The 453,326-nt window shown below is 62.1% G+C and carries 429 protein-coding genes, 7 tRNA genes, 1 other RNA gene, 1 pseudogene and 1 riboswitch (1 of these 439 running past the window's edge); of the genes and pseudogenes, 222 read left to right on the forward strand and 216 right to left on the reverse strand.

Going from position 1 to position 453,326, the window contains the following annotated elements; genetic code table 11:
- Nucleotides 1–54: 54 nt before the first annotated feature.
- Entirely contained in the window at nt 55–3,267 is a 3,213-nt protein-coding gene (gene ileS / locus IE166_RS09605) for an isoleucine--tRNA ligase (RefSeq protein ID WP_189503375.1), read from the reverse strand.
- A gap of 313 nt (nt 3,268–3,580) precedes the next feature.
- Between ileS and IE166_RS09610 the strand changes: the two genes are divergently transcribed.
- Nucleotides 3,581–4,180 carry an HdeD family acid-resistance protein gene (locus IE166_RS09610; RefSeq protein ID WP_189503376.1) on the forward strand — a complete coding sequence of 200 codons (600 nt, stop codon included), beginning with the start codon at nt 3,581–3,583 and terminating at the stop codon, nt 4,178–4,180.
- Here the strand turns inward: IE166_RS09610 and IE166_RS09615 are convergent.
- The 3 genes from IE166_RS09615 to IE166_RS09625 all read right to left on the reverse strand — a co-directional run bounded on the left by IE166_RS09615 (nt 4,177) and on the right by IE166_RS09625 (nt 6,925).
- Nucleotides 4,177–5,004, reverse strand: a complete 828-nt coding sequence (locus IE166_RS09615; protein ID WP_189503377.1) for a MipA/OmpV family protein — start codon at nt 5,002–5,004, stop codon at nt 4,177–4,179. The genes IE166_RS09610 and IE166_RS09615 overlap by 4 nt on opposite strands.
- A 74-nt stretch (nt 5,005–5,078) precedes the next feature.
- Complete coding sequence (locus IE166_RS09620; protein WP_189503378.1) at nt 5,079–6,062, reverse strand: bifunctional riboflavin kinase/FAD synthetase; 984 nt, start codon at nt 6,060–6,062, stop codon at nt 5,079–5,081.
- Nucleotides 6,063–6,064: 2 nt separating this feature from the next.
- Nucleotides 6,065–6,925: a TIGR01459 family HAD-type hydrolase gene (locus tag IE166_RS09625; RefSeq protein ID WP_189503379.1), complete on the reverse strand. Its 861-nt coding sequence runs from the start codon at nt 6,923–6,925 to the stop codon at nt 6,065–6,067.
- Between the two features lie 171 nt (nt 6,926–7,096).
- On the opposite strand from IE166_RS09625, the gene IE166_RS09630 reads away from it, so the two are divergent.
- From IE166_RS09630 to IE166_RS09655, 6 genes are all read left to right on the forward strand, one after another.
- Nucleotides 7,097–8,911 carry a pilus assembly protein gene (locus tag IE166_RS09630; protein ID WP_244641435.1) on the forward strand — a complete coding sequence of 605 codons (1,815 nt, stop codon included), beginning with the start codon at nt 7,097–7,099 and terminating at the stop codon, nt 8,909–8,911.
- A gap of 263 nt (nt 8,912–9,174) precedes the next feature.
- Entirely contained in the window at nt 9,175–9,468 is a 294-nt protein-coding gene (gene groES, locus IE166_RS09635; protein ID WP_189503380.1) for a co-chaperone GroES, read from the forward strand.
- A gap of 59 nt (nt 9,469–9,527) precedes the next feature.
- Nucleotides 9,528–11,171: a chaperonin GroEL gene (gene groL / locus IE166_RS09640; RefSeq protein ID WP_189503381.1), complete on the forward strand. Its 1,644-nt coding sequence runs from the start codon at nt 9,528–9,530 to the stop codon at nt 11,169–11,171.
- Nucleotides 11,172–11,335: 164 nt separating this feature from the next.
- Nucleotides 11,336–11,521, forward strand: coding sequence for a CsbD family protein (locus tag IE166_RS09645; protein ID WP_189503382.1), 186 nt, complete (start codon nt 11,336–11,338; stop codon nt 11,519–11,521).
- Nucleotides 11,522–11,705: 184 nt separating this feature from the next.
- Nucleotides 11,706–13,097, forward strand: coding sequence for a class II fumarate hydratase (fumC, locus tag IE166_RS09650; protein WP_189503383.1), 1,392 nt, complete (start codon nt 11,706–11,708; stop codon nt 13,095–13,097).
- Nucleotides 13,098–13,231: 134 nt separating this feature from the next.
- Complete coding sequence (locus IE166_RS09655) at nt 13,232–13,606, forward strand: DoxX family protein (protein ID WP_244641436.1); 375 nt, start codon at nt 13,232–13,234, stop codon at nt 13,604–13,606.
- A gap of 398 nt (nt 13,607–14,004) precedes the next feature.
- On the opposite strand, the gene hisG is transcribed toward IE166_RS09655, so the two are convergent.
- Genes hisG through hisS form a run of 3 tightly spaced genes read right to left on the reverse strand, consistent with a single transcriptional unit; the run spans nt 14,005 to nt 17,257 of the window.
- A complete protein-coding gene (gene hisG / locus IE166_RS09660; protein WP_189503385.1) occupies nt 14,005–14,700 on the reverse strand; it encodes an ATP phosphoribosyltransferase in 696 nt (231 codons plus the stop codon).
- Complete coding sequence (locus IE166_RS09665; protein ID WP_189503386.1) at nt 14,697–15,797, reverse strand: ATP phosphoribosyltransferase regulatory subunit; 1,101 nt, start codon at nt 15,795–15,797, stop codon at nt 14,697–14,699. The genes hisG and IE166_RS09665 overlap by 4 nt, the downstream gene beginning before the upstream one ends.
- On the reverse strand, nt 15,794–17,257 hold the full coding sequence (hisS, locus tag IE166_RS09670; protein ID WP_189503387.1) for a histidine--tRNA ligase: 1,464 nt from the start codon (nt 17,255–17,257) through the stop codon (nt 15,794–15,796). The genes IE166_RS09665 and hisS overlap by 4 nt, the downstream gene beginning before the upstream one ends.
- Nucleotides 17,258–17,434: 177 nt before the next feature.
- Here hisS and IE166_RS09675 point away from each other — a divergent pair, with 177 nt between their 5' ends.
- The gene (locus IE166_RS09675) at nt 17,435–17,767 is read left to right on the forward strand and encodes a hypothetical protein (RefSeq protein ID WP_189503388.1); all 333 of its coding nucleotides are present in this window, start codon (nt 17,435–17,437) and stop codon (nt 17,765–17,767) included.
- Between the two features lie 3 nt (nt 17,768–17,770).
- On the opposite strand, the gene IE166_RS09680 is transcribed toward IE166_RS09675, so the two are convergent.
- Nucleotides 17,771–18,412, reverse strand: coding sequence for a DNA-3-methyladenine glycosylase I (locus IE166_RS09680; RefSeq protein ID WP_189503389.1), 642 nt, complete (start codon nt 18,410–18,412; stop codon nt 17,771–17,773).
- Nucleotides 18,413–18,605: 193 nt separating this feature from the next.
- Here IE166_RS09680 and IE166_RS09685 point away from each other — a divergent pair, with 193 nt between their 5' ends.
- The 3 genes from IE166_RS09685 (at nt 18,606) to IE166_RS09695 (ending at nt 21,650) form a co-directional block, all read left to right on the forward strand.
- Complete coding sequence (locus tag IE166_RS09685) at nt 18,606–19,412, forward strand: L,D-transpeptidase (protein WP_189503390.1); 807 nt, start codon at nt 18,606–18,608, stop codon at nt 19,410–19,412.
- Between the two features lie 310 nt (nt 19,413–19,722).
- Complete coding sequence (locus tag IE166_RS09690; protein ID WP_189503391.1) at nt 19,723–20,901, forward strand: alpha-hydroxy acid oxidase; 1,179 nt, start codon at nt 19,723–19,725, stop codon at nt 20,899–20,901.
- A complete protein-coding gene (locus IE166_RS09695; RefSeq protein WP_244641437.1) occupies nt 20,898–21,650 on the forward strand; it encodes a metallophosphoesterase in 753 nt (250 codons plus the stop codon). Before IE166_RS09690 ends, IE166_RS09695 begins: the two co-directional genes overlap by 4 nt.
- A gap of 20 nt (nt 21,651–21,670) precedes the next feature.
- On the opposite strand, the gene IE166_RS09700 is transcribed toward IE166_RS09695, so the two are convergent.
- Together IE166_RS09700 and IE166_RS09705 are read right to left on the reverse strand one after the other, a co-directional pair.
- Nucleotides 21,671–21,808: a hypothetical protein gene (locus IE166_RS09700; protein WP_189503392.1), complete on the reverse strand. Its 138-nt coding sequence runs from the start codon at nt 21,806–21,808 to the stop codon at nt 21,671–21,673.
- A 260-nt stretch (nt 21,809–22,068) separates the two neighbouring features.
- Nucleotides 22,069–22,761, reverse strand: a complete 693-nt coding sequence (locus IE166_RS09705; protein ID WP_189503393.1) for a type 1 glutamine amidotransferase — start codon at nt 22,759–22,761, stop codon at nt 22,069–22,071.
- Between the two features lie 95 nt (nt 22,762–22,856).
- On the opposite strand from IE166_RS09705, the gene IE166_RS09710 reads away from it, so the two are divergent.
- The 4 genes from IE166_RS09710 (at nt 22,857) to IE166_RS09725 (ending at nt 26,392) form a co-directional block, all read left to right on the forward strand.
- Complete coding sequence (locus tag IE166_RS09710; protein ID WP_189505810.1) at nt 22,857–23,591, forward strand: 16S rRNA (uracil(1498)-N(3))-methyltransferase; 735 nt, start codon at nt 22,857–22,859, stop codon at nt 23,589–23,591.
- 92 nt (nt 23,592–23,683) lie between these two features.
- On the forward strand, nt 23,684–25,057 hold the full coding sequence (locus IE166_RS09715) for a glutamate--cysteine ligase (protein ID WP_189503394.1): 1,374 nt from the start codon (nt 23,684–23,686) through the stop codon (nt 25,055–25,057).
- A 33-nt stretch (nt 25,058–25,090) separates the two neighbouring features.
- Complete coding sequence (locus IE166_RS09720) at nt 25,091–25,417, forward strand: hypothetical protein (protein WP_189503395.1); 327 nt, start codon at nt 25,091–25,093, stop codon at nt 25,415–25,417.
- A gap of 78 nt (nt 25,418–25,495) precedes the next feature.
- Nucleotides 25,496–26,392, forward strand: coding sequence for a DUF937 domain-containing protein (locus tag IE166_RS09725; RefSeq protein ID WP_189503396.1), 897 nt, complete (start codon nt 25,496–25,498; stop codon nt 26,390–26,392).
- A gap of 214 nt (nt 26,393–26,606) precedes the next feature.
- Here the strand turns inward: IE166_RS09725 and IE166_RS09730 are convergent, their stop codons facing one another.
- A complete protein-coding gene (locus IE166_RS09730; RefSeq protein WP_189503397.1) occupies nt 26,607–26,756 on the reverse strand; it encodes a hypothetical protein in 150 nt (49 codons plus the stop codon).
- 192 nt (nt 26,757–26,948) lie between these two features.
- Between IE166_RS09730 and IE166_RS09735 the strand changes: the two genes are divergently transcribed.
- From IE166_RS09735 to xseA, 4 genes are read left to right on the forward strand one after another with little or no spacing between them, the layout of a single operon-like run.
- Nucleotides 26,949–27,905 carry a LysR substrate-binding domain-containing protein gene (locus tag IE166_RS09735; RefSeq protein WP_189503398.1) on the forward strand — a complete coding sequence of 319 codons (957 nt, stop codon included), beginning with the start codon at nt 26,949–26,951 and terminating at the stop codon, nt 27,903–27,905.
- A gap of 54 nt (nt 27,906–27,959) precedes the next feature.
- Nucleotides 27,960–28,211: a type II toxin-antitoxin system ParD family antitoxin gene (locus IE166_RS09740; RefSeq protein WP_189503399.1), complete on the forward strand. Its 252-nt coding sequence runs from the start codon at nt 27,960–27,962 to the stop codon at nt 28,209–28,211.
- Nucleotides 28,208–28,543: a type II toxin-antitoxin system RelE/ParE family toxin gene (locus tag IE166_RS20950; protein ID WP_189503400.1), complete on the forward strand. Its 336-nt coding sequence runs from the start codon at nt 28,208–28,210 to the stop codon at nt 28,541–28,543. The genes IE166_RS09740 and IE166_RS20950 overlap by 4 nt, the downstream gene beginning before the upstream one ends.
- 1 nt (nt 28,544) lies before the next feature.
- Nucleotides 28,545–30,170 carry an exodeoxyribonuclease VII large subunit gene (xseA, locus tag IE166_RS09750; RefSeq protein WP_189503401.1) on the forward strand — a complete coding sequence of 542 codons (1,626 nt, stop codon included), beginning with the start codon at nt 28,545–28,547 and terminating at the stop codon, nt 30,168–30,170.
- Here the strand turns inward: xseA and IE166_RS09755 are convergent.
- Nucleotides 30,167–32,611 carry a GumC family protein gene (locus IE166_RS09755; protein ID WP_189503402.1) on the reverse strand — a complete coding sequence of 815 codons (2,445 nt, stop codon included), beginning with the start codon at nt 32,609–32,611 and terminating at the stop codon, nt 30,167–30,169. The genes xseA and IE166_RS09755 overlap by 4 nt on opposite strands.
- Before the next feature lie 313 nt (nt 32,612–32,924).
- Here IE166_RS09755 and asnB point away from each other — a divergent pair, with 313 nt between their 5' ends.
- From asnB to IE166_RS09785, 6 genes are read left to right on the forward strand one after another with little or no spacing between them, the layout of a single operon-like run.
- The gene (asnB, locus tag IE166_RS09760) at nt 32,925–34,745 is read left to right on the forward strand and encodes an asparagine synthase (glutamine-hydrolyzing) (protein ID WP_189503403.1); all 1,821 of its coding nucleotides are present in this window, start codon (nt 32,925–32,927) and stop codon (nt 34,743–34,745) included.
- Nucleotides 34,742–35,656, forward strand: coding sequence for a glycosyltransferase family 2 protein (locus tag IE166_RS09765; protein ID WP_189503404.1), 915 nt, complete (start codon nt 34,742–34,744; stop codon nt 35,654–35,656). Before asnB ends, IE166_RS09765 begins: the two co-directional genes overlap by 4 nt.
- Nucleotides 35,653–36,474: an FkbM family methyltransferase gene (locus tag IE166_RS09770; RefSeq protein ID WP_189503405.1), complete on the forward strand. Its 822-nt coding sequence runs from the start codon at nt 35,653–35,655 to the stop codon at nt 36,472–36,474. Before IE166_RS09765 ends, IE166_RS09770 begins: the two co-directional genes overlap by 4 nt.
- Nucleotides 36,474–37,607: a glycosyltransferase gene (locus IE166_RS09775; RefSeq protein ID WP_189503406.1), complete on the forward strand. Its 1,134-nt coding sequence runs from the start codon at nt 36,474–36,476 to the stop codon at nt 37,605–37,607. Before IE166_RS09770 ends, IE166_RS09775 begins: the two co-directional genes overlap by 1 nt.
- A complete protein-coding gene (locus IE166_RS09780) occupies nt 37,604–38,821 on the forward strand; it encodes a glycosyltransferase (RefSeq protein ID WP_189503407.1) in 1,218 nt (405 codons plus the stop codon). Before IE166_RS09775 ends, IE166_RS09780 begins: the two co-directional genes overlap by 4 nt.
- Nucleotides 38,818–39,978 (forward strand): CgeB family protein, encoded by a 1,161-nt coding sequence (locus tag IE166_RS09785; protein ID WP_189503408.1) that lies wholly within the window; start codon nt 38,818–38,820, stop codon nt 39,976–39,978. Before IE166_RS09780 ends, IE166_RS09785 begins: the two co-directional genes overlap by 4 nt.
- On the opposite strand, the gene IE166_RS09790 is transcribed toward IE166_RS09785, so the two are convergent.
- Nucleotides 39,885–41,552 (reverse strand): DUF2793 domain-containing protein, encoded by a 1,668-nt coding sequence (locus IE166_RS09790; RefSeq protein ID WP_189503409.1) that lies wholly within the window; start codon nt 41,550–41,552, stop codon nt 39,885–39,887. The genes IE166_RS09785 and IE166_RS09790 overlap by 94 nt on opposite strands.
- Nucleotides 41,553–41,748: 196 nt before the next feature.
- Between IE166_RS09790 and IE166_RS09795 the strand changes: the two genes are divergently transcribed.
- From IE166_RS09795 to IE166_RS09805, 3 genes are read left to right on the forward strand one after another with little or no spacing between them, the layout of a single operon-like run.
- Nucleotides 41,749–43,233, forward strand: a complete 1,485-nt coding sequence (locus IE166_RS09795) for a hypothetical protein (RefSeq protein WP_189503410.1) — start codon at nt 41,749–41,751, stop codon at nt 43,231–43,233.
- Nucleotides 43,230–43,916, forward strand: coding sequence for a class I SAM-dependent methyltransferase (locus IE166_RS09800; protein WP_189503411.1), 687 nt, complete (start codon nt 43,230–43,232; stop codon nt 43,914–43,916). The genes IE166_RS09795 and IE166_RS09800 overlap by 4 nt, the downstream gene beginning before the upstream one ends.
- Nucleotides 43,916–44,953, forward strand: coding sequence for a glycosyltransferase family 4 protein (locus IE166_RS09805; RefSeq protein ID WP_189503412.1), 1,038 nt, complete (start codon nt 43,916–43,918; stop codon nt 44,951–44,953). Before IE166_RS09800 ends, IE166_RS09805 begins: the two co-directional genes overlap by 1 nt.
- Here IE166_RS09805 and IE166_RS09810 read toward each other — a convergent pair.
- A complete protein-coding gene (locus IE166_RS09810; RefSeq protein ID WP_189503413.1) occupies nt 44,912–46,420 on the reverse strand; it encodes a polysaccharide biosynthesis protein in 1,509 nt (502 codons plus the stop codon). The genes IE166_RS09805 and IE166_RS09810 overlap by 42 nt on opposite strands.
- A 275-nt stretch (nt 46,421–46,695) precedes the next feature.
- Here IE166_RS09810 and IE166_RS09815 point away from each other — a divergent pair, with 275 nt between their 5' ends.
- From IE166_RS09815 to IE166_RS09825, 3 genes are all read left to right on the forward strand, one after another.
- Entirely contained in the window at nt 46,696–48,798 is a 2,103-nt protein-coding gene (locus IE166_RS09815) for a bi-domain-containing oxidoreductase (RefSeq protein ID WP_189503414.1), read from the forward strand.
- Between the two features lie 214 nt (nt 48,799–49,012).
- Nucleotides 49,013–50,491, forward strand: coding sequence for a heparinase II/III family protein (locus tag IE166_RS09820; protein ID WP_244641497.1), 1,479 nt, complete (start codon nt 49,013–49,015; stop codon nt 50,489–50,491).
- Between the two features lie 79 nt (nt 50,492–50,570).
- Entirely contained in the window at nt 50,571–51,824 is a 1,254-nt protein-coding gene (locus tag IE166_RS09825) for a glycosyltransferase family 4 protein (RefSeq protein ID WP_189503416.1), read from the forward strand.
- Nucleotides 51,825–51,851: 27 nt separating this feature from the next.
- Here the strand turns inward: IE166_RS09825 and IE166_RS09830 are convergent, their stop codons facing one another.
- Together IE166_RS09830 and IE166_RS20660 are read right to left on the reverse strand one after the other, a co-directional pair.
- Nucleotides 51,852–52,919 (reverse strand): sensor histidine kinase, encoded by a 1,068-nt coding sequence (locus tag IE166_RS09830; protein WP_189503417.1) that lies wholly within the window; start codon nt 52,917–52,919, stop codon nt 51,852–51,854.
- Between the two features lie 211 nt (nt 52,920–53,130).
- Nucleotides 53,131–53,457, reverse strand: a complete 327-nt coding sequence (locus IE166_RS20660) for an HNH endonuclease (protein WP_189503418.1) — start codon at nt 53,455–53,457, stop codon at nt 53,131–53,133.
- Nucleotides 53,458–53,843: 386 nt separating this feature from the next.
- Here IE166_RS20660 and IE166_RS09840 point away from each other — a divergent pair, with 386 nt between their 5' ends.
- The 4 genes from IE166_RS09840 to IE166_RS09855 are packed head-to-tail and all read left to right on the forward strand — an operon-like array spanning nt 53,844 to nt 57,839.
- Complete coding sequence (locus tag IE166_RS09840; protein ID WP_189503419.1) at nt 53,844–54,839, forward strand: WavE lipopolysaccharide synthesis family protein; 996 nt, start codon at nt 53,844–53,846, stop codon at nt 54,837–54,839.
- Nucleotides 54,836–55,735, forward strand: a complete 900-nt coding sequence (locus tag IE166_RS09845; protein ID WP_189503420.1) for a phosphotransferase — start codon at nt 54,836–54,838, stop codon at nt 55,733–55,735. The genes IE166_RS09840 and IE166_RS09845 overlap by 4 nt, the downstream gene beginning before the upstream one ends.
- The gene (locus IE166_RS09850) at nt 55,732–56,805 is read left to right on the forward strand and encodes an NTP transferase domain-containing protein (RefSeq protein WP_189503421.1); all 1,074 of its coding nucleotides are present in this window, start codon (nt 55,732–55,734) and stop codon (nt 56,803–56,805) included. Before IE166_RS09845 ends, IE166_RS09850 begins: the two co-directional genes overlap by 4 nt.
- Nucleotides 56,802–57,839, forward strand: coding sequence for a WavE lipopolysaccharide synthesis family protein (locus IE166_RS09855; protein ID WP_189503422.1), 1,038 nt, complete (start codon nt 56,802–56,804; stop codon nt 57,837–57,839). Before IE166_RS09850 ends, IE166_RS09855 begins: the two co-directional genes overlap by 4 nt.
- Nucleotides 57,840–57,971: 132 nt before the next feature.
- On the opposite strand, the gene IE166_RS09860 is transcribed toward IE166_RS09855, so the two are convergent.
- On the reverse strand, nt 57,972–58,244 hold the full coding sequence (locus tag IE166_RS09860) for an SPW repeat domain-containing protein (RefSeq protein ID WP_189503423.1): 273 nt from the start codon (nt 58,242–58,244) through the stop codon (nt 57,972–57,974).
- Between the two features lie 152 nt (nt 58,245–58,396).
- On the opposite strand from IE166_RS09860, the gene IE166_RS09865 reads away from it, so the two are divergent.
- Nucleotides 58,397–59,344 carry an AsmA family protein gene (locus IE166_RS09865; RefSeq protein ID WP_189503424.1) on the forward strand — a complete coding sequence of 316 codons (948 nt, stop codon included), beginning with the start codon at nt 58,397–58,399 and terminating at the stop codon, nt 59,342–59,344.
- Between the two features lie 70 nt (nt 59,345–59,414).
- Here the strand turns inward: IE166_RS09865 and IE166_RS09870 are convergent.
- Nucleotides 59,415–59,491: transfer RNA gene (locus tag IE166_RS09870), tRNA-His, on the reverse strand.
- Between the two features lie 165 nt (nt 59,492–59,656).
- Nucleotides 59,657–60,112 (reverse strand): phasin, encoded by a 456-nt coding sequence (locus tag IE166_RS09875; RefSeq protein WP_189503425.1) that lies wholly within the window; start codon nt 60,110–60,112, stop codon nt 59,657–59,659.
- A gap of 256 nt (nt 60,113–60,368) precedes the next feature.
- Here IE166_RS09875 and IE166_RS09880 point away from each other — a divergent pair, with 256 nt between their 5' ends.
- Nucleotides 60,369–64,139 carry a PAS domain S-box protein gene (locus tag IE166_RS09880; RefSeq protein ID WP_189503426.1) on the forward strand — a complete coding sequence of 1,257 codons (3,771 nt, stop codon included), beginning with the start codon at nt 60,369–60,371 and terminating at the stop codon, nt 64,137–64,139.
- A 283-nt stretch (nt 64,140–64,422) separates the two neighbouring features.
- Here IE166_RS09880 and IE166_RS09885 read toward each other — a convergent pair whose 3' ends face one another.
- Nucleotides 64,423–66,381, reverse strand: coding sequence for an acetoacetate--CoA ligase (locus IE166_RS09885; protein ID WP_189503427.1), 1,959 nt, complete (start codon nt 66,379–66,381; stop codon nt 64,423–64,425).
- Between the two features lie 200 nt (nt 66,382–66,581).
- Between IE166_RS09885 and IE166_RS09890 the strand changes: the two genes are divergently transcribed.
- On the forward strand, nt 66,582–68,444 hold the full coding sequence (locus tag IE166_RS09890; RefSeq protein ID WP_189503428.1) for an AsmA family protein: 1,863 nt from the start codon (nt 66,582–66,584) through the stop codon (nt 68,442–68,444).
- 1 nt (nt 68,445) lies between these two features.
- Here the strand turns inward: IE166_RS09890 and IE166_RS09895 are convergent, their stop codons facing one another.
- The 5 genes from IE166_RS09895 to IE166_RS09915 all read right to left on the reverse strand — a co-directional run bounded on the left by IE166_RS09895 (nt 68,446) and on the right by IE166_RS09915 (nt 73,676).
- Entirely contained in the window at nt 68,446–69,267 is an 822-nt protein-coding gene (locus IE166_RS09895) for an ABC transporter permease subunit (protein ID WP_189503429.1), read from the reverse strand.
- The gene (locus IE166_RS09900) at nt 69,264–70,166 is read right to left on the reverse strand and encodes an ABC transporter permease subunit (protein ID WP_244641498.1); all 903 of its coding nucleotides are present in this window, start codon (nt 70,164–70,166) and stop codon (nt 69,264–69,266) included. The genes IE166_RS09895 and IE166_RS09900 overlap by 4 nt, the downstream gene beginning before the upstream one ends.
- A 75-nt stretch (nt 70,167–70,241) precedes the next feature.
- Nucleotides 70,242–71,390, reverse strand: a complete 1,149-nt coding sequence (locus IE166_RS09905) for an ABC transporter ATP-binding protein (protein WP_189503431.1) — start codon at nt 71,388–71,390, stop codon at nt 70,242–70,244.
- Nucleotides 71,391–71,508: 118 nt separating this feature from the next.
- Nucleotides 71,509–72,600 carry a polyamine ABC transporter substrate-binding protein gene (locus IE166_RS09910; protein ID WP_189503432.1) on the reverse strand — a complete coding sequence of 364 codons (1,092 nt, stop codon included), beginning with the start codon at nt 72,598–72,600 and terminating at the stop codon, nt 71,509–71,511.
- Between the two features lie 134 nt (nt 72,601–72,734).
- Nucleotides 72,735–73,676, reverse strand: a complete 942-nt coding sequence (locus tag IE166_RS09915; RefSeq protein ID WP_189503433.1) for a DMT family transporter — start codon at nt 73,674–73,676, stop codon at nt 72,735–72,737.
- Nucleotides 73,677–73,894: 218 nt separating this feature from the next.
- Between IE166_RS09915 and IE166_RS09920 the strand changes: the two genes are divergently transcribed.
- Nucleotides 73,895–74,089 (forward strand): hypothetical protein, encoded by a 195-nt coding sequence (locus IE166_RS09920; RefSeq protein ID WP_189503434.1) that lies wholly within the window; start codon nt 73,895–73,897, stop codon nt 74,087–74,089.
- Nucleotides 74,082–74,381, forward strand: a complete 300-nt coding sequence (locus IE166_RS09925) for a type II toxin-antitoxin system RelE/ParE family toxin (protein WP_189503435.1) — start codon at nt 74,082–74,084, stop codon at nt 74,379–74,381. The genes IE166_RS09920 and IE166_RS09925 overlap by 8 nt, the downstream gene beginning before the upstream one ends.
- A 3-nt stretch (nt 74,382–74,384) precedes the next feature.
- Here IE166_RS09925 and IE166_RS09930 read toward each other — a convergent pair whose 3' ends face one another.
- On the reverse strand, nt 74,385–75,815 hold the full coding sequence (locus IE166_RS09930; protein WP_189503436.1) for a helix-turn-helix domain-containing protein: 1,431 nt from the start codon (nt 75,813–75,815) through the stop codon (nt 74,385–74,387).
- Nucleotides 75,816–76,004: 189 nt separating this feature from the next.
- Here IE166_RS09930 and aceA point away from each other — a divergent pair, with 189 nt between their 5' ends.
- From aceA to IE166_RS20860, 7 genes are all read left to right on the forward strand, one after another.
- Nucleotides 76,005–77,294: an isocitrate lyase gene (gene aceA / locus IE166_RS09935; protein WP_189503437.1), complete on the forward strand. Its 1,290-nt coding sequence runs from the start codon at nt 76,005–76,007 to the stop codon at nt 77,292–77,294.
- Nucleotides 77,295–77,355: 61 nt separating this feature from the next.
- Nucleotides 77,356–77,616: an SMc00767 family acetate metabolism repressor gene (locus IE166_RS09940; protein WP_189503438.1), complete on the forward strand. Its 261-nt coding sequence runs from the start codon at nt 77,356–77,358 to the stop codon at nt 77,614–77,616.
- 151 nt (nt 77,617–77,767) lie between these two features.
- Nucleotides 77,768–78,217: a response regulator gene (locus tag IE166_RS09945; protein ID WP_189503439.1), complete on the forward strand. Its 450-nt coding sequence runs from the start codon at nt 77,768–77,770 to the stop codon at nt 78,215–78,217.
- 130 nt (nt 78,218–78,347) lie between these two features.
- A complete protein-coding gene (locus IE166_RS09950; RefSeq protein ID WP_189503440.1) occupies nt 78,348–79,781 on the forward strand; it encodes a glutamine synthetase family protein in 1,434 nt (477 codons plus the stop codon).
- A gap of 51 nt (nt 79,782–79,832) precedes the next feature.
- Entirely contained in the window at nt 79,833–80,207 is a 375-nt protein-coding gene (locus IE166_RS09955) for a four helix bundle protein (RefSeq protein ID WP_189503441.1), read from the forward strand.
- 44 nt (nt 80,208–80,251) lie between these two features.
- Nucleotides 80,252–81,532: an NAD(P)/FAD-dependent oxidoreductase gene (locus IE166_RS09960; RefSeq protein WP_189503442.1), complete on the forward strand. Its 1,281-nt coding sequence runs from the start codon at nt 80,252–80,254 to the stop codon at nt 81,530–81,532.
- A 59-nt stretch (nt 81,533–81,591) separates the two neighbouring features.
- On the forward strand, nt 81,592–82,113 hold the full coding sequence (locus IE166_RS20860; RefSeq protein ID WP_189503443.1) for a DUF2188 domain-containing protein: 522 nt from the start codon (nt 81,592–81,594) through the stop codon (nt 82,111–82,113).
- 65 nt (nt 82,114–82,178) lie between these two features.
- Here the strand turns inward: IE166_RS20860 and IE166_RS09970 are convergent, their stop codons facing one another.
- Nucleotides 82,179–83,654 (reverse strand): aldehyde dehydrogenase family protein, encoded by a 1,476-nt coding sequence (locus IE166_RS09970; RefSeq protein WP_189503444.1) that lies wholly within the window; start codon nt 83,652–83,654, stop codon nt 82,179–82,181.
- A 214-nt stretch (nt 83,655–83,868) separates the two neighbouring features.
- On the opposite strand from IE166_RS09970, the gene zwf reads away from it, so the two are divergent.
- Genes zwf through edd form a run of 3 tightly spaced genes read left to right on the forward strand, consistent with a single transcriptional unit; the run spans nt 83,869 to nt 87,889 of the window.
- Nucleotides 83,869–85,341, forward strand: coding sequence for a glucose-6-phosphate dehydrogenase (gene zwf / locus IE166_RS09975; RefSeq protein WP_189503445.1), 1,473 nt, complete (start codon nt 83,869–83,871; stop codon nt 85,339–85,341).
- Nucleotides 85,342–85,343: 2 nt separating this feature from the next.
- Entirely contained in the window at nt 85,344–86,060 is a 717-nt protein-coding gene (gene pgl / locus IE166_RS09980; protein WP_189503446.1) for a 6-phosphogluconolactonase, read from the forward strand.
- A 2-nt stretch (nt 86,061–86,062) separates the two neighbouring features.
- A complete protein-coding gene (gene edd, locus IE166_RS09985; RefSeq protein ID WP_189503447.1) occupies nt 86,063–87,889 on the forward strand; it encodes a phosphogluconate dehydratase in 1,827 nt (608 codons plus the stop codon).
- A gap of 9 nt (nt 87,890–87,898) precedes the next feature.
- Here edd and proC read toward each other — a convergent pair whose 3' ends face one another.
- Genes proC through IE166_RS10000 form a run of 3 tightly spaced genes read right to left on the reverse strand, consistent with a single transcriptional unit; the run spans nt 87,899 to nt 91,045 of the window.
- Nucleotides 87,899–88,714, reverse strand: coding sequence for a pyrroline-5-carboxylate reductase (gene proC / locus IE166_RS09990; RefSeq protein WP_189503448.1), 816 nt, complete (start codon nt 88,712–88,714; stop codon nt 87,899–87,901).
- Nucleotides 88,715–88,764: 50 nt separating this feature from the next.
- On the reverse strand, nt 88,765–90,084 hold the full coding sequence (locus IE166_RS09995; protein WP_189503449.1) for an O-antigen ligase family protein: 1,320 nt from the start codon (nt 90,082–90,084) through the stop codon (nt 88,765–88,767).
- Nucleotides 90,053–91,045 carry a glycosyltransferase family 2 protein gene (locus tag IE166_RS10000; RefSeq protein WP_189503451.1) on the reverse strand — a complete coding sequence of 331 codons (993 nt, stop codon included), beginning with the start codon at nt 91,043–91,045 and terminating at the stop codon, nt 90,053–90,055. The genes IE166_RS09995 and IE166_RS10000 overlap by 32 nt, the downstream gene beginning before the upstream one ends.
- 226 nt (nt 91,046–91,271) lie before the next feature.
- On the opposite strand from IE166_RS10000, the gene IE166_RS10005 reads away from it, so the two are divergent.
- From IE166_RS10005 to IE166_RS10015, 3 genes are read left to right on the forward strand one after another with little or no spacing between them, the layout of a single operon-like run.
- Nucleotides 91,272–92,447, forward strand: a complete 1,176-nt coding sequence (locus IE166_RS10005) for a glycosyltransferase (protein WP_189503453.1) — start codon at nt 91,272–91,274, stop codon at nt 92,445–92,447.
- Nucleotides 92,444–93,220 (forward strand): WecB/TagA/CpsF family glycosyltransferase, encoded by a 777-nt coding sequence (locus IE166_RS10010; protein WP_308430519.1) that lies wholly within the window; start codon nt 92,444–92,446, stop codon nt 93,218–93,220. Before IE166_RS10005 ends, IE166_RS10010 begins: the two co-directional genes overlap by 4 nt.
- Nucleotides 93,217–94,125 carry a DUF6492 family protein gene (locus tag IE166_RS10015; protein ID WP_189503456.1) on the forward strand — a complete coding sequence of 303 codons (909 nt, stop codon included), beginning with the start codon at nt 93,217–93,219 and terminating at the stop codon, nt 94,123–94,125. The genes IE166_RS10010 and IE166_RS10015 overlap by 4 nt, the downstream gene beginning before the upstream one ends.
- On the opposite strand, the gene IE166_RS10020 is transcribed toward IE166_RS10015, so the two are convergent.
- Complete coding sequence (locus tag IE166_RS10020) at nt 94,122–95,417, reverse strand: lipopolysaccharide biosynthesis protein (protein WP_244641501.1); 1,296 nt, start codon at nt 95,415–95,417, stop codon at nt 94,122–94,124. The two genes, IE166_RS10015 and IE166_RS10020, sit on opposite strands and share 4 nt — an antisense overlap.
- Before the next feature lie 147 nt (nt 95,418–95,564).
- Here IE166_RS10020 and IE166_RS10025 point away from each other — a divergent pair, with 147 nt between their 5' ends.
- Complete coding sequence (locus IE166_RS10025) at nt 95,565–96,893, forward strand: NAD(P)H-dependent oxidoreductase (protein WP_385966053.1); 1,329 nt, start codon at nt 95,565–95,567, stop codon at nt 96,891–96,893.
- Here the strand turns inward: IE166_RS10025 and IE166_RS10030 are convergent.
- The 4 genes from IE166_RS10030 to IE166_RS10045 form a co-directional block, all read right to left on the reverse strand.
- Entirely contained in the window at nt 96,890–97,309 is a 420-nt protein-coding gene (locus tag IE166_RS10030) for a DUF2442 domain-containing protein (protein WP_189503459.1), read from the reverse strand. The two genes, IE166_RS10025 and IE166_RS10030, sit on opposite strands and share 4 nt — an antisense overlap.
- Nucleotides 97,310–97,410: 101 nt before the next feature.
- The gene (locus tag IE166_RS10035; protein WP_189503461.1) at nt 97,411–98,373 is read right to left on the reverse strand and encodes a GlxA family transcriptional regulator; all 963 of its coding nucleotides are present in this window, start codon (nt 98,371–98,373) and stop codon (nt 97,411–97,413) included.
- Nucleotides 98,374–98,433: 60 nt separating this feature from the next.
- The gene (locus tag IE166_RS10040; protein ID WP_189503464.1) at nt 98,434–99,327 is read right to left on the reverse strand and encodes a bifunctional methylenetetrahydrofolate dehydrogenase/methenyltetrahydrofolate cyclohydrolase; all 894 of its coding nucleotides are present in this window, start codon (nt 99,325–99,327) and stop codon (nt 98,434–98,436) included.
- A gap of 117 nt (nt 99,328–99,444) precedes the next feature.
- Entirely contained in the window at nt 99,445–101,457 is a 2,013-nt protein-coding gene (locus IE166_RS10045; protein ID WP_189503466.1) for a GumC family protein, read from the reverse strand.
- 174 nt (nt 101,458–101,631) lie between these two features.
- Here IE166_RS10045 and galE point away from each other — a divergent pair, with 174 nt between their 5' ends.
- A complete protein-coding gene (gene galE / locus IE166_RS10050; protein ID WP_189503468.1) occupies nt 101,632–102,639 on the forward strand; it encodes a UDP-glucose 4-epimerase GalE in 1,008 nt (335 codons plus the stop codon).
- Between the two features lie 167 nt (nt 102,640–102,806).
- Here the strand turns inward: galE and IE166_RS10055 are convergent, their stop codons facing one another.
- Nucleotides 102,807–103,112: a DUF982 domain-containing protein gene (locus IE166_RS10055; protein WP_189503470.1), complete on the reverse strand. Its 306-nt coding sequence runs from the start codon at nt 103,110–103,112 to the stop codon at nt 102,807–102,809.
- Between the two features lie 264 nt (nt 103,113–103,376).
- Between IE166_RS10055 and IE166_RS10060 the strand changes: the two genes are divergently transcribed.
- From IE166_RS10060 to rfbD, 5 genes are all read left to right on the forward strand, one after another.
- On the forward strand, nt 103,377–103,763 hold the full coding sequence (locus tag IE166_RS10060) for a hypothetical protein (protein WP_210312957.1): 387 nt from the start codon (nt 103,377–103,379) through the stop codon (nt 103,761–103,763).
- Between the two features lie 35 nt (nt 103,764–103,798).
- On the forward strand, nt 103,799–106,207 hold the full coding sequence (locus tag IE166_RS10065; RefSeq protein WP_189503474.1) for a pyrroloquinoline quinone-dependent dehydrogenase: 2,409 nt from the start codon (nt 103,799–103,801) through the stop codon (nt 106,205–106,207).
- A gap of 196 nt (nt 106,208–106,403) precedes the next feature.
- Nucleotides 106,404–106,958, forward strand: coding sequence for a dTDP-4-dehydrorhamnose 3,5-epimerase (rfbC, locus tag IE166_RS10070; RefSeq protein ID WP_189503476.1), 555 nt, complete (start codon nt 106,404–106,406; stop codon nt 106,956–106,958).
- A gap of 12 nt (nt 106,959–106,970) precedes the next feature.
- Complete coding sequence (gene rfbB / locus IE166_RS10075; RefSeq protein WP_189503478.1) at nt 106,971–108,035, forward strand: dTDP-glucose 4,6-dehydratase; 1,065 nt, start codon at nt 106,971–106,973, stop codon at nt 108,033–108,035.
- The gene (gene rfbD, locus IE166_RS10080) at nt 108,032–108,904 is read left to right on the forward strand and encodes a dTDP-4-dehydrorhamnose reductase (RefSeq protein ID WP_189503480.1); all 873 of its coding nucleotides are present in this window, start codon (nt 108,032–108,034) and stop codon (nt 108,902–108,904) included. Before rfbB ends, rfbD begins: the two co-directional genes overlap by 4 nt.
- A 13-nt stretch (nt 108,905–108,917) precedes the next feature.
- On the opposite strand, the gene IE166_RS10085 is transcribed toward rfbD, so the two are convergent.
- The 12 genes from IE166_RS10085 to IE166_RS10140 form a co-directional block, all read right to left on the reverse strand.
- Nucleotides 108,918–110,867, reverse strand: a complete 1,950-nt coding sequence (locus IE166_RS10085) for a glycosyltransferase (RefSeq protein ID WP_280514881.1) — start codon at nt 110,865–110,867, stop codon at nt 108,918–108,920.
- A gap of 40 nt (nt 110,868–110,907) precedes the next feature.
- A complete protein-coding gene (locus tag IE166_RS10090; RefSeq protein WP_189503484.1) occupies nt 110,908–112,095 on the reverse strand; it encodes a capsular polysaccharide export protein, LipB/KpsS family in 1,188 nt (395 codons plus the stop codon).
- Nucleotides 112,096–112,260: 165 nt separating this feature from the next.
- Nucleotides 112,261–112,336, reverse strand: a tRNA-Phe gene (locus IE166_RS10095).
- Nucleotides 112,337–112,523: 187 nt separating this feature from the next.
- Nucleotides 112,524–112,733: a DNA gyrase inhibitor YacG gene (gene yacG, locus IE166_RS10100; protein WP_189503486.1), complete on the reverse strand. Its 210-nt coding sequence runs from the start codon at nt 112,731–112,733 to the stop codon at nt 112,524–112,526.
- A gap of 99 nt (nt 112,734–112,832) precedes the next feature.
- Nucleotides 112,833–113,456 carry a Maf-like protein gene (locus IE166_RS10105; RefSeq protein WP_189503487.1) on the reverse strand — a complete coding sequence of 208 codons (624 nt, stop codon included), beginning with the start codon at nt 113,454–113,456 and terminating at the stop codon, nt 112,833–112,835.
- A 97-nt stretch (nt 113,457–113,553) separates the two neighbouring features.
- Nucleotides 113,554–113,772, reverse strand: coding sequence for a translation initiation factor IF-1 (gene infA, locus IE166_RS10110; RefSeq protein WP_189503489.1), 219 nt, complete (start codon nt 113,770–113,772; stop codon nt 113,554–113,556).
- A gap of 94 nt (nt 113,773–113,866) precedes the next feature.
- On the reverse strand, nt 113,867–114,352 hold the full coding sequence (locus IE166_RS10115; RefSeq protein WP_385966040.1) for an arsenate-mycothiol transferase ArsC: 486 nt from the start codon (nt 114,350–114,352) through the stop codon (nt 113,867–113,869).
- Nucleotides 114,353–114,832 carry a UPF0262 family protein gene (locus IE166_RS10120; RefSeq protein WP_189503491.1) on the reverse strand — a complete coding sequence of 160 codons (480 nt, stop codon included), beginning with the start codon at nt 114,830–114,832 and terminating at the stop codon, nt 114,353–114,355. It abuts the gene before it with no gap.
- 2 nt (nt 114,833–114,834) lie between these two features.
- Nucleotides 114,835–116,124, reverse strand: a complete 1,290-nt coding sequence (hisD, locus tag IE166_RS10125; RefSeq protein ID WP_189503493.1) for a histidinol dehydrogenase — start codon at nt 116,122–116,124, stop codon at nt 114,835–114,837.
- A gap of 7 nt (nt 116,125–116,131) precedes the next feature.
- On the reverse strand, nt 116,132–116,563 hold the full coding sequence (locus tag IE166_RS10130; RefSeq protein WP_308430520.1) for a DUF2948 family protein: 432 nt from the start codon (nt 116,561–116,563) through the stop codon (nt 116,132–116,134).
- A gap of 106 nt (nt 116,564–116,669) precedes the next feature.
- Nucleotides 116,670–117,959, reverse strand: coding sequence for a UDP-N-acetylglucosamine 1-carboxyvinyltransferase (gene murA, locus IE166_RS10135; RefSeq protein ID WP_189503495.1), 1,290 nt, complete (start codon nt 117,957–117,959; stop codon nt 116,670–116,672).
- Between the two features lie 150 nt (nt 117,960–118,109).
- Nucleotides 118,110–118,280 carry a hypothetical protein gene (locus IE166_RS10140; protein ID WP_189503497.1) on the reverse strand — a complete coding sequence of 57 codons (171 nt, stop codon included), beginning with the start codon at nt 118,278–118,280 and terminating at the stop codon, nt 118,110–118,112.
- A gap of 136 nt (nt 118,281–118,416) precedes the next feature.
- On the opposite strand from IE166_RS10140, the gene IE166_RS10145 reads away from it, so the two are divergent.
- The 5 genes from IE166_RS10145 (at nt 118,417) to IE166_RS10165 (ending at nt 121,127) form a co-directional block, all read left to right on the forward strand.
- A tRNA-Thr gene (locus tag IE166_RS10145) sits at nt 118,417–118,491 on the forward strand.
- A gap of 37 nt (nt 118,492–118,528) precedes the next feature.
- Nucleotides 118,529–118,774, forward strand: a complete 246-nt coding sequence (locus IE166_RS10150) for a DUF1902 domain-containing protein (RefSeq protein WP_189503500.1) — start codon at nt 118,529–118,531, stop codon at nt 118,772–118,774.
- Between the two features lie 14 nt (nt 118,775–118,788).
- On the forward strand, nt 118,789–118,983 hold the full coding sequence (locus IE166_RS10155; RefSeq protein ID WP_189503502.1) for a type II toxin-antitoxin system HicA family toxin: 195 nt from the start codon (nt 118,789–118,791) through the stop codon (nt 118,981–118,983).
- A 199-nt stretch (nt 118,984–119,182) separates the two neighbouring features.
- Nucleotides 119,183–120,460 carry a 5-aminolevulinate synthase gene (gene hemA / locus IE166_RS10160; RefSeq protein WP_189503504.1) on the forward strand — a complete coding sequence of 426 codons (1,278 nt, stop codon included), beginning with the start codon at nt 119,183–119,185 and terminating at the stop codon, nt 120,458–120,460.
- A 154-nt stretch (nt 120,461–120,614) separates the two neighbouring features.
- Nucleotides 120,615–121,127, forward strand: a complete 513-nt coding sequence (locus IE166_RS10165; RefSeq protein WP_189503507.1) for a TerB family tellurite resistance protein — start codon at nt 120,615–120,617, stop codon at nt 121,125–121,127.
- Between the two features lie 830 nt (nt 121,128–121,957).
- Here IE166_RS10165 and IE166_RS10170 read toward each other — a convergent pair.
- Together IE166_RS10170 and mscL are read right to left on the reverse strand one after the other, a co-directional pair.
- On the reverse strand, nt 121,958–123,133 hold the full coding sequence (locus tag IE166_RS10170; protein WP_189503509.1) for a pyridoxal phosphate-dependent aminotransferase: 1,176 nt from the start codon (nt 123,131–123,133) through the stop codon (nt 121,958–121,960).
- Nucleotides 123,134–123,238: 105 nt separating this feature from the next.
- Nucleotides 123,239–123,670 (reverse strand): large conductance mechanosensitive channel protein MscL, encoded by a 432-nt coding sequence (gene mscL, locus IE166_RS10175; RefSeq protein ID WP_189503511.1) that lies wholly within the window; start codon nt 123,668–123,670, stop codon nt 123,239–123,241.
- 174 nt (nt 123,671–123,844) lie between these two features.
- On the opposite strand from mscL, the gene IE166_RS10180 reads away from it, so the two are divergent.
- Nucleotides 123,845–127,336: a PAS domain-containing hybrid sensor histidine kinase/response regulator gene (locus IE166_RS10180; protein WP_189503513.1), complete on the forward strand. Its 3,492-nt coding sequence runs from the start codon at nt 123,845–123,847 to the stop codon at nt 127,334–127,336.
- Here the strand turns inward: IE166_RS10180 and IE166_RS10185 are convergent, their stop codons facing one another.
- From IE166_RS10185 to IE166_RS10195, 3 genes are all read right to left on the reverse strand, one after another.
- The gene (locus IE166_RS10185; protein WP_189505819.1) at nt 127,337–127,990 is read right to left on the reverse strand and encodes a response regulator; all 654 of its coding nucleotides are present in this window, start codon (nt 127,988–127,990) and stop codon (nt 127,337–127,339) included.
- Nucleotides 127,991–128,130: 140 nt separating this feature from the next.
- Nucleotides 128,131–128,856 carry a phosphate signaling complex protein PhoU gene (phoU, locus tag IE166_RS10190; protein ID WP_189503515.1) on the reverse strand — a complete coding sequence of 242 codons (726 nt, stop codon included), beginning with the start codon at nt 128,854–128,856 and terminating at the stop codon, nt 128,131–128,133.
- A gap of 95 nt (nt 128,857–128,951) precedes the next feature.
- Nucleotides 128,952–130,238, reverse strand: a complete 1,287-nt coding sequence (locus IE166_RS10195) for an ATP-binding protein (protein ID WP_385966031.1) — start codon at nt 130,236–130,238, stop codon at nt 128,952–128,954.
- Nucleotides 130,239–130,346: 108 nt separating this feature from the next.
- Between IE166_RS10195 and ppk2 the strand changes: the two genes are divergently transcribed.
- On the forward strand, nt 130,347–131,249 hold the full coding sequence (gene ppk2 / locus IE166_RS10200) for a polyphosphate kinase 2 (RefSeq protein ID WP_189503519.1): 903 nt from the start codon (nt 130,347–130,349) through the stop codon (nt 131,247–131,249).
- A gap of 31 nt (nt 131,250–131,280) precedes the next feature.
- Here ppk2 and IE166_RS10205 read toward each other — a convergent pair whose 3' ends face one another.
- From IE166_RS10205 to IE166_RS10220, 4 genes are all read right to left on the reverse strand, one after another.
- Entirely contained in the window at nt 131,281–132,780 is a 1,500-nt protein-coding gene (locus IE166_RS10205; RefSeq protein WP_189503521.1) for a PQQ-dependent sugar dehydrogenase, read from the reverse strand.
- A complete protein-coding gene (locus tag IE166_RS10210) occupies nt 132,773–133,231 on the reverse strand; it encodes a DUF2231 domain-containing protein (protein ID WP_189503523.1) in 459 nt (152 codons plus the stop codon). Before IE166_RS10210 ends, IE166_RS10205 begins: the two co-directional genes overlap by 8 nt.
- A gap of 137 nt (nt 133,232–133,368) precedes the next feature.
- Nucleotides 133,369–135,330, reverse strand: coding sequence for a glycosyltransferase family 2 protein (locus IE166_RS10215; protein WP_189503525.1), 1,962 nt, complete (start codon nt 135,328–135,330; stop codon nt 133,369–133,371).
- Between the two features lie 256 nt (nt 135,331–135,586).
- Nucleotides 135,587–136,039, reverse strand: coding sequence for a MarR family transcriptional regulator (locus IE166_RS10220; RefSeq protein WP_189503527.1), 453 nt, complete (start codon nt 136,037–136,039; stop codon nt 135,587–135,589).
- Between the two features lie 276 nt (nt 136,040–136,315).
- Here IE166_RS10220 and IE166_RS10225 point away from each other — a divergent pair, with 276 nt between their 5' ends.
- The 8 genes from IE166_RS10225 to IE166_RS10260 all read left to right on the forward strand — a co-directional run bounded on the left by IE166_RS10225 (nt 136,316) and on the right by IE166_RS10260 (nt 143,823).
- A complete protein-coding gene (locus IE166_RS10225; protein WP_189503529.1) occupies nt 136,316–137,434 on the forward strand; it encodes a DUF3182 family protein in 1,119 nt (372 codons plus the stop codon).
- 71 nt (nt 137,435–137,505) lie between these two features.
- Nucleotides 137,506–138,234, forward strand: coding sequence for an alpha/beta hydrolase family protein (locus tag IE166_RS10230; RefSeq protein WP_189503531.1), 729 nt, complete (start codon nt 137,506–137,508; stop codon nt 138,232–138,234).
- A gap of 148 nt (nt 138,235–138,382) precedes the next feature.
- Nucleotides 138,383–138,459, forward strand: a tRNA-Arg gene (locus IE166_RS10235).
- A 306-nt stretch (nt 138,460–138,765) separates the two neighbouring features.
- Nucleotides 138,766–139,593 carry a metallophosphoesterase family protein gene (locus IE166_RS10240; protein WP_189503533.1) on the forward strand — a complete coding sequence of 276 codons (828 nt, stop codon included), beginning with the start codon at nt 138,766–138,768 and terminating at the stop codon, nt 139,591–139,593.
- Nucleotides 139,590–140,756 carry an ABC transporter ATP-binding protein gene (locus IE166_RS10245; protein ID WP_189503535.1) on the forward strand — a complete coding sequence of 389 codons (1,167 nt, stop codon included), beginning with the start codon at nt 139,590–139,592 and terminating at the stop codon, nt 140,754–140,756. Before IE166_RS10240 ends, IE166_RS10245 begins: the two co-directional genes overlap by 4 nt.
- Nucleotides 140,749–141,690, forward strand: coding sequence for a carbohydrate ABC transporter permease (locus IE166_RS10250; RefSeq protein WP_189503536.1), 942 nt, complete (start codon nt 140,749–140,751; stop codon nt 141,688–141,690). The genes IE166_RS10245 and IE166_RS10250 overlap by 8 nt, the downstream gene beginning before the upstream one ends.
- Nucleotides 141,687–142,523, forward strand: coding sequence for a carbohydrate ABC transporter permease (locus IE166_RS10255; protein WP_189503538.1), 837 nt, complete (start codon nt 141,687–141,689; stop codon nt 142,521–142,523). The genes IE166_RS10250 and IE166_RS10255 overlap by 4 nt, the downstream gene beginning before the upstream one ends.
- A 34-nt stretch (nt 142,524–142,557) precedes the next feature.
- On the forward strand, nt 142,558–143,823 hold the full coding sequence (locus IE166_RS10260; RefSeq protein WP_189503540.1) for an ABC transporter substrate-binding protein: 1,266 nt from the start codon (nt 142,558–142,560) through the stop codon (nt 143,821–143,823).
- 63 nt (nt 143,824–143,886) lie between these two features.
- On the opposite strand, the gene IE166_RS10265 is transcribed toward IE166_RS10260, so the two are convergent.
- Nucleotides 143,887–144,867, reverse strand: a complete 981-nt coding sequence (locus tag IE166_RS10265) for a LacI family DNA-binding transcriptional regulator (protein ID WP_189503542.1) — start codon at nt 144,865–144,867, stop codon at nt 143,887–143,889.
- A 216-nt stretch (nt 144,868–145,083) separates the two neighbouring features.
- A complete protein-coding gene (locus IE166_RS10270; protein ID WP_189503544.1) occupies nt 145,084–145,812 on the reverse strand; it encodes a GntR family transcriptional regulator in 729 nt (242 codons plus the stop codon).
- Between the two features lie 134 nt (nt 145,813–145,946).
- Here IE166_RS10270 and IE166_RS10275 point away from each other — a divergent pair, with 134 nt between their 5' ends.
- The 6 genes from IE166_RS10275 to IE166_RS10300 all read left to right on the forward strand — a co-directional run bounded on the left by IE166_RS10275 (nt 145,947) and on the right by IE166_RS10300 (nt 152,858).
- The gene (locus tag IE166_RS10275; RefSeq protein ID WP_189503546.1) at nt 145,947–146,954 is read left to right on the forward strand and encodes an ABC transporter substrate-binding protein; all 1,008 of its coding nucleotides are present in this window, start codon (nt 145,947–145,949) and stop codon (nt 146,952–146,954) included.
- A gap of 84 nt (nt 146,955–147,038) precedes the next feature.
- On the forward strand, nt 147,039–147,857 hold the full coding sequence (locus tag IE166_RS10280; RefSeq protein WP_189503548.1) for an ABC transporter ATP-binding protein: 819 nt from the start codon (nt 147,039–147,041) through the stop codon (nt 147,855–147,857).
- Between the two features lie 5 nt (nt 147,858–147,862).
- Nucleotides 147,863–148,735: an ABC transporter permease gene (locus IE166_RS10285; RefSeq protein WP_189503550.1), complete on the forward strand. Its 873-nt coding sequence runs from the start codon at nt 147,863–147,865 to the stop codon at nt 148,733–148,735.
- 66 nt (nt 148,736–148,801) lie between these two features.
- Nucleotides 148,802–150,538 carry an L-arabinonate dehydratase gene (gene araD, locus IE166_RS10290; RefSeq protein WP_189503552.1) on the forward strand — a complete coding sequence of 579 codons (1,737 nt, stop codon included), beginning with the start codon at nt 148,802–148,804 and terminating at the stop codon, nt 150,536–150,538.
- 18 nt (nt 150,539–150,556) lie between these two features.
- Entirely contained in the window at nt 150,557–151,267 is a 711-nt protein-coding gene (locus IE166_RS10295) for a ribonuclease activity regulator RraA (RefSeq protein WP_189505821.1), read from the forward strand.
- Between the two features lie 94 nt (nt 151,268–151,361).
- Nucleotides 151,362–152,858 carry an ATP-binding protein gene (locus tag IE166_RS10300; RefSeq protein WP_189503554.1) on the forward strand — a complete coding sequence of 499 codons (1,497 nt, stop codon included), beginning with the start codon at nt 151,362–151,364 and terminating at the stop codon, nt 152,856–152,858.
- Between the two features lie 3 nt (nt 152,859–152,861).
- On the opposite strand, the gene bla is transcribed toward IE166_RS10300, so the two are convergent.
- Entirely contained in the window at nt 152,862–153,731 is an 870-nt protein-coding gene (gene bla, locus IE166_RS10305; protein WP_244641440.1) for a class A beta-lactamase, read from the reverse strand.
- Nucleotides 153,732–153,811: 80 nt separating this feature from the next.
- Nucleotides 153,812–154,705: a LysR family transcriptional regulator gene (locus IE166_RS10310; protein WP_189503556.1), complete on the reverse strand. Its 894-nt coding sequence runs from the start codon at nt 154,703–154,705 to the stop codon at nt 153,812–153,814.
- A gap of 95 nt (nt 154,706–154,800) precedes the next feature.
- Between IE166_RS10310 and IE166_RS10315 the strand changes: the two genes are divergently transcribed.
- The 3 genes and pseudogenes from IE166_RS10315 (at nt 154,801) to IE166_RS10325 (ending at nt 157,016) form a co-directional block, all read left to right on the forward strand.
- Complete coding sequence (locus IE166_RS10315; protein WP_189503558.1) at nt 154,801–155,541, forward strand: SDR family oxidoreductase; 741 nt, start codon at nt 154,801–154,803, stop codon at nt 155,539–155,541.
- Nucleotides 155,542–155,554: 13 nt separating this feature from the next.
- Nucleotides 155,555–155,797, forward strand: a pseudogene (locus IE166_RS10320) (Atu4866 domain-containing protein); the annotation flags it as partial.
- A 169-nt stretch (nt 155,798–155,966) separates the two neighbouring features.
- Nucleotides 155,967–157,016 (forward strand): ABC transporter ATP-binding protein, encoded by a 1,050-nt coding sequence (locus tag IE166_RS10325; protein WP_189503562.1) that lies wholly within the window; start codon nt 155,967–155,969, stop codon nt 157,014–157,016.
- Here the strand turns inward: IE166_RS10325 and IE166_RS10330 are convergent.
- The 4 genes from IE166_RS10330 to IE166_RS10345 form a co-directional block, all read right to left on the reverse strand.
- Nucleotides 157,013–158,614: an ABC transporter permease gene (locus tag IE166_RS10330; protein ID WP_189505825.1), complete on the reverse strand. Its 1,602-nt coding sequence runs from the start codon at nt 158,612–158,614 to the stop codon at nt 157,013–157,015. The two genes, IE166_RS10325 and IE166_RS10330, sit on opposite strands and share 4 nt — an antisense overlap.
- A 169-nt stretch (nt 158,615–158,783) precedes the next feature.
- On the reverse strand, nt 158,784–159,755 hold the full coding sequence (locus IE166_RS10335; RefSeq protein ID WP_189503563.1) for an ABC transporter substrate-binding protein: 972 nt from the start codon (nt 159,753–159,755) through the stop codon (nt 158,784–158,786).
- A gap of 115 nt (nt 159,756–159,870) precedes the next feature.
- The gene (locus IE166_RS10340; RefSeq protein WP_189503565.1) at nt 159,871–163,008 is read right to left on the reverse strand and encodes an autotransporter outer membrane beta-barrel domain-containing protein; all 3,138 of its coding nucleotides are present in this window, start codon (nt 163,006–163,008) and stop codon (nt 159,871–159,873) included.
- A gap of 244 nt (nt 163,009–163,252) precedes the next feature.
- Complete coding sequence (locus IE166_RS10345) at nt 163,253–163,777, reverse strand: DUF3597 domain-containing protein (protein ID WP_189503567.1); 525 nt, start codon at nt 163,775–163,777, stop codon at nt 163,253–163,255.
- 239 nt (nt 163,778–164,016) lie between these two features.
- Here IE166_RS10345 and IE166_RS10350 point away from each other — a divergent pair, with 239 nt between their 5' ends.
- From IE166_RS10350 to IE166_RS10360, 3 genes are all read left to right on the forward strand, one after another.
- The gene (locus IE166_RS10350) at nt 164,017–164,658 is read left to right on the forward strand and encodes a DUF47 domain-containing protein (protein WP_189503569.1); all 642 of its coding nucleotides are present in this window, start codon (nt 164,017–164,019) and stop codon (nt 164,656–164,658) included.
- A 3-nt stretch (nt 164,659–164,661) separates the two neighbouring features.
- Entirely contained in the window at nt 164,662–165,666 is a 1,005-nt protein-coding gene (locus IE166_RS10355; RefSeq protein WP_189503571.1) for an inorganic phosphate transporter, read from the forward strand.
- Between the two features lie 72 nt (nt 165,667–165,738).
- Nucleotides 165,739–166,200, forward strand: coding sequence for an NUDIX hydrolase (locus IE166_RS10360; RefSeq protein ID WP_308430522.1), 462 nt, complete (start codon nt 165,739–165,741; stop codon nt 166,198–166,200).
- On the opposite strand, the gene IE166_RS10365 is transcribed toward IE166_RS10360, so the two are convergent.
- On the reverse strand, nt 166,201–167,700 hold the full coding sequence (locus IE166_RS10365) for a sensor histidine kinase (protein WP_189503575.1): 1,500 nt from the start codon (nt 167,698–167,700) through the stop codon (nt 166,201–166,203).
- Between the two features lie 78 nt (nt 167,701–167,778).
- Nucleotides 167,779–169,206, reverse strand: coding sequence for a dihydrolipoyl dehydrogenase family protein (locus tag IE166_RS10370; protein ID WP_308430523.1), 1,428 nt, complete (start codon nt 169,204–169,206; stop codon nt 167,779–167,781).
- Between the two features lie 464 nt (nt 169,207–169,670).
- Here IE166_RS10370 and rpmH point away from each other — a divergent pair, with 464 nt between their 5' ends.
- Genes rpmH through yihA form a run of 5 tightly spaced genes read left to right on the forward strand, consistent with a single transcriptional unit; the run spans nt 169,671 to nt 173,439 of the window.
- Nucleotides 169,671–169,805: a 50S ribosomal protein L34 gene (rpmH, locus tag IE166_RS10375; RefSeq protein ID WP_189503577.1), complete on the forward strand. Its 135-nt coding sequence runs from the start codon at nt 169,671–169,673 to the stop codon at nt 169,803–169,805.
- 21 nt (nt 169,806–169,826) lie between these two features.
- Nucleotides 169,827–170,261, forward strand: a complete 435-nt coding sequence (gene rnpA / locus IE166_RS10380) for a ribonuclease P protein component (RefSeq protein ID WP_189503579.1) — start codon at nt 169,827–169,829, stop codon at nt 170,259–170,261.
- Complete coding sequence (gene yidC / locus IE166_RS10385) at nt 170,245–172,089, forward strand: membrane protein insertase YidC (protein ID WP_189503580.1); 1,845 nt, start codon at nt 170,245–170,247, stop codon at nt 172,087–172,089. Before rnpA ends, yidC begins: the two co-directional genes overlap by 17 nt.
- A gap of 55 nt (nt 172,090–172,144) precedes the next feature.
- On the forward strand, nt 172,145–172,789 hold the full coding sequence (locus IE166_RS10390; protein ID WP_189503582.1) for a CatB-related O-acetyltransferase: 645 nt from the start codon (nt 172,145–172,147) through the stop codon (nt 172,787–172,789).
- Nucleotides 172,786–173,439 (forward strand): ribosome biogenesis GTP-binding protein YihA/YsxC, encoded by a 654-nt coding sequence (gene yihA / locus IE166_RS10395; protein ID WP_189503583.1) that lies wholly within the window; start codon nt 172,786–172,788, stop codon nt 173,437–173,439. Before IE166_RS10390 ends, yihA begins: the two co-directional genes overlap by 4 nt.
- Nucleotides 173,440–173,454: 15 nt before the next feature.
- On the opposite strand, the gene msrB is transcribed toward yihA, so the two are convergent.
- From msrB to IE166_RS10415, 4 genes are all read right to left on the reverse strand, one after another.
- Nucleotides 173,455–173,964, reverse strand: coding sequence for a peptide-methionine (R)-S-oxide reductase MsrB (msrB, locus tag IE166_RS10400; RefSeq protein WP_189503585.1), 510 nt, complete (start codon nt 173,962–173,964; stop codon nt 173,455–173,457).
- Between the two features lie 176 nt (nt 173,965–174,140).
- Nucleotides 174,141–174,692, reverse strand: a complete 552-nt coding sequence (locus tag IE166_RS10405) for a fasciclin domain-containing protein (protein ID WP_189503586.1) — start codon at nt 174,690–174,692, stop codon at nt 174,141–174,143.
- 92 nt (nt 174,693–174,784) lie between these two features.
- Nucleotides 174,785–175,507, reverse strand: a complete 723-nt coding sequence (locus IE166_RS10410) for an anti-sigma factor (protein ID WP_189503588.1) — start codon at nt 175,505–175,507, stop codon at nt 174,785–174,787.
- Nucleotides 175,504–176,043 (reverse strand): sigma-70 family RNA polymerase sigma factor, encoded by a 540-nt coding sequence (locus IE166_RS10415; RefSeq protein WP_189503590.1) that lies wholly within the window; start codon nt 176,041–176,043, stop codon nt 175,504–175,506. Before IE166_RS10415 ends, IE166_RS10410 begins: the two co-directional genes overlap by 4 nt.
- Nucleotides 176,044–176,197: 154 nt before the next feature.
- On the opposite strand from IE166_RS10415, the gene argB reads away from it, so the two are divergent.
- A complete protein-coding gene (gene argB / locus IE166_RS10420) occupies nt 176,198–177,088 on the forward strand; it encodes an acetylglutamate kinase (RefSeq protein WP_189505828.1) in 891 nt (296 codons plus the stop codon).
- A 10-nt stretch (nt 177,089–177,098) separates the two neighbouring features.
- Nucleotides 177,099–177,350 carry a DUF2442 domain-containing protein gene (locus IE166_RS10425; RefSeq protein WP_189503592.1) on the forward strand — a complete coding sequence of 84 codons (252 nt, stop codon included), beginning with the start codon at nt 177,099–177,101 and terminating at the stop codon, nt 177,348–177,350.
- A 3-nt stretch (nt 177,351–177,353) separates the two neighbouring features.
- Here the strand turns inward: IE166_RS10425 and IE166_RS10430 are convergent, their stop codons facing one another.
- The gene (locus IE166_RS10430) at nt 177,354–178,259 is read right to left on the reverse strand and encodes a DMT family transporter (protein ID WP_189503594.1); all 906 of its coding nucleotides are present in this window, start codon (nt 178,257–178,259) and stop codon (nt 177,354–177,356) included.
- Nucleotides 178,260–178,372: 113 nt separating this feature from the next.
- On the opposite strand from IE166_RS10430, the gene IE166_RS10435 reads away from it, so the two are divergent.
- Nucleotides 178,373–179,080, forward strand: a complete 708-nt coding sequence (locus IE166_RS10435) for a pyrimidine 5'-nucleotidase (RefSeq protein ID WP_189503596.1) — start codon at nt 178,373–178,375, stop codon at nt 179,078–179,080.
- On the opposite strand, the gene IE166_RS10440 is transcribed toward IE166_RS10435, so the two are convergent.
- Complete coding sequence (locus IE166_RS10440; protein WP_189503598.1) at nt 179,077–179,262, reverse strand: hypothetical protein; 186 nt, start codon at nt 179,260–179,262, stop codon at nt 179,077–179,079. The genes IE166_RS10435 and IE166_RS10440 overlap by 4 nt on opposite strands.
- Before the next feature lie 103 nt (nt 179,263–179,365).
- Nucleotides 179,366–180,229, reverse strand: coding sequence for an LOG family protein (locus IE166_RS10445; RefSeq protein WP_189503600.1), 864 nt, complete (start codon nt 180,227–180,229; stop codon nt 179,366–179,368).
- A gap of 175 nt (nt 180,230–180,404) precedes the next feature.
- Here IE166_RS10445 and dapD point away from each other — a divergent pair, with 175 nt between their 5' ends.
- The 4 genes from dapD to IE166_RS10465 all read left to right on the forward strand — a co-directional run bounded on the left by dapD (nt 180,405) and on the right by IE166_RS10465 (nt 183,479).
- A complete protein-coding gene (dapD, locus tag IE166_RS10450) occupies nt 180,405–181,259 on the forward strand; it encodes a 2,3,4,5-tetrahydropyridine-2,6-dicarboxylate N-succinyltransferase (protein ID WP_189503602.1) in 855 nt (284 codons plus the stop codon).
- Nucleotides 181,256–181,630: a DUF805 domain-containing protein gene (locus IE166_RS10455; protein ID WP_189503604.1), complete on the forward strand. Its 375-nt coding sequence runs from the start codon at nt 181,256–181,258 to the stop codon at nt 181,628–181,630. Before dapD ends, IE166_RS10455 begins: the two co-directional genes overlap by 4 nt.
- Before the next feature lie 65 nt (nt 181,631–181,695).
- On the forward strand, nt 181,696–182,883 hold the full coding sequence (gene dapE, locus IE166_RS10460; protein ID WP_189503606.1) for a succinyl-diaminopimelate desuccinylase: 1,188 nt from the start codon (nt 181,696–181,698) through the stop codon (nt 182,881–182,883).
- Nucleotides 182,884–182,885: 2 nt separating this feature from the next.
- A complete protein-coding gene (locus IE166_RS10465) occupies nt 182,886–183,479 on the forward strand; it encodes a transporter (protein ID WP_189503608.1) in 594 nt (197 codons plus the stop codon).
- Here IE166_RS10465 and truA read toward each other — a convergent pair.
- From truA to def, 4 genes are read right to left on the reverse strand one after another with little or no spacing between them, the layout of a single operon-like run.
- Nucleotides 183,463–184,224 (reverse strand): tRNA pseudouridine(38-40) synthase TruA, encoded by a 762-nt coding sequence (gene truA, locus IE166_RS10470; RefSeq protein WP_189503610.1) that lies wholly within the window; start codon nt 184,222–184,224, stop codon nt 183,463–183,465. The two genes, IE166_RS10465 and truA, sit on opposite strands and share 17 nt — an antisense overlap.
- Before the next feature lie 5 nt (nt 184,225–184,229).
- On the reverse strand, nt 184,230–184,838 hold the full coding sequence (locus IE166_RS10475; RefSeq protein WP_407701822.1) for a GNAT family N-acetyltransferase: 609 nt from the start codon (nt 184,836–184,838) through the stop codon (nt 184,230–184,232).
- Entirely contained in the window at nt 184,727–185,662 is a 936-nt protein-coding gene (fmt, locus tag IE166_RS10480) for a methionyl-tRNA formyltransferase (protein ID WP_189503614.1), read from the reverse strand. Before fmt ends, IE166_RS10475 begins: the two co-directional genes overlap by 112 nt.
- Nucleotides 185,662–186,192: a peptide deformylase gene (gene def, locus IE166_RS10485; protein ID WP_189503616.1), complete on the reverse strand. Its 531-nt coding sequence runs from the start codon at nt 186,190–186,192 to the stop codon at nt 185,662–185,664. Before def ends, fmt begins: the two co-directional genes overlap by 1 nt.
- Nucleotides 186,193–186,293: 101 nt before the next feature.
- Between def and IE166_RS10490 the strand changes: the two genes are divergently transcribed.
- Complete coding sequence (locus IE166_RS10490) at nt 186,294–187,529, forward strand: DNA recombination protein RmuC (protein ID WP_189503617.1); 1,236 nt, start codon at nt 186,294–186,296, stop codon at nt 187,527–187,529.
- 159 nt (nt 187,530–187,688) lie between these two features.
- On the opposite strand, the gene IE166_RS10495 is transcribed toward IE166_RS10490, so the two are convergent.
- Nucleotides 187,689–188,093 carry a DUF6481 family protein gene (locus IE166_RS10495; RefSeq protein ID WP_189503618.1) on the reverse strand — a complete coding sequence of 135 codons (405 nt, stop codon included), beginning with the start codon at nt 188,091–188,093 and terminating at the stop codon, nt 187,689–187,691.
- Between the two features lie 203 nt (nt 188,094–188,296).
- Between IE166_RS10495 and IE166_RS10500 the strand changes: the two genes are divergently transcribed.
- Both IE166_RS10500 and IE166_RS10505 read left to right on the forward strand, forming a co-directional pair.
- Nucleotides 188,297–189,331, forward strand: coding sequence for an LLM class flavin-dependent oxidoreductase (locus IE166_RS10500; RefSeq protein WP_189503619.1), 1,035 nt, complete (start codon nt 188,297–188,299; stop codon nt 189,329–189,331).
- Nucleotides 189,332–189,407: 76 nt separating this feature from the next.
- Nucleotides 189,408–189,740, forward strand: coding sequence for a hypothetical protein (locus tag IE166_RS10505; RefSeq protein WP_189503620.1), 333 nt, complete (start codon nt 189,408–189,410; stop codon nt 189,738–189,740).
- A 17-nt stretch (nt 189,741–189,757) separates the two neighbouring features.
- Here the strand turns inward: IE166_RS10505 and IE166_RS10510 are convergent, their stop codons facing one another.
- Nucleotides 189,758–190,228: a Kazal-type serine protease inhibitor family protein gene (locus IE166_RS10510; RefSeq protein ID WP_189503621.1), complete on the reverse strand. Its 471-nt coding sequence runs from the start codon at nt 190,226–190,228 to the stop codon at nt 189,758–189,760.
- Between the two features lie 137 nt (nt 190,229–190,365).
- Here IE166_RS10510 and IE166_RS10515 point away from each other — a divergent pair, with 137 nt between their 5' ends.
- Complete coding sequence (locus tag IE166_RS10515) at nt 190,366–191,370, forward strand: LLM class flavin-dependent oxidoreductase (protein WP_189505830.1); 1,005 nt, start codon at nt 190,366–190,368, stop codon at nt 191,368–191,370.
- 108 nt (nt 191,371–191,478) lie between these two features.
- Nucleotides 191,479–192,684 carry an AI-2E family transporter gene (locus IE166_RS10520; protein ID WP_189503622.1) on the forward strand — a complete coding sequence of 402 codons (1,206 nt, stop codon included), beginning with the start codon at nt 191,479–191,481 and terminating at the stop codon, nt 192,682–192,684.
- On the opposite strand, the gene IE166_RS10525 is transcribed toward IE166_RS10520, so the two are convergent.
- From IE166_RS10525 to ffs, 5 genes are all read right to left on the reverse strand, one after another.
- Nucleotides 192,668–193,900: a lytic murein transglycosylase gene (locus IE166_RS10525; protein WP_385965992.1), complete on the reverse strand. Its 1,233-nt coding sequence runs from the start codon at nt 193,898–193,900 to the stop codon at nt 192,668–192,670. The genes IE166_RS10520 and IE166_RS10525 overlap by 17 nt on opposite strands.
- An 18-nt stretch (nt 193,901–193,918) precedes the next feature.
- Entirely contained in the window at nt 193,919–194,524 is a 606-nt protein-coding gene (gene recR / locus IE166_RS10530; RefSeq protein ID WP_189503627.1) for a recombination mediator RecR, read from the reverse strand.
- Between the two features lie 66 nt (nt 194,525–194,590).
- On the reverse strand, nt 194,591–194,914 hold the full coding sequence (locus IE166_RS10535; RefSeq protein WP_189503629.1) for a YbaB/EbfC family nucleoid-associated protein: 324 nt from the start codon (nt 194,912–194,914) through the stop codon (nt 194,591–194,593).
- A 27-nt stretch (nt 194,915–194,941) separates the two neighbouring features.
- Nucleotides 194,942–196,768, reverse strand: coding sequence for a DNA polymerase III subunit gamma/tau (locus tag IE166_RS10540; protein ID WP_189503631.1), 1,827 nt, complete (start codon nt 196,766–196,768; stop codon nt 194,942–194,944).
- 136 nt (nt 196,769–196,904) lie between these two features.
- An RNA gene (gene ffs, locus IE166_RS10545) (signal recognition particle sRNA small type) lies at nt 196,905–196,998 on the reverse strand.
- Between the two features lie 182 nt (nt 196,999–197,180).
- Here ffs and IE166_RS10550 point away from each other — a divergent pair.
- Both IE166_RS10550 and nudC read left to right on the forward strand, forming a co-directional pair.
- A complete protein-coding gene (locus tag IE166_RS10550) occupies nt 197,181–197,603 on the forward strand; it encodes an HIT domain-containing protein (protein WP_189503633.1) in 423 nt (140 codons plus the stop codon).
- Between the two features lie 16 nt (nt 197,604–197,619).
- On the forward strand, nt 197,620–198,561 hold the full coding sequence (gene nudC, locus IE166_RS10555) for an NAD(+) diphosphatase (RefSeq protein WP_189503635.1): 942 nt from the start codon (nt 197,620–197,622) through the stop codon (nt 198,559–198,561).
- Nucleotides 198,562–198,575: 14 nt separating this feature from the next.
- Here the strand turns inward: nudC and IE166_RS10560 are convergent, their stop codons facing one another.
- Nucleotides 198,576–199,439, reverse strand: coding sequence for a prephenate dehydratase (locus tag IE166_RS10560; RefSeq protein ID WP_189503637.1), 864 nt, complete (start codon nt 199,437–199,439; stop codon nt 198,576–198,578).
- Nucleotides 199,440–199,444: 5 nt separating this feature from the next.
- The gene (locus IE166_RS10565; protein WP_189503639.1) at nt 199,445–200,176 is read right to left on the reverse strand and encodes a 3-deoxy-manno-octulosonate cytidylyltransferase; all 732 of its coding nucleotides are present in this window, start codon (nt 200,174–200,176) and stop codon (nt 199,445–199,447) included.
- A 195-nt stretch (nt 200,177–200,371) separates the two neighbouring features.
- Here IE166_RS10565 and IE166_RS20865 point away from each other — a divergent pair, with 195 nt between their 5' ends.
- From IE166_RS20865 to IE166_RS10600, 7 genes are all read left to right on the forward strand, one after another.
- Nucleotides 200,372–201,367 (forward strand): c-type cytochrome, encoded by a 996-nt coding sequence (locus IE166_RS20865; RefSeq protein WP_189503641.1) that lies wholly within the window; start codon nt 200,372–200,374, stop codon nt 201,365–201,367.
- Between the two features lie 172 nt (nt 201,368–201,539).
- The gene (locus tag IE166_RS10575; protein ID WP_385965985.1) at nt 201,540–203,426 is read left to right on the forward strand and encodes an extracellular solute-binding protein; all 1,887 of its coding nucleotides are present in this window, start codon (nt 201,540–201,542) and stop codon (nt 203,424–203,426) included.
- Nucleotides 203,423–205,303: an extracellular solute-binding protein gene (locus IE166_RS10580; protein WP_189503645.1), complete on the forward strand. Its 1,881-nt coding sequence runs from the start codon at nt 203,423–203,425 to the stop codon at nt 205,301–205,303. The genes IE166_RS10575 and IE166_RS10580 overlap by 4 nt, the downstream gene beginning before the upstream one ends.
- Nucleotides 205,304–205,352: 49 nt before the next feature.
- The gene (locus IE166_RS10585; RefSeq protein ID WP_189503647.1) at nt 205,353–206,435 is read left to right on the forward strand and encodes a microcin C ABC transporter permease YejB; all 1,083 of its coding nucleotides are present in this window, start codon (nt 205,353–205,355) and stop codon (nt 206,433–206,435) included.
- Nucleotides 206,435–207,586 carry an ABC transporter permease gene (locus IE166_RS10590; RefSeq protein WP_189503649.1) on the forward strand — a complete coding sequence of 384 codons (1,152 nt, stop codon included), beginning with the start codon at nt 206,435–206,437 and terminating at the stop codon, nt 207,584–207,586. Before IE166_RS10585 ends, IE166_RS10590 begins: the two co-directional genes overlap by 1 nt.
- Nucleotides 207,587–207,591: 5 nt before the next feature.
- Nucleotides 207,592–209,220: an ABC transporter ATP-binding protein gene (locus IE166_RS10595; RefSeq protein ID WP_189503650.1), complete on the forward strand. Its 1,629-nt coding sequence runs from the start codon at nt 207,592–207,594 to the stop codon at nt 209,218–209,220.
- A 13-nt stretch (nt 209,221–209,233) separates the two neighbouring features.
- A complete protein-coding gene (locus tag IE166_RS10600) occupies nt 209,234–210,187 on the forward strand; it encodes a 2-hydroxyacid dehydrogenase (RefSeq protein WP_189503653.1) in 954 nt (317 codons plus the stop codon).
- 21 nt (nt 210,188–210,208) lie between these two features.
- Here IE166_RS10600 and IE166_RS10605 read toward each other — a convergent pair whose 3' ends face one another.
- Together IE166_RS10605 and IE166_RS10610 are read right to left on the reverse strand one after the other, a co-directional pair.
- Nucleotides 210,209–210,727 (reverse strand): TIGR00645 family protein, encoded by a 519-nt coding sequence (locus IE166_RS10605; protein WP_189503654.1) that lies wholly within the window; start codon nt 210,725–210,727, stop codon nt 210,209–210,211.
- A gap of 162 nt (nt 210,728–210,889) precedes the next feature.
- On the reverse strand, nt 210,890–212,986 hold the full coding sequence (locus tag IE166_RS10610) for an OmpA family protein (protein ID WP_189503656.1): 2,097 nt from the start codon (nt 212,984–212,986) through the stop codon (nt 210,890–210,892).
- A gap of 153 nt (nt 212,987–213,139) precedes the next feature.
- Between IE166_RS10610 and IE166_RS10615 the strand changes: the two genes are divergently transcribed.
- Together IE166_RS10615 and IE166_RS10620 are read left to right on the forward strand one after the other, a co-directional pair.
- Nucleotides 213,140–213,586 (forward strand): YcgN family cysteine cluster protein, encoded by a 447-nt coding sequence (locus IE166_RS10615; protein WP_189505832.1) that lies wholly within the window; start codon nt 213,140–213,142, stop codon nt 213,584–213,586.
- 137 nt (nt 213,587–213,723) lie between these two features.
- Nucleotides 213,724–214,062 (forward strand): hypothetical protein, encoded by a 339-nt coding sequence (locus tag IE166_RS10620; RefSeq protein ID WP_189503658.1) that lies wholly within the window; start codon nt 213,724–213,726, stop codon nt 214,060–214,062.
- A 109-nt stretch (nt 214,063–214,171) separates the two neighbouring features.
- Here IE166_RS10620 and IE166_RS10625 read toward each other — a convergent pair whose 3' ends face one another.
- Nucleotides 214,172–214,891 carry an SIMPL domain-containing protein gene (locus IE166_RS10625; RefSeq protein WP_189503660.1) on the reverse strand — a complete coding sequence of 240 codons (720 nt, stop codon included), beginning with the start codon at nt 214,889–214,891 and terminating at the stop codon, nt 214,172–214,174.
- Nucleotides 214,892–215,054: 163 nt separating this feature from the next.
- Between IE166_RS10625 and IE166_RS10630 the strand changes: the two genes are divergently transcribed.
- Nucleotides 215,055–215,130 (forward strand) — tRNA-Ile (locus IE166_RS10630).
- A 36-nt stretch (nt 215,131–215,166) separates the two neighbouring features.
- On the opposite strand, the gene IE166_RS10635 is transcribed toward IE166_RS10630, so the two are convergent.
- The 6 genes from IE166_RS10635 to coxB form a co-directional block, all read right to left on the reverse strand.
- Nucleotides 215,167–216,411 carry a GGDEF domain-containing protein gene (locus IE166_RS10635; RefSeq protein ID WP_189503662.1) on the reverse strand — a complete coding sequence of 415 codons (1,245 nt, stop codon included), beginning with the start codon at nt 216,409–216,411 and terminating at the stop codon, nt 215,167–215,169.
- A 97-nt stretch (nt 216,412–216,508) separates the two neighbouring features.
- Nucleotides 216,509–216,961, reverse strand: a complete 453-nt coding sequence (locus tag IE166_RS10640) for a DUF421 domain-containing protein (RefSeq protein ID WP_189503664.1) — start codon at nt 216,959–216,961, stop codon at nt 216,509–216,511.
- An 11-nt stretch (nt 216,962–216,972) separates the two neighbouring features.
- On the reverse strand, nt 216,973–217,485 hold the full coding sequence (locus tag IE166_RS10645) for a hypothetical protein (RefSeq protein ID WP_189503666.1): 513 nt from the start codon (nt 217,483–217,485) through the stop codon (nt 216,973–216,975).
- Nucleotides 217,486–217,599: 114 nt separating this feature from the next.
- Nucleotides 217,600–217,944 (reverse strand): hypothetical protein, encoded by a 345-nt coding sequence (locus tag IE166_RS10650; RefSeq protein ID WP_189503668.1) that lies wholly within the window; start codon nt 217,942–217,944, stop codon nt 217,600–217,602.
- The gene (gene ctaD / locus IE166_RS10655; protein ID WP_189503670.1) at nt 217,944–220,457 is read right to left on the reverse strand and encodes a cytochrome c oxidase subunit I; all 2,514 of its coding nucleotides are present in this window, start codon (nt 220,455–220,457) and stop codon (nt 217,944–217,946) included. The genes IE166_RS10650 and ctaD overlap by 1 nt, the downstream gene beginning before the upstream one ends.
- Entirely contained in the window at nt 220,457–221,116 is a 660-nt protein-coding gene (gene coxB / locus IE166_RS10660; protein ID WP_189503672.1) for a cytochrome c oxidase subunit II, read from the reverse strand. Before coxB ends, ctaD begins: the two co-directional genes overlap by 1 nt.
- A gap of 105 nt (nt 221,117–221,221) precedes the next feature.
- On the opposite strand from coxB, the gene IE166_RS10665 reads away from it, so the two are divergent.
- On the forward strand, nt 221,222–221,719 hold the full coding sequence (locus tag IE166_RS10665) for a DUF2231 domain-containing protein (RefSeq protein ID WP_189503674.1): 498 nt from the start codon (nt 221,222–221,224) through the stop codon (nt 221,717–221,719).
- Here the strand turns inward: IE166_RS10665 and IE166_RS10670 are convergent.
- The 3 genes from IE166_RS10670 to IE166_RS10680 form a co-directional block, all read right to left on the reverse strand.
- Nucleotides 221,700–222,194, reverse strand: a complete 495-nt coding sequence (locus IE166_RS10670) for a CopD family protein (RefSeq protein WP_189503675.1) — start codon at nt 222,192–222,194, stop codon at nt 221,700–221,702. The genes IE166_RS10665 and IE166_RS10670 overlap by 20 nt on opposite strands.
- Nucleotides 222,182–222,916, reverse strand: coding sequence for a cytochrome c oxidase assembly protein (locus tag IE166_RS10675; protein WP_189503677.1), 735 nt, complete (start codon nt 222,914–222,916; stop codon nt 222,182–222,184). Before IE166_RS10675 ends, IE166_RS10670 begins: the two co-directional genes overlap by 13 nt.
- Before the next feature lie 90 nt (nt 222,917–223,006).
- Nucleotides 223,007–223,708 carry an HPP family protein gene (locus IE166_RS10680; protein ID WP_189503679.1) on the reverse strand — a complete coding sequence of 234 codons (702 nt, stop codon included), beginning with the start codon at nt 223,706–223,708 and terminating at the stop codon, nt 223,007–223,009.
- A gap of 232 nt (nt 223,709–223,940) precedes the next feature.
- On the opposite strand from IE166_RS10680, the gene IE166_RS10685 reads away from it, so the two are divergent.
- From IE166_RS10685 to IE166_RS10700, 4 genes are all read left to right on the forward strand, one after another.
- Nucleotides 223,941–225,059 carry an L-dopachrome tautomerase-related protein gene (locus IE166_RS10685; RefSeq protein WP_189503681.1) on the forward strand — a complete coding sequence of 373 codons (1,119 nt, stop codon included), beginning with the start codon at nt 223,941–223,943 and terminating at the stop codon, nt 225,057–225,059.
- 232 nt (nt 225,060–225,291) lie between these two features.
- Entirely contained in the window at nt 225,292–226,110 is an 819-nt protein-coding gene (locus IE166_RS10690; protein ID WP_189503683.1) for a hypothetical protein, read from the forward strand.
- Nucleotides 226,107–226,508 carry a phage holin family protein gene (locus IE166_RS10695; RefSeq protein WP_189503685.1) on the forward strand — a complete coding sequence of 134 codons (402 nt, stop codon included), beginning with the start codon at nt 226,107–226,109 and terminating at the stop codon, nt 226,506–226,508. Before IE166_RS10690 ends, IE166_RS10695 begins: the two co-directional genes overlap by 4 nt.
- Nucleotides 226,505–227,653, forward strand: coding sequence for a DUF3618 domain-containing protein (locus IE166_RS10700; protein WP_189503687.1), 1,149 nt, complete (start codon nt 226,505–226,507; stop codon nt 227,651–227,653). Before IE166_RS10695 ends, IE166_RS10700 begins: the two co-directional genes overlap by 4 nt.
- Nucleotides 227,654–227,715: 62 nt before the next feature.
- Here the strand turns inward: IE166_RS10700 and purU are convergent, their stop codons facing one another.
- Nucleotides 227,716–228,606, reverse strand: coding sequence for a formyltetrahydrofolate deformylase (purU, locus tag IE166_RS10705; RefSeq protein WP_189503689.1), 891 nt, complete (start codon nt 228,604–228,606; stop codon nt 227,716–227,718).
- Nucleotides 228,607–228,822: 216 nt separating this feature from the next.
- Here purU and IE166_RS10710 point away from each other — a divergent pair, with 216 nt between their 5' ends.
- The gene (locus IE166_RS10710; protein ID WP_189505833.1) at nt 228,823–229,362 is read left to right on the forward strand and encodes a gluconokinase; all 540 of its coding nucleotides are present in this window, start codon (nt 228,823–228,825) and stop codon (nt 229,360–229,362) included.
- Nucleotides 229,363–229,364: 2 nt separating this feature from the next.
- On the opposite strand, the gene IE166_RS10715 is transcribed toward IE166_RS10710, so the two are convergent.
- Complete coding sequence (locus IE166_RS10715; RefSeq protein ID WP_189505835.1) at nt 229,365–229,889, reverse strand: sigma-70 family RNA polymerase sigma factor; 525 nt, start codon at nt 229,887–229,889, stop codon at nt 229,365–229,367.
- A gap of 338 nt (nt 229,890–230,227) precedes the next feature.
- Between IE166_RS10715 and IE166_RS10720 the strand changes: the two genes are divergently transcribed.
- The 5 genes from IE166_RS10720 (at nt 230,228) to IE166_RS10740 (ending at nt 234,981) form a co-directional block, all read left to right on the forward strand.
- A complete protein-coding gene (locus IE166_RS10720) occupies nt 230,228–231,277 on the forward strand; it encodes an alpha/beta hydrolase (protein ID WP_189503691.1) in 1,050 nt (349 codons plus the stop codon).
- A 25-nt stretch (nt 231,278–231,302) separates the two neighbouring features.
- Nucleotides 231,303–231,821, forward strand: coding sequence for a DUF4142 domain-containing protein (locus IE166_RS10725; protein ID WP_189503692.1), 519 nt, complete (start codon nt 231,303–231,305; stop codon nt 231,819–231,821).
- Between the two features lie 176 nt (nt 231,822–231,997).
- Nucleotides 231,998–233,014, forward strand: coding sequence for a sensor domain-containing diguanylate cyclase (locus IE166_RS10730; RefSeq protein WP_189503694.1), 1,017 nt, complete (start codon nt 231,998–232,000; stop codon nt 233,012–233,014).
- Nucleotides 233,015–233,137: 123 nt separating this feature from the next.
- Nucleotides 233,138–234,001, forward strand: coding sequence for a VOC family protein (locus tag IE166_RS10735; RefSeq protein ID WP_189503696.1), 864 nt, complete (start codon nt 233,138–233,140; stop codon nt 233,999–234,001).
- Between the two features lie 2 nt (nt 234,002–234,003).
- Complete coding sequence (locus IE166_RS10740; protein ID WP_189503698.1) at nt 234,004–234,981, forward strand: glutathione S-transferase family protein; 978 nt, start codon at nt 234,004–234,006, stop codon at nt 234,979–234,981.
- A 69-nt stretch (nt 234,982–235,050) separates the two neighbouring features.
- On the opposite strand, the gene IE166_RS10745 is transcribed toward IE166_RS10740, so the two are convergent.
- Nucleotides 235,051–238,653 (reverse strand): autotransporter domain-containing protein, encoded by a 3,603-nt coding sequence (locus IE166_RS10745; RefSeq protein WP_244641442.1) that lies wholly within the window; start codon nt 238,651–238,653, stop codon nt 235,051–235,053.
- 164 nt (nt 238,654–238,817) lie between these two features.
- On the opposite strand from IE166_RS10745, the gene IE166_RS10750 reads away from it, so the two are divergent.
- The gene (locus IE166_RS10750; protein WP_210312961.1) at nt 238,818–239,624 is read left to right on the forward strand and encodes a DeoR/GlpR family DNA-binding transcription regulator; all 807 of its coding nucleotides are present in this window, start codon (nt 238,818–238,820) and stop codon (nt 239,622–239,624) included.
- 4 nt (nt 239,625–239,628) lie between these two features.
- Here the strand turns inward: IE166_RS10750 and IE166_RS10755 are convergent, their stop codons facing one another.
- The 7 genes from IE166_RS10755 to cyoA are packed head-to-tail and all read right to left on the reverse strand — an operon-like array spanning nt 239,629 to nt 246,558.
- Nucleotides 239,629–240,162: a response regulator transcription factor gene (locus tag IE166_RS10755; protein ID WP_189503699.1), complete on the reverse strand. Its 534-nt coding sequence runs from the start codon at nt 240,160–240,162 to the stop codon at nt 239,629–239,631.
- Entirely contained in the window at nt 240,152–241,498 is a 1,347-nt protein-coding gene (locus IE166_RS10760; RefSeq protein WP_189503701.1) for an ATP-binding protein, read from the reverse strand. Before IE166_RS10760 ends, IE166_RS10755 begins: the two co-directional genes overlap by 11 nt.
- Entirely contained in the window at nt 241,498–242,202 is a 705-nt protein-coding gene (locus IE166_RS10765) for an SURF1 family protein (protein WP_189505846.1), read from the reverse strand. The genes IE166_RS10760 and IE166_RS10765 overlap by 1 nt, the downstream gene beginning before the upstream one ends.
- A 34-nt stretch (nt 242,203–242,236) precedes the next feature.
- Nucleotides 242,237–242,713 (reverse strand): cytochrome o ubiquinol oxidase subunit IV, encoded by a 477-nt coding sequence (gene cyoD / locus IE166_RS10770; RefSeq protein WP_189503702.1) that lies wholly within the window; start codon nt 242,711–242,713, stop codon nt 242,237–242,239.
- On the reverse strand, nt 242,710–243,354 hold the full coding sequence (gene cyoC, locus IE166_RS10775; protein ID WP_189503704.1) for a cytochrome o ubiquinol oxidase subunit III: 645 nt from the start codon (nt 243,352–243,354) through the stop codon (nt 242,710–242,712). The genes cyoD and cyoC overlap by 4 nt, the downstream gene beginning before the upstream one ends.
- Before the next feature lie 2 nt (nt 243,355–243,356).
- Nucleotides 243,357–245,366: a cytochrome o ubiquinol oxidase subunit I gene (cyoB, locus tag IE166_RS10780; protein ID WP_189503705.1), complete on the reverse strand. Its 2,010-nt coding sequence runs from the start codon at nt 245,364–245,366 to the stop codon at nt 243,357–243,359.
- 7 nt (nt 245,367–245,373) lie between these two features.
- Nucleotides 245,374–246,558 carry a ubiquinol oxidase subunit II gene (gene cyoA, locus IE166_RS10785; RefSeq protein ID WP_189505848.1) on the reverse strand — a complete coding sequence of 395 codons (1,185 nt, stop codon included), beginning with the start codon at nt 246,556–246,558 and terminating at the stop codon, nt 245,374–245,376.
- Between the two features lie 174 nt (nt 246,559–246,732).
- Here cyoA and IE166_RS10790 point away from each other — a divergent pair, with 174 nt between their 5' ends.
- Both IE166_RS10790 and IE166_RS10795 read left to right on the forward strand, forming a co-directional pair.
- Nucleotides 246,733–248,037 carry an MFS transporter gene (locus IE166_RS10790; RefSeq protein ID WP_189505850.1) on the forward strand — a complete coding sequence of 435 codons (1,305 nt, stop codon included), beginning with the start codon at nt 246,733–246,735 and terminating at the stop codon, nt 248,035–248,037.
- 278 nt (nt 248,038–248,315) lie between these two features.
- The gene (locus IE166_RS10795) at nt 248,316–248,831 is read left to right on the forward strand and encodes a MucR family transcriptional regulator (protein WP_189503707.1); all 516 of its coding nucleotides are present in this window, start codon (nt 248,316–248,318) and stop codon (nt 248,829–248,831) included.
- 73 nt (nt 248,832–248,904) lie between these two features.
- Here the strand turns inward: IE166_RS10795 and IE166_RS10800 are convergent, their stop codons facing one another.
- Entirely contained in the window at nt 248,905–249,429 is a 525-nt protein-coding gene (locus IE166_RS10800; protein WP_189503709.1) for a hypothetical protein, read from the reverse strand.
- Nucleotides 249,430–249,675: 246 nt separating this feature from the next.
- Between IE166_RS10800 and IE166_RS10805 the strand changes: the two genes are divergently transcribed.
- From IE166_RS10805 to treY, 13 genes are all read left to right on the forward strand, one after another.
- Complete coding sequence (locus IE166_RS10805; protein ID WP_189503712.1) at nt 249,676–251,271, forward strand: ABC transporter substrate-binding protein; 1,596 nt, start codon at nt 249,676–249,678, stop codon at nt 251,269–251,271.
- A 104-nt stretch (nt 251,272–251,375) separates the two neighbouring features.
- On the forward strand, nt 251,376–252,380 hold the full coding sequence (locus IE166_RS10810; RefSeq protein WP_189503714.1) for an ABC transporter permease subunit: 1,005 nt from the start codon (nt 251,376–251,378) through the stop codon (nt 252,378–252,380).
- A gap of 10 nt (nt 252,381–252,390) precedes the next feature.
- On the forward strand, nt 252,391–253,299 hold the full coding sequence (locus IE166_RS10815) for an ABC transporter permease subunit (protein ID WP_189503716.1): 909 nt from the start codon (nt 252,391–252,393) through the stop codon (nt 253,297–253,299).
- A 1-nt stretch (nt 253,300) separates the two neighbouring features.
- On the forward strand, nt 253,301–253,828 hold the full coding sequence (locus IE166_RS10820; RefSeq protein WP_189503718.1) for a hypothetical protein: 528 nt from the start codon (nt 253,301–253,303) through the stop codon (nt 253,826–253,828).
- A gap of 206 nt (nt 253,829–254,034) precedes the next feature.
- Nucleotides 254,035–254,910 carry an ABC transporter ATP-binding protein gene (locus IE166_RS10825; protein ID WP_189503720.1) on the forward strand — a complete coding sequence of 292 codons (876 nt, stop codon included), beginning with the start codon at nt 254,035–254,037 and terminating at the stop codon, nt 254,908–254,910.
- The gene (locus tag IE166_RS10830; protein ID WP_189503722.1) at nt 254,907–255,737 is read left to right on the forward strand and encodes a dipeptide ABC transporter ATP-binding protein; all 831 of its coding nucleotides are present in this window, start codon (nt 254,907–254,909) and stop codon (nt 255,735–255,737) included. The genes IE166_RS10825 and IE166_RS10830 overlap by 4 nt, the downstream gene beginning before the upstream one ends.
- A 299-nt stretch (nt 255,738–256,036) precedes the next feature.
- Nucleotides 256,037–258,073, forward strand: a complete 2,037-nt coding sequence (locus IE166_RS10835) for an alpha-1,4-glucan--maltose-1-phosphate maltosyltransferase (protein ID WP_189503724.1) — start codon at nt 256,037–256,039, stop codon at nt 258,071–258,073.
- 57 nt (nt 258,074–258,130) lie between these two features.
- Nucleotides 258,131–261,454, forward strand: a complete 3,324-nt coding sequence (treS, locus tag IE166_RS10840) for a maltose alpha-D-glucosyltransferase (protein ID WP_244641443.1) — start codon at nt 258,131–258,133, stop codon at nt 261,452–261,454.
- Nucleotides 261,451–263,646 (forward strand): 1,4-alpha-glucan branching protein GlgB, encoded by a 2,196-nt coding sequence (gene glgB, locus IE166_RS10845; RefSeq protein ID WP_189503726.1) that lies wholly within the window; start codon nt 261,451–261,453, stop codon nt 263,644–263,646. Before treS ends, glgB begins: the two co-directional genes overlap by 4 nt.
- Before the next feature lie 9 nt (nt 263,647–263,655).
- Complete coding sequence (gene glgX, locus IE166_RS10850) at nt 263,656–265,743, forward strand: glycogen debranching protein GlgX (RefSeq protein ID WP_189503728.1); 2,088 nt, start codon at nt 263,656–263,658, stop codon at nt 265,741–265,743.
- Entirely contained in the window at nt 265,740–267,545 is a 1,806-nt protein-coding gene (treZ, locus tag IE166_RS10855; protein ID WP_189503730.1) for a malto-oligosyltrehalose trehalohydrolase, read from the forward strand. The genes glgX and treZ overlap by 4 nt, the downstream gene beginning before the upstream one ends.
- 8 nt (nt 267,546–267,553) lie before the next feature.
- Complete coding sequence (gene malQ / locus IE166_RS10860) at nt 267,554–269,446, forward strand: 4-alpha-glucanotransferase (protein WP_189503732.1); 1,893 nt, start codon at nt 267,554–267,556, stop codon at nt 269,444–269,446.
- Nucleotides 269,446–271,932: a malto-oligosyltrehalose synthase gene (gene treY, locus IE166_RS10865; RefSeq protein ID WP_456121151.1), complete on the forward strand. Its 2,487-nt coding sequence runs from the start codon at nt 269,446–269,448 to the stop codon at nt 271,930–271,932. The genes malQ and treY overlap by 1 nt, the downstream gene beginning before the upstream one ends.
- Here the strand turns inward: treY and IE166_RS10870 are convergent.
- A complete protein-coding gene (locus IE166_RS10870) occupies nt 271,929–272,243 on the reverse strand; it encodes a DUF2934 domain-containing protein (protein ID WP_189503734.1) in 315 nt (104 codons plus the stop codon). The genes treY and IE166_RS10870 overlap by 4 nt on opposite strands.
- A 413-nt stretch (nt 272,244–272,656) precedes the next feature.
- On the opposite strand from IE166_RS10870, the gene IE166_RS10875 reads away from it, so the two are divergent.
- Complete coding sequence (locus IE166_RS10875; RefSeq protein ID WP_189503736.1) at nt 272,657–272,845, forward strand: hypothetical protein; 189 nt, start codon at nt 272,657–272,659, stop codon at nt 272,843–272,845.
- 3 nt (nt 272,846–272,848) lie between these two features.
- On the opposite strand, the gene IE166_RS10880 is transcribed toward IE166_RS10875, so the two are convergent.
- The gene (locus IE166_RS10880) at nt 272,849–273,256 is read right to left on the reverse strand and encodes a hypothetical protein (RefSeq protein WP_189503738.1); all 408 of its coding nucleotides are present in this window, start codon (nt 273,254–273,256) and stop codon (nt 272,849–272,851) included.
- Nucleotides 273,257–273,356: 100 nt separating this feature from the next.
- Here IE166_RS10880 and IE166_RS10885 point away from each other — a divergent pair, with 100 nt between their 5' ends.
- Genes IE166_RS10885 through IE166_RS10895 form a run of 3 tightly spaced genes read left to right on the forward strand, consistent with a single transcriptional unit; the run spans nt 273,357 to nt 275,704 of the window.
- Nucleotides 273,357–273,698 carry a DUF952 domain-containing protein gene (locus tag IE166_RS10885; protein WP_189503740.1) on the forward strand — a complete coding sequence of 114 codons (342 nt, stop codon included), beginning with the start codon at nt 273,357–273,359 and terminating at the stop codon, nt 273,696–273,698.
- Nucleotides 273,698–274,765 carry a quinone-dependent dihydroorotate dehydrogenase gene (locus IE166_RS10890; protein WP_189503742.1) on the forward strand — a complete coding sequence of 356 codons (1,068 nt, stop codon included), beginning with the start codon at nt 273,698–273,700 and terminating at the stop codon, nt 274,763–274,765. Before IE166_RS10885 ends, IE166_RS10890 begins: the two co-directional genes overlap by 1 nt.
- 39 nt (nt 274,766–274,804) lie before the next feature.
- The gene (locus tag IE166_RS10895; protein ID WP_189503744.1) at nt 274,805–275,704 is read left to right on the forward strand and encodes a histone deacetylase family protein; all 900 of its coding nucleotides are present in this window, start codon (nt 274,805–274,807) and stop codon (nt 275,702–275,704) included.
- Here the strand turns inward: IE166_RS10895 and IE166_RS10900 are convergent.
- Nucleotides 275,701–275,967, reverse strand: coding sequence for a DUF6460 domain-containing protein (locus IE166_RS10900; RefSeq protein WP_189503746.1), 267 nt, complete (start codon nt 275,965–275,967; stop codon nt 275,701–275,703). The genes IE166_RS10895 and IE166_RS10900 overlap by 4 nt on opposite strands.
- Nucleotides 275,968–276,091: 124 nt before the next feature.
- Between IE166_RS10900 and IE166_RS10905 the strand changes: the two genes are divergently transcribed.
- Nucleotides 276,092–276,165: transfer RNA gene (locus tag IE166_RS10905), tRNA-Gly, on the forward strand.
- A gap of 17 nt (nt 276,166–276,182) precedes the next feature.
- Here the strand turns inward: IE166_RS10905 and IE166_RS10910 are convergent.
- The 5 genes from IE166_RS10910 to IE166_RS10930 all read right to left on the reverse strand — a co-directional run bounded on the left by IE166_RS10910 (nt 276,183) and on the right by IE166_RS10930 (nt 280,221).
- Complete coding sequence (locus IE166_RS10910) at nt 276,183–276,866, reverse strand: hypothetical protein (RefSeq protein WP_210312962.1); 684 nt, start codon at nt 276,864–276,866, stop codon at nt 276,183–276,185.
- Between the two features lie 156 nt (nt 276,867–277,022).
- Nucleotides 277,023–277,343, reverse strand: coding sequence for a protamine-2 (modular protein) (locus IE166_RS10915; RefSeq protein WP_189503750.1), 321 nt, complete (start codon nt 277,341–277,343; stop codon nt 277,023–277,025).
- Nucleotides 277,344–277,449: 106 nt separating this feature from the next.
- Nucleotides 277,450–278,169, reverse strand: a complete 720-nt coding sequence (locus tag IE166_RS10920; protein WP_189503752.1) for a Crp/Fnr family transcriptional regulator — start codon at nt 278,167–278,169, stop codon at nt 277,450–277,452.
- Between the two features lie 115 nt (nt 278,170–278,284).
- A complete protein-coding gene (locus IE166_RS10925; RefSeq protein WP_189503754.1) occupies nt 278,285–279,721 on the reverse strand; it encodes a PepSY-associated TM helix domain-containing protein in 1,437 nt (478 codons plus the stop codon).
- Between the two features lie 137 nt (nt 279,722–279,858).
- On the reverse strand, nt 279,859–280,221 hold the full coding sequence (locus IE166_RS10930) for a hypothetical protein (protein ID WP_189503756.1): 363 nt from the start codon (nt 280,219–280,221) through the stop codon (nt 279,859–279,861).
- Nucleotides 280,222–280,469: 248 nt separating this feature from the next.
- Between IE166_RS10930 and IE166_RS10935 the strand changes: the two genes are divergently transcribed.
- On the forward strand, nt 280,470–281,189 hold the full coding sequence (locus IE166_RS10935) for an SH3 domain-containing protein (RefSeq protein WP_189503758.1): 720 nt from the start codon (nt 280,470–280,472) through the stop codon (nt 281,187–281,189).
- 57 nt (nt 281,190–281,246) lie between these two features.
- Here the strand turns inward: IE166_RS10935 and IE166_RS10940 are convergent, their stop codons facing one another.
- From IE166_RS10940 to IE166_RS10970, 7 genes are all read right to left on the reverse strand, one after another.
- On the reverse strand, nt 281,247–281,597 hold the full coding sequence (locus IE166_RS10940; protein ID WP_189503760.1) for a DUF779 domain-containing protein: 351 nt from the start codon (nt 281,595–281,597) through the stop codon (nt 281,247–281,249).
- Between the two features lie 57 nt (nt 281,598–281,654).
- Nucleotides 281,655–283,172 carry an aldehyde dehydrogenase gene (adh, locus tag IE166_RS10945; protein ID WP_189503762.1) on the reverse strand — a complete coding sequence of 506 codons (1,518 nt, stop codon included), beginning with the start codon at nt 283,170–283,172 and terminating at the stop codon, nt 281,655–281,657.
- 140 nt (nt 283,173–283,312) lie between these two features.
- Entirely contained in the window at nt 283,313–284,275 is a 963-nt protein-coding gene (locus IE166_RS10950; protein WP_189503764.1) for a helix-turn-helix domain-containing protein, read from the reverse strand.
- A 107-nt stretch (nt 284,276–284,382) separates the two neighbouring features.
- A complete protein-coding gene (locus IE166_RS10955; protein WP_189503766.1) occupies nt 284,383–285,732 on the reverse strand; it encodes an FAD/NAD(P)-binding protein in 1,350 nt (449 codons plus the stop codon).
- Nucleotides 285,733–285,798: 66 nt separating this feature from the next.
- The gene (locus tag IE166_RS10960; RefSeq protein WP_189503768.1) at nt 285,799–286,668 is read right to left on the reverse strand and encodes an aldo/keto reductase; all 870 of its coding nucleotides are present in this window, start codon (nt 286,666–286,668) and stop codon (nt 285,799–285,801) included.
- A 90-nt stretch (nt 286,669–286,758) separates the two neighbouring features.
- A complete protein-coding gene (locus IE166_RS10965; protein WP_189503770.1) occupies nt 286,759–288,471 on the reverse strand; it encodes an HAD family hydrolase in 1,713 nt (570 codons plus the stop codon).
- 129 nt (nt 288,472–288,600) lie between these two features.
- Entirely contained in the window at nt 288,601–289,683 is a 1,083-nt protein-coding gene (locus IE166_RS10970) for a 2'-deoxycytidine 5'-triphosphate deaminase (RefSeq protein ID WP_189503772.1), read from the reverse strand.
- A gap of 76 nt (nt 289,684–289,759) precedes the next feature.
- Nucleotides 289,760–289,836, forward strand: a riboswitch (SAM riboswitch).
- A 66-nt stretch (nt 289,837–289,902) separates the two neighbouring features.
- On the opposite strand from IE166_RS10970, the gene IE166_RS10975 reads away from it, so the two are divergent.
- The gene (locus IE166_RS10975; RefSeq protein WP_189503773.1) at nt 289,903–291,087 is read left to right on the forward strand and encodes an O-succinylhomoserine sulfhydrylase; all 1,185 of its coding nucleotides are present in this window, start codon (nt 289,903–289,905) and stop codon (nt 291,085–291,087) included.
- A 10-nt stretch (nt 291,088–291,097) separates the two neighbouring features.
- On the opposite strand, the gene IE166_RS10980 is transcribed toward IE166_RS10975, so the two are convergent.
- Complete coding sequence (locus IE166_RS10980) at nt 291,098–291,421, reverse strand: MmcQ/YjbR family DNA-binding protein (protein WP_189503775.1); 324 nt, start codon at nt 291,419–291,421, stop codon at nt 291,098–291,100.
- A 198-nt stretch (nt 291,422–291,619) separates the two neighbouring features.
- Here IE166_RS10980 and apaG point away from each other — a divergent pair, with 198 nt between their 5' ends.
- Nucleotides 291,620–292,015, forward strand: a complete 396-nt coding sequence (gene apaG / locus IE166_RS10985) for a Co2+/Mg2+ efflux protein ApaG (RefSeq protein ID WP_189503777.1) — start codon at nt 291,620–291,622, stop codon at nt 292,013–292,015.
- A gap of 18 nt (nt 292,016–292,033) precedes the next feature.
- Here apaG and IE166_RS10990 read toward each other — a convergent pair whose 3' ends face one another.
- Genes IE166_RS10990 through IE166_RS11000 form a run of 3 tightly spaced genes read right to left on the reverse strand, consistent with a single transcriptional unit; the run spans nt 292,034 to nt 295,201 of the window.
- Nucleotides 292,034–293,029 carry an Hsp33 family molecular chaperone gene (locus IE166_RS10990; RefSeq protein WP_244641444.1) on the reverse strand — a complete coding sequence of 332 codons (996 nt, stop codon included), beginning with the start codon at nt 293,027–293,029 and terminating at the stop codon, nt 292,034–292,036.
- Complete coding sequence (gene argF / locus IE166_RS10995; protein ID WP_189505861.1) at nt 293,022–293,972, reverse strand: ornithine carbamoyltransferase; 951 nt, start codon at nt 293,970–293,972, stop codon at nt 293,022–293,024. Before argF ends, IE166_RS10990 begins: the two co-directional genes overlap by 8 nt.
- Before the next feature lie 8 nt (nt 293,973–293,980).
- Nucleotides 293,981–295,201 (reverse strand): aspartate aminotransferase family protein, encoded by a 1,221-nt coding sequence (locus tag IE166_RS11000; protein ID WP_189503778.1) that lies wholly within the window; start codon nt 295,199–295,201, stop codon nt 293,981–293,983.
- Nucleotides 295,202–295,616: 415 nt separating this feature from the next.
- Between IE166_RS11000 and IE166_RS11005 the strand changes: the two genes are divergently transcribed.
- A complete protein-coding gene (locus IE166_RS11005) occupies nt 295,617–296,153 on the forward strand; it encodes a GcrA family cell cycle regulator (protein ID WP_189503780.1) in 537 nt (178 codons plus the stop codon).
- Nucleotides 296,154–296,334: 181 nt separating this feature from the next.
- Entirely contained in the window at nt 296,335–296,910 is a 576-nt protein-coding gene (locus IE166_RS11010) for an acyloxyacyl hydrolase (RefSeq protein ID WP_189503782.1), read from the forward strand.
- A 77-nt stretch (nt 296,911–296,987) separates the two neighbouring features.
- On the opposite strand, the gene IE166_RS11015 is transcribed toward IE166_RS11010, so the two are convergent.
- Entirely contained in the window at nt 296,988–297,812 is an 825-nt protein-coding gene (locus tag IE166_RS11015) for a tetratricopeptide repeat protein (RefSeq protein WP_189503784.1), read from the reverse strand.
- Between the two features lie 166 nt (nt 297,813–297,978).
- Here IE166_RS11015 and IE166_RS11020 point away from each other — a divergent pair, with 166 nt between their 5' ends.
- From IE166_RS11020 to IE166_RS11035, 4 genes are all read left to right on the forward strand, one after another.
- Entirely contained in the window at nt 297,979–299,355 is a 1,377-nt protein-coding gene (locus IE166_RS11020; protein ID WP_189503786.1) for a leucyl aminopeptidase family protein, read from the forward strand.
- 78 nt (nt 299,356–299,433) lie between these two features.
- Nucleotides 299,434–299,784: a MarR family winged helix-turn-helix transcriptional regulator gene (locus IE166_RS11025; RefSeq protein WP_189503788.1), complete on the forward strand. Its 351-nt coding sequence runs from the start codon at nt 299,434–299,436 to the stop codon at nt 299,782–299,784.
- The gene (locus IE166_RS11030; protein ID WP_189503790.1) at nt 299,781–300,659 is read left to right on the forward strand and encodes a C40 family peptidase; all 879 of its coding nucleotides are present in this window, start codon (nt 299,781–299,783) and stop codon (nt 300,657–300,659) included. The genes IE166_RS11025 and IE166_RS11030 overlap by 4 nt, the downstream gene beginning before the upstream one ends.
- A gap of 38 nt (nt 300,660–300,697) precedes the next feature.
- Complete coding sequence (locus IE166_RS11035; protein WP_189503792.1) at nt 300,698–301,057, forward strand: DUF2200 domain-containing protein; 360 nt, start codon at nt 300,698–300,700, stop codon at nt 301,055–301,057.
- 20 nt (nt 301,058–301,077) lie between these two features.
- On the opposite strand, the gene IE166_RS11040 is transcribed toward IE166_RS11035, so the two are convergent.
- The 9 genes from IE166_RS11040 to IE166_RS11080 all read right to left on the reverse strand — a co-directional run bounded on the left by IE166_RS11040 (nt 301,078) and on the right by IE166_RS11080 (nt 309,959).
- A complete protein-coding gene (locus IE166_RS11040) occupies nt 301,078–302,100 on the reverse strand; it encodes a type II secretion system F family protein (RefSeq protein ID WP_189503794.1) in 1,023 nt (340 codons plus the stop codon).
- Nucleotides 302,101–302,107: 7 nt separating this feature from the next.
- Nucleotides 302,108–303,112 (reverse strand): type II secretion system F family protein, encoded by a 1,005-nt coding sequence (locus IE166_RS11045; protein WP_189503796.1) that lies wholly within the window; start codon nt 303,110–303,112, stop codon nt 302,108–302,110.
- 19 nt (nt 303,113–303,131) lie between these two features.
- Nucleotides 303,132–304,631, reverse strand: a complete 1,500-nt coding sequence (locus tag IE166_RS11050) for a CpaF family protein (RefSeq protein ID WP_189503798.1) — start codon at nt 304,629–304,631, stop codon at nt 303,132–303,134.
- A gap of 33 nt (nt 304,632–304,664) precedes the next feature.
- The gene (locus IE166_RS11055) at nt 304,665–305,939 is read right to left on the reverse strand and encodes an AAA family ATPase (RefSeq protein WP_189503800.1); all 1,275 of its coding nucleotides are present in this window, start codon (nt 305,937–305,939) and stop codon (nt 304,665–304,667) included.
- Between the two features lie 18 nt (nt 305,940–305,957).
- Complete coding sequence (locus tag IE166_RS11060) at nt 305,958–306,668, reverse strand: CpaD family pilus assembly protein (RefSeq protein WP_189503802.1); 711 nt, start codon at nt 306,666–306,668, stop codon at nt 305,958–305,960.
- A 17-nt stretch (nt 306,669–306,685) separates the two neighbouring features.
- Nucleotides 306,686–308,164: a type II and III secretion system protein family protein gene (locus IE166_RS11065; RefSeq protein ID WP_189503804.1), complete on the reverse strand. Its 1,479-nt coding sequence runs from the start codon at nt 308,162–308,164 to the stop codon at nt 306,686–306,688.
- A 32-nt stretch (nt 308,165–308,196) separates the two neighbouring features.
- Nucleotides 308,197–309,015 (reverse strand): Flp pilus assembly protein CpaB, encoded by an 819-nt coding sequence (gene cpaB, locus IE166_RS11070; RefSeq protein WP_189503806.1) that lies wholly within the window; start codon nt 309,013–309,015, stop codon nt 308,197–308,199.
- 133 nt (nt 309,016–309,148) lie between these two features.
- Nucleotides 309,149–309,661 (reverse strand): A24 family peptidase, encoded by a 513-nt coding sequence (locus IE166_RS11075; protein WP_189503808.1) that lies wholly within the window; start codon nt 309,659–309,661, stop codon nt 309,149–309,151.
- Nucleotides 309,662–309,749: 88 nt separating this feature from the next.
- Nucleotides 309,750–309,959 carry a Flp family type IVb pilin gene (locus IE166_RS11080; RefSeq protein ID WP_189503810.1) on the reverse strand — a complete coding sequence of 70 codons (210 nt, stop codon included), beginning with the start codon at nt 309,957–309,959 and terminating at the stop codon, nt 309,750–309,752.
- A 243-nt stretch (nt 309,960–310,202) separates the two neighbouring features.
- On the opposite strand from IE166_RS11080, the gene IE166_RS11085 reads away from it, so the two are divergent.
- From IE166_RS11085 to IE166_RS11150, 14 genes are all read left to right on the forward strand, one after another.
- Entirely contained in the window at nt 310,203–310,634 is a 432-nt protein-coding gene (locus IE166_RS11085) for a pilus assembly protein N-terminal domain-containing protein (protein ID WP_189503812.1), read from the forward strand.
- 155 nt (nt 310,635–310,789) lie between these two features.
- A complete protein-coding gene (locus IE166_RS11090; RefSeq protein WP_244641445.1) occupies nt 310,790–311,344 on the forward strand; it encodes a TadE/TadG family type IV pilus assembly protein in 555 nt (184 codons plus the stop codon).
- Nucleotides 311,337–311,960, forward strand: coding sequence for a TadE/TadG family type IV pilus assembly protein (locus tag IE166_RS11095; RefSeq protein WP_244641446.1), 624 nt, complete (start codon nt 311,337–311,339; stop codon nt 311,958–311,960). Before IE166_RS11090 ends, IE166_RS11095 begins: the two co-directional genes overlap by 8 nt.
- Nucleotides 311,961–312,032: 72 nt before the next feature.
- Nucleotides 312,033–313,262 (forward strand): phosphopentomutase, encoded by a 1,230-nt coding sequence (locus tag IE166_RS11100; protein WP_189505865.1) that lies wholly within the window; start codon nt 312,033–312,035, stop codon nt 313,260–313,262.
- Nucleotides 313,255–314,157 (forward strand): bifunctional DNA-formamidopyrimidine glycosylase/DNA-(apurinic or apyrimidinic site) lyase, encoded by a 903-nt coding sequence (mutM, locus tag IE166_RS11105; RefSeq protein ID WP_189503815.1) that lies wholly within the window; start codon nt 313,255–313,257, stop codon nt 314,155–314,157. Before IE166_RS11100 ends, mutM begins: the two co-directional genes overlap by 8 nt.
- Nucleotides 314,158–314,198: 41 nt before the next feature.
- A complete protein-coding gene (locus IE166_RS11110; protein ID WP_189503817.1) occupies nt 314,199–314,972 on the forward strand; it encodes an enoyl-CoA hydratase in 774 nt (257 codons plus the stop codon).
- Between the two features lie 166 nt (nt 314,973–315,138).
- Entirely contained in the window at nt 315,139–315,405 is a 267-nt protein-coding gene (rpsT, locus tag IE166_RS11115) for a 30S ribosomal protein S20 (RefSeq protein ID WP_189503819.1), read from the forward strand.
- Nucleotides 315,406–316,264: 859 nt separating this feature from the next.
- Nucleotides 316,265–317,740 carry a chromosomal replication initiator protein DnaA gene (dnaA, locus tag IE166_RS11120; protein ID WP_244641447.1) on the forward strand — a complete coding sequence of 492 codons (1,476 nt, stop codon included), beginning with the start codon at nt 316,265–316,267 and terminating at the stop codon, nt 317,738–317,740.
- A gap of 187 nt (nt 317,741–317,927) precedes the next feature.
- Complete coding sequence (gene dnaN, locus IE166_RS11125) at nt 317,928–319,043, forward strand: DNA polymerase III subunit beta (RefSeq protein WP_189503823.1); 1,116 nt, start codon at nt 317,928–317,930, stop codon at nt 319,041–319,043.
- Between the two features lie 14 nt (nt 319,044–319,057).
- The gene (gene recF / locus IE166_RS11130) at nt 319,058–320,197 is read left to right on the forward strand and encodes a DNA replication/repair protein RecF (protein WP_189503825.1); all 1,140 of its coding nucleotides are present in this window, start codon (nt 319,058–319,060) and stop codon (nt 320,195–320,197) included.
- Nucleotides 320,198–320,228: 31 nt separating this feature from the next.
- Nucleotides 320,229–321,002: a molybdopterin-synthase adenylyltransferase MoeB gene (locus IE166_RS11135; RefSeq protein ID WP_189505868.1), complete on the forward strand. Its 774-nt coding sequence runs from the start codon at nt 320,229–320,231 to the stop codon at nt 321,000–321,002.
- Entirely contained in the window at nt 320,999–321,472 is a 474-nt protein-coding gene (locus IE166_RS11140; RefSeq protein WP_189503827.1) for a GNAT family N-acetyltransferase, read from the forward strand. The genes IE166_RS11135 and IE166_RS11140 overlap by 4 nt, the downstream gene beginning before the upstream one ends.
- The gene (locus tag IE166_RS11145; protein WP_189503829.1) at nt 321,469–322,719 is read left to right on the forward strand and encodes an aconitase X; all 1,251 of its coding nucleotides are present in this window, start codon (nt 321,469–321,471) and stop codon (nt 322,717–322,719) included. The genes IE166_RS11140 and IE166_RS11145 overlap by 4 nt, the downstream gene beginning before the upstream one ends.
- Nucleotides 322,716–323,126 carry an aconitase X swivel domain-containing protein gene (locus tag IE166_RS11150; protein WP_189503830.1) on the forward strand — a complete coding sequence of 137 codons (411 nt, stop codon included), beginning with the start codon at nt 322,716–322,718 and terminating at the stop codon, nt 323,124–323,126. Before IE166_RS11145 ends, IE166_RS11150 begins: the two co-directional genes overlap by 4 nt.
- Before the next feature lie 293 nt (nt 323,127–323,419).
- Here IE166_RS11150 and IE166_RS11155 read toward each other — a convergent pair whose 3' ends face one another.
- Nucleotides 323,420–324,421: a 2-hydroxyacid dehydrogenase gene (locus IE166_RS11155; RefSeq protein ID WP_189503832.1), complete on the reverse strand. Its 1,002-nt coding sequence runs from the start codon at nt 324,419–324,421 to the stop codon at nt 323,420–323,422.
- A gap of 166 nt (nt 324,422–324,587) precedes the next feature.
- On the opposite strand from IE166_RS11155, the gene IE166_RS11160 reads away from it, so the two are divergent.
- On the forward strand, nt 324,588–325,208 hold the full coding sequence (locus IE166_RS11160) for an SH3 domain-containing protein (protein WP_189503834.1): 621 nt from the start codon (nt 324,588–324,590) through the stop codon (nt 325,206–325,208).
- Nucleotides 325,209–325,254: 46 nt separating this feature from the next.
- Here IE166_RS11160 and irrA read toward each other — a convergent pair whose 3' ends face one another.
- Nucleotides 325,255–325,680: an iron response transcriptional regulator IrrA gene (irrA, locus tag IE166_RS11165; RefSeq protein ID WP_189503836.1), complete on the reverse strand. Its 426-nt coding sequence runs from the start codon at nt 325,678–325,680 to the stop codon at nt 325,255–325,257.
- Nucleotides 325,681–325,916: 236 nt separating this feature from the next.
- Here irrA and fabA point away from each other — a divergent pair, with 236 nt between their 5' ends.
- The 3 genes from fabA to fabI are packed head-to-tail and all read left to right on the forward strand — an operon-like array spanning nt 325,917 to nt 328,530.
- Nucleotides 325,917–326,444: a 3-hydroxyacyl-[acyl-carrier-protein] dehydratase FabA gene (gene fabA / locus IE166_RS11170; protein WP_189503838.1), complete on the forward strand. Its 528-nt coding sequence runs from the start codon at nt 325,917–325,919 to the stop codon at nt 326,442–326,444.
- A 33-nt stretch (nt 326,445–326,477) separates the two neighbouring features.
- Nucleotides 326,478–327,698, forward strand: coding sequence for a beta-ketoacyl-ACP synthase I (gene fabB / locus IE166_RS11175; RefSeq protein ID WP_189503841.1), 1,221 nt, complete (start codon nt 326,478–326,480; stop codon nt 327,696–327,698).
- A 22-nt stretch (nt 327,699–327,720) separates the two neighbouring features.
- Nucleotides 327,721–328,530: an enoyl-ACP reductase FabI gene (gene fabI / locus IE166_RS11180; RefSeq protein ID WP_189503843.1), complete on the forward strand. Its 810-nt coding sequence runs from the start codon at nt 327,721–327,723 to the stop codon at nt 328,528–328,530.
- 92 nt (nt 328,531–328,622) lie between these two features.
- Here fabI and IE166_RS11185 read toward each other — a convergent pair whose 3' ends face one another.
- The 10 genes from IE166_RS11185 to rimP form a co-directional block, all read right to left on the reverse strand.
- Nucleotides 328,623–329,711, reverse strand: coding sequence for a class I SAM-dependent methyltransferase (locus IE166_RS11185; protein WP_189503845.1), 1,089 nt, complete (start codon nt 329,709–329,711; stop codon nt 328,623–328,625).
- 313 nt (nt 329,712–330,024) lie between these two features.
- Complete coding sequence (gene pnp, locus IE166_RS11190) at nt 330,025–332,169, reverse strand: polyribonucleotide nucleotidyltransferase (RefSeq protein ID WP_189503847.1); 2,145 nt, start codon at nt 332,167–332,169, stop codon at nt 330,025–330,027.
- A gap of 275 nt (nt 332,170–332,444) precedes the next feature.
- Nucleotides 332,445–332,714 (reverse strand): 30S ribosomal protein S15, encoded by a 270-nt coding sequence (gene rpsO, locus IE166_RS11195; RefSeq protein WP_189503849.1) that lies wholly within the window; start codon nt 332,712–332,714, stop codon nt 332,445–332,447.
- Nucleotides 332,715–332,874: 160 nt separating this feature from the next.
- Nucleotides 332,875–333,969: a magnesium/cobalt transporter CorA gene (corA, locus tag IE166_RS11200; RefSeq protein ID WP_189503851.1), complete on the reverse strand. Its 1,095-nt coding sequence runs from the start codon at nt 333,967–333,969 to the stop codon at nt 332,875–332,877.
- Nucleotides 333,970–334,028: 59 nt separating this feature from the next.
- Entirely contained in the window at nt 334,029–334,973 is a 945-nt protein-coding gene (gene truB / locus IE166_RS11205) for a tRNA pseudouridine(55) synthase TruB (protein ID WP_189503853.1), read from the reverse strand.
- On the reverse strand, nt 334,973–335,383 hold the full coding sequence (rbfA, locus tag IE166_RS11210; RefSeq protein WP_189503855.1) for a 30S ribosome-binding factor RbfA: 411 nt from the start codon (nt 335,381–335,383) through the stop codon (nt 334,973–334,975). The genes truB and rbfA overlap by 1 nt, the downstream gene beginning before the upstream one ends.
- 105 nt (nt 335,384–335,488) lie before the next feature.
- Nucleotides 335,489–338,101, reverse strand: coding sequence for a translation initiation factor IF-2 (gene infB / locus IE166_RS11215; protein ID WP_189503857.1), 2,613 nt, complete (start codon nt 338,099–338,101; stop codon nt 335,489–335,491).
- A complete protein-coding gene (locus IE166_RS11220) occupies nt 338,098–338,721 on the reverse strand; it encodes an RNA-binding protein (RefSeq protein ID WP_407701824.1) in 624 nt (207 codons plus the stop codon). The genes infB and IE166_RS11220 overlap by 4 nt, the downstream gene beginning before the upstream one ends.
- Nucleotides 338,722–338,784: 63 nt before the next feature.
- Nucleotides 338,785–340,377: a transcription termination factor NusA gene (gene nusA / locus IE166_RS11225; RefSeq protein ID WP_189503861.1), complete on the reverse strand. Its 1,593-nt coding sequence runs from the start codon at nt 340,375–340,377 to the stop codon at nt 338,785–338,787.
- Nucleotides 340,378–340,425: 48 nt separating this feature from the next.
- Nucleotides 340,426–341,124: a ribosome maturation factor RimP gene (gene rimP / locus IE166_RS11230; RefSeq protein ID WP_189505870.1), complete on the reverse strand. Its 699-nt coding sequence runs from the start codon at nt 341,122–341,124 to the stop codon at nt 340,426–340,428.
- A 302-nt stretch (nt 341,125–341,426) separates the two neighbouring features.
- Here rimP and IE166_RS11235 point away from each other — a divergent pair, with 302 nt between their 5' ends.
- Nucleotides 341,427–341,591, forward strand: a complete 165-nt coding sequence (locus IE166_RS11235) for a hypothetical protein (protein ID WP_189503863.1) — start codon at nt 341,427–341,429, stop codon at nt 341,589–341,591.
- 78 nt (nt 341,592–341,669) lie between these two features.
- Here the strand turns inward: IE166_RS11235 and IE166_RS11240 are convergent, their stop codons facing one another.
- From IE166_RS11240 to IE166_RS11325, 18 genes are all read right to left on the reverse strand, one after another.
- Nucleotides 341,670–343,214 carry a tripartite tricarboxylate transporter permease gene (locus tag IE166_RS11240; RefSeq protein ID WP_189503865.1) on the reverse strand — a complete coding sequence of 515 codons (1,545 nt, stop codon included), beginning with the start codon at nt 343,212–343,214 and terminating at the stop codon, nt 341,670–341,672.
- A gap of 7 nt (nt 343,215–343,221) precedes the next feature.
- Entirely contained in the window at nt 343,222–343,710 is a 489-nt protein-coding gene (locus tag IE166_RS11245) for a tripartite tricarboxylate transporter TctB family protein (protein ID WP_189503867.1), read from the reverse strand.
- Nucleotides 343,707–344,657, reverse strand: coding sequence for a Bug family tripartite tricarboxylate transporter substrate binding protein (locus IE166_RS11250; protein WP_189503869.1), 951 nt, complete (start codon nt 344,655–344,657; stop codon nt 343,707–343,709). The genes IE166_RS11245 and IE166_RS11250 overlap by 4 nt, the downstream gene beginning before the upstream one ends.
- A 95-nt stretch (nt 344,658–344,752) precedes the next feature.
- Complete coding sequence (trmB, locus tag IE166_RS11255) at nt 344,753–345,475, reverse strand: tRNA (guanine(46)-N(7))-methyltransferase TrmB (protein ID WP_189503873.1); 723 nt, start codon at nt 345,473–345,475, stop codon at nt 344,753–344,755.
- An 8-nt stretch (nt 345,476–345,483) separates the two neighbouring features.
- The gene (gene metK, locus IE166_RS11260) at nt 345,484–346,746 is read right to left on the reverse strand and encodes a methionine adenosyltransferase (RefSeq protein WP_189503875.1); all 1,263 of its coding nucleotides are present in this window, start codon (nt 346,744–346,746) and stop codon (nt 345,484–345,486) included.
- Between the two features lie 133 nt (nt 346,747–346,879).
- Nucleotides 346,880–347,293: a helix-turn-helix domain-containing protein gene (locus tag IE166_RS11265; RefSeq protein ID WP_189503876.1), complete on the reverse strand. Its 414-nt coding sequence runs from the start codon at nt 347,291–347,293 to the stop codon at nt 346,880–346,882.
- A gap of 108 nt (nt 347,294–347,401) precedes the next feature.
- Nucleotides 347,402–348,982: an apolipoprotein N-acyltransferase gene (gene lnt, locus IE166_RS11270; protein ID WP_189503878.1), complete on the reverse strand. Its 1,581-nt coding sequence runs from the start codon at nt 348,980–348,982 to the stop codon at nt 347,402–347,404.
- A gap of 63 nt (nt 348,983–349,045) precedes the next feature.
- A complete protein-coding gene (locus IE166_RS11275; RefSeq protein WP_189503880.1) occupies nt 349,046–350,107 on the reverse strand; it encodes a hemolysin family protein in 1,062 nt (353 codons plus the stop codon).
- Nucleotides 350,108–350,154: 47 nt separating this feature from the next.
- Nucleotides 350,155–350,634 carry an rRNA maturation RNase YbeY gene (gene ybeY, locus IE166_RS11280; protein WP_189503882.1) on the reverse strand — a complete coding sequence of 160 codons (480 nt, stop codon included), beginning with the start codon at nt 350,632–350,634 and terminating at the stop codon, nt 350,155–350,157.
- Complete coding sequence (locus tag IE166_RS11285) at nt 350,631–351,659, reverse strand: PhoH family protein (protein ID WP_189503884.1); 1,029 nt, start codon at nt 351,657–351,659, stop codon at nt 350,631–350,633. Before IE166_RS11285 ends, ybeY begins: the two co-directional genes overlap by 4 nt.
- A 37-nt stretch (nt 351,660–351,696) precedes the next feature.
- The gene (gene miaB, locus IE166_RS11290; protein ID WP_189503886.1) at nt 351,697–353,085 is read right to left on the reverse strand and encodes a tRNA (N6-isopentenyl adenosine(37)-C2)-methylthiotransferase MiaB; all 1,389 of its coding nucleotides are present in this window, start codon (nt 353,083–353,085) and stop codon (nt 351,697–351,699) included.
- A 33-nt stretch (nt 353,086–353,118) separates the two neighbouring features.
- Nucleotides 353,119–353,925, reverse strand: a complete 807-nt coding sequence (locus IE166_RS11295; protein WP_189503888.1) for a lysophospholipid acyltransferase family protein — start codon at nt 353,923–353,925, stop codon at nt 353,119–353,121.
- Nucleotides 353,922–354,422 (reverse strand): ribosomal protein S18-alanine N-acetyltransferase, encoded by a 501-nt coding sequence (rimI, locus tag IE166_RS11300; protein ID WP_189503890.1) that lies wholly within the window; start codon nt 354,420–354,422, stop codon nt 353,922–353,924. The genes IE166_RS11295 and rimI overlap by 4 nt, the downstream gene beginning before the upstream one ends.
- Before the next feature lie 4 nt (nt 354,423–354,426).
- A complete protein-coding gene (gene tsaB / locus IE166_RS11305) occupies nt 354,427–355,095 on the reverse strand; it encodes a tRNA (adenosine(37)-N6)-threonylcarbamoyltransferase complex dimerization subunit type 1 TsaB (protein ID WP_189503892.1) in 669 nt (222 codons plus the stop codon).
- 11 nt (nt 355,096–355,106) lie between these two features.
- Nucleotides 355,107–355,538 (reverse strand): GlcG/HbpS family heme-binding protein, encoded by a 432-nt coding sequence (locus IE166_RS11310; protein WP_189503894.1) that lies wholly within the window; start codon nt 355,536–355,538, stop codon nt 355,107–355,109.
- 18 nt (nt 355,539–355,556) lie between these two features.
- Nucleotides 355,557–357,728 carry a malate synthase G gene (locus tag IE166_RS11315; protein WP_189503896.1) on the reverse strand — a complete coding sequence of 724 codons (2,172 nt, stop codon included), beginning with the start codon at nt 357,726–357,728 and terminating at the stop codon, nt 355,557–355,559.
- Between the two features lie 67 nt (nt 357,729–357,795).
- Nucleotides 357,796–359,817, reverse strand: a complete 2,022-nt coding sequence (locus IE166_RS11320; RefSeq protein WP_189503898.1) for a hydantoinase/oxoprolinase N-terminal domain-containing protein — start codon at nt 359,815–359,817, stop codon at nt 357,796–357,798.
- 189 nt (nt 359,818–360,006) lie between these two features.
- Nucleotides 360,007–360,708: a hypothetical protein gene (locus tag IE166_RS11325; protein WP_189503900.1), complete on the reverse strand. Its 702-nt coding sequence runs from the start codon at nt 360,706–360,708 to the stop codon at nt 360,007–360,009.
- A 318-nt stretch (nt 360,709–361,026) separates the two neighbouring features.
- Here IE166_RS11325 and IE166_RS11330 point away from each other — a divergent pair, with 318 nt between their 5' ends.
- Nucleotides 361,027–364,050 (forward strand): SIR2 family protein, encoded by a 3,024-nt coding sequence (locus IE166_RS11330; RefSeq protein WP_189503902.1) that lies wholly within the window; start codon nt 361,027–361,029, stop codon nt 364,048–364,050.
- Nucleotides 364,051–364,204: 154 nt separating this feature from the next.
- On the opposite strand, the gene lepA is transcribed toward IE166_RS11330, so the two are convergent.
- The gene (gene lepA / locus IE166_RS11335) at nt 364,205–366,019 is read right to left on the reverse strand and encodes a translation elongation factor 4 (protein WP_189503904.1); all 1,815 of its coding nucleotides are present in this window, start codon (nt 366,017–366,019) and stop codon (nt 364,205–364,207) included.
- 173 nt (nt 366,020–366,192) lie between these two features.
- On the opposite strand from lepA, the gene IE166_RS11340 reads away from it, so the two are divergent.
- The 5 genes from IE166_RS11340 to IE166_RS11360 all read left to right on the forward strand — a co-directional run bounded on the left by IE166_RS11340 (nt 366,193) and on the right by IE166_RS11360 (nt 371,501).
- Entirely contained in the window at nt 366,193–367,836 is a 1,644-nt protein-coding gene (locus IE166_RS11340; RefSeq protein ID WP_244641448.1) for a putative bifunctional diguanylate cyclase/phosphodiesterase, read from the forward strand.
- Nucleotides 367,833–368,273 (forward strand): BLUF domain-containing protein, encoded by a 441-nt coding sequence (locus IE166_RS11345; RefSeq protein WP_189503906.1) that lies wholly within the window; start codon nt 367,833–367,835, stop codon nt 368,271–368,273. Before IE166_RS11340 ends, IE166_RS11345 begins: the two co-directional genes overlap by 4 nt.
- Before the next feature lie 158 nt (nt 368,274–368,431).
- Nucleotides 368,432–368,854, forward strand: a complete 423-nt coding sequence (locus IE166_RS11350) for a DUF2141 domain-containing protein (protein ID WP_189503907.1) — start codon at nt 368,432–368,434, stop codon at nt 368,852–368,854.
- A 214-nt stretch (nt 368,855–369,068) separates the two neighbouring features.
- The gene (locus IE166_RS11355; protein ID WP_189503909.1) at nt 369,069–370,760 is read left to right on the forward strand and encodes an RNA-directed DNA polymerase; all 1,692 of its coding nucleotides are present in this window, start codon (nt 369,069–369,071) and stop codon (nt 370,758–370,760) included.
- 72 nt (nt 370,761–370,832) lie between these two features.
- Complete coding sequence (locus IE166_RS11360) at nt 370,833–371,501, forward strand: DUF2726 domain-containing protein (RefSeq protein ID WP_189503911.1); 669 nt, start codon at nt 370,833–370,835, stop codon at nt 371,499–371,501.
- 248 nt (nt 371,502–371,749) lie between these two features.
- Here IE166_RS11360 and IE166_RS11365 read toward each other — a convergent pair whose 3' ends face one another.
- The 4 genes from IE166_RS11365 to IE166_RS11380 form a co-directional block, all read right to left on the reverse strand.
- A complete protein-coding gene (locus tag IE166_RS11365; RefSeq protein ID WP_189503914.1) occupies nt 371,750–372,811 on the reverse strand; it encodes an HlyD family secretion protein in 1,062 nt (353 codons plus the stop codon).
- A gap of 24 nt (nt 372,812–372,835) precedes the next feature.
- Entirely contained in the window at nt 372,836–374,410 is a 1,575-nt protein-coding gene (locus IE166_RS11370; protein WP_244641508.1) for an MFS transporter, read from the reverse strand.
- A 127-nt stretch (nt 374,411–374,537) separates the two neighbouring features.
- The gene (locus tag IE166_RS11375; RefSeq protein ID WP_189503918.1) at nt 374,538–374,978 is read right to left on the reverse strand and encodes a MarR family winged helix-turn-helix transcriptional regulator; all 441 of its coding nucleotides are present in this window, start codon (nt 374,976–374,978) and stop codon (nt 374,538–374,540) included.
- 96 nt (nt 374,979–375,074) lie between these two features.
- Entirely contained in the window at nt 375,075–375,377 is a 303-nt protein-coding gene (locus IE166_RS11380) for a hypothetical protein (protein WP_189503920.1), read from the reverse strand.
- A gap of 202 nt (nt 375,378–375,579) precedes the next feature.
- Between IE166_RS11380 and IE166_RS11385 the strand changes: the two genes are divergently transcribed.
- From IE166_RS11385 to IE166_RS11395, 3 genes are all read left to right on the forward strand, one after another.
- Nucleotides 375,580–377,283: an MFS transporter gene (locus IE166_RS11385; protein ID WP_189503922.1), complete on the forward strand. Its 1,704-nt coding sequence runs from the start codon at nt 375,580–375,582 to the stop codon at nt 377,281–377,283.
- Between the two features lie 157 nt (nt 377,284–377,440).
- Complete coding sequence (locus IE166_RS11390; protein WP_189503924.1) at nt 377,441–378,544, forward strand: hypothetical protein; 1,104 nt, start codon at nt 377,441–377,443, stop codon at nt 378,542–378,544.
- Between the two features lie 49 nt (nt 378,545–378,593).
- Nucleotides 378,594–378,932 carry a hypothetical protein gene (locus IE166_RS11395; RefSeq protein WP_189503926.1) on the forward strand — a complete coding sequence of 113 codons (339 nt, stop codon included), beginning with the start codon at nt 378,594–378,596 and terminating at the stop codon, nt 378,930–378,932.
- A 65-nt stretch (nt 378,933–378,997) separates the two neighbouring features.
- On the opposite strand, the gene IE166_RS11400 is transcribed toward IE166_RS11395, so the two are convergent.
- On the reverse strand, nt 378,998–379,510 hold the full coding sequence (locus IE166_RS11400; protein ID WP_189503928.1) for a YciE/YciF ferroxidase family protein: 513 nt from the start codon (nt 379,508–379,510) through the stop codon (nt 378,998–379,000).
- 453 nt (nt 379,511–379,963) lie between these two features.
- On the opposite strand from IE166_RS11400, the gene IE166_RS20815 reads away from it, so the two are divergent.
- Complete coding sequence (locus IE166_RS20815; RefSeq protein ID WP_280514874.1) at nt 379,964–380,095, forward strand: hypothetical protein; 132 nt, start codon at nt 379,964–379,966, stop codon at nt 380,093–380,095.
- Between the two features lie 3 nt (nt 380,096–380,098).
- Here the strand turns inward: IE166_RS20815 and cysK are convergent, their stop codons facing one another.
- On the reverse strand, nt 380,099–381,064 hold the full coding sequence (gene cysK, locus IE166_RS11405; RefSeq protein WP_189503929.1) for a cysteine synthase A: 966 nt from the start codon (nt 381,062–381,064) through the stop codon (nt 380,099–380,101).
- 152 nt (nt 381,065–381,216) lie between these two features.
- Between cysK and IE166_RS11410 the strand changes: the two genes are divergently transcribed.
- Together IE166_RS11410 and IE166_RS11415 are read left to right on the forward strand one after the other, a co-directional pair.
- Nucleotides 381,217–382,113 carry a ribokinase gene (locus IE166_RS11410; RefSeq protein WP_189503931.1) on the forward strand — a complete coding sequence of 299 codons (897 nt, stop codon included), beginning with the start codon at nt 381,217–381,219 and terminating at the stop codon, nt 382,111–382,113.
- A gap of 8 nt (nt 382,114–382,121) precedes the next feature.
- Nucleotides 382,122–382,700, forward strand: coding sequence for an HD domain-containing protein (locus IE166_RS11415; RefSeq protein ID WP_189503933.1), 579 nt, complete (start codon nt 382,122–382,124; stop codon nt 382,698–382,700).
- A 15-nt stretch (nt 382,701–382,715) separates the two neighbouring features.
- On the opposite strand, the gene IE166_RS11420 is transcribed toward IE166_RS11415, so the two are convergent.
- Genes IE166_RS11420 through IE166_RS11430 form a run of 3 tightly spaced genes read right to left on the reverse strand, consistent with a single transcriptional unit; the run spans nt 382,716 to nt 384,215 of the window.
- Complete coding sequence (locus tag IE166_RS11420; RefSeq protein ID WP_244641509.1) at nt 382,716–383,285, reverse strand: L,D-transpeptidase family protein; 570 nt, start codon at nt 383,283–383,285, stop codon at nt 382,716–382,718.
- Nucleotides 383,285–383,788 (reverse strand): hypothetical protein, encoded by a 504-nt coding sequence (locus IE166_RS11425; protein WP_189503937.1) that lies wholly within the window; start codon nt 383,786–383,788, stop codon nt 383,285–383,287. Before IE166_RS11425 ends, IE166_RS11420 begins: the two co-directional genes overlap by 1 nt.
- Nucleotides 383,789–383,807: 19 nt before the next feature.
- Nucleotides 383,808–384,215: a winged helix-turn-helix transcriptional regulator gene (locus tag IE166_RS11430; RefSeq protein WP_244641449.1), complete on the reverse strand. Its 408-nt coding sequence runs from the start codon at nt 384,213–384,215 to the stop codon at nt 383,808–383,810.
- A gap of 71 nt (nt 384,216–384,286) precedes the next feature.
- Between IE166_RS11430 and IE166_RS11435 the strand changes: the two genes are divergently transcribed.
- On the forward strand, nt 384,287–385,090 hold the full coding sequence (locus IE166_RS11435; RefSeq protein WP_189503939.1) for an NAD(P)H-binding protein: 804 nt from the start codon (nt 384,287–384,289) through the stop codon (nt 385,088–385,090).
- Nucleotides 385,091–385,117: 27 nt separating this feature from the next.
- Here IE166_RS11435 and IE166_RS11440 read toward each other — a convergent pair whose 3' ends face one another.
- Nucleotides 385,118–386,056 carry a nucleoside hydrolase gene (locus tag IE166_RS11440; protein WP_189503941.1) on the reverse strand — a complete coding sequence of 313 codons (939 nt, stop codon included), beginning with the start codon at nt 386,054–386,056 and terminating at the stop codon, nt 385,118–385,120.
- A gap of 126 nt (nt 386,057–386,182) precedes the next feature.
- Here IE166_RS11440 and IE166_RS11445 point away from each other — a divergent pair, with 126 nt between their 5' ends.
- Nucleotides 386,183–386,608 carry an Hsp20 family protein gene (locus tag IE166_RS11445; protein WP_189503943.1) on the forward strand — a complete coding sequence of 142 codons (426 nt, stop codon included), beginning with the start codon at nt 386,183–386,185 and terminating at the stop codon, nt 386,606–386,608.
- 81 nt (nt 386,609–386,689) lie between these two features.
- Nucleotides 386,690–386,947 carry a BQ00720 family protein gene (locus IE166_RS11450; protein WP_189503945.1) on the forward strand — a complete coding sequence of 86 codons (258 nt, stop codon included), beginning with the start codon at nt 386,690–386,692 and terminating at the stop codon, nt 386,945–386,947.
- A gap of 67 nt (nt 386,948–387,014) precedes the next feature.
- On the opposite strand, the gene ptsN is transcribed toward IE166_RS11450, so the two are convergent.
- The 6 genes from ptsN to lptC all read right to left on the reverse strand — a co-directional run bounded on the left by ptsN (nt 387,015) and on the right by lptC (nt 392,233).
- The gene (gene ptsN, locus IE166_RS11455; RefSeq protein WP_189503946.1) at nt 387,015–387,479 is read right to left on the reverse strand and encodes a PTS IIA-like nitrogen regulatory protein PtsN; all 465 of its coding nucleotides are present in this window, start codon (nt 387,477–387,479) and stop codon (nt 387,015–387,017) included.
- A gap of 70 nt (nt 387,480–387,549) precedes the next feature.
- Nucleotides 387,550–388,137 carry a ribosome hibernation-promoting factor, HPF/YfiA family gene (gene hpf / locus IE166_RS11460; protein ID WP_189503948.1) on the reverse strand — a complete coding sequence of 196 codons (588 nt, stop codon included), beginning with the start codon at nt 388,135–388,137 and terminating at the stop codon, nt 387,550–387,552.
- 274 nt (nt 388,138–388,411) lie between these two features.
- Entirely contained in the window at nt 388,412–389,926 is a 1,515-nt protein-coding gene (gene rpoN / locus IE166_RS11465) for an RNA polymerase factor sigma-54 (protein WP_189503950.1), read from the reverse strand.
- Between the two features lie 142 nt (nt 389,927–390,068).
- Nucleotides 390,069–390,866, reverse strand: coding sequence for an LPS export ABC transporter ATP-binding protein (lptB, locus tag IE166_RS11470; protein WP_189503952.1), 798 nt, complete (start codon nt 390,864–390,866; stop codon nt 390,069–390,071).
- Nucleotides 390,867–390,879: 13 nt separating this feature from the next.
- A complete protein-coding gene (locus IE166_RS11475) occupies nt 390,880–391,482 on the reverse strand; it encodes an LptA/OstA family protein (RefSeq protein ID WP_189503954.1) in 603 nt (200 codons plus the stop codon).
- The gene (gene lptC, locus IE166_RS11480; protein WP_189503956.1) at nt 391,475–392,233 is read right to left on the reverse strand and encodes an LPS export ABC transporter periplasmic protein LptC; all 759 of its coding nucleotides are present in this window, start codon (nt 392,231–392,233) and stop codon (nt 391,475–391,477) included. Before lptC ends, IE166_RS11475 begins: the two co-directional genes overlap by 8 nt.
- Nucleotides 392,234–392,562: 329 nt before the next feature.
- Between lptC and sppA the strand changes: the two genes are divergently transcribed.
- From sppA to IE166_RS11525, 9 genes are all read left to right on the forward strand, one after another.
- On the forward strand, nt 392,563–393,540 hold the full coding sequence (gene sppA, locus IE166_RS11485) for a signal peptide peptidase SppA (RefSeq protein WP_189503958.1): 978 nt from the start codon (nt 392,563–392,565) through the stop codon (nt 393,538–393,540).
- Between the two features lie 67 nt (nt 393,541–393,607).
- Nucleotides 393,608–393,892, forward strand: a complete 285-nt coding sequence (locus tag IE166_RS11490) for an integration host factor subunit beta (protein ID WP_189503960.1) — start codon at nt 393,608–393,610, stop codon at nt 393,890–393,892.
- A gap of 57 nt (nt 393,893–393,949) precedes the next feature.
- Nucleotides 393,950–394,300, forward strand: coding sequence for a LapA family protein (locus tag IE166_RS11495; RefSeq protein ID WP_189503963.1), 351 nt, complete (start codon nt 393,950–393,952; stop codon nt 394,298–394,300).
- 22 nt (nt 394,301–394,322) lie between these two features.
- On the forward strand, nt 394,323–395,285 hold the full coding sequence (lhpI, locus tag IE166_RS11500; RefSeq protein ID WP_189503965.1) for a bifunctional Delta(1)-pyrroline-2-carboxylate/Delta(1)-piperideine-2-carboxylate reductase: 963 nt from the start codon (nt 394,323–394,325) through the stop codon (nt 395,283–395,285).
- A gap of 183 nt (nt 395,286–395,468) precedes the next feature.
- Nucleotides 395,469–396,470, forward strand: a complete 1,002-nt coding sequence (locus IE166_RS11505) for a class I SAM-dependent methyltransferase (protein ID WP_385966171.1) — start codon at nt 395,469–395,471, stop codon at nt 396,468–396,470.
- On the forward strand, nt 396,467–397,333 hold the full coding sequence (locus tag IE166_RS11510) for a TrmH family RNA methyltransferase (RefSeq protein WP_189503969.1): 867 nt from the start codon (nt 396,467–396,469) through the stop codon (nt 397,331–397,333). Before IE166_RS11505 ends, IE166_RS11510 begins: the two co-directional genes overlap by 4 nt.
- A gap of 2 nt (nt 397,334–397,335) precedes the next feature.
- The gene (gene lspA, locus IE166_RS11515) at nt 397,336–397,824 is read left to right on the forward strand and encodes a signal peptidase II (protein WP_189505874.1); all 489 of its coding nucleotides are present in this window, start codon (nt 397,336–397,338) and stop codon (nt 397,822–397,824) included.
- A gap of 262 nt (nt 397,825–398,086) precedes the next feature.
- Nucleotides 398,087–400,198, forward strand: a complete 2,112-nt coding sequence (locus IE166_RS11520) for a response regulator (RefSeq protein WP_244641450.1) — start codon at nt 398,087–398,089, stop codon at nt 400,196–400,198.
- A 116-nt stretch (nt 400,199–400,314) separates the two neighbouring features.
- Nucleotides 400,315–401,178 (forward strand): GNAT family N-acetyltransferase, encoded by an 864-nt coding sequence (locus IE166_RS11525; protein ID WP_189503973.1) that lies wholly within the window; start codon nt 400,315–400,317, stop codon nt 401,176–401,178.
- Between the two features lie 8 nt (nt 401,179–401,186).
- On the opposite strand, the gene IE166_RS11530 is transcribed toward IE166_RS11525, so the two are convergent.
- The 3 genes from IE166_RS11530 to IE166_RS11540 form a co-directional block, all read right to left on the reverse strand.
- The gene (locus tag IE166_RS11530) at nt 401,187–401,615 is read right to left on the reverse strand and encodes an EamA family transporter (RefSeq protein WP_385965882.1); all 429 of its coding nucleotides are present in this window, start codon (nt 401,613–401,615) and stop codon (nt 401,187–401,189) included.
- A gap of 5 nt (nt 401,616–401,620) precedes the next feature.
- Nucleotides 401,621–402,703 (reverse strand): endonuclease/exonuclease/phosphatase family protein, encoded by a 1,083-nt coding sequence (locus IE166_RS11535; RefSeq protein WP_189503976.1) that lies wholly within the window; start codon nt 402,701–402,703, stop codon nt 401,621–401,623.
- 108 nt (nt 402,704–402,811) lie between these two features.
- Entirely contained in the window at nt 402,812–405,097 is a 2,286-nt protein-coding gene (locus tag IE166_RS11540; RefSeq protein ID WP_189503979.1) for an NADP-dependent malic enzyme, read from the reverse strand.
- Between the two features lie 159 nt (nt 405,098–405,256).
- On the opposite strand from IE166_RS11540, the gene mutS reads away from it, so the two are divergent.
- On the forward strand, nt 405,257–407,917 hold the full coding sequence (gene mutS / locus IE166_RS11545; protein ID WP_189505876.1) for a DNA mismatch repair protein MutS: 2,661 nt from the start codon (nt 405,257–405,259) through the stop codon (nt 407,915–407,917).
- A 14-nt stretch (nt 407,918–407,931) separates the two neighbouring features.
- Here mutS and IE166_RS11550 read toward each other — a convergent pair whose 3' ends face one another.
- Together IE166_RS11550 and IE166_RS11555 are read right to left on the reverse strand one after the other, a co-directional pair.
- The gene (locus tag IE166_RS11550) at nt 407,932–408,333 is read right to left on the reverse strand and encodes a DUF1801 domain-containing protein (RefSeq protein ID WP_189503981.1); all 402 of its coding nucleotides are present in this window, start codon (nt 408,331–408,333) and stop codon (nt 407,932–407,934) included.
- A gap of 36 nt (nt 408,334–408,369) precedes the next feature.
- Nucleotides 408,370–408,792 (reverse strand): winged helix-turn-helix transcriptional regulator, encoded by a 423-nt coding sequence (locus tag IE166_RS11555; protein WP_189503983.1) that lies wholly within the window; start codon nt 408,790–408,792, stop codon nt 408,370–408,372.
- A gap of 101 nt (nt 408,793–408,893) precedes the next feature.
- Here IE166_RS11555 and IE166_RS11560 point away from each other — a divergent pair, with 101 nt between their 5' ends.
- Nucleotides 408,894–409,658 (forward strand): SDR family oxidoreductase, encoded by a 765-nt coding sequence (locus tag IE166_RS11560; protein WP_189503985.1) that lies wholly within the window; start codon nt 408,894–408,896, stop codon nt 409,656–409,658.
- 10 nt (nt 409,659–409,668) lie between these two features.
- Here IE166_RS11560 and IE166_RS11565 read toward each other — a convergent pair whose 3' ends face one another.
- Nucleotides 409,669–410,928 carry an Hsp70 family protein gene (locus IE166_RS11565; protein WP_189503987.1) on the reverse strand — a complete coding sequence of 420 codons (1,260 nt, stop codon included), beginning with the start codon at nt 410,926–410,928 and terminating at the stop codon, nt 409,669–409,671.
- A gap of 149 nt (nt 410,929–411,077) precedes the next feature.
- On the opposite strand from IE166_RS11565, the gene IE166_RS11570 reads away from it, so the two are divergent.
- The 6 genes from IE166_RS11570 (at nt 411,078) to IE166_RS11595 (ending at nt 419,327) form a co-directional block, all read left to right on the forward strand.
- Nucleotides 411,078–413,873: a [protein-PII] uridylyltransferase gene (locus IE166_RS11570; protein WP_189503988.1), complete on the forward strand. Its 2,796-nt coding sequence runs from the start codon at nt 411,078–411,080 to the stop codon at nt 413,871–413,873.
- 30 nt (nt 413,874–413,903) lie between these two features.
- Nucleotides 413,904–415,469, forward strand: coding sequence for a murein biosynthesis integral membrane protein MurJ (gene murJ / locus IE166_RS11575; protein WP_189503990.1), 1,566 nt, complete (start codon nt 413,904–413,906; stop codon nt 415,467–415,469).
- A gap of 140 nt (nt 415,470–415,609) precedes the next feature.
- Complete coding sequence (locus IE166_RS11580; RefSeq protein ID WP_189503992.1) at nt 415,610–416,830, forward strand: YeeE/YedE family protein; 1,221 nt, start codon at nt 415,610–415,612, stop codon at nt 416,828–416,830.
- A 117-nt stretch (nt 416,831–416,947) separates the two neighbouring features.
- On the forward strand, nt 416,948–418,015 hold the full coding sequence (trpS, locus tag IE166_RS11585; RefSeq protein WP_189503994.1) for a tryptophan--tRNA ligase: 1,068 nt from the start codon (nt 416,948–416,950) through the stop codon (nt 418,013–418,015).
- Between the two features lie 148 nt (nt 418,016–418,163).
- Nucleotides 418,164–418,655, forward strand: a complete 492-nt coding sequence (locus IE166_RS11590) for a universal stress protein (protein WP_189503996.1) — start codon at nt 418,164–418,166, stop codon at nt 418,653–418,655.
- A gap of 93 nt (nt 418,656–418,748) precedes the next feature.
- Nucleotides 418,749–419,327 (forward strand): NifU family protein, encoded by a 579-nt coding sequence (locus IE166_RS11595; RefSeq protein WP_189503998.1) that lies wholly within the window; start codon nt 418,749–418,751, stop codon nt 419,325–419,327.
- A 536-nt stretch (nt 419,328–419,863) separates the two neighbouring features.
- On the opposite strand, the gene IE166_RS11600 is transcribed toward IE166_RS11595, so the two are convergent.
- Nucleotides 419,864–420,499 (reverse strand): L,D-transpeptidase, encoded by a 636-nt coding sequence (locus tag IE166_RS11600; RefSeq protein ID WP_189503999.1) that lies wholly within the window; start codon nt 420,497–420,499, stop codon nt 419,864–419,866.
- Nucleotides 420,500–420,684: 185 nt separating this feature from the next.
- Here IE166_RS11600 and cueR point away from each other — a divergent pair, with 185 nt between their 5' ends.
- The gene (cueR, locus tag IE166_RS11605) at nt 420,685–421,077 is read left to right on the forward strand and encodes a Cu(I)-responsive transcriptional regulator (RefSeq protein WP_189505878.1); all 393 of its coding nucleotides are present in this window, start codon (nt 420,685–420,687) and stop codon (nt 421,075–421,077) included.
- An 83-nt stretch (nt 421,078–421,160) separates the two neighbouring features.
- Nucleotides 421,161–421,661 carry an MmcB family DNA repair protein gene (locus IE166_RS11610; protein WP_189504001.1) on the forward strand — a complete coding sequence of 167 codons (501 nt, stop codon included), beginning with the start codon at nt 421,161–421,163 and terminating at the stop codon, nt 421,659–421,661.
- 105 nt (nt 421,662–421,766) lie between these two features.
- On the opposite strand, the gene IE166_RS11615 is transcribed toward IE166_RS11610, so the two are convergent.
- The 10 genes from IE166_RS11615 to IE166_RS11660 form a co-directional block, all read right to left on the reverse strand.
- A complete protein-coding gene (locus tag IE166_RS11615) occupies nt 421,767–422,330 on the reverse strand; it encodes an ActR/PrrA/RegA family redox response regulator transcription factor (protein WP_189504003.1) in 564 nt (187 codons plus the stop codon).
- A 124-nt stretch (nt 422,331–422,454) separates the two neighbouring features.
- A complete protein-coding gene (locus tag IE166_RS11620) occupies nt 422,455–423,753 on the reverse strand; it encodes an ActS/PrrB/RegB family redox-sensitive histidine kinase (protein ID WP_189504005.1) in 1,299 nt (432 codons plus the stop codon).
- A gap of 49 nt (nt 423,754–423,802) precedes the next feature.
- Nucleotides 423,803–426,262 (reverse strand): ATP-dependent helicase HrpB, encoded by a 2,460-nt coding sequence (hrpB, locus tag IE166_RS11625; RefSeq protein ID WP_189504007.1) that lies wholly within the window; start codon nt 426,260–426,262, stop codon nt 423,803–423,805.
- Nucleotides 426,263–426,316: 54 nt separating this feature from the next.
- Nucleotides 426,317–427,408, reverse strand: a complete 1,092-nt coding sequence (locus tag IE166_RS11630) for a DUF1513 domain-containing protein (RefSeq protein ID WP_189504010.1) — start codon at nt 427,406–427,408, stop codon at nt 426,317–426,319.
- A gap of 5 nt (nt 427,409–427,413) precedes the next feature.
- A complete protein-coding gene (locus IE166_RS11635; protein ID WP_189504012.1) occupies nt 427,414–428,532 on the reverse strand; it encodes an imelysin family protein in 1,119 nt (372 codons plus the stop codon).
- On the reverse strand, nt 428,501–430,024 hold the full coding sequence (locus IE166_RS11640; RefSeq protein WP_385965865.1) for a di-heme oxidoreductase family protein: 1,524 nt from the start codon (nt 430,022–430,024) through the stop codon (nt 428,501–428,503). Before IE166_RS11640 ends, IE166_RS11635 begins: the two co-directional genes overlap by 32 nt.
- Nucleotides 430,025–430,120: 96 nt before the next feature.
- Nucleotides 430,121–430,606, reverse strand: coding sequence for a bacterioferritin (gene bfr, locus IE166_RS11645; protein WP_189504014.1), 486 nt, complete (start codon nt 430,604–430,606; stop codon nt 430,121–430,123).
- The gene (locus IE166_RS11650) at nt 430,572–430,883 is read right to left on the reverse strand and encodes a (2Fe-2S)-binding protein (protein WP_189504016.1); all 312 of its coding nucleotides are present in this window, start codon (nt 430,881–430,883) and stop codon (nt 430,572–430,574) included. Before IE166_RS11650 ends, bfr begins: the two co-directional genes overlap by 35 nt.
- 115 nt (nt 430,884–430,998) lie before the next feature.
- Nucleotides 430,999–432,285: an imelysin family protein gene (locus tag IE166_RS11655; RefSeq protein ID WP_189504018.1), complete on the reverse strand. Its 1,287-nt coding sequence runs from the start codon at nt 432,283–432,285 to the stop codon at nt 430,999–431,001.
- 10 nt (nt 432,286–432,295) lie between these two features.
- Nucleotides 432,296–432,805, reverse strand: coding sequence for a hypothetical protein (locus tag IE166_RS11660; RefSeq protein ID WP_189504020.1), 510 nt, complete (start codon nt 432,803–432,805; stop codon nt 432,296–432,298).
- A gap of 384 nt (nt 432,806–433,189) precedes the next feature.
- Between IE166_RS11660 and IE166_RS11665 the strand changes: the two genes are divergently transcribed.
- Nucleotides 433,190–434,134: a D-alanyl-D-alanine carboxypeptidase family protein gene (locus IE166_RS11665; RefSeq protein ID WP_244641451.1), complete on the forward strand. Its 945-nt coding sequence runs from the start codon at nt 433,190–433,192 to the stop codon at nt 434,132–434,134.
- 6 nt (nt 434,135–434,140) lie between these two features.
- Here the strand turns inward: IE166_RS11665 and IE166_RS11670 are convergent, their stop codons facing one another.
- The 3 genes from IE166_RS11670 to IE166_RS11680 are packed head-to-tail and all read right to left on the reverse strand — an operon-like array spanning nt 434,141 to nt 436,361.
- Nucleotides 434,141–434,758, reverse strand: coding sequence for a copper chaperone PCu(A)C (locus IE166_RS11670; protein ID WP_189504022.1), 618 nt, complete (start codon nt 434,756–434,758; stop codon nt 434,141–434,143).
- A 58-nt stretch (nt 434,759–434,816) separates the two neighbouring features.
- A complete protein-coding gene (locus IE166_RS11675; protein ID WP_189504024.1) occupies nt 434,817–435,227 on the reverse strand; it encodes a hypothetical protein in 411 nt (136 codons plus the stop codon).
- Nucleotides 435,228–435,275: 48 nt separating this feature from the next.
- Nucleotides 435,276–436,361, reverse strand: coding sequence for an aldose epimerase family protein (locus IE166_RS11680; protein WP_189504025.1), 1,086 nt, complete (start codon nt 436,359–436,361; stop codon nt 435,276–435,278).
- A 232-nt stretch (nt 436,362–436,593) separates the two neighbouring features.
- Here IE166_RS11680 and IE166_RS11685 point away from each other — a divergent pair, with 232 nt between their 5' ends.
- Nucleotides 436,594–437,253 (forward strand): peroxiredoxin, encoded by a 660-nt coding sequence (locus IE166_RS11685; RefSeq protein WP_189504027.1) that lies wholly within the window; start codon nt 436,594–436,596, stop codon nt 437,251–437,253.
- A 77-nt stretch (nt 437,254–437,330) separates the two neighbouring features.
- Here IE166_RS11685 and coaBC read toward each other — a convergent pair whose 3' ends face one another.
- The 3 genes from coaBC to IE166_RS11700 all read right to left on the reverse strand — a co-directional run bounded on the left by coaBC (nt 437,331) and on the right by IE166_RS11700 (nt 439,556).
- Nucleotides 437,331–438,572 (reverse strand): bifunctional phosphopantothenoylcysteine decarboxylase/phosphopantothenate--cysteine ligase CoaBC, encoded by a 1,242-nt coding sequence (gene coaBC, locus IE166_RS11690; protein ID WP_189504028.1) that lies wholly within the window; start codon nt 438,570–438,572, stop codon nt 437,331–437,333.
- Between the two features lie 110 nt (nt 438,573–438,682).
- Nucleotides 438,683–439,336, reverse strand: a complete 654-nt coding sequence (locus tag IE166_RS11695; protein ID WP_189504030.1) for a hypothetical protein — start codon at nt 439,334–439,336, stop codon at nt 438,683–438,685.
- Between the two features lie 130 nt (nt 439,337–439,466).
- Nucleotides 439,467–439,556, reverse strand: a tRNA-Ser gene (locus IE166_RS11700).
- Nucleotides 439,557–439,767: 211 nt separating this feature from the next.
- On the opposite strand from IE166_RS11700, the gene IE166_RS11705 reads away from it, so the two are divergent.
- From IE166_RS11705 to IE166_RS11715, 3 genes are all read left to right on the forward strand, one after another.
- The gene (locus tag IE166_RS11705; RefSeq protein WP_189504032.1) at nt 439,768–440,100 is read left to right on the forward strand and encodes a hypothetical protein; all 333 of its coding nucleotides are present in this window, start codon (nt 439,768–439,770) and stop codon (nt 440,098–440,100) included.
- A gap of 90 nt (nt 440,101–440,190) precedes the next feature.
- On the forward strand, nt 440,191–440,856 hold the full coding sequence (gene msrA / locus IE166_RS11710; RefSeq protein WP_189504034.1) for a peptide-methionine (S)-S-oxide reductase MsrA: 666 nt from the start codon (nt 440,191–440,193) through the stop codon (nt 440,854–440,856).
- Nucleotides 440,857–441,031: 175 nt separating this feature from the next.
- Nucleotides 441,032–442,024, forward strand: coding sequence for a BMP family lipoprotein (locus IE166_RS11715; RefSeq protein WP_189504035.1), 993 nt, complete (start codon nt 441,032–441,034; stop codon nt 442,022–442,024).
- Nucleotides 442,025–442,129: 105 nt separating this feature from the next.
- On the opposite strand, the gene IE166_RS11720 is transcribed toward IE166_RS11715, so the two are convergent.
- From IE166_RS11720 to IE166_RS11735, 4 genes are all read right to left on the reverse strand, one after another.
- Entirely contained in the window at nt 442,130–442,570 is a 441-nt protein-coding gene (locus IE166_RS11720; protein ID WP_189504037.1) for a hypothetical protein, read from the reverse strand.
- 79 nt (nt 442,571–442,649) lie between these two features.
- Entirely contained in the window at nt 442,650–442,862 is a 213-nt protein-coding gene (locus tag IE166_RS11725; RefSeq protein ID WP_189504039.1) for a SlyX family protein, read from the reverse strand.
- The gene (locus tag IE166_RS11730; protein ID WP_210312964.1) at nt 442,859–443,287 is read right to left on the reverse strand and encodes an acyl-CoA thioesterase; all 429 of its coding nucleotides are present in this window, start codon (nt 443,285–443,287) and stop codon (nt 442,859–442,861) included. Before IE166_RS11730 ends, IE166_RS11725 begins: the two co-directional genes overlap by 4 nt.
- Nucleotides 443,287–444,447 (reverse strand): iron-containing alcohol dehydrogenase, encoded by a 1,161-nt coding sequence (locus IE166_RS11735; protein WP_189505885.1) that lies wholly within the window; start codon nt 444,445–444,447, stop codon nt 443,287–443,289. Before IE166_RS11735 ends, IE166_RS11730 begins: the two co-directional genes overlap by 1 nt.
- A gap of 144 nt (nt 444,448–444,591) precedes the next feature.
- On the opposite strand from IE166_RS11735, the gene IE166_RS11740 reads away from it, so the two are divergent.
- The 7 genes from IE166_RS11740 to deoA are packed head-to-tail and all read left to right on the forward strand — an operon-like array spanning nt 444,592 to nt 451,171.
- Entirely contained in the window at nt 444,592–446,124 is a 1,533-nt protein-coding gene (locus IE166_RS11740) for an ABC transporter ATP-binding protein (protein WP_189504040.1), read from the forward strand.
- Complete coding sequence (fosX, locus tag IE166_RS11745; RefSeq protein ID WP_189504042.1) at nt 446,121–446,540, forward strand: FosX/FosE/FosI family fosfomycin resistance hydrolase; 420 nt, start codon at nt 446,121–446,123, stop codon at nt 446,538–446,540. Before IE166_RS11740 ends, fosX begins: the two co-directional genes overlap by 4 nt.
- Nucleotides 446,537–447,673, forward strand: a complete 1,137-nt coding sequence (locus IE166_RS11750; protein WP_189504044.1) for an ABC transporter permease — start codon at nt 446,537–446,539, stop codon at nt 447,671–447,673. The genes fosX and IE166_RS11750 overlap by 4 nt, the downstream gene beginning before the upstream one ends.
- Nucleotides 447,670–448,644, forward strand: coding sequence for an ABC transporter permease (locus tag IE166_RS11755; protein WP_189504046.1), 975 nt, complete (start codon nt 447,670–447,672; stop codon nt 448,642–448,644). Before IE166_RS11750 ends, IE166_RS11755 begins: the two co-directional genes overlap by 4 nt.
- Nucleotides 448,645–449,043: a cytidine deaminase gene (cdd, locus tag IE166_RS11760; protein WP_189504048.1), complete on the forward strand. Its 399-nt coding sequence runs from the start codon at nt 448,645–448,647 to the stop codon at nt 449,041–449,043.
- The gene (locus tag IE166_RS11765; RefSeq protein WP_189504050.1) at nt 449,040–449,855 is read left to right on the forward strand and encodes a purine-nucleoside phosphorylase; all 816 of its coding nucleotides are present in this window, start codon (nt 449,040–449,042) and stop codon (nt 449,853–449,855) included. The genes cdd and IE166_RS11765 overlap by 4 nt, the downstream gene beginning before the upstream one ends.
- A 2-nt stretch (nt 449,856–449,857) precedes the next feature.
- Entirely contained in the window at nt 449,858–451,171 is a 1,314-nt protein-coding gene (deoA, locus tag IE166_RS11770) for a thymidine phosphorylase (RefSeq protein ID WP_189504052.1), read from the forward strand.
- A gap of 326 nt (nt 451,172–451,497) precedes the next feature.
- Here deoA and IE166_RS11775 read toward each other — a convergent pair whose 3' ends face one another.
- The 3 genes from IE166_RS11775 to IE166_RS11785 form a co-directional block, all read right to left on the reverse strand.
- Entirely contained in the window at nt 451,498–452,040 is a 543-nt protein-coding gene (locus IE166_RS11775) for a retropepsin-like aspartic protease family protein (RefSeq protein WP_189504055.1), read from the reverse strand.
- An 86-nt stretch (nt 452,041–452,126) separates the two neighbouring features.
- Nucleotides 452,127–452,753: a uracil phosphoribosyltransferase gene (gene upp, locus IE166_RS11780; RefSeq protein WP_189504057.1), complete on the reverse strand. Its 627-nt coding sequence runs from the start codon at nt 452,751–452,753 to the stop codon at nt 452,127–452,129.
- A gap of 94 nt (nt 452,754–452,847) precedes the next feature.
- Nucleotides 452,848–453,326, reverse strand: the 3' end of a protein-coding gene (locus IE166_RS11785) for an adenosine deaminase (RefSeq protein ID WP_189504059.1). The gene runs 496 nt beyond the window's last position; only the last 479 of its 975 coding nucleotides appear in the window; its start codon lies off the right edge, out of view; its stop codon occupies nt 452,848–452,850.

Raw genomic sequence — 453,326 nt, forward strand, 5'->3', positions numbered from 1 at the left:
AACGCGCCCGCGACGCTCCCCTTCCCCCGTTTCCACAAGCGGTGGGCCCTGCCCTCAGATCCGGCCGAGCGCCTTCAGTTCGCGCAAAGCGGCCGCATCGCGGGCCGACACGTCGGGATAATCGGCATCGGTGCCGACATCATCCGTATAGCGCCAGGAGCGCGCGCATTTCGTGCCGGACGCCAAGGCCGGAACCACCGCGACGCCGGCCACATCGTCCAGCGCGAACGCGCCTGAAGGTGCGGCTTCGCTCGACAGGGTCAGGCCCGAAGTGATGGCGATCTCAGCGAGGTCCACATCCGATACGGCTGACGCAAGATCGGCATCGGTGACGTAGACGGTCGGCGCGGCTTCCAGCGAGGAGCCGATCGCCTTCTTGGCGCGTTCGATTTCGAGGGCTGCCGTGACGACTTTGCGGACCTGACGGACCTTGCGCCACTTCGCAGCAAGCGCATCGTCGCGCCATTCGGCCGGCAGATCCGGGAACTGCTCGAGATGCACCGAGATGGCATCCGGGTTGCGGTCGCGCCAGGCTTCTTCCGTGGTGAAGGGCAGCATGGGTGCGAGCCACTTCACGACGCAGTTGAAGAGGTGCCGCACGACCACGAGCGAGGCCTTGCGGCGGGTGCTCGACGGCGCGTCGCAATAGAGCGCGTCCTTGCGGATGTCGAAGTAGAAGGCCGACAGCTCTACCACCATGAAGTCGATCAGCGCACGCGTGATGCGCTTGAACTCGAACTCGTCATAGCCCTTGCGGACCAGCTCATCGAGTTCCGACAGCCGGTGCAGCATGAGCCGTTCAAGTTCCGGCATGTCGGCCAATGCGACGTCCTCGCCTTCGTCATGAGCGAGCGTGCCCAGCATCCAGCGGATGGTGTTGCGCAGCTTGCGGTAGGCGTCGATGTTGGTTTGCAGCACGTTCTTGCCGAGCCGCTGGTCTTCCCAGTAATCGGTGGTCATGACCCACAGGCGCAGGATATCGGCGCCGGACTGTTTCATGACATCCTGCGGAACGACCGTATTGCCGAGCGACTTCGACATCTTGCGGCCGTCCTCGTCCATGGTGAAGCCATGGGTGACAACGGCGTTGTAGGGCGCACGGCCGCGCGTGGCGCAGCTTTCCAGAAGCGAGGAATGGAACCAGCCGCGATGCTGGTCCGAGCCCTCGAGATAGACATCGGCCGGCCATTTTAGGTCGGGACGGTCTTCCAGCGTGAAGGTATGGGTCGAGCCCGAGTCGAACCAGACATCGAGGATGTCGCGGACCATCGTCCAGGGTTCATTAGCGCGGGAGCCGAGGAAGCGCTCGCGGGCACCTTCCGCGAACCAGGCATCGGCGCCCTCTGCCTCGAAGGCTTCGAGGATGCGGGCATTGACGCCTTCATCCTTGAGCACATTGCCATCCTTGTCGGCGAAGGCGCAGATCGGCACGCCCCACGCCCTTTGCCGGGAAAGCACCCAGTCGGGACGATCGGCGATCATGGCGCGCAGACGGGTCTGGCCCTGTTCGGGGACGAAGCGGGTGGCGTCGATGGCGGCGAGTGCGCGGGAGCGGAGGGTGTCGGGTGTACCAGCAGGATCCCCCTCCCCCTTGAGGGGAGAGGTTAGGGGTGGGGGTACTGAAGCGCCGAGTGCGTCATTACCCCCACCCGAACCTTCGGTTCGACCTCCCCTCAAGGGGGAGGTTGAAGAGGCCAAGCCATAGCCGTTCAGTTCCTTGTCCATATGGACGAACCATTGCGGCGTGTTGCGGAAGATCACCGGCTTTTTGGAGCGCCAGGAATGCGGATAGGAGTGTTTGAGACGGCCGCGCGCAAACAGCGCGTTGGCAGCGATCAGGGCCTCGATGACGACCTTGTTGGCGTCGCCCTTCTTGCCGTTGTCATCGATCACGCGCGCAGGGCCGCCTTCTCGATCCGGCCCAAAGCCCGGCGCGTCTTTGGTGAAGTAGCCGGCGTCATCCACGGTGAAGGGGATGGCGGTGTCGATTCCTCGGGCGCGTAGCGATGGGGCTGCATCCATCCAGGCGTCGAAATCCTCGCGGCCGTGGCTGGGTGCCGTGTGGACGAAGCCGGTGCCGGCGTCATCGGTGACGTGGTCGCCGAGAAGAAGCGGGACGATAAAGGAGTAAGGCTCGACGCTTCCGCCCTCCTCCCACTTGAGGGGAGGGGTAAGGGGTGGGGGTGCTGCGTTGGCGCCATCACCCCCACCCGAACCTTCGGTTCGACCTCCCCTCAAGGGGGAGGTTGAAGACAAGCCCTTCAGCGGATGTGAAAGCTGAATCGTAGCCAGTTCCGCGGCTGAGACATCGCGGATGAAGGTCAGCGTAAGCTTGGCCTTGGTCGCGGCATCTTCGGCTAGCTTCTTCGCAAAGATCAGCTTCTCGCCAGCGCGGGGGCCAAAATCGTTCTCGACGGATGCGACTTCATACAGGCCGTATTCAACACGGTCGGAATAAGCGACAGCGCGGTTGCCGGGGATGGTCCACGGCGTCGTGGTCCAGATGACCACGCTTGCGCCGTCGAGGTCGGTCCCCTCGCCCACGCCGGTGGCAGCCAACGCATTCGCCGATGCGCTGTTGGCGCCGGATTGCACCGGGAACTTCACCCAGATCGTGTCCGACTCGTAGTCGTGATACTCGACCTCGGCCTCCGCCAGCGCCGTGCGCTCAACCACTGACCACATCACCGGCTTTGAGCCGCGATAAAGCTGGTCGGACATCGCGAACTTCAGCAGCTCGCCGGCGATGCGGGCTTCGGCGTGGAAGTTCATGGTGGTGTAGGGGTTCTTGAAGTCGCCGACAACGCCCAGGCGCTGGAACTCGGCACCCTGCACGCTGATCCAGCCAGCGGCGAATTCGCGGCACTCCTTGCGGAACTCGTTGATATCAACCTGGTCCTTGTCGAGGCCCTTGGCGCGGTACTGTTCCTCGATCTTCCATTCGATCGGCAGGCCGTGGCAGTCCCAGCCCGGCACGTAATTAGAGTCGTAGCCGCGCATCTGGAAGGAGCGCGTGATGACGTCCTTCAGGATCTTGTTGAGCGCATGGCCGATATGGATGTTGCCGTTGGCATAGGGCGGGCCGTCATGCAGGACGTATTTGGGTCGGCCGGAGCCACTTTCGCGAAGCTTGGCGTAGAGGTCCATCTCCTGCCAGCGCGCCACGATCTGCGGCTCCTTGTCCGGCAGGCCAGCGCGCATCGGGAAATCCGTCTGCGGCAGATAAAGGGTCTTGGAGTAATCGAGGGTTTCAGGCGTGTCGGACATAAGAAGAAGGCCATCTGAAGGGCGGGCACTGAAGGGCCGGCGTCGAAGGGTCAGGCTAACAGAAAGAGCGCGAACGAGGCCGCGCAGATATCCCGGAGCTTCCGGTGGCCTCAGGCCGCCCGGAAGGCCGGGCCAATAATTCGTATCGCAGGAGCGATCAGGGGCAGATGCGCTGGCATGAGCGCGTTCTTAGCCAAGGCTGCGGCCGGAATAAAGCGCGAAGTTTGAGCAGATGCAGCGGCATCGCCCGGCTACCGCGATCGGAACCAATCCACCAGCGATGGATTGAGCGGCTTTACCGGGGATGTTGCTTATGCCGACCACCTTCACGCCCAACTCAACGCGCTCTGGTCTCGACCCGCGCTCGCGCTTGTCCGTGGCTGAGCTGCGTCACCGCTGGGGCTGGTTCGTGGCTCTGGGCGTTGCGTTGATCCTGCTGGGCACCATGGCCTTCCTGAACACGCTCGTGGCAACCGTCGCGTCCGTTTATACAGTCGGCCTCCTCATGCTGATTGCCGCTGCGATCCAGATTGCGCAGGCCTTTTCGGTGAAAAGCTGGTCGAGCTTCTTCTGGTGGGTGCTGGGCGGCGTGATCTATGCGCTAGCGGGGCTGGCGGCGCTGATCAACCCGCTGATGGCCTCGGCCTTCCTCACCCTGTTCCTCGCGGCTGCTCTGGTTGCGAGCGGCGTGGCGCGGATCGGCGTCGGCTTTCAGTCGCGTCCAGCCCACAACTGGGGCTGGATGGTGCTTTCCGGCTTGGTCACTCTGCTGGCTGGCCTCGTGATCGCGCTTGGCTGGCCCGTGAACAGCCTGTGGGTGCTCGGCATGTTCCTGGCAATCGACCTCATATTCCAGGGCTGGGCCACGATTGCTCTCGGCCTCGCCCTGAAACACGGTGTTCCCTCCGCTTAGAGCGCGAAGTCGAAGCGGTAGGTTGCCGAGACGCCGACCGTGAACTGGTTCTTGTTGCCGCGTTCCTGCACGATGCTGGAATCTTCAGCCGGGCCAGCCAAACGGCGATATTCGCCGAACAGGCTGGTTTCGATCCGGTCGGTGGTCTTCCAGGTCAGCGCGCCGCCGACACCGTAGGACGCGACGCCCTCATCCGGCGAATAAGGCGACAGGCCGCTGACGGCGGCTTCGGAGAAGTCGACGCCATAATAGGCATCGAAATACTTGTCGTTGCCATAGGTGATGCGCGGGCCACCGGAGATGCGCAGTGCAGGCGTCAGATAGGCGAAGGCATCGATCGCGCCATCGGCGACCAGACCTTCATGAGCGCCGATCGCCTGGCGCACTTCACCGCGGAAGCGGATCCACTCGGTCGGGTAGAACTCGGCGAAGCCACCGACTTCGACGCCGAAATCGACATCGCTCAGGCCTTCGATATCGTCATAATCATCGCTGTCGCGGCCGAAAACCAGCTTGCCGGTCGGACCAGCGCGGAAGTTGCCGGTGTCGATGAGCGCAATCGAAATGTTGTCGTTGCGCGAGGTGAAGCGCTGCTCGGTGCCCTTGCGGCCAAACGAGACCAGCGGCTGCGCAAAGAAGCGGTAGTCCTTCGAACCCTCGAACTCCGGAATGGCTAGAGCGGCCGCGCCGATGGTCAGGCTCCATTCGCCGCCGAAGAACCCGGTGGAGGTTTCAACCGGGGCTTCCAGCTGATCGGCAGCCTGCGCATAGGCGGTGACCGCCAACAGGATTGCAGCCGTCGAACCCATCAAACCGTAACGCATGACCTACTCCTTGCCGCCTGCCACTGAGGCCTCATGGTCGAGGATTGAGGCGGCTATGGTTTCGATCTGCCTAATCAGGAGCCGAATGACAAGGCGCGATCCAAATCACTCAGCGGAGTGATGCGCGAAAGCAACGCTCTCGCTTCCGCCTCATCCTTCTTCATCTGGACGACCAAAGCGTCGAGATCGTCGAACTTTTCTTCGCCGCGCAGGAAGCCAAAAAACGAGACGGAGGAGACTTCGCCGTAGAGATTGCCGCTGAAATCGAACAGGAAGGTTTCAAGCAGCGGCGCACCATCCGCGTCCACCGTCGGACGGCGGCCGAAGGAGGCGACGCCGTCATGCAGGCTGCCGTCTGGCCGACGGTAACGCACCGCATAGATGCCGAGCGCGAGATCGGTTTCGGCCGGCAGCCGCATATTGGCAGTGGGGTAGCCGAGCGTGCGGCCGAGCTTCTTGCCGTGGCCGACCTCCGCTTCAACCGTGAAGCGATAGCCCAGCAGGCCGGCCGCTTCAGCCACATCGCCCGCGCTCAGGAGCGAGCGGATGCGGCTGGAGGAAATCACCTCGGCATTCTCATCGCGGAACGCATCCACCAGCGTGACGCCAAAGCCGAGCCGCTCCCCTTCAGCCATCAGAAAGGCCGGGCCGCCACGGCGCTCTTTTCCGAAATGGAAGTCGACGCCGGTGACGACGTGGCGGATGTCCAGGGCATCCCGCAGAATGGAATGAACGAAGTCTTCCGCCGAGGTCGAGGCGAAGCCGCGGTTGAATGGCTGCTCGATCACGGCATCGAAGCCGAGCGCGTCCAGAAGCCGTGCGCGAAGCGGCGCCGGTGTCAGCCGGAAAACCGGACTGTCAGGGCGAAAAACGGAGCGCGGATGCGGCTCGAAGGTGAGGACCAGCGCCGGAACGCCGGATTCACGCGCGATCTCCAGAGCGCGCTCGAGCACGCTGAAATGGCCGCGATGCACACCGTCGAAATTGCCGATGGCAACCACGCCGCCGCGCAATTGTGCCGGCAGATCAGACGGTGAAGCAATGCGGAGGATGGTCATTCTTATCGCAGCATCGGGATGACGCCGACAGGATCGGCGCTGTGCTTGGCAAGGAAGCTGCCGAGCATGGCAACATCCGGCGCATGCGACGGACCATATTCCCGCGCGTGGATGCCGGCCGAGACGTAGAGCACATCGACACCGTTATCGACCGCGCCCTTCACATCGGTCAGCATGCCATCGCCAATCGCAAGGCAGTCGGACGCGCTGATCTCACGGCCTAGAACTTCGGACGCGGCAGCGAAGGCTGCCTGGTAGATCGGGCGATGCGGCTTGCCGGCAATCAGCGTGCGGCCACCGAGCAAGCCATAATCACGCGCCAGGGCGCCGGCGCACCAGGCCAGTTCATGGCCGCGTTCCACCACGATGTCGGGATTGGCGCAGATCATCGGCAGATCACGCGAGCGCAGACGGCGCAGCTGTTCGGCGTAATCTTCCGGCGTTTCCGTTCGGTCGTCGAACAGGCCGGTGCAGCAGATGCCGGATGCCTCGAACTCCTCGACCAGCTCGACGTCGAGGCCTTCGTACAGGGTGAGTTCCCGCTCGTTGCCGATATGGTAGATGCGGCGCGGGCCGTTTCGGATCAGCTCGCGCGTGACATCGCCGGAGGTGACGATGCGGTCATAGGCTTCAGCCGGCACGCCGAGACCTCGGATCTGCGCTTCCACATCGGCATAAGGGCGCGGCGCATTGGTGATGAGCACCACAGCCAGGCCGCGAGCGCGCGCGGCCGTCAATGCCTCGCTTGCCTCCTTGAAGCTGTCGACGCCGTTGTGCAGCACACCCCACACATCACACAAAATGGCGGCGTAGCTGTCCGAGACCTGATCGAGCGAGGCGATCATCTTCGGCGCTGATGTCATGAACTGTCCTGCAAGCATGGATGAAAGGCGCGCCGTTCGCTTAGCCCAAGGCCGCGCACCTGTCACCCTGTTCGCGTGGCATGAGGCTCCTGCTGCTCCTTTATCGAGACGCATAAAAAGCAAACAATCGGCCGAACAGCATCTTAGGAGCTGCCGTGCCATGACGCGCTCATGACCCGTAAACGCTTTTCCTCCCTGATCCGTGACTTCCTGCAGGACACACGCGGCAATTACGCGCTGATGACCATCATCGCCGCCGTTCCGCTTTTCGGCGCGGTGGCGCTCGCCGTTGATTACAGCGAAATGAGCCGCGAGCGGCAGATGACGCTGAACGCGTTGGACGCGGCCGGTATCGCGACGGCGAGGCGGATTTTGGAAGGGGCAACGGATGCGGAGACGGAAACCTACGCGCGCCAGTTTTTCGATGCGAATCTAGGGAACATCAATCCCAAGAGGGCAACGCTCCAAGTTGATCTTCCCGGAAGCAAAGCCGGTGGCGGTTTGCTGAAGATGTCGGCTAATCTGAGCTACGATCCCGTGTTCTTCGGAACCTTTCAGTCGCTGATGGGCAAGCAGGCGAGTTCGCTGTCCTTTGCAGCTGCGACTGAGGTCAAGCTGAAGAACACGATTGAAGTGGCGCTCGTGCTCGATAATTCGGGGTCGATGAGCGATAAGGGCAAAGGCTCAGGGAAGGCGCGCCTCACAATTCTCAAGGACGCCGCCAAGCAGCTTGTCGATACGATGTCGGCGGAAAGCGCCAAGATGAAACAGGTCGACAAGCCGGTTCAGATCGGCTTGGTACCATTCGCCGCTTCCGTGAATGTGGGAGCAGGCAATCGCTACGAAGGCTGGATGGATGGAGATGGCATTTCACCAATCCATCATGAGAACTTCGACTGGTCGACCTTCCGAACCCGATACGGCAACAGTATGTGGGTTGAGGATGTCGGCGGAGGGAAGCGCGCTCGCGGCAAGAACTGGGCTGAAATTGGGATGGAGAATGCGTATCTCACTCGATTCACCCTCTACGATTACGTGAGACGCTACACAGGTCAGGGCAGTTCTACGGCTCTAGTGGCAAGCTGGGGAGGATGTGTAGAAACACGACCCTATCCCTACAATGTCAACGATACAGCGGCCACAAGAAGCACCCCAGCGACCTTGTTCGTGCCGATGTTTGCGCCCGATGAGGCTGACATCGGTTCCGCGCCAAATAGTTGGTGGCCTGACGATGCGCCGCAGAACAGAGGTGCCCTCGACCGACAGCGAGACATGACGAAATACGTCAATGTCAATCGTATCTCTGCGATCCCCGCTGGTTCGGGACCAAACTATGGCTGCACGACAACGCCAGTTCTGCCTCTTAAGAACGTCGGCACGACAGCTGGCATCAACGAAGTAAAGGTCGCGATTGATGCAATGCGCGCTAATGGCAACACGAACGTGCCCGAAGGCATGGCGTGGGGCTGGCGTGTGCTGTCCTCCCAGGCGCCGTTCACAGGTGGCCGTTCTGAGAAAGAACGGGGCAATGATAAAGTGTTGATCGTTCTTACGGACGGAGAGAACACGTATTTCACGCCTACCGGCGAGGACTCTGCACAGAACCGCTCCACCTATGGCAGCTTCGGCTACACAGGCAGAGGCTATAACAGCCCAAGCAAAACTCGCATTTTCATGAACACGTCTATCTCAGGCTTTTCGAGCAGCAATTATACAAAGGCTATGAACCAGCAGTTTGACTCTCTGTGCAAGAATGCCAAGGAGGCGAACATCGTTGTTATGACTGTAGCCCTTGATCTCGATGCTAAAAACACAACCGAGAAAGCCCAAATCGATGCGCTGAGTGCCTGCGCTTCCAACTCTCGCTTCCGCAAGGATGCCAAGGGCAATCCGGAAAAGCTGTTCTGGAACTCAACTGGCGCAACCCTCGCTGAGGACTTCAAGCGCATCGCCGACGAGCTTTCCAACCTTCGCATCGTCAGCTGAACTCCCTTCGCACCGTTAACTAAAATTCGAACGAACCGGCGCAGGCGTGTCATGCGCCTTGCGTATTCGTGTGGGAAAACCCAGCTATGGGGAACGGCACTAGTGGCCAGCAGTGAGCATTTTCTCCGCTCCGGCAACCACGGCCGACCTTGACACTAAAATCTCCCTCGCTTATCTCGGCGTCGCGTTAGCACTCTCCCTCATTGAGTGCTAACCGGTTCACACGAACCTACCGACATCATCCAACCGAGGAAGTATTGGATATGGCCAGCAATTTCCGCCCGCTTCATGACCGCGTGGTCGTTCGTCGGGTCGAGTCCGAGGAAAAGTCCGCCGGCGGGATCATCATCCCGGACACCGCCAAGGAAAAGCCGCAGGAAGGCGAAGTTATCGCCGTTGGTTCCGGCGCACGCGATGAGAGCGGCAAGGTCGTTGCCCTCGACGTCAAGGCAGGCGACCGCGTCCTGTTCGGCAAGTGGTCCGGCACCGAAGTGAAGCTCAATGGCGAAGACCTTCTGATCATGAAGGAATCCGACATCATGGGCATCATCGGCTGATCAGCCTTTTTCGCTCAATCGCAACCTGACATTCGGGCCCAAGGCCCAGGAGCAAGCACATGGCTGCAAAAGACGTAAAATTCTCCCGTGATGCCCGCGAGCGTATGCTGCGCGGCGTCGACATCCTCGCCAACGCCGTCAAGGTTACGCTCGGTCCCAAGGGCCGCAACGTCGTGATCGACAAGTCGTTCGGCGCCCCGCGCATCACCAAGGACGGCGTTACCGTCGCCAAGGAGATCGAGCTGGAAGACAAGTTCGAGAACATGGGCGCCCAGATGGTGCGCGAAGTGGCCTCGAAGACCAACGACAAGGCTGGTGACGGCACGACCACCGCAACCGTTCTCGCCCAGGCGATCGTTCAGGAAGGCGCCAAGGCTGTTGCCGCCGGCATGAACCCGATGGACCTGAAGCGCGGCATCGACCTCGCTGTTTCGGAAGTCGTGGCTGAACTCGGCAAGGTTGCCAAGAAGATCAACACTTCGGAAGAAGTTGCTCAGGTCGGCACCATCTCGGCTAACGGCGAAAAGGAAATCGGCCAGATGATCGCGGAAGCGATGCAGAAGGTCGGCAACGAGGGTGTCATCACCGTCGAGGAAGCCAAGACTGCCGAGACCGAACTCGAAGTCGTCGAAGGCATGCAGTTCGACCGCGGCTATCTCAGCCCATACTTCGTCACCAACCCGGACAAGATGGTTGCTGAGCTGGAAGACGCTTACATTCTTCTGCACGAGAAGAAGCTCTCCAACCTCCAGGCGATGCTGCCGGTTCTCGAGGCTGTTGTTCAGTCTTCGAAGCCGCTGGTCATCATCTCGGAAGACGTTGAGGGTGAGGCTTTGGCCACGCTCGTCGTCAACAAGCTGCGTGGCGGTCTGAAGATCGCTGCCGTCAAGGCTCCGGGCTTCGGCGATCGCCGCAAGGCCATGCTGGAAGACATCGCCATCCTGACCGGCGGTCAGGTGATTTCCGAAGATCTGGGCATCAAGCTTGAGAATGTTGGCCTCAACATGCTCGGCCGCGCCAAGAAGGTGTCCATCACCAAGGAAAACACCACGATCGTCGACGGCGCCGGCCAGAAGCCGGAGATCCAGGGCCGCGTTGCCCAGATCAAGCAGCAGATCGAAGAAACCACGTCGGACTACGACAAGGAGAAGCTCCAGGAGCGTCTCGCCAAGCTCGCAGGCGGCGTCGCGGTGATCCGCGTCGGCGGCGCGACGGAAGTCGAAGTCAAGGAAAAGAAGGACCGCGTCGACGACGCCCTGAACGCAACCCGCGCTGCGGTTGAAGAAGGCATCGTTCCCGGCGGCGGCACTGCACTGCTGCGCGCAACGAAGTCGATCACGGCACAAGGCATCAATGCCGACCAGGCTGCCGGCATCGCCATCGTGCGTCGTGCTCTTCAGGCTCCGGTTCGCCAGATCGCTTCCAACGCCGGTGCTGAAGCATCGATCGTTGCCGGCCGCATCATGGACGACAACACGCCGACCTTCGGCTACAACGCTGCTACCGACGAGTATGGCGATCTGATCCAGCTCGGCATCGTCGATCCGGTCAAGGTCGTTCGTACGGCTCTTCAGGATGCAGCTTCGGTTGCCGGCCTGCTGATCACGACGGAAGCCATGATCGCGGAAGCTCCGAAGAAGGACTCCCCGATGCCGGCAATGCCGGGCGGCGGCATGGGCGGCATGGGCGGTATGGACTTCTAAGTCCTTCCCGGGCTCTACCCGGGAACCACCCTTACCAACTACCGAAAGGGCGGCAGCGATGCCGCCCTTTTTCGTGTCTACGATGCTTCTGTTAGCATCTGATGGAACGCTAGGCAGATCGATGCGTTAAGTGTCCATCAGATCCGCTGATAAGGAGATTTACCATGGTAAACAAAGATCAGGTCGAAGGCGTCGGCAAGCAGGTCAAGGGCGCGGTCAAGGATGCAGTCGGCGGCGCCACTGGCGACACCAGCATGCAGGTCGATGGCAAGCTCGATAAGGCTGAAGGCAAGGTCCAGAAGGGCGTTGGCGACGTGAAGAGCGACGCAGCCCGCAAGCTGGAAGAATAAGACGGATCTTTGATCCGAAACCAAAGAAAGCCGGTCACCTCAGTGGCCGGCTTTTTTGTTGCTGACACGCCTGATCTGACCGCGTTCACAGCTTCTTCTTCACTCAATCGATTTGGACCACAAGCAGCCGATGGCAGCGCGCACCTTGTTGTGCTAGCCACACGCGCGAACAGGAGATCAGACCATGGCCGACATCCGCCGTGAAAGTGATACATTCGGGCCCATCGACGTCCCATCCGACAAGTATTGGGGCGCGCAAACCCAGCGCTCCCTGGAAAACTTCAAGATCGGCGGCGATCGCATGCCGCTTCCGCTGGTTCATGCGCTCGGCATGGTGAAGCGTGCGGCAGCCGAAGTGAACATGGATCTCGGCAAGCTCGACAAGGACATCGGCAGCACCATCGTTTCAGCGGCCGACGAGGTCATTTCGGGCGCGCTCGACGATCACTTCCCGCTGGTGGTCTGGCAGACCGGTTCGGGCACGCAGTCGAACATGAATGCCAATGAGGTGATCTCGAACCGCGCCATCGAGATCCTGGGCGGTACGATGGGCTCCAAGAAGCCTGTTCACCCTAACGACCACGTCAATATGAGCCAGTCGTCGAACGACACGTTCCCGACGGCCATGCACATCGCCGCTGTGTTGGAAGTGCATGAACGGCTGTTGCCTGCTCTTGAGCATCTGCAAACGGCGCTCGAGAAGAAGGTCGATGCCTTCGACAAGATCGTCAAGATCGGCCGTACGCACACACAGGATGCGACGCCGCTGACGCTTGGCCAGGAGTTTTCCGGCTATCTCGTGGCGCTTGAACTCGGCGAGAAGCGCATCGCGGACAGCCTGGAAGACGTCTACGCGCTGGCGCAGGGCGGCACGGCGGTCGGCACGGGCCTCAACGCACCGGTCGGTTTTGATACGGCGTTTGCCGAGCGCGTTTCGACCATCACCTCCCTGCCCTTCCGAACTGCTGCCAACAAGTTCGAAGCGCTGGCCTCGCATGGTGCGCTGACCGACCTGCATGGCTCGCTGACGGCGCTGGCCGCCGACCTGTTCAAGATCGGCAACGACATCCGCTTCCTCGGCTCTGGTCCGCGTTCCGGCCTGGGCGAGTTGAAGCTGCCGGAAAACGAGCCGGGCTCCTCGATCATGCCGGGCAAGGTCAATCCGACCCAGGCCGAAGCCCTGACGATGGTTGCCGCGCAGGTGATGGGCAACCAGACAGCCGTTGCTTTCGCCGCCAGCCAAGGTCATTTCGAGCTCAACGTCTTCAAGCCGGTTATCGCGCTCAACGTGCTGCAATCGATCCGCATCCTGGCGGATGCCATGCGCTCCTTTGCCGACAACTGCGTCGACGGCATCGAAGCCGATGAGCGCCGCATCGACGATCTGATGCAGCGCTCGCTGATGCTGGTGACCGCACTTGCCCCAAAGATCGGCTATGACGCGGCTGCCAAGATCGCCAAGACCGCGCATAAGAACGGCACGACGCTGCGCGAAGAAGCCGTGGGCAGCGGCGAGGTTACCGATGAAGAGTATGATGCCCTCGTGAAGCCAGAAGCGATGACGCAGCCGGGTTGATCCAGCCGCCTCTACTGTGAACACCTGCGAGACGCATGTTCTCACTCGTTGAACAATGCGTCGCGCGTTTGCTGTCTCCCGCTGGGAGAGGATTTGCTCCAAATAGGATGCAGTTCTTTCCCAGCGAGGCTTCCATGTCCATCGTCGTGCTTATCGGCCGCATCCTGCTGTCGATCATTTTCATTCTTTCCGGCTTCAGCAAGCTGACCGCGCTCGGCGGCACCGCCGGCTATTTCGGCGGTATGGGCATCCCTGCCCCGATGGTCGTGGCCGTGCTTGTCGGCCTGCTTGAACTGCTTGGCGGCCTGGCCATTCTGATCGGCTTCCGCACCCGCGAAGCTGCCTTTGCCTTGGCCATCTTCACCATCGCCACCGCCTTTGTCGCCCATATGAACTGGTCCGACATGATGCAGCTGATCAACTTCCAGAAGAACCTGGCTATCGCCGGCGGCTTCCTCGTTCTGGGTGTCTACGGTGCCGGTTCGATCTCGGTAGATGCGCGCCGTTAAACCGTCGCGCTTCCAGCACAGCCTAAGCTATTTTCATGACGACCAAGCCCGGCCCTCGCGCCGGGCTTTTTTGTGCCTGACTGGGACTGGGCTTGCATGAAGGCAGCCGGTTGATGCTACAAGGATGATGTCGAGACAAAAGCAGAACGCGCTGATGCCAGCAGCGCACCGGGGAGGATGAGCCACCCCGGCCGAGGCAACGGCTTTGTTCTCGAACTGGAGGTGACGCCATGTGGTTCATACCACTGAACGTCAGCTTTAGAATTAGAAAGACCCGGACGAGCTGGCTACTCGATGTCCGGGTCAGACTGATCTTCTAAAGGCAAGGAGATCGGGTTAGCGCCCAGTCTCCACTCCAGAAATATAAGCGGCGATCTTGCTTCTGGCAACTCAACGCATCAGGAGGTCGCGAAGAGCGCATTCAGTTGCGCCAAAGCGCCTGCATCATCCGCCGAGCGCTCACGCTTGGATGCAACAAGACATGCCTGCGACCGCAAGATCACGCCGTCGCTCAAGACACGCAGGTGGTTGGCAGTCAGTGTCGAACCGGTCGAGGTAATGTCGACGATGACATCGGCCAGGCCGGCTGCTGGAGCGCCTTCCGTGGCGCCGAGGCTTTCCACGATGCGATAGACCTGAATGCCGTGTTTCAGCGAGAAGAACTGCTGCGTCAGGCGCCAATATTTGGTGGCGATGCGCAGGCGGCGGCCGTGGCGCTGGCGGAAATCGGCGGCGACATCGTCGAGGTCGGCCATGGTTTCGACGTCCAGCCAGACATCCGGCACGGCGACGACCACGTCTGCTGCGCCAAAGCCGAGCCGCGCTTCGATGGACACATGCGCATCCCAGTTCGCGAGGTTTTCGCGCACGAGGTCGTCGCCTGTCACACCCAGATCGACCGCGCCCTGCCCCAGCTCCTGGGCGATTTCGGAAGCCGAAAGGAACAGGACGTCGAGCGACAATGCGCCGTCGACGCGCCCGCGATATGAGCGCGGATCGGTTGGCAGTTGCACTTGGAGGCCAGCTTCGGCAAAGCGGGCGATGGCCTGTTCCTTGAGACGGCCTTTCGAGGGGAGGGCGAGCGTCAGCGTCATGGCTTTCGCGCTCCCTCGATGCGGTCGAGCCAGACCGAAAAACCGACGCCGGGAATGGGGTGTTCCGCACCCAGCATGGTCAAAAGGCGATCATAGCGCCCGCCGCCGACCAGAGGCCGGGGATCGCTCGGCGCGCTGATCTCGAAAACAAGTCCGGTGTAATAATCCAGCGGACGGCCGAAAGCGGCGTCATAAGTGAAGCTCGCGCCCTGCAATTGCTGTGCAGCCAGGGCATCTGCGCGCTGCTCGAACTGTTCCAGAGCGGCATCCAGGAAGAGGTCGCAGTCATCAGCAAAGCGCCGCAGCGTTTCGCCGGCTTGTGCAAGGGGTTCGCGGATTGCGAGGAAGCGCTTCAACGCTTCGAAGGCATCATCGGCGATCCGCACGGCGCCGAGTTCCGCTTTCTCGATCAGGCGGCGCGCGATGTCGTCAGGTGTGCGCCCTGCTGAGGGCGAGATGCCGGCGACTTCCATCTGCTTTTCGAGATAGCCGGCGACGGCTGCGCGATCGCGAGCGGCAACGAGGCGCGAAATCGGCTGGCCGAGATTACGCTTCTTCGGGGGACTGGCGAGGTCGGTGAGTGCTGCTTCCAGCATATCGGCAGAACCAAAAGCGCGGGCCAGGCGCATCTGCCAGCCACGTGGCAGGCCGAGAGCGGCCAGCACGGCCTCGAAGATTGCCTGATCGCCGATGATCACCGTCAGCCCGGCATCGGGCAGCGCTTCGTTGAGCAACCGGCAGGCATCGGCGACCGATCGCGCATCGGCGGTCGACGTGTCGGTTTCGCCGAGATCCTCGATGCCGGCCTGCAGAAACTGGGTTCCCCCCGCCCGGTGCTGGCGGAAAACCTCGCCGAGATAGGCGTATCGACGCGGCGTTCCGGCTTGGCGCGCGATGTGGTCGCGGCAAACGGGGATGGTGAATTCGGGCCGCAAGCACAGGCTTTCGCCGGTTTCGCTTTGCGTCAGAAAGATGCGCCGGCGCAGATCCTCGCCAGCCATGTCCAGGAACGGATCGGCCGGCTGGAGGATCGGCACTTCGGCAAGCGCGATCCGTTCCGCCGCAAAGCGCGCCAAGATGGTCTCAGTGAGTGTCACGCCTGCGGCTCTTGCGCCTGTGCGGCGAGGATGCAATGGATCGTCGCAACCAAATCGGCCTCCGGCACCGATACCTGCGCCGGGCGGCCTTCGCGCCAGGCTTCATTGTCGGTGATCTGAGCCGACAGCCGCGCACCTTCGATCAGGTCCTTGATCTGCACTTCGCCACTAGCGCGCTCGTCGCCGCCCTGGATGACCACGCAGGGTGAACCGCGACGGTCGGCATATTTCATCTGCGCCTTCATGCCGGCACCGCCGAGATACATTTCGGCGCGGATGCCGTCCCGACGCAGATCGCCGACCATCTTCTGGTAGCGACCGAGGCTTTCCGTGTCGCGATCCATGACCAGCACGACAACCGGCGCCACGACGTCGGCCGTATCGAGCTTGCCGAGGTTTTTCAGTGCCGTCATCAGCCGAGAGACACCGATCGAGAAGCCGGTGGCCGGCACTGGTTCGCCGCGGAAGCGCGAGACGAGACCGTCATAGCGCCCTCCGCCGCCGACGGAGCCAAAGCGCACGATCTTGCCGTCTTCATTGGGGATTTCAGCCAGAAGTTCGGCTTCATAGACGGGGCCGGTGTAGTATTCGAGGCCACGGACAACGGAGGGGTCGATCTTGATGCGGTCTTCGCCGTAGCCGGCTGCGCGTACAAGCGCTTCGATCTCGCGCAGTTCGAGAACGCCCTGATTGTCCTCGATCTCGCCGGTCTCAACATAAGCGAGCACCTTGGCGATCGCTGCATCATCCAGCTCAGCGCCCTTGGTGAAGTCGCCCTCGCCTTCAACACCGCCGTCCCAGCGGCCCTTTCCGAGCAGCAGCTTCACGCCTTCCGGGCCGAACTTGTCGAGCTTGTCGATCGCGCGCAGCACGGTCAGACGGCGGCCGGCATTGTCATCGCCGCCGAGGCCGATCGCTTCCAGCACGCCATCGAGCACCTTGCGGTTGTTGACGCGGATGACGTAGTCGCCGCGTTTGATGCCAAGCGCTTCCATGACATCGGCCATCATCATGGTCATTTCGGCATCGGCCGCGACGCCCGGCGTGCCGACGGTATCGGCATCGAACTGCATGAATTGGCGGAAGCGCCCCGGGCCCGGCTTCTCGTTGCGGAACACCCAGCCCGCGCGATAGGAGCGGAAGGGCTTCGGCAAGCGCTCGAAGTTCTCGGCGACATAGCGGGCCAGTGGCGCGGTCAGGTCGTAGCGTAGCGACAGCCACTGCTCGTCATCGTCCTGGAAGGAGAACACGCCTTCGTTCGGGCGGTCGAGATCGGGCAGGAATTTGCCGAGCGCGTCGGTATATTCGATCAGCGGCTGCTCGACGGGCTCGAAGCCGTAGAGGTCATAAACCGCCTTGATCTTCTCGATCATGCGCTCGGTAGCGCGAATATCGTCGGCCGAGCGGTCGCCAAAGCCGCGCGCGAGCCGCGCTTTCATCTTTTCGTTCTTGTCGGCCATGGAAGAAGTCCAGAGATCGTTAGGAAAACCGGGAATGACTTGTTACCGGCGCTCTACCGGATGGCGCCCGCCGCTTCAAGCAAAGGGACGCCCTGCGACGTGCTTTTGGCTCGCCGGATCGTTTCAGACGGCCTCTTGCGTTCCTATATAGTTGAAAACGCAACAGGGAGGTCGATCGTGATCCGCGTTCCCACTCTCGCTCTTGCCGTGCTGATCGCGCTGCCGGCGGCACCGGCACTGGCCCAGAACTGCCGTGCGATCGGGTCGAGCTATTTTTGCGCCGATGGTCGCTCTGGCCAGCGCTCTCCCACCACGCCCTCGCTCAACAGCCAGACGCGCAACAGCCCGCTCGGCAACCAGCGCTATACCAACCCGCAAAAGCGCGCCAAGAGCCCCGACAATTCGCTTTATCCAACAAACCCGAACTCGACCCGGCGACTTGGCGACACCGTTTATAATCGCGACGGCTCCAAATGCCGGACGGTCGGCACGTCAATGACCTGCCAGTGACGTTCAGGCGACCGGGCGCTTGAAGCCGCCGCGCTGTTTTTCGATGTCTTCGCGGCAGGTGCAGCCTTCTATGTGATCGTTGACCAGCCCCATCGCCTGCATGAAGGCATAGACGGTGGTTGGTCCCACAAAGGTCCAGCCGCGCTTTTTCAAGTCCTTTGACAGCCGGGTGGACGCGGGCGTCGTCGGGTTCGCGCGTATCGTTTCCCAGTCCACCACCTGCGGCCGCTCATCGGCAGGTGGCTCAAAGCCCCAGAAATATGCGGCTAGCGAGCCGAACTCCGCCTTCATCTCCACCGCCCGCTTGGCATTGTTGATCGTCGAGGTGATCTTGCCGCGATGGCGAATGATGCCGGCATCGGCAACCAGGCGCTCCACATCGGCTTCCCCGAACCCCGCCACAAGCGCGAAGTCGAAGCCTGCAAAGGCGGCGCGGAAATTCTCGCGCTTGCGCAGAATGGTCAGCCAGGACAGGCCGGATTGAAATCCTTCCAGGCAGATCTTTTCGAACAGCCGGTGGTCATCCGCCATCGGCCGTCCCCATTCCTTGTCATGGTAGGGGATGTAGTCGGGTGTCGAGCCGCCCCAAGCGCAGCGCGTCAAACCATCATCGCCGCGCACCAAGCCGGCAGCCAGATCAGACATGGTGCTTCCTTCTTCGTTCATTCGGCCTTTACCAAGTTTCGGAGCCAATTGGTAACCACAGCAAAGCCTTTCCTTTGTGCATCCATCTTTAACAAAGCGGATTCACCTTTTGCTTGGAATTGACGGTGGATGGTCGGCCCGAGATAAAGGCGGTTGCCGCTCATCGCAACACGGCATGTCAACGGGTTCACCCATGCGGTTTTCCATCCTTTGCAGTGCGGTTTTGATCACGCTCATGCCGGCAGCGGCACACGCGCAGGATCGTTATCGCGAGCGGCCGCCGGTCGTGGTCAGCCCAGATCTAGCCGCCCCGTGGGTCATGCAGTTGCAACAGGCGCCTGAGCGCCGGATCATCGTCGAGCGCCCACGCGTCGTGCAGGGTTACGCGGTTCGCGTTGCGCCGGAGCCTGCACCGATGCGCAAGCGCGTTCTTCGCCGCGTGAGCCGCGAAGAGAGGCGGGAAATTTACCGCGAGCCGACGCCGCAGCCGATCGAAGCGGCAAGCGTGGCGGGCGCCGTGCGTGTTCGTCCGGAGCGCGGCCTGTCGCCGGAGTTCCTGCCCCAGATGGTCGCCTATGATGGCGGACACAGACCGGGCACCATCGTCATCGATACGCAATCCAAGTTCCTGTATCTCGTGGAAACCGATGGTCAGGCGCGCCGCTATGGCGTCGGCGTCGGCAAAGAGGGTTTCGGCTGGACTGGCACGGAAACCATCTCCAACAAGCGGGAATGGCCGACCTGGACGCCACCGGCCGAAATGCGGGCGCGTGAAAAGGCCAAGGGCAAGATCCTGCCCGTGACCATGGAAGGCGGCCCGGCCAATCCACTCGGCGCACGCGCGCTGTATCTCGGTTCCACGCTTTACCGCATTCACGGCACCAACGCGCCCTGGACCATCGGCACCAATGTGTCTTCGGGCTGCATCCGCATGCGTAACGAAGATGTCACCGACCTCTATGAGCGCGTGAGGATCGGCACCAAGGTCGTCGTGATATGAGTTTCGGCGGGGGAAAGAACCGGTTCCGCTAGAGCTTTTTGTTCAGACGCAATTTCCGGACGCAAAACCGCTCCGCACTTTTGCTGGAATTGCTCTAGACAGCTTGCCGGTTCGAAACTGCCACGGGTCGTTCCTCCAGTCCGACCCGGCTGCGCGCGCGAGGTGGGGACTTCGTGACGCGAAAAAGGGCGACGCGCCGCAAATCGCGTCGCCCTTTTCTTTGTTCCATTTAAACATCTACGAAGGACCAAATTGACCAGACGGTCATGCCGGGCTTACACCGCAAGAAGTTGCGAGAGGGAGCAAGGATATGGCCACGCCGCTGACAATCGCTGAACTCAAGGATGTTGCGCGCCGACGCGTGCCGAAGATGTTCTTTGATTATGCCGATTCCGGCGCGTGGACCGAAGGCACCTATAAGGCGAACGAAGCGGATTTCGCGGCGATCAAGCTGCGGCAGCGCGTGCTGGTGGACATGACCAACCGCTCGCTCGAAAGCACGATGATCGGCGAAAAGGTGTCGATGCCGGTGGCTCTTTCACCGACCGGCCTGACCGGCATGCAGCATGCCGATGGTGAAATCCTTGCGGCGCAGGCGGCGGAGAAGGCGGGCGTGCCGTTCACGTTGTCAACGATGAGCGTTTGCTCGATCGAGGATGTCGCGGCGCATACGACCAAGCCGTTCTGGTTCCAGCTCTACGTCATGAAGGACCGAGAGTTCGTCAAAAGCCTGATCAATCGCGCCCGCGCAGCCGGCTGTTCGGCGCTGGTGTTGACGCTGGACCTGCAGATCCTTGGACAGCGGCACAAGGACATCCGCAACGGCTTGTCGACGCCGCCAAAGTTTATCCCGAAGCATATCTGGCAGGTCGCGACGCGGCCGAAATGGGCTTTCGAGATGCTCGGCACCAAGCGCCGCAGCTTCGGCAATATCGTCGGCCATGCAAAAGGCGTTGGCGATCTGTCTTCGCTATCGTCGTGGACGGCCGAGCAGTTCGACCCGCGTTTGTCGTGGGATGATGTCGCCTGGATCAAGGAGCAGTGGGGCGGCAAGCTGATCCTGAAGGGCATCATGGATGCGGATGACGCGGTGAAGGCTGCAGAAACCGGCGCGGAAGCGATCATCGTGTCCAACCATGGCGGGCGGCAGCTGGATGGCGCGGCGTCGTCCATTTCCGTCTTGCCAGAGATCGTGAAGGCGGTTGGCGATCGTATCGAAGTGCATGTCGATGGCGGCATCCGGTCCGGCCAGGATGTGCTCAAGGCGCTATGTCTTGGCGCGCAGGGCACCTATATCGGCCGCCCTTTCCTGTATGGGCTTGGCGCTTATGGAAAGCGCGGCGTGACCATCGCGCTCGACATCATTCGCAACGAGCTCGACATCACCATGGCGCTGTGCGGCAAGCGCGATATTCGGGACGTGGGACCGGAGCTCCTGCACCATCGCTTGCCCGTCGTGGCGACCGAGCCGGCAAGGCCGAGCCAATGATCCCGAGCGGCGGCGTTCATCTGGACGATGCGCGTGCGCCTGAGGGCATGCGCATCTACGCCATCGGCGACGTGCATGGCTGCGCCGACCTGCTTGAGGCGATGTATTCCAAGATCGATGGCGAGATTGCGCGCGACAAGCCGCAGGACTGGCGGATCATCCATATCGGCGATTATGGCGACCGCGGACCCGATACGAAGCGCGCGCTGGACCTGATCATTGCGCGCAGCAGCGATCGACGTGTGCTGTCGCTGATGGGCAACCATGATGAAGCCTGGCTGAACTTCCTCGCCGATCCCCATCCGGTCGGCCTGTTCGTGACGCATGGCGGCGACACGACAGCGCATTCCTATGGCGTCGAGGCGAACTTTGGCGATGCGCAGGGCCGTAAGCAGGCCCGTGACGCTTTGCTGGCAGCTATGCCGCAGGCTCATCTCGATTTTCTAAGAGGCTTGCCGCGCTCTTTCAGCTTCGGCGATTATTACTTCTGCCATGCCGGCATTCGCCCCGGCCTGGCGCTCGGGATCCAGGATCGCGAAGACCTGATCTGGATCCGGAGGGAATTCCTGACCATCGAGGGTCTGCATCCCAAGATCATCGTGCACGGGCATACGCCAAGTGCCGAAGCGGAGATGCTGCCGAACCGTATCAATGTCGATACGGGTGCGGTGAAAACCGGGGTGATGAGTGCGGTGGTTCTCGAGGGAATCACCAAGCGCATCATCGATGTCAGGCAGCAGACTGCCTGACGATCACCTAAAACGATGATTTAGTGCGAGGCGCTGACGCCGTAGCCGTCGACCACCTGCATGTGAACCGAAGCGTCGGCCGTGTAGATGCCGGCGCCCCACAGAGCGATGCCGGAAATCATGATCATGGAGAGGAAGAAGGCGCGCACAGGTTTCATCTCTAGTTTCGATCCGTAAGGCTTGGCATGGACCAGTTACCAACCGGTTCACTGGTTCAACGTCGATCCTGGAAACGGGTTTCATCCCGGTCCGCATTCGCTCGTTGTGATGTAATTTTGCACCACCCGGCTTTCTCCGCCCGGGTTCGCGCAGCCTCTTAAAGGGAAGCGTGATCGCCCGGAAGCGCATGAAGAGCACAGTCCACACACTTCCTTCCGCCGTGCCAAAAATGACACGGATGGCGTTGCGGAAGGTGATCTTAGATCAAAGCAGCCCAGGCGCGAGCGATCTTCAGCCCGTTCGCGTCGGCATCGGCGCCGCGCGTCGCTTGCTCGGCGGCGAAGCGCTCCGGCCAGCCCGGCTCGCGGTCTGCGAGGTAGCTGGCGTTGGTCTCGTTCCAATGGGCGATCAGCTTGCGGTCGGCTTCGAAATGGAACTGGATGCCGTAAGCGGCGCGCCCGATCCTGAAGGCCTGATTGTGCGTGGCGTCGTTGCCGGCCAGCCTCGTGGCGCCGCGCGGCAGCACAAAGGTGTCATCGTGCCACTGGAAGGTGGTGAAGGTCGGATTGAGACCGCCCAGCATCGGATCGACCTCGCCGTCTTCGGTCAGCGCAACCTCCGTCCAGCCGAATTCGTGGGTGACCCCGATCAGGTTTTCCGCGCCAAACGCACGCGCCAGAAGCTGGCTGCCGAGGCACACACCAAGCACGGCCCGATCCGACTCGGCATAATCCCGCATGCGCTGGAGAAGCTCCGGGAAGTAGGGTGAACCTTTGTCGGCCAGCGCATTCTGAATCCCACCCAGAACCACCAACGCATCGAACTCGGCATCCGGCAAAGCCTCACCTTCGTACGCATGGCAGACGGTGATTTCCGCGCCGCGCTCCATCAGCGCCGTTTCGATCTGGCCGAGCGTTGTGTCGGCATTGTTCTGGATCACGAGCACACGCATGAAAGGCCTTCCTTCGTCAGGATTCCGCTACCATGCCATGCGTCGGCCCGGAAGCCGCGCTTGACGTGTTGCGCTCATGCGCTCATGTCCGGGCGATGCGTGCGAACTACAAATTGCAACGGCTCTTCGTGCCCGACGCCCTCATTGCCGGCGCTCGCCTGGTGCTGGAAGCGCAGCAAAGCCATTACCTCCTTCATGTCCTGCGCTACGAGTCCGGCGCAGAACTCCTTGTCTTTAACGGCCACGACGGCGAATGGCTGGCACGGTTGGGCGAGGGCAAGAAGAAGGCGGCCGCACTCGATGTTGTCGAGCAGACCAGACCCCAGGAACCAACGCCAGACTTCCTCTACTGCTTTTCCCCGATCAAGGTCGGCCGGCTCGATTATCTCGTTCAGAAAGCCGTCGAGATGGGTGCGGGCACGCTGCAGCCGGTTCTCACCCAGCACACCCAGATGACGCGGCTCAGCGTCGACCGGCTGCAAGCCAATGCGATCGAGGCGGCCGAGCAATGCGGCATCCTGGCGCTCCCTAAGGTGCGTGAAGCGGTTAAGTTCGATCGCCTGCTGGATGGTTGGGACAAAGATCGCCGTCTGATCTTCTGCGACGAGGATGCGGCCGGCAACAATCCCTTGTCCAGCTTGAAGACGGTCGAGGAGCGCAAGCTCGCGCTGCTGGTTGGACCGGAAGGCGGCTTCTCGGATGCGGAACGGCGACAGCTGCGCTCCCTGCCCTTCGTAACGGCCATTCCGCTGGGTCCGCGCATCCTGCGCGCAGATACCGCAGCCGTTGCAGCCCTTGCCGTCATTCAGGCAACGGTGGGAGATTGGTAAGAACCCGTTGACAAGATGGTCAAGATTATTCGCTTGCCCGGCGGCTGCATAATCTGCAAGCAGACGCCTTGAATTAAGGCCAGGGTACAGAAATGGCGCGTGATACAACCGACTCCCGGCCGATCGAAGGCATGGACGAACTCGTCGACTACCTCGCAGCCGGCAACAAGCCGCGCGAGCAATGGCGCATCGGCACAGAGCACGAGAAATTTCCCTTCTATGTCGATGGGCACGCTCCCGTGCCTTATGGCGGCGATCGCGGCATCCGCGCTTTGCTGGAAGGCATGCAGGGGATGCTGGGGTGGGACCCGATCATCGACGAGGGCAACATCATCGGCTTGGTCGAGCCGACCGGCCAGGGCGCCATTTCGCTCGAACCCGGTGGGCAGTTTGAATTGTCTGGCGCACCGGTCGAAACGGTCCACCAGACCTGCCGCGAGGGCAATGCCCATCTGGCGCAGGTACGCGAAATCGCCGAGCCGCTCGGCATCCGCTTTCTTGGTCTTGGCGGCAGCCCGAAATGGACGCTGGCGGAAACGCCGCGCATGCCGAAGTCGCGCTATGACATCATGACCAACTACATGCCCAAGGTCGGCACCAAGGGCCTGGATATGATGTATCGCTCCTGCACGATCCAGGTGAATCTCGACTTCTCTTCCGAAGCCGACATGCGCCGCAAGATGCAGGTTTCGCTGAAGCTGCAGCCTCTTTCCACGGCGCTGTTTGCCAGTTCGCCGTTTACCGACGGCCGCCCGAACGGCTTTCAGAGCTGGCGCGGCGATATCTGGCGCGACACGGACAATCGACGTTCGGGCGTTTTGCCTTTCTGCTTCTCGCCGGAGTTCGGCTTCGCGGATTACGTCGAATGGGCGCTCGACGTGCCGATGTATTTCGCGATCCGCGAAGGCCGCTACCACGATCTGACCCATGTCACCTTCCGCCAGTTCATGGATGGCGCGCTACGCAATGAGTTGCCGGATGGTCTGCCCAACATGGGTGACTGGGCAAACCACTTGTCCACGCTCTTCCCCGATGTCCGCCTGAAGCGCTTCCTGGAAATGCGCGGTGCCGATGGCGGCCCATGGCGCCGCATCTGCGCTCTGCCGGCCTTCTGGGTGGGCCTGCTTTATGATGACGAAGCGTTGGATGCCGCCGAAGCGCTGACGCGCCACTGGACCTATGAGGACGTGGTCGCAATGCGCAACGCCGTGCCGGAACAGGGCCTATCCACCCTGCTCGACAATCACAGCCTACGCGACGTCGCCCGTGAAGTGCTGGCCATTTCCCGTCGCGGCCTCGCCAACCGGGCGCGCCTCAACAAGGATGGCTACGATGAAACATCCTTCCTCAGCCCGCTTGACGAAGTGGTCGCGCGTGGCACTACCAGCGCGGAAGACATGGTGAATGCGTTCCACATGCGTTGGGGCGGGTCGATCGAGCCGATCTTCCAGGAATATGCCTACTGATCAGCGTTAGCTTCAGGCCAAGGAGAGCGTGCAGTGCGGGTGCTGAAGTACCGGCTGGCCGGCCTCCTTTTCCTGTCGGCCGGCCTCGGTCTGGGTTGGGCGGGCCTATGGCGCCCGCTTGAAGCTGCCTATGCCGGAGCAGCAAGGGTCGACTGGGATTATTATGCGGTTGCGCTGGCACCCTTGGCCACAGTGTTCGGGCTATACCTTGCCCTCACCGGCGACCGCGATCCCTATCGCGACGCTGAAAAAGCCACGCTGACCTCGCTGGGCAAGGTGCTGCTGACCGTCATGGCCCTGTCGACTTTTGCCACTTTCATCGCTTTCAAGATGACCTTGGTATCGTTGGGATACGACTAAGGCTCATCCTTCCGCGGGCGCGGCCCTTTAAGCCCGAGCGATCCGGCCTAGGTTCATACCTAACCGGAGGAAACGCTCATGATGCCTTTGTTCGACATGCTCAACAACGCCGACAACGGCAAGGCCATGGAGTTGATGGCGCGCCAATACGGCCTCACTCAGCAACAGGTTCAACTCGCAACCGAAGCGCTGCTGCCCGCCTTCAGCCAAGGCTTGAAACGCAACGCCAATGATCCTTACGGCGTCGGAGCCTTTATCCAGGCCATGGCGTCGGGCAATCACGCCCGCTATTTCGACGATCCCAACCAGGCACTTGGGCCTGATGGCTTGGCCGATGGCAACGGCATTCTCGGCCACCTGTTCGGCTCGAAGGATCTCAGCCGGGCCGTCGCCGCACATGCTGCGCAGTCCACTGGTATCGCGCAATCCATCCTGCAGCAGATGCTGCCGGCGCTCGCCAGCATGATCATGGGCGGCCTGTTCAAGCAATCCACCGGTCAGATGCCGGGGCAATCCGGCGGAAACGTCATCGGCGACATCATCGAGCAGATGATGCGGGGCGGTATGGGCGGCGGTATGGGCGGCGGCACATCCTCAGGTGCCGGCACAAATTCGGGCCCGGGCTTCGATCCGTTCAACAACCCCTTCGGCAAGGCCATGAAGGACATGATGACCGGTGGTGGCGGACAAACGAACCAGAGCGCGCCGCAGGCTCCGCAAAGCAACAATCCGTTTGGTGGAACGCCTTGGGGCAAGATCCTGGAAGGCATGATGGGCGGCGGGGGGATGGGGAGCCAGGCCCAGCCCGAACCTCAGCCTGAGCCAGCCAACCCCAGCGGCCGCCCGCGTAACCCTTATGACGATCTGTTCGGCGATATGTTCGAAACGGGCCGCAAGACGCGCGACGACTACCAGAAGGGCACCGAAGCGATCTTCGACAAGTTCCTGAAGGGCATGGAACAGCGCGGCTCTTAGCCCACAAAGAGCCTGATGCTCATAGAGCACCAGGCTTTGAATGCGTATCCGGGCGGAAGAAACACCTCCGCCCGCTTGATCCCTAGGAAACGCGTCGCGCTGCCGCTTCCCCGGACTGCCGCGCATCCACGATCGCGGTCAAGCGCGTGATAGGGTCGTTGAACCCGGTTCCGGCCTCCATGACATCATAGCGACGCAGGCCGATGTCGGTCAGCTATTTGTCCGTCATATCGGTCAGGCGTGCAAAGGCACTTCGATTTCGCAGAAAACGGGTCACGGCAACGGTACGACTAGCCACACGCGCCCAGATGGCCGGGCGGGATGCGGCCGGCAGCGTGGTGGCGGACTGGTCGAGCATCGACATTGCAGGTCTCCTTCAAGGAAGTGACAGGTTTGATCTCGCCCATGCCCCTGCAGCACTAGGCTGCACAGGTGACAGGGCAGTGACCGTTCGCATGGAACACGCCAGGGAATGTGCCGCGCCGATTGATAAATCCAACGAATGTTTCTAATGACTGTCATCAACGCTGCTGATGAAGTTCCAGGAGGCTTTCGGATGGCTATCCCGCTCGATCTCGACCAGTTGCAGACCTTCGTCGCCATTGCAGACACCGGCAGCTTCACCCGCGCTGCAAACGAGGTGCATCGCACCCAATCCGCCGTATCCATGCAGATGCGGCGGCTGGAAGAGCGCATCGGCAAGGCGCTGTTCGAAAAGGATGGGCGGACAAATCGGCTGACCGACGATGGCGAGAAACTGCTTGCCTATGCCCGGCGCATGATCCGACTGAACCGCGAAACCATGGCGGCCTTCGACGACACCAGCCTGGAAGGCCAGATCCGCATCGGCACGCCCGACGATTACGCCGACCGCTTTCTACCCGAGATCATGGCGCGCTTCGCCCGCTCCAATCCACGCGTGGAAATGTCGGTGGTGTGCGAGCCGACCGCCAACCTCGTAGAACTGCTCAAGCGCGGCCAGCTCGACCTCGCTCTGGTGACGCACAGCGCCGGAACCGGCCAATCCGAGATCGTGCGCCGCGAGCCGCTGTTGTGGGTAAGCTCCGCGAACCATCCGATCCACGAAGAAACCATTCTGCCGCTCGCGGTCGGCCGCCCAACCTGCATGTGGCGGCGCGCGGCCTGTGATGCGCTGGATGCAAGCGGCCGCGATTATCGCATCCTCTTCACCAGCTGGTCGGCCACCGTGGTGATCGCCGCCGTTCTATCCGGCCTCGCCGTTTCCGTTCTGCCGGAATGCGCCTTGCGGCCGGGCATGCGCGTGCTCGGCGAAGCCGACGGCTTTGCACCCCTGCCCGACATCCGCATCGGCATCATGCGCGGCCATGCACCTGCCGGTCTGTCCGCGATCGTGGAAGCGCTCGCGCGCCACATCAGCGAAAGCCTGGACAACATCTCGCTGCCGATGGTCGAGGATGCAGCAAGCTTCGACTTCACAGGCTTGAGCAAGCGGACGAAGCCGCGCTCGGGTCAGAGCTTGGTGGGGTGGTAAGGTTGACGTTCTACTTCTGTTCGAGCATTCTGGCTTAAGGATCGGAGAATACCCATGACACTGCATGCTGATCTTGGGCCTCAGCTTGAAACCACGGTCGAAGAACTCGTGCGAAGCGGGCGTTTTTCAACAAAGGACGATGTTCTTCGCGAAGGCGTGCGCCTGGTCGAGCGCCGGGAGCGGCAGTTGAAGGAGCTTGACGAAATACTGGCTCGTAGCTCTGCAGAGCTAGACGCCGGTTTGGGCATTCCTGCGGAGGAGGTCTTTGACGAGTTGGAGAAGCATTGGGCCAATTTGGCTAGATGACCAAGTACCGAGTCGTCATCTCGGCCACTGCGCGTCAGCATTTCGCGACCATTGCCGACTTCATTGGACAAGATAGTCCAAAGCGTGCGCTGTCCTTCATACGTGAGCTACAACGTCGTTGTCGCGACCTGTCTCACCATCCACTGGTTGGGCCTGTCGTAAGACGTTCTGCCGGCCGAGATGTCCGCAGGGTCGTTCATGGCCGCTATAACATCTTCTATCGTGTCGATGCGAAGATGATCGAGATAATGGCTATTCTTCCGGGTGCCATGAACCTAGATGCCATCATCCCCCGAGATCCAGACGACCCGCTGAACCCAAGCACAGAGTAGCATGCCCGACCTGCTTTCCCCCGCTCCGCTCACCAACGCCACGGAATATTCCGTCTCGGAAATCTCCGGCGCGCTCAAGCGCAAGGTGGAAGATGAGTTCGGCCATGTCCGCGTGCGCGGTGAGATTTCCGGCTATCGCGGGCCGCATTCCTCGGGCCATGCTTACTTCGCGCTGAAGGACGACCGCGCCAAGCTGGAAGCGGTGGTCTGGAAGGCGACCATGGCGAAGCTGCGCTTCCGGCCCGAAGAGGGCATGGAAGTCGTCGCCACCGGTAAGCTGACGACCTATCCTGGCTCGTCGAAATACCAGATCGTCATCGACAATCTGGAGCCGGCGGGTGCCGGCGCGCTGATGGCGCTGTTGGAAGAGCGCAAGAAGCGGCTGGCCGCAGAGGGCCTGTTCGATGCCGCCCACAAGCAGGACCTGCCGTTCATGCCTGGTGTGATCGGCGTGGTGACCTCGCCAACGGGCGCCGTGATCCGCGACATCCTGCACCGCATTGCCGACCGTTTCCCGCTACATGTGATCGTGTGGCCTGTGCGGGTCCAGGGCGAAACGTCCGGCTCGGAAGTCTGCGCGGCGATCAACGGCTTCAACCAGTTGCCGGCCAACGGGCCGATCCCCCGGCCGGATGTCATCATCGTGGCGCGCGGCGGCGGCAGCCTTGAGGACCTTTGGGGGTTCAACGATGAATCCTGCGCCCGCGCCGTTTCGCATTCACAGATCCCGCTGATTGCCGCCGTCGGTCACGAAACGGACTGGACGCTGATCGACCTCGTTGCCGATCGCCGCGCTCCGACTCCAACCGGTGCAGCCGAGATGGCGGTGCCGGTGAAGGCCGAGCTCGAAGCGCGTATCGCGTCACTGGGCGCGCGGCTCAGGGGCTGCATGTCCCGTGGCATGGACCGCCGCGCGCATGCCGCCCGCAGCCTGGCGCGCGCGCTGCCAAGTGCCGATGCCATTCTCGCACTGCCGCGCAGGCATTTCGACGAGGTGACGGGTCGGCTGGAACGGTCGCTGGAGGTGTCCACCCATCGCCGCCGGGTCAAGCTGGATGGCTTGCGCCTGTCGCCCGCCGTTCTTTCGCGTCGCACGGCGTTGCTTCGGCGCGAACTCCTGCGCGCCCGCGATCGACTGCCCGCCGCCAACCGCCGTCAACTTGAAGCCGCTGCCGCGCGTTTGCCTGCGCCGGACCGTCTGGCGCGGCTCCTCAAGCGCAAGCTCGATCATGATCGGGCACTGTTCGAGCGTGTCACGCGGCGCATGCGCCCGACTGCTCTGGCCGAGCGTTTGAGCGGGATGACGGCGCTTTACGCCGCCTTGGAAGCGCGCCGCGATCGCGCGCTCGACTCGCGTCTTTCCGCCCACCGCACGGGTCTGGCGCAATCCGAGCGCATGCTGGGTTCGCTGTCCTATAAGGCCGTACTGAAGCGCGGCTTTGCCGTCGTGCATGACGCGGAAGGCAAGCCTGTCACGGCGGCTGCGTCCGTGTCTCCAGGCGAACGGCTCAGCCTCGAATTTGCCGATGGCCGCGTCGACGCGCTGGCTTCCGGCGAAGCACCGCTCAAGCCGAAAAGCATGAAGAAGGCCACCTTGCCTCCTGAAGGCCAAGGCCGCTTGTTCTAGCGGCGCACGCTCCACGAGCCATATGTTCTGCGGTGGCTGCGGCCTAGGATGCGGCTCGTAAGAAGCGCGGGAAGACGCTGCCGTTTGATGCGCGCGATCCAGCCACTCGTCAGGTCGCTCAGGGCGTCCTTTAAACCAATCACGCCGGGCTTCGCCATCCGAGCGTCGCCAAAATAGTCCCATTCCACCGGCGCACGAGCCGGCAACCGCGTCGAGCCAGCGCTGCGCTTGGCCGTCGTTTCGTAGCGATAGGAATAGAACTCCTCGACATCTTCAGGCCGGAACTTCGTCATCGCGACACCAACCACATTGCCGCCTGCCGCCCGCAGTCGCGACAAGGCAAGCCAGGCGCTTTGGCGGCTGACCTGGCGCGCGGACACCACCATCAGCGTATCGTCGGCCAGGCGCGACAGGATCGGCGCATCGGACAGGCCGGTCACCGGCGGCCCGTCGATCACCACAAGATCATAACGGCGCAGGAACGCATCGAGCAGAACGCGGCAGCGCGGCGACGACAGGAGATCGACGGGATTTGAAACAGTCGGGCCTGATGTCAGCACGTTCAGGTTGGGAGCGGCGACATAGAACATGCGCCCGAAGCTTTCGCGCGTCACACGCTTGGCCAGAATATCGCTAAGGCCGATCCGATTGGGCAGCCTCAGCCTGCGGTGCAGGGTTGGCCGTCGCAAATCGGCATCCACCAGCAAAACTTGATAGCCGAGTGCCGCGAAATCCACGGCGATCTTGTGCGCAGTCGTCGTCTTGCCCTCTCCGGCCTCCGTGCTGGTCACGAGCAGCGCGCGCGGCTGACCCTGATCATCGGCAAACTGCAGGGCAGTGCGCAGCGAGCGATAGGCTTCACCCAGCAGCGACCGATTGTTAGCAAGGTCAGCCTCGATCGCCGCCTTGTTTGTGTTCGGCAAGGCGCTAAGCACCGGTAGTTTCAATTGTGCTTCAACGTCACGCGGCGTGCGAAAGGCATTGTTGAGGCGTTCGAGGATCATGATCGCAAAGCCCGCCATGCCGGCCGCAATTACCAAACAGATCGCCAGGCTGCGCGACAAACGCGGCGTGACAGGCTCCGCCTGAGCCAAAGCATCATCGATCACGGCTGCGTTCTGCGCCTTCAGCTCGGCACCGACACCGAGATCGTTGAGCTTGGTGACGAGGCTATCATGCTGCGCACGTTGTGAATCCACTTCGCGCTTCAGGATCGTGTAGCGGATGCTCTTGTCGGCATAAACGGCAAGCTCATCTTCAAGCTCTGCGAGCTTGGCGCTCAGCTGGTTTTCCCGCCGCACTGCTTCATTGTGGCGGGCGCGCAGGGACAGAATGACCGCATCGGTGAGGTCGGTGCGCTGCTTTTCCAGTTCCCCGATCTGCGCCCGCAGCTTCCGCATCTCCGGATAATCCGGTTTGAACGTGTCGAGCTTTTCCTGATATTCCGCGCGCAGATCGGCAATGCGGCTGCGGACGCCTAGAATGGCTTCGTTGCCAAGCACGTCCTGAAGTTGGCTGCCGTGGCCGGCATCGATCAGCTGCACCCGGCTTTCGGCGGCGAGCCGCTGGTTGATCGCCTCGGCAAGCCCGTCGTTGAGGGCGCGGATCTTCTGCTCGATCAGCGACTCCTCGCCTTTCGTCACCGCCATGATGCCCTGCTCGCTTGCATAATCCACGAGTTCGGCTTCGGAGCGCTGAAGCTCTTCCTTCACATCAGCCACCTGTCCTTCCACGAACTGGCGCGCAAGAAGCGAGGTGCGGCTGGTTTGTTCGGCGCGCTGTTCGAGGTAGCTGGCGGCGATCTGCCTGACGATCGCCTCAGCCGTGCCCGGGTCGGCATCCTGGTAGCCGAGTGACAGAATGCTCGTGTTGCGGATCAGTCCGACGCTGAGCTGCCCTTGCACACGCGCAATGGCCATGCGCTGCCGCTGCTTTTCATCCACGTCCATCAAGCGGATTTCAGGTGACGGCCCGAACACGTTGGCCAGCGACAAACGCGCGCGCGGAAACAGGAAGTCGGCGTGGTTGGCGAGTTTCAGTGCTGCCACCGCGTCTTGAACGACGCTACGGCTTTTCAGGGTTTCGATGGCGGACTGGAAGCTGCGCGGGTCTACCGTAGCGCTGACGACTTCGAGGTCGCGCACGACACGCGCTTCCGGCGCCGAAATCTCGATCCGCATCGTGGCGCGGTAGAGCGGCGTTTGGGCAAGAAAGAGAGCGAAGCCGACAAGCAGGCCGGCAGCTAAAAAGGCTGCGATCAGGCGGCGGTAGTGAAGAAGGCGCGACCACAAGCGGCGAAGATCGAGACCGGCCGGTTGATCGGGCGGTGTCGAATAAAGGAGATGATCCTGCGCGGCATGATCGGCGGTTGGAAGGGCGCGAACATGCGGACGCAGCTCTGCGCGTTTAAACGGCTGGCCGCTCTCGGCCCGATCAAGCATTGCGTCACCGCACCTGACGACCCGCCGAGCCAGCTCGGCGGCGTGACGCAATGAAACGGCCGGCCCCGGCCAGGTCCGGCACTTTTGAACTCAAGGACCCCATATCCGCCCCCGCGGAAAACACACGCACACGCTGCAGACACCAAAAAGGCTCTCGCTGCAGTAACGATCATCTTTCATATCGTACGCTGACCGTACAGCAAATCTTAGATGATGCAATCAGGATAGCGACTTGTACCTGATTATCTTCTTGCCTTCTCAGGTATTCTGAGGTCAAAGCACGACGGGGACTGGGTGTTGGAGTTGCTTCACCATGTGCGGTGTTGCGGGTATCTTTGGTTATGCTGGGAACCTGTCGCACTCTGCCAGAGAAGAGCTGCCGCGCATCTGCGACAATTTGGATCAGAGAGGTCCTGACGGAGCGGGTAGCTGGTCGAGTTCCGATGGTCATCTTCGGCTTGGACACCGGCGCCTTTCGATCATTGCACCGGGTGTCGAAGCGGCCCAGCCGATGCTCGACATCTCCGAACGCTTCGTCATCAGCTTCAACGGCGAAATCTACAATCATCGCGAACTGCGCTTGGACCTGGAACAGCGCGGCTACCGATTCCGGACGGGCTCCGATACGGAAGTCATCCTGAACCTGTTTGCGGCTGAGGGTGCCGAGGCCTGCAGCAGGCTGCAAGGCATGTTCGCCCTTGCGATCTATGACACCGTCGAACGCAGCCTGTTCCTGGCGCGCGATCCCTATGGCATCAAGCCGCTTTATCTCAGCGATGACGGCAAGGTGCTGCGCTTTGCTTCGCAGGTAAAGGCTCTGCTTGCCGGGGGAGCGATCCGGGACACGATCGATCCTGCCGGGCTTTCCGGCTTCGCTCTCTTCGGCCACGTGCCGGAACCCTTTACGCTCCACCGCGCCATCCAGGTCTTACCTGCGGGGCATCATGTGACGGTGCGTGCCGGGCACGTTGGCGCGCCGGTGCGCTTTGCTTCGATCGCGGAGCAATTCGCTGTAGCGCAACAGCAGAGTGCATCACGATCCGAAGTCTGTCGCCAAGCTCTACGCGAAAGCGTCGGCCGACACATGGAGGCCGATGTCGAGGTCGGGCTCTTCCTGTCAGGCGGAGTCGATTCCGGCGCGGTTCTTGGCCTGATGCGCGATCATCTCGGCAGGCGTCCGATCAAGGCGATTACGCTTGCCTTCAATGACCTTGCAGGCACGGAAGCCGACGAGGTGCCCTTCGCGCGCGACGTCGCTGCGCACTACAGGGCCAACCATCACATACACCGCATCGGCCGCGAAGACCTGGCTGCAAGCGTGCCGGCCATTCTCCGCGACATGGACCAGCCGACTATCGACGGGATCAACACCTGGTTCGTGGCGCAGGCCGCACGCGCGCTCGGGCTCAAGGTCGCTTTGTCCGGCATCGGCGGCGACGAGTTGCTTGGCGGATACTCCACCTTCCGCTCGATCCCGGCCATGGTGCGCGCGACAGCCCTAGCTTCAGGCATGCCGGGGCTTGGCACGGCAGTTCGCCGGATCGGTGCAACCCTCCTGCCAGGCCTGCACCAGACCAATCCCAAAGCGCTTGCCGCCTTTGAACTCGGCGGCACCTATCCCGGCGCTTTTCTGCTGCGTCGCGGCCTGTTTTTGCCTCATGAACTGCCTGATCTGCTTGGACCGGACATGGCGCGCGAAGGGGTTGAGCGCCTCGATCCCCTTCGCCTGATCACCGGCACCCTCAAACCCTCCCCTCACGATCCGCTGCTGCGTGTGGCGGCGCTGGAGAGCGGCAACTACCTGCGCAACCAGCTTCTGCGCGACGCAGATTGGGCCGGGATGGCACATGGCGTCGAGATCCGGACGCCGTTGGTTGATTTCTATCTCCTGCAAACCGTCGCGCCACATTTGGCGGGCGTCATGAAGAACAAGGGCGGCAAGGCGCTGCTTGCATCCGCCCCCTCGAAGCCGCTTCCGCCGTCCGTGCTTCAGCGGCCGAAAACAGGCTTCAGCGTTCCCATGGCCAGCCTGCTTTCCGGCCATCGCGCGAGCAACAACCGCCTGACCTCGCGCCTGTGGGCGAAACGGGTGCTGCATGCCTTTACCGGTGAGAAGAAGGCACTGGCGGCATGAGCAGCCCGCTGCCGATCACCGTGGTGATCCTGACCTTCAACGAAGCGCTGCACATCCGCCGCTGCCTCGAGCGCATCCGTCCGCTGGTGCAGCGGATGGTGGTGGTCGATAGTTTCTCGACGGATGACACGCCTGCGCTCGCGCGCGCCTGCGGCGCCGAGGTCATGCAACGCCGCTGGCTGAACTATGCCGACCAGTTCCAGTGGGCGCTTGATCATGCCGGCATCGACACGGAATGGGTGCTGCGGCTCGATGCCGACGAGTATCTCGAACCCGCTTTGATCGACGAAATCCGCAGCCGTCTCGCCGGCCTTCCAACCGAAGTGACTGGGGTCAGCTTCCGGCGCAAGGTGATTTTTCGCGGGCGCTGGATCCGCTTCGGCGGCTTTTATCCGACAATCCTGCTGCGCCTTTGGCGTCACGGCGCCGGGCGTATCGAAAGCCGCTGGATGGACGAGCATGTGGTTCTCCAACGCGGCCGCTCGGTCACCTTCGGGCATGACTTCGTTGACGAGAACATCAACGACATCAGCTGGTGGACCGACAAGCACAACAGCTATGCCACGCGCCAGATGATCGACTTCGTCGCGCAAGAACAGCCGCTCTTCGCCAGGGATCAGGCACTGGAAAGCGGCCAAAGCGGCCAGGCCAGATTGAAGCGGCTCCTCAAGGTCCACCTCTTCGCGCGCATGCCGCTATACCTGCGCGGCACGCTCTATTTCCTGTTCCGCTACTTCATCCTGCTTGGTTTCTTGGACGGCCGCCAAGGCTTCCTGTTTCACTTCCTGCAGGGCTGGTGGAACTGGATGCTGGTGGACGCAAAGATCGACGAAGCGCGCCGTTACATTGCCGATCATGGGCTCGACGCCTTCAAGATGCATCTCAACGATCGCTGGGGCTACCGGTTGTGAGCCTTGCGGGACCCTCCCAGACTTCCGTTAATCCGCTGCGCAGGCTTGCCGAGCGTGCCGTCCGCAACCTCGTCGTACGCCGCCGGCTTCCCGCCGATTTCGGCCGCCGTGCCATCTTCCTGTCGCCGGCCAACCGGCTGCGCGCGCTCGATTTCAGCATGGAGCGCTTCGAGCCGACCTTGCTTTCCTATGTCCGCCGCTTCGTGCGACCGGGCATGGTGGTGTGGGACATCGGCGCGAATATGGGCGCCTTCACCTTTCCGGCGGCGCATGCGGTCAAAACGGGCAAGGTCGTCGCCATTGAACCCGATCCGTTCAACCAGCTTCTGCTGCATCGAACGCAGGCTGCCAATCCCGATCTGCCGGTGACGATCATCCCGGCCGCCTTGTCGGATCGGGTCGGACTTGCCGACCTCCAGATCGCCGTTCGCGGACGCGCCGCCAGCAGTTTGCGGGGCGCAGATCATGGCTCGCAGATGGGCGGCGTGCGAACGACCTATCCGGTGGTCACGCTGACGCTCGACTGGCTGTGCGAACATCAGCCCTCGCCCGACCTCATCAAATGCGATGCGGAAGGCGCGGAAGCCTGGATCCTGCGCGGCGGTGCGGATCTGCTCGCCACCAAACGTCCCATCCTCATCATGGAAGTACCCAGCGAAAACAGCGACGCCTGTACCGAACTCCTGCATGCCCACCGCTACCGCCTCTTTCCGGCGGAACAGCGGATGGAGCCGGCGGAAGAGTTGCGCCGCATCGGCCATGCGTGGGAAGTGGTCGCCATTCCAAGCGAGTCCGTCGCGGACTGGAAGGGCGTTTGATGAGGCAAAAACCACGAGTCGTGTCACTGATCGGCGCTTACTGGCCCGGCAATGATGCGTCGGGTCCGAACCAGAGTTTTCGCGCGCTGGCAGAGGCGCTGTCCGACCAGTTCGACTTCCACCTCCTTGCGCGCGACCGCCCCTTCAACGGCAAAGTGGCGGTTCCGCTTGGGCAACCGGCATCGGCGTTCGACGCCACTTACCTTCAACTGGGCAGGCTCGCGCCTCAGGGTTTGCTGCGCGAAATCCGCAGACTTTCACCTGATGTCCTCTGGCTCAATGGCTTCTTCGACCGCGAGTTCACGCTTCCCGTTCTGCTCGCACGGCGCTTCGGGCGCTTGGCCGACGTGCCTGTCCTCCTGTCCCCTCGCGGCGAGTTCAATCCGGCCGCCTTGCGCCTCAAGCCGACGCGCAAGCGCACTTATCTCTCGCTTGTCCAGGCACTGCGGCTTACCGAAGGCGTGACGCTGCACGCAACCAGCGAAGCAGAAGCGCAGGTCGTTCAGGCAGCGCTTCCGCGTCACGACAGGATCGCTCTCGCGCCGAATATCCGTCCCCTGCTGCAGCCGTTGCCGCATCAGCCAAGCCCCACACTGCGCCTCGCCTTTCTCGGCCGCATCACGTCGATCAAGAACCTCGCCTTTGCGTTGCGCGTTCTGCAGGACGTCCAAACGCCCGTTCAGTTCGACATCCACGGCCCCATCGAGGACGAGGACTACTGGCAGATGTGCCTGATGATGGCCGCCGAGCTGCCTCCTCATGTCGGCGTCACGCATCATGGTGCCTATCCAAACGCCGAACTTCCCGCGATTCTTTCCCGGACCGACCTCCTGTTCCTGCCGACTGCCGGCGAGAACTTCGGTCATGCGATCTTCGAGGCCCTGTCTTGCGGCGTGCCGGCCCTGATTTCCGACCGCACGCCTTGGCGCGATCTATCCGCCGCTCATGCCGGCTGGGATCTGCCGATCGATGGCCCCGAAGCCTTCGCCGCCGCTATCGACAGTTTTGCGGCCATGGATGAAACCGCCCGCGCTGTGTGGAAAGACGGTGCCCGCAGACGTGCTGAAGCCACTGTCGCCGGAAGCGATGCGGTTTCGCGCAGCCGCGCTTTGCTGGAAGATCTCTGCGCATGACCCGGCAGCGGCTCGCCATTGTCGTGTCGCATCCGATCCAGCATTTCGTGCCGCTTTACCGCGCGCTCGCCGCCCGCTCCGACATCACGCTCAAGGTCTTTTTCGCCACGCGCATCGGCGTCGATCGCACCTTCGACGCGGAAATGAACACCGCTTATGCCTGGGACGGCAACCTGCTCGACGGCTATGACCACGCCTTTCTCGATGAAGCCGACCGCATCAAACAAGTTTCCTTCCGAGGCGTGAACAATCCCAGCATTGCCGCCGCGCTGCGAGAGTTCGAGCCGACAGCCGTGCTCATCTATGGCTACGCACAGCTGACTGCCCTGCGCGCGCTCACCTGGAGCCGGTTACACCGCGTGCCCGTACTAATGGCCGGCGACGGCGATGCCGTTCCGCGCTCCAAGAACACGCGCGCCCTGTTCCGTAGTGCCTTCTTGCGCCTTTTGATGAGCCAGGTCTCGGCCGTGCTGGCGGTGGGTGACCAGAACGAGACCTTCTGGGACAAGATGGGCGTCTCAGCCGCCAAGCGTTTCCGCAGCCCCTTTTCCATCGACGAGACCATCTACCGCCATGCACAGGCCAATCGCGCGGCTCTGCGATCGGCAACGCGCCGCCGCTTCGGCATTGCGGATGCCGCCTTCGTGTTTCTCTCTGTCGGCAAGCTCAGTGCGCGCAAACGGGCCGCAGACCTCCTTGCCGCATCCGTCCGCATCAAAACAGACCGGCCCGTCCATCTCCTGTTCTGCGGCGACGGCAGCGAGCGAGCGACCCTGACGCAAATGGCAGCCGAGGCGAAAGTGCCGTCAAGCTTTTCCGGCTTCGTCAATCTCGATCGGCTGCCCGCTGCTTACTGCGCGGCCGATACGCTCGTCATCCCATCCGGGCACGATCCGCATCCTCTTGTCGGCTCCGAAGCCTGCGCGATCGGCCTGCCGCTAATCGTCAGCGATCGCGTCGGGCTGATCGGCGACAGCGACATCGCGCAGCCCGGCTTCAACGCGCTGACCTATCCATGCGGCGATGTCGATGCACTGGCCGCAGCCATGCAGCGCCTGCTCGACGATCCCGCGCTTCATGCCGCGATGGCGCAAGCCTCTCTCACCGTTTTCGATCAAACCTGCATGCGCCACAGTGTCGAGGGCGTGTTGGCCGCGCTGGATCATGTCAGTCCGGTCAAAGCCCCCACCTACCAAAGCCTTCCAGCCTCATGAACCACTACCCTGAAGACCCTCTCCGCATCCTGGCCGTCGCGGAAACGTGGCAGGGCTCCAACGCCTATGCCTTCGTGCGATCCTTCCGCCGCGCCGGGCATTCGGTGTCGCTGCTTGCCGACGAGTGGTTCGCCGCCTCGGGCTGGCAGAGCCGCCCGATGAAAGCCGCGCGACGCCTGCTTTGGCCAATGATCTTGCGCGAAGCCACGGATGCCGCCCAGCGCGAAGCCAAGCAATTCCGCCCGCACCTCTTCTTCGTGTTCAAGGGCATCATGGTATCGCCGCAGGCCATCCGTGCCGTACAGGCGGGTGGCGGTATCGCGATCAACTTCTGGCCGGATACGAGCTTCGTGGATCACGGCAAGACAGCGGCGCAGGCCCTGCCCTGCTATGACTGGATCTTCACGACCAAGACGTTCGGGCCAGCCGATCTTCAGGCACGCTTCGGCATCACCAACGCCTCCTTTCTTCCGCATGGCTTCGATCCCGAAACGCACAAGCCGACTGCGATGGATAGGAGCGACGCCACGCTTTATGGCTGCGATGCGTCCTTTATCGGCACGTGGTCGCCAAAAAAGGAAAAGCTGCTTGTCGCCCTGATGTCGGCGCTACCGTCGCTCAACCTCAAGATCTGGGGTTCGCAGTGGGAACGCGCCGGCCCATCCCTACGCGCATACATCCAAAGGCGGCCCATCTTCGGCGCGGAATATGCCAAGGCCATCGGCGCCGCCAAGGTCAACATCGCGATCCTGTTCGAGGGCAATGCCAACGCTGTGAGCGGCGACAGGCTGACATCACGATCCTTCCACATCCCGGCCTCCGGCGGCTTCATGCTGCACGAGCGCTCCGACGAGATCGCCGCCCACTTCGCGGAAGATCGGGACTGCGCCATGTTCGGTAACCCGGAAGAGCTTGCCGATAAGGTCCGCTTCTTCCTCGCCCATGACGAAGCGAGAAACCGCATCGCACAAGAAGGCCGCAGCCGCGCTTTGTCTTCAGGCTATTCCATCGATGACCGCGCGCGCACCGTGATCGACAAGGCACGCGCGCTATTGGCCGCGCGTCAGGAAACAGTCGCGCCGAGCGTCGCAAGCACCTTCCAGCTTGCACCGTCCGAACAGGCAAGCGTCGGACCGCCTGCCGCATCCGACACATAGATCAGCGCACCCGCTCCTGCAGCACTCGCCGATGGCAGTGCGGCCTTGGCGTAGCTCTTCAGCCGAACAGGCCCATCCACAACCAGCTTCGCCCCGCTGGGATAAGACGCGCCCGCGCCGATGCCGACATTGCCCTGATAGATATGCAGGCCGAACCCATAGGACGCATTCTTGTCGCGGAAAATAAAGCTGCCGGAATAATCGTAGGTCACGACGCCGGCATTATCGACGCTGTATTCCACGGAGCGCTTGGTGCGCGCGCTCATGGTGATAGAGGTCACGCTGGCCGGCAGCGCGTTGCTCACCTTGAACGTCGCGGCGTCGATCACATCGGTGATGCGCGTGTTGGCCGGAACATTCGCCCCGGTGATCGTGCGCCCGATCTGCGCTTCATCCACGAGGCCGGCGGCGACTGTGACGCTCGTCGTGCCATTGGCGGTCACAGCGAAAGCTGCACTCGCCGCCTGTGTCACCCCGCAGGATAGCGCGAAACTTGCGGCCAGTCCGCCGGGCGCTTCGGCATAGAAGGCATCCGTGTTGAAACCCCGCGTGCGCGAACGCAAGCCGGACGCGTTCTTCGATCCAGCGGTCAGCGCCTGCGTCAGCGGCCGTGCCAGCACGAGATTGTCCGCATCATCCAGGTAAGGCAGCGGCAACGTCGCGTTGTTCGCGCCGTTGCGCTGCCGGTGCGGCGGCACATTGTTGGCGAGGTAGCTCGTGACCAGCCCGTCATAGACCATGGCCGCATTGGTTTCGAAGTTCAGATCGATCTTCGGCTGGTGGTTATGCCCTTGCAGAAGCAGCAGCGATTGCGCCAGCGTGACATTACCGTAGGACCCGTCATGTGCCCCCACCCAGCCAATCGGGCGCCGCACGCCGCCATTTTTGTCGACGACATGAAGGAAGTTTTCCGTCCACGGGCTCGCCTGCTGCGCGTTGGAATAAAACTTCGATTCCAGATGCCAGGCCGCATATTGCCGGCCCTGATCGGCACGCAAGCCGACGCCCGCCATGTTGATGCCGGATGCCCAGACATCGTCGATATAGCTCGGCTCCGTGGCCGGCCCGTTGTTCCAAGACGCGGCCTGATAATAGGTGCTCCATTTGTAGCCGCCCGCGCCAGCGACGCCACTCGGATCGTTGCGATAGATCAGGCCGGCAGCACTGATCAGATGGCTGATCACACCCACAATATCGCCGCTGCCGCCGTTCCCACCACCGCCCCCGCCGCTGCCAGGCAGATCGAGCCATTCGCTTCCCCGGCGCACCAGAAGCCGCCCTTCATCGATCACCCAGGCCAGCCAGCCCTCGCCCGGCGTATAGAAGGCCCAGGCACCGTCCTGCCACGCCGCGATCTGCCCGTCCTTGTTGGTCCACGTGTCAGTCGCGCCCACCGGCACGATGTAGCGCTTGCCATCAAGGGGATCGGCCGGTGGGGCCATGCGGTCGCGGTCGTGGACGGCGATCTGCGTCAGCGCATCCAGAGCTCGGATGGCTTCATTGTGGGTGACATGCTTCTGTGCCTGCGAGGGCATGATGTAGGGGAGGAGAAGGTTCGGCGAAATCTCGGTCATGTCGGATCTTCCTGCAGCTGCTGTTGGCCAAGCATGCGTGCAGTTCACCACCCGTGGATAGATTTTGCTCCGAAGCCCACGAGTGCTGAGACCTTGCGGCTTTTCGTCCGCGTCATCTTCATTGTCGTTGCGAGGAGGATGGTTGATCTGTCGCTGTACTTGCGGCAGGATCAACATCAACTCTCGATGGATCCCGATGACTGCCGCACCCGCTTTTCCTCTGCGTTCCGCGGCATCCGAGGTCCAGGCCTGGGAGCTGTGGGCGCTTGCCGGGCTCGTCGGCTTTACGCTTCTTGCAACCCTGCTCGATGAAACCGGCGCCACGTTCCACGCCAACCTCATTGCCCCGCTGTGGCTTGCCGGGGCGCTGTGCGCCGGCGCCGTGCAAGCGGTTCAGCGCCAGCCGCTGGCACTCTGGACCGGTCTGTTCTGGATGCGCTTGTCCACCGCCGTTTATTTCGGCATCGGTTCGGTCGCGCATCGGTTCATGAACGAAACCACGCTCAACGCCCTGCACGACTTCTTTGCCGCCAGCGAAACCGAACTCGCCAAGTTCAACCTTCTCGCGGCGGTCTGCAGCCTGGTAATCCTCGGCACCGTCGCACTTACCGCGCAGTTTTGGCCGCAACGCCTCGTCGAGCCGCGGCAAACCGATGATCGGCTGATGCTGACGGCTGCCTTTCTGTTCGGCTTGCCGGGCTTCGCCACAAAATATCTCGTGATCTTTCCCAACGCGATGGGCGCGTTCGGCGAAGATGCCGTGTTGCCGGGCGTGCTGACCCAACTCGTCTGGCTCGCGCCCGTTTCCACCTTCCTTCTCGTCAGCTGGACCTTGCAGCACCGGGCAAACTGGCTGCTCCCACTCTCTACCCTCGTGCTGCTGGATGCCTTCTTCGGCTTCCTGCGCTTCAGCAAGGGCGAGGCTTTGCTGCCTGTCCTGATGCTGGTGCTGGCGATCCTGCAGCATCGTTTCACGCTCAGGCGCGCGGTGATTGCCGTTCTTGTTCTGGTCGCCGTCTTCCCGATTCTACAATCGACAACGGCAACTGGACGAGCGGAACTCATCGCCCGCTACGGCACCATCCGCAGCGCATCCTTCGGGGAGCGGCTGGAGATCCTGAGCGGCGTCCTCGCCGATGGTCCGCAGGACGATCAGGAAGAGTTTCAAGGCGCCTTGATCCGCATCGCCTATGTCCATGCCGCTGCACCGGCGATGGCGATGTATGATGCCGGGCAGCCCGGCAACTCGCTGAGCTATGTTCCGCTTGTGGCGATCCCGCGCCTTCTTTGGCCGGACAAGCCGATCTTCGACATGGGTCAGGCCTACACCGCCCTGCTGACCGGCTCCGACACCTCTTCGACCTGGATGGGCTATTTCGCCGAAGCCTATTGGAACCTCGGCTGGCTCGGCGTGCCTGTGGTGATGATCCCGCTTGGCCTGATCTTCTTCGCCACTGGCCGATATACGCTCTGGACCCTGCGTAACGGCGAGTGGCTGCATTTTCCGGCGGTGTTCCTCGGCCTCTACATGGGTGCGCGCATGGACGGGCTGATCGCTGGGGATGTCGCCGCCAGTGCCCTGACCATCCTGATCGTCTACCCCGTCGCCCGCATCGCGACTCCCATGCTTTGCGAGATGATCGGCTCGCAGCCGCCACCCCTCGCGCGAGCAACCCAATGAGCGACGCCGTTGCCTGGCATACGGCGATCGCCCACCGCTTCGCCGATCGTTACAACCATTCGCCGGCCTTCCGAGAGCGCGAAGTCGTCTGGCGCGGTTTGCTCGAGCGCTACAACAAACCGGGCGGCCATGTGCTCGACGCTGGTTGCGGCAGCGGCATCATGGCCGCTCTGGCAGCAGAACGAGCCAGCCATGTGTTGGCCTTCGACGCCAGCTCGGCGATGCTGACGCTGGCCGCCAATACCTTGCGCCCAGCAGCCGGCAAGGTCGAGTTGCAACTCGCAGCAATGGGTGATCGAACCCTCCTGCAAGGGCGCTCCTTCGACCTCATCCTGTGCTCGAGCGTGCTGGAATATGTCGATGACTGGTGGTCCGCCTTCGACTGGCTCGGGTCGGCACTCGCGCCCGGTGGTACGATCCTCTTCTCCATGCCCAACGGCCAAAGCCTGTATCGCCGGGCCGAACGCACCGCGTTTCGCCTCACCGGTCGCCCCGCCTACTACCGCCATGTTCGCGCCGTTACCGTCCTTTTCGACGTCGAGCGCGGCCTGCACCAGCGCGGCTTTGTTCTCGAAGACAGCCACTTCTATGCCAGCGCGCCGGTGCTTTCGCCCGTCCTGCGACCGCTCGGACTCGCGCGTTACAGCGACACGCTCTTCGTTGTCGCGGCCCGGCGGATCTGATGGCGCGGATCGTTCTCGGCACGGCAACGCTCGCCCCGGGCGGCGGCATCGCGCAGGTCTCGCGCGTCTCGGCGCAGATCCTGCGCGACGCCGGCCACGAGGTCACGATCATCCGTTATCTCGACCACGACGCAGGTGATGGCGAGATCGCGGCCGGCGGCTCCAAACTGCGCTTCGTTGCGGCCACGAACCGAGCAGCAATGCAGGCCGATCTCTGCCTTTACGACAGCGCCGGCTTGGCACGCGCGCATCCCCGCTGGCTCAAGCGCCCGTCGGTGATCTGGATGCACGGCACCGAAGTGTGGGAAGCCATGAAGCCGCCGGCTCTGCAAGCCCTGCGCCGCGCGAGCCGCGCCATCGTCGTTTCGCAGAACACCCTGTCGCGCCACGAAGCGCTGTACGGACCGCTTCCGCAAGCTTGCATCTGCCCCCTCGCTACCGAAACCGACGAACCCGCTCCACCGATCGCTCGCGAGACCAACTCGCCCAGCGTACTGATCGTCGGCCGCATCGACGCCGCCGAAAACTACAAGGGTCATGACGCTCTGATTGCAGCTTGGCCGACCGTTATCGCCGCCGTGCCGAACGCCCGCCTGGTTGTCGCCGGCGGCGGCTCCGGCGTGCCCGCTCTGCGCAGCCTCGCCGCCGCTTCGCCCGCTGCGGGTTCGATCGACATCCGCGGCTTCGTGGCCGACGCGGACCTGGCAGCCCTCTGGCGCGATGCCGCCGTTTTCGCCATGCCCAGCCGCGGCGAAGGCTTTGGCCTGGTTTACATCGAAGCCATGCGGCAGGGTCTTCCCGTTATCGCCTCGATCCATGACGGCGCCAAGGAAGTCAACGTAGACGGCGAAACCGGCTTCAACGTCGATCTCGATCGCCCGGGTGAGTTGGCTCAGCGCCTTATCACGCTGTTATCCGATGCCGCCCTGCGCCAGCGCATGGGAGAAGCCGGACGCCAACGCTGGCACGATCACTACCGCCTGTCCCGCTGGCGCTCACGCTTCCTGCCTTTGATCGAGGACCTTCTGCAGCCGTAAACCAAGCCAAAGACGGCGGGGCAGCGTGATCATGAACGCAGGCAGAGCGCCAAACAGGCTCCAGATCAGCATAGCGATCATCATCTGGGACACGTCCGCAACACCGATCAGGTGGACCACCGCAGCGCCGACGATCAGGCACCAAAGCGCGCTCGCACCAAGGGCAATGCCGCAGTGCAGCCAATAACGTGTGCGCAAAGCGAGTGCCTGCTTCGTCAGCAAAGGCAAAACGATCCCCATTCCCAGCACTTCGCCGATCGCCAACCCGGCGGCCACTCCCGCAGCGCCAAAAGACTGAACCAGCAGCGATGCCAGCCCAAGCCCGACCAGAAGCTGCGCCGTCCAGGCTGCTGCATTGGGCTTGGCGCGATTGGAAAAAGCGAGAAGCTTTGCGACCGGCGCTGCGGGCGCAGCCGCCCAGCTGCCAAGCACCAGCCAGACCACGACAGTGGGATCATAGGCAGCATGATCGCTGGTCCAAACCGCTAACAACGGCTCGCTGAACACCCACACGGCAGCACCCAGCACCCCGGCGGTCACCGAAAGCAGCCGGCCGGCTTCCTCGATTGGCTGCGTCACCGTGTCGGACGCCGCGTGCATCCGCCCTGCAAGTTCGACCCCGAGCGCGATGGACAACATCGTGGAAAGCTGGCGGGCAAAGCCGACCAGCGTGCGCAACAGCACGAAGCCTACCAACGCCGCGCCCCCAACGCCGGCCGTCCCCAGAAGCAGCACGGGCACTTGCAGCCAGATCACCGGCGCGCATTGTTCAAGCGCCAGCCACCGCGTGTTGCGCCAGGCGTCCCGCCACTCGCAGGCGCGGGGCCATGCCGGCACAAAGCGCAAATCGGGAAAGCACCGCTTGAGATCCCACACGGTGAGGGCGATGCCGAACACGATCTGGCACAAGATGTAAGCGGCGGCCAAGGCAGTCGGCCCTCCCCCCGCCAGCGCAACCAGTGCCGTCGCAAGAAGCAGGGCGAGCGTGCCAAGCAGCGTCACCATCATGCCGCGCGCATAGCGGCCATGACCACGATACAGCTGCGACAGGCTGCCCCTCACCACCGCCAGGATGCTGAAGGCGGCAAGCAGAAGGAAGATCAGCCTGGCCTTATCGGCGCTCAGAAGCGTGGAAGGCAGATCAGCCACCGCCAGGAACACCAAAGCCGCTCCACCCAGCAGCATCGCCTGCATCGCGGCAAAACCAAGCGCCACGCGCAGCATCCGGGAAAACCCGTGATGGTCGCCGAGCGCCGCCGCGCGCTGCCACACATTGCCGTAGTAGATGTTGAAGCCGAGCTCACCCAGTTGCAGCAAACCGGCCGCGGACAGAAGCACCACCCAGTCGGAATAGAGCGCCGCACCCCAGTGATGAAGCAGCAGCCCCACCACCACGAAGCGGTCGAGGAAGCTTACCGCAAGCGCCAGGAGCTGGACGCCAAGGTTGCGGCCAACCTTGCTCAGCAAGGCAGTTTATCAGCTTGCCTGCGCACCCGCGGTATCGGCCGGCTAAGCTTTTTCGAGGCCAGCCCGGCAATTTGTCGCGCACGATGCTGGTTTCCCATCATGAACATCGTCATCGGCACAAGATCACCGAGATATAACCAGCCGAGGCAGCCATGATTTTCAACTTACCGCATCCATCGAAGACACTTTGCCTTACTTGAAGTCGCGCCACGTTGCATATAGTAACTTCTTCATAGCCGCTTGGGATGTTTGGTTGGGGAGCCACAATCGCTCGCATGAGGGTGGTGCTTCAACATCTCGGCGACGGCCGAACAGAGGTCGCAGATGCTGCCGCGCCGGCTTGCGGGCCGCATCAGCTTCTGGTGCGCACGTCTCGCACCTTGGTGTCGGCCGGCACCGAGCGCATGCTGCTCCAGTTCGGCAAAGCCAGCCTTCTCGGCAAGGCACGATCGCAGCCCGAAAAGGTGCGTCAGGTTCTACAAAAAGCACGAACAGACGGCATTCTGCCGACGCTGTCCGCCGTGCGCGCCAAGCTCGATCAGCCGCTGGCGCTCGGCTACTGCAATGTCGGCACGATCATCGAAGCCGGTTCAGGTACTTCCCATTTCCGGGTGGGCGACCGGGTCGCTTCTAACGGCGGTCACGCCGGCATTGTGGCGGTGTCGGCCAATCTCTCCGCCAAGGTGCCGGACAGCGTTTCGGACGAAGCCGCAGCCTTTACCGTGCTCGGCGCGATCGCTTTGCAAGGCATTCGGCTGGCCGAGCCCACGCTCGGCGAAACGGTGGCGGTCATCGGTCTCGGCCTGATCGGCCTGCTCACCGTCCAGCTCCTGCGCGCCCACGGCTGCCGCGTGCTCGGCCTCGATCCCGATCCCGCCCGCCTGGCTCTGGCCAGCAGCTTCGGCGCCGAGGTGGTCGACCTTTCAGCGGGCAGCGATCCCTTGCGCGAAGCCGCGCGCTTTTCGCGCGATCGCGGCGTCGATGCCGTCATTATCGCCGCCTCCACCGAAAGCAGCGCGCCGGTCTCCCAAGCCGCAGCGATGTGCAGCAAACGCGGCCGCATCGTTCTGGTCGGCGTCACCGGCCTGCAGCTGTCGCGCGCGGATTTCTACGAGAAGGAGCTGTCGTTCCAGGTCTCCTGCTCATACGGGCCCGGCCGCTATGATCCCGCTTACGAGGCCAAGGGACAGGATTACCCCGCCGGTTTCGTGCGATGGACTGCGCAGCGTAATTTTGAGGCCGTGCTCGATATGATGGCCGATGGCCGGCTCGATGTTGCACCGCTGATCTCGCACCGCTTTGCCATCTCCGAGGCCGAACAAGCCTATGCGCTGCTCGACAGCGATACGCCCACGCTCGGCGTTCTGCTCGATTTCGGCGGCGAGGATACGGCCCCGCCCGCTGCCCCGGCCATCCTGTCGCCCGCGCATGTGCCCGCTAACGGCACGCCCCGCATCGGCTTCGTCGGTGCCGGCGCTTATGCAACGAGCACGCTCCTGCCCGCGCTTAAGAGGGCCGGCGCACGGCTCGACATGGTGGCTTCCAACAGCGGCATCAGCGGCCTCCATGCCCAGCGCAAGTTCGGCATCGCACGCGCCACGACCGACGCTTCGGCCCTGATCGGTGATCCCGACATCGACACCGTGGTGATCGCCACGCGCCATTCCAGCCATGCCGCCCTGACTTGCGCCGCCTTGCGCGCGGGCAAGCATGTGTTCGTGGAAAAGCCGCTGGCGCTCAGCCATGCCGAGCTTTCCGAGATCCAGGAAAGCTGGCGGGAAAGCCGCGCATTCGAGCGCCCGCCCTTGCTCACCGTCGGCTTCAATCGCCGCTTCGCGCCGCATGTCATCGCACTCAACAAAGCTCTCGCCTGCCGATCCGAACCGCCTGCCTTCATCATGACCGTGAACGCCGGCGCGCTGCCGCCGGATCATTGGACGCGAAGCGGAGAAGAGGGCGGCCGCATCGTCGGCGAGGCCTGCCACTTCGTGGACCTGCTCCGCCATCTTGCGAACAGCCCCATCAGCCAGGCGACGGCCACCGGGCGCGGTGACACCGCAAACCTGCAACTCGCCTTCGCAAACGGCGCCATCGGCACGATCCATTATCTCGCCAACGGCGCGCGCTCGTTTCCCAAGGAGCGCCTCGAAGTCTTCTGCGGCGGCTCGATCGTGGTGCTCGACAATTTCCGCAGGCTTTCGGCGCACAACTGGCGCGGCATCAAACCGACGCGGCTGTGGCAGCAGGACAAGGGACAGACATCTTGCGTCAGCGCCTTCCTGACTGCGGTTCAGAACGGAGACCCCGCTCCCATTCCGTTCGAGGAACTGGCCGAGGTCAGCGCCGTCACGATCGATCTTGCAGCCCAGCTTCGCTGACCCATGCCGCTGATCGACATCATCACCGGCACGCGGCCGAACCGAAATGGTTAGGATCAGCCTGTATTGGCGCACCATCCGGCACCTTCAAGCGCGGCAGATCTTCGGCCGCGTCTGGTTCAGGCTTTATTGCCCTCGCCCGAACATAAGCCCTGTACCACCTCTACGCTCCGCTATCGGCTCCTGGTCAGAGCCAGTTCAGCGCGCCGTGAACATGACAAGCCCAAGTGCCTTCACATTCCTCAACGAGGCCGGCCTGCTAAATCCGAACAAGCCTTCTGCCGGCTGGGATGATCCGGCACGGTCAAAGCTTTGGCGCTACAATCTCCACTATTTCGACGATCTGAATGCAGAGCGGGCGGCTGATCGGCGTGGATGGCATGCGGCTTTGATCGGCGAATGGCTGAAGCATAATCCGCCCGGCCAGGGCACCGGTTGGGAGCCCTTTCCAACGTCGCTGCGCATCGTCAACTGGATCAAGGCTGCACTTGGCGGCTTCACCTTGCCGGCCGATGCCGCTCACAGCTTAGCCATCCAGACGCGCTGGCTTTCGCAACGGGTCGAACACCATCTTTCCGGCAATCATTTCCTGGCCAACGCCAAAGCCCTCTGCTTTGCCGGTGCCTTCTTCGAGGGCGCGGAAGCGGATGCCTGGTTCAGGCAGGGCAGTCGCATCCTGCAACGCGAGCTACCTAACCAAATCCTGCCGGATGGCGGCCATTACGAGCTCAGCCCCATGTATCACGCGCTGGTGCTGGAAGACCTTCTAGACCTCATCAATCTCAGCCGTCGCTTTGGCACGGATCAAGCGCTACAAGGGCTGTTCAAGGCGCGTATCAATCCCGTGCGCACCTGGCTCGCAGCGCTCTCTCATCCCGATGGTGAGATCGCCTTTTTCAACGACGCCGCGCTCGGCATCGCGCCCACACCGGCTACGCTGAACGCCTATGCGGCGCGTCTTGGCTTTGGCTCGGCAGCGGCCCTACTTCCGGGCGTAAAGGATCTCAAGCAGAGCGGCTATGTTCGCGTTACCCGTGGCCCCGCCGTTCTGTTGATCGATGCAGCAGACGTCGGGCCTGTGCATCAGCCGGGTCATGCCCATGCCGACACCCTGTCGTTCGAGCTGTCGCTTCATGGCAAGCGCGTTCTGGTGAATGGCGGCACGTCCGAATACGGCACCGGGCCTGAGCGGCTGCGCCAGCGAGGCACAGCGGCGCACAACACGTTGACCATCGACGGGTTCGACTCGTCTGAAGTCTGGTCGGGCTTTCGTGTCGGCCGGCGCGCTCATCCACACGACCTGCACATCGTGCAGGGCCATAACGAGACCTCTATTACCGCGTCGCATGATGGCTATCGCTTCCTCCCCGGCAGCCCCATGCACCACCGCCGCTGGCGTCTTGGGGCTGGAACGCTGACCATCCAGGACGAGGTCTCAGGACCACCGCGCAAAGCGGAAGCGCGCTACCACTTCGCCCCTGATATCAAGCTTTACGCCCAGGGAAACTGCGGGATCGCGGAGCAAGCCGGCCGCCTTGTTCTGCGATGGGAGGTCGCGGAAGGGCTAGCCCGTATCGAGGCGGATACGCATCACCCCGGCTTTGGCGTTTCGCTTGCCGCGCAATGCTTGATCCTCGCTTGCGACAACAATCGCGCCACACTGCGCCTTATCTTTGTTGAAGAAGGAACATAGCTCTTGTAAATCCCTGTGTGTTCGTCACAGTACCTTCTAAGTAGTTTTAGAGTATTTCGTGCCGAAAGCGTAGTGCGACATGCACATCCTGTTTCTCACAGACAATTTCACGCCTGAAGTGAATGCTCCGGCGAGCCGAAGCTTCGAGCACTGTCGTGAGTGGGTGAAGGCTGGTCATCGCGTCACAGTCATCACCGGCGTTCCAAACTTTCCGCGTGGCCAGGTTTTTCCCGGTTACCGCAATCGTCTTTGGCAAACGGAAGTCATCGATAACATTCGTGTTGTGCGCGTCTGGACCTTCATCTGCGCCAATGAAGGCTTCCTCTGCCGCACGCTGGACTATTTCAGCTTCATGGTCACGGCCTTGCTTGCAGCCTTCTTCGTTCGAAGGATCGATGTGGTCGTGGGAACATCGCCGCAGTTCTTCACGGTCTGTGCTGCCTGGCTGGTCAGCGTTCTGCGCCGGGCGCCCTTCGTGTTCGAGTTGCGCGATCTGTGGCCGCAATCCATTCGGGTGGTCGGGGCCATGCAGGACGGCGTGCTGCTCAAAGCGCTCAGCCGCATCGAGCTGTTCCTGTATCATCGCGCCGCGCTGATCGTTGCCGTGACCCATTCCTTCAAGCGCATCTTGACGGCGCGGGGCGTCGATCCCGGCAAGATCGCGGTTGTGACGAACGGCGTGGATCTCCAGCGCTTTCAGCCTGCATCGAAGGATCCGTTGCTCGAAGCCGAGCTCGGCCTCACCAACCGCTTTGTCGCCGGCTATATTGGGACGCATGGCCTGGCGCACGGTCTCGACACCGTTCTTGACGCTGCCCGCCAGTTGCGCGACCTAGGCGAAAGCGACGTCCGCATTCTGATGCTGGGCGACGGTGCGGAGAAGGCCGACCTTCAACGCCGCGCGAAGGCCGAGGATCTCCGCAATATCCTGTTCGTCGACACGGTGCCGAAGGATCAGGTCAGCCGCTACTGGTCCCTGCTCGATTGCTCGCTCATCCATCTGCGCCGGGACCCGCTGTTTCGGTCGGTCATTCCCTCGAAGCTGTTTGAAGCGATGGCAACCGGCATACCGGTTGTGCTTGGTGTCGAAGGCGAAGTGGCTGATATTGTTCGGCGTTATGAGGTCGGCGTCACGGTGCCGCCGGAAGATGCGCAGGCGCTTGTTGAAGCGGTCCTAGCCTTGCGCGACGATCCTGCTTGTCGCGCCACCATGGCGGAGAATGGTGCGCAGGCGGCGCGGCGCTTCAGCCGGCCGGCGCTGGCACTCTCCATGCTGCAGGCGATCGAGGGTGTCGTGCAGCACGATTGCCTGCAGCAGACCAAAACGAGCTGACCGGCTTACATCAGCCAGGTCAATGCGTTACGCCTGAGCAGGCGTCGCGTGCTCGTCTTCGTCCTGGGTGTCGAGCACGCCTTCCAGCGGTGCGCGCAGGCGCCAGGTCACGCGGCCCTCGCCCCGTTCCATGGTTGCCGATCCGCCCAGGGACTGCGGCGCGACGCGGAGCAGAACCACGGAGCCGAAGCCGCGCCGTTGCGGCGTTTGGCTCGGTTCCGCTTCGAGGCCGGGAACGCTCTCATTCCAGGAAATTACGAACATTTCCTGCCCGTTTTCTTCCCGTTCTACGGTCCAATTGACCAAAACCTGGCCCGATTCACCCGACAAAGCGCCGTATTTTGCCGAATTTGTTCCGAGTTCATGGAACGCCATGCCGAGATTTTGCACGGCATTCGGACGAAGCAGAACGGGATCGCCGTCAAGCGTGACCTGCTCCTCATGACCATAGGGTTCGAGCTGATGCTGGATCAGTTCGGCAAGACTCGCGCCCGACCATTCCGAGCTGACAAGCAGATCATGCGAACGCGCCAAGGCGAGGATGCGGTTTCGCAGCGTGGTTTCGAAGGCCTTGGGATCGGCCGTGGCTTTTGCCGTTTCACGGATGATCGAGTTGATCACGGCAAACTGGTTTTTCACGCGGTGGTTGATCTCGCGCAGCAGCAGCCGGATGCGGCGTTCGCTTTCCTTGGACGTGCTGATGTCGCGCGCCACTTTCGAGGCGCCGACGATGACACCCTTGCGGTCGCGAATGGGGGACACGGTGATGGAGATATGGACGAGCGATCCATCCTTGCGGCAGCGGATCGTTTCGACGCTTTCCACCCGCTCGCCGCGCTTGATGCGGCTGATGATGTCCGTTTCCTCATCGTGAAGATGGGTCGGGATCAGCATGGTGATCGACCGCCCGACCGCTTCCTCGGCCGAATAGCCGAAAAGCCGCGTGGCGGCCGGGTTCCAGGTCTGGATGACGCTGTCCAGGTCCTTGCTGATGATCGCGTCGAAGGAGGATTCGACGATCGCCGCCAGTCGCGCATCGGCCAGTGGGTCCGATGGCAGTTCGACGTTATCCGGGCCTTTGACGGTCTCGGTCAAAGCTGAATTGCCTTTGTCGCGGTTGGTTGGCCGTGCATCATTGATCCTGCCTGCCTGACAATGTTTTCCGCCAACCTCTTCGGGCCGGCCAAATCGCAATCACCACATTCAATAACCCGGCATACCCTATCCCCATCCAAGGGTTCAATGCGGTTTGTTCACGATTAGGAAAGAGCGCGCATCGCCAAGCGAAGGCTCGGCATCAACCCCTTCATCGCGCCTTGCGAGTTGGTGCGTTGAAGTCGGGCGGCTTGTTGCCGATCCAGCCTAGAAAACGCTGAATGGCGGGATTCTGCGTCAGGGAAACGCCGTCTTCGACATGCCGGGCAAGATCCACATTGGAGAAGGTCGCATGAATGGTGCGGTGGCAGATCGGATGAACGGGAACCGTCGTTCTCCCGCCCCGGCTTTTTGGAATGGGATGATGCCATTCAACCCGCTTGCCGAGAAGGCGTCCGCAGAGCCAACAGCTTTGCGGCGCGGCCTCTTCTGCAGCGCGCGCATCCTGTTCGTCGTCCCAGCGCGCTCTTCGGGCCATGTCACCTGCAGATCTGATCGGTCCCGATCAGGTACGGTCGCTTTTGGCGCGTTTCAACCAGCATGCTGACATGCAGGTTGAGCGAGGCACCCACTCAACCCACGACTTTCCTCATGCTCGAACCGAACCTTCAATTCGTTCGCCTGTTGAACAGATCTATTTCTAATATAGAAACCTAAATAGGTTAATTTAGAAGCCATTAATATAGTAATACATTGATCTATAATAAATATTCGCTCTAACTTTTGATAGTGCACGGTTACGAAAACTAGTCCACTTGCCCATTCTGGAAGTGGATACTGCTGAATGCCCAAAGAAACACAGGCTCGCGCGTCGCGCGACACGATCGTCGAGCGTTCAGCCATTCAGTCGCTGCGCTGAACGTTATGACCATACAGGACGCCGACATCACCTTTGTCGTGCAGGGACCGGTCAGCCATGGCGACGGGTCGAGCACGCATGAGGCGACAGCTTCCATCCGGCGGTTCTTCCCCGGAAGCCGCATCGTTCTGAGCACCTGGGAGAACGAAGATACCCGCGACATCGACGCCGATGAGATCGTGGTCAGCACCGACCCCGGCGGCATTCTGTGGGAGGCCGATGGGGTTTCGATCGTCAACAACGTCAACCGCCAGATCCTGTCCACGCGCGTCGGCCTCGCCCGGGTCAAGACGCCTTATGCCGCAAAGATCCGCTCCGACGGCCATGTCACGGGTCGCGGTTTCATCTCGCTCGAAGAAGCGTTCCCAACGCGCCTCGGCGAAGGGAAGGTGTTCGAGCGCCGCATCGTGGTCTCCAAGGAGTTCACCCGCAGCGCGCGCTCCTTCATTCCGATGGCCTATCATCCGAGCGATCTGTTTCAGTTCGGCCTGGCAACCGATCTACACCGCTACTGGGACGCCGAGCTTCTGGCCGGCGACAGCCTGACGGGCTTCATGCTGAACGAAGCGCCGGATGTCTGGTATCGGATGTTCGACCGGTTTCGGTTCACCACCGAACAATACCTGTTTCTATCCGCGCTCAAGCGCTGCGGCCACGAGCGGCGGTTATCGCATTACGCCGAGATCAACGAGCACATCATCGCCGATTCCGAGCGGATGCTGTTCAACAACTTCATTCCCTGCGAGCCCGAAGTCCTGGGCATCGACCACGAGCGCTTTCGTGGCCGCGCGCAGAAATCGCTTGCCGAAGATTGCGTCGGCCTGCGCGAGTTTCTCGCCTGGTACCTCGACGTCGCCGTCGCCGCGAACAGCCGTCGGACAGTGGGAACGCCCGCCCCGCGCATGTCTCTGCTGCTGCGCACGGAGCGCGTGGCGCGCGAAATCCTCAAGCGCAGTCAGCTGATGCGTCGGCTCTATGCAGGGCAGTTTCTGAAACGATGACAGCACATCTCATCGACATAAACCCGCAGCATGTCCGCACGCTTACGGGGCATTCCGGCTGTTCGGTCTCGCTCTGCCTCGATGGCGACCGCTATTTCGTGCGCAAGGTATCCGCTTCGCCCGCCTATAATGCGCGCTTTCGGCTGCAGATCGAGAAGCAGAACGCTCTGGCTGACGTGATCGCGACGCCGCGCGTGCTGCAGCAGGGCGAGGCCGGCGATCTCCTTTGGTATGACATGGAGTATGTTCAGGGACACGGCTTCGTGTCCTTTGCACCGCTGCAGGCGGTGGCCAGCATTCCGGCGATGGTTGAGCGCCTCACCGACCCACTTCACCGACTGTCCGCGACCGTGTCGGGCTCGCTCGACCCGGCCTTGTTTCACGCCAAGATCGCTGAACTGAAAACGAGCATCGCAAAGAGCCCGTTCTACGACACCGAGCCGCAGTTTCTCGACGCCCTGCTCGAACAGCTCGCCGCCCAGGCCTGGACTGGCATTCCGCAAACGCTGTGCCATGGCGATCTGACTGTCGAAAACATGCTGATCCGCGATAATGGCTCGATCGTTTTCATCGACCTTCTCGACGGCAATCTCGAAAGCGTCTGGATGGATGTCGCCAAGCTGATCCAGGATCTCGAAAGCGGCTGGTCGCTGCGCAGCATTCTGTGGCATGATCGGCCCGATCCAACCGCAAAACTGTTGCGCACCATCAGCCGCTATCTGGCGGAAGAAGTGACCAGCCAGATGACCGGCTTCTTTCCAAAGCTCGACGCCGCACTTCCGTCGTTGCGCGCCCTGCAGGCGTTGCGCGTTCTTCCTTATGTGCGCGACGCCACCATTTTCTCGCGCGTGGTTTCCGGACTGCGCCGCATCGGTTCCATTGAGGCATATGCATGACCAAGCCAGGCACGATCGTTCTTCCCATTGCAGGGCGGTCTTCGCGTTTTCCGGGACTTCGGCCCAAATGGATGCTGACGGCACCCACCGGAGAACTCATGCTGGAAAAGAGCCTCGCTTCGGTTGCCGACTGGCGCAACCGGCGCGTGGTGATCGGCGCGCTGGCCGAGCATCTCGATGGCAAGGGCGGGCGCGGCGCCCTTCAGCGCGCTTTTGGCGATGCTGTCGAGATCGTCACCTTCGAAGACCAGACCGCAGGACCGGCGGAAACAGTCGCGGAGATCCTATCGCGCGCAGATGTTCAGGGCCCGATCTTCATCAAGGATTGCGACAGCTGGTTCGTGCCGCGCGAAAACGTTTTTTCAGACTGCGTGTGTTACGCCGATCTGCGCCAGACCGGCGAAGTCCGGAATATCGCGGCAAAGAGCTTCCTGCACCTCAACGACAATGACCTGCTGTTGGGGATCATCGAGAAGAACGTGTCGTCGAACTATATTTCGGTCGGCGGTTACGGCTTTCACGACGCCCATGTCTTTCTGGATTCCTACCGCCGGCTCCTTGCCTCGAACCACGAAGGCGAGCCCTTCGTTTCCCATGTGATCCTGGATGCCATCCGCCAGGGCAACGTCTTTCGCGGCATCAACACCGACCATTACGTCGATGTCGGCACCCTGGAAGCCTGGAACCGTTTCCGCGAGGATCTCGGCCTCTACATTGTCGACCTCGATGGCGTCGTGTTGAAGAATGCCGGCCAATACATCCCGCCGCTCTGGGACGATCCCGACCAGGCACTGCCCGGCAATGTCGCAGCCTTGAAGGCAATGATCGCGCGCGGCGCGCAGATCATCTTCGTGACCGCGCGCCCGGAACGCTTTCGCGAGAAAACCGAAGCCTTTCTGCGCGAACTTGGTCTGTCTTGGCATGCGGCCATCTTTGGCGTGAACCACGCCGCCCGCACGCTGGTGAACGATTTCGCGCCGTCGAACCCCTTCCCTTCGGCCGTCGCGATCAACCTCGTGCGCAACGGCGACGATCTCGCCACCATGCTGCCCTCGGCCGTTCAGCGATGAGCGACAGGTCTGAGCCTCCGGTTAGCGGCACGATTGCCAACGAGGACGTCACCATCGTGCTCCAGGGCGGGCTCGGCGGCGACTGGGATGTCCGCTATTCCGTGCGTTATTTGCGCGAGGTGATGCCGGGCGTGAAAATCATCCTGTCGACGCAGAAGACGGCCGCCAAGACCCTGCTCGACGAGACCGACTTCGACGCCGTGATCCTGACCGACGATCCCGGCGTGCTGCCGCCCGTCAAGCTGATCGGCGCACCGCACAACGTCAATCGCCAGATCATGTCCTCAGCTGCGGGGCTTGCTGCCGTCACCACGCCTTATGCGATCAAGCTGCGCACCGACGCCTATCTGTCGTCGCGCAAGGTTGTCGACCTGTGGTCGCGCTGGGCGGAAGCCAATCCGGGACCGCGCCTCAAAGGCCGGGCGCGCATCCTCATCATGTCGCTGTTCAGCCTGAACCCGCGCTTCGATGAACGGCTCTGCTATCACCTCAGCGACTTCATGCAGTTCGGCCGTACCGAAGATCTCCGCGACTTCTGGAGCGGGCCGCTGATGGATTTCGGCACCAACACCCATTGGGAGCGCAACCCGTTTCCGCCCCACTCCATTCCGCGGGAACGCGAGTTCCGCTCTCGCTACGCCACAGAGCAATGGCTGACGCTGGGCTATCTGTTCGGGCGGGGTCCCTACCCGATCGCCTACCATAACGATATCGATGACGGCATTCTGCGGGAATTCGAAGAGTATCTCGCCGACAACTTCATCGTCGCCCATCCGCTTGATGTCGACCTGCATATGCCCAAGCACAACTACGTCTTTAAGAGCCGCTATTTCAACGCGATCTGTTACTCTTTCGAAGACTGGAAGAAGCTGGTGTTCGCACGCTCGGGCCTGACCGGACCCGATACCGGCTACACGCAATGGCCGCGAAGTTTTGCCGAGAAGCAGCGCTACATCGCAGTGAAACAGCGCACCCGCTGGCTCAACCGCTTCGGCTTCGCGCATACGGTGCGGCGCTGGCTGAAGCCGGGTTGAAAACCACTACTTGAGCCGGCGGTCGGCAAGATTGGGCTTGCTGCCGCCAGTGACATGGGAAAAGCGGTCGGTGTGGCGGGCGCTGAAGGCGGCGACCACCAGCCCCATGATCCCGACGAGGACGTGCGGCCATCAGATGCGGTCGCTGAAATTGAGCACCCAGGGCGATGCAAGCAGCAGCAGCGCAAACACCACGTCGAGCGCAAGATGCACGCGGAAGCGCAGGATGCGCACCATGCCAAGCTCGTAGTCCGTAAACAGGCTGTAGATCAGCACGAACGCGCCCAATCCAATCGTCGCCCACTGCGCAGCCCCGCCATCGGCGAAGCCCAGCGTATAAGGCGCCGAAATCAGAAAGAGCGCGACCAGATAGTCGATCGCTCCATGCAAGGTCGTCGGGATCACAGGCAGCCTCCAAGCGTCGTCGGTGGCACAACTGCGGGGATGGCGGGAGTGTTCCTTGAAGTGGCAGGCCTTCTCCGTGCAGCGCATAGGGAATGGTTCACGCGATTGCTATGCAACGAATTGCTGCCAACGCCGTACGAGTGATGTGATCAATGCTGGTTCGTGATCGGTATCAGCACGCAGCAATCGTGATGCGTTTGCCTCAAACAGGTGTTCCAATTTCCAAGAAGCGTACGGTCTTTGTTTCTGCTGCTCTCGTGCTTGTCGCCGCATGCGCAGCCATCTGGTTCGTTATGGATCGCGGGCTTTCCGAGATTGAGCGGTCGGTACGGCGGAGCGTCGAAGACAAGCTGGCACAATCCTACGATGTATCGACGGTCGTTGAGGGTGAAGCAGGCATCGATCTGTTTCCGAGGCTTGCCCTCGTTTTCTCCAACGTTTCGATCAAAGTACCAGGCACGGATACGCGATCGCTTCAGATCAGTCGCGTCGAAGTTCCCTTGAGCTTTGCATCGCTTTGGCAACGATCATTGACCATCGAGACGATCGTTCTGGTCCGACCTCTTGTCGAAGTCGGGCAGCGCAGCATCCCAGCCGCCGGAGAGTCAAGAGAACCGGATAGAAGGTCACCGCCTCGTCCTGATCGGGACGCCGCCGCTCGCTCGGACCTCATCCACATCTCCGAAAACATAGGTCGGGTGCAGATCGTCGACGGTGCTTTTCGACACGGAGACGCGTCTCCTGCTGTGTCCAAAGCAAATGGCACGCTGATCCTGGCGCCGAATACGGCCCGTGCTTCATTCGAAGGGACCGCGGTCTTGAACGGCGATGAAGCGGCCATATCGCTAAGTCTGGACGATCCAGCCGGCTTCGCAAAAGGCACCGAAACCAACCTCCTTGCCTCCGCATCATCGGAAACGCTGACGATCAAATTCAATGGGAAGGGATCTCTCCGACCCGGTCTTTATCTGGATGGTGCGTTTGAAGTGTCGTTGGCCCGTCCCCAGCAGGTACTGGATGTGATCAGCGGCAGGCAGACCAACCCCGCTCGTATTCCACCAATAACGGTAAGAACGCGCCTGGTCGTCGATCCGGATTAAGACATGAGATTGTGGTTGATCTCCCACAGATCGCGGGATCACCAAGGCAGCATCTTATGGGGATGATAAATGGTACGGTTGGGTGGGCTCGAACCACCGACCTCCGGATCCACAATCCGGCGCTCTAACCAACTGAGCTACAACCGCGTGCCGACGGCCTTCCTGGTGGAGGCCGGGTCAGTGGGACCGTCCCTACCGAGTATCCCGGTCTTTTTCAAGGGCCTGATTGGCAAACGACCTGAGGAAATCCACCAAAAGAAAAGCCGGCTTGGAAGCCGGCCTGTCTCGGTACCTATTGAAGGCGTGAGAGCCTTAAGCGACCTTGAGGTCGCTCCAGGCGCGCTCGACGATGTCCTTCACCGGCTTGGCGACGTCTTCGGCGCCGCGCGTTGACACGGTCTGCACGTCCTTCACCTGGTTGACGGCCAGCTCGACCTGCTTGCGCAGATAAGAGGTCTGCAGCTCGGCAAAGTCGGAGATTGATTTCACGCCAAGAAGGGCTTCCAGATGCGAGAAGGTCAGTTCAGTGCTGGCGCGCATGGCGGCAATGGACTTCAAGGACAGCTCGCTCGAAACGGCGCGGGCGTTCTCGAACGAGGCTTCGAAAGCCTTCTGAGCACCATCGGTGCCCTGCTTGATGCGGGCGAAAGCTTCCTTCGACTGTTCAACGCCCTTTTCCGCAAAAGTGCGGAACTGGTCGGTGGCTCGGTTTGCTTCGAAGGTGGCGAATTCTACGTTTTCAGCGGTATTGCGGGCAGCCTCGGACATGACGCTCTCCTTGGAACGGTTAGATCTTCATCGACTTCACTGAATTCCGGTGCCACTTTTTTGTGTGGCCTGTGCCTTATCCTATAGCACTGCTTATTGTGCATTGCAACATAATTGCTGCGCCGCATTAATACCGGCCCGTGAGCAGCATTAACCAACACGGCAATTGCCTGGGGTCAGCGTGCCTGGGCTGTGGATTTCGCGGCGATCCGTCTTTATTAATAAAGCGTTAAGGAACCTTCGCGCAGAGCGCCTTATGGATCAGCTTTATTCTTTCATCGATGTGGTGGCGCTTGAGCCTGTGCGCGGCGGCTTTGCGGCCGGCGAAGCGCTGGTGATTTTCAGCCGCTCGATGGAAGAGGTCATCTGGACGAATGGTCCGGGTGCGGCAGCGCTTGGTTTCCACGGAATAGAAGCGGCGATCGGCGCTGACAATCCCCTGCCGGCTCTCGCGCGTCGCCAGATCGCGGCAACGCCCGGTTATCCCCAGATCGGGCAGAACAAGGCGGTGTCGATCCGCCTGAACGGGCTTTTGACCACGCGGCTGACTCAGCTGCTGATCAGCGAAGTGACCCTGCCGGACGGCGAACAAGCGCTGCTGGTGGCCTTTCCCGATGGGCTGGGCCGCTCGGGCAAAGGCGCATCGTTGCAGAACGCCGTGTCCGGCTTCGGCACACAGGGCCAGTTCGTGGCTATGCTGGATGCGGAGGGCGCCGTTCTGGCAGCCACGCCTGGTTTCGAGCAGGCCGGCATCGAACAAAGCGCGCTGGTCGAGTTTGCAGAGGCCGCTAACCAGACCTCCAAGCATGTCGCCAAGCGGCGGCTGCGCGGCGGCTCGGGCCTGTTTCCGGCGGGGCTGGCGCGTGTCGCTGACGATCCCGCGCTGTATTTTCTGATCGTCATCGGTGAGGCTGATCCGGTTGCGCCGGGTCTTGGCGATCAGCAGGATGAACCAGCGGCGGCTTCGACCGACACTGTGCCGGAGGCGCAAGACACTGCGCCGGCTCCCGAAGTCGTCCCCAACCCGGCACCGCCGGTTCGTTTCGTGTGGCGGACGGATGCCGACGGGCGCTTTGCCGCGCTTTCTGATCCGTTTCTTCGTGCGCTCGGCATCCGCGCCGAAACGGTGATCGGCAGAGCGTTCCGCGATGTGGCTGCCGATCTCGGCTTCGATGCCGATGGCGAAATCACTGGCCTTTTGGAACGGCGCGATACGTGGTCGGGGCGTTCCGTGCTGTGGCCGCTGGTTGATGGGTCCTTGCGTATTCCCGTCGATCTGGCCGCTTTGCCGATCTATGATCGCGACCGGCGGTTCGAAGGTTTTCGCGGCTTTGGCGTGGCGCGTCTGGGCGATGCCGTTGCTGCGCTTGAGCCGGCAGAAGTCGCGTTTGCTGCGGCCGTGGCTGATGTCGATCCGTTGATCGAGAACGAGACGCTGGGTCAACCCGGGCAGACGGACGCTCCCGTTGTTGAAGCTGAGGCGCCCACTCCTGCGGCTCCCGATCAGGCAATGACCCCTGAAACCGCCGACCAGAAGATCGTGCCTCTGGCCGCCCATCGCCAGGCACTCGCAGAGCGCGTCGCGCTCAGCACAAGCGAACGCAGCGCGTTCCGCGAGATCGGTCATCGTCTGAAGGCTGCGGACACATCCGCCGAGGCGAGCATGGATCAGCCTGCGCAGCCGTTGGTGGAAGAACCGGTTGCTGCCGCTTCGACACAGGCGCCAGTTGATGTGGTCGAGACGCAAGTTGCCGACACGACTGCCGCTTATCAAGACGACGATTTGCCGACGCTGGAAGCTGGTAACGGCTCGGACGTGGCGACCGGCGATGAAGAAGCGCTGGAAGCACCCGTCGAGGCACAGCCTGCCGCGCTTGAAGCAGCACCGGCGGAATCGCAGGAAGAGCCGGTTGAACGCGCATCCGAACTAGAGCCCGTTCCTTCCACTTATGACGCCGCAGATGACGAGGACCTGATTGCCCGCGCGGCAATCGAAGGCGGAAGCCGTGGCCGGGCGGTTCGCGCTGATCTGCTTGAGCAGGACGCGGAACAAGCGGTTGCTAGCGGCCCCGACGAGGCCTTGCCGTCGTCGGTGGATGACTCTGGCTCGTTGACGTTTGATGACGCCGGCACGTTGGAAGAGCCCGAGCAGGAGGCGAACGAGGCTCCTCTGGTAACGTCCGAAGCGGAGATTGAAGCCGAGGCAGAGGTTGAGCGAGACACCGGGGCTGACCTTGCCGTAGAGGCCGAAGTCGAGGAAGTGGAAGCGCCTCAGCCGGAAGCACCGGCTTTCGTCGGCATTGAGCCTCTGCCCGCCGATGCCCCGTCGGCCCTTGAGGATGAAACCGAGGATCAACAGGAACCGGTTTCGGAGGATCTTGGCGACGAAGCCTTCTTCACGGAAGAAGCTTCTGCTGGCGATGAGGCCAGTGACACCATCGACACCTTCGCCCCACCCTCGCCCGGCGCTGCCGAGATCGAGCTGGTGGAAGCGCTGCCGATCCCGCTGATCATCCATGCTGGCGACCGGCTGGACTTCGCCAATCGCGAGTTCTTCGCGCTCACCGGCTACGGCTCGCTTGAAGCCATCGCGGAAGCCGGCGGGTTGGAAGCGCTGTTTGTCGGTGCGGCCGATGGCGAGGATGGCTGCCGCTGCCAGGTCCTGCGCACGAAGGATGGCGACGAGATTCCCGTGCAGGCGCATCTGCAATCCGTGCCTTGGGGCGGCGGCAAGTCGCTGATGCTGACCTTGCGGCGCGCCGAAATCGCGGCAACACTTGCGCCGGAAGAAGCGTCTGCCGAGCCGGAGCGCCCGAGCAATGTCACGCATCTGCCCTTCGCCCATCCCGCCCGCTCAGTCGAGCCGGCATCGGTGGCCGATCCTGCCGTTGTCGAGGAACTCGCCCGCACCCGCGCGCTGCTCGAAGAAATGCGTGCCATCGTGGATACCGCGACCGATGGCGTCATCCTGATCGACCGTCAGGCTGATATCCGCAGCATCAGCCATCCGGCCGAAGCGTTGTTCGGCTTCGATTCCGCCAGCGTCGAAGGCACGCCCTTTACGTCGCTGTTTGCCATCGAAAGCCAGCGCGCGGTAAAGGATTATCTTCTCGGCCTCACCGACAACGGCGTGGCAAGCGTGCTGAATGACGGGCGCGAGGTGATCGGGCGCGAGGCGCAAGGCCGCTTCATCCCGCTCTTCATCACGATCGGCCGACTGCCCGGCGACAGCGGCTTCTGCGCCGTGGTTCGCGAAATCACGCAATGGAAGCGCGCGGAGGAAGAACTCACCCATGCCCGCGCCGAGGCTGAGCGCGTGTCGTCGCAGAAAAGCGATTTCCTGGCCCGCGTCAGCCACGAGATCCGCACGCCGCTTAACGCGATCATCGGCTTTTCCGAGCTGATGATGGAAGAGCGCTTCGGCTCGATCGGCAATGAGCGCTATCGCGATTATCTGCGCGACATCAACCGCTCCGGCAATCATGTGCTCGACCTCGTCAACGATCTCCTGGATATCTCCAAGATCGAGGCCGGCGAGCAGGAACTGTCTTATGTCGCGGTGTCGCTGAACGACGCGCTGTCGGAAGCAGTGGCGATCATGCAGCCGCAGGCCAATCGCGAGCGCGTCATCATCCGCTCAAGCTTTGCCTCCCGCCTACCCGACGTGGTGGCCGATCTGCGCAGCGTGCGCCAGATCGCGTTGAACCTTCTGTCCAACGCCGTGCGCTACACGCAAGCGGGCGGACAGGTCATCGTGTCGACGGTGTATGAAACCTCGGGCGAGGTGATCCTGCGCATCCGCGACACGGGTGTCGGCATGTCCAGCGCCGAAATCGACCAGGCACTCAAGCCGTTCAAGCAGCTCAACGCACTTAAACGCGCGCGCGGCGACGGCACCGGGCTCGGTCTGCCGCTTACCAAGGCGATGGTGGAAGCCAACCGCGCACGATTCGTCATCAATTCGCGGCCGGGCGACGGCACGCTGGTGGAAGTTACCTTCCCGTCCACACGCGTGCTTGCTGACTAAAGCAGTTCCAGCAAAAGTGCGAAGCGGTTTTGCGTCGGGACACTGCGTCTGAAGAAAGCGCCCATAAAGAAAAAGCGCCCGAAGGCGCTTGGAATTGGAATGAGGCTGTCACGAAGAGAGGCTTGAATGTCCGAAGGAATTTCGGGCAATGGATCGCTCCATCAAGTCACGCACACTATTTGCCAATACCTCTTAACAAGACCTTAACAGGTTGCATTTTTGTTTACCGATCGGAACCACCTCTAAAAAGGTGGTAAACGTCGCGATCAGATCTTGTTAACCCTCACCCAGCCAGTTCCGCCCGGTCCTTGAACAGGTCCAGCGCTTCGGGATTGGCGAGCGCTTCCTTGTTGCGCACGGGGTCGCCATGCACGACCTGGCGCACCGCAAGCTCCACGATCTTGCCGGACTTGGTGCGTGGAATGTCGCTGACTTCCACAACCCTGGCGGGCACATGGCGCGGCGTAGCGCCCGTCCGGACCTTGGCCTTGATGCGCTGTTCGAGCTCGGCGTCCAGCGTCACGCCTTCCGCCAGCCGCACGAACAGCACGACGCGCACATCATTATCCCAGTTCTGGCCAATGCACAGCGCTTCCAGCACTTCCGGCATCTGCTCGACCACGTTGTAGATTTCCGCCGTACCGATGCGCACGCCGCCTGGGTTCAGCGTTGCGTCCGAACGGCCGTGGATGATCATCCCGCCATGTTCGGTGATCTCGGCGAAGTCGCCATGGCACCAGACATTGGGGAAGCGATCGAAATAGGCGTCGTGATACTTCTTGCCGCCCGCATCGCCCCAGAACATTACGGGCATGGACGGAAACGGCTTGCTGCAAACCAGCTCGCCCTTTTGGCTCTGGATCGGCTTGCCGTCATCGTCCCAGACATCCACGGCCATGCCGAGCCCCGGCCCCTGCAGTTCGCCCGTCCAGACAGGCTTTGTCGGCACGCCCAGCACAAAGCAGGCGCAGAGATCAGTGCCGCCCGACTTGGAAGCCAGATGCACATCCTTCTTGATCCCGGAATAAACGAAGTCGAACCCTTCCGGCGACAAGGGTGAGCCGGTTGAGGCAAGGGTACGCAGTGCCGAAAGATCATGCGTCTCGATCGGCCGCAGACCCGCCTTGCGCACGGCATCGATGTACTTGGCCGAGGTGCCGAAATAGGCAAGCTTTTCGCCCTCGGCCAGGTCGAACATCGCCTTCTCGTCAGGATAAAAGGGCGAGCCGTCATACAGGATCAGCGTCGCGCCGGTGGCGAGCCCCGTCGCCAGCCAGTTCCACATCATCCAGCCGCAGGTCGTGAACTGGAAGAAGCGGTCGCCAGCTTGAACGCCGCCATGCAGCTGATGCTCCTTCAGATGCTGCAACAGGATGCCGCCGGCGCCATGTACGATGCATTTCGGGATGCCGGTCGTGCCCGATGAAAACAGGATGTAGAGCGGCTGCGCGAACGGAAGGCGCTCGAAACGCACCGGCTTGGCGGCATATTCCGCGAGCGCCGCTTCGAACGGCTCGGCATTGGGGATGGACTCGGCCAGATCACCCGCGCCGCCGAGATAATCGACGATCAGCACCTTGCGCACGGTCGGCAGCTGGGCCGCGATCGCCGTCACCTTTTCGCCGACGTCGTTCCTTTTGCCGTTGTACCAATAGCCATCCGGCGCCACGAAGATCACGGGTTCGATCTGGCCGAAGCGGTCGAGCACGCCCTGCACGCCGAAATCGGGCGAGCAGGAAGAAAAGATCGCGCCGATCGAGCTTGCCGCCAGCATCACGGCGATGGTTTCCGGCATGTTCGGCATCATGGCCGCCACGCGGTCGCCGGTCTTCACGCCCTGCGCTTCCATCAGCTGCTGCAGCCGCGAGACCAGCGCATGCAGCTCGTCCCAGCTCAGACGGCGCTCGACCTTGTTCTCGCCGTGGAAACAGATCGCCTCACCCGCTCCTGTTTGGCGCAGCAGGTTCTCGGCATAGTTCAGTTTGGCATCGGGAAAGAAGCGCGCGCCCGGCATCTTGTCGCCGTCCACCAACACCCGCTCGCCCGGCTCGCCCACCACGCCGGTAAAGTCCCAAAGCAGCCGCCAGAAACCTTCCGGCTCCTCGATCGACCAGCGATGCAGGGCCTCAAAATCGGGAATGTCACGGTGGGTGCGGGCAGCCGCTTCGGCCATGAAGCGGGTCATGGGATGATGCTCGACGCGCTCGCGCGACGGCGTCCACAGCGGCTGCGATCCTGCCATTCGTCTTCCTCCCCTGAATGAGCAGCGTTGTTATGCAACGCCGCTTCCATGGCGGCAAGAAGCGTGATGCGGGCCATCAGCGCCTTCATGAACAAGACTTCACGCAGCGCCTGCTTGAAAAGCCCGTAATCTCCTTTACACCGCACCTGAGATCATAAGCATGCCTACAGTCTCGGCATGTCAGTTTCCCAAGAGGCACGATGCCCAAACCTTCGCTCCGCAAAACGCTTTGGACGGTGCTTGTCATCGCCGTGCTTGCGGGCGTGGTTGTGCTGGCCATGCCGTTTGCCGCGTCCAATCATCTGGTGCGCGATCGGATAGCGCAGGAACTCGGCGCTTGGAGCGGCATGCGGGTGGAAGTCGGCTCGCGCCCGGAGATCGAGGTCTGGCCGAGCCTGCGCGCCGTGCTGCATGATGTTCGCTTCATCGACTGGGATGCCGATGGCCAGCCGGTGCTGCGAGCCGAGCGCATCGAAATGGAAATGTCGGCCTGGGATGCGCTGCGCGGCGACATCACCTTCGACCAGTTGCGGCTGGTGCACCCCGTTCTGCGCGTGGCGCCCGTCGCACCCGCCATCTACCTGCCGGCCGCGCCGCGCGGCGGTCGCATCGTCAGGGCGATTGAGGCTGCGCGCCAGGCGCTGAAAGCCAATCCGGAAGCGCCCGATCTCAGCAGGTTGCCGGACGACGATCTCGGCACGATCGAGTTCGTGGACGCAAGCGTGCTCGCGGAGGACCCGGCCGGCGAACGCGAGATCGCTTCGGGGCTGACCGGCTCGCTGAACTGGCCCTCGCTCAATCGCGGCGGGGCATTGCGCGCGCAAGGTCTGTGGCGTGGCGAAACCGTGTCGCTGGAACTGGCGTCCGGCCAGCCGCTGATCCATCTGGCCGGCGGCACCACCGAGCTTCGCGCCGCCCTGCGTTCGCTGCCTATGACAGCCTCGTTCGATGGCACTGCTGGCCTTTCGGCCGAAGCGCTGGTGACCGGCACCTTGCAGCTTTCCACGCCTTCGGCCAGCCGGGCCGCCAGTTGGCTGCAGGTCGAGCTGGCGTCCGACATGGCGCCCGGCGCGCTGGAATTTTCCGGCCAGCTGTCCGGTTCGGCGGAGCGGCTTAAGTTCACGAGCGCCTCGCTCATTCTCGACGGCAATACGGGGATCGGCGGCTTCGATGTGTCGTTCGAGGACGATGTGCCCGCCATTTCCGGCACTCTGGCTTTTGACGTGCTGGATCTGCCGACCATGCTCGGCGTGTTCTCGCCGCTCCTGCCGCAGATGCAGACAGGAGGAGCCGAGCCTTCCGCCTATATCAACCGGATGAAGCTCGATCTGCGCTTGTCGGCCTCGACCGCGCGCGCCGGACCGGTTTCCTTAAGCGAAATCGCCGCCACCGCGCAGGTGCGGCCTGGCTTGGCCGTGCTCGATATTTCCGACTCCACGGCCTTCGGCGGCACCTTGCAGGCCGGCATCCGGGCCTCGCGCCAACCCGGTGCTGAAGTGGTCGACCTTCGCCTGCTGGCGTCCGATTTCGACGGTGCGGCGGCAGGCGACGCGCTGGGGCTGCAAGCCTTGTTGCCGGCTTCGCGCGGCACGCTGTCCCTGACGCTCAAAGGCACGGGCGAGACCTGGGAGCGCGTTCTTGAAAGTGCCGACGGCACCTTCTCGGCGGGCTTCGCGCGCGGCACGCTGCGCAGCTTCAACCTCGACCAGTTTCTGGCTCGGCTCAACGATGGCGGCTTCTTCGCCTTGAAGGATGTGTCCGGCGGCTCGCTGGCCATCGAGGGCGTTCAGGCCAAGGCCACGATGGATGATGGCGTGGCGCGCGTCACGCAAGCCACGGTGGACACGATCGACCGCCGCATCGTGATGGAAGGCATCGTGCCTTATGTCGGCGGTCTTGCCCTGAGCGGCGACGTCAGGCTGGTTCCGCCGCCATCCTCGACAACACCGGACCCGCTGCAAAAAGGCGTGACGCAGCAGACGCCGCTGGCGAGCTTCTTCGTCGGTGGCGCCTGGAACGCGCCGTTCATCTCCTCGATGACGATGCGCCCGCCATTGGAATAGATCAGGTGCGCTGCGCGGCCTGCTCGTCGCGCCGACGCTGCACTTCGCGTCGCTTGTTCACCACCGAGGCAATCAGCACGCCGGTTGCCACGATGGCGATCAGGATCGTGCAGATCGCGTTGATTTCAGGCGTCACGCCGAGCCGCACCTGGCTGTAGATCTTCATCGGCAGCGTGGTGGCGCCCGGACCCGAGGTAAAGCTTGCAATCACCAGATCATCCAGCGACAGAGTGAAAGCCAGCATCCAGCCGGAAATGATGGCCGGCGCGATCACCGGCAAGGTGATGGCGAAGAAGGTCTTCACCGGCGTCGCACCCAGATCCATTGCCGCTTCTTCCAGAGAGCGGTCGAAGGTCAGAAGGCGCGACTGCACGACGACAGCCACGAAGCACATGGAAAAGGTGATGTGCGCCAGCGTCACCGTCATCATGCCGCGATCCACGCCAAGCGCCACGAACAGAAGCAGCAGTGACAGGCCGGTAATGACTTCCGGCATCACCAGCGGCGCGAACACCATGCCGGAAAACAGCAGCCGGCCGCGAAAGCGGGTGTAGCGGGTGAGCGCAAGCGCTGCCATCGTACCCAGCACGGTGGCAGCCGTGGCTGAAACGAGGCCGACCCGCAGCGTGACCCAAGCGGCATCGAGCAGCGCCTGGTTGTGCCACAGGGTGACATACCACTGCGTGGAAAACCCGGCCCACACCGTGACGAGCCGCGACGCGTTGAAGGAATAGATGATCAGCAGCACGATCGGCAGGTAAAGGAAGGCAAAGCCCGCCGTGACCGACGCGATGTTGAACCGGCTCCAGCCGCCCCCGTTCATCGGCCTTGCTCCTGCGTCTTTGCCTGCGCCTGCTGGAAGATCATGATCGGGATGACGAGCAGCAGGAGCAGGATTACCGCGACCGCGGATGCAACGGGCCAATCGCGGTTCGAGAAGAACTCGTTCCACAGCGTGCGGCCGATCATCAGCGTTTGCGAGCCGCCAAGCAGGTCAGGGATCACGAACTCACCGACCGCGGGAATGAACACCAGCATGCAGCCGGCGATGACGCCGGGGCGCGACAGCGGAAACGTCACCTTCCAGAACGCGCCGGTCGGTGTGCAGCCGAGGTCTTGGGCCGCTTCCACAAGGGAATGATCCATCTTTTCCAGCGCCGCATAAAGCGGCAGCACCATGAACGGCAGATAGGAATAGACGATGCCGATGAAGATCGCCGTATGCGTGTTCAGGATCACCAGCGGCGTGTCGATGACGCCGGTCCAAAGGAGAAACTGGTTGAGGAGGCCTTCGGGCTTGAGGATGCCGATCCAGGCGTAAACGCGGATCAGGAAGCTCGTCCAGAACGGCAGGATGACGAGCATCACCAGCGTCGGCCGGATCGTCGTCGGCGCCCGCGCCATTCCGTAGGCCATGGGATAGCCGACCAGCAAAGTCAGCACCGTCGAGATGGCCGCGATGACGACGCTCGATACATAGGCCTTGAAGTACAGCGCGTCTTCGGTGAGCCAGAGATAGTTGTCGAAGGAGAAGCTGCTGAGTTTGCTCAAGAAGCCCGTCAACCCATCGAAAGTAGGCTGATAAGGCGGCATTGCGGTTGCCGTTTCCGACAGCGAAATCTTTGCCACGATCAGAAACGGAACGAGAAAGAAGACCAGCAGCCAGAGATAGGGAACGATGATGACGAGCTTACCGGACAGACCGCGCAGGAATCCGTGCATGCCGCTGCTTGTCGCGGCGGGCGGCGGGGTTGCGGGGTCGGCTCCGGGTGCAAAAGACTGGGTCATCGGGCCGCCTCAGCGCGTCAGCACGATGCCGGCATCCGGCTTGAAGGAGATCCAGGCGCGGTCGCCCCAGGTCAGCGGATCCTCGGCCAGACGATTGCTGTTGATCACCGTTGCCTTGACGATGCGGCCGTCATCCAGCTTCACATTGTAGTTGGTGACGTCGCCGAGATAGGCGATGTCGAAGATCTCACCCTGAGCTGAATTCACTCCAGTTTCTTCCGGTTTTTTGGAAGAAACCCGGATCTTTTCCGGCCGAACTGCGTAGTTTACTCCGGCTTTTCGCTCAGAATTTCCGGGATTGACCGTCCGAATAAGCAGGTCTGGACCGATCTGGATGTCCGCCGACGTTTCATCACGGCGTGTCACCTCGCCCTCAAACAGGTTCATGCTGCCTACGAAATTGGCGACGAAACGCGAGCCGGGCGCTTCGTAGATTTCCTGCGGCGTCGCCACCTGCATGACCTCGCCTTTGTCGAGAATGGCAATCCGGTCGGCCATGGTCATGGCCTCTTCCTGATCATGGGTCACCACAACAAAGGTCAGGCCAAGATCCTGCTGCAGGTCCATCAGCTCGAACTGCGTTTCTTCGCGCAGCTTCTTGTCCAAGGCGCCAAGTGGTTCATCCAGAAGGAGAACCTTCGGCCGCTTGGCCACCGAGCGCGCTAGGGCGACGCGCTGGCGCTGGCCGCCTGACAACTGATGCGGCTTGCGCTTGGCGAACTGTTCGAGCTTCACGAGCTTCAGCATTTCGGCGACGCGCTTGGCGATATCGGCCGACGCCATGCCTTCCTGCTTGAGGCCGAAGGCGATATTCTTTTCCACCGTCATATGCGGAAACAGCGCATAGGACTGGAACATCATGTTTACGGGACGCTTGTGCGGCGGCACCCCGCGCAGATCCTGCCCGTCCAACAGGATGCGGCCCGAGGTCGGTTCATCGAAGCCCGCCAGCATGCGCAAAAGCGTGGACTTGCCGCAGCCCGAAGCGCCAAGCAGCGCGTAGAATTCGCGCTCATAGATGGTCAGCGACAGGTTGTTGACGGCGGTGAAGTCACCGAACTGCTTGGTGACGTTCTCGAACTGAATGTAAGGCTTTGCGGCCGGGTCTGTCCACGGCGAGAAGTTGCGGCGGATACTGTTCAGCGACTTAACGGCCATGCACGTCCTACTTTCCCGGCACGACAGCGCCGGACAGCATGGCTGAGGTCAGCGACCCCAGCCGGTTGCCCTTTATTTCGCTCCGGAGCGACAAGATCGCCGCGCCGGACGCTTGTTTTTACTGACCCGTGACGATCGCGGTCCAGGCACGCGTCACGAGACGCTGGGCGCGCGGATCGTAGGGCTGCACCGTGAACAGCTTGGCCAGCATGGCTTCGTCCGGATAGATCGCCTTGTCGTTCAGGATCTCGGCATCCAGCATGGGCTGCGACGCCTTGTTGCCGTTGGCGTAGAAGACGTAGTTCGATGCCTTGGCCGCAATCTCCGGCTTCATCATGAAGTTGATGAATGCATGGGCTTCTTCGACATGCTTGGCATCGGCCGGGATCGCCATCTGGTCGAACCACATTTCCGCGCCCTCATTGGGGATTACGTAATTGATCTCGACGCCCTGCTTGGCTTCCGCAGCACGGTCGCGCGCCTGGAACAGATCGCCGGAGAAGCCGACCGCCAGACAGATGTCGCCATTGGCCAGCGCGTTGATCAGTTCCGAGGAATGGAACTTGCGGATCGAAGGACGGACCGACATCATCACTTCTTGCGCCTTGGCGATGTCGTCGCTGTTGGTGGAGTCCGGTGCCAGGCCCAGATAGTTCAGCACCGTCGGCAAGACATCGGTCGGCGAATCCAGGAAATACACGCCGCAGCTTGCCAGCTTGGAAATCATTTCCGGCTTGAACACGACGTCCCAGCTGTCGATCTGGTCCGTGCCGAGGGCGGCCTTGATCTTCTCGACATTGTAGCCGATGCCGGTGGTGCCCCACATGTAGCTGACGGAATATTCGTTGCCGGGATCGAAGGCCGCGACACGCTGTTCCACCACATCCCACATGTTGGCGAGGTTGGGCAGCTTGGTCTTGTCGAGCTTCTGGTAAACGCCGGACTGGATCTGGCGGGCGAGGAAGGGGCTGGCGGTCGGCACCACCACATCATAGCCGCTGCCGCCAGCCAGAAGCTTGGTTTCCAGGATCTCGTTGGAATCATAGACGTCGTAAACGACCTTGATGCCCGTTTCCTTGGTGAACTCTTCGATGATCGAGGAATCGATATAGTCCGACCAGTTGTAAACGTTGACCACCCGTTCCTGGGCGCCGGCCGGCACAGTGAAAAGAATGGCGGCAGCCGCGAGCCAGAGGGTTTTGTGCATCATAATTCTCCAATTCCTTCCGCGTGTACGCGCTTTATTCCAAGGATCTGTCAAACGAAGCCTATTGGCGTTTGCCGGGAGCGGCAAGCGGCAATCGCGGTGTTTGCGCCCGTTTCACGAAACCTTCGCATTCCCCATCAGTTTGGCGTTTGCACACCTGTGACGCCCGGCTTGGCAGGACGCATCGGTCGGCGGAACTGCAGGCCGATATGCGTGAGGAGAGCGGCGAAAACGATCGCGCCACCGATCAGGGTGCGTCCCGAAGGCACTTCAGCGTGAACAAGCCAGACCCAGATCGGTCCCAGCACGGTTTCCAGCGTTCCGAGCAGGGCGGCAAGGGCCGCCGGCACCAGCCGCGCGCCTGACGCAAACAGCGACAGGCCGAGACCCAGATTGAGCGCGCCGAAAGCAAACAGGAAGGCGAAATCGTGCGGTGATACCGCCAGACTGGACACCTGCATTGCCGCAAAGATGCCCGCAAAGGCGGTGCCAAGACAGGTCGCCGGTGTCATGCGGACACTGGCGTATCGGCGCGTCACCACGGTGGCGATGGCGAACACGATCGCATTGAGCAGCGCAACCGCATTCCCGATCAACGACACCTCGCCCCCGAGACCATCCGACACCATCACGCCCACGCCGAGGATGACCGCCGCGATGGCGATCCAGGTCGGTAGCGATACGCGCTCTCGATACACCATCCATCCGATCAGCGCCGCCAGCAAGGGCACGCCGGCATTGATGAGCAGGACATTGGCGATTGTGGTGTAGGCAACTGCGATCACGAAACAGGAGCTTGCGACGGCAAAGCAAAGCGCGACCACGACACCGGGCACGCCCATCGCATGAAACAAGCGCAGCGTTCCGCGCAGACCATCGCGCCATATCATGAAGCCGAGCAGGAAAAGCGTTGCCCAAAGCGAGCGCCAGACCACGATCGCCCAGCTATCCGGCGTTTCCACAAAGCGCACGAGCGTTCCGCCGAAGCTCCAGAACAGCGCGGACAGGAAGATCAAGAGGACGCCCGAGCGCTCATCGAGCGACATGGCAGGGGCGTCATGAAAAGCGCGGTCAGTCATGGCCGGCAGCGTCGCTTTATTGGAGTGCGGGATAGAGATCGGGGCGCGGGAGCGATCCAGCGTTCTGCTTTTTACTCACCGCATCAACATCCCGCTTTCGAGGCAACGACATTGATGCTGAATGACGCGACCTTGGACGGGGCTTGTAGGAGTGTTATCTTACCAGCCAACAGGAGACGTGCGATGAACGAGCGCCTGAAGCAAGCCGGAGAATGGATATGAACCAGATCCTGCGTGATGCTGTTCGTGAAGCCGAGGGCTTATCGGACGATGAGCAGGAAGAACTCGGCCGCGCGCTCAAGAGGCTGATGCTTCGCAAGCAGATCGATGGCGAATTGGCGGCAGCCGAGAAACGAGGCGGTCGTACGTCACACGACGACTTCATGGCAGAGCTGAAACAACGCTATGGCTAAGGTCTTCTGGCTGGACGAAGCCAGAGACAATGTGCGCGATCTGTTCGATTATCTGTTGCAGCACAATCCGCAGGCTGCCGAGCGCTACATCGACGCGCTTATCGAAATAGGGGAACAGCTGCAATTGTTTCCGAAGCGGGCGCGGGTGTATTCCGGCGACATCCGCGTCCTTCCATTCCGCAACCATCTGATCTTCTACCGCGTGATCGAGGAAGAGGATGAAGTCGAGATCCTGCGTGTTCGGGACGGCCGCCAACAGGTCGAAGATCTTCTGGATCCGGATACGGACTGACCCTCACTGAAAATCGAACGCGCTCAAGCCTGTCACCATCTCGTCCAACCCCAATGGCCGTGTGATCGGCGGTTCGGCGCGGGACAGGCAGCCGATACGTTCGCAGAGGCGGCAGGCGGGGCCGATCAGGACGCGGGTTTCGGAGCGCTTCGGGTCATTGGCGGGCAGGACATCGGCATAGATCACGGCATCGCGATGCTCGATATCGCAGCCGAGAAGGATTGCGGTGCGGCGCGGGCGTTCGGTGAAGGCGCCTTGCGGCCCCTCCAGCGTGCGGGCGATCACCAGGAAAGTCGCACCATCCGGCATTTCGGCGGCTTCGGCCAGGATCTGGCCGGGCTGCGCGAAGGCCGCATGAACCGGCAGTTTCGGGCAGCCACCGCCGAAGCGCGCATGCGGGAAGCCAATCGCGCCCGCCCGCCGGAACCGGGTGCCGGCATGATCGACTTCCATCATGAAGAACGGCACTCCCTCCCCGCCCCCTCGCGCCAGCGCGGTCAGCCGATTGGCCGCCTGTTCGAAGGACACACCAAAGCGCGAGCGCAAAACGTCGACGTCGTAACGCGCGCGTTTGGCGGCGGTGAGGAACGGGCCGTAGGGCATCATCAGCGCATGGGCGAGGTAACGTGCCAGATCGAAGCGCGCGATGCGTTTGGCTTCGTCGGAGCCGAGCTTCAGCGCCTGCACTTCGGCTGCGATCGCCACCTGCGCGCGGATCAAACAGGCTTCGATAGCGATCTCGCGCAACTGATCGAAGGGCGAGAGCCGCTCGGAGATAAACAGGCGCTGCGAATGGCGATCATAGCGACGGCGCCAGTTCGGCATGGTGGCGACCGGCAGGATCTTCACCACAATGCCATGCTCGCGTTGCAGCCAGCTTCTCAGGGCAGCACCGAGTTCATCGCCGGGCTGCAACAGCCGCGTAAAGGCTTCGGCTTCCTCTTCCAAAGCCGGAAAGTGGTTGGGCCTACGCTCCAGCACCTCGCGCACGGCGTCAATCGGCAGGCGCGTCGAAGCAAGAGCCGTGCTGTGGCCTTCGCGCGCCAGCATGTCTGAGAGGTCCGACAGCCGCTCCGCTTGTTCGCGATAGGCGCGGTAAAGCTTGATCATGCCGGCGCCGACATTGGGCGCGGCCTGCGCCACCTCCAGCAGCTCCTGTTCGCCCGGCAGTTCTCCGGCCAGCAGCGGATCGGCGAAGACTTCGCGCAGCGCGACCAGCGGCGCGTCGTCATGGCTCAACGCATGGATGTCGATCTTGTAGGCAGCGGCGAGCTTGATCAGCAGTTGCACCGTCAGCGGGCGCTGATTGCGTTCGATCAGGTTGAGATAAGATGGCGAGATGCCAAGCGCCTCGGCCATCGCCGATTGCGTTAGGCCGCGGTCGATCCGGATGCGGCGGATGCGTGGCCCTGCGAATATCTTGCGGTCGCTCATCACACTGCCTGACTCGATATTTACAAGATTTACATCACGACATTCCAGCGCCGTCAACGGTGTGACAGCCGCACCCGATTGTTCCGCGCAAAAGGCTGCTTTTCCTAGCTCTGCGCTCCTCCTGCTGCCACATCAAACCAGTGGCGCACGCCATCAGCCATTGTGTCAAAGCTGCTTGGGAGATATCCGATGACCGATTTTTACAACCTCGTTCCTTCCGCTCCTCAAGGCCGGTTCGACGGTGTGGAACGCCCTTATTCGGCCGCGGATGTGAAGCGCCTGCGCGGGTCGGTTGAGATCAGCTACAGCCTGGCCGAGAACGGCGCGAACCGCTTGTGGAAGCTCATCCACGAGGAGGACTTCGTCAACGCGCTCGGCGCGCTGTCGGGCAATCAGGCCATGCAGATGGTGCGCGCCGGCCTGAAGGCGATCTACCTGTCGGGCTGGCAGGTCGCGGCCGATGCCAACACGGCTTCCGCCATGTATCCCGACCAGTCGCTTTATCCGGCCAATGCTGCCCCCGAACTCGCCAAGCGCATCAACCGCACGCTGCAGCGCGCCGACCAGATCGAAACCGCGGAGGGCAAGGGCCTGTCGGTCGACACTTGGTTCGCGCCGATCGTGGCCGATGCTGAAGCCGGCTTCGGCGGACCGCTCAATGCCTTCGAGATCATGAAGGCCTTTATCGAGGCGGGTGCTGCCGGCGTTCATTTTGAGGACCAGCTCGCATCGGAAAAGAAGTGCGGCCATCTCGGCGGCAAGGTGCTGATCCCGACCCAAGCGCATATCCGCAACCTTACCGCAGCTAGACTTGCCGCCGATGTCATGGGCGTGCCGACGCTGATCGTTGCCCGCACCGATGCCGAGGCCGCCAAGTTGCTGACGTCCGACATCGACGAGCGCGATCAGCCTTTCGTCGATCACGACAAAGGCCGCACCGTCGAGGGCTTCTATAACGTCAAGAACGGCATCGAGCCCTGCATTGCCCGCGCAATCGCCTATGCGCCCTATTGCGACCTGATCTGGATGGAAACGGGCAAGCCGGATCTCGAACAGGCGCGCCGCTTCGCTGAGGCCGTGCAGAAGGAACATCCGGGCAAGCTGCTCGCCTATAACTGCTCGCCCTCGTTCAACTGGAAGAAGAACCTGGACGACGCAACCATCGCCAAGTTCCAGCGCGAGCTCGGCGCAATGGGTTATAAATTTCAGTTCATTACCCTCGCTGGGTTCCACCAGTTGAACTACGGCATGTTCGAACTGGCGCGCGGCTACAAGGACCGCCAGATGGCAGCCTATTCCGAGCTGCAGGAAGCGGAGTTCGCGGCGGAAGCCAATGGCTACACCGCAACCAAGCATCAGCGCGAGGTGGGCACCGGCTATTTCGACGCCGTGTCGCTGGCGATCACGGGCGGCCAGTCCTCCACCACCGCGATGAACGACTCCACCGAACATGAACAGTTCCGCCCAGCAGCGGAGTAGCTCAACGCCTAGTGTAAATCGTTTGAAACAGGTCTGAAGATCCCAGCAAAGGAGATTATCCATGCTCGATACGATTGAGGAAACCACAAAGCCGAAGACCCGTGTCAAGGAACGTGCCGAAGAACAGGCATCCTCGATGTCCGGTGACCAGCAATCGGCCATTCGCATGCTTGCGAATGATCTGCACAGGCTCAATCAATCCGTGATGAAAGCGGTTGAGGCAGGTGTTTCCGTGGAATTGGTGCGCTCTGCTCGTCATCATGGCGGCGATGGCAACTGGGGAGACTTGCTTGTTCCGGTGATCGTCACACGCCAAAGCTGAGAAACCCTGGAACAACTCAACCGCCACCCAGCCTTGTTCCTTCGTCGCACTTGACCGCCGACTGAGATTGGATAGAGTTCTATCCATCTCAGTCGGCGGATTAGCTCGCGGCAGCCGGCGCCGCATCGTAGTGCGAGGCTGATCCCACTCTATGCCTGTCGACAAGATGGCGGTACCCGGTTCCCCGGTGGCGGCCCGTTTCCATGACCATTCCCAAGTCAACATACAACCCTCGGTCGTCGCCGTCGGCAATGTTCCAGTGAATCTGGTTGTCGTGACCCGCATTGCCGAGCGCGCGAAGCTGCGCGCTGTGTCTTTGTCGCCGAGCGATGCGATCCGCAATCTGCCCAGCCTCACCCCGATCATCGTGGTGATCGACGGCGGGGTGGACAATTGCGAATGCGACACGCTTCTCGATGTGATCCAACATTGCCGCCGAAACAGCGGCCAGGGCCATCCGCGTCTCCTGTTTCTTTCCACCGGCCGAAAGACGGAAACGCAGTCGCTGTTGCATCCGGTGATGGATGCGGTCGTGGCCAAGCCCATTGTGCCGGAACGGTTGGAAGCCGTGCTGGCCGACCTGGCGCAGCAAAGCCGGTAAGAACCAAAACCTCTTCCTGCGCTAGGCTTTGCCGGCAGCATGATGCGTGTTTGCCTTGCGCGTCGCCATGCCTTCCATTCTCCGGTGGGGCTCAGCTATACTGGCGGCCTGTTCAACCGTTCGGTGATTGATGCCTGTCGCTAAAAAGGATGCCCGGTCCGTCAAGAAGACCAGCCGCATCGCAACGCCTGCCTTTCTCACAAACCTTCGTGGCGTAAAGACCTGGAAAGAAGCCACCGAGTGGCTGGAATGGCGGGGCATCGAGGACATCGAATGCATTACGCCCGATCAAGCCGGCGTGGCGCGCGGCAAGATGATGCCGTCGAAGAAGTTCACCTCCAACACCTCGCTGGCGCTGCCATCGGCCGTGTTCATGGCGACGATCTCCGGCGGTTATCCCGAAGACGGCAACGGCTTCACCTATCCCGAGGATGACGGCGACCTCAAGCTGATGCCGGATCTCAGCACGCTTTCAGCCGTGCCCTGGGAAACCGATCAAACGGCGCAGGTGATCTGCGATCTCGTGCATCAGGATGGCCGCGCGGTGGAGTTCACGCCGCGCAATGTGCTGAAGCGCGTAGTGGCTGTCTATGCCGATCTCGGCTGGAAACCGGTGGTGGCGCCGGAAATCGAATTCTACCTCGTGCGCAAGAACCCAGATCCCGATTATCCGCTGACCCCGCCTGTTGGCCGTTCCGGTCGCCCGATCGGCGGCGGACAGGGTTATTCGATCGCGGGCGTCAACGAGTTCGATGAGCTGATCGACGACATCTACCATTTCTCCGAGGGCCAGGGCCTGGAGATCGACACGCTGATCCATGAAGAAGGCGCGGGGCAGCTGGAGATCAACCTGCGTCACGGCGATCCGGTGGAACTGGCCGACCAGGTCTTCCTGTTCAAGCGCACGATCCGCGAAGCCGCGCTGAAGCACGAGACCTATGCGACCTTCATGGCCAAGCCGATCCAGGGTCAGCCAGGTTCGGCCATGCATATCCATCAATCGATCATCGACAAGAAGACCGGCCAGAACATCTTTGCCGCCGCCGATGGCAACGAAACGGATGCGTTCCACCATTTCATCGGCGGCATGCAGCGCCATGTGCCGAACGCGCTGGTGATGTTTGCGCCTTATGTGAACTCGTATCGCCGCTTGACGCAGGCCGCGTCCGCGCCGGTCAACACCAAATGGGGCTACGACAATCGCACAACCGCATTCCGCGTGCCGCGCTCAGACCCCGGCGCCCGCCGCGTTGAAAACCGCATCCCCTCCTCCGACGCCAACCCGTACCTGGCCCTGGCCGGGTCGCTGGCCTGCGGTCTGATCGGGCTGCGCAACCAGATCAAACCGGATGCGCCTGTTGGACGTACGGTGAACGATGATGAAATCGAGCTGCCACGCAGCCTTCTGGAATCGGTGCAACTATTCGAAGCCGACGAAGAGCTGAAGACCCTGCTCGGCGCCCAATTCGTGACCACCTATGCCGCGATCAAGAAGGCCGAGTTCGAGACCTTCATGGAGGTGATCAGCCCCTGGGAGCGCGAATATCTGTTGTTGAATGTGTGAGGAAAAGAAAGTGAGTAGGTGAATAGGGCAGTAGGTGAGTAAGGGGGCTCTGTGGCTGCGATAGTTCAATCGTACAAGGACCTGCTGGTCTGGCAACAAGCGATGGATCTCGCGGCATCTACCTACCAATTCACCCGTGGATGGCCGCGTGAAGAATTATATGGGCTCACGAGCCAAGTTCGACGCGCCGCGACGTCAGTCGCTGCGAACATTGCCGAGGGTTGGGGACGACAAAGCCGCGGCGCCTTCCAGCAATTCTTGAAGATCGCACAAGGCTCTCTGAAGGAAGTCGAGACGCATCTTCTCATCGCAGAGCGGATCGGGCTTACCAGTTCAGGCTCGATACGCCCATTGCTCGATCTGGCAGAAAGTATCGGTAAGCTGCTTCATCGGCTTATCACAAAACTTACAGAGAAGGCGCCATGACCACATACTCACTTATTCGCCTAATCGCGTAATCGCGTCATCACATGACTTCTCCCATTTCCCCCGGCCTATCCTGGTACGAAGCGAACCTTCCCGAGCGTCCAAGCTACCCTCAGCTTGACGGTGACCGTCAGGCCGATGTCGTCATCGTCGGCGGCGGCTTTACCGGCTTGTCGGCAGCCGCGCATCTCGCCAAGGCCGGCACCAACGTCGTGCTGATCGAGGCGCATCGGTTGGGGGATGGCGCGTCGGGGCGCAATGGCGGGCAGTTTGGCACGGGGCAGCGCGCGTGGGCGGAGGAGATGGAGGCCGAGATCGGCTTTACCCGCGCCAAGGCTCTGTTTGACCTCGCCGAAGAAGCGAAGGCGCATCTGCTGGATTTTGCAGCGACCAACGGCATTGACATCGATTACCGGCCGGGGCAGCTCTCGGTGGCACACAAGCCGCGCTATGTCGACATTTACAAGAAACACGTCGACATCATGGGCGAGCGCTTCGATTATCCGCACCTAACCTTCATGGATCAGGCGGAAACGGCTCGGCGGCTTGGCAGCAAGTCCTATTTCGGCGGCGCGCGTGATACCGGCACCGGCCATATCAATCCGCTGAAGCTGGTGGTGGGCACTGCGCGTGTGGCTGCGGAGGCTGGCGCACATCTGTTCGAGAACACCAAGGCGACCGGCGTTTCCAACGAGAACGGCAAGGTCATTGTCAAGACGCCGCGCGGCACGATCACGGCCGCCAAGGGGCTGCTTGGCGTCAATGCCTATGGCGGCGATCTCGAGCCCAAGAGTGCGGCTCATGTCATGCCGATCGGCTCCTTCATCGGCGCGACGCCACCGCTGGGCGATGATAGTCCGGTTCTTCCCGGCGGCGAGTCCGTCGACGACTCCCGCTTCGTGGTGCGCTATTTCCGCCGCTCCGTTGATGGCCGCCTGCTGTTCGGTGGCCGTGAAATCTACGGCGTCGGAGATCCGTCGGACATTGGATCGGGGATCCGGCGGCAGATAGCCGAGCTTTATCCGGCCCTGAGCGATGTCGAGATCACCCATGCCTGGGGCGGCTATGTCGGCATCACCATGCCGCGTAAGCCCTTCGTGCGGGAAGTCATGCCGAACGTCATCTATTCCGGCGGGTATTCCGGCCATGGCGTCATGCTGTCGAACTTCATGGGCAAGCTTTATGCCGAGATGGTCGCCGGCAATCGCGACCGGCTGAAGCTGATGGCCGATCTTAAGATCCCGGCCTTCCCGGGCGGACGAAGGTTTAGAGCGCCACTGCTGTTCTTGGCGCTGAATTGGTATGCGCTGCGCGACCGCATCTGATCGGGAACGATTTGGCAGGTTTGAAGCTTATCCGGATGATCCAAATTCGGAGTGTTTCGATGCGAAAACTGATCCTCGCCGCGCTCGGCTATGCCGCCTATCGCTGGCTTTCGGCACCGTCCAGCCAATCTTCCGACCGCCAGGCTGAACGCAACCCATCCAATGACGACCGGTCCGACGCCAGCCTTTCTGCACGCGAGCGCCGGAGAGAGAAAAGGCAGCGGGCACGTGACGAAGAGAATGAAGGCTCTGCTTCGCCTTCATCCGCAAACCGTCCGGCTCGCGCCTTTAACAGCAACCAGACGCAAGAAGACCAAGGGGACACCGGCGAAGTGACCTATCGTATTGTCGAGCATGACGAGGGCTGGGCCTACAAGGTCGGCGACGTGTTTTCGGAAACCTTCCCAACCCATGACGCCGCGAAGGAAGCGGCGGAAGCCGCTGCGCGTGCTCAGGAGCAGGCTGGCGAGCCCGAGCCGATCGAATATCAGGATGAAGACGGCAAGTGGCGCCAAGAAGAATCCGATGGCCGCGACCGCCCGCATACGGATGTCGAGGACGGCGAACCCCGCAAGGGTTGAAGACTTCCCTGTCCGAATTGAAAGGCTGAGGCGTAGCGCCTCAGCCTTTTTCATGCCACCGCCGCTTAGCCGTGGTTGAACACGATCGTCTTGGTTGCTGACATGTCGTAAAGCGCCTCGAAGCCCTTTTCGCGGCCGTGGCCGGACTTCTTGAAGCCGCCAAACGGCAGTTCGATGCCGCCACCGGCGCCATAACCGTTGACGAAGACCTGACCGGCTCGGACCTTCTTGGCGACACGATGCTGGCGTGCGCCGTCCTTTGTCCAGACGCCCGCGACGAGGCCGTAATCCGTGCTGTTGGCGAGCCGAACAGCCTCTTCCTCGCCCTCGAAGGCAAACAGTGAGAGAACCGGGCCGAAGACTTCCTGCTGCGCGATGTTGGCTTTGGGATCGACCGAGCCGAACAAGGCCGGCGCGACATAGAAGCCGTTTTGCGGCGCCGAAGGGTCCACGCTGCCGCGTGCAAGAACGGACACGCCGGCTTCTTCCGCCGCTGCGATGAAGCTCTTCACTTGGCCCTGCTGCTTCTTGTTGACCATCGGCCCAAGATCGCCGTCGGCATCATGCGGCGCGGCAACGAGCTTGCCGAAGCGGGCGGCGAGTTCAGTGGAGACCGCTTCGTAGATCGGCTTTTCGATCAGCACGCGGCTGCCGGCCGAACAGGTCTGCCCGCCATTCTGGATGATGGCGTTGACGAGAACGGGTAGCGCCTTTTCGATGTCGGCATCGGCAAACACGATCTGGGGCGACTTGCCGCCAAGTTCCATCGTGACGCCGCGATTGTTGATCGCGGCCGCCTGCTGGATCGCCGTGCCCGTCATGGTCGAGCCAGTGAAGGTGACGTAGTCGATGTCGCGATGCGCCGACAGCGCCGCACCCGCATCGCGGCCATAGCCGGTCACAACGTTGAACACGCCTTCCGGGAAGCCTGCTTCGAGTGCCAGTTCGGCAATGCGGATCGTGGTCAGCGAAGCGTCTTCGGCCGGCTTCACCACCAGCGTGTTGCCCATGGCAAAGGCCGCACCGGCCACGCGGGCGAGGATCTGCATCGGGTAGTTCCAGGGGATGATGCCCGCCACCACGCCATGCGGCTCGCGCAGTGTCAGCGCCGTATAGCCATCAAGGAAGGGGATCGTGTCGCCGTGGATCTTGTCGGCCGCGCCGCCATAGAATTCATAATAGCGCATCGTCGAAGTGACATCGGCCTTGCCCTGCCGGATCGGCTTGCCGGTGTCGCGCGACTCAAGCGCGGCCAGTTCGTCACCATTCTTCTCGATCAGCAGGCCGAGCCTGGTCAGCAGACGGCCGCGCTCGAAAGCGGGCATGCGGCTCCACGGGCCGTTCTCGAAGGCTTCCCGCGAGGACTTCACGGCGCGGTCGATATCGGCAGCGCCGGCAGCCGGAATGGACGCGAAGACCTTGCCGTCCGACGGCGACACCACATCGATGCGCTCGCCGCTCAAGGCGTCGGCCGGCTGACCGTTGATCAGTTGCATAAAAGCGCGGCCTTCCGCGACCGTGCGTGACAGATGCTGACCCATGGCTCGCCTCCTTGATTGGTGGTGGTGTGGTGCAACAAAACGCTGCGCATGTCACCCGCAACTTGACCGTCATCTGCAGGTCAGATCTGCGGAATAAGACGGCCAGATGGGTTGGCGGTGCCGTCGGCGACCCCTATGTTGCGGTGCAAAGCCAGACGCTAGCATTTTTTAATCGATTAGATTAAGCCTCTTGCCGTTGTTGGAAAACTTGCTCATGACCAGCCAGATTATCCCGGTTGAACCCTTCGATTTCATCATCTTCGGCGCCACCGGCGACCTTGCCGAGCGCAAGCTGCTGCCGGCGCTGTTTCAGCGCCAGGTAGCCGGCCAGTTCCTTGATCCGAGCCGCATCATCGGTTCCTCGCGCACCAAGATGACAGATGAGGAGTATCGGGCTTACGCGCAGACGGCTCTAAAAGAGCATGTGTCGGCCAACGAGTTGACCGATGAAGCACTCCAGACGTTTCTTGGTCGCCTGTCTTACGTCGCGGCCGACGCCACCACCGGTGAGGGCTTCGACCAGCTGAAGACGGTGATCGGCGACAACGACGTCATCCGCGTCTTTTATCTGGCCGTTGCGCCGGCCTTGTTCGGCGAAATCGCCAAGCAGGTGGCCGCGCATGACCTGATCACCGAACAAGCGCGCATCGTGATCGAAAAGCCGATCGGGCGCGATCTGGAATCGGCCAAGCTGCTGAACGACACGATCGGCAGCGTGTTCAAGGAAAGCCAGATCTTCCGCATCGACCACTATCTCGGCAAGGAGACGGTGCAGAACCTGCTGGCGCTGCGCTTCGCCAATGCGCTTTACGAGCCGCTTTGGAACAATGCGCATATCGACCATGTGCAGATCACGGTGGCCGAATCGGTCGGCCTGGAAGGCCGTGCGGGCTATTACGACAAGGCCGGCGCGCTGCGCGACATGGTGCAGAACCACATGCTGCAGCTGCTTTGCCTCGTTGCCATCGAAGCGCCGCCCTCGATCGACGCGGACTCCCTGCGCGACGAGAAGCTGAAAGTGCTGCGCTCGCTGCAGCGCATCAACGGGCAAACGGCCGGCAAGCTGACGGTGCGCGGCCAGTATCGCGCGGGCGCTTCCGCCGGCGGTCCGGTGAAGGGCTATCTGGATGAGCTCGGCAACGGCGAAAGCACGACCGAAACCTTCGTCGCCATCAAGGCCGAGATCTCCAATTGGCGCTGGGCCGGCGTGCCGTTTTATCTGCGCACGGGCAAGCGGCTGGCGGCACGGGTGTCGGAGATCGTCATCGAGTTCAAACCGATCCCCTATTCGATCTTCGGCGAAAGCGCCGGTCAGGTCGTGGCCAACAAGCTGGTGATCCGCTTGCAGCCGGATGAAGGCGTCAAGCAGTGGCTGATGATCAAGGATCCAGGCCCGGGCGGCATGCGCTTGAAGCATGTGCCGCTCGACATGAGCTTCGCGGAAGCTTTCAACGTGCGCAATCCCGATGCTTATGAGCGGCTGATCATGGATGTGGTGCGCGGCAACCAGACGCTGTTCATGCGCCGCGACGAGGTCGAGGCGGCGTGGAACTGGATCGACCCGATCCTTCATTCCTGGAACGACAACAATCAGGAAGTGCAGGGTTACACCTCCGGCACCTGGGGCCCCTCCTCCGCCATCGCCCTGATCGAGCGCGACGGCCGCACCTGGCACGAAAGCGTCTGATCATGATTGCCGATCCGCGCTGGCACCGTTTTGCAACGCCCGAACAGCTCGCGGATCGGTTCGCCGGCGACATGGCGGATTTCCTGAAAATCGCGATCAGCCAGCGCGGCCAGGCTCTGCTTGCCGTGTCGGGAGGCACTACGCCGGCAGCGTTCTTCCGCGCTCTTTCGACCCATGATCTTCCCTGGACGGATGTCACGGTCGTGCCGGTGGATGAGCGGTTCGTGCCGACCACTTCAGAGCGGTCCAACGAGAAGCTGATCCGGCAAAACCTGCTGGTGAACAAGGCTGCAGCGGCGCGCTTCACGCCGCTTTATCATGATGTGGCGGATATCAGTGACGCCGCAAAGCTGGCCGATCGCGCCGTGACAGACTTGCCGCTGCCCTTCGACGTGGTGGTGCTGGGCATGGGGGGCGATGGGCATACGGCATCGTTCTTCCCGGACTCGCCCGAACTGACGGGCGCCATCGACCCGGCGGCGAGCCACCATGTTCTGGCGGTCACCGCGCCGAGCGCGGACGAGCCGCGTTTGACGCTGACTTTGCCGGTGCTCCTTTCGGCGGGGCTGATCGCACTCCATATCGAGGGGGCCGAGAAACATAGCCTGCTCGAAACTGTTCTGGCCGAACCACATCCACGCGAGAAGCCGATTGGCGCCGTGCTTCTTCATGCGGCCAAGCCGCTCGACATTTACTGGGCGCCCAAGAAAGGCGAATAGCCATGACTGTCCGCAGTGACGTCGCAGCCATCACCGACCGCATTCGCGAACGTTCCAAGCCGACCCGCGAGCCCTATCTCGACCGCCTCGAAGCGGCTGCCGCGCGCGGCGTGCATCGCTCGGTTCTGTCCTGCGGCAACCTCGCCCATGGCTTTGCGGCCTGCGCGCCGAATACCAAGGCGGCCCTGTCGGGCGACACGGTGCCGAACCTCGGCATCATCACCGCTTACAACGACATGCTGTCGGCGCATGCGCCTTACGAGACCTATCCGCAGTTGATCCGCAAGGCGGCGACCGAAGTCGGCGGCGTGGCGCAAGTGGCTGGCGGTGTTCCGGCCATGTGCGACGGCGTCACGCAAGGGCAGCCCGGCATGGAGCTGTCGCTGTTTTCGCGCGACGTGATCGCGATGGCGGCCGGCATCGGCTTGTCGCACAACATGTTCGACGCTGCCGTTTATCTCGGGATCTGCGACAAGATCGTGCCCGGTCTGATGATCGCGGCCATGACCTTCGGCCATCTGCCGGCCGTGTTCGTGCCTGCCGGTCCGATGCCGTCGGGCCTGCCCAATGACGAGAAGGCGAAGATCCGCCAGCTTTATGCCGAGGGCAAGGTCGGCCGCGCGGAACTGCTGGAAGCCGAGTCCAAGTCCTACCATAGCCCTGGCACCTGCACCTTCTATGGCACCGCGAACTCCAACCAGATGATGATGGAGATCATGGGCCTGCATATTCCAGGCTCTTCCTTCATCAATCCGGGCACGCCCCTGCGCGATGCGATGACCCGCGAAGCCGCGCAGCGCGCGCTGGCGATCACGGCGCTCGGAAACGATTTCACGCCGGCCGGCAAGATGATCGACGAGCGCTCGATCGTGAACGCGATCGTCGGTTTGCATGCGACCGGTGGCTCCACCAACCATACGATCCATCTGATCGCGATGGCGGGCGCGGCCGGTATCAAGCTGACCTGGCAGGACATTTCCGACCTGTCGGACACGGTGCCGCTGCTGGCGCGCGTTTACCCGAACGGTCTGGCCGACATCAACCACTTCCACGCGGCGGGTGGCATGGGCTTCCTGATCCGCGAATTGCTGGATGCCGGCTATCTGCATGAAGATGTCCGCACAGTGTGGGGCGACGGTTTGCGCTCCTACACGATCGAGCCGAAGCTGAATAACGACGGCACCGTGTCGCGTGAACCGGCACCGGCTGTCAGCGGCGACGAAAAGGTGCTGACCACCGCGCCGAAGCCGTTCCAGGCGACTGGGGGTCTAAAGGTCCTGACCGGCAATTTTGGCCATGCCATCATCAAGACTTCGGCCGTGAAGCCGGAAAAGCGCATCGTGGAAGCACCCGCGATCGTGTTCGACAGCCAGGAAGGCCTGAACCAGGCGTTCAAGAATGGCGAGCTCGATCGCGACTTCGTGGCCGTCGTGCGCTTTCAGGGTCCGAAGGCCAACGGCATGCCGGAACTGCACCGGCTGACAACCGTGCTCGGCGTGCTGCAGGATCGCGGCCGTCATGTCGCGCTGGTCACCGATGGGCGCATGTCGGGCGCATCCGGCAAAGTGCCGGCGGCTATTCACGTGACGCCGGAAGCGCTGGATGGCGGCGCAATCGGCCGCATCCAGAATGGAGATATTGTCCGTCTCGACGGCGAGGCTGGTACGCTGGAAGTTCTGGTTACGGCCGAGGAACTGGCTGCGCGGCCGATCGTGGTGCCGGATCTCAGCGCCAACAGTTTCGGCATGGGCCGTGAACTGTTCGCAGGCTTCCGCCAGCTCGCTCTGCGAGCCGACGAAGGGGCATCGAGCTTCGGCGTCGCCGCCTGAGAAAGAAGCCTAGTCGCGCAGCTCGATGCTGCGCTTCTTGGCGGCGTCGACGGCTTCCACCAGCAGCGTCTTCAACCGGTCGCCACCCATCAGCACGTCGAGTGCGGCGGCCGTTGTTCCCTTCGGGCTGGTGACGTTCTCGCGCAGCTTGCCCGGCTCTTCCTCACTGTCGGCAGCCAGTGCGCCTGCGCCGTAGACCGTCTGCATGGCGAGCAGCTTGGCGACGTCGGATGGCAGGCCAGCTGTTTCAGCGGCGGCGGTCAAGGCTTCGATGAAGTGGAAGATATAGGCGGGACCGGACCCCGAAACGGCCGTCACCGCGTCCATCAACTCTTCGGTTTCGATCGTCGCGACCGCTCCATTTGCCGAAAGCAGATCGCGCACAAAGCTGTCCTGCTCGTCCGTAACATTGGCGTTTGAAAACAGCACCAGCATGCCCTTGCCGATCGCCGCCGGCGTGTTCGGCATGCAGCGGATAACCGCCGCGTCTGACCCAAGCAGGTCTTCAAACACCGCGATCGGCGTGCCGGCGGCGATGCTGAGAGCGGCTGCACCCGCTTCCACAAAGTGCTTATAGGCTGGCACCACATCTTTCATGACCTGCGGCTTCACCGCGAAGATCACCAGCTTGGGTTGGCAATCCGCGGGGATATCAGATGCGTCGGCATGAACGGACACACCCAGCGCCTGGGCACGGGTACGAAGGCTTTCGTTGGGTTCGACAACCGCAACGCGCGCGGCCGGGATGCGGCCGGCCTTCACCCAGCCCGCAAGCATCGCGTAGCCCATATTGCCGCAACCGGCGAGGATGAGGTCGATCGACATCGCAAGAACTCCCATTGTTTCAGCGGCAATAACCGCCGCGCGGCTTCGTGTCACGCCTTCACGGGAAACCGCGCCGTCATCCGCAGGCCCAGCACGCCGAACACGAAGAGCAGCCAGACCGGATCGGCGCGGCGGAAGAAGAAGCTTTCCAGGAAGGCGTTCAGGCAGGTGAACAGAACGATCATCATGAAGAGGTCCGCGAGCAGCACGTTCTCCCGCTTCAAGGGCGTGCGGACAAAATCGCGCGCTGGTGCCAGCACGAAGGCAGTGATTGCGATCAGCATCCCTGGCACCCCGATCGACAGCGCGACATCGATGTAACCGTTATGGCCGTGCACGATCGAGCTGAGGTCCCAAGCGCGATCGAAGGGCTGAAGCTGATCGGACACGATGCGCGTCGTCCAGAAGCTCTCCAGGCCATAGCCGCTCCAAGGACGCGCTGCGATCATCTGGCCGGCGAACTCCCAGATCGTGGTGCGGCCGGTATAGGTCAGATCGGGGAAGACTTGCTGCATCAGCACCTTCACCGGCTCGATGAAGACCATGCCGAGCGTTAGCAGCGCTGCGGCCACAACCGATCCCACAAGGATCGCCGGCGTCAGCCCTCGCAGGCCGAACAGCGTCGGCCCTGCAACACACAGGATCGCCACGGGCGCGAGGCCTGTCGTGGTCTTGGAGTCGGTCTTGAACAGGAAGAAGAAGGCGGTCACGAACAGGATCGCTCCAGCTGCCTGCCAGCCGCGCCGGAACAGGTAGATGCCTGCAAAGCTCAGGCAGGCCATCACCGGCCCGGCAATGTTCTTATGCGCATAGAGGCCACGCCACGAACCGGCATTCCGCGGCTCGAAATTGTCCAAGGGCGTGACCGCGATGTCTGGATAGATCACCAGGCCGACATAGCAGTAAGCGACGACGCCAAGGCTGACCCAGGCCAGAACCCGGGAAAACGCATCGGCCCCGCGCGGCAGGGTCAGTACGGCCGCTATGCCGAGAATGCCTACGATCGTAAACAACACGGCGCGCAGCGCTTGCCCGGTATCGAGCGCGTTGGACACCGAGACAAACAGCAGCGCGATAAGGATCAGCCACCAGGGGCTGAGCAGCGCCGAAGCGACGCGGCGATCCACAAAGCAGAACAGCCCGAATAGCGCGCCGATCGCCACACAGCCATAGCCGACCTGATTGACGAGATCGCCGCCGACTTCCGCCTGTCCGGCAGGCGTAAACGGGCGGAAAGACACCAGCAGCGCGGCAAAGATCGCCATGGCCAGAAGCATGGCGACCCGATGCGGGGGGAAGGCGTGGATGATCTCGTCGCGAATCGTCGCGAAATCGCGATCAGTTCTTTTCAGGCTGGCGATATTGCTCATTCTGATAGCCAAAGTGAGCCAAGATCCGGCCGAGAGCAATGTAAAGCCTGTATTGGCCTGTGACGATGGATCCTTTCGCTACATCACGCGCGGCCCGAAACGGAGCCAAGCCTAGCAATGCTGCGCTTTTCATGAAGGTTCTGATGCCACCGAACGGCTCTTCGGCGCGCTGGCGCTTTTCCACCAGGGTCGAGATCACGCCGTTGCGCAAGGAGCGGGCGCGGATCCAGTCGGCCTGTAAACGGCGTTCGGGCACGGTTTCATAAACGCAGGCTTCCTCGCACCAGGCGAGCTTGAAGCCCATGGCCGTGCAGCGGCTCACCAGATCGATATCGCCGCCGCCAAGAAAGTTGAAGCGCGGATCGAAGAAAGGCTGATCGAGCGCCTTCAGCACCTGCTTGCCGATCAACAGGTTGCCCGAGGAATAAAGCACCCGCACCGGGCCGCTTTTGTGATGCGCCGGCTTGAAAACTGGATGGTGTTCGAAGCGGTTCTTGCCGGGATTGGCGAAAACCGGGCGCTGAGGACCACCGACGAGATCGGCACTATAGCGATCGGCCGCCGCAATCATGAGCTCGATCCATTGGACATCGGCGACTTCATCATCGTCGATGATCAGAACATGGCGGAAGTCGGGGTAGTGTTGAAGCGCGGTCTGGAGGCCGGCATTATAGGCTGAGCAATTACCGCGCTCATGCGCGATCACAACCATGCCCTGCATTTCGCCACCCTCGAACAAGGGGGCGGCAACGGCAGCTCCCTCGCGGTCTTCCGCTTCGTTTTCCATGACGATCACGGCAAAGCGGCGCACGGTTTGCTGGGCTTGCAGAGAGTGCAGCGTTTTCAGGAGATGGTCGGGGCGGCGAAAGGTCGGGCAGATCACGACGGCTTCGATGCCGGCAACGGGATGGGGCGAGCGCGCAACGAGCGAGATACCAGGCAGGATTTCGGATTCGTTCATGAAGCCAACTCCTTCCCGCCACCTGGCAGGCGCCCTTTTACGGTCGAACCAACGGCGGCAAAATCCTCCTCGGCTGCATGCCCGACTTGCCTTGAGGAACCGTTAAAGAGTTGGCCACGCAAATCTGGCAAAGAAGAGAGCTGGGGGCTTGGCAAGCTTCTTGCTGCGATGGTTTAAGCAAGCATTCACTGCCCCAAAATAGGACGGTGGAAACAGGACGAGTGGAATGCATCTGGCCTTCGTGACGTCTCTCGTTCCCGATGGAACATTGACCACCGGCTACGAGATCGCGAATGCCGCGATTATCGATGGCCTGCGTCGCGCGGGCGTCCAAGTCAGCGTGGTGGGTTTTACCTGGCCGGGCAAACAGCCGATCGATCCTGAGAATACCGTGGTTCTCGGTTCCGTTGACGTGCAGACGCATACCGCATCCGCCGGCCAGCGCCTGCTATGGCTTGGCCGCGCCTTGGCGGAAGGGCAGACCTTTTCTTCCGTGAAGCTGCGGCACACCGGCGAGGTGCGCATACGTAAGGCGCTGCAAACGCTGGAACCGTTCGATGGCTATGTGCTGAACGGCGTGACGCTGGCCGGCGCCTATCCTGACCTGTTTCGAAACAAGCCATCGATCTTCGTGGCGCATAATGTCGAGCATCAATCCGCGGCTGAGAATGCGGTGGCGGCTCGCTCCCTCGTCGAGCGACTGCTTTACACCCGCGAAGCGCGCCTGCTGAAACAGCTTGAAGCCAAGCTCTGCAAACAGGCCGACTTTGTGTTCACGCTGGCGGAAGAAGACCGCGTGCCGCTGGGCATAGCCGATGACCGCCGGTCCGCCACCCTGCCGCTGACGACACGTGCAACAGCCTTCTTGCCGCTATCCTCACGCCAGCCCGCTTATGATCTGGCGTTGATCGGCACGTGGACATGGCAGCCGAACAGGATCGGCCTGGACTGGTTCCTCGAACAGGTCGTGCCGCAACTGCCTCATTCTATGCAGATCAAGATCGCGGGCCGAGCGCCCGCAGGCCTGCGCTCGGATCATCCGGGTGTGGAATTCGTCGGCAGGGTCGAGGACGCAACGGCTTTTGTGCGCGGCGCCAAGGTGATCCCGCTGATCAGCCAGGCAGGCAGCGGCGTGCAGCTGAAAACGATCGAGACCTTCGAACTGGGTATGCCTGCGGTGGCGACCCGCTCCTCGCTGCGCGGCATCGCGGATGTGCCTGAAAATTGCACGGTCGCGGATGATCCAGCAGCGTTCGCGCTCGCCCTCACCCACGCGGCTCGCTTGCGATTGGTCGACGGCGATGGGCGCGCCTTTCATGCTGCGCAGATCAAGGCGATGGACCGGCAGATCAGCCGCGGCCTTGCTGCTTTGCCAAGGTCCATGCAGAGGCATGCAGCGTGACGGTGCATTCCCTTCCGGCCGTTCCAGCCATGCCGACGCGCGATATTCTCGGCACTCCGGTCGCGGCGCTTGGATGGCAGGAAGCGATTGACCTGCTCAATGAGGCCGTGGAGCAGAAGCGCTTCACGCGCATCGGCTTCATGAATGCGCATAATGCCAATCTGACCGTCCACCATCCGCGCTACGCGAAGGTCCTCAAGGACTTCATCGTTTTGCCGGACGGGATTGGCGTGGATATCGCCTCATCCATGCTCTACGGTTCCGCTTTCCCTGCCAATCTCAATGGCACGGACTTCGTGCCGGAATGGCTCGCGACAACCAAGACGCCGCTGACCGTTGCCCTGTTGGGTGCAAAGCGCAACAGCGTCGAACGCGCTCGATCCTACTTTGAGCAGCGTGCGCCCCAGCATCGATTCGTGCTCATCCACGACGGCTTTTTCGACGAAGAGCGGGAAAAGGGCATTCTGACCGAACTCATCGCGCTCAAGCCGGACGTGCTGATCGTGGCGATGGGTGTGCCGCGCCAGGAGCTTTGGATCGCCGACCATATTACGCTGGAGCATTGCATCCTCCCGATCGGGGTGGGCGCCTTGTTTGATCTCCTCAGTGGAACGGTGCCGCGTGCGCCGCCGGCAATCCGCAACCTGCGCATGGAATGGGTGTACCGATTGGCGGTCGAGCCGCGCCGCCTGTTCCGCCGCTATGTTCTGGGTGTTCCTGCTTTCCTTTGGCGCGTAATGCGGCAACGCCGGCCGCTTGGTGGGCGCGCTTGATCAACCCGCCCCGCATCGTGGGCGATGCAGCGTCTGCTCACAGCGCTGCGATCGTGACGGCCAGCTACGGGCCGGATTTCGAGCGCTGCCGTCTTCTATGCGAGACGATCGACGCGCATGTCACGGGTATGGCGCATCATTACATTCTGGTTGCGCATCATGACGTCCAGCTGTTCCGGCAGTTGGAAGGTCCGCGCCGCACCGTCGTTGACGAGCGCGATCTCTTGCCCTCCTGGCTGCATGCGCTGCCCGACCCCACCAGCCTCTTCACCCGGCGCATCTGGCTGAGCACCCGCACCATGCCGCTGCGGGGCTGGCATGTGCAGCAGCTTCGCCGCATCGCCCTGCACGCGAAGATCGATGAAGACGCGCTGATCTATGTGGATTCCGATGTCGCCTTCATCAAAGCGTTCGATTGCCGGACGATGTGGCGCGACGACAAGCTCCAGCTGTTTCGCCGCGAAAACGGTCTGGCTGAAAACACGCGGAAAGAACATTCTCGCTGGTCTTCCAACGCTGCCCTGGCGCTTGGCATCGAGCCGCCCATCTCATCGCCGCACGATTACATCGTCACGCTGATCGCATGGCGCAGGCAGAGTATCCGGGCGATATGCGAGCGGATCGAAGCGGTGCATGGCCGCCATTGGGTCGAGGTGCTTGGCTTGCAGCGGCAATTCTCGGAATGCACGATCTATGGCCGCTATGTCGACGAGATCGAGGGTCTCGAGCACCATTATCATAGCGACCGCGAGCTGTGCCGCGTGTACTGGTCAGGTCCGGAACTTTCGGCGGGTGGCTTGCAGGCCTTTGTGAGCGGCATGGCCACGGATCAGGTGGCGATCGGCATCCAGTCTTTCACCGGCACCGACATCAACCAGATCCGCGCAACACTGGAGCTGGCTTAAATGACTTTGGCCGGCCGGCGCAGCGCGGTGTAGGTGAGGACGGCCGAAAGGATGTAAAGCAGCGCAAAGCCGCCGTTCAGCCACAGCGTGAGGGCTGCGGGATCGGCTGCTTCGGCAATCAGAACGGTCAGGATTGCGAGCTTTGCACCAGTAAGGATCAGCAGGTTGATCGCCCGGCGCAGGGTCTGACCGCGCGCGAACAGCACTTCCGCATGGTATTCCGTGAGGTTGCGGAAGCCGGGAATGGCGAGCGCCAGCATCACGAGCCCTGCCGCCGCCGCGACATTGCGGCCGAGCGCATTGGGTGCGACGGTGAGGATGATGGCTAGGGCAAGCAAAGCCGCTGTCGAAATCAGGAAGACGCCCGCCTCCAGACCAACCCGCACCCTCAAGCGTTTCATCATGTCCGGCAGCCGCATCAGTCGTTGAACCAGCATCATCGTGAAGGTTCGGATCGGTATGGCGGTCAGATCCACCAGCCGCATCAGGATGGCGTAGATTCCGGCTAGTTCGGCGCCGCCCAGCGACAGGACCAGCAGCTTGTCGAACTCCATTTGCAGATAGAACAACAGCTCGGCACCGGCGACATAGAGCGCATCCGGCAGACGCTTCCAATAAAAGCGCGGGCGGATCTGCAGCCGCATTGGCGGCGCAAAAAAGAGGATGGCGATCAGCAGCGAGGCGGCGTTGGCGGCGAGGTAGAAGTGCGCCCAATCCGCCAATCCGAGCCCCTGCCGGACTGCCGTTAGCGCGAAGAGACCGGCTGCCGCCGCCCGCAGCACCGTGCCGAGGATCACCAGCACCGAAGCGCGGCCAAAGCGGTTCATGCCGTTGTTAACGATCACGATCGTTTCCGTCGGCCGCCACAACAGCGCCTCGGCGATTACGATCTCGGCAAAGATCAGTGCGTTCAGATCACCGGCGAAGAACAGCGCAAAAACGGCGGCACTGCCGAGGGCAAGCACCGGCAGAGAGAGCGCGCCCATCATCAGAAAGCCGCCGGCGAAGATGCCGATCAAGCGCGGGCGCACCGTTGCGACACGGTAAAGCGGCGCGGTGAAGCCGAAGCCAAGAATACGCGACAGCATCACACCGGCTGCAGAAGCGGTGGCGAACAGGCCGAATTCGGCGATGGTCAGCGTGTTCGCCAGCGCCACGAAATAGATCAGCGAGAATATCAGACGACCGGCCGAGCCGCTGATGGCTGACAGGTAGTCTCGCGCCAGCGCACGCTGCGCCCACAAGCGCGCGAAAGCACCTGTGGCCGGCTGTTGTGCAACTTCGGGCGGCATATCGATCATGAGCTTGGCTCTAGCAGGCGGTGCTTAACGGCGGGTTCGACCGGCCGCGCCAAGTTGAGGCAGGCGGCTTCCGTTGACAAACAGAGGGCCGCGCTCTCTATCAACGGCAAGGCGAAGCACCGCCCAAGGATGCCCCAAATGCTCAATGTTGCGCCAACCGGCCTTGCCCGCGATCTTATCAAGCGCGCCGAAGAAGGCCGGCCCGTGCGCATCGGGCTGATCGGCTGCGGCGAGATGGGCACGGACATCATCACGCAGGTCGCGCTGATGAAGGGCATCGAGGTCGCGGTCGTCGTTGACCGCAGCGGGACGCGTGCCTGGGATGCCGTGCGGATCGCAGAGCTTAGCCACGACAGCGCCGAAGAGGCTGGCGATGCGGCAAGCGTCACGCGCGCGATCGAAGCCGGCAAGATGGCAATCGTCAGGGACGCTGAACTGGCATTGTCCTGCGCGCTTGTCGATGTCGTGGTGGACGCCACCGGCAAGCCGACAGCCGGTGCTGATCTCGGCATGCGTGCCATGGAGCATGGCAAGCACCTCGTGATGATGAATGTCGAAGCAGACGTCACCATCGGCGCTTATCTGCGCCAGACGGCCGACCGGCTCGGCGTGATCTATTCCGTCGGTGCCGGCGACGAGCCGTCCTCTTGCATGGAGCTGATCGAGCTGGTTTCGGCGCTGGGCTATACCGTGGTTGCGGCCGGCAAGGGCAAGAACAATCCGCTCAACCACGATGCCGTGCCGGACGATTACCGCGCCGAAGCGGAGCGCCGGAACATGAACCCGCGCATGCTGGTGGAGTTCGTGGACGGCTCGAAGACCATGGTCGAGATGTGCGCCATCGCCAATGCCACTGGCCTTGTGCCGGACAAGGCCGGCATGCATGGACCCGCTGCCACGCTGGAAGAACTGCCCAAGGTGCTTTGCCCCGTGGAAGATGGCGGCGTCCTGTCGAAGAAGGGCGTGGTGGATTTCTCGATCGGCAAGGGCGTGGCGCCGGGCGTCTTCGTGATCGCCGAAATGGCACATCCGCGCCTTAGCGAGCGGATGGAAGACCTGAAGCTCGGGGAAGGCCCCTACTTCACCTTCTACCGCCCCTTCCACCTCACCAGCCTCGAAGTGCCGCTGACCTGCGCCCGCGTCGTGCTTTACGGCAAACCCGACATGGTGCCGCTCGACCGCCCCGTGGCCGAAGTCTGCGCGGTGGCCAAGCGCGACTTGGCAGCAGGCGAGCGCTTCGACGCGATCGGCGAATACACCTACCGCTCCTGGATCATGACCGCGCAAGACGCCCGCAACGCCCGCGCCGTCCCCTGCGGCTTGCTGGAAGGCGGCACGGTGACGGCGCCGATCAAGAAGGGCGAACTGATCACCTACGCCAACGCCAACCCCGATCGCTCCACGCGGCTGTTCGAGCTCAGGCAGAAGCAGGACGAGATGGTGTTTGGGAGTTCGGTGGCGGGTTAGCTCTCAGCCACTTTCTTCGGTCGTCCACCCTTGGCACCATTGGCGCGAGCAGCAGCAGCCTTGGCAGACGAGGTCTGCCTACCTGCATGCCGAGCCAAGGCGCGGTTCATCCAAGTGCGCGTTCCGAAGATTCCGCCAACTAGTGCAGGCACATAAAGATCGACATCAAGTCGGGGCCAATGAAGATTGAGCCCCAAACCCTCGATTTCAACGATCTCCAGGTCGGCGTCATCGGCATCTTGCAGATCTTCCACCAGAGCAGCTGGGAAGGCGTAGCTGCATCCGTTGATCAGCTCGATTTCTATGCGGAGCGTCTTCACATTAAAGCGAGCGTGCTCGGCACGAGGCTCCGTTTCGAGGATCTGTCGACCGCGAGCTTCCGCAGCAGCCAAGTCGGCATCAGTCACGCTGTCCATGGATACGCTCCCACTGGTGCAAAAACTCAGTCTGCCGTTGCGCAATCTCGTTCATCAACCGGCGCATGTCCGGTAACCCATCTGCTGGGTTTCGCAATGCTTCAATACGTCGTCCGCCGCTCTTCGCTCGGTGGACGCCCAAACTGCAGGCGGTAGCTTTGGGCGAAGTAGGAGTGGGAGGTGAAGCCGGTGGCGATGGCGACGTCGAGGATGGGCATGTTGGTTTGACGCAGCAGTTCGCGGGCGCGTTCCAGGCGCAGCCGCATGTAATAGCGCCCGGGCGTCATGTTGAGGTGTCGCAGAAACAGGCGCTCCACCTGGCGCACCGACAGTCCGGCCGCCTTGGCAAGCTGCACGGCTGATAGCGGCTCGTCGAGCTTGTCGGCCATGAGTTCGACGATCTTGCGCAGCTTTTCCGATTTGCCGGTGAGATCGCGTTCGGGGCCGATGCGCTGGCGGTCGCCAGCGGAGCGAATGCGCTCGTGCTGGAACTGGTTGGCGACTTCATTCGCGAGACCCTGACCGAAATCGCTGCGCAGGATCTCCAGCATCAGGTCGATCGAGGTCGTGCCGCCAGCGCAGCTGTAGCGCTTGCGGTCGATCTCATAGACATTGCCGGTGCACTCGATATCCGGGAAGCGTTCGCGGAACCCGGCGCGGTTTTCCCAGTGAATGGTGCAGCGGTGACCTTCGAGCTGCCCTGCTTCGGCGAGCAGGAAAGAGCCGGCTGAGAGGGCGCCGAGGGCGCCGCCGCGTCTTCCCCAAGTGCGGAGTGCCGCCAGGATCTTGCTTTTGCCGGGAAACTCGGTGCTGAGGCCCAGGCACACGAACAGGATGTCGGCTGGCGGGATGTCGGCCACGCTGTAGTCGATCTTCAGCGGCAGGCCATTGGAGGCCATAACCGCTTCGCCATCGGCGGAGATGGTGGTCCAGCTGTAGAAGTCGTGGCCCAACATCCGGTTGGCCGAACGCATGGTATCGATGGCGGCTGCCAGCGAAAACATCGCGAACTTGTCGACCAGCAAAAAGGCGAAGTGCCGGCCGCCGCCAGCGGGATCAGACATTCCAGTGAACCCTTTGACGCCGCGCTTATCAGGGCGGCGAAAACATTGGACGTAAGAGCCTCAGAACTGTGGCGATGGCTTGCCGGAAGCGCGGTAAGCGGAAGCCAGCGTGTTGGCCATGAGCATGGCGATGGTCATCGGACCGACACCGCCCGGCACCGGCGTGATGGCGCCGGCGTTCTCGGACGCTTCGGCGAAGGCGACGTCGCCGACCAGCCGCGCCTTCTCGCCTTCCGCCGAGACGACGCGGTTGATGCCGACATCGATCACGGTAGCGCCCGGCTTTACCCAATCGCCCTTGACGATCTCCGGCCGGCCGACGGCGGCCACAAGAATGTCGGCGGTGCGGGCGAGCGTTGCGAGATCCCTCGTGCGGCTGTGGGCGATCGTGACCGTGCAGTTGGCGGCCAACAGCAGGTTGGCCATCGGCTTGCCGACGATGTTGGAGCGGCCGATGACGACGGCAGTCAGGCCGGACAGATCCTTGCCATGAACGCGCTCAACCAGGATCATGCAGCCGGCCGGCGTGCAGGGCACGAAGGCGCTGTCGAGTTCACCGACGCCGATCTTGCCGACATTGGTGAAGTTGAAGCCGTCGACGTCCTTTTCAGCGGCGATCGCCTGGATCACCTTGGCCGAATCGATCTGCGCCGGCAGCGGCAGCTGAACGAGGATGCCGTGGATGGCCGGATCGGCGTTAAGCTTTTCCACCAAGCCAAGAAGATCGGCCTCACTCGTTTCAGCGGGCAGCGTGTGCTGCTCGGAATGGAAGCCGCATTCCTTGGCCTTGCGGGACTTCGAATTGACATAGACCTGGCTGGCCGGATCTTCGCCGACGATCACCACGGCCAGACCCGGCTGCGCACCGCCATCCTCAAGAAGGCTAGCCGTTGCTTCCTTCACCTTGGCGACAACCTCTTCGCCAACCAGCTTGCCGTTGATGACTTCAGCCATGTTTCTTCTCCGCCTGCAGACCGCATGTTCGATTTAGCGCATGAGCGGGCGATAGCACTTCCACGGCAACGGCGCGATATGCCGCTTCCGCAATGCTCGGGATTGATGCCTTCGGTTTTAGGACCGCCGACGGCTTTCCTTCAGGTCTTCGACCGCCTCACGAAATTCGCGCAGGCTGGCCCGGATTTCTTCAACGGCCGACCGTTCGAAGCCGGCAGTGGGCTGCACATTTTGAGCAGGATCGAGGCGCTGCGCGGATTGCGCCGCATAGATCGAGAAAGGCGGAACCGCATCGTGCCACTGCTGGCCGGGCTGCGGTTGCTCCTGCGTTGCCTGCCAGGGAAAATGCGGCGCTTCGCTTTTCAGGGATGGCGCGCGAGCGGGATAGATGCTGCTATCCTGAACCGGAGGAGCAGCTACGCGTGCTGGCTGCGGTGTTGCAGCGGCAACTGGCGGTTGACGGCGCTGGCCCGATCGTGCGGTCGCATTCTGGCGCAGGCTGTCCCACACGCCGCGAAGCAGCGCTAAGCCGATGCCGGCGCCCAGCCCAAGGATCAACCCAATGAGGACGATCTTCGCGCGGGACAGGCCGCTGGATTGCAGCGGGGCACTCGCCGGCGAGATGATGTTGATGTTGGCGGTGTTGATGTTCTCCTGTTCGCCAGTTTCCCGGCTGCGCAGCAGAAAGGCTTCGTACACGGCCCGCTTGGAGGCAGCATCGCGCTCCAGCTCGCGCAGGGTGACACGCTCGCCGCTGAGATCGCCTTGCCGGGTTTTCAGCGTTTCGAGACGGCCGGAAAGATCCTTTTCCAGCTGCTGGGCGCGGCTGAGCTCGACCTGAACTGAGCTGTTGATGCGCCGCAGCTCCTGGGCGATCTGGTCGCGCGCGCTTCCAACTTGAACATCGGCTGCCAAACGCTGGGGGTGTCGCGGTCCGAGGCGCACGGCGAGGCGATCGGCTTCCTGGCGCAAGGCGGCGTATTGCGCTCGCAGCTGAGCCAGCACGTTGGAATTGATCTGCTCCGGCAAGATGCCGCCCACGACGGCATCGACGTTGAGCGTGCCAACCGTCGCCGCGCGCGCTTTCAGTTCGGCGGTTCGGGCTCGCGCGGTGGAAAGCTGGTCGTTCAGCTTGAGGATTTCGTCGTCGGTGATGAGCCGGCCTTGCGCGTCGACGATGCCGTTCTCGGCCTTGAAGGTTTCGACCTTACGCTCAGCGTCTTCAACCGAGCCGCGTAGTTCGTCGAGCCGGCCAGTGAGTTCGCTTGTGGCGCGTCCTGCCGTTTCGGCCTGGAACCTGGCGCTTGTTTCGAGGAAGGCGGATGACATCGTATTGGCAATACGGGCCGCTTTCTCAGGATCCTGCGCCTTCGCCCAGATCGTGACCACAAAGGTGGCGCTGTCGCGGGTCACCTGAACATGCCGCTGCAGGTTCTGGATGGTCATGGTGCGGCGGATTGCAGGGTTCGGCGCACCATTGTCGTCAGGCGCGAGGGCAGCCCTCAGCCTGTTGAGCGGGTTGAGATCAATGCCACTGCTAGCCTGCCCATTGAACTCGGGATCATCCTGCAGGCCAAGCTGGTCTACGACCTTGTTCAGCACGTTGCCGGAGGTCATGATCCGCATCTGGTTCTGGATCAGCGCCAAAGCGGCATCGGAGGACAGGCCGGATTGGCTGATTTCGCGATCGAGGATCTGAAGATCGCGCGGGTCGATCAGCAGATCGGTCGCGGCTTCGTAGACCTTGGGCGTATTCAGCGCGACCACAACGCCGAGCGCGGTGCCGGCAACGGTGCAGATCAGGATGGTCCAGGGCGAGCGCACCACGCGCATCAGCACCGTACCAGGATCGATCAGCGGACGCCAGGTGTCGGTGTCCGTCGCCAGCTGAACGCGTGTAACGGGCGATCGCGGCAGCAGAGCTTCTGGCGGTTCGGTCGCAGCGGGTACGGTTGCCGGGCGGTTTCGCCCACGGGAGAACCGTTCGCGCAGACGCGCAGTGAGGCCACGATCTGCTGCTGAAGGCGCAGGCGTTTGGGGAGCCGAAGACGACCGAATGGTGAGGAGCGATGACGCAGCGCGCCTTCCGGGCTTCACGCTCCCGCGAGGGTGGTCATCGGCATCAAACATCGCGCGCGCAGTTCCGGCCCCAGCCCTCATCCCCGTTAAGGCACCTTGAACAAGCTTGGAAAAGAAATGGTTAAAGCACGCGGTCTGAATGGCGGGATCTTGCGTCAAGCGGCTCGCACCCCGGCGTTCCACCCGCTATAGGAACGTAGAAAAACCTGTAGGGACGAAAATTCAATGGCGGTGCTGGTTACGGGCGGAGCGGGTTATATCGGCAGCCACATGGTTTGGGAGTTGCTCGACGACGGCGAGGATGTCGTTGTGCTCGACCGGCTTTCAACCGGCTTCGAATGGGCCGTGGCGCCGGAAGCCAAGTTGGTTCAAGGCGACATTGCCGACCAAGCCTTGTTGGCAAGGCTGATCGACGAGCATCACATCGACGCGATCATCCATTTCGCGGGTTCGGTGGTGGTGCCGGAATCGGTGGCCGATCCCCTTTCCTACTACGACAACAATACCGTGAAATCGCGGGCGCTGATCGAAAGCGCTGTGCGAGCCAAGGTCCCCCATTTCATCTTTTCCTCAACGGCGGCCGTTTACGGCGGTGCCGGCATGGAGCCGGTGTCCGAAACCGTAGCGCAGGTGCCGGAATCGCCTTACGGCCGCTCCAAGCTGATGACGGAATGGATGCTGCGCGACACGGCTGCCGCGCATCCGCTCACCTTTACGGCGTTGCGTTACTTCAACGTCGCAGGTGCTGATCCTAAGGCGCGCACAGGACAGTCGACGCCCGGAGCCACGCATCTGATCAAGGTGGCCTGCGAAACCGCGCTTGGTAAGCGCGAGAAGATGAACGTGTTCGGCACCGATTACGACACACCGGATGGCACCTGCATGCGCGATTACATTCATGTGTCCGATCTTGTTGCCGCCCACCGCTTGGCGTTGAAGCGGCTGCGTTCGGGCGCGGACAGCATCATCGCCAATTGCGGCTACGGCCACGGTTACTCCGTGCTGGACGTGATCGACAGCGTGAAGCGGCTGAGCGGCATCGACTTCAAGGTCGAGACCACCGATCGGCGCCCAGGCGATGCGGCAGCCATCGTCGCCGATGCCTCGCTGGCGCGCGCCGAACTCGGCTGGCAGCCGAGCTACGATGATCTCGATACGATCGTTGGCCACGCTTTGGCATGGGAAACCGCGCTGGGGCGGCGCAACGCCTTCACCCCGGCAGCCACTGCCTGAGGCTTTGAAACGAAAAACGCCTGCCGCGGGAGGAGGTGCGGCAGGCGTTCATTCGATTCGGCCGTTCAGGGAGGAGGTTGAGCGGCCGTGAGGTCTTTGTAGCCGCTGCCTCAAAATTGCGCAACAAAAAAGTTGCCTAGATCCTGAGCGATAAGAGTGGGTAAGTTCTAGTTCAATCCAGGTGCGCGACGAACAGCAATCTGCGTCGCGGCGGGCAGAAGGGATGCGGTATCCTCCATCAGGATTCCGGTATGCTCTGCAAAATCCAGGAAGGCCAAGTGAGCATCTTCCGCCCTGCCCTCTCCATTCAGCGCCGCCCGGCAGGCGTTCAAGGCCCTAACCTGAGGCAGACTGCGCGGCGATGCTGGCCATTCTGCCACCATCTCATAGGCGGCCATAACCGTCGGCACGTTGCGCACGAAGCCGAGACCAATAAGCACTGCCACCGGTTTGTCGAATGTCTGTGCGTTCATGGACGTTCCTTTGAGGCACTTCAGGATTGTCTTCCACAACGTCTACAAGGAAGGCGTGTTCCATAGCCGGCTCGCCAGATGATGCCACAAACCTGTCAGGATCGGCGACGAAAATGGATGGGCGTCATTCGGCGGTCGTGGATTTTGTTCAAAGAACGCCATTGTCTAAGGCCTTCCTTGACTTAAGTCGTGCGTGTACCAAAGCCTAACGCCAGCCTTCGGCTAGCCCGGTTCGTTCACATCAATTTGCAAATGGAGGCAGCGGTGAGTTCTCTTCAATCGAGATCCGTCACACGCCAACGCGGCGCGGGCTACTGGGCGGTGGTCGCGCTGGGCATTGTTCTCATTCTCTTCGGACTGCCGATTTTCGGCGGCGGCGCTTACCTGATCGCGCTTGGCGGCTCCTGGTATTATGTTTTCGCCGGCTTCGGCCTGATCTTGACCGCGCTTTATCTGTTTCGCGGCTCGCTTGCTGCCGTGTCGGTTTACCTCCTCACTTATATCGGAACGGTGATCTGGGCCTTCTGGGAAGCAGGCTTTGACTGGTGGGCGCAGGTTCCGCGCCTTGTTGCGCCGACGGTCATCCTGATCCTGGTGCTCGCCACGATGCCGGTTCTGTCCCGGCTGTCGCGTCCGCGCCGTCGCCGCTAATCGGCACCCCCTTTGCTCATTCAAGGATTTCGCTCATGCACCCGAAACGCTTGACGCGCTCCGCAGCAGCAGGACTGTTCGGCCTTTCCGCAGCACTGGCCGCTTTGCCCGCCTTTGCCCAGAATACCACGACCCAGCAAACAGGAACCGAGCAGACCGGACCGGCACCCGCTTCTCCCGCGACACCGGCAACGCCGTCCGCTCCCGCAACGCCTGCTACTCCTGCAACGCCAGCCACTCCGGCTACGCCGCAAACGCCGGCAACGCCGGCTGAGCCAAGCGCTCCTGCTGCGCCTACGGCTCCTGCCGCTCCGACTGCTCCCGCAGCCGAAAACGTCCAGCCGACGCCCACACAACCGGGCCAAAGCGGTGACGAGCAGCCTGAAACCCTTCCTGCGGCACCTTCCACCGAACCTGGCAGCGCTCCCGAACAACCCGGCGATGCGAGCGATGCCGGCCCTGCCAGCGTGCCGGATGCAGGCAACACCGCGCCCGTCCAGGCCGCACGCCCGGTGGCACCGCAGCGGGAAGCTGGAACCGACTGGCCCTTCTGGGGCGGCAGCGAACAGGCAACCCGCTATTCGCCGCTGAGCCAGCTTACGCCGGAAAACGTGGCCAACCTCCAGAAGGTGTGGACCTACCGCACCGGCGACATGCCAACGGAAGCGACCAAGGACAAGTATTCGCCAGAGGGCACGCCGCTCAAGATCGGTGATACGCTCTATATCTGCTCGGCCATGAACATCATGACCGCCGTGGATGCAGCGACCGGCCAGGAGCGTTGGCGCTTTGATCCGAAAGTGCCTGCGGAAGCGATCCCCTATGGCGCTTCGTGCCGCGGCGTATCTTACTACGAAGTCCCAGATGCCGCTCCGGATCAGGCTTGCGCCACCCGCATCATCGAAGGAACGATCGATGCGCGCTTGATCGCCGTTGATGCAAGGACCGGCCAGCCCTGCCAGAACTTCGGCGAAGGCGGCACGATCGATCTGTGGACCGGCATTGGTGAAAAGGTGCCAGGCTGGTACGCCGTAACCGCCCCGCCCGCCATCGTTCGCGGCATCGTGGTCACCGGCGCGCAGGTCAAGGACGGTCAGGCCGAGGATGCGCCGTCTGGCGTGATCCGCGGCTTCGATGCCGTAACCGGCGAACTCGCCTGGGCCTGGGATCTCGGCAATCCGGAACTCACCGGCTTGCCACCGGAAGGCCAGACCTATTCGCGCGGCACGCCAAACATGTGGACGACGGCCACCGGCGACGAGCAGTCGGGCCTCGTTTTCCTGCCGCTCGGCAATTCCTCGGTCGATTATTGGGGCGGCAACCGTTCCGAGGCCGAGAACGAGTGGTCTACCTCGCTCGTGGCGCTGGATGTCACCACCGGCAAGCCACGCTGGCGCTTCCAGACGGTGCGCCAGGACGTCTGGGATTATGATCTCGGCAGCCAGGTGACCCTGATCGACTTCCCGACTGATGGCGGCAGCCGACCAGCCGTTGTTTTGCCGTCAAAGCAGGGTGACATCTATATTCTGGACCGTGAAACGGGTGAATCGCTGGTCCCGATGGAGGAAATCAAGACACCTCCCGGTGGCGTGGAAGAAGGCAACTATGCGCCGACGCAGCCGGCCTCCGGCTACCACACGCTCCGCAAGGAAAACCTCACCGAAGCCGACATGTGGGGCGTAACCCCGCTCGATCAGCTGTTCTGCCGCATCGCCTTCCGCAAGGCGACCTATGAGGGCGTCTACACTCACCCGACCACCGACACCTACTGGATCCAGTATCCCGGCTATAATGGTGGTTCGGACTGGGGCAGCGTAGCGGTCGATCCCGAACGCGGCATCATCGTTGCCAACTACAATGACGTGCCGAACCATAACCGGCTCATCCCCCGCGAAGAGGCCGACAAGCGTGGCTTGAAGCCGATCAACGAGATCGAACAGGGTGCGAAGTCCGGTTCGAACGCGGAAGGTGCGGGCGATCCGCAGACAGGCGCGCCTTATGGCATTGACGTGAATGCCGGCTGGCGCGCGCCGTTTACCGGCATCCCCTGCAAGAAGCCTCCGCTCGGCGGCATCCGCGCCATCGATCTGAAAACCGGTGACACGCTTTGGGACAAGCCGATCGGCACGGCTCGTCGCAATGGTCCCTTCGGCATCCCGTCCTTCCTGCCTTTCACCATCGGCACGCCCAACAATGGCGGCTCGGTCGTGACCAAGGGCGGTCTCGTCTTCATCGCTGCAGCCACGGACAACCTGATCCGCGCGATCGACGTGAAGACCGGCGATGTCGTGTGGTCGGATGTGCTGCCGGCCGGTGGCCAGGCCAACCCGATCATCTATGAGCAGAACGGGCGCGAATACCTCGTGATCCAGGCCGGTGGCCATCACTTCATGGAAACACCGGTCGGCGACTACTACATCGCCTACGCGCTGCCTCAGACCTGACATCCGGCGCATAGAAACACCTTCACGGCGGGCCTTTGGGTCCGCCGTTTTCGTTGGTGGAACCGAAGCGCTCCACTTCCGGAATGAACAGCGACTGCAACACAATGCGATTGAGGTCAGCTCGCCTCAGTCGACACGAGCGGACGCTTCGCCTATTAGCAGTTCGCAGAAGAGCAATATGCAATCAGAGTGTTCGATGCTGACCGTTACCCCGCTTTCCATCGCCGATGTCGTCGAGCTCACGCCGCGCAAGTTCGGTGACAATCGCGGGTTCTTCTCCGAGACCTTCAATCAGCAGCGGCTGATCGAGGCCGGCCTGCCCGGCCAATGGATCCAGGACAACCAGTCGCTTTCGCGCGAAAAGTTCACACTGCGCGGCCTGCATTACCAGGAGCCGCCTTTTGCACAGGCCAAGCTGGTGCGGGTTCTGCGCGGCAGCATCTTCGATGTGGCCGTCGATATCCGCAAGGGTTCACCGACCTTCGGAAAATGGGCGAGCCTTGTTCTGTCGGCCGAAAGCTTCAACCAGATCCTGGTGCCGGAAGGCTTCGCTCATGGCTTCCTCACGCTCGAGGAAGACACGGAAGTGTTCTACAAGGTGACCGCACCCTATTCGCCTCAGCATGACCGCAACATCCGTTGGGACGATCCCGAAATCGCCGTTGATTGGCCGATCGAAGGTTCTGCACCGCATCTGTCCGACAAGGACAAGGTTGCGCCCTTGCTGCGCGATGTCTCCCTCGTTTTTTAAGGACCGCTTGCGATGAACATCCTTGTGACAGGTGGAGCCGGCTTCATCGGCTCAGCCGTTTGCCGCTACCTCATCAACGAAACCGAGCACCACGTCGTCAACCTCGACAAGCTGACCTATGCGGCGAACCTCGAAACGCTAGCCTCGATCGCGGAGGATCCGCGCTATAGCTTCGTGCAGGCCGATATTGCCGATGGTGCCAAGATCGGCGAGACGCTGCGCAAGCACGAGATCGACATCGTCATGCATCTGGCCGCCGAAAGCCATGTCGACCGTTCGATCGACGGTCCGGCCGAATTCATCCAGACCAATATCGTCGGAACCTACCGCCTGCTCGAAGCCGTGCGCGATTACTGGAACAGCCTGACGGGCGACAAGCGCGACACGTTCCGCTTCCACCACATCTCCACCGATGAAGTGTATGGCACGCTGGACTTCAACGACCAGATGTTCACCGAGGAAACGCCCTATGCGCCCTCCTCGCCCTATTCGGCATCCAAGGCCGCATCCGACCATCTGGCGAATGCCTGGCACCACACGTTCGGCCTGCCGGTCGTCTTGTCTAACTGCTCGAACAATTACGGCCCCTACCACTTCCCGGAAAAGCTGATCCCGCTGGTGATCCTCAACGCGCTGGAAGGCCTGCCGCTGCCGGTCTACGGCAATGGCGAGAATGTGCGCGACTGGCTTTACGTCGATGATCATGCCCGCGCGCTCGTGCTGGTCGCCACGCAAGGTGAACTCGGCCGCTCCTATAATATCGGCGGCCGCAACGAGCGCTCCAACCTCACGGTCGTTCACACCATCTGCGACGTGCTGGACCGCCTGCAGCCCCTCCCCGACGCCTCGTCGCGACGCGACCTGATCACTTTCGTGACTGACCGTCCGGGCCACGATCTGCGCTATGCGATCGACGCCAGCCGCATTGAATCCGAACTCGGCTGGAAGGCGCAGGAGACCTTCGAGACAGGTCTGGAAAAGACGGTGCAGTGGTTCCTCGACAATCAGGCATGGTGGGGTCCGATCCGCGCCAAGAAATATTCCGGCGAGCGCCTCGGCCAGCGGAAGGCCTCGTGAAGATCCTCGTCGCGGGCCGCTCCGGCCAGGTCGCGCAATCGTTGGCCGCCATCTCCACGCCTGAGCGCCAGTTCGTGACGCTCGGGCGGCCAGAACTCGACATCACCGACCCCGCTTCCGTGGGAGCAGCCATCCTCGAACACAAACCGGCCGCCCTCATCAACGCCGCCGCCTATACGGCTGTCGACAAGGCGGAGTCCGAGCCGGACGCGGCTTTCGCAGCCAATGAAACGGGCCCGCGCGTTCTCGCTACCGCAGCGCGCGAAGCCGGCATTCCGATCCTGCATATCTCGACCGACTACGTCTTCGCGGGAAACAAGGACGGCTTCTACACCGAAGACGATCCCGTCGATCCCCAAAGCGTCTACGGCCGCTCCAAGCTCGCCGGCGAGCGCGCGGTGGCGCAAGCCAACCCGGACCACGTCATCCTGCGCACCGCCTGGGTATTCAGCCCCTACGGCAACAACTTCCTCAAGACGATGCTGCGCCTGGCAGCCGACCGCGACGTCGTGCGCGTAGTCGCCGATCAATGGGGCAGCCCAACCTATGCGCCAGATATCGCGGCAGGCCTGGCCAAGGTCCTAGACCACGCCCTCGCCTCTCCCGCCGACCCAACCTGGCGCGGCATCTTCCACATGACGGCCGAAGGCACCTGCACCTGGGCCGACTTCGCCGAGGAAATCTTCCGGCAGTCGGCCGAACGCGGGGGAGCCAAGGCCCGTGTCGAGCGGATCACGACGGCGGAGTACCCGACGCCGGCCAAGCGGCCTGCCAATTCGCGGTTGGATAATACAAAATTTGCGTCGGTGTTCGGCCTGAGGATACCACCATGGAAAGCTGCAATGGTTCGCATGCAAGAGTGGGTCTAGCTTTGATCTGAAGCTAGTTTATGCCCTTCAGCTTGCGACCGATAATCCGCAGAGGACCTGTGAGACGCCAACTCGTGGATGTTCTTATCTGCTCGACATGCTCTTGAAGATGCTGGTTGTGAGATATCAACCTTTCCCATTCCTGGGCAGATCTTCCATTTCGTGGCTCTTCAGCAATCGGAAGTTCTTCACCTTCGAATGACTCGGGAGAAAGTTGCAGGACTTGAATGAGCTTCTCTACCGCCGCCTCCAGAGACACCGCAACCTTCACCTTGCAAGCTTCCATCCGAATTCCCTCTTCTTCAGCACTCGCGCTTAGAGAAGCAAAGAATTCATAGGGGACAAAGTCACTTGGAAGCACGTGACAGTTGATGCCATCTCGCAATGTACCGCGAAGACCGTGCAAGCTGCGAACGATTGGGATCGCGCCGCAGAACGCTGCCTCTAGGGGAAGAAGCCCAAGCCCTTCCATGTAGCTGCAGTCTACATAGTAGCCGACCGATGAGAAAAGCTCTGCCAGCTTGCGTCCGTGTAGTGGACCGTGAGACACAACATCGGACAACTCCAGACGCCATTCATCTGCATCATGTCCGAAGGTGTGAACAACGTAGCCCGCGCGTTGCGCCATCAAGGCAACGCTCAAGGCCAGACCGGTTCCCTTCAACGGATTTTCTCGGAGACAGACCGCGATCGCCTTCTTGTTGCGCGCCTTCTTAGCGGGATAGTACCTCAGCCTTGATGGGCCGAGAGGCAATACGACCGAGTCACTTCCACCTATTTTAATGTATTCGTCGATGTACGAAGATACGGAAAAAATAAAATCGTTCCTAGGGTAGTTGCCCAGCACCATCGGCGCAAATTTTCCGTTGTTGAAGGCAATTTCAGGCCCTTGCGCAAGATTTCCAAGGCTTGCTCCGAAATACTTCGCGAGACCCTCAGCTATATCATGCGAGTCCCAGCTCGTACTTACAACGTAGCGGCAGGACTTGACGGTTTTCTTTATGCTGTCCACTGATCTGAAGGGTGAAGTCTGAAATCTTTCGTTGATGAAGCTCTCATCACAATGACCATAAACATAAACGGCCGCTTGTATCCCACGGTGATTTAGCTCATCTACGAAGTCTAGAACAACAGAGATCCCGCCCACTGAAGCAACAGAAGCTGGCAGCACAAATAGGATTTGATATTCCCGGTAATTGCGGGATGCTAATGTCACTCCATCTCGCAACGAATGACGTTTCGACGGCAAGCCGAGAAGTTCAAGCTCACGGCTTGCCGACTCGAACTCGCTCTTCCAACGACGCATGAAAAGAGCACTGTTCTGATCGTTGATAGTGCCCAAGCTATGCTCGATAGAGAAGCTTGGACTATGATTACTGTGGAAGACCAGCAGATTATCGATGACAATATTCTTGAAGCCGCGGCTCTTGCTCCTGAAATGAAGATCAGTGTCTTCCCAGTAACCCTTTCCGAAGATCGGGTCCATCAACGGCTCCGATATGAACAGATCGCGCCGTATGCATACAAAGAACCCGACAACGGGATTGCAGGGCGGGTAAGTTGGGGCCGTCTTGGACAGGATAATGTCGACATCCCTCCAGTGCTGACCATCGTTAGATCGCAAAACGAGATTGGTTGCATTCGTGGTGAACGGGCAAGCCAGAGCAACCTCTTGCGAGGACTGCATAGCATCAAGGACTCTCACCTCCCAATTTGGCGGAACGATCGTATCAGAATTCATCAAGACGACGAATTCGGACTGAGCTGACGAAAACAAGTCGTTTACGTTGGCCAGAAAACCTAGATTATGCTCTCTACGAACATGCCTTATCTTGCTTTCACGCTCCGCATAACCGGCGATGAGTTCTCTCGTAAAATCATCAGAGGCGTCATCACCGATCAGGATCTCGGACAAATGCGCCATGTCCGTATTTTCAAGCAAAGAACTTAGGAGATAATCCAGTTCTTTTGGGAGTTATAGACGGGAATGATAACGGACAGCATCAAACAGAAACCTCAAAGCTTTTAGTGACCTCTTTTGAGGCAATTGCGTCTATGACTTGAGCGTTCTCCAGGCCATTCAAACTGCTCCAGAATTGGAGTTCGCTCGTCACACGCGGAAGAGCGAAAAGTTCGTCGAACTTCACATAATACCTAGCCATGAAATCAAGGTATTGAGCTAAGTTTTCCCTCAAGATCTTTACGGGCCTGATACTTTCCTTGACAGACAACGACAACCCCTTAGGTGCGAATGAAGCTGCCCCACCCAGGACTATCGGCTTTCCCAAGCAGAGAGCTTCGAAGGCCACCGAGGAATTATATGCAACAACCACATCGACCGAGGGCATGATTTCAGCAGTAACGAAAGGCTTTTGAATGGAAACCCCTGGGATGACTGCAAGCGTGCTTAGCAGCTGACATTGATGAACATAGGTATAGCGATACCTGTAGGCGCCTGGATGCGGGCAAACCAGGACCTTGTGCCCAGCGTTCGCCAGAAGTGACACCGAAGACAGGATAAAATCATCATACGACATCTCCCCCCGGTGGATAAGAAGATTGCTATCATCCATGTTTTGTAGCGCAGCGAGTACGGTCTTGGATCGCTGGGTACCGATCTCCTCATCCTGAAACTCGAAAAGATGATCTTCTTGCTTTATTATGTCCGCAAGGGTCACCCGCGCGGGGAAGCCATGGCCGTTCACTCCAAAACTGTCCAATGCCCCGAGGAAGCCGTATGGAGGCCGCAGCGGCCCAAGCTCGCTAAACAGCACCGGGATGCCCTGCTCAAGGCAATAGTGTTGTAGAGCGAGATTCGTCCCCCAGTAGACGATCCCTTCGAAATCGAAATCTTGCCGCAGTTCATCGATGTGCCGCAGCATCACGTCGGACGAGCGAGCTCTTCCGCGCATGTGATCTTCCCAGCGACGAACATCGCGTTCGTCCCACTCGTTGCGGGCTTCGTTGAAATCGGCCCGCTCCTGAGATCGACTCAGGGTCGTGAAGAGCTCCGCATCGGCTCCCTGTTCGATCAGGTGCCTTGCAATATGTTGGCTGCAAAAGATCTTGATGGACTGACGCAGGCTCCCCTCAAGCTCGCTCACCATCTCCACGTACTTCTGCACGATCCAGATCGGAGTTCGCCAGTGTCCCCGGATTTTATACGGATCAACGATCAACAAAATGCGCATCTGATCTCCCACGACGAACTTCCGTGGCTGGTATGTCGTTGGAGCATGCGTGTACAGATGAAAAGTAGTAAAAAGCTGTTGGCCGCCTTCTGCAACATCTCTCGGAGCATATTACTAGCGGAACAGATTTCAGAACGACGTGATGAAGACCTACTCAGGTCTGAGTGGTGCCCAAGGGCGGAATCGAACCACCGACACTACGATTTTCAGTCGCATGCTCTACCAACTGAGCTACTTGGGCATCCGTTTCCGAGGCAAATGCCTTGGGGCGGCGGGGTTGGTGCTCCGCCGGAAGCGAGCGGGGTTATAGCACGGGTTTTTGCCCTGTCCAGCACCCCCGGGACATTTAAGAAAAACATTCGTCAGCTTACCCACAGCCTCCTCGCCGAACGCCCAATCCAGGCTGTTCGTGTGTGTTGGGAACGGCTTCAGCTGCGCTCGCTTTCGCCCGGGAGCGTTTCCTGTTCGTCTTCCTCTTCGTCGCGCACGGGAATGGCGTAGGCGCCTGATAGCCAGCGGTTCAGGTCGATGTCCTTGCAGCGCGGCGAGCAGAAGGGGAAGGTGGCGCGCTGGGAGGGGCGGCCGCATTCTGGGCATGGGCGCTTCGGGCGCAAAGGGGTGACGATCGTCTCAGCCATGAACTGGCGCTTCCAATCAGGTCGGTCTGGGATGTAAACGGAAGATAGGTACGCAGGCGATCCGAGGAAAGATCGCAATCGTAGCCAGGATGGCGAGGCTTACGCGCCCGCGCCCCAGCCAGCATGGACATCGAAGCCATCGCCGGCGAGCAGGCCTGCGGTCTCATAGAGCGGCAAGCCGACGACATTGGTGTAGGAACCGACAAGTTTCACGACCCAGCCCCCTGCAAGGCCCTGGATGGCATAGCCGCCGGCTTTACCGCGCCATTCGCCGGACGCGATGTAGCGATCGATCTCGCGGCGGGACAGGCGTTTGAAGCGCACGCGTGTTTCCACGAGCTTCTGGCGCATCTTGCCGGCCGGCGTGATGACGCAAACGCCGGTGTAAACGCGGTGCGAGCGACCCGATAGCAGTTGCAGGCAGTCGACCGCCTCGTCGGAGATCGTTGCTTTCGGCAGAATACGGCGACCCACGGCCACAACCGTATCTGCGGCCAGAATGAAGGCGCCGGTTGCCGTCTTTTCGGCGGCCATGATGGCCACAGCACGTTCGGCCTTTTCGCGCGACAGGCGCTTGGCGAGTGAGCGCGGAATCTCGCTCTTGGCGGGCGTCTCGTCGACATCGGCCGGCAGAATGCGATGTGGCTCGATGCCCATCTGCTGCAGCAGCTCGATGCGCCTCGGCGAGCCGGACGCCAGAACAAGCTTTGCAACGTCGCTCATCGATCAATTCCGTCAATGAAAGCGGAGAATGGTGGCTTCAAACGGCTGAATGCCAAGGCAGGCGCCGAAGCAGCCGTTTCGTTCAAAACGGCCGAGCTTACTTGAAGCGATAGGTGATGCGGCCCTTGCTCAAATCGTAGGGCGTCATTTCCACCAGGATCTTGTCACCCGTCAGCACGCGGATGCGGTTCTTGCGCATGCGGCCAGCGGTATGAGCAATGATCTCGTGCTCATTTTCCAACTTCACCCGGAACATCGCATTCGGCAGCAGTTCCGTAACCGTGCCGGGAAATTCGAGGACTTCTTCCTTTGCCATCCGTATCCTTTCTGCGGCTCCTTCAAGAAGGGCCTGAAATCTGGGGCAACACCTATATGATGCCGCGCCTGTTGTGAACGTCTTATTTGGGGTGTCAGGAAGCGCTTTTCGAGCCAAAGCGGTTGATTATTCGCGCTTCCAGCCGATCGCGCACATCGCGATAGGCGTCAAGGATCTGGTCGCGCCGGCCCGTCGCGGAGGTTGGATCGGCCGTAGGCCAATATTCCACGTCCACCGCAAGCGTGCGCGTCAGTTCCAAAGCGCGGTGATGCGCTTCCGGTGCCAGCGTGATGATGAGGTCGAAATAGTCGTCTTCCAGCTGATCCAAGGTGAGCGGCTGGCGCTCGCCCAGCGTCAGGCCTTTTTCGGCCAGCACGGCATCCACGAAGGGGTCGCGCTCCCCTGCTCGCACGCCGGCCGATGCCAGGAAGGTCGACGACGGCAGCATGCTGCGCGCGATCTGCTCGGCCATGGGCGAGCGCACGGCATTCATGCCACACAAAAACAGTAGGGAGCGCGGGGCTTTGGCGGGTTTGTCCGCTGTATCGTCGTTCTGGGCTTCCTGATCCGTCACAGGCAATCAGCCGCGCCAATGCAGAACGCAGATCAGCGTGAACAAGCGCCGCGCCGTGGTGAAATCGACCTCGATCTTGCCGCCCAGCCTGTCCAACAGCGTTTGCGAGCCTTCATTGTGAAGGCCACGCCGGCCCATGTCGATCGCTTCGATCTTGCTTGGCGTGGAAGACCGGATCGCGTCGTAATAACTTTCGCAGATCATGTAGTAGTCCTTCACGATCCGCCGAAATGGGGTCAGCGACAGGATGTGGAGCACGACCTGCTCGCCGTCTTCGCGGTTGATGGCGAAGACCAGTTTGTTTTCCACCAGTGACAGCTTGAGCCGATAGGGGCCACCCGCCTCGTCGCCGATAGGACGAAAGCTGTTTTCCTCGATCAGGTCGAAGATCGCGACCGCGCGCTCATGTTCGACATCCGGCGTGGAACGGCCGATTGATTCGTCGAGCTCGACTTCGATCAATCGGCAGTTCGGCGGCAGCGTCATGGTCAGACGTTCAATCGGATCGAAACGGAGCGGCCATGGGCATCCAAGCCTTCGGCTTTCGCCAAGGCAATGGCGGCCGGTGCCAGCGCGCGCAACTGATCGGGGCCGAGCTTCAGGATCGAGGTGCGCTTGACGAAGTCGAGCACGGACAGGCCTGACGAGAAGCGGGCCGAGCGTGCGGTCGGTAGGACGTGGTTGGAGCCGCCGACATAATCACCGATCACTTCCGGCGTATAAGCGCCAAGGAAGATCGCGCCGGCATTGCGGATCTTCGGCAGGAGCGCATCTGGATCAGCAACGGCGAGTTCGAGATGCTCGGCGGCGATACGGTTGATGAGGGGAACCGCAGCGTCGATGCTGTCCACCAGGATCAGCGCGCCGAAATCGGCCCAGGAGCGTGATGCGATCTCGCCGCGGGGCAGGAGCTTGAGCTGGCGCTCTACGGCCTCAGCGACCGCATCGGCGAAGCCGGCATCGTCGGTAATGAGGATCGACTGCGCGGAGGCATCATGCTCGGCCTGCGCCAAAAGGTCGGCTGCGATCCAGTCGGGGTTATTCTGGGCGTCGGCGACCACAAGGACTTCGGATGGCCCGGCGATCATGTCGATGCCGACCGTACCGAACACCTGGCGCTTGGCGGCCGCGACATAGGCATTGCCGGGCCCGACGATCTTGGCGACCGGCGCGATCGTTTCCGTGCCATAGGCAAGGGCTGCCACCGCCTGCGCACCGCCGATGCGGTAGATTTCGCTGACGCCGGCGATGTCCGCGGCCACTAGCACGAGGGGGTTCAACACGCCATCGGGCGCCGGCACCACCATAGCAAGGCGCTCGACACCGGCTACGACGGCTGGCACGGCGTTCATCAGAACAGAGCTTGGATAGCTTGCCGTGCCGCCTGGCACGTAAAGGCCGACCGACTCGACGGCCGTCCAGCGCGAACCGAGTTCGACACCGGCCGCGTCCGTGTAGCGATCATCCACCGGCTTCTGGCGGGCATGATGGGATGCGATGCGTTCGCGCGCAAAGCGCAGCGCATCCACCACCGCCGGATCAGAGGTCTCGTAGGCTTGCGCGATTTCTTCCGGCGTAATCCGCAGCCGGCTGGTGATGTCGGCACGGTCGAAGCGCCGCGTATAACCGATCAGGCCAGCATCGCCGCGCGCGCGGATGTCAGCCACGATGTCGCGCACGGCGCGATCCACGTCATCCGACACTTCGCGCTTGGTCGATAAAAAGGCGGCAAAGCGGGGTTCGAAATTGCCCTCGCGCTGATCGAGACGGGTCACCACAACAACATCATCCGAAATGGGCGGGCTTCGATCCCGCTTCCCAGGCCGCACCCAGATCGGTCAAACGGCCTTCGACGTAATCGACCTGAAGCCGAAGCGCATGGTCGCCGGCAAAGATCAGCTCGATCGTGCCGGCGGGCGCGTCTTCAGGCGTAAAGCGGATCGAGAGAAGGACGAGAACGTCGTCAACCTTGTCGCGCGTAATGCCGCTTGCGCGCACAGCCTGCACGCCTTCGAAATGCAGAACCGAGCGGCGGCGCTCGTAACGCTGATTGAACACCGAGTTGACCGGGCTCTCCCAGGCGAAGCGGTTGATTTCCAGGAGGAAGCGACGTGCGCCCTTGTCCCAGCGCATATCCCCGACGCGGATCACCGCATCCTGCACATGGGCGGAAACGATTTTCAGATCGTCTTCGTCGAGTGCTGCAAGTTTCAGCATGGCGATCTCATTTGACAGGTCCGGTTTCGTGTAGGCGTTCACGCGCGGGAGAGCAATGTGTCACCCGCGCCTTTCGCTAGACGAACGCGTCAAATGTCGTGCGGTTTCAGCTGGATATGCGTTCAATATCGGCGCCGCAACGCGACAGCTTTTCTTCGAGACGCTCGAAGCCGCGGTCGAGGTGATAGACGCGGTTCACCACCGTTTCGCCCTCGGCCGCCAATCCGGCGATTACCAGCGACACGGATGCGCGCAGATCGGTCGCCATCACGGGCGCGCCCTTGAGCTTGGAAACGCCATCCACGATCGCGGTCTGGCCGGACAGGTGGATCTGGGCGCCGAGACGCGCCAACTCCTGCACATGCATGAAGCGGTTTTCGAAGATCGTTTCGGTAATGCGCGACTGGCCGTTGGCCATCGTCATCAGGCCCATGAACTGCGCCTGCAGGTCTGTAGGGAAGCCCGGGAAAGGCTCAGTCGTGACATCGACCGGCAGGATGCCGTTGCCGTTGCGGCGAATGCGGATGCCGCTTGCGCCTGGTGTCACCTCGACGCCAGCCTGCACCAGCGTGTCGAGAGCAGCCTGCAGGTAATCGGGCTTGGCGCCTTCGAGCAGCACGTCGCCGCCTGTCATCGCCACGGCCATGGCATAGGTGCCGGTCTCAATGCGGTCGGGAATTACGGCATGGCGCGCGCCATGCAGCGTTTCAACGCCCTCGATTGTAATCGTCGACGTGCCGGCGCCGCTGATCCGCGCGCCCATCGCGTTAAGGCATTCGGCGAGGTTGACGACTTCCGGCTCACGCGCCGCGTTTTCCAGCACCGTTTCGCCCTTGGCGAGCGATGCCGCCATCATCAGCACATGCGTTGCGCCGACGGAAACCTTGGGGAACGCATAGCGCGTGCCGACGAGACCGCCTGGCGCCCTGGCATTGATGTAACCGCCATCGACGTCGAGCGTGGCGCCCAGCGCTTCCAGACCTTCGATAAACAGATCGACCGGCCGTGTGCCGATGGCGCAGCCGCCCGGCAGCGACACGCGCGCCTCGTGGCAGCGCGCCAGAAGCGGGCCGATCACCCAGAAGCTCGCCCGCATCTTGGACACGAGTTCATAGGGCGCGGTGGTAGACACGACGTTGCGCGCGGTGAAGCTGATCGTGCGCGAATAGCCTTCCGCCTGCTTTTCGCGACGGCCGCTGACGGCATAATCGACGCCGTGATTGCCGAGGATTCGGATCAGCTGCTCGACATCGGCGAGATGCGGCACATTCTCCAGGGTCAACGTGTCGTCGGTCAGCAGCGAAGCGATCATCAACGGCAGCGCGGCGTTCTTGGCGCCGGAAATCGGAATAGTGCCGTTGAGCGTGTTACCACCCACGAGTCTGATGCGGTCCATGCGAGCCCTGGCTTTCTTTGGATGACGCCGGAGGCCCGCTTGGCAGGCGGCTTCGAACGGCGAAGGTTATATCCGTCCCCTAGACGATCAAGATGGCCACATCAAGGAACCCGTTTGCCGTCTCCCTTATCACAGACCCTTTGCCCGCTCTTATTCGTCTTCGCTCGCCGCGCCGCCTTTCACTGCTACGCCTTCGCGACGCAAATCCGCCTCACCCTGCCGGCGCGACCGCGTTTGCTCCTTACGGCGGGCGAGATTCGCGCGAAGCTGCTCCGCCAACCGATCTTCCCGCGTTTTCGCCGCCTTCTTGTCGTCCGCCATCGCTTTTCCCCAAGCCTATCCGAGCGCGGTCATCATAAATCACACCGCTTCTGTTAAAAACCTGCCTTGGGTAAGTGCAAGCCTCGCTTGCGCTTTGCAAAGACCTATGGCAGAAGCCAGCCGCATTCGTCGGCCAGCTGCGGTAGCTCAGTGGTAGAGCACTCCCTTGGTAAGGGAGAGGTCGAGAGTTCAATCCTCTCTCGCAGCACCATTTTCCCAACGTTAGCACCTCTCGGAAAGGACGTTCGATGGTAAGACGCATGTCGATCCTGGTTCGAGCCGATTGGGATGAGGAAGCTGGTGTCTGGGTTGCCTCGACAACCGACATCGAAGGCCTTGCTGTCGAAGCCGAAACCTTCGAGCGCCTTGAAGAAAAAGTCATTGCAGCGGTTTCCGACTTGATCGAGTTGAACGGTGTTCGGTTCGAAGCACCGGAAATTCCGATCCACATCATGGCCGATCATCTCGCGCGCATCCCCAATCCACTCGCTTAATTCGAGGTTGAGTGATGGCCGGCTTTCTGCGCGAGCTTAAAGATATCCTGACGCAGAATGGCTGTACTTTTACCCGGATGGGCAAAGGCGATCACGAGATCTGGTTCAGCCCTCTGACCAACCGCTACTTCACGGTCGATAAAGGGACCAAGTCGCGTCACACAGCAAATGAGACGCTCAAGCAGGCCGGTCTGAAGAAGGCGTTCTAAGTTCACTTTCTTAGCGGAAACCTCGTTCTACATTTGACCCAGATCAAAGGTCGCGCCACCTGTCTCGGCTAAAACACCGTCACTTGGTCTGGCAAAGCCGTGGGGCAAAATGACCAAGTCCTTGAAGTTTACGGGTTTGGCGCGCGGTCCTATAATCGCCACCACCAACCGAACAGGGCGGCCGAACAGGGCGGATGGAATGAACTACGAGCGGTTTTTCGAAGAAGCAGTCGATCAGGTCCATGCGGAAAAGCGGTATCGCGTTTTCGCTGATCTCGAGCGGATCGTGGGCGAGTTTCCCCGCGCGATCTGGCGCTCGGAAGGTGAAGCACGCGAGATCACCGTCTGGTGCTCGAACGATTATCTCGGCATGGGCCAGCATCCCGATGTGATTTCCGCCATGCAGACTGCAGCGGGCCGCATGGGTTCGGGTGCCGGCGGCACGCGCAACATTTCGGGCACCAACCATCCGCTGGTCGAGCTTGAGCGCGAACTCGCCGACCTGCATGGCAAGGAAGCCGCCCTCGTTTTCACCTCCGGCTTCGTGTCGAACGAAGCGTCGATCTCGACGATCGCACGGCTTTTGCCGGACTGTCTGATCCTGTCGGATGAACTCAACCACGCCTCGATGATCGAAGGCGTGCGGCGTTCGGGCGCCGACAAGAAGATCTTCCGCCACAACGACCTCGCCCATCTCGAGCAACTGCTGGCGATCGCGCCGCGTGAGCGCGCCAAGCTGATCGTGTTCGAATCGGTGTATTCGATGGATGGCGACATCGCGCCGATCGCCGAAATCACCGCACTCGCCCGCCGCTACAATGCGATGACCTATATCGACGAAGTCCACGCGGTCGGCATGTATGGCAATCGTGGCGGCGGCATCTCTGATCGCGATAACCTCGCCGGCGAGATCGACGTCATCGAAGGCACGCTGGCCAAGGCGTTCGGCACACTGGGCGGCTATATCGCAGGCCCACGTTCGGTGATCGATGCCGTGCGCTCCTATGCGCCGGGCTTCATCTTCACCACCGCCCTGCCGCCATCGATCGCAGCCGCCGCAACCGCCTCGATCCGCCATCTGAAAGAATCGCAGATCGAGCGCGAGCAGCAACAGCGCCAGGCGCAGAACACCAAGGACCAGCTGTCGACTGCCGGTCTACCCGTGATGCCGTCCGAAACCCATATCGTGCCGGTGCTGGTCGGAGATCCCGAGCTTTGCAAGAAGGCGAGCGATCGTTTGCTTGAAGTGCACGGGCTGTACATTCAGCCGATCAACTATCCGACCGTGCCGCGGGGCACCGAGCGCCTGCGCATCACGCCGACGCCGTTCCATTCGGACGCGCTGATCGGTGAACTGGCTTCTGCCTTGCGCGAAACCTGGGAAGCCCTCGGCATCCCCTTCGCCAACGACCGCCGCCCAGCCCAACAGCGCACTAACCGTATCATCCCGCTGGTTACGTCCACGGCAGGCGGCTGACGCTGGTTCAAAGGGCGTCCTTCAATGGACGCCTTTTCCCGCTGTCGGCGTCGATCTGCTTTGAGTCCGCCTGAAGACCGCCTTGAACAAAGCTTGCCCATCCAGATGACTGGCGGCTAAAACGCTGGTCTCGATATCGACCTGCGTGGGCAAGATGCACCTTCTGATCGCCTTTCTGGGCATCATTGCCGCGATCATCTTCTTCGTCATTCGCGCCCATACCGTTTATGGTGCGGCCAAGGAGATCAATCAGGATACCAAGGGGCTGCAGCGGCGAGCGAAACAGAAGTTCCAAGACTTTCGAGGAACGAAGCTTTCGCGCATCCGCGACCCGCAACTCGCCGCTGCCATCCTGTTGATCCAGCTGATCCGGACGGAAGCGCCTGTCACGGCGCAGGAAAAAACCGCGATCCTCGACTGTCTGCGCGACCCACTGCTTGCTGCCGACCCGCAGGCCCTGTTCGAGCAGGCCTGGACCTATACGGAAAATCGTGCGTTCTTTTCGATGGTTTCCGATGAACTGCTTCCCGTGCTGAAAATCAGTTTGAACGATGCTGAAAAGCATGAGTTGGTCGCCATGCTGACCAAGGTCGCTGGCGCCTACAACGGTATCGGCGAGTTGCAGCAATCGTCGATCTCAAGGCTGAAGAAGACGCTGTTTTTGTAAGCGCTTCGTTGGATGATCGATCCAATGCAGCTTCTGTCCCTTGCAACATGGTAGCAGGCCCGGCCTGAAATCGGCTTCACATCCTCCTCGTCATCCTTGGAGGGAGCTGCAGCATAAGCGGAGGCGCACACCGGAGGATGACGAAGCGGCGAGAGACGCGCGACATTGCAGAACCTGGCGCCGTTCCTCACCCCCGGCACGGGGGAGAGGTGGCCCGTCAGGGTCGGTGAGGGGGCGCGACCTCGCCGCCGCCGCTGCACTCGCCGAACCCGGAGCTGCTCCCCTCACCATCACGCCTGCGCCATGCCACCTCTCCCGCACAAAGTGAGGGAGAGGAATGGCGCCAAGTCCGTTCAACTCCGCGCTTTTATGAAAGACTTATCCACGCCCCAGCACCTCCAGCCATAATCCCCCCATCGCTCTTGTCGGGACTCTGGTGCGCACCGGGGATCAGAGGAGGGTGGCGGTGTCCGGGCTGGTTGCGCAACGGTAGCGTGATCTGGAGGTAATCAGTCCTCCTTAAGCCTGGGCCACGAGCCGGTTCAGCGCTGTTTCGGACCTTTCCAGGGGGAGAGCCATCCGAACAGCCCACCGGTGCCGCGGCAAGCGCACCGACGGACGCGAGTGTTTCCGCGCCGTACATAGTATCAATCTGAGGCGCGGATTCTTGCGTCCGCTTCCCGAACTTTCATGGTCGGGAAGGCGGGAAGTCGTGCCTGCAAGACAGCACATGATCAGGTGACGCCTTGGCGCACCTGCGTTCTTTGACATTGGCCCGGACCGTAGCGCGAGACGCTTACGCTATTTTTGCGGGAGCCCTCAGCGCCCCCTCACCCCGCCGGCTGTGCTCGGAAATAATCTGCCAGCCGTCCCGCCGCCTCCTCCAGCTGTTCCAGGTTGCGATGGAAGCAGAGGCGGAAGTGGCCGGCGCCGGCGGCACCGAAGGCGGTGCCGGGTGCGAGACCCACACTGGCCTTGTCGATGATGTCGAAAGTCGCGTTGCGCGAGTCGCTGATGCCGTCCACCGCGAAGAAGGCGTAGAACGCGCCTTGCGGCACGCTCATGCGCACGCGGCCCGTATCCAGAAGGGCGCTGCAAACGAGATCGCGGGCCTTGTGAGCGCGCTCGACCTGGCTTGCGACAAAGGCATCGCCTTCATCCAATGCAGCGACCGCGCCGCGCTGCATGAACTGCGCCACGCCCGAAGTCGAATACTGGATCAGGTTCTCGAACACCTGCTGCAGATCGGGATGAATGCGCAGCCAGCCGATGCGCCAGCCGGTCATCGCCCAGTTCTTGGAGAAGCTGTTAACGAAGAGGATGCGGTCCTCAGGCTCCATCACATCGAGGAAGGACGGCGCGCGGCTGCCGGAATAATGATAAAGCGAATAGATTTCGTCGGCGATGATCCAGAGGTTCTTGCGCCGGGCGAGATCGAGCAACCCGCGCAATGTCTCATGATCGGCCGTCCAGCCATTGGGATTGGACGGCGTGTTGATGAACAGCGCGCGCGTGCGCTCGGTCACCGCAGCTTCGACCCGTTCAAGGTCGCAGACCCAGCCATTGCCGGTTTCCGTCAGCGGCACCGGCACGGGCGTGGCGCCTGACACGCCGACGGCACCGGCAAAATTCGGCCAAGCCGGCGAAAGATAGATCGCTTCGTCGCCCGCCCCGGTTGTTGCCTGCAACGCCAGCTGGATCGCATGCATGCCGCTGGCGGTGACGATGAACTCTTCCGGCTGAAACGCATGGCCGAAGTGCCGGATATAATAGCGGGCAAGCGCCTGGCGCAGTTCGGGAATACCACGCTGCCAGGTGTAGAAGGTTTCACCGTTTGCCAAGCCCGCTTGTGCCGCTTGCGTGATGAAGTCGGGCGTCGGCAAATCGCCCTCACCGGCCCAAAGCGGGATCGTGCCCGGGCGGGCGCGGCCATAGTTGATCGCCGCAACGATGTCGCTCTCGGGCACGTTGCGGGCATCGCCGCGCAGATTATCAAACAGGCTCACGACCAAATCTCCGGGGCGACTCACAAACGAAAGGCGAACAAAGCACGACTCATCGGCGCGCCATGCTTCGATAAGCCTTCGATCACCTCGGCGCTAGCGCCAGGATCACACCGCGCGTCTGGCCAGAAGATCGCGAATTTCGGTAAGAAGCTGCACATCCGGCGGTGGCGGCGCGGCCGGTGTCGCAACCTTCTCCTCGCGCTCGATGCGGCGGCGCAGGTTGTTCACGGCCTTGACCATCAGGAAGATGATGAAAGCCAGGATCAGGAAATTGATCACGACCGTGATGAAGCTGCCATAAGCAAACACAGCCCCCTGCTCGCGCGCCTGCGCCAACGTCGGCGCGTTGACAGCCGAGGATAGGGGCAGGAAGTAGTTGGAAAAATCGAAGCCGCCAAAGATCGCACCGATAATCGGCATGATGATGTCGTCCACCAGCGATGTGACGATCTTGCCGAACGCGGCGCCGATGATCACGCCGACTGCAAGATCCATGACATTGCCGCGCGCAATGAATTCCTGAAATTCCTTCAGCATCCCGCCTTCCTTTATCCCCAAACGAGCCGCTCCAATGCTGCCCCATGATCCAGATCATAGCTGCGCGACGCAGCGTAAGCAAAGTGCGGCGCGCTCTATCCACCGCAGGGCCTTTCGCAGCATTGGACAGCGCTTACCCCGCGTGCTTTGCTTTTGAACAATGGAGGAGGACGCTTGCAGGGTTGGTCCGTTGTTCTTGCCGCACTTGCCTATGTGACGCTGCTGTTTCTGGTGGCAAGCCTGGGCGACCGACGACGCGTGGCCGCAAAAAGCGCCGGCGGACGGCCGCTGACCTACGCGTTCAGCTTGGCGATCTACTGCACGTCCTGGACCTTCTTCGGCTCGGTCGGCCTGGCATCCGAACGCACCCTTGAATTTCTCGCGATCTATATCGGTCCAGTGCTGGTGTTCGTGTTCGGCTATCCCCTGCTGCGCCGCATCATCAGAATCGCAAAGTCGGAAAAGATCACCTCGATCGCCGACTTCCTGGCCGCGCGTTATGGCAAGAGCTTTGCGGTGGCATCGCTTGCCACGCTGATCGCGACGCTGGGCACCATCCCTTACATCGCGCTGCAGCTGAAGGCGATTTCCGAAACCGTCAGCCTGATGGTGGAGCATTACAATACGCGGCCGCCGGATGTGCAGTTCTTTGTCGGCGACATTTCGCTGACCATCGCCATGCTGCTCGCGGTTTTTGCCGTGCTGTTCGGCACGCGCCATGCCGATGCGACGGAGCATCAGAACGGCTTGATCCTGGCGGTCGCGGTGGAATCCATCGTCAAGCTCGCCTCCTTTGTGGCGGTCGGCGTCGCCGTGACCTTCTTTCTCTTCGGCGGGGTCGGCCCCATCGTCGAAGCGATCGGCAACAATCAGCGCGTGCAGGAAGCCGTGGGCTACAACACCTCCCTGCCGACCTGGATCGTCACTACCCTCCTGTCGGCCTTCGCGATCGTCATGCTACCGCGCCAGTTCCACGTCACGGTGGTGGAAAACAGAACGGATGCGGAGTTGCGCACGGCAACGCGGGTGTTTCCGCTTTACCTCATCGCCATCAACATCTTCGTTCTGCCGATCGCCTTCGCCGGATTGACCTTCGTCGGCAGCTCCACAAGTGCCGATCTCTACGTGCTGGCGCTGCCGCTTATCGCCGGGCATGACGGTTTGGCCATGCTCGCCTTTATCGGCGGGTTGTCGGCGGCGACCGCGATGGTGATCGTGGCAAGCGTTGCCTTGTCGGTCATGATCTCGAACGACCTCATCATCCCGCTTTTCGTGCGCCGTCTCGTGCAGCCCGATCGCCGCGGGGTGGAAGACTGGTCGCGGCTGATCCTCAATGTCCGCCGCGCCTCGATCTTCATCGTCCTGCTTGCGGCCTTCTTTTATTATCGCGAAACCACCAACAATACGCGGCTGGCTTCGATCGGCCTGATCTCGTTTGCCGCCGTCGCACAGTTCGCGCCGTCTTTCCTCGGCGGCTTGATCTGGCGCCGCGCCAATGGACGCGGTGCCGTTCTGGGCATGCTCACCGGGATCATCTTCTGGGCCTACACGCTGCTGCTGCCCTCGCTGGCGCCGGCCGATACTGCCATCCTGACGCGCGGCCTGTTCGGCATGGAAGCGCTGCGGCCGCAATCGCTGTTCGGCACGGTCGGTGAGCCGCTGAACCACGGCGTGTTGTGGAGCCTCGCCATCAACACGCTGTTCTTCGTGCTGGGCTCGCTGTCGCGCTCGGCCATGCCGCTGGAGCGCATCCAAGCGGCGATCTTCGTGCCGCGCGACATCAATCCGATGCCGAGCCTGCGCCGCTTCCGCACGACGGTGACGGTGGACGAGCTCAAGGACACGATCGCCCGGTATCTCGGCGTAGAGCGCACCGAGCGCTCATTCCAAAGTTTTGCGACCGCCGGCAACGAGCCCCTTCCCGGCGGAAACGAACCGGCCAGCATGACGGTCGTGCGTTTTTCCGAGCAGTTGCTGGCCAGTGCGGTTGGTTCGTCATCCTCGCGCCTCATCCTGTCCTTGCTGTTCCAGCGCAACGATCGCAGCCAGAAAGATGCGCTGCGGCTGCTGGATGATGCGTCCGAAGCGTTGCAGCACAATCGGGATCTGCTTCAAACCGCGCTCGACCAGATGGATCAGGGCATCACCGTGTTCGACACGGATCTGCGGCTGACCAACTGGAACCGGCAGTTCCGTTCGCTGTTCGACCTGCCGGATTCACTCGGACAGGTCGGCGTTTCTCTGCATCACATCCTGCGCCATCTGGCGGACCGCGGCGATATTCCCGCCGATCTCGAACTCACCGCGCTAAATCGGCTGAGCAGCTTCGGCACGCCTTGGCGCATCGAGCTCAAGACGTCCGGCCGCATCATCGAGCTGCGCTCGAACCCGATGCCGGACGGCGGCACGGTCGCGACCTATTCCGACGTGACGGCAGCAGTCGCCGCCGATCTCGCCTTGAAGCGCGTCAACGAAACACTGGAACAGCGCGTTGCCAGCCGCACGGCCGAGCTAACGCGCGTGAACCAGGAACTGGCGCTGGCGCAGGAGGTGGCCGAGGAAGCCAATCTCTCCAAGACGCGCTTCCTGGCCGGCGCGGGGCACGACATCCTGCAGCCGCTGAATGCCGCGCGGCTGTATTGCTCGTCCCTGATCGAGCGGGCGGAAGAAAACGACCTTCGCCAAGCCGCCACCAACATCGAGTCGTCACTGGAATCCGTGGAAACCATCCTCGGCGCGGTGCTCGACATTTCCCGGCTCGATGCCGGCGCGCAGAAACCGAACGAAACCACGTTCCGGCTTGATGCGCTGTTGAAGCAGATCCAGACCGACTTTTCGCCCATGGCGGCCGAGAAGCGACTGCAACTGCGCATCCTGCCTTCGACGCTTGCCGTTCACACCGACCGCAACATGCTGCGCCGGGTGATCCAGAACCTCGTCTCCAACGCGATCAAATATACCCGCTCAGGCCGCATCCTCATCGGTGTGCGCCGACGCGGCAAACTGCTGGAAATCCAAGTGCTGGATTCCGGAATCGGCATTGCCAGCAACGATCTCAACAGCGTCTTCCAGGAGTTCCTGCGTCTCGACGAGGGCGCGCGGGAAGCGCAAGGGCTTGGGCTCGGCCTGTCGATCGTGGACCGCATTGCGCGCGTGTTGCGCCTCGAAATCCAGATCGAGTCGCATAAGGGGCGCGGTACGCGGTTTTCGGTGATCCTCCCTCGTGCCGAGCCGCCGTCGCTTGCAGCCGACCAGGCTGCCTTGTCCGCGCCTGTTCCAGGTGCGGCCGACGTCTCCGGGCTGAAGATCCTGTGCATCGACAACGATCCGCAGATCCTCGACGCGATGAAGCGGCTGCTGGAAGGCTGGGGTTGCGACGTGAGCATTGCCCTAAATTCGCAAGACGCGCTGGCATTCGAGGTGGTGCCCGACATGATGCTGGTGGATTACCACCTCGACAACGAGACCGGTCTCGACGCAGTGACGGCCATGCGCGCCAGGCACAAGCTGTTCATTCCAGCCGTGCTGGTGACGGCCGATCGCGGCGCGGAAGCGCGATCTGGCGCAACCGCGCTCGACATGACGGTGATCAACAAGCCGGTGAAGCCGGCGGTTCTGCGCATGACGCTCGGTCGCCTCAAGCGGATGGAAGAAGCGGCCGAGTGATCAGCTGGCGCTGGGATCGCTGCCCAGCTTCGACAGGAGAATTACTGCCTGCGTGCGGCTGTCGACGCCGAGTTTCTGCAGAACCGCTGATACGTGAGCCTTCACCGTCGCTTCCGAGACGTCGAGTTCGAAGGCGATCTGCTTGTTGAGCAAGCCCGACGCCAGCATGGTCAAAACGCGCGTTTGCTGGGGCGTCAGGCTTTGCAGCCGGCGAATGAGCTGCGAGACTTCGGCGTCGCCTTCCGTGCCGAGGTCCAGATGGGCGGGCGTGGCGACGCCACCTTCCAGCACCTGACGAACCGCACTGCGGATCTCCTCCATGCTGGCTGACTTCGAGATGAAGCCGGACGCGCCGAGTTCCAGCGCGCGACGCACCGTTTGCGCGGCATCATGGGCGGATACCACGATCACAGGCGTCGCGGGAAAGGCCGCTCGCATTGCAACCAGACCCGACAAGCCGCTAGCGCCAGGCATCGACAGATCGAGCAACAGAAGATCGATGTCGTCCTCGGCGGCCACGATGACTTGCGCGGCCTCGAAGTCGCCGGCTTCCAGTATTCGGATGTCTTCTCCAAGTCCCACCAGCGCATGTCGCAAGGCGCCGCGAAACAATGGATGATCGTCAGCGATGACGAATTTCAGGCTGGATTCCAAAAGCAGCCGGTCTCCCAAGCGAAGCGTGTCGATCCATGCCTATTATGCGGGCAAGTGCAGCCCAAGGCAAAGACCTAATCGCGGGTAACCGATTGAAGCGCTTGATGCTATAGTCTGTCAGGCGCCTTGAAGTCGCAGGCTCACTGAGAAACTGCCATTGGCGCGATGACGTCGTGGCTGAGATCATCCTTGGGCCGTTCCGTCGGAAGCTGACGGCCGGTCGCGGTGTAGTAAACCGTTTCCGCGATATTGGTCGCATGATCGCCGATGCGCTCGATATTCTTGGCGCAGAACAGGAGATGCGTGCAGGGCGCGATGTTGCGCGGATCTTCCATCATATAGGTCAGCAATTCGCGGAACATCGACGTATACATCTGGTCGATCTGGTCGTCGCGATCGCGCAAGGAGGCAATGCGGTCTACCGAGCGGCTGGCGAAGATGTCCAGCACTTCCTTGAGCTGAGCAAGAGCCAGCGCCGACAGCGCTTCCATGCCGCGAAACACACGCAACGGCTGGCGTGCTTCACTGACTGCCACCACGCGCTTGGCGATGTTCTTGCCGAGATCGCCGATGCGCTCGAGATCGCTGGAAATGCGGATCGCGCCAATGATTTCGCGCAGATCATGCGCCAGCGGCTGCCGGCGGGCGATGATGACGATGGCTTTTTCGTCAATCTCGCGCTGGGCGTCATCCAGCATCTTGTCGTCGTGAATGATGCGCTGCGCCAAGGCTGCATCGGAGCTCACCAGCGCCTGCACGGCGCGCTCCACCATGCGCTCGGCATGGCCACCCATGGCGCCAATGCGCGCCGAAAGGAACTTCAGTTCCTCATCATAGGCGCGAACGATATGCTGCTGAGCGACCATTGCGGTTCTTGTCCGATGCAGATGGGAGTCGGATGATTCCCATTCAGATACCTGTTTTGCGTGACAAAACGACGAATATCAGGAGCAATCCAGTCTTATTTTCCGGCTTTAGCTGCCTGATCGGGGAAGAAAACCGTGAATTCGGTGCCTTCTCCAATCTTGGAGCGGATCAACAGACGCGCATTGTGACGGGTCACGATGTGCTTGACGATGGCCAAGCCCAGACCCGTCCCCTTCTGGTTGCGGCTGGCTTCGGCATCGATCCGGTAGAAGCGTTCGGTGATGCGCGGGATATGTTCGGCCGGAATACCCGGCCCATGATCGCGCACCGAAGCGGCGATGCCGGAATGCCCGCCTTCCGTGGTCCGATGAAGGCTGACATCCACGCGCTCGCCGGAGCGGCCATATTTACAGGCGTTTTCCAGAAGGTTCTCGAACACCTGAAACAGTTCGTCACGGTCGCCCAGAACCTTGGCTTCGCCCTCTTCCAGATCAGTCTCGATCGTCAAGCCGGCTTCCCTCGCACGCGGGCTGATGGTGGCGATGACCGCTTCAAGGATCGGGCGCAGGTCGGCCGTTTCGCCGGGCTTGAGCATCGGCTTCATTTCCACGCGCGATAGCGACAGGAGGTCGTCGATCAGGCGGGCCATGCGACCGGTTTGGTCCTGCATGATGCCGAGGAAGCGGTCGCGTGCGGCGGCATCGTTGCGGGCCGGGCCGCGCAGCGTTTCTATGAAGCCGGAAATGGAAGCGAGCGGCGTGCGCAATTCATGGCTGGCATTGGCGATGAAGTCGGCGCGCATCCGGTCGATGCGCCGCGCTTCGCTGTGATCGCGGAAGATGAGGGCGAACAGGCCGCGCGTTGCATCAAGCCGTGCGACGCTGACGCGATACACCCGCTCTACCGGGAAGCGCTCGGCATAATCCACCGGTTCGCTTCCATCGCTGCCGTTCAGCGCATGTTCGACAAGGCTTTGCAGTTCGGGGGCGCGAAACCGCAGTTGCAGCATCGTGCCGGGCGTCACCGGATCAAAGGCGGAAAGCGCTGCCGGATTGGCATGGATCACCACGCCGTTGCGGTCGAACACGATCAGCGGATCTGCCACGGCGCGGGCCAGATCGAGCTGCGAAAAGCTCGGCGCCGCCTGGACATCCTGGCTCAACCACGGGCCACTGTCGGGCAAGGCAATGCGCTTGGCGGCTCGGCCGGAGGTTACCAGCGCGACGAGAATCAGAGCGAGAGCAAAGCCAAGGCTCGGCCAAAGAAGCGTAGGCTGAAGCGCGCACAGCACCGCAATGGCGACCAAGGCGACAACAAGGATCGCCAGCGCCGACACGTGCGGACTTCGGTCCCGCCGCCTTTCAAGCCCTTCGGCCGCCACGATGCACCCTCCCTTTCCCGCTCCTGCAAGCGGCCCTGTTTCCAAATCCGGCTCAGGAACTATCTCCATGCATCAGATACCATGACAGGCTGATTGCAGGAGAACGGGATGAGCGAAAAAATAGCGCCGGCAAATTTCCCTGACACGGCGGCAGTGACGCTCGAGATCGATGGAACGACCCACCTGTTCGACATCGACGAGCCCGATCTGCCGGACTGGATCAAGGACAAGGAACTGAGCGCCGGCGGCTTTCCCTACGACAAGGGCATGAAGAAGGACCCGTTCGAAGCGCAGTTCGACAAGCTTCAGGTCGAACTTGTGCGGCTGCAGGATTGGCTGCTGAAGACGGGCAAACGGGTGATGATCGTGTTCGAAGGCCGCGATGCCGCAGGCAAAGGCGGCACGATCGGGGCCTTTCGCGCCAACCTCAATCCACGCACTGCTCGCAATGTGGCCCTACCCAAGCCGACGGAAACCGAGCGCGGCCAATGGTATTTCCAGCGCTACATCCAGCAGTTTCCCAGCCATGGCGAGTTCGTGACCTTCGACCGGTCCTGGTACAACCGGGCCGGTGTCGAGCGCGTGATGGGGTTCTGCACGGAAGAAGAGCACCAGCGCTTCCTGCATGAAGCGCCCTTGCTTGAGCAGATGATCGTCAATGACGGCATCCACTTCTTCAAGATCTGGCTGGATATCGGGCGCGAAACGCAGCTCAAGCGCTTTCACGACCGGCGCCACAGCATCCTGAAAAGCTGGAAATTCTCGCCGATCGATATTGCGGGCCTGAGCCGCTGGGATGCTTATACCCGCGCGCGCAATGAGATGTTCGAGGCGACGCACACAAAGCACGCGCCGTGGCTGGTGGTGCGGTCAAACGATAAGCGCCGCGCTCGTATCGAAGCGATCCGGCACGTCCTGCTGGCGATCCCCTATGCCGGCCGCGACCGCGACGCGATCGGCGAGCCGGACAAGAAGATCGTCGGCGAAGGGCCGAAGCTACTGACGCCTTGAGATCAGGGCGTCGAGCAACGTCAGTTTAGGCTTAGCGCGGCGTTGCGCTCGGTAGAACAGCCGGCGCGATCTGCGTTTGGGACGGCGTCGTTGATGACGTTCCGGCCTGTGGGCCCGGCGCCGCCGTGCTTGCAGTCGTAGCGCCTTCGGGCATCTGATCGGTGCCAATCGGCTGCGGCAAAATCGAACCATCCGCTGCAGCAACCCGCCAGACCGTGTTGCCGGCGTCATCGGCAACCAGGAGTGCGCCCGTACCGTCAATGCCGACACCCACCGGACGCCCTTGCGCCTCGTCTCCTTGCAGGAAGCCGGTCACGAAATCCTGCGCCTTGCCGACCGGCTTGCCGTTTTCGAATGGCACGTAAACGACCTTGTAGCCGTTGAAAGCCGTGCGGTTCCAGCTGCCATGTTCGCCGATAAACGCACCATTGGCGAAGGCGGCCGGCAGCGCCGAGTTCATGGAGAAGGTCATGCCCAGGGCCGCGACGTGACTGGACAGGGCGTAATCGGCGGGGATTGCCTTTTCCACCATATCCGGCCGTTGCGGATGCACGCGCTGATCGACATGGCCGCCATAATAGCTCCATGGCCAACCGTAGAACGCGCCGTCCTGCACCGATGTCATGTAATCGGGAACGAGGTTTGGCCCGAGTTCATCGCGCTCGTTCACGACGGCCCAAAGCCGGCCATCCTGCGGATTGAAGCTCAGCCCGTTCGGGTTGCGTAAGCCGGACGCATAAACGCGCGCAGCACCGGTTTGCCGATCCACCTGCCAGATGGCTGCTCGCCCTTTTTCCGCTTCCAGCCCGTTTTCCACGATGTTGGAGTTGGAGCCGACGGAGGCATAAAGCATGCGGCCATCCGGGCTCAGCGCGAGATCCTTTGTCCAATGGTGGTCGATCGGCCCACCGGGAAGCGCCGTCACCAGCTTGGGCTGCGCGGTGATGGCGGTTTGGCCGAGTTCATAGGGGTAGGCCAGGATCGCATCAGTTGCGGCCACGTAAAGCGTGTTGTCGATCCACGCCACACCGAAGGGCGAGTTCAGGCCTTTCAGGAGGTCGCTGCGTTCATCCACCGTGCCGTCGCGATTGGTGTCTCGCAGCAGCGTGATGAGGTTGCTTTCCTTCTTCTGACCGCCACCGCCGCCATGCGCGATCGACATGATCCAGCCTCGGATCATGTCCTTGGGTCGCGAGAGGGGCTCGACGCCGGGACCTTGCGACTGGATCACCAGAACGTCGCCATTGGGCAGCGTATGAACGGTGCGAGGGTTCGCGAGATCCTTGGCATAGGCTGTGATCGTCAGCCCTTCGGGCACGGTCGGCATTTTGTTGTTTTGCCAGCCGATCACCTCGGCGACCTTCAGATCGGGCACCAGCTGGGAGCTTGGTTCCGGCAGAACCGGGTTCGGCCCGATCTGTTGAGAGACATCAAAGTTGGCGCTTTCATCGGAGCAGCCAGCCACTCCGAGAAGAGCCGCAGTGCTGCCAGCAAGAACGGAAGCGCGGAGGAAGGATGAGCGGTTACGCATAGTGGTTCACTCCCACGCTTCGACGCGACACGACCGATCGGTTGAGCCAGGCAGCCAGAAGCATCACCACGAAAGTCACGGCAGACAGTGCGAGGCCGTAAGGCACAACGGCGGTCCAGCCATCGCCGGCATGCACGAAGCTGTTGGCGACGGCCAAGAGGAGCACCACCACATAGGCGATGATCGCCGCCCAACTCGGCCGGAACAGGCGCGTCTTTCGCCGTGCCAGCATCTCGACGACACCAACGACAATTGCCAGGCCGCCGAAAACCAGCCCGGCAAACAGCAGCCAGGCGGAGAAGTTCTGCCACAAGATGTTGGCGGAGCGCCAAAAGGCGATGTCGGTCAACAATGTGAGCGTGAAGCACACCGCCGGAAACTGCGCGAGCATCCCGTAAAGCGGGCGGGAAGGAATAGGCACCGTAGCCGGTACCGAATACGTCGTGTCCATCGCTCACCTTTCGTGTTCCAGACCCATGTCTGGCAATCTTACTCCCAGCTGGCGCGCCTTGTTCCCAGACCGGAAAGATTTCTCGCGTTTTGCCGCCGCCGCTGCGTGCGGCAGAGGTGCCGACAGAGGGCTTGCGTCTAAACGGTTCGGCTCGCCGGTTTCACCCACCGGCTCTTGCTGATGCGATGGGGCGTCTTTTCCCAATGGAAGGGTTTGGCATAAAGATGCCAGGCCGCGCGCCAAGCGGCATAGGAGATCATCATCCAGTAAACGGGCGTCGCGAGCACCGTCTTCCACAGGCTCTTGCGCTCGCGCTTCACCAGCGTGGCCGCGCCAAGCACGAGGAAAGCTGCATAGCCGCAGCTTATGTTGATCACATCGACGGCAAACAAAGCGGAATGCGGCGTCATCGTATCCGCACGAAGCATTTCGAACAGGATGGCAGCGATGGTGACGATCATGAGCGGATGCGCTAGGGCCGAGATCACCATGCCGGCAAACAGCACCTGAACGATCAGGAAGGAGGCCGTGCCGATCTCGCGGCGCAGTTGCCGGGGATTGCGCATATGGACCAGCCAGGTTTGCAGCCAGCCCTTGAACCAGCGCGTCCGCTGCGGCACCCAGTCGCCTAGCCGGTGCGGCGCTTCCTCGAAGGTTGGATAGGTGATCGTGCCGCAGCGATAACCGAAGCGCGCCAGCCGCAAACCGAGATCGGCGTCTTCCGTGACGTTGAACGGGTCCCAGCTGCCGACCGCTTCCAGCGCCCTGCGGCGAAAATGGTTGGACGTTCCGCCAAGCGGCAGCACTACGCCCTTAGCCGCCAGCCAGGGCAGCATTCCGCGAAACAGCGCGGCATATTCGAAGGCGAACAGCCGCTGGATCATGCCTTCGCCGGCATTGGTGATGACCAGCGGCGCCTGCAGGCAGGCGAGATCCGGAGGCGCATCGCGAAAGGTCTGCCACGCTTCTAGCAGCTGCAGCGGATGCGGCTTGTCCTCGGCATCATAGATCGCCACGAGTTCGCCGGATGTCAGCGGCAGTGCGTAAGTCAGCGCTTTCGGCTTGGTGCGCGGCCCCTGAGCGGGCACTTCGATGATCTCCACCCAAGGCCGCAAAGGTTGCGCGCGGAGTGCGGCAAGCGTTTCCGTATCATCAGCCTCGCAAACCAGCTTGATCTCCAGCTTGGCGCGCGGCCAGACAATCCGGCCCAACGATGTCAGCAGTTCCGGCACAACGGCGGCTTCGCGATAGAGCGCGATCATGACGGAATAAACAGGCAGATCAGCCGGCGCAACGGGCGGCAGCTTGGCGAGGTAAGGCGGCTCGGCCCGGCGCGCGGCCAGCATGCGCAAGGCAACGCAGCCCAGGAAGAACAGCGAGAAAAGGAGATGCAAAGCGAGCATCGCTGAGCTTGGCCATAGGGCGAAGCCAAGCGGCAGGGAGACCAGCGTCGCGCCGATCGCAAAGCCTTGCCCTACCGTCGCAACGACGTTGGCTGAGCAGTCAGGAACGTTGCTTGCCAGGGTTTCGCAGGCGCGGGCGCTCAAGCGCGGTTCGGAACAGGTGATCAGCGCCTTTCGCAGCATCGACGGCGCCACAACCGCCATGCGCCCTGCGCGTTCAGGATGGTCACCCAGCATCCGCCGCAAGCCGCGGAGATCAAGCAAGCCTGCTCCGACCAACTGTGTGGGCGGACGGTCGGGCTCGACATAAAGGATCGGCCGCGCGTGCCTCGAAGCGAAAGGCGAACCCAGAAGCGTGAGCGCGTCGCCTTCCCGGACGATCAGCCGTGCCGGATCGACAGCGGGCAGAAAGGCCAGTCGCAAATCCATAGCGACGGCGCGATAAAGCCGGTCTTCCGCACACAGGCCAGCCGCCAGAAGCTCGACATGGAACGGCGTCTTGTTGGCGCGCGCACGGGTGGCGACCGGCACGAGGCGATCCGCCTGGATGCCGAGGCGCTGCAACACCGGCAGCCAGTCGCAAGCCTCTTCGAACGGTTCAACCGGCGAGGCGCCACGGCGAACCAGCGCTTGCGGCTGCCGGTGCGGGCTGTTGTCGTTCAGTTCCGGCTCGAAGACTTTCTCGACGGCGCTCATGCGAGCACGCACGCATGGAAAAGATCGCTGTCCGGCAATTTCCAGCAAGAGCCAAGACTATCCTGCGCTACCGAGAGCATCCTGATGCCAAGATGCTTGTTCGCGCTCGATCGTATGGCAATCCCCGCTCGATGAGCCATGAACGCAACTTTCCCACAACGCCGCACAACTTACAATCCCCACCCCGATTGTAGTTGATCCCAGCGGATGCGCAATCACCCGCTGCGATGAAGACGCTGCTTTGTTGTGGCCAAAACTATCGGCGCTCGCCGCTTTCCTTCGCCCAGATATCGGAGGCGATGCCGATCACGGCCTCGAGCGCCGAAGCCAGCGCTCCGCGCTCCCGGTCGCTCATGCGCTCGATGACTTCGACAAGGCTGCGGATCGGATCGCGCTCCAAAAGAAGGTAGCCCTTCTCGGCCACTTCCAGATGCTCGGCGCGCCCGGCTGGCTGATGCGCTGCCTTGCGCACCAGTTCCTTCTGGATCAGCGTGCGCACGGTACGGCTCACCGGTCCATTGGCGAGGCCCTGAAACCGCGCGAGGCTGCTGGCCGTGCGGGCGCCATCCGGCGATTTTGCGAAATAGCGCAGCGCCGTCCATTGCGCGGGGTAAAGGCCCTCAGCATAGCCGATCGAATGAAGCGACCGTCCTGCCAATTCCAGACGCTCGGCCAGAGCCGGTGCGGAAATCGTCTTCTTTGCTGCCACGGCGCACCTCAAGCAACCAGGAATGCTGGGGATCGTGCCCGTGGCGGATACTGCTGCGATCCGTATGGGTCACTCGACAGCGATCCAGTGAGCAGCACATGCAAATCTGTCGAAAAAGGGACGCCGGCTAGGCTCCAGCCAAAGCCTGCTGACGTTCGCAGCCATTCGTGCCTTCAAAAGCGGCACGGGAACCTTTGCACAGCCCAGTCCTTTTCGTCGACGTTCCGCTTGAGCGGGGCGGCCCAGTGAAGCCAAGTCCTAGCAAAGGAGGCTCCTATGCAAGCCGTTCTCGAAGCAGCCGCCGATCCGCGGCAAGGCCGTGTCGTCATTCTTGCGGCAGGCTCCGGCTTCCGCAGCCAGCATGAGCGTGACACCCGCCACTGGATTGCCGACCAAGTCGCCGCGCTGAAAGGCTACGCCTTTCGGCCCGCCGATCCCGTTCCCGATGGCGCCAGCACCTATCTCCTGCCCAGCGATGCCTTGGCCTTGTCGGAAGCAATCGTGCTCGGCCTGAAGAGCGAGCATGATTTTCTCGGCGGCATCGTTCCTCATCCCTTCGTTGCCACGAAAGCGATCGTCCATCCGCTGATCTCGCGCGACGCGGCCCAGCCTGAAGGCTGGTCGCACGATTTTCCTGAAGCCGTACGCGATGTCGTGCTCAAGGGTTTCACCGTGTTTTCGCGCGATGACGCGATCGAAGCCGCCCGGCGCATGCTGGAAAGCAGCGCGATCCGCTTGAAGGCGGTCGAGGAAACCGGCGGACGTGGCCAGATCGCCGTGCAAAGCGAGGATGATCTGGATGCCGCCCTCGCCCATTTCGATCCGGGTGTCATCGCGCGCGCAGGCCTGGTGATCGAAGAAAACCTCCTCGACGTCATCACCTTCAGCGTCGGTCAGGTGCGTTTCGGCGACATGGTCGCGTCGTATCATGGCACGCAGACGCTGACCCGCAACCATGACGGCAATACGGCTTATGGCGGCTCCGCCCTTGCCGTCACGCGCGGCGGGTTCGATGCCTTGCTGGCAAACGCACCAACGCCGGAAGTCGCACTCGCCGTTGAACAGGCCATGCGCTTCGATGCTGCCGCCGACCGCTGCTTCCCGCAAAGCATCATCTCGCGCCGCAACTACGATGTCGCGCGGGGCAGCGCGGCCGACGGTACGGTCCGGGCCGGCGTGCTGGAACAAAGCTGGCGCATGGGCGGCGCGACGCCGGCTGAAATCCTCGCCATCAAGACGCTGATCGCCGAACCGACCCGGCATACGGTCCATGCCGTGTGCGTCGAGACCTATCGCCAGGACGTGCAGATTCCGCCCAATGCAGCTGTCACCTTCAATGGCGACGATCCGGATATCGGACATATCAAGAAGTATGTTTATATCGATCCGTGCTGAGGAAACGGATGGAACGAAACCCAAGATGGCGCGGCAGTGACTGCGCCGTTTTTCGAGGACTGACATAATCAATGCGCAGCCACGTCATACAAATCAATGTTGGCGACGAGCCCGTTGCCGGCACGCTTGCTTCCCCCGAAACCACCCTGCCCGGCGTCCTCTTCATCCATGGATGGGGTGGCAGCCAGGAGCAGGATATGAGCTGCTCCAAGGAAATCGCCGAACTCGGCTGCATGTGCCTGACCTTTGATCTGCGCGGTCACGCCGCCAGCAAGGCCAAGCAGCGCTCGGTGACGCGCGACGACAATTTCCGCGATGTGCTGGCCGCCTATGACGTTCTCGCTGATCAGCCTTCGGTCGACAAGTCCGCCATCGCCGTGGTCGGCAGCAGCTATGGCGGCTACATGGCAGCCCTTCTGACGCGGGAACGGCCGATCCGCTGGCTCGCCATGCGCGTTCCCGCACTCTACCGCGACGAAGAATGGTCCACTGCCAAGGCTTCGCTCGAGCGCAAGGACCTCATGAAGTATCGCAACATGGCGCTTCCGCCGGAAGACAATCGTGCCTTGTCAGCCTGCGCGGCCTTTCAGGGCGATGCGCTCATCGTGGAGTCCGAACAGGACGACTTCGTGCCGCACCAGACCATCACCAACTATATCAGCGCCTTCCGCGCCGCCAATTCCGTGACTTACCGCGTGCTGAAAGGCGCAGATCACGGGCTGTCGGACCCGACCTGCCATCGCGCCTATGACAAGCTTCTCCTGAAATGGATAACCGAAATGGTTCACGCCGCACGTTGATTGTGACTGGTTGTGGATCTTGGCCTCAGCATTGCACTTTCGTGACAAAAACAACGACGAAGCGCTTGCCTTTCATGCCGCAAGTGGCTAGTTACCGCCCCACGACGACGGAGCGATCCTTCGTCGCCCAGGCAGCTTTGCCTGATGCGCGCCCGTAGCTCAGCTGGATAGAGCACCAGACTACGAATCTGGGGGTCAGGAGTTCGAATCTCTTCGGGCGCGCCACTTCTTTCCGTAAAATCGTTGATCTGCATGGCCGAGGCGCTTGGTTGAAGCCCCCAGCTCTTTGCGCGCCGTTGCTTCGATCAAAGCAAGCATCCAGAGCGTCACGATGACGATCGTGCTTCGCTTAAGCGTCTTGCCTCGCCTTCGCTAAAGCTCCCGCCGCCAAATCCTTCTGTGTCGGTTCTGTGACGAAATTGGAAAGCAGGCTGAAACGCCTGTTACGTGGACGACATGCTGAGGCTTTAGAGCCCCGGACCGAGTGAGGCGCCGTTCTAGACGGAGCCCGCGACGACTTCGGAGACGGCCTTGAAAATCATCCAGATCACCGACACGCATTTCAGCCCCAAGAAGCGTCACTTCAACGGCAACTGGGCGCCGCTGCTGAACTGGATCGAAAGCCAGGATGCCGATTTGATCGTGCATACCGGCGATCTGACCGTCGACGGTGCCGACAACGAGGCGGACATCGCCTTTTCCATGGAGCTGATGCGTCAGCTTCCGGTGCCGATGCTGATCGTGCCGGGAAACCACGATGTCGGCCATTATCCGGACATGCACCAGCCAGCAAACGCCGAGCGGCTTCAGCGCTGGCGCGGGTTGGTGGGCGGCGACCGCTTCGTGGAAGACACCCGGGATTGGCGTCTGGTCGGCATCAACGCGCTTCTGCTCGGGCATGACAATGACGAGGAAGCCATGCAGTTCGAGTGGCTGCAGAAGGTCCTCGAAGAGCGCGGCGGACGTCGCGTTGCCCTGTTCTCGCACAAGCCGCTGTTCGTGGATGCCCCTGATGAAGGCGAGACCGGCTACTGGGGCTTTCGCCCGGCACCGCGGCAACGCGTCTTCGACCTGATCTCAGCGCATGACGTGGCCTTGGTCGGCAGCGGTCACACCCATTGGGCCTGGCAGGGCCAGTACAAGAACACGGCGCTGACCTGGGCGCCGTCCGCCGCCTTCGTGATCGACAAGCTCGAGCGCGAAATGCTTGGCGAGCGCCGCGTTGGCGCTGCCGTGCATGAATTGAACGGCGATGTTCGCAGCGAAATCGTCACCGTGCCGGGCATGGTGGCGCATGTAATCGATGATGTCGTGCATGAAGTCTATCCGTGGGACGCCCCGCCGGAGGTGGCGGCATGAGCGCGCTTTCCCTTCGCAACATCGAAAAATCCTTCGGCGGCAACGCCATCCTGAAAGGTGTCAGCCTGGATGCGGAACCCGGCGAGTTCATCGCGCTGGTTGGCCCGTCCGGCTGCGGCAAGAGCACGCTTTTGCGCATTCTGGCCGGCCTCGAAACCGCCGACAGCGGGACGATCACGGTTGGCGACCAGGACCTCACAAAGCTGCAGGCCGCGGCGCGCAATGTCGCGATGGTGTTCCAGTCCTACGCACTTTATCCGCATCTGACGGCTGCGCAGAACATCGCGGTTCCCCTGGTCATGCGCCGTTTGACACGCGCACAGCGACTGCCTCTTCTTGGACCGCTGATGCCCGGCCAGCGCCAGGCAATTGCCGATATCAAACGCGACGTGCGCGACATGGCCGTCTCGCTCAAAATCGACCATCTGCTCGACCGCAAACCCGGCCAGATGTCGGGTGGACAGCGGCAGCGCGTGGCGCTCGGGCGCGCCATGGTGCGGCGTCCGGCGGTGTTCTTGATGGACGAGCCGCTGTCCAATCTCGACGCGAATTTGCGCGTTCATGCGCGCGGCGAGATCGTTGAGATGCACCGCCGCGCTGGCGTTCCAACGGTTTACGTGACGCATGACCAGGCGGAAGCGCTGTCGATGGCGGATCGGGTGGCGGTGATGATCGGCGGCTCGTTGCTGCAGCTGGCGGCACCGGCGGTGATCTATGACGATCCGCAGCATGTCGAGGTCGCGAAGTTCGTTGGGCAGCCGCGGATTAACCTGATTTCGCAACAGGTTGCGGCTGATGGGACGGTAGGGCTCGGGGAAGCGCGGTGCGGTCTTTCGCGCATCGATGTGGCGGTTGGATCGGAGGTCACGCTTGGCATCCGGCCGGAATTCGTCAGCGTTTCGCGCGAAGGCCGTGGTTTGCCGGCGCTGGTGGAGCGGGTGGAGTTTTTGGGCTCCGAAATCATTGTTTACAGCCGTCTGGAACAGTCCGGCGACACGATGATCGCCAAGCTCACGCCGGCAGAAGGTGCTGGATTATCAACGGGTAAGCGGATCCATCTGGCGGCTGCGCCGGAGCGGTTGTTCGTGTTTGCGGAAGACGGCAGGCGGTTGCGCTCGACGTCGCTGATCGACAGCGATGTCAGGGAACTGGCCTATGGCTGAGATCGTCGCGACGCCATCGCAAGGGCAGACTTTCGGGAAAGTCTCGGCGCGATCCAGCGCCGCCAGGCATGAAGCGCGAACGGCCTGGCTGCTCGCCGCACCTGCAATCCTACTGACATTTTTCTTCATCGTCCTTCCGGTTTTCGCCGTCATCACGCTTGGTTTTACCGATTTTGAGCTTGGATATTCCGGTTTTCAGTTCGTGGGCGCCGAAAATTACCTCGAACTTTTCGGCGATCGGACGTTCCGGCAGTCGCTCTGGAACACCTTCGTCTATGCCGCGATCGTGGCGCCGGTTTCAATCTTTTTGGCGCTCGGTCTGGCCATGCTGATCGAGGCGGAAGGGATCGGGCGATCCTTCTTCCGAACGGCCTACTTTCTTCCCGTGGCGTCGCTGCTGGTCGCGATGGCGACGGTCTGGCAATACCTGTTCCATCCAAGCATCGGGCCGATCAATGCGATGCTGGCACTTGTCGGCATTCAGGGCCCGAACTGGCTCGGTGCATCCAGCACCGTTCTTTACAGTCTGGCGATCATCGGCATCTGGCAGACGGTCGGCTTCAACCTCGTTCTGTTTCTTGCCGGCCTCACCGCCATTCCGCGCGATCTTTATGCGGCGGCGGAAGTGGATGGCGCGCGGTCCGCTTGGGACCGGTTCCGGCTGGTGACCTGGCCGATGCTCGGACCCACCACTTTGTTCGTCACGACGATCAGCGTCATCAATGCCGTTAAGGTGTTCGAGACGGTGAAGACGCTGACGGAAGGCGGGCCGAACAAGGCGTCTGAGGTTCTGCTTTTCACCATCTACCAGGAAGGCTTCGTCTATCTGCGGGTGGGCTATGCCTCCGCCATGACCGTGGTTTTCTTGGCTATTCTGATCGTCCTGATGATCGTGCAATACCGCATCCAGGACCAGCAGGTGCATTACACATGACCTCCAACGGTTTCACCCCGGCTCGGGTCGCACGGCTTGCCGTGTTGAGCTTCGGCGCGCTGGTTTTCCTCGCTCCTTATATCTTCATGATCTCGACGGCCGGAAAGGCGCAGAGCGACATCTTCACGTCCTCGCTTTCGCTCATCCCGCAGCAGTGGTTCTTTTTCGAGAACTTCGCCAAGGCGTGGTCGCGCGTTTCCATGACGACTTTGCTGTTCAACGGCGTGCTGGTCTGCCTGTTGATCCTCGTATTCCAGGTGGTGGTCGCAATCCCTTGCGCCTACGCCATGGCCAAGCTGAAGTTCAGGGCGGCGCGCGCCATGATGGTGCTGGTGATGCTCGGCCTCCTTGTGCCGATCCATGCGACCGCCCTGCCGCTCTATGTTGCTTTCGACCGGGTTGGCGCGCTGAACAGCTATGTCGCGTTGGTGGCGCCTTTCACGATCTCGGTGTTCGGCATCTTCCTGTTTCTGCAGTTCTTCCGCTCGATGCCGGATGACCTGATCCATGCGGCGCGGTTGGATGGCATGAGCGAGATCGGCATCATCGCCCGGGTCATCGTGCCCAATGCCTGGCCGGCGATCACCGCCTTCGCGATCTTCTCGGTGGTTGCGCATTGGAACGATCTGTATTGGCCGCTGATCGTGGTGTCCAACCAGGCTTACGCCACGCCGCCGCTCGGCCTGCTTTACTTCCGCGCGGCAGAAGCCGGCGACGACTACGGCGCGCTGATGGCCGCCACCCTCATCATCACCTTCCCCCTCGTCGCTGCCTTTCTGCTCGCACAGAAGCGCTTCGTCGAGGGCATCACCATGACCGGTCTCAAAGGCTGATCCGGTTTCTCATCCTCCAAGGAGCACTCGCCTCATGAAGCACTTCACCAAGCTGCTCGCGACCGCCGCTGTCGCGATCACTACTGCCTTCCCGGCTTTCGCCGACACCACGCTGACCGTGCATTACCCGATGCCCGGCTTCTTCAAGGACGTGATGGACACGATCTCGAAGAAGTTCATGGAAGAAAATCCGGATATCAAGATCCAGTTCGCCAACCCTTCCGCGACCTATGAGGAAGGCATCCAGACGATCATGCGCCAGGTCGGCACGTCCGAAATGCCGGACCTGACCTTTATCGGCCTCAACCGTCTTCGCATGGCCGACGAGCGCGGCATTCCCGTGGATATGGGAACGCTGATCGCCAAGGATCAGAACATGGCGGAACAGGGCTTCTCGGATAACATCCTCAAGCTCGCTCAGGTCGACGGCAAGCAGGTCGGCCTCGCTTTCGCGACCTCCAACCCGATCATGTATTACAATGCCGACCTCGTTAAGCAGGCTGGTGGCAACCCGGACACTCCGCCCAAGACCTGGGACGAGGTGATCGCGCTCGGTGCCAAGATCAAGGCGCTCGGCAACGGCGTCGACTCCATCGACTTCCGCTGGCAGGGTGACGACTGGATGTTCTCCGCGCTGCTGTTCGGCGCCGGCGGCACGATGCTGAACGAAGACGAGACCGAAGTCGCCTTCAACGGACCCGCTGGCCAGAAGGCCATGGAAGTGGTCGACCGCCTGGTAAAGGAAGCCGGCATGCCGGTGTTCACCAAGCCGGCCGGCGAGCAGGCTTTCGTCGCCGGCAAGGTCGGCATCGCCTTCCAGACCACGGGCGCGCTGCGCAACACGATCAAGAATGTCGGTGACAAGTTCGACCTGCGCACGGCCGAAATCCCGCTGATCGACGCCGAGAACGGCAAGCTGCCGACCGGTGGTAATGCCGTGGTGATCCTGACCAAGGACGAAGCCAAGCAGGATGCGGCCTGGAAGTTCGCCAAGTTCGCTGCCGGTCCTTACGGCGCGTCGGTCGTGGTTCCCGGCACCGGCTATGTCCCAAACAACGAGCTGGCCGCCAAGTCTCCTGAATATCTCGGCGACTTCTATGAGAAGAACCCGCTGTTCCAGGCCGGCTTGAAGCAGATGCCGCGCATGATCCCCTGGTATGCCTTCCCGGGCGCCAACGGTGTTCGCGTCACGCAGACGATCGTCGACAACACCTCGCGTGTGGTGGATCAGTCCGCAACGCCGCAGGAAGCGCTCGATGACGCTGCCAGTGAAGTGAAGCGCCTGCTGCCGCGCAAGTAACAGCGCAAAGCTTTGAAAGCCGCCCTGTGCAGTCTCACAGGGCGGCTTTCGTGTGTTTGCCCATCAGATCGTGCGAACGGTGCCGCCGGTGCGCAGGCTGAACGGGATTTCGAGGTGACGCGGCGCGGCGTCGTTTTCCGCGATATCGAGCAGAAGCGAAGCCGCAGCCGCGCCCATGCTGACATCCGGCATCTCGATCGTGGTCAGCACGGGATTGATCATGCGGCCGATGGCGATGCCGTCGAAGCCGGCCACCGACAGATCGCCTGGGACCGTCAGGCCTTCGCGCCGCAGCGCGCCGATGACACCCAGCGCCAGGAGATCGTTGGAAGCGATGATCGCGGTGGGCTCGGCTATGCGCAGGGCTTCGCCGAGATCGAGCCCATCATAATCGCCGAACCCGACCTCGAGCGCTTTCAGGGGTGCAAGCCCGGCCTGGGCCATCATGGCGAGATAGCCGTCATAGCGCCGGCGCGCGCGATCGGAGGCCGCAAAGCTGCCGGACACGAACAAGATGGCGCGGTGGCCGTGCTCGATCAAATGGCGGGTGATGGCAAAGCCGGCCGCATGATTGTCCGCCGTGACCGCTGCCGGAAAGCGTTCGGTCGGGCGATTGTTCATGAGAACGACATGCGGCATGTCACCGGCGATCGGCAGCTCCGCGCTTGGATCGCAGAGCGTCAGGATGAGGCCGGTGGGGCGCTCCGACAGAAGCGTGGCGATGGCATCGGCTTCCTGTGCCGGATCGTAGTTCGACAGCGCGATGAGCACGCGGTGGCCGGCAACCAGCATGCGGTTCTGGATGACCGACACCGAGGTTGCGAAGACCGGATTGGTGATGCTGGGGATGAGCACGCCGACCACGGCGCGGCGGCGCGAGTTTGCACCGGAAGTGCTTGCTGGCACGCGATAGCCGAGTTCCGCCGCAGCCTTGGTGACACGGCGAACCATGCTTTCGCTGACCGCACCGCTCCTGGTCAAAGCGCGGCTGGCAGTGGCCAGTGAACAACCAGCGCGGGCGGCAACGTCGGCAAGTGTGGCCATGAACCTACCAGCTCAAGAAGGACGGTGGCCTTCTTTTAGCACAGGAAGCAAGACTGCAAGCTGACATCGGCGCTGAAACGCTCAAGCCCAAGTCGAAAGGCCTTGCCCTCCACAAGGGTTTGCTCGTTCATTGCCGCCCTTTCGCAGCCGCGCTCTGACGGATGCGGAATGCAAGCTTTTGGCAGAACGCTGCCAGACGGCAGCGTTAGCCACGTGTCACCCCGCCATCAAAGCCGCTTCCGGCAGATCGCGCTCGTCTTCGACGATGAATTCCGGATGCTTGGCGGTGATGGCATCCACAATCGCCAGCGTGCCCGACAGATGCTGGCGCATCGCCTTTTCGGCCGCGCCACCGGCGTTGCGGCTGCGGATGGCATCCACGATGGCGCGGTGATCGCTGAGCACGGCCTGCATCTTGCCGGGCATGGGTAGGTTGAGGCGGCGCAGGCGGTCGAGATGGGTGGACTGCGCCCGCATCACCCGCCACAGGCCGGCATTGCCGCTTTGATCATACAGAACGCGGTGGAAATCGCGGTCGAGCGCGTCGAACCGGTCATAGGTCGCGGGGTTGGCGACGTGTTCCTGTTGCCGGAGGATCTCGGCCAGGGCATCGGCAGTTTCGTCCGGTGTCTCCGAAGCTACGCGGCGGGCCATTTCCAGCTCGATGGACAAGCGCAGGAACTGCGCCTGCCGGGCATGGGCGACATCGATGCGCGACACCAGGGTCGCGTGCTGCGGGAAGATATCGACCAGGCCTTCTTCCTGCAGACGCAAAAGCGCATCGCGAACCGGGGTCTGGCTGACGCCGAACTCCTCCTGCAGCGAAAGCCGCGACAGCACAGTTCCCGGCGTCAGGATCACCGACAGGATCCGCTCTTTCAGGATCTCGTGCACCTGCACCGCCACCTGCCGAGAGCGGTCGAGGCTGATCGTCGATTTCCGCATCGTGTTCAGAATCTCCTGCGTCGCCATCACCCTAGCAGAGGATGCAGGGTTGATGCACTGATGTTTTAGTGTATCTTTAGCGGACCTGCAGCGAGGCAGGACGGCGTCCGCCGCCGTTAACGGGAGGATCATCCATGAAAACGCTGTTTAACGGCCTGGCCGCACTCGCCCTGATCGTGGGTGGTGCTACGAGCGCCACGGCCCAGGAAAAGACCGACATCTCCATCACGCGCCAGCCCGGGATTCTTTACCTCGCCAGCCACCTGATGGAGACGCAGAAGCTAATCGAGAAGCACGCTGCGGAAGACGGCGTCAAAGACGTCACGGTGGAATGGCGCACCTTTTCGGGCGGCGGCGCCCAGACCGATGCACTGCTGGCTGGCGGCGTCGATATCGTCAACACCGGCACCGGCAACCTCTTGCTGCTGTGGGATCGCACCCGCGGCAAGGTGAAGGGCATCATCACGAGCTCGGCTCAGCCGGTGATCATGGTGTCCAACGATCCGCGCATCAAATCGCTCGATGATATCGGCCCGCAGGACAAGATCGCGGTGCCGACGGTCGGCGTGTCGACGCAGGCAATCCTGCTGCAAATGGAGGCGGCGAAGAAGTATGGCGACGATCAGGTCAAGAAGTTCGACCCGAATACCGTGCAGCTTGGCCATCCCGATGCGGTGGCAGCCATCGCCAATGCCAATCATGAAGTGAAGAACCACTTTTCCGCCCCGCCCTTCCAGTACACCGAGCTGAAGCAGCAGGGGGTGCATAAGGTCACGGATTCGCGCGAAATCCTCGGCACCGCGCTGACGCAGGCGACCTTCTTCACGACCACCGACTTTGCCGAAAAGAACCCGGTGATCATCAAGGCGGTTCGCGAAGCCACGAAGGAAGCGATCGAGAAGATCAAGGCCGATCCGAAAACCGCGCTTGAAGCCTATAAGTCGGTGTCGGGCGACAAGACCTCCATCGAGGACCTGATGGCCATGATGCAGGAACCGCACATGATGGACGAGTTCCGCACCGACCCTCAGGGCACGATGGCCTTTGCGACCCATCTCCACAAGATCGGCACGCTGAAGACCATGCCATCGGCCTGGACCGATTATTACCTGCCGGAATCGGCCGACCTCGACGGCAACTGAGCCCCGGGCTTCAAGCCTCACACGGAGCCGGCGCTCGACGCCGGCCCGTTCTTACCGTGAATGCAGTTCCGAGAGGTCGAACCCATGCTTCAAGCCGTCGCGTCTCCGGCCGGCCCCGCGCCTGTTGCGGGCACCACTGCGCCGCCGCTGCTCAGCGTCCGCAACGTCACGCTGCGCTACAAGACGCCGAACCTGCTGATCACCGCCACCGAGAATGTCAGCTTCGACGTGCGCCAGTCCGACCGCTTTGTGCTGCTCGGTCCGTCCGGTTGCGGAAAGTCCACGCTGTTGAAGGCGGTGGGCGGTTACATGAAGCCGGTGGCCGGTGAGATCCACATCAACGGCCGGCAGGTCACCAAGCCCGGACCTGACCGAATGATGGTGTTTCAGGAGTTCGACCAGCTGATGCCCTGGAAGACGGTGCTGGAAAACGTGATGTTTCCGCTCACCGTCGCACGCAAGTTGCCGGCCAAGGAAGCTGAAGACCTCGCGCGCTCCTATATCGACAAGGTCAAGCTGACGCGCGCTGTCGACAGCTATCCGCATACGCTGTCCGGCGGCATGAAGCAGCGCGTGGCGATCGCGCGCGGCATGGCGATGCAGCCCGACATTCTCCTGATGGACGAACCGTTCGCCGCACTCGATGCGCTGACGCGCCGCCAGATGCAGGACGAACTGCTGCAGCTTTGGGAAGACACGAAGTTCACCGTGATCTTCGTCACCCATTCCATTGCCGAGGCAATCAAGATCTCCAACCGCATCCTGCTTCTGTCGCCGCATCCGGGGAGGGTGAAGGCCGGGGTGGTGGATGTCGATCAGGCAAACGTGGAAGACGGCAGCGCCGGCGCGCTGGAGCGCGAAATTCACGACCTTCTTTTCTCTGAACCCGGTCACAGGGAGTAAGCGCCATGGCGAAACCGCAGATCCTCCTTGCCGATGCCGGCGCCATTGCCGGTACGACCGGCGCCCACATGGCGGCGGTGGAACAGAAGCTCGGGCCCGTTGAACTCATTTGGGGTATCGGCGCCGTCCGCAAGACGCTTCTGATCCTGGTGCTCGCCGCGATCTGGCAGATCTATGCCAGTTATCTCGACAACCCACTGCTGTTCCCAACCCTCTCAGATACACTGACGACGCTGGTCGACCGTTTTGCTGATGGCACGTTGCCGGCACGCATCGGCACGACGCTGAACATTCTCCTGATGGGCTATGCCGTCGGTACACTGCTGGCCGCCCTTCTCACCGTGCTCGCCATCAATACGCGGATCGGCACCGATTTCCTTGAAACGATGACCGCGATGTTCAATCCACTGCCGGCCATCTCGCTTCTGCCGCTGGCGCTGATCTGGTTCGGGCTTGGAGCGTCGAGCCTGGTTTTCGTGCTGGTTCATTCCGTGCTTTGGGCGGTCGCGCTGAACACCCATGCCGGCTTTCTCGGCGTGTCGCGCACCTTGCGCATGGTGGGCGCAAATTACGGGCTGACCGGCTTTGCCTATGTCACCCGCATCCTCGTGCCGGCAGCCTTCCCGTCGATCCTGACCGGCCTGAAGATCGGCTGGGCTTTCGCCTGGCGCACGCTGATCGCGGCGGAACTGGTATTCGGCGTGTCTTCGGGCCAAGGTGGGCTGGGCTGGTTCATTTTCGAGAACCGCAACCTGCTCGACATTCCGGCCGTGTTCGCCGGCCTACTTACCGTAATCGTCATCGGCCTCATCGTCGAGAATCTCGTGTTCCAGACGCTGGAACGCCACACGATCCTCAAATGGGGCATGAAGGAATGAGCGGCTTATTGCCGACATTCCGCAAGGCTTCGAAGCACCCGGGATCAAACGGGAGGACTATTCATCATGTCTAAGCGCAAGACCTATGCAGAGCTACGTTCGGCCCGCTGGATGGTGCCGGACGATCAGCGTTCGTTTGGCCATCGCTCCCGTACCATGCAGATGGGCTATGATCCCGCCGACTGGGAAGGACGGCCGATCATCGCCATCCTGAACACTTGGTCGGACGCGCAGCCTTGCCACATGCACTTCAAGGACCGCGTGGAGTGGGTGAAGCGCGGCATCCTGCAGGCAGGTGGTTTTCCGATGGAATTGCCGGCGCTGTCCTTGTCGGAAAACTTCGTGAAGCCGACCACCATGCTTTACCGCAATATGCTGGCGATGGAGGCGGAGGAGCTGCTGCGCTCGCATCCGATCGACGGCGCGGTGCTGATGGGGGGTTGCGACAAGACCACGCCGGGCCTCGTGATGGGCGCGACCTCGATGAATATCCCCTTCATCTTCCTGCCCGCAGGCCCCATGCTGCGCGGCAATTATGCCGGCAAGTATCTGGGTTCGGGCACCGACGGCTTCAAATATTGGGACGAGCGGCGCGCCGGCACGATCACCAAGGAAGAATGGACCGGCATCGAGGGCGGCATTGCGCGGTCCTACGGCCATTGCATGACGATGGGAACGGCGTCCACCATGACGGCTATCGCCGAAGCCATGGGCCTGACGCTGCCGGGCGCGTCCTCCATTCCCGCCGCAGATGCCGGCCACCAGCGCATGTCGACGCAATGCGGCCGACGGATCGTCGACATGGTGTGGGAAGACCTCACACCCGACAAGATCATCACGCCGACATCCGTCACCAATGCCGTGACGGTCGCCATGGCGACGGGCTGTTCCACCAACGCGATCATCCATCTTATCGCCATGGCGCGACGGGCCGGTATTCCGCTCGAGCTGGATGATCTCGACCGGGTCGGCCGCACCACGCCGGTGATCGCCAACATCCGGCCGTCCGGAACAACCTATCTGATGGAGGACTTCTATTATGCGGGTGGTTTGCGCGCGCTGATGAAGCAGCTTGGCGACAAGCTTGATCCTTCCGCCATCACCGTCACCGGCAAGCCGCTGACGGACGGGCTGGACCAGGTGAAGATCTACAACGAGGACGTCATCCGTCCGCTCTCCAATCCGGTTTATCGCGAAGGATCGCTGGCGGTGCTGAAGGGCAATCTTTGTCCCGATGGCGCGGTGATCAAGCCCGCCGCCTGCGATCCGAAGTTCCACAGGCATGTCGGCCCGGCGCTGGTTGCGGACAGCTATGCTGAACTCAAGAAGATCATCGACGATCCCGATTATCCCATGACGCCCGACACGGTGCTGGTGCTGCGCAACGCCGGACCGCAGGGCGGACCCGGTATGCCGGAATGGGGCATGATCCCGATGCCGAAGGCGCTGATGAAGCTCGGTTTGCGTGACATGGTGCGCTTGTCGGATGCCCGCATGTCCGGCACGTCGTTTGGCGCCTGTGTTCTCCATGTCGCGCCGGAAGCCTATGTCGGCGGGCCGCTGGCTCTGCTGCGCACCGGCGACCTCGTGGAACTGGATGTTCCCAACAGGCGGCTCGACATGAAGGTGGATGAAGCCGAACTGGAAGCGCGCCGGGCCGCCTGGATTGCGCCGCAGCCTCATTATGAGCGCGGCTATGGCTTCATGTTCTCCAAACATATCGAGCAGGCTGACAAGGGGTGCGACTTCGACTTCCTGCGCAGCGAATTCGGCCGTCCGGTGGGCGAGCCGGTGATCAATTAGGGATCTGACATGACCACGATGAACGAAGGGACACGCGAGAAGCTGATGGGCGTGTCGGTGGCGACCTTGTGCTCGGCGCTCTACAAGCGCGGTTTGCGCAACCAGACGATCCAGGATGTGCGGCCGGTGCGCGCCAAAGGCCGCAATATGGTCGGGCCGGCTTTCACCCTGCGCTACATTCCGGCCCGCGAAGACCGCAACCCGATGAGCGTGTTTCGCGATCCGAAACATCCGCAGCGCGTGGCGATCGAGACCTGTCCGGAAGGCTGCGTGCTCGTCATGGACAGTCGGAAGGACCCGCGCGCGGCAAGTGCCGGCGACATCCTCATCACCCGGCTGATGATGCGCGGCGGTGCCGGCGTGGTGACCGACGGCGGCTTTCGCGACTCGATGGTGATCGGCGAACTGGATATCCCCGCCTATCATAACCGGCCCTCGAGCCCGACCAACCTGACGCTGCATGAAGCGATCGAGCTGAACGGCCCGATCGGCTGCGGCGATGTTGCGGTGTTCCCGGGCGATGTGCTCGTGGGCGACGACGACAGCGTGATCGTCATCCCGGCAGACATTGCCGACGAGATTGCCGATGAGGCCGTGGAAATGACGGCTTACGAGGACTTCGTGGTGGAACGCGTCAAACAGGGCCACACGATCACCGGCCTTTATCCCGCCACCGACGAGACCAACCTGACGCTGTTTGCCGAGTGGCGCGCACAGCAGAAGCGCTAAGCCAACTGCGCCATCGTGCCTGTGGGAATCCCGCAGCGATCTTTCGCCTTCGCCGGCGCTGGATGCTATGGGACTGCCTCAGAAGGGGCGCTGGATGAAGGTCAACATCGATATGGGCGCTGCGGCTCGCGGTGCCGCCGCCGAGCTGGATCTCGAAGAATTGCTGGCAACACGCCTGCTGGTGCAGGGTAATTCCGGCTCCGGCAAGTCGCATCTGCTTCGCCGTTTGCTGGAACAAAGCGCGCCCTGGGTGCAGCAATGCATCATCGATCCCGAAGGCGACTTCGTGACTCTGGCGGACCGATTCGGCCATCAGGTCGTGGATGCCGCGCGCACCGAAGCCGAACTGACGCGCATCGCCGGCCGTGTGCGCGAACATCGCGTGTCCGTAGTACTCAACCTCGAAGGCCTCGATGTCGAGCAGCAGATGCGTGCCGCAGCCGCCTTTCTCGGCGGCATGTTCGATGCCGAGCGCGATCATTGGTATCCCGTGCTTGTCGTGGTGGACGAGGCGCAGCTGTTTGCACCGGCTGTCGCGGGCGAGGTTTCGGACGAAGCGCGCAAGCTTTCGCTCGGCGCCATGACCAACCTGATGTGCCGCGGCCGCAAGCGCGGTCTGGCCGGCGTGATTGCCACGCAGCGGCTGGCCAAGCTTGCCAAGAACGTCGCGGCGGAAGCCTCGAATTTCCTGATGGGCCGCACATTCCTGGATATCGACATGGCGCGCGCCGCCGATCTGCTGGGCATGGACCGCAGGCAGGCCGAGCAGTTCCGCGATCTGGCGCGCGGCCACTTCGTTGCGCTCGGACCCGCTTTGTCACGCCGGCCGCTGCCGATCACCATCGGGGCCGTGGAAACCTCGGCACGTTCATCCAGTCCGAAGCTGACGCCGCTGCCGGAAGCACCTGAAGATGCCAGCGATCTGATCTTCACGCCCGGCCCCGATGAAACCAGCCCGATCCTGCGCAAGCAGCCGCCGAAGCCAATACCCACTGCCGACCTCCTGGCGCAGCTGTCGCGGCCGAAACCTGCGCCGGAACCCGTGGCCGAGCCGGTGTTCGCGATTATCGACGAGGCCGAGCGCGAAGCGGGCATCGACACGGTGCTGCGCGAGATCATCGAAGACCCGGACGCCGCCTTCCGCTCCGATGCCGTATTGTATCAGGATTTTCTCGTGCGCTGCCGTATTCGGCGTGTGCCGGGCGAGCCTCTGCCATTGTCAGGCTTTCGCCGCCGTCTGGCGGTTGCGCGCGCGGGCGTCGATGAACGCTCGGGCGGCGAAGCCTGGACAACCGCGCTGAGCCTTTCGGAAGCGCTCCCGGACGATCTGCAGGGCGTGTTCCTGATGATCGCGAGGGCTGCCGTCAACAAGGACCCCTCACCGTCCGATGCCACTTTGGCGCGCGCTTATGGCACCCATTCGGCGCGCCGGGCGCGGCGCCTCCTCAGCTATTTCGAGGAACGCGGGCTGCTGGTGGTGCGCACCGATTTCCACGGCCGCCGCGTGCTCGCCTTCCCGGATCTCAACTGCGAAACCGCCCCTGGCCACCCCGACGCGCCGGATGAAGCGCAGCGGGACGCGGCGGAGTAGCAGTCACTTCGCAGCAATTTCCGACGCGAGCGCCTTGCCAAGCTCGGCGATGGCTGCATTGCGCGCATCCATCGTGGCGTCGGTTTGCGTGATGGTGACCGCCGCGACGAGTGGCGCATGGTCGGTCGGCCAGATAACGGCCACCACGGCACGCGTGCCGTGACCGCCGGCACCTGTACGGTCGCCGATGCGCCAAATCCCAGGCAGGCCGGCACGAAGCAGCGGTCCGCCGACTTCGTTTTCAACCAGCCAGGTGGTCAGCTGCTGGCGTGATGCGGCAGACAGCGTGTTGCCGAGAACCAGTTCGCGCACGGCTTTAGCGATGGCAGCAGGCGAAGTGGTGTCCTTCTTGTCACCGGGCTTGCCTTCGTTCAGATCAGGCTCCCATCGATCCAGACGCGTAACCTCGTCGCCGATGCTGCGCATGAAGGACGTGACCGACTTAGGGCCACCGATGCCGTCCAGCACCTTGTTGGCCGCAACATTGTCGCTGGTGCGCATCGTGGCCGCACAAAGATCGCCGAGGCCGACTTTCTGGCCGATCAGCTTTTCCGTGACCGGAGCATGAGGGATCATGTCGGCCTTGGTGATGGTGGCCGTATCAGTCAGCTTGAGCTGGCCCTGGTCGGCCTTATGCAGCAGCGTTCCGCAAGCAAGCACCTTGAAGGTACTGGCCATGGGGAAGCGTTCGTCGGCCTTGTAGAGCCAAGTTTTGTCGCTGCCCGTATCGTAGATCGCCAGCCCGACCCGCGCCTTCAGCCGCGTTTCGATCTCCCGCGCCTTGCTCACCACGGCATCGTCGGCGGCCTGCGCAGTGGTGCCAATCGACAGCGCCATCATGGCTGCACAAAGCAGGGAAGCGAGAGGGTTCATGCACGGTCTCCAATCATCGGGCGCGCCACGCCGAGCCAGCCGCCTTTCCCTGTTCATTATGTCAGCAGCGCGACCGCTCCTCATGACCGCTTGAAACGCACATGATCCACCAGCGCCCGCAGCTTGGGCGCGAGGTTGCGGCGCTGGGGGAAGTACAGAAAGAAGCCAGGGAATGGTGGGCAGAACTCTTCCATGATCGCGACCAGCTCGCCGCTTTGGAGATAGGGCCGGAAGGTTTCTTCGACGCCGAAGGTCAGCCCGCCGCCGGCAAGCGCGGTGCGCAGCATCAGCCGCATGTCGTTGGTGGTGATCGTGGGAGCAACTGCCACATCGAAGTCGCGGCCATTTTCGGTGAACTCCCAGCGATAGGGCGCGACCTCCGGCTCCGGACGCCAGCCGATGCAGCGATGATCCACGAGGTCTCGCGGATGCACGGGACGGCCATGCCGTTCGAGGTAGGCCGGCGCGGCGACCACCACATGCCGCTGATCGCCCGAAACCGGAATGGCGATCATGTCCTGTTCGAGCACTTCGCCCAGCCGCACGCCGGCGTCGAAGCCGCGCGCCACGATGTCGAACTCCTCGTCCGTCACCGTCACGTCGATCTGGATTTCGGGATAAGCCTCCACGAAGCCCGCCAGCAGCGGGCCGGAAAGGAAGCGCTCGCCGATGGACGATACGGCAAGGCGCAGCAGACCGCTCGGCCGCTTCAGACTGTCCCTCGCATCATCCAGCGCGAGCGCGACATCGGCGATGGCCGGCGCCAGCCGCGCGTAGAGTTCCGCGCCCGCTTCGGTCAGGCTGCCGCTTCGGGTGGTGCGTTGAACCAGCGTGACTCCGAGCCGGTCTTCGAGGCGGCGCAGGGACTGGCTGACGGCCGGTCGTGAAACGCCGAGCCGCCGCGCGGCAGCGGTCAGGCTGCCAGCTTCGGCCACAGCAAGGAAGGTGTTGATGCCGGCAAGATCGATGCTCATTGGTAAGTGCTTGTTACCAGTGACGTCACGATCTGGCAAATTGTTGCGCCGCCTGGCCCGGTCTACCTCCTGTGCTCACCAAACAGGAGACCACCATGAACAGTTCAAACCTTGCGGACAAAACCGTCCTTATCACCGGCGCATCCAGCGGCATCGGCGCCGGCATTGCGCGCGAACTCGCGGCGGCAGGTGCAACGCTCGTTCTGGGCGCGCGCCGCACCGACCGGATCGAGGCGCTGGCCGAAGAGCTACGCGCGACCGGCTCGAAGGTGCTGACCCACCGGCTCGACGTCACCAGCCGTGCGGACGTGGAAGCCTTTGCCAAGGCGGCGCGCGACGCGTTCGGGTCAATCGACGCCATCGTCAACAATGCCGGCGTGATGCCGCTGTCGCTCATGGCTTCGCTCAAGGTGGAGGAATGGGATCGGATGGTGGATGTGAACATCAAGGGCGTGCTCTATGGCATCGCCGCCGTGTTGCCGGAGATGACGGGGCGGCGCGCAGGCCACATCATCAACATCGCCTCGGTGGGCGCGCTTTCGGTATCGCCGACGGCAGCGGTTTATTGCGCCACCAAATTCGCGGTGCGGGCGATTTCCGACGGGCTGCGCCAGGAAAGCCAGGACATCCGCGTTACCTGCATCCATCCCGGCGTGGTGGAAAGCGAGTTGGCGGACACCATCACCGATCCCGTCGCGGCAGAGGCCATGAAGACCTGGCGCTCCGTGGCGCTTTCTCCCGATGCGATCGGCCGTGCGGTGCGCTTTGCTCTGGAACAGCCGGATGACGTCGACGTGAGCGAAATCATCGTGCGCCCGACGCGCTCGCCGCATTGAGGGAGATCACACGATGTCTGATCATCCTTATGTCGGCATGTGGGTCACGGCGGACGGCATCATCCGCCACGAACTCCTTCCAGACAATCGCTACGACGAAGCGCGCGGGCCACGCGAAAGCGCCTATCAGGGGCGTTACGCGGTGCATGGCACGCATATCGATTATTGGGACGACACCGGCTTCACGGCCGATGGCGACTTCGTCGATATGAACACGCTCCACCATGCGGGCATGGTGCTGCACCGGCAGCGGTGAGCGGATCGCTGGCATGAGAGCATAGCGTCCAGCGTCGACAATAGGCGTTGCCGCGATTAAGTGCAGGGAGCAGAGCATGCCGCAACTCTGCGGCATCGCCCCTGTCATGTGACCGTCAAACACGGCGGTCATAGCTGGCACCTTCTCCCGAAGCCGGATGGATCGGTTATTGACGACACTTCGCCTCGATGGCCTATCGCGCATTTTTGGAACGACAAGGGCGGTCGATCATGTTTCGATGACGCTCGCGCCCGGCTCGTTCACAGCCCTGCTCGGGCCCTCGGGTTGCGGCAAGACGACCTTGTTGCGGCTGATCGCCGGGTTCGAAGCGCCGGATGAAGGCTCCATCACCTTCGATGGCCGGGTGATCGCCGATGCCAAGACGATGGTTCCGCCTGAGCAGCGCGGCATTGGCATCGTGTTTCAATCCTATGCGCTGTGGCCGCATATGGATGTGGCCGGCAATGTTGCCTATCCCTTGAAGACGCAGCGGGTTGATCGCGCGACCGTTTCCCGGCGGGTGGCCGAGGTGCTCGATATTGTCGGGCTCGGCGGGTATGAGAGCCGGCGCATCGATGAGCTGTCCGGCGGTCAGCGGCAGCGCGTGGCGTTGGCACGCTGTTTGATCGCCAATTCCGGCATCATCCTGTTCGACGAGCCGCTCGCCAATCTCGATATGCATCTGCGCGCGACCATGGTGGACGTGTTCCGCGACATCCATCAGCGCACCGGCGCGACGATCGTTTATGTCACGCATGATCAGGCCGAAGCGCTGGCGATGGCGGATCGTGTCGCGGTGCTGGAAAAAGGTCGCGTGTTGCAGTTTGCTGAGCCGGGCGATGTTTATCATCAGCCGGCGGATGTCGCCGTGGCGCGCTTTGTCGGTCGTGGTGCGATCGTGCCGACGTTCGCTTGGGACAGCGATCAGCACCAAAGCCGCGTTCAGATCGGCGGCCACACGGTCGTTGCGCGTTCGAGCGGCGCGCCGGACGGGGCAGTGAATGTGTTGCTGCGGCCCGAAGGATTGGCGCTTGCCGATGACGGCGTGCCGGGCACGGTTCTGTCCTCGACCTATCGCGGTCCGGTGCATGAACTTCGCATCAAGCTTGCCAAGGACAGCGGCGAGGTCAAGGTGGATCATCGCACTGCGGTTTCACCGGGAACGGCGGTGAAGATCGCCGTTCATGACGCCTGGATCATCCCGGCGGCGAAGGGTTAGCGCCAGGGCAGAACGCCGGCCGGCAGACGCTTGGCGAAGCGGTCGAGCGCAACCAGCATGGCCACGACCATGACGATGCTGGCGACAGCGATGGCTGCCGCATGCGTGCCCAAGCCGGCTTCTTCCAGGCTGAAGAGCACGACTCCCAGCGTTTCATTGCCGCTCGACCAGAGCAGCGCCGACACGGTCAGTTCGTTGAAGGCGCTCATGAAGACCAGCAGCGCGCCGGCGACGGCTGCGGGAGCGACCAGTGGCACGACGATGGTAATCAGCCTTCGCAGCGATCCCGCACCCGCACTGGCCGCGGCTTCGGTGAGATCGGCGGGGATCTGGGCGACGGCGGTGGTGACCGGCTTCAGCGCCAGGGTGAAGAAGCGCATGAGATAAGCGATGAGGATGATGGCGGCCGTTGCATACAGACTGCCGATCAGCGGCAGCGGGCGCAGGAACAAGAGGATACAGGCGATGGCCAACACGATGCCCGGAACGGCATAAGGCAGGTCGATCGCGCCTTGCAGCAGGCGCTGTTTTCTCCGGCTGAACCGTTCCATGACGAGGGCAACCGGAATGACGCCGAGCGCCAGCAGAAGGGCGGCAGCGCCCGAGAGCAGGATCGAGTTGCGGAACGCGCGCATGGTGGAGGCCTGGCGCGTTAGCACTTCCGCAAAGTTTGTGAGTGTCGCGGTTTCCGCCGTCAGCGGCACACCGAAGGCCGGCACGAGCGCGGTGGTGATGAGTGCCAGCATGGGCAGCACAAGGATGGAGGCGATCACCAACCAGGCAAAGATCGCCGTTGCGATGCGCCAATGGCCCAACGCGAAACGCGCCGGCTTGCCGCCGGCATAGCGGGCCGCGCGATGGCGCGACGCCAGCGTCTGCAAGGCGACGCCGGCCAGGGCCAAAGCGGCGATCAGCACGGAAAGGCTCGCCATCTGCGGCAGCACGCCGGGTCCGAAGCTTGCCATCTGCTGGTAGATCAGAGTCGGCAGGGTCAGGTAGTTCACGGGCATGCCGAGCAGAGCCGGAATGCCGAAATTACCGACGCCCGACACGAAGGCGAGAGCCGCCGCCGCTAGCAGATAGGGGCGCATCAAGGGCAGCACGATCGTCAGCAATACGCGCAGCTGCGAGGCACCCGATGCGCGACCGGCTTCGACGAGATCGCCGGGGATGCGCGACAGGCCGGCACGCAGCGTCACGAACACGATCGGCGCATGCTGCACGCCGTAAAGGAGGATGATGCCGTTGCGGCCGAGGATCGGGTTCGGCGTGCCGGGTGCGGGCGCCAGGCCCAGCATGCCGAGCAGCGTCGAAGACGGGCCGAACAGATGCAGCCATGACAAAGCCGTCACCTGCGGCGCGATCATCAAGGGCAGAAGAAGCAGGAAGCCGAGGATCTTTCGTCCGGGCATGTCGGTCAGCGCGATGGCCACCGCAAACGGTCCGCCGATCACCATGGCAGCAACGGCGCCGAAGAAGGCGGTGTCCAGCGTGCGCCACAAAGCGCGCTGCGTCGCCGTCTTGGTCAAGCGTTCCCAGAATGCGGTAAGATCGATTTCGCCGCCGGGGGCAAGGGCCGCAACAAGCAGCCGGCCCATCGGCAGGATGCTAAGCACGCCCACCACGAGCAGCACCAGCACCACCGGCGCCCAGCCGCCGAGCCGCGATGATGCAGACAAGCCGGACGGGCGCTGCGATGATGCGGCGCCCGCCCGAGTGGGAAGGGACGGAGTGGGGAGAGAGGCTTCGGACAGTGTCGGGTTCCGCTTACTGGCCCATCACGTCGCTGAACTTTTCCTTGTTCGCCATGTCGTCCTTGAGGGCGGCAGCGGCGTCGTAGTTCAGGACCTTGATCGACGCGCGGTCTGGATAACCGGCAGGCAGACCAGCATCCGCACGGGCTGGGATATAGCCTTGGCTCACGGCGAGCTTCTGGCCTTCTTCCGACAGCATGAAGTCGACGAAAGCCTTCGCAGCATCCGGGTTCTTGGCGGTGGACAGGATCGCGACCGGCTCGGTCACGGCCGACACGCCTTCGGCGGGGAAGACGAACTCGACCGGCGCGCCCTTGGCCTTTTCGCGGATCGGCATGTAGTCGACGATCATGCCGTAAAGCTTGTCGCCGCCTGATACGGATTTCAGCACGTCGCCGTTGCCGCCGGCCGCCTGCGCGCCGTTTTCGGCCAGAGCGGAATAGAAGTCCCAGCCGGACTTCAGATTGCCGGTGAGCGTGACGGTGTGGATCATGGCCGCACCCGAAGTCAGCGGGCTCGGCATCACAACCTGACCCTTGGCTTCCGGCTTGGTGAGGTCCTCCCAGCTGGTCGGCTTCATCGGCGCGTTGGTGTTATAGACAATGCCGGTGGTGATCAGCTTGGTCGAGAAATAGGTTTTGTCCTTGTCGACCAAGGAGGCGTCGATGCCGTCGGTCTTGGCATCTGGGTAGGCCATCAAACGGCCCTCGCCCTTCAAGCCTTCCATCGTGACGACGTCGGCGATCAAGAGCAGATCGGGCTGCGGCTGACCGGCTTCGATCTCGGCGCGCAGCTTGGCGAGGATCTTCGGCGTACCATCGCGCACCCACTCAACCTCGACACCGGGATTGGCGGCTTTGAAGGCGTCCACCGTCGCTTGCGCATCCGTGTTGGGCTGGCTGGTGTAAAGCACGAGCTTGCCGTCGGCGGCGAAGGCGGGCAGCGCTGCGGCGGCGAGAAAAGCGGTGGCAAGAAGCAGACGCATCGATGGAATCCATTCAGTGAAATGATGGCGGCTCGACCTATACAGAAGCCGGATAGGTTCTCCTATCGCGGCTTCAACACGATTTCATGACAGATAGGGCGGAATAATCTGCCGGCTAAAAGCCGACCTTCAGCGCGCCGCCAACGGTGTGCATTTGATCATCGTTGGAAAAGCTGCCGCGGTAGAACACGGCGGCGTCGAACTGCTGGCGGAAGGCGAGGTCCAGGCGAGCTTCAACCGTGCCGGTGTTCTCGCCACTGTTGCTGCCATAGACGGTGAAGGGCATGCCGCCGGCATAGGAATGAGTGCTGGAAGGAGCGTCGCCGCTCAGGCGGCGGCTGTGGGCAGCATAAAGGCTCGGCTTGACGATCAGGTCGGTGTTCAGCTGCCAGGCGCGGCTGATGCGCAGGCCGATATCGGCATCGGTGCGGTCATAGTCGGAGCCGGATGAAACGAGGTTGGCGGCACCGGCGCTGGTTTCCGAGAAGCTGCCACCCTGTGCGGTAGTCCAGGAGATGCCGGCGAAGGGCTCGACATCAACACCGCCGAGGTCCGCTGAATAGGCGATTTCGGCGAAGGCGCCGCTTGTCCAGCTTGAATAATCACTGCGGGCCGTGCCGGACAGGTCGCCAACGGCCGTGCCGCGCCGCAGATCGATGTCGTGGCTGGTGTAATCGGCACCGCCCGACAGACGCCAGGGACCGTGTCGCCAATCGCCGTAAGCGGTGATGCCGATGCTGTTTATGTCGCCGGAACTGGCGCGGGCACGATTGTCGAAGTCGGTTCTGCCGTAGTGACCGGCCAAGCCTAGGCGCACATCGTTATACGGCTCGAAGTCGACGCCGGCGGACAGCCATGGGCCGCGCGAGCGGGCATCCGCGGCGTTGCCGTCGCCCGAAAGATCGTTGTCGACATAGCCGCTTTCGCCCCAAACGCCAGCGCCTTCGGCCTGCGCCAGATGGCTGCGCACCGCCCAGCGGTTGTTGCGCTGAACATCGGCGATCACATCCAGCACCTGCGCATGCGCTTCGCCGGACAGGAGATCGAAGGCGGTGAGCGCCTGGTCAGCCGTCAGCGGCAGGGTGGCATCATACAGCGCATTGCCGACGCCGCCCGCTTCGATCGCGGTCGCGGTGGCGCGCTGGTTGCGGGTTTGTGCGACATCCGGGAAGGCGATGGCGTTGCGTTCGAGGCGCAAGGTGAGATCGGACGCGCCATACAGCACGCTTGGATCGAGGAAAGCGAAGTTAGCGGAGATGCTGTCGAAGCTGCCGCTGACCGTGCCACCCGCCGCAAGAAAGCGGTAATCGCCAGCTGCCGCGCGGTTCTGGCTGGTGAGTTGCAGTTCGCCATTGACGAAAACATCGCCGCCGACATTCACGAGGCCGGAACGCGCGCCGTCTAGTTCCACGGCGAAGATCGCGCCGGGATCGAGCGTCAAATCGCCTGCGACCGTGAAGGGGCCGGCGGCCTGCGCCACCAGCGTGCCGGCTATTTGGGCCGAGCCGACCGTGCCGAGGCCGGACAGGCTCGTTCCGGCATCCACTGTCACGTCGGACGCCGCGATGCTGCCGTCAACGGTTAGGCGACCAGCGCGCACCAGCGTCTGGCCGGAATAGGTGTTGGTGCCGGATAGCGTGAAGATGCCCGCGCCGTTTTTCACCACGCCGCCCGTGCCAGCCAGAACGCCGGAGAAGGTGGTCGTGCCGTCATTGACGCCGGTGGTCAAAACCGCATCCACGAGATCGACCGTGCCGGCACCCGCCAGTGAGCCGATCGTCTGGTTGAAGTCGGCCAAAGCCAGCGTCGCCGGCTCGTCGATTGTGAAGGCGGACAAAGGTGCAAAGGCGTTTTCGCGGCCGGCTTCGAGCATACCGTCTTGCACAATCGTCGCGCCGTGGTAATCGCTGGTCCCGGACAGGTTGAGCGTGCCCGTGCCGCGCTTGATCAAGCCGCCGCCAGCGCCATCATCGCTGATCGTGCCATCGAAATTGGTGAGCGGCGTATCGTCGCCAAGCGCCAGCGTGTTGGCGCCGAGGCGGGCAGCACCCGCGCCGGTCAGCTGGTTGAGGCCGATCGTGTTCTGTGCATTGCGGATGTCGAGCGTCGCGCCGGCATCGAGCTGGACCGTTGCCGTTCCGCCTGATGTCGCATCCGAGAAGCTGACGGTCGCGCCATCACCGATCGTTATCGACGCGGCGCCGGCCGTTGCCCGCTCGGCGAAGGTGACATCGCCGGCGCTGGCAATTTCCGCCTGCGCTGCCGTGCTGTCGCCCGCAAAGCCGATCGTGCCGCTGGCGTTGCCGACGATTGCCGATGTGCCAGCCGAACTCGTATCGGCGAAAGACAGCTGGCCGCTGTTGGAGATGAAGCCGTCCGCGGCGGTCGATGCGCCGGTGAAGGCGACCGAACCGGCCGTGTTGTTGGTCAGCGCCGCAGAGCCGAGCGTGCTTGCGTCTTCGAAGCGCACCGCACCGGAATTGCCGATAAAGGCCGTGGTGCCGGCGCTTGCCTGGTCGCGGAAGGTGACGCTGCCGGTTTCGTTGTTAGTGATCTGCCCGCCAGCCAGCGAAGCATTGCCTTCCAGCGCGGTCGTGCCGCTGTTGGCGATCCGCGCGATGCCGCCATTGGATTGGTCGGCAAGGCTTACCGTGCCGCTTTCATTGACGGTGATCTGCGCATTGCCGGCCGTGGACTGCCCGCTGAAGCGCACGGCGTCATTGGTGGTGATAAAGGCATCGCCGGCCGTCGCCTGACCATCGAAGCCGAGCGAACCGCCGCCATTGACGACGATTCGGCTGTCGGCCGCCGTAGCATTGTCACCAAAGCGAATGGCGCCGCTCTCATTGGCGGTCAGGGCAGCGGATGCAGCAGTGCTGTTATCCTCGAAGCGGGTTGAGCCGCCATTGTTGATGATTTCAGCGGACGACGCGGTCGCCTGGTCGCGGAAGATCACGGCATCGTTTCCGCTCGTGGCGAGTGACGCATCGCCGGCCGACTGATCGCCCTCGTAGATCGTTTCGTTGGCAACGGCTGCTGCCGAAACATCCGACGCCTGCATGGCGAAGGGCGTCATGGCGACAGGTGTCGCAGCCGCTGTTGGGCTGTCGGATGGCAACATGGCGAAGGGTTCGGCGCCCGCCACCGTGATGCCTGTGACGCTCAGCGCAGCAAGGCTGGTGCAGGCAAGCAGAACGGTGCGCAACGGACGGCGGCGGTCGGGAAGACCGGCAGGCTGGACCACCTTGTGCATCGCTTCGCCCAGAACAGAGTTCCACTGTATATGTTGCACTACCCCGCCGCAGCGGTGCAGCGTGTACCCTCTTAGAAATCAGACATTGGTGAAAAATTTACCAAGATTTTGCGCACCCGCATGCCTGATCGGCTGGCGTTGTACCTGCCAGAGCTTGCGCCGGCACTTCTTCCCGCAAATCTTCATGCGAAAGGGCGCGACTTCAACGGCCGCGCCCTTTCCTAAGACTGTATAATGACGGGGATCAGTCCGTCAGTTCAGCCGGAACCTTGCCGCCATTGGCAGCGAGCTTCTTCATCAGCGCCTTGTGCAGCCAGATGTTCATCGTGGCGGAATCGTTGGTGTCGCCCGTGTAGTTCAGTTCCTTGGCGAGTTCTTTGCGGTTCGTCAGGCTGCTGTCGAGGTCGAGCGCCTTCATCATGTCGACAATCGAATGGCGCCAATCGAGCTTCTCGCCCTTCTTGGCAACAGCCGCTTCCAGGATAGCCGACACGTCGACTTCCGCCTGCTGCGATGCGCCACCGGCCTGCGGGGCTGCGGACGGTGCGGCGCTCGGAGCGGCAGTTGGTGCAGCGGCCGGCGTGCTCTGCGGAGCAGCGGTGCCGGCCGTTGGCGTCGCGGTTGCGCCAGTGCCTGCCGTCGGTGCGCTACCTGGTGCAGCCGGGGCAGCGGAAGGGGCTGCCGGCGCAGGCGCTGCGGCGGGCTTCGGTGCAGGAGCTGCATGGGCCGTGCCCCAGATTGCATTTTTGATCTTGTCGAAAACACTCATGGCGTTTCTCCTTCTTCTCAATTGTCCGATGCGGATCGGTCGGGGAGCTAACGCAACAAAGCTGAAAGGGTTCGTTGCAAAATGCATCCCCCTGTCCTTCTTTGTGGAAAGGAAAAATTTAGCCGGAAAATAACTTAGAGGCGTGTTCACGCTTGACGGCTCCCTCACATTGCAGACAACGACGGGGAGAACATGGGCCAGGCAGAGTACAGGCTGGCCGCCAAAGGGACTGAAAGCCGATGCTGAGCTGGTACAGACGCCTCCTTCCCCGGGAGGACCGCTTTTTCGATCTGTTTGCTGCGCATTCGCAGACCCTGATCCTTGGCGCCAAGTCGCTCGATGCCATGCTGTCAGGCGTCGATGTCGATCATCACTGCGCGGAAATCATGCGGCTCGAAGACGAAGCCGACGCGATCACCCGCGACGTGCTGGAAGCCACGCGCAAGAGCTTCATCACGCCGTTCGACCGCAACGACATCAAGGATCTCATCCAGTCCATGGATGATGCGATCGATACGATGCGCAAGACGGTGAAGACGGTGACGCTGTTTGAGCAGCGCTCCTTCGAGCCGCTGATGCAGGACATGGGCAAGACCATCGTGCGGGCCGCTGAACTGACCGCCGAAGCCATCCCTCTCCTCAACAATGTCAGCGCCAATGCGCAGCGCCTCAACGAGCTAGCCGAGCAGATTTTGGCGGCTGAGGGCGAGTCCGACGAGTTGCAGGATCGCGGCCTCAAGCTGCTTTACCAGACCCATGGCCGCACAGAGCCGATGCGCTTCTTTATCGGCAACGAGATCTATGCCGAGCTGGAAAAGGTGGCGGACCGGTTCGAAGACGTCGCCAACGAAATCAGCGGCATCGTGATCGAGAACGTCTAGCGCATGGACGCCACGCTTGCTTTTCCGCTGCTCGTCGGCTTGATCGGTGTCGCTCTCCTGTTCGACTTCCTGAACGGGCTGCACGACGCCGCCAATTCGATCGCGACCATCGTTTCCACTCGCGTGCTGCGGCCGCAATATGCGGTGTTCTGGGCTGCGACCTTCAACTTCATCGCGTTCTTGTTCTTCGGCCTGCATGTGGCGGAAACGCTGGGCACCGGCATCATCGACGCCAATACGATCGATGCGACCGTGGTGTTCGCCGCCCTCATGGGTGCGATCGTCTGGAACGTCGTCACTTGGCGGCTCGGCATTCCGTCGAGCAGTTCGCATGCGCTGATCGGCGGGTTGGTTGGAGCAGGCGTCGCCAAATCCGGCGGCGGCGCAATCGTCTGGTCGGGGCTGCTGAAAACCTCGGCCGCCATTGTTCTTTCGCCGGCGACCGGCTTCGTGCTTGCGCTGGTGCTTGTGCTGATCGTCGCCTGGGTGTTCGTGCGCAGCACCCCCTTTGCGGTCGATCGCACCTTCCGCATCATGCAGTTCATTTCCGCCTCGCTCTATTCGCTGGGCCATGGCGGCAATGATGCGCAGAAGACGATGGGGATCATCGCCGTGCTCTTGTATTCGCAAGGGCTGCTCGGAGACACGTTCTATGTGCCGCTCTGGGTGGTGTTGTCGTGCCAAAGCGTGCTGGCGCTGGGCACCCTGTTCGGTGGCTGGCGCATCGTTCATACGATGGGCTCCAAGATCACGCGTCTCAATCCCATGCAGGGTTTCTGCGCGGAAACCGGCGGCGCTATTACAATCTTTATGGCGACCTGGCTCGGCATTCCCGTATCCACCACCCACACGATCACAGGCGCGATCGTCGGCGTGGGGGCTGCACGCCGCGTTTCGGCCGTGCGGTGGGGCATCGCCGGCAACATCGTTGTTGCCTGGGTCATTACGATTCCCGTCACCGCGCTGATCGCCGCGATCTTTTACGCCGTCACCGCGTTCATCGTTTAACATCTGACCTTGCACATCATGGGCAAGATCGTGAGAAGGAGGTCCTTAGCCGGTTAAGATTCGATGGCGACTATGAAAGAGAAACGAGCCAAGGCGCTCGTCAAGAAGGGCAAGACGATCCGTCAGGTTGCCGTGCTCCCTTACCGGGAGCGCGAGAGCGGCCTCGAGATCCTGTTGCTGACATCGCGCGGAACCAAACGCTTCGTGATTCCAAAGGGCTGGCCGATGAAGGGCAAGGCGGATTGGGAAGCGGCAGCGGTCGAGGCCAAGCAGGAAGCTGGGCTCGTTGGCGAGGTCGATGTCGAACCGCGTGGAAGCTATGCCTATTGGAAGCGGCTGAAGACGATCTTCGTGCCGGTGACCGTTACGGTTTTCGGGCTGCGGGTGACCGAAGAACTTTCGCAATTTCGCGAACGGGGCCAGCGTGAACGCGCCTGGGTCAGCCCGCAACAGGCGCAGATGCTGGTCGACGAACCCCATCTCATCAGCCTGATTGCATCCTTCAAAGAGCAACTGAGCGGCAAGGCGGCCTAGTTAGCCGCTGTTGCGCATGGCCGCGCGCACATCGTCCAGCCGCACCGGCTGGTCGGGGATGCTGATCGCGAACACCGTGCGGCCGCCGACACTTTCCACCAGTTCGATCGTGCCGCCATGGGCGCGCGCAAGCTCCTGCGCGATGGCCAGGCCAAGACCCGTGCCGCCGCTGCGCGCCGATCCCCGGAAGGCAGCAAACAGGTTCTGGCGGGCTTTTTCCGGCAGGCCGGGCCCGGTATCGGAAACGGTGATGCGGCATACCGTTCCCATGCGCTCGGCCGAAACAGTCAGGCGCGAAACCACCGCCGAAGACGCATCTGCCGCCATAGCCTGCAGGGCGTTGCGGCAGAGATTATTGAGGATGCGGAACAGCTGATCGGCATCGGCATCGATCTCGAGCGCGGGATCAACCGCATTGATGAATTCGAGCGGACCGTCCGGCTCGATGCCCAAGAGTTCGCTGACATCTTCCACCAACTGATGCAGGCGAACCAGACGGCGGGTCGGTGGCGCTTCCTGGGCGCGGCCATAGGCCAGCACATCCTCGGAGTAGGACACGGCGCGGTCCAGCGTGCGCACGAGCTTGGGCGCGAAGGCTTGAACGGCCGGATCATGCACGGCGCGCAAACGGTCCGACATCAGCTGGGCCGAAGCCAGGATGTTGCGCATGTCGTGATTGATCTTCGACACGGCGAGGCCGAGATCAGCCAGATGCTTTTGTTCGCCAAGCTGTCGCTGAAGCTGGCTTTGCATTGCCGACAAACCGCGCTCGGCCGAACCCAGCTCGTCGTCGCGCGCCCGCGGCTGGATGATGCGGCCGGGATTGTCCGGCTGGTCGGCAAAGTCGCGCATGGAATTGCGCATGCGCCGGATCGGATGCACCATCATCTGCAAGATGGTGAAGAAGACGAGACCGGCGGTAAACACCGAGATCAGCAAGGACAAAAGCACGATGTTGCGAGCGTAGACCAGCATCGCTCGCCTCAGATCATTGTCGCGGATGATCAGCTCGAACTGCTTTTCGCTGTCACCGACATGGCCATAAACGCGCAAAACGCGGTCTCCGCCGAAGATCAGCGTATCGAAAGCGCGGCCAATTGCTGACACCGGACCGAGATTGTCGAGGTCGACATGCTCATCGACTTCCGGCGGCATGTCGGCTGCCAGCAGAAGCTGAGATTCTCCTTCCTCCCGCACGGCAATGGCGATGGCGCCGACGGAGCGAAGCACATCTTCCTGTGCCGCGTCTTCCAGCGGACCGGGATCGGCGCGCAGGAGAACGAGGCTGATGGCGGCGGCCGTGCTCAGCCTTTGTTCAAACCACTGCATACGGAAATTGGCGATGGTAGGCGGGAAGATCAGCACTTCCGCCGTCATCACGAACAGGATCGTCAGGATCAGAAGCTTGGTGGACAGCCGGCGCAGAAAAGGGATGCGCTCGGCGGCGGCAGCGGCGCCAGCAGCATCGGCCATCCCGGTGTTGGCGGCGATATCCGCCATCGAAGGTCCCTTTCAAGGCGCGGGCAACAAAGGCCTGCGGCGGATGCAAAACCGCTTCGCGCTCTTGCTGGACCTGCTCTAGCCGAACAGCCGCAATCCGCCAAGCAGGCCGCGAAGAACAGGCTTTCGCGTCATCTCCTGGAAATAGGTGACTGCCGCGCGTTTGCCAATTTCGCCTGTTGTCGGATAGGGCGCGACATAGTCGGTCATGTCGCGCAGGCTCAAGCCCTTCGACAAAGCGAGCGCCCAGACATGGATCAGCTCGGCGGCATTGCGGCCGACGATCGTCGCACCGAGGATCGCACCATTCTTGCCGGCGAGCACCTTGATGAAGCCATTCGTCTCATGCTCGATCTGGGCGCGGTCATTGTCCGCCATGTTCCAGCGCAGCACGCGATGCTCGATGCCCCTGCCCCGCGCTTCGCCTTCGTTCATGCCGACGGATGCGATTTCGGGATCGGTGTAGGTGACATGAGGCACGATCTCGTGGCGGACTTCAGCCGACAGCCGGAACAAGATCGGCCGCAGCACGAGGCCGCCATGATAGTTGGCGGCATGGGTGGAGTGTCCGCCCGCCACATCGCCGACGGCATAAACGCGAGAGTTGGTGACGCTGCGCAGGCCTTCATCCACCGTGATGCCATCCGGCGAGTAAGCGATGCCGGCCGCGTTCAAACCAAGCTCGCTGATGTTGGGAATGCGGCCGGCCGCAACGAGCAGGTGCGAGCCATCGAGAACCGAGGCCTTGCCGGCACTTTCCAGATGAAGCCGGATGCCCTCGTCGCCCTTTTCAACGCGCGTGACGGAGGTGTTCTGCCTGACATCGACCCCCTCGCTCTTCAAAGCCGAGACCACGGCATCGGCGACATCGAGGTCCTGCTTGTAGAGGATGCGACCGAGTTCCAGCAGCGTGACCTTCGACCCCAGCCGCTGGTAAGCCTGCGCCATTGCCACGCCAACCGATCCGCCGCCGAGAACAACGAGCTTTGCCGGCAGGTCTTTTCGCTCAAAGATCGTTTCGTTGGTGAGGAAGTCGACCTTGTCCAGACCCGGGATCGGCGGCACGCGCGGCGATGACCCGCTGGCCACCACGAAGCGCCGCGCTTTGATCGTGTAGCCGCCGGCCTCGATCACATCCTTGCCGAAGAAGCGCGCCGGCGCGTGGATGACCTGCGCGCCGGATTGAAGAAGGCGCTGTTCGGAATCGTTGGGCGCCAGCGTGTCGATCACGCCGCGGATATGCTTGTGCACGGCCCTGCAGTCGATCTCGGGTGCGGAAGTGCGAATGCCGAAACGGTTAGCCTGGCGAATATCGTGGACCTGTCGAGCGGCCGCGATCAGCGCCTTAGAAGGAACGCAGCCATAGTTCAGGCGATTGCCGCCCATTTTGTTCTGCTCGATCAGCACCACGGACACGCCATAAGCGCGCGCGGCGGCGGCCACGGTCAAACCGCCGGACCCCGCGCCGATGACGCAGAGATCAGGCTTCAACAGCTTCGACATCATTCCCCCTTCTTGCCTGCCAGCAGCCTGTTTCGGCAGATCAAGCATCGCAGCTTGCTGGCACGTCTTCACCGAGCTCCATCGAAGGCGCCCTGAACAAGCTAAATTCGTGACAAAGAAGCTGGTTCCGTCGGCTTGCCTCTCGCTCACATCGGGGTAAGTCGTGGGTCTGCCGTTCAATACCACCGTTTGCCGGATCAGCATCGATCCCGCGCGAGAAGCTGTTGCAAACCGGGCCGTCGCCCGCGCCGTAGGCACTGGATGGATTGACTTAACGGGAGGGCTTGCCTAGAAGGCGCGCAACGCTCGGGCTCCGCTCCGACGCATTTTCGTGCGCCGGTGTGTTTGCTTATTTTCAGATGCGGCTTGCCGCATTCATGAGAAACGCGTGTTCGTGGCGCCGGTAACATCCGGCATCCGTATCCATGATAGACCATAAGAAGGGCCGCACACCGCGGTATTAAACAATGAAGCGTACCTATCAGCCGTCCAAGCTCGTCCGTAAGCGTCGTCACGGTTTCCGCGCGCGCATGGCCACCAAGGGTGGTCGCGCCGTTGTTGCCGCTCGCCGCAATCGCGGTCGCGCGCGTCTCTCGGCTTAATCAGCGACGAGCAGGCGAACGATGTCCGGCAAAGGCCGGACCGGTGCTCCGGCTCCGGTTCGGCTCAAGAAGCGCGCCGAATTCCTGGCCGTGCGCCAGGGAGAAAAGCGCCGCGGGCCGTTTTTCCTGCTCGAAGTGCTGACTCATAGGGGTGATCAACCACCTAGGGTCGGCTTCACGGTGACCAAGAAGGTCGGCAATGCCGTGGTGCGTAACCGGGTCAAGCGCCGGTTGCGAGAAGCGGTGCGCGTCCATGCCGCGCATGACATGGCGCTCGGCACCGATTATGTGATCGTTGGACGGCAGGACTGTCTTGCCGCGCCGTTTGAAGACCTCGCTGGCGAGCTGTCGCGCCGAATTGCCAAGCCAGCCTCGCGTTCCACGCGCGATTATCCGCAAGCCGACAAACATCCGGGCGGAGCTAGGGTCAGGACCCCCCATGCAAACAAACCGTAATTTCTTCATCACGATCGCCCTTTCGGTGCTGATCCTGACGCTGTGGCAAGTGTTCTACATGAACCCGCGCATGGAAACGCAGCGCGAAGCCGCCCGCATCGAAGCGGAACAGCAGGCCGCGCAGCAGGGCCAACCGACCGCCGGCAACGCCGTGCCGCAGTCGGGCCCCGGCATCGGCGGTTCCGCGATGGCGCCGGCTGGCGGCGGCAATCCGGCCGTTCCGGGCACCGATGGCGCAACGCCGCAGTCGCGCGAACAGGCGCTCGCCGCCACGGCCCGCGTCCCGGTCGATACACCGCGCATCAGCGGCTCCATCAACCTGCGCGGCGCGCGCATCGACGACATCAAGCTCAAGGACTACCACCTCACGGTGGACGACAGTTCGCCGCTGATCGAGCTGCTGAGCCCGGCCGGTTTGCCGAACGGTTATTTCGTGGAACTCGGCTACAGCGCCACCCAAGGCACGGCTGCCGGCCCGCTTCCCGGTGCCGACACGGTCTGGCAGGTCGAAGGCGCCAACGCGACCCTGACTCCGTCCACGCCCGTCACGCTTGTTTACGACAACGGCCAGGGCCTCGTATTCCGCCGCACGATTTCGGTGGACGCCAGCTACATGTTCACCGTCAGCGACACGGTTGCCAACAATGGCGGCGCGCCGGTGAGCCTGGCGTCTTATGGCCGCGTCACACGCTTCGACAAGCCGCTGGTTGCCAGCACCTATGTGCTGCATGAAGGCCTGATCGGCGTGACCGGCGAAGAAGGTCTGCAGGAGCACAAGTACAAGGCTCTGGAAGACGACAAGCAGTTCGTGCCTGGCAAGTCCAACGATGGCTGGCTCGGCATCACTGACAAGTATTGGGCAACCGCCCTGGTGCCGTCGGCCAAGCAGCCGTTCCAGCCGCGTTATGCCTATTTCGACAGCGGTCGTCCGAGCTACCAGTCCGACTTCCTGAGTGACGCCGTCACGATCGCGCCGGGCCAGTCAGACACGCAGGAAACGCTGGTGTTTGCCGGCGCCAAGCAGGTCGAGACCATCAACGCCTACCAGACCGATCGCGAAATCCGACGCTTCGATCTCCTGATCGACTGGGGATGGTTCCACTTCATCACCAAGCCGATGTTCTGGCTCATCGACCACCTGTTCAAGCTGCTCGGCAATTTCGGTCTCGCCATTCTGGCGACCACCGTGATCGTCAAGGCCATCTTCTTCCCGCTCGCCAACAAGAGCTACAAGTCGATGGCAAACATGAAGAAGGTGCAGCCCAAGCTGCTTGAGATCCGCGAAAAGTACGCTGACGACAAGATGAAGCAGCAGCAGGCCATGATGCAGCTGTACAAGACCGAGAAGATTAACCCGCTGGCGGGCTGCTGGCCGGTGCTGATCCAGATCCCGGTCTTCTTCGCGCTCTACAAGGTGCTCTACATCACCATCGAAATGCGGCACGCGCCGTTCTTCGGCTGGATCCAGGATCTGGCTGCGCCCGATCCGACCTCGGTGTTCAACCTGTTCGGCCTGCTGCCGTTCGCCGTGCCTGCCTTCCTGATGATCGGCGTCTGGCCGTTGATCATGGGCATCACGATGTTCCTGCAGATGCGAATGAACCCGACGCCGCCGGATCCGACACAAGCGATGATCTTCAACTACATGCCGATCATCTTCACCTTTATGATGGCCGGTTTCCCTGCAGGTCTCGTGATCTACTGGGCGTGGAACAACACGCTTTCGGTAACCCAGCAAGCGATCATCATGAAGCGCCAGGGCGCCAAGATCGAGCTGTGGGACAATCTCGTCGGCTTGTTCAAGCGAAAGCCGAAACCGGCGGAATAAACATGCAAAAGGCCGGTTCCGACCGGCCTTTTCTTTTTGCACATGGAGACGCGCCATGACGGGTCCCAATCCCAATATCAAGCATCCGATGGCGCCAGCGCATCGTCGCGTCGGCTTCCTCAGGCCATTGCTCGAAGGCGCCGAGAACATCGAGGTCGGCGACTTCACCTATTACGACGATCCGAACGGCCCCGAGAATTTCCGCGAGCGCTGCGTCCTCTACCATTACCCGTTCGTCGGCGATCGGCTGGTGATCGGCCGCTTTTGCGCGCTGGCCGAGGGCGTCAGCTTCATCATGAACGGCGCAAACCATGCGATGTCTGGCTTCTCCACCTTTCCGTTCAACATCTTCGGCCATGGCTGGGAGGACGGTTTCGACCCCGCTACCTGGGCTGCGGAAAACCGGGGCGATACGATCGTAGGCCACGATGTGTGGATCGGCACGCAGGCAATGATTATGCCGGGCGTCATCATCGGCAGCGGTGCTATCATCGCCAGCCGTGCGGTTGTGGTTTCCGACGTTGCGCCCTACACGATCGTTGGCGGTAACCCTGCCAAGCCGATCCGGCGGCGTTTCAGCGATGCCGTCATCGAGCGGCTGCTTGCGATCGCCTGGTGGGACTGGCCCGTCGACAAGATCAGCCGCAACCTGGATGCAATACGGGGCGCCGACCTCGACCTTTTGGAGGCCGCAGAATGACCGAAACCGTCGCCACCCTCGAGCCCGGCCTGTTCAAGCGGCCTTGGGTGTTCATTCGCGGCGTGCCAGACATGAAGTTCCTGCCGCCGGAAGGCCCGCCGGAAGTGGCCTTTGCCGGCCGCTCCAATGTCGGCAAGTCCTCGCTGATCAACGCGCTGCTCGAGCAGAAGGGTTTGGCGCGCACGTCGAACACGCCCGGCCGCACGCAAGAACTCAACTATTTCGTGCCGGAGGGTTTTTCGGGCGAAGGTGGGGATCTGCCGCCGATCGCGCTAGTCGATATGCCGGGCTATGGCTTTGCGCAGGCGCCGAAGGAGCAGGTCGATCGCTGGACCAAGCTCGTGTTCGATTACCTCAAAGGCCGCGTGACGCTGAAACGCGTTTACCTGCTGATCGACGGTCGCCACGGCATCATGAAGCGCGACGAAGAAGTCATGGCGTTGTTGGACAAAGCCGCCGTGTCCTATCAGGTCGTGCTGACCAAAGCCGACAAGCTGAAGACGCCGGGCGTCGGGCGTCTGCTCGGGGAAACAAGCGAGAAGATCAAGAAGCGCCCTGCTGCCTTCCCTGAAGTCCTCGCGACCTCATCGGAAAAAGGCGAAGGGATCGACGACGTCCGCGCTGCAATCTTGACGGCAGCGCGTAGCTAAGCCTGGCGTCAGCCTTCAGGCCGCGATCGGCTTGAAGGTCATGGCCACGCCATTGATGCAATGGCGCTTGCCGGTGGGCATAGGCCCATCGTCGAAGATATGGCCGAGATGCCCGCCGCAGCGGGAACAATGGCATTCGGTGCGCAGCATCAGGAAGGAGCGATCCTCGCTGGTGCCCACCGCATTCGGCACCGCTTCCCAGAAGCTCGGCCAGCCCGTGCCAGAATCGAACTTCTTGTCCGAGGCATAAACAGCCTGATCGCAGCCGGCGCAAAAGAACATGCCCTTGCGGTGCTCTTCGTTGAGCGGGCTGGTGAAGGCGCGCTCGGTGTCTTCCTTACGAAGAACGGCAAACTGCTGCTTCGTCAGCTGCGAGCGCCATTCATCCTCGGTCTTGCTGACCGGAAAGCCCGATCGGGGCTCTTCGGCATTTGCCGCACCGACAAAGCGCGAAAACAAGAATGACCCGGTTGCGGCCAGAACAGCGAAGGCTGCCGTTCCCGTCAGGAAATCGCGTCGTGGCATGAAGACCTCCAAAGGAAGCATCGCTGGAATGAAGACTTGGGGCGGCCTGCGCCCTTCCCTCATGTGGGAATGACGCCCTGAAACACAAAGGCCCTGCAAGACCAGAAATGGCCTGCAGGGCAAGTGGCGCGCGGCGAGCTTACGGAAGAACCGCGCGCATGAGAGACCTCGAAAGCTTACATCTTCGGCAGAAGAACGTGATCGATCACGTGGATCACGCCGTTGGACTGCTTGACGTCGGCAATGGTGACCACGGCAACGCGGCCGTTCTCGTCCGTCAGCGTCAGCTTCTTGCCGTCCATCTTGGCCTTCAGCACGCAGCCGCCGACCGTCTTCACGTCATGCTCGCCGCCATCGTCGGCGATCATCTTGCCGATAGCAGACGACATCGCATCAGCGGCAACAACGTGGCAGGTCAGAACCTTGGTGAGCTTTTCCTTGTTTTCCGGCTTCATCAGAGTGTCGACCGTACCGGCCGGCAGCATCTCGAAAGCGGCATTGGTCGGTGCGAAGACCGTGAACGGGCCCTTGCCGGAAAGCGTATCGACCAGGCCGGCTGCCTTCACGGCCGCAACGAGCGTGGTGTGGTCCTTGGAGTTGACCGCATTCTCGACGATGTTCTTTTCAGCGTACATCGGAGCGCCACCAACCATAGGATTGTCTTGCGCGAATGCAGCGCCGGTAAATAGAACCGCAGCCGTCATCAAAGAAGCAGTGATCTTACGCATCTCTTAGTCTCCTCTCGCTTTCCCATTATTGGGTAAGGTACAGGGAAATACGAGACTGTTTCTGCGAGAGTTTCACAGACGCAAATTTATTTCTAAATTTGCGTCAAACCACCAGCTGCAACAACCGGTCCGGTGGGCTGGCCGGTCGGCGAACCACCGGAAGGCTCAAGGCTGATCGCGAATACGTCACCCTTTTCCATCGCATCGGCGATCGGTGTCGGCAGCGTGATGCGTGCGCTTTCACCGACCGGCACGAGACCGGCGGATTTCGGCGCATTGGTTCCCTTGATCACCCAAAGCTGAAAGGTCTGGCCGCTTGCCGGGGCACCCGACAGATGCGACAGCCCCACTTCGCCGGTCTGGCCGTCGAACATCACGAGATACTGGACGTCACTGCCATCGGCAGCCAACGAAGCCACAAGCTGCTCACGGTTTTCCGGCGCGGGCGGATTAAGGAACGGCAGTGCGGCGAATGCGACCAGGGCCGCCAGCGAACCGATCGCCAATGTGCGCCAGACAGCTAAGCTGTTCCAGAAGCCGGAACGCTCACCGGGAGCCGCCTGCGCGGCCGAGGAAAACAGCAGCCGGTCGATCCGCGCCTTAACGCTGGCCGGAGGTGTCACTTCCGCAAATTCCGCAGCCATCGGCCAGAATCGGGTTTCCCACCAGTCGACCAGCCGGGCGAAATCACGGCTTTCTTCCACACGGCGCCCGACGGCGGCGCGTTCCTCAGCCGTCTGGAGTCCAAGAACATATTCGGCGGCGAGCACGTCGTCGCCCTCCGGTTCCCGCTCCATCTCGCCTGCGCCGTTCATCGTTCCAGACACTCTCTCAACTTCATCAGGCTGCGCCGCAGCCAGGTTCGCATCGTATTCAGCGGCACATTATGGCGCGCTGCCAGATCGAGATAGCTGTCGCCGTCGAGATAAGCCCCCCGCACGGCCGCCGAACGATCTGCTTCCAGTTCATCGAGACAGACATAGATCTGCTCGCGTTGGCCACCGGCCACGACAATCGCTTCCGGCGTCGGGCTCGGGTCAGCAACGTCGAGCGCCGCATCGATATCGGTCGTTTTCTGCTTGCGGCCCCTGACCCGGTCCACCGCATGATTGCGTGCCACCGCAACCAGCCACGAAATCGGGCTGAGGTCGGAAACAGCAAAGCGATCCGCCTTGGTCCAGATCTTCACGAAAACTTCCTGAAGCGCTTCTTCCGCTTCTGCACGATCACCTAAGACACGCAAACAAACGCCGAAAAGTTTCGCGGATGTATTGCGATAAAGAAGATCGAACGCCTCCCGATCTTTCATCGAGGTCCGTACAATGAGCTTGGTGATGTCTTGCGGCGTCATCCGCCAAGGTCCTGAAGGCGCATCCCGCTTTTATAGAGCTACCAAGCTGTTTGGCAACGCCGCCAGGCCAAGGAGCTTCATAACAATTACCTTACGGTTTGATCGCCTGCGGTTTCACGGCTAGAAGCCGCTCCAACCGGACGCGAAACAGAGCATCACGATGGATAATAATCCCGAAGAACAGGCCCGTCTTCTTTCCGCTGCCCTGCCCTACATGCAGCGCTACGAGAACAAGACCGTCGTGGTGAAATATGGCGGTCACGCCATGGGTAATGCCGCCCTCGGACAGGCCTTTGCGCGCGACATCGCGCTGCTGAAGCAATCGGGCGTCAACCCGATCGTGGTGCATGGCGGCGGCCCGCAGATCGGCTCCATGCTGACGCGGCTCGGCATCAAGTCGGAGTTTCGCGGCGGTCTGCGCGTGACTGACAAGGAAACGGTTGAAGTGGTCGAGATGGTTCTGGCCGGCTCGATCAACAAGGAAATCGTCGCCCTCATCAACAAGGAAGGCGAGTGGGCGATCGGCCTGTCCGGCAAGGACGGCAACATGGTGTTCGCCGAAAAAGCCGAAAAGACCTACCGCAACCCCGAAACCGGCGAAACCGAGCTGCTCGATCTTGGCTTCGTCGGCGAACCCGTGGAAGTGGACCGCACCCTGCTCGATCTGCTTGCCCGCTCCGAGATGATCCCGGTGATCGCACCGGTGGCGCCGGGGCGCGACGGCAACACCTACAACATCAACGCCGACACCTTCGCTGGCGCCATCGCCGGCGCCCTGCAGGCCAAGCGCCTCCTGTTCCTGACCGACGTGCCGGGCGTCCTCGATGCCGACAAGAACCTGATCCCGGAACTGACGGTCGCGGAAGCGCTGCGCCTGATCGAAGACGGCACCATTTCCGGCGGCATGATCCCGAAAGTCGAAACCTGCATCGACGCCATCAAGCGCGGCGTTCAAGGCGTCGTCATCCTCAACGGCAAGACCCCGCATTCGGTGCTGCTGGAGCTGTTCACGGAACACGGTGCCGGCACGCTGATCGTGCCGTGAGATCATGCAGATGGTGAGAGCAACTGAGGTTCGGTTCGATGAGGACAGCTTCTGGGTGTCCTTGTCCGACGGACGCGTGATCGGCGTTCCTCTTGCCTGGTTTCCGCGCCTGCTCAAGGCCACGCCGGCGCAGCGTGAGGGCGTGACGCTCAGCACCCGCGGGCTGCACTGGGAGGACCTCGACGAGGACATTCTCGTTGAAGGCCTATTGGAAGGCCGAGGCGATCGCACGCGTCCGCGCAGTGGCGAACATGCGGCCTGAGCTTTAGCCCATCAACACCAGCACCAGAATCCCCGCGACGATCAGCAGGCAACCGGCGACTTCGAGGCGGTTGACCTTTTCTCGGAAGAAGAAGACGGCCGAGGCGAAGGTGAAGATCATCTCCACCTGCGCCAGCGCCTTGACCACGGCGGCCTGCTGCAGGGTCATGGCCGCGAACCAGCCGAAGGACGCCGTGGCCCCGGTCGCGCCGACGAACAGGCCTGGCTTCCAGCCCTTGCGCATGCGGTGGAAATCGCTGCGGTCCACGAAGATCATCCAGGCCGCCATGACGATCGTTTGCATGGTGAGCGTGAAGGCCAGCGTAACGGCTGCCTGCATGATGAAGTTCGGCCCGCCCAGCGCCAAGGACGCTGCGCGATAGCCGACCGCAGAAACGCCGAAGGCCGTGCCGGAGGCGAGGCCAATCAGTGCGGTTCGCTGGAATACCGAGGTGACGAGCGAGCGCGGATTGACCGGGGTATGCGCGACCGAAATCAGCATCACCCCCACTACGCAGATCGCGATCGCGGCGAGGACGCCGGCGCTGATCGTTTCGGACAGGAACAGCAGGCCAAAGAGGGCGGCTTGTGCCGGCTCGGTGCGCGAATAAGCCGTGCCCACCGCAAAATTGCGGAAGGAAAAGAGGTGAATCAGCAGGAATTGCGCGAGGATCTGGCTCAAGCCGGCAAGAACAGACCACAGGATGAAGCTGCGGTTGAGATGGGGGAAGCTCATATCCATGCCCCAATGCAGGACGGACACGAATACCAGCGCAAAGGGCAGACCGAAGGCGAAGCGCACGAAGGTCGCGCCGAGCGTCCCCATCGTTGCCTTGAGATGCTTCTGGCCGACCGAGCGCAGATTTTGCAGAAAGGCCGAAACGAGCGTGATGGGGATCCAAAGTTCCATTGATCACCCGTAGTCCCGTGCTGGCACGATCGGCAAGGCGCTTCGGAAAACAAGATCTTGGGCCCGCGAAGATGCGGCTTTCAGGACGTGCGGGCTTAGGGTAGACCTCCATCATGTCCACACAGCCCGACGCCGCCCGCTTCGCCCATATCCGTGACTGGGTGTTCGATCTCGACAACACACTTTACCCGCATCACTCGAACCTGTTTGCGCAGGTCGACGTGAACATGACGGCCTATGTGCAGGCGCTACTCAGCCTGCCGCATGACGAAGCGCGCAAGCTGCAGAAGGATCTTTACCGCGACTACGGCACCACGCTGGCCGGGCTGATGGCGCGCTACAAAATCGATCCCGACGACTTTCTCACCAAGGCGCATGACATCGATTATTCCGGTCTGGTTCCTGACCCCGATCTCGGTGCCGCGATCAAGGCGTTGCCCGGCCGCAAGTTCATCTTCACCAATGGCGATCGCGGCCATGCCGAGCGCACCGCGACCCAGCTCGGCATTCTCGAGCATTTCGAGGATATTTTCGACATCGTGGCCGCCGAACTGACGCCAAAGCCCGACCGCAAGCCCTACGACGCCTTCGTGGCGCTGCATAAGATCGTCGGCAGCAACGCAGCGATGTTCGAGGATATTGCGCGTAACCTGACCGTACCGAAGGCGCTCGGCATGACCACGGTGCTGATCGTGCCCAACAATTTCGAGCCGACCTTCTCGGAAGTCTGGGAGCGCGATCCCGATCATTCCGACGCCGTGGACTTCGTGACGGACGATCTCGGCGCCTTTCTGCGAAGCCTGGCGCCGACCTTCAGCTAGCGCCGCTTAAGCTGCGTTGAGGCCCGCTTTACGGCCTGGGCCAACGCTTCTCGCGTTTGCGGATGCATGTCGCGGCTGCGCAGCGCACCCGGCGCGGCGTTGACGTTGTTGTTCGAGCATGACGTATCAGCCTGCTGCTGACGGATGATCAACCCGCTGTCCGGGTTCGTTCTCTGTGACATAAAACAGCTCCTTCCCACGCATCAACGCGCGGGACAAAAGCCTCGTTCCGGTGAACAAAACCTTGCCGGCAGGCGAAGAAACGCCCGGCCGGCTTAGGAATCCTTATTCCGCCGCTTGGTTTTCCTCGTTCAGCTTGTAAAAATCGCTGATCACGGCCCAGGCTTCGGGCGCGGTATCCACGAAGGTCAGCAACTCGCCATCGTTGGGCGAGATCGTGCCCTGTTCGGCGAGATAGTCGATGTTGACGGCGTTCTTCCAGAACTCCTTGCCGAACAGGATCACCGGAACGCGCTCCATGCGTCCGGTCTGGATCAGCGTCAGCGTTTCGAACAACTCGTCCATCGTGCCGAAGCCGCCGGGGAATACGGCAACCGCCTTGGCTCGCATGATGAAATGCATCTTGCGAACCGCGAAATAATGAAAGTTGAAGCAAAGCTCGGGCGTGACATAAAGGTTCGGCGCCTGTTCGTGCGGCAACACGATGTTGAGGCCGATCGAGGGCGCGCCGACATCGGCCGCACCGCGATTGCCCGCTTCCATGACACCCGGCCCGCCGCCGGTCACCACGACATATTCGGTGTGGTTGTAGCTTGCCGAATGCTGCGAGCAGAGCCGCGCGAACTCGCGCGCTTCCTCGTAGTACTTGGCGTTTTCGAGCAGGTTCTTCTTTTGCGTCTCGTTCTTGGCCGCCCAAGCGTCGCCGCCGGGTTCCGGGATTCGCGCGCCGCCGAACAGGATAACTGTCGAGCAGATGCCCCGTTCGGCCAGGATCATCTCCGGCTTCAGCAGTTCCAGCTGCAAACGAACGGAGCGCAGCTCGCGCTTGGTAAGGAAGTCCTGATCGTTCCAGGCAAGGCGGAAGCTCGGCGCACGCGTTTGCGGCGTGTCCGGCGTGGACTTCATCCGCTGCAAATCTTCGTCCGAATGGGCAAGCGCGGTCCAACCCGCATTCTCTTTGGGCGTCATCGTTTTGTGTCAGCCTTTGCTGCGGTCACGCTGGATGACCGCTTGTTCTGGATAGCGGCGCCGGAGAAGCGCGCGCGTGATTGACCCTTCTTGTGCCTTGCCATAGGTTCCGCCCGCTTTTCCTGCAGAACCAACGCCAGCGCCTTTACGTAGCTGGTGTAACGGAGTTGACGCCATGACGAAAGCCGACTTGTCGGGTCTAGAAACCACGATCGAACAGGCTTTCGATGCCCGCGACAGCGTCAATGTGGAAACCCGCGGCGCCGTTCGCGAGGCCGTCAACGAAGCGCTCGACCTACTTGATCGCGGCGAAGCCCGCGTTGCAGAGCGCGGCGAGGACGGCACATGGACGGTCAACCAGTGGCTCAAGAAAGCCGTGCTGCTGTCATTCCGCCTGAACCCGATGGAGATCATCAAGGGCGGACCGGGCGAAGCCGTGTGGTGGGACAAGGTGCCGTCCAAGTTCGAGGGCTGGAGTTCGAACGAGTTCGAGAAGGCCGGATTGCGCGCCGTGCCGGGCGCCATCGTGCGCCGCTCCGCCTTTATCGCGCCGAACGCGATCCTGATGCCGTCCTTCGTCAATCTCGGCGCTTATGTCGGCGAAGGCACGATGGTGGATGCCTGGGCCACCGTCGGCTCCTGCGCCCAGATTGGCAAGCACGTGCATCTTTCGGGCGGCGTCGGCATCGGCGGCGTGCTGGAGCCGATGCAGGCCGGCCCCACCATCATCGAGGACAACTGCTTCATCGGCGCGCGTTCGGAAGTGGTGGAAGGCTGCATCATCCGCGAAGGCGCGGTGCTCGGCATGGGCGTGTTCATCGGCAAGTCCACCAAGATCGTGGATCGCGAAACCGGCGCGATCACCTATGGCGAGGTGCCGCCTTATTCGGTGGTTGTCGCAGGCGCTCTGCCCGGCAAGCCTATGGGCAATGGTGAGCCAGGCCCAAGCCTTTACTGCGCCGTGATCGTCAAGCGCGTGGATGAAAAGACCCGCTCGAAGACCTCGATCAACGAGCTGCTGCGGGCATGATGGGCAACGACGCCTCGATCCTCTGGCTGTTTTTCGGCTTCAAGGGTCGCATCAGCCGCATGGCCTTTCTTCTCGGCGGTTTGGCGATGGTGGTGGTCACGATGTTCGTGCTCTACCGCGTCAACATCGCCGAACAATTGGCGCGAGGCCTGGATTTCTGGACAACCATCCTAGCCGTCGTGGTTTTCGTGTCGCTTTGGTGCCAGGCAGCGCTAGCCGCCAAGCGCCTGCACGACATGGATCAGCCCGGGCTTTGGGCCGTCAGCATGTTCGTGCCGATCCTCAACTTCTTTGCCTTCCTCGCTTTGTGCTTCCTGAAAGGCACGCCCGGCGCAAACCGCTTCGGCCCGGCCCCTAATCTTCCGGGCTGACACGCTCATCTTTCAAACAGGCAACCTCTTGCGGGTCGGCGGGCTCGCGCCTATTCCATCGGCTCATGACGCTTCCAACTGATCCCGCCGCCAATCTCGCAACCCTGATCCGCTGTCCTTCGGTCACGCCGGCCGAAGGCGGAGCGCTGAGCGCCCTTCAAGCCATGCTCGCCCCGATGGGCTTTGGCGTGGAACGGCCGATCTTTTCAGAAGCCGGCACGCCGGATGTCGAGAACCTGTATGCCCGCCTGTCCGGCAATGGCCCGCATCTGATGTTTGCCGGGCATACCGACGTCGTGCCGGTGGGCGACGAAGCCGACTGGACTCACCCGCCCTTTGCTGCCGAAATCGCCAATGGCGAAATGTTTGGTCGTGGCGCCGTCGATATGAAAGGCGGCATCGCCTGCTTCGTGGCAGCGCTTGCCCGCCATATTGAGCAGCATGGCGCACCCAAGGGGTCGGTGTCGCTGCTGATTACAGGCGACGAGGAAGGCCCGTCCATCAACGGATCGGGCAAGCTGCTCGAATGGGCGGCCGCCAAGGGTGAGACCTGGGACGCGGCTGTGGTTGGCGAGCCAACCAATCCGAACGCGCTCGGCGACATGATCAAGATCGGCCGGCGCGGATCGATCTCCGGCACCATCACCGTGCATGGCCGCCAGGGACATGCCGCCTATCCGCACCTAGCCGACAATCCCGTGCGCGCGCTCGTGACGCTGTGCGACGCCCTGCTCGATCCGGCGTTTGACGAAGGCACGACCGATTTCCAGGCGACCAATCTGGAAATCACCACGGTCGATGTCGGCAATCGCGCCACCAACGTCATTCCGGCACGCGCCACCGCATCCTTCAATATCCGCTTCAACGACACCTGGACGGCAGAGACCCTGCAGGCCGAAGTGCATAACCGGCTCGACCGCGCGGCCGAAGATCTGCGGCTGCGTCCGCATGCGCAGGAGCCTGCTTCCTTCGATCTCATCTGGACGGAACGCCCGAGCCACGTCTTCCTCACCCGCGACGAAAAGCTGATTGCAGCTTTGTCCGGTTCGATCGAGGCCGTAACCGGCGCCAAGCCCGCGCTGTCCACCTCTGGCGGCACGTCCGACGCCCGCTTCATCAAGGATTACTGCCCGGTCGTCGAGTTCGGCCTGGTCGGCAAGACCATGCATATGGTGGACGAACGCGTGGCGCTGTCGGACCTCGAAGGCCTGACCAAGATCTACGAACGCTTCTTGGCTGACTGGTTCGCCTGATCATGCTGAGCAGCGAGGCGATCAAGCATTCGATTGCCGCTGCCTGGGCCGTAATGCTGGGCCGCAAGGATGCGATTGCGCGTCTTGATCTGTCTGCCGACGGTTTCTGGGATTCGTTCTGGGCGATCCCGCTTGCCATGCCGCCGCTGCTTCTGGCCTGGCTCACCAGTACGACCTATCTGATCGATGGCGGCAATGACCAGAGCAAGCTGTCCATCATCCTGCGGCTGGCTTTCGTCGATCTCGCCAACTGGCTCGTGCCGTTGATCCTGCTGGCGTTGATTGCGCGCCGCATCGGCATCTCCAAGCGCTTTGCGCCCTATGTGGTCGCCAGCAACTGGGGCACGCTGATCATGATGTGGTTCGGCCTGCCCATCATGCTGATGTCGCTGTTTTCGCCGGATGCCAGCAACTTCGCCGATGTGCTCGGCTTCGTGCTGTTTCTGGCCTCACTGCTGTTTTCCTGGCGCATCACGCAGGCCGCGCTCAACACGGATCTCGGCACCACGATCGGCGTTTTCCTGGCGATGACGTTTGTGTCGATCCTGATCGTGATCCTGCTGCAGCCGATGCTCGGCCTTACGCTTCCGGCGTGATGTCGTAGTCGACGCCGGTCAGGAACAGGCCGTCGGATGGCGCCATCGCGCCGCATCGCTTGCGGTCGCAGGCTTCCAGCGCGCCCTGAACCATGTCGGCCGTCCAGGCGCCCTCGCCGACGCGTTTCAGCGTGCCGACCATCGACCGCACCTGATTGTGCAGGAAGGCGCGCGCGGACACGATGAAGTCGATCGCTTCGCCTGACCGGACCACATCCAGCCGATCCAGCGTGCGGATGGGGTTCTTCGCCTGGCAATGCACGGAGCGGAAGGTCGTGAAATCGTGCTGGCCGATCAAGCGCCGTGCGGCCTCCGCCATTTCTTCCGCATCAAGCCTGCGCGGCACTAACCATGCTTGACCAAGGTCGAGCGCGAGCGGCGCACGGCGATTGATGATGCGATAGCGGTAATGACGGCCCGTTGCGGAAAAGCGGGCGTTGAAGCTTTCTTCCACTTCCGCCACGCTCAGGATCGCGATGCGATGCCCGGCCATGCGCAGATGCGCATTGATGGCGCCCATCACGGTGCGCGCGGGCCATGGCTCGCTGAGATCGACATGCGCGACCTGTCCCGTTGCATGCACGCCGGCATCGGTGCGGCCGGCGCCTTGAATACGCACCTCTTCGCCGGAATAGGCATGGATCGCATCCTGGATCGCGCCCTGGATGCTCGGCAGGCCTTCCTGCATCTGCCAGCCGGCAAAGCCGCTGCCGTCATATTCGATGTCGAGACGGTAGCGCGGCATTGTCGTCAGAGCCGGTCGAAGGCCGGGGCATAGTGCAGCTGCCCATGCTCTGGCGCGTCGCCCCATGCGACAGCCTGCATATAGGGTCCTTGCCAGGGCGAACTGAACCCTTCGGCGCGTTCAACCTCATAGCCGAAGCGGCTGTAAAATTCGGGCTCGCCCAAAACAACCGAAAGCCGCTCACCCGCTTCGATCAATTGGCGGTGCGCCGTTTCGATCAGGCTTGTCGCCACGCCAGCCCTTCGCGCATCTGCTGCTGTCGCAACCGGTGCCAACGCCACAGCCGGAAAGCTCGCACCTGGTCCTTCAATCATCAGGCGCGAGAAAACCACGACGCCGATCAGACGATCAGCGTCAAAGGCGCCGAGTTCAAGCACCACATGGCCGTCGGCGCGAAGCTCGTTCGTCAACCGCGCTTCGCCAGGGCCATCGAAGGCCTCCTCCAGAAGCATCTTAACAGCCGGATGGTCGCTTGGGCCGATTGATCGAATCGCAAAGACTATCATATGAGCCGCTCCAGGGGCTGGTGGAGCCCTGCCAGGAACGCCTCGCCGCTCACCGCACGGCTGCCGGCACGCTGAACCTCGATCAAACGCAAGCAACCGTCCGCGCATCCGATACAAAGCCCATCGCCCGGCACAACGGAACCCGGAGCGCCAGCCCCCTCCGCCAGTCGAGACCGCAGCAGCTTCAACCGCTCCACCTTGCCGCCAAGCTCCACCTCGCACCAAGCGCCGGGGGACGGCGCCAGGCCGCGGATCGTGGCATCGATCTCGGTTGCCGGACGCGTCCAGTCGATCCGCGTCTCCGCCTTTGAAATCTTGGCGGCGTAAGTCGTGCCATCATCAGGCTGCGCGCGCATCGGCAACGTGCCGGCTTCAAGCTGTTTCAGCGCTTCCACCATCAAGGGCGCGCCGACCTGCATCAGCCGGTCGTGCAGATCGCCTGCGGTCATTTCAGGCGTGATCGGAACGCGCTCTTCCAGACAGATCGGACCGGTATCCAGCCCCTCGTCCATCTTCATGATCATCATGCCGGTTTGCGCGTCGCCGGCCATGATCGCGCGCTGGATCGGGGCAGCACCGCGCCAGCGCGGCAGGAGCGAGGCATGGCCGTTGAAGCAACCGAGCCGCGTACCCTCAAGGATCGCCTTTGGCAGGAGCAGGCCGTAAGCCACCACCACCGCGACATCGGCCTTCAGCGCGGCAAAAGCCGCCTGTTCTTCCGGTTTCTTCAAGGAAACAGGGCTGCGGACCTCCAGCCCCAGCCGCTCGGCCGCGGCTTGCACAGGCGAAGCAACCAGTTCCAGCCCGCGACGGCCGGCTGGCCGTGGCGGCTGCGTGTAAACAGCCGCGATCTCGTGCCCGGCTGCTGCGATTGCCTCAAGCGTGGCCGCCGAAAACACCGGCGTGCCCATGAAGATGAGGCGCAGCGCCATCAGCCGACCATACGGGCCGGCGGACGATCCCTCGCGAGCTTCTTGAACTTGCGCACCACCATGTCGCGCTTGAGTTTCGAAATATGGTCGATGAACAAGGTGCCGTCGAGATGGTCGATCTCATGCTGCAAGCAGGTTGCTAGCAGACCGTCGGCATTGATCTCGTGCTTGTTGCCCTCGATATCCTGATAGGCGACGGTGATGGCGGCCGGGCGCTCGACGTCGGCGTAATAATCGGGGATCGAAAGACAGCCTTCCTCGTGGACGTTGATCTCGTCGGAGCGCGTCAGGATCTGCGGGTTGATGAAGATCTGCGGCGCGTTCGGCTCATCTTCCTTCGACAGGTCGATCACCAGCATGCGGATCGGCTCGGCAACCTGAATGGCGGCGAGACCGATGCCCGGCGCGTCATACATGGTTTCGAACATATCGTCGGAAAAGCGCTTCAAGGCGGCGTCGAAGCGTTCCACCGGCGTGGAAACCTGGCGCAGCAATGGGTCGGGAAGGATCACGAGAGGGCGGAGGGACATGGGCTTCACCTAATTGCTCGCAACAGCGCCGTCAACGATCCCCATGTCTATGTTCTTGTTTTGATCTTCTGCTGGTCAGCCGAATCGCATAGGCTTGTCTCATGAACCACGTTCCCGACCTGTCCACACCGCTGTTTCGCCTGGGCGCCAGCACCGTTTCACTGGGAATGGCGCTCGTCGCGGCCGCCCTTTTCGTGCTCGTGCTGGGCTTCCTGTTCATGCTCGCGCTGCGCCGCGCCACTCACGGCCAAGCCTCGTTGCAGGCGGAAGCGCTGGAACGCGCGCGGCAAAACGAGCAGCGCATGGCGGTTCTGTTGCAATCGCAATCGGAGATGCAGGGCCGCATGGGCGCGCTGGCGGAGGTGTTTTCCTCTCGCCAAGCCGAGCTCAACCGCGCCATTGGCGAGCGGCTCGATGGCATGACGCATCGGCTCGGCCATTCGCTGACGGAACAAACCCGCGCCACGCACGAAAACCTGACCCGCCTGCAAGAGCGGCTGGTGGCGATCGACACGGCGCAGAACAACATCCAGTCTCTGGCCGGTCAGGTCGTGCAGTTGCAGGCGATCCTGTCGAACAAGCAAACGCGCGGTGCGTTCGGACAAAGCCGGATGGAAGCGATCGTCGCCGACGGGCTGCCGCAAGGCGGCTACGAGTTCCAGGCAACGCTCTCCAACGGAAACCGGCCGGATTGCCTGATCCGCATGCCCAACAATACCCCGTCGCTGGTGATCGACGCCAAGTTTCCGCTGGAAGCCTGGAACGCGATCCGTGCGGCCGAGGACGATGCCTCGAAGCGTTTGGCCGCCCAGGCCTTCCGACGCGATATCGAGCTTCACGTCCGTGCGATTGCGGAGAAGTACCTGATTTCAGGCGAAACACAGGACACGGCCTTCATGTTCGTGCCCTCGGAATCCATCTTTGCCGAGATCCACGAGCATTTCGAGGCGATCGTGCAAAAGGCGCATCGCCTGCGCGTGGTGATCGTGTCGCCCTCGCTGCTGATGCTGTCGATCCAGGTCGTGCAAGCCATCCTCAAGGATGCCCGCATGCGCGAACAGGCGCATCTCATCCAAGGCGAGGTGGTCAGGCTGATGGAGGATGTCGGCCGTCTCGACGACCGCGTGCGCAAGCTGCAAACGCATTTCGGCCAGACAGGCAAGGACATCGATGACATCCTCGTGTCCACCAAGAAGCTCACCAGCCGCGGCGCGAAGATCGAGGCGCTGGAACTGGGCAGTGAAGCGGTGGGCGAAGAGGCGGTGAAGCGGCCAGGACCGACCATCCATGATCAACGCTCCGGCCAGTTGCGCCTGCGCGTCGTGGACGAAGACTAGAGCAATTCCAGCAAGAGTGCGGAGCGGTTTTGCGTCCGGAAATTGCGTCTAAAACTAAAGAGCTAGAGCAGTTTCGGCGATCTTCTTTCGCCGGAACTGCTCTAGATACAAAAAAGGCGGCCCATCAGGACCGCCTTTTTCTCGTGGTGTGTGAACCGCTCAGCGGCCGACGCGCGCCTTGCGGGCCGCATATTTCGCATCGCGCTTGGCCTTGCGCTCGGCTTCATCGGCCAGCAGACGGGCGATCTGGCCCTTCTCGGCTTCGGCCTTTTCGAGGGCCTCGCGCTGGGCTTCTTCTTCAGCCAGACGCTGAGCTTCGGCTTCCGCCGCTTCGCGCGCAACGCGCTCGGCTTCTTCGCGCTCTTCGCGCTCCTGCTTCAGCCGGGCTTTTTCTTCCTCGCGCTTGGCGCGCGCTTCAACAATAGCCTGACGCTCGGCCTTGCGAGCGAGTACTGCCGGATCGTCCTCAGCGGGCTTAGCCTTGAAGCGCGCAAGCATTGCCTGCTTCGCCTCGTTGGCAGCCTTTTGACGATCCGCGAAATCCTGTTCCTTAAAGCGAGCCAATGCCGCCGCCTCTCCATACAATCTATCTTGGGGATGGGTGTGTAATGAGGATTTGTGCCGACAGTTTCAAGACCTAAGTCGCGACTTTTGGGCCACACTGCGCTTCTGTCTTAACGTAACGCGCAAGAAACACTGTTCACCGACGCCATCTGGCCCATGAAACGTCGGCATCATAGATCAGGCGAAACACGAGGAGATGCGCGATGCAGCTTGGTCTCTATACATTCGCCGATGTCGATCCCGCCCGCGCCACAACAGGCGAAGCGCCGGCCGAGCGCCTGAAGAACCTGATCGAGGAGATCGAGCTGGCCGATCAGGTCGGGCTCGACGTGTTCGGGCTGGGCGAGCACCATCGTCCCGACTACGCGGCCTCCGCGCCGGCCGTGATCCTCGCTGCCGCTGCCACGCGCACCAAGCAGATCCGGCTATCAAGCGCAGTCACCGTTTTGTCCTCGGACGATCCGGTGCGCGTGTTTCAGCAATTTGCGACGCTCGATCTTCTGTCTGGTGGCCGCGCCGAGATCATGGCCGGGCGCGGTTCCTTTATCGAGTCCTTCCCACTGTTCGGCTACCAGCTGGAAGATTACGACGAGCTCTATGCCGAGAAGCTAGATCTGCTGATCACCTTGCGCGATCAGGTCGAGGTGACCTGGGAAGGCAAGATGCGGCCCTCCATTCACGGGCGCGGCGTTTATCCCCGTCCCCTGCAGGAAAAGCTGCCGATCTGGATCGCTGTGGGAGGCACGCCGCAATCGGTAGCCCGCGCAGGCCATCTCGGCTTGCCGCTGGCGCTTGCCATCATCGGCGGCGAGCCGCATCGCTTCGCACCACTGTTCGCCCTGTATCGGCAAGCGGCGGAACGAGCCGGCCACGATGCCGCGACCCTGCCCACCAGCATCAACGTGCATGGCTATGTCGCCGAGACCAGCCAGGCTGCCGGCGACGAGTGGTATGGTCCGCAAGCCGAAGTCATGAACCGCATCGGCCGCGAACGCGGCTGGGGTCCGACCAACCGCGCGCATTTCGAATCAGCGCGTTCGCCGCGCGGTGCGGCCTTCGTCGGCAGTCCGGCCGAAGTGGTCGACAAGATCCTCGCCAACCACGCTTTGTTCAAATTCGACCGCTTCCTTATCCAGATGGCGATCGGCCTCATGCCGCATCATCAGATCATGAAGGCGATCGAACTGTTCGGCACCAAGGTCGCGCCGGAAGTCCGCAAGGCTGTCGCGGCCGCTTGAGCCGAGGGGCGCAGCTTCAAGCCGGCGATAGCGGGTGCTATCTGCTTTCGGACGACTATGTCCCGGAGCTTGTCGAATGCTGCGATCGCTGCTTGGTTTCGCTCTTCTCGCAGGCACCGCCGCCTTTACCTCAGCACAGGAGAATCCGGCGGTCAGCGCCTCGATCATGCAACAGATCACGGCCTGCTTCATGCCGCCGGCACTTTCCAACGCGCAGGCCATCATCTTTTTCGAGGTAGACGAACACGGCCAGCTCGTCGGCGCACCGCGCTTCGAAGAAAAGGGCCGCAGCGAGGCTGAACGCGCCTTCGCAGCTGCCGCCATCCGGGCCATCCTTCGCTGCGGACCCTATGATACCGGTGGCGAACGGGAGATCAGGGTCCGCTTCACCAGCGAACCCCAACACTGATCAGCCTTGCACTTTTATCAGCAAGGCCCGCGGTCGATGATGCGGAAGCCAGCATTATCCGCTTCACAGGCATTGCCGAAGGTCCGCTCACGGTCGCCGCGTCGGGCACAGACAGGCCGGTATTCCCGCGTGCAGAAGCGATCCGATTGCGGCGGGCGCGAGGGTCCCGGCCCGTAACCCAGCCCGAAACCTGGTCGCGGTCCGCTTTGCGGTCCACGCCGGCACTCGCCGCCATAGGCGATGCGATAGCCTGCTGCATCCGCTTCGCAGGCGTTGGGGAAGGTGCGGCGGTCGTCGCGGTTTTCGCCGCAGACAGGTGCGAATTCGCGCGTGCAGATCCGGTCCGAGCGCGGCGGCGGTCCCGGCCGCACCGGCACGGTATGCGCTTCATAAACGACGGCACCAGCCGTGCAGCTTGCCGCGAATGCGGTCAGCCCAAGCACGACGATCCTTGCGAAACGTCCGACTGGCTTTCGGTTCAACGCCATCCCCTATCCTTCCAAAAACCGGCTGCAGACTGTGCAGCCCTTGTGCGACCTACTGTGCCGGAAGGGCGATGCCAAGGCAATGCGACGCCGCGCTCGAGCGTCTTGGTAGCGTCAAGCAGCATTCCTATATCCACGCCATGACCCTGCTCTCCGTTCTCGATCTTTCGCCCGTGCCGTCCGGCAGCAATGCCGCCCAGTCATTGAAAAACTCGCTCGATCTCGCCCGCCATACCGAGGCGCTCGGCTACAACCGATATTGGCTGGCCGAGCACCACAACATGCCGGGCATCGCCAGTGCGGCAACGGCGGTGGTGATCGGCCATATTGCCGGCGGCACCTCGACGATCCGCGTTGGCGCTGGCGGCATCATGCTGCCCAACCATTCGCCGCTGGTGATCGCCGAGCAGTTCGGCACGCTGGCCGCTCTTTATGGCAACCGCATCGATCTCGGCCTTGGACGCGCGCCGGGCACGGACATGCTGACCGCCCGTGCGCTCCGCCGCAACCTCGAAAACGGCGTCGACAGCTTTCCGAACGATGTTGTCGAGCTGATGAGCTATTTCGAGCCCGTGCAGGAAGGCCAGCGCGTGCAGGCCGTGCCGGGCGCCGGGCTCGACGTGCCGGTGTGGATCCTCGGCTCCAGCCTTTACGGCGCGCAGCTCGCCGCCATGCTCGGCCGTCCTTATGCATTCGCGTCGCATTTCGCCCCTGCGGAGCTGGACAATGCAATTGCCATCTACCGCTCGCGCTTCCAGCCGTCCGAAAGCTTCCCCAAGCCGCATCTGATGCTTGGCGTAAATGTGGTTGTGGCCGACACAGACGAGGAAGCGAAATATCTGTTCAGCTCGCAGCAGCAGAGCTTCGTCAACCTGCGCTCTGGCCGTCCCGGCCTGTTGCCGCCCCCGGTGCGCGACTACGAAGACCAGCTCGACATGAACGGCCGCATGGTGCTCGATCATGCCCTGTCGGCCGCTCTCGTCGGTTCGCCGGAAACGGTGAAGCGCGGGCTGGAAGCCTTTATCCAGAAGACCGGTGCGGACGAGTTGATGGTCACCGCAATGATCCACGATCATCAGGCGCGTAAGCGGTCCTTTACCCTGTTGTCGGAACTCTACCAGGCGCTTCCAGCCGGAGCCGCCTGAGGGCGGTCGTCATGGCCAATCGCTGCGGAACTTGGAAGGGCACTTTGCGTTAGGTGCCGAACCCGGCACTCGCATTCCGCGACAAGCAGCGGGCGCCGGGGAAATTCCATGAGCACTACGCCAGCCGCGGTCCCATCTGAGGAGGCCTCGATCGTCGAAACCGCATCGAGCGATCTCGCCAAGCTGCGGCGGATGGTGCTGGGTCTGTTTTTGATAGCGGCTTGTTGTGCGTTGTATTTCGCCCGTGACTTCTTCATGCCTGTGGTGCTGGCATTTCTAATCGCTTTGACGCTGACGCCGATCGTGCGCTTCCTGCGCAAGCGCGGAGTGCCGTCCGCTCTTTCCGCCACCCTGCTGGTGATAGCCTTCGCGACCCTGTTCGGTCTGCTCGCCTACATGGTCAGCGGTCCCGCGATCACGCTGGTCAACGATGCGCCCTCGATCGGCCGCACGCTCGCCGAACGACTGCGCCATGTTCAGCGGCCGCTCGACCGCGTCAACGACATCATGCACCAGTTCGACATGATGACCGGCCAAGTCAGCGATCCCAATGTTGCGGAAGTCACGCTGGCTCAGCCGGGCGTCATCAGCCGGGCCGCCGGCTCCGTTTTATCGGGCGCGACATCGATTGGTATCACACTGGTGCTGGCGCTGTTCCTGCTCGCATCCGGCACGATGTTTTATGAAAAGATCGTGCAGTCGTTTGGGCGTATGTCCGACAAGAAGCGTGCGTTACGCGTGGTCTATGATGTCGAGCGCGAAATCTCGCGCTACCTGCTGACCATCGCCTTGATCAATGCGGGCCTTGGCGTGGCGATCGGCACCGGTCTCTGGATCATCGGCGTGCCGAATGCGGTGGTCTGGGGAGTCATGGCCGCCCTCTTGAACTTCCTGCCTTATATTGGCGCCCTGACCACGATGGTCGTGGTTGCGGTGATCTCGATCGTCAGCTTTGACTCGCTGGGCTTCGCGCTTCTGGCACCAGCCTATGTGCTGCTTTGCAACATCATCGAAGGCCAGTTCCTGACCCCGTTGATCGTCGGTCGCCGGCTGGAGCTGAATGCGGTCGCAATCTTCATCGCGGTGGCGTTCTGGTCGTGGCTGTGGGGTCTGGTCGGCGCGCTGATCGCGGTGCCTTTGCTCGTGGTCATCAAGGTGTTCTGCGACAACTTTGAGAACCTGCAGTCCATGGGCAACTTCCTTGCCGCCCAGCAGACGATGGACCCTGCGGAAACGGCACCCGAACCCGCCGTTTCCAGCGCGCCCCATGCCGGTCCGGCCGTTCTGGACGTGGTGACTAGCGCACAGCCTTGATCAGGCTGGCGCTCGGGAAGCAGGTGGGCGTCAGGCCGTTCTTGGCCTGCCATTCGCCGATGGAGCGCCGGGTTTTATAGCCCGGGAGACCATCCGAGCCGCCTACATCATAGCCCTTCTTTTCGAGGCTGCGCTGCATGGCGGCGACGTCTGAGCGGTAGAGTTTATCCACGCTCCCCCAACTACCTTTGAAGGCGCTGCCTCCCGATGTGATCCGATCCGCGGCGTTGCCAACGAACAGCGCGTAGAGGTCGCTCGTGTTGTAGTCCTTCAGCACGTAGAAGTTCGGCGTTACGATGAAAGCCGGCCCGTCTGTGCCCGCTGGCAGCAGCAAAAAGCCTGTTTTTGCGGTCTCACCTGCCGGAAATGCGCTGCCATTTACCCGTTTTACGCCGAGTTTCGCCCATTCTGCGCCGGTTTTTCCGCGATCTGGCCCCTCCAAAGAGCAGGAAAGCGAGGGCGGCAAGGTGACCTCGAAACCCCAGTCGCGACCCTTCTGCCAGCCATGATGAACGAGGTAATTGGCGATCGATCCAAGCGTATCCGGAACCGAATTCCAGATGTCGCGACGACCATCGCCATCCATGTCGACGGCATGCTCGATCAGGGATGACGGCAGGAACTGCGGCTGGCCCAAAGCGCCCGCCCAAGAGGATTTCATGTCCGACTTGGTCGCCCAGCCTTTTTGGAGGACCTGGAGTGCGGCCAGCGTTTCCTTCCGGAACAAGTCTTTGCGGGTAGAGAGGAAGGCCTTGGTGCTTAGGACTTCGATCGCATCATAGGGGATCTTGGCGCGGCCGAAGCCGGACTCACGGCCCCAGATCGCCAGCACGATGCCGGAAGGCACGCCGAAGCGCTGTTCCACCGCGCGCAGGGTGCGTGCCTGTTCGCTCAGCCGAGCACGGCCGCCGGTTTGCACCGAACCGATTGTTTTCTCGGCAAAATAAGCACCTGGCGCGCCGAATTCCGCTTGATGCTGGTCCTTGGGCATCTCAGTCTTTTGACCGGGCAGAACGAGATCCGGCAGCTTCAGGTTCGGCGTTACGCCCTTGAAAGCAGCGTCGAAAGTCGCACGCGATACGCCGGCTGCCTTGGCGTCCGGCCACAAGCTTTGGTCGAGCCATGTGCGGAACTGCGCATCTACGGATTGCGCATGGGCAGCGCTGGAAAAACTCAGCAGGATCAGGGCGATGAATGTGGGAACAAGCTTCTTCATCGTCATCTTCCTAGCCGTCTAGAATGCAGTGCGCGAGCGCAGCGCCGCTGTCAGCGTGCCTTCGTCGAGGTAGTCCAACTCGCCGCCCACCGGTACGCCATGCGCGAGGCGGGTGATCTTCACGTTCATGTCAGCCAGCTGGTCGGTGACGTAATGCGCGGTGGTCTGCCCTTCGACCGTGGCGTTCACGGCGATGATGACCTCCGTGACCCCGCCTTCCGCCACGCGCGAAACCAGGCCGCGGATATTGAGATCGTCTGGCCCCACACCATCCAGCGGCGAGAGCGTTCCGCCCAGCACGTGGAACTGCGCGTTCATGGCGCCGGCGCGTTCCAGCGCCCAGAGATCGGAAACATCTTCAACCAGAATGATCGTCGCGGCATCGCGACGCGGGTCGCTGCAGATCATGCAGGGATCCACCGTATCGATATTGCCGCAGCGTGAGCAAACCCGAACCTTTTCCAGAGCATCACCCATTGCGACCGTCAGCGGTCCGAGCAGCTGCTCCTTCTTCTTGATGAGGTGCAAAGCCGCGCGCCGGGCCGAGCGGGGGCCGAGCCCAGGTACTTTTGCCAGCAGCTGGATCAGCTTCTCGATCTCGGGTCCGACGATGCGTTTGGACATAGGTTTGTCACCAACAGGCAAGGGGCCGGCAAAAGCCAGCCCCGAAGACGTTCAAGCGTTCTTTGCTTAGAAAGGCAGCTTCATGCCGGGGGGCAGAGGCAGGCCGGAGGTCATCTCGCGGGTTTTTTCCTGCGTAATGGCCTCGACCTTGGCGCGCGCATCGTTATGCGCGGCGAGGATCAGGTCTTCCAGGATCTCGGCCTCGTCTTCCTTGATGAGCGACGGGTCGATCTTGAGCGCCTTCATCTCGGACTTGCCGGACAGCGTGACCGAAACGAGGCCGCCGCCGGACTGGCCGGTGGCTTCGATATTGGCCATCTCTTCCTGCATAGACTGGAACTTGGCCTGCATTTCCTTGGCCTTGCTCATCAGGCCCATGAGATCCTTCATGCGGACATCCTTGTTCTAGAGCTTGTTTTAGAGTTCATCGGGATCGTCGACGCCCGGATCGATACCTGGATCAATCATGGGATTGTCCATGTCGGGTTCGACATCGTTTGCGGCTTCCGGAATGCGGATGTCGATGATCTTGGAGCGCGGGAAAGCAGCGAGGATGGCAGCGACCGTCGGATCGGCCTCGGCCTCCATCCTGGCGCTTTCGCGCTTCTGCGTTTCGATCTCGGCCAGCGTCTGGCCGCCTTCTTCACGCGAAACCGTGACCAGCCAGCGCATGCCTGTCCATTTGGACAGGCGGTTCTGGATGTCGGTCAGAAGCGTACGCGGCGCGTCTTCGGTGAGGTTGATCTCGAGCTTGCCGGGCTCGATGCGAACCAGCCGAACACAGGCTTTGACGCCGATCTTGAACGGCATGTCGCGCGCGGCATCGGCCAGCGCCACGATGTCGGCGAGCGAGGCGACCTTGACGGTCGGTTCGGGTTCGGGCTGAACAGCCGGCTGCATCGCCAGGACGGGTGCCGCCTCGGTTTGCACCAACCGCATCGTTTGCGCGCCGCCGCCCGCAGGCATCACGCGCGCCGTTGCCACGGCCGAAGCTGCGCCGCCACCATTGCCGCCACCGGAAGGAAGCGACGGACGGACGCCGTTGCCGGACGGCCGCGTTTCCGACGGTAGGGGCCCGTTGCCCTTCAGCACGTCATCCAGCGTCGGCAGCTCCGCGGCATGCGCCAGACGGATCAGCACCATTTCGGCAGCACTCACAGGCCGCGCCGCAGTTTGCACCTCGGTGATGCCTTTCAACAGCATCTGCCAGGCGCGCGACAGAACACGAACCGACAGCGTCTGCGCCAGCGCCGAACCGCGCGTGCGCTCGGCTTCCGACAGCGAGGCGTCTTCGGCGGCTTCCGGCACATAACGAAGACGGGTCACGAGATGGGTGAATTCGGCGAGGTCGGTGAGCACCGTCGCAGGATCGGCGCCGGTGTCATATTGCACGCGCAACTCACCGAGAGCTGCCGCGACATCGCCCTGCATGACATGCTCGAACAGGTCGATGACACGCGTGCGGTCGGCCAGGCCCAGCATGGCGCGCACGGCATCCGCCGTGACCGTGCCGGAACCATGGGCGATGGCCTGATCGAAGATCGACAGGGAATCGCGCACCGAGCCTTCGGCCGCACGCGCGATCATCGCCAGCGCTTCCGGCTCGACGGTGATCGTTTCCTTCTCGGCAATGGAGCCGAGATGGCCCGTGAGCAATGCTGCATCGACGCGGCGCAAGTCGAAGCGCTGCGTGCGCGACAGGACCGTGATCGGCACCTTGCGGATTTCGGTGGTCGCGAAGATGAATTTCACATGCTGCGGCGGTTCTTCCAGCGTCTTCAACAGGCCGTTGAAGGCCTGCGTCGACAGCATGTGAACTTCGTCGATGATGTAGACTTTGTAGCGCGCGGAAACCGGCGCATAGCGCACCTGCTCGATGATCTCGCGGATATCGTCGATGCCTGTGTGCGAGGCTGCGTCCATCTCGATCACGTCGACATGGCGGCCTTCCATGATGGCCTGGCAGTGTTCGCCGAGGGTTTCGAGCGCAACGGAGGGACGGTCGATCTCGGGCGTCTTGTAGTTCAGCGCGCGGGCGAGAATGCGGGCGGTGGTGGTTTTGCCGACACCGCGCACGCCCGTCAGCATCCAGGCCTGGGCGACGCGGCCGGTGTCGAAGGCGTTGGTGAGGGTGCGCACCATCGGCTCCTGGCCGATCAGCGTGGTGAAATCGGCCGGGCGGTACTTGCGGGCAAGAACGCGGTATCCCGCGGCGCTCGACGACCCTTGTCCGGCTTCGCTCATGCGCTCGCGCTCTTCCTTTGCAACTGGCTTTTCGACTCAAGGCGCGCCGATTGTCCTGCGCCCGGTACGCCGCGTCAACGCGGGTGATGCTTCCCCGAACTTAACGGGGGCTTGCCCGACTTTAACGGACAAGACGGTGGGAGGCTGACGAAATGACCCGTTCCAGAATCGTTAGGGCTGCTTCCTTCCGGACCTGACCCGGTTGGCGAGTGGATCGTCCACCAGCCAACCTCCCGCGGCTCATATCGTCAATCGGCGCAGCATTTGCAAGCGGTGAGTGTCGATGGAGGCGTGGCAAATGTGTGATGCTGAAAATGAATCTTTACCCCGTGCACCACCATGGCTTGCGGGCTTTCGAAGGCGCGACTAGCCTCCTGCTTTCACGGTTTTCGCTGTTATACGGGGATTGTTCATGGACACGCCGCACCACACGGCCGGGTTTGCGCTCGATGCGTGTCTCGAAGCCGATAGCGAGCACGTGATGTGGCTGAGCCTGTGCGAGCTGCGGCTCATGAATGACAGCCGCTGGCCGTGGCTGATTCTCATTCCACAACGGCAGAAGATCACAGAAGTGCATGATCTCACGCCGCTCGACCAGACCATGCTGACCTTTGAAACCAACATGGTGGCGGAAGGGCTGAAGAAGCTGACCGCTTGCGAAAAGATCAACACCGGCGCGCTGGGCAACATCGTGCGCCAGCTGCATGTGCATGTCATCGCGCGCAACACCGGCGATCCCGCTTGGCCCGGCCCGGTTTGGGGCCACGGTCTACGCGAGCCTTATCGTCGCGAAGCGCTACATGAGTTCTCGGCACGGGTGCAGACCGCACTCTGATTAGGCCGGAGTTCCCATGTCCTTCTTTCTGTTCGACCGCCCCGAGCGCGAGCCCAGCGCCTTTGTCGGCTTTGCCGGCAATGTGCTCGACCGCCAATCCGAAACGCGTGACGATGATTGCGTCGCCCGCGCCTTGCAGGACGAAACCACGCGACTGATGCTGCTGTCGGGCGCAAGGTTGCTATTGCGCTTGGATGGCGAAATGTTCGCGCCGTTCTTCACAAGCCAGGAGGCGGAAGCGCTTGGCCAGCAACCGGCCGACGCGGTCCTGCTTGGGCGCGACGAGCAAGGCCCGCTGCTTGCGCTGGATACAGATCTTGATCCAGAGACCCTGCCCGCGTACATCAAGGCGATCGATCATCGCTCGATCTACTCTCAAGGGCTGCTCGGCGCGGCCGACCTTGGCGCGCTGGCCCAGGCCGCGTCGCTGATCACCTGGAATCGCACGCATCGTTTCTGCGGCCGCTGCGGCCATCAAACCGAGAGCCGCATCGGCGGCTACAAGCGTTCCTGCCCGAATTGCGGCGCCGAGCATTTTCCGCGCACCGATCCGGTGGCGATCATGCTGACGGTCAAGGACGACCGCTGTCTGCTCGGCCGCAGCCCGCATTTCGCGCCCGGCATGTTTTCCACGCTGGCCGGCTTCATCGAGCCGGGCGAAACGATCGAGAACGCGGTGCGGCGCGAAACGCTGGAAGAATCCGGCATCCGCATCGGGCGAGTCGCTTATCACGCGAGCCAGCCCTGGCCGTTTCCCTATTCGCTGATGATCGGCTGCTTTGGGGAGGCGTTGAGCGACGAGATCCAGGCGGATCTGACGGAACTCGAAGATTGCCGCTGGTTCAGCCGGACCGAGGTTCGCGCCATGATCGCCGGCACGCATACCGACGGTCTGCTCGTGCCGCCTGGAGGCGCGATCGCCAGCCACCTGATCCGCTTCTGGGCGGATCAGGACTGAGGGCTGCCGGCGTCTCAGTCCGACAGCTTCCACTCGTCGCGTGACTGGCTTGCGGGATAAACACCAAGGATGCGCACTTCGCGCGAGAAGAACTGCAGTTCCTCTAGGGCCAAAGTCACGTTGTGGTCGTCTGGATGGCCTTCGATGTCGGCATAGAACAAGGTCGCTGTGAACTCGCCGAGCTGATAGCTTTCCAGCTTGGTCATGTTCACGCCGTTGGTCGCAAAGCCGCCCATTGCCTTGTAAAGCGCGGCCGGCACGTTGCGGACGCGGAACATGAAGGTGGTCATCATGCGCTCGTCGGCAGCAAGGCGCGGCGCGCGCTTGTCTTCCTTGGACAGAACCACGAAGCGCGTGACGTTGGTGTCGGTGTCCTCGACATTTTCTTCTAGGATATCGAGACCATAGAGGCTGGCGGCAAGCCTCGGCGACAGGGCTGCCATGGTGCGGTCGGCGGTTTCCGACACGAGCTTGGCGGCACCCGCCGTATCGCCGGCAATCACCGGCTTCCAACCATTGGTGCGGATGTATTTGCGGCACTGGCCCAGCGCATGGATGTGGCTGTGGACGGTTCTGATCTCCTCACGCGCCACGCCGGGCAGCACCATCAGCTGGAAATGGATCGGCAGGAAATATTCGCCGACGATATGGAGACGCGACTCCGGCAGGAGGTGATGGATGTCAGCGACGCGGCCGGCGATCGTGTTTTCGATCGGGATCATTGCGAGATCAGCAGCACCAGATTCCACGGCGTTGAAGGCGTCCTCGAAGGTCGGGCACGGCAGCGGTTCCATGTCCGGGAACATGTCGCGGCAGGCGGTATCCGAATTGGCGCCGGGCTCGCCCTGGAACGAGATGCGGTTGGTTTTAAGCGTCATAACAATCAATTCCGGGACAGGAGTTCACGGGCGCGTTCGAGATCTTCGGCGGTATCGACGCCGAGCGGGACGGCATCGACGAGTGCCACATCAATACGCATGCCGTCTTCCAGAGCACGCAGTTGTTCGAGGCTTTCGCGGCGCTCGAGGGTGGAGGGTGACAAGGACACGAAGCGCTCGAGCGCGCGGCGTCGGTAAGCGTAAAGGCCGACATGGTGGTAGAGCGGCCCCTGCCCCCACGGCGCGGTGGCGCGGGTAAAATAGAGCGCGCGCAGGCGGTTCTTGGCCGTCGGTGAGCCGACGATCTTCACCACGTTCTTGTTGGTCTTTTCTTCCTCGCGGGTGATGTCCACGCCCAGCGTGCCGATGTCGACGAGCGGATCATCCAAAAGATCAACGGCGGCGCGGATGATCGCCGGTTCCACCGTCGGCAGATCGCCCTGGACGTTGACGATGGTGTCGACCGTGCCTGTGGGGTCGAGCAGGGTCAGCGCTTCATGGATGCGATCCGAACCGGATTCGTGGCCGACCCGCGTCATCACCGCTTCGAAGCCATGCGCCACCACGGCATCGAAGGTTTCCTGCGCATCAACGGCTACAACCACGCGACCGAGATGAGCGGCGGTGGCTTGTTCGGCCACGCGCACGATCATCGGCTTGCCGGCAATATCGGAAATCGGCTTGCCAGGCAGGCGGGTGGAGGCCAGGCGGGCGGGGATCAGAACGAGCGTCGACATGGGCTGCGCAGTCCAGTTCAAAAGGGCCAGAAAGTGTCAAATCGCCACATGGGGCGGGGTCCTTATAGGTGTTGCAACACTTCCGCAAAAGACCTAGTTTCCCGCCGATTTTACTGGTTTTGCGGCCAGTATGGGGATTCGGCGCGGGCAACAAAATGCGCCGACCGGGAGATCGAGGCAGGGAGCGGTATCCGCATGGATTCTTTCGAAATGAACAAGATCATCGGCGCTTTGCTGGGGACCGTGTTCATCATGTTCTCGATCAGCATTGTGTCCGAAGCCCTGTTCGCGGCACCGACGCCGGAAACGCCTGGTTTTGCCATCGCGGCTGCCGAACCGGAAGCCGGCGGCAAGACAGACGATGCGGCTCCAGCAGAAGCACCGATCGCCGTGCGCATGCAGAGTGCCGATGCGGCTGCCGGTGAAGCGCTGTTCAAGCGTTGCGCCACCTGCCACACCGATGATTCCGGCGGCGCCAACAAGATCGGCCCGAACCTCTGGAACATCGTGAACCGCCCGATCGCGTCTCACGAAGGCTTCAGCTATTCGGCGGGCATGAAGGAATTCGCTGCGGCGGAGAAGACCTGGGATTACGACCACATCGACCACTTCATCGCAGCGCCGAAAGCTGTCGTGAAGGGCACGGCCATGAGCTTTGCTGGTTTGAAAAGCCCGACCGACCGCGCCAACTTGATCGCTTATCTGCGCACTACTGCCGATTCCGAAGCCCCGCTTCCGGAAGCGCCGGCTGCGGGTGCCGCTGCAGAAGCTCCGGCAGAGTCTGGCGCGAACGCCAAGGGCGCATCGCCGGAAGCGCCGGCTGCCAACACCGGTCAGGCCGCCAATCCGGCAGCCGTGGAAGACAGCGGTTCGTCAGGCGTCACCGGCGCTCCGCTGCCGCAGACCCCTGCCGTTGAAACGCCCGATGGCGATGCGCCGACAGCTAACCCGTCTTCGGGTGGCGTGCCGCAGCATGGCGAAGGCGCTGCTCCGCAGACCGAGGGTGCTGCTCCGCAGGGCCAGGCCGCTCCGGCCGCCAACCAACCGGCTCCTGCTGCTCCAGCTGCGCCTGCTGCTCCTGCCGAAGGTGGCGCCGCTGCGCCTCAGGGCAATGCTGCACCGGCTGAAGGAGGTGCTGCGCCTGCTGAAGGTGGCACCGCTCCGGCAGCACCGGCAACGACGACGCCCTGATCGCGATCAAGCGCGGCAGGCTTCCATGCGCCGCGTCACGCGATTGTCATACACCATCCATGAAAAAGCCGGGTTCGCCCCGGCTTTTTCTGTTTCGGCTCAGGCTTCCGCCGTGCCACCTTGTTTTGCCGGTTTGCTTCTCGCTAAATCCGCATCTGTTTCTGATCCTGAGGTGACGATGTCCCATCGCTTGCGCAGCAGCCTTGTTCGAACTGCCGGAGCCGCGGCCTTGATCTGGCTGGCCGCCGCCCAGCCGATGGCTGCGCAGGAGTGGCGCACATCTTCGTCGCTGATCGAGAGCGAGAAGACCGACACGCCGTTCGAGCGCTATTCCTATGTCAATCCGGATGCGCCGAAGGGCGGCACGCTGAACTCCGTGGTTGCTGGCACTTTTGACAGCTTCAACCCGTTTATCGTTCGTGGCACGGCCGTTGCGGGTCTTTCCGATTTTGGCGGCATCCTGTGGGAAACACTGTTCCAGCAATCGCTTGAACAGCCAGGAACCAGCCAACCCCTGCTCGCAGATGCGATGAAGCATCCCGACGATTTTTCTTCTGCGACCTATCGGCTGAACCCGAAAGCCCGTTGGCACGACGGCAAGCCCGTCACATCAGAGGATGTGGTGTGGTCGTTCAACGTGCTGAAGACAAACAGCCCGCTCTACAATCGCTATTACGCCAATGTCACGGAAGCCGTAGCGCTCAACGATCGCGAGATCGAGTTCCGTTTCGACCAAAAGGGCAATCGCGAACTGCCGCATATCTTAGGCGATCTCGCCGTGCTGCCGAAGCATTGGTGGGAAGGCACGGATGCGCAGGGTCGCAAGCGCGACATCACCCAGCCGACGCTTGAAGCCCCGCTTGGCTCAGGTCCCTACAAGATTGGACCGTTCCGACCAGGCGCGGAAATTACCTGGACGCGTGTCGAGGATTATTGGGGCGCCGATGTCGGCGTGAATGTCGGGCGTAACAATTTCGACCGGCGCAAGTATGTCTACATCCAGGACGACAACGCCGCCTGGCTTGCCTTCACCAAGGGTGGCATGCAGGATATTCGCATGGAAAACAGCTCGCGGCGCTGGTCGACCGAGTATAATTTTCCGGCGGTCGAAGCTGGCGACGTCGTGAAGGCGGAGTATCCATCTACTGCCCGCATCAACATGCAGGGTTTCGCTCTCAACCTGCGCCGGCCTCAGTTCCAGAACCGTGATGTCAGGCACGCCTTGACGCTCGCCTATGATTTCGAAACGCAGAACCGTCAGGCATTTTTTGGTTTGAACACCAGAACGTCCAGCTTCTTCCCGGGTGGCGGACTCGCGTCCGGCGGCGTGCCGGAAGGTCGTGAGTTGGCAATTCTGGAACCATATCGGGATCAACTGCCGCCTGAACTCTTCACCGAGCCGTTCAAGCTCCCGGTGTTCGACACGCCGCAATCCGAACGCACGCATTTGCGCGAAGCAGTTCAGCTCATGCGCAAGGCCGGTTGGGAGATTAAAGGTGGTAAGCTTCTGAACGCCCAGGGCGAGCAGATGAAGATCGAGTTCCTTGGCAGCGGTCCAACCGACGAGATCATCGCGGGTCCCTTCCTCCAAAATCTTCGAAAGATCGGCATCGATGCTTCGCTTCGCGTGGTTGACGCAAGCCAGTATGTGAACCGGACCCGCGCTTTCGAGTTCGACATGATTACGGAAGTGCTGGCTCAGACTGAATCACCAGGTAACGAGCAGCGCGATTTTTGGAGCAGTCAGGCCGCTGATACGCCAGGCTCGCGCAACACGATGGGTATCAAGAACCCGGTCATCGATGCCCTGATCGATAAGGTCATCTTCTCAACAGATCGCGACGACCTGACGGCAGCCACCAAGGCGCTCGATCGCGTTCTCTTGTGGAACTATTATGTCGTGCCCCAATATCACCGACCCAATATGTGGGTCGCCTATTGGAACAAGTTCGGCATCCCGGAAAAGCAGTCTGAGTATATGGGCGTGGATGCGGATTCCTGGTGGATCGATCCGGCCAAGGAACAGGCTCTTGCGGCCAAATACCGGAGCGTGAATTGAGGTTTGGTCCTCCCCTTCCGCGGCGCTCGTTCCTCGCACTGGCCGGCGCCGCTGCTCTGTCGCCCGTTATCGGTCGTGTTGCCTTTGCGGCGACACCGACCGATACGCCGCTGCATGGATTGTCGGCTTTTGGCGATCTGAAGTATCCGCCGGAAGCCACTCAGCTTGATTATGCGTCGCCGGAAGCGCCGAGCGGGGGCACGTTCAACTTCACGCCCTCTTCCTGGTACTTCAACCAGAACACGCAGACCTTCAACACGCTGAACAGCTTCATTCTGCGCGGCGACGCGCCGCCGCGCATGGAGCTTTGCTTCGATTCCCTCATGGGATCGGCGCTGGATGAGCCGGACACCCTGTATGGCCTCGTTGCCGAGACCGTTTCGATCGCGGCTGACCGCAACAGCTGGGTGTTCAAGCTACGGCCGCAAGCCCGCTTCCATGATGGCGCGCCGATCACGCCCGAGGATGTGGCTGCGAGCTACATGCTGCTCAAGGATCAGGGGCATCCCGACCTGGCCTTGCCGCTGGTCGATCTGCGTGCGGCGGAAGTTCTCTCGTCCGATACGGTGCGGCTGGTGTTTGACGGCAACCAGTCGCCGCGGGCGATCCTGGCCGTTGCCACTTTCCCAATTCTGTCGCGCGCCAATATCGAGGATCGCAACGGCTTCGACGGCGATCCAATGACCGCGCTTCTTGGATCGGGTCCCTACAAGGTCGGCCTCGTGCAGGCCGGTCAGACGATCGAGTATGAGCGCGTGCCCGATTATTGGGGCCGCGATCTGCTGTTGAACAAGGGGCTGCATCACTTCGACCGCATCCGCATCGAGTTCTACCGCGAACGGCAGGCAGAGTTCGAGGCGTTCAAGAAGGGCGAGATCCTGTTCCGCGAGGAATATACGAGCCGCGTTTGGGCGACCGGCTATGATTTTCCGGCGATCAACCAAGGCCGCGTCGTGAAGCGGGAGTTCCCGGCGGAAAAGCGGCCATCGATGCAGGCCTGGGCAGTGAACCAGCGCCGCAATCGCTTCAAGGATGCGCGGGTCCGTGAGGCCATTGGGCTCTGCTTCGACTTCGAGTGGACCAACCGCAACCTGTTTTACGATGGCTACAACCGCTCCGACTCCCTGTTCGAACGCTCGGAGTTCAGCGCGGATGGTCCTCCGCAGGGCGATGAACTGGCGCTGCTGGAACTGCTGCGCAGCCAGCTTCCGCCGACCGTGTTCGGCGAACCGATCATGCAGCCGCGCTCAAACGGCTCGGGTCGCGACCGCGCATTGTTGTCGCGCGCGCAGAGCCTGCTGGGGGATGCCGGGTTCGAGCGGCGGGACGGCTTCTTTCATGCCCGCGAAGGCGAGCGCCTGACACTGGAGATGCTGGTCAACGATGACGGCCTGGCGCGGCGCGATGCGCCCTTTGTCGAGAACATGCGCGCGATCGGCATCGATGCATCCGTGCGGCTGGTCGATCCCGCGCAATATCAGGCGCGGCAGGCGAGCTTCGATTTTGACATGATCAGTGTTGCGGCCAGCTTCACGGCCACGCCGACGCGCGACGAAATGGAAAGTTTCTTCCATTCGAAGACCGCAAACCGGGAAGGATCGCGTAATCTGCCGGGGATCGCCGATCCGGCCGTGGACGCTTTAGTGGACGCCGTAGGGCGTGCGGAAACCCGCGAGATGCTGGTCGTGGCCATGCGGGCGCTCGACAGGGTCTTGCGCGCGCGGCGCGATTGGATTCCACAGTATTACCTGGCGAATCATCGGGCGAGCTTCTGGGACATGTTCGGCTTCAAGGAGCCGAAGCCCGACTACGGCTTCCCCGTGGAACGCTTGTGGTGGGTCGACGCGGCAAAGGCCAAGGCGATCGGCAAGGCGTGACAGGATAGGTGTTGAAGCACACTCCAGTTGATTTCGGGATGGTGATCTAGTGGGCGCTTACATCCTGCGCCGATTGCTGCTGATGGTTCCAACCATCTTCGGCATCATGGCCGTGTCCTTCCTGGTGATTCAGTTCGCGCCCGGCGGTCCCGTCGAGCAAGTCATCGCCAAGCTGTCCGGCCAGGGCAGCGACATGCTTTCGGGCGGTGGGGGCGATAGTGGCCAGGCTGGCGGCGGTGGCGAGAGTTCGCAATATCGCGGCGCGCAGGGGCTCGACCCCGCCTTCATCAAGCAGCTGGAAGCGCAGTTTGGCTTCGATAAGCCGTGGTACACCCGCTTCTTCGGCATGCTGGGCAGCTACCTGCGGTTCGATTTCGGCGAGAGCTTCTTCCGCGATATTTCCGTGCTAGACCTGATCATCGAGAAGATGCCGGTCTCGATCTCGCTGGGGCTCTGGATCACGCTGATTTCCTATGTGATTTCGATCCCGCTGGGGATCCGCAAGGCGGTCAAGGACGGGTCGAGCTTCGACGTCTGGACCTCCGGCATCGTCATCATCGGCTATGCCATTCCCGGCTTTTTGTTCGCGATCCTGCTGATGGTGTTGTTTGCCGGCGGATCGTTTTTCGACTGGTTCCCGCTGCGCGGGCTGACCTCCGAAAACTGGTCGCAGCTGTCGTGGCCGATGAAGATCATCGACTACTTCTGGCATCTGGCGCTGCCGTTGACCGCGATGGTTCTGTCCGCTTTCGCCACAACGACCCTGCTGACCAAGAACTCGTTTCTGGAAGAAATCCGCAAGCAGTACGTCGTGACGGCGCGTGCCAAGGGCCTGTCTGAGCGGCAGGTGCTTTATGGCCACGTGTTCCGCAATGCGATGCTGATCGTGATCGCGGGCTTCCCTGGCGCCTTCATCTCGGCCTTCTTCACGGGGTCCCTGCTGATCGAGAACATCTTCTCGCTCGATGGGCTTGGCCTGCTTGGATATCGCTCGGTGATCGACCGCGATTATCCCGTGGTGTTTGCCACGCTCTTCATCTTCTCGCTGGTGGGGCTGTTGGTTGGCCTGCTTTCGGATCTTCTTTACACCTGGATCGATCCGCGCATCGACTTCGAGAGCCGGGACGTTTGATGTCGGAAATCCAGCTCAAGGCCGAAGTGGAACAGGTGCGCGAACGCGTGTCGCGCCCATGGCTGTCGCCGTTGAACGCCAGGCGATTGGAAAGCTTCAAGGCGAATCGGCGCGGGTACTGGTCGCTCTGGATCTTCCTCGTCCTGTTCGTTCTGTCGCTCGGCGCCGAATTCATTGCCAACGACCGGCCCATCCTCGCCTCCTACAAGGGCGAGATCCTCGTGCCGGTGCTGGTGGACTATCCGGAAGAGAAGTTCGGCGGTTTTTACGCCGTGACGGACTACCGCGACCCCACGATCAGCGACGAGATCGAGGCTAATGGCTGGGTGATCTGGCCGCCGATCCGCTATTCCTACAACACCGTCAACAACGACATTCCGGCTGCGGCGCCTGCCAAGCCCTCCTGGATGTATTCGGTGGAAGAGCGTTGCTCGCGCTATCCGCTGGGCGTGGACGATCCGAACTGCACGCTGGGCAACTGGAACTGGCTGGGCACGGATGATTCCGCGCGCGACGTGCTGTCGCGCGTGATCTACGGCTTCCGTATTTCGGTGCTGTTTGGTCTGGTGCTGACCCTGGCATCGGCGGTGATCGGTGTTTCGGCTGGTGCCGTGCAGGGTTATTTCGGCGGCTGGACCGACCTGCTGCTGCAGCGTTTCATCGAGATCTGGTCGTCCATCCCGGTGCTCTACCTCATCCTGATCATCGCCGCCGTGCTGCCGCCGGGCTTCTTCATCCTGCTCGGTATCATGCTGCTGTTCTCGTGGGTGGCCTTTGTGGGCGTGGTGCGCGCGGAGTTCCTGCGGGCGCGCAACTTCGAATATGTGAATGCCGCACGCGCGCTCGGCGTCGGCAACCGCACGATCATGACGCGGCATCTCCTGCCCAACGCCATGGTTGCGACGCTGACCTTCCTGCCGTTCATCCTCAACAGCTCGATCACGACGCTGACCTCGCTCGACTTCCTGGGCCTTGGACTGCCGCCAGGATCACCGTCGCTGGGCGAACTACTGCGTCAGGGCCAGCGCAACCTCAATGCGCCGTGGCTCGGCATTTCGGGCTTCCTCGTTTTGTCCATCATGCTGTCGCTGCTCATCTTCATCGGCGAGGCCACGCGCGACGCCTTCGATCCGCGCAAGACGTTCCGGTGAGAAACGTGACCCAGCCGCTTCTTTCCGTTCGCGACTTGTCGGTTGCCTTCACCCAAGGCGGGCACGAAAGCCTCGCCGTGGATCACGTGTCCTTCGACATCGCCAAGGGCGAAACCGTGGCGCTGGTGGGTGAATCCGGTTCGGGCAAGTCGGTATCGGCGCTTTCCGTGCTGAAGCTCCTGCCCTACCCGCCCGCCCGCCATCCAAGCGGGCAGATCCTGTTCGATGGCGTTGATCTGCTGTCGGCCGATGAAATCGCCTTGCGGAAGGTGCGCGGCAACGACGTCACCATGATCTTCCAGGAGCCCATGACGTCGCTCAATCCGCTGCATACGATCGAGCAGCAGGTCGGCGAAGTGCTCAAGCTGCATCAGGGCATGCGCGATGCTCAGGCTCGGGCACGCACGCTGGAGCTTCTGAACGAAGTCGGTATTCGCGAGCCGGAAAAGCGGCTGTCCGCCTATCCGCATCAGTTGTCGGGCGGGCAGCGGCAGCGCGTGATGATCGCGATGGCGCTGGCGAACCGGCCGAAGCTGCTGATTGCCGACGAGCCGACCACCGCGCTCGATGTCACCGTGCAGGCGCAGATCCTCAAGCTGCTCGGCGAGTTGAAGGCGACGCATGGCATGTCCATGCTGTTTATCACGCATGATCTGGGCATCGTCCGACGCATTGCCGATCGTGTCTGCGTGATGACCAAGGGCAGGATCGTGGAAGAAGGGCCGACGAAGGAGATCTTCGCCAACCCGCAGCACGAGTACACGCGCCATCTGCTGGCGGCCGAACCAAAGGGCGCGCCGCCGCCGGTTGATCCCACGGCCAAGACGGTGATGTCGGGGCGGGACATCAAGGTCCATTTCCCGATCAAGCAGGGCTTTTTCCGCAAGACCGTCGATTATGTGCGGGCGGTGGACGGCATCGATGTCACGGTGAAGGCCGGGCAAACGCTTGGCGTGGTCGGCGAATCCGGTTCGGGCAAGACGACGCTCGGCCTGGCACTGGCGCGCATGATTTCGTCCAAGGGCGACATTCGCTTCGAGGACAAGGCGATCGACGGCCTGTCGTTTAAGGAGATGCGGCCGCTCCGCAATGAATTGCAGATCGTGTTCCAGGACCCGTTCGGGTCGCTGAGCCCGCGCATGTCGGTTGGCGAGATCATCCAGGAAGGGCTGAAGATCCACGCCCGCGATCTGTCCGCAGACGAGCGCGATGATCGTGTTGTCGATGTGCTGCGCGAAGTCGGGCTCGATCCGGCGACCCGCTTCCGTTATCCGCACGAGTTTTCCGGCGGCCAGCGCCAGCGCATCGCGATTGCACGCGCCATGGTGCTGAAGCCGCGCTTCGTGATGCTGGACGAGCCGACTTCGGCGCTCGACATGAGCGTGCAGGCGCAGGTGGTGGATCTGCTGCGTGATCTCCAGAAGAAGCACGACCTCGCCTACCTCTTCATCAGCCACGATCTGAAGGTCGTGCGCGCGCTGGCCAACGAAGTGATCGTGATGCGCAACGGCCAGGTGGTGGAGCACGGTCCGTCGACGCAGATCTTCGACAATCCGCAGACCGATTACACCAAGGCGCTGATCGCGGCCGCCTTCAAGATCGAGACGGCTGCGGATAGTGCCATCAGCCAGTAACGGAACGCTTCGCATGACCGACGGAACGCGGGGCAAGGTGCTGCTTGCCACCAACAAGACCGACAACGCGCTTTGGGTCGATCTTCTCGGCCGCACCGGACGCGAGGTGGTGACTGCGCCCGATGGCGCGGAAGATCCCAGCATCCATTATGCCGTGGCCTGGCATCAGCCGCATGGCGTGCTCGGCAATCTGCCTAACCTGAAGGCGATCTTCTCGCTGGGTGCAGGCGTCGATCACGTGCTGCGCGATCCGACCCTGCCCGACCTGCCGATCGTGCGCGTGGTGTCCGAGAACCTGGCGCAGCACATGGCGGAATATGTGACGTGGCGGGTGCTCGATCATCACCGCCGAGGCGCGCAGTACCAGCGGCAGCAGGCCGCAGGCGACTGGAACGAACTGACTCAGCCGACTTCAGCGGAAACAAGCGTCGGCTTCATGGGCATCGGCGAGCTGGGACGTACCGCTGCGCGTGCCGTCGGTTCGCTCGGCTTCAAGCTCAACGGCTGGAGCCGCCGCCCCGCCGACGTGCCTGACATGACCACCTATGCCGGTGCCGAGGGCTTGCCGGACTTTCTTGCGAGTACAGACATTCTCGTCGTGCTGCTGCCGCTGACCGACGCCACACGCGGCATCATCACCTATGATCTCCTGAGACAACTGCGCCGCGACAATGCGATCGGCGGCTCGGTGCTGATCAATGCCGGCCGTGGCGGCTTGCATCGTGAAGCCGATATTCTGCGCGCGCTGGAAGATGGTTCGCTCGGCGAAGCCAGCCTAGACGTGTTCGAGACAGAGCCGCTACCGGAAGCCTCGCCGCTGTGGCAGCATCCGAAGGTTTTCGTCACGCCGCATGCGGCAGCGCCGTCCGATCCGCGCGCCATTACCATGCCGATGCTGGAACAGATGGACGCGTATGACCGCGGCGAGCCGCTGCAGAACCTGGTGGATCGCGCGGCCGGCTATTGATCTGAAAAGTCCGCCGAGCTTCTAAAGGCTCGGACCGTCAATCTTGTCCTTCTTGGCCGAAAGCTTGTCGATATAGGCCAGGAACAGGGCTGACACGACGAAGGCCAGGTGGATGATGGTGAGCCACATCAGCTGGAACGTCGTGTAACTCGTACTGTTCAGGAACACCTGCAGCAGGTGGATGGACGAGATGGCGACGATGGTCGAGGCGACCTTGATCTTCAGCGAACCCGCATCGATCGTGCCCAGCCAATGAACTTGATCGCCCGACTGGTCGAAGCGGGAAACAAAATTCTCGTAGCCTGAAATGATGACCATGACGACAAGGCTGGCGACAAGGGCTGCATCGATCAGCCCGAGCATCTTCAGGATCGTATCCGTGTCGTTGAGCAGCGTGACATTGCTCGCAAATTCGAACAGCTTGCCCGCAAAGGACACCGCATAGATTGCCAGTGCGACCGCCAATCCCAGGTAAAACACGACCAGCAGCCAGCGCGACGCCAGGATCACCGATTCAACCAGCAGTTCAAGGCGCTTCATAAAGGCTCCAGCACAGGACAGACACAGCGCCACTTTTGCGGAATGGCGAATGTCGCCCATAGCCAAAGGAACAAGGCGAGCAAAGGGCGGCTCTTCGAATCCGCTATGAAAAAGCCCGGCTGCATGCGCAACCGGGCTTCAACTTCGCGTTAGAAGGCGCGCTTACTTGGCGCTGGCGCTCGCGGGGGCCACAAGCGCCGTGATGCGGCGGATGGCGACGCGGCGGTTTTCCTGCTCCGCACCATCCGTCTTGATCTTCAGATAACGCTCACCGTAGCCCTGCGTGGTCAGGTTCTCCGGCGGGATATCGAAGTAGCGCGACAGTGCATCGGCGACGGCTTCCGCGCGGCGATCCGACAGAACCAGGTTGGACTGGTCGCTGCCAACCGCATCCGTGTGACCTTCGATCAGGAAGGTCTCGGCCGGGTTGCGCTTCAAGAGCTTCTGCATGCCCTGTGCCACGCCTTCGAGACGATCGACCTGGCTTTCGGCGACTTCTGCCGAACCGGTTGCGAAGGTGATCGTGTCGAGGTCGACGCGGCGCACCGTGTCACGAACGCGGGCCGAACGCTTCACTTCTTCAACCGAGTAAAGACGCTCGATGCGCTCCACCGGCGGCTGGTCGAGGAAGTCGTAGTAGCGCTCGGGCTCGTCATCCACCGTACCGGCGTCGAGAATGTAATCGCGCGCAGGGATGGTGAGGACGAGCGGCGGCAGGTCCTCGCCGGGATCGCGCCATTCGCGGCCACGATCGCGGTCGTACTCATCCTCATCCACATAGGACAGCACGTATTCGCGGTTGTCCGGCGTGATGCGCGAACGACGAACCACATCGCCATAGGCGTTGCGGATGGTCACGACCTGCGTGCCGTCCTGGCGCACGATGGTTTCGCGGGTGCGGCCACGCGGCAGCTCCTCGTAATAGGTATCGCGGGAGTCACGTCCCATACGATCACGGTCCGAGCTTTCCACGAAGTCCTGGCCGCCGAAGTTCAGGATGATGCGGTTGTCGACTTCCTTCACGACGTCGACATTTTCGCGACGCTCCCAACGACGCGGCTGATCGCGGTCGACCTCGATGCGCTGGCCGCGCTCTTCGCGAGCCGAGCGGATGTCGGTTGGACGCGCCCGGTCACTCTGCGCGGCAGCATCCGAGGTCGGAGGCGGTGCGGCAGGCTGTGCTGGCTGTGCCTGCTGAGGCTGACCGGCAGCACCCGGCTGAGGAGCCGCACCAGGCTGGCCGGCTGGCGCCTGCGGCACTTCCTTGGCGCTATCCAGAACCGGCGCGGCATTCTCCGGCAGCGGCGATCCGGCGACAGGCTCGCGCGCGGCAGGTGCGGCTGCGGCGGGTTCGCGTGCCGGTGGCTGTTCGATCTGGGTCGGCTGGGCTGGTTCAGGCGCAGCACCTGCTGGCGGCGTTGCGGCTGGCGGGGTCTGGCCGGCTGGGGCTCCGGCTGGTGGCGTTTGAGCCGGTGCTTCCGACGGTGCTGCGGCAGGAGCCTGTTCGGCTGCGCCAGCAGCAGGCTGCTCGCCTCCCTTGTTGCCACGCTGTCCATCACGACGCTCGCCATCACGGGGACGACGGCGTTCGCCGCCCTGTTCGCCATTGGCGTCGCCCTTGCGCATATCCTGGCGCATGCGCTCTGCACCGGACTTTGGCTCACCGGCCGGTTGTTCGGGTGCTGCTTCGGATTTCGGTGCAGCTTCGCCTTCAGGGGCTGCTGCCGCAGGCGCCTGCTGGGTGTCGCTCGACTCGGTTTCTGCCGGCTTGGCTTCTTCGGAATTGCGCTGCTGACGGCGCTGCGGGCGGGCTTCAGGCTTTTCTTCGGCCTGTGGTGCAGGCTCTGCCTGAGGTTCTGGCTGCGCTTCAGGCTGAGACTCTGCCTGCGGTGCGGCTTCCGGTTCTGCAGCACGCTTGCGGCGCGGTTCTTCTGCCTTCGGCTGTTCGGCCTGGGGTTCGGCAGCCTGGGTTTCAGGCTGCGCCTGCGGCTCTGCGGCAGGCTCATCAGCAGGGGTGTTGGCAGGCTCTTCGGCAGGCGCCGGACGCTCGGCTGGCGGTTGATCCGTTTGCGGCAGAATCTCTTCCGCCGGCTGGCTGTCCGTTCCCGATTCAGCCTGTGCGAGCAGGATCGAACGCTGCATGACCGTTTCGCCTGAAGTCGGCGCGAGGCTGGTCGGCAGCGATGCGGCGCGCACCGGTGCCGTGGCCATCAACAGGCCAAGCGCCGTTCCCGCCAGAATCGTGTTGCGACTTTTCATGGTGTCTCCTTGTCCATTTCGTCCCGTTGCGCAGCCAAATGGAGCGCGTTGCGCCAAGTTCCACCCGGATTCGCCTGAACAGCGCGTGAATGTGGTGTTCACCTAGATCGTGAACGCCTTGATTTGGCCGCTGCGAAGGATCACATGGCACCCATGGATCTGCCCTTCTGGAAACGCAAAAGCTTGGAAGCGATGACACTTGCCGAGTGGGAGTCGCTTTGCGACGGCTGCGGCAAGTGCTGCCTGGCCAAGCTCGAGGACGAAGACTCGGGCGAGATTTACTGGACCAGCGTCGCCTGCCGCCTTTTCGATGCCGGTTCATGCCAGTGCAGCGATTACGTGCAGCGCAAGCGCAAGGTGCCGGATTGCGTCAAGCTCACCCCGAAAAAGGTGCGCGAGATAGACTGGCTGCCGCGCACCTGCGGTTATCGCCTGGTGGCCGAGGGCAAGGACCTGTTCGACTGGCATCACCTGATTTCGGGAAGCCGCGATACCGTTCATAGCGCCGGCATTTCCATGCTCGGCCGCGTCACCGCGCTTGAAAGCGACATGACCGACGACGAGGATTATTTCGACCACGTGCTGGACGAGCAGCCGTGAGTGAGGGGATTCGCGGCCGTATCTCGCGAGACTGTTGGCGGCTGAACCCGATATGAACGATCGGTTCGATTAAAGTTCAGGCCGGAAGTGGCAAACGCATCCTCATCGCCGAAACAGGCCATGAGGAGACGCTGTTCATGCTCAAGATCGTCCAAACCACCGCACTGTCCCTGAGCGTTCTGCTCGGCAGCTTCGCCACCCTTCCCGCCGCCCAGGCCGCAAGCGTCAGCGTTACCGTCGCGCCTGAGACGGTGCAGTATCGCCACGAGCGCGACTGGCGTCATGAGCGTCATCGTGATCGTCCGCGCCGCGCCTGCACCCCGGAACGCGCGACCGAAAAGGCGTGGAAGATGGGCATCAACCGTCCCCGCGTTTCCAACGTCAACCGCAACACGATCGCCGTTCGCGGCTTCCAGCGCGGCCATACCGTGCGCGTCCTCTTCGCGCGGGCTCCGAACTGCCCCGTCATCCGCTAAAAGGGTTTTTCGGTTCCAGCGAAGAAAGGCCGGTGGAGCGATCCACCGGCCTTTTCCTTGTTCACGTCAGCGCTTTTACGCTGCTGGGACAGCGCGTTTGCGCTGGAGATCAGCGATCGATCGCGAAGGTGACGGAGACCTGAACGCGATAGGAATTCTCACCGGCTTCAACAGGGGCCGGGGCGGGCGCCACCGCACGCGCCTCGAAGCTCTTCGCCATCATCGGCATGGGCGGCTGGCGCATCGAGTTTTCCGAGATTTCCATGACCTGGCCGAGCTTGATGCCGGCAGCCTCAGCCAGAGTCTTGGCACGCTCCATCGCATCCTGCACCGCACGCTTGCGCGCTTCGGCGAAGACCTTGGTCGTGTCGGCGGAATCGAAGTTGATCTGGCCGCCCTGGTTGACGCCGAGCGACACAGCCTTGTCGAGAAGCGCGCCGACCTTGTCGATCTGGCGCACGCGCACGCCGAGCGAATTCGTCACCTGATAGCCAACGAGCCGCGTTTCGGTCTCCTTGTTCTCTTCGGTGGGATAAACGTAGCGCGGCTCGATCGACAGGCTGCTGGTCTGCAGGTCGGCATCTGCAATGCCTTCCGCCTTCATGGCGCTGATCACCGCCGCCATCGCCGAACTGTTGGCGTCCAAGGCTTCGCGCGCAGTCTTTGCTTCGCGCATCACGCTCAAGGACAGCATTGCGAGATCCGGCCGCGCCGTCGCCTCGCCCTCGCCCGTGACCACGATCTGCGGGGTCGGTGCGGGCGGCACCGGCTGCGCGAAAGCTGAGGCGGAACCGAGCATCAGGAAAGCAAACGGAAGAGTGGCGCGCATCGTGTCAGTGTCTCCATCGAACAAGGATCATCCCTCGCCCCACGCCTAGGTGGCGATTATGGAGCGAATACGACGCGGGCTGCATCATCATTGCTGCCTTGCGCAGAAGCGCGACGCGGAACTTGTGCTAGTCGCGCAAATTGCCTAGTGGTTCCCCTGGGTGGGGCCTGTAGCTCAATGGTTAGAGCCGGCGGCTCATAACCGCTTGGTTGGGGGTTCGAGTCCCTCCGGGCCCACCAACAATCATCCCCTCTGGTCTTCGAACCAGCGTCGTATCAGCCGTGGTCGGCGGCCTTGAGTTGGGTTATCAGGCTGAGATTGGATGGGGTTTGAAGGTTGTGCAGCGCCTGCACGCCTTCTTCGCCGAGCAGTGGTTCGGGCATCGGGCAGATGCGGTTTCGGCCTGTTTCCTTCGCGTGATAGGCTCTGGCGTCAGCGCGGGCGAGCAGTGTTTCGAACGTGTCTGCTGCCTTCAATTCGGCGATGCCGCCGCTGACCGTAATGGCTGGATGATGGGCGCCGAGATGCGGCAGGTCTGCGCGGATCGCTTGAGCCGTCAGCCATGCGCCGCGCAGCGTCGTGCGCTCCAGAACGACAATGAATTCTTCGCCGCCGATGCGGGCGACCAGTGAGGTCGGCGGCGCCTTGCTGGTCAGAACGGCGGCAAATGCGCGAAGCACGGCGTCGCCAGTCGCATGCCCGTAGCCATCGTTCACCCGCTTGAAGTGGTCGAGGTCGAAGAGCAGCACCGCCACGGGCTGACCTGCCTGCCGGGCGGCATCGATGATGCGGGGCGCGTGCCGGTCGAAGCCCCGGCGGTTGGCAATGCCGGTCAGCGCATCGGTTTCGGAGTCGCGGATCGACGATGACAGCACCGACTGAACGAGCATGAGCAGGATCAGCAAGCCCGCCATGACGATGAGAATGCCGCCGAGCGCCTGCGAGAACAGGGCATACGGACTTGCGGCATAGACCTTTGCGGACACACCGGAGCCGAACGCGGCTGCAAAGAAGGGCTTTGCCACGAAGTAGGCGGTCATGACGCCCAGTAGAATAGCCAAGGCAAGCCACATCAAGCTTCGCGTTCGGCGGGCAGCTGCAATGGCTGTTGCAGCGGAACAGGCCGAGATCGCGATGAAGGGCGCCTGGTAGACCAGCTCATACCAAAGCTCGTTCCGCGGTCCATTCCAGATCGCAGCGCGACCGATGATGCCGGCAAGCAGAAGGCTGACCAAAATCTTTCGCGGCTGTTCCCTCCCTGCAAGCGACGTCACCCCCATGAGGAAGGTGAGCATGGACAACAGGAAGGTGCCGTAGCTGGTCGCCAGAAAGAGGGCGGTGTGATCGAGAAAGCGGACGGCCAGTTCGCTGAGCGGCGTCAGCATGCCGAGAAGGTAGACCGCACTGAACCAGGTTGCCGCGCGCTGCTGAGGATAGGAAACCCGGACAACCGCGAAGGTCGTCGCGAAAAGAAGCGCTACGCAAACATTCACGACGATTGCGTAAACAGCTCCGTCCACAAGCAGCTCCCCCCATTGAGCGACGGATGTTACGTTACAGGAGCTGAGCCACTTTTTCGTTAATACCGAAATCCGCTAAACGCCCCTCAATCCCGTGCTACCCCGCGTCCTCCGTCGGAATAATCGTGATCTTGCCGCCGGCTTCAAGGATGGCGAACTTGATCTGTTCGAGGCGTTGAAGGCCGTGTTGTTCGCGGCCTGCCGCCAGGATCTCGTCGATCGAGACGCGGGACTCGCGCAGAGCGTGCCAGTCCGGTTTGCAGGAGGCGATCAGAACCGTCGGGGCACCGTCCATCCAGCGGGCGAGCCGTGGAGCTTTGGTCTTGAAGGCGTTGAGCGCGATGTCGGTCAGGAACAGGGTGATGATCAGAACCACCGAGTTGACGATGGAAAAATCGTCGCCCAGCAGCGCCTGCTGCGTGGTTTCGGCGATGATGAGCAGCAGAACAAGATCAAACGGCGTCATTTGCGCCAAAGTGCGGCGGCCGCTCAAACGCACGATCAGAAGAAGGACGATGTAGATGCCTACACCGCGCAGAACGCTTTCCAACGGCTCGGCTCCTAGGGAAGAATAACGGTGGTAAGCGCTGAGGGCGCTGCGTTGTCGATGGCGATCGCGTAATCGGCGATGCCGGGATGGATGGGGCGCAGATGCAGCTGAACAAGGATCGGCTGTTTGTCTTCGGCCTTGATGACTAGGGTCTGCTTGCCGCCTTGGCCGATGACATCCGTGGTTTGCGGCTGAACGGCTTCCAGCTGGAACTGTTCGAAGAAACTGTCCGAGAAGGTGATGCGCCGTTCCGCGCCGCCGGGCGCAAGGCGCAGCGTGATCATGTCGCTTGTTTGCCAGCGGCTGACGCGGGGATAGTCGATCTGGCTGTCGCCCTGCTGCTGCGAGGCCGCGGCCAGCATGCCGCCACTTCCGGTGAGGCCAACAAGGCTGGCAACCACGATCAGCCCATAGAATACCCAGGCGATGCGCTCGACCTTCCAGAAACGCTCCTGGAAGGTGCGATGCTCTTCCAGCTGCAGCCCATCTTCGCGGATTTTGGGAATGTCGCGCTCGGCGGCCATGATGTCCTTCCCGACGAATGGTCCGTTCTGGACCGATGTTTGAGGATGAACATCAGAGGGTCGGCTTTGTGGCAAGCGTCTAATCGACCGGCAGGCGCTCTCTCCCCAGCTGTGTCAGCAAGGCGTCAGCATCAGGGTTCCGGCAAAGGTGAAGGCGGTGGAGAACACGGCGGCGATCGCGGCATAGAAGGCCACCGTCTGGAGAAAGGCAGCTGCTCCGGATGTGAACTGACTGCGGCGCAGGAAAACCACTAGGCCGAGCCCGGCCAGAAGGTGCAGGACGTAAAGTGCAACCAGTTGCACGCGCTGGAGCGACAGGCCGGCGAGGAGATGAACATCGCTCCAACCCTGGCGGCAGCCGATCGACAGGGCGCTGTAAAGCACGACGAAGGCGACGGACCAGATCACGAAGCCGGCCGCCAGCGCCAAAAGCCGTTTGCCGGATGCTACCTCCCCCATCACGGCCTCCCGCCAACGGACCAGCAGAGAGCGACCACCGCCAGAAGCGCGACGACGCCGGCAACGGCGGCATAGTCATGCCACAGGCTGCCGATACGAAGGTCGAGGCTGCGAAGCGCGGACAGTTTGCCGTGACGCTGCCGCTGCACGCCGTACAGCGCCAGGATGCAGCCGACGCCAGAGTGCAGGAAGGCGTAGCCGAGAATGGCGAAGAGCGTGGCGTGATGGGCGTGCAGCGTCGGGTCGGGGATGTCCGACGCGATCACGGCGGCAACGACCGCGCAAACGCCGGCATGCGACAGCGCGCAAAGGCCGAGCCACGCTGAGGGCGAGCGGGTGCGAGCGAGATCGCGCAGTGCGAGGCGGCCATAGATCGCGGCGGCGATCATGAGCAAGGCGGCGAGCGCAAGCAAGCCGTAGCTCGGCGAGACGACCACCGGGGGCGGCCAGGCAGGCGCGATCAGGGCCAGAAACACGCAGCCGAACAGAAGCGAGGCGAAGAAGGTCGCGTCGGCGCCGAGCGTAAAGACCATGGCCCACCAGGACGGCGGCCGCTCCGCTTCCCAATGCACGGCCGCTGATTGACCATGGCCGATCGGCAGCGGGCCGAGATCGGACTGCGCGCCGGTTGTGCGCGTCCAGGACAAGAGCAGAGTCACTGTGATCGCAAGGGGTAGCAGGGCCAGCCAATAGGCCTTGAACAACAGGCACAAAACGATCGCGCCGGTGGCTAGCCCGGTCCACAGGGGCAGGATCGTAGGCTTGGGCAAAACGATGACCTGATCCGGCTCGCCTTCGATCATGCCGACGCCTAGCGTTTCCATCCAGCCATAGCGCGCAAAGCCGAGGTAACCGCGTCCGGCGGCCAGCTTCACGGCGTGGTCTTCCGGGTCGAGCCAGTCGGCACGGCTTTGCACGCGCGGAAGAGAGGCGAAGGCATAGGCGGGCGGCGGAGTGGGTGTCGCCCATTCCAGGCTGCGCGCACCCCAGGGATTGCGCCGGAAGGCTTTGCCGAAGCGCACTTGCAAGATGATGTCGACCACGAAGAGCGCAAAGCCGATCGCCATCAGAAAGCTGCCGACCGAGGAGAGGAGGTTCAGCCATTCCCACTTGGCTTCAGGCGGATAGGACGCGATGCGGCGGGGCATGCCGAGCAGGCCCGTCAAATGCATCAGGAAGAACGTCATGTTGAAGCCGCCGAAGATCAGCCAGAAGGCCGGCACGGACAGTTTGTGGTCGGACACCCGTCCGGTGATATGCGGCAGCCAGTAATAGGCGGCGGCAAGCATGGGAAACACGAAGCCACCGACCAGCACGTAGTGAAGATGGGCCACCACGAAATGCGTGTCATGCGCTTGCAGGTTGAAGGGCACCATGGCGAGCATCACGCCGGTCAGCCCGCCGATTACGAAGATCACGAAGAAGCCGGCGAGATAGAGCATCGGCACATCAAAGCGCGGGCGTCCCGATGCCAGCGTGGCGATCCAGGCAAAGATCTGCAGGCCGGTCGGGATCGCCACTAGCCCGCTGGCAGCGGAAAAGAAGGCGAGCGCCAGATGCGGAATGCCGATGGCGAACATGTGGTGGACCCACAGGCCGAAGGACAGGAAGCCCACCGCGATGATGGCCGCAATGATCGCGCGGTAGCCAACCAGCGGATGCCGCGCAAAGGTCGGGATCATCATCGAGATGGCTCCTGCCGCCGGCAGGAAGATGATGTAGACTTCCGGATGGCCGAACAGCCAGAACAGGTGCTGCCACAGCAAACTGTCGCCGCCGCGTACCGGATCGAAGAACGGCAGGTCGAAGGCGCGTTCTAGCTCGAGCAGGATCGAGCCGAGGATCAGCGGCGGAAAGCCGAACAGCATCATCAGCGCGGTGACCAGCAGATACCAGGCCATAATCGGCAGCCGGTCGATCGACATGCCGGGCGCGCGCAGCTTCAGGATCGAAACGGTGATCTCGATCGCCGCCGACAGCGCCGAGATTTCCACGAAGGTGATGCCGAGCAGCCAGATATCGGCATTGATGCCCGGCGAATAGGTGGATGAACTGAGCGGCGTATACATGAACCAGCCGCTGTCCGGCGCAACGCCGAGAAGCAGCGCCGCGATCAGGATCGAACCGCCGAAGACATAACACCAGAAGCCGTAGGCGGTGAGGCGCGGAAAGGCCATGTCGCGCGCGCCGAGCATCTTGGGCAGGAGATAGATCGCGAAGCCCTCGAACATGGGGATCGCAAACAGGAACATCATCACCGTGCCATGCATGGTGAAGAGCTGGTTGTAGATGTCAGGCCCGACAAAAGCGCTGCGCGGGGTGGCGAGTTGCGCGCGGATCAGCATGGCCAGCACGCCGCCGATCGCGAAGAACACGAAAGCCGCGATGATGAAGCGCTTGCCGAGCACGGTGTGGTTGACGGCCGACAGGCGGCCCCATCCGGGCTTGGTGTCCCAGATGGCTTGAAGGTCGTGGTGCAGCTTGATCGGCGAACTGGGGCTTGGCTGGTCCATTATTGCTGCCCTGCCCCGGATGCATTCAGCGGATCGACGATTTCGGTGAAGCGCTGCGGCTCGTGTGCTTCCACCGCAAAGCGCATCACAGCATGGCCTTCGCCACAAAATTCGGCGCAGATGCCGCCATAGTGACCGGGCTTTTCAGCCAGCAGCCGGATCGTATTCGTATGGCCGGGAATGGCGTCGATCTTGCCGCCGAGACGCGGGATCCAGAAGCTGTGGATGACATCGCCGCTGGTGACCGTGAAATCCACCGGCCGGCCGGCGGGGATGTGCAGCTCGTTGAACGAGAGAGCCCCATCGCTGCCGGGATAGCGAAACTCCCACTGCCATTGCCGCGCCGTGGCTTCGATACGGACCGGCGCTTGTTCGGCATGAACGAGCAGCCTTTCGCCCAGTGCAAAGGAAGTCGCGACCAGAGCGGCGATTACGGCGGATGGCATGACGAGCCCGCCGCCCACGATCAACCAGCGCGCGGAAAGCCAGTGGCGACCGGGCTGGGTGAAGGAGAGGCACAGGATCGCGCCGACCAGAACAAAGATCGCGGCGGAGCCCGCGACCATGATCCACCAGAGATTGGCGACGTTGCGCGCGTTCGGGCCGGCCGCATCCAGGGCAGACAGATCGCCTGCGCAGGCACTGAGCAGCAGGACCATACCTAGGATTGGGGCTGGACGAAGCAGCCGGGATGCATATGTCGTGGAGGACGCTATTGCGCGGGACTTGGTTGAGCCGAGGCCTGTTTTCAAAGGAGACACTGCATGTCCGATGCCAGCGGCAAGGGTCCGGTGATCGAGGAAGTCCTTGACGAGGACGTGCAATCCACCGTCGCCGTGGCCGGTCATCCTCTGCATGCGATGGGCGTGCATTTCCCGATTGCCCTCGCGATCGCAACGCTGGGTGTCGACGTTTTCTACTGGTTTACCGGCGATCCGTTCTGGGTGCGGGTCAGCCTCTGGTCGAGCGGTTTTGCCTTCGCAACCGCTGCCTTGGCCGGTTTGATCGGCACGGCGGAGCTCGTTCTGGTGCGAGGTATCCGCATCCGGGTTGCCAGCTGGACGCATGCGATCGCGGCCATGATGCTGATCGCCGTGCTCGGTTTGAACTGGGGTTTTCGCATGCAAAACCCGGAAAATATCCTGCCTCACGGCCTGCTTTTGTCCGTTCTGGCGAGCCTTTTTACCGGTTTGGCGGGCTGGCACGGGGGAAAACTGGTGTTTGATCACGGCATCGGCCTCATCATCTCGGATAAGGAATGAGGTCGCCGAGCAGGCGCGACAGTCCGCCGGGTTCGCGAAGCACATCGGGGAGAAGATCCGGCACGATCGGCTTGGCGAGAACCACGAACAGAACCAGCGTGACGGTCAGCACGGTCGTGGCCGTGGTCGCGACGAAGCGCCAGGGTGGATAGATATAGCCTTTGTCGAACAAGCGGATGATGACCATGCCGGTCAAAGCGTGGATCAGCACCATCACGCCGACAAAAGCGAGCTTGAGCGAGAACCAGGCCTCGAAGGTTTCGCGCAGGAAGATCAGAACCGTGCCGCTGCCGATCGCAATGAATGCGGCGGGCGAGAGGATCACGACGTAAAGGTAGCGCACCAGCGCCTGCAGCTCGTGCAGCGCTGCCTGGTTGGGAACAAGCGCGCGGCGCATGTAAAGGCCGGGCAAACAGATCAGCCCGGCGCTCCAGATTGCGATGGCGGTGATGTGGAGGAATTTCAGCCAGACCATGAAGCCTGGCTCTCTCCTGAAGGTTTCAGCAGCGTCAGCAATCGAACAAGCGCAACGATCAGATAGGGTGCGGCAGCGGGCACCCACATGATGAGGCCAGCCAACTGTTGGTCTTCAAGGGGCGACAGGCCGAAGGGCTGCGTGGTCAAAGCGTGGGTCTGATAGAGTTCGGTGGTCTGGAAGGTCAGCAGCGCGCCGAGCATGCCCATCTGCACGACTGTGGCGAGCAGAGCGAGGATTGCAGCGGCGGGTTGCGGACGGTGGAACACCTGCTGCCACATCCAGAAAGCAGAGCCGAAGATCGTCGCCTGCATCAGCCAATACAGCGCGGCGGAGACCACGGCGTGATCATACACGGCCGGTGCGTGCCAGAACCAGAAGGTGGCGGCGTGGAGGAGCACGACGAGGGAAAGCGATGTGCGCGCGGAAGACAGTGGGGGCACCGGCAGTGCCCAGGCGAACAAAGGAGCGAGGACGGCCGCCAGGACGACGTGATGGACGGTACGAACGGAAAACAGCGCGGCGGTCAGCCCGCACAAGGGCGAGATGAACAGGATGGTGACGCCGAGCGTGCCGAGCAGGAAGGCTACGCGGCGGCTGGGCTCTATACGGGGCAGGCCGAGCAGGAGCAGCGCGCAGAGGCCGACCGCAACGGGATCGAAATTCCATTGGGTTGCCCAAGTTTCCGGAACGGGCGCAGGCCCGCAATAGGTCGTTTCCATCGTTGTTCACTTCACCGCCGCCGCTCAACTACGACATAACGGATCAAGCGAGCCCGGCAACCGCAATCAAAGGAGTTTGATCGCGGTTCGCTATCTTGCTGGCCTGCCGACCGTTTCCGCTCTGCGCCGGCGCTCCGCATGAACCTCCACCTGGCGGAAGATCAGGTCGAGATCCTCACGGCTGACGTCGAAGGTTTCGCCGAGATCTTCCAGCGCACGGTCGATATCCTCGGGATGCGGGATGATCGTGGCGGGCGGCGGCTGATGGCCGGCGACCGGAACCGAGCGGTGCGGGTAGGAATGGCCGGACACGCGATGGAAGATCAGGCCGGCCAAAACCAGAACCAGCGAGTTGGCGGCAACCGGCACGATCGGAAACCCATAGCCGGTGGCCGCAACCAGCGGGCCGCCCAGCACGGCCGTCAATGCAGCCGCACCGCCAGGCGGATGCAAACAGCGCGTCAGGGACATGATGAAGATCGCACCGCCCACGCCTACGCCCGCAGCCAGCGGCAAGGACGGAATGAGATGCCCCGCCAGCAGGCCGACGAAAGCGGAAATGACATTGCCGCCGATCACCGACCAAGGCTGCGCCAGCGGGCTGGCCGGAACGGCAAAGACCAGCACGGCCGAGGCGCCCATTGGGGCGACGAGCAGCGGAAGGCTCGCCACCGGCAGCGGGATCATGAAGCACACGGCACCAGTGATGGCGATGCCGAGCATCGCGCCCAGGGATGCAAGCGATCGGTCGCGAAAGCTGGCACCCGCAAGAAGCAGGCGGGGGAAAGGCATGGGCACTGTCCAAGAAGGCGAACAGACACGGGAGGTGCCAATCGCAACGCCTTGGTCATAACAGAGGCTGATCCTCCATCAAGGAACACCATGCTCTCCAAACGGCGCTGAGCGGAGCTGTCTTGCTCACTCGTCCGGCTTGGCAGGAAAATGGATGGCGCGCCGGATCGTTTCGGGCGCTTGCCGGTTATGCGCGCACTTCGCTGCATCGTCGATCTAAGGGATGAGATCCATGAAACCCCACTCTTTGTTGTGGCTGTCGGTAGCTTTCCCGATGGCCTTTTCCGCAGGTTTTGCGCCTGCATCCGCGCAGGAACAGCCGAAGCTGGAACAGGTCGCGGCGTTCGATCATCAGGTTACCGGCGTGACGGTGAGCGAAGACAACCGCATCTTCGTCAACTTCCCGCGTTGGAGCGACGATGCGCCGGTGTCGGTGGCCGAGGTGAAGCCGGACGGCACGATCGCCGCCTACCCGAACGACGAATGGAATGCGTGGCGCAATGCCAAGCGTTATGAGCTTGGCGCCGGCGATCACTTCGTTTGCGTGCAGAGCGTCGTTGCCGACAAGCGCGGCAGCCTGTTCGTGCTCGATGCGGCGGCTCCCGCGCAGAGCCATGTGGTGGCGGGCGGACCGAAGCTGGTGCGCATCGACCTGAAGACCAATGCGGTCACCAAGACCTACAAGTTCGACGAAAAGGTCGCTCCGCAGGGCAGCTACCTCAACGACGTGCGCTTCAGCCCCGACGGCAAGTTCGCCTATATCACCGACTCCGGCGTCAAGGGCGCGATCGTCGTGCTGAACCTCGATACGGCTAAGGCCTGGCGGGCGCTGGATAGGCACAAGAGCACGCAGGTCGAGCCGGAGGTCGTTGTCAGCATCGACAACAAGCCGCTGCGCCAGCCCGACGGGCGCGGTGTCGAGTTCTCTGCCGATGGCATTGCTTTGTCGAAGGACGGCAAGTGGCTCTACTGGCAGGCGATCAAGGGCAAGACGCTGTACCGTGTCGACACCGCCGCCTTGCAGGATGAAGCGATGTCATCAGACGATCTGGCTCAAAAGGTGCAGAAGGTCGGGGAGAACGGCGTTGCCGATGGTCTGCTGATTGCTTCGGACGGCGCGATGATCGTGACGGCGCCGGAGCAGAACGCGCTGCTGCGCCGCGAAGGCGAGGCCGACCCGAAGATGTGGGTTCAGGACGAGCAGCTGATCTGGCCGGATACGCTGTCGGAAGCGCCAGATGGCACGATCTACGTGACCTCGTCGCGCATTCAGGACATGGCCTGGTTCAAGCCCGGCAATCCAGCCAGCCTGCCAACCAAGCTGTTCCGGGTACCTGCTGCCAAGAAGTAGACGGCTAAGCTTCTAGCTAGGGCAGCAACCTGCTCCACTGTCGATGGCTCTCGTTCAAGCAACGGGAGCCATTTCTTGTTGGCTGACTGGCTTGTGCCAAGTCTTGGATCGTACATCCAGCCTTGCATTAGCCACTTCTTTGCAAGGAATGGGAACATGACTCGGTTTGGCGGGTTCTCTTCGCCGAGGAGGCAGCACACCGACTGCCAATCCGAAGATCGAGAGGAAGACCATGGCCAACGACGAGACTCTATCCGGCGACAAGCCGGACGTCCGCGCAGACCTTGCGCAAACGACCTCGCAAATCCGCGACAGCGTGAACAAGGAAGTGAGCGAAGCCCGCTCGACCCTGCACGATGCGCGTGACGCTGCTTACGATAAAGCGAGCAGCCTTGCCGACGAGGCCAAAACCATTGCAGCCGACAAGACCCAGGCCGCGCAGCAGTCGATTGCCGGCAGCCTGCAGAGCTTCGGCGAAGCGCTGCGCGCAGCCGGCGAGCAGCTGCAGGACAAGGATCAGGGCCAAGCTGCCAAGCTGATCAACGGCGCAGCCGGCAGCATCGACAGCATCGCAAGCTCGTTGAAGGACAAGCCGATCGGGGACGTGATCGGTGAAGTGCGCAAGTTCGGCCAGGCCAACCCGACCGCTCTGATAGCAGGCTCCGTGCTTGCCGGTTTGGCGCTTGGTCGCTTTCTGAAGAGCTCGGCTCCGCGTACTTCGGGCGAAACCGGCGGTTCGGATTACCGAGGCGGCGGCAACTATAGCGGTGCTGGTTCTTCCGGCCGACCTTCCAGCCAGACGCGCTACCCGACGCCTGCCGACCGTGCAGGTGCGGTTTCCAGCGCCGATCGCTTGTCGGGCGACGAGACGTTTACCGGCTTCCCGGAAGGCGGGCAGACGTCGACATCGCCGATTACCGGCGCTGGCGCAGGCTCAACCTCCAGCTCGGCATTCGGGTCTTCCGGCTCGGACTCGCCGTTTGAGGTCGACGTCAAGGACACGACCTCGTCCAGCTATTCCTCGACTTCGGGAACCGGAGGTGACCGATGAGCGATCCCGTTGATTTTCGCGACAATCGCGGTGTCGGCACGCTGATCAGTGACCTGATCCAGCAGGTGTCTTCGCTGATGCAGACCGAAATTCGTCTTCTGCGCGCCGAAATGGGCGACAAGCTGAAGACGATGCTCGGCGGCGCGGTGGAAGTGCTGGCGGGTGGCCTTCTGCTGATGGCCGCACTGCTGATCCTGTTGCAGGCGCTTGTGGTTGCGCTCGCCCATTGGGTTGGAGCCGGCTGGGCTTCGCTGATCGTCGGCCTCGTGGTCGCCGTTATCGGCGTGATCCTCGTCAAGCGCGGCACGTCCAACATCGAACCGAGCAATCTTACCCCTGATCAAACGACCAACCAGCTGGCTCGTGATGCCGCTGTGGTGAAGGAGCAGTTCAAATGAGCGAGTCCACAAGCAGCCTCGAACGCGAAGCCGAAGAGACCCGCGCGCGCATCGCCGATACCGCCGAAACGCTTCGCGCCAAGATGACGCCCGGCCAGATGGTGGACGAATTCACCTCGATCTTCCGTGGCGGTGACACGCAGACTGCCCTGGTGAACCTCAAGAACCAGGTCCGAGACAACCCGTTGCCTCTGGCGCTGGTTGGTGCCGGTCTGGCCTGGCTTGCCATCGGCAAGGGCACGTCGGTTTCCACCTCGTCGTTCCGCGACTACGATCGCGACGAACTTCGCGATTATCCGGCGCGCTCCTATCCGGCTGCGGGCTATGAGAGCGATGACCGCGATTTCGGCGATACCTATGGCGACCAGGATTATTCCCGCTCGACCTATGGTGCTTCGGGTTCAACCTATCGCGGCAGCGGTTCGTCCGATTACGAGCCGGGTACGTCGGGCAGCGACAATGGTCCGGGTGTGATCGAACGCGCAACCGGTGCCGCTTCGGACGCCTGGGATTCCGCAACGGGTGCTGTCAGCGATGCAGCCGGCGCGATTGGCGACAAGCTGTCGGGCGTCGGGTCGTCCGCTCAGCAGGCTGGCTCGCGGGCTGCTCGTGGTGCCGCCGATTACGGTTCGCGCGCTGCTCGCGGCGCTGCGGATTATGGTTCGCGCACGGCTCGTGGCACGGCGCGTCGTGCCCAGGGTCTAGCGGATTCCGCGTCCGACCTGTTCAACCGCGAACCGCTGGCGACGGCGGCTGTTGGTCTTGCCATCGGCGCGCTGATCGGCACGCTTCTGCCGCGCACGCAGACGGAAGACGAGCAGCTCGGCAAGTATAGCGACAACCTGAAGGAGCAGGCGAAGAACCTGGCTTCCGAAGGTCTCGACCATGCCAAGGAAGTTGCAACCGAGACCTATGCCGCGGCCAAGTCCGAAGCTGAGAAGCAGGGCCTGAATCCGGCTGGCGTCGAAGTCGGCGACCTGCATCTGGCCGATCGTGTCAGCTCGGTGATCAAGTCGGCCGCACGCGCCGGCGAAGAAGCTGCCCGTGACAAGCTCGGCTCAGCTTCGTCGGACGAAGACAAGTCTTCAGATGACAACCAGGGTTTTGAAGGCTCGAAGCCCACGCAAGGTTCGTCGCAGTTCTAAGAACCTGTAAGTGCACATCTAAAAAGGCCCGGCTGTTCGCAGCCGGGCCTTTTTGTTTGGGATCAGCCCATGCGTTCTGATGCGTAGCTGCCGGGGCTCGCCGGGAAGACGATGGTCTTGTTGCCGTTAAGGAAAACGCGGCGGTGGATATGGGCATGGATGGCGCGGGCCAGCACCTGCGCTTCCACATCGCGGCCCATCGAGACATAATCTTCCGGGCTCTGCGCATGGGTTACGCGCACCGTGTCCTGCTCGATGATCGGACCTTCGTCGAGATCGGCCGTCACATAATGGCCTGTCGCGCCGATCAGCTTCACGCCGCGCTGATAGGCCTGCTTGTAGGGGTTGGCGCCCTTGAAGGACGGCAGGAAGGAATGGTGGATGTTGATGATCTTGCCCGACATTTTTTGGCACATCGTGTCCGACAGAACCTGCATGTAGCGGGCGAGCACGATCAGGTCCGTGCCGGAGCTTTCCACCAGCTCCATGATGCGGCCTTCGGCCTGCTGCTTGTTTTCCTTGGTGACCGGGATGTGGTGGAAGGGGATGTCGTGGTTCACGACGACCTTCTGGTAGTCGAGATGGTTCGACACCACGCCGACGATGTCGATCGGCAATGCGCCGATGCGCCAGCGGTAAAGCAGGTCGTTCAAGCAATGGCCGAAGCGCGATACCATCAGCATGACCTTCATGCGCTTGTCGGCATCGTGGATCTCGGCACTCATGTCGAAGCGCTCGACGATCGGTTGCAGGCCTTCGGTGAGTTCGTCCAGGCTGACGCCTTCTTCCGACACGACGCTGATACGCACGAAGAAGCGGCCGGTATCGAGATCGTCGAACTGCGAGGCATCGATGATGTTGCAGCCCTTTTCGGCGAGGTAGCCGGACAGCGCCGCAACGATGCCGCGTGTGGATTTGCACGTGACCGTCAGGATGAACTTCGTTGCAGGCATTGATGCAGCTTTCGACATTGGAACCCTCCCCTTGGCCGGCCGTCTAGGATTTCGCTGAAGTTTCACTCAACGGCTCGTCAGAAATCGACGTCCCCTGATAATCCAGCGTCTTCCCGGTGCAAGGGCTTTCTGTGATGCGAAAAGATGCGCATGCCGAGATCGGAGCCCACCGCTTTCCGGCTTGGGCGGTTGGCAGCCTTGCTTTATAGAAGTGCCATGCAGACCATCACCGCACGGCTCGTTTCCACCCACTTCGTCATCATGGGCGTGGCGGGATCGGGCAAGACCTCTATCGGGCAGATGCTTGCCGCGAAGCTCGATGCCGACTTCATCGATGGCGACGACCTGCATCCGCAGAGCAATATCGACAAGATGGCGCATGGCATTCCGCTGACGGATGCCGACCGCGCACCGTGGCTGCAGGCTGTCGGAGAAACGCTGCATGGGCATGCGCAGCGTTTGATCGTCGGTTGCTCGGCCTTGAAGAGAAGCTACCGTGATCAGATCCGGGCCGCTGCCGGGCGGCCGGTGACGTTCCTTTACCTTGACGGTTCGCGGGCTTTGATCGCCGAGCGCATGGGCAAGCGCGAACGGCACTTCATGCCGCTGTCACTGCTGGACAGCCAGTTCGCTGCCTTGCAGGTGCCTGAGCCCGACGAAGATGCGATCACCGTTTCGATCGATGCCGAGCCCGGTGCCGTGGTGGACGCGCTGGTGAGAGCGATTAATGACGGCGCAGAGCCGACCGTCGCCTGAGATCAAGCTGCCGCGCTTGCCTGCAGCGGCCTGACCATCGGCGTAAAGGCTTCGATCGCCGTTCGCGGCGACGTTTCACCCAGAAGCTCCAGCAGCGTGGATCGCGCGCGGTTGAGCCTGCTTTTGATCGTGCCGATGGCGCAATTGCAGATGCGGGCGGATTCTTCATAGGAAATGCCGAGCACGCCGATCAGGATCAGCACCTCGCGCTGCTGCGATGGCAGAGCATTGATGGCGACTTCAATTTCCGTGCCGCGAATGGTCCATTCCTGCGTGGCTTCCGCCGTCGGCAGCGACGAAACGCAATCCGCCCCACCCGGCGCTTCGCGCTTGCGCAGCTTGGCGCGCGTGTAGAACGTGTTGCGCATGATGGTGAAGAGCCAGGATTTCAGCCGCGTTCCCGGCTGGAACTGGCGGATGTTGGCGATGCCTTTCATCAGCGTTTCCTGCACGAGATCGTCGGCATCGGACGGGTCCGGGCAGAAAGTTCGTGCAAAGGCCCGCAAGGCCGGGATCAGCGCGACCATTTCAGCCGACGCCTGCGGCATGGCGGAAGCCGCGCCTTGCTCCTGATTGTCGGAAGCGTCGCTGTCCTGATCGGCAAAACGGTCTTCTGCGTCCAAGCTCACTGATCACTCCCCTTCCAAGACATTGGTAGGGTTTCACAGGCATGGGCGGGCCACGAGCACATAAGTTAAGAGGAACGCAATAAATGCGCGGACTTCAGGCGGGCCGCTTTGACGGCCGCAGGGCCAACAACCTGTCGGCTAACATATGACAGATAAGACGCTTCTAATACGCTGAAATCAAAGGAACTTTCGGTTGAGCTCTCGGTTGCGCAGGACACCCAACACGAGGCAAGCCCATGCACATGACATCGAACCGGTTCGCAGCCGTCGCTCTGCTCGCGGCCAGCGTTATCTTCCCGCCCGCAGCATTTGCTGCAGACCCCTCTCCGGAAATGAAGGCCGTGCTCGACAAGCTGACCGATCTCGAGGTCAAGCCGATCCACACGCTGTCCGTGCCGGATGCTCGCAGCCAGGCGACGCCTGCCGATGCCGCCAAGGCTGTGCAGCTGGAAAAGAGAATTCCGTCTGCGCCGGAATCCAAGGTCCTCACCAAGGACATCAGCATTCCTACGAAAAACGGTGCCCTTGCCGCCCGCGTTTACACGCCGGATGGTGCTGCCAAGGAGGCCTTGCCGGTGGTCGTGTATTTCCACGGCGGCGGCTGGGTCATTGCCGACATCAACGTGTACGATTCAACGCCGCGCGCGCTTGCTGCCGGTGCCAATGCGATCGTGATTTCGGTTGAGTATCGCCACGCCCCTGAAAACAAGTTCCCGGCAGCGCATGAAGATGCGTGGAATGCCTATACCTGGGCGGTCGAGAATGTTCATACGCTGAACGGCGACGCCAAGCGCATCGCGGTTGCAGGCGAAAGTGCTGGCGGCAACCTCGCTGCCAATGTCGCGCTGATGGCCAAGAAGAACGAGACCACTCAGCCGGTTCACCAGCTGCTGGTGTACCCGGTGGCCGGCAACGACATGAACACTGAATCCTACAAGGAAAACGCGGAAGCCAAGCCGCTCGGCAAGGCCGATATGGAATGGTTCGTGAAGAACGTGTTCCCGTCCATGGACGAAACCAAGGACGAGCGTTTGAACCTGGTTGGCCGCACCGACCTCAAGGGTCTGCCATCGGCAACCGTGATCACCGCCGAGATCGATCCGCTGCGTTCCGAAGGCCAGGCCTATGCCGCCAAGCTGAAGGAAGCCGGCGTCGAGGTGAATGCCAAGACTTATCCCGGCGTGACGCATGAGTTCTTCGGCATGGCCAAGGTCGTACCAGCCGCCAAGGAGGCCACGGATCTCGCCGTTGCCGACCTGAAGGCTGCTTTTGCCAAGACCAAGTAACTGTCCCTTTAAAGGAACCAGACCCATGAAACAGGTCCTCAGTGCCGTTGCCATCAGCCTTCTTCTCGCCTCCTCCGCGATGGCGCAGGAAAAGGCCGGCGATCCAGACATGGCCGCTGCGGCGATGAAGGTGGAAACGCCGAAATTCGTCGAGATGGTCGCCAGCTCGAACATGTTGGAGATCGAGTCCAGCAAGCTTGCCGAAAAGAAGTCCAAGGATGAAGACATCCAGGCCTTCGCCAAGCATATGATCAAGGATCACACCAAGGCTGGCGAAGATCTGAAGGCGACGGGACAGACCCCGCCAATAAAGTATGCTCCCAAGCATGCCGCGATGATGAAGCTGTTGGAAAATGCCGAAGGCAAGGACTTCGACGCGCTTTACATCGACATGCAGACGCAGGCGCATATGGAAGCCGTGATGCTGTTCCGCACCTATGCAGGTTCGGGTGACGACGAGAAAGTCGTCGCCTTTGCAAAGAACACTTTGCCCGCACTCGAGATGCACATGGATCACATCAAGAAGATCGTCGCCAAGAAGTAAGTGTGTGACATCAATGAACGGCCCGCACATCAAGCGCGGGCCGCTTTGTTCTTGAGACTGAAAAGCTTGAATATCGACTGTTTCGGCAACGACTTCTTAGGTCGTTCGCGCCGACACTGCTCCCCGCAAGATCTGCCGGGACTTGATTTATGCCGCATCCTTCAACGCAAATGCGTATGCCGCGCCTCGATGGCGGAACCGTCGATGAGCATCTGCGTCTGGCGGCCCTGCAAAGCTACGACATTCTCGACACGCCGCGCGAAGAAGCCTTCGACCGGGTGGTGCGGCTGGTGCGCAACATCTTCGATGTGCCGATCGCCTTTATCTCGATGATTGCGGCCGACCGGCAATGGACGAAAGCCTGCATCGGCCTGCCCGACAACAATCTTGACCGCAAGGTCACCTTCTGCCGCCTGGTGCTGCAAAGCGGCGAGCCAGTCGTCATTCCCGACCTCAGCGAAGATGACAGGCTGAAGGACAATCCGTTTGTGACCGGTCCGGCGCATATGCGCTTTTATGCCGGCATCCCCTTGCGCACGCTCGAAGGCTTTACCCTCGGCACGCTTTGCGCGATCGACAACAAGCCGCGATCGTTCACGCCAACCAACCTTGAGGTGCTGACCGACCTGGCCGCCATCGTCATGCACGAGCTCGAACTGCGCCGTACGGCCGAAGTCGATGTGCTCACCAAGGTCCTGACGCGGCGCGCCTTCAACGGCCAGGCCAAGCAGGTGCTGGCGCTGATGGACCGACAGGAGCGCCCCTCCTCCATCATCATGCTCGATATCGACCGCTTCAAATCGATCAACGACACTTATGGCCACGCTACGGGCGACCGCGTTCTGTCCGAAGTTGCCGGTATCTGCCAGGCGCAGATCCGCTCCACCGACCTGATCGGCCGGCTCGGCGGCGAGGAGTTCGCCATTCTCCTGCCCGGCAGCGAAGGGAAAGACGCTCTGCGGATCGCCGAGAAGATCCGCAAAGCGATTGCCGCGGCCAGGATCGACGTTGGCAATGTGGCGCTGTCGGCGACGTCCAGCTTCGGCATTGCGACGGTGGAGACAGAGGCGAAAGACCTGAATGCCCTGCTCGGCCTTGCCGACGCCGGCCTATACATGGCCAAATCGCGTGGGCGCAATTGCGTGGTCAATCTTCAGGCCGAGATGAAGATGGACCAGCAGAAACAAGCCTGATCGTTCTTCTTTATCGAACGATCAATCGCCGAACCGTGACCTAGCGTGAACGATATGGCGTAGGCATCTTAGGATCATGCAGCGGCAACACAGCCGCGCCCTGCAATGGGAGCAAGATCCTCGATGCCGACCCCTGTCACCTCATCTTCCACGCCGCTGCGGATCGGTAAGGTCACGCTGACGGTGAACGATCTCGCAGGAGTCAGCGCCTTTTACCAGAAGGTGTTGGGTCTTGCCCTCTTGGACCAAACGGATGGCGTCGCGCGGCTCGGCGCGGGAAGCAGCGTCTTTCTGGAGTTGGTGGGTGATGCCTCAGTGCCCCGCTCGTCGGCGCGCGAGGCCGGTCTGTTTCACACCGCCTTCCTGCTTCCGACCCGCGCCGATCTCGGCAGCTGGATTGACTATCTCGCCCACAACCGCTTCTCCATCCAGGGCGCATCCGACCATGCGGTGAGCGAAGCGCTTTATCTGGCGGACCCGGAAGGCAACGGTATCGAAGTCTATGCCGACCGCTCCTCTTCGGAATGGCCTTATCCCGATGGCAAGCTCGGCATGACCACGGAGCGGCTCGATATCGACAACCTGCGAGCTGCGGCGGCCGGTCTGGAGTGGCAGGGCGCGCCGGCGGGATCGACCGTCGGGCACGTGCATCTGCAGGTCGGCGCCACGCCTGACGCCGATGCCTTCTATGCCGATGCGCTCGGCCTCGATATCACCGCGCGCTATCCCGGCGCGAGCTTCTACAGCTCGGGCGGCTATCATCACCACTTCGCCGGCAACATCTGGAACAGTCGCAATGCTGGCAAACGTGTGCCCGGTTCTACCGGCCTGCGCGAGGTCGAACTGCTGGCCGCCGATCCCGCGAGTTACAATAAGACGACTGCCCGGCTCGAAGCAGCGGGCATCGCAGTCCACCAGCAAACGAGCGGCATCCGGTTTGAAGATCCGTGGGGCACAGCGCTCAGCCTCAGCCAGAAGGAAATCTGATCATGCTGGTTGACGGCAAGTGGACGGAAGACTGGCAGCCGGTTCAGGCCAAGGATGCCAAAGGCGGCTTCGTTCGCCAAACATCGAGCTTCCGGAACTGGGTGACGCCCGATGGCAGTGCTGGCCCCACCGGCGAGGGCGGCTTCAAGGCGGAAGCCGGTCGATACCATCTTTACGTCGCGCTGATCTGCCCTTGGGCCTCGCGCACGCTGATCGGCCGCAGACTGAAGGGGCTGGAAGATGCGATCTCATTGTCGATCGTGGAGCCGGTGCTGACCGACCAAGGCTGGCGCTTCGGCTCCTACCCCGGCGCGACCGGGGATGCGGTCAACGGCGTCACCTATATGCACGAGCTTTATACGCGCGCCGACCCGCATTTCACTGGCCGCGCCACCGTGCCAGTGTTGTGGGACAAGCAGCGCGGCACGATCGTCAACAACGAGTCCGCCGACATCCTGCGCATGCTCAACAGCGGCTTCGGCGATCTGGCGGATGACACCTTCGAGTTCTACCCCGAAGCCTTGCGTGAGGAGATCGATGCGCTGAACGCTGAGATCTATCCCAAGCTGAACAATGGCGTTTACCGCGCCGGCTTTGCCACTACGCAGATTGCTTATGAAGAAGCGTTCAACGATGTGTTCGCCACGTTGGAAACGCTGGAAGGCCGGCTAAGTGACGGCCGGCGCTTCCTGGTTGGCGAGTCGTTGACGGAAGCCGATATCCGCTTGTTCGTGACGCTGGTGCGGTTCGATGCCGCTTATTACGGGCTGTTCAAGACGAACCTCAAGCGCATTGCCGATTATCCGCATCTGTCTGGTTATCTCGATACCATGCTGGCGGTGCCTGGTATTCGCGAGACAGTCGATATCGACCACATCAAGCAAGGCTATTACTCGATCAAGGCGCTGAACCCCAACGGTATCGTGCCGGTCGGTCCGGATCTGCCGGGATTGGACCCGGTAGAGCCTGCGGCCGCTTGATCCGCCTTCAAGCGAAAGGCCCGCGCCGTTTCCGACGCGGGCCTTCTTTGTTGGTGCGGCTCAGTTTGATCAGAAGTTCAGGCTGAACCTGGCCTTGACGGCGTTCTGGGTGAAGTCTGAGCCGAACTGGCCGCCATATTGCACACCGAGCGTGGCGTTCTCGCTCAGGGTAAAGTCGATGCCGGCTTCAACCAGAGCGGTGTCTTCCGCAACCGCTGCACCCGTGACATCGAACGCGCCGCCGCCGGCGAAGGCGACATTGGTGTTGGGCGTCGTGTCGCCATAAGCGTGCTGCCAGCCGATCAGACCGCGAGCCTGTGCGACCACGCTGCCGAGGTTGAACGGAGCCGAAGCCCGCAGACCCAGCGTGGTGAGGGTCGTGTCCATCGAGTCTTCGCCGATCGACAGAGCTGCCGCCCCGCCGCGTTCGCTAAAGCCGTCCGTGTTCAGGCTGACATAAGCCAGGTTGGCGAAGGGCTCGAGTGCGGCTTGACCGACATCGAAGCGATGCGACAACTCACCAAAGGCCTGGAACGTGCCGGCATCATAGTCGCCCAACAAACGGTCGCTGAAGCCGGGGAAGGCAACCGAGCGGCTGGTTTCCACGGAATGCCAGCTGTAGCCGATGCCGGCGCGGAACGCTGTCTTGTTCCACTCGCCGCCGCCGTAAACGCCGAGATGGTAGTTGTCGCTGTCGGCCGACGAGCGGAGAGCATCCACGTCGAAGGAGGAGCGGCTGTAACCTGCCATCAGGCCCAGGCGCCAGGTTTCAGACAGCGCACCGTCGAAGCCCGTGAAGAAGCCGCCGGTGGACTGTTCGAGTTCAGCCGTTTCGCTGGTGGATTTGGTTGTGCTCCACACGCCGAAGGCCTGGGTCCAGAGAGCCGGACCGGAAGGGCCAGCCGGCTGAACGGCTTGGGCGCCGTCCGCATAGGACATCACCGGCATGTCAACCGACCCCGAACCGGCAAAGGCAGCGCGGATGCGCTCATTGGCAGCGTTGCGCAAAGAGGCGCTGTCATTGATCAGCGCCGTCTTGGTGGAGGCGTGGATTTCGCCCGAAAGCGCATCGAATGAGGCACGCGCGGCCTCTTCGCCATCCTGCCATACAACCGCATCATAGAGCGAATTGCCACCGCCGAGGGCTTCCACTGCAGTCGCCACCGCACGCTGGTTGGCGGTTTCGCCGACAGTCGGGAAGGCCACGTCGTTGCGTTGGACGTCGAGCGTCACGCGCGTCGGATCATAGGTGAAGCCGAGATCGATGAAGGGCAGGTTCTGGTTGAGCGCTGCAAAGCGCCCGTCCACACCGCCAGCCGCCGTCAGGATCTCATAGGACCGACCCGGCGTATAGGTGCCCGGCGCCTTTTGAACGAAGACGTTGGCGCCGTCGATCTGCGCGAAACCGGCAGCACTAATGCGGTCGCCGGCGCCCGACGGGTCGATCTCGACCTGGTAAGTCGAACCGGCCTGCAGGGTGAGATCGCCGGCAACGTTGAGCGTGCCGATGGAATTACCCGGTGCAACGCTTGCACCGGAAGCGACGGTGAGGCCGCCGAGTGTGCCGCTGCCGGCAAGGATCGCACCGTTGGACACTGCGACATTGCCCACAATGGACGCGCCGGCATGATTGGCATCGCCGACGATCAGGCCACCGTTCTGCACCGTGGTGCCGCCGGTGTAAGTGTTGACGCCGTTGAGCGTGAGCCAGCCTGCGCCTGATTTGGTCAAGCTGCCCGCGCCTTCGATGCTGCCATCGAAGCGGGTGTTGATCGACTGGTCGAGGGTGAGCGAGGCATCGCCCAAGGCAACCGTGCCGCCCAGACCCGACAGGGAGGCTGCCGTCAGATCGAAACCGTTGAGGTCGAGCTGACCGCCATTCACCGCATAGTGCATGCTGTTGGACAGAGCGCCTGCAACGCCGGCACGCAGGGTGCCGGCTTCCACCATCGTGCCGCCGAGATAGCTGTTGGCGGCATCGAGCGTCAAAGCACCGGCGCCGCGCTTGGTCAAACTGCCCTGCCCACTGATCGCTTGGCTCACCGACACGTCATTGCCGGCATCCGCCACGTCGATAATGCCCGCAGCGTCGAGCTTCACTTCGCGGTCGAGGCTGGTCATCGTCGTGCCGACAACGCGCAGACGGCCATTGGCCAGCCGCAGATCGGCATCGACGCCGCCGAGTGCGGCATCTTCATCCACGATCAGCGTGCCGCCATCGGTGACCAGCGTTTCGCCGATGAAGGAATGGTCGTCGATGCAGTAGTCCTGGACGGCTTTCGCGAACCGCGCATCCGTGCCGGCGCAATCCAGCAGCGTCTTCTTCTCGTCCAGCGTCAGGTCGGCGAGGATCGGATTGCCGTTCTCATCCGCGATCTGGCCGAGATAAACGTCCTTGCGCATGTTGTTGCGCGTAAGGAAGAACTCCTTGTTGCGGCCGTTGAAGTCGTAGGCGCCTTCACCCCAAACCAGGCGGGTCTTGGCGGTGGCGCCGGATGCGTAGGTTTCAAGCTTGGGGCCGATCCAACGGAATTCATGCGCGACGGCGTCGTGGTCGGATACGGGGCGAGCTGGATCCTCGTTGGAGTAAAGATCACGCAAGGTGCCGAGTGACTTGTCGGCCGGATCATCGGCAATGACGTACCACTTGCCGAATGGACGGGACGCCAGGAAGTGGTCGATCTTCACGCGATCCCAGCTTGGCCACACGCTTCCGGTTGCATCCTCACCTTTCGATGGCCAGGTCACGCTGCCATCATTCAAAGTATGGGGAGAAAAGGGTTCGCGTTGAGAGTCGGTCTGAAGAAGCATGAACTGCTTTTTAAGGACGTTCATTGTCACCGGCGTATTGCTAGCGACCGGGTAGGTTTCTGGCGTGAGGCCGATGTCCTTGCCCTGATTGTAAGCGCCTTCCAGCGCGTTCGCCCATTGCTTCCAGGTCAGCTTATTGATGTCCTGACCCGGGAAAGCATCTTGAATGACCCGAAGCGATTGCGCCCGGTTGCCGGCATCCAGATATTGGTTGGACAGTGATGCGTACAATGAATTGCCGTCGGCGCTCTTCATCGTGCGCAGTTGTTGCACGACCCGATGCAGCCCGCGTTCTGAAACATCACCGGCATTGAAGTCGCCTGATACGATCAACGGCGCAGCGACCTGCTTGGCCCAGGCATTGAGCGCCTTCGCTTCAAGCAGCCTTTTAGCCGAACCATCAGAGTAATCCATGTGGATGCTGCCGATGGTGGTTTGCGGACGCGAGCCGGAGGCGTCGATCGTGGCAAACGGCACATTCTTGCCCTGGCTATCAAAGCCCTGAGCCTGGAAGTGGTCGATCGTACCCGGAAGGCGCGTCAGGATGGCCGCGCTGCCGTCGCGTCGACCCAGATATGTCCCACGGCCGGCATCCCTGAGGATTTCCGGAATGCGCGTCATGTAGGAATCCTTGGCCTCTTGGAACATGATGGCGTCGTAGTTGCCGTCGACGATGAAGCCGGCCATCGGCGTCGGATCTTTTTCGAACTTGTTCCAGATGTTCAGGTTGAGCAGGCGGATCGTGTCGCCCTTTGGTGCTTCCTGCGCCAGCGCCCCCGCGCCGAACGCCAGCAGCATCGCGCCGGCTGTTGTTGCCTTGAGTGCCACAAGCGTGCGGCCCCTCGCCCTTGTGTTAGCCATGATGTAGAACCCCCGAGTGATGTAGAAAAACCAGCAGCGAAAATGTTGGTTTTCGGACATTAGCGGGGATGTATGTCAGTTACGCTACAGCCGATCTCACCTATGGTAAATCACGCCTTGATGTTCGCAGGGATGCTCGCGCCGGCTGAGTGGACGTCGGAGCCATGACGATCCCAGAGGCAGGCATGGAAGCGGCGAACAAGAAAGAGCGGCGGCAGGCTTCGTTGCTGCGGGAGATCGAGCAGCGGCATTACGTTTCGATCGAGGAGATCACCCGGCGCTATTCTGTCACGACGCAGACGGCGCGGCGCGATATCATGGCGCTGGAAGAACAGGGCAAGGTGCGGCGCCTGCATGGCGGCGTGGCGCTTGCTGTTCCGCTCGATCCGGGAACCTACCGGCAGCGGCGCACCGACCAAGCGGCGGAGAAGACACGGATTGCCGCGGTTGTCGCGAGCCTCATCCCCGATGGCGCGACGCTGTTCCTCGATACCGGCACGACCTGCGAGGCAATTGCCCGGGCATTGGTGACCAAGGAACGATTGCGGATCGTCACCTATAGTCTGCGCGTCGCTTCCCTGATCAGCGAGCATTCCGACTTCACACTGGCCATTCCCGGGGGCTTCGTGCGGCCGATTGATGGCGGCGTTTCGGGCGAAGACACGGCCGATTTCATCAGGCGCTTCAAGTTCGATTATGCCGTGCTTTCGGTGAGTGGCATTGATGATGACGGCGATCTTTGTGACGATGACCACACGGAAGTCGCGATCGTGTCGGCCGCGATGAAGCAGGCGACGCAGTGCGTTCTGGCAGTCGACAACAGCAAGTTCGGCAAGGGCGCTTTGGTGCGGCTTGGCTCCATGCGTGACGTCGATTTACTCGTCACGGATCGCGCGCCGCCGCCTTCCCTGGCTGAGCGCTTGCCCGACTTTGGCGTCGCTCTGCACCTGCCGCAGAAGGCGAGTGCCTGAGCCGTCAGGTCACGCGGCGCTTTTCCAGCTTCCGCGCCAACGTGCGGCGGTGCATGCCGAGGCGGCGGGCAGTTTCGGAAATGTTGAAGCCGGTATCCACGAGGGTTTCGTGAATGCGTTCCCATTCCAGGTTCTTCAGCGAGGTCGGACGTTCGGTGAGCGGCACGGCGGTGTCGCCATCGACGCGGCCGAAGGCTTCCTCGATGTCGTCGGTGTTGGCGGGCTTGGCGAGATAGTGCCGTGCACCGAGCTTGATGGCTTCAACCGCCGTTGCGATGCTCGCAAAGCCGGTGAGAACGACGATGCGGGTGTCAGTGTCGTGCTCGTGCAGGGCCTGCACGCATTCGAGGCCGGAGCCGCCGACGAGCTTGAGATCGACGACGGCATAAGCCGGCGCGAAGTCGGTCAGCAGATCGCGCAGAGCGGGCACGGAATCGCATAGCCGCACCGTATAGCCGCGCCGCTCGAAGGAGCGCTTCAAGGCGCGCGCGAAGCTGGCATCGTCTTCCACGATCACGAGCGAGCGGTCAGTGGCCATTGCCGCTCCCCTTTACCGACAAGGAGGACAGAGGCAGTTCCAGCGTGACACTGGCGCCGCCTTCCGGGCGATTGCGTGCCGATACGGTGCCACTGAGCTTGCGCACGACATTGACCACGAGAAACAGGCCCAGACCGCCGCCGGGACGCCCCTTGCTGGAGCGGTAGGGACGGCCGATCTCGGCCAGCATTTCCTGCGAGAAGCCCTTGCCCACATCGGTGACGGTGAGCTGCAGATTGTCCCCCTGGCGCATCGTTACGACCTTCATCCAGCTGGGCGATTCTTCATGCGCGTTGTCGAGCACGTTGAAGATGACCTGCTTCAAGGACAGGTCGGACACGATCGCTGCGTCGGGCGTAAAGCCGTTCTGGAATACCAGATGACGCGGCGAGCGGCTGGCGCGCCATTCGGCAACGAGATCGTCAAAGAAGCCGGTGACGGTGGTACGCACCATCCCTTCGCCTCGAGCCTCGCCGGACGACATCAGGATACCGGAAACGATGGCCTTGCAGCGGGCAAGCTGACCCTGCATTTCAGTGATTTCTTCTGTGAGTTCCGGCTCCTTGCTGAACAACGGCATGCGCTTCCAGTCGTTCAGGATCACCGACAAAGTGGCGAGCGGCGTGCCGAGTTCGTGCGCGGCACCCGAGGCCAGCAGGCCCATGCGGACGATGTGATGCTCTTCCGCCGATTGCTGGCGCAGATCGGCCAAGCGGGCGTCACGCGCGCGCAAATTGCTGCTGGCGCGGATCAGGAACAGGACGACGAGCCCGGCGGTCAATACGAAGCAGAAGAACATGCCCTGGATATGCAGCTGCAGCAGGCCGCCTTCGTGGAGATGCGGCAGGGCCAGCGGCTGGAAGAACAGCGACAGAAGGATGAAGCAAAGCGCCGTCAGCGCCACCAGCGCCCAGCTCGACCACGGCTGCAGCAGCACAGCGCCGAGCGTGACCTGCAAGAGATAGAGCGAGATGAAGGGGTTGGTCGCGCCGCCACTGAGATAAAGCTGCGCGGTCAGCGTCGCGACATCGAGCAGAAGCTGGATGAAAAGTTCAGTGTTGGTCAGCGCCGATTGGCTGCGGGCGCGCAGCAGGCTGAACACGTTGAGCGCCACGAGCGCCATAAGGATCAGCGCCATCGGCAGGAAGGGCAGATCGACGCCCAGCCCGAAGCCTACGAACAGGATGGTGATGATCTGTCCGCACACCGCCAGCCAACGCAGCTGCACCAGCAAAAGAAGGTTGTTCTTGTTTGTGGCGTCGTGGCTCAGCGTCGGGCTCCAGGCGGGGCGGAGACGATCGTACCACAGGTTGTGTTGCCGTTCCGATCCCCGCATCAAGCTGAACGCGCCCGGCGCGCGCGTTGTTCGTCTCGCACGAGATAAAAAGCGGCCACCAGCATCAAAAGTGCCAAACCGAACCAGGTCAGCGCATAAACGAGATGGGTGTTGTTGAAGCGCAGCACGGTCAGTCCGCCGACCGGCGCATCCGGTAACAGCACGGCTTGTGCGTCCACGAAGAAGGGAGCGGCGTTGTCGAAGCCGCGCGCTTGTGCGATTGCCGCGACATCGCGCGAAAACCAGCGATTGCCAGTGGGATCGTTGCTGCGCAGGAAGCCGCCACCGGGCTCGCTGATGCGCAGCAGGCCGGTGACGGTCGTTTCAACGGCGATCTGGCCTTGCGGACGGGAGGACGGATCGCGCTTGTTTGGCGGCACGAAGCCGCGATTGACAAGGACGGTGGTCGATTCATTGGTCTGGAAGGGCGTCAGCACCCAGAAACCGCCGCCGCGTTCGGTCACCGCCTGCACCAGCGTTTCGCGGTCGTTCAGGTAGCGGCCGGTTAGAGAGACGCGCCGGTATTCATCGTCACCCGCATTGATCCCCGGCCATTCAGCTGGGCCCGGTGCGGGCACGGGTCCGGCATGAACCCGCGCTTCCACGCGCTCGATCAGGTCGAGCTTCCATGCGCGGCGCTCGATCTGCCAGACGCCCAACGCGCAGAAGCCGGCGAACAGGAGAGCAGCCAGGCCAAGCAGCAGGCCGACTACCCATGGCCGGCGTGCGGGTCGCTCCTCATTGGCCCTGCTGGTCAGGACTTCCCCCTGGTGCCGGGTTCGAGGTCTGCGGACCCTGCCCGTCCATTTCCATGCCCGGCATCATGTTGGTATTGAGATGGTACATGACCCAAAGCGAGCCGGCGAGCACGATCACCACGATGATGAGCGTGAAGAACAGCGCCATCAGGCTCCAGCCAGCTTCCGACTTCGCGTTCATGTGAAGGAAGAAAATCATATGAACGACGATCTGCACCACGGCTGCGGCCATGACGATGAAGATCGTCCAGTTCTTGTCGAGCGTGCCGTGCATGACGAGCCAGAACGGAATGGCGGTCAGGATGACGGACAGCACGAAGCCCGTGATGTAGCTCGTATAGCTGCCATGGTTCTGGCCTTCGTCGTGAAGGTCCTCGGCATTGTCCTGCGCGTGCTTCTCAGCCGTCTTGGTCTGGCTGCCGGCGCCATGCGTGGCGGTGTGGGCGTGCTGGCTCAACGGAGCATCCCCATCAGGTAAACGAAGGTGAAGACGCCGATCCAGATGACGTCGAGGAAGTGCCAGAACATCGACAGGCACATGAGCCGGCGACGATTGGCAGGGATAAGGCCGTGCATGTTGACCTGCACCATCAGCGTCACCAACCAGATGATGCCGAAGGTGACATGCAGGCCGTGCGTGCCGACCAGCGTGAAGAAGGCCGACAGGAACGCACTGCGCTGCGGCGTCGCGCCGATCTCGATCAGATGGTGGAACTCGTAGAGCTCGATGCCGAGGAAGCACAGGCCGAACACGCCGGTGATCGCCAGCCAAAGCTGCGTGGCGCGCACATTGCCCTTGTCCATCTGGAGCATGGCAAAGCCATAAGTGATAGACGAGAACAGCAGCATCGCCGTGTTGACCGCGACGAGTTCGAGCTCGAACAGGTCCTGCGGGCCAGGGCCGGCCGCATAGCTCGTGCCGAGCACGCCATAAATGGCGAACAGGATCGCGAAGATGAGGCAATCGCTCATCAGGTAGACCCAGAAGCCGAGCGCCGTACTCGAGCCTTCGGCGTGTTCGTGCTCGTCCTCGAGGTAGAAGACGACTTCGTCGGAGTTCGTGGCCGCGTGGTCGGCCGTATTCACTGCGCTTGCCATGGTCAGTGTCCCGCCACTGTTGCCAGCAGCTTGCTGCGCGAGGCTTCCGTCGCGGCGACCGTTTCCGCAGGGATATGGAAGTCCCGGTGATAGTTGAAGGTGTGCGCGATCGCCACCGCCAGGATGGCGATAAAGGAAAGCGCAGCCAGCCACCACATGTACCAGATCAGGCCGAAGGCGAGTGCGACGCTGAGCGCTGCAATGAACACGCCCGTGCCGGTGCTGCTCGGCATGTGGATGGCGCGGTAGCCTTCTAGCGGACGCTTGTAGCCACGCTTCTTCATGTCGGCGAAGGCGTCATTGTCGTGGATCACCGGCGTGAAGGCGAAGTTGTAATCCGGCGGTGGCGATGCTGTCGCCCATTCCAGAGTGCGACCGTTCCAAGGATCACCGGTCGTGTCGCGAAGCTTGTCGCGGCGCATCACGCTGACGGCAATCTGGATCAGGAAACAGGCGATGCCGCAGGCGACGAGGAAGGCGCCGAAGGCCGCGATCTGGAACCAGATCTGCAAGGACGGATCCTCGAACACGCGCAGGCGACGCGTCACGCCCATGAAGCCGAGCACGTAAAGCGGTGTGAAGGCGACCCAGAAGCCGACAACCCAGAACCAGAAGGACAGCGTGCCCCAGAACGTGTCGAGCTTGAAGCCGAACGCCTTCGGGAACCAGTAGTTGATGCCGGCAAACAGGCCGAACAGCACGCCGCCGATGATGACGTTGTGAAAATGCGCCACCAGGAACAGCGAGTTGTGCAGCACGAAGTCGGCCGGCGGGATCGCCAGCATCACGCCCGTCATGCCGCCGATCACGAAGGTCAGCATGAAGGCGACCGTCCACATCATCGGCAGTTCGAAGCGAATGCGGCCGCGATACATCGTGAACAGCCAGTTGAAGATCTTCGCACCCGTCGGGATCGAGATGATCATCGTGGTGATGCCGAAGAAGGAGTTGACGCTGGCGCCCGAACCCATCGTGAAGAAGTGGTGCAGCCACACGAGGTAGGACAGGATGGTGATCACCACCGTCGCGTAAACCATGGACGTGTAGCCGAACAGGCGCTTGCCAGAGAAGGTCGAGACCACTTCGGAGAAGATACCGAAGGCCGGCAGCACGAGGATGTAGACTTCCGGGTGGCCCCAGATCCAGATCAGATTCACGTACATCATCGGGTTGCCGCCGAAGTCGTTCGTGAAGAAGTTGGTGCCGACATAGCGGTCGAGGCTGAGCAGGACGAGCACGGCCGTCAGAACCGGGAAGGTCGCCACGATCAGCACGTTGGTGCAGAGCGAGGTCCAGGTGAAGACCGGGATCTTCATCATGGTCATGCCGGGTGCGCGCATCTTTACGATGGTGACAAGCAGGTTGATGCCCGACAGGGTGGTGCCCACGCCCGCGACCTGCAGGCCCCAGATATAATAGTCGACGCCGACACCGGGGCTGTACTGGATGCCCGAGAGCGGCGGGTAAGCCAGCCAGCCGGTTTGCGCGAACTCGCCGACGAACAGCGAGATCATGATGATGATCGCGCCGGCTGCCGTCATCCAGAACGAGAAGTTGTTCAGGAAGGGGAAGGACACGTCGCGCGCGCCGATCTGCAGCGGCACGACGAAGTTCATCAGGCCGGTGACCAGCGGCATGGCCACGAAGAAGATCATGATCACGCCGTGGGCGGTAAATATCTGATCGTAGTGATGCGCGTTGAGGTAGCCTTCGGAACCGTTGAAGGCGAGAGCCTGCTGCAGGCGCATCATGATCGCATCGGCAAAGCCGCGCAGAAGCATGACGATGCCAAGCACCATATACATGATGCCGATCTTCTTGTGGTCGACCGAGGTGAACCATTCGCGCCACAGGAAACCCCAAAGGCGGTAGCGATGCAGTGCGTAGATGAGGCCGAGGCCGCCCAGCGCCACCACGATGAAGGTGACGATCAGGATCGGTTCGTGGATCGGGAACGACTCGAAAGTGAGCCGGCCGAAGATGGCAGTCAGGAGAGGAGATGATTCAGGCATGATGGCTTCAGCTGTTCGACGGCCGCAAGGAGCCGAATGTCTGTGAAAGCGACGGGTTGACCGAGCCGGTGCCGGGCCGCGGCAGGCTCATTCCGCGCAGCGGCGTGCGGTCGACGATGGAGGCCGGCTTGGAGGGATCGGCCTGGCCGGCCGCGAGCGCTTCCTCGATGGTGCAGATATTGGCGACGAAGGTCGGTTCCGAGCCAAAGATCGAGCCGCGACGCGCATCCTTGTCGTAGGTCAGCGGCAAGAGGTTGTTGAGACCGGCCAGGCCGGTGCCGCCCTTGGCATCGATCATGGCCATTTCGCTCATGCACATCTTGCCGGGCTCGACGCAGAAGTTGCGGATGGCATTGAACAGGAGTGGATCGACGGTGGCGAAATACTGCACCGGCACGTTTTCGCTCGGGCGCTCCAGCTCAAGATAGTCCGGGCGCTGCAACGAACCGCCTTCGGCCTTCGCCTTTGCAATCCAGCCATCGAAGCCAGCCTGGTCAAGGCCGTGGAAGCGGAAGCGCATGCCCGAGAAACCGTGGCCGCTGTAATTGGCGGAAAAACCTTCGTAATCACCGGGATTGTTGATCACGGCATGAAGCTTCGTTTCCATGCCGGGCATGGCGTAGATCATGCCGGCCAGCGCCGGGACATAGAAGGAGTTCATCACCGATGACGAGGTGATGCGGAACTGGATCGGACGATCAACTGGCGCTGCCAGTTCGTTGACGGACGCAATGCCGTATTCGGGATAGATAAAGAGCCATTTCCAGTCGAGCGCGACGACATTCACTTCCAGCGGCTTGGTATCGGCAGCCACGGGACGCGCGGCATCGATCCGGTCAAGTGGACGGTAGGGGTCGAGCAGATGCGTGCCCATCCAGGTCACCGCGCCCAGACAGATGATGATCAGCAGCGGAATGGCCCAGATCACCAGTTCGAGCTGGGTCGAGTGATCCCAATCCGGATCATAGGGCGCGTCGGTGTTGGATGCGCGATACCGCATGGCAAACACCACGGTCAGGACCATCACCGGAATGATGATGATCAGCATCAGCACCACGGAAATGATGATCAGGTCGCGTTGCTGCGCGGCGATATCACCCGATGGCGACATGACCACGAAGTTACAGCCACCCAACAGAAGAAGGGCAGGCAGGATGGCGAGGGAGATCAACCGGCGAAGAAATGGAGGCATAAGCGGCACACTTGCTTTTCTGCTCGTCACCTAGCTTTATCACGGATAGATCCACATTGGACAATTTGCCCAATGCCGAAGTGGCGCATTGCGCTGCAAAACGGCACACTTGCGAATGGGAACCGCTTGAGCGGGCCAATCGCAGCATTCTCGAAGTCTGACGGTACGAAGACCATGGTTCATCCGACTACCACTGCCGAACGTGACGCCCGGCTCATCAACGCCCGTCACGAAGATGTGAATCCCAACGACATCGCTGTTGGCGTCGTGATCGGCCGCACTTCGGAATCCTTCGACTTCTTTGTTTATGCGATCGCGTCCGTGATCGTGTTCCCGAAGCTGTTTTTCCCCTTCGTCGATCCGCTGATGGGGACGCTTTATTCCTTTGCCATTTTCGCCCTGGGCTTCATCGCTCGCCCGATCGGTACCATGATCTTCACAGTGGTTGACCGCATCTACGGTAAGGGCGTGAAGCTGACGATCGCGCTGTTCGGCCTCGGCACCTCTACCGTCGCGGTAGCCTTTATTCCCGGCTATGAGACGATCGGCGTGGCGTCCATCTGGGCTTTGACGCTGTTTCGTATCGGCCAGGGGCTGTTTCTCGCCGGAACTTGGGACGGCCTTGCCTCGCTGCTCGCCTTGAACGCGCCGGAAAAGCGCGGCGGCTGGTATGCGATGGTGCCGCAGCTCGGCGCACCGATCGGGCTTCTGGTTGCCAGCGCGCTGTTCGCCTTCTTCGTCGGCAATCTCGGGGCAGAGGACTTCTACGACTGGGGCTGGCGTTATCCCTTCTATGTCGCTTTCGCCATCAACGTCGTGGCGCTGTTTGCACGCCTGCGTATCGTGTCGACACCGGAATACACGCATCTGTTTGAAACACGCGAACTTCAGCCTTCGCCGGTATTCGACACGCTGCGCTCCCAGGGTGCGGCCATCATTCTCGGCGGCTTCGCACCTTTGGCGAGCTTTGCACTTTTCCACATGGTGACGGTGTTTCCGCTGTCTTACGTGTTTCTTTACACGGATGAAGGCCCTGCCCGCTTCCTGATCATCGAGGGCGTCGGCGCGGTGTTCGGCATCGCCTCCGTTGTTCTGTCCGGTTATCTCGCTGATCGGCTTGGCCGTCGTACGCTGCTTGCAGGCTCGGCCGTCGCTATCGCAGCCTTCAGCGGGTTCGCGCCGCAGCTTCTTGATGCCGGTCCAGCAGGTGAGACCGTCTTCATGATCACCGGCTTCATCCTGCTTGGCCTGTCGTTCGGGCAATCTTCGGGCGCGCTCGCAAGCCACTTCCAGAAAGGCTACCGCTACACCGCATCGGCTTTGACCTCGGATTTGGCCTGGCTGTTCGGCGCCGGCTTCGCACCGCTTGCCGGCCTGCTGCTTGCCGCCAATTTTGGCCTGATCGCGGCCGGCGGTTATCTTTTGTCGGGCGCCGTGGTCACACTGCTCGCGCTGTATTTCAGCCGCTGGGAAAAGTAAGACGGGATACGCCACCGCTGATTGCGGCAGCAGTTTCGCTGCCGCCGTATGACCGCACCATGAACGCTGCTTCCCGGTGGCAATCCACATGTAAGTTGCCGGCTGCAAAGAGGATCGAGGCTTGCTTTTTGCGCTGAACATCCCTTGCAAGACCCACGACGGCATCTACTTTACGTTGGGTAAAAGCGGGAACACAAACCGTTCTACTCGAAAACTCTACTTGCCTATACCTCTGTGCCCGCGTAATCCCTCCCTATTGCTATAAGGAGCTTGATTTGATGGCGAATGATGTAGAGGAACTCGACAATAGTAGTTTGGCCGAGCTTACGGCGGACATTGTTTCGGCCTATGTTTCGAAGAACGCGGTGCGGTCCAACGACCTGCCGATCCTGATCAGCGAAGTTCATGCAGCCCTTGCAGGCCTGCGCAACGAGCAGAAGGCGCCTGAGCCGGTGGAAGCGCCGAAGCCAGCCGTGCCGATCAAGAAATCGATCACTCCGGACTATCTGATCAGTCTGGAAAACGGCCAGAAATTCCGCTCGCTGAAGCGTCATTTGATGACCAGCTATGGCATGACGCCGGACGATTACCGCACCAAATGGGGTCTGCCGGCCGATTATCCGATGGTTGCGCCCAACTACGCCGCGCAGCGTTCGGAACTCGCCAAGAGCCTCGGTCTAGGCCGCAAGGCTGGTGAGGAAGCGGAGGTGCAGCCTGAGCCGGAACCCGCACCCGCCCCAAAGAAGCGCGGCCGCAAGCCGAAGGCTGCGGCTACTGAATCATCCGACGCGTGATTTAAGTATTTCTTCTATTCGATATGAATATAGCGGGCTGGACCCGCTATATTCATGTTTAGTCCCTGCCTGCTTACTGCGTGGTGGAGGGGCTTTGTGACTGACCATTCTGCAGATTGAGCTGCGCCGGGTCGCTGTTTGGCTCGTTTGGTGCCGGAATGTCTGGCGCATTCGGCTGATCGATGATGCTTTGCGGGGGCGTCACCGCCGGGGCCGGCGTCCGCTCGATCCCTTCCGTGCCAGTCGTGGCAGACGTGCCCGTCGTGCCATTCGCGTTCGGAGTGCCAGCGGTCCCGTTTGAACTGGCAGCGCCGGTCGAGCGGTTGATCTGGCTGCTGGAATTTGCGTTAGGGCTGTTTGGCGTGACCGGTGAACCGGGCGCCGGCCTCGTATTGCCAACGCCGCCACTGCTGCCGCTTCCGCTTGAGCCGCTGCCGCCGCCGATGGTGGCACCGCCGACCGATCCACCGCCGCCAACCGTGCCGCTGCCACCGATTGAGCCGCCTCCGACCTGGGCGCTTGCAACTGCGGTTGAGAAAGCGAGGGCAGACGCCGTCACGACAGTGATTTGCTTGAAAGACATCTTCTTGAAAGACATGGGTCTTTCCTTTCTTTGGGGATACAATGACCCAACGATCAAATCCTCTGCTTGTTTCCCCCTCCCCGCAAAGTGATTGGCCCATGGGGCCTGCGGCAAGATAGCTGTGCGCAGTGTTCCGGCACGCGTTTACCAACGCCTGCAAAACGAGCAATGGGGCTTTTCAAATCGATTTTCCCGCTGTTTATATGCGGGCTCGAGGGCTGCACTGGGATGCAAGCTCCAACCACTTCAGGGGAGTGCGTAATGTTGAAAAAAATGACCTTTGCGGCCGCGCTGGCGACTGCAACGATCCTAAGCGGAGCGGCGAGCGCAAAGACGTTCGTGTTCTGCTCGGAAGGATCGCCGGAAGGCTTCGATCCGGGCCTTTACACCGCCGGCACCACGTTCGATGCGGCAGCACACACGGTCTATAACCGCCTTCTCGAATTCAAGAAGGGCACGACCGAGACCGAGCCGGGCCTGGCCGAGAGCTACGAAACCTCCGCGGACGGCCTCGAATACACGTTCAAGCTGCGTTCGGGCGTCAAGTTCCAGACCACCGACTACTTCACGCCGACCCGCGATCTGAACGCCGACGACGTGATCTTCTCCTATGATCGCCAGATGAACAAGGACAACCCCTGGAACCAGTACATCGCTGGCGGTTCCTGGGAATATTTCGCCGGCATGGGCTTCCCGGATCTGATCGCTTCGATCGAGAAGGTCGACGACATGACGGTCAAGTTCAAGCTGAAGCGCAAGGAAGCGCCGTTCCTGGCCAATGTGGCGATGCCTTTCGCCTCGATCATGTCCAAGGAATATGCCGACAAGCTCGAAGCTGCCGGCACCAAGGAAAAGCTGAACCAGCAGCCGCTGGGCACCGGCCCGTTCCAGTTCGTCGCCTACCAGCAGGACGCCGCGATCCGCTACAAGGCCAATCCGGATTACTGGGGTGGCAAGCAGAAGATCGACGATCTCGTTTTCGCGATCACCACGGATGCCGCCGTTCGCTACCAGAAGCTGCAGGCCGGCGAATGCCACCTGATGCCTTATCCGAACGCTGCCGACGTGCAGGCGATGAAGTCAAACCCGGCTCTGACCGTTCAGGAGCAGGAAGGCCTCAACATCGCTTATGTCGCGTTCAACACGACGCAGGCGCCGTTCGACAAGGTTGAAGTGCGCAAGGCGCTTTCGATGGCCGTCAACAAGCAGGCGATCGTCGATGCCGTGTTCCAGGGCGCGGCAACGCCGGCCAAGAACCCGATCCCGCCGACGATGTGGTCCTATAACGACGCCGTTCAGGACGACACCTACGATCCGGAAGCCGCCAAGAAGATGCTGGAAGATGCCGGCGTCAAGGATCTGTCGATGAAGGTCTGGGCGATGCCGGTTGCACGTCCTTACATGCTGAACGCGCGGCGCGCGGCCGAGCTGATGCAGTCCGACTTCGCCAAGGTCGGCGTGAATGTCGAGATCGTGTCTTATGAATGGGCCGAATATCTTGAGCGTTCGAAGGCCAAGGACCGCGACGGCGCGGTTATCCTCGGCTGGACCGGCGACAATGGCGATCCGGACAACTTCCTCGACACCCTGCTCGGCTGTGACGCCATCGGCGGCAACAACCGCGCGCAGTGGTGCAACAAGGAGTTCGACGATCTGGTCACCAAGGCGAAGGAAAGCTCCGACCAGGCCGAGCGCACCAAGCTCTACGAACAGGCCCAGGTGATCTTCAAGAAGGAAGCACCCTGGATCACGGTCGACCACTCCCTGTCCGTCGTCCCGATGCGCAAGGAAGTCACCGGTTTCGTGCAGAGCCCGCTCGGCGACTTCGCCTTTGACGGCGTCGATCTGGCGGAATAAGCACGTCTGACTTAGAAAAGCGGGGACGGCCGGTACGCGGCCGTCCCCGCTTCGTTCATTGAAGACCGCCGGCCAGCCCGGCTTCTCGTTTTATTGGAGCCGACATGGTCCGCTTCCTGCTTGGGCGCCTTGCAGTGCTCATTCCCACATTCATCGGCGTGTCGATCATCGCCTTTTCGTTTATCCGCCTGCTTCCCGGCGATCCCGTCGCGCTGTTGTCCGGCGAACGCGTGATGTCGCCTGAGCGCCACGCGATCATTTCGGCGCAGCTCGGTTTTGACCGCCCGATCGTGGTGCAATATCTGGATTATATCTGGGGCATCCTGCGCGGCGATTTCGGCACGTCGATCGTCACCAAGCAGCCGATCCTGGAATCCTTCTTCGCGCTGTTTCCGGCAACCCTCGAACTCTCGATCTGCGCTATCCTGTTCGCGATCATCCTGGGCATTCCGGCCGGCATCTTCGCGGCGATCAAGCGCGGCTCCTTTTTCGACCAGACCATCATGGGCACCGCTCTCGTCGGCTATTCCATGCCGATCTTCTGGTGGGGCCTGCTGCTGATCATCCTGTTTTCCGGCATCCTGCAGTGGACCCCCGTTTCGGGCCGCATCTCGCTGCTGTACTTCTTCCCGCCGGTCACTGGCTTCATGCTGATCGACAGCCTGATCTCGGGTCAGGCCGGCGCTTTCAAGTCGGCGGCAAGCCACCTGATCCTGCCGACCATCGTTCTGGGCACCATTCCGCTTGCCGTGATCGCACGCCAAACGCGCTCGGCCATGCTGGAAGTGTTGTCGGAAGATTATGTCCGCACCGCCCGTGCCAAGGGCTTGTCGCCCTTACGCGTCATCGGCGTCCATGCGCTGCGCAATGCGATGATCCCCGTGATTACCACGATCGGCCTGCAGGTCGGCGTGATGCTGGCTGGCGCCATTCTCACCGAAACGATCTTCTCCTGGCCGGGCATCGGCAAGTGGATGGTCGATTCCGTGTTCCGGCGCGATTATCCCGTTATCCAGGGCGGTCTGTTGATGATCGCCGCCATCATCATGGTGGTGAATTTGATCGTGGATCTGCTCTACGGTTTGATCAATCCCCGTATCCGGCACTGAGGAAAACACCATGTCCAATGATGCCGTAACCCTGACCACGGAGCCGGTGGTGAAGCGCGACCGCCGCGCTGCCGAGTTCTGGTATTACTTCAGCGAAAACAAGGGCGCCGTTCTCGGCCTGATCGTTTTCGCCCTGCTGGTTGTCATCGCGCTGCTCGCCTCCGTCCTGGCACCGCATGCGCCCTCGGCGCAGTATCGCGACGCCATTCTCGTTCCGCCGCTGTGGTTGGAAGGCGGCCGTTCGGCCTACCCGCTCGGCACCGACGCAGTGGGTCGCGATATCCTGTCTCGCCTGATTTATGGCGCGCAGTATTCCCTGTTCATCGGCGTGGTTGTCACCACCATCGCCCTGGTTGGCGGCATCGTGATCGGCGTGATTGCCGGTTATGCGCGCGGCTGGGTCGATACCGTGATCATGCGCGTGATGGACATCATCCTGGCCTTCCCGTCCCTACTTCTCGCGCTGGTGCTGGTGGCGGTTCTCGGACCCGGCCTTACCAATGCGATGATCGCAATCGCGCTCGTGCTGCAGCCGCATTTCGTGCGTTTGACGCGAGCGGCCGTGATGGCCGAAAAGAGCAAGGACTATGTGACGGCAGCGCGCGTTGCGGGCGCCGGCCACTTCCGGCTGATGTTCAAGACCATCCTGCCGAACTGCATGGCGCCTTTGATCGTGCAGGCGACTTTGTCTTTCTCCAACGCGATCCTGGATGCGGCAGCGCTCGGCTTCCTCGGCATGGGTGCACAGCCGCCGACGCCGGAATGGGGCACGATGCTGGCCGAAGCGCGCGAGTTCATTCTGCGGGCCTGGTGGGTCGTCACCTTCCCCGGCCTTGCGATCCTCATCACGGTGCTTGCCATCAACCTCGTCGGCGACGGTTTGCGCGATGCGCTCGATCCGAAGCTGAAGCGGAGCTGAGGTGGAGGCGTGGATCGGTCCAGCCCTCCTTGCGGCAGTTATTGCCGGTCTCGTCAACGTCGCGGGTTGGTATGTGACCTATGCCCGCGAGCGACGGCTTGAATCGGAACGGCGGCGGGAAAAGGTGCGCGACTATCTGACAGCTTTAAGAGCCGAGATCCGCGCGCACAACTTCCGCTGGACGAAGGCAGAAGCTGATGAGGATTTAGTTGCGATGGAAAGAAAGTTGCAGGCGGATCCGCGGTTCACGGCCTTCGTCCCAAAAGAAGCGGAAAGCATCATTTTCCCGACAATCGCCAGGGAGCTGCATATTCTGCCGGGCGACGTCATCGACCCGGTCGTACGCTATCAAAGACAGCTGGCGTCTTTGGCCTTCATCGTGGAAGACTTGCGGTCAACGGGCTACGCCGAGCTTGCGGCGGATAGGAAACTGGCGATGTATGCGGATTATATCCATCTGCGCGTCGAGGCAGGTCATTTGGCAGAATCCACTCTCGACGCTATCAAGGCATCAAGAGTGGTGGAATAATCAATAGCTTGGGCGCGGACCGGTAGGGCCGGTAACCGGCGTAACAGGTGGCAGCGGAAGCTGGTTGGTGTTGGCCATGGCGGACCTCCTTGAAAGCTGAATATAGTTCATCTGGATGAAATTGTGAAGAAACACACATGGCCGCATTCCCGCACAAAGGTTGCAACCATGCGCCAGGGAGCGCGGCCTCGAAGAACGGTAGGATAATGCCCCTTCTCGATATCAAGAATCTGACAGTCTCGTTCGAGACTTCGACCGGACCATTTATGGCCGTCAATGGCATCGACATCACGGTCGAGCCGCGCGAAGTGCTGGCCGTGGTCGGCGAAAGCGGCTCGGGCAAGTCCGTGTCGATGCTTGCCGTCATGGGCCTTTTGCCGTCTTCGGCGACGGTGAAGGCCGACTCCATGATGTTCGATGGCCGGGACATGCTCGCAATGTCTGCGAGCGAGCGTCGCAAGATCATCGGCCGCGAGGTCGCCATGATCTTCCAGGAGCCGATGGCCAGCCTCAATCCCTGCTTCACCATCGGCTTCCAGATCGAGGAAGTGCTGCGCAAGCACTTAAGCCTCGGCAAGTCCGAGCGGCGCAAGCGCGCCATCGAACTGCTGACGCTGGTCGGCATTCCCGATCCGGCCGACCGCCTCAATTCCTATCCGCACCAGATGTCCGGCGGTCAGTGCCAGCGCGTCATGATTGCCATTGCCATTGCCTGCAATCCCAAGCTTCTGATCGCCGACGAGCCGACAACCGCACTCGACGTGACGATCCAGAAGCAGATCCTTGACCTCCTCATGAAGCTCCAGGAAGAGCACGGCATGGGGCTGATCATGATCACCCATAATATGGGTGTGGTCGCTGAAACCGCCGATCGGGTCGTCGTGCAATACAAGGGTCGGAAGATGGAAGAAGCCGATGTGCTTTCCCTCTTCGAAAACCCGCAAAGCAACTACACGAAAGCCTTGCTCGCCGCCCTCCCCGATAATGCGACCGGCGACCGTCTGCCCACGATCGGCGATTTCCAACATCAGTTCGAAGCGGCGTCTGCCGTGAAAACGCCCCCTCTGGAGGCCCCGCTATGAGCGAAATCGTTCTTCAAGCCAAAGACATCAAGCGCGACTACCATGTTCCCGGCGGGTTGTTCGCCAAGGCCAAGACCGTTCATGCGGTCAAGGGCGTTTCCTTCTCTGTGGAGCAGGGCAAGACGTTGGCGATCGTGGGCGAAAGCGGCTGCGGAAAGTCGACGCTGGCGCGCATCATCACGCTGATCGATCCGGCGACCTCCGGCGAGTTGAAGATCGATGGCCAGACGATCGACATCAACAAGGCGGCCCTGACGCCCGAACTGCGCCGCAAGGTGCAGATCGTGTTCCAGAACCCCTATGGCTCGCTCAATCCGCGCCAGAAGATCGGCGACGTGCTCGGCGAACCGCTCAAGATCAACACCAATGTCGGCGCCTCCGAGCGGCGTGACCGCGCCATGGCCATGCTGAAGAAGGTCGGCCTGTCGGAAGAGCATTACAACCGCTATCCGCACATGTTTTCGGGTGGCCAGCGCCAGCGCATCGCCATTGCCCGCGCGCTGATGCTCAATCCACGCCTGCTGGTGCTGGACGAGCCGGTGTCGGCACTCGACCTGTCAGTGCAGGCGCAGGTGCTAAACCTGCTCGCCGACCTGCAGGACGAGTTCCAACTCACTTACGTCTTCATCAGCCACGACCTCTCGGTCGTGCGCTACATCGCCGACGAGGTGATGGTGATGTATTACGGCGAGGCCGTGGAATACGGCACGCGCGACGCGGTGTTTTCCGACCCGCAGCACGATTATACCAAGACGTTGTTTGCGGCCACGCCGCGCGCGGATGTCGAAAGCATCCGCGCCCGCGTCGCCAGAAAGCGCGCTGCTTGAATATCGAAAAAGGGAGGCTTCGAGCCTCCCTTTTTGTTTCTGCCGCGATTATCGGCAAACCTTTGGTGAGGCGACGTTTTCTATTGAGCGCATGAGGTTGCGGCGGTTGTCCATGAGCGACCCTGCGGGAACCAAGCTTGATCGGGGCAGTTTCGGTCTGGAACCCCGCCCGCCCACGATCCAAGGTTCCGCCTGATGTTTCAGACGTGTTCAGCCGCGCAAAGCCTCAAGCCCGAGCATTGCCACTCCGCTTCCTCGTTCCATCTACCATCCAACAGTCATACGCAGGGGGATGCGAAATGAGTGCTGCGGCAAAGCCTGGCCTGCGGTCTGTACCGGCCACGATCGACAACGGTGAAAAAGCCTCGCGCGAGCGCCTGGATCGTCTTGCCGCAAGCCGCATCGCCATCGAGGGCATTGATCCCGAAATCGACGGCGGCCGTTTTCCGGCGAAGACCGTTGTCGGCGAGCCGCTCGTTGTGGAAGTCGACATCTTCGGCGACGGCCACGAGACCTTCGACGCAGCTCTGCTGTACCGCGAAGGCAAGGATGGGCCGTGGGCTGAAGCACCGCTGACCTTCGTGATCAACGATCGCTGGCGCGGCGAGCTGGTGTTCGAGCGAAACGGCCTCGCTGCCTTCACGGTCATCGCTTGGCGCGATCTGTATGCGCAGTGGGCTTACGAGATCCGCAAGAAGGTGGCAGCGGGCCAGAAGGTTACGCTCGAACTGACGGAAGGCCGCAACCTCGTGGAAGCGGCGATCAAGAACCCGCGCGACGGCGCGCCTGCTCTTCCCGTTGCAAGCGAGTTGGCAGCCACCAAGGACGAAGACGCGCTGCTCAACCTGCTCCTGTCGAAAGACGTGACGGCATGGATGAAGCAGGCGGCGCAGCGTGCCAACCTCACCCGCTACGACAAGGAACTGCCTGTCTGGGTGGATCGCAAGGCAGCGGCCTTCTCGGCCTGGTATGAGCTGATGCCACGCTCCATGACCGATGACGAAAACCGTCACGGCACGTTCCGCGATGTCATCGAGCGCCTGCCTTATGTCCAGGATCTCGGCTTCGACGTGCTGTATTTCACGCCGATCCACCCGATCGGCAAGACCAACCGCAAGGGCTGCAACAACACGCTGACGCCGGGTCCGGACGATGTCGGCAGCCCCTACGCGATCGGTTCGGCCGATGGCGGGCATGACGCCGTGCATCCCGAACTCGGTACGATTGAGGATTTCGATGCGCTGGTGGCGGCCGCCCACGAGCATGGTCTCGAAATCGCGCTCGACTTTGCCATCCAGTGCTCGCCCGACCATCCCTGGATCAAGCAGCATCCGGAATGGTTCGACTGGCGGCCGGACGGCACCATCAAGTTCGCCGAAAACCCGCCGAAGAAGTATGAGGACATCGTCAATGTCCACTTCTACCGCGATGCCATTCCCGGCCTTTGGTATGCGCTGCGCGATGTGGTGCTTTACTGGGTCGAGCACGGCGTGAAGATCTTCCGCGTCGACAATCCGCACACCAAGCCCTTCCCATTCTGGGAATGGATGATCGCCGACGTGCATGACAAGCACCCCGACGTGATCTTCCTCGCCGAAGCTTTCACGCGCCCCAAGGTGATGAAGCGGTTGGGCAAGGTCGGCTACAGCCAATCCTATTCCTACTTCACCTGGCGCAACGAGAAGTGGGAGCTCGAAGAATATCTCACCGAGCTGACGACGGAAGAATGCCGCCACACCATGCGGCCGAATTTCTTCGCCAATACGCCGGATATCAACCCGGTCTATCTCCAGACCTCCGGCCGCCCCGGCTTCCGCACCCGGCTGGTGCTGGCTGCGACGCTGGCCGGGAATTACGGCATCTATAACGGCTACGAGATCTGCGACGCAGCCCCCATGCCGGGCAAGGAAGAGTATCTCGATTCCGAGAAGTACCAGATCCGCATCTGGGACATGGACCAGCCCGGCAACATCCAGGATGATATCCGCCTCGTGAACCGCCTGCGCCGCGAAAACCCGGCGCTGCAGAAGTTTACCTCGTTGAAGTTCTTCAAGGCCTTCAACGACAACATCCTGTTCTACGGCAAGTTCGATCCCGCAACGTCGAACTACCTGCTGTTCCACGTCAATCTCGATCCGCACAATGTGCAGTCCTGCCAGTTCGAGCTGCCGCTGTGGGAGTTCGATCTGCCGGATGATGCCTCGATCGAGGTCGAGGACATGCTGCATGGCAACCGCTTCACCTGGCACGGCAAGAACCATTCGCTCGAGCTTGATCCGCAAACCCGGCCCTATGCGATCTGGCGTCTGTATCCGCCGGGCGCTCCGCGCCCTTGAAGCAAACAATGGGCTTTACGCCCATGGAACGATCGGCCGCCCGTGACGAAGCCAAGCATGACTGAGCAGATGATGACCGAACAGACCACAACCGAGCAGCATAACAACGATGGCCTCATTGATCGCACCCAGACAGACTGGTATCGCGACGCCGTCATCTACCAGCTCCACGTCAAGGCGTTTCAGGATTCCAACGATGACGGCATGGGCGACTTCGCCGGCCTGATGCGGCGGCTCGACCATGTGCAGCAGCTCGGCGCGACCGCCATCTGGCTCCTGCCCTTCTACCCTTCGCCGCTGCGCGACGATGGCTATGACATCGCCGATTACACCTCGATCAACCCGTCCTACGGCACCATGCCGGACTTCAAGGGTTTCATCGACGAAGCGCATCGCCGCGGTTTGCGCGTCATTACCGAACTGGTCATCAATCACACGTCCGACCAGCATCCGTGGTTCCAGGAAGCGCGCAACTCGCCTCCGGGTTCGCCCGCGCGCGACATGTATGTGTGGTCAGATACCGACACCAAGTTCCCTGAAACCCGCATCATCTTCACCGATACGGAAAAGTCCAACTGGACCTGGGACCCGGTTGCCGGCGCCTTCTTCTGGCACCGCTTCTATTCCCACCAGCCCGACCTCAACTTCGACAATCCGCGCGTGTTGAAGGAAGTCGTCGAGGTCATGAACTACTGGCTCGACATGGGCGTCGACGGTCTGCGCCTCGACGCGATCCCCTATCTGATCGAGCGCGAAGGCACCAACAACGAGAACCTGCCCGAGACGCATGACGTGCTGAAGGCGATCCGCGCCGAGCTCGACAAGAACTATTCCGACCGCATGCTGTTGGCCGAAGCCAACCAGTGGCCGGAAGACACGCGCCCTTATTTCGGCGAGGGCGACGAATGCCATATGGGCTTCCACTTCCCGCTGATGCCGCGCATGTATATGGCGGTTGCGCAGGAAGACCGGCACCCGCTCACCGACATCATCCGCCAGACGCCCGACATTCCGGAAGGCTGCCAGTGGGGCATCTTCCTGCGCAACCATGACGAGCTGACGCTTGAAATGGTGACGGATCAGGAGCGCGATTATCTATGGCGCACTTATGCCGAAGACAGCCGCGCCCGCATCAATCTCGGCATCCGCCGCCGTCTTGCGCCCCTCATGCAGAATGACCGGCGCAAGATCGAGCTGATGAATTCGCTGCTATTGTCCATGCCGGGCACGCCGATCCTGTATTACGGCGACGAAATCGGCATGGGCGACAATTACTATCTCGGCGATCGCGACGGCGTTCGCACGCCGATGCAGTGGTCGCAGGATCGCAATGGCGGCTTTTCACGCGCCAATCCGCAGCAGCTTTATCTGCCGGCGATCCTCGATCCCAATTACGGCTATCAGACCATCAATGTCGAAAGCCAGGACCGCGATCCGTCCTCGCTCTTGAACTGGATGCGCCGCATCGTAGCCGTGCGCAAGGAGCATCCGGAATTCGGGCGAGGCGAGATGACCCTGCTTTATCCCGGCAACCGCAAGATCCTCGCTTATGTGCGCGAGCATGAAGGCCGCTCGACGCTGTGCGTCGCGAACCTGTCGCGCGCAGCCCAGGCCGTGGAACTCGACCTTGCGCGCTGGAAGGGCGCAGTCCCGATCGAACTGCTGGGACGCTCCGCTTTCCCGCCGGTCGGCGACCTGCCTTATCTCATCACTTTGCCGGCTTATGGCTTCTACTGGTTCGTTCTGGCTGACGAGGCGCAGGCGCCGTCATGGCACCAGGCGCTGCCGGAAATCCTGCCGGAATTCATCACGCTGACCACACGTGACGGCCGGGTCGACACTGCCTTGAAGACCCGAGACAAGCGCACCTTCGATGCCGATATCCTGCCGCAGTTCCTGAAGCTTCAGCGCTGGTTCGGCGCCAAGGATCGGAAGCTCCGCAGTGCGGATGTGCGTGTGCTTGGCGAACTTGGCAATGGACAGCATGCGTTGTCGATCGTCGATGTTGAACTCGATGGCGGCACGCAGCAATATTTCCTGCCGATGTCGTCGCGCTGGGGCGAGGAAAACATCACCCATGGCGCGCCGAAGCTCTCCTACACCATCGCGAAGCTGCGCCGCACCAACCGGGTCGGCGCGCTGATCGACGGGTCGGTGGATGAAGATTTGGCTGCGCGCCTGCTGCAAGGCATGCGCGACAATCAGGTCATCGATGGCGCTGACAACGGCAAGGTCGTGTTCACTGGCAGCAGCGGTCTGGCCGCCATCGAAACCGAAGGCGAGATCAAGCCGCTTGGCGTGGAACAGAGCAATGTGTCGATCGCCTTTGGCGACGCCGTGGTGCTGAAACTGTATCGCCGCCTGCGTTCCGGCGTGCAACCGGATGTCGAGGTGGCGCGCTTCCTGACCGACGTCGCGCATTTCGAAAACACGCCGGCCTATCTCGGCTCAATCGAGCACCAGCCTGTCGATGGCGAGCCGACGATGCTGGCTTCGGCCTTTGCTTATGTCCGCAATCAGGGCGATGCCTGGAAGGTGGTCACCGACGCGCTGAAGCGTGGAATCGAGGACGAATTGCGCGGCACCGAGCCGGCGTCGGACGATGCGGCCAACCACACGCTGGCCTACGCCTTCCCGCTCTCCGTCGGTGAAGTGCTGGGACAGCGCACCGCCGAACTGCATTGCGCCCTGGCGGCCCAGACTGACGATCCGGCTTTTGCCGTCGAGCCGATTACGGCCGACGACCTGAAGGGCTGGATCAGCGAGGCAAGTGACGAGGCGAATACGGTGCTTGACCGCTTGGCTGGTGCCGCAGGCGGCTTGACGGGTGAAACCGCGACTGCTGCCCGCGCACTGCTCGACCAGCGCGACGCGCTCTTGAAGCGCATCGCCAAAGCCGCCGACATGAAGCCATCGGGTGCCCGTTCGCGCATTCACGGCGACTACCATCTTGGCCAGCTTCTGGTGGCGCAGAACGATGTCATGATCATCGACTTCGAAGGCGAACCACGCCGGTCGGTGGAAGAGCGTCGCGGCAAGTTCTCGCCGCTGCGCGATGTTGCCGGCATGCTGCGTTCGCTCGATTATGCCGCTTCGACCGTCACCCAGGACGGGCTGCCTGAAACGCAGGATGCCGTTGTAGACCATGCCAAGCGGTGGCGCGATGCTGTCAGCGCCGAGTTCCTCGCAGCCTATTTCGGCGGCGTGCAGGGTTGCCCGACCGCGATCGAGGACGAAGATTTCGCGCAGGCCCTGCTCGACCTCTTCATCATCCAGAAGGCAGTCTACGAAGTCGGCTATGAGCTTGCCAACCGCCCGGCCTGGCTCGGCGTCCCCCTGCACGGGCTGCTTGAACTGCTGGATACGGAGACAGCCGCATGAGCGAGAAACAAGCAGCTTACGCCTCGGACATCGAGGCGATCGTTCGCGGCCGTCACGGCAATGTCTTTGCCGTGCTGGGTCTGCAAGGCGGTAACGGCGAGCCCGTCGCCATCAACGTCTTTGCCCCGCAGGCCGCGACCGTCACGGTGATCGGGCCGAAGGACGAAGTCATCGCCGAACTGGACAATGTCCATCGCGAAGGCTTCTTCTCGAGCTTCATCAAGGGAAAGACTGAGCGCTTTCCTTACCGGCTGAAGATGACGGCCGGCGAGCACGAATGGATCCAGGAAGACCCTTACCGTTTTCCGGCGGTGCTGGGTGAACTCGACGAGTACCTGCTCGGCGAAGGTCGGCATCTCGAATATTACAACCGCCTTGGCGCACATCCCACCACGATCGATGGTGTCGATGGCACGGTGTTTGCCGTTTGGGCGCCGAATGCGCGCCGCGTCAGCGTTGTCGGCGACTTCAACGTCTGGGACGGCCGCCGCTTGCCGATGCGCAAGCGTTGGGGCGTTGGCGTTTGGGAGCTGTTCGTTCCCGGCGTGACGAAGGGGGCCGTTTACAAATACGAGATCCTCGGCGTTCACGGCGAGGTCCTGCCGCAAAAGGCCGATCCGGTCGGCTTTTCCGCCGAGCTTCCACCTCGAACCGCTTCCGTCGTGGCTGGCGAGTTTGTGCATCAGTGGCGTGACGACACATGGATGCAGACCCGCGCGCAGGCGCAGGCCACATCACAGCCGATTTCCGTTTACGAGCTGCACCTGGCCTCCTGGCGCAAGGGCGGCAATGACGAAGTGCTGGACTACGACACGATCGCCGATCTGCTCGTGCCTTATGTCACCGAAATGGGCTTCACCCATGTCGAGTTCATGCCGGTCACCGAGCATCCTTTCTCGGGGTCGTGGGGCTACCAGCCTGTCGGCCTGTTTGCGCCCACCAGCCGCTTCGGCTCGCCGGAAGGCTTTGCCCGCCTCGTTGATCAGCTGCACCAAGCCGGCATCGGCGTCATTACGGATTGGGTGCCGGCGCATTTTCCGTCCGACCAGCACGGCCTCGCCCGTTTCGACGGCACCGCGCTGTACGAGCACGAAGACCCGCGCCTTGGCTTCCACAAGGACTGGAATACGCTGATTTATAATTTCGGCCGGCTGGAAGTGTCGAACTTCCTCCAGGCCAGCGCGCTTTACTGGATCGACCGCTTCCACGTCGACGCGCTGCGCGTCGATGCGGTGGCCTCGATGCTGTACCTCGATTATTCCCGCCAGCCCGGCGAGTGGATTCCCAACCGCTTCGGTGGCCGTGAAAACCTCGATGCGGTCGACTTCCTTAAATCAACCAATCAGCGCATCGAGGAACGCTTCCCGGGTGCCATCACCATCGCCGAGGAATCCACGGCCTGGCCTGATGTCAGCCGTCCGGTCGACAAGGGTGGTCTGGGCTTCTCCTACAAGTGGAACATGGGGTGGATGAACGACACCCTGCGTTACATGGAAGAGGACCCGATCAACCGGAAGTATCATCACCATCTGATGACCTTCGGGATGGTTTATGCCTATTCCGAGAACTTCGTGCTGCCGCTCAGCCATGACGAAGTCGTTCATGGCAAGGGCTCGCTGTTGAACAAGATGCCGGGCGATCGCTGGCAGAAGTTCGCCAACCTGCGCGCCTACCTGTCCTTCATGTGGGGCCATCCCGGCAAGAAGCTGCTTTTCATGGGCGGGGAGATTGCGCAGGAGCGTGAATGGAACCACGATCATTCGCTGGATTGGCATCTGCTGGATGATCCCATGCACAAGGGCGTGCAGGATCTCGTGCGAGAGCTGAACGGCATCTATCGCGACAATCCCGCTCTGCATGAGCTGGATTGCGATCCGGCCGGCTTCGAATGGATCGAGGGTGGCGACGCCGAAAACAGCGTGTTCTCCTTCATCCGCAAGGGCACGGACAGTTCCAAGCCAGTGATCGTCGTGTCCAACATGACGCCGGTGGTGCGCGAGGGTTACCGCATCGGTGCGCCGGTCGGCGGAAACTGGCGCGAAATCTTGAACAGCGACTCGGAACGCTTTGGCGGGTCGGACGTAGTAAACAGTTGGAACATCAAAGCAGATGACACGGGCCTGCATGGCCGGCCCGCTTCGCTCAGCCTGACGATCCCACCACTCGCCACCATCTTCCTGACCCCCGAATAGTGAGCTTTCATGCCGCAGGCCAGCCGTCGCGTTCTTCCAGGTTCTCCCACTCATCTCGGTGCGCGATGGGATGGTTTGGGCACCAACTTCGCCCTGTTTTCCGCCAATGCGACGAAGGTCGAGCTGTGTCTGTTTGACAGCAACGGCCGGCGCGAGATCGACCGTATCGCGCTGCCGGAATACACGCATGAAGTGTTTCACGGCTATTTCCCGAATGTTCGCCCCGGCCAGCTCTACGGCTACCGCGTGCACGGTCCCTACGCGCCGGAAGCCGGCCACCGCTTCAACCCCAATAAGCTGCTGATCGACCCCTACGCGCTCGAGCTGCGCGGCGAAATGCGCTGGCACGATGCGGCGTTTGGCTATCGCATGGGCAGCGCGCGCGGCGATCTGTCGTTCGACCGCCGCGATTCTGCGTCGATCATGCCGAAATGCGTCGTGGTCGATCCAGCCGTGACCTGGGGCAACGACATCCGCCCCAACGTGCCGTGGCAGGACACGGTGATCTATGAAGCGCATGTGAAGGGCATGACGGCCCTGCGCTCCGAGCTGCCGCCACAGCTGCGCGGCACCTTTGCCGGCCTCGCCGATCCCGATGTCGTCGATCATCTCGTCAAGCTCGGCGTCACCGCCGTCGAGCTGATGCCGACGCAGTCCTTCTTCAACGACGGCCATCTGGTGGACCGTGGTCTGACGAACTACTGGGGCTACAACACGATCGGCTTCTTCGCGCCTGCCACGCGCTACATCTCGCCCGGCGCCGGCATTCATGAGTTCAAACTCATGGTTCGCCGCCTGCATGAAGCCGGCATCGAGGTCATCCTCGACGTGGTTTACAACCACACGGCCGAAGGCAACCAGAACGGCCCGACGCTGTCGTTCCGCGGCATCGACAATGCCAGCTATTACGTGCTGGCCGACGATCCCCGCTATTATTACGACACCACCGGTTGCGGCAACAACGTCAACCTGCGCCATGAGCGCGTGTTGCAGATGGTGATGGATTCGCTGCGCTACTGGGTGCAGGAATGCCATGTCGACGGCTTCCGCTTTGACCTCGCTTCCACGCTCGGCCGCGACCGCGACCAATTCGATCCGTCCGCAGTGTTCTTCGATGCGATCCGCCAGGACCCGGTTCTGTCGGCCGTGAAGATGATTGCTGAGCCGTGGGATACGGGTCCGGGCGGCTATCAGGTCGGCAATTATGCGCCGCTCTGGGCCGAATGGAACGACAAGTATCGCGACAATGTTCGCGCTTACTGGAAGGGCGACGACGGCATGGCGCCGGAACTCGCATCCAACCTGCTCGGCGCATCCAACCTGTTCGAAAAGCGCGGTCGCAAGCCTTGGGCCTGCGTGTCCTTCGTCACCGCCCATGACGGCTTCACGCTGATGGACGTCGTGTCCTACAATGAGAAGCACAATGAGGCGAATGGCGAAGACAACAATGACGGCCACTCGCACAATTTGAGCTGGAATTGCGGCGTCGAAGGCGCGACCGACGATCCGGCAGTCCTCGATCTGCGTGACCGCATGCGCCGCAACCTCGTCGCCACAACCCTGCTGTCGCAGGGCACGCCGATGCTGTTGATGGGCGATGAAGTCGGCCGCACCCAGAATGGCAACAACAACACCTATTGCCAGGACAACGAACTGAACTGGCTGCAATGGCACGGCATCAGCGAACGCGACGAAGCGTTCCGCACGTTCGTGTCCAACGTCATCCGCATCCGCCGCACGCGCTCGCTTCTCGGCCAGCGCAAGTTCCTGCATGGCGATACGGTCGACGATCAGGGCACGCAGGACGTGCATTGGCTCCGCCCGAGCGGCGAAGCCATGGAACAGGGCGATTGGGACAATGGCCTGACGCGCTCCATGGCCGTGCTTCTGGCCGGCGCGGAAGAGCGTCTCGCGATCCTGTTCAACGCTCATTATGAGCCGCTCGACTTCACCATTCCGGCCGGCTTTGAGGATGGCTGGACGGTGCTGATCGACAGCGCCACCGGTGTGGCCTCGCCCAAGCGTGCGGCAAAGGTCAACGGTAACCAGTACCGCGTCGAAGGCCGCGCGCTGGTTCTCCTGGAGACCACCCTATGACATCGAGCACCGACACCCGCTGGGGGCCGGTCTGGCTGGATGATGGACGCGTTCAGTTCCGAGTGTGGGCACCCGGAGCCGAACAGCTTTCGCTGCGTCTTGATGGCCTCGACACTCTAATGCAGCGCGACGAGCGCGGCTGGTTCACGCTGGAACAATCCAGCGTGGCACCGTCGGCCGCCTATAGCTTCGTGTTTCCCGATGGCTTTGCGGTGCCTGACCCCGCTTCGCGCGCTCAGCAAGGCGATGTTCATGGCCCCTCGCTGTTGACCAATCCGACCGCCTACCAGTGGCAGAACGCCGACTGGAAGGGCCGCCCGTGGGAAGAAACCGTCTTTTACGAGCTGCATGTCGGCACCTTCACTGATGAAGGCACGTTCCGCGCGGCCATCGACAAGCTGCCGCATCTGGTTGAGCTCGGCATCACGGCAATCGAACTTCTGCCGGTGGCACAGTTCGGCGGCAACCGCGGCTGGGGCTATGACGGCGTGCTGCTTTACGCGCCCCACAACGCTTACGGCACGCCAGACGACCTGAAGGCGCTGATCGATGCCGCGCATGGCCATGGCTTGATGGTCATTCTCGACGCCGTTTACAACCACTTCGGCCCGGACGGGAACTACATCCCGAAGCTCGCGCCCGACTTCTTCCATCCCGAGCGCCACACGCCTTGGGGCGGTGCGATCGCTTATGAGAAGCCGGATGTGCGCTCCTACTTCCTGGACAATGCGCTCTACTGGCTGGATGAGTTCCGCATCGACGGTCTGCGGCTCGATGCCGTCGATCAGGTGCAGGACCCGGATTCCGAGATCGAGCTGCTGATCGAGCTCGCGCAGGTCATCCGCGAAAGATTCCCTGACCGCCACATCCACACGACCACCGAAGACAATCGCAACATCACGCTCCTGCATGAACGCGGGCCGGGTGGCGAGATCACCCTGCATAGCGGCGAATGGAACGACGACTTCCACAATGCCGCGCATGTTGTGGCGACGGATGAGACTGACGGTTATTACGAGGACTTCGCGGACGAACCGCTGCAAAAGCTCGCCCGCACGCTCGCCGAAGGTTTCGCCTACCAGGGCGAACCGGCCCCTCACAACGACAACAAGCCACGCGGCGAGCCCAGCACGCATCTGCCGCCGACGGCCTTCGTGGACTTCCTGCAGAACCACGATCAGGTGGGAAACCGCGCACTTGGCGAGCGTCTGATTTCCCTGACCGACGAAAAGCTGCTGCGCGCGCTGGTCGCCGTGCATCTCCTGTCGCCACATATCCCGCTGCTGTTCATGGGCGAAGAATGGGGCGAAACCAACCCGTTCTTCTTCTTCACCGACTTCCACGGCGAACTGGCCGATGCCGTGCGCAATGGCCGTCGCCATGAATTCGCGAAGTTCGCGGCCTTCCGCGACGAGGAAAAGCAGAAGCAGATTCCCGATCCCAACGCCGCAGACACGTTCACGTGTTCCAAGCTCGACTGGAGCAAGGCGGAGGGAAGCGAGTGGCTTTCCTTCTACAAGACGCTCCTCAAGCTGCGGCACGACAGGATCGTGCCGCTTCTCGCAGAGGCTGGTGGCGATTCCGGAACGATCATTGCTAGCGACGCAGACGTTCTGGCCGTTGACTGGGACTTTGGCACCAAGCGTCTGTCGCTGCGCGCCAATCTCGGTGGTGAAACCGCTTCGGTCCCTCCGGCGATCGGCGCGATCCTCTTTTCCGAACCTGGAAACGGGACGAGCGAAGGAGACGGAACACTGCCGCCGCGCTCGATGTTCTACGCACTCGATGATGGCCGAGAATAGTTCGCTTCATGAAAACAGATGCATTGGACGACCTGGCCCGGCACTACGGTGTCGGGCTCAGTCACACCGCGCCGGACGGCGAGGAACTGCAGATTTCCGACGACACCAAGCGCGCGATCCTGACCGCGCTTGGAATTCCCTGCGAGGATGAGCCGCAGGTCGAGGCGAGCCTCGCCGCCGCCGGATCGATCAAGCCGCCGGTGATGCGCGCCGTTCCCGGCAGCATCTGCGCCCTGCCGGACTGGTTGACTGACAAGCCCGCCTGGGGCGTGTCCCTGATGCTTTATGAGCTGCGCTCGGCCCGTAACTGGGGCATCGGCGACTTCGCCGATCTCGCCGCCTTCAGCCGCACAGTGGCGCAAGCCGGAGCGGAATTCGTCGGCGTCAATCCGCTACATGCCCAGTTTCTGTCCGATCCCGCGCGCTGCAGCCCGTTTTCGCCGTCGAACCGCCTGTTCCTAAACCCGCTCTACATCGCCGTGGATCAGGTTCCGGGCTTCGCTGCCGACGATGCCGATCCAGCCGATTTGGAAGCACTTCGCTCGCTCGATGCTGTCGATTACGCCCAAGTCGCGCGCATTAAGCTTGCCGCCCTGCGCCTCATCTGGGCGCGCTGGCAGGACGCCTGGCCGTCAGACACCGGCTACGCCAAGGACAGCTTCGACGCCTTCCGCCGTGACGGCGGCGATCCCCTGCGCGGCCATGCCCTGTTTGAAGCGCTGTCGGCCTCCATGGTCGCGGGTGGATACGGCGCCGGCTGGTCGAGCTGGCCGGGTTCCTTCCAGGACATCCGCTCGCAGGCCGTCGCGTCCTTCGAGCAGGAAGAGCATGACAGCGTGTCCTTCCATGTCTGGCTGCAATGGCTGGCCGATACACAGCTCGGGGAAGCCGCCAAAGCCGCTCGTGAAGCTGGCATGCGGATTGGCCTTTATCTCGATTTCGCGGTCGGCGAGTCGCCCGATGGCTCCGCCACGTGGAGCACGCCAGACCTCGTTCTGCCGGACATGACGATCGGCGCACCGCCGGACTTCTTCACGGCCGAAGGTCAGGAATGGGGTCTCGCCCCACCCTCGCCCACCACCATGCGCCGCACCGATTTCGCGCGATACAAACAGACCATGCAGGCGCTCACCCGCCATGCCGGCGCGCTGCGCATCGACCACGCCATGGCGCTGTGGCAGCTCTTTCTCGTGCCGAAGGGCGGCAAGCCGGCGGATGGCGCTTACCTGCATTATCCGATCGAGGACATGCTGCGGATCCTTACCGAGGTCTCGCAGGAAAACGGCACCGTCATCATCGGCGAAGATCTCGGCTATGTGCCGGAAGGTTTTCAGGATGTCATGCGCGACACAAGCATCCTGTCCTACCGCATCCTTTACTTCGAAAAGGACGAAGGCGGCTTCTTCGCACCGAAGGATTATCCGCCGCTCGCTCTTGCCTGCCTGTCTACCCACGACCTGCCGACCCTGCGCGGCTGGTGGCGCGGCGACGATGTCGATCTGCGTCTTGAACACGGCTTGATCGACGAGGAAGCGGCGGAAGACCAGCGCGAAACGCGCGCGGAAGAGCGCGCCAAGCTGGTCGAAGGCATGTCGTGGTTCCGCGTGCTCGACGAGAAGGACCGCAAACACGCTGAGAAAGCTGCGGGCGACAAGGCATCGGAACTGCCCGAAACCATCATGGTCGCGACGCACCGCATGGTGGCCCGCACCCCGTCGCTTCTGGCCGGCGTTCGCCTTGCCGATCTCACCGGCGAAGAAAAGCCCACCAACCTGCCCGGCACCGTCGACAGCTATCCGAACTGGCGGCTGAAGAACTCGGTCCCGATCGAAGACCTCGCCGACGCCCCCTTCTTCCAATCCATTTGCGCGGTGATGCGCGCGGAGCGCCCGAAATCCTGATGCTGCCCACCAGTACCTATCGCCTGCAATTCCGCGAAGGCTTCACCTTCGACAAGGCCGTCGCGATCCTGCCTTACCTGAAGGCGCTCGGCATCAGCCACGTCTATGCCTCGCCGATCTTCTCGGCCGCTGCCGGCTCCACCCATGGCTATGACGTCACCGACCATAACGAGATCGATCCGGCCATCGGTGGCCGTGAAGGGTTCGAGCGCCTGAGTGCTGCCCTAAAGCAACACGGTTTCGGCCTCATCCTCGACATTGTGCCCAACCACATGGCGGCATCGTTGGACAATCCGTGGTGGCGGAGCGTCATCGAACTCGGCCAGGACAGCCCCTATGCCCGCCATTTCGACATCGACTGGCGTGAACGCCTGACCCTGCCGACCCTCGGCAAGCCCTTCGACGAAGCCGCCGCCGATGGCGAGATCACGCTGAAGATCGATAGCGGCAAGCCGGTCCTCGCTTACTTCGACAACCTCTTTCCGCTTCATCCCGACACGGTCGACGGCATCACGGAAGAGACCGTCGATAAGCTGTCCGGCGACCGCGCCTTCCTCGAAGCTCTGCATGCCCGTCAGCCCTACCAGCTGACCTTCTGGAAAACCGCGCGCAAGCATCTGAGCTACCGCCGCTTCTTCGAGGTTACCGGCCTTGTCGGAGTACGCGTCGAAGACCCCGCCATCTTCGATGACGTCCACCGCCTGATCCTCGAACTCGTCCGTTCCGGCAAGGTCGATGGGCTGCGCGTCGACCATGTCGACGGCCTCGCCGATCCCAAAGCCTATCTCGACCAGCTCCGCGCCGCCATCGGTCCCGACACCTATCTCGTGGTGGAGAAGATCCTCAATGGTGAAGAGGTGCTTGCTCAGGATTGGCCGATCGAAGGCACCACCGGCTACGAATTCACCGCAGCCATCGCCGACCTCCTCAGCGACGGCTCAAAGACCGCCGAACTCGACAAGGCCTATGCCGATCTTCTCGGCACACCGGTCGATCTCGAAGCCGAACGCCGCCGCGCCAAGCAGGTGATGGTGACGGAAAACTTTGAAACCGAGCTGAAGGGGCTGACGCGGCTGGCCAAGGCGTCGATCGGAAACGATCTCTCCCAAGACGCCATCCGCGATGCCATCGCCGCCATCGTCGTCGCCTTTCCCGTCTATCGAACCTACATCAACAATGAGGGTGTTCGCGACGAAGATCGCAAACTGCTCGGCCAGGTCGCAGCAAATGCGAAAGCCTCGGACCATATTGCTGGATCAGCTATCGATGTCGTCATGGATTGCCTGTTTGGCGCTGCCATATCGTCGAATGGTGCTGCGGAAATCACGACTCGCTTCCAGCAACTGACCGGTCCGGTCACTGCAAAGTCGGTGGAAGACACCCTCTTCTACCGCTTCAACAAGCTCATCGCGCTCAACGAAGTCGGCTGCGATCCCGCCGAACCCGTGGGCTCCGTGGAGCGTTTCCACGACAAGATGAAGGCCCGTGTTTCCGAGCAACCCCATGGTTTGCTTGGGACTTCCACCCACGACACCAAGCGCGGCGAAGACGCCCGCGCGCGTCTCTATGCCATCTCCGAAGCACCGAAGGTCTGGGCGCAAGCCGTCGCCCGCTGGCGCACCATGCATGCGGTTGCCGTGAAGCAGCTCGACGATGGCCCAGCTCCCGAGCCGGACACGGAATGGCTGCTTTATCAAGCCCTTGCTGGCATATGGACCGGCGAAAGCGACCCCGAAACGCTGACCTCTCTCAAGGAGCGCTTCCTTCCCTACGTCGAAAAAGCGCTACGCGAAGGCAAGCGCCGCACCGACTGGTCCGACAATAACGAAGCCTATGAAGCGGCCGTGAAAGCCTATGCCGAGCGCCTTTTTGCGCCGGACAATCGCGCCTTCCAAGACGACTTCGACGCTGTCCTGAAGCCTTTCACCGCGGCCGGTCGCATCAATGCTCTAAGCCAGACGCTGATCAAGCTGACGGCTCCCGGCATCCCCGACATCTACCAGGGCGCAGAAGGCGAAGATCTCAGTCTCGTCGACCCCGACAACCGCCGTTCCGTCAATTTCGACGAGCTTTCTGAAACACTTGCATCGGATAACAGAACGTCTTGGCAGGAGGCCATCGCATCAGGAACAGCCAAGCAGCGCCTGATCGCAACCGGTCTCGCCTTGCGAAACGCCCAGCCAGACCTCTTCGCATCTGGTGACTACCGTCCGCTCGAAATCACCGGCGAAAAGCGCGATCACGCCGTTGCCTATCTGCGCAGCAAAGGCGATGACGCTGTTCTGGTTGTCGTTCCCCGTCTGCCGCTTGCACTGAACGGCGAAGGTGCAGCGGACTGGGGCGATACGGCGGTTGTGCTGCCAACGGCGTTCACTAATCGCAACCTGACCAACCGTCTCACATCGGCCGAAACGAACATCGGCGAGACGTTGCGCCTCGCCGATGTCTTGGGGGATTGCCCCGTCGCCTTGCTGGCGACGGCTTAGGCGGACTTCGCCGTCTTCCTGGCTGCCGGCTTCTTGGCGGCAGCCGGGGCGCGCGACTTCTTGGTGTCCACGCCTGCAACCGCAGCACTTGCGGCCGAAGCGCCGGCATCGCTCTTGATCTCATTGTCGCTTGGCATGCCGGCATCGTCCATCATCGGCGTTGCTGAAGCATCTGATCCCAAAGGCTGATCCTCGGCGCTGACTTCGGCTTCGGCTTCGGCCCAGTGGCGGTCATGCCAGCCATGGCTTTCACCTTCCTTCTGCCACTTCTCATAGGCCCGCTGGCGGATACGGTCTTCCTTGTCGCTCATGGTTTGTCCCTTCCCATTCTCAACAGTTGCTTAGCTCTAACACTTAAATGGGCCGGCTCGATACGCAACCGGATCGCCGAAGACCACCTGCTGCATGCATGCCCTTTTCAAGCACATAGCGCAGGATCCGCCCTTCGTCGCGGGGCAGACAGCATCGCTTGCTCCACTTTGCTCGTATCACGAGAATTGTGATCGTATCCGGCCGACTCCTCTAGGCAGGGCGGCGCCTGTTGGGGAACCTCGCTGGCAAGCTGACGTTTGCAATAACAAGGAGGACGCCATGACCCCGACACCGCCACAACCTTTTCCGGAGCCAGCCCCCGGTCCGCATCCCGGCCCCAGCCCCATACCAGACCCTGCACCAGATCCGTCTCCCGTTCCTGGCCCACGCCCGACACCGATCTGAGGATGATATGAGCGATCCAAAACGCCCCATTCCCGACCACGAGCCCGGTCCCCTGCCGCCGGATCTGGAGCCGATCCCGCAGAAGGAACCGCCTTTACCGGAGGGTACGCCCGATCCGGCACCGGGTCCGGATCAAGCGCCGGCCGAGTTTCCTGGCAGAGGACCGGACAGCAACGAGCCTGTCGAAGCGATCTGAGGATCAGGTTCGGTCCGGCTGCGACTTGGGGTCGGACTCGAACTCTCTGACGATGCCCATGAAGCCGCGGAGGAACCGTTCCATCCGGTGCAACCCCTTGTCGAACTCTTCATCCGCCGCGACGTCCGTGCTTTTCTGCTGACGTTCCAAGGTGGCGATACGCGCCTCCAAACGGTCGATCCGCGCATGCAAACCGTCTGCCTGATCCGTGCCGGCGGCTGCTTCGTCGGCGGCCATGCGGCAAACCAGCTGCGTATCACGCTCTTCGCAGATCGACATCGCGCCGGTCTGCGTGTTCAGCCTGACATAGCCGTGCTCGGTCTTTTCCAGACGGAAGGTCTCGGAACCTTGCGCCTGTGCGGTGGCCCCGAGGCCAAGGAGAAGCGCGAAGCTCAAACTAGTCTTGTGCATGGAAGGGTCTCCTTCTCGATCAAACTTTTCTAACGGCTTTTTGCGCCGGAAATGCGTCACCCAGCTTTCGCGACTTGTTAGCCCAGCCTATAGCAGCGCCATGACCATCTATAAGATCACACCCCGTGCGCTTTGGCAGCAGGCCGAAGCGGCTGGCGAGTTCACCGGGGCTCCGGTCGATGAGGCCGACGGCTTCATCCACTTTTCTACCGCCGAACAGGTCAAGGAAACGGCTGCCAAGCACTTTGCCGGCCAAAGCGATCTGCTGCTCGCCGCCATCGATGAAGCCGCACTCGGCAAGGACTTGCGCTACGAACCCTCGCGAGGCGGCGCGCTGTTCCCGCATCTTTATGCGCCGCTGCCTCTGTCAGCCGTGTTGTGGGTCAAGCCCCTGCCCGCCAATGAAAACGGAACCCACGCCTTCCCTGATCTGGACGCCTAATGATCGACTTGTTCGCGCTTGGCCGAAGCACCTTGTTCCGCCTTGATCCCGAAACCGCACACGGGCTGTCCATCGCCGGCCTAAAAACCGGCCTTGTCCCGGCCTGCACGGTCAATGACAGCCGCCTGAAGACCACGGTGGCTGGTCTCTCCTTTCCCAACCCGCTCGGCATGGCCGCCGGCTTCGACAAGAATGCCGAAGTGCCGGATGCGCTTTTAAAGCTTGGCTACGGCTTCGCCGAAGTGGGTACGATCACGCCCAAGCCACAAAGCGGCAATCCCAAACCGCGCATCTTCCGGCTGGTGAAGGACGATGCGGTCATAAACCGGCTCGGCTTCAACAATGAGGGCCATGACGCAGCTTATGCCCGCCTCAGCCGTCGCGCGCGCAAGGGCATCCTCGGCGTCAATATCGGTGCCAACAAGGATAGCGCCGACCGAATGGCGGATTACCGGCTGGGCGTCGCACGTTTCGCCGATCTCGCCTCCTACATCACCGTCAACATCTCCTCGCCCAACACGCCCGGTTTGCGCGGCCTGCAGGACCCGGAAGCGCTGGCACAGCTGCTCGATGTGGTTTGCGAGGAGCGCGCCCGCCAGAGCGCCAAGCCGCCGGTCTTCCTGAAGATCGCGCCGGATCTGGACGATCTCGCGCTCGATGCCATCGCCGAAGCTGTCCTGAAAAGCGGCATCGAGGGGCTGATCGTCTCCAACACCACCATCGCCCGTCCGCCTCTGGCCGATCATCAAAGCAAGGAGACCGGTGGCTTGTCGGGACGGCCCTTGTTTGTGCCATCCACCGTGATCCTCGCCAAGATGCGACAGCGCGTCGGTCCCGCCATGGCGCTGATCGGCGTCGGCGGTGTCGAGTCTGCCGAGACTGCGATCCAGAAGATCCGGGCCGGCGCCGATCTCATGCAGGTTTATACCGGCATGATCTATGGTGGGCCGTCTCTGCCCGGCCGCATCCTTCGCGGCCTGTCGGAACATGCAACCAAGCTCAAACTGACTCAGCTTAGTCAATTGCGCGACAGCGGCGTGAAAGAATGGGCCGAGCGCGCGGCTTGAACCTTGGGCCGCAGGCCATGCGGCCCTATCTCACGGCCGATGCGCCTGCCGATTATCCACCATCCCGATTACGACGCGAAGTTCGACCCTGCTCACCGTTTTCCGATGGGCAAGTACAGCGCGCTCATGCGTGTGCTCGAAGCGCGCGGATTGGTGGAGCGGGATAATCTGCACCAGCCCGAGCTTCTGCATCCGTCGCTGCTGAAGCTCGCCCATAGCCCGGCCTATATCGACCAAGTCGTTGCCTGCGCCGTGCCGCCCGTGATCGAGCGCGATATCGGCTTTCCGGTGAGCGAGCGCGTTTCGCGCCGTGCTCAGCTCGCTACGGCCGGTACGCTGATGGCGGCGCGGATTGCGCTGGAAAGCGGCATCACCTGCAATGCGGCCGGCGGCAGTCATCATGCCCGCCATGCGCAAGGTGCGGGCTTCTGCACCCTCAACGATGTGGCGGTCGCCAGCCTCGCTCTGCTTGCCAACCACGAGGTGCACCGCATCCTGATCGTCGATCTCGACGTGCATCAGGGTGACGGAACGGCGGACATTCTCGGCGGGGAGCGGCGCGCTTTCACCTTTTCCATGCATGGCGCGCGCAACTATCCCATGCAGAAGGCCGTGTCCGACCTCGATGTCCCGCTCGACGATGCTTTGGACGACGGCGCCTATCTCGACATTCTGGCTGAATACCTGCCCGGCCTGCTCCACCAGCAGCCCGACCTCGTTTTCTACAATGCCGGCGTCGATCCTCATCGCGACGATCGGCTTGGCCGCCTATCTCTGACGGATGAGGGTCTGCGCGCCCGCGATCGCTTCGTGATCGACACGGTGCGCGCTGCCGGCATTCCGCTCTGCGGCGTGATCGGCGGTGGCTATTCGCGCGATGTGGAGGAGGTGGCCGCCCGCCACGCCATCCTGTTCGAAACGGCAGCCGACTTCGTCTAGCGCCGGTAGCTCAACAGACGCAGCAGCAGAAACACCGGCACGACGATCGCGGCGCCCAGAAGCAGGTAGCTCGTGAAGCGGTCAAAGGTGGAGAAAGTGAAATCCCAGATCGCCCGGAACGTGTCGGCGAACCAGTAGAAGACGTCCCACGGGCTCCAATCCAGGAAAGCCAGGACCATGCCCACCAGGAGCGACACGACGATCAGCTTGATCAAAACGCGAAAGGGGCTGTCACCCAGAAACCGCGTCACGCCGCCTGACATTGCCTGATCCACTCCATCATCGGACTTGGTCTTGGATAAGCCGCATACAAAGCCAGTCCGGCCGGATCAAGGCAGCACGCAGCTGATTGCGGGCAAGCCTGCCTCATGCTACCGCTATCGTTGTGCGGGTATGATGTAATGGTAGCTTGTCAGCTTCCCAAGCTGAACGCGCGGGTTCGATTCCCGCTACCCGCTCCAACCTCCTGAACAACTGGCTAAGCGCCCGATCTTGAATCGGACGGATGCGGATCGGCATTGCCGCCCATACCGAAGCCGCCTCCCATCCCGCCGCCACCCATACCACCACCTCCGCCCCCCCCTCCCCCGCCGCGCGATCCTTCACCACCGCGCTCACCCTTGCCACGACCGCCGCCTGAACTCGATGGGCGCGCGGGGCCTTGCGCAGGGATCTGCAAATCTGAAGGGATCGGCGCGAGATCGAGTGCATCGCGGATGAAGTCGCGCAGCGAGATGACCAGTTCGTGCGTGTGGACGGTTCGGCCGGCAACCAGGTCGCGAACGGCGCGCTCGGCGAGGCGAACCTGTTCTTCGGTGCCGAGCAGGATGATGTCCGACAGCGTTGCTTCCACGGCATCGCGGATGCGGCGGGGGCGATCCCAGTCGGCATTCCCGTTTTCACCTGGCGCTGTTGCAACACCTTCCGAGTCGATGGCGGGCTCGATCGTTTCTGGAACACGCAAGTCGCGGCGATGGGCGGGGTTGACGCTCAGGTCGCCGGTGAACGAGCCGCCCAGCGTCTTATAGGCTGCAATCAGCGTCCGCAGACGCTCATTGATCTGCCGGTTGAACCGTTCGCGGCGGCGCTGCACCGTGAACATCATCAGCAAGCGAATGCCCATGCTGATGAGCGTAAACAAAGCGAGGCCGATCAGCGTCATCAAGACGCTTTGCCAGGAGCTGAAATCGAAACTGCGCAAAGATGGCCCTCGCTTGGTTGGCCCGAAGGAATTGGGCACCGTCTCTCTAACGCTTAGCCGCGAGATAGTCGCCTGAAACAAAAACCCCGGTACGATGACCGGGGTTTCTTGTTGGCCTTAATAGCCGATCCAGACTCGCTCGCGACGGCAGCGGCGTTCCCAGCGTCCGTGATGGCGGACACGCCGGCAAACCTGACGCGACACCCTGCGGCGACGGCCACGACGGTCGTGACGACGGCCATGCCCACGGCGATCATGACGGCGAAGGTCGCGGTGATCGCGGACTTCCGTGACCTCGGGCGTCGAAGCGTCCAGGTCATCGAGGATGCCGCTCGGCTTTACAACAGCTGCGTCGGCTTCAGTTGGGCCAACGACCTTTGCAACGGCAACAGCGCCGGCAAGACCGAGCAAGCCTGTGAGGAAATGTCGTCTTTCCATGGGAACCTCCATTTCTGTGTTCTTTGGGAAGGCAGATCATAAGGGACCCTGATGACTAGATCCTGAACGATCTCCCAAAAATGCAGGTGGACGGATGCGGCACGCCTTACCGCGGCTTCGGCTCCAGGTTCAGATAGGTCGGGTCAAATTCGCCGATATCGGTCAACTTGCGCCAATCGTGAATCACCACCCGCGACCCATCCCACGATATGGCGTTCGTGGCGCGCAGAGTTTGCATGCTGCGGTTGAGGTGGACGGTCGAGAGGCCGAACATGTCGGCCAGGTCGAGCTGGGTGATGGCCAGATCGAACGACCAGTTCTTAGCCAGACCCACTTCGGACATGCGAAGGTAAAGCTCACAGGCCATATGCGCCAACTTGGCCGGTGGAGGCAGACGTCCCACGACCGAGACAGCCGCACGTGTCAGCGCGGCGTCGGTTACAGTCGTCATCCAAAACAATCTTCCGAGGTGAGGATGCGTTTCCGTCAAACGGATGACCTCGGCATGCGGGATCCAGGCGACAGTGCAAGCGCTTGCGGCCCTCACGCCATGATCCATCTTGGCCAAGAGCATGCCGTTCAGATCAACAAAATCACCGGCAATGTGGACGGCGCTGATCATCCGCTTGCCGCTCCGCAGCAGATGCTCGCGATACGCGATACCTTGCAACAATACACAGCTTTGCGTGGGCCGACTGCCTTGCCGAACAATGGGGGTCCGCACTGCGATGGTTTCCTGGCGATGGGTCATCCGTTCGAGCACGGATTTCTCTTCATCGGACAGGCTGTCTCGCCGCTGAAGATAGGTGATGAGTGGATGTGGCATTCTGTCCCCCTCAGAGCCGAATGCACACTGTAAGCCAGCGTTCCAAAATGAAAAGCTTGCCTCATCAAAGGAGCTGCGCGCGGCTTGGCTTGGCCCACGCGCAGCATGGGTGTGGTTAGGCGGCAGCCGGTGGCTGAGCCATGCGCCAGCGGAGAATATCAACCAGAACAAACGCGACGACACTGACACCCAGAACGGGCAGCGCCCAGCCAAGGACCACCACCGTGACCAGCATGATGGCTTTCCAGGTGATGTTCAGCCGAAGCCAGCTTTGCACGAGCGTATGCGGCAAGGCGCCAGGCTTGGGCCGATGCCGCCACCAGATGCGGTAACCGTAGATCACCACGGCCACGAGGCTGATGCCGAGTACCGCGAGTACAAGCTGGTTCACGATGCCGAACAGCAGGCCCATATGCGCCGCAATGCCCCATTGCACGAGCTTGGCGCTGATCGGGAACGTCACGAAGTCGGCGCGGCTCGTCACGGCCATCGTGTTCGGATTGATCGCGACCGTGTCGACTTGGCTTGGCCAGGCGCGATCATATTCCCGCACCACCCAGGCTGAACCGGGCTTCGGCACCTTGATTTCTAGCATCGGCGAATCGATGCCGCCTGCCTTCGCGGCAGTCAGCACTTCATCCAATCTGGTTGAAGGATCGTCCGCCGGCATTACCATCCCCGGCGTATGATGGTGAGCATGACCGCCCGCCGCTGCCGCATTGTGTTCAGCATGTTCGCCGCCGGTGTCGCTCAGCGCGCCTTCGAGCGATGTGGAAACCGTCGGCGTGATCCAGCCCATCGTGTTGCGCAGATCGTCGATCCGCGCTCCGGCCCATTGCGACCAGGTCAGCCCCGTCGCAGACAGGAAAAGGAGGCCGAGCGACAGCACGACGCCAATGATGCCGTGTTTGTGATGCAGTTGCAGGCTCTTGTTGGCCGGTTGCTGATTGGCGAGCTTTCCGGTGGAGCGCCACAGCCACAACAGTACGCCGCCCAGCGTCAGGATCCACAGCCAGGACGCGGCAAGCTCGCTATAGGCACGGCCGAGATCGCCCAGCATGATGCTTCGATGCAGGTAATCGAGCGTCGTGCGGAACGGCAGGATGCCGCTGGTTCCGTAAGCGATCAGGTCGCCCTTGATGTCGAGGGTCACCGGATCGACGAAGATCGCCCGGCTTTCGGAAGCGCCGAGTGCGGGATCCGTAAACATCACCCGCGTGGTCATGCCGGGTCCGGTGGTGGGACGCACAGCCGATAAGGTTGGCGCGTCGCCGATATAGGTCCGCGCGGCCTGCACCTGCGCGGCCAGAGGCTGCGGCTCGCCGGTCGAGGTTGTCGTGAGTTGCTCGCGATAAAGCCAGGTCTCGATCTGGGGGGTCAGGGCATAAAGCGTGCCGGTGATCGCCGCGACGATCAGGAAGGGGCCGACAAACAGGCCGACATAGAAGTGAAAGCGCGAGATGAACGCCTTGAAACTCGAACCGTGTTGCGGAACGGCATGCGGCGCTACGCCGGTTGAATGACCGGTGGTGTGAGACGAAGCGAGGCTCATGGCTGCGCTCCGTTGTGGACGAATGGGCTGTATAGACCTGGCTGGTTGAACGCTTGCAGGCACACGGCCTCGCACAGCGCCCGCACAATGAAGTGGGACATGGATGGTCTCCGGATGAACGATCAAGAATGGGAACGTCAGGCGGATAACGACGGCGGCCCCGTGGGAAACAGGGGCGCGCCGGAGAAACGGAGAACCAAGCGTTCGCCGGGATTGCCGATGAAATCGATGTCGACGGCGTTGGTCCAGGCATAGATGCCCCCATCTCCGGGGATTGGTGCCAGCACGGCCACCCCGACACCGCAAAGTGTGCCGCAGGGACAAGAATGATCGAGCGGCGAAGGCGGCGCGCCGTCTTGATGCGAGACAATCGTGGTCGTGCTTGTTCCGTGACAGATAACGGTGGTGCGCTCGTTGCTGACCAGCACATTGGAAGCGCATAGCCAAGCAGAAAGCAGCACCTGCACGAGGACGAACGTCGCCGTCAGCGCAGCAGCCATGCCGCCCGCCCAACGATCATCCAGAAGCTGCCTCATCCCTCGCATATCCTGTGATCGCAGATGGCGCGCGGTTTGTCATTGTCCGGGCGCAACCAATTTGCGCAGTTACTCGATCGTTTGCATTGAAAGGCAAGCCGCACCAGATGAACGGAACCTGACCCAGGCATTCAGCTTCGGCTTAGATGCTGTTGGGTAGAAGGAACCAAAGCGCAGCCAGTTGGTTTGCGGCCAATACGAAAGAGGTACCTATGAATAAGAAGATCTTGGGTGCGGCTGCCTTGGTTGTGGCCGCGGGTCTCCCCGGCATCGCATCGGCGGCTTCCACGGCCATCGCGACCACGAACGTCAATCTGCGCGCGGGTCCGTCCACCGAGTATCCGGCCGTCAACATCGTTCAGGCCGGCTACAGCGTGCGCGTTTACGGCTGCCTCAGCAATCGCTCCTGGTGCGACGTGTCTTATGGCCCACAGCGCGGCTGGATGTCGTCCAATTATCTCGCTTACGTCCAGAACGGCCGCCGTTACACCGGCGAACGCGTCGTCGGCTATATCGGCGCACCAACCATCGGCTTCTCTGTAGGCAGCTACTGGGATGATCACTACCGCGGCCGCTCCTTCTATCGCGACCGCGACCGTTGGGATCGCCGTGGTGGATGGGACCGTCCGCGCCCGCCGCGCGATGACTGGCGCGATCGCCGGGACCGCCGCGAAGATTGGGAAGACCGCCGCGAGCGTCGTGGTGACTGGGAAGACCGTCGTGACGATCGCGACCGTCGCGCCGGCTGGGATGAGCGCCGGGATCGCGGCGAAGACCGTGGCCGCGACGAGCGCCGGGATGATCGTGGCCCAGGCCCCGACCGTCGCCCCGAGCCGCGCGATGAACGTGTCGATCGCGGTGAAGATCGTCGTCCCGATGGTGGCGGAGAACGCGTGATCCGCAGGTATGAGCAGGATCGCTTCAAGCAGTAAGCAGAAAGCAAAAAGGCGGGGCTTTGGTCCCGCCTTTTTCTTTGCCCGCAACTGCCGTCAGGAAACCGCGCAGACTGTCGATCGCGTCAGGAAGCGCTTCTCCCGGCCATTGTCCAACGAGAACATGCCGCCACGGCCGGGTACTACGTCTATGATGAGGTCGCTGTTCTTCCACACTTCGTAGTTTGCCGCTCCGATATAGAACGGCGTGCCGTCGATCTCGCCCAGAAGCACATCGTGGTCGCCGATCAGGAACTCGCCGCGCGCATAACACATCGGCGAAGATCCATCGCAGCAGCCGCCGGACTGATGAAACAGCACCGGGCCATGCTCGGCAATGATCTCGGCCAGCAGCTCCCTTGCAGCATGCGTGGCCGAAACCTTGTTGAGCGAGGTGTGCGCCGACATCAATTACCTTTCAAGAAACAGGCTACGCCGGAAAGACGTCGCCCGTACGCGTATCGCTCAGAAGAAGCCGAGCTTCTTCGGGCTGTAAGACACCAGCATGTTCTTGGTCTGCTGGTAGTGATCGAGCATCATCTTGTGCGTTTCGCGTCCGATGCCGGACTGCTTGTAGCCGCCGAAGGCCGCGTGGGCGGGATAGGCATGATAGCAGTTCGTCCACACACGGCCCGCATGGATGGCGCGGCCGAAGCGGTAAGCGCGCGTGCCGTCACGGGTCCAGATGCCGGCGCCAAGGCCGTAGAGCGTGTCATTGGCGATCGACAGCGCTTCCTCATCGTCCTTGAAGGTCGTGACCGACACCACCGGCCCGAAGATTTCCTCTTGGAAGACGCGCATTTTGTTGTGGCCCTTGAAGACCGTCGGCTTGACGTAATAGCCGCCAGCCAGATCGCCTTCGAGATTGGCGCGCTCGCCACCCGTCAGCACTTCCGCGCCTTCCTGACGGCCGATGTCGAAATAGCCGAGGATCTTGTCCAACTGCTCCTGCGAGGCCTGCGCACCCAACATGGTGGCGGGATCGAGCGGGTCGCCCTGCACGATGGCATCGACGCGCTTCAGGGCCTTTTCGATGAACTTGTCGTAGATCTTCTCATGCACGAGCGCGCGGCTCGGGCAGGTGCAGACCTCGCCCTGGTTCAACGCAAACATCACGAAGCCCTCGATCGCCTTGTCGAGGAAGTCGTCGTCATCGGCTGCCGTGTCTTCGAAGAAGATGTTGGGCGACTTGCCGCCGAGTTCCAGCGTCACCGGAATGAGGTTCTGGCTGGCATATTGCATGATCAGCCGGCCGGTCGAGGTTTCGCCGGTAAAGGCGATCTTGGCGATACGGTTCGACGACGCTAGCGGCTTGCCGGCCTCGAGGCCGAAGCCGTTGACGATGTTGAGCACGCCGGCCGGCAGAAGATCACCGATCAGGTCAGCCCACAGCATGATGGTGGCCGGCGTTTGTTCGGCTGGCTTCAGCACCACGCAGTTGCCGGCGGCTAGGGCGGGCGCCAGCTTCCAGCAGGCCATCAGCAGCGGGAAGTTCCAGGGAATGATCTGGCCGACGACGCCGAGCGGCTCATGGAAGTGGTAGGCGACCGTGTCGTGATCGATCTCGGAAATACCGCCTTCCTGCGACCTTAGTACGCCGGCAAAGTACCGGAAATGGTCGATCGCGAGTGGCACGTCTGCTGCGGTCGTTTCGCGGATCGGCTTGCCGTTGTCCCAGGTCTCTGCCAGCGCCAGCAGGTCGAGATTTTCTTCCATGCGGTCAGCGATCTTGAGCAGCGCGCTGGCGCGTTCCTGTGGGCTGGTGCGACCCCAAGCATCCTTTGCCTTGTGAGCGGCGTCGAGCGCGGCTTCCACGTCGGCAGCTTCGGAGCGCGCGACTTCGCCGAGCGGACGGCCTGTCACCGGCGAGATGTTTTCGAAATAGCGGCCGGATTTCGGTGCGACCCATTCGCCGCCGATGAAATTGTCATAGCGCTTGGCAAAGGGGACCTTGGCCGCGCGCAGAAATTCAGGCTTGTTCATGATGACCTCCCAGATGAACACGCGCCTTTAGGCGCTTAGGCAGGAGCATCGTCGGCAAAGCGAAACCTGTCATCTCTCCCGAGCCTCCAGGGGATAAGGAGTGTCGCAGATCTGAGACAGGGTGCAGTGCGGAAGGTGATCTAGTGCGGCCGCTCGAGCCCGGTCTTGTTCAGCTTGCGATGCATGGTGGCCCGGCTGATGCCGAGCAGCTTGGCCGCAGCCGAAACATTGCCGCCGGCGCGCGCCAAGGCACGCTGCAATACGCCACGCTCGGCATCCGTGAGGTCCTCGGCGCGCTGACCACCAAGTAGCTCGGAGGCCGGCAACGTTCCCAAAAGAACCTCGTCGGACAGGCCGAGTGCTTGGCGCGCGACCCGCGTCGCACCAACCACCATGTCGTCGGCATCGAGCGCCAGCAGCCCTCCTCCCGCTTTGTCCGCTGTTGGTGCAACCACGATGCGGGCACTTGGAAAAGCCAGCCGGAAGGTCTCGGCTTCGATCCGCCGCGCGGCATCGGCAACCGCCACCGCAATCAGGCTTGCAAACCCTTCCGTCAGATCAGCGCGGCAGGACGATACGTCGAGTGCGGCCGCCAGCCGTCCCTGATGATCGAAGATCGGCGCGGTGGTGCAAGACATCAGCGTATTGCGCGAGAAGAAATGCTGGTCGCGGTGGATCGTCAGTGCCCTCTGCTCAACCAGGCAGGTGCCGATCCCGTTCGTGCCTTCCGAGCGCTCGCTCCAGACAGTACCGGTCCAAAGACCCCATTCATCAAAGGTCTCGTCGTCGCCGGCAGCACCACGGCGCTCCAACGGAATACCGTCGCGATCGGCCAGAAGTACGCAACAGCCGACGCCGCCAACAGCCTGATACAACCGGTCGAGACTGGCTTGCGCGGCATAAAGCAGCGGCTCGATGCGCTGGCGCGCATGCCGCAACTCGGCCGATGTCAGCCGTTGCGGCGGAGCGGACGCTGCGGGATCGAGATGATGCAAAGCCAGCGAGCGCTGCCATGATGCGACCAGCGCCGAGCGCGCCGCTTCGTTGGAAGCGATCGCCGCCTGCACGCGGTTCGTGTGTTGCGCGATGTGTGTTCCGACCACGGTCTCCTCCCGTTGCCTGCGAATGCCCTACTGCTTCCGTTCAACTCCGATTGTCATGCCTGTTGCCGGCGGTCTCCTCCCAACCGGCAACCGAGCTTAGCCTGCGTTCAGCCGTCTGGACAAGCACCATCCATCGGCTGCGCATCGCCTGCCAGACGCTGCGCCAGATCTGCGACCTGGCCGCGAATATCGGGAATGGCGATGATCTCCCAGAAGCACCCCGCCGTGATCGGTCCCACGGCAAAAAGCCGATCGGAAACGGAGCCATCGCCACGGATCGTCGCGCCTTCCGGCGTGACATGGATGCCAAGACCGAGAGGGTCGCGATGAAGGATGCCCGCATCGCGCAGTTCGGCCAGCAGCGGGTTGTGGGTCCTGGCGAGATCGCCGCTGGCGCCACGGCATTCGATCACGAGACGCGCCTCGATGCGCTGTTCCTGGTGGGTGCCCCGCTTCTCGATCGTCACGACGGCGCCTTCGCTGCTGCCTTCCACAGCAGCCACGCGAGCGCTGATGATGCGTAATTGGCCGTCCGCCTGTGCGGCCGCCAAACGCGCATAAATCTGCGGCGCCATACGGTGGCGATGAACATCCCAGAAGGGACGGACATGGCGCAGGAAGCGCTGGTGGTCCTTATCGGAAAGACCTTGCCACAGCGCCTGCGTGTGGGGCCGAAGGCTATCCACCACCCCGCGCCAATCAAAACCTTCGGCCTGTTTCTGAAGCACACGCTTTCGCAGCCAGCGGACCATGCCGATCAGATCAGTCTGTTTGGGCACGTCCGCCGCGTCCAACTCCAGCGGCTCCACAGAGCGATGCGGCTGGGGGAGTAAGCCCCGCCGCGAGATGGCCGTGATAGGACCCTTGTGGCCTCGATCCAGAAGCGACACCACGGCATCCACCATGGACAGGCCGGTGCCGACGATGGCGATGGGCGCATCATCGGACAAAGACGGTATTGGCGCGTTGGACCAGCCGACGTGCCGCCAAGGTACATCAGGCAACGAAGGCGCTTCGTTACCAGTGGCAAGGATCGCCGCTTCGGCAGTATATCGCTCGCCATCCTTGGTCACGGCCGAAACGCTGGCACCGTCCTCATCGAGCGTCGCGACGTCGCTGCGCACCCATTCAAAGCGAGGCGTGTTCAGAAAGGGCGCAATGAGGCTCTGGAGATAATCGCGGTATAAACGGCGCGGCACATAGGAGTGTCCCGTCCAGCCGCCTTCCGGTTTCCATCGGTCGACATGGCCGATCCAATCCTTGAAGTGGCTGGGTTGATCGGGGAATGCGCTCATACGCTCGGCGCGAACATTCAGGAGATGGCCTGGATGCTCCGTGCCGTAAGCAATGCCGGCGGCAAGGTCGCCGCGTTCAAACAGGACGACCTTTTCAACCTGCGGCCGTGATAGAAGCTGGACGGCGGCCAGAACACCACTGGCTCCGCCGCCGATCACCATGAATGTTCTCAGAACCGCCTCCAGATCGCAAATTTCATCCCGTTATTGCGACCTGGATGAAGGAAATCAACCTTTACGGCCTTCCTCGTCCAGCGAATCGAACTCGCCTTCAGTCAGGGAAATGGCCGCGCCGGCGACGTTCTCCTCAAGGTGCCTCACCTTCGACGTGCCGGGGATCGGCAGCATCACCGGCGAGCGCTTCAGGATCCAGGCGAGCGCAATCTGGCTCGGTGAAGCCCCATGCTCGCGTGCGATCGTGTCGAGGATGCTTCCTTCAACCGCGAGGTCGCCGGACGCCAGCGGCGCCCAGGGAATGAAGCCGATCTTGTTGGCCTCGCAATAATCGAGAACATCCTCGCTGCCGCGCGCCACCAGATTGTAGCGGTTCTGCACAGTCGCTACCGGAAACACCTTCGAGGCCGCCTCGATTTCTTCCACCGACACTTCGCTCAGACCCGCATAGCGGATGATGCCCTGGTCGATCAGCGACTTGATTGCATCGAACTGCTCGCTGCGATCGACATCTGAGTCGATGCGGTGCAACTGCCAGAGGTCGATCTGCTCGACGCCGAGCTTCTTCAGGCTCTTCTTGGCTTCTTCGATGAGGTGCTCGGGATTGCCCTTCGGGGTCCAGATATTCGGGCCTTCGCGCGTCAAGCCGCCCTTGGTGGCGATTAGCATGTCGCTGCCATAAGGATGCAGCGCTTCGCGGATCAACTCTTCCGACACGTCCGGTCCGTAGGAATTGGCGGTGTCGATCAGGTTGATGCCGAGCTCGGGCACCCGCTTCAGCGTGCGGATGCTTTCTTCGCGATCTTCGGGCGGACCCCATATGCCGGGACCGGTGATCCGCATGGCGCCGAAGCCGAGGCGGTTGACGGTGATCGAACCGCCGATGGAGAATTGGCCGGACTTTGCCGCGTCGAGTTCGGGCATGGTACGCTTCCTTCTGCTTGGGATTGCAGCCTTACATAGGAAGCGGACCGGCTCGTGTAAGGGCGATTGCCCGGTTGGACGACCCCTCCCTTATTCCGGAGCGGCCTCCGGCGCTGTGTAACGGCGGCGCACGGCTTCGATGATGCCCTTGCGCGTATCGTCCGGCGACAGGCTATCATCCCGCTCGATGGCGCGCGCTTCTTCCGCCATCTCGTCGTCGCGAAGCTGCTTCTTGAACCAGGTCGAGAAATCACCGGCGCGCAGATGGTGCAGCCAGGTTTCTTCGTCGATCCCTTCCGCGACCTGGACGAAGATCATGAGGTTCTGGATGCGCAGGTTCATCTTGTCGCCTGGGCCACGGAAATAGAAGCTGCCCTGCTCGTTGAGCGTGCCGACCGCATATTTGCGCGAATGGCGCTTGCGCGATTGCAGCGGCTTGATCGGCGTGATCGGGCGCGGCGCGTCCTCACCATCGGGGCGCCAGAACAGCACCTGCTCATCCGATGCAGGCTTCACGCCCGCAGGCATGTCGCGGCCCGTCATGGCGCAGAACTTCTTGATGACCTTGTCGCCTTCCGGCCCCAGCGCGATCACCGCCGTAGCGAGCTTCAGCGCATCAGCCGACACGGAATCCGGATGCACGGTGATCATTATCATGCCGGGGAAACGCACCGACAGCACCAGCGGCGTATCTTCGCGGCGCTTGGGCATGAGGTGATGCGTTTCATCGACGATCAGCCAATGCGGTCGGGCGCAGCGCGAACGAAGCCGGCCGAGTTCAGGCAGGAAGTCGGTGAAGAAGGGCGGGCGCTCATCCAGACCCAGCGCCAGCGTACTCACCACGATGTTGGTGCGGCTTTGCTCCAGCAGTTGCAGGGCCTGTTCCTTGGTGGGCGCAGCCTCGCCGTCGCCAACCACGACCGCATGTTCCAGCCCGTCATAATCGCCTTCCGGGTCGAACACGCAAAACTGGAAATCCTTTTCCACGAAGCGCTCAGTCAGTGCCGTCGCCAGCGTGGACTTGCCGATGCCGGACGTTCCGGCGATCAGCACCGTGTCAGTCGGCCAAAGCTCGACGGGCGTATCATCGTCGTTGCAGCCAACGGCAACCGCCTGCTTCTGCACCAGCGGTTCCTCGCCGCCCTTCTTCAGCACGCGGTCGATCAGGTTCTCCACCGCGCGCCCTCGCTCCGAGCGCATCACGAGGTCGGCCGTTTCTTTCAGGGCCGGAATGGCGTTGGCAACCGCAACCCCAAGCCCGCAGCGGCGCAGCAGCGCATGATCGTTTTCGGCATCACCAATGCCGATGACGTTGTGTGCGGAAAAGCCGAGATCATCGAGCGCGGCATCGAGGCCCGTCGCTTTGTTGACCCCGCTTTGCAGGATCATCACAGCGCTCTTGTTGAAGATGATTTCCAGTTCCAGACCCTGTTCGCGGATGAGGTCCAGCGCCGTATTCTGATGCGGCTCCCAGGTGGCGACGATGGCGCGCCCTACCGACATGCGGTCTACGCCGCGGTCCTTTAGCGCCTCGATAAAAGCCGGCGGCGGCGGCGTGGCGATCACGCGCTCTTCCTCGCTGGCCGGCGTATAGATCAGCGCGCCGTTTTCCGCGACGATCTTGTCGAACAGCTTGAACTCTGGAAAGCATTCCTTCAGGTCCGGCAGCTCGCGGCCGGTGACCAGGATGAGCTTGCGCCCGCTTTCCTTGAACCGCTTCAGCGCCGCCAACGTTTCGGCAGAAACCTTACCGTGGGTGGCAAGCGTTCCGTCATAGTCCGTCGCCAGCGCGATATAATACATCCGTTCTCCGATCAGGCAGCCTTTGTTGATGCATCAACGCGCCGCGCTCAGATCAGTTACAGCTAATGCTGCCGGAGCGCGATCACACTCTGTTCAGAGCGCTGTGTTCGGTCAGCGCCATGCCTCGTATCAACGGAAGTGCTTGGACAGCTTCAGGCCCTGCGCCTGGTAGTTCGACTGGAGGTCCGCGCCATAAAGCGCATCTGGCCGATCCTGCATATGCTCGTAAACCAGACGGCCAACGATCTGGCCGTGTTCCAGAATGAAGGGCACTTCGTGGCTGCGCACTTCCAGCACGGCCCGGCTCCCCGTGCCGCCAGCCTGCGAATGGCCGAAGCCGGGGTCGAAAAAACCGGCGTAATGGACCCGAAATTCCCCGACTAGCGGGTCAAAAGGGGTCATTTCAGCCGCAAAATCGGGTGGAACATGCACGGCTTCGCGGGAAACCAGGATATAAAACTCGTCGGGATCGAGGATCAGCTCGCCCTGGCCACGATCCGTCAGCGGCTCCCAGAAGTCGGCGGCGTCCTGAGCTGCGCGCTTGTCGACATCCACCACGCCGGTGTGATGCTTGCCGCGATAGCCGATCACGCCACCGCCCGTACCCTTGAGGTCGATCGATAGCGCAATACCGTTGCCGGAAATGTTGGGCTGTTCGGACGCAACCAGCGTTTCGCGCTCATGCAGATCGAGCAGCGCCGCCCCATCCAGCATCGCCGAGCCCGTGCGGAAGCGAATCTGCGACAGCCTTGAGCCGGTACGCACCACGATCGGGAAGGTGCGCGGGGAGACTTCGAGATAAAGCGGGCCGCGATAGCCGGCCGGGATCTTGTCGAATTCCTGGCCGTGATCCGTCATCACGCGGGTAAAGATGTCGAGCCGGCCGGTCGAGCTTTTCGGATTGGCCGAAGCGGCGATCTCGCTCGGAAGCGCCAGCGCTTCCAGCAGCGGCACGATGTACACGCAGCCGGTTTCCAGCACCGCGCCGGCGCTGAGGTCGATCTCGTGCAGCTTCAGGCGGTCGAGCTTGGCTTCCACCGTGCTGGCCTGGCCCGGCAGAAAGCTCGCACGCACCCGGTAAGCCTTCGCACCCAGGCGCAGGTCGAGGCTCGCCGGCTGGATCTGGTCGGTGTCGAGCGGACGGCCAGTCGTCAGCGCGCCGCTTTGAAAAAGCGCCGCTATGTCTCGATCGGGAAGAATGCCTGTACGCAACCTGAGCCTACTCCTACGCGTGCGCGAGGATGGGCAAAGCGCAAGGTTGACGCAAGCATTCGCGCGGGTCTAAAGGACCTTATCCCGTGGTGATTTGCCGGTCGGCTTGCAGCCACGTTAAACAAGTCGCTAAAGGACCGTGGGCGTTGAGCCTTTTGGACCGGTTGCGACGTCGCGGCCGGTTTTTTTGTGCCGGTCTTTCAGTTTTGGGACATGATGATGAGCTTTGATACGCGCAACTGGAAACCCGCCACCACCCTCGTCCACGCAGGCGCGCTGCGATCGAACTTCGGTGAAATGTCGGAGGCGATCCACCTCACTCAAGGCTTCGTTTACGACACGGCCGAGCAGGCGGAAGCGCGCTTCAAGGGCGAAGAGCCCGGCTTCATCTATTCGCGCTATGCCAACCCGACCAACGACATTTTCGAAAAGCGCATGTGCGCGCTGGAAGGTGCGGAAGAAGCCCGCGCCACCGCATCCGGCATGGCCGCCGTCGCCGCCGCACTTCTTTGCAGCCTCAAGGCCGGCGACCATGTCGTCGCTGCGCGCGCGCTGTTCGGCTCCTGCCGCTGGATCATCGAAACCCTGATGCCGCGCTATGGCATCGAGTCCACGCTGGTCGATGGTCGCGATCTGCAAGCCTGGGAACAGACCGTGCGCCCCAACACCAAGCTGTTCTTCCTGGAAAGCCCGACCAACCCGACATTGGAAGTCGTGGACATCGCGGCGGTCGCTAGACTAGCCAACAGCATCGGCGCACGGCTCGTGGTCGACAACGTCTTCGCCACGCCCTTGCAGCAGAAGCCGCTCGAACTCGGCGCGCATGTCGTGGTTTATTCGGCCACCAAGCATATCGACGGACAGGGCCGCTGCCTCGGCGGCGTGATCTTGTCGGACAAGGAGTGGATCGAAGAAAAGCTGCAGGATTATTTCCGCCATACCGGCCCGAGCCTGTCGCCGTTCAACGCCTGGACCCTGCTGAAGGGCCTGGAAACATTGCCGCTGCGCGTCAGGCAGCAGACGGCAAGCGCGGCTAAAATCGCGGACTTCCTGGCTGACCATCCCAAGGTCTCGAAGGTCATCTATCCCGGCCGCAAAGACCATCCGCAGGCCGACATCATCGCGCGCCAGATGACCGGCGGCTCCACGCTGATCTGCTTTGAGCTGAAAGACAAGGCAGCGGCTTTCGGCGTGGCCAACGCGCTGGATATCGTTTTGATCTCCAACAATCTCGGCGATGCAAAGAGCCTGATCACCCATCCGGCGACCACCACCCACAAGAACCTGACGCCGGAAGCGCGCGCGGAAGGCGGCATCCGCGAAGGCACGTTGCGCTTCTCCACCGGCCTGGAAGACACCGACGATCTGATCGCCGACTTCGATCAGGCTTTGTCGAAGATCTGAAGGTTCGGATCTAAAGCAGCGCCCTCGGCGCCACGCTTCGCCAAGCCAGATGCATGGCCTGGCGGAGCAGGTCGGGCTCGATCTTCTCCAGCGCGATCATTGTCCAGCCTTTTTCGCCCCAGCTTCCGGGGACGGGCGTGAACAGCGCCTCCGCCTGTTCGCGAAACAGGATCTGCTCTTCCGGCGAAAGCTTCACCACCGCACGGCCGTCCTGTGTGCGAAAGGTCGCGAAAATATGCCCGCCGACCCTGAAGTCGGCCACATCGAAATGACTGTCTTCAACGGTTTGCGGCATGGAAAGCGCCAAAGCGCGGAAATCTTCCTCCGTCATCATTTTAGTCCTCCCAAAAGGGAGACTACGACTGAAACATCGTTCTGGCGAGGAGCATGCATGGTGAGGCGAGGAGCCGACCGCGCGCTCAGCGCCAGCGCCGGCCATCAAGCCTGTGCGAGCGGCGGAACAGTGTGGCTTGACTGCGCTTGTCGAGACAGCAAAGCTGCAACCGGGCGGGAAGACGGGAACTGAGTGACCATGTATCGCGCCACAACCTATGACATCGAAGTCACCGCCGAGCCGTTCTATCTCGAGGACCGCTCCGATCCAGACGATAGCCATTATCTCTGGGCCTACCGCATCACGATCGCCAACAAGTCGGACCAAGCGGTGACCCTTGTTGCGCGCCATTGGCAGATCACCGATGCGCGCGGCAAGGTGGAGATCGTCGACGGCGAAGGCGTTGTGGGCGAGCAGCCGGAACTCGAGCCCGGCGACAGTTTTCAATACACGTCAGGTTGCCCGCTCAGCACACCATCAGGCTTCATGGTCGGGCGCTACGACATGCAAGCCCGCGACGGCGCCGTGTTCAGCGTCGACATTCCCGCCTTTTCGCTCGACACGCCGCAGGCCACGCCGCGCGTCGTGAACTAAGGGCCCGAGCCGCTTGCGTTAGTGCCGGACCCTGAACTCGGCGGGATCGAAGCTGTAGCGCGTCGAGCAGAACTCGCAGCTGACATGGATCTGCCCGTCGGCTTCGGTGGTTTCGGTGATCTCTTCGGCCGAAAACCCTTCCAGGATGCCGCGGATCTTGTCGCGCGAGCAGGAGCAATCGTCCTTGACCTCAACGCTGTCAAACACGCGAACGCCATGCTCGTTGAACAACCGGTACAACAACCGCTCGGCCCCTACAGTCGGATCGAACAGTTCGTCCGGCTCGATCGTTTCCATCAAGGCGACCAGTTCCAGCCAGGCATTGTCTTCCGGACCATCGGCAGCGTCCTCGTTGGGATCGTCGCCGCCCGGCAGATCGCGGACCTGCATGCGCTCCGGCGCGCGCGGCAGAAACTGCGCCAGCATGCCGCCGGCGCGCCAAAGCTCCTTCGCTCCACCCTCGCCCGGCACGATCTGCTTGGCCACAGCTAGGCGCACTTCGGTCGGGATCTGCTCGGACTGCCGGAAATAGATGCGCGCGACGTCTTCGAAGGAGGTCGCTTCCAGTTGCACGATGCCCTGGTACCGCTGGGTGTGCGGACCCTGGTCGATGGTCAGCGCCAGAACGCCATTGCCCAGCAGTTCGGCCGAGGTGGTCGCTTGATCCGCAATCGCCGCCTCAACGCGCTCGGCATCGAAACGAGCATAGCCGCGCACCGAAGAGGGAGACGAGAAGTCGGCAACCAGCAGATCGACGGGCCCATCCGTGCGGGTTTGCAGGATGAACTTGCCCTCGAACTTCAGGGATGTGCCGATCAGCACCGTCAGCACGATCGCTTCGGCCAGAAGGCGCGACACCGGCTCGGGGTAGTCGTGACGTTCCAGGATGCTGTTGATCATCGGCCCGAGCTGGACCGTGCGGCCGCGCACATCCAGCGGCGCCACTTCGAAGGGCACGACATGGTCGTCGCCGGCGACCCCGAAGTCGCCCAAACGCAGGTTTGTATCAGGCAAAAGCAGTCGCCTCGTTTATCGCAGCGGGTTGTTCAGCAGCCAGACACCAAGCCAACACGGCCTTTTGCGCGTGCAAGCGATTTTCGGCCTCATCGAAGACAACGGAATGCGGCCCATCGATGACCTCGTCCGTGACTTCCTCGCCCCGGTGCGCGGGCAGGCAGTGCATGAACAAGGCCTCGGGCCGCGCTCGCGCCATCAGCTTTTCGTTGACCTGGTAAGGCAGGAACACGTTGTGGCCGCGCGCCTTATCCTCGAAGCCCATCGACACCCATGTATCGGTCACCACGCAATCCGCGCCGTCGACCGCATCTTCCGCCGTTTTGGTGAAGGTGACGCGGCCGCCATTGGCCTTGGCCCAGTCGGTAAAGCGCTCCACAGGCTCGCTGCCTTCCGGCACTGCGACGTTCAAGCGGAAGTCGAAGCGTGCGGAGGCTTCCATCAGGGAATGCAGCACGTTGTTGCCATCGCCGGTCCAGGCAAACAGCTTGTCCTTCACCGGCCCGCGATGTTCCTCATAGGTCATCAGATCGGCCATGATCTGGCACGGATGCGTTTCGTCCGTCAGGCCGTTGATCACCGGCACCGTCGCGTTTTCCGTCAGTTCGATCAAACGCGCATGATCGGTGGTGCGGATCATGATCGCATCGACATAGCGCGACAGGACCTTGGCGGTGTCGGCGATCGTTTCCGAGCGTCCCAGCTGCATTTCGGTGCCCGTCAGCATGATCGTTTCGCCACCGAGCTGGCGCATGCCGACATCGAACGACACGCGGGTACGGGTCGACGGCTTGTCGAAGATCATCGCCAGTGCCTTGCCTTCCAACGGCTTTGACCGCTCGCCGGCCTTCAGCCGGGACTTGCGGGCATGGGCATCATCCATGATCGCGCGCAGCTGATGCGGCGCCATGGAGGACAGATCGGTGAAATGGCGAACAGTCATGGTGCCGCTCATGCTGCCGATCCGTTCGCCTGGCTTAGACCCCGTTGACTAAGCCCTTGCGCCGCCCTGCGGATGCGCTCCACGCCGTCGCGGATCTCCTCGTCGGTCAGCGTTAGCGGCGGAAGGAGGCGCACCACATTGTCACCGGCTGGCACCGCCAGCAGATGCTCGTCGCGCAGCTTGGCATTCACCACCGTGTTCGGCATCTTGCATTTCAGCCCGAGCATCAGCCCGTCACCGCGAATATCTTCCACGACATCGGGATAGGTGTCGGCGATTTCGGCCAGACCCTGCTTCATGGCATTGGCCTTGCGCACGACATCATCCAGGAAGCCGTCCTCCAGAACGACATCGAGCACGGCATTGCCGACCGCCATGGCCAACTGGTTGCCGCCGAAGGTCGTGCCATGCACGCCCGGCACCATGCCCGATGCCGCGTCTTCCGAAGCCAGGCATGCGCCCACGGGGAAGCCGCCGCCGATGCCCTTGGCGATCGCCATGATGTCCGGGGTCACGCCGCTGCGCTCATAGGCGAACAGCTTGCCGGTGCGGCCGATGCCAGTCTGCACTTCGTCGAAGATCAGCAACAGGTCCTGCTCATCGCAGATGGCTCGCAACTCGTTGAGGAACGAGGCCGGCGCCAAACGGATACCGCCCTCGCCCTGAAGGGGCTCGATCAAAATCGCGGCCGTTTCGGGCGTGATCGCGGCCTTTACTGCGGCAATGTCGTTGAACGGCACCTGATCGAAGCCGTCGACCTTGGGGCCGAAGCCTTCGATATATTTGGCCTGTCCGCCGGCCGCGATGGTGGCCAGCGTGCGGCCGTGAAACGCCCCTTCAAAGGTCAGGATGCGGAACTTGGCCCCATCGCCTTTGGCATAATGATAGCGGCGCGCGGTCTTGATCGCGCATTCCAGCGCTTCCGCACCCGAATTGGTGAAGAACACGCGGTCGGCGAAGGTCGCGGCGGCAAGGCGCTCGGCGAGCTTTTCCTGTTGTGGCACTTCATAAAGGTTCGACGTGTGCCAGAGCTTGCCGGCCTGGTCCGTCAGCGCCTGCACGAGATGGGGATGCGAATGCCCCAGCGAGTTGACCGCAATGCCGCCGGCAAAATCCAGGTATCGCTCGCCATCCACCGAAATGAGCCACGTGCCCTCGCCTCGCTCGAAAGCCAGGGGTGCTCGTGCAAACGTGTTGTAAAGCGCCGATCCAGTCGCCGATACAGTCATTGTCTCAACTCCGCGCGATGCGGGCCAGGCGAACCTGGCTTCCCTTGATGCTGCAGAAAGTAAAAAGCCGCCCTCGGGGCGGCCTTCTCCGAGCAATATTGGTGTTTTCACCCTTGAAGTCAACGCAACCAAAGACTGGTCTATGCGACGACTCATCCGGTTTGCGCGGTGCCCGTCTACCCTTGCGTGAAGCTTGCGGCGGTCACGTTCAAGCTGGGGAAAACCGCAGAAACTGATTCGCAGGCGTCGCAGGACTCTTGTCACGGAGTCACGCGACCACTAGGTTCGGCTCTACGAGATAACAAGATTTCGTACGGCGAACCTTATCACCGAGCATATGTAGCACATCCTCCAGTTCAAGCGGCTGGAAGGATGACGGATTCGGCTTGCCGTGCCGTCAACGGAGCGTGGAAACATGAACTGGACAGACGAGCGGGTCGAGCTCCTCAAGAAACTTTGGGCCGAAGGTCTGAGCGCCAGCCAGATTGCCGCACAGCTCGGCAATGTCAGCCGCAATGCCGTGATCGGCAAGGTGCATCGCCTCAAGCTTTCCAGCCGAGGACGCGCCACGGCCGCTCCCGCCGCGAAAAAGAAGATGGTTGCGACCCCAACCACCGTTCAGCGGACGGTCACGGCTGCGGCTCGTCCCGCAACCGCACAACCGCCACGCATCATCACCACCACTGTCGGCGCAAACGCGCTGCAGATGCAGTTCGATGCCGAGCCGGTGGCCAATCAGCAGATCCGCCCGGCAAGCGATGTCGTGGTGCCGATCTCGCGCCGCCTGCATCTGGTGGAGCTCAGCGAGCGCACCTGCAAGTGGCCGAACGGCGATCCGCTGTCGGAAGACTTCAGCTTCTGCGGCAACGACGCCAAGGATGCGAGCCCCTATTGCGGCTACCATGCCAAGGTCGCGTTCCAGCCGGTCGGCGAGCGCCGCCGCGCGCGCTAAGCCTCGCAGAACGTCTGCAACACAAGTATCGAGCCGGTATGCAGCATATGCGTACCGGCTTTTTTGTGCCCGTTGCGCAACACTGATCCGCTCGCGCGATATAGCTTAACGAATGGCAATTCCCAATCCAGCCAGCAGGCGTAGTTTCGCGGTCGAATCATTGGCGGGCGGGACGTCGAACATGAAGAAATCTTTGCTGGCGCTCGGCGCCCTTTTGGCGCTTGGCGCGGCACCGGCTGCAGCACAGGAAGCAGGCTTCCTTGGCGGCATCCAGATCGGCAAGAATGCCGACAAATATGAAGTCCGTCTTGGCGGCGGCGCTTATGATGCCGGCCCGTTCACGCCGGACTCGTTTAGCGGCGGCGTGATCAACGGCGAGTTCCTGTTTCCGAGCTTCGACTTCCTGCAGGGCATCGGTTCGCCGCGTCCTTACATCGGCACCGACATCGCGATCTCCGACGATCCGATCCATGTCCTTTATGCCGGCTTGAATTGGCAAGCCTACCTGACGCAGCGCTTCTATCTCGGCTTCAGCCTGGGCGGATCGCTCAACACCGATTCCAAGCGCACCAATGACGAAGGCGACGAGCGCGATCTCGGCTCCAACGTCCTGTTCCACCTTCAGGCCACGGCAGGTGTGGACATTACGGAAAAGCTCGGCGCCGAAGCCTTCCTCAACCACATCTCGAACGCCAATCTCGGTTCTTCGAATGATGGTCTGGAATCGGCCGGCGTCCGCCTGACCTGGAAGTTCTAAGCCCGTCCAGACGGCAAAAAAGAAGCGCCTCCAAGAGGCGCTTCGACATTCCCATCAGTGCAAGGCGCGGCAGGACCTCAGTTGGTCTTCCGCGCCTTGTCTTCTTTCTTGAGGTCGTTCCAGGCATTCTGCTGCGCCAGCATGCCTCTGAGATAGGCGACATTGGCCTGCGCCTGATCGGGCGAGAGTTCCTGGCTAGCAATCGCCTCGGCTTCCGCAAAGCGCCCCTGCAGCCCCACCACCAGAGCCAGGTTCTGGCGCACGCGGCTGTCGGCACCGGGTGCTGCGGCGGCCTTGCGCATCGTCGCTTCGGCGGTTTTCAGATCGCCGGTCAGCACATAGGACATTCCAAGGTTCGACAGAACGGAAGGCTCACCGGGCTTCAGCTCCAGCGCGCGCGTATAAAGATTGCGCGCTTCGTTGTTTTGGCCGAGCTGGTCGAGGATCGCGGCTTCGGCGGAAACCAGCCGCCAATCCGGATATTCCGGCGTTTGAGCACGGCGCACCGCCTGCAAAGCCGGCTCGAACTGACCGTCGGCCGCAAGCGCCTTGCCGTAGGCCGCCAACACATCGCGATCCTTGGGGTGGTCGATCGCCGACTTGCGCATCACCGCCAGAGCCTGTTCGGTGCTGCCGCTCATCTGCAGAACCGCGGCGTAGCGCAGCGCGGTCGCCTTGTCGCTCGGCTGTTTGGCGTAGGATTGCCCGAGCCGCTGCGCGACACCTTGCAACTCCGCACTCGACATTTGCTCGACCGAACGGCCCGAGGCTGCGGGAGCGATCGAGCCTGTGGTTTCGCGGCTGGTTTGTGAACAGGCCGCAACACCGGCTGCCAGCATCAGGGCCAAGCCGGCCCTGAGCAAAGGCTTGGCGGTGAAGATGGTCTGACGATTGACGGACATCTGCGGCACCCCCTGCTCTTGCCCTGCCGCATCAGCAATATTCCGTTAACCCTAACGGAGCGTTAAACAGCATCCTTGCTTTCACTGGCGTTCTGCCCGAGGTCGACAGCCGCCCTTCCCGCTCTTAGAACAGCAAGCCGAACACACATCAGAGTGGACTCGAGTCATGCCCGTCGAACTTCTTTCCAAGCGCCCGGACAAGGCACTGCCGATCTATCTGGTTGCGAAGAACGGGTCTGACGCGGCTTGGCCGACGGCAGCCCGCGAATGGGCGAAGCTGCATGAGTTTTCGGGCGAAGCTGGCCGCGTCCTTTGCTTTCCGACCGACAGTGGCCAGCTCGGCGGCGCGCTCTGCGGTATGGGCGCCTCTGATGAAGGTGGGCTGAGCGCGCTGTCCAGCGGCGCACTTGCCCGCGCTCTGCCGGCTGGCGACTGGTATTTCGCCGATGTGCCCGGTGACGCGACACTGGCCGCACTCGGCACTGTTCTCGGCGCCTATTCTTTCGAGCGCTACGGCAAGAAGCCGACCCGCACATTGCGCGTGGCCGTCGGCGACGATGTCGATGCCGCGCATGTGAGCCGCATTGCCGATGGCGTGTTTCTAGCACGCGACCTCATCAACACCCCCACCAACGACATGGGCCCGGCCCAGCTGGAAGAAGCCGTCCGCACCCTCGCTTCCCGCTTCAAAGCCAGGGTCGAGGTGACATCGGGTGACGCCCTGCTCAAGGCCAATTTTCCGATGATCCATGCGGTCGGTCGCGCTTCCGACCAGGCGCCGCGGTTACTCGACCTGACCTGGGGTCGCAGCGGGTCGCCCAAGGTCACGCTGGTCGGTAAGGGCGTATGCTTCGACACTGGCGGCCTCGACATCAAGCCGGCCAGCAACATGCTGCTTATGAAGAAGGACATGGGTGGCGCCGCCAACGTGCTCGGCCTCGCTTCCATGCTGATGGCCGCCAAACTCGACATCCGCCTGCGCGTCCTCATCCCTGCCGTCGAAAATTCGATCGCAGGCAACGCCTTCCGCCCAAGCGACGTGCTGCAAAGCCGCAAGGGCATTACGGTGGAAGTCGGTAATACCGATGCGGAAGGCCGCCTCGTTCTGGCCGATGCCCTGGCGCTCGCCGACGAAGAAAGCCCCGACCTCCTGATCGATATGGCGACGCTAACCGGTGCCGCCCGCGTCGCTCTCGGACCCGACGTGCCGCCCTTCTTCACCGACGACACCGCGCTCGCCTTCGACATCGCGACCGCAGCAGATGCGGCCGCCGATCCGCTCTGGCGCCTGCCGCTCTACAAGCCCTATGCCGCGCGCCTCGCTTCCAAGATCGCCGACACCAACAACGTCAATGCCGACGGCATGGCCGGCGCGGTCACGGCGGCGCTGTTCCTGCGCAAGTTCGTGGAGAAAGCCCATAGCTGGGCACATTTCGACATTTATGGCTGGAACCCGATTGATCGCCCGCACTGCCCGGTCGGCGGCGAAGCGCAGGGTATCCGCGCGCTTGAGCGCTTCCTGACCCGCCGCTTCGGCGCCTGACGCCCAGCCGGCGCTTGCATAGGCTTCGAGCCTGATCTAGCTTGATACGGATCCGAAACGAATGCGAGCGTCTAGGCGATGCCGGTTACTTTGCGTCCCGGACAGGCACTCGGATTATGGCGCTCCACCTTGCTGGCACAGGTCCTCGCCGACGCGCCGGATCTCACCACGCGCCAGATGGCGATCCTGCTCACCATCTACCTCGATCCGCCGCCGCATACGATCCGTGGGCTTGCCGCCAAGCTCAGCGTCACCAAGCCGGTGATCACGCGCGCACTCGACACGATGGGCGAACTGAAGCTCGTGTCGCGCCATCGCGACGAAGCGGATCGGCGCAACGTTCTCGTGCGCCGTACCGTTGAAGGTTCATTGTTCGTCGAGGGGATCGGCGACATCATCATTGCCAAAGCACGGGACTTACCGACATGACCGCCCTCGATCGCCGCCTTCATGCCTTCCGCGACGATCTCGCCGACATCCGTCTCAGCGGCCAAGTGGAAGCCCGCGATTATGTGGAAGGCCAGCCGGCCCGCATCGTCGCTCCCGTCGCCGACCTCCTACGCCAACCCACGCTCGAAGCCGGCATGGACACGCAGATCCTCCATGGCGAGGACGTGCGCGTGTACGACCAGGCCGATGGCTTTGCTTGGATTCAGGCTGCGGATGGCTATGTCGGTTACGTCCAGGCGGATGCTCTGGCGCCGGTACTCGCCGAACCCACCCATGTGGTGACCGCGCCGCGCACCTTCGTTTATCCCGGCGCCGATCTGCGCTTTCCCCGCCGCCGCAGCCTGTCGATCGGCAGCCTGGTTCACATCACCGGCGAGAGCGAGACACGCGGCACCGGCTATTCCCTGCTGGACAATGGCGAGGCGCTGATCACCAAGCACCTGCAGCCCCTGCCCTATGCCGTGCTTGATTATGTCGATGTCGCCGAAAGCCTTATCAACACGCCCTATCTCTGGGGCGGCGCCTCAGGCTTCGGCATCGATTGTTCCGGCATCGTGCAGCTCTCCATGCGCATGGCCGGCCTTTATGCCCTGCGCGACACCGACATGCAGGCGAGCACAACAGGCGAAGCCGTCCAGCCCGGCCCCGACATGGCGCTCCTAAAGCGCGGCGACCTCGTCTTCTGGAAAGGCCACGTCGCCATCGTGACCGGCCCCGACGAAATCATCCACGCCAGCGGCCACACGATGTGTGTCACCCGTGAATCACTATCCGCCGCCGTGGAGCGGATCGGCTATCTCTACGGCGGCCCGACTGGGTTCCGGCGGCCAATGAGCGATGTAGCGGGATTGTAGACGGCACGACCGCCGGTTCACATGAAGGCAGAAGGGGCATGACCGGGCATCGGATCTATTCGACGAGCTTCGCCAGCGTTTACCCCCTTTATGTCGCCAAGGCCGAGCGGAAGGGCCGGACGAAAGCGGAGGTCGATTCAATCATCTGCTGGCTCACCGGCCATAGCGGACAGACCTTGCGTGACGAGCTCGAGCGGAAGACGAGCTTCGAGACCTTCTTCGCCGGTGCGCCGCGCATGAACCCGGATCGGTCGCTGATCACGGGCATGGTGTGCGGCGTCCGGGTCGAGGAAATCGAAGAGCCGACGATGCGCGAAATCCGCTACCTGGACAAACTCATCGACGAACTCGCCAAAGGAAAGGCGATGGAGAAGATCCTGCGCAAGTCGTTGGGCTGAAGCCGGCCCGCCGTCCTGCCTCACTCCGCCGGTCGCGCCGCCTCGCCCGATCCAAACCGTTCCGACACCTGAATACCCGCCGGCCCCAGGATCACGGCAAACAGCACCGGCAGGAAGAACAAGATCATCGGTACGGTCAGCTTCGGCGGCAGGGCCGCGGCCTTCTTTTCCGCCGCGTTCATGCGTAACTCGCGGCTTTCCTGCGCCAGCACGCGCAGTGCCGACGACACGGGCGTGCCGTAGCGCTCCGCCTGAATCAGCGCCTGCGTCACGCTTTTCACGGTTTCCAGTCCGGTGCGTGCGCCGAGATTTTCATAGGCCTGTCGGCGTTCCTGCAGAAAGGACAGCTCGGCATTGGTGAGGATAAACTCTTCCGCCAGCTCGACCGACTGCGCGCCGATTTCTTCCGCCACCTTGCGGAATGCGGCTTCGATCGACATGCCGGATTCCACGCAGATCAGCATCAAATCGAGCGCATCGGGCCAAGCCGCCTGGATCGAGGCCTTGCGCTTGGAAGCGCGGTTCGTGACGTAAAGCACGGGCAGATAGAAGCCGGCATAAGCGCCCAGCACGCAAACGAAGGCCTTGATGAAAAACGGCTTCTCCGCCAGCCCGCCCATCACCAGCAGGTAAAACAACACCAGCGCCAAGCCTACAAAGGGCAGCACGAGGCGGAAGAACAGGAAGCGCGTCAGCGGGTTCTGGCCGCGAAAACCGGCAACGCGCAGGGAATTAACCGTGCTTTCATCGGCCAGGGCACGGCGCAGATCGAGCCGGTCCACCACCGCGCGCATTCCGACCGACTGTTCCTCACGCAAGCCACCGCCCTTGCGGCGACGGTCGGCTTCGGCGGCCAGGCGCGCACGCTGCTTGGCGCGCAACTCGTCACGCTCCAGAGCCACCGTCTTCATCCGCACCTTCAGCGATGACCCGCCGCTGAAGGCCGGCAGCACCGTGTAGATCGTGGCGAAAACCGCCAGCGAAACCAGCACGGCCATGGCGACGGCCGGATCTTCCACCACGGAATAGATCGCATCCATCATCGCCGGATCAGACCTCGAAATTGATCATGCTGCGCATCACGAAGAGGCCGATCGACATCCAGATGCCGGACACGACCAGGATCAGGTTGCCCGTGCTCGTGGTGAAAAGCGGCATGATGTAGGCCGGGCTCGACAGGTAAACGAGGATCGCCACGATGAAGGGCAGCGCGCCAATAATGGCAGCCGAGGCCTTGGCTTCCATCGAAAGCGCGTTGACCTTGTCCTTCATGCGCTTGCGGTCGCGCAGCACGCGCGAAAGATTGCCGAGCGCTTCCGACAGATTGCCGCCAGCCTGGCTCTGGATCTGGATCACGATGCCGAAGAAGTTCGCTTCCGGGCAGGGCATGGTTTCGCCCATGCGCATGGCCGCTTCCGGCACGGATAGGCCAAGCTGCTGCGCTTCCACGATGCGACGGAACTCGGTCTTCACCGGCTCGCGGCTTTCATGCGCGATCAGCCGGATGCCGTCATTCAGCGGCAGGCCGGATTTCACCGCGCGCACGATCACGTCCAGCGCATTCGGGAATTCGGCAAGGAAAGCCTTCACGCGCCGCTTGCGCTTGAAGGACACGAACCAGCGCGGCAGGCCGATCGCACCGGCTACCAGAACACCCGGCAGAAGATAGACCGGCATGCCCAGGATGAAGGCGACGAAGGTCAGCGCGAAGCCCGTCAGCACGGAATACAGATAAAAGCGATCCATCGCCACGGTCATGCCGGCCTGGCGGATCTGGATCTTCAGCGGCGGCTTCCTTGTGCTGGCGTCGCGGATTTTCTGCTTTTCCTCGAGATCCTTCAGCGAGTCCTGCACCGACTTGCGGCGTTTGGCGATTTCCGCAGCGCGGTCGCGCGTGGCCTTGACGTTCGCGCGCGAGGTTTCGGCAGCCTTGACCGTTTCCAAGCGGCGGCCGGCCTTCTTTTCGGCGGCAATGCGGTCGAACAGGAAGACGTAGGCAAGAAGACCGGCGCTGACGCCAGCCAAGAGCACCAGCAGCAGGATCGATGTGCTCATCTGCTTGCTCCGCCAGGGATCATGCGGCCCGCTTCTCCATGGCTTCGAGAGCCGCGGCCAGCCGCGCTTCCTCGCCATAATAGCGGGCGCGGTCCCAGAAAGCGGGGCGGCCGATGCCGGTCGACACATGCTCGCCGATCAGCCGGCCATTCTGGTCCTCGCCCTTGATATTGTAGAGTACGAGGTCCTGCGTGATCACGACATCGCCTTCCATGCCGACCACTTCCGTGATGTGCGTGATGCGGCGCGAGCCGTCGCGCAGGCGCGCGGCCTGGATGATGATGTCCACCGAGCCCACCACGATCTCGCGCACGGTCTTTTGCGGCAGCGAGAAGCCGCCCATGGCGATCATGGATTCCACGCGGTTTAAGCATTCGCGGGGGCTGTTGGAGTGGATCGTGCCCATCGAGCCATCATGGCCGGTGTTCATGGCCTGCAGCAGGTCGAACACTTCCGGTCCGCGCACCTCGCCGACGATGATGCGTTCGGGGCGCATACGCAGACAGTTTTTTACGAGGTCGCGCATCGTCACCTCGCCCTCGCCTTCGAGGTTCGGCGGCCGCGTTTCCAGCCGCACCACATGCGGCTGCTGCAGCTGCAATTCGGCGGAATCTTCGCAGGTGATGACGCGCTCGTCGCGGTCGATATAGTTGGTCAGGCAGTTGAGCAGCGTCGTCTTGCCCGAACCCGTACCGCCGGAAATCACGACATTGCAGCGCACCCGGCCGATGATCTTCAGGACCTCCGCCCCTTCCGGCGAGATCGCGCCGAATTTCACCAGCTGGTCGAGCGTCAGCTTGTCCTTCTTGAATTTTCGGATGGTGAGCGCCGCACCATCGATCGCCAGCGGCGGCGCGATCACGTTAACGCGCGACCCATCCGGCAGGCGCGCATCGCAGATCGGCGAGCTTTCATCGACGCGGCGGCCGACCTGCGACACGATGCGCTGGCAGATATTCAAGAGCTGCTGGTTATCGCGGAAGCGAATGCCGGTCTGCTCGACCTTGCCGTTCACTTCGATGAAAACCTGCCGCGAGCCGTTGACCATGATGTCGGCGATGTCGTCGCGCGCCAGCAGCGGCTCGAGCGGGCCGTAACCCAGCACGTCGTTGCAGATATCTTCGAGCAGCTCTTCCTGCTCGGCAATCGACATCGCGAAATTCTTGATGCCGATGATGTCGTTGACGATGTCGCGGATTTCTTCGCGCGCGGTTTCCGGATCGAGCTTGGCGAGCTGCGACAGGTCGATCGTATCGATCAGCGCGGAAAAGACCTGGCTCTTGGTGTCGTAATAGCTTTCGCTGCGCGGACGATCCGGCCGACGCGGCGCTTCGGGTGTGGATGCCGGCACACTCGCCACCCGCTTCGGCGGGGACGACATGGCGGGAGCCGGCGCTTGCGTGCTGGGAGCGGCTTCGCGAGGCGGCAAGGGCGCGCGCGACGGCTGCTGTGCCGTTGCAGGCGGGCGAAAATCCGGGAGTTCCCGGACGCCACCATCATTGCCTCGTCTACCGAACATCGGCTCTCACTCCACGCCCTACTACGCCTGGCGCTACCTTTTCGCGCTCTTCAACCTTCCGAGAAGATCAGCCAGGCCCGCGCGCTTGCGTGGCCTGATCTCGCTACGGCCCGTCAGAATGTGGGCAATATCGTTAAGGATCTGCACTGTGGCGTGCTTGGCATCCATTTCGCCCAGCATCCGGCCGTTGTTGGACGCCGTTCCGAAGAATTGCGGATCAAACGGGATGACGGCCAAAGGCGTGAGATCGAGCGGCTCGGCGAAGTCGCTCGGCGAGATTTCCGGCCGCTTCGGCATGCCGGCCTGGTTGAGGATCAGCTTCGGCGCGGCATCGTTGGGTCGCAAGGTACGAAGCGTATCGACGAGGTTCTTGGTGTTGCGGAGATTGGCGAGTTCCGGCGACGCCGTGATCACCACCTCATCGGCCTGCATCAGCGTGGTCTTGGTCCAGCCGTTCCAGGTATGGGGCAGATCGAGCACCAGCATCGGCGCACTGCGCTGTGCGGTGTCGATGATCTGCTGAAACGCATCCGGCTCGAAATCATAGGTCCGCTCCAGCGTCGAGGGTGCGGCGAGCAGCGACAGCTTGTCGGCGCATTGCGCCAGCAGGCGGTCGAGATAAACCTCGTCGATCCGCTCAGGCGCAAACACGGCCTCGGCAATCCCTTGCGCCGGGTCCTGGTCGAAATCGATATTGGCCGTGCCGAAGGCCAGATCCATGTCGGCAACCACGGTTTCGGACGCAAACAGCGTCGAAATCGCCCAGCCCAGATTATGCGCCATGGTGGACGAACCCACCCCGCCCTTGGCGCCGATAAAGGCGATCGAGCGGCCAAGCGGTGCGGCTCCCGGGTCAACGAAAATGCCGGAAATGACAGCCAGCATGTCGGCCATCGAGATCGGCGCGACGACATATTCCGAAATGCCGGAGCGGATCAGTTCGCGATACAGCCAGACATCGTTGTAATGCCCGACAACCACGACCTTCGTGCTGGGATCGCAGACATCCGCCAGTTGCCGCAAGGAGGCGATCAGCTCGCGCGGCTCCTGCCGCGATTCCAGGATGATCAGGTTGGGCGTGGGCGCGGTATGATAGAGGTCGAGCGCGGTGGCGATGCCGCCCATGTGAACCTTGAGATGCGCCTTCGCCATGCGTCGGTCTTCCGACGCGCGCGTGATTGGTCCCGCAACACCTTCTGTTTCGCAGAACGCCTGGATCGAGATGCGCGGGATCGGCCGCAGCGCCCGCAAGGCCGCTGCATCATGATCGCTTTCGGGCAGGTCCGTTTCGTAGGCGAGATTGGTCATCGATGCCGGTTCCGCCCGTCAGTTCTGGTCGTAGTCGATGGTTGGCGAGAAGGTAGTTTCCTTCCGCTTGTAGTTGCCGATCGCAACGCCGCGGTTCTCGGCGTCAATCTCGCTCGAGCGGCGCGGACCGAGCAGGTCGGCTGGATTGGCGATCTGTGCCGCCAGATTGTTCTGATAAGAGCAGCCGAAATTGGCGTAATGCTTGTTGTCTGTGGTGTCGCCGATATCCTTTGGCCAGCGTCCACATGGCTGCGTATAGGCCTGCATGGCATTATACGAAACGCGGATCGGCGCGTTGGTTTCCTTAGCTCCCGCCAGGTAAGCGGCCGTTGCGATCCGATGCGCCGGCACACCATTGCGGCGCAGAACCGCAAACATGTCATGCGCCACATTCGACGCGGCAATTTCGTTTGCGGAGCCGCTCGGCACGACGATGGTCACGGTCGGCTGCGCGTCCGTATCGTATTGCGCGAGAAAGCCTTCGAGGGCGGCCCGCTGCATTGCGGTCATGCGACGATCGGCCATGCCCACCGGCAAATCGATCTTGCGCTCCTTCTCGCCCACGATGATCGGGTGATTGGTGCGATAATCGTCGGGGATAGCGCCGACGGTGACCGAGTCCCGACCCGAGGTCGAGCAGCCCGAAAGCAGCGCCACCGCAAGAAGTGCCGACGCCGCAGCCATCCGACCCGGCACCTTTGACGCGAAGCTGATTGCCTGGAGTGCCATGGCGGCGCGACCCTTGCTCACTTGTAGATGTAGCCGACGACGCCGTGGTAGCGTCCATCAGGAAGGTTGGTCTTCATCGTTCCGTAAACGCGATTGACCTTGCCCAGGAAAAAGCCGGCGCCATCGCTTGCAGGATTGAAGTTGTCATCCGGCTTGGCCAGTTCGTTGCGGGCAACAGGACGGGCAAGATAGGGCGTGACGATGATGACGAGCTCGGTTTCGTTGCGGGTAAATTCGCGGCTGCGGAACAGGGCGCCAAGCACCGGCACTTTCGACAGACCCGGGGTCGCGTTGACGGTCTGACGCATCTCGTCCTGCACCAACCCTGCGATCATCATCGAGCCTCCGGAAGGCAACTCGATGGTCGTGTCGGCTAGGCGCTTGCGAAGCGACAGGATGTTTTCACCTTGCACCTGCTCGACGTTCTGGTTTGTCGGCTCGGAAACCGTGGTGCGGACCTTTAGGCTAATCCGGCCGGGTGATAGCACTGTCGGAAGAAACTCAAGACCGATACCGTAATCAATCCTCTCAATTGAGCGGACTGTGACGCCGTTCTCATTCGTCACATTCGCAACAACGTTGAATTCGCCGCCGACGCGAAATGTCGCCTGTTCGCCAGAGATTGCGGTCAAAGTTGGTTCAGCCAGCGTCTTCATGGCACCGGTCTGCTCCATGGCCGTCAGAGTGCTTTGCAGAGCCGACCCCAAACCAAGGCCGGTTCCTCCATCGGGAAAATTGCTTCCTACGCCGACAGCCGTCTGACCAAGCGCGTTGAGCGTGTTGAACTGAACACCGTCCATCTGGCCGATGATGTTCACGCCAAGCTGCTTCATGACGTTGCGATTAACTTCCGCCACCGTCACCTTTAGCGTAACCTGATCTTCGCCGACGATCTTGATCAGATTGATGATCTTGCTGCCGCGCCGCGAACTATCGGGATTGTTGATCGACACACCGGCCGATGCATCTCCGCCAGACGCCGTTTGCGAAAACTGACCGGTCGTGGCCTCACCACCGCTGACAAAGACCCCCGCCAGCTGTGCTGCACGCGATGCATCCAGCGGGGTGTTCACCGTGCCGGTCAGCACGACGTTGTCGTTCAAAAGTTCAACGCTGATATCGGAACCAGGAATGAAGCGCTGCAGGTATCCTTCAAGCCCAGCAACGTCGCGCTCGACGGCAATCTCGTAATTGCCGATCTGCTCGCCATTGGAACCGAACACGATGATGTTGGTCTGGCCGATGCTCTTGCCAAACAGGTAAATGCGCCGCGCCGTGCGCGTTACCGCATCGGCCACGGCCGGATTGGCAACGAGAATGTCATAGGCATCGGAGCCGAGCTCCAGCACAAAGGACTTGTTCAAGCCGAGCTTGATCACCTGACCGCGGCTGTAACTGCTGCCGACTTCGCCGCCCGCATGAGCGACGGTGACACCCGGGCTTCCCGGCAAGACCATCATCAGCGTAGCCAGAACCGCGGCTGTCTTCCGGCCCATCTTACTTAGCCAAAACATCGTGCGAGCAGCGATCATTGACGGGCTCCTTGTTCGGAGATTTCGCCCGACTTGATCAGGCGGACCGTACCGCGCTTGCCGCTTCCATTCACAAGGTAGTCAGCTTCGGCAAGGTTCTTTTCCTGCGACTCCGTAATCGGCCGTAACGCCAAGGTGAGACGCTCGGCCATCTGCTGCGCAACCGTGATGATTTCCGCCTGCTGTGGGGTCAGTTCCAGCGTGGCCGTCTGGCCGACCTTTACCCGCTTGCCGTCCTCGTCTTCCTGGATCGCCTGATCGATCGCCAGAACGCGAATGTTCTGCAGGATGGTTTCCGTTGTGAAACCCTCGCCGCCCGCACCCTCGGTTGAAGCGCGGCGCGTCATAATGACATCGACGGAATCGTTGGGAAGAATGAAGCCGCCAGCCGAAGTATCGGCCGCGATCTGCGTGGCAACCGCCCGTTTGCCGGTCGGCAGGATCGAAGACATGAAGCTTTGCCCCTGCCCGATCAGCTTGGAGCGCCGCAGCGGCTCACCGGCATAAATCTCGGCCCGCGCGATCGAGCCCTTCAGGGTATCCAGCGCTTCGGGTTCGGCAGTGCGGGTGATGAAGCCTTCAGAGACCGCATCTTTCGGCCATGCCTGCCAGCGAAGTTGGCCTTCGATGTGCGACCCCATCGGCACGTTTTCACTGAGAACAAGCACGTCCTCGACAGCAAGCGCTGGCGTCTGGTCAGGCTGCTGAACTGCGATCAGTTCCGGCGGTGCGGAAGCCATGTTCTTGGCAATCCAGCCGGCAGCAATCGCTGCCACGACTGCGACGCCGAGAATAATGACACGTGAAGCGTTCATCCTGCCTGATCCCAGATCCAACGCAAGCGCTGCGTTGATCAGAACCCTGCAGAGCAAAGGTCAAATTACGGTTAACAAGCCACTTAGAAGGGTGATGAATGCAATCTTAACGAAGATCTTAACGATCAGGAGATTACATTTGCGCTAGAGCCCAAGCGCCGAGTGGGCTGGACGGGAAGGCCATGAGACCAGCCGCGCCTAAGGCGATACCATACGGAATGCCTGCTTTACGATCTGCCACGTGGCGAAGAAGCCGTGTGTTGCTGGCGGCCGAGGCAAGAGGGGAATAGCGGAGAGCTAGAAGAGCTAAAGTCAGAAGGCCGCCTAGGAAAGCGCTCCAAACCAGGTACTGCGCGAGCGCAACGCCAGGGCCCATCCAACAAGCCGTTGCGGCCAACATCTTCGCATCGCCGCCGCCCATCGCGCCAAGCGCAAAAAGACCAAAACACGCTATCAGCACACACCCAGCGCTCCCTAAGTGCCAGCAATAATCCTTCCAAATCATGTCCGTAAATGGTGCAAGCAGAGCAAACGCCAACACAAGCACGACTGATACGCGATTTCTGATCCTCATAGTCAGTATGTCTGAAACAGCCGCTATGAGCATTAAGGACGGAAATATCGTGAGCATTGCAGCTTCGCGCATCTGCTAATTACCCAAGATAAATGTTGGAGTACACTCTAAGAGCGAGAGCCGCCGAAAAGACGGCGGCTCTCTACTTACTACCGAGATCTCAGCCGCCGTTACCGGTAGCTGGAGGGGTAGTGCCAGTTTGAGTAGCGTTTAGCTTACCAGAAACATAGTTGAACTGGTTGCTGAGGCTACCGCCCAGCGTGGTCGCACCAGCAACGATTGCCAGCGCGATCAGCGCAGCAATCAGGCCGTACTCAATAGCGGTTGCGCCGGATTCATCCTTGGCGAAACGAGCGAAAATCTTCGACATTGTTTGAGCTCCTACTCAACGTGGTTACAGCATCTCGTCGACGTTCTGCCGTGTCGATCGATTGCCCTGAACCTAGCGGAGACCTGTTGCGATGGGCTTAAGCGACGCGCTTAACAAACAATTGTGGTACTACTTAAAAACAGAACAGCGTCTGTTCGGAGGTCTGTACTAGCACAGGCGTAGTTTAACCGCGCGTTCACCCTTCTCCTTCATTCTTCGTGCACCTCCGCGCGGAAAATGCCCATGTCAGTGTCTTCAACACGCCGCCCCATTACCTCCCTGCTTTTGGCGGCTATGATCTGTCTCGGCTTCTCGGCTGCAGCGCGCGCCGATACCGGCCTCCAGGTGGTGATGAACCAGGCCAAGATCGTCAAGGTCGCGCGCCCGATCGACACGATCGTGATCGGCAACGAAGCCATCGTCGATGCAGCCGTTCAAAACGACACGACGATCGTGCTGACCGGAAAGGGCTTCGGCTCGACCAACGTCGTCGTGCTCGACAAGGAAGGCCAGGCGATCGTCGATCAGCAGGTTACGGTGTCACGGCAAGACAGCGGCTCGGTTCGCGTCTACCGCCGCTCTCAAATGCAGACCCTGTCCTGCACGCCTTATTGCGAAGGCGCCTACCGAAACGAAGCCGAGCAGCAGTCCGAAAAGGCGTTGAACGGCCAGTAAGCACGCCTTTGGATCATTGTCTTAGCGCTCGGTAAAGACAATCCGCACGTTTCTCCGGGTTTCCAAAACGAGACAGCAATCGGGTTCGTTTAAGTTGCTCTGGCGATGCAAGGTCTTGCAGCGGCGAAGAAGCTTAAACCAGAGCGGCCATGTTCTTGCGTCATCGAATCCAGTCCATTGCAGTTCCTAGTCTTGCCAGCCGCTTCCTGCGAGATCAGCGCGGCAGCACAGCGATCGAATTCGTGGCACTCGCGCTGCCCTTTTCGCTCCTCGTCTTCGCCATTCTCGAAAGCTGCCTGTCCTTTGCCGGCCAGCAGGTTCTAACAAACGCGACGGACGATATCGCCCGCAAGCTGCGGACCGGCCAGATCAAGAGTCTCACCGAGACTGAACTGAAGAACGATATCTGCGACCGCATCAACATCCTCGTGCCGGGCAATTGCAGCGCCAATCTCTCTGTGGATCTGCGCACCTTCACGACCTTTGCGGAAGCCGCGAAGCTCCGGGTGAAGATCGGTGCGAATGGCGACATCGACACGAGCGGCTTCAAGGTGGAGGTCGGCAAGTCCGGCACCAAGAACATGCTGAGGACCTTCTATCGTTGGCCGGTCATCACTGACATCATGCGTAGTTCGATGTCGAACCTGAGAGGCAACAAGACGCTGCACTTTGCGACGGCCACCTGGCAGAACGAACCGTTCGATGATTGACGTGCGCAAGATGCTTACCGCTGTCTGGAACCTGAACGCGCACGTAATCACCTTCATCCGCGATCAGCGTGGTGCCGCAGCCATCGAATTTGCCTTCGTCGTTCCGATCCTTCTTTGCATGTATCTCATGACCATGGAAATCTCGCAGGCTATTGAGACCAACAAGAAGCTAGGTCGCGCAGGCACGCTCGTCGGCGATCTGGTTACGCAGCAGGCTGAGGTTACGAGCAGCGAACTCGACGGCATCCTGCAGATCGGCGACTCGCTCCTTCAGCCGTATAACCGAACAAAGCCAGTTATCACCGTCACGGCCATCAACGTGGAAAGGGATACAAGGTCGAGGGCACTGGCTGGCAAGGTCTCATGGTCGCGAAGAATGGCTGGCAACACCTTCGCGGCCACAACGGCCAAAGAAGTCGATGTTCCTGACTTTCTGCTCATCGAGGGCACTTTTGTGATCCGAGTGGATGCAGCGTTAAACTATGAGCCTGTCTTGTTGAATGCGGCCAAAGGCAATGCGCTAGGCATTGGCGCCGCCTTCGACGGCATCTCCATGGGCGAAACTTATTTCATGCGCCCCCGCCGCAGCACGACCATCCCCTGCACCGGTTGCTGAACCTCGTTGCGCACAACCATTTGAGCCCAGCCGCGAACTGACCTATCTGTGTTGCCAATCAAGGTCGGCTTCATGGCGCGCGCGTTTCTCTTCGTTCTGGATTCCTTCGGCATCGGCTGCGCGCCGGATGCGGCACGTTATCGCGATGAGGGCGCGGATACCTATGGCCATATTCGCGAGGCCTGCGTGGCTGGCCATGGCGATCAGGCCGGCCTGCGCAACGGCCCGCTTCTTTTGCCCAACCTGGATGCGCTTGGCCTCGCCCATGCCTCCGCCCTGTCCCACAACACCCCTCTGCCGCCCGCCGACACCCTCGGCTTCTTCGGTGCTGCCACCGAAACATCGAGCGGCAAGGACACGCCCTCCGGTCATTGGGAAATCGCATCCTTTCCCGTGGCTTTCGACTGGGGCTATTTTCCCGCTACGGTGCCGAGCTTCCCACCCGCACTGACCGAAGCGATCATTGCGGAAGCGAATCTGCCCGGCATTCTCGGCAACTGTCATGCTGATGGCACCGGCGTGATCGATCGTTTCGGCGAGGAGCATGTGCGAACGGGCAAGCCGATCCTCTACACTTCAGTCGATTCCGTGCTGCAAATCGCCGCTCATGAAGAGCATTTCGGCCTCGACCGGCTCTACAAGCTGTGCGCCATCGTGCGGCGCCTGGTAGATCCGCTGAACATCGGCCGCGTCATTGCCCGACCCTTCGTCGGTGAAACGGTAGACACCTTCGTACGTACTCCCAATCGCCGCGATTTTGCAACGCCGCCGCCCCAGGCAACCCTGCTCGATCGCCTGACGGAGCGCGGCAGCCGCGTGATCGGCATCGGCAAGATCGGCGATATCTTTGCCCATCGCGGCGTGTCGGAAACCCGCAAGGGCGCGGGCAATATGGCCATGTTCGACAAGGCACTGGGCGCGATGGATGATGCCGAGGACGGTGATCTCGTTTTCGCGAACTTCGTCGACTTCGACACCAATTTCGGCCATCGCCGCGACGTGCCGGGCTATGCGGCCGCGCTCGAAGCCTTTGATGCCCGCTTGCCCGAAGCCTTGGACAGGCTGCGCCCCGGCGACATGCTGATCCTCACCGCCGATCACGGCTGCGACCCCACCTATCGCGGCACGGATCATACGCGCGAGCGCGTGCCGATCCTCGGTATCGGACCAGATTTCAAGCCGGGGTCCGTCGGCGTTCGCCCGACCTATGCCGATATCGGCGAAACAGTTGCGGAGCATCTCGGCCTTACGCCCGGTCCTGCCGGCACCTCCTTCCTCCAGCAGATCGCAGCGCATGCCTGAACTGCCAGAAGTCGAAACCGTCCGGCGCGGATTGCAGCCGGTGATGGAAGGCGCGCGCATCGAGCAGGTAGAACTTCGCCGCCCCGACCTGCGTTTTCCGCTGCCGCTGGATTTCGCCGCCCGCCTTCAAGGTTGCACGATCGATGCTCTGGCGCGGCGGGCAAAATATCTGCTGATCCATCTCGACGACGGAACCGTGGTGATCGCCCATCTCGGCATGTCCGGCTCGTTCCGTATCGAGCAGGAAAGTGATGCGGATGCGGACCCGGTAGCGCCCGGCAGTTTCCATTACGCCCGCTCCAAGGATGAAAAGCACGATCATGTCGTGTTTCACCTCCAACGCCCCGAGGGCCGCGCGCGCGTGATCTATAACGACCCGCGCCGCTTCGGTTTCATGCTGCTTGCGGATGCTGGCACACTGCACGAGCATCCGATGCTCAACGGTCTTGGTGTCGAACCCACCGGCAATGCGCTGGACGGCGTGCTTTTGTCGGACATGCTCAGGGACAAGAAGACGCCGCTGAAATCCGCGCTGCTCGACCAGCATCTGATCGCCGGCTTGGGTAATATCTATGTCTGCGAGGCGCTGTGGCGCGCCGCCATTTCACCGAAGCGTCTCGCCGGCACGATCGCCGGCAAGCCCGGCAAGGAAACCGTGCGCACCCGTCGCCTCGCCGAAGCGATCCGCACCGTGATTGCCGATGCGGTGGCAGCGGGCGGCTCCACCTTGCGCGATCATCGGCAGGCCGATGGCTCGCTGGGCTATTTCCAGCACACCTTCTCCGTTTACGATCGCGAGGGGTCGCCCTGCCCGCGGATCTCCTGCACAGGCGCTGTGCAGCGCATCACGCAAGCCGGCCGCTCCACTTTCTATTGCCCGCGCTGCCAGCGCTGATATGGGTGAGGCGATATCGGGCAAACGAATAGGAGGAACGCATGGCCTATGAAACGATCCTGGCGGAAACACGCGGCAAGGTCGGGCTCATCACGCTGAACCGCCCCACCGCACTCAACGCCATCAATTCCGGCCTGACGCGCGACGTGCTGGAGGCGCTAAAATTGTATGACGCCGATCCAGCGATCGGCTGCATCGTCATCACCGGATCGGAAAAGGCCTTTGCGGCCGGCGCCGACATCAAGGAAATGCAAAGCCGCTCCTATGTCGACAACTATCTCGACGACTTCTTTGCCGAATGGGATGCGATGCAGCGCGTCCGCAAGCCGATTATCGCGGCTGTCGCCGGCTATGCGCTAGGCGGCGGCTGCGAGCTCGCTATGGCCTGTGATTTCATCATCGCGGCCGAAACCGCCAAGTTCGGCCAGCCGGAAATCACGCTCGGCGTAATGCCTGGCATGGGAGGCTCGCAGCGTCTCACCCGCTTTGTCGGAAAGTCGAAGGCCATGGACATGTGCCTCACCGGACGCATGATGGATGCCGCAGAAGCCGAGCGTAGCGGTCTCGTGTCACGCGTTGTGCCCGCTGGCGAGTTGATCGAGGAAGCCTTGAAGGCCGCCACGAAGATTGCCGACTTCTCGCTTCCGGCCGTGATGATGAACAAGGAGGCCGTCAATCGCTCCTATGAGCTCACGCTTCAGGAAGGCCTGCGCTTCGAGCGGCGGGTGTTCCATTCCATGTTTGCGCTGGAAGACCAGAAGGAAGGCATGTCGGCCTTTGCCGAGAAGCGCAAGCCGACCTTCAAGAACCGTTGAGCCACCGGTTTAAGCGTAGTGCCATCCTGGAGAGTCCGGAAAAGCATTGACGTTGCGCATCGTGGCGCTTATAAGCCGCCCAACCTGTGGTGGCCTTCGGCTGCCGCATTGCTATTTTGTACGGCCTGCCGGCCGGCAGGACCCGTTGAAACAATAGAGAGGCGACATGGCCAATACAGCTTCGGCCAAGAAGGCGGCGCGCAAGATCGCCCGCCGTACTGCAACCAACAAGAACCGCCGTTCGCGCGTGCGCACTTTCGTCCGCAAGGTCGAGGAAGCGCTGCTGGCCGGCGACAAGGATGCGGCCGCAGTTGCATTCAAGGCTGCCGAGCCGGAACTGATGCGCGCTGCCTCGAAGGGCGTCGTTCATCGCAACACCGCTGCTCGCAAGGTCTCGCGTCTGGCTTCCCGTCTGAAGACGCTGTCTGCCTGATAACGCTGGCGGCCTGATCCGGCTTAATACTTGTGTTCGAAAAGCCCGGCCTTCGCGCCGGGCTTTTTTGTGCCTTTGATCTCCATCAAGGGCCAAATTTGCTTCTAGATGAGCTGTTGGTGAAACAAGCCTCGGCTAAGCTCTTGAGATTCAAGAATGCATGGCTTGGGGAGCAACGACGCCTCGCCGTTTTCCTTTGCTTAATCAGTGGCTTGTAGATGTTTATCCACAAGCTGCCCACAAGGGCGGCAAGTCTTCCTAGCCCTGCCAGAGTCAAGAAGATTCTTTGAAAAAATTTGTTTCGGAAGCACTGAAAACAAGCGTTTCCGAAAAGGGATTGAATCCAAAGAACTTAGAGGATTAACGCGCCACAAAGCGGGCCCAAAACGGCCTTGAGCATTAAGATTTGTTTAAATTTGTCCCTGTCTACCGCTTGTCTCAGCGGCTCCGGACTCGGTAATGTCCAGTCAGCGAGAGGGACGGGCGGGGGCCTTAAACCCGAGCCATGAGGATGATACTGCCGCACCGGCTTCGGTGAACGGGTATCTAAGCCCTTTCGCTGTGTAACGATCGAAGCAATATCCAGCAACTTGAGTTGCGGTGTGCAGGCCAATGCGAATCCGTTGGCCCGCCGGAGGTTTGCCGAAAATCGATGGCGTACAAACTCTGGGTGAGAACCCGGACGGGGCGTCTTATTTTCTTGGGCGCACCGCAACGGCTGCGATCGGGAACACAAACAGCGCCTGCCGCAATGGTGGGTGCGAGCATGACGAATAAGGAACGGCGACACATGCATAGCGGCCTTGCAGCGAAGAGCGGGTTTAGCCTTCCCATTCAGACGAATTCCAACGAGGACCAGATGACAACAGGCGACGCAGCCGGTGAACGAGTTTTCGAACGCGTAAAGGTGCAGCTGCGGGCCCGTCTCGGGAACGATGTTTATTCAAGCTGGTTCGGCCGCATGAAGCTTGCGGAAGCCTCGAAGGGCATCGTGCGCCTGTCCGTGCCGACCGCCTTCCTCCGCTCCTGGATCAACAACCATTACATCCGCCAGATCGAGGAACTGTGGCAGGCCGAAGAGCCCTCCACGCTCAAGGTCGACGTGATCGTTCGCTCGGCCACCCGCAACACCGCGCCGGCGCAAAGCGAGGCTGCTGCGCAGCGCAACCGCGCCGCTAAGCCGGCTGCCAGCGCAACTGCGGCGCCTTCAATGAAGCCGATGCTGTCGGTGGTTGGTTCGGCCGCTCCGCGTCAGGCGACCGGTGAAACGGAATCGCGCGGTTCGAGCATCGGCTCGCCGCTCGACCAGCGTTATACGTTCGATACTTTCGTGGAAGGCCCGTCGAACCGCGTCGCTCTTGCAGCCGCCAAGGCTGTTGCCGAAAGCGCGCCCAACGGCGTGCGCTTCAATCCTCTGTTTATTCATTCCTCGGTCGGCCTCGGTAAGACCCATCTGCTGCAGGCCATTGCCGACGAGGCGATCCGCAACAAGCCGGGTTCGCGCGTCGTTTATCTGACCGCCGAATATTTCATGTGGCGGTTCGCTTCCGCGATCCGCGACAACTCTGCGCTCGCCCTCAAAGAACATCTGCGCGACATCGACCTCCTGATCATCGACGACATGCAGTTCCTGCAGGGTAAGTCGATCCAGAACGAATTCTGCCACCTCCTCAACATGCTGCTCGACAGCGCTAAGCAGGTCGTCGTTGCCGCCGACCGTCCGGCCACCGAGCTGGAATCGCTCGAGCCGCGCGTGCGTTCGCGTCTCAGCGGCGGCGTGTCGCTTGAAATGGCGGCACCGGACTTCTCCATGCGCTTGTCCATGCTGCGTCATCGCCTGGCGCTGGCGCAAGCCGAGGATGCCTCGATCACCATCTCCGACGAGATCCTGAACCACATCGCACATGCCATCCCCGGCAGCGGCCGTGAGATCGAAGGCGCGTTCAACCAGGTGCTGTTCCGCCGCTCCTTCGAGCCTCAGCTCGATGTGGAGCGCATCGACGAGATGCTGGCCCACATCTTCCGCTCGGGCGAGCCCAAGCGGGTGCGCATCGAAGACATTCAGCGTATCGTTGCCCGCCACTACAACGTGTCGAAGACCGAGCTTCTGAGTAACCGCCGCACGCGCACCATCGTGAAGCCGCGCCAGGTGGCGATGTATCTGTCCAAGGTGCTCACCCCGCGCTCCCTGCCGGAAATCGGCCGTCGCTTCGGTGGCCGCGATCACACCACGGTTCTGCATGCCGTGCGCAAGATCGAGGATCTGTCGGGTTCCGACACCAAGCTCGCCCAGGAACTCGAATTCCTGCGCCGCCTCATCAACGAGGCGCAGTAAGCTCTAGCCTCTACATCAGGCAAAGCCCTGTTGATCTACGGGCTTTCAGCGGCCTGAAAAGCTTGCTTTCGCGGCAGATTTGTTGTCAGTCTGCCGCGACTTCGGCAGGGATTCCACACTGCCGACGGGACATGCCGGGTATCCTCCTTGACGCCTGTCCCGCTGATTTCATTCGGGACCGGTTGTCATGCGTGTAGTTCTTGAACGCTCGAACCTTTTGAAGTCGCTCAACCATGTTCATCGTGTTGTTGAGCGCCGCAACACGATCCCGATCCTGTCGAACGTGCTTCTGGCGGCCGAGGGCGCAAACCTCTCGCTGAAGGCGACCGATCTCGACCTCGAAGTGACCGAAACGATCCCGGCCATGGTCGAGCGCGCCGGCTCAACCACCGTGCCCGCCCATCTCCTTTACGACATCGTGCGCAAGCTGCCCGACGGTTCGGAAGTGATGCTGAAGCTCGATGAAGACGGAAACGCCATGACCGTCATGGCCGGCCGCTCGTCATTCCGCTTGCAGTGCCTGCCGCAGTCGGATTTCCCGCAGCTTTCCGCCGGCACCTTCACCCACATCTTCCGCGTCGAAGCGCCGGCCATCAAGGGCCTGATCGACAAGACGCAGTTCGCGATCTCGACGGAAGAAACCCGCTATTATCTCAACGGCATCTTCCTGCACACGCATGGCGACCAGGACCTGAAGCTGCGCGCGGTCGCCACAGACGGTCACCGCCTGGCCCGCTCGGAAACCGCCGCTCCGTCCGGCTCGGAAGGGATGCCCGGCATCATCGTGCCGCGCAAGACGGTCAGCGAGTTGCAGAAGCTGCTCGACGATCCGGAAACCACCGTCACGGTCGAACTGTCCGACACCAAGATCCGCTTCACGATCGGCCCTGTGGTGCTGACCTCCAAGCTGATCGACGGCACCTTCCCGGATTATCAACGCGTCATCCCGACGGGCAACGACCGCAAGTTGATCATCGACCGCCAGAGCTTCGCTTCCGCCGTGGATCGCGTGTCCACCATCTCCTCGGAGCGCGGCCGCGCCGTGAAACTCTCGATCGCATCGGGCCAGGTCACGCTCGCCGTCAACAACCCGGATTCGGGCAGCGCGACGGAAGAGCTCGCCGCCGACTATGACTCGGATCCGATTGAGATCGGCTTCAACGCGCGTTACCTGCTCGATGTCGCAGCCCAGCTGTCGGGCGGTGATGCCCGCTTCATGCTGGCCGATGCCGGTTCGCCGACGCTGATCCACGACGCATCCGACGACGACACGCTGTATGTCCTGATGCCGATGCGCGTCTAGCGCATCGAGAGGCTATGGCCGAACCCAGCACGATCGGTAAGTTCCAGCTCACGCAGTTCCGGAACTATGCGCAGCTCGTCACGCGGTTCGAGCCTGGCGCCGTTGTGCTGTTCGGCGCCAATGGCGCCGGCAAGACCAATCTTCTGGAAGCCATCTCCTTCCTGTCGCCGGGACGCGGTTTGCGGCGCGCGAGCTACCGCGACGTTCCTCGCGCCGGTGCGGCGGACGGCTTTTCCATCTTTGCCGAAGTCAGCGGACCGGAAGGCGATGCCAGCATCGGCACCGGTACGGGCTCCGACAATGAAGGGGATGCTGCCCGGAGGGTGCGCATCAATGGCGCACCCGCCCGCAGCGCCGACGATCTCCTGGAATGGCTGCGCGTCATCTGGCTGACGCCGTCGATGGACACGCTTTTCACCGGCCCAGCCGCCGATCGCCGCCGTTTCGTGGATCGTCTCGTGCTGGCCATCGACCCGCAGCATGGCCGCCGTACGCTCGATTATGAAAAGGCGATGCGCGGCCGCAACCGGCTGCTCGCCGAAGACAGCCGCGACACCGCCTGGCTGGATGCGATCGAAACGCAGATGGCCGAGACCGGAACAGCGATCGCCGTCGCCCGCGTCGAACTGGTGCGCCTTCTCACCGGCCTGATCGAAACCATGCCGGATGGCGCACCCTTCCCCCGCGCTGGTATCGCGCTCACCGGCTTCGTGGAAGATCAGGTTGCCGGTCGCGCAGCGGTCGACATCGAGGAAAGCTTTCGCCAGGCTTTGCGCGCCAATCGCTATCGCGACCGCGCGTCCGGCCGCACGCTGGACGGACCCCATCGCGCCGACTTCGTCGTAGAGTATCGCGAAAAGGCGATGCCGGCCGCCCTTTGCTCCACCGGCGAACAGAAGGCCTTGCTGATCGGCCTGATCCTGTCCCATGCGCGGCTCACCGGCGCGATCACCGGTCTCGTGCCGATCCTTCTGCTGGACGAGATCGCCGCCCATCTCGACGAGAACCGTCGTGCCGCCCTCTTCTCCATCCTCGAAGAGATCGGCTGCCAGACCTTCATGACCGGCACGGAGCGCGCGCTGTTTGCCAGCCTCGAAACCCGCGCCCAGTTCCTCCATGTTCAGGACGGCACGGTCACAGCCGATCCCGGCTGACAGCCCCGTTGCGGAAGCCTATGGTGCCGCCATGGATACGCAAGCCTCCCAGCCGCTCTCGCCTCTTGAAGTCGAACGCTATGCCCGCCACCTCGTGCTGCCGGAAGTCGGCGGCGCCGGTCAGCAGAAGCTCAAGCGCGCCCGCGTGCTGATGGTGGGAGCCGGCGGTCTCGGCGCGCCGGTGCTGCAATATCTTGCCGCCGCCGGCGTCGGCACGCTCGGCATCGTCGATGACGACACCGTGTCCCTGTCCAACCTTCAGCGGCAGGTGATCCACGCCACGGGCGCCGTCGGCAAGCCGAAGGTCGACAGCGCGCAACAGGCGATTACGGCGATCAACAGCCATGTCGTGGTGGAAAAGCACGTCCTGCGCCTCGATCAAACGAGTGCTGCCGACCTCGTCCCGCGCTACGACATGGTGGTGGACGGCTCCGACAATTTCGAAACCCGCTATCTCCTCGCCGATGCCTGCGCCGATGCCCAGCGTCCGCTGGTGAGTGCAGCACTCGGCCGCTTCGATGGCTCGCTCACCGTTCTCACGCCGTACGCCACCACGACTGAGGGCGCGCCCTGCCCGTCTTATCGCGACCTCTTTCCCGAACCGCCGCCCGCCGGGCTCGTGCCTTCCTGCGCCCAGGCCGGCGTGCTCGGCGCCCTGCCCGGCGTGATCGGCAGCCTGCAGGCCATGGAGGTCATCAAGCTCATCACCGGCATCGGCACGCCACTGATCGGCCGCCTGCTGCTTTACGATGCGCTTGCCGCCCGCTTCGATGAAATCCGCTATCGCGCGAAGAAAACCGCATGACGATGGAGGTCCTTCCCCTTCCCGCCACTTTCACGGACTGGGAAGGCCTGCGCCTGCTCATCCGCCGCGCCTTCGGTCCCATGGACGGCGTCATCGATCCGCCGTCCTCGACCCACCTGCTGACGGCCGACAGCCTCGCGGAGAAGGCTCGCCGAGAACAAGCCTTCATCGCCCAAGACGGCGAACAACTCGTCGGCTGCGTGTTCCTCGAAGATCGCGGCGATCATCTTTACCTCGGCCGCTACGCGGTCGATCCAGCGTTTCACGGCCGCGGTGTCGGCCGCGTCCTCATGGACGCCGCCTTCGCCCATGCAAGCGCGCTCGGCCGTCCCGAAATCGAGTTGCAAGCCCGCATCGAACTCACCGACAATCACGCCATCTTCAAGCGTCTCGGCTTCACCGAACACGCCCGCACCAGCCATGCCGGTTACACACGGCCAACCTCAGTCACCTTCCGGAAGGCGCTGTGAGCCTCGTCCTTTCGCCGGAAGAACGAGCCATCGCCGGCGGGTCTGACGGCGCGGCCATCGCCATGCGCCTCGTGGCCGAAAGCGCCCGCCTGCTCGGCGCGCCGCGCCTGATCCCGATCGCTTCCGCCCATATCGACGGCGCGCTTTATCATGGTGATTCCGGCACGCTCTTCGCCGAACGGCTGGTGGAAGGCGGCGCCAGGGTCAGCGTGCGCGCGACCCTCAATGTCGGCGCACTCGATCTCACCGGCTCCTGCCGAGTGCGTCTCGCCGATCATCCCCGCGATATGGCGCAGCGCATGATGGGCGCTTATCGCGCGCTTGGCTGCGAACCGAGCTGGACCTGCGCGCCCTACCAGGCCGGCCACCGTCCAGCCTTCGGCACCGATGTCGCCTGGGGCGAATCCAATGCCGTCGTGTTCTGCAACTCCGTTCTCGGCGCCCGCACCAATCGCTACGGTGACTTCCTCGACATCGCCTGCGCCATTGCCGGCCGCGCCCCCGACACTGGTCTGCACCGCCCGGAAAATCGCCGCGCCAGCATCATCTTCGATGTCAGCCAGATCGATCCCGGCTTCCTCGCCTCGGACATCGCCTGGCCGATCCTCGGCACCCTGTTCGGCCGCACCGTCGGTTCCAACATCGGGGTCGTCAAAGGCATCGAGACCCATCCCGGCGAGGACGCTCTGAAGGCGTTCGGAGCGGCATCCGCTTCGGCTGGCGCGGTCGGTCTCTTCCACATCGCCGGCGTGACACCGGAAGCGCCGGATGTCGCCGCCATATTGGCGAACGGGCCCGTCGAGGTCGTTTCAATCGACCAAACCGCGCTGCGAAACACCCAATCCGCGCTCTCGACCATCGCTTCTACCGGCCAGTTGGATGCCGTTGCAATCGGAAGCCCGCACCTGTCCTTCGCCGAAATCCGCACCCTCATCCGCCTCCTGAACGGCCGCCGCGTTTGTCTCCCCTTCTACGCCTGCACCGGCCGCCACGTCCTTAAGCAACTGGAAACGCACGGTTTGCTGGCGGATCTGACTAGCGCCGGCATCACCCTCGTCGCCGACACCTGTGTCGTCGTCACGCCTATCCTAGCCGACCTGCCGAACGGCATCCTCATGACCAATTCCGGAAAATTCGCCCATTACGCGCCAGGAAACACTGGATATTCAGTGCTTTACGGCTCACTCGCCGATTGCGTGGAAAGCGCGGTCTGCGGCCGACCGACCTTCACCCAGGTCGCCGCATGAGGTTTCAAACCGAAATCCTGGTTCGCGGCCAGGCCGGCACCGGCGAAGCGCTCGTCTTCACCCAACCCATCAGCTTCTGGGGTGGCATCGACCCCACCAGCGGCCGCGTCACCGACGTCCGCCATCCCCAACACGGCGCTTCCATCGCCGGCCGCGTCCTCTTCCTGCCCGGCACCATCGGCTCCTCCTCAGCCTCCGCCGTGTTGCTCGAACTCGTCTACGCCAACCACGCCCCTGCCGCCCTCATCATGGACGCGCCGGATGCCATTTTGCTGCTCGGCCTGCTGGTCGCCCAGGAAATGGGCTGGCCAACGCCGATCGCGGTGCGGCTGAAGGCTGCTGAACAAGGCGGGTTTGCTGGGCAGACCGTGAGTGTCGGCGAGGATGGATTGCTGAAGGTGCTGTGAAGCCGTGCGTCCTTCGAGGCTCGCTCCGCTCGCACCTCAGGATGAGGACCATCGCCGCTTCGTCATCCTCGGGCTTGACCCGAGGATCCATGCCAGAACGCTCCTGTGGAAGAGCCAACGGCACCCGTAAGCGCTTCGTCGTTGTTTCACCGTTCTGGCATGGATCCTCGGGTCAAGCCCGAGGATGACGACGCGGATAGGTCAGGCTCTCGCACACCTCATCCTGAGGTGCGAGCCCCCGCAGCGCCAAACGGGCTCACTCTTTCCCTTGCTGGCGAGCCTCGAAGGACGCACTACACCCTGTTCGGCAGCACCCGGTCCGGCGGGCGATGCCCGTCCAGAAACGCCCGGATGTTGATGATGACTTTCTCGCCCATGTCGATACGGCTTTCGATTGTGGCGGAGGCCATGTGCGGCAGGAGGACGACCTTGCCCTTGTTGGCGAGCTTCACGAGCTTGGGGTTCACCACCGGCTCCTGCTCGAACACGTCGAGCCCCGCCCCCGCCAGCTTTCCGTCCTGGATCATCCCGATCAGGGCCGTCTCATCGACGATGTCGCCGCGCGCCGTGTTTACGAGATAGGCCGTCGGCTGCATCAAGGCCAGGCGACGGGCGGACAGCAGGTGGAAGGTCGCCGGCGTCGAGGGGCAGTTCACCGAAATGATGTCCATGCGCGCCAGCATCTGGTCGAGGCTTTCCCAATAGGTCGCCTCCAGCTCGTCTTCCACGGCCGCCGAAACATGCTTGCGGTTATGGTAGTGGATCGACAGGCCGAAAGCCTTGGCGCGCCGTGCGACTGCGGTGCCGATGCGACCCATGCCGACGATGCCCAGCCGCTTGCCGCCCAACCGGCGGCCGAGCATCCAGGTCGGCGACCAGCCCGCCCATTTGCCCTGCGTGTGCAGGATGTTGGCGCCTTCCGCCAACCGGCGCGGCACGGCCATGATCAAGGCCATGGTCATGTCGGCGGTGTCTTCGGTCAAAACGTTCGGCGTATTGGTGACGGTGATGCCGCGCGCGGCAGCGGCCGCTACATCGACATTATCGACGCCGTTTCCGTAATTGGCGATTAGCTTCAGGTTGGGACCGGCCTGCGCGATCACGGCGGCATCGATGCGGTCGCGCACGGTGGGCACCAGCACCTGCGCCTCACCCACGGCCGCAACCAGTTCCGGCTGCGTCATGATGCGGTCGTCTTCGTTCAGGCGCGCGTCGAACAGCTCGCGCATGCGCGTTTCAACGGGATCGGGCAGCTTGCGGGTCAGCACGACCAGCGGTCGTTTGCGGCTCGACATGATGGACGCCCCTCCCAAAGCGGGTCTTGTTGAGACCTCTTTAACCAAGACTTGCGACACTTCGATCCGTGCCTTCAGCGTCTCTCGGTCCTACCAAGCCGATGAGCGGAAGACAAAGGGAAAAGGCGGCCATGGGCCGCGCGCAAAGTCATCGGGAAACAAGACCATGAAAGGCCTTCATCTTCGTTATGCGCTTCTGGCCGCCGTCGTTGCCGCCATTGTGCCCCACGCGACGAGCCCGAGCTTTGCACAAGAAGAACCAGTTGCCACCTCTCAGGAAGCGACCCCCGAGGAAGCCGCTCCAGCGGCGGGTGAAACGGCAGTGGTCCCAAACCTTCCCCGCCGTGGAAGCGGCCTGCCTCTTCCGCGTTTCGTCAGCCTGAAGTCCGGCCGCGTCAATTCCCGGGTTGGACCCGGCGTGAACTATGCCGTCGACTGGATGTATCTGAAGTCGGGCATGCCGATGGAGATCATCCAGGAATACGACAACTGGCGCCGCGTGCGTGACCCGGATGGTGCGGAAGGCTGGGTCAACCAGTCGCTTCTGTCCGGCCGCCGCACGGCAATCGTCGCGCCCTGGCAGCGCGGCAAGCCGGATGCGGTGATCTCGGTGATGGACCAGCCCAACAAGGAAGCCAGCGTCGTTGCCCGCGTCGAGCCGGGCGTCATCGGCACGATCAAGACCTGCAACGGGTCGTGGTGCGAAATGACGTTTGCAGGGCGTGAAGGCTGGATCAGCCAGGCGTTGTTGTGGGGCGCGTATCCCGGCGAGACGGTCAAGGACTAGAACAGAGAGTGTGCAGACGGGCGCCGATGTTGTCGGCTGGTCAGGCTCAGCCGCGTTTCGGGCGCAGGCGGATCACCACGTCGACATTGGCGATTTCCATGCCTTCCGGCGGCTGCGGCAGCCGCATCAATTGGACGGGGCCATCCAGGATGTCGACGACGCGGTTCTCGCCTTCGACGTAGAAGTGATGGTGATCGGACGTGTTGGTGTCGAAGTAGTTCTTCGCGCCTTCCACGGCAAGAATGCGCAGCATGCCGGCTTCGGTGAACTGGTGCAGCGCGTTGTAGACAGTGGCCAGCGACACCGGAACGCCCGCGATGCAGGCTTCCTCGTGCAGCTCTTCGGCCGAAAGGTGCCGGTCGCCCTGTGCGAAGATGAGGCTGGCGAGTGCGACGCGCTGACGCGTCGGGCGCAGGCCCGCTTCACGTACCCGCTTTTCAACCACCTGCCAGTCCAAGGCCGCTTCGCTCATAATGCTCCAAGCATTGTTGATGGGGCACCGTTCTGCGGGCGCATCAATGCCCTATAATCGCCCTGTAGCTTTGAAAAGCATATATTCTGTCGCGGCAAACTGATCAATAGCGGCACGTTGACCCGCCCCGCCAAGCGGGCTAATCGCGGACAGCTGCAATTGCTATAGTGAGCGCAGCAGACCAGAAACAAGACCGGCATGACCCAATCGATGCGCCGGAGGGAGACACGAACAGCATGGCCGACCGCAAGACGAGCTTCGACTACGAGGATCTGCTGGCCTGCGCACGCGGCGACCTCTTCGGGCCCGGCAATGCGCAGTTGCCCGCGCCGCCGATGCTGATGTTCGATCGTATCACCGACATCAGCGAAACCGGCGGCGAGTTCGACAAGGGCTATATCCGCGCCGAGTTCGACATCCATCCGGATCTCTGGTTCTTCCCCTGCCACTTTCCCGGCAACCCGATCATGCCGGGCTGTCTCGGCCTCGATGCCATGTGGCAGTTGACCGGCTTTTATCTCGGCTGGCTCGGCGAGCCCGGCAAAGGCATGGCGCTGTCGACCGGCGAAGTGAAGTTCAAGGGCATGGTCACCCCTTCGGTGAAGAAGGTGGAATATGGCGTCGACTTCAAGCGCGTGATGCGCGGACGCCTAGTGCTGGGCATTGCCGATGGCTGGTTGAAGGCCGATGGCGAACAGATCTACAAGGCCACCGATCTGAAGGTCGGCCTGTCCAAGCAAGAAGCCGTCGGCACAGCTGTTTAAGTTGACCGGAACGCCAAAAGCGGAGTTGAAGCCATGAGACGCGTCGTCATAAGCGGTCTGGGCATCGTATCGTCCATCGGAAACAATGCCGACGAGGTCACGGCCTCGCTGCGCGATGCGAAGTCCGGCATCAGCTTCTCGCAAAGCTTTGCCGATCACGGCTTCAAGTGCCAGGTCTGGGGTTCGCCCGAGATTGACGCAGCCGCCGAGGTGGATCGCCGCGCGGCCCGCTTCCTGTCGCAGGGCGGCATGTGGAACCACATCGCCATGAAGCAGGCGATCGCCGATGCTGGTCTCCAGGAAGGCGAGTTCACCAACGAGCGCACCGGCATCATCATGGGCTCGGGCGGCCCGTCCACGCGCACCATCGTGGAAGCCGCCGAGATCACCGAAAAGAACAACAGCCCCAAGCGCATCGGACCGTTCGCCGTGCCGAAGGCGATGTCGTCCACGGCTTCCGCCACGCTCGCGACCTGGTTCAAGATCCACGGCGTGAACTACTCGATCTCGTCGGCCTGCTCGACCTCGGCGCATTGCATCGGCAATGCTGCGGAGATGATCCAGTGGGGCAAGCAGGACATGATGTTTGCCGGCGGTCATGAGGATCTGGACTGGTCTATGTCGAACCTGTTCGACGCGATGGGCGCGATGTCCTCGAAGTACAACGACCGCGCCTCGGTCGCCTCACGCGCTTATGATGTCGATCGCGACGGTTTCGTGATCGCGGGCGGCGCCGGCGTGCTGGTTCTGGAAGAGCTGGAACATGCCAAGGCGCGCGGCGCCAAGATCTATTGCGAACTCGTCGGCTACGGCGCGACCTCGGACGGCTACGACATGGTCGCTCCATCTGGCGAAGGCGCCATCCGCTGCATGCGGCAGGCACTGGCAACCGTGAATGGCAAAGTCGACTACGTCAACACGCACGGCACCTCAACGCCGGTTGGCGATTCCAAGGAAATGGGCGCGATCCGCGAAGTGTTCGGCTCGGAGATGCCGCACATCTCTTCGACCAAGTCGCTGACCGGCCATTCGCTGGGTGCTGCCGGCGTGCAGGAATCGATCTATTCGATCCTGATGATGCAGAACAAGTTCATCGGCAAGAGCGCGCATATCGAGACGCTCGATCCGGAATTCGAGGGCATGCCGATTGTGCGCGAGCGCATCGACAACGCCGCAATCAACACCGTTCTGTCGAACTCCTTCGGCTTCGGCGGCACCAATGCGACGCTGGTGTTCCAGCGCCTCGCCGACTGATCGGCGGTATACGAGGGACATTATGGACGGTTTGATGAAGGGCAAGCGCGGCCTCGTAATGGGCGTCGCGAACGATCACTCGATTGCCTGGGGCATCGCCCAGAAGCTGTATGAACACGGCGCGGAACTCGCCTTCACCTATCAGGGTGAAGCCTTCGGCCGCCGCGTCAAGCCGCTGGCCGAGAAGGTCGGTGCAGGCGATCTCACCTTGCCCTGCGACGTGGAAGACAGCGCATCCGTCGATGCCACTATCGCCGCTCTCGAAAAGGCCTGGGGCAAGCTGGACTTCATCGTTCACGCCATCGGTTTCTCCGACAAGAACGAGTTGAAGGGCCTTTACGCCGATACGACCAAGGAGAACTTCATCCGCACGATGGTGATCTCCTGTTATTCGTTCACGGAAGTGGCGCGCAAGGCGGCCGCGATCATGAACGATGGCGGCTCGATGATCACGCTGACCTATGCGGGTTCGGTGCGGGTCATGCCGAACTACAACGTCATGGGCGTTGCCAAGGCCGGCCTGGAAGCGTCCGTCCGCTATCTCGCCAATGATTACGGCCCGCGTGGCATTCGCGTGAACGGCCTGTCGGCGGGCCCGGTGCGCACGCTGGCCGGCGCCGGCATTGCGGATGCCCGTCACATGTTCTCGTTCCAGCAGCGCAATGCACCGCTGCGCCGTCCCGTGACGCTGGAAGAGATCGGCGGTTCCGCGCTGTATCTGCTGTCGGATCTGTCCGGCGGCGTCACCGGCGAAATCCATTACGTGGATTCCGGCTACCACATCGTGTCCATGCCGACACTTTCAGAGCTGAAGCGGACCGACGAAGGCTGAGCTGAGCCAAACACTCCCAGACAGCGGCATTTCTTCCATCGCAACGAGCAGAGATCAACAGGCCCTTCGGGGCCTGTTCTTCGTTCAAGCCCTTACTTACGCCGCCCGGCTCCGTTTCGGCGGGCTGGAGCACCGGGCCGGCCGCCGGACTTCGCCTGTGTTGCAGCCCGCGCCATGTTGCGCGTTTGCGGCTCAGCCGCCCACAGGATCTTGTAGTCGTCGTTGCGGGTGAGTTCACCAGTCTCGGCAAACACGGCGGTGAGCGCCCGCTCATAAGGCAGGCCGCGGTTGGCAACCAAGAAAAGCCGCCCCTTCCCCTTGAGCGCTTTGGCTGCGGCACGGATCAGACCGGCGCCCAGATCAGGCTCCGCCGCATGCCCGCTCGCATGAAACGGCGGGTTCATCACCACAGCGTCATAAACGCGTTCCACGGGCTCACCAACGAGATCCTTCCAGAAGAAGGCCATCGGCTTCTCCGTGCCCTGCAAAGCCGTTCTGGCAGCCTCCAGAGAGGCATGATCGGCTTCGTAGAGGTCGACGCTCCGGATGCGCTCGCGGCGGATCAGATCGCCAGCAAGAAAACCCCAGCCGGCGCAGAAATCCGCGACGTCGCCCTTTAGGTCGGCAGGAAGGCTTTCGAGCAGGAACACCGAGCCGGGATCGGCATGGCCATGCGAAAACATGCCGGGCCGGGTTTCAAACGAACCGACGCTTTCGGCTTCCGCTTCCGGCAGCTGTTTCTCACCGTTACGCATCCAGAACACCACGCCGTGATGCTTGGCGGCATGATCCTCGATCTCGGTGAGCTCGGCGAGACGCTTGCGCAGACTGTCGCCGCCATCCTTCTTGGACGCCGCCACGACGATCAGCCCGCCCGGCCTCACCCGCCGCTGCGCTTGTGCGATCCAGCCCTCGTTTTGGCCGCGATGCTTGGAGCCCAGCACAAGCGCCAGATCATAGCCATCGCCCTCCCCTTCCGGCACGACCTTCACGCCCTGCCGTTGCAGACCAAGGAAGTCCGGGCGAAAACCCTGCACAGCAGTGATCGCTGCCTCGAAGCCCTCCGGCTTGCGCCAGCCGGGACGGGCGCCAAGGAAAAGCGCACGGCTTCCCGCAGCCGGCAGATCGATCAGCCCGGCTTCGAAGGGATGGAACAGGGTTTTAAGCGCGTCGTCGGTCATTTGCAGGCCATTCGGTGGTGGGGTGGTGCGTCCTTCGAGGCTCGCTTTGCTCGCACCTCAGGATGAGGACCGTTGCGTCAGGTCTGACGATCCTGTGGGCTCGACTCGAGGAGGATCGATCTTCCTGCTGAGATGACGCTTCCGAGGTGGCGCTTAGCGCTACGGTCCTCATCCTGAGGTGCGAGCCCGCACAACCGTGAAGGTGAACACGCAATCCTTGCAACGGCGAGCCTCGAAGGACGCACCTGCGTCCAACAAAGCAAAAAGGCGCGCCCCTCGCGAGGCGCGCCTTTTCAATCAATCAAGACCAAGCTCAAGCAGCGTCTTCGTCGCCGTCCTGCTTCTTTTCCTTGGCCAGCTCCTTGCCGGTTTCCTGATCGACGACCTTCATCGACAGGCGAACCTTGCCGCGCTCGTCGAAGCCCATGAGCTTCACGAACACCTTCTGGCCTTCCTTGACCACGTCGGTGGTCTTGGCAACGCGCTCGCTCGAAAGCTGCGAGATGTGGACCAAACCGTCCTTCGGGCCGAAGAAGTTGACGAAAGCGCCGAAGTCGGCGGTCTTGACGACCGTGCCTTCGTAGATCTCGCCGACTTCCGGCTCAGCCACGATCGTGTGGATCCACTTGCGTGCCGCTTCGATCTCCTTGGCGGAAGACGACGCGATCTTCACCGTGCCGTCGTCCTCGATGTTGATCTTGGCGCCGGTCTTCTCGACGATCTCGCGGATCACCTTGCCGCCCGAACCGATCACGTCACGGATCTTGTCGGTCGGGATCTGCATGACCTCGATGCGCGGTGCGAACTCGCCGAGTTCCGAACGGCCCTCGGTCAGCGCGTTGGCCATTTCGCCGAGGATGTGCAAACGGCCATCCTTGGCCTGGTCGAGTGCGACCTTCATGATCTCCTCGGTGATGCCATCGATCTTGATGTCCATCTGGAGCGAGGTGATGCCGTTCTCGGTGCCCGCAACCTTGAAGTCCATGTCGCCGAGGTGATCTTCATCGCCCAGGATGTCGGAGAGAACGGCGAAACGATCGCCTTCCTTGATCAGGCCCATGGCGATACCGGCAACCGGACGCTGCAGCGGAACGCCTGCATCCATGAGAGCCAGCGAGGTGCCGCAAACGGTTGCCATCGAGGACGAGCCGTTGGACTCGGTGATCTCGGACACTGCACGCAGCGTATAGGGGAACTGCTCAGGCGTCGGCAGCATCGGGCGGATAGCGCGCCAGGCGAGCTTGCCGTGACCGATTTCGCGGCGGCCGGGCGAACCCATGCGGCCGGTTTCACCAACCGAATAGGGCGGGAAGTTGTAGTGAAGGAGGAAACGCTCCTTGTACATGCCCGTCAGGCTGTCGACATACTGCTCGTCCTCGCCGGTGCCCAGCGTGGCAACAACCAGCGCCTGGGTTTCGCCGCGGGTGAACAGAGCCGAACCGTGGGTGCGCGGCAGAACGCCGACTTCCGACACGATCTGGCGAACGGTCTTGAGATCGCGGCCATCGATACGCGAACCGGTGTCGAGGATGTTGCCGCGAACGACCTTCGCCTGCACGTCCTTGAACACGGCGCCGACCTGCTCGGCCGTGTATTCGGCTTCGCCGCCTTCGGGGAACAGGGCAGTCTTCACCTTTGCCTTGGCGGCATCGATGGCAGCATAGCGATCCTGCTTCTGCGTGATCTTGTAGGCATCGCGCAGATCAGATTCAGCGGCTGCGAGGATCTTGCCTTCCAGCGCCGAATTGTCGGCAGCCGTATGCTCGCGCGGCTCCTTGGCAGCGGCTTCCGCCAGCTTGATGATCGCGTCGAGAACCGGCTTGAAGCCGTTCTGGCCGAACACGACGGCGCCGAGCATGATCTCTTCCGAAAGCTCCTTGGCTTCCGACTCGACCATCAAAACGGCGTCGGCGGTGCCGGCGACAACGAGGTCGAGCTTGGATTCCGGCATCTCGTCAAGATGCGGGTTCAGGATGTATTCGCCGTTGACGTAGCCAACGCGCGCGCCGCCGATCGGGCCCATGAACGGAACGCCGGACAGCGTCAGGGCAGCGGAGGCCGCAACCATCGACACGATGTCTGGATTGTTCTCGAGGTCATGCTGCAGAACGGTGATCACGACCTGCGTGTCGTTCTTGTAGCCCTCAGCGAAGAGCGGGCGGATCGGACGGTCGATCAGGCGCGAAACCAGCGTCTCGTTCTCGGACGGACGGCCTTCACGCTTGAAGTAGCCGCCCGGGATCTTGCCGGCGGCATAGGTCTTTTCCTGATAGTTGACGGTCAGCGGGAAGAAGTCCTGACCGGGCTTCGGCGCCTTGGCCGAAACAACGGTGGCGAGCACGACGCTCTCGCCATAGGTCGCCAGCACGGCGCCGTCAGCCTGACGGGCGATCTTGCCGGTTTCGAGAATGAGCGGACGGCCGCCCCACTCGATTTCCACTTTGTGATGCTTGAACATATCTCGTCCTCTTTGTGCCGGCCGCTCCGCACTTACCTCGCGCGAAAACCCAATCCGGCTCCTACGGGCAAACCCGCCACGGGCAAGACAACGGGAAGCTCAAAAAGCGAGCCACCTGCAATCCTGCCCCATGACCGGTTCAGGAGGGTTCCTAAAGGCAGCGCCCCTCGGGAACCTCAGGATCGACCATCGATCCCTGTGCGATCAGCCGACGACCCATTCGGGGCCGCCGGCCAATCAGATCAGTTCATCAACGCAGCAAAAGCCACGTGATCTTAGCGACGCAGACCAAGCTTTTCGATCAGCGTCTGGTAGCGCGCGGTATCCTTGGCATTGAGATAGTCAAGGAGACGACGGCGCTGCGACACGAGCTTCAGAAGTCCACGACGGGAGTGGTTGTCCTTCTTGTGGTCCTTGAAGTGCTCGGTCAGGTTACGAATGCGTTCGGAAAGGATCGCGACCTGGACTTCCGGCGAACCGGTATCACCCTTGACGGTTGCGAATTCCCCAAGCAATTCTTGTTTGCGCTCAGCAGTGATCGACATCGGATGTTCCTTTCAAAAGGGAGGAAGGGGACGCCTGCGGCCGGGATGTCGTCCAGCGGAGGCCATGAAGGCGATAGGCGCAAACGCCTAAGGCTGGCGCGCATATAGGCGAAGATGCGCCGATTTACCAGCAAATTGTTTCAGCGCCACCGCTGCCGCTTCAAAGCCAGCGCCGCCATCGGAAATACAGGAAAAGCAGAACGCCGATCACTGCCATGGAGGTGAGCGCTGCCGGATAGCCGTAATACCATTGCAGTTCCGGCATGTTCCACGGCGAGACCTGCGGATCAAAATTCATCCCCCATACGCCGGCCAGAAAGGTCAGCGGGATGAAGATGGCGGAGACGATGGTGAGGAGGTTGATGACCTCATTGGTCTTGGCCTGCGCCATCGACATATGCATCTCGATAAGACCGGTCACCGTTTCGCGGTAGGTTTCCACGATCTCAATGGCGCTGGCGACATGATCGAGCGTGTCGCGCAGATAGATCTTGGTTTCCGCCGTGAGAAAAGGGGCGTCCGATCGGAGCAGACCTGAAATGGCGTCGCGCAGCGGCCACAGCCAGCGCTTGAACGCAATTAGGTTGTGGCGGATGCGATGCAGGTCGGCCAGTTGTCCCCTCTCCCAGCAGGCGACCATGTCGTCCTCGATCTGATCGATCGCCGCACCTGTGGCCTCGACATGCGGAAAATAGCTGTCCACCACGGCATCGATCAGGGCATAAGCGAGGTAATCGGCCTTGCGTGCGCGGAGGCGGTTTCCGCCATTGGCTTCGATGCGCTTGCGTACGGGATCAAACGGGTCCCCCGGCCGCTCGCCGAAGGTGATGACGAAACCCTCCCCGAAGAACACGCCGATCTGTTCGTAGCGGTGAGTCTGGTCGTCATCGATGGCGTAAAGCACGACAAAGGCGTGCTCATCATAGAAGTCGGACTTCGGCCGCTGGCCGGTATTGACGGTGTCCTCCAGCGCAAGCGCATGAAGGTCGAAGATCTTGCCGAGATCGGCGATCAGCGAGACATCGCCGAGCCCAACGCAATCCACCCAGATGGCCGGCCATTCAGCCTTCAGGCGGCGAATATCTTCAAGGTTGACGCTCGGATAGACCTTGTAGCCCTGGGGCGACATCACGGTTGCGGAGAGCGTTGACGGGATTGCGCTGGGATCGGCGATCAGCGTTCCAGGCGATGCGCCGACGGGCGAGCGTTTGACGCGGCGCCGGCCGTGGCGCCGGACGCTGGACTTCTCGGTCATGCCTGTTCTCCGCTGGCTGCGATCATTCTAGAGCGCAGCCATGACGGCGGAAAGACCGTTTAGGCCGTGAAGACGCGCTTGGGCTTGAACTGCCCGCCTTCAACCGCGCCGATGGCGACCAGCTTGCCGCGAACGGTGGCGCAGGCTTCTTCGGCTTCGATCGGCGCATCGCGTCCGCGCACGATTACCGGGTTGCCCAAACGCACGCGCTGGGCGGCTTCGTCGGTCAGCGGGACCTGCGGCAGGCAATCCAAAGCCACAGCCGTTTCAACGACATAGCCGTCCATCACGGAGAAATCCGGACGCGCCACGTCGTCTTCGCTGATGGTCGGGCGCGCCGCTTCGAGTTCTTCGACCGTGACGAAATCCTCATCGGTGAAGGGGTCGACCGCAAGGCGGCGCAGGGTGGAGATATGGCCGTAGCAACCAAGCTGACGGCCCATGTCGCGGGCCAGCGAGCGGACATAAGTCCCCTTGCCGCATTCCACTTCGAACTCGGTGGAATTGTCGTCGTGGTGGATGATATCCAGGCGATCGATCTCGACTTCACGGGCCGGAATTTTGACGGCCTCACCTTCGCGTGCGAGGTCATAAGCGCGCTCGCCACCGATCTTGATGGCGGAAAAAACCGGAGGAATCTGGGAAATTACGCCGATATAATCCGCCAAAACGCCGGAAACTTCCGCTTTTGTCGGCCGATTTTCCGAGTTTTGCGTCGCAACGCCCTCTAAATCGTCGGTGTTCCGCTCCTCGCCCCAGGTCACGGTGAAGCGATAGACCTTGGTGCCGTCCATCACGTAAGGCACGGTCTTCGTCGCCTCGCCGAGCGCGATCGGCAGCATGCCGGATGCGAGCGGATCAAGCGTGCCGGCATGGCCTGCCTTGTCAGCATTGAACAGCCACTTCACCTTGGAAACCGCTTCGGTGGAGCCCATGCCGACAGGCTTGTCGAGCACGACCCAGCCTGAAACCGGACGGCCCTTCTTCTTGCCGCGACGACCCATCAGTTCTGCTCCTCGCCATCTTCGTCATCAAGGTCGCGGGCAACTTCGGGCGAGCGAAGCAGCGCGTCGATCTTGGCGTAGTTGTCGAAGCTGGTGTCGATGCGGAAGCGGACTTCCGGCATGTATTTCATCTGGCGCAAGGCGTGGCTCATCCTGCCGCGAATGAATTTGGCATGATGGTTCAGAGCCTTGATGACGGCCTCGTCATCCTTGGCGCCGAGCGGCGAAACGAAAGCGGTGGCAATCTTGAGGTCGGGCGACATGCGCACTTCCGAAATCGAGATCACGGTCGCTTCCACCACGTCGTCACGCACCTCGCCGCGCTGAAGCACTTCGGCGATGGCATGGCGCACCTGTTCGCCAACGCGCAGCTGGCGCTGAGATGGGCCATTATTTTGATGTTTCGACATAAAAACAAATCCAGCAAGCGGCGAAGCGGGTTCGAACCGCTTCGCCGCAGTTGGCAAAAATAACGAAGACAACTGCCGGTTGGAGCCGGCAGTTTGATCTTCAGCTTACAGCGTGCGCGTCACCATCTCGACGCGGAAGCACTCGATGACATCGCCCTGGCGAATGTCTTCGTAGTTCTGGAAGGCCATGCCGCATTCCTGGCCGACAGGGACTTCGCCCACTTCGTCCTTGAAGCGCTTCAGGGTCTTCAGCGTGCCTTCGTGGATCACGACGTTGTCGCGGATCAGGCGCACGCCCGCACCACGTTCGACCTTGCCTTCGGTAACGCGGCAACCCGCGACCTTGCCGGTCTTGGTGATGTTGAACACTTCCAGGATTTCGGCATTGCCGAGGAAGGTTTCGCGACGTTCCGGCGACAGAAGGCCCGACATCGCCTGCTTCACGTCATCCACGAGGTTGTAGATGATGTTGTAGTAGCGAACCTCGATGCCGCCCTGCTCGGCTGCCGTACGCGCCTGCTTGTTGGCGCGCACGTTGAAGCCGATGATGACCGCATTCGACGTTTCGGCCAGCGACACGTCGCTTTCCGTGATCGCGCCTGCGCCGACATGAACGATGCGCGCGCGCACCTCGTCCGTGCCGAGTTTGTCCAGCGCCGCCACGATGGCTTCGGCGGAACCCTGCACGTCGGCCTTGACGACCAGCGGGAACTCCTTGAGACCGGAATTCTGCAGCTGCGACATCATCTGCTCGAGCGAGCCGCGCTGACCGGACTGGCGTGCTGCTGCCTTTTCGCGAGCCAGACGCATGCGATATTCGGAAATCTCGCGAGCGCGGGCTTCGTTTTCGACAACGGCGAAGCGGTCACCAGCCGCCGGCGTACCGGACAGGCCGAGAACCTCGACCGGCATGGATGGGCCAGCTTCCGGCACGGTCTTACCCTGGTCGTTCACCAGCGCGCGGACCTTACCGTAAACGTTGCCGGCAACCAGAATGTCGCCGGTGCGCAGCGTACCCGTTTGCACCAGGATGGTGGCAACGGGACCGCGGCCCTTGTCGAGCTGAGCTTCGATCACGACACCTTCCGCGGTACGATCCGGATTGGCGCTGAGATCGAGGATTTCAGCCTGCAACAGGATGGCTTCGAGCAGCTTGTCGAGACCGGCACCCGTCTTGGCGGACACTTCGACGTCAAGCACTTCACCGCCCATGGATTCCACAAACACTTCATGCTGCAGAAGCTGGGTGCGGACCTTCTGTGCATCGGCCGACGGCTTGTCGATCTTGTTGATCGCCACGATGATCGGCACACCGGCCGACTTGGCATGACTGATCGACTCGATCGTCTGCGGCATGACGCTGTCGTCAGCGGCCACAACCAGAACGGCGATGTCGGTTGCCTGCGCACCGCGGGCACGCATGGCCGTAAAGGCTTCGTGGCCCGGCGTGTCGAGGAAGGTGATCTTCTGACCGTTCTTCTCGACCTGGTAGGCGCCGATATGCTGGGTGATGCCGCCGGCTTCGCCGGACACGACGCTGGCGCTGCGGATAGCGTCAAGCAGCGAGGTCTTGCCGTGATCGACGTGACCCATGATCGTGACAACCGGCGAACGCGTTTGCAGCGTTGCGGCTTCGTCCTGAACGCCGAACAAACCTTCTTCGATGTCGCTATCGGCAACGCGGCGGACCGTGTGACCGAATTCGCCTGCAACCAGTTCCGCGGTGTCGGCATCAAGCACATCGCCGGGAACCATCATGGTGCCCTGCTTCATGAAATACTTGATGAGATCAACAGCGCGCTCCGACATACGGGCGGCGAGATCCTGGATCGTGATGGTTTCCGGCAACACGACTTCGCGCGAAATCTTCTCGCGCTCGCCCTGATACATGGAGCGCTTGAACTTCTCCTGGCGACGACGCATCGACGACAGCGAGCGCGAGCGCCCGTCGCCATCCGAAGTCGCGGCCGTCAGGGTCAGCTTGCCACGGCGACGATCGTCTTCGCCCTTGGTCTTGGTCGGCTTGGCAGGCACGGCTTCCGGCTTCAGCGGCGTGCGACGGATCGCGGCGCCGGCACCGGCAGCAGGCGAAGCTGCCGGGGTAGCTGCAGCAACGCTGCGCGGCTTGGCGATCGGCTTTTCTTCTTCCTCGTCGGCCGTGTCAGTCTGGGGCGCACGACGGCGAGCTTCTTCCTCGGCGCGACGGCGCGCTTCGGCTTCAGCCTGGATGCGGGCTTCTTCCTCGGCCTGACGGCGTGCGGATTCCAGACGCTCGCGCTGACGGCGCTCGTCTTCCTCGGCGCGACGCTTGGCGTCTTCAACGGCGCGAGCGCGTTCTTCGACTTCGCGAACTTTGGCGTCCTCGAGGGCACGACGACGCGCATCCATCTCGCCACGCGACAGCGAATTCAGCACGACGCCGCCACGGTCGCCTGCCGGGCGCACGGTTGGAGCCGGACGCGGCGTACGCTCGACGTTTGGCGGCGGCGCAACGGTCACGGCCGGCTTGGGCGCAGACGGCGTGGGCGTAATGACGGGCGCGGCTTCGCGCTCGCCCGGCGCAGAGAACTTGCGCTTCTTGGTCTCGACGACAACCGACTTGGTGCGCCCATGGCTGAAGTTCTGCCGCACGGTGCCCTGCTCGATACCTGGGCGCTTCAGCGTCAGCGTCTTCTTCGGGGTCACCGTCAGTGTCTTGTCGTCTTTCGTATCGGTCATTCCGTATCCTCAGCAGCGCCGCCCTCGGCAACCGCACCTGTTAGCGGGCTATCGGGGAAACCGCCCCGAAATCGTTCGAGCGCCACCATGCGCTTCGCTGCCGCCTGCCCCGCGTCGCCCGCGAGGACGGCAGCATGTATCACATTTGTGCCCCCCAATGCCAAACCCATTTCGGCTTCCGAAAAGAGTTTGTGCGCATCGATCGAGGGGCCACCAAGATGAACCGTTGCGCGCCGCGCTTGCGCGATCTTCCTGACCCCGTCATCCGAGGCCTCATGGGCATGCAGAACCAGAAGCGCCTCGCCGGAGCGGACAGCGCTGTCAACCTTTGCGGCGCCAAGCGCCACGCGCCCTGCCTTGCGGGCAAGGCCAAGCGAGCCCAAGGCCGACTTGGCCATCAGGCTATCCACGAGTGCGCCTAGATCCGGCGCAACCGTCACGTCAGCCTTGAAAGCACGACGGAACAGGTTTTTCTTCGCCGCCTGGTCGATATGGACCCGGTCAGCGGTAACCCAGCACCCGCGGCCGGGCAGCTTGCGCTTGAGATCGGGAACAACGGACATGTCGGGACCGGCAACGAAGCGAAGCAAAGTCTCCGCATCGCCTGCTTGCCGCGTCACTATACATGTGCGTTCGTTCGTATCTTTCAAGCGTAGCCGCTCCCGATCCGCCAGGTCTCATAATCAGGCGGACGCAGTCTCGGCTTCCTCATCGGAAGCCTCGACCTCGTCTTCGCTGATCCAGCCAGCCTTGCGGCGGGCATCCACGATCATGGCTTCCGCATCGCCGCGAGTGATGTTGAACGACGCCAGAACGCCGGGGAAGAACTTGGTTTCCCCATCCTTGCGCTCTTTCCAACCGGTCAGATCGTCCACGGCATAGCCCGCGAAGTCCTCGATCGTTTTCACGCCGTCTTCGCCGAGCGTCACCATCATCGCGGTGGTGATGCCGTCGATCTGGCGCAATTCGTCCGATACGCCGAGAGCGGTACGCTTCTCGTCCTGCTCGGTTTCGATGCGATCGAGGAACTCCTTGGCGCGCTCCTGGATTTCGCTCGCCGTGTCTTCGTCGAAGCCGTCGATCGAAGCGATTTCGTCCTGCTCGACGTAGGCCACTTCCTCAACCGTGGTGAAGCCTTCCGAAGCCAAGACCTGACCGACCATCTCGTCGACGTTGAGTGCGTCCATGAAGAGGTTCGAACGCTCCACGAATTCCTTCTGGCGACGTTCGCTTTCTTCCTGCTCGGTCATGATGTCGATGTCCCAGCCGGTGAGCTGGGAGGCCAGACGCACGTTCTGGCCGCGACGGCCGATGGCCAGCGACAGCTGATCGTTCGGCACCACGACTTCGATGCGCTCGGCGTCTTCATCAAGCACGACCTTGGCGACTTCCGCCGGCTGAAGCGCATTGACGATGAAGGATGCGGCTTCGCCCGACCACGGGATGATGTCGATCTTTTCGCCCTGCAGCTCGCCAACAACGGCTTGCACACGGGAGCCGCGCATACCAACGCAGGCGCCGACCGGATCGATCGACGAGTCACGCGAAATCACGGCAATCTTGGCGCGCGAACCGGGATCACGGGCCACCGACTTGATCTCGATGATGCCTTCGTAGATTTCCGGCACTTCCATGGTGAACAGCTTCGCCATGAACTGCGGATGGGTGCGCGACATGAAGATCTGCGGGCCGCGCTGTTCGCGACGCACGTCATAAACGTAGGCACGAACGCGGTCGCCATACTTGTAGTTTTCGCGCGGGATCAGCTCGTCGCGGCGGATGATGGCTTCGCCACGGCCGAGATCGACGATGACGTTGCCATATTCGACGCGCTTGACCGTGCCGTTGACGATCTCGCCGATGCGATCCTTGTATTCGTCGAACTGGCGATCACGCTCGGCTTCGCGCACCTTCTGCACGATGACCTGCTTGGCGGATTGGGCTGCGATACGGCCGAACTCCATCGGCGGCAGGATCTCGGCGAGGAAGTCGCCGACCTGGGCATCCGGGTTGCGCTCGCGCGCCGTCAACAGCGCGACTTCCTTGTCGTAGTCCTCGACCTGCTCCACAACCTGCATCAGGCGCTGCAGCTTCATCTCACCGGTATGCGGGTTGATGTCGGCGCGGATGTTGGTTTCCTGACCGTACCGGGCACGCGCAGCCTTCTGGATGGCATCAGCCATCGCCGCGATCACGATCGACTTGTCGATCGACTTTTCGCGCGCGACCGCATCGGCGATCTGAAGCAGTTCCAGCCTGTTTGCACTTACAGCCATGTCTTCGGTCTCCTGATCACCCGGCGCTCGCTGGCGCCCTGGATAGTCTTAACTGCCGGTCTTCGTATTGCCGTCTGCATCGGTATCGGTGTCGGGCTCGTCGTCCAGATCACCATCTTCTTCGAACTCGATCTCGTCGCCCTCAAAGGCGTCATCGGCATCGCCACGACGCGCGGCCTTCTTTTCGCGATTGTCCTTGGCCAGCGCTTCGCGGATCAGCGAGTCGGTGAGGATCAGCCGAGCGTCAGCCAGCGCGTCGAAGGGAACACGCACCTGCGGCTCGTCGCCATAGCTCGCCAGATCGCGCTCAAGCGTGAAGCCGTCGGCATCCACAGCCGTGATCTTGCCGCGAAAGCGCTTCTTGTCGGCGACCATGACTGAAGTCTCGATCTTGGCGGCGTGGCCGATCGCGGCTTCGAAATCCACCTTGCGTACGAGCGGGCGGTCGATGCCCGGCGACGATACTTCGAGATGGTAGGCCTGCTCGATCGGATCCTCGACATCGAGGGTCGGCGAGATCGCGCGGGAAATTTCTTCGCAATCCTGCACGGTGATCGTGCCGTCGTCGCGCTCGGCCATAATCTGCAGCGTCATGCCGTTCTGGCCCGACAAGCGCACCCGCACAAGACGAAAGCCCATCGGCCGCAGGATCGGGATGACGATGGCGGCAACGCGCGCATCCGTTCCGGTTTCGCGGATCAGGCGATCATCTTCCACTGCAGTGGCCAGCGCCGGGTTGTCCAGCATTGGGTTATCCGAGATGGGCTCGTCGGCCATCCTGTCTCCAGTTAACAAAAAAGAGCGGGACCGGGTGGACCCACTCTTCGTCATATCGACCAAGAATTTGAACTCGATATAGCCGAACGGACAGCTTTCATCAACCCCCGAGGACGGGACATCCCCCAACAGGCATTAACCCTTGCATTAACCCGCCGTGCAAGGCGCGCATGGCTGATCTGCGAAGTCGTCTCTCGCAACTGCGAGGGTGCGGGTCTATTTATGCTGCATCGCACAAGCAACTGAACAAACCGAAACGAACCGAACCTCAAATGTCCAAGAACCAGCCCCGTTCCACTTTCGCCGATCTGCTTGGCATGCTCGGCAGCGCGATCTCGGTCGCGGCAGCTGAAGAGAATGGCCGCAGCGCTCGCCCGCAGGATCTGCGCCGCCTCGGTATCGACCCCATGGAATTCCGCAAGATCCGCCGCTTCTAAGCGCGATCTTATCGTCTGAATGTAAAAGGCCGGCGCTGATATCAGCGCCGGCCTTTTTGTTTGTGATGGTAGCTCCGCTTAGTCCTCGTCGCCGGCCATGGCCGCCAGCATCTGGCCCTTGCCGCGTGCGCGCAGGATCATCGGCACGAGCACGGCCGCGAAGGCGAGCAGGATCAGCACGATCGAAATCCAGGAATGGACCAGCACGGTCGGATCACCCTGGCTGATCTGCAAAGCCTGGCGCAGACTACGCTCGGCCATCGGTCCAAGGATCAGGCCGACAACCACCGGTGCAATCGGGTAACCAAAGCGGCGCAGCATGTAGCCGAGCACGCCGAACAGAAGCAGCAGTCCGAGTTCGAACGAGGTCGGCAGCGGTCCAACCATGAAGGTCGAAGCGCTGGCGCCGATTGTGCCGAGCGTCGCAAAGGTCAGAATGCCCGCATAAAGCCATGGACGCGGGATGGTGAGCAAACGAACCCACAGGCCAATCAGCGGCAGGTTCAAGACCAGCAGCATGAAGTTGGCAACCAGCAGGCTGGCGATCAGGCCCCAGACCAGGGTCGCATTGCTGACGAACAACAGCGGGCCCGGCTGCAAGCCGAACTGCTGGAAGCCGGCCAGCATGATCGCGGCGGTGGCGGTGGTGGGAAGGCCGAGCGTCAGCAGCGGCACGAGCGTTCCGGCAGCAGATGCGTTGTTGGCGGCTTCCGGACCGGCAACGCCTTCGATCGCGCCCTTGCCGAACTCTTCCGGGTGCTTGGAGAACTGCTTTTCGGCGGAATAGGACAGGAAGCTCGACACGTCAGCGCCGCCGGCGGGCATTGCGCCGATCGGGAAACCGATCGCGGTGCCGCGCAGCCAGGATTTCCAGGAGCGTCTCCAGTCTTCCTTGGTCATCCAGACGGAGCCTTTTACAGCCTCGACCTTCTCGTCCATTGATGTGCGGCTGGCAACGACCGCAATCGTTTCGCCGATGGCAAACAGAGCGACGGCCAGCGTCGTGACCGAAATCCCGTCGAACAGGTTCGGCGTGCCCATGGCGAGACGTGTCTGACCTGTGAGCTGGTCGATGCCGATCAAGCCGAGGGCAAGGCCGATAAACAGCGCTGTCAGGCCGCGCAGGGTCGACTCCCCGAAGGCGGCCGACACCGTCATGAAGGCAAGCAGCATCAGCGCGAAATATTCGGACGGGCCGAAGGACAGCGCGAACTGCACGACCCATGGCGCGATGAAGGCGAGACCGAGCGTCGCCACCAGGCCGGCGATGAAGGAGCCGATTGCCGCGGTGGCAAGGGCCGGTCCGCCACGTCCCTGCCGGGCCATCTTGTTGCCTTCCAGCGCGGTGACGATGGAGGCGCTTTCACCCGGCGTGTTGAGCAGGATCGAGGTCGTCGAGCCGCCGTACATGCCGCCGTAATAGATGCCGGCGAACATGATCAGCGAGCCGGCCGGATCGAGGCGGTAGGTGACGGGCAAAAGCAGCGCCACGGTGAGCGCGGGTCCGATGCCCGGCAAAACGCCGACAGCCGTGCCGAGCGTCACGCCGATCAGCGCGTAAAGCAGGTTGCTCCATTGCAGGGCGGTGAGCAGGCCCTGTCCGAGAAGTTCGAACGTGTTCATACCAGCCTCAGAACAAACGCTCGAGCGGACCGGCCGGCAGCGACAGTTGCAAACCGCGCGCGAAGGCAAGCCAGACGAGGAAGCAGAAAACAAGGCCGAACGGCAGTGTCAGCCAGATGCGGCGTTCATTGAAGGCGTAAGCGGTTGCGGTGAACATCAGTGCGGTCGCCAGCGAGAATCCGACCGTCTTGATGGTCAGCATCTGCACGATCAAGCCGCCGACGACCCACAGGATCGGTGCCGTCTGCTGTTCTTCACGTTCCGGAAAATCGCCGCGCCAGGCTTCTGCCGCCGTCCAGAGCGCCAGGCCGAACAAGCAGGCCGCGACGATGTAAGGCACGGTCTTTGGTCCGACCGGCTGCGTGGAAGCCATGCCGCCGGCATGATAGGTGCTCCAGGCAATGGCGATCGAAGCGATCGCCAGCACCAGCGCAATGGCAAACGCCGCCCGATCCGGGCGGCGCTGAATGGTTGTGGTGTCGTCGCGGACGCTCATTTGACGAGGCCGATGTCCTTAAGGATGCTTTCGGTCGCTGCGGTGTCTTCCTTCAGCTGCGCAGCGAACTCATCGCCAGCGAGATAGGTGTCAGCCCAGCCCTTGTCGGCAACGGCCTTCTTCCAGCTTTCCGACTTCACCATCTTCTCGACGTCAGCCGAGATGGCAGCCTTCTGCTCGTCGCTGATGCCGGGAGCAGCGGCAACCATGCGCCAGTTCTGGATGGCGACATCCACGCCGCCTTCCTTGAAGGTCGGGCCTTCGATGCCGGCGACCTTTTCATCCGAGGAAATGCCCAGCAGGCGCAGCTGGCCGGCGGCGATCTGCGCGGAGAACTCGCTGTAGCCGGAAATGCCGACGGTGACCTGACCGCCGAGAATAGCGGCGAGCGCTTCGCCACCGCCGGAAAACGCGATGTAGTTCACCTTGGTCGGATCAACACCGACAGCCTTGGCAACGAGGCCGGCCGTGATGTGGTCTGTACCGCCGGCCGAACCGCCGCCCCAGGACACGCCGCCCGGGTTTTCCTTCAGCTTGGCAACGAGGCCAGCCATGTCCTTGATGTCGGAATTGGCGGGCACGACGATCGCTTCGAACTCACCGGTCAAACGCGCAATCGGCGTGACCTGGTCGAGCGTCACCGGCGAACCGTTGGTCAGGATGGCGCCCACCATGACGTAGCCGCCGACGATCAGCGCATCGGCATCGCCGCTGGACTGATTGACGAACTGGGCAAGACCGATCGTGCCGCCGGCACCCGGAACATTGATGACCTGGACGCTGGGCGAGATCTTCTCGTCCTGCAAGGCGGCCTGCATGGTGCGGGCCGTCTGGTCCCAGCCGCCGCCGGGGGCAGCAGGCGCCATGATCTTGTAATCGGCAGCAAAAGCCTGCGAAGCAACGAGCAGGCTGCCGGCAGCCAAAGCTGCGGCGATGAAGTGACGCATAGGATCCTCCCTGGGGATGCAAAGTCTTTTGTCACTCGCAGCTTAAGCTTTGCGCGCGACAGGTTGTCAACGGGTCTGGTTTTTCGTTGACAACGTTAGATACGTCTAAAGCTCAGATATGCGGGGGTTCGACCTTCGCGCAGAGCCTTAGCTTCATAGCGGGTCGATTGCCAGCCGGGATAGGGCTGACGCCAATCGTCGGCGCGCTCAACCACCCATTCGAACTCGGGATGGGCGCGGATGTGGAGCAGCGTCCAGTTGATGTAATGCGCGATATCCGAGGCAAAGCGGAAGGTGCCGCCCGGCTGCAAAACGCGCGCAAAGCGATCCAGATTGACCTGGCTGACGAAGCGCCGCTTCCAGTGCTTCTTCTTCGGCCAGGGATCGGGATACAGCAGGTCGATCTCGGCAATGCTGTTGGCCGGAAGCCAATCAAGCAGCTGCGTCGCGTCGTCATCGTGAACGCGCAAGTTTGGCCGCGGCTCGGTTTCCAGCGTCTGCATGCAGCGCGACATGCCGTTGATAAAGGGCTCCACGCCGATAAAGCCGCTTTGGGGCTCGCGCCCGGCCTCGCTGATCACATGCTCGCCGCCGCCGAAGCCGATTTCCAGCCGGACGCGCTCGACCGGCACGGGAAAGAGCGTCTTGAGATCGGCGGGCGCGGGTTGCGTCAGGTCGAGCTTGAGGCGGGGCAGCAGGGAAGCTACCGCCTCCGCCGCCTGCGTGCGCACTGGACGGCCATGCCGACGACCATAGAAGGCCTCGGTCGCGCGGCTGCGGCGACCCTGCGCTTCGCTCTCGTTGTCTTCAGCACTCATGCCAGGAATCAAGCCGCAACAGCCTGTTTGAGCGCCTTCACGAGATCCGTTTTTTCCCAGGAAAACGAACCGTCGCGACCGGCCTTGCGGCCGAAATGGCCGTAAGCGGCGGTCTTGGCATAGATCGGCTTGTTGAGATCGAGATGGCGGCGAATGCCGGAGGGCGACAGGTCCATGACCTCGCGCAGGGCATCTTCAAGCCGGGCTTCATCCACCTTGCCGGTGCCGTGAAGGTCGACATAGACAGACAGCGGCTGGGCAACGCCGATGGCGTAGGACAGCTGGATGGTGCAGCGTTCCGCAAGCTTTGCCGCCACCACATTCTTGGCGAGATAACGCGCGGCGTAGGCGGCAGAGCGATCGACCTTGGTCGTGTCCTTGCCAGAAAATGCGCCGCCACCATGGGGTGCAGCACCGCCATAGGTGTCCACGATGATCTTGCGCCCGGTGAGGCCGGCATCGCCATCGGGGCCGCCGATCACGAACTTGCCGGTGGGATTGATGTACCAGCGGCAGTCTTCGGCGACCTTCAGGTCGGACAGAGCTTCGCGGATAAAGGGCTCGACGACGCTGCGGACCTTCTTGGAATCCCAGCTTTCATCGAGATGCTGGGTGGACAGCACGATCGAGGTTGCTTCGCTCGGCTTGCCGTCCTGATAGCGCACGGTAACCTGGCTCTTGGCATCCGGCCCGAGCTTGCCGACATCGCCCTCGCCCTTGTGACGGCCGGCGGCGAGCAGTTCCAGGATCTTGTGGCTGTAGTAAAGCGGCGCCGGCATTAGGTCCGGCGTTTCGGAGCAGGCGTAACCGAACATGATGCCTTGGTCGCCCGCGCCTTCCGCATTGGCGTCGGCCGCCTTATCGACGCCCTGTGCGATGTCGGCCGACTGGGCGTGCAGCAGCACGTCGATCTTTGCGGTCTTCCAGTTGAAGCCGTCCTGCGCATAGCCGATTTCGCGGATGGCCTTGCGTGCGGTCGCCTTGAACTTGGAGGGGTTGATGACCGGATGGCCCTTGGCATCGCGCAGGGGCTCGCCATCCCCATTTCTCTTCAACAGCGTCGGCGGAACGCGAACTTCGCCCGCGATCACGACGCGGTTGGTGGTTGCAAGCGTTTCGCAGGCAACCCGCACATCCCACGGGTTCATGCCGGCTTTTTTGGCTTCGCGGTAAACGAGGTCGACAATCTCGTCGGAGATGCGGTCACAAACCTTGTCGGGATGACCTTCGGATACGGATTCGCTGGTAAAAAGGTAGTTCTGGCGTGCCACGGGTAGTCCCCTCTGGAAAGATGACCCGGCCGCCATGGGCCAGATCGCGCGCGAGTGTTACCGAAGGGTCCGGTCTGGCGTCAAGAGATGCGATTTTCCTAGGAGAAGGGCTGTGCGAACGGCTTTTTCAGCCTCATTCGCCGTCATCGGCCAGGGTCTTGATGAGGTCGACGATCTTGCGGCGGACCTTGGGGTCCGAAATCTTCATGAAAGCGCGGTTGAGCTGCATGGATTCCGCACTGCTCATGAAATCCGGCACCAGAGGCGCAGCAGCTTCTTCCTCCAGGCCCATCGGGGACTGACCATCTTCGCGCGGCGCATCCTGGAAGAAGTACTCGACCGGCGCGTTCAGAATGGCGGAAATCGCCTGCAGCCGGCTGGCGCCAACGCGGTTGGTGCCTTTCTCGTATTTCTGGATCTGTTGAAAGGTGATGCCGAGCTGCTCGCCAAGTTTCTCCTGGCTCATCGCGATCATGTTGCGACGGAGTCGAATACGCGAACCGACATGCACGTCGACTGGATTCGGCCGCTTCTTGTTTTCCGTCATTATCCCCTCACTGCCCCGCAGCACGGATCATCCTGCCACAGGCAGGCCAATCTGTGGTCACCAAAATACGGCGAAGCGGTTGCAATATCATTTTCTAATATAACCAAGTCAATGACGCTTTCGCGCCCTGAAATTTCCTGAGAAGCCACCCACGGCAAGAATGCCAAGCACGATCCACCCCGCCCAAACCGGATCCCACAAGCGCAGGATCGTGCCTTTGCCCGTAGGCACCGCTACGTCAAGTGTTCCGACGCCATTTACCGTATAAGCGTCGATAATCCGGCCAAATCCGTCCACGACACCCGAGATTCCGCTATTGGCGGCGCGAACCAGCGGCAGACCGGTTTCGACCGCACGCAGCTGTGCCTGCCGGAAATGCTGCCGCGGTCCGGGCGTGTCGCCGAACCAGGCATCGTTGGTGAGGTTGATCAGGATGTCCTTGCCGACCGCATCCTTGCGCACGATCTCGTCGAAGATGATCTCGTAGCAGATGAAGGCAACGGCGCTTAAGCCCCCTGGCAGCGTGAGGCCGGGGCGCGTTTGCGCGGACGAAAAGTCTTCCGGCAGAGCCACGATCTTGCTGATGCCGAAGCGGTGCAGCAGGCCGGAGAACGGAAGATACTCGCCGAAGGGCACGAGATGCACCTTGTCGATGGCGTCCACGATCTGGCCGGCATCGCCGATCTGGGTCATCGAATTGTAGTAGCGGGTGGGACCGCCGGGTGCGGCTTCCGAGCGCACTGCACCGGCGAGCAGCGTCTGGCCGTCGGCCAGGAGATCGCCAAGCGTCGACAGGGCGTCCGGGCGATCATTGAGAATAAAGGGCACGGCGGTTTCCGGCCAGATGATGACAGATGGCGGTGCTTTGCCCTCCGCCGGTGCTGCGGCCGACATTTCGAGATAGGTGCCGAAAATGCGGTCACGCGCTTCGCGATCCCATTTCTCGCTTTGCAGGATGGATGGCTGCACGAGGCGCACTACGAGTGTGTCGGGTCCGAGGTCGGCTTGCGACAGCCGGAACAGGCCGAAGCCGACATGAGCGGCAATCAGGATGGCCGCTACGGCAAAGCCGAGCCGGCGGCCGCGAAGCGAGAGAGCGATTGCCGGCATGGCGAAGACGAACACGGTAAGCGCGTTCATGCCCACCATCGAAACGAGCACCGACGACTGCATGAGCGTCGGCACCGGCATAGCGGCATAGCCGATGGCGTTCCATGGGAAGCCGGTGAAGAGCTGCCCACGCAGCCATTCGGCCAAAGCAAAGGCAAAGGCCAGCATGGCGATGCGGCCGATCGAATCGCTCCAGAACAGCCGGGCGAGCACTGCGGCCAAGCCGTAATAGATCGCCAGCACGGCAGGAAGTGCCACGACGGCAAGCGGAAGCGCCCAGGCAAAGCTGTCGGCTTCCACCAGAAGCGCATTGCCGATCCACCACAGGCCGGCAATGAAATAACCGAAGCCGAACCACCATCCGACGGCGAACGACGGCCGCAACCGCTCCAGCCTGCCGCTGCCGGCTTCGCTGGTCGCACCATCGAGCAGCCAGACCAGGATCGGGAAGGCTACGAAGCCGACGGCAAAGAAGTCGTAAGGCGCTTGCGCAAGAACGAGCAGCGCGCCGGCCAAAAAGGCCAAGGCGGCGCGGCGCCAGCCCCAGGCCAAGACGATCCGGCTCCCAAGGCGGTCCATAAAAGCGTCCGATGCTAGAGAATCATCGCGCAAGCTTTATCAGGCACCGCCTGTCGCGCCAAATCAGGCCGTTCCAGCCATGCCGGGATGATCTTCATCGCTGTGCGGTTTGAGATCGCGCACCAGGCGCACCTTGCGGACGCGGCGGGGATCGGCTTCGAGGATCTGCATTTCGAAGCCCGGCATGACGCGGATGATTTCGCCGCGCACCGGCACGCGGCCCAGGGCAGAGAAGATCAGGCCGCTCAGCGTGTCGACATCCTCACCGAACTCGCCGGCCTCGAAGCCCGGAATGGCTTCCGCAACATCCTCGATATCGGCACGCGCATTGACCACGAAGACGCCGTCACCGGTTTGCGTCACCGTTTTTTCCTCGTCATCGTGCTCGTCTTCGATGTCGCCGACGATCATCTCGACGATGTCTTCCAGCGACACGAGGCCGTCGGTGCCGCCATACTCGTCAATGACCAGCGCCATCTGCGTATGCGAGGCCTGCATGCGCGCCATCAGCTCGGATGCCTGCATGGATGGCGGCACGAAGAGCACGGTGCGGATGAGTTCGAGGTCGCCGATCGTGCGGGTCAGATCGACATTGCCGAGATCGGACGCTTCCACGGTCTTCGACGGCGTTGGAGCGCCGGGCTCGACCGTGGTGGCCTGCGCCGAACGGGTGATGTGGTTGAGCACGTCGCGGATGTGAACCATGCCGCGCGGGTCATCCAGCGATTCCGAATAGACCGGCATGCGGGAATGGCCGCTTTCCTGGAAGGCGCGCAGGAGATCGCCGAGCGTGATCGCAATATCGACACCGTCAATATCGGCGCGTGGGATCATCACGTCCTCGACGCGGACTTCCCGCAGGCCCAGCACGTTGTTGAGCATGGCGCGCTCAACCGGCGTGAAGGCTGCTTCCGTCTCATCGGGGCTCGCTTCCGCCAGCGCATCGGCAAGGTTTTCGCGCAAAGTCGCGCTGCCGTTCTTCGGTCTGAAGAAACCGACCATGCGGTCGAACAATGGTAGCCGGAGACCTTGGGTCTCGGTGTGACTACTCGGCCCGTCTTCTTTCTGATCGGGCAATTCGCTGGAAGGTTCGTGACCTGCAGCGGCTACATCTTTATCGTTCATCATCCTCCGGCTTGTTGCCGGTCCGTGTTGATCGCGGGGGTCTTTCCCTATCGGTAGGGATCGGGAATGGCAAGACTTCTCAGTATTTCGCGTTCCAAACCTTCCATCTCTTCTGCTTGTTCCTCGGTTTCATGGTCGAAGCCAAGACAATGCAAGAGCCCATGGACGGTGAGATGCGTGAGATGGTGGTCGAAGGGCTTGGTTTCCTCTTGCGCTTCGCGAACCACCGTTTCCCGGGCGATGACGATGTCGCCGAGCATAGGCGGCAGCGGGTCACCGGGCTCAACGGGGAAGGCTGGGAAGGACAGGACGTTGGTGGGCTTGTCCTTGTCGCGCCATTCGCGATTGAGCTCCTGGATCGAAGCGTCGTCGGTGAACAGGATCGACAACTCGCTGGTACCTTCGGTGACGCCTAGGCGCTCGAAGGTGGCCGCAATGGCACGATCGGTCAGCGCTTGGAGCGCGGCTTCATCGCCCCAGTCGCTGGCCTCGATCTCGATGCCGACTGCAATCTCAGGCCTGCTCAAACCGCAGGACCGCCACTGCCGGCGCGGTCGTAGGCGCGGACGATCTCGGCCACCAGCGGGTGACGCACGACGTCCTTGTCCTCGAAGCGCACTTTGACGATGTTCGGCACGCCATCCAGCACACGCAAGGCTTCGACCAAACCGGACTTGGTGTGCGGCGGAAGGTCGATTTGGCTGGGATCGCCGGTGACGATCATGCGGCTGTTTTCGCCCAGGCGCGTCAGAAACATCTTCATCTGCATCTGCGTCGTGTTCTGGGCTTCGTCCAGGATCACGGCGGAATGGGCAAGTGTGCGGCCGCGCATGAAGGCCAGCGGGGCGATCTCGATCACCTCGGCGGCAATCGCGCGCTCGACCTTGTCGGCCGGCATCATGTCGTAAAGCGCATCGTAGAGCGGGCGCAGATAAGGATCGACCTTTTCCTTCATGTCGCCGGGCAGGAAGCCGAGGCGCTCGCCCGCTTCCACCGCCGGACGCGACAGGATGATGCGCTCAACCAGCCCGCGCTCCAGCAGCATGGCTGCATGCGCGACGGCGAGATAGGTCTTGCCGGTGCCGGCCGGACCAATGCCGAAAACCAACTCCGACCGTTCCAGCGCGCGCATATAGGCATCCTGATTGGCGGAGCGGGCATAGATCGTGCGCTTGCGGGTGGAAATCTGCGCGGCGGACATCTTGCCTTTCTTTTCCAGCGTGGGCAGGCTGAGCTGGTCATCGGCGGCAACCGCCATGCGGATCGCGCCATCCACATCGGACTGGCCGACATGGGCGCCCTTTTGCAGCATGTCATAGAGATGATCGAGCGTGCGGCGGGCTTGTTCGGCGGCCGTGGGGTCACCCTGGATCGAAAGCTGGTTACCCTTGGAGCGCAGATCCACGCCGAGCTTCTGCTCGATGCGAGCAAGGTTTTCGTCGAACTGGCCGTAAAGCGCGCTCGCGAAGCGGTTATTGTCGAATGTGAGTACGAGATGCGCTTTATCGGAAGCGCCGGCCGGGCTCGTCTTGACGTCTGCCTTTGCGGTCAACCGCGTCTCCTTGTTCAAGGCCTTCTTGGCCTGAAGCTTAGATAGGGTCGGCGAACAGGCTGTTGTAGCCCGTGCCCGTTACCCGGACATCGATAATGTCGCCGATTCGGCCCGCACTTTCATCAACAATCGTCGGCTGAAGCCAAGGCGACCGGCCGACGATCTGTCCGGCTTGGCGGCCGGGCTTCTCGAGCAGCACGGAAATGGTCTTGCCGACCAGGCTGTTGACGAATTTGGCCTGCTCTTCGGCAAGCGCTGCCTGCAGGCGGACGAGCCGCTCGCTTTTTACCGCTTCGTCGACATGGCCCGTCATCGAAGCGCCCGGCGTGCCGGGGCGGGGCGAGTATTTGAAGGAGAAAGCGAGCGCATAACCGATCTCGCGCACGAGCTTCAGCGTGTCCGCGAAATCCTCTTCCGTTTCACCGGGAAAGCCGACGATGAAATCACCGGACAAAGCGATATCCGGCCGCGCCGTCCTGATGCGATCCATCAGACGCAGATAATCGTCGGCCGTGTGGCGACGGTTCATGGCCTTGAGGATGCGGTCCGAACCCGACTGAACCGGCAGATGCAGGTAGGGCATGAGCTGGCGGAGATCGCGATGCGCGGCAATCAGCGCATCATCCATGTCGCGGGGATGGCTGGTGGTGTAGCGGAGGCGGGCGATGCCGGGGATTTCCGCCAAGCGGAACAGAAGCTGTCCCAAGCCCCAATCACGGCCATCCGGACCTTCGCCATGCCAGGCGTTGACGTTCTGGCCGAGCAGGGTCAGCTCGCGCACGCCGGCCTGCGCCAGCTGCTCGGCTTCCGCCACGATCTGCGACACGGAGCGCGAAGTTTCGGAACCGCGGGTATAGGGCACCACGCAGAAGGTGCAGAACTTGTCGCAGCCTTCCTGCACCGTGAGGAAAGCGGCAACGCCACGCGCCTGCACGACCTTGCGGGTGGGCGACGGCAGATGCTCGAACTTGTCTTCGACCGCGTAGTCGGTTTCCACGACCTTGCCGCCGTTGCGCACGCGCTTGAGCGCTTCGGGCAAGCGATGATAGGTTTGCGGGCCAATCACCAGATCGACGGCGGGCGCGCGACGGATGATCTCCTGGCCTTCGGCCTGCGCGACGCAGCCGGCAACGCCGATCACCATGTCGCGGCCCTGGGCGCGGCGTTCGGCCTTGAGGTCGCGGATGCGGCCGAGTTCGGAATACACCTTTTCGGCGGCACGCTCGCGGATGTGGCATGTATTGAGCAGCACCAGATCGGCGTCTTCGACCACATCCGTGCCGACATAGCCGTCCGCAGCCAGCGCGTCGCTCATGCGCTGGGAATCATAGACGTTCATCTGGCAGCCATAGGTCTTCACGAACACCTTTTTCGGGCTCGTGAGTGGCTCGGCGTCTAGGGTCGTGATCGGGGCGATCTGGTTCATGGGCGCTGCTTTTAGAGGTTTTCCTCGGTCGCCTCAACCACGCGATGAGGGCGCAGGCGCGGCAAGGGCAGCAGTAAACAGGGTGCGCACGCGCTCTTCCACCTCGCGGCTCGCCTGCTTGCGATCGGTGGCGGCGGTGAAGACGACTGGCTCGCCCCAATGCAGCTCGACGGTCACCGGCGGCAGGCTTAGGAGGCGCTTGAGGTGAGTCAGGAGGTCTTCATCGCCGGTCCAGGCGACGAGGCCGCGCAAACGGCGGCCCATCGGCAAGCCGCCGAGGCGGGTATAGGCGATCGCGACCGGCTGGATCAGGACTTCGGCGGCACCGGCTTCTGTTATGGCCGACCTGGCGGCGCCGAACAAAGTGGTCTTGAAGGGGAGCAGGCTGGTGCCGTCCGAGGTGGTGCCTTCGGCAAACAGCAGCGTAGCGCGGCCATTGGCGAGGCTGCTGGCCAGTTCGCTGACCTGATTGCCCGAAGAGCGCTTGTTCTGGCGGTCAACGAGGATCGTGCCTTGCAGCCGCGCGAGGGGTCCGACGACGGGCCAGGTGCCGACCTCGCCCTTGGCGATGAAAGAGCCTTTGAAGACGGAGCCCAGCACGATCACGTCGGTCCAGGAGATGTGATTGGCGGCGATCAGGAGGGGTCGGCCGGTTTCGACCTTGCCGAAGTTGAGGATACGCAGGCGCAGGATGCGCGCGGCAATGCGGTACCACAGGCGCGGTGCAGATGTCGGATCGACCCAGCGGGTCCAGTGCGCGAAGGCCTGATAGGGCGCGAGGACGAGCGTCAGCAGGAACACGGCAGCGATCGTCCAGATGAAACGGAGTTTGGCGCTCAAGCGGGTTTTGCTCGCCGGAGTTCGCGCCGCATCACGATGGCGTCGCTGCGTTTGCGGCCTTCATGTTCGTAGTAGCCGGGGCGCCGCGCGACCTCGTTGAAGCCAAGGCGCTTGTAGAGGGCGATGGCGGCGGCGTTGGTTTCGTCGACTTCGAGGAAGAGTTCTTCGGCGCGGTCGCTGTGAAGACGGCGAAGCACGGCGTCCATCAGCGTGCGGCCAAGCCCCAGCCGGCGACGGGTGCGAGCGACCGCGATCGTCAGGATTTCCCCTTCCCCCGCAGCGAGACGGGCGAGCACGAAGCCGACCAGACCGAGCCGGGGGTTGCCGACTTCGCGCACGGCAAAGCCGAACACTGTGTCTTGCGTCAGAAGGGACTCGAACTCCTCGGCCGACCACGGCCGGCCGAAATCTTCCTCATGCAGCCGGGCGATCGCATGACAATCATCGGCTTCGAGATCGAGGATTGCATGATCGCGGCGCAAGAAGGGGATCTTCATGGTTTCAGTCGCGGCCGGGCAGAACGAAGCTCGCCTGCGGCTTGGCGTCCGCGCCGCGCAGGTAAAGCGGCTTCGGCTTGTCCGAGTTTGCCGGCTTAGCAGCAGTGAGGCGGGCGTAGGTTTCGATCGAAGCGGTCGCCGTTGCGGCGGCGATGGTACGACCGGGCATGCCTGCTTCCAGTGCAGCAGATCCTGAGCCGGTGAGGATAAGGTCTGTGTTCCCTACCCGCGCAAGCGTTGCGTCCGCATCGAGGACGGCCGGCTCGGCCAGGACCGCGCCTGCCGGATCATAAAGCGCGGAATAAAGCTGCTCGCGTCGGGCATCGATAACTGCAAGAACGGGAACGCCGGGGTGCAGGGCATGGGCTTCCGCTGCCAAGCCTTCCAGCGTGGTCACGCCGACAGCGGGAATGTTGAGCGCCAGCGCGAGACCACGTGCGGTCGATACGCCGACGCGCACGCCGGTGAAGGAACCGGGGCCAATGACGACGCCGATGCGGGTGAGGTCCGTATAGGTCTTGCCGGCGTGGGCCAGCACGTCGTCGATCATGCCCATCAGCAGCTCGGCATGGCCGGTGCCGATATCCTCAGTAATGCTCGCGAGCGCAGCGTCGCCCTCCCAAACGCAAGCAGCGCAGAGATTGGCGGAGGTGTCGATCGCAAGCAGGGTCATGAGCGTAGCGGTCAGCCCTTGTCGGCGGTGAAGCCAGCGGCTTCGATGCCGGCAGCGGCGGCGGTTTCGTCATTGTCCGAGGTATCGCCGGAAATGCCGACGGCACCGAGGATCGCGCCAGCCTCATCGCGGATCAGCACGCCGCCGGGCACGGGCACGATCTTGCCGCCCGACATGGCCGACAGCGCCTGCACGAAATGCGGACGCTCGCCAGCCGTGGTGTTCAGCCAGCGCGAACCGGCACCAACCGCCAGCGCGCCATAGGCTTTGCCGGATGCAATCTCGAAGCGCAGCATGGACGAGCCGTCCTGCTTCTGGAACGCCTTGAGGTGGCCGCCGGCATCGAGCACGGCGACCGACAACGGCTTCAGCTTGAGCTCAGAGGCCTTTGCAAAAGCTGCCTCGATGATGGTGTTGGCTTGGGCCAGCGTCAGTTCAGTCATGGTCTTCCTGTTCTTGCCTTACGCAGCCCGCTGCGCTTTCAGTTCCAGCCGACGGCGATGGAGAACCGGCTCGGTATAGCCGTTCGGCTGTTCGGTGCCCTTGAACACGAGATCGCAGGCGGCCTGGAAGGCGATCGAGGTGTCGAAATCCTTGGCCATCGGTTGGTAAGTCGGATCTCCGGCATTCTGGCGGTCCACCACTTCGGCCATGCGCTTGAGGGTTTCGGTGACCTGATCTTCGCTCACCACCTTGTGGCGCAGCCAGTTCGCCATGTGTTGCGAGGAAATGCGGCAGGTCGCGCGATCCTCCATCAGGCCGACATCGTTGATATCCGGCACCTTGGAACAGCCGACGCCCGCATCGACCCAGCGCACGACATAGCCGAGAATCCCTTGCGCGTTGTTGTCGAGCTCCTTCTGGATGTCTTCCGGGGTCCAGTTCGGGCGCGTCGCGACCGGCACGGACAGGATGTCTTCCAGTCTGGCGCGCTCGCGCTTTTTCAGATCACGCTGGACGGAGCGCACATCGACCGTGTGGTAATGCGTGGCATGAAGCGTGGCGGCCGTCGGCGACGGCACCCAGGCGGTGTTCGCACCGGCTTTGGGATGGCCGATCTTCTGTTCCAGCATCGCCGCCATCAGGTCGGGCATCGCCCACATGCCCTTGCCGATCTGCGCGTGGCCGGCGAGACCGCAGGCGAGGCCGATATCGACATTCCAGTTCTCGTAAGCCTGGATCCAGGCGGACTGCTTCATGTCGCCCTTGCGGATCATCGGGCCCGCTTCCATCGACGTGTGCATCTCGTCGCCCGTGCGATCGAGGAAGCCCGTATTGATGAAGACGACGCGGTCCTTTGCAGCGCGGATGCATTCCTTGAGGTTGACGGTGGTGCGCCGCTCCTCGTCCATGATGCCCATCTTGATCGTGTTGGGCTCGAGGCCGAGCAGATCCTCGACGCGGGCCAAGATTTCCACGGCGAAGGCAACTTCCTCCGGGCCGTGCATCTTCGGCTTCACGACATAGATCGAGCCTTCCGGCGAGTTCCAGTGTTTACCGTCCGGGCCGATGTCATGCAGCGCGATCATCGCCGTCATGACCGCATCCATGATGCCTTCCGGCACTTCCGAACCGTCTTCCAGAAGGATCGCCGGATTGGTCATGAGGTGCCCGACATTGCGCACCAGCATCAGCGAACGGCGGCGAACAGGCAGCGTGCCGCCATCCGGCGCGATGAACTCCTCGTCAGGATTGAGCTTGCGCGTGAAGGTGGTGCCGGACTTGGTGACCTCTTCCGCCAGATCGGCTTTCATGAGGCCGAGCCAGTTGCGGTACACGGTGATCTTGTCTTCCGCATCCACCGCCGCGACGGAGTCCTCGCAATCCATGATCGTGGTCAGCGCGGATTCCAGATGGACATCCGAAATACCGGCCTTGTCGGTGCGACCGATCTCGGTGGTCGGGTCGATCAGGATCTCGATATGCAGGCCGTTTTTGGCCAGCATGATGCGCTCGGGCCGATCCGGTTTGCCGAGATAACCGACGAACTGACCGGGATCTTCGAGGCTGTCAGGCTGGATATCGGAACCGAGCGTCAGCACGCCATCAGCGATCGTGAGCTTGGTGACATCGTTCCAGGACACGGCTTCCAACGGTGCTGCGCGATCAAGGAAATCACGCACCCAGTTGATGACCTTTTCGCCGCGCTTGGGATTGTAGCCCCGGCCCTTCTCGGCGCCGTCTTCTTCGGAGATCGCATCGGTGCCATAGAGCGCATCATAGAGCGAACCCCAGCGCGCATTGGCGGCGTTCAACGCATAGCGCGCGTTCATGACGGGGACGACGAGCTGCGGACCGGCCACGCTGGCGATCTCGGGATCGACGTTTTCGGTGGAAACGGTGAAATCCTCGCCTTCGGGCAGGAGATAGCCAATGTCGCGCAGGAACTCCTGGTAAGCAGCCATGTCCGACGGCGCGCCATTGTCGCGGTGCCACTGGTCGATCTGAGCCTGAAGCTCGTCGCGCCTGGCAAGCAGTGCGCGGTTCTTTGGGGCGAGATCGGCGACGATGCCGGCAAAGCCCGTCCAGAACGCGTCTTCCGCGACGCCCGTGCCAGGGAGTGCTTCATCGCGAACAAAGGCGGCGAAGTCCGCATCCACTTTCAGGCCATGCAGGTCCACACGATCACCCATCAGCGTCACTCCTCCGTTTGTTGCGCTTTGACCATCTTCGCCGAAAAGGGTCAATTCATCCTAGGCCTCAAACCGCCACCCGTGGACGGCCGCTTGCGGTTGCCGTGATGATTGCCTCGATAAAGGTGCGCTGATCTTCCACCGTCGCGGCAGTGATGGCATAATCCACTACGATCTGCGGATCATGCGCACCGGCCTGTTGCGCCTTCTCCGCAGCGGCGGATCGGGCATAGTCTTCAGCTGCGGCCATGGCCGGTGCTTCCGCGTTGAAGTCGCGCTGTGTTTCGCCGAGGCTGGCGCGAAAGCGACCTTCCACCGGCTGGCTGACACGCACGCCCACCGAGACGCGCACCTGGCCCACCACAGCGCCGAGCGCATTGGCGACATCCGTATCCTCCGGCACGACGCAGGTCTGGCCGAGCAGGTCCGGCAGACCAGCATAATGCAGCGGGGCGGAAGCGCCGAGGCCGATCACCGGGCGGTCCACGGCGAGGCTCATGCCGGCAATGCCACGGCGCTTGTTCAGGGCGTTCTGCACGAGCGGTTGTGCGACGGTTGCTGGACCGTCGAGGCCGTCCTCAGTGAAGGCGGTTTCGAGGATCACTTCGGCGGAGCGGCGGGTGAGTGCGGTCAGGACTTGGCTCGAGATCGTTTCGGCATCGGGCGCAATCGGCTGGCCGCGTCCGTCCTTGCGGCGGGCGAAGAGTTTGGCGCCGAGTTCCGCGGCGTCACGGTTCCAGTTGGATTGCTTGCCGAGCACATGCGCGGCATCCGAGGGCGTGAAGCCGGCGATGTGGACGAGGCCTCGGCTGACCAGGCGGTTGAGGGTGGCGACCTGCGGGGTGGAAGTGAGCAGGCGATCGAGCGGCTGGGGGATCGCGGTGACCGCGTCGTAGAGCTTGGCTTCGGGCGCAGTGAGACCGGCGGCGAGATGTTCGGGGACGCCGGTGCGCAGCGCGAAGCGGCCATCGAGGCGGCCGGGATTGGGGGTGCGCAGCTGACGTTCCAGTTCCTCGTGCACCGCTTGACCATGCGCGTGGCCGGCAAGGGCGAGCGGCACGAGGCGGCGGGGGCCGAGGCGGATGGCGGGCACGAGGCCGCCGTCTTCCAGCGCCACTTCCGAGTCGCCGCCGAGGCCGAAGGTGCGCATGGCGACCGCTTCGACCATGGTGCGGAAGCCGCCGACCGTGGCGCCTTCCGGATCGAGGCGCGGACGGCCGCGATCGAGCACAGCGACATCCGTCGTGGTGCCGCCGATGTCGGAGACCAACGCATTATCGAGGCCGGTCATGTGGCGGGCGCCGACGAGGCTGGCGGCGGGGCCGGAGAGAATCGTTTCGATCGGGCGCTGGCGGGCAAAGCTGGCGGACACCAGCGCGCCATCGCCGCGCACGACCATCAGTGGGGCGTGGATGCCCTCCCCTTCCAGCCAGCCTTCCGTTGCCGCGACCAGGCGGTCGATCATGGCGATGAGGCGGGCGTTGAGCAGCGTGGTGAGCGCACGGCGGGGGCCGCCGAGCTTGGAGGTGAGCTCGTGGCTGGTTGTGACCGGCAGGGAGGTTTTCCTGCGGATCAGATCGCGTATGGCCAGTTCGTGGGCGGGGTTGCGGGTGGCGAAATAGGCGCAGACGGCGACGCCCGAAACGGTCTTCGCGAGCTCCGGCAGCGCTTGATCGAGCGCGCTGGTGTCGAGCGGTGCGGCGTTGCCGTGGACGTCGTGGCCGCCGGGCAAGAAGAGCACGGGGTCGGAACCGAGTGCCACCTTCAGCCCGTCGCGCTCCAGATCGGCTTGTGTGAAGCCGACCATGACGAGGGCGACGCGGCCGCCCTGGCCTTCCACGAGGGCATTGGTGGCGAGCGTGGTGGACATCGACACCAGCTTGACCTCAGCTGGCGCAACGCCGGCTTCGCGCAACACCCGGCCCGCCGCGCCCGCAATGCCCTCGCTGAGATCGTGCCGCGTGGTCAGGGCTTTCGCCTTGGCAATGACGGTTCCCTTGTCACTGCCGGTGGGCGTCCACAGCACGGCGTCGGTATAGGTGCCGCCGGTGTCGAGACCGAGAAAAAGCGGACCGGAAGTTTCGGGCATGGAGACACAGGCATCGCGGGTTGAGTTTTTTGCCTGATCTAGCCGATTGCCCGGCACCTTCCTAGCACGGGAACGACGCGCTTTTGTTTTGCCCCCATACGCCAGGCATGGCTTCGCCGCCGCGCGCCCGGCGGTTCACGGGCAGACACGCCGTTTTGGTTGATCGATCCCGTGCAAGTGCCGGATAAATCAGGGCGGGGCGAGCGCGTCGAGCGCAAGCGTGTGGGTTTGCGCCAGGAGCGTATGGATCTCGTGGGGCGAGCGCCGGCTGTTTCCCGGCGCCCGGCCGATGCGCAAAGGTCGACGCAAGGCGCGGCGCAGCAAACGCGCCGGCGCCGGTTCCCCGGCAGCAATCGCTCCCAATGCGTTTGCGGCAACAGCCTGCCGCGCCTGCCATCGGGCAAAGGCGCGCGCCCGGCCCTCCATATCCGCCAGGGCGCCGTTCAGGGCCGCCAGCCGCGCGTTGAGGCCGGCCGCGTCGAGCACATCATCGGGCAGGGGCAAGGGGCGGCAAACCAGCGGAAGCGCTGCCGCCAGTCCAAGATGCATGATGCGCGGCACGCTGGTTCGGCGCACCCAGCGCCTGCGCTGACGGTGGCGCTGCGGATCAAGCAGCGAAAGCACGAGCGGCCAGCGGCGGGTTTGGGGCTTGGGCCCGAGCCGGCGCGGGCGCGCGGGGGACGGCTGCCGCAGGTGGACCGCGAGCCCGCGCGCCATCGCCACGATCAGCCGCCTGGTGGCGCTTTCCGCCGGACGCAACAGGCGCAGGATCGTGTTGCGCTGGCGGCGCAAAAGCGTCTGCTCCTCACCGAAGCCCGCCATCGCGGTGATGGTCGCAACGATGCGCCGAAGCGCCTGGCCGAGTGCCGATATCGCCTTTCCGTCGTCCATCCCCGCCCCTTTCCGACCCATTCGGCGGGCAGTGTAGAAGGCGGTTCGAGGGGTGGTGGATAGATTTGTTAGTGTTGCACCAGAAAGGCGTGTGGGAATAATGGGTTAAAGATAGAGTTGACAACGTTTTGTTCGCGGCAGGCGAAACAGAAGTGCTCACTTAAAAGCTCTGTACCGCGTTTATTAGCCCGCACTTCTTTTTGTTAGCGGCAGAACGCCTTAAGGATCTTCACGGGTCTAGCCAGCTTGCTCTGACCGCGATTTTCATCAAGTTAATGATGTCATCATCTTCAGTGATGAGTGTGATTCGAGGTTTTCGTGAACATATCTGAGCAATACTTCTTTGATGCTGATGCGCTACTAGATCGGCTGTCGACGGGAGTCCAACACGCTGGGAAAGAGGTCGTATTCGTTGTTGGAGCACCCCTCACTGCTGCTTTCGAAGGCAGCCCCGGAGTAGCGGACGTTCATGGCGTCATTGATCTTATCCGCCAAGAGTTTTCCGCCGAGCCTAGCAATTTAGCTAAGCTGGACCGCGAAATAGAAAATTCACCAAATCAATATCAAGCCGCCTTTCGTTTTCTGCAAGGCCGACGAGGCCAAGATTCAGCTAACGCTATTATACAGCGGTCGGTTCTTCTAGCACATCACGCAATGAAAAGCGGACATACGTCCGTCGCAGCTTTAAGCGAAGAACAACTAGCACAACTCGAGGCTAGCACCTCCGAATGGTCTCTTTCACCAGGAGTTCGCGCCCTTGGCGAACTAATTAAGCAGAACGGTAAGACATTCGGGAAACTTCTCCTCACTTCGAATTTTGATCCGCTTGTTGAGATAGCGATCAGAGTTGCAGGTGGGCAATGCTGGCGTACTTCACTTCACACGGATGGCGATTTTTCACAAAGCGCCGCTGATGGTTGCCAAGTCGTTCACATACACGGTTTTTGGCACGGTAGCGACACCCTTCACACCGGCAATCAGCTTGTACAAACCCGTCCTTTCTTGAAAAATTCCCTCCTTGACTACATTAAGGACCGCACAGTTGTTGTGTTGGCCTATGGTGGCTGGAGCGACGTATTCACATCCTCCCTTATTGATCTGGTCAGCGATTCGTCTCGTTATCCGGAGATTCTTTGGGCGTTCTTTGATGAGAAGCCCTCTGTGCCAGTCGATCTTCATGACACCCTAATAGCCGGCCTCAATCGAAATCGGGTAACATTCTATAGTGGAATTAACTGCCATACATTTTTACCAGATCTAGTCAGTAGATGGGCATTGGTGGAGGCCGTCTCCCACCCTGAAACAGTTCCAAAGAAATCTGCTGAAGTGCCGCCGAGAATCAAGAAGGCAGACAGCGACAGACCTCCAAGCGTCGATGTATGGGTGGGACGCGAAGCCGAATTGCGAACACTTGAGACAACCCAGGCAAAAGTTATCTTAATTTCCGGGATTGGCGGGCAAGGAAAGTCTACTCTCGCTGCTAATTACATATCACAAATCAATCAGGACGAGTCTCACTTTACTTACTCAGACTGGAGAGACTGTCGCGAGGAGGGTGATCGCATTCGAACCCAGCTCATTGCAGCCATCGAGCGAACCTCTGAGAGCAACACGAGTATAGATCTGACAACCAGCTCCGACGCTGACTTAGTTGAGCTTTTTATTGAGCGCACCTTTGCCTTGCACTGTATTTTTGTTCTTGATAATGTTGACCACTATGTAGATCTTGAGAATCTTGTTTTTACAGGATTACTGCATCGCCTTGTAGAGCGTTTTTCGCAGTCACCAACACCGAGCCGCCTTGTCATTACATGTCGGCCCAACGTCTCCTACGACTTTTCTGCCGTCATTGCTCTTCCTCTAGAGGGCCTAAGTCTTGACGAAACCGAAGTGCTTTTCCAAAAGCGAGGAGCAGATAAGACAACATCCCCCGAGGACATCAGGTCGGCGCACGAACTAACCAATGGCCATGCCTTCTGGCTAGACATGATGGCGGTGCAAGTAGGCAAATCTGCGGGGATAACACTTAAAAAGATGCTTGAAGACGTCCGGCGAGGCCGCGATGGTCCTACTGGCCTTCTTAGTTCGATCTGGTCCACATTGCCAGATCGGGAGAAACGGGTCTTAAGAGCGATGGCAGAAACATTGAGGCCAGAAACTCAGGAGACAATCTCTCAGCTTATCTCAAGCTCGCTTAATTTTAAGAATTTTACGAGGGCGATTAAATCCCTCATAAGTCTTAATCTTGTAATTGTTAAGGCTGAACGAAACTCGCCAGACTTGTACGATCTTCATCCTCTGGTAAGGCAGTTTGTTAGATTGCATTTTGCGCACACAGAACGGCAGGGATTCATCTCCCTTGTTCTTTTACAGTATAATAATATTATAAAGAATATTGGTTCACTCCTCGGTGTTCATCTTCCATTCACTATGCTTGAGAGGTGGTCTCAGAAAGCTGAACTTGAAATTGAAGCAGGATTATTCAAAGATGCTATAGCCACATTGCACGACGCGGATGACGCCTTGATCGGTGGAGGCCATTCGGAAGAATACGTTCGTGTGGCGCGGAGGTTGTTTGAACGCGCCGACCTCATCCATCTGTCGGGTTATCCACATTTCGACAGTGTATGTTCGACTTTCGTTTCGTGCCTGGACAACCTTGACGAAAGAGATGATGCCGATGATGTGCTTCAACGATATGGAGCTACCATTAGCTCAAAAACCGCGAGGTACATAAACTATTCGGAGATGAGGGCTTTTTCTGCTTGGAAGCGCAACAACTATAAAGATGCAATTAAATACGCCCAAGAGGGTCAGGACCTTAAAGCAGCAACGGATGTCGATACCCATTTCGATTGCGCTCATACTTTGGCGCTAGCGCAGCGAGATGGCGGAAGTCCCGAGGATGCTCTTAAATACTTTATCGCAGACGCTGATTTAACTGACATGGTAGACCCGAACTCTGAAACCTCTTACGGGTCGGCGCAATTAGGGAATGTCGGCAGATGCTTGCAAATGATGGGCCGGCCTAGCGAGGCTTTGATTTGTCTCCGCAAGTCCGCCGCTCTGTTGGAGAACGACAACAGCCTTTATCGCCTTACTAACCAAGCATATGCGCGAGAATGGATCGGGGATCTTTTTTCTGATGCCAACGAGCCCGACGCTGCATTGATCTTCTATTCAGATGCTGAGCTGATCCTAAAGCGTTGTGCACCAGGTCGAGCCAAGACTCTGGCCGAAAAGGTCCGTAGTGCTCAGATAGGGCACGAAACTACGATTGACCGCAGTGAGATATCTAGACGTGTAAGGCGTTGGATTGAAGGATCAGCAGTTTTGCCTTGAAGTGCACGCCCGCAGGTAGCATGCCGAGATCTTGAACTTCAAGCGCCATCCCCGGGGTGGGACCCGCTGCCTTCGGCAGCTCCCACCCATAATTGACTAAAATCGATTCACTGGATCGATTTTCCGACAGAGCGACTTCGTCGATCTGTCGTCGTCAATTATCCCCCATCTTCAGCGCCTGGATAAACGCCTCCTGCGGGATATCCACGCGGCCGAACTGGCGCATGCGTTTCTTGCCCTCTTTCTGCTTGTCGAGCAGCTTGCGCTTACGGGACACGTCGCCGCCGTAGCATTTGGCGGTGACGTCCTTGCGCAGGGCCGAGATGGTTTCGCGGGCGACGATGCGGCCGCCGATCGCGGCCTGGATCGGGATCTTGAACATGTGCTGGGGGATCAGCTCCTTGAGCTTTTCGCACAACACGCGGCCGCGCTTTTCGGCGGCCGTGCGGTGCACCAGCATCGACAGAGCGTCTACCGGCTCGTCGTTCACCAGGATCGACATCTTCACCAGGTCGCCCTCGCGATAATCGGTGAGATGGTAATCGAAGGAGGCGTAGCCCTTCGAGATCGACTTCAGACGGTCGTAGAAATCGAACACGACTTCGTTGAGCGGCAGGTCGTAAACCAGCATGGCGCGCTTGCCGACATAAGACAGGTCGGCCTGGATGCCGCGGCGGTCCTGGCAGAGTTTGAGGATCGAGCCGAGGTAATCGTCGGGCGTGAGGATCGTGGCGCGGATCCACGGTTCCTCGACATGCGCGATCTTCACGACATCGGGCATATCCGCGGGATTGTGCAGTTCGAGCACTTCGCCGTCATTCATCGCCATGCGGTAAACCACGGATGGTGCCGTGGCGATGAGGTCGAGGTTGAACTCGCGCTCCAGACGCTCCTGGATGATTTCCAGATGCAGCAGGCCGAGGAAGCCGCAGCGGAAGCCGAAGCCGAGGGCGGCCGAGGTTTCCATCTCGAAGGAGAAGCTGGCGTCGTTGAGGCGCAGACGGCCCATGGCGGCGCGCAGATCCTCGAAATCGGCGGCATCCACGGGGAACAGACCGCAGAACACGACGGGCTGCGCGGGCTTGAAGCCTGCCAGCGCCGAAGCGGTCGAGCGGCGGTCTTCGGTGATGGTGTCGCCGACGCGGGTGTCGGCCACTTCCTTGATGGAGGCCGTGATGAAACCGAACTCGCCGGGACCGATCTCGTCGGACTGGATCATCTTAGGGGTAAAGAAGCCGGCGCGCTCGACGGGGTATTTCGCGCCCGTGCCCATCATGCGGATGGTCTGGCCCTTTTTCAGCACGCCATCGATGACGCGCACCAGCACGATGACGCCGAGATAGGTGTCGTACCAGCTGTCGACCAGCATGGCCTTGAGGGGTGCCGAGGCGTCGCCTTCGCGCGGGGGCGGCAGCTGGTTGACGATGGCTTCCAGCACATCGGGCACGCCGAGGCCGGTCTTGGCCGAGATCATCACGGCCTGGGAAGCGTCGATGCCGATGACTTCCTCGACCTGCTCCTTGATGCGCTCGGGCTCGGCCGCGGGCAGGTCGACCTTGTTGAGGACGACGACGATTTCGTGATTGTTGTCGATGGCCTGATAAACGTTGGCCAGCGTCTGGGCTTCCACGCCCTGGGATGCATCCACCACCAGCAGCGAGCCTTCGCAGGCCGACAGCGAGCGCGAGACTTCATAGGCGAAGTCGACATGGCCCGGCGTGTCGATGAGGTTTAGCGTGTAGGTTTCGCCGTTCTTTGCGGTGTATTGCAGGCGCACGGTCTGCGCCTTGATGGTGATGCCACGCTCCTTCTCGATATCCATATTATCGAGAACCTGCTCCTTGCCCTCCATCTCGCGGGCGTCCAGGCCGCCGCAAAGCTGAATGAGCCGGTCGGCCAGCGTCGACTTGCCGTGGTCGATATGGGCAACGATGGAGAAGTTGCGGATATGGGAAAGGGGCGTGGTCATGGTGCGCCGCGTATAAAGGCAAGTGCTGCTTTCGCAAAGCGATAAAGCGCGGGAATCGGCGTCGCGTTTTACTGATCCTTTTCCTTTGATGGGCAAAGACTTGGGGCAATGACGATCTCGATCGACCTGAGGACACACCGCTGAGCGCGCATCCCCTCCAAGTTTCCATGCCCATGCCCGATCCGGAACCGGTCGTGCAGCCCGATGCCTATCTCGCAGCTCTGCTTGAACTCGCGACCCCCGTGCTGCTAGCCGATGCGAGCGGCCGCGTCGAGTTTGCCAACCGGGAAGCAACGGCGCTGCTGGGCTGTACGGCGGCACCCGCGATGGCGCTCGATGGGCTGTTCGCGTCCTGCGGCATACAGGGGCGGATCGCGCTGCCGGATGCGGCGGCACCGCAGCGGTTCGCGCAGATGCGGCTGTCGGATGGGCGGATCGTCAATGTCGAAGCGCGGCTTCTGCCCGACGGCGGTGCTGCGCTGACGCTGGCCGATGTCAGCGCATTCGTGCGCGAGGCGGAGCGGGCGCGGCGCGATCCGCTGACGGGGCTGGCCAATCGCGTGACTCTGCATGCAACGCTTGGGCGCCTGCTGCAGGCCGACGAGCCGCTTACCGTGCTTTCCATCGACCTCGACCGCTTCAAGAGCGTCAACGACACGCTCGGCCATCCGATCGGCGATACGCTGCTGCGGAAAGTGGCGGAGCGGCTGGGGACTGTTGCGGCGGACGGCGATGTGGTGGCGCGGCTGGGTGGCGATGAGTTCACCATCCTGAAGCCGGGACAGTTCAGCCAGCAAGAGATCAAAACCACCGCCAAGCGCGTGGTGGACCTCGTTGGCCGCACCTATGCGCTGGAAGGGCACATGATCCATATCGGCGCGAGCGTCGGGATCACACAGGCACCGCAGGACGGCACGGATAACGACGTGCTGATGAAGAATGCGGATCTCGCGCTGTATCGCTCCAAGGCGGAAGGGCGCGGGCGGTTCCGGTTTTTTGAGCAGGAAATGGACGAGCAGATGCAGGCGCGGCGCGCGATTGAGCTCGATCTGCGCCGCGCGCTCGCCTTGAAGGAGTTCGAACTCGCTTACCAGCCGCAGGTGGATCTTGCGACGCAGGACGTGGTCGGCTTCGAGGCCTTGCTGCGCTGGCGCAATGCCGCGCGCGGGCTGGTTTCGCCGGCCGAGTTCATTCCCGTGGCGGAAGAAACGGGGCTGATCGTGGCGATCGGCGAATGGGTGCTGCGCACGGCGTGCCGCGATGCCGCATCGTGGCCGGAGCCGATTTCGGTTGGCGTGAACCTGTCTCCGTTGCAGTTCCGCTCGCCGACGCTGGCGCAGACCGTGCTGTCGGCGCTGGCCAATTCCGGTCTGGCGCCCGAGCGGCTGGAACTGGAAATCACCGAAAATGCACTGATCGAGGATACGGATGCGGTGATCGCGCTGTTGAACCGGCTGCGCGATGTGGGCGTGCGGGTTTCAATGGACGATTTCGGCACAGGCTATTCGTCGCTGGCCTATCTCCAGAAATTCCCGTTCGACCGGCTCAAGATCGACCAGAGTTTCGTGCGCGGCATGGGCGAGAACCCGGAAGCGGGCGCGATCGTGCGCGCGGTGGCGGCGCTGGGCGCAAGCCTTGGCATGAAAACCACCGCCGAGGGCGTGGAAACCGAAGAACAGCTGGCCGCGATCCGCCTTGAAGGCTGCACCCATGTGCAGGGCTATTTTACCGGACGGCCGATGGCGGCAGCCGATGCGAGCGCTTTGCTCACCCAACCGCGCAGGGTTGCTGAAATCATCGAGGAGGAAGGCCTATGAACGAGACCGAAATCCTGCACCGGCTAGTTTATTACAGCCGCAACGAGGTTGAAGGCGGGGCCGACGCGCTTGATGCGGTGATCGACCAGATTCTGGCCGTGAGCCAGCGCAACAATACCGAAGCCGACGTCACCGGCGCGCTTCTTTTCAACACCGGCTGCTTCGGCCAGGCGCTGGAAGGCCCGCGCCGCGCGGTGGAAGCCACGTTCGAGCGCATTCAGCGCGACACCCGCCATTCCGACGTGACGCTGCTGGCCTTCGAGACCACCACGACGCGCGCCTTCCCGAACTGGTCGATGGGCTATGTCGGCGCCAAACCGGCCGATGCCGACCGTTTCGGCGGGATCGCGCAAACCAGCGGCTTCGACCCCTCGCGCATGACGGCCGACCGCCTTCTCCAAACGCTGCACGGTCTGGCGATGGAGGAAGAGGGCTAGAGCATTTCCGGACGCAATCTCCGGACGCAAAACCGCTCCGCACTTTTGCTGGAATTGCTCTAGGCACCCTTCTCCTTTCAGGACCTGTCAGTTGTGAACGGCAGCGCAAACGGGCAGCTTCGGTTTATCCGAAGTTTCTGCCCGAAAGACACCGTTCCATGAAACGAACCGCCTTGGGCCTCGCCCTGCTTCTTCCCGTTACAACCGCGCATGCCGGCGATCTCGTTGTCGAGGTTTCCGGTCTGCGCAACAACCAAGGCAGTCTGGCGCTGTGCGTCACCGCCGACCCCGCCGGCTTTCCCGGCTGCAACAAAGCGGCCACGCAGCGCGTGATCCCCGCCGCCCAGGCGCGCCGGCCCATCACCTTCCCCAATCTGCCCGCTGGCACCTATGCGGTGGCCGTGATCCACGACGAAAACAACAACGGCAAGCTCGACACCAACTTCGTTGGTATTCCGAAAGAAGGCATCGCCGTGTCGAACAATGCCGTGCCGAAGTTTTCCGCGCCGAAGTTTCGGGATGCGGGGTTCGTGCTGGGGAAACAGCGTGTGACGCAGAGGGTTCGGGTGGTTTATTGGTAGGAGTGGCAGGTGTGCTAATCTTTGGAATTTGATCCCAGCCCACGAAAAGCGTATACAACTCGCGAGTAGGGCTCTCACTTGAACCCTGCATGATCTTAGATTCTTGTGAGCTATTCTTCTGTTAAGATTCTGCGCTCTTCCCATGCGGCGCTTGCGAGCTGCTTAAAGAAGGTACAAAGATCTCATCTTGTCTTTCTAGGCGTGGGCGGGATGTATGACTGCGAAGACTAAATCAGAACGCTTGAGAAGATTAGTTTCGCACGGGTACTTCGCGCCAGAACTTCCTCCGTGCTTTGTGTCCGAAGATCTTGCAAGGTATCGCAAGTCGATTTTGTCTGGAATTGATGCGCTGCCAGTCACCCGACGCGGTGATCCTGCCCATTACGCCTTTATCTCTGAACCTTGCTGGTTCTATTTTCCGCGTTTTGGGAAAGAGGATCGAAGGCACGGTGTTCCTAACCCGATTGCTCACTTGTTGCTCTCGCGAGCTTTAGCTGACAACTACGTCGACTTACGACGTAAAGCCAGGCGTTCTAAATTCACGCTCTCGCCGCCTGTCTTCGACTGGTCAGGATCTCGCGCGCTAATGCGAAGCAATGTTGAGCTCCGCGACGATTTTCGTGTCAACTTGTCATCTAGACGTGAAGAGTATGTCGCAGCAGACGTTAGAGCATTCTTCCACTCGATTTACACACATGCAATTCCGTGGGCGATACACGGGAAGTCCTTCGCGAAAAGGAACCGCACGCCCACTCACTACGGTAATCTGATAGACCTACTTTGCAGGAACGCTCAAGATGGGCAAACTCTAGGTCTCCCAGTAGGACCCGATACTTCACGACTTATTGCTGAGGTAGTAGCATCAGCTATCGACGAAACGATCGAGCAACGTCTCGGCTTGGGCGCACGAGATGCTTCAAGATATATCGATGATTATACGCTAAGCAGCCCAAATGGAGCAGACGGAGAAGAATTGCTGGCTGCATTGCGGCAGTCAGTAGCCTTGTTTGAACTTGAATTGAATAGTGGAAAATCGGGTATTTTTCCGACGTCCTATCGTCAGACGACAGGCTGGCAACAGGCGGCTCGTGCACACCTTCCTTCATCTAGCTCCTCTGGTAACTCTATCGAAGCAGTTCGACTGCAGCATTTTTTGTACCAGCTTGGTCTCGTGTGCGAAGCGCACCCGGATATAAATGTCGAAAAGTATGGACTTCAGTACGCACGATCAGCTCTCGTCAATGCTGACAACTGGAAAACGTTGCTATTCAGCCTGATCAACGCTTATCGCAGGAACCCGAGCTTAGTGTCTCTTCTTGTCGAAGCATGCTTACTGCGACAGGCCGCTCACGGAGACGTCCAGGTTGAGGTATTAGTTGAGTTCATTGAGAACCGTGTACCTGTTCTGGCACGTGCTAACCGCACTGGCGAGATCATCTGGTTTTTGTTCCTTTCTATACGCCTTAACTTGACACTCTCATCGCTACGCTTAATGCCGCTCTACTCAATAGAGAATTCTTTTATCGGACTCCTTGTGGTTTGCATGGATTCGCGAGGCCTTATAGTTGGTGCTGTAGATCGAAGTGTGTGGGATCGATCTTTGTCAGCGGACGGGTTACGCAGCCCAATGTGGTTCTATGCATATGAGGCAGTCACACAAGGATATATTCCCGGAGCTAACGACTCCTTCATCACTCAAGATACCTATTTTCAGTTCTTACGAAGAAGACGCGTCCAGTTCCTCGATATGACACGTGGTTATTCGTCGATCGCCTCGACTCTACGCGGACTGAGGAATGAAAACGAGCGATGGAGACGATTACGTGAAGCATTGATAGATGAAGATTTTGACGATTTAGATGAAGATGAGGAATACGATATTTTCGACGATATGGATGTTTACTAAACCCAGCTTGCGCGAACTACTTGCATTTCTTTCTACCCACTTGATCAGACACTAAGCGTCAAGATCGAGACCATGCGCTTGTTTGACGACCAGCAACTCATCCTCCTTTGCTTGTTTGTCGGCCTTGCCGTCTTTTTCGGCCTTGAATTCTGGCTGAAGAAGCGGCGGGCGCGGCGGGGAGATCGGCAGTGGCGTTCGGAGCGTCCGCAGCCGTTTGGCAGGCGGGGGTTCGGTGGGCGCGAGGCCGAGGCGTCGCGGGTGCCGGATGCGGCGGATCAGTTGCGGATCGTCATGGGGGCCGACTTTACGGTTCAGCCGCTGCTCAACAAGGGCGAAACGCGGTTGTTTCGGGAGCTGGATCGGCTTGTGTCAGAACTGAACCCGGAGTGGCGCGTGATGGCGCAGGTTTCGCTGGGCGAGATTTTGCGCAGCCGGGATGCCGAGGCTTATCGCTGCATCAATGCAAAGCGTGTCGATCTGCTGCTGGTGGACGAGGATTGCCGGCCGCGCCATGTCGTGGAGTATCAGGGCAGCGGGCATCATCAGGGAACGGCGGCCGCGCGCGACGCCATCAAGAAGGAAGCGCTGCGGCGCGCCGGCATCGGCTACCATGAGGTGCTGGCGGGGCATACGACGCCGGGCGATCTCAAGCGCTTGATGGAGCGGCTGATGGAGCGTCCGGCTGGGCTTTGGGACGAGGCGGTGGGGGATAAGGACGTGCCGGTGGAGCGGCCGTTTTAATGGGGGCTTGTTTATGCGGCGAGCTTCGCGGGACAGCACCCCCCTCTTCCCTGCCGGGCATCTCCCCCTCAAGTGGGGAGATAACGCGCTCCGCCGTCGTGCCTTACCTGCCCTCTTCTCCTCCTACCACGCAAGGCACCTTGCCTAACAAGCTAAGTCGTCCTCTTTTGATCTGCTACGCAGACCGCTTCTTAGCACCGGTTAGGCGACAGACTAGGAGTTAGGCCGTTAGGCTGTTACCCCTCGCCTCACCTCGCCGCCGTTTCCGTCGCATCCGCTGTCTTGTCGATCGTCACCACCACCGACATGCCGGGGGCAAGATTTTCGGTGAGGGGCTGGTCGGGGTCCAGCGCGATGCGGACGGGGAGGCGTTGGGCGACTTTGGTGAAGTTGCCGGTGGCGTTGTCGGGGCGCAGCACGCTGAATTCGGAGCCCGTGGCCGGCGCGAAGCGTTCGATGTGGCCGGTGAGCTGGGCGTGGTGGAGGGCATCCACCGTCATGCGCACGGTCTGGCCGAGCTTCATGCCGGCAAGCTGGGTTTCCTTGAAATTGGCGACGACCCATTTGCGCGCGGGCACGACAGCAACGAGCTGCGTGCCGGCCGAAACATACTGGCCGAGACGCGCGCCGACTTCGCCCAGACGGCCGTCTTCGGGCGCGGTGATGCGGGTGTTCTGCAGGTCGATGTCGGCCAGCGCGACGGCTGCGCGCGCGCCTTCAACCGCCGCTTCCAGCGACCCGCGCGCGACAACCGTGCTTTCGAGATCCTGGCGCGCGACATCGAGGCTGGCCTGCGCTTGTCCGCGGGCGGCGCGCGCTTGTTCCACCGCCGAGCGGCTCTGGTCGGCTTCGCTGGCCGTCACGACGCCGTTCTTCAACAGCGGCTCGATGCGTGAAAAGTTCTTGGTCGCAATGTCGAACGACACTTGTGCGCCATCCAGGGCCGCCTCGCCGGAGCGCACGCGGGCTTCGGCCGAGCGGCGCTGCTGCTCGGAATTCGACAAGGAGGCTTCCTGCGCGGCGAGGTTGGCCTTGGCCTGTTCGAGCTTCTGGCGGAAAATGCGGTCGTCGAGCCGCACCAGCAGGTCGCCCTTTTTCACCTGCTGATAATCCTGCACGGGCACTTCCATGACATAGCCGGCGAGCTGCGGTGCCACGATCGTGACCTGGCCGCGCACATAGGCGTTATCCGTGGTTTCCACCGCCGAGGTGAAGGGCGGCAGGCGCCAGGCATACAGAACGAGCGTGACGCCGAGCAAGCCCAAGGCAAGGGCGATGAGGGTGGCGGAATGGCGGAAGAGTTTGGACATGGCGGTTGTTCGGTTTCTTGGGGCTCAGGCGGCAACAGGCTCGGCGGCAGGCGGTGCCATCCGGGCGCGCACGGCGTCATAGGTGATGTGGATCAGAAGGGCGACAAAGGCGAAGGCGGCAAGGCCGGCAATCAGCATGAAGGCGTCGTTGTAAGCGAGAACATTGGCCTCGCGCGTCGCCTGTTGAGACAGAAGCGCGACGCCTTCGGCATTCTGCAGGACCTTGTCGGTGAGCGTGCGGGCATAAACGCCGCCGAGCTGCGTGATGCGCTGCACGACAAGCGGATCGGTCAAGGCGAGATGCTCCACCAGAATGCTGGAATGGTATTTTTCGCGGATGGTGATGAAGGTGCCGAACAGCGCCGAGCCCAACAAACCGCCCAGGCTCTGGGTGGTCAGAAACACCACGATAAAGCTCAGGATGTAATTCGGCCCCTTTGAAAGGGCCGCAACAAAGCCGCGCGCCATGGCGGGCGGCAGAAACAGCGCACCGGCAAAGGCGATCAGCCCCTGGCTGAGATACATCTGCTCCGGCCGCGTCAGGCTGGTGGACTGCGTATCCATCAAGCTGCCGACGATCACGATCGCCAAAGCAAAGAGATGCGTGGCCTTCTCGTTGCTGTAGCGCATGGCAAAGATGCAGGTGATGCCGCCGAGGATCGTGCCGATCATGATCACCGTGAAGAGGCCGATCATCTGGTCGTTGGTGAGGCCGAGCACCTGAAACAGGCCGGGCGCGCCGCTGGTTTGTTCCGAAAGGACGATGCGGAAGATCAGCAGCACGGCCGCGAAATGCAGAATCGGCGGGCTGACGATCCAGCGGATGTCGATGAAGTGGTTGTTCCGGTTCAGCTCGATCGCCACCATTACCGTGATGCAGGCAAAGCCGAAGGCAAGCAGCGCGCCGATCCACGGGGCTTCGAACCACCAGTAGAAACGACCGAGCACCAGCACCACGGCAACCGAGCCGAAGCCCATGGCAAGAAAGGCGTAGCTGATCAGGTCGGTCTTGCGGATCACCTTGGCGCGCGGCATCGGCTGGCTGAGCGGCAGGAGGTAAACGAGGCAAAGCGCAACGAAGGCCAGCGCGACTTCGAGCGTGGTCAGGCTGTGGAAGCCCTGGATGTCGAGCAGGCCGGGCGAAATCACACGCGCCAGCGGTGCGGCCAGCGAAATGTTGGTGAGCGCGATCGGCAAACCGATCTGCATCTTCTTGGCCGGGGGAAAGGGCTCCAGCATGTAAAGGAAGCCGAGGCTGGAAATCGGCGAGGCCGCAATGCCGCTCATGAAGCGCACCACCATCGCGGACGACAGGTCGCTGATGAACAGGTTCAGAAAGCAGGCGACCACGAAGCCGAGGATGCTGATTTCGGCGAAGTTGCGCAGACCGTACTGGTTGCGGATCTTGATCAGCGCCACGGCCAGCGAGACGTTGGGCGCCATGTAAGCGGCCACCATCCAGGTCGCCTCGTTGGTGGTCGCGCCGATCGAGCCCTGCAGCTGCGGGATGTTGGCGTTGATGAGGTTCATGCCCAGCCCTTGCGTCAGGGCAAGGATCAGCGAGGCCAGCATATAGGAGGCCGCGCGTGCCGGGTGCATCAGCACGAAGGGCGGGGGTGCAGGTGCTGCAGGCAGCGCTGCCACTTCCGGTTCGATCGGCAGCGGAGCGGCATCGGCTAGCGCCGGCCGCTCGGCTTGGGACGTGCTGGACATAGGCTGCTCCCGCTTAAACCAGAGCGCCGATCTTGCCCGAAACCTGCTGGAGAACGCGGGTGGCTGCCGCAAGATCGGACTTGCCGATGCCGCCCAGAACCTGGCGACGCAGTTCGGCGATATAGCTCAGCAGGTTGTCCGCTTGTTCCCGGGCCAGATCCGTCAAATGGATCGCCTTGGCGCGGCGGTCGCCTTCCACGGCACAACGCAGAACAAGGCCGGTCTTTTCCAGCGCATCGATCAGCGACACGACCGAAGGCTGCTCGACTTCCAGCGCTTCGGCGAGCTGCGACTGGGTCATGCCATCCGTTTTTGCCAGAAGCAGAAGAATGCGCGCGCGAGCCAGCGTCAGTCCCTGCTCCTTGACACGGGCATCGAACAATGTGCGCATCTTGCGGCTCACTTTGGTGAGCTCGTCCATAAAGGCGGTTTGTTCGACCAGAGCGTCCATCATGCGCATTCCATAGAAGGTATATGGTAAGGCATCTAAGTATGTTGGGGACGATCATCTGGCAAGAGGCAAATTCAGCTTTTTGCGTTCGTCAGGTCGCTACTTCCGAGCGCGCTTCCACAGGCTCATCAAGCCAAGAACAATGGCCAGCAGGATGGCGTTGACGGGAACGCCGAGCAGGATGCGCGGCAGGAGATCCGGCGCATCCCGATGGAACGCGGTGGGAATGAGGACGGCGATAAACAGGGCGCCCAGCACCAGGGGCGCTGCGCGGCCCGCTCGGGTTGCCGTCGCATGTGCCGTGTTGGCCGAGGTGATCGCCAGAAACAGGATCATGCCGATGCGAAACAGGTCGGTGAACTGTTCCACCACGATTGCGCCCATCGAAGCCTGCATGTCCATCGGTGTTCCTCCCCTAAAGCGCTGAACGCCTTTCCTTCTGCTTAGAGCGGGCGGGCGCTTTCAGTCCAATTAGACTAAAGTCATAAGCCGAAAGACTTGATGGCCGCTTTTGGAAAGCCGCGTCATAGTCCCATCCTGCGGATCAGCTGGCGCCGGGGGAGAGCCGTGCCAGCAAACCACGTCCGTTCAATGGGAGGTTTTGATGGCAATGGCACAGGCAGCCGGGGCGCCAAGCCGCGGCATGACGCGCGAAGAACGCAAGGTGATCTTCGCTTCTTCGCTCGGCACGGTCTTCGAGTGGTACGACTTCTATCTCTACGGTTCGCTTGCAGCCTTTATCGGCGCGACCTTCTTCAGCCAGTATCCGGAAGCGACCCGCAACATCTTTGCGCTGCTGGCCTTTGCCGCCGGCTTCATCGTGCGTCCGTTCGGCGCGCTGGTGTTTGGCCGCATCGGCGATCTCGTCGGCCGTAAATACACCTTCCTCGTCACAATTCTGATCATGGGCCTGTCGACCTTCATCGTCGGCCTTCTGCCCGGTTCCGCCACCATCGGCATTGCCGCGCCGATCATCCTGATCATCCTGCGCATGCTGCAGGGCTTGGCGCTCGGCGGCGAATATGGCGGTGCGGCGACCTATGTGGCCGAACATGCGCCCGACAACCGGCGCGGTTTCTACACATCGTGGATCCAGACCACCGCAACGCTCGGCCTGTTCCTGTCCTTGATCATCATCCTGGTCGTGCAGGGTTCGATGGCCAAGGAAGATTTCGCGGCCTGGGGCTGGCGCATTCCCTTCCTTCTGTCCGTCGTGCTGCTCGGCATTTCGGTGTGGATCCGCATGACACTGTCGGAATCCCCGACGTTCAAGCGCATGAAGGAAGAGGGCAAGACCTCCAAGGCACCGCTGACGGAAGCGTTCGGCCAGTGGAAGAACGCGCGGATCGCCCTGATCGCCTTGTTCGGCCTCACCGCCGGTCAGGCCGTGGTGTGGTATTCCGGCCAGTTCTATTCGCTGTTCTTCCTGCAAAACGTGCTCAAGGTCGATGCGCGTTCGGTCAACATCATGATCGCCGTCGCTCTGGCACTGGGCAGCATCTTCTTCGTCGTGTTCGGCTGGCTGTCCGACAAGATCGGTCGCAAGCCGATCATCATGGCGGGTCTGGCGCTTGCCGTGTTGACCTACTTCCCGCTGTTCAAGGCACTGACCTGGGCAGCCAACCCGGCACTGGCACAGGCGCAGGCCGATGTGCGCGCAACCGTGACCGCCGCCCCCGGCGATTGCACCTTCCAGTTCAACCCGGTCGGTACCGCCAAGTTCACCAAGTCCTGCGACATCGCCACCGGCTTCCTTGCCCGCAACTCGGTGCCCTATGACATCGTGACCACGGCACCCGCAGGCACGCCCGCAACGGTCGCTGTGGGCGGCGCAACCGTGACTTCCTATGATGCCACGGCAGCAGGTGCGGACGCGGCAGCGCAGGGCACGGCCTTCAACAATGCCGTGCATGCAGCCCTGCATGATGCCGGCTATCCGCTGGTGAAGAACGAAACCACCGGCGCTTACGCGATGGTGGCCGATCCAGCGGCCGTGAACTGGCCGATGACGATCGGCATCCTGTTCATCCTCATGATCTACGTCACGATGGTGTACGGGCCGATCGCCGCGATCCTGGTGGAAATGTTCCCGACCCGCATCCGCTACACCGGCATGTCCCTGCCCTACCATATCGGCAATGGCTGGTTCGGCGGGTTGCTGCCGGCAACGGTGTTCGCGATGAGCGCGGCCAAAGGCGACATCTATTTCGGCCTTTGGTACCCAATTGCCTTTGCCGCGATGTCGCTGGTGATCGGCCTGCTGTTCGTAAAGGATACGCTCGGCACCAACCTGCACGCCAAGGACTGAGCGAGCATTCCACAAGTCAACAAGGCCCGGCGGGAGCGATCTCGCCGGGCTTTTTCTTTGCCCGGGCTCTCACATGCATTTTGCAGACACATGGCCGTTGCCCTGGATGAGATCACTGTGCTCTGTTTCATCTCAATCGAAGGATTGAGCCAGCGAGATGAGTGACACGGTTATTCAGTCTAAGGAAAAACCCGCAATCCGGCGCGACACAACTCTTGCTGCAGGGCTGGTTCTGCTGGTGGTCGCAATCGGCTCGCATATTCCGGTTCCGGGGCTCGACCTTGCCGTGATCAGCGAACAGATCGACGGCCAGACAAGCGGCGTCATGGCACGCTTGTCGATCATGGCGCTGGGCATCCTGCCGCTCTACACGGTGCTGGTGCATGCAGAACTGGTGCGCGTCCTTATTCCGCCGCTGGCGCGATGGCAGGCCGCATCGCCTCGCAATGCGGGACGGCTCGACCTCATCATCATTATCCTGGCTCTCTTGCTGAGTGTTCTGCAGGCTTGGGGCATCCTTGTCGCTCTGGAACAGTCGCAACTTGTCAGACACGACAGCGCCGCCTTTGTCGCAGTGGGCATTGCAAGCTTCGTTGCAAGCACCGCCGTGCTGATCTGGCTCGCCAAGATGGTCCAATTGCCCGGTTTGGGCAGTTCGTTCTGGCTTGTGCTGGTCCTGCCCTATCTGGCGGGCTTGCCGGAAGAGATCGCGCTCTGGTTCGAAATGGCGGGGATGGGCGGCGTACCGGCAAGCGAGTTCCTGATGATCGCCGCCTATGTCCTGCTTGGCATTGCCGGGGTCGTCTTTGCGCGGTCCTCTCTGCTGAGGGCTGCAAAGGAGCATAGGGTGGAAACGTCAACAGCTTCCGCCATGCTGATCTGGCCAGTGTTCCTGGCGAGTATGGCGGCTGGCTATCTGATCATCCCGATTGCCTTGATCAGCGAGGACCCGGAAGGGCTGCTCGCGCGTATCCCTTACGCCGTGCCCGTTCTTACCACAGTGCTCATCCCGCTGTTTGTTTATGCCTATGCTCGATCGACCTTCCTCAAGCGCCTCGACGAGACGCAGAAGCAGGCTTTGTCGCCCGTCTTATTTGCCGTGGCCGGCGTGCAGATCGCGATCTTCGTGGCAGGGCATCTTCTTTGGTCTACCCTCATGCTGAAATTCAGCTTGGCGGGAAGCATGCTGATCGTGGCGACGCTCGTGATGCTGTCCTTGATGCGCACAGACGATCCGCGCGGTCAGTCCGCAACAGCTTGACGCCAGAGCACCCGGCGAGGCACAGCAGCCTCTCTTGGGGGAAACGATCATGAGCCTGTTCGGCGCCGTTCAGCTGGGTGTCTCGACGCTGATCTTCATGCTGGCGGCGAGTGCGGCGAAGGCATGGACGCTTGCGCCAAGCCTACCGCGCTTGATCCTGGTGCTGGCGCTGTATTCGGCGGGCAACCTGATCATGCTCCGCCTCATTCGCGAGTTCGGCCTTGGCGTGGCGATCAGCCTGTCAGCCGTGGTTCAGCTCGTTGCGGTGAATGTTGTGGCCTTCACCTGGTTCGGTGAGCGCGTCAGCACCGTGCAGGGGCTGGGCATTGTGCTGGCGGTGGCGGCGGTGGCGCTGATTACGCTTGGACCGAGTTTGCAGGGTCGCTGAGCCACAAAAAAGGCCCGCCGCATGAGCGACGAGCCTTTTGATACAAACAGACTGTTTGGCGAAGCTTATTCGGCTGCGGCCAGCGAGTTGACGCCGCCAGCTTCCGCGATCTGCGTCAGCTTCTTGTCGGTGGCTTCTTCCTCGTCGAGGTTCTGCTGGAGAACGGCAGCGCAATCCGAACGGCCGAGCTGCTTGGCCCAGGCCACCAGCGTGCCGTAACGGGTCATCTCGTAGTGCTCGACGGCTTGTGCGGCAGCAATCAGGGCCGCATCCAGCACCTGCTTGTCGTCGATGTCGCCGGTGATCTCATCGGTTTCTTCGATGATGCCGTCGATGGCCGGGCAGCGAACCTGCTTGGCCTGCACGCCATGCATCTCGAACACCTGCTCGAGGCGGCTGATGTGGGTCTTGGTTTCACCGAGATGCGTCTCGAAGCCCTGACGGAGCTGCATGTCCGTAGCCTTCTCGATCATCTTAGGCAAAGCCTTCACGATCTGGTTTTCAGCGTAATAGATGTCGCGCAGCGTGTGAACGAAGAGGTCGTCCATGGTGCTGATGTCTTTGGAAAAGAAACCCATTGTTTTCACCTTCCTGAGGTTCGGCGGCGGACAAGCCGCAAGGGCATTATCTCCGGCCGCTCGATCGATCTGGTTGCTTGGCCAGCGGGCTGTCTGCCGCGCCGGCCGCTCATCCGGCTTCACACGTGCCGGCTGCCCCACAAACGTACGGCACGAAGCGCTGTTCCGTTAATTTTTCCTAAGATGTGGATGCGTGAGCGGGTTCGCCGGAGAAGCTGAGATCCGCTGGGCGCATTTTGCGTGACATAGCTGCAACGCAACGCTGTTTGTGCGTACTAGCCACGAAAAGAGGGCCAAAATACCCCGATTTCGCCATGATCTAAGATGATTTAGCGCCTGCCTTAACGGCGCGTTCACCGAGGATTCACCGGTCGCTGCTAGGGTTCGATTATGCGTTGCGTAGCTTTGAGTTGAGTACAGGCGGGAGCAACCGCCTTTTCCGGAACCCGAACAATGAACATCCTGAGCCTTCTGACCCGCACCATCCGCAGCTTGCGCGAATTCGTCGTCCCGACCTACCGGCCGGAGCGTCATTATATGCGGGGTCCCGGTCCGGCCTGCGCCCGGCGCTCGAGCTTCCAGTAAGCTCTATTCCAGCCCCTCGAAGAGCGCGGTCGACAGATAGCGCTCGGCGAAAGACGGGATGATGATCGCGATCGTCTTGCCGGCATTTTCCGCCCGCTTGCCGACGATCGCAGCGGCCGACAAAGCCGCACCCGATGAGATGCCGACGGGAATTCCTTCCAGCCGCGCGATAAGGCGTGCGGCCGTAAACGCATCCTCGTTGGACACCTGCACGACCTCGTCATAAACGGCTCGATCAAGGATGGCCGGCGCAAAGCCGGCGCCGATGCCCTGGATCTTGTGCGGACCGGGTGCGCCGCCCGACAGGATCGGCGAAGCCGCCGGCTCCACAGCCACCATCCGCACACCAGGCTTGCGCGCCTTCAGCACCTGGCCGACGCCGGTGATCGTGCCGCCCGTGCCGATGCCCGACACGACGATATCGACCTCGCCCTTCGTGTCGTTCCAGATTTCCTCGGCCGTCGTGCGGCGGTGGATTTCCGGGTTGGCCGTGTTTTCGAACTGCTGCGGCATCACCGCGTCGGGCATGGATGCAAGCAGCTCTTCGGCCTTGGCGATGGCGCCCTTCATTCCCTGGGCGGCTTCGGTCAGCACCAGTTGCGCACCGAGCAGAACCAGCATCTTGCGCCGCTCGGTGGACATGGATTCCGGCATGGTGAGGATGAGGCGATAACCCTTGGCGGCAGCCGCGAAGGCCAGCGCGATGCCGGTATTGCCGGAGGTCGGCTCGATCAGCGTGGTGCGCGAAGGATGAATCCGGCCTTCCGCTTCCAGCGCTTCCAGCATGGCCACGCCGATGCGGTCCTTCACGGAAGCGAGCGGGTTGAAGAATTCGAGCTTGGCCAGCAATGTCGCTTCCACGCCGCGTTCACGCGCAAACTTGTCGATCCGCACCAGCGGCGTGTCGCCGATGGTTTCCGTGATCGAGCCGTAAACACGGCCGCGGCCGGGCTGCTTCTGCGCTGTCATGAGCGATCTCCTTTTTGTCGGCTGACATATAGGCGCGACGGCTGCGCTTCGCACGATGCGGGCATGCTCAAAAGCTGCCATGCGGCAACAAGCCTTTTCGCGCGCGGCCTTTTCGGTTAGCTGCACAGGACTGGTTTTTAGGAGAGTGCAGCGTGATCATTGTCATCGGTTCCATCAATCTCGACCTGATCACGGCCGTGGACCGCCTGCCGCAGCCCGGCGAAACGGTGGCGGGCAGCAGCTTTCGCACCGCACCCGGCGGCAAGGGCGCCAATCAGGCGCTGGCAGCAAGCCGCGCCGGCGCACCGGTGCGCATGATCGGCGCTGTGGGCGGCGATGCCTTTGCCGGCGAGGCATTGGCGTTGCTGAAGACCTCGACGGCCGATCTTACCGGCGTGCGCACGGTCGATGAGGCGACGGGCACGGCGATGATCCTGGTGGATGCGAAGGGCGAAAACATCATCGCGGTGTCCCCCGGCGCCAATGGCACTGTTTCGCCCGGGGATGTGGCCCAGGCCGATCCTGGACCTGAGGATCTCGTGCTGCTGCAGCATGAAGTTCCGCTCGAAACGGTGCAAGCGGCGCTCGATGCCGCAGAACAGGCTGGCGCGGCAACGCTCCTCAACACCGCCCCTTTCCGTGCCGATGCCGCCCCTCTTCTTGGCCGCGCGAGCATCGTGGTGGCCAATGAAACGGAATTCGACCTTTATGCCGAAGTGCTCGACCTCGACGGCGCCGATCGCGCCGCGCGCATGAAGGCTTTTGTGGCGCGCACCGGCCGCATCCTGATCGTCACGCTTGGCGGCGACGGTGCGCTGGCGGTGGCGCCGGCTCTGGAAATTCGCGTGCCGGCGCTGTCGATCAAGCCGGTTGACACAGTGGGCGCGGGCGACACGTTCTGCGGCGCACTGGCGGCAGGGCTGCATGCCGGTCTCACCATGGAAGACGCCTTGAAGCGCGCGGCAGTGGCCGGGGCATTGGCCTGCCTGAAGCCTGGCGCCCAGCCGTCCATTCCGACGCAGACCGAGATAGACGCAGCGTTGCAGTAGGGAAGCAGATGACGCCGGAAGACTCGCTTGCCACGCTGGGCCTTTCGCCAGCGATCACCGACGAGTGGATCGCACAGCTGTCCGAGCCCCAACGGCATTATCATACGCTCGAGCATATCGTGGCCATGCTTCGCAACATGCCGGACAGCGCGACGACATCACGCGAGCTGATCGCGGCGACCTGGCTGCATGACATCGTGTATGACCCGACCGCCGTGGACAACGAGGAGCAATCGGCGGATCAGGCTGCCTGCGACCTCGCCGGAAGCGATGTGGCGATCGAGGTGGTGCGGCGGCTGATCATTGGCACCAAGCGGCACGAGCCTTCGGAGCACCCGCTGGACGCTTTGATGAGCGATCTCGATCTGCTGATCCTCAGCGAAACGCCAGAGGCGTACCAAACCTATGCCGCGCAGATTCGCCGTGAATACGCACATGTGCCTGAAGAGGCTTACCGAGCCGGTCGTGCGCAGGTGCTGCGGCAGTTTTTGCAAACGCCGATCTACCAGACCGAACGATTTGCCGGGCGTGAAGATCAGGCGCGGGAGAACCTGGCTTGGGAAATCGCGCAGCTTCAAGGCCGTTGACCCTAGTGCCCTAACCTACAAGGACTGGCTGCCCGGAAAAATCTCGATCGGCGTGCCGGTGGGCACCAGGGACCAGATTTCCTCCATCTCCGTATTGGTGACGGCGATGCAGCCGTCGGTCCAGTCGGTGAGATGGTGCAGCGGGCCGAGCAGGCCCAAGCCGTTGGGCAGGCCGTGGATCATGATATTGCCGCCCGGAATGACATTTGCCCGCTGTGCGGCATCGGTGTCGGCGGCGTTGGGGTAGGAGATGTGCAGGCTGAGATGGGCAAAGGACTTCGGGTTGCGCCAGTCGATGAGGTAGCGCCCTTCCGGTGTGCGCTCGTCACCTTCCTGTTGCTTGTGGCCGGCATCCCAGTTGGCGCCCATGGAAATGCGGTAGGTCCGCAGGACCTTGCCGTCGCGCAGCAGCTGCATCCGCTTGTCTGCCTTGGACACGGTAATGAGATCGGCTTGTGACGCGGCATCGGCGGATGGCGGCGGCGTTCCCGATCCGACGCGCGCCATGACCTTTGTGTAGCCGAACCCGCCAGTGGCCAATAAGGCGACCAAAGCCAGGAGCCCGAGAGCAGGCTTTAGCCGCATCATGGCCGGATCTCGTTCCGGTTTGCGATAATGGATTCAGGATCGCAATAAAGCTTGGTGACCTCGGTATCCTTCTTGTCATTGGTGAAGGCGTCGAGGCTGGAATAAACCCGCACCTCCCCATCCCGGATACCATCCGGCTGTCGTTCGTCCTCCGTGATCGTGAAGGAATAAACATAGTCGCCGCGCTTGAAGCCGACCGCCATGGTGAGGTCGGTCGGATGATCGACCTCGGTGTCCTTGGTCGAAAAGTAGTAGCCATCGGCTTCGAAATAGAGCTCGGCCGGCTTCGTGCCGGTGACATAGGTGTAATAGCCCTGCTTCTTGCCGGGATGCGCATCCGTATTCGGAATCAGGCAGAACTCCGCGCGCGCGTCGCGCTGGGGGATGGTGCAGGAAAACAAAATCTGCCACGGCGGGATGCAGTTGGCTGCGGCGGGAGACGACGCGAGCGTCACCGGACTGGCTGCCATGAGCAGCATTGTGACTGCCGATACTTTCATCGTGAGATCCCTCCAGCTGCTATTTCTGACCTGACCGTGCATCGAAGGATGCGCGCGAGGCCTCGATGTGCGCTTTAGTTTGGCGGCTCCATTCCACCAGCGCGGCGACCTGAGCGGCGAAGGATCGGCCGATCGGGGACAATTCATAGGTGACGCTCGGCGGGATGCTGGGCTCGACGTGGCGGAGCACATGGCCGTCGCGCTCGAGGCGGCGCAGTGTCAGGGTCATCATGCGCTGCGAGATGCCCTGGAGCGCTCGTTCAAGCTCGCGGTAGCGGCGCGGGCCGGCAGACAATTCGGCAAGCGTCATCACCGTCCATTGCTCGCCAAGCCGATCGAGGATCATGCGCAAGCCGCAATCCTCATGATCGGCCGATCCGCAAGGCGCGAGGTCAGGAATGCGAACATCCGTGTGCGTGTCGAACAAAACAGTGCCTTCCTATGCGGTGCGCCGAACACCCTTAGTTTAGCTGCGAAGCATACGAAAAAGGAAGTTCCATGATCTTGATTACCGGCGCCTCCGGGCAGCTCGCCTCGATGGTGGCAGAGCGGGCGCGTCAGAACGGACTCGCTGTTGTTACGGCCAGCCGTTCGCCTGATGCCGATCGGCAGATAGACTTCGACCAGCCGGACACGCTGGATTTCAGCGGCGTGGATACCTTGTTGCTTATATCCGCCGGCTATGCCGAAGACGATGTGGTCATGCGCCGCCATGGCGCTGTGCTCGCGGCGGCTGCAAGGCAAGGCGTGAAACACGTCATCTATACCAGCCTGAGCAAAGCCAGCGATCATCTCGGCTTCGCATTGGCGCATCGCTGGACCGAGCGGCAGATCATGGCGAGCGGCATGGACTGGACCATTCTGCGCAATGGTCTTTATGCCGAGCTGATCGGTGCGCTTGCGGCACCCCGCGACGGTCGCATTACGACGCCGTTTGGCGAGGGCGGCATTTCGGCTGTGGCGCGCAGCGATCTGGCGGAGGCCGCGGTTGCCGTCTTGAGCGATCCGGCAGCCCATGCCGGCAAGAGCTTTGAACTGTCCGGCACGAAGGCGTTTTGCCTGCCTGAACTCGCCGCGCGCCTTGGTTGCCCCTATGAACCAACCAGCCTGGAGGCGGAACGGGTGCGGCTGGCCACCCTACCGCTCCCGCCCTTCCAGGCGCCCATGCTCCTGTCGATCTGCTCGGCGGCGGCTGCAGGCTTTCTTCAAACCGACGCCAGCGATCTGGAGACGCTGGTTCCACAGCCGCAGGATGCCTTCGCTGTGGCGTGTGCGGCGGCAGACAGTGCCCGTCAGACGTAGCGGTGCACACGCAACCAGAGTCGGGGCCTACAGCCTCCCCAACCGCTCTACGAGCAACTTGTAGAAGCCATCGGGGTCGATCTCACGCATGACGGTGGCGTTCTTCTTGCGGTCTGTGACGCCCCACCAATCAACCACGGTCATGCCGTAGGTCAGTTCCGATCGCGTTTCGATCTCGACATTGCAGTGGCGTCCGGAAAACAGCTCGGACTGGATGAGATAGGCGATGACGCAGGGGTCGTGCAATGGGCCGCCGCGGCTGCCATATTTGTCGACATCGAAGCGCTCGTAGAATTCGAGCATGGTGGCCGTGGCTTCGCCAACCTTGGTGCCGAGTGCGCGGATCGCGGCGATGCGCTCGGGTGAGCTCAGCGCCTTATGGGTGACATCGAGCGGCATCATGGTGATGGGAATGCCGGACGCGAACACAACTTCGGCGGCGTGGGCGTCGATATAAATGTTGAACTCGGCTGTCGGCGTGATGTTGCCGCCCTCGAAGAAGCCGCCGCCCATCATCACGATCTCCTTGATGCGCGGGGCGATCTCGGGCTTGCGGGCCAGCGCCATCGCGACATCGGTGAGCGCGCCGAGCGTGCACAGCGTGACCGTGCCGGGCTCTTCGCGCATCAGCGTGTCGACGATGAAGTCGACGCCGTGCTTTTCCTGCAAGGGCATGGTGGGCTCAGGCAAAGCCGGGCCGTTGAGGCCGGTTTCGCCATGCACGTGTTCGGCGGTCACGAGCGTGCGCACCAGCGGACGCACCGCGCCGGCATAGACCGGGATATCAGGGCGGCCAGCCAGTTCGCAGATCTTGCGGGTGTTCTTTTCGGTCAGCGCCAGCGGCACATTGCCGGCCAGCGCTACCATGCCGAGGATCTCGAGCTCCGGGCTGCCCAATGCGAGCAGGATCGCCACTGCGTCGTCCTGGCCGGGATCCGTGTCGATGATGATTTTACGCGGCGCCATGGATGCTCCCCTGCCCTGTTCTCGGCCATGTTCTTGAATCATAAAACGCGGCGGACCATATCAGGGGCATCGGGAGAAATGCCATCCGGGTTTCTCCTTTAATCGTCGCTCTCCAGGAGGACACCGATGTCGCGCATGACGCCGTTTTCGAGCCCGTTGCTGCTCGGCTTCGACGCGATGGAAAAGACGCTGGAACGTATCGCCAAGAATGGCGACGGCTATCCGCCCTATAACATCGAACGTCTCGGCGGCTCAGATGGCTGCCTGGAGCGCTTGCGGATCACGCTGGCGGTGGCCGGTTTCGCCGAAAGCGACCTCGATATCTCGATCGAGGAAAACCAGCTGACCGTCCGAGGCAAGCAGGTCGACGAGGGTGATCGGGAGTTCCTGCATCGAGGTATCGCCGCCCGCCAGTTCCAGCGCATGTTCGTGCTGGCCGATGGGATGCGGGTGACCGGTGCAGCACTCAAGAACGGATTGCTCGCCATCGACCTTGACCGCCCTGAACCGGAGCGGCTTGTACGCAAGATTAACATTGCGGTGACAGAGTGAAGCACCGGACCCGGTGTTCTGGAACCGATAGCTCGTTGACGGGTTGGTTTGACCACAACGGCCCGCAGACAGGAGGCTGATATGACTGAAGTTGAAAACAAGATCTCCTTGACCGAAACGCAGTTCGCCCATCTCGGCGAAGGCGTCGTGGCCTATATGCGCGAAATCGACAGCGATGATTTGAAGACGAAGTTTCCGGGCTTGCCGGAAATAGACTCCGGTCTGCGCCTTTGGGCACTGTTTGCGGCCAACGGCCAGCCGATCATGCTGACGGACGAGAAGTCGAGCGCACTGGCCAGCGCTATGCAGCACGACCTGACGCCGGTCAGCATCCACTAAGCGGGTTATCCTGTTCAAACAAAAGGCGGCCACTCAGCCGCCTTTTTCGTGTCTGATGAAGTTTTGATCAGGCCGCGTTGGAGGTCGGCGACTGCGCCAGGAAGGTGTGGATCGCAGCCGCATCCTTGGTGCCGCGGATCTTGCGCACGGTCTCACCTTCGCGCAGCACGCGGGCAATTCGCGACAGGGCCTTCAGGTGATCGGCGCCGGCGCCTTCGGGTGCCAGCAGCAGGAAGACGAGATCGACCGGTTGGTCGTCAAGCGCCTCGAATTCGACAGGCTGCTCCAGGCGCGCAAACACGCCGGTGATGCGCTCGACGCCTGCTAGCTTGCCGTGGGGGATCGCAATGCCGTTGCCGACACCGGTGGATCCCAGGCGCTCACGCTGCAGAATCGTTTCGAAGATCGCGCGTTCCGGCAGTCCCGTTACCGATGCGGCCTTTTCCGCCAGAAGCTGTAGCAGCTGCTTCTTGGAATTGGCCTTCAAGGCCGGCAGCACTGCCGAAACCTCGATCAGATCGCTCAAGTCCATTCAAACGCGGTCCTTCAATTGAACCGGCACGCAGGCTTTGCGCTCACGTGCCGGCCTCTGATACTTCCGATCAGCGCTTGGCTGCCGAGCCCGTGTCGACCCAGCCAATATTGCCGTCCGGACGACGATACACGACATTGACCTGGCTGTTGCCGGCGTTGCGGAACACCACAACAGGGCTGTCGGTGAAGTCAAGCGCAACCGTCGCATCCGCCACCGACATGGTGCGCAGCGAAACAGTCGATTCCGCCACGATCGCCGGTGCATAGTCTTCCGCGATTTCCTCGTCGTGCTCGTCCGAGAAACCTTCCATCACCGTGTAGGAGATGGCTTCGGCCGGAAGGATATCCGCGCCATTCTGCGGGCTGCGCGACTTCAGCTTACGGTTATAACGGCGCAGACGCTTCTCGATGCGATCAGCTGCAGCTTCGAAAGCCGGGATCGCATCCTGCGCCTGGCCGCTCGCCTGCAAGTCGGCACCGCTGTCGAGATGGATCATGCAATCGGCGTTGAAGCGCGATCCTGCCTTTTCCACCACGACGTGGCCGGAAAAGCCGCCGTCGAAATACTTCTCGATCGCTTCGCCGATACGGGTTTCGATGCGGCCGCGCAGGGCCTCGCCGATGTCCATATTCTTGCCGGAAATGCGCAAACTCATGTGAAGCAGACCTTTCTTCCCGATTTCACTCACGTATGCGAAACGCTTCGCCACCGTGTCCACAGGAGCCGCCGGCCGCTTCTTCGCCGGGTAGGCCTAGTTCACGCTCGGGCTCAACCGATCCCGAGGCATGAAACAGCCCAAAGGCACCCGCCTCATGCGGGGCGGCTTCTAGTGACTCACCGTTTCATTGTCAATCAAGGCACAGGGAATGCCAAGGTTCCATGTTGCAGCGCAGCAGGTGCTCACAGTATTTTCAATTCAGCTGATATGCCTATTCTGCCGCTGAACGGCTCTGCGCGCGCTTCTCGCGCCGCCGTTGCACGGAGGACGGGATGTTCATGCCTTCACGGTATTTTGCGACCGTGCGGCGGGCGATATCGACGCCGGTCTTGCGCAGAAGTTCGACGATCGAATCGTCCGAAAGAACCTCGGATGCCGTTTCTTCCTCGATCAACTGGCGGATGCGGTCGCGCACGGCTTCTGACGAATGGGCGTCTCCGCCCTCCGCCGATTGAAGCGCGGCGGTGAAGAAAAAACGCAGTTCGAACACGCCGCGCGGCGTCAGCATGTATTTGTTAGAGGTGACGCGGCTCACCGTCGACTCATGCATGCCGATGGCGTCGGCCACATTACGCAGGTTAAGCGGTTTGAGGTGGCGGATGCCGTTGATCAGAAAGGCGTCCTGCTGGCGCACGATCTCGGTGGAAACCTTCAGGATCGTTTTCGCCCGCTGGTCGAGGCTGCGGGTCAGCCAGTTGGCGCTTTGCAGGCATTCGGTGAGAAAGGTGCGGTCAGCCGGCGAGCGCGCATGGCGGGACACTTCCGCATAGTAGGACTGATCGACCAGGACGCGCGGGAGGACATCCGGGTTGAGCTCGATGGCCCAGCTGCCGTCGCTGGCAGGCTTTACCAGGACATCCGGCACGACGATTTCCGATGTGCCGCCGGAGAAAGCGAGGCCCGGACGCGGATCAAGTGCGCGAATCTCGGCCATCATGTCCAGAAGATCGGCATCATCTACGCCACAGAGCCGGCGCAGCGTTTCGAAATCGCGGCGGGCGAGAAGATCGAGGTGGGCGATCAGCGCCTGCATGGCGGGATCGAAGCGGTTCTTGGTACGCAGCTGCAGCGCCAGGCACTCGCGCAGGTCTCTAGCGAAGATACCCGCGGGCTCGAAGGTCTGGCAGATCTTGAGAACTGCTTCCAGGCGACGCGGCGTGACGCCGAGGCTTTCGGCGAGTTCGCCGAGCGGCAGGCCGAGATAGCCATTCTCGTCCAGCGTATCGGCGAGTTCATGGGCAAGAGCGGTATCGGTGGCGGACTTGAAGGCGAATGCGATCTGACCGGCCACATGGTCACGCAGCGTGGTGCCTGTTGCGGCCATGCCGTCGAGATCAACGCCCTCTCCTGAGCCGCCGCTCGCGGTGCCTGACGCTGACTTCCATTGCGCGGATAATGTCGGATCGACATGTTCGACGCGGCCGGGATCGTCGGGAAAGACGTTTTCCAGCGAGGTGTCGAGCTGGTCGGCGATTGTCTCCGCCGACCAGGTGGCTGGATCGTCGCTCGCCGGCGGAGGCGGGACGTCGGCTTCGTAGGGCTCTGGCCTGCTGCCCCCCTCCTCGCTTGGCGCGCGTTCAAGCAGCGGATTGCGCTCGATTTCATCATCGATGAAGCGATCGAGCTCGATATGGGTCAACTGCAGCAGCCGGATCGACTGCATCAGCTGCGGCGTCATCACAAGCGATTGCGACTGACGGAGCTGAAGCCTGGCAGCCAAACCCATCCGCGCATTTCCTCCAGCTCAGCGCGTGCTCAAAGACACGCGGTGAACTGAACTGGCCCAGCTCTTGCTTGTCAAGCCAACCGGCCGAAATTGTATCGTGCGACTTGGACGACGTCGCACGATCAAGCGGCGAGGTTGGAGGCTAGAGCGTAAAACTCTCGCCGAGATAAAGGCGGCGCACATCGGCGTTGGCGACGATGTCTTGCGGATGGCCGTGCGTCAGCACTTCGCCGGCATGGATGATGTAGGCACGATCAATGAGACCAAGCGTTTCGCGGACATTGTGATCGGTGATGAGCACGCCGATGCCACGCGCGGTGAGATGGCGCACGAGCTGCTGGATGTCGGCGACCGCAATCGGATCGATGCCGGCAAAGGGCTCGTCAAGCAGCATGAAGTTCGGCCGCGTCGCCAAGGCACGCGCAATTTCCAGGCGCCGGCGTTCACCACCCGACAGCGCGATGGACGGCGCCTTGCGCAGATGGGTGATGTGGAATTCTTCCAACAGCGCATCGAGATCGTATTCGCGCTGCTTGCGGCTCGGCTCTATCATTTCGAGCACGGCGCGGATGTTGCTCTCGACATTGAGGCCACGGAAAATCGAGGCTTCCTGCGGCAGATAACCAATGCCGAGACGCGCGCGACGATACATCGGCATGGCCGTGACATCGAAGCCATCGATCTCGATCGTGCCGCGATCCACCGGAACGAGACCGGTGACCATGTAGAAACAGGTCGTTTTGCCGGCGCCGTTGGGTCCGAGCAGGCCCACGGCCTCGCCAGCGCGCACGCCGATCGACACGCCGTTGACGACGGTGCGGCCCTTGTAGCTCTTGGTAAGCCCGCGCGCGATCAGGGTGCCCTTGAGGGCATCCCGTTCAACCGGCGCGGAAGAGGAAGCTGGCCGGCCGCTGGTGGCCGAACCCTGTCTGGAAGCCATCGACAATCAGCGCCTAGCGGTTTTGCGAGCCGGGCTGCAGCAGCATCTTGACGCGACCGCCGCTTTGGCTACCGCCGCAACCGTCCAGCTGCGCCTGGCCGGTCTTCATCTGCACATTGAGCTTGCAGCCGACGATGACGTTCTCGCCTTCGGTCAGAACCACTTCCTTGCCGGTCAGGGTCAGAACTTCCGACTTCATGTCGAAGGTAGCGCGATCGCCGGTGGCGACCTGGCTTTCCGACTTCACGTAAACCTTGCCGTCGACTTCGATGCGCTCGATGTCGGCCGAACCCGGCGTCGCGCCTGCGGCGGGCTTCGCTTCGGCCGGCTTTTCTTCTTTCTTGCCGTCGCGCGCCATGGCCTGGCCGACGTAATAAACCGTCATCTTGCCGGCCTTCATCAGGGTCTGGCCCTGCACGACGCTGACATTGCCGGTGAAGATTGCCTGACGATCATTGTCCCGGACCTCCAGCTTGTCGCTTTCGATCTGGATGGGCTGATCATTGGACAGGTTGAGGCTGGTCATACGGCTTTGCGACTCTTGCGCAAAACCGGTTCCGGCCGCTGCCACGAGGGCCAGCGCCGCGATCGAGAAACGAACAAGCAGGCTATTCATTTGGTTGGGTCCCCGCACTTCCTGCTCTTTCCGCATTCAATCGCCCCGGGTCAAGATTCATCTGCACACGATTGTCGAAGACGATCACTTTCCCGTTCTCGGCAATCGACATTTTGCCCGCATCGATCGACGCGCCCTTGATGCGCAGCGCGACCGGCTGTTCGGTCACGAGCGTGCCCTTGCCCATGTCGATATTGGCCGACTGGAAAGTAGCAGACTTGCCGTCATCGGTCGACAGCGTCATGGGATCGTTGAGCTTGATCGTGTTGCTGATGCGATCATAGGTTGCCTTGCGCGCATCGATCTTGGCCAACGTGCCATCCGTCATCGGCACGGTGGCATCGATATCCTCGAGCTCGATCACATTGGTGTTGGTTGCATCTTGCACGGCGCGTGCGGCGGTCATGGCATAGGGCAGATTGTCGGTGGTGTAGCCTTCGAGCTTGGGTGCCGCCATCACCAGCTTGCCGTCGCGGATCGCCGTGCTCGACAGGTCGAAGCCGATCGCCACCGGCGAGGAAAAGAAGGAATAGGCCGCAAAAGCTCCGGCCAGCACGAGGGCGGCCAGCGGCAGCGCAATCTTCAAAAGGCGCACACGGTTGGAATGGCGGGCAGCACTGGCGAACTGCGCATCAACACGCTCAGTCGGATGCAGGCTAGCCGTCGGATGCTGGCTTGCCGCCGTCTGCATGTTGGAAGCCGCCATGTTCTGGGGCGCCTGGGTCTGATCAACCATGGCGGTATTGCTCATGCCCCACGGATCCTTGCCTTGGCCGCGTGTCTCACCTCCGATCGAGGCGCGGGCACGCGAATGAAAACGCTGAGATAGTATCGCCCGGTCGAAACCGCCAGGCATCCGTGGCAGGATGCAGAAGTCGGACCCGACCGATCACTCAAGATCACGCAATATATCAATATGTATTACGTGAAAACTAAGGCATCTCCGTTGCAGAAGAAAGGCCTAGTAACTTTCCTACCGATGCAGCCGTCAGGCCGTTGGCAATCGGTCAGCCAAAGCGTTTCCAATAGGCCGATCTTGCTTTAGAGAAGCGAAAACAATCCGCACGTGCCGAGGGATCCATGGCCAGCCGAGCCGACGACCTGATCGACCGCCGCAGGCTGCGGCGCAAGCTGAGCTTCTGGCGCATCGCGACGATCCTGATCCTGGCTGGCGTGGTCATCGCCGGCGCGCGGTTCCTGTCGGCCGACGGTGAGTTCACGAGCGGGCCGATCAGCCACATCGCCAAGGTGAAGATCGAAGGCACGATTACCGAAGACGACGAGTTGCTCGAGCGGCTGGACGACATTCGCAAGGCCGATGCTGTCAAAGGCGTGATCCTCAACATCGATTCTCCCGGCGGCACCACCGCCGGCGGCGAGGCGATCTACGAGGAAATTCGTCGGCTGGCGGAGAAGAAGCCTGTTGTGGCGCAGGTCGGCACGCTGGCGGCTTCCGCCGGCTACATGATCGCCAGCGCATCCGACCATATCGTGGCGCGGCAATCTTCCATTGTCGGGTCGATCGGTGTGCTCGTGCAGTTTCCGGATGTGACCGGGCTGATGGACAAGCTCGGCATCAAGCTGGAAGAGGTGAAGTCCTCGCCGCTAAAGGCAGAGCCGAGCCCGTTCAACCCGACCACCGACGAAGAGCGCGCCATGATGCGGCGCATGATCCTGGACAGCTATGACTGGTTCGTGGATCTCGTAACCGAACGTCGCGGCATGCCGCGTGACGAGGTGCTGCGGCTGGCGGACGGCTCGATCTTCACCGGCCGGCAGGCGCTGACGAACAAGCTGATCGACGAGCTCGGCGGCGAGCGCGAGGCCGTTGCCTGGCTCGGCACCAAGGGCGTCGACGCGGATTTGCGCGTCGTGGAATGGAAGAAGAAGGAAGAGGACGGCTGGTTCTCGCTTTTCAGTTCACGCGCGGGTTTGACCGGTCGCGAAAGCCTGAGCGAAACGGTGCGTGTGCTGCTTGGCGAAGTCGGCGGCGAGCACCTCTTTCTTGACGGTCTGCTTTCGCTCTGGCACCCTGCTGACACGTCGCCAGCCCGCTGAAACCTTGCTCAGCCAGCTCCTCATCCCCTTATACTTCCTGACACTTTAGCTGCAGAGTTCCGTTCCGATGATTAAGTCCGAGCTCGTTCAGATCATTGCCAACAAGAACCCGCATCTGTTCCTGCGCGATGTGGAAAACATCGTCAGCGCGATCTTCGATGAGATCACCGATGCGCTTGCTTCCGGCAACCGCGTCGAGCTGCGCGGCTTCGGCGCCTTTTCGGTGAAGAACCGGCCCGCGCGCACCGGCCGCAATCCGCGCACGGGCGAGTCTGTCGAGGTCGAGGAAAAGTGGATCCCCTTCTTCAAGACCGGCAAGGAATTGCGCGAACGCTTGAATGTTGAGAAGTGACGGCTAGGTTTTTGACCCTAAGCCACCGCACCTTTTAAACCGCAGGGACCAAACCGCATGCTGAACCGCTTCTTCCTGGTCGTGATCGTGGTGCCGATTGCGGTGGTGCTGATTGCGCTCGCGGTGGCCAATCGGGCGTTGGTGCCCTTCACCATGGATCCGTTCAACCCCGGCAATCCCGCACTGACGATCCAGATGCCGTTCTTCATCTACCTATTCCTGATGCTGATCATCGGCGCGCTGATCGGCAGCTTCGCGACCTGGCTGGCGCAGCATCGCTATCGCAAGCTGGCGCGCCAGCGCGGGCTCGAAGTCGACAATCTGCGCGTCGTGGCCAACCGTGCTAATGAAGTGCCGGCCGCGCCGGTATCGGGGCCCGCGACAGGCACAGCTCTCGCCCGCACTTAAATTACCATTCAGGAATTCAGACATGCTCATCATCGGACCCGAAGCGGTTGACCGCGCGCTGTCTTATGAGGGTTTGATCGAGGTTCTGCGCACCGCCTTCCATGACGGCGCCGTGCAACCGGTTCGCCATCACCATACGGTGGAGCGCCCGGACGGTGCCGACGCCACGCTGCTTCTGATGCCGGCGTGGAGCGACCTGAAGGCGGCCGGCACCTCTGAGAACGGTCATATCGGCATCAAGATCGTGACGGTTTCGCCTGACAACAACGCGATCAACAAGCCGGCCGTGATGGGCAACTATCTGCTGCTCGATGCGGCAACCGGCGAACCGCAGGCGCTGATTGACGGACAGAAGATCACGGTGTGGCGAACGGCCTGTGCGTCGGCCTTAGCGGCGAGCTATCTCGCACGTGAGGATGCGAAGACGCATCTGATCGTGGGTGCCGGTGCCTTGTCCGTGCATCTTGCAAAAGCGCATCGCGCAGTACGGCCGCTGGAACGTGTCCTCGTCTGGAACCGCACCGCAGCCAATGCGGCGAAGGTCGTCGAACAGTTGCAGGCGGATGGGTTTGAGGCTGAGGTCGCAGAGGATCTCGATGCGGCGCAGGCGCAGGCCGACGTGATTTCCTGCGCGACCTTGTCCACCATTCCACTGGTGAAGGGCGCTTTGCTGAAGCCCGGCACGCATGTCGATCTGGTCGGCGCCTTCACGCCTGCGATGCGCGAAAGCGATGACGAGGCGATTGTCCGAGCGCGTGTTTATGTCGACACGAAAGCCGGCGCGACGAAGGAAGCAGGCGATATCGTGCAGGCGCTGCAATCCGGTGCGCTGAGCGAAGATGCCATTGTCGGCGACCTGTTCGACCTGACGCGGGGCGCAACGCAAGGCCGGCAAAGTGCGGACGAAATCACGCTGTTCAAGTCGGTGGGTGCGGCGCTCGAAGACCTTGCAGCGGCGATCGCTGTTTATCGCTCGCAGGCTTGAGCCCGCTCTTCCTGCCGCAACTGTGACGTAGGGGAGCGTTGCGACACCCCGTGCGCTATGTCACAAGCGGGCGACTGCTGGAGTTCGATCGACGTGAAGCCCCCGCGCGGCAAGAACCGCGACCCCAAGAAAGCGGCTCGTTTCGCCACCGGCGGCCCTGCTCGCGACACACACTCGAACCCGCTGATCGGCGGCGTCAATCCGACGCGCGAGCCGCGTTTGGCGCCGAGCGATCCACGGCCGACGCCGCCGGAACAATCGGCACCCCTGCCGAAGCCAACCGGTCCCCTGCCCGCCGAAACTCTGCCGCTGATCCTGGAAGTCGCGCCGAGCAAAGATTACGCGCTGATAGACAGCGGCGACGGCGAAAAGCTGGAGCAATACGGCCCTTATCGCATCGTGCGGCCGGAAGGTCAGGCGATCTGGAGCCGCGCGCTATCCGAACGCGAGTGGACGGATGTCGACGCGATCTTCACCGGCGACACGGACGAGGAAGGTCTGGGACGCTGGCGTTTTCCTGGAGATCCGCTCGGCGAAACCTGGCCGATGGCGCATGACGGCATTCCCTACCTCGGGCGCTTCACCTCTTTTCGCCATGTCGGCGTGTTTCCCGAACAGGGACCGCATTGGTCGCATATGGAAAGGCTGATCCGCGAGGCCAAGCGGCCCGTGAAGGTGCTCAACCTATTCGGCTACACCGGCCTCGCCTCGCTGGTGGCCGCGCGTGCGGGTGCGGAAGTCACCCATGTCGATGCCTCCAAGAAAGCGATCGGCTGGGCGCGCGAGAATCAGGAGATGGCTGGTTTGTCGGACAAGCCGATCCGCTGGATCTGCGAGGATGCGATGAAGTTTGCTGAACGTGAAGAGCGTCGCGGCAGCCGCTATGACATCGTGCTGTTCGATCCGCCGGCCTATGGGCGCGGGCCAAAGGGCGAGGTGTGGCAGCTGTTCGAGGACCTGCCTCGGCTGACCGCACTCTGTCGAGCGATCCTGACGCCACAGCCGCTCACCGTCGTGCTCACAGCCTATTCGATCCGGGCGTCCTTCTTCGCGATCCATGCGCTGATGCGCGATGCTTTCGCCGGCATGGGCGGGCGCGTGGAATCCGGCGAGTTGATCATCCGCGAACAATCGGCTGGCCGCGCGCTGTCGACCTCGCTATTTTCACGCTGGGTGGCGCAATGAGTGGTTACGCGGGAGTGCCACGGACGGGCGCGCCGGGCCAGGTGAAGGAAGTCACCAGCCTCGCCAATCCCGTCATCAAGGACATCAAGTCGCTGGCGCTGAAGAAATTCCGGGACCAGCAGAACGCGTTCCTGGCGGAGGGGCTGAAGCTCGTCATCGACGCGCTCGATCTTGGCTGGACCATCAAAACGCTGGTCTTCGCCAAGTCTGCTCTGGGCAATCCGCTGGTCGAGAAGGTGGCGGCGCGCTCGGTGGCGGCTGGCGCGCTGGTGCTGGAAGTCAGCGAAAAGGTGCTGACGTCGGTGACCCGCAAGGACAATCCGCAGACCGTGCTCGGCGTGTTCGAGCAGAAGCTCACCGCTTTGCGCGACGTTCGCCTGTCCGGCTCCGATGTCTGGGTGGCGCTCGACCGCATTCGCGACCCCGGCAATCTCGGTACGGTGATCCGCACGGCTGATGCTGTCGGTGCCAAGGGTGTGCTGCTGGTCGGAGACTGCGTGGATCCATTCGCGCTGGAAACCGTGCGCGCCACGATGGGCTCGATCTTTGCCGTGCCGCTGGTGAAAGCCACGCCGGACGCCTTTCTCGCTTGGCGCAAGGAGTTCAAGGGCCTCGTTGCCGGCACGCATCTGAAGGGTGCCGTGGATTATCGCAGCGTCAGATTTGCCGACAAACCGGTCGTTCTTCTAATGGGCAATGAAAGTCAGGGCTTGCCGGAGCCGCTCGCCGAGCGCTGCGATGTGCTGTTGCGCATTCCCCAGGCCGGGCGCGCCGACTCGCTGAATCTGGCGGTTGCCACCGGCATCATGCTTTACGAAGTGCGCCGTTCCGCGCTCATTCTCGACGGAGTGCCCGCCGCGTGAACCTGCGTTCCTTCCTGATCTACTGCCTGATCGCCGCTTTCGCCGTTCTGTTCGACCAAGTGGTCAAGGAATGGGTCGAGATCGATATGGTGATGTACCAGCAGATCGACCTCCTGCCCTTCTTCGCGCTGTTTCGCACTCATAATACCGGCATCGCCTTTTCCATGTTCTCGACGCTCGGCGCACCGGCATTGGTGGCGCTGACGCTGGGCGTGGTGGCGCTGGTGCTGTATCTCTCCTGGCGCACGGCACCACATCAGGTCGCCGCACGTCTCGGCTTTGCGCTTATCATCGGCGGGGCGATCGGCAATCTGATCGACCGCGTCACGCTCGGCTATGTCATCGATTATTTCCTGTTCCACACGCCGGCCTGGTCGTTCGCCGTGTTCAACCTGGCCGACGCCTTCATTACGGTGGGCGCTGGTTTGGTGGTCTTGCAAGAAGTGCTGGACTGGCGGCGCGATCGTGGTGCCGCAAAAAACGGCTCCTGAACAGGGCGGCTGAAAGGTCGCAGGCAGCAAACGGCGCGTTCGGCGTTTCCGGTAAAATCCGATGAAACTGCCGAAAGCTTCCTCAACAGGCGGCTGCTAAACTGCTTGCATGGTGGCCGTGCTCAAAACCAAACCAATTCGACAGGCGCAGGTCCAAAACGGACCTGTGAGCCCCGCCCGCACTGCCGCCTTCGTGCATCGGCAGAGCCACGCCAGATCATGGTCCCTGCCGACTTGGCTGCCATGGCTTTGGTTCGGTCTGATGCTTGCCACGCTAGCGCTTGGCGGTGTCGCTTACCTCAGTGGTGCACCACTCTTCATCCCTGCAGCACTTGGCATTCTGTTCGTGGTCAAGCTGGCAGTGTTTGCCTATGCGCTGACCTCGCACCGCCGCGAGATGCAGAAGGGCGCGGCTGCGCTCAACCGCCGCCAATGGGAAATCGAGTCGCTTTCGGGCAAGATGTGGGCCCTGCAGGAAAGCGAAGAGCGCTTGCGCAGCCTGCTCGATGCGTTGGGCGACCTGGTTGTGCATCGCGACGGCGATGGCCGTATTCTTTACGCCAATGATGGGCTCGGCCTTCTTCTGGACCGCGATCCGCTCTCCCTTGCCGGTCAGCACTTGACCGATCTTGGCGTCGATATCAGCTTGGTGCCGGATGCCGCCTTTGTGGAAGGCGAATGTTTGAGCTCCACCGATGTGGCGATCCAGACGCCAAATGGCGTTCGCTGGTTCTCCTGGATCGAGCACTCCATGCGCGATCCCTCCAGCGGTACCGTTTCGCATCGCGCGATCGCCCGCGACATCACCGGCCGCAAGCGGGCCGAGACGGAAGCCATCGCCGCGCGTGAACGGGCTGAGGACGCCAACAAGGCGAAGTCGCGCTTCCTGGCGACCGTCAGCCACGAAATTCGCACGCCCATGAATGGCATTATCGGCATGGCCAAGCTGCTTGCCGACACCAATCTTTCGCCGGAACAGCAGACCTATGTCGGCGCGGTTTCGACCTCCGGCGAGCATCTGCTGACGCTGATCGAAGACCTGCTCGATTATTCCAAGATCGAGGCCGGACGTTTCGAGATCGAGCTGCAGAAAGTCTCGCCGCGCGAGTTGAGCGAGAATGTCGTGGAACTGCTGGCCGCGCGCGCTTACTCGAAGAACATCGGCCTCGGCGTGCGGGTGGCACCCGATGTGCCGACGCTGATTTCCACGGATCCGGGACGGCTGCGGCAGGTGCTGATCAACCTGATCGGCAATGCGGTGAAGTTTACTGAAACCGGCGGCGTTCTGGTGGATGTGTCCGTCACCGACGATGGCGACTGGCCGGCCATCCGCTTCGGCGTGCGCGATACCGGCCCCGGCCTGGCGCAAAGCGATGCGGCCCGTATTTTCGGCGAGTTCGAACAAGGCGACGGCACCACGACGCGGCGCTATGGCGGTGCAGGGCTCGGCCTTGCCATCTCAAAACGCATCGTGGAAGCCATGCAGGGCACGATCGGCGTCGAGGCCGCTCCCGGCGAAGGCGCGATCTTTTGCGTGACGCTGCCGCTCGATGCGCAGAGCGAACCGCCTGGCAAAGCGACGGCATTGGCTGGATGCCGTGCTGTGATCCTGTCTGATCTCGGCATCGAGGTGGAAGCGCTGGCGACAACGATCCGGGATCATGGCGGCCGCGTCACGATCGCGGACACAGTCGAACAGGCAGCTCTGTGCCGGGACTGCAATGTGATCCTGATCGATGCCCGTTTGGAGGATGGCGACGGCAGCTGTTTGGCCGCTCTTCGCGCTGCCGGCCTCACCAACGTTCCGGCCATCACCCTGATTGCGCCGGACAATCGCGGGCGGCTGGCTCGGCTGCATGAGCAGGGTTATGCGCATTTCCTTGCGCGGCCGGTTCGCACGGAAACGCTGTTGCGCGTTCTTCTTGCAGCCCTCGCCGTGACAGCAGCGCCTGATCAGCCCAAAGCGTCCCCGCGCTTGCCGCAGCCGTCTGCCAACCGCAGCCGCTCGATCCTGATTGCCGAGGACAACGAGATCAACGCGCTGCTGGCTCGCTCTGCGCTGGCCAAGGCGGGACACCGGGTGAAGGTCGTTGGCAATGGCCGTGCGGCGGTGGATGCCGTGACGCAGGCGGGTGAAGGACAGGCGCCGGACATCGTTCTGATGGACCTGCATATGCCGGTGATGGACGGGTTGGATGCCATCGCCATGATCCGCAAGCATGAAGAAGAAAAGGGCACACAGCCGGTGCCGATTATCGTGCTTTCGGCCGACGGGCAGGAAAAAACCCGCCACCATGTCCTGGCTCATGGCGCAACCGGGTTCGTCGCCAAGCCGCTCGACCCCGCCACCTTGCTGAACGCCGTGGAAGCGTAACACAGCCGGCTCATTTCGACGCCGGATACAGCGGCTGACATCAGGCAGTCGCTTTCATGTCACCGTCATGTGATATTAGCCGCGTATCCGATCGATGGGTCCACGGGGAATCAGCCATGAATCACGTGTCGTTCGAGTTCGACGCCAGCCGTTTGACAACTGGCTTGCCGCTTGCAGTCACGCCATCTGCAACCCTGCTGCCCCTAGGCAAGATCGGCTCGTTGGAAGCGCGGCTGGCGACAAGCGAGGCGGAGATCGAAGCCGCGCAGAAGCTCCGTTTCAGCGTGTTCTACGAGGAACTCGGTGCGACACGGCAGGAGGCCCATCGGCTGGATCAGCGCGATGCCGACCGCTTCGACAGCATCTGCGATCATCTCCTGGTGTTCGACACGGCGCTCCCAGGTCCCAGCGCAAAACAGATCGTCGGCTGCTATCGGCTGCTGCGCCAGGAAACGGCGGATGCGACGGGCGGCTTCTATTCTGCGGACGAGTTCGAGTTCGACAAGCTCGTTGCCCGCCATCCCGGCCTCAACTTCCTCGAGCTCGGCCGCTCCTGCGTTTTGCCGGCTTATCGGTCCAAGCGCACGATCGAACTCCTGTGGCAGGCGATCTGGGCTTACGTGAAGCATCACGGCATCGACGTGATGGCCGGCTGTGCGTCGTTCCACGGCACGATCCCCGCGGCCCATGCCGAAGCGCTGTCCTTCCTCGCGCATAACTGCACTGGGCAGGACGAATGGGCGGTGCGTGCGGTGGCCAAGCGCTTCGCACCAATGGACCTGATGCCTGCGGAAGCGATCAATGCCAAGGCAGCGCTGACCGCCATGCCTCCTCTCGTGAAGGGCTATCTGCGGCTAGGCGCCAAGTTCGGCGAGGGCTGCGTGGTCGATCACGATTTCGGAACGACGGATGTATTCGTGGTTCTGCCGATCAGCGCGATTTCGGAACGCTACATCACCTATTACGGCGGCGCTTCCTGACGCTTGGATCAGGCGCGGATCGCCACCAGCACCGCCCCTGTGCCGATCAGGATAACGCCGAGCCAGTTCACGCCCGATAGTCTTTCACGCAGAAAGATCACGGCGAAAACGGCTACCAGAACGACGCTGAGCTTATCGATCGGCGCCACGCGCGCAGCATCCCCAATCTGCAGGGCTCTGAAGTAACAGAGCCAGGAGAGGCCCGTTGCAGCACCCGACAAAGCCAGAAAGAGCCAGGTCCGGTTGGAAATGGAAGATACCGGCTGCCACGCCCCCGTCGCGGCAACGATGGCAGCCGCAATGGCCAGAATCACGACTGTACGGATCAGCGTCGCGAGATCGGAATTGACGCCTTCCACGCCGATCTTGCCGAAGATCGCAGTCAGCGCGGCAAACACCGCCGACAGCAAGGCCCATAGCTGCCAGGATCCAAGCATCGGCTTCACTTCTCCCACCCTACGCCAATCGGCTCTTCGTCGCGCTCATCCGCCTGCCGAACGAGATCGCGCGCGCGGTTCAGATCACCCGCATCAGCTTCGTCGGGACGGCTGACCGCATCGCGGTCTGGGCAAAGAACGAGATCGAACTGAACTGGGAAATGATCGGACCCGCCGGCTTCCAGCCGCTGCATGTCGACCAGCCGGAAATGCGCGGAATGGAACAAATGGTCGAGCGGCCAGCGCATGAACCAGTAGCGTGCATCGAAACTGTTGACCATGCGCCGCCCAATGCGGGGATCGAGCAGCCGGCTGATGCGGCGGAAGCGACGGGTGGTCTTTGACCAAGCGACATCGTTGAGATCGCCCGTGACGATCAGTGGACCGCTTTCCTTACGGGCGGCCAGTGATATCAGCGCCGTTTCGCCGTCGCGACCTTCCGTGCCCCGATGCGGCACCGGCGGCTCGGGGTGGATCGAATAAAGGCGGAAGCGCAGGCTTTCATCCAGCACCACGGTGGCAAAAATCGATGGCACGCCTTCGGTCAGAAGATCCTGCACGGACACGTCGTCCAGCCGGACCTTGGACACCATCGCCATGCCGTAGGAATTTTCTTGCGACTGGTCGACGCGATAGGGGTAGCGATCAAGCACCGGCGCCAGCCCATCCATCCAGGCTTTGTCGACTTCCATCAGGACAAGGATGTCGGGGTCGGACTGGTCGATGATGCGGATATGCCCTGCATAATCCCGGTTCGACATCTTTACGTTGGATGCGACGAGGCGGAAGCGTTCGCCGTGGTCAACGGCCGGATCGAAGTGCTTCGATTCCTTGCGCCAAAGCCGGGTGAACTCAGCGATGAACCAGGCCTGGAACAGAGCAACTGCGGCAAAGGTGAGCGGGAAGATCGGCTGATCGAACAATGCACCGCCGGATGCAAGCGACACAAACAAACAGGCCAGGGCTACAACGAGGATCTGCTGGCGGGGAAAATCGCCGATGCGCACGATGCCATGCGCGATCGGCAGAAACGGCATGACGGTGATCGCCACAAGAAGAACGGCCAGCACCGTTTGCGCAATCAGCATTGCCTGGCTTTATCCTGTTCCGAGCAGCACTTGCCCATTGAGCAGCCGATATAGAGCGGAGGCCAGCGCTGGCGATGGGTTCGCCAACGCTGCCTCTGAGATGCGCGATCAGGAGATCGCGTTGTAAGCCGCAATGGCCGCCATGTTGACGAGGTCGCTATCCCTGGCATTCAGCGGCACGATCTGCACCGGCTTGTTCAAGCCCACAAGCAGCGGGCCGATCACCGTGGAGCCGCCGAGTTCCTGCAGCATCTTGGTGGCGATCGAGGCGGAATGGAAGGCCGGCATGACCAGCACGTTGGCCGGGCCCGAAAGGCGGCAGAAGGGATATTGCGCCATCGCCTTGGGGTTGAGCGCGACATCGGCCGCCATCTCGCCATCATATTCGAAATCAACGCGGCGCTTGTCGAGGATCTTGACCGCTTCCTGGATGCGCTCGGAGCGCTCGCCCTGCGGGTGGCCGAAGGTTGAGTAAGCCAGCAGCGCGACGCGCGGCTCATAGCCCATGCGGCGCGCAAAGCCGGCAGTTTCTTCCGCGATGTCGGCGATCTCCACGGCATTGGGCATGTCGTGCACCGCCGTATCGGCCACGATGACCGTACGCCCGCGCGACAGCACGATCGAGGCGCCAATGACGCGGTGGCCCGGGCGGGCGTCGATGACGTTGCGCACATCTTCCAGCACGGTGGAATAGTTGCGCGTCACACCCGTCACCATGGCATCCGCATCACCCAGCGCCACCATGGTCGCGCCGAAATAGTTGCGGTCATTGTTGATGAGGCGCTGGCAATCGCGCAGCAGGAAGCCGCGGCGTTGCAGGCGCTCATAGAGGTAGTCGGCGTAAAAGCCGTTACGGCGGGACAGGCGTGCGTTGATGACCTCGATGCCGGGCTTGTCGAGATCGACGCCGGCTTGTGCGGCGTTTTCACGGATCACGTCATCGCGACCGATCAGGATGGCGGTGCCGAGTTCCTGGTTCACATAGGACACGGCGGCGCGCATGACCTGCTCTTCCTCGCCTTCGGCAAACACGACGCGCTTGGGCTTGCGGCGAACACTGTCGACGATGCGCTGCAAGGTGGAAGCGATCGGATCGCGGCGGGCCGACAATTGTTGGCGGTAGCGTTCGAGATCGGCAAGCGGCTTGCCCGCAACGCCGGAGTCCATCGCAGCCTTGGCGACCGCCACCGGAATGGCGGAGATCAGACGCGGATCGAACGGCACGGGGATGATGTAGTTCGGGCCGAAGCGCGGGCGCGAGCCCTGATAGGCGGCAGCAACTTCGTCCGGCACGTCTTCCCGCGCGAGATCGGCCAGCGCCTGCGCGGCGGCCACCTTCATTTCGTCGTTGATCGTGGTTGCCCGTACATCCAGCGCGCCACGGAAGATGTAGGGGAAGCCCAGCACGTTGTTGACCTGGTTCGGGTAATCCGAACGGCCGGTCGCCATGATCGCGTCGGTGCGGATCTCCGCCACTTCCTCCGGCGTGATTTCCGGATCGGGATTGGCCATGGCGAAGATGATCGGGTTCTTGGCCATGGACTGAACCATGGCCGGCGTCAGCGCGCCCTTGGCGGACAGGCCGAAGAAGATGTCGGCACCATCCAGCGCTTCCGCCAGCGTCCTCTTGTCGGTCGGCACCGCATGGGCCGACTTCCACTGGTTCATGCCTTCCGTGCGGCCCTGATAAACCACGCCCTTGGTGTCGCACAGGATGACGTTTTCGGGCGTGAAGCCGAGCGACTTCACCAGTTCAATACAGGCGATGCCGGCAGCACCCGCGCCGTTGCAGACGAGCTTGGCCGACTTCATGTCGCGGCCGGTGATGGCCAGCGCGTTGATCAGGCCGGCGGTGGCGATGATCGCCGTGCCGTGCTGGTCGTCATGGAAGACGGGGATGTCCATCAGCTCGCGCAGTTTCTGCTCGATGATGAAGCATTCCGGTGCCTTGATGTCTTCGAGATTGATGCCGCCGAAAGAAGGCCCGAGATAGCGCACGGCATTGATGAAGGCGTCGGCGTCTTCCGTGTCGACTTCGAGGTCGATTGAATCCACATCGGCGAAGCGCTTGAACAGCACCGACTTGCCTTCCATCACCGGCTTGGAGGCCAGCGCGCCGAGATTGCCGAGGCCGAGAATTGCCGTACCGTTGGAGATCACGGCCACCATGTTGCCCTTGGTGGTGTAGTCGAAGGCCTTGGACGGATCCTCGGCAATCGCCTTCACCGGCACCGCGACGCCCGGCGAATAAGCCAGCGACAGGTCGCGCTGCGTCGCCATCGGCTTGGTGGGGTTGATCTCCAGCTTGCCGGGCCGGCCTTGCGCATGAAAATCAAGCGCTTCCTGCGGGCTGACGGAGGGGCCGGTCGGCTCGTTGCGATCCTTCGGTGCCATACTCGTTCCCTCTCTCTTTTCTCTTCTTGTGGAGCGTTCGGGATTAAGACTCCCAATCCCCCTCGTAAAGGCCGAAAACTACCTCACCTTCCGCCGAGGCCCGCTTTGAACGCGCAGATACCGATCGACAAGACCAGCATCCAGCCGGCGGCGACGCCGATGATGGAGCAGTACCATGCCATCAAGGCCGCGAACCCGGATTCGCTGCTGTTTTACCGCATGGGCGATTTTTACGAGCTGTTCTTCAACGATGCGGTGATTGCGGCGGGCGTGCTCGGCATCGCGCTCACCAAACGCGGCAAGCATCTGGGCGAAGACATTCCGATGTGCGGCGTGCCCATGCATGCCGCCGACGATTACCTTTCCAAGCTGATCGGGCGCGGCCACCGCGTGGCCGTGTGCGACCAGATCGAGGATCCGGCGGAGGCCAAGAAGCGCGGTTCGAAGTCGGTTGTGGCTCGCGATGTCGTGCGGCTCGTCACGCCCGGCACGATTACGGAAGAAAAGCTGCTCGCACCGGGTGAAGCGAGCTACCTGATGGCGCTCGGCCGCGCCAAGGGCGCCGACGCGCCGTTTGCGCTGGCCTGGATCGACATCAGCACCGGTGCCTTCACCGTCATGGATACGACAGGAGATCGCTTATTGGCCGACATCCTGCGCATCGAGCCGCGCGAGTTGATCGTGCCAGAGCCGGTATTTTACGACCCCGAGCTGAAGCCGGTGTTCGATGTGCTGGGCCGCGTCGCCAATCCGCAACCGGCCAGCCAGTTCGACGGGGCGGCTGCCGAAGGGCGCATCACCCGTTATTATGATGTCGCGACGCTGGATGGGTTCGGCTCCTTCTCGCGCCCTGCCCTGTCAGCCATCGCCGGTGCCATCGCCTATGTGGAGAAGACGCAGAAGGCCGAGCGACCGCCTTTGGCGCGACCTTGCCGTGAGGATGGGGGCGCGGCCGTCTTCATCGATCCGGCGACGCGCGGCAGTCTGGAACTCACCCGCACGCAGTCGGGCTCCCGCGATGGCAGTCTGATCGCGGCGATCGATCGGACGGTGACGGGCGCCGGTGCACGGTTGCTCGCCGAACGCCTCACCGCGCCGCTGACCGATGCCAACGCGATCAATGCCCGGCTCGATTCCGTATCCTTCTTCTGCGCCGAAGGGCGGTTAGCGGAAACGCTGCGGCTGGCCCTGCGCGACGTGCCGGATCTCATGCGCGCGCTGACCCGGCTGGCGCTGCATCGCGGCGGGCCGCGTGATCTCGGCGCCATCGGCTCCGGCCTCAAGGCAGCACAAGCGATTGCCGACCTGATGAACCAAGCCACGCTGCCGGCTGAGCTGCAAGCGGCGGTGCATGGGCTGCAAGCCTTGCCGTCGATTGTCGCCGACAGTCTGGCGGCTGCGCTCGACGACAGCCTGCCGCTGCTCAAGCGCGACGGTGGTTTCATCAGCAAGACCCATCACGCCGAGCTCGACGAAATGCGTGCGCTTGCCACCGAGTCCCGCCAAGTGATCGCCGCTATGGAGCGCGACCTGTGCGAAGAAACCGGCATTCGCGCGCTCAAAATCCGGCACAACAATGTGCTGGGCTATTATATCGAAGTCAGCGCCGGGAACTCGGACGCGCTGACCAACACGCCGGAAGCCAAGGCGCGCTTCATTCACCGCCAGACCATGGCCAACGCCATGCGCTTCACCACGACCGAACTCGCCGGTCTGGAAACGAAGATCGCCAACGCCGCCGACCGCGCGCTGACGATCGAACTCGGCCTGTTCGACGCGCTGGTGGCACTGGTGGTGGAACACGCCGAAGCTATCCGACAGGCTGCAAGTGCGCTGGCGGTTCTGGATGTTTCGGCGGCCCTCGCGGCGCTGGCGGCGTCTGAAAGCTACAACCGCCCGCATGTCGATGACAGCCTCGACTTCTGCATCGAGGGCGGCCGCCATCCGGTGGTGGAACAGGCGCTACGACGTCAGAACGCGCCGGCCTTCGTGATGAACGATTGCGATCTGTCGCCGGAAAAATCCGGGCAAGCCGGCAAGATCTGGCTTCTGACCGGCCCTAACATGGGCGGTAAATCGACCTTCCTGCGTCAGAACGCCCTGATTACGCTGATGGCCCAGATGGGCGCTTTCGTGCCGGCCCGCTCGGCGCGCATTGGCGTCGTTGATCGCCTGTTTTCCCGTGTCGGCGCGTCCGACGATCTGGCACGCGGCCGCTCCACCTTCATGGTGGAAATGGTGGAGACCGCCGCCATCCTCAACCAGGCCGGTTCTCGCGCGCTGGTGATCCTGGACGAGATCGGGCGCGGCACCGCCACCTTCGACGGCCTGTCGATCGCCTGGGCGGCGGTGGAATATCTGCACGAGAAAAACCGCTGCCGCGCTTTGTTCGCCACCCACTTCCACGAGATGACCGCGCTTGCCCAAAAGCTGCCGCGCCTCGCCAACGTCACCATGCGCGTGAAGGAATGGGACGGCGAGGTCGTGTTTTTGCATGAAGTCGGCAAGGGCGCGGCCGACCGCTCCTACGGCGTCCAGGTCGCGCGCCTCGCCGGCCTGCCGAAGTCGGTCGTGGAGCGCGCCCGCGCCGTGCTCGCCCAGCTCGAAGCCGGCGCCACCTCGGGCAAAGCGACGAAGCTGGTGGACGACCTACCCCTGTTCAGCGCGGCCCTACGCGAGCCGCCGAAACCGGCTGCCGTAGACGCGCTGCGTGAGGCGATGGGGGCGATCAACCCGGACGATCTCAGCCCAAGGGAGGCACTTGAGGCGCTGTATCGGTTGAAGGGGTTGGCTGGGGAGAAGTTGGCTGGGGAGAAGTAGGCTCGCTTGTCTTTTCAGGCGAGCTTCGCTTTGCGCTTCGCGGCGCCGCCGGACAAATTCAGCGCAATCGCAGCGCGAATGAGTGCTTTGAACGCGTCTTCATCGAGAACATCCTCTTGCCCGATGTCGATCGCGCGCCTGACCTTGCCATCGAGACTTGAGTTGAACAGGCCTGTCGGATCAGCAAGCGCCGCGCCCTTGGCAAAGATCAGCTTGACCACAGCCTTGTAGGTTTCACCGGTGCAGAGAATGCCGGCATGTTCCCACACCGGAACGCCGCGCCACTTCCATGTTTCTTCCACCTGGGGATCGGCGGCACGGATGAGAGCGCGGATCTTGGCCAGCGTTTGGCCGCGCCAATCGCGGAGTTCCTTTATTCTTGCATCGATGAGCGCTGAGGGTGATGGTTCTGTCATGATCAAGGCTCCTCCATCGGACGGACGGCGTTCGACTTACCGCCCATCGAACACCTCACGCGCCTTCTCCACCGTCTCAAGATTCTCTTCCGCCCAGATCCAGACACCGCAAAAGGCAGCGCCGAGGCTTTGGCCGAGTTCGGTCAGGCGGTAGTCCACATGAGGCGGAACGATGGGGTGGACGGTGCGGGTCACCATGCCGTCGCGCTCCATCTGGCGCAGCGTCTGGGTCAGCATCTTCTGGCTGATGCCTTCGATCTTGCGGGCAAGCTGGGTGAAGCGCAGCTCGCCATGCGCATCCAGAACCTCCAGGATGATCATCGTCCACTTATCGGCGACACGACCGATCAACTCGTTGACCAGCCGTTCGATGCGCGGATCGAGCACTTCCGGCGGCGGAGTCTTGGCGACCTTTTTCGCCTGACAGATCGTGGCGGCATCGAATGGCAGGCTCGTCATCTCTCACTCTCTTTCAGGTAAGTACAAATCTTTCAGGTGCCTACTTTCGTTTGGATTGTAGCGGTTTACATCAGGGGCTTCAATTTCAAGGAGCAGTTTTCATGAACAAGTCTGGCAACACCATTCTCATCACCGGCGGCGGCTCTGGCATCGGCGCGGCACTGGCCCAGCGCTTCCATGATCTCGGCAATACCGTGATTGTCGCCGGACGCCGGCAGGACGCGCTCGACGCCACGATCGCCGGTCGGCCCAACATGCATGCGATGACGCTCGACGTGGAAAGCGAAGCTGGGATCGCCGACTTCGCAGGCCGCCTGCTTGCTGCACATCCAGACGTCAACGTCCTGATCAACAATGCCGGCATCATGCGCTTCGAGGCATTAGACCGTAGCCGCGATCTGGCCGATGCCGAAGCGACGATCACCACCAACCTGCTGGGTCCGATCCGGGTGACCAATGCGCTGATCGATCACCTTGCCACGAAGTCCGGTGCCGCGATCGTCAACGTGACGTCAGGCTTGGCCTTCGTGCCGCTGGTCATGACGCCGACCTATAATGCGACAAAGGCTGCGATCCATTCCTATACCGTCTCGCTGCGCGCAGCACTGGAAGGCAAGGTCGAGGTGATCGAACTCGCGCCGCCAGCCGTCCAAACCGGCCTGACACCAGGCCAGGAAACGCTTGAGGGCTACCAGCCCCTGAACGAGTTTATCGATGAGGTGATGGCTCTGTTTGCACAGACACCAACTCCGTCCGAGATCCTCGTCCAGCGCGTGAAGTTCCTGCGCAACGCCGAAGCCGAAGGCCGCTTCGATAAGACGCTGCAGCAGCTCAACGAGACCGTGACCAAGGCGCGACACGGTTAATCGCGGGGTTTTACCCCGCGAACTTCCGATCCGCATCCACCGCCAGGCCCAGCCCGACGCTGCCGAACCGGTCGCCCTGCACCGCGCGTGCGTTGGGGAACAGCTTGAGCACGCTTTCGCGCAGCAGCGGCACGGCGGTGGAGCCACCTGTCAGGAACAGCGTGTCGATGCGCTCGGGGGTCAATCCAGCGTCGGCGAGGGTTGTGGTGATCGTGTCGGTGATGCGGGTGATCGGCGGGGTGATGGCGTTTTCGAGACCGGCGCGGGTGAAGGGGACGCGCAGGGTCTCGTCCATCAGGCGCATTTCGAGCGCTGTGTCGTCCAAGTCGGTGAGCGCGATCTTGGCGCTTTCGACGCGGGCAGCGAGTGCATGGCCCTGCCGGTTTTCCACGATGTCGATCAGGCGATCGACCTTACCTTGCTCGGCCGCCTCGTAGCGGATTTGGCGCAGCGTGTTCAGGGCGCGGGCGGTGTAAAGCAGGTTGATGCGCTGCCATGTCGCGAGGTCGTAATAGGTGCCGACAGGCAGTTCGCGGCGGCCATCCTTGGTCAGCGTCTTCATGCCGAGTTCGGGCATGACATGGGCAACGGAAGCCAGACGGTCGAGATCGGTGCCGCCGACATGCACGCCAGTGTTTGCCAGGATGTCCTCGCGGCGGTCGGTGGCGCGTGCGCGCTCCGGTGACACGCGCACGATGGAGAAGTCTGACGTGCCGCCGCCGATATCGACGATCAGCGCCAGTTCCTCGTGGGCGACCGTGCGCTCGTAATCGAGGGCGGCAGCGATCGGCTCGTACTGGAATTCGATATGCTTGAAGCCGCGCTTTTCGGCGGCCTTTTGCAGCTCGTCCTGCGCGCGGCGGTCGGCGGCTTCGTCTTCGTCCACGAAATGCACGGGACGGCCGAGCACGACATGCTCGACGGCGGTACCGCGCGCGGTATCCAGCGCCTGCTTGAGATGATCGAGAAAGGCACCGATGATGTCCGTGAAAGCGAGATTCTGCGCTTTCGCACGGGTTTTTTCGTTGATCAGCGAGGTGCCGAGCACGCTTTTCAGGGCGCGCAGCAAACGGCCTTCGACGTTTTCGGTGTAGTCGGCTATCGCGCGGCGACCGAAATAGGTGCCGTTATCCTCGAAGTTGAAGAACACGGCTGACGGAATGGTGAGGTGCTCGCCCTCCACCGCAACGAGCCTGGGCGCGCCATTCTCGACAAAGCCGACGGTCGAGTTGGACGTGCCGAAATCGATGCCACCGCTGATCGGTTTCATGTTTGTCTTCCTCGAACGGTGTGGGTTTTGAAAAAGGAAGGGCGCGCCTACACGAAGCACACCCCTCTTGTCGAGGGTAGAACGATGCGATCAGCCTTCCCTTAAGACGCTGCAGGTATTACAGCGCGCTTGGAACTGTCCGAGGTCGCATGACGCGCATTCCCCTTAAGCTTGAAGAGATGGTGGACGGCACGACGCTGCGCGGCCGGTTGGAAGCGCTGGCCGGCGATGCCGGCGGGACATCGCAGAACCGCGCTGCGATCGTTGCCGCGCTGCGCGAGACCATCAAGAACGGCAAGGCCCACGCGGAACAGCTGCTGACCGAGGACGGCGGCGGCACGGCGTGCGCGCAACGCATCTCACATCTCATGGATGAGGTGATCCGCGCGCTGTATGATTTTGCCGCGACCCACATCTATCCGCGCATCAATCCATCATCCGGCGAGCGCATGACGCTGGTGGCCGTCGGCGGTTATGGGCGTGGAACGCTGGCGCCCGGCTCAGACATCGACCTTCTGTTCCTGCTGCCCTACAAGCAAACGCCCTGGGGCGAGCAGATCGCCGAATATATTCTCTACGTGCTGTGGGATCTCGGCCTGAAGGTCGGTCACGCCACCCGCACGGTGGATGAATGCATCAGGCTGTCGCGCAGCGACATGACGATCCGCACCGCGATCCTGGAAGCGCGCTTCATCTGGGGCGAAGAGCCACTTTACGACGAGCTAATGGAGCGCTTCGACCGTGAGGTGGTGAAGGATACCGGGCCGGAATTCATTGCCGCCAAGCTCGGCGAGCGCGACGAGCGCCACCGCAAATGGTTCGAAACGCGCTATCTCGTGGAGCCCAACGTCAAGGACGGCAAGGGCGGGTTGCGTGACCTCCATACGCTGTTCTGGATCGCCAAATATTTCTACCGCGTGCGGACCGGCGAGGAGCTGGTGCGCAAGGGTGTGTTTACGCGCCAGGAATATCGCGCCTTCACCAAGGCAGAAGACTTCCTGTGGGCGGTGCGCTGCCACCTGCATTTCCTGACGAAGAAGCCGGAAGAGCGGCTGTATTTCGACGTGCAGCGCGATATCGCGGAGCGTCTCGGCTATGTCGCGCATCCTGGCCTGTCGGCCGTCGAGCGCTTCATGAAGCACTACTTCCTGATGGCGAAGACGGTGGGCGACCTTACCCGCATCTTCTGTTCCGCGCTGGAAGAAGAGCAGGACAAGCATGTCGAAGGCTTCAACCGCCTGTTCCAGAGCTTTTCGCGCCGCCGCCGCAAGCTGCCCGGCACCAGCGATTTCGTGATCGACAACAACCGCATCACGATCGCCCGCGATGACGTCTTTGAAAAAGATCCGGTGAACCTGATCCGGCTGTTCTGGTTCGCCGACCGGCATGGGCTGGAATATCATGCGGATGCGCTGCGGCTCGTCACGCGCTCGCTGCAGCTTGTCGACCGCACGCTGCGGCGTGACAAACAAGCCAACCGCTTGTTCCTCGATCTCCTGACCTCACATCGCAATCCCGAGCTCAATCTTCTGCGGATGAATGAGGCGGGGTTGCTCGGCAAGTTCATCCCGGACTTCGGCAAGATCGTCGCAATGATGCAGTTCAACATGTATCATCATTATACCGTGGATGAGCATCTGCTGCATTGCGTCGGCGTGCTTGCAGCCATCGAGCAGGGCCGCGAGGCCACTATTCATCCGATGACCACCAAGCTGATGCCGGGCATGAAGGCGCAGCGCGAGCTGCTTTATGTGGCCGTGCTGCTGCATGACATCGCCAAGGGCCGCCCGGAGGATCATTCGGAAGCGGGTGCGAAGATCGCGCGCCGGCTTTGCCCCATCATGGGGTTCTCGGCGGGCGACACGGAAACCATCGCCTGGCTGATCGAGAACCATCTGGTGATGTCGATGACCGCGCAAACGCGCGATCTCAACGACCGCAAGACGATCGAGGATTTCGCCGCCGTGGTGCAATCGGTGGAGCGGCTGAAGCTGCTCGCGGTGTTGACCGTCTGCGACATTCGCGGCGTCGGGCCCGGCGTGTTCAACGGCTGGAAGGGTCAGCTGCTGCGCACGCTGTATTATGAAACCGAACTGCTTCTGACCGGCGGATTTTCGGAGACCTCGCGCGGCGAGCGCGGCGTTGCGGGACGCATCGCGCTGACCCGCGCCTTGGGCGACTGGCCGGACGCCGAGCGCGATCGCGTCGTCGCCGTGCATTATGACAATTACCTGATGACCGTCGACCTGGTGGATCAGCTCCGCCACGCCGCCTTTATCCGCGATACCGACCAGGCCGGCCGGCGTCTCGCCACGATGGTCAACCCGCGCCCGGTTGAAGGCGTGACCGAGATCACCATTCTAGCGCCCGACCATCCGCGCTTGTTGTCCGTTATCGCAGGCGCCTGTGCCGGTGCGGGTGCCAACATCGTGGATGCTCAGATCTTCACCACCGTGGATGGCCGCGCGCTGGATACGATCCTGATCACCAGGGAGTTCGACCTGGATCAGGACGAGGAACGCCGCGCACGGCGCGTCGGCACGCTGATCGAGGATGTTCTTTCGGGCAAAAGCTGGCTGCCGGACATGATCGAAAAGCGCACCAAGCCCAAGCGCGGGCAAAAAGTGTTCCGCATCACGCCGCATGCGTCCTTGCGCAACACGCTGAGCAACCGCTTTTCGGTGATCGAGGTCGAAGGTCTGGATCGCCCGGGCCTTCTGTCGGAAATCACCGGTGCGCTGTCGGATCTCTCGCTCGACATCGCGTCCGCCCACATCACCACTTTCGGCGAGAAGGTGATCGACACCTTCTATGTCACCGATCTCACCGGGCAGAAGATCGAGAACCCGACCCGCATGGAGATGATCCTGACGCGGCTGCGCGAGGTTCTCGAGAATGGGACGCGGCCTGCTGCGGCCCGCACGTCCATGCCTGAGAAAGCCTGATATGATCGCCCTTGTCCTCGGAGCGGCCGCATGAGCCTTGCCAAGAAACTTGCGACGGTCGCATCCGGCACGCTGATGAGCCGTGTGCTCGGCTTCGCGCGCGAAATGCTGATGGCGGCAGCGCTCGGCACCGGGCCGGTGGCGGACGCCTTCTACGCTGCCTTTCAATTCCCCAACACGTTTCGCCGCTTGTTTGCCGAAGGCGCCTTCAACGCCGCTTTCGTGCCGCTGTTTGCCAAGGAGATCGAGCAGAACGGCCTCGATGGCGCGCGGCGCTTCTCCGAGGAAGTCTTCGGCGTTTTGTTCACCGTGCTTCTTGTCGTGACGATTGCCATGGAGCTCGCAATGCCCGTGCTCATCGCCACCATCGTGGCGCCGGGCTTTGCCGACGATCCCGCGCAGTTTGCGCTGACGAAGTCGCTGGCGATCATCATGTTCCCTTATCTCGCCTGCATGTCGCTGGCGGCGATGATGGCGGGCATGCTGAACTCGCTGCGCCGCTATTTCGCGGCAGCCGTAGCGCCCGTTTTCCTCAACGTAATCCTGATCGCGGTTCTGGCCGCCGGCTGGCAGCAGGGTTGGGATGCGACGGCGATCGGCTACGGCCTGTCCTGGGGCGTGCTGGCCGCCGGCGTTGTGCAACTGGCCATTGTCTGGATTGCCGCGCGCATGGCCGGCATCAAGCTTGGCTTTACACGGCCGAAGATGACACCAAACGTCAGGCGCCTGCTGGTGCTCGCTTTACCCGCTGCCATCACGGGCGGCATCACGCAGATCAACCAGTTGATCGGCACCGCCATCGCCTCCACGCAGAACAGCGCCGTGTCGAGCCTGGCGCTGGCCGACCGCGTTTATCAGTTGCCGCTCGGCGTCGTCGGCATCGCAGTAGCTATCGTGCTTCTGCCGGAACTGGCGCGCGCACTGAAGGCTGGCGACATGGCCGAGGCGACCAGCCTGCAGAACCGTTCCGTCGAGTTCAGCCTGTTCCTGACCCTGCCGGCCGCTGCCGGCCTGTTCGTTCTGGCCGAGCCGGTGGTGCGGGTGCTCTATGAACGTGGGCAATTTGCCGCCAACGGCTCGACCCCGCTGGTTGCCGCCGTGCTGGCGATCTTTGCGCTTGGACTGCCGGCCTTCGTGCTCATCAAGGCCTTCACACCTGGATACTTCGCCCGCGAAGACACGCGAACGCCGATGATCTTTGCGAGTTTGTCGGTTGCCCTCAACATCGCAATCGCACTGCTTCTCTTCCCGCGCATCGGTGCACCAGGCATTGCGACGGCGTCCGCCGCCGCCGGCTGGCTGAATGCGGCCATGCTGCTTGCCGTGCTCCTGCGACGCGGCCATTGGCAGAGCGATCGCGGCCTGGTCAAACGCCTGCCGCGCCTTTTGATTGCCACGCTCATCATGGGCGCGGCCCTGTGGTACGGCTTGCGCTGGTTCGCGCCGCAGCTTGCCTCGAACTCTGCCTTTATCGATCAAGTCTGGGCGCTTGGGCTGCTGGTTATCGGCGGGGCGGCGGTCTACATTCTCGCCGCTTTCGGCCTTGGTGGCGCAGATCTCGGCATCATCCGCCGCAGCGTACGTCGCAAGGCATGATCTCCGGTCTTTTCAACAAAGGTCGTCGTCGCAGAATTCTAGCCTAACCTTTCGTCGGTTAGGAGCACATGATTCCTGTTGCCGCTTGTGGGGAAGGCTTACTTAAAGCCTATCCCGAACAATCATCGAGCGGAACAGCCATGTCCTCCACCACCTATGTCGCGCCGGCGCCGGCCGCCCGCGCTCCTCTTGGCACGCCGGGTCTGGTTGCCCTTGCAGTGCTGGTCATCGGCACGCTTGTGCTCGGTTCGATCTACGGCGCCCGCCATGGCGCGCTGTTCCTTGTCGGCGGCGCGCTCGGCATTTCGCTTTACCATGCCGCTTTCGGCTTCACCTCCGCTTGGCGCGTCTTCATCCTTGAAGGCCGCGGCCGTGGCTTGCGCGTTCAGATGCTGCTGCTGGCGCTTGGCGTTCTTCTGTTCTTCCCCGTGCTCGCCAGCGGCACGCTGTTCGGCGAAGCGGTCAAGGGCTCGGCCGCACCGGTCGGCACCTCGGTGATCGTCGGAGCCTTCATGTTCGGTCTCGGCATGCAGCTTGGCGGCGGTTGCGCATCCGGCACGCTGTTTACGGCCGGCGGTGGCAATGCCCGCATGCTGGTCACGCTGCTGTTCTTCGTGATCGGCTCGGTGCTCGCCACGATCCATTTCGACTGGTGGACCTCCCTGCCCTCGCTACAGCCGATTTCGCTGGTGCAGAGCTTCGGCCCGTGGGGCGGCATCGCGCTGTCGCTGGCGATCTTTGCGGCAATCGCCGGCATCACCGTGCTGGTTGAGAAGCGCCGCAACGGCGCGCTCGAACAGGCTCCCGCGTCGCCGCGTCAGGGCTTGTCGCGCTTTCTGCGCGGTCCGTGGCCGCTCGTCTGGGGCGCCGTCGCGCTTGTGATCTTCAACTTCGCCACGCTGGCGCTTGCCGGCCGACCCTGGGGTGTGACTTCGGCCTTCGCACTGTGGGGCGCAAAGGGAGCTCAGGCCATCGGCATCGACCCGACTGCCTGGTCGTATTGGCAGACGCCATCGAATGCCAAGGCGCTGCAGGAAAGCGTGTTCGCCGACATAACCTCCATCATGGATTTCGGCATCATTGCCGGTGCCATGCTGGCTGCGGCACTGGCCGGCAGCTTCGCACCCAGCCTGAAGATCCCGTTGCGCTCAGTCGTCGCTGCGGTGGTTGGCGGGTTGCTGCTCGGCTACGGTGCCCGCATCGCCTATGGCTGCAATATCGGCGCCTATTTCTCCGGCATCATCTCCGGCAGCGTGCATGGTTATCTGTGGGCAGTCGCAGCCTTCGCCGGCAACATCCTCGGCGCTCATATGCGGCCGTTCTTCTTTGCCGAGCGCCAGATCCGCCGCATCGACGGTTAGCAAAGCCGAGCCCGCGCGAGGTTCTTGCGCGGGCGGGTCCGCTCGTTCATAAGCCACGCGAATTCCTAGGGCATCCGGTTCCAAGCCGGATGCCGCTCTGTTTGTGGAACAGCGCTCATGTCCAGCTTCAAGCCGCTCGTTTTTTCCGGCGTCCAGCCCACCGGCAATTTGCATCTCGGCAATTATCTCGGCGCGATCCGCAAATTCGTCTCGCTGCAGAACGAGCATGACTGCATCTATTGCGTGGTCGATATGCATTCGATCACCGCGCAGCTCGTGCATGAAGATCTGGCGTCTCAGACCCGCTCCATCACGGCCGCTTACCTCGCCTGCGGCATCGACCCGACCAAGCACATCGTGTTCAACCAGAGCCGGGTGATGCAGCATGCCGAGCTCGCCTGGATCTTCAACTGCGTGGCGCGCATCGGCTGGATGAACCGCATGACGCAGTTCAAGGACAAGGCCGGCAAGGACCGCGAGAACGCCTCGCTCGGCCTGCTTGCCTATCCCAGCCTGATGGCCGCCGACATCCTGCTTTACCGCGCCACGCATGTGCCGGTTGGCGACGACCAGAAGCAGCATATCGAACTGACCCGCGACATCGCCATCAAGTTCAACAACGACTTTTCGCACCGCATCGCCGATCTCGGTATCGGCGTGGAGTTGATGATGGGCGAAGAGAAGGTCAACGGCTTCTTCCCCCTTACCGAGCCGATGATCGAAGGACCGGCAACGCGCGTGATGAGCCTGCGCGACGGCTCCAAGAAGATGTCGAAATCTGACCCGTCGGATCTGTCGCGCATCAACCTGACGGATGATGCCGACACGATCTCCAAGAAGATCCGAAAGGCCCGAACCGATCCGGAAGCCCTGCCGAGCGAACTTGCCGGCCTCAAAGATCGCCCGGAAGCCGACAACCTCATCGGCATCTACGCCGCTTTGTCCGATCAAACACGCGAAGCCGTGATCACTGAGTATGGCGGCCAGCAGTTTTCGGTGTTCAAGCCGGCACTGGCCGATCTGGCGGTCGAGAAGCTTGCCCCGATCGCCTCCGAGATGCGCCGCATCCAGGCTGACACGGCTTACGTCGATGCCGTTCTCAAGGATGGCGGCGAGCGCGCCCGCACCATCGCCGAGGGCACGATGAAGCAGGTGCGCCAGATTATCGGCTTCCTGCAGGACTAAGCAAGCCGGCAAACTTGAAGACACCGTGCTGGTGGAGACACAGGCCGGTGCGGCACAGCCCCGCGTCAATGTCTACAAGCCCGGTAGACTTGTTCCTGGTTCAGCCAAGTGGCATTGTCCGCGCTGATTGAAGATCTGGGGAAAGATCATGGTATCCAGACGATTGAGCCGCGAAACCGGCCATCGCCGCAAGTTCTTGGCGGTGATCGACGAGACACCGGAATGCGAACGCGCCGTCGCCTACGCCTCGCGTCGGGCAAAAACAACCGGCGGCGTGCTGGTACTCTTGTTCGTGGTCGAGAATGCCGATTTCCAACAGTTCCTGGGTGTCGAGCAGGTCATGCGCGCCGAAGCAACGGCCAGTGCCAAGCTCGCCCTCGATAATTTCGCCACCAAGATCCGCGAAACGCTCGGCATCGAGCCGGAACTGATCGTTCGCGAGGGTTCCGCCAAGGACGAAATCCTGGCGCAGGTCGAAGAAGATCAGGACATCGCGATCCTGGTTCTGGCAGCGAGCGCGGCCAAGGAAGGACCGGGACCACTGGTAACGGCCACCATCGCCAAGGGCGGCGGCTTTCCGATCCCGGTCACCATCGTGCCGCAGACACTATCTGACCAGGACATGGAGAACCTCGCCTGAGGAGATGGCCAAGGCCGTCCTGGCTCACTTGTAAAGCTGAGTTGCAAGGTCTATTTAGAACCATTCCAAACAGGTTGAGAGCGGAGTTCCGCCATGTTCATTCAGACTGAATCCACGCCGAACCCCGCCACGCTGAAATTCCTGCCGGGCGTCGTGGTGATGGCGGACGGCACCGCCGATTTTCGCGATGCGCCGAGCGCACGCGACGCCTCGCCGCTGGCTGCTCGGCTTTTCGATGTTCCGGGCGTGACCGGCGTGTTCTTCGGCTATGATTTCGTAACCGTCACCAAGGACGGCCAGGACTGGCAGCACATGAAGCCGGCGATCCTCGGCGCGATCATGGAGCATTTCATGGCCGGCCTCCCGGTCATGACGAGCGCTGCCACGACGCAGGCGCGCGAAGATGCCGAAAGCGGCGAAGAGTTCTTCGATGCCGCCGATCAGGACATCGTGGTCACCATCAAGGAACTGCTCGACACGCGCGTGCGCCCGGCGGTGGCGCAGGACGGCGGCGATATCACCTTCCGTGGCTACGAGAACGGCACCGTCTTCCTCCACATGAAGGGCGCCTGCGCCGGCTGCCCGTCCTCGACAGCCACGCTGAAGCACGGCATCCAGAACCTGCTGCGCCACTTCGTGCCCGAAGTGCAGCAGGTCGAGCAGGTCGTCTGAGCTACGCCGTTTAACTCGGATGGACGTACGGTTGTGCGTCCTTCGAGGCTCGCCATGCTAAAGTGAGCGTTTGGTTCGGTAATGCTGTGCAGGCTCGCACCTCAGGATGAAGGCGGTCCCGCTAAGCTTTAAAGCAATTGGTGGGCTCGATCAGCCCGGTTGAGCAGCCCGCTGACACGTTGACCGCCTGGGCGAGAGGCACAATGGTCCTCATCCTGAGGTGCGAGCACAGCGAGCCTCGAAGGAGGCACTATCTGGCAGCGGACTCTCAGCACGCGTTTTCTGCCTGCCAACTGCAGGTAATCAATCGCCTTGGCTGACCCTTGATCGCCAGAGGCCAGCCCAACCACGGTCCTCATCCTGAGGTGCGGGCGCAGCGAGCCTCGAAGGGCGCACCGCTTACAAACCGCTCCGAACCAACAGACAAAGAAAAAGCCGGGCCCCTCGCCCGGCTTTTTCTTTGAACAGACCATGTCCATGTTGCCTGGACGGTCCGCGGTTTGCCCTTTCGGGCCTTTAGGCCCCCGCCTAATTCCTTAGAGAACGATCACCTTCGCGCCGACTTCCGCACGATTGTAAAGGTCGATGATATCCTGGTTGATCAGCCGGATGCAGCCCGACGACATCGCCTTGCCGATCGACGCCCATTCCGGCGTGCCATGCAAGCGGTAGCCTGTGTCGCCGTTCTTGTTGAAGAGATACAAAGCGCGCGCGCCGAGTGGATTGCGCAATCCGCCGGGCTGACCGCTCTGCCATTTCACCAGTTCCGGCTGACGAGCGATCATTTCGCGCGGCGGCGTCCAGGTCGGCCATTCGCGCTTCATGGCGATGCGGGCATCACCCTTCCACTCGAACCCTTCGCGGCCCACGCCGATGCCATAGCGGACGGCTTCGCCCTGAGGCAGCACGAAGTAAAGATGCTTGGAGCGGGTGTCGACGATGATCGTGCCCGGCTTCTCGGCCGTCTTGTAGCGGATGATCTGACGCTGGAACTCGCGCGGCACCTTGCTGATCGGCACGGCCGGGATTTCGTAGCCCGCATCGACCTGCGAGGTGTAGTTGTTGGTAAAGTTGTTCGACAGGAAATTGTTGATGCGACCGTCGGTGGAACAGCCGGCGAGCGCGGTGGTCAGAACAAGTCCGGCCGCCATGGCAATGGTGTTAAGCTTCATACTGGTGATGCTGTCCGTCGCAGGAATGCCCGACTCGGGCCTTTAACTCGCCGGCATTGTTCCCGTCTGCGACGACGTTGCCAAGTCATGAACCTGCGGTTGCGGCTTGGAATTGCCTTTCGAAGAGCCGATATTGCATTTCGGCAACAATGCCGCCGTTTGATCCCGTACGAGACCTGAAGCCGATGAATGTCAGCCGCGCCGCCGAACGCACCAATCTTCCGCCTAAGACGCTGCGCTATTATGAGGAAATCGGCCTGATCCATCCGGCCCGCAGCACAAACGGCTATCGCGATTATTCGGAAGAAGACGTGCATCGCCTGACCTTCCTGCAACGCGCACGCAGCCTCGGCTTTTCCATCGAGGATTGCCGTCAGCTGATGTCGCTATATCGCGACCGCGATCGCGCCAGCCATGACGTCCGGGAGATTGCGGTGGCTCATGTCGCCGCGATCGAAGCCAAGATTGCGGAACTGCAAAGCATGCGCTCGACCCTGCAGCGGCTAGTTCATGCCTGCCATGGCGACCACCGTCCGGATTGCCCCATCCTCGACGACATGGCCGGCGCGAAGCACTAGCGAACCTGTGATGGCAGCAGCGTCACGCACCGCCGGAACAAAACAGGTTCAAATCGCCGGCGAATAATGGCATGATCCCGCGCATGCCCATCATATCTCCCCTTGCCAAGGATCCGCTGGTCGACGGTCGTCAGTCCGAACGCGCCATGGTGATCCGCCGCGGCGTTCAGCGCCTGCTCACTTCAATGGGCGCGCATGTGCTTCCCGAGCTCTGTTTGTCCACCGGCCGCCGTGCCGACCTTGTGGCGCTGACGCGCAATGGCGAGATCTGGATCATCGAAATCAAATCCTCGATCGAGGATTTCCGCGTCGATCGCAAATGGCCGGAATACCGGCTCCATTCCGACCGCTTTTTTTTCGCCTCGCATCCGGAAGTGCCGCAATCCATCTTCCCCGAAGAATGCGGCTTCATTCTTTCCGACGGCTACGGCGCCGAAATCATGCGCGACGCGCCCGAACACCGCCTCGCCGCAGCTACCCGCAAAGCCCTGATGCTGCGCCTCGCCCGCGCCGGCGCCGCACGGCTCACAGCGGCCGAGTTGGCCGGCGTGCAGATTGCTGCGCTGCAGGGCGAGAGTGAGTGAGGGGAATAGGGGAATAGGGGAATAGGGGAATAGGGCCGGTAGTCGTGGCCCATCGTCAAGCCACTTACTCACCTATTCCCATATTCACCTACTCACCTTCTGTCCTCACCTCGGCGCGCGCTTGGCCAGGATCCGCTGTAGCGTACGGCGGTGCATGTTCAGGCGGCGGGCGGTTTCGGAGACGTTGCGTTCGCACATTTCGTAGACGCGCTGGATGTGTTCCCAGCGGACCCGATCGGCCGACATCGGGTTTTCCGGCGGCGCGACAGGAGCGTCGGCGGTGCGGGTCAGCGCTGCGTAGATGTCGTCAGCGTCGGCGGGCTTGCTGAGGTAGTCGATGGCGCCAAGCTTCACGGCCGTCACGGCTGTGGCGATATTGCCGTAGCCAGTGAGGATCACCATGCGGGCTTCGGGACGCTTGTCACGCAAGGCGGAGACGACATCGAGGCCGTTGCCGTCGCCCAGGCGCATATCCACCACGGCATAGGCGGGCGCGCGCTGCTTGACCTTGGCCACGGCATCTTCGACGCTTTCGGCCACATCGACGGTAAAGCCACGGCCCTCCATCGCCCGCGCCAGGCGCGTGACGAAAGCCTTGTCGTCGTCAACCAACAAAAGGGTTGCATCCGCACCCAGGGCTGGATCAGCGGAGGCGGCTTCTGCAGTCATGATGCGGTCCTAGTCGTTTCCTGGCGAAAGGTCGTTTGTTTGAGCCTGATATAGACATTTAGCCCGCAAATACCATGAAAAAGCCGTCACCAACGCCTGATCGGAGGGTTTTAGCCCCGTAAACTCAAGCAATATCCCTTGCGAAAGCAGAACGCGGCCATTCGATAAGGACCGACGCGCCCTTGTCGCGCTCTTCGGAGTTGCGGAAGGTGATGCTGGCGCCGGAGCGCTCCAGCAGCGTCTTGGCGATGAAAAGGCCGAGACCGAGCCCGCCGCCTTGGGTCGAGCCGCCCGGTCGGGTGGTCATGTAGGGTTCGCCAATGCGGTGGATGATATCGGGCGGGAAGCCGGTGCCATCGTCCACCACTTCGATGGCGATCTTGTCGTCATTCCAGCGCCAGCGCACCGTGACGGTGGCCTTGGCGAAATCGACGGCGTTCTCGATGAGGTTGCCGAGGCCGTAGATCATGCCGGGATTGCGCCGGGTCACCGGCTCCGCGCCGATGAGGTCGCCGGCTTCCAGCGCGATATCGATACCGAATTCGCGATGCGGCGCGGTGACTTCCTCGATCAACGAGGTGAAGGGCAGCCGCTTGAGATGCTCCTCGCCTTCGCTGGACAGGCTGGTCAGCCGCTTCATGATGCCCCGGCAGCGCTCGCTCTGGCTGCGCAGCAGGGTTACGTCTTCGCGAAACCGCTCATCGTCACCCAGCGCACGTTCCATCTCCTTGGCGACCAGCGCGATGGTCGCAAGCGGCGTGCCGAGTTCGTGGGCTGCTGCGGCCGCTAGACCGTCGAGGGCCGACAGATGCTGTTCGCGTTGCAGCACAAGCTCGGTGGCCGCCAGTGCATCGCCCAGCAGGCGCGCTTCTTCGGCGACCCGCCAGGCATAGATAGCGGTGAAGGCAATGCTGGCCAGCACCGACAGCCACATACCCGCGACATAAACCAGCGGCATGGACAGCTCTGCCCCTTCATACCAGGGCAGCGGCAGGTGGTTGAAGGCAAGGAAACTGGACGCCGCACCCACGACGCCGCCCAGCAGGAGCGTGAAGCGCGGCGGGAGCGATGTGGCTGATATGACGACCGGCACGCTCATCAGGAGCGAGAAGGGATTGGTCAGGCCCCCCGTTAGATACAGCAGGCCGCCGAGCTGCAGCGCGTCAAACAACAGGATGGCCAGGGCGGCGTGCGGCGCCAGGCGCTGGGTGGCGGGATAGCGCAGCGCCAGAAAGAGGTTCAGCCAGGCCGATCCGGCGATCAACGCGAAGCAGGAGCTCACCGGCAGCGGAAAATCGAGCCAGTAGGCCACCACGATCACCGCGATGCTCTGGCCGACGATCGCCAGCCAGCGCAAACGGATCAAGGTCGACAGGCGCAGGCGGTGGAATTGTTGGGGATCTTCGGGGGTAAGCAGGGCCATGATCTCGCTTATGCGCTGATCGCTGCTGCCCCGCCACAACAAATCCGCTTCATGTGCCGCGCGGCTTGGCTCTGCTAGTGGCCTGCGCGGATGCCGGATCTTCCGGCCAGACATGCTTGGGATAACGCCCGCGCATGTCGGCACGCACATCGGCCCAAGAGCCCTTCCAGAAGCCCGGCAGATCGCGCGTGGTCTGGATCGGCCGATGTGCCGGCGACAGAAGTTCGAGCGTCAGGGGGACGGTGCCGGCGGCAATCGAGGGATGTTGCGTCAAACCGAACAGCTCCTGCACCCGCACCGCCAGCACCGGCCACTCGCCATCATAGCGGATCGGCAGATGACTGCCGGACGGCGCGTCGAAGTGGGTAGGCGCGAGCGCATCGAGCTGGCGCTGGAGGTCATAAGGAACAAGGCTGCGTAAGCCTTCGCTGACCGAAGACGATGGGATGCGCGCGAAGGACGCCTCGCCGGTGAGGTACGGAAGCAGCCAGTCATCGAGAGTGGCGAGCAAGGCATCGTCGGACACGTCAGGCCAGGGCGCGCCCAACCCGCGATGCAGCCAGGACAAGCGGTGGCGCAGCGTGGTTGCGTTGTCACTCCAAGGCAGAAGATCGAGACCGTGGCTGCGCAATGCATCGAGGATGGCGGCGTCGGCCTGCGCGCCGGAGGGTGCCGGCAGCAAGCGCTCGGAGAGGATGATCGCGCCGAGCAGCTTGGTTTCGCGAACCCGTACCCCACGGCGTTCAGGATCGAACTGCGCTTGGCGGCTGCGCTCGATCTTGTCGGCCAGAGCGTTGCGAATATCCGCCTCGCTGATTTCAGCTGCGGCGGCGATCCGGGCATTCTGTGCCGCGCCTTGCAGATCGGCAACGACGAGGAACGGCGCGCGCGCCAGACGCTCCGTTGCTTCCAGCGTGGCACCACGCCCATTGGCGAGAAGAAAGCGGCCGGTTTCGCCGCGTGCCTTTGCGACACGATCCGGCCAGGCGTGGAGTAGAAGCGTACCGGTTTCCGCGACTTGTGCGGCTGATCTACTGGGAGAGCCGACGGAAACAGCCAGCCGCTTCGCTAGTTGACGCGATGCGTTCGCGCGCGGCGAGCGCTCGCTGCGGAACAGCTGAAGCCTTGCCTCGAGATCGACGCTGTTGCCGCCAAGCCCCCGCTCCGTCAGCAGCACGGCGACCTCGGCAGCCGCTTCCGCATGTCCGTCCCGTGCGGCTTCCGCCACCATATGCGCGAGGCGAACCGGCAGAGCGAGCTTGCGCATGGCGGCACCCGAGGGCGTCAGGCGGCCATCGGCATCCAGCGCGCCGAGGTTGACCAGCAGAGCGCGAGCCTCGGCAAGGGCGGGCGCTGGCGGCGGATCTAGGAAAGCGATTGCTGACGGATCCGCCACGCCAAAGGCCGCGCAGTCGAGCAGCAAGCCGGATAGGTCGGCTTCGAGTATTTCCGGCGTGGTGAAGGGCTGCAGTGCTGCAGTCTGCCCTTGATGCCACAGTCGCACCGCCAGTCCCGGCTCGGTTCGCCCGGCGCGGCCGGCTCGCTGATCGGCGGAGGCACGGGACACGCGCACGGTTTCCAACCGCGTCAGGCCCGATGCCGGCTCATAGCGCGGCACGCGCGCCAAGCCGCTGTCGATCACTACCCGCACGCCATCGATGGTGATGGAGGTTTCGGCAATCGCGGTCGCCAGCACCACCTTGCGTCGGCCCGGTACCGCAGGGCGGATGGCCAAGTCCTGTGCTCGGCCTTCCATGGCACCGAACAGCGGCATGACATCGACGTTGTCTGCGAGGCGATCTAGCCGTTCAGCCGTGCGCTCGATCTCACGCTGCCCGGGAAGAAAGGCGAGGATGCTGCCGGTTTCGCTCGCTAGGGCAGCGCGAACGGCTTTGGCCACGGCATCTTCGATGCGCTCGTTCGGATCACGCGCGACATAGCTGATGTCGACCGGAAAGGCGCGGCCCTCGCTTTGCAGCACCGGCGCATCACCCAGCAGCGCCGCAACGCGGGCACCATCGAGCGTGGCAGACATTACGAGCAAACGCAGGTCCGGCCGCAAGGCGGCCTGCACATCAAGGGCCAACGCCAGGCCAAAGTCGCCGTCGAGCGAGCGTTCATGAAACTCGTCGAACAGGATGCAGGCGATACCGACAAGCTCGGGATCGTCGAGGATCATGCGCGACAGGATGCTTTCAGTGACCACCAGGATCTTTGTCGCCGCCGAGCGGCGTGTTTCCATCCGCATGGCATAGCCGACGGTCTGACCGGGCTCTTCGCCGAGCAGCGATGCCATCCGACGCGCAGCCGCGCGGGCGGCGAGACGGCGCGGTTCGAGCAGGAGGATGATGCTCTCGCCCCGCCATGGTGCATCGAGCAATGCCAGCGGCACAAGCGTCGTCTTGCCAGCGCCCGGCGGCGCCACGAGGACGGCCGACTTGTGTTGGGCCAGCGTCGTCAGAAGGTCCGGCAGAACGGCGGTTACCGGAAGGGCGGGCAGGTCGATCATGCGCTGCCGATATCAGCGGCAGGCGGGGCGTGGCAATGCACGCGGCTCAGGCGCTTAGATCCGGAGGATATGATTGTCCCAAACAAAGTCCGGCAGATCGGCTTCCGGTGTTTGCGGCGCCAGCCAGCGGCCGGTGCCGGTGCTGGACAGGAAGCCGCCACGGTCGGGTGCGACGCCGCAGACTTCGGTGAGATTACGCATCTCCCGCACCGTGCGCGTTGCCGTATCGATCAGCACCAGACTGTTGCCTTGGGGCGAGGACACGGCCACCAGCCCAGCATCCGGATTGCTGGCGACCGAGCCGATATAATTGCGGAAGCCGCCGAGTACGTCGTCCGGCATGTCGAGCAGGGTCAGCCCATCGTCCCGCGTGGCATACCCCACAAGCTGCGGCCGGTCGCGTTCCGCACCCTCGTATTGGCAGCCGAACCAAAGCCGCCCCTTGTCGTCGGCCGCCATGTGGCGGATCGACAGCTGGTGAAGGGTGGCGGGCAGCGTGTGATGCGAAAGAAGCGTGCCGCTCACCCGGTCGATGAAGACGAGTGACGGTTCCATGGTCGCGATGTTGAGCTTGGCGCGGCCAAAATCCGGATGGGTTTCGATGCCGCCATTGGCGACGGCAAAGGTGCGGCCATCACCCATCAGCAGCATTTCATGCGGTCCCACACCATGGGTCTTGAACTCGCCCACCCGGCGGAAATGATCGCGCGCATCATAGATGCCGATCATGCCTTCGGCGGCGTCGAAATCGTTCTCGGTCGCATAAAGCAGCGCGCCATCCGGCGAAAAGCAGCCATGGCCGTAGAAGTGCCGGCCTTCGATGCTGGCGATGGTGATCGGCGGCTGCTTTCCGGCATGGTCGAACACGGTCATGAAGGTGCCGGGCTGGCGAGCAAACACCACGGAGCGCCGCGACACGGGATCGAAGGTCACGTCATGGCCGCGATCAGGCAGGTCAAGCGCATGCACGAGCTCGCCGGCTTCGGTCAACACGGCCACGCCATATTGGCCGCTTCTTCGTTGGTAAGCCGTGGCGAACACAGCATCCGCGCGCTCTAGCGCAAAGGCCCGGCGCGCGCCCAGCGATGCGGCAAACAGGGAGCCGGCGGCGGCGAGGAAGGATCGGCGGTCGATCAACGGCGTCATGGGCCTCAGTCTCCGTCCAGCGAGGAAAAGCCGACCGTCAGGCCGATGTCGCCCGTCAGCCGCTGGCCGACAAGGCCGGACAGGCTGCTGGTGGCGATGCGCAGGAATTCGAGGCTCGCGCGGTGGGCGGGGTCGCCCAGCAGCTGGTCGATCGGCTCATCGCGCTCCGGTGCGGTGACTGCTTCGGCATTGGCGAATTCATAGTCGATGGCGTCGGGTATCCACTCGCCTTCGCCCGAAACAAGCGCGCCGACGCCTGACGCCTGCATGAGCTTGTGCATGGCAGCGAGGTTGCCGGACAGAGACGACACTGTCTGACCGGAGCGCCAATAGATCGCAGATTTTGGCTTGTCGCCGTCGGGCTTGGCGCCGAGAAAGCCGTTCAGCCGCACATCGCGCACCTGTTCAAGGCCGTGCACGACGACATCCACCAATTCGCCCAGCGCTTCCTCGGCATTGCGGTAGCGGTCGTTTTGGGAGCCAAAACGCGACCAGAGCCAGGAAATGTCGTCCGTGTCCTGCCAGGCGGCACTCAGATCATCGGCCATGCCATCGAGGTTGGCGGCAATCGCCGCGGCATAGCGGCAACGGAAGGCGCCATCAGGGGAGGCCAGCGTTTCAGCATCCGTACCGAACAGTACGAATTCCAATGCGCCGAGACCTTGCGACGCTACGCTTTTGCCGGCCAGGGTGGCTGGATCGGTCGCTGTTTCATCCTTGCTCGAAAGGATCGCCTGCACCTGCTTCAAACCGATGCCCCGTCGATCCGGCCAGAACAGGATGCGGTCCTGCCGGTTTTCGGCGGTGATCGGGCCGAAGCGAATGATTTCCGCCTGAGACCACGCTGCAACTGTGCCGGTGAAGCGCTTGCGCGCGACATCGAGCGTTGCCTGGGAGGGCGTAGCACAAAGCGCCTTCAGTCCCTCGGCTAGCACCTGCGTCGACTGGGCGAAATCGGCATAAACAGGCCGGACGAAGTCGCTGATGGCGGCGGTAATGATGCTGCGTGCCTTGGCTTCGTCGATTGCAGCGCGCGCCGGCATCGCGAAGATCAAGATCGCGAACAGCGTAATCAGGCTCGTGCGCAAGGGCTTACAGCGATTCCAGGAAGCGCACCAGCGCATCGCGATCCTCCTTGGGCAGGCCGGCATAACTGTCCCGCGCGGTTTGCGCTTCGCCGCCATGCCACAAAATGGCTTCGGTCAGGTTGCGGGCGCGGCCATCGTGCAGAAAGAAGGTGTGGCCGACAACCGTCTTCGTCAGGCCGATGCCCCAAAGCGGCGGCGTACGCCATTCCGTGCCGGTGGCAGCACCGACCCTCTGCCCGTCGGCTAAGCCGTCGCCCATGTCGTGCAGCAGGAAATCCGAATAGGGCCAGATCAGCTGGAAGCGGTGCGCCTTGTTCGGGGCATCGCGGCGGGTGACGAATTTTGGCATATGACAGGACGCGCAGCCGGTGTCGTAGAAGACCTGCTTGCCGCGCAGCACCTGGGCGTCGCCGACATCGCGGCGGGCCGGCACGGCCAGGTTCTGCGAATAAAAGGTGACGAGATCCATGATCGGATCCGGCGCTTCATCCTTGCCGAGACGCTCCTGAATGCCATTCGGCAGCGCGCGGCATTTGGTCTGAGACTCCGTGCAATCGCCGAAGGGGCGCGGCGCGTCGGGCGACGAAATGCCGATATCACCGGCAAAGGCGTCCGCCGACTGGCGGCGAATGAAGACCTCTTGCGCCTTCCAGCCGAAGCGGCCGACACGCGTTTCGCCCGAAAGCGGATCGCGCAGGATCTGCGCCTTGCCGGAAATGCCGTCCCCATCGGCGTCGTCGGGATCGGCATGGGCCAACAGGTCGGCCGGATGAATGTCCTCCACCAGTCCCAGCCCGATCATCTGCGGCGTAACCCGCGGCGAGAGCGTGGTGTCGGGATGCAGCGGGCCATAAGCGAGATTGTCGATCGCATAGGTGGGCTTGCGCAGGGAAACGGTTTCCCCGCCTTCCAGCGTGACCGGCACCTCCTCGTAAGTGATCCGCATCTTCCCCTCGGCATCGAGGCCAGGAACAGCGAGATCCTGCAGCTGCGTGCCGTAGATCGGGTCGGGAAGGTTGAGCAGCACTCCATCGGCAAGCGACTTGCGCTCTTCCTCCGTCGAGGCGTCGCGTGCGAGCCGCAGGAACATGGAGGTCGAGTCGGCCGCACCTTCCGGCGGATGGCCGCGGCCGTCCTTCAGATGACAGCTCTGGCAAGCACGCGCATTAAACAGTGGACCGAGACCATCCGACGCCTGCGTCGAGGATGGCGCGGTGACCCAGACCTTGCGGAACATGCCGTTGCCGAGCTTGAAGGTGCCTTGTTCCTCGAAGGTGATGTTGGCCGCGGGCTGCGAGAACGCATCCTGGTTCGGCAGCTTCTTGGAGGTGCCGGCGCCGCCCTGCATCGTCTCGAAGTCTTCCGGCTTGGAGAAGTCGGTCGCAGGCTTGGTGACGGCCTGGACGCGCTTAAGGTCCTTGGGCGTAAGGTCATCCCGAACCGCAGGGATCGTCTCGGCAGAGCCGGCAAGACCCGACGTGGCAGCCATCATCGTGGCGGCAAGAACAAGAAAAATCGATCGCCGCATGATGGCGTTCAACCCACCATGGCTGGCAAGGCCGCGCTGATCGCGGCCGCGCGAAACCCGAGGCAGCGCGTTTCAGCGCCGCCTCGATGTCGCTTGTTACTCGGACTCGTCGGCCGGAGCCGCGTTGAGCAGGCCGTAGCGCTCTTCGCCGATCCGGTTGAACAGGTCGAGCTGGGTTTCGAGGAAGTCGATATGGCCTTCCTCGTCCTTGAGCAGATCGTCGAACAGCTGCTTCGTGACGTAATCGCCCAGTTCCGAGCAGATTTCGCGCGAGCGCTTGTAGGAGGTGCGGGCGTCGTATTCGCCGGCGAGATCGGCTTCCAGCACTTCCTTGACGTTCTGGCCGATGCGCAGCGGACCGACCTTCTGGAGGTTGGGATGACCTTCCAGGAAGATGATACGTTCGATGATCTTGTCGGCGTGCTGCATCTCTTCGATGCTCTCCGCACGCTCCTTCTTGGCGAGCTTCTTGAAGCCCCAATCATCGAGAAGGCGGTAATGCAACCAGTATTGGTTGACCGCGCCGAGCTCGAGGAACAGTGCCTCATTAAGCCGCTCGATGACTTGTGGTTCGCCCTTCATTGCGATTGCTCCCGAATTGATCGCGCAATCCGCGCACGCGATCCAGATGTGAAACGACATCACCCGCGTCGCCTGCAGTGCGCGCGTGGTAATTTTCGGTAACCCGAATGATCGTTTCCACCACATTTGGGAAGCAGCCGCAACAGCGGCCACGCTTGGCGAGCCTGTGGTAAACTTTCGCAGGGACGATGAGCTGCCAGGCGTCAATGTCCAGAAGCTCGGTGATCGCCGTCTCGATCTCCTTCTCGGTTATGATGTTGCAATGGCAAACAAGCATGTCACGTCACCATTCCCTGACGTGGCGCGTCGCGGAACGCGCCACCCTCGGTACGCCGCTTGCGGTTCGGGAGCATTGAACCGCAAACGGTAACTTACGCACGCCTCATAGGCGCTTACTGAAACACCTTATCGGGGGCATCCAGGCTGTCGGAGCCCTCAAAGGCGATGGCATCGAGCTTCAGCGCCGCAACGGCGCGTTCCAGCGACTTGGTTTGATCCACCAGCGCATCGATCGCAGCCTGCACGGTGGCATTGCCCTCCGCGTTGCCTTCGCCGATCTGCTGGTCATAGGCCTCGCCTCCCTTGGCACGATCGGCCATCGCCTTCATCTTGGCGTTGGTCGTGTCGAGCTTGGCCTTGAGTTCGGTATCGACCGCAGGATCGGCAGCGGCCACCAGCGACGACAGCGAGGAGCCTTCCACCGTCTTGCCATCCAGGCGCTTGTAGCGGCCGAGATAGACATTCTGGATGCCGAGCGCGTCGTTCAGATGCGAGTTGGTGGTGTTGTCGGAAAAGCAGTCGTGCTCTTCTTCCGGATCATGCAGCATGAGGCCGAGCTTCATGCGCTCGCCGGCCAGTTCGCCATAAGACAGGGAACCGAGGCCGGTGAGGATGACGGAGAGACCAGCTTTCGGATCGGCATCAAGCACGGCCTTGCGCGCTTCGCCCTCATCGGCCCATTTCGCCACCATCTCCTCGAGATCGGTCACCAGGAGGTCGGCTGCGGAAGCGAGGTATTCGGCGCGGCGCTCGCAATTGCCGTGGGTGCAGTTGGCCTTGTCGTAGTCGGTATAAGGGCGCTCGCCCGAACCGGCCTCCGTGCCATGCAGGTCCTGCCCCCACAGCAGGAACTCGATGGCATGATAGCCGGTGGCCACATTGGCCTCGATGTCGCCGGCTTCCTGCAGCGTGCCGGACAGGAATTCCGGCGTCAGCTTGGAGGCATCCACCGTTTCGCCGTTGATCTTGATCGAGGGGTTGGCGATGACATTGGCGGTATAAAGCGAGTTTTCGTCAGACTCAGTGCCGTAATTGGCATCGACATAGTCGATCAGGCCCTCGTCCAGCGGCCAGGCATTCACACGGCCTTCCCAATCATCCACGATCGGGTTGCCGAAGCGGAACGCTTCCGACTGCTGGTAGGGCGCGCGGGCGGCAAGCCAAGCTTGCTTGGCTGCGTCCAGCGTGGCATCGGACGGCTTGTCGAGGAAGGCATGGATCTTGTCGTCCAGCGTCTTGGCGGTGGTCAGTGAGTCTTCGTAAACGGCATGCGCGATATTCGTATAGGTCGTCAAAACCGCCTTCTCATCCGTCGCCGCATTGGCCGGGAGAAGAAAGACCGCTGCCGTCAGCACGGTTGTCGCTGCGATGGCTGCCAGCCTGGCCGTTTTCGGCGTCATATCTTCCCCCTCAGTGAACAGTCGCAGGTCGCTTGGACCGCGCAATGATGTCTTCGATCGCGCGGCGCGGGATCGGCAAAAGCGTGTGATCGAGCCGCGCCAGCGTTTCGGCGAGCGGTGCGGCCGCGCGGGCCAATTCGCCGCAGCGCAGCGGGCAGCTCATGGCGCCGGCGCAAAGCGATGCCGTGTCCTTGTCGTCATGCTGCAGGCCGGCAACGAGGCCGAGCGCCAGGCATTCCTCGCGCGACACATGATGAGCGCCGAACGGAAATGCGCGTAAGGGACAGGATGCGCATTTGCGCAAAGCCCGCACGAAGCGTGTCATGTCGGTGATCGCGCGCGGCGCTTCGACTTCGCCAAGCAGCGCTTCATACAAGGACCAGCTCAGCTCCCACGGCGCGATCGAGCCAGTTTCGAAACCGGCGATCATGCGGCGATAGCCTTCGAGCACCAGCTTTTCCGGCGCGCGGTCGAAATAGGGATCGTTATGCCCGTTGAGATCGGCAAGGCGTGACAGCATCAGCGCGCGCCTCCACCGGAGCGCACTGCCTGGCCTTCCGCACGCAGAAGCGCGGCATTCAAAAACATCAGTCCTCCAATCAACCGGGTTCAAGGCCCAGACATCAAAGGCGCGCCGGGATGACGCGATTGGGTTTAATCTTTGCAGCGGGAACCCTGTCTGTCAACGGCCAGCGACAAAAAGTCCAATCGGATCAATAGTTTAGAACTGTTCTAAAGTAGACAACGAAGAGAAGGTTTGTTGCCGCGGCCGCGCTTCAGCGCCATTCATCCTTTGGCAACAGCCGGTAACGCATTGTCTGCGCAAGCCTGGCATGGCACGAAGCGGAAAAATAGCCGCAGCCTTCCTTCCCAAAGCCTGGCGCATCCGCGCCGGAGGACCCCCTTGCCGCACTCAGCCACTCGCCGCTTCTTCCTGTCCGCCCTTGTGTTGCCGCTTGCTTTGGCGCTCGGCGCCTGCAGCACCACGGGCGGCGGCACCACATCCGCGATCACCCCGAACGCCGCAGCCGTGCCGCCGTTGCCATCCGAGCGCTATGCGGCGATCGTCGTGGATGCCACCAGCGGGCGCAAGCTTTACGGCTATGAAGACGGCAGCCAGCGTTTTCCGGCGTCCATGACCAAGATGATGACGCTCTATATGCTGTTCGAGCAGATGCAGAGCGGGCGCATCAACAAGACCACGATCATCCCCGTTTCCCCGTACGCCGCTGCGCGCCCGCCAACGAAGATCGGCTTCAAGCCCGGCGAAGGCATCGACGTGGACTCGGCCATCAAGGCGCTGGTGACACGCTCGGCCAACGATGTCGCCACCGCCATCGGCGAGTTCCTCGGCGGCGGCTCGGAACAGCAGTTCGCACTGATGATGACGGACAAAGCGCGTTCCATCGGCATGCGCGACACGCGCTTCCAGAACGCATCCGGCCTGCCCGATCCCTTGCAGGTAACGACGCCGAAGGACATGGCGACGCTGGCCATCATGCTGCGCCGCCAGTTCCCGCAATATTACAGCTATTTCTCGGTCACCGAATTCTCGTTCCGCGGCAAGACCGTTCGCGGGCACAACCGCCTCGTCGGCGGCGTCGAGGGCGTGGACGGCATCAAGACCGGCTATATCCGTGCGTCCGGCTACAATGTCGCGACATCGGTCACACGCGGCGGCCGCCGCCTGGTCGTAGTGGTGATGGGTGCCGACAGTTCCAAGCAGCGCGATGGACAGGTGGCTCAGCTGATCGACGCTTTCCTGCCGTCCCGCAACGGACCGTCCAGCTTGCCCGGCGCGCTTGCGGTGCTGGACCCCGGCGCCCTGCCCGGGGTCGTCGCGGAGTAGCAATCGCTACTTGGCGTGGCCGCTCTGGTCGGCGGCGCCGTCTTCCATCGCTCCGTGGTCCATCCCGTCCATTGAACCATGATCCATTGAACCATGGTCCATGCTGCCATGATCCATGGCGCCGGCGGCCGGCGGCTTGCCGCCGGGCGTTCCGCCGATGGCTTCCACGGCATAATCGACCTCGACCGAGCCGGCCTTTTCGAAGGTCAGCGTGCCCTTGAAGCGCTCGCCCTGCTTGGCCGGCTGCTTGAGGCCGACAAACATCAGATGATAGTTGCCGGGCTCCAGCGTCACCGTTTCGCCTGCGGGAATTTCCACCCCGCCTTCCACCGGGCGCATGGTCATGACGCCGGTGCTGGAACTCACCGACATCTGGTGAATCTCGCCCTTCTCTGAAATGGCGGACGACACCGAAACGAGGCGATCGGCCGTGTCACCGGTGTTCTTGATCGAGAGATAGCCGGCCGCCACCTTGGCACCAGGAGGCGTTGCTCGCGACCAGGGATGGCCGATGTCGAGCGGACCGGCCTTGTATTCGTGGGCGGAAGCGAAGGGGCTGGCGGCCAGAAGAAGGGCCAAGCCGAGGCCTGCCGCGCGCAGCGGCGAGGATGAAAAGAGATGCATGTTTGGGAATCCGATTTAAGCGCCGGTTGGCGATGATTGGTCTGAGAAGCGGTTTGTCTCAGGCCAGGATCGGAGGGCCACGGGGTTGATGCGCGTGCCCGGCACTCACCCGCAAACCGGGCGCTTTGGCGAAGCCATGGTCGAGTCTGGACGCGATCCTGACCGGAAGCGTCCAGCCCTGTTGCGGCGGTGGCGCCGAGGCAATGGGTGAGGACAAACAGCCGACGCCGCAGCAAGCTGGCACGGTGCCATGATCGGCAGTGCGGTTGTGATGCCCGCCTTCGCTCAAGCAAAGCAGATTGCCGAAGATGTCCCGCTGCGGCCCGGACGCCATAGCACCGGCCGCAAAGGCGCCGAGCGTGAACTGCAGCAACACCGCGCATGACAGAACCAACGCCAGAACAAGCGCTGTGCCGTTTCGCCGTTTGCTGCTGCCTTCGATCATCAGCCTGATCTTAGCACGCGGCATGATGCGCTGACAGCCGCACCTGTCCTTGCGGCATTATGCGCCACGCGTTCAGCGCGCGCCGGTTGTTTCAGCGGAAAAGCGGTAGATCGAGCGGTGCCTATAGGCTTTGCCGGGATCAAGCCGAGCGCTCGGAAAGTCCGGCCGGTTCGGCGCGTCAGGCCATGCCTGCGGCTCCAGGCAAAGCGCATCGCCCTGGCGCGCGATCTGCCCGTATTTGCCGGCCCAGCTGCCATCCAGCATGTTGCCGGTATAGAACTGCAGCCCGGGCTGATCCGACAGAAGCTCCAGCACGCGGCCGCTATGCGGATCTTCCAGCCGTGCGATCAAGCGCGGTTCTTCGCTTGGCTGGTCTGACAAACAGAAGCAGTGGTCGATGCCATGCGCGATCAGCACCTGCTCGTCCACATGACGCAAATCGCGGCCGATCGGCTTCGACTGGCGGAAATCGAACGGCGTGCCGTCAACCGAGCAGGGTTCGCCATCGGGAATAAGGCCCGCCTTGACCGCCAGGTACCGCTCGGCGGGGATATGAAGATGATGATCGAGCACGCTGTGCGGATGCTCGACGCCGCCGAGATTGAAATAGCCGTGATGGGTCATCCCGACCACGGTTGGACGATCCGTGGTGGCCTCGAACGTCATCGACAGCTCGGTTGGCGCCGGGAGGCGGTAGGTCACGGATGCCGTGAACGTGCCGGGAAAGCCTTGGTCGCCGTCCGGGCTGATCAGGCTGAGACGCACGAACGGCTCCGGGGCCGCACCCAACGCCTCGATCTTCCAAAGCTTGTGATCGAAACCTTCCTGCCCGCCGTGGAGCACATTCGCGCCTTCGTTGGCCAGGAGTTGCACCTCTTCCCCTTCAAGCTGGAAGCGAGCGCCTGCGATGCGGTTGGAGAAGCGGCCGATGGTTGCGCCAAAGAACTGGCGGTCGGCCATGTAGTCTTCGGGATCGTCATGGCCGAGCACGACATCGGCGCGTTCGCCCGCCGCATCCGGCACGAACAAGGCCTGGACCGCAGCACCCAGCGTGATGATGCGCACTTCCAATCCGCCCGGCCAGCTCAGCGAAACGCACTCGACCGTAAGGCCAGTGCTCAACGTGCCGAAAACAGACCGTTCCACATTTCCCGACATCGTCCACTCCAGCGATACCTACGCGCGTAGAGTTGCCGCGCCTCTTACCGGGAGGCAAGAGGACGAAACCTCGCATGGCGCAGTTGGAATGATTTTCTTCGAGCGCCCCTAAAAACAGGGAAGTTCTACCTAGCAGAGCCCTGTCACGCAGCATTCTGCCTCGCCCTTTCCGCTGCTCGCCCTATGATCAGGCGCTAACCTGTCCGCCACGCCAATTGCCAAGGAGAGCCCGATGAGCCTTCGCATCAACGACACCGCCCCGGATTTCACTGCTGAAACCACGCAGGGCACGATCCACTTTCATGACTGGATCGGTGACGGCTGGGGCATCCTGTTCTCGCATCCGAAGAATTTCACGCCGGTCTGCACCACCGAACTCGGAACGATGGCCGGTCTTCAGGACAAGTTCGCCGAACGCAACGTCAAGATCATCGGCATTTCCGTGGATCCTGTCGAAAGCCACGGCAAATGGAAGGAAGACATCAAGACGGCCACCGGCTTCTCGGTGGAATACCCGCTGATCGGCGACAAGAACCTCGAAGTCGCCAAGCTCTATGACATGCTGCCGTCGGATGCCGGCTCATCCTCGGAAGGCCGCACGCCCGCAGACAATGCGACGGTGCGCTCGGTTTACGTCATCGGCCCTGACAAGAAGATCAAGCTGATCCTGACCTACCCAATGACCACCGGCCGCAACTTCGACGAGATTCTTCGCGCGTTGGATTCCATTCAGCTCACGGCCAAGCACAAGGTAGCGACGCCCGCCAACTGGAAGAATGGCGACGATGTCATCATCACCGCCGCCGTTTCGGACGATGAAGCCAACGAAAAGTTCGGCGGTTTCGAGCGCGTGCTGCCTTACCTCAGAAAGACCAAGCAGCCCGCTGCTTAAACACGAACACGCCTCCCAAGGCCAAAAGCCGGATGCTCACGCGTCCGGCTTTTTTCATGCGGGAAGGCGGTACTGCCCTAAACGGTGAGGGTTTCCAGCCTGCGCGCGATCAGCTCGGCCAGACGCTCGGCGACTTGCGCTTTGTCCATCTCCGGCCATTCCTCGACGCCCGAGCGGCTGACGATCTTCACGCGGTTGCGCGCCCCGCCCATGACGCCGCCGGCATTGATGCCGCTTGCTACCGACACGTCGTTGGCGACAATGAAGTCGGCACCCTTGCGATCGAGCTTGGCGATAGCGTTCTGGCTGACGTCCTGCGTTTCGGCCGCAAAGCCGACCACCAGGAAAGGGCGGCGCGCATGCTTGCCGATGCCGGCCAAGATGTCCGGGTTTTCCACCATGGCCAGCGTCGGCGGCCCGCCGGCACCCTTCTTGATCTTCTGGTCGGATTCCGTGTCCGTCCGCCAGTCCGCCACAGCCGCCACCATCACCGCGGCATCCGCCGGCAGCAGCGCTTCCACCGCGCTTTGCATCTGCCGCGCCGTTTCGACATGCGTGGTGCGAACGCCGACAGGATCGGGGATGGTCACGGGCCCGGAAACAAGCTGCACGTGGGCGCCCAGCCGGGCCAGGGCCGCAGCGATCGCGTGACCCTGCTTGCCGGAGGAGCGATTCGCGATATAGCGCACCGGGTCGATCGGCTCATGCGTGGGGCCAGAGGTCACGATGATGCGTCGGCCGGTGAGCGGCTTCGGACCGCCGTCCAGCAGGTTTTCGACGGCAGCGGCGATCTCCAACGGCTCGGCCATGCGCCCCTCGCCTGCCTCGTTCTTTTCCGCCATCTCTCCCTTGTTGGGGCCGATGAAGTAGACGCCGTCGCCAGCCAGGGTCGCCCGGTTACGACGGGTAGCGGGGTGGCTCCACATCGCCGGATTCATCGCCGGCGCCATCAGAACGGGCTTGGTTGTGGCCAGAAGCACGGCGGAAGCGAGATCATTGGCGTGGCCGTGGGCGAGCTTCGCCATCAAATCAGCCGTCGCCGGCACGACCGCGATCAGATCACAATCGCGCGCCAGCCGGATATGGCCGACATCCTGCTCATCCTGGCGGTCGAACAGGTCGGCGAAGACGTGATCGGCCGTCAGCGCACCGACTGCCAGCGGCGTCACGAAGTGCTGTGCTGCGGACGTCATCACCGCCCGCACCGTCGCGCCGCGCTCGCGCAAACGGCGGATCAGGTCGAGCGCCTTGTAGGCGGCGATACCGCCACCAATGATCAGCAGGATGCGCTTGTTCTGGAGCCGCTGCCCGGTCGCCATCCGTGTCACCCTCGAAGCCATCCGATCCCGCCGCGATTGGCTGAGGGATCAGGAATAATCATGCTTCGAATGGCTTAGCGTCGAATGCCGTCCGCTGGCAACTCCGCGCCTTACAGCTGGCGCAGCGATCCGCGTGCCGGGAAAGCGGCAAAGGCAGCGATCGCAAAGAACATGGGAATGCCCAGTTCCAGAACTTCTTCGGCCACCACCGACAGATAGGTCGGCTGCACATAGATGCCGATCACCTGCAGGTTGGACGAAAAGCCATCCAGCACCTTAGAGAACACGGCGCAAAAAGCGCCCAACGCAACCGCGATCGCAATGGGGCTCAGTTGGCGCAGGCCTGCGAGGAAGAGCCGCAAATGCTTCTTCACCAGCACGACGGCGGTAATGCCGAGCAGAACGAATACGACGACGCCGAACAGTTTTTCGACGATTGGCACCTCCGGCGACACGTAGAGCGTGGTCTTGGTGATGCTGTAGGTGGTGAAATGGGCGTGGAAATCCATTTCGCGCAGGCACATTGCGAGCGGCACGACCACCAGCGGCCAATTGTCGGACAGTTCAGCCCAAGTCATCTCGCGCATCAAAAGCACGATCACGACGACATAACCGGCCGCCGAGAAGATTTGCACCGGCCCGCCTTCGCTGATGTAGAATTCGCGCATTTCCTGCGAGCGGAACAGGAAGGGGATCACCAGCAGCAAAGCAAGCGTGATGATCGCGATCAGGATATGGGTGGTAAACGTCTTTGTTGAACGCATGATTTTCTTTCAAGACGAGCAAAGGAGCCTCGCCTCGATGGGCAGGCCAGACCGGTTATGTGTTCTTAGAAATTTGAAAAGGACTGCTTCAAAAAAGCCGTGCGTGCCAAACAGCACCTGCCAGAAATGCTGGCGGAGAGAGGGGGATTCGAACCCCCGATACGGTTTCCCGTATACACACTTTCCAGGCGTGCGCCTTCAACCACTCGGCCACCTCTCCACGGTCTTCGAACGGTCGGCGCGAGGCGCAACATCCGAGGACGCGCGCTTCCTAGTCGATTAACCGGCGAATGCCAAGGGTGTTCGATGCGTTCTGTGCAGCCTTCTTGGCCGGGCGCCTGCAATGACAACTTGAAGCAGGCCGACATTGCGCGACGCGGCCGCCATGCTTATTTCTAGGCAACACCAGCAACCCACCATCGGAGCTTTGTTTGCGCGCCGTCCGCTTCGTTTTTCGCCTGCTTTCGGCCTTGGCGCTCGCGCTGGCTGTGATCCTGGCGGTTGGCGATGCGGCGCGCACCATCGCAGCCTCGGCGTTGCAGGTCACACCGCTCATGACGAGCTGGCTGCGAACGGCACCGGCAGGCGCAGAAGCGGCGGAAAGCTGGGTCAAGACGCATCTCGGCGCGCCAGCCTGGGACTGGGCGTTCGTACCCGTGCTTGGCCTTCCCGGCTTTCTCGTCTTCGGCGTGGTCGCGCTTCTGTTTTACGCGCTCGGCCGCAAGCCAAAGCCGCGGCCGGGACGGATCGCAGGAACGGCCTGACGCGTTGTGCGCCTAAGGCTCAGATTGAAACAGACTTATCACCCATGACCCAGCCGCTCGCGGCTGCATCACCCGAGGAAAGGCATATCCATGTTTTCCATAAGCGATCTCCTGAACAAAAAGACCACGATGCCGACGGCGGCCAATGCGCTGCCCGGCCGCGAACAGCCCATTCCCACCGCGCATGACCATTACGTCTCGCATATCCCGCTCAAGGGCGAGCTGCCAGAAGGGCTGGAAACCGTTTACTTTGGCATGGGCTGCTTCTGGGGCGCCGAGCGCTTGTTCTGGCAAACGCCCGGCGTTTATCTGACCTCAGTCGGTTATGCCGGCGGCATCACGCCCAACCCGACCTATCGCGAAACCTGCACCGGCTTGACCGGCCAGGCTGAGGTGGTGCGGGTGGTGTATGATCCCACCAAAATCACCTTCCCCGAACTGCTCAAGATCTTCTGGGAAAATCACGATCCGACGCAAGGCATGCGCCAGGGCAACGATGTCGGCACCACCTATCGCTCGGTGATCTATGCCACCACCGATGCGCAGCTTCAGGCCGCGATCGCCTCGCGTACCGCCTATCAGCAGGGCTTGGCCGCTTCGCGCTTCGGCGAGATCACCACGGAGATCGAGCCGGCGCCGGTGTTCTATTTCGCCGAAGAAGAGCACCAGCAATATCTCGCCAAGAACCCTGGCGGTTATTGCGCTTTGCGTGGCACAGGCGTCGAATGCGTCGGCATGGCGCAAGCTGCCGAATAGAACCTTCTGCTCACCATCCCGGTAGAGCGGCAAAATTGCACGTGAAATTCGCCCTTTCGCGTGCAACATTGGCCCCCAAGCGGGGCATGACCCTGTTATCTGCCGCGAGCCTCAGCGCTGTCTGGCGCAAGCTCGTGGCAGTCATCCAAGCAAAACCGACAGGGGTGCGGACACGATGAAATCTTTCCTTCTAGGCCTGCTGACCGCAACCGCGCTGAGCGTTCCTGCGCTTGCGCAGGAAGAGATTGCGCCGGCGCTGATGTTTGATCTCGGCGGCAAGTTCGACAAGTCCTTCAACGAAGCGTCCTATCATGGCGCCGAGAAGTTCAAGGGCGAAACCGGCATCAACTATGTCGAGTTCGAGATCTCCAACGAAGCGCAGCGCGAGCAGGCTGTGCGCCGCTTCGCCGAAGATGGCCGCAACCCGATCATGGCGATCGGCTTTGCCTGGACCTCAACCCTCGAGGCTATCGCGCCCGAGTTCCCGGAGGTCAATTTCGCCATCATCGATTCCGTGGTGGACGCACCAAACGTGCAGTCGATCGTCTACAAGGAACAGGAAGGCTCCTACCTCGTCGGCATCATGGCCGCGCAGGCGTCCCAGTCCAAGAAGGTCGGCTTCGTCGGCGGCATGGACATTCCGCTGATCCGCAAATTCGATTGCGGCTTCGTGGGCGGCGCCAAGGCTGCGGGCGCCACTGAAGTGATCCAGAACTATACCGGCGACACGCCGGCTGCCTGGAACGATCCGACCAAGGGAGGCGAAATCGCCAAGTCGCAGATCGGTCAGGGCGCCGACGTGATCTATCATGCGGCCGGCGGCACCGGCATCGGCGTGCTGCAGGCGGTAGCGGATGCCGGCAAGCTCGGCATCGGCGTCGATTCCAACCAGAACATGCTGCAGCCCGGCAAGATCCTGACCTCCATGGTCAAGCGCGTCGACGTTGCCGTTTACAACGCCTTCAACGACGCCAAGAACGGCACCTTCAAGCCGGGCATCAACAATCTCGGCATCAAGGAAGGTGGCGTGGATTACGCCATGGACGAGAACAACGAGAAGCTCGTCACCGAAGAGATGAAGGCTGCGGTCGAGAAGGCCAAGGCCGACATCGTATCCGGCGCAATTCAGGTTCACGACTACATGTCGGACAACGCCTGCCCTTACTGATCGTCCGATCAAAGCCAAAACAAAACGCCGCCGGATCACCCGATCCGGCGGCGTTTTTCCTGATGGATATGTGCCGTCGGATCGGTACGATCCGAAAAGCCTCGTTCAGCCAAACCAAGCGGTTACGGTCGGCAACAATTCCGGATGCGTCACTAGACTGCCAACGCCGGCCATGACGAGACCTGTGCCGAAGGCAACGACCGCACCGGTCAGAATATGAAGCGGCAGCGTGCTCTTCATCTCGGCGACCGGACCGCGCCCACGATCATTGGCCGGCCACATGACGCGCAGGCTGCGGCTGCTTTTCTGGCCGAGCTTCTTCAACCCGGCTGTGCGACGACGCCATTGCGTGTCGACGATTACAGCGTCGGCTTGATCGATGTCGGCCCAGTCGAGCGAAGAAACGGGTGCATTCCGAGAAAATGCAATGACTTGACCGGCGGAAAACTCCAGCGGTTCGGCGGCAGCTGCCAAGCGCGCGTTACGCACCCGCGCATCAACCGAAGGAGCCAGTGTCGTATCGATCAGTCTGCAATCTTCGATCATGGGAGCCGCCTTGCGAACCTAACCTATGTGACGGTTTAACGACGGACTCGCTCGCTGGTTCCTGAACAGATGTTCAGATTCACCAGTGTGGCGGCTTGGTCACAGCGATCTCAGGCGCAGTCTGTTCTTCCAGGTCGAGGAAACGGTCGGTCAGCAGGTCGAGCTTCTTACGCAGGCCTTCGATCACCTTCCATTGCTCGGCTAGCTCGCCGGACAGTTCCTGAATGACGTGATCCTGCTCGGCGGCGATCCGTTCGAGATCGACGATGCGCTCCTGGTCACTCGCGGTCATGGGGCGATCGTCTCCAAAGTGGTGCGCAGCCGGTTGTTCAGCGGCTTTGGCCGCCGCGTTTCCCGGTCGACATAGACATGCACGAAGAAGCCTTCCGCCGCAGCGGTGGGCTCGTCATTGCGGAACAGGCCGACCTCATAGCGCACGGAGGATGTGCCGAGCTTGGCGACCCGCAATCCCGCATGCACCACATCGGGAAAGGCGATCTCGCGGAAGTAGCGGCAACCGGTTTCCACAACGAGGCCGATCTGGTCGCCGCTATTGAGATCGAGCACGCTCTGCTCGATCAGCCAGCCATTCACCGCCGTGTCGAACAGCGAATAATGCACGACATTGTTCATGTGGCCGTAAATGTCGTTGTCCATCCAGCGGGTGGGAATGGCGCGGAAGGTCTTGTAGGCCCCGCGTGCACTGCCTTCCGCCATCAGAACGCCGCCTTGTAGATCGCCAGCGCATCGCTTTCGGTGACCAGCCGCGGATTGTTGACGAGCAGCCGCCCCTGCTTCATCGCGTCGCTTGCGAGCTTCGGCAGATCGGCTTCCGTGATGCCGACATCGCGCAAGCGTTGCGGCAAGCCAAGCCGCTTTGACAACGCGGACAGCGCCTCGATGAAGCCGGCCGTACTGCCTTGCGTGCTTGGTTCATCGACCAGTTCCGGAAACGCATCGCCGGCGATCTCGGCATAGAGATGCGCGGCATCCGGCGCGTTGAAGCGCAGCACGTGTGGCAGAACCAGCGCGTTTGACAGCCCATGCGGCACATGGAACGTGCCGCCGATCGGATAGGCCAGCGCATGCACGGCAGCCACGGGCGAGTTGGCAAAGGCCTGGCCGGCCAGCATGGAGCCGAGCAGCATGGCCGAGCGCGCAGCGGTGTCCGACCCGTTCGTCACCGCTCGCTCGATATTGGCGCCGAGCAACCGCAACGCCTCTCTCGCGAGCGTCTTGGAAAGCGGGTTGTTGTTTGCGCTAGTGGAGGCATAGGCCTCGATCGCATGCACCATGGCGTCGATGCCCGTCGCCGCCGTGATCGCCGGTGGCAGGCCGAGCGTCAGATCGGGATCGAGCAGGGCGACGTCCGGTTGGATCAGCGGCGACGACACGCCGCGCTTTTCCTCCTCGCCCACCGTGATGATCGAGACCGGCGTCACCTCCGACCCCGTTCCCGCCGTGGTCGGCACGAGGATCAGCGGCAAGCGCGGCCCCTTCGCCTGCCCCACGCCCCATGCCTGATCGAGATCTTCGTTGGAACCCAGCAACAAGGCCGCGAGCTTGGCCACATCCAGCGAAGATCCGCCGCCAAAGCCGATGACGCCGCTCACATGCGCGTCCTGCCCGGCGGCAACGGCTGCTTCCAGCGTTTTGCGCGAAGGATCGGCCTCCACCTGGCCGAAGATCGTGACCGCCACGCCTGCCTCTTCCAGCGACGCCAAAGCCGGATCGCACAGGCCGAGCTTGCGCAGGCCGGGATCGGTCACGAAGAGGATCCTCTTGCCGAGCCGCGGCGCGGCGATTTCGCCCAGCCGTGTGGCGCTGCCGGGTTCGAAGATCACGGATGGGGCGGTGTGGAAGCGGAAGCTTTGAATTGTCATGGGAGGGAAATTGACAATCCGCTCCGCATTTGTCGAGAGTGGAACCGTCGAGCCCGTCCGGCGGGGCCTGATGGAACGGTCGCCGCCGGCGGCCATTCCTGATAACAACAAGAACCATCCGGAAATCGGGAACCACGCATGGCGAACGCCGCGATCCAGCTCATCGGCATCAACAAGAGCTTCGGACCCGTCCACGCCAATCGCGACATCCATCTCGAAGTTCCCCGCGGCACTATCCACGGCATCATCGGCGAGAACGGCGCGGGCAAGTCGACCCTGATGTCGATCCTGTACGGCTTCTACCAGGCCGACCGCGGCGACATCCTCGTCAACGGCACTAAGGCCTCGATCAAGACGCCCAACGATGCGATCGCTTCCGGCATCGGCATGGTGCACCAGCACTTCATGCTGGTCGACAATTTCACTGTGCTGGAAAACATCATCCTCGGCACAGAAGGCAATGCGCTTCTGAACACCAGCATCGCCAAGGCGCGCGCCGAGTTGAAGCGGCTGGAGCGCGAATACGGGCTCGAGGTCAACCCGGACGCCGTAGTCGAAGACCTCGCCGTCGGCCTCCAACAGCGCGTCGAAATCCTCAAGGCGCTGTATCGCGGCGCCGACATTCTGATCCTCGACGAACCCACCGGTGTGCTGACCCCCGCCGAAGCAGACCACCTCTTCCGAATCCTCGCCCGGCTGAAAGAAGAGGGCAAAACCGTCATCCTGATCACCCACAAGCTCAGAGAGATCATGGCGATTACCGACAATGTCTCGGTGATGCGCCAGGGCACGATGGTGGCCACGCGCAAGACCTCGGAAACCACAGTCGAGGAACTGGCCGAACTCATGGTCGGCCGCCGCGTCCTCCTACGCGTCGAGAAGGGTCCAGCCAATCCCGGCGCGGTGAAGCTGTCGGTGAAGAACCTGACCGTTCGCGACGCGCGTAAGGTCGAGATGGTGAAGGACGTCTCCTTCGAAGTCCGCGCCGGCGAGATTGTCGGCATTGCGGGCGTCGCCGGCAATGGCCAGTCCGAGCTGATCGGAACCATCGCCGGTTTGCGCAAGGCCCTCTCCGGCACGGTCCTCCTCGATGGCGAGCCGATCGACGTCACCGGCACCGCCGATCCCGGGAACTTACGTGACCGCGGCCTCGCCCATGTGCCGGAAGACCGCCACCATGTCGGCCTCGTGCTGGCCTATGAGGAACAGGAAAATGCCATCCTCGGCTATCACGATCACAAGCAATATCTCACCGGTTTCTTCCTGAATCGCTCCGCAATTCGGGCCGATGCGGAGGAAAAAATCCGGAATTACGACATCCGACCGGCAAATCCGCACCTGAAAACGGCGAATTTTTCCGGCGGCAACCAGCAAAAGATCGTGCTTGCCCGCGAGATCGAAAAAGACCCCGGCGTCCTCATCGTCGGCCAGCCGACCCGCGGCGTCGATGTCGGCGCCATCGAATTCATCCACAAACGCCTCATCGCCATGCGTGACGCCGGCAAGGCCGTGCTGCTTATATCCGTCGAACTCGACGAAATTCGCTCCCTGTCCGACCGCATCCTCGTGATGTTCGACGGCCGCATCGTTGGCGAGCGCGATGGTGAGGCGGGCGAAGGGGAGTTGGGGTTGTTGATGGCGGGCGTGGAGCGGCGGGAGGCGGCGGAGTGATCCAAGGCCTGTCGCATATGACCTTCATCGCCCGCGATCTCGAGCGAATGACAACCATCCTAACAGAGGTCCTGGACGCGCGCGAAATCTATGCCAGCGGCGACGACACATTCTCTGTCTCGCGCGAAAAGTTCTTCCTGATCGGCGATCTCTGGATCGCGATCATGGAAGGCGAGCCGCTGCCGACCCGCACCTATAATCACATTGCCTTCAAGATCGACGACGCCGACTTCGACCTCTACGCGCAGCGCGTGAAACAGCTCGGCCTCGACATCCGCCCGCCGCGCCCACGCGTGGAAGGCGAAGGACGTTCCTTGTATTTCTACGACATGGACAACCACATGTTCGAACTGCACACGGGCACGTTGTCCGAGCGGCTAGCGCACTACAAGCGCCCTGCGGAGGCTGCCGCATGAGCGTCCCTTACGCCAAACTCCCGCGATGGGTCGATTATGGGCTGATCCCCCTCATCAACCTCATCGTCGCCTTTGCCGTTGCCGGGCTCGTGGTGCTGCTTGTTGGCGAAAGCCCATTGCGGGCCGCGGCGATCATGGTGGAAGGCGCGTTTGGGCGGGGGCAGAATATTGCTTATACGCTGTTTTATGCCACGAGCTTCATCTTCACCGGTCTGGCCGTGGCAGTCGCTTTTCATGGCGGGCTGTTCAACATCGGTGGCGAAGGCCAGGCCTATGTCGGCGGCTTGGGCGTGGTGCTGGTTGCGCTGAACCTGGATGGCGTGTTTCCGTGGTGGGTCAACTTCCCGCTGGCGGTAATCGGCGCGGGGCTGGCCGGGGCGTTGTGGGCGCTGATCCCGGCCTATCTGCAAGCCAAGCGCGGCTCGCACATCGTGATCACCACGATCATGTTCAACTTCATCGCCGCCAGTTTGATGGTCTATTTGCTGGTGGACGTGTTGAAGCCGCTCGGCCAGATGGCGCCGCAAACCCGGGCCTTTGCCGAGGGCGCGCAGTTGCCGAAGCTCAACTGGATCATCGAGCTGTTCGGCGCGCGCATCCGCTCCGCACCCTTCAACATCTCCTTTCTTCTGGCGCTCCTTGCCGCCTTTGGCGTGTGGGTGCTGATCTGGCGCACCAAGCTTGGCTATGAGATCCGCACGCAGGGCCATTCGCCGAAAGCCGCGCGTTACGCTGGGATCGGTGAAGCCCGGATCATCATCATCACCATGATGATCTCCGGCGCGCTGGCCGGCATGATGGCGCTGAATCCCGTGATGGGCGCGCAGAACCGGCTGCAGCTCGACTTCGTGACGGGTGCCGGCTTCGTCGGCATTGCGGTAGCGCTGATGGGCCGCTCGCATCCGGTCGGCATCGTACCGGCTGCGATCCTGTTCGGCATGCTGTATCAGGGCGGCGCGGAAATCGCCTTCGAAATGCCCGCGATCAGCCGCGACATGATCGTGGTGATCCAGGGTCTGGTGATCCTGTTTGCGGGCGCGCTCGAACACATGTTCCGGCCGGCGATCCAGACCTTCTTCGCCAGCCTCGGCGCGGGCAAGCGGGTCACCGCCGCAAGGGAGGGCCGCGTGTGACCGAGTTCTTCGCCACCCTCGTCACGGTCCTCGATTCGACGATCCGCTTGTCGATCCCGCTGCTGCTCGCCTGTCTTGCCGGTCTTTATTCCGAGCGCGCCGGCATTTTCGACATTGGGCTGGAAGGCAAGATGCTGGCCGGTGCGTTTGCCGCCGGGGCTGCGGCCTTCGTTACCGGTTCGGCATGGGCCGGCCTCGGCATGGCGATCGTGGTCGCGGTCGGGCTGGCGCTCGTGCACGGCTGTGCGTCCATCACCCATCGCGGCAACCAGATCGTGTCGGGCGTCGCCATCAACTTCATCGCCGCCGGCTCTACCATCATCTTGGGACAAGCCTGGTTCGCGCAAGGCGGCCGCACGCCCTCGGTCGCCGCCGACGCGCGTTTCAACGCCATCGAACTGCCAGGCACAGCCGCCATGCGCGACGTGCCGATCCTCGGCCAGCTGTATTCCGAGCTTCTGTCCGGCCACTCGATCCTTGTTTATCTCGCCTTCCTTTCCGTGCCTTTCACTTGGTGGGTGCTGTACCGCACGCGCTTCGGATTGCGGCTGCGCGCCGTCGGTGAAAACCCGGCAGCGGTGGATACGGCCGGCATTTCCGTACCGTGGCTGCGCTATCGCGCGGTGATCTGCACCGGCATCCTGTCGGGTGCGGCGGGCGCCTATCTCGCGCTCGCGATGAATGCCGGCTTCGTCAAGGACATGACGGCGGGCCGCGGTTACATCGCGCTGGCCGCGCTGATCTTTGCGAAATGGCGGCCGGTGCCGGCGATGTTCGCCTGCCTTCTCTTCGGCTTCCTCGATGCGCTTTCGATCCGCCTGCAAGGCGCGCCGCTGCCGATCATCGGCCGCGTGCCCGTGCAGTTGATGCAGGCTCTGCCTTACATCCTCACCGTCATTTTGCTTGCCGGCTTCATCGGCAAGGCCATTCCGCCCCGCGCCGGCGGCGTGCCCTATGTGAAGGAGCGCTAGATGTCAGCCGCAAGTGACTTGTTCGACGCAGCTCGCGCGGTGATGACCAAGGCCTATGTGCCCTACTCCAAATTCCCGGTGGGCGCGGCCCTGCGCACGGCGGATGGCCAGATCTTTGCCGGCGCGAATATGGAAGTCGCGTCCTATCCTGAGGGTTGGTGCGCCGAAACCACGATGCTCGGCCATTGGCATATGGCCGGCGGCGGTGCCATCGACGAGATCGCGGTGGTAGCCGAGCGCATGGACGAGATCACACCCTGCGGCGGCTGCCGCCAGCGCCTTGCCGAGTTCACGCGACCCGACACCAAGCTGCATCTTTGCGACCAGAACGGCGTCACGAAGACAGTCACAATGGGCGACATCCTGCCGCTCGGTTTTCGCGCCGATCTGCTGAAATGACCGGTGCGGCCGAGCATCTCCGCCGCCGGTTGAACGGCTTGACACCGACGGTCGCCGTGGTGCTCGGCTCAGGCCTGGGCGGGCTCGTCGACGAGGTCGAACAGGCCGTTCGCATCCCTTATTCTGAGTTGGAAGGCTTTCCCCAAAGCGGCGTGAGCGGCCATGCCGGCGCGGTTGTCGCCGGGCATTTTGCCGGACAGCCCATTCTGTTTCTCGCCGGCCGCGCTCACTACTACGAACAGGGCGACGCGGCGGCGATGCGCCCTGCTCTCGAAACGCTGGCTGCACTCGGCATCACGCATCTGTTTCTCACCAACGCCGCCGGCTCGCTTCACCCGGACATGCCGCCGGGCTCGGTGATGCTGATCAGCGACCACATCAACTTTTCCGGCCTCAACCCGCTGATCGGCGAGCCGACCGACCGCCGCTTCGTCGGCCTCACCGCCGCTTACGACCGGGACATGTGCGAAAGGCTGCGGCTTGCGGCCGAGGCCGTTGAGGTCGAACTGCATCACGGCACCTATATGTGGTTCTCCGGCCCGTCCTTTGAAACGCCCGCCGAAATACGCATGGCGCGCACGCTGGGCGCGGATGCCGTCGGTATGTCGACGGTGCCCGAGGTCATCCTGGCGCGCTTCCTCGGCCTGCAGGTCGCGGCCTGTTCCGTCATCACCAACCTCGCCGCCGGGCTGACACAAGCCGAACTCTCTCACCAAGAAACCAAGGACGTGGCTCCGCAAGGCGGCGCCAAGCTCGCCGCCATCCTGCGCCGCCTGTTTGCCGATGGCGGCTTTTCCGCGCCGGCTGCCTGATCATGCTGCCGCAGGAGATCATTCGCCGAAAGCGCGATGGTTTTCCGCTCGGCTCCGATGACATCCACGCCTTCGTAACCGGCATTACCGACAACACCGTCTCGGAAGGCCAGATCGCAGCACTTGCCATGGCGATCCTGCTCAACGGCATGAGCCGCGACGAAGCGGCAGCGCTGACGCTCGCCATGCGCGATTCCGGCGAGGTGCTGGACTGGTCCGACCTGCCCGGCCCCACGGTCGACAAGCATTCGACCGGAGGCGTCGGTGACACGGTTTCGCTGATCCTGGCGCCGATTCTTGCCGCCTGCGGCGCTTACGTGCCGATGATTTCCGGCCGCGGGCTCGGCCATACCGGCGGCACGCTCGACAAGATGGATGCCATTCCCGGTTATGCCAGCCAGCCGGACACGACCCTGTTCCGCCACACCGTGCGCGAGGCCGGCTGCGCCATCATCGGCCAGACCACGGCGCTCGCCCCTGCCGACAAGCGCTTCTACGCAGTGCGCGACGTGACGGCGACGATCGAATCCGTGCCTCTCATCACCGCCTCCATCCTGTCGAAGAAACTCGCCGCCGGGTTGAACGGGCTCGTTCTCGACGTGAAGCTCGGCAATGGCGCCTTCATGGCGCGCTCGCGCGAGGCGAGAGATCTGGCCCAGAGCCTGGTGGACGTTGCAACCGGAACCGGTCTGCCCGCCTCCGCCCTGATCACAGACATGGATCAGCCGCTCGCCCATGCCGCCGGCAACGCGGTCGAAGTTGCCGCTGCCGTCGATTGCCTCACCGGCCGCCGCCGCAATGCGCGCTTGATCGAGGTCACTTTGGCGCTCGCCGCGGAAATGCTGGTGCTCGCCAAGCTTGCGCCGACACAAAGCTCCGGCCTGACACAAGCCACCCAGGCGCTGGAAAGCGGTGCCGCGGCAGAACGCTTCGGCCGCATGGTCGCGGCACTCGGCGGGCCGAAGGATTTCCTCAGCCGCGCCGACGAGTATTTACCGAAAGCGCCCGTGATCCACCCTGTAGAAGCGCACAAAGCTGGCTTCGTGACCAGCATTGCCACGCGCGAGATTGGTTTGGCCGTGATCGAACTGGGTGGCGGTCGCAGGCTGCCGGACGACACCGTCGATCCTTCCGTCGGCTTCACCGAACTCGCGCCTGTCGGCATGGAGATGCGACCGGGTGATCCTCTGGGCTTCGTGCATGCGCAGGATGAGGATACGGCCGAGGCAGGTGCTGCCGCCCTGCGAGCCGCTTACGCCATCGGACCGACGCGGCCGAAGCCCGGCAAGGTCATCCTGCGGCGGGTTGCTGCTTGACGCTGGGGCTGGAAAATGTCCGCTCCGGGTGTTATCTTTCTGGAGTGGTGCCGGGAGCGCGAACTCCCGACACCTCTTCCTAGAATGTTACGAATGAGACCCGGAAGCGAACATGCCAGCCGCTCCGGGTCTTTCGTACTTCCAGGGTGATGATGGGAAGAACCATCGCTCACCTCCAGTTCAGGACAAAGCCGTTGCCTCGGCCGGAGTGGCTCATCCTCCCCGGTACGCCGCTGGCTGGCGCGTCTGCTTCTGCCCCGCCTTCTTCTTAGCTGAGCCTTTGCATGCGTGGAAGAAAGATTTCGCGCGAAGGTTGTGCTGAGTTGCTACTGCTCCAGCACCATGCCATCGCCATCCACATGCCAGCGCGCGATGCGCTGGAGGAAGCTGGCGCCGATCAGGGCGGAGGACAAAGCCTTGTCTTTCAGCACCATCGCCGGCACGTCGCGGGCGGTGATGCGGCCGATCTGAAGTTCGCGCACGACGGTGACGGCGGCAGAGGTCGGGCCGTTCGCGGTTTGCACCTGATGGGTAAAATCCGCCGGCTTCAGGGAAACACCGATGCTGCGGGCGGTGGTTTCGTTGATGGCGACCAGGCTGGCGCCGGTGTCGATCATCGCATCTACCGAGCGGCCGTTCAGCCTGAAGCTCGCGACATAATGGCCTGCGCGGTTGGCTGGGATCCTGACGCGGCGGCCTTGCAGATTGTCCGCTGGCGTGCCGTCGTCAAACACGGCACTTGCCACCAGCGGTTCCTCTCGGTTGCCTGGAAACAACCGCAGAAAAGCGTCCGGATCGGACTCGTAGATCATCGGCACTGCCACGGCAGCGGAGAGCAGAAGACCGACGGGAACAACCAAGCGCTTCATGACGCACCTCTTCACCCCGTTTGGCACACGGAGCGCAGAACGGCGTTAAGAGATGCGGAAGACTTCAGTGAAGGGTTAAGCCCGGCTTACTTTGTGCCGTACAAGCGGTCGCCCGCGTCACCCAGACCCGGCACGATATAGCCCTTCTCGTTGAGCTTCTCGTCGATCGCCGCCGTGAAGACGGGCACATCGGGATGGGCCTTCGTGAAGCGCTCGACGCCTTCCGGCGCTGCCAGCAGGCAAACGAAGCGCAGGTTGGTCGCGCCGCGTTCCTTCAGCTTGTCGATGGCGGCGACGGCGGAATTGGCGGTGGCCAGCATCGGGTCCACCACGATCACCAGGCGGTTCTCGAGATCGCTCGGCGCCTTGAAGAAATATTCCACGGCTTCCAGCGTTTCATGATCGCGATACAGACCGACATGGGCGACGCGCGCGGCGGGCACGAGATCGAGCATGCCGTCGAGCAAACCGTTACCGGCGCGCAGAACCGAGGCGAAAACGAGCTTCTTGCCTTCCAGCGTCGGCGCTTCCATCTCCTGCATCGGCGTGTCGATGGTCTTGGTGGTGAGTTCCAGATCGCGCGTCACCTCGTAGCAGAGCAGCAGCGAGATCTCGCGCAGCAACCGCCGGAAGCTCGCCGTCGAGGTTTCCTTGGACCGCATGATGGTGAGCTTGTGCTGAACAAGCGGGTGATCGACGACTGTGACGCCCATAACTAAAACTCCGACCGCAAACGCGGCGCGACCTTAACGAGCCGACGCTTGTCGCGAAACCGAAAGCTTCGGCTCAGCCACACATTTCCTGCCCTTAACGGCGTTTCGGCTCCAGCCGTGCGAGCAACTCGGCCTTGGTCTTGCGATCCACGAAGGCTGCTTCGATCGCAGTGCGGGTGATGCCGAGCAGCGCCTTGTCGTCAAGCTGGAACTCGGTGCGGGCGATCTCGTATTCGCGGGCCAGCGAGGTCTGGAAATGCGGCGGGTCGTCGGAATTCAGCGTCACCTTAACGCCCGCGCGGCGCAGCGCCGGCAGCGGATGATTGGCGAAACTGTCGAACATGCCAAGCGCGATGTTGGAACCCGGGCAGCATTCCAGCACGATCCCTTCCGCCGCAATCCGCTTCACGAGGTCGGCGCTCTCGATCGCGCGCACGCCATGGCCGATGCGCGAGGGGCGCAGATGGTCGAGCGCTGCCTGCACGCTTTCCCAGCCACCGAACTCGCCGGCATGAACGGTGAGGCCTAGCCCCGCTTCGCGCGCGAAATCGAAGGCGCGCACATAATCCTCGA

The organism is Tianweitania populi, assembly GCF_014652875.1.
In the GTDB taxonomy this organism is placed as follows: Bacteria; Pseudomonadota; Alphaproteobacteria; order Rhizobiales; family Rhizobiaceae; genus Tianweitania; species Tianweitania populi.

What these genes read in the sequence shown, in the direction of transcription:
- IE166_RS11160 (WP_189503834.1), top strand. Translation starts at nt 324,588, where the DNA reads ATGAAAGGCCTTCATCTTCGTTATGCGCTTCTGGCCGCCGTCGTTGCC.
- IE166_RS11570 (WP_189503988.1), top strand. Translation starts at nt 411,078, where the DNA reads ATGACGCGCATTCCCCTTAAGCTTGAAGAGATGGTGGACGGCACGACG.
- IE166_RS10370 (WP_308430523.1), bottom strand. Translation starts at nt 169,206, where the DNA reads ATGATGTCGAAGCTGTTGAAGCCTGATCTCTGCGTCATCGGCGCGGGG.
- IE166_RS09900 (WP_244641498.1), bottom strand. Translation starts at nt 70,166, where the DNA reads ATGCACGGATTCCTGCGCGGTCTGTCCGGTAAGCTCGTCATCATCGTT.
- IE166_RS10415 (WP_189503590.1), bottom strand. Translation starts at nt 176,043, where the DNA reads ATGACGCCGCAAGACATCACCAAGCTCATTGTACGGACCTCGATGAAA.
- IE166_RS11630 (WP_189504010.1), bottom strand. Translation starts at nt 427,408, where the DNA reads ATGACGCCGTTGATCGACCGCCGATCCTTCCTCGCCGCCGCCGGCTCC.
- IE166_RS11565 (WP_189503987.1), bottom strand. Translation starts at nt 410,928, where the DNA reads ATGAAACCGATCAGCGGTGGCATCGATTTCGGCACGTCCAACTCGACC.
- IE166_RS10810 (WP_189503714.1), top strand. Translation starts at nt 251,376, where the DNA reads ATGGTCCGCTTCCTGCTTGGGCGCCTTGCAGTGCTCATTCCCACATTC.
- fabI (WP_189503843.1), top strand. Translation starts at nt 327,721, where the DNA reads ATGGACGGTTTGATGAAGGGCAAGCGCGGCCTCGTAATGGGCGTCGCG.
- IE166_RS09930 (WP_189503436.1), bottom strand. Translation starts at nt 75,815, where the DNA reads ATGAGCGACCGCAAGATATTCGCAGGGCCACGCATCCGCCGCATCCGG.
- IE166_RS10255 (WP_189503538.1), top strand. Translation starts at nt 141,687, where the DNA reads ATGACCTCCAACGGTTTCACCCCGGCTCGGGTCGCACGGCTTGCCGTG.
- IE166_RS10890 (WP_189503742.1), top strand. Translation starts at nt 273,698, where the DNA reads ATGATCGACTTGTTCGCGCTTGGCCGAAGCACCTTGTTCCGCCTTGAT.
- IE166_RS11675 (WP_189504024.1), bottom strand. Translation starts at nt 435,227, where the DNA reads ATGCCGCGTGCTAAGATCAGGCTGATGATCGAAGGCAGCAGCAAACGG.
- upp (WP_189504057.1), bottom strand. Translation starts at nt 452,753, where the DNA reads ATGGGCGTCACAGTCGTCGATCACCCGCTTGTTCAGCACAAGCTCACC.
- IE166_RS09945 (WP_189503439.1), top strand. Translation starts at nt 77,768, where the DNA reads ATGCCTGTCGACAAGATGGCGGTACCCGGTTCCCCGGTGGCGGCCCGT.
- cdd (WP_189504048.1), top strand. Translation starts at nt 448,645, where the DNA reads ATGTCAGCCGCAAGTGACTTGTTCGACGCAGCTCGCGCGGTGATGACC.
- IE166_RS11365 (WP_189503914.1), bottom strand. Translation starts at nt 372,811, where the DNA reads ATGTCCAAACTCTTCCGCCATTCCGCCACCCTCATCGCCCTTGCCTTG.
- IE166_RS20815 (WP_280514874.1), top strand. Translation starts at nt 379,964, where the DNA reads ATGAACATCCTGAGCCTTCTGACCCGCACCATCCGCAGCTTGCGCGAA.
- IE166_RS10715 (WP_189505835.1), bottom strand. Translation starts at nt 229,889, where the DNA reads ATGGTCGCGCTGATCCCGGCCTTGCGGGCCTTTGCACGAACTTTCTGC.
- IE166_RS09735 (WP_189503398.1), top strand. Translation starts at nt 26,949, where the DNA reads ATGGCTATCCCGCTCGATCTCGACCAGTTGCAGACCTTCGTCGCCATT.
- truB (WP_189503853.1), bottom strand. Translation starts at nt 334,973, where the DNA reads ATGGGTCGTCGCGGCAAGAAGAAGGGCCGTCCGGTTTCAGGCTGGGTC.
- IE166_RS10590 (WP_189503649.1), top strand. Translation starts at nt 206,435, where the DNA reads ATGTCGGAAATCCAGCTCAAGGCCGAAGTGGAACAGGTGCGCGAACGC.
- IE166_RS10205 (WP_189503521.1), bottom strand. Translation starts at nt 132,780, where the DNA reads ATGCGTAACCGCTCATCCTTCCTCCGCGCTTCCGTTCTTGCTGGCAGC.
- IE166_RS10605 (WP_189503654.1), bottom strand. Translation starts at nt 210,727, where the DNA reads ATGAAGCGCCTTGAACTGCTGGTTGAATCGGTGATCCTGGCGTCGCGC.
- IE166_RS10225 (WP_189503529.1), top strand. Translation starts at nt 136,316, where the DNA reads ATGCAAGCCGTTCTCGAAGCAGCCGCCGATCCGCGGCAAGGCCGTGTC.
- mscL (WP_189503511.1), bottom strand. Translation starts at nt 123,670, where the DNA reads ATGCTGAAGGAATTTCAGGAATTCATTGCGCGCGGCAATGTCATGGAT.
- recR (WP_189503627.1), bottom strand. Translation starts at nt 194,524, where the DNA reads ATGTCCAAACGCATCGTCGGACCCGAGATCGAGAAGCTGATCCAGCTG.
- IE166_RS10965 (WP_189503770.1), bottom strand. Translation starts at nt 288,471, where the DNA reads ATGTATTATATCGCGCTGGCGACGGACTATGACGGAACGCTTGCCACC.
- IE166_RS10670 (WP_189503675.1), bottom strand. Translation starts at nt 222,194, where the DNA reads ATGGTCTGGCTGAAATTCCTCCACATCACCGCCATCGCAATCTGGAGC.
- trpS (WP_189503994.1), top strand. Translation starts at nt 416,948, where the DNA reads ATGTCCAGCTTCAAGCCGCTCGTTTTTTCCGGCGTCCAGCCCACCGGC.
- IE166_RS10880 (WP_189503738.1), bottom strand. Translation starts at nt 273,256, where the DNA reads ATGCACAAGACTAGTTTGAGCTTCGCGCTTCTCCTTGGCCTCGGGGCC.
- IE166_RS10105 (WP_189503487.1), bottom strand. Translation starts at nt 113,456, where the DNA reads ATGAGCGACGTTGCAAAGCTTGTTCTGGCGTCCGGCTCGCCGAGGCGC.
- dnaA (WP_244641447.1), top strand. Translation starts at nt 316,265, where the DNA reads ATGACAACAGGCGACGCAGCCGGTGAACGAGTTTTCGAACGCGTAAAG.
- murA (WP_189503495.1), bottom strand. Translation starts at nt 117,959, where the DNA reads ATGGACCGCATCAGACTCGTGGGTGGTAACACGCTCAACGGCACTATT.
- IE166_RS10900 (WP_189503746.1), bottom strand. Translation starts at nt 275,967, where the DNA reads ATGTCAGGCGGCGTGACGCGGTTTCTGGGTGACAGCCCCTTTCGCGTT.
- rimI (WP_189503890.1), bottom strand. Translation starts at nt 354,422, where the DNA reads ATGAAGATCCCCTTCTTGCGCCGCGATCATGCAATCCTCGATCTCGAA.
- IE166_RS11320 (WP_189503898.1), bottom strand. Translation starts at nt 359,817, where the DNA reads ATGCCCGAAACTTCCGGTCCGCTTTTTCTCGGTCTCGACACCGGCGGC.
- IE166_RS10895 (WP_189503744.1), top strand. Translation starts at nt 274,805, where the DNA reads ATGCGCCTGCCGATTATCCACCATCCCGATTACGACGCGAAGTTCGAC.
- IE166_RS10340 (WP_189503565.1), bottom strand. Translation starts at nt 163,008, where the DNA reads ATGCACAAGGTGGTCCAGCCTGCCGGTCTTCCCGACCGCCGCCGTCCG.
- IE166_RS11075 (WP_189503808.1), bottom strand. Translation starts at nt 309,661, where the DNA reads ATGCGCGAAGCTGCAATGCTCACGATATTTCCGTCCTTAATGCTCATA.
- infA (WP_189503489.1), bottom strand. Translation starts at nt 113,772, where the DNA reads ATGGCAAAGGAAGAAGTCCTCGAATTTCCCGGCACGGTTACGGAACTG.
- IE166_RS09715 (WP_189503394.1), top strand. Translation starts at nt 23,684, where the DNA reads ATGGCGCGTGATACAACCGACTCCCGGCCGATCGAAGGCATGGACGAA.
- IE166_RS10675 (WP_189503677.1), bottom strand. Translation starts at nt 222,916, where the DNA reads ATGGAAACGACCTATTGCGGGCCTGCGCCCGTTCCGGAAACTTGGGCA.
- IE166_RS10740 (WP_189503698.1), top strand. Translation starts at nt 234,004, where the DNA reads ATGCTGGTTGACGGCAAGTGGACGGAAGACTGGCAGCCGGTTCAGGCC.
- hpf (WP_189503948.1), bottom strand. Translation starts at nt 388,137, where the DNA reads ATGAGTTTGCGCATTTCCGGCAAGAATATGGACATCGGCGAGGCCCTG.
- IE166_RS10915 (WP_189503750.1), bottom strand. Translation starts at nt 277,343, where the DNA reads ATGGAAAGACGACATTTCCTCACAGGCTTGCTCGGTCTTGCCGGCGCT.
- IE166_RS10360 (WP_308430522.1), top strand. Translation starts at nt 165,739, where the DNA reads ATGAAAGAGAAACGAGCCAAGGCGCTCGTCAAGAAGGGCAAGACGATC.
- IE166_RS10885 (WP_189503740.1), top strand. Translation starts at nt 273,357, where the DNA reads ATGACCATCTATAAGATCACACCCCGTGCGCTTTGGCAGCAGGCCGAA.
- bfr (WP_189504014.1), bottom strand. Translation starts at nt 430,606, where the DNA reads ATGAAGGGCGAACCACAAGTCATCGAGCGGCTTAATGAGGCACTGTTC.
- IE166_RS10475 (WP_407701822.1), bottom strand. Translation starts at nt 184,838, where the DNA reads ATGCGCGGACGGTTGCTTGCGTTTGATCGAGGTTCAGCGTGCCGGCAG.
- IE166_RS11715 (WP_189504035.1), top strand. Translation starts at nt 441,032, where the DNA reads ATGAAATCTTTCCTTCTAGGCCTGCTGACCGCAACCGCGCTGAGCGTT.
- galE (WP_189503468.1), top strand. Translation starts at nt 101,632, where the DNA reads ATGGCGGTGCTGGTTACGGGCGGAGCGGGTTATATCGGCAGCCACATG.
- IE166_RS09970 (WP_189503444.1), bottom strand. Translation starts at nt 83,654, where the DNA reads ATGGGTCAGCATCTGTCACGCACGGTCGCGGAAGGCCGCGCTTTTATG.
- IE166_RS11475 (WP_189503954.1), bottom strand. Translation starts at nt 391,482, where the DNA reads ATGAATAGCCTGCTTGTTCGTTTCTCGATCGCGGCGCTGGCCCTCGTG.
- IE166_RS10490 (WP_189503617.1), top strand. Translation starts at nt 186,294, where the DNA reads ATGAACCACGTTCCCGACCTGTCCACACCGCTGTTTCGCCTGGGCGCC.
- rpsT (WP_189503819.1), top strand. Translation starts at nt 315,139, where the DNA reads ATGGCCAATACAGCTTCGGCCAAGAAGGCGGCGCGCAAGATCGCCCGC.
- IE166_RS11355 (WP_189503909.1), top strand. Translation starts at nt 369,069, where the DNA reads ATGACTGCGAAGACTAAATCAGAACGCTTGAGAAGATTAGTTTCGCAC.
- IE166_RS10000 (WP_189503451.1), bottom strand. Translation starts at nt 91,045, where the DNA reads ATGAACGAATCCGAAATCCTGCCTGGTATCTCGCTCGTTGCGCGCTCG.
- IE166_RS11445 (WP_189503943.1), top strand. Translation starts at nt 386,183, where the DNA reads ATGTCGCGCATGACGCCGTTTTCGAGCCCGTTGCTGCTCGGCTTCGAC.
- IE166_RS09925 (WP_189503435.1), top strand. Translation starts at nt 74,082, where the DNA reads ATGGCTAAGGTCTTCTGGCTGGACGAAGCCAGAGACAATGTGCGCGAT.
- IE166_RS11340 (WP_244641448.1), top strand. Translation starts at nt 366,193, where the DNA reads ATGCCCGATCCGGAACCGGTCGTGCAGCCCGATGCCTATCTCGCAGCT.
- IE166_RS10750 (WP_210312961.1), top strand. Translation starts at nt 238,818, where the DNA reads ATGACGATCCCAGAGGCAGGCATGGAAGCGGCGAACAAGAAAGAGCGG.
- IE166_RS09780 (WP_189503407.1), top strand. Translation starts at nt 37,604, where the DNA reads ATGACCCGGCAGCGGCTCGCCATTGTCGTGTCGCATCCGATCCAGCAT.
- IE166_RS11680 (WP_189504025.1), bottom strand. Translation starts at nt 436,361, where the DNA reads ATGTCGGGAAATGTGGAACGGTCTGTTTTCGGCACGTTGAGCACTGGC.
- IE166_RS10925 (WP_189503754.1), bottom strand. Translation starts at nt 279,721, where the DNA reads ATGAGCCTCGCTTCGTCTCACACCACCGGTCATTCAACCGGCGTAGCG.
- IE166_RS10355 (WP_189503571.1), top strand. Translation starts at nt 164,662, where the DNA reads ATGGACGCCACGCTTGCTTTTCCGCTGCTCGTCGGCTTGATCGGTGTC.
- malQ (WP_189503732.1), top strand. Translation starts at nt 267,554, where the DNA reads ATGAAAACAGATGCATTGGACGACCTGGCCCGGCACTACGGTGTCGGG.
- ileS (WP_189503375.1), bottom strand. Translation starts at nt 3,267, where the DNA reads ATGTCCGACACGCCTGAAACCCTCGATTACTCCAAGACCCTTTATCTG.
- IE166_RS09755 (WP_189503402.1), bottom strand. Translation starts at nt 32,611, where the DNA reads ATGCTTGATCGGGCCGAGAGCGGCCAGCCGTTTAAACGCGCAGAGCTG.
- yacG (WP_189503486.1), bottom strand. Translation starts at nt 112,733, where the DNA reads ATGGCTGAGACGATCGTCACCCCTTTGCGCCCGAAGCGCCCATGCCCA.
- IE166_RS11310 (WP_189503894.1), bottom strand. Translation starts at nt 355,538, where the DNA reads ATGACTGAACTGACGCTGGCCCAAGCCAACACCATCATCGAGGCAGCT.
- IE166_RS11695 (WP_189504030.1), bottom strand. Translation starts at nt 439,336, where the DNA reads ATGCGTTCAACAAAGACGTTTACCACCCATATCCTGATCGCGATCATC.
- glgX (WP_189503728.1), top strand. Translation starts at nt 263,656, where the DNA reads ATGCCGCAGGCCAGCCGTCGCGTTCTTCCAGGTTCTCCCACTCATCTC.
- IE166_RS10350 (WP_189503569.1), top strand. Translation starts at nt 164,017, where the DNA reads ATGCTGAGCTGGTACAGACGCCTCCTTCCCCGGGAGGACCGCTTTTTC.
- IE166_RS09620 (WP_189503378.1), bottom strand. Translation starts at nt 6,062, where the DNA reads ATGACCATCCTCCGCATTGCTTCACCGTCTGATCTGCCGGCACAATTG.
- IE166_RS09920 (WP_189503434.1), top strand. Translation starts at nt 73,895, where the DNA reads ATGAACCAGATCCTGCGTGATGCTGTTCGTGAAGCCGAGGGCTTATCG.
- ctaD (WP_189503670.1), bottom strand. Translation starts at nt 220,457, where the DNA reads ATGGACCAGCCAAGCCCCAGTTCGCCGATCAAGCTGCACCACGACCTT.
- miaB (WP_189503886.1), bottom strand. Translation starts at nt 353,085, where the DNA reads ATGAACCAGATCGCCCCGATCACGACCCTAGACGCCGAGCCACTCACG.
- IE166_RS10065 (WP_189503474.1), top strand. Translation starts at nt 103,799, where the DNA reads ATGCACCCGAAACGCTTGACGCGCTCCGCAGCAGCAGGACTGTTCGGC.
- IE166_RS11440 (WP_189503941.1), bottom strand. Translation starts at nt 386,056, where the DNA reads ATGGCGCCGCGTAAAATCATCATCGACACGGATCCCGGCCAGGACGAC.
- pnp (WP_189503847.1), bottom strand. Translation starts at nt 332,169, where the DNA reads ATGTTCAAGCATCACAAAGTGGAAATCGAGTGGGGCGGCCGTCCGCTC.
- IE166_RS11400 (WP_189503928.1), bottom strand. Translation starts at nt 379,510, where the DNA reads ATGGGTTTCTTTTCCAAAGACATCAGCACCATGGACGACCTCTTCGTT.
- IE166_RS10210 (WP_189503523.1), bottom strand. Translation starts at nt 133,231, where the DNA reads ATGGACACGACGTATTCGGTACCGGCTACGGTGCCTATTCCTTCCCGC.
- IE166_RS11055 (WP_189503800.1), bottom strand. Translation starts at nt 305,939, where the DNA reads ATGACCAATCTCGCCTACGAAACGGACCTGCCCGAAAGCGATCATGAT.
- IE166_RS09710 (WP_189505810.1), top strand. Translation starts at nt 22,857, where the DNA reads ATGCGTGCGAACTACAAATTGCAACGGCTCTTCGTGCCCGACGCCCTC.
- IE166_RS10315 (WP_189503558.1), top strand. Translation starts at nt 154,801, where the DNA reads ATGAACAGTTCAAACCTTGCGGACAAAACCGTCCTTATCACCGGCGCA.
- IE166_RS10510 (WP_189503621.1), bottom strand. Translation starts at nt 190,228, where the DNA reads ATGGCGTTGAACCGAAAGCCAGTCGGACGTTTCGCAAGGATCGTCGTG.
- IE166_RS10955 (WP_189503766.1), bottom strand. Translation starts at nt 285,732, where the DNA reads ATGGTGATCGGCGGCGGAGCCAGTGGTGTTCTGGCCGCCGTCCAGCTT.
- IE166_RS11580 (WP_189503992.1), top strand. Translation starts at nt 415,610, where the DNA reads ATGTCCTCCACCACCTATGTCGCGCCGGCGCCGGCCGCCCGCGCTCCT.
- IE166_RS10975 (WP_189503773.1), top strand. Translation starts at nt 289,903, where the DNA reads ATGAGCTTTGATACGCGCAACTGGAAACCCGCCACCACCCTCGTCCAC.
- IE166_RS11275 (WP_189503880.1), bottom strand. Translation starts at nt 350,107, where the DNA reads ATGAACGATAAAGATGTAGCCGCTGCAGGTCACGAACCTTCCAGCGAA.
- IE166_RS11540 (WP_189503979.1), bottom strand. Translation starts at nt 405,097, where the DNA reads ATGGCACCGAAGGATCGCAACGAGCCGACCGGCCCCTCCGTCAGCCCG.
- IE166_RS11490 (WP_189503960.1), top strand. Translation starts at nt 393,608, where the DNA reads ATGATTAAGTCCGAGCTCGTTCAGATCATTGCCAACAAGAACCCGCAT.
- IE166_RS10615 (WP_189505832.1), top strand. Translation starts at nt 213,140, where the DNA reads ATGGATCTGCCCTTCTGGAAACGCAAAAGCTTGGAAGCGATGACACTT.
- IE166_RS10685 (WP_189503681.1), top strand. Translation starts at nt 223,941, where the DNA reads ATGAAACCCCACTCTTTGTTGTGGCTGTCGGTAGCTTTCCCGATGGCC.
- IE166_RS11315 (WP_189503896.1), bottom strand. Translation starts at nt 357,728, where the DNA reads ATGGGTGATCGTGTGGACCTGCATGGCCTGAAAGTGGATGCGGACTTC.
- IE166_RS11350 (WP_189503907.1), top strand. Translation starts at nt 368,432, where the DNA reads ATGAAACGAACCGCCTTGGGCCTCGCCCTGCTTCTTCCCGTTACAACC.
- IE166_RS10270 (WP_189503544.1), bottom strand. Translation starts at nt 145,812, where the DNA reads ATGCGGAAATCGACGATCAGCCTCGACCGCTCTCGGCAGGTGGCGGTG.
- IE166_RS11650 (WP_189504016.1), bottom strand. Translation starts at nt 430,883, where the DNA reads ATGCTTGTTTGCCATTGCAACATCATAACCGAGAAGGAGATCGAGACG.
- IE166_RS20860 (WP_189503443.1), top strand. Translation starts at nt 81,592, where the DNA reads ATGCGAAAACTGATCCTCGCCGCGCTCGGCTATGCCGCCTATCGCTGG.
- IE166_RS09865 (WP_189503424.1), top strand. Translation starts at nt 58,397, where the DNA reads ATGCTGGTTCGTGATCGGTATCAGCACGCAGCAATCGTGATGCGTTTG.
- IE166_RS09775 (WP_189503406.1), top strand. Translation starts at nt 36,474, where the DNA reads ATGAGGCAAAAACCACGAGTCGTGTCACTGATCGGCGCTTACTGGCCC.
- rbfA (WP_189503855.1), bottom strand. Translation starts at nt 335,383, where the DNA reads ATGTCGAAACATCAAAATAATGGCCCATCTCAGCGCCAGCTGCGCGTT.
- IE166_RS10030 (WP_189503459.1), bottom strand. Translation starts at nt 97,309, where the DNA reads ATGGACAGCGTGACTGATGCCGACTTGGCTGCTGCGGAAGCTCGCGGT.
- IE166_RS10550 (WP_189503633.1), top strand. Translation starts at nt 197,181, where the DNA reads ATGGACACGCCGCACCACACGGCCGGGTTTGCGCTCGATGCGTGTCTC.
- IE166_RS09885 (WP_189503427.1), bottom strand. Translation starts at nt 66,381, where the DNA reads ATGGCAGGATCGCAGCCGCTGTGGACGCCGTCGCGCGAGCGCGTCGAG.
- msrA (WP_189504034.1), top strand. Translation starts at nt 440,191, where the DNA reads ATGTTTTCCATAAGCGATCTCCTGAACAAAAAGACCACGATGCCGACG.
- fabA (WP_189503838.1), top strand. Translation starts at nt 325,917, where the DNA reads ATGGCCGACCGCAAGACGAGCTTCGACTACGAGGATCTGCTGGCCTGC.
- nudC (WP_189503635.1), top strand. Translation starts at nt 197,620, where the DNA reads ATGTCCTTCTTTCTGTTCGACCGCCCCGAGCGCGAGCCCAGCGCCTTT.
- IE166_RS09805 (WP_189503412.1), top strand. Translation starts at nt 43,916, where the DNA reads ATGGCGCGGATCGTTCTCGGCACGGCAACGCTCGCCCCGGGCGGCGGC.
- IE166_RS10520 (WP_189503622.1), top strand. Translation starts at nt 191,479, where the DNA reads ATGAGCACTACGCCAGCCGCGGTCCCATCTGAGGAGGCCTCGATCGTC.
- glgB (WP_189503726.1), top strand. Translation starts at nt 261,451, where the DNA reads ATGAGCGAGAAACAAGCAGCTTACGCCTCGGACATCGAGGCGATCGTT.
- IE166_RS11730 (WP_210312964.1), bottom strand. Translation starts at nt 443,287, where the DNA reads ATGGCGGAAGGCAGTGCACGCGGGGCCTACAAGACCTTCCGCGCCATT.
- IE166_RS10800 (WP_189503709.1), bottom strand. Translation starts at nt 249,429, where the DNA reads ATGTCTTTCAAGAAGATGTCTTTCAAGCAAATCACTGTCGTGACGGCG.
- IE166_RS11775 (WP_189504055.1), bottom strand. Translation starts at nt 452,040, where the DNA reads ATGAAGCGCTTGGTTGTTCCCGTCGGTCTTCTGCTCTCCGCTGCCGTG.
- coaBC (WP_189504028.1), bottom strand. Translation starts at nt 438,572, where the DNA reads ATGGCGACCGGGCAGCGGCTCCAGAACAAGCGCATCCTGCTGATCATT.
- IE166_RS09725 (WP_189503396.1), top strand. Translation starts at nt 25,496, where the DNA reads ATGATGCCTTTGTTCGACATGCTCAACAACGCCGACAACGGCAAGGCC.
- IE166_RS10130 (WP_308430520.1), bottom strand. Translation starts at nt 116,563, where the DNA reads ATGCTGAAACTTGCAGCACTCGACGAAGACGATCTGAAAATCGTTTCC.
- IE166_RS10625 (WP_189503660.1), bottom strand. Translation starts at nt 214,891, where the DNA reads ATGCGCGCCACTCTTCCGTTTGCTTTCCTGATGCTCGGTTCCGCCTCA.
- IE166_RS09815 (WP_189503414.1), top strand. Translation starts at nt 46,696, where the DNA reads ATGAGGGTGGTGCTTCAACATCTCGGCGACGGCCGAACAGAGGTCGCA.
- IE166_RS09765 (WP_189503404.1), top strand. Translation starts at nt 34,742, where the DNA reads ATGAGCAGCCCGCTGCCGATCACCGTGGTGATCCTGACCTTCAACGAA.
- IE166_RS10345 (WP_189503567.1), bottom strand. Translation starts at nt 163,777, where the DNA reads ATGAGTGTTTTCGACAAGATCAAAAATGCAATCTGGGGCACGGCCCAT.
- IE166_RS10540 (WP_189503631.1), bottom strand. Translation starts at nt 196,768, where the DNA reads ATGAGCGAAGCCGGACAAGGGTCGTCGAGCGCCGCGGGATACCGCGTT.
- IE166_RS10215 (WP_189503525.1), bottom strand. Translation starts at nt 135,330, where the DNA reads ATGAGCGCCGTCGAGAAAGTCTTCGAGCCGGAACTGAACGACAACAGC.
- IE166_RS11450 (WP_189503945.1), top strand. Translation starts at nt 386,690, where the DNA reads ATGACTGAAGTTGAAAACAAGATCTCCTTGACCGAAACGCAGTTCGCC.
- IE166_RS10710 (WP_189505833.1), top strand. Translation starts at nt 228,823, where the DNA reads ATGCAGACCATCACCGCACGGCTCGTTTCCACCCACTTCGTCATCATG.
- IE166_RS11615 (WP_189504003.1), bottom strand. Translation starts at nt 422,330, where the DNA reads ATGACTGCAGAAGCCGCCTCCGCTGATCCAGCCCTGGGTGCGGATGCA.
- IE166_RS11370 (WP_244641508.1), bottom strand. Translation starts at nt 374,410, where the DNA reads ATGCACCCGGCACGCGCGGCCTCCTATATGCTGGCCTCGCTGATCCTT.
- proC (WP_189503448.1), bottom strand. Translation starts at nt 88,714, where the DNA reads ATGTCGATCGACCTCATCCTCGCCGGTTGCGGCAATATGGGCTACGCG.
- IE166_RS11660 (WP_189504020.1), bottom strand. Translation starts at nt 432,805, where the DNA reads ATGCTGTCACGCCTTGCCGATCTCAACGGGCATAACGATCCCTATTTC.
- IE166_RS10260 (WP_189503540.1), top strand. Translation starts at nt 142,558, where the DNA reads ATGAAGCACTTCACCAAGCTGCTCGCGACCGCCGCTGTCGCGATCACT.
- IE166_RS09915 (WP_189503433.1), bottom strand. Translation starts at nt 73,676, where the DNA reads ATGACTGACCGCGCTTTTCATGACGCCCCTGCCATGTCGCTCGATGAG.
- IE166_RS09685 (WP_189503390.1), top strand. Translation starts at nt 18,606, where the DNA reads ATGCGGTTTTCCATCCTTTGCAGTGCGGTTTTGATCACGCTCATGCCG.
- IE166_RS10410 (WP_189503588.1), bottom strand. Translation starts at nt 175,507, where the DNA reads ATGAACGGCGCAGGCGAGATGGAGCGGGAACCGGAGGGCGACGACGTG.
- IE166_RS09845 (WP_189503420.1), top strand. Translation starts at nt 54,836, where the DNA reads ATGACAGCACATCTCATCGACATAAACCCGCAGCATGTCCGCACGCTT.
- dapD (WP_189503602.1), top strand. Translation starts at nt 180,405, where the DNA reads ATGACGAAAGCCGACTTGTCGGGTCTAGAAACCACGATCGAACAGGCT.
- IE166_RS11000 (WP_189503778.1), bottom strand. Translation starts at nt 295,201, where the DNA reads ATGACTGTATCGGCGACTGGATCGGCGCTTTACAACACGTTTGCACGA.
- IE166_RS20865 (WP_189503641.1), top strand. Translation starts at nt 200,372, where the DNA reads ATGGATTCTTTCGAAATGAACAAGATCATCGGCGCTTTGCTGGGGACC.
- purU (WP_189503689.1), bottom strand. Translation starts at nt 228,606, where the DNA reads ATGCCTGCAACGAAGTTCATCCTGACGGTCACGTGCAAATCCACACGC.
- IE166_RS09630 (WP_244641435.1), top strand. Translation starts at nt 7,097, where the DNA reads ATGACCCGTAAACGCTTTTCCTCCCTGATCCGTGACTTCCTGCAGGAC.
- IE166_RS11250 (WP_189503869.1), bottom strand. Translation starts at nt 344,657, where the DNA reads ATGCGTCACTTCATCGCCGCAGCTTTGGCTGCCGGCAGCCTGCTCGTT.
- IE166_RS09905 (WP_189503431.1), bottom strand. Translation starts at nt 71,390, where the DNA reads ATGGCCGTTAAGTCGCTGAACAGTATCCGCCGCAACTTCTCGCCGTGG.
- IE166_RS10055 (WP_189503470.1), bottom strand. Translation starts at nt 103,112, where the DNA reads ATGAACGCACAGACATTCGACAAACCGGTGGCAGTGCTTATTGGTCTC.
- IE166_RS09875 (WP_189503425.1), bottom strand. Translation starts at nt 60,112, where the DNA reads ATGTCCGAGGCTGCCCGCAATACCGCTGAAAACGTAGAATTCGCCACC.
- IE166_RS10920 (WP_189503752.1), bottom strand. Translation starts at nt 278,169, where the DNA reads ATGCCACATCCACTCATCACCTATCTTCAGCGGCGAGACAGCCTGTCC.
- IE166_RS10310 (WP_189503556.1), bottom strand. Translation starts at nt 154,705, where the DNA reads ATGAGCATCGATCTTGCCGGCATCAACACCTTCCTTGCTGTGGCCGAA.
- IE166_RS10035 (WP_189503461.1), bottom strand. Translation starts at nt 98,373, where the DNA reads ATGTCTGATCCCGCTGGCGGCGGCCGGCACTTCGCCTTTTTGCTGGTC.
- IE166_RS09680 (WP_189503389.1), bottom strand. Translation starts at nt 18,412, where the DNA reads ATGTCTGATCTGGCTGCCGGCTTGGTGCGCGGCGATGATGGTTTGACG.
- IE166_RS09910 (WP_189503432.1), bottom strand. Translation starts at nt 72,600, where the DNA reads ATGATGCACAAAACCCTCTGGCTCGCGGCTGCCGCCATTCTTTTCACT.
- IE166_RS10940 (WP_189503760.1), bottom strand. Translation starts at nt 281,597, where the DNA reads ATGTCGGCGCACACCTCGCTCAACAAGGTTTCGGCCACGCATGCTGCA.
- mutS (WP_189505876.1), top strand. Translation starts at nt 405,257, where the DNA reads ATGATGGAGCAGTACCATGCCATCAAGGCCGCGAACCCGGATTCGCTG.
- IE166_RS11725 (WP_189504039.1), bottom strand. Translation starts at nt 442,862, where the DNA reads ATGACCGCGAGTGACCAGGAGCGCATCGTCGATCTCGAACGGATCGCC.
- IE166_RS10120 (WP_189503491.1), bottom strand. Translation starts at nt 114,832, where the DNA reads ATGACGCTGCCGCCGAACTGCCGATTGATCGAAGTCGAGCTCGACGAA.
- rfbC (WP_189503476.1), top strand. Translation starts at nt 106,404, where the DNA reads ATGCTGACCGTTACCCCGCTTTCCATCGCCGATGTCGTCGAGCTCACG.
- IE166_RS09820 (WP_244641497.1), top strand. Translation starts at nt 49,013, where the DNA reads ATGACAAGCCCAAGTGCCTTCACATTCCTCAACGAGGCCGGCCTGCTA.
- sppA (WP_189503958.1), top strand. Translation starts at nt 392,563, where the DNA reads ATGGCCAGCCGAGCCGACGACCTGATCGACCGCCGCAGGCTGCGGCGC.
- yihA (WP_189503583.1), top strand. Translation starts at nt 172,786, where the DNA reads ATGACCGAAACCGTCGCCACCCTCGAGCCCGGCCTGTTCAAGCGGCCT.
- IE166_RS10365 (WP_189503575.1), bottom strand. Translation starts at nt 167,700, where the DNA reads ATGGCGGATATCGCCGCCAACACCGGGATGGCCGATGCTGCTGGCGCC.
- IE166_RS10250 (WP_189503536.1), top strand. Translation starts at nt 140,749, where the DNA reads ATGGCTGAGATCGTCGCGACGCCATCGCAAGGGCAGACTTTCGGGAAA.
- IE166_RS09700 (WP_189503392.1), bottom strand. Translation starts at nt 21,808, where the DNA reads ATGAAACCTGTGCGCGCCTTCTTCCTCTCCATGATCATGATTTCCGGC.
- IE166_RS11550 (WP_189503981.1), bottom strand. Translation starts at nt 408,333, where the DNA reads ATGACAGAACCATCACCCTCAGCGCTCATCGATGCAAGAATAAAGGAA.
- IE166_RS11740 (WP_189504040.1), top strand. Translation starts at nt 444,592, where the DNA reads ATGGCGAACGCCGCGATCCAGCTCATCGGCATCAACAAGAGCTTCGGA.
- cpaB (WP_189503806.1), bottom strand. Translation starts at nt 309,015, where the DNA reads ATGAACGCTTCACGTGTCATTATTCTCGGCGTCGCAGTCGTGGCAGCG.
- IE166_RS10645 (WP_189503666.1), bottom strand. Translation starts at nt 217,485, where the DNA reads ATGGCCGCCGAGCGCGACATTCCCAAAATCCGCGAAGATGGGCTGCAG.
- IE166_RS11375 (WP_189503918.1), bottom strand. Translation starts at nt 374,978, where the DNA reads ATGATGGACGCTCTGGTCGAACAAACCGCCTTTATGGACGAGCTCACC.
- IE166_RS10165 (WP_189503507.1), top strand. Translation starts at nt 120,615, where the DNA reads ATGCACCTTCTGATCGCCTTTCTGGGCATCATTGCCGCGATCATCTTC.
- IE166_RS10755 (WP_189503699.1), bottom strand. Translation starts at nt 240,162, where the DNA reads ATGGCCACTGACCGCTCGCTCGTGATCGTGGAAGACGATGCCAGCTTC.
- IE166_RS11035 (WP_189503792.1), top strand. Translation starts at nt 300,698, where the DNA reads ATGACCGGGCATCGGATCTATTCGACGAGCTTCGCCAGCGTTTACCCC.
- IE166_RS09695 (WP_244641437.1), top strand. Translation starts at nt 20,898, where the DNA reads ATGATCCCGAGCGGCGGCGTTCATCTGGACGATGCGCGTGCGCCTGAG.
- IE166_RS10525 (WP_385965992.1), bottom strand. Translation starts at nt 193,900, where the DNA reads ATGAAGAAGCTTGTTCCCACATTCATCGCCCTGATCCTGCTGAGTTTT.
- IE166_RS10910 (WP_210312962.1), bottom strand. Translation starts at nt 276,866, where the DNA reads ATGACGCTGATCGGCCTCGCTTTGTTTACGCTCATCAGCATGGGCATT.
- apaG (WP_189503777.1), top strand. Translation starts at nt 291,620, where the DNA reads ATGTATCGCGCCACAACCTATGACATCGAAGTCACCGCCGAGCCGTTC.
- bla (WP_244641440.1), bottom strand. Translation starts at nt 153,731, where the DNA reads ATGAACCCTCTCGCTTCCCTGCTTTGTGCAGCCATGATGGCGCTGTCG.
- IE166_RS09615 (WP_189503377.1), bottom strand. Translation starts at nt 5,004, where the DNA reads ATGCGTTACGGTTTGATGGGTTCGACGGCTGCAATCCTGTTGGCGGTC.
- IE166_RS11010 (WP_189503782.1), top strand. Translation starts at nt 296,335, where the DNA reads ATGAAGAAATCTTTGCTGGCGCTCGGCGCCCTTTTGGCGCTTGGCGCG.
- ptsN (WP_189503946.1), bottom strand. Translation starts at nt 387,479, where the DNA reads ATGGACTTGAGCGATCTGATCGAGGTTTCGGCAGTGCTGCCGGCCTTG.
- xseA (WP_189503401.1), top strand. Translation starts at nt 28,545, where the DNA reads ATGCCCGACCTGCTTTCCCCCGCTCCGCTCACCAACGCCACGGAATAT.
- IE166_RS10565 (WP_189503639.1), bottom strand. Translation starts at nt 200,176, where the DNA reads ATGTCGACGCTCGTTCTGATCCCCGCCCGCCTGGCCTCCACCCGCCTG.
- IE166_RS11555 (WP_189503983.1), bottom strand. Translation starts at nt 408,792, where the DNA reads ATGACGAGCCTGCCATTCGATGCCGCCACGATCTGTCAGGCGAAAAAG.
- IE166_RS10790 (WP_189505850.1), top strand. Translation starts at nt 246,733, where the DNA reads ATGGTTCATCCGACTACCACTGCCGAACGTGACGCCCGGCTCATCAAC.
- IE166_RS11380 (WP_189503920.1), bottom strand. Translation starts at nt 375,377, where the DNA reads ATGGACATGCAGGCTTCGATGGGCGCAATCGTGGTGGAACAGTTCACC.
- IE166_RS09790 (WP_189503409.1), bottom strand. Translation starts at nt 41,552, where the DNA reads ATGACCGAGATTTCGCCGAACCTTCTCCTCCCCTACATCATGCCCTCG.
- IE166_RS11610 (WP_189504001.1), top strand. Translation starts at nt 421,161, where the DNA reads ATGCCCATCATATCTCCCCTTGCCAAGGATCCGCTGGTCGACGGTCGT.
- IE166_RS11140 (WP_189503827.1), top strand. Translation starts at nt 320,999, where the DNA reads ATGACGATGGAGGTCCTTCCCCTTCCCGCCACTTTCACGGACTGGGAA.
- IE166_RS09850 (WP_189503421.1), top strand. Translation starts at nt 55,732, where the DNA reads ATGACCAAGCCAGGCACGATCGTTCTTCCCATTGCAGGGCGGTCTTCG.
- IE166_RS10285 (WP_189503550.1), top strand. Translation starts at nt 147,863, where the DNA reads ATGGCGAAACCGCAGATCCTCCTTGCCGATGCCGGCGCCATTGCCGGT.
- IE166_RS11685 (WP_189504027.1), top strand. Translation starts at nt 436,594, where the DNA reads ATGAGCCTTCGCATCAACGACACCGCCCCGGATTTCACTGCTGAAACC.
- rimP (WP_189505870.1), bottom strand. Translation starts at nt 341,124, where the DNA reads ATGCTGGACAACCCGGCGCTGGCCACTGCAGTGGAAGATGATCGCCTG.
- IE166_RS09840 (WP_189503419.1), top strand. Translation starts at nt 53,844, where the DNA reads ATGACCATACAGGACGCCGACATCACCTTTGTCGTGCAGGGACCGGTC.
- rfbB (WP_189503478.1), top strand. Translation starts at nt 106,971, where the DNA reads ATGAACATCCTTGTGACAGGTGGAGCCGGCTTCATCGGCTCAGCCGTT.
- IE166_RS11670 (WP_189504022.1), bottom strand. Translation starts at nt 434,758, where the DNA reads ATGCATCTCTTTTCATCCTCGCCGCTGCGCGCGGCAGGCCTCGGCTTG.
- rpoN (WP_189503950.1), bottom strand. Translation starts at nt 389,926, where the DNA reads ATGGGTTTGGCTGCCAGGCTTCAGCTCCGTCAGTCGCAATCGCTTGTG.
- IE166_RS10005 (WP_189503453.1), top strand. Translation starts at nt 91,272, where the DNA reads ATGCATCTGGCCTTCGTGACGTCTCTCGTTCCCGATGGAACATTGACC.
- rnpA (WP_189503579.1), top strand. Translation starts at nt 169,827, where the DNA reads ATGTCCGGCAAAGGCCGGACCGGTGCTCCGGCTCCGGTTCGGCTCAAG.
- IE166_RS11360 (WP_189503911.1), top strand. Translation starts at nt 370,833, where the DNA reads ATGCGCTTGTTTGACGACCAGCAACTCATCCTCCTTTGCTTGTTTGTC.
- hisG (WP_189503385.1), bottom strand. Translation starts at nt 14,700, where the DNA reads ATGACGCTGACGCTCGCCCTCCCCTCGAAAGGCCGTCTCAAGGAACAG.
- IE166_RS10435 (WP_189503596.1), top strand. Translation starts at nt 178,373, where the DNA reads ATGTCCACACAGCCCGACGCCGCCCGCTTCGCCCATATCCGTGACTGG.
- IE166_RS09740 (WP_189503399.1), top strand. Translation starts at nt 27,960, where the DNA reads ATGACACTGCATGCTGATCTTGGGCCTCAGCTTGAAACCACGGTCGAA.
- IE166_RS11020 (WP_189503786.1), top strand. Translation starts at nt 297,979, where the DNA reads ATGCCCGTCGAACTTCTTTCCAAGCGCCCGGACAAGGCACTGCCGATC.
- IE166_RS11030 (WP_189503790.1), top strand. Translation starts at nt 299,781, where the DNA reads ATGACCGCCCTCGATCGCCGCCTTCATGCCTTCCGCGACGATCTCGCC.
- IE166_RS11655 (WP_189504018.1), bottom strand. Translation starts at nt 432,285, where the DNA reads ATGACGCCGAAAACGGCCAGGCTGGCAGCCATCGCAGCGACAACCGTG.
- IE166_RS11385 (WP_189503922.1), top strand. Translation starts at nt 375,580, where the DNA reads ATGGCAATGGCACAGGCAGCCGGGGCGCCAAGCCGCGGCATGACGCGC.
- IE166_RS11040 (WP_189503794.1), bottom strand. Translation starts at nt 302,100, where the DNA reads ATGATGGATGCGATCTATTCCGTGGTGGAAGATCCGGCCGTCGCCATG.
- mutM (WP_189503815.1), top strand. Translation starts at nt 313,255, where the DNA reads ATGCCTGAACTGCCAGAAGTCGAAACCGTCCGGCGCGGATTGCAGCCG.
- IE166_RS11235 (WP_189503863.1), top strand. Translation starts at nt 341,427, where the DNA reads ATGTCCAAGAACCAGCCCCGTTCCACTTTCGCCGATCTGCTTGGCATG.
- IE166_RS11080 (WP_189503810.1), bottom strand. Translation starts at nt 309,959, where the DNA reads ATGTCGAAGATTTTCGCTCGTTTCGCCAAGGATGAATCCGGCGCAACC.
- IE166_RS10720 (WP_189503691.1), top strand. Translation starts at nt 230,228, where the DNA reads ATGCACATGACATCGAACCGGTTCGCAGCCGTCGCTCTGCTCGCGGCC.
- IE166_RS10045 (WP_189503466.1), bottom strand. Translation starts at nt 101,457, where the DNA reads ATGTTTGATGCCGATGACCACCCTCGCGGGAGCGTGAAGCCCGGAAGG.
- IE166_RS11005 (WP_189503780.1), top strand. Translation starts at nt 295,617, where the DNA reads ATGAACTGGACAGACGAGCGGGTCGAGCTCCTCAAGAAACTTTGGGCC.
- IE166_RS10440 (WP_189503598.1), bottom strand. Translation starts at nt 179,262, where the DNA reads ATGTCACAGAGAACGAACCCGGACAGCGGGTTGATCATCCGTCAGCAG.
- IE166_RS11065 (WP_189503804.1), bottom strand. Translation starts at nt 308,164, where the DNA reads ATGGGCCGGAAGACAGCCGCGGTTCTGGCTACGCTGATGATGGTCTTG.
- IE166_RS11560 (WP_189503985.1), top strand. Translation starts at nt 408,894, where the DNA reads ATGAACAAGTCTGGCAACACCATTCTCATCACCGGCGGCGGCTCTGGC.
- treS (WP_244641443.1), top strand. Translation starts at nt 258,131, where the DNA reads ATGACTGAGCAGATGATGACCGAACAGACCACAACCGAGCAGCATAAC.
- IE166_RS10930 (WP_189503756.1), bottom strand. Translation starts at nt 280,221, where the DNA reads ATGGCTGCTGCGCTGACGGCGACGTTCGTCCTCGTGCAGGTGCTGCTT.
- zwf (WP_189503445.1), top strand. Translation starts at nt 83,869, where the DNA reads ATGACCAGCCAGATTATCCCGGTTGAACCCTTCGATTTCATCATCTTC.
- IE166_RS09730 (WP_189503397.1), bottom strand. Translation starts at nt 26,756, where the DNA reads ATGTCGATGCTCGACCAGTCCGCCACCACGCTGCCGGCCGCATCCCGC.
- IE166_RS09795 (WP_189503410.1), top strand. Translation starts at nt 41,749, where the DNA reads ATGACTGCCGCACCCGCTTTTCCTCTGCGTTCCGCGGCATCCGAGGTC.
- IE166_RS11240 (WP_189503865.1), bottom strand. Translation starts at nt 343,214, where the DNA reads ATGAACACGTTCGAACTTCTCGGACAGGGCCTGCTCACCGCCCTGCAA.
- IE166_RS10280 (WP_189503548.1), top strand. Translation starts at nt 147,039, where the DNA reads ATGCTTCAAGCCGTCGCGTCTCCGGCCGGCCCCGCGCCTGTTGCGGGC.
- IE166_RS10600 (WP_189503653.1), top strand. Translation starts at nt 209,234, where the DNA reads ATGACCGACGGAACGCGGGGCAAGGTGCTGCTTGCCACCAACAAGACC.
- rpmH (WP_189503577.1), top strand. Translation starts at nt 169,671, where the DNA reads ATGAAGCGTACCTATCAGCCGTCCAAGCTCGTCCGTAAGCGTCGTCAC.
- aceA (WP_189503437.1), top strand. Translation starts at nt 76,005, where the DNA reads ATGACCGATTTTTACAACCTCGTTCCTTCCGCTCCTCAAGGCCGGTTC.
- cyoB (WP_189503705.1), bottom strand. Translation starts at nt 245,366, where the DNA reads ATGCCTGAATCATCTCCTCTCCTGACTGCCATCTTCGGCCGGCTCACT.
- IE166_RS11325 (WP_189503900.1), bottom strand. Translation starts at nt 360,708, where the DNA reads ATGGACGACGGAAAGGCGATATCGGCACTCGGCCAGGCGCTTCGGCGC.
- IE166_RS11590 (WP_189503996.1), top strand. Translation starts at nt 418,164, where the DNA reads ATGGTATCCAGACGATTGAGCCGCGAAACCGGCCATCGCCGCAAGTTC.
- IE166_RS10500 (WP_189503619.1), top strand. Translation starts at nt 188,297, where the DNA reads ATGCAGCTTGGTCTCTATACATTCGCCGATGTCGATCCCGCCCGCGCC.
- IE166_RS10730 (WP_189503694.1), top strand. Translation starts at nt 231,998, where the DNA reads ATGCCGCGCCTCGATGGCGGAACCGTCGATGAGCATCTGCGTCTGGCG.
- IE166_RS09895 (WP_189503429.1), bottom strand. Translation starts at nt 69,267, where the DNA reads ATGAACGGGGGCGGCTGGAGCCGGTTCAACATCGCGTCGGTCACGGCG.
- IE166_RS11415 (WP_189503933.1), top strand. Translation starts at nt 382,122, where the DNA reads ATGACGCCGGAAGACTCGCTTGCCACGCTGGGCCTTTCGCCAGCGATC.
- IE166_RS09825 (WP_189503416.1), top strand. Translation starts at nt 50,571, where the DNA reads ATGCACATCCTGTTTCTCACAGACAATTTCACGCCTGAAGTGAATGCT.
- IE166_RS11060 (WP_189503802.1), bottom strand. Translation starts at nt 306,668, where the DNA reads ATGGCACTCCAGGCAATCAGCTTCGCGTCAAAGGTGCCGGGTCGGATG.
- IE166_RS10390 (WP_189503582.1), top strand. Translation starts at nt 172,145, where the DNA reads ATGACGGGTCCCAATCCCAATATCAAGCATCCGATGGCGCCAGCGCAT.
- IE166_RS10695 (WP_189503685.1), top strand. Translation starts at nt 226,107, where the DNA reads ATGAGCGATCCCGTTGATTTTCGCGACAATCGCGGTGTCGGCACGCTG.
- treY (WP_456121151.1), top strand. Translation starts at nt 269,446, where the DNA reads ATGCTGCCCACCAGTACCTATCGCCTGCAATTCCGCGAAGGCTTCACC.
- IE166_RS10980 (WP_189503775.1), bottom strand. Translation starts at nt 291,421, where the DNA reads ATGATGACGGAGGAAGATTTCCGCGCTTTGGCGCTTTCCATGCCGCAA.
- nusA (WP_189503861.1), bottom strand. Translation starts at nt 340,377, where the DNA reads ATGGCTGTAAGTGCAAACAGGCTGGAACTGCTTCAGATCGCCGATGCG.
- IE166_RS11750 (WP_189504044.1), top strand. Translation starts at nt 446,537, where the DNA reads ATGAGCGTCCCTTACGCCAAACTCCCGCGATGGGTCGATTATGGGCTG.
- IE166_RS11425 (WP_189503937.1), bottom strand. Translation starts at nt 383,788, where the DNA reads ATGAAAGTATCGGCAGTCACAATGCTGCTCATGGCAGCCAGTCCGGTG.
- IE166_RS10620 (WP_189503658.1), top strand. Translation starts at nt 213,724, where the DNA reads ATGCTCAAGATCGTCCAAACCACCGCACTGTCCCTGAGCGTTCTGCTC.
- IE166_RS11265 (WP_189503876.1), bottom strand. Translation starts at nt 347,293, where the DNA reads ATGACGGAAAACAAGAAGCGGCCGAATCCAGTCGACGTGCATGTCGGT.
- murJ (WP_189503990.1), top strand. Translation starts at nt 413,904, where the DNA reads ATGAGCCTTGCCAAGAAACTTGCGACGGTCGCATCCGGCACGCTGATG.
- IE166_RS09995 (WP_189503449.1), bottom strand. Translation starts at nt 90,084, where the DNA reads ATGAGCAATATCGCCAGCCTGAAAAGAACTGATCGCGATTTCGCGACG.
- IE166_RS11620 (WP_189504005.1), bottom strand. Translation starts at nt 423,753, where the DNA reads ATGGCCCTGCTTACCCCCGAAGATCCCCAACAATTCCACCGCCTGCGC.
- adh (WP_189503762.1), bottom strand. Translation starts at nt 283,172, where the DNA reads ATGAACAAGCCTGAATTTCTGCGCGCGGCCAAGGTCCCCTTTGCCAAG.
- msrB (WP_189503585.1), bottom strand. Translation starts at nt 173,964, where the DNA reads ATGCCACGACGCGATTTCCTGACGGGAACGGCAGCCTTCGCTGTTCTG.
- coxB (WP_189503672.1), bottom strand. Translation starts at nt 221,116, where the DNA reads ATGGTCCTGCTGCTCAGTGCCTGCGCAGGCGATCTGTCTGCCCTGGAT.
- lptC (WP_189503956.1), bottom strand. Translation starts at nt 392,233, where the DNA reads ATGAGCAATACCGCCATGGTTGATCAGACCCAGGCGCCCCAGAACATG.
- IE166_RS10795 (WP_189503707.1), top strand. Translation starts at nt 248,316, where the DNA reads ATGGCGAATGATGTAGAGGAACTCGACAATAGTAGTTTGGCCGAGCTT.
- IE166_RS10560 (WP_189503637.1), bottom strand. Translation starts at nt 199,439, where the DNA reads ATGACGCTTAAAACCAACCGCATCTCGTTCCAGGGCGAGCCCGGCGCC.
- treZ (WP_189503730.1), top strand. Translation starts at nt 265,740, where the DNA reads ATGACATCGAGCACCGACACCCGCTGGGGGCCGGTCTGGCTGGATGAT.
- IE166_RS10870 (WP_189503734.1), bottom strand. Translation starts at nt 272,243, where the DNA reads ATGAGCGACAAGGAAGACCGTATCCGCCAGCGGGCCTATGAGAAGTGG.
- rpsO (WP_189503849.1), bottom strand. Translation starts at nt 332,714, where the DNA reads ATGTCGATCACTGCTGAGCGCAAACAAGAATTGCTTGGGGAATTCGCA.
- IE166_RS10300 (WP_189503554.1), top strand. Translation starts at nt 151,362, where the DNA reads ATGAAGGTCAACATCGATATGGGCGCTGCGGCTCGCGGTGCCGCCGCC.
- IE166_RS11245 (WP_189503867.1), bottom strand. Translation starts at nt 343,710, where the DNA reads ATGAGCGTCCGCGACGACACCACAACCATTCAGCGCCGCCCGGATCGG.
- IE166_RS20950 (WP_189503400.1), top strand. Translation starts at nt 28,208, where the DNA reads ATGACCAAGTACCGAGTCGTCATCTCGGCCACTGCGCGTCAGCATTTC.
- IE166_RS10725 (WP_189503692.1), top strand. Translation starts at nt 231,303, where the DNA reads ATGAAACAGGTCCTCAGTGCCGTTGCCATCAGCCTTCTTCTCGCCTCC.
- hrpB (WP_189504007.1), bottom strand. Translation starts at nt 426,262, where the DNA reads ATGATCGACCTGCCCGCCCTTCCGGTAACCGCCGTTCTGCCGGACCTT.
- IE166_RS11395 (WP_189503926.1), top strand. Translation starts at nt 378,594, where the DNA reads ATGAGCCTGTTCGGCGCCGTTCAGCTGGGTGTCTCGACGCTGATCTTC.
- IE166_RS10745 (WP_244641442.1), bottom strand. Translation starts at nt 238,653, where the DNA reads ATGGCTAACACAAGGGCGAGGGGCCGCACGCTTGTGGCACTCAAGGCA.
- IE166_RS11100 (WP_189505865.1), top strand. Translation starts at nt 312,033, where the DNA reads ATGGCGCGCGCGTTTCTCTTCGTTCTGGATTCCTTCGGCATCGGCTGC.
- IE166_RS10335 (WP_189503563.1), bottom strand. Translation starts at nt 159,755, where the DNA reads ATGCGTCTGCTTCTTGCCACCGCTTTTCTCGCCGCCGCAGCGCTGCCC.
- IE166_RS10680 (WP_189503679.1), bottom strand. Translation starts at nt 223,708, where the DNA reads ATGCCTTTCCCCCGCCTGCTTCTTGCGGGTGCCAGCTTTCGCGACCGA.
- IE166_RS09940 (WP_189503438.1), top strand. Translation starts at nt 77,356, where the DNA reads ATGCTCGATACGATTGAGGAAACCACAAAGCCGAAGACCCGTGTCAAG.
- IE166_RS09890 (WP_189503428.1), top strand. Translation starts at nt 66,582, where the DNA reads ATGCCCAAACCTTCGCTCCGCAAAACGCTTTGGACGGTGCTTGTCATC.
- IE166_RS09655 (WP_244641436.1), top strand. Translation starts at nt 13,232, where the DNA reads ATGTCCATCGTCGTGCTTATCGGCCGCATCCTGCTGTCGATCATTTTC.
- IE166_RS11110 (WP_189503817.1), top strand. Translation starts at nt 314,199, where the DNA reads ATGGCCTATGAAACGATCCTGGCGGAAACACGCGGCAAGGTCGGGCTC.
- IE166_RS11155 (WP_189503832.1), bottom strand. Translation starts at nt 324,421, where the DNA reads ATGTCGAGCCGCAAACGACCGCTGGTCGTGCTGACCCGCAAGCTGCCC.
- IE166_RS10935 (WP_189503758.1), top strand. Translation starts at nt 280,470, where the DNA reads ATGAATAAGAAGATCTTGGGTGCGGCTGCCTTGGTTGTGGCCGCGGGT.
- fabB (WP_189503841.1), top strand. Translation starts at nt 326,478, where the DNA reads ATGAGACGCGTCGTCATAAGCGGTCTGGGCATCGTATCGTCCATCGGA.
- cyoC (WP_189503704.1), bottom strand. Translation starts at nt 243,354, where the DNA reads ATGGCAAGCGCAGTGAATACGGCCGACCACGCGGCCACGAACTCCGAC.
- ppk2 (WP_189503519.1), top strand. Translation starts at nt 130,347, where the DNA reads ATGAGCGAAAAAATAGCGCCGGCAAATTTCCCTGACACGGCGGCAGTG.
- IE166_RS11015 (WP_189503784.1), bottom strand. Translation starts at nt 297,812, where the DNA reads ATGTCCGTCAATCGTCAGACCATCTTCACCGCCAAGCCTTTGCTCAGG.
- IE166_RS11535 (WP_189503976.1), bottom strand. Translation starts at nt 402,703, where the DNA reads ATGCTGATTGCGCAAACGGTGCTGGCCGTTCTTCTTGTGGCGATCACC.
- IE166_RS10245 (WP_189503535.1), top strand. Translation starts at nt 139,590, where the DNA reads ATGAGCGCGCTTTCCCTTCGCAACATCGAAAAATCCTTCGGCGGCAAC.
- IE166_RS11495 (WP_189503963.1), top strand. Translation starts at nt 393,950, where the DNA reads ATGCTGAACCGCTTCTTCCTGGTCGTGATCGTGGTGCCGATTGCGGTG.
- pgl (WP_189503446.1), top strand. Translation starts at nt 85,344, where the DNA reads ATGATTGCCGATCCGCGCTGGCACCGTTTTGCAACGCCCGAACAGCTC.
- cyoA (WP_189505848.1), bottom strand. Translation starts at nt 246,558, where the DNA reads ATGCCTCCATTTCTTCGCCGGTTGATCTCCCTCGCCATCCTGCCTGCC.
- IE166_RS11520 (WP_244641450.1), top strand. Translation starts at nt 398,087, where the DNA reads ATGCTTGCCACGCTAGCGCTTGGCGGTGTCGCTTACCTCAGTGGTGCA.
- fmt (WP_189503614.1), bottom strand. Translation starts at nt 185,662, where the DNA reads ATGGCGCTGCGCCTCATCTTCATGGGCACGCCGGTGTTTTCGGCGGCC.
- truA (WP_189503610.1), bottom strand. Translation starts at nt 184,224, where the DNA reads ATGCCGCGCTACCGTCTCGACATCGAATATGACGGCAGCGGCTTTGCC.
- IE166_RS11640 (WP_385965865.1), bottom strand. Translation starts at nt 430,024, where the DNA reads ATGCGGCGATCGATTTTTCTTGTTCTTGCCGCCACGATGATGGCTGCC.
- IE166_RS11530 (WP_385965882.1), bottom strand. Translation starts at nt 401,615, where the DNA reads ATGCTTGGATCCTGGCAGCTATGGGCCTTGCTGTCGGCGGTGTTTGCC.
- IE166_RS10090 (WP_189503484.1), bottom strand. Translation starts at nt 112,095, where the DNA reads ATGCGCATTTTGTTGATCGTTGATCCGTATAAAATCCGGGGACACTGG.
- IE166_RS11085 (WP_189503812.1), top strand. Translation starts at nt 310,203, where the DNA reads ATGTCAGTGTCTTCAACACGCCGCCCCATTACCTCCCTGCTTTTGGCG.
- IE166_RS10815 (WP_189503716.1), top strand. Translation starts at nt 252,391, where the DNA reads ATGTCCAATGATGCCGTAACCCTGACCACGGAGCCGGTGGTGAAGCGC.
- araD (WP_189503552.1), top strand. Translation starts at nt 148,802, where the DNA reads ATGTCTAAGCGCAAGACCTATGCAGAGCTACGTTCGGCCCGCTGGATG.
- tsaB (WP_189503892.1), bottom strand. Translation starts at nt 355,095, where the DNA reads ATGACCCTGCTTGCGATCGACACCTCCGCCAATCTCTGCGCTGCTTGC.
- IE166_RS11150 (WP_189503830.1), top strand. Translation starts at nt 322,716, where the DNA reads ATGAGGTTTCAAACCGAAATCCTGGTTCGCGGCCAGGCCGGCACCGGC.
- IE166_RS10505 (WP_189503620.1), top strand. Translation starts at nt 189,408, where the DNA reads ATGCTGCGATCGCTGCTTGGTTTCGCTCTTCTCGCAGGCACCGCCGCC.
- infB (WP_189503857.1), bottom strand. Translation starts at nt 338,101, where the DNA reads ATGACCGATACGAAAGACGACAAGACACTGACGGTGACCCCGAAGAAG.
- IE166_RS10330 (WP_189505825.1), bottom strand. Translation starts at nt 158,614, where the DNA reads ATGGGCCGGCTGCTTGTTGCGGCCCTTGCCCCCGGCGGCGAAATCGAT.
- IE166_RS11185 (WP_189503845.1), bottom strand. Translation starts at nt 329,711, where the DNA reads ATGACCGACGACGCGCTTAAAACCCTGTTCCATCCCTTCGAAGCCGGG.
- IE166_RS10230 (WP_189503531.1), top strand. Translation starts at nt 137,506, where the DNA reads ATGCGCAGCCACGTCATACAAATCAATGTTGGCGACGAGCCCGTTGCC.
- IE166_RS09960 (WP_189503442.1), top strand. Translation starts at nt 80,252, where the DNA reads ATGACTTCTCCCATTTCCCCCGGCCTATCCTGGTACGAAGCGAACCTT.
- cueR (WP_189505878.1), top strand. Translation starts at nt 420,685, where the DNA reads ATGAATGTCAGCCGCGCCGCCGAACGCACCAATCTTCCGCCTAAGACG.
- lptB (WP_189503952.1), bottom strand. Translation starts at nt 390,866, where the DNA reads ATGGCTTCCAGACAGGGTTCGGCCACCAGCGGCCGGCCAGCTTCCTCT.
- IE166_RS11595 (WP_189503998.1), top strand. Translation starts at nt 418,749, where the DNA reads ATGTTCATTCAGACTGAATCCACGCCGAACCCCGCCACGCTGAAATTC.
- def (WP_189503616.1), bottom strand. Translation starts at nt 186,192, where the DNA reads ATGTCCCTCCGCCCTCTCGTGATCCTTCCCGACCCATTGCTGCGCCAG.
- IE166_RS10650 (WP_189503668.1), bottom strand. Translation starts at nt 217,944, where the DNA reads ATGGGGGAGGTAGCATCCGGCAAACGGCTTTTGGCGCTGGCGGCCGGC.
- irrA (WP_189503836.1), bottom strand. Translation starts at nt 325,680, where the DNA reads ATGAGCGAAGCGGCCTTGGACTGGCAGGTGGTTGAAAAGCGGGTACGT.
- IE166_RS20660 (WP_189503418.1), bottom strand. Translation starts at nt 53,457, where the DNA reads ATGGCCCGAAGAGCGCGCTGGGACGACGAACAGGATGCGCGCGCTGCA.
- IE166_RS09705 (WP_189503393.1), bottom strand. Translation starts at nt 22,761, where the DNA reads ATGCGTGTGCTCGTGATCCAGAACAATGCCGACACAACGCTCGGCCAG.
- IE166_RS10140 (WP_189503497.1), bottom strand. Translation starts at nt 118,280, where the DNA reads ATGGCGGACGACAAGAAGGCGGCGAAAACGCGGGAAGATCGGTTGGCG.
- IE166_RS11435 (WP_189503939.1), top strand. Translation starts at nt 384,287, where the DNA reads ATGATCTTGATTACCGGCGCCTCCGGGCAGCTCGCCTCGATGGTGGCA.
- IE166_RS11345 (WP_189503906.1), top strand. Translation starts at nt 367,833, where the DNA reads ATGAACGAGACCGAAATCCTGCACCGGCTAGTTTATTACAGCCGCAAC.
- cysK (WP_189503929.1), bottom strand. Translation starts at nt 381,064, where the DNA reads ATGACAGCGCAGAAGCAGCCCGGCCGCGGCCGTGTTTACGGCTCGATC.
- corA (WP_189503851.1), bottom strand. Translation starts at nt 333,969, where the DNA reads ATGACCGAGAAGTCCAGCGTCCGGCGCCACGGCCGGCGCCGCGTCAAA.
- IE166_RS10265 (WP_189503542.1), bottom strand. Translation starts at nt 144,867, where the DNA reads ATGGCCACACTTGCCGACGTTGCCGCCCGCGCTGGTTGTTCACTGGCC.
- hemA (WP_189503504.1), top strand. Translation starts at nt 119,183, where the DNA reads ATGAACTACGAGCGGTTTTTCGAAGAAGCAGTCGATCAGGTCCATGCG.
- IE166_RS10690 (WP_189503683.1), top strand. Translation starts at nt 225,292, where the DNA reads ATGGCCAACGACGAGACTCTATCCGGCGACAAGCCGGACGTCCGCGCA.
- IE166_RS10405 (WP_189503586.1), bottom strand. Translation starts at nt 174,692, where the DNA reads ATGCGTAAGATCACTGCTTCTTTGATGACGGCTGCGGTTCTATTTACC.
- IE166_RS10455 (WP_189503604.1), top strand. Translation starts at nt 181,256, where the DNA reads ATGATGGGCAACGACGCCTCGATCCTCTGGCTGTTTTTCGGCTTCAAG.
- deoA (WP_189504052.1), top strand. Translation starts at nt 449,858, where the DNA reads ATGCTGCCGCAGGAGATCATTCGCCGAAAGCGCGATGGTTTTCCGCTC.
- groL (WP_189503381.1), top strand. Translation starts at nt 9,528, where the DNA reads ATGGCTGCAAAAGACGTAAAATTCTCCCGTGATGCCCGCGAGCGTATG.
- IE166_RS10155 (WP_189503502.1), top strand. Translation starts at nt 118,789, where the DNA reads ATGGCCGGCTTTCTGCGCGAGCTTAAAGATATCCTGACGCAGAATGGC.
- IE166_RS10040 (WP_189503464.1), bottom strand. Translation starts at nt 99,327, where the DNA reads ATGGCTGAAGTCATCAACGGCAAGCTGGTTGGCGAAGAGGTTGTCGCC.
- IE166_RS11045 (WP_189503796.1), bottom strand. Translation starts at nt 303,112, where the DNA reads ATGAGCACATCGATCCTGCTGCTGGTGCTCTTGGCTGGCGTCAGCGCC.
- hisS (WP_189503387.1), bottom strand. Translation starts at nt 17,257, where the DNA reads ATGGCCGACAAGAACGAAAAGATGAAAGCGCGGCTCGCGCGCGGCTTT.
- IE166_RS11390 (WP_189503924.1), top strand. Translation starts at nt 377,441, where the DNA reads ATGAGTGACACGGTTATTCAGTCTAAGGAAAAACCCGCAATCCGGCGC.
- IE166_RS10295 (WP_189505821.1), top strand. Translation starts at nt 150,557, where the DNA reads ATGAACGAAGGGACACGCGAGAAGCTGATGGGCGTGTCGGTGGCGACC.
- IE166_RS10425 (WP_189503592.1), top strand. Translation starts at nt 177,099, where the DNA reads ATGGTGAGAGCAACTGAGGTTCGGTTCGATGAGGACAGCTTCTGGGTG.
- IE166_RS11765 (WP_189504050.1), top strand. Translation starts at nt 449,040, where the DNA reads ATGACCGGTGCGGCCGAGCATCTCCGCCGCCGGTTGAACGGCTTGACA.
- IE166_RS10610 (WP_189503656.1), bottom strand. Translation starts at nt 212,986, where the DNA reads ATGAAAAGTCGCAACACGATTCTGGCGGGAACGGCGCTTGGCCTGTTG.
- lnt (WP_189503878.1), bottom strand. Translation starts at nt 348,982, where the DNA reads ATGGACCGCCTTGGGAGCCGGATCGTCTTGGCCTGGGGCTGGCGCCGC.
- lepA (WP_189503904.1), bottom strand. Translation starts at nt 366,019, where the DNA reads ATGACCACGCCCCTTTCCCATATCCGCAACTTCTCCATCGTTGCCCAT.
- IE166_RS09690 (WP_189503391.1), top strand. Translation starts at nt 19,723, where the DNA reads ATGGCCACGCCGCTGACAATCGCTGAACTCAAGGATGTTGCGCGCCGA.
- asnB (WP_189503403.1), top strand. Translation starts at nt 32,925, where the DNA reads ATGTGCGGTGTTGCGGGTATCTTTGGTTATGCTGGGAACCTGTCGCAC.
- IE166_RS09625 (WP_189503379.1), bottom strand. Translation starts at nt 6,925, where the DNA reads ATGACATCAGCGCCGAAGATGATCGCCTCGCTCGATCAGGTCTCGGAC.
- IE166_RS09800 (WP_189503411.1), top strand. Translation starts at nt 43,230, where the DNA reads ATGAGCGACGCCGTTGCCTGGCATACGGCGATCGCCCACCGCTTCGCC.
- IE166_RS11635 (WP_189504012.1), bottom strand. Translation starts at nt 428,532, where the DNA reads ATGCGCTGGTGCGCTTCCTGGAATCGCTGTAAGCCCTTGCGCACGAGC.
- IE166_RS11510 (WP_189503969.1), top strand. Translation starts at nt 396,467, where the DNA reads ATGAGTGGTTACGCGGGAGTGCCACGGACGGGCGCGCCGGGCCAGGTG.
- IE166_RS09610 (WP_189503376.1), top strand. Translation starts at nt 3,581, where the DNA reads ATGCCGACCACCTTCACGCCCAACTCAACGCGCTCTGGTCTCGACCCG.
- IE166_RS11050 (WP_189503798.1), bottom strand. Translation starts at nt 304,631, where the DNA reads ATGTTCGGTAGACGAGGCAATGATGGTGGCGTCCGGGAACTCCCGGAT.
- IE166_RS09880 (WP_189503426.1), top strand. Translation starts at nt 60,369, where the DNA reads ATGGATCAGCTTTATTCTTTCATCGATGTGGTGGCGCTTGAGCCTGTG.
- IE166_RS10700 (WP_189503687.1), top strand. Translation starts at nt 226,505, where the DNA reads ATGAGCGAGTCCACAAGCAGCCTCGAACGCGAAGCCGAAGAGACCCGC.
- lhpI (WP_189503965.1), top strand. Translation starts at nt 394,323, where the DNA reads ATGCTCATCATCGGACCCGAAGCGGTTGACCGCGCGCTGTCTTATGAG.
- IE166_RS11720 (WP_189504037.1), bottom strand. Translation starts at nt 442,570, where the DNA reads ATGATCGAAGATTGCAGACTGATCGATACGACACTGGCTCCTTCGGTT.
- IE166_RS11420 (WP_244641509.1), bottom strand. Translation starts at nt 383,285, where the DNA reads ATGCGGCTAAAGCCTGCTCTCGGGCTCCTGGCTTTGGTCGCCTTATTG.
- IE166_RS10430 (WP_189503594.1), bottom strand. Translation starts at nt 178,259, where the DNA reads ATGGAACTTTGGATCCCCATCACGCTCGTTTCGGCCTTTCTGCAAAAT.
- edd (WP_189503447.1), top strand. Translation starts at nt 86,063, where the DNA reads ATGACTGTCCGCAGTGACGTCGCAGCCATCACCGACCGCATTCGCGAA.
- IE166_RS11025 (WP_189503788.1), top strand. Translation starts at nt 299,434, where the DNA reads ATGCCGGTTACTTTGCGTCCCGGACAGGCACTCGGATTATGGCGCTCC.
- IE166_RS11095 (WP_244641446.1), top strand. Translation starts at nt 311,337, where the DNA reads ATGATTGACGTGCGCAAGATGCTTACCGCTGTCTGGAACCTGAACGCG.
- argF (WP_189505861.1), bottom strand. Translation starts at nt 293,972, where the DNA reads ATGACTGTTCGCCATTTCACCGATCTGTCCTCCATGGCGCCGCATCAG.
- IE166_RS11525 (WP_189503973.1), top strand. Translation starts at nt 400,315, where the DNA reads ATGAATCACGTGTCGTTCGAGTTCGACGCCAGCCGTTTGACAACTGGC.
- IE166_RS10760 (WP_189503701.1), bottom strand. Translation starts at nt 241,498, where the DNA reads ATGCGGGGATCGGAACGGCAACACAACCTGTGGTACGATCGTCTCCGC.
- IE166_RS10535 (WP_189503629.1), bottom strand. Translation starts at nt 194,914, where the DNA reads ATGAAGGATCTCATGGGCCTGATGAGCAAGGCCAAGGAAATGCAGGCC.
- IE166_RS10805 (WP_189503712.1), top strand. Translation starts at nt 249,676, where the DNA reads ATGTTGAAAAAAATGACCTTTGCGGCCGCGCTGGCGACTGCAACGATC.
- IE166_RS10875 (WP_189503736.1), top strand. Translation starts at nt 272,657, where the DNA reads ATGAGCGATCCAAAACGCCCCATTCCCGACCACGAGCCCGGTCCCCTG.
- IE166_RS09785 (WP_189503408.1), top strand. Translation starts at nt 38,818, where the DNA reads ATGAACCACTACCCTGAAGACCCTCTCCGCATCCTGGCCGTCGCGGAA.
- groES (WP_189503380.1), top strand. Translation starts at nt 9,175, where the DNA reads ATGGCCAGCAATTTCCGCCCGCTTCATGACCGCGTGGTCGTTCGTCGG.
- IE166_RS10830 (WP_189503722.1), top strand. Translation starts at nt 254,907, where the DNA reads ATGAGCGAAATCGTTCTTCAAGCCAAAGACATCAAGCGCGACTACCAT.
- IE166_RS10465 (WP_189503608.1), top strand. Translation starts at nt 182,886, where the DNA reads ATGCTGAGCAGCGAGGCGATCAAGCATTCGATTGCCGCTGCCTGGGCC.
- phoU (WP_189503515.1), bottom strand. Translation starts at nt 128,856, where the DNA reads ATGGTCGCTCAGCAGCATATCGTTCGCGCCTATGATGAGGAACTGAAG.
- IE166_RS10515 (WP_189505830.1), top strand. Translation starts at nt 190,366, where the DNA reads ATGACCCTGCTCTCCGTTCTCGATCTTTCGCCCGTGCCGTCCGGCAGC.
- IE166_RS10445 (WP_189503600.1), bottom strand. Translation starts at nt 180,229, where the DNA reads ATGACGCCCAAAGAGAATGCGGGTTGGACCGCGCTTGCCCATTCGGAC.
- fumC (WP_189503383.1), top strand. Translation starts at nt 11,706, where the DNA reads ATGGCCGACATCCGCCGTGAAAGTGATACATTCGGGCCCATCGACGTC.
- IE166_RS09950 (WP_189503440.1), top strand. Translation starts at nt 78,348, where the DNA reads ATGCCTGTCGCTAAAAAGGATGCCCGGTCCGTCAAGAAGACCAGCCGC.
- IE166_RS09645 (WP_189503382.1), top strand. Translation starts at nt 11,336, where the DNA reads ATGGTAAACAAAGATCAGGTCGAAGGCGTCGGCAAGCAGGTCAAGGGC.
- IE166_RS10735 (WP_189503696.1), top strand. Translation starts at nt 233,138, where the DNA reads ATGCCGACCCCTGTCACCTCATCTTCCACGCCGCTGCGGATCGGTAAG.
- recF (WP_189503825.1), top strand. Translation starts at nt 319,058, where the DNA reads ATGGCCGAACCCAGCACGATCGGTAAGTTCCAGCTCACGCAGTTCCGG.
- IE166_RS10825 (WP_189503720.1), top strand. Translation starts at nt 254,035, where the DNA reads ATGCCCCTTCTCGATATCAAGAATCTGACAGTCTCGTTCGAGACTTCG.
- IE166_RS10275 (WP_189503546.1), top strand. Translation starts at nt 145,947, where the DNA reads ATGAAAACGCTGTTTAACGGCCTGGCCGCACTCGCCCTGATCGTGGGT.
- yidC (WP_189503580.1), top strand. Translation starts at nt 170,245, where the DNA reads ATGCAAACAAACCGTAATTTCTTCATCACGATCGCCCTTTCGGTGCTG.
- IE166_RS10020 (WP_244641501.1), bottom strand. Translation starts at nt 95,417, where the DNA reads ATGCCGCCCGAAGTTGCACAACAGCCGGCCACAGGTGCTTTCGCGCGC.
- IE166_RS10960 (WP_189503768.1), bottom strand. Translation starts at nt 286,668, where the DNA reads ATGCCCGAACTCGACGCGGCAAAGTCCGGCCAATTCTCCATCGGCGGT.
- IE166_RS10665 (WP_189503674.1), top strand. Translation starts at nt 221,222, where the DNA reads ATGTCCGATGCCAGCGGCAAGGGTCCGGTGATCGAGGAAGTCCTTGAC.
- IE166_RS10835 (WP_189503724.1), top strand. Translation starts at nt 256,037, where the DNA reads ATGAGTGCTGCGGCAAAGCCTGGCCTGCGGTCTGTACCGGCCACGATC.
- IE166_RS10150 (WP_189503500.1), top strand. Translation starts at nt 118,529, where the DNA reads ATGGTAAGACGCATGTCGATCCTGGTTCGAGCCGATTGGGATGAGGAA.
- IE166_RS09855 (WP_189503422.1), top strand. Translation starts at nt 56,802, where the DNA reads ATGAGCGACAGGTCTGAGCCTCCGGTTAGCGGCACGATTGCCAACGAG.
- trmB (WP_189503873.1), bottom strand. Translation starts at nt 345,475, where the DNA reads ATGAGTGCTGAAGACAACGAGAGCGAAGCGCAGGGTCGCCGCAGCCGC.
- dapE (WP_189503606.1), top strand. Translation starts at nt 181,696, where the DNA reads ATGACGCTTCCAACTGATCCCGCCGCCAATCTCGCAACCCTGATCCGC.
- IE166_RS11600 (WP_189503999.1), bottom strand. Translation starts at nt 420,499, where the DNA reads ATGAAGCTTAACACCATTGCCATGGCGGCCGGACTTGTTCTGACCACC.
- IE166_RS10025 (WP_385966053.1), top strand. Translation starts at nt 95,565, where the DNA reads ATGCTCAATGTTGCGCCAACCGGCCTTGCCCGCGATCTTATCAAGCGC.
- IE166_RS11135 (WP_189505868.1), top strand. Translation starts at nt 320,229, where the DNA reads ATGGATACGCAAGCCTCCCAGCCGCTCTCGCCTCTTGAAGTCGAACGC.
- dnaN (WP_189503823.1), top strand. Translation starts at nt 317,928, where the DNA reads ATGCGTGTAGTTCTTGAACGCTCGAACCTTTTGAAGTCGCTCAACCAT.